This is a genomic window from Actinoplanes sp. SE50/110 (genome assembly GCF_900119315.1).
Classification (GTDB): domain Bacteria; phylum Actinomycetota; class Actinomycetes; order Mycobacteriales; family Micromonosporaceae; genus Actinoplanes.
This window is the reverse complement of the sequence record NZ_LT827010.1, coordinates 1,030,173-1,407,500: the sequence shown is the minus strand read 5'-3', so window position 1 is coordinate 1,407,500 and position 377,328 is coordinate 1,030,173. Positions and strand designations below refer to the sequence as shown.

Genomic DNA, 377,328 nt, shown 5'->3' with positions numbered 1-377,328 from the left:
GGATCAAACTCTCCAACAAAATCTGTTGAAAAACTGTCCCGGCAACAAAAATGTTGCCAAAGGAATCTCCCACTGACCGCCGAAACGATCAGCCGGGGTATTGCCATAATTGGCACTGGCTTTTAAAGCACCCTGTTGAGTTCTCAAAGAACAACCGCACATCGAAACCCGATCTCCGTCCGGAGAACCGCTTCCGAGGCAACCGTTCAAGCTTACCTGGTCGTTTTCGCTCGGCGAAATCCGGGGATCTCGCTGGCCTCGCCCAAGTGTTTTCCACGAATGTGGAAGTGGCTCATGCAGACCGGCCGACTCGAACGTCCGCCCGGCTCCTGCTGGCTGATCCACTATACCCGGTCGGTCTCGCTGGCGCAACCTCGAGGTTTCGAGATCCTGCCGCACCGCCCGGCGCTGAAAACAAGACTAGCTCGCTGCAGCGGCCCTCGAGGTGGCGATCCGGATTGTCACTTTCGTGCCTGTCCGTACCGCTTTCCCGCTGGCAGAGAAGAAATTACTTGACCGCCCGTCCGTCGCGCAAATCGATGAACATGGTCATCAGCGGCCGCGCGGCGTACACCCGGGCCGGAAACCGTGACAGAGTGACCTCATGAACCCATCCGAGGCGTCGGCGAGCGACGGGTTACTGGACCTGATCGTGCCGCTCTGGCAGCTCGTGATCGGCGTGCTCGTGCTGGTGACCGTGGTCGTCTCGACCCGGAAACTGCTGCTGCGCGGCCCCTCCCGGATGAGCGGCGCACTCCTGCTGGTCGGCTCGGCGGTGGTCGGCCTCGCCGTCATCAGCTACCTGTTGCAGACCCTGTGACCGCGCCCACCCGCCGCTAGTGGCCGTTTCCGTTCAGAGCCGGCGGTTGGCCAGGCTCGGCAACTCCTCGCGGATGGTGTCCAGCCGGCCCAGGTCCAGATCCGCCGTCGCGATCCCCACCCCGTCGGCCACCTGCGCCAGGACTGTCCCCCACGGGTCGATGATCATGCTGCGGCCGAAGCAGGTCCGTCCCGGCTCGTGGTCGCCGATCTGGCCGGCCGCCACGACGTAGCACTGGTTCTCGATCGCCCGGGCGCGCAGCAGCACCTCCCAGTGGTCGCGCCCGGTGTGCAGCATGAACGCCGCGGGAACCACCAGGATCTTCGCCCCGGCGATCGCGAGCTGCCGGTACAGCTCAGGGAACCGCAGGTCGTAACAGATGCTCAGCCCAGTCGGCACGCTGCCGATCGCCGCGACCACGGTTTCCGCGCCCGGCGCGACGGTGCGGGACTCCTGGTAGGACACCCGACCCGCGATCTCCACGTCGTACAGGTGAATCTTGCGATAGGTCGCCGCGAGGGAACCGTCGGGCCGGAAGACCAGCGTGGTGTTGAAGGTCCGCTGCTCATCGGGGCCGGTCTCGTGGAACGAGCCGGCGTGCACCCAGATGTCCAGCTCGCGCGCGGCGGTGGCGAAGAACGCGGCGAACTCGCCGTCGACCGGCTCCGGCGGGGGCGCGTCCTTGGCCCGGCCGAGGAAGTCGACATATTCCGGCAGGACGGCAAGCTCGGCGCCGCCGGCGGCGGCGCGCTCCAGGAGGCCTCGCGCGACGTCGAGATTGTGGGCGCGGTCTTCCCGCGAGTTCAGCTGGCACACGGCGACGCGCATGAATTCGAGCGTACGTCGTCAGCCCCCGGTCACCAGCCGGCGGTGGGTGGCATCAGCAGGATTTCCGAGCCGACCGGCTGAAATCCGGCGGCGAGCAGGACGCGCAGGCTCGCGGCGTTCCCCGGGGCGCACTGGGCCCAGATCGGCCGGTCCTGCGGGATCAGGTGGCGGGCCGCCGCGGCCAGGAGCCGGCCGTGGCCGCGCCCGCGCGCTGCCGGGTCGACCTCGAACGCCACCTCCCAGCGGCCGCCCAGACCACGGCCGACGACCAGCAGACCGTGCTGGGACGTCCAGAGCCGCACGTCGGTGCGGTACCGGTGGGCGCGGAGGGCCCGCGGGTGTCCGCTGGCGTTCAGCGGCGTGAGCGGCAGCGGCGGATCACCGGCGAGGGGGGTGGCGAGCAGGGAGACGTCGAAGGCGCCGGCGTGCAGGCCGAACCGGTCCTCCAGGGCGGTCAGGAACCGCGGCCCGGTGGGGGCGGCGAAATCCTCGCCGGCGAGCTTCTCGGCCCAGACCGGCTCGACCGCGGCCGCGACGACGACGTGACCCGGGAACGACACCACCGCCGCCCGATCGGACGACGGCGGTGGCACGATCTCGAGCCACGGGTCCGGCACGTGCCGGTCGCCGCTCTCGACACCGGCGAGGATGCTCGCCAGGTCGCGGATTCCGGTCAGGCGGATTTCTCCTCACGGGCGTGGCGACGGCGGCCGACGAACTCGCGGGGCACGATCGTCGGGTTCACGTTCTCCAGGACCACCTCGCGGGTGATCAGTACGCGGGCGGCGTCCGGGTTGCTGGGCACCTCGTACATCACGGAGAGGAGCACCTCCTCCATGATCGCGCGGAGGCCGCGAGCGCCGGTGCCGCGGAGCATCGCCTGGTCGGCGATCGCTTCTAGGGCGCCCTCGTCGAACTCCAGCTCGACGCCGTCCAGCTCGAAGAGGCGCTGGTACTGCTTCACGTAGGCGTTCCGCGGCTCGGTGAGGATCTTGATGAGCGCTTCCCGGTCCAGGTTGCGGACCGTGGTGATCACCGGGAGACGGCCGATGAACTCGGGGATCAGCCCGAATTTCAGCATGTCCTCCGGCATCACCTTGCTGAAGATGTCGTCGGTGTTGCGCTCCGAGATCGACCGCAGCCGGGCGCCGAATCCGACCCCGCCCTGGCCGACGCGCTGCTCGATGATCCGGTCCAGGCCGGCGAACGCGCCGCCCACGATGAACAGCACGTTCGTCGTGTCGATCTGGATGAACTCCTGGTGCGGGTGCTTGCGGCCGCCCTGCGGCGGAACGTTCGCCACCGTGCCCTCGAGGATCTTCAGCAGGGCCTGCTGCACGCCCTCGCCGGAGACGTCCCGGGTGATCGACGGGTTCTCGCTCTTGCGGGCGATCTTGTCGACCTCGTCGATGTAGATGATGCCCTGCTCGGCGCGCTTGACGTCGTAGTCGGCCGCCTGGATCAGCTTGAGCAGGATGTTCTCGACGTCCTCGCCGACATAGCCGGCCTCGGTGAGCGCCGTGGCGTCCGCGATCGCGAACGGCACGTTCAGCATCCGGGCCAGGGTCTGCGCGAGGTGCGTCTTACCGCAGCCGGTGGGGCCGATGAGCATGATGTTGGACTTGGCCACCTCGACGTCGCTGCTCCCGCCGGGAGCGCCGTTCGACTCGGCCTGGATCCGCTTGTAGTGGTTGTAGACCGCGACGGCGAGAGCTTTCTTCGCCTGTTCCTGGCCGACCACGTAGTTGTCCAGGAACTGGCAGATCTCCATCGGCTTGGGAAGCTCTTCCCACTTCACCTCGCCGGTCTCGGCCAGTTCCTCCTCGATGATCTCGTTACAGAGATCGATGCACTCGTCGCAGATGTAGACCCCAGGGCCCGCGATGAGCTTCTTGACCTGCTTCTGCGATTTACCGCAGAAGGAGCATTTGAGTAGGTCGCCACCGTCACCGATCCGTGCCACCTACGTTCTCCTTGCGCTCAACGACTGACCACTGGCCGGTCCGTGTCCGAGGACGGATTGCCTCGTTGCCATCTCATCGTCTGCCGACCCGCGTAACTGAGGATGCTGGCTCGACGTTACCCGCAAAGGGGCTGTTCTCCGACCCCCCAAAACGGGCGTGTCAGGGACCGGCCAGTCTAGCGTGACCGGTCCGGCCCCTGACGTCACGTGTCTCAGCTGCTCGCGCCGACCGTCTGCAGGCTCTTCTTGCGGGTCGCGAGCACCACGTCGACCAGGCCGTACTCCTTGGCCTCAGCCGCCGTCATGATCTTATCCCGGTCGATGTCCTTACGGACCTTCTCGATCGACTGACCCGAATGCTGGGAGATCATGTCCTCCAGCTGGGTCCGCATCCGCATGATCTCGCGCGCCTGGATCTCGATGTCCGAACCCTGGCCGTAACCACCCTCGGTGGCCGGCTGGTGGATGATGATCCGCGAGTGCGGCAGCGCCATCCGCTTACCCGGGGTGCCACCGGCGAGCAGCACCGCGGCCGCACTGGCCGCCTGGCCCAGGCAGACCGTGCTGATGTCGGGCCGCACGTACTGCATGGTGTCGTAGATCGCGGTCATCGCGGTGAACGAGCCACCCGGGGAGTTGATGTACATCAGGATGTCGCGGTCCGGGTCGGTGCTCTCCAGCGTCAGCAGCTGGGCCATCACGTCGTTCGCCGACGCGTCGTCCACCTGGACGCCGAGGAAGATGATCCGGTCCTCGAACATCTTGTTGTACGGGTTCGACTCCTTGAGACCGTACGAGGTGCGCTCGGTGAACGAGGGCAGCACGTAGCGGTTGTGCACCGGAGCGAACCCGGGAGGCATGGAAAGGTCGGTCATGGTTCAGCTCCTCAGTTCAGCGTTCCGGCACCGTCCGGGACCTGGACGGCCCCGGTGATCACCTTGTCGATGAAGCCATAGTCCTGCGCCTCGGCGGCCGTGAACCAGCGGTCCCGGTCGAAGTCGGCGGCGATCTGCTCCTGGGTCTGGCCCGTGTGGAACGCGATCCGCTCCTGGAACATGCGCTTGGTGTACAGCATCTGCTCCGCCTGGATGGCGATGTCGGCGGCGGTGCCACCCATACCACCGGACGGCTGGTGCATCATGATGCGGGCGTGGGGCAGGGCGTACCGCTTGCCGGGGGTGCCGGCGCAGAGCAGGAACTGCCCCATCGAGGCGGCCATGCCCATCCCGACGGTCGACACGTCGTTGTCGATGAACTGCATCGTGTCGTAGATGGCCATACCCGAGTAGACAGAGCCGCCCGGCGAGTTGATCCAGAGGTGGATGTCCCGCTCCGGGTCCTCGGCGGAGAGCAGCAGGAGCTGCGCGCAGATGCGGTTGGCGACCGCGTCGGTCACCTCGCTGCCGAGGAAGATGATCCGCTCACGCAGCAGGCGGTTGAAGACCGAGTCGTCGAGGTTGCCACTCAGGGAGTCGCCGCCGCGCCGCGACACGGGCCCGGCAGGGATGTGGAGTTCGGTCATGGCAGCCCTTCACAGCTTGCTGTGTCGGCCGAGGCTCCGGCCGGCAGGTTGTCCGTCGTACGACCAACCTAACCGGTCGATTGCGCATCAGCTTCCCGCTCGGGCAGGTGTTCGCTGACAGCGCACCGGCCCCCGTACGTACCCCTGAAACGGCAGTGGCCACCGCGGACCGTGAGCGGTGCGCGGTGGCCGTCTGCGACTGCCTGGATCAGTGGTTGTGACCGGCGTGCTCGTCCTCGCTGGCGGCGCGCAGGTCGTCCAGCGTGAGCGTGTTGCCCTCGCTGTCCTTCATCGTGACCTGCTCCATCACCGAGGCGAGGGCCTTGCCCCGGCGCACGTCGCCGAAGACGGCCGCCGCGGCGCCCGACCGGACCAGCTGGTCGTAGTACTGCTGAGGCTGCATCTGGGCGCGCTGCGCCCGGTGCACGATCTCGTGACCGAACTCGTCGTCGGTGACCTGGACGTCCTCGGCGTCGGCGACGGTGTCGAGCAGCAGCTGGATCCGGACGCCCTCCTGGGCCGCCTCGGTCAGCTCCTGGTCGATCTGCTCCTCGGTCTTCTCCTCGGAGGCGAGGTAGTCGGCCAGGGTGGCGCCGATCCGCTCCAGCTGGTCGGTCATGGCCTGCTTGCGGCCCTCGACCTCGTCCTTGACGACACCCTCCGGGGCCGGAATGTTCGCGGCCTCGACGAGCTGCTTGAGAGCCTCGTCACGGGCGGCGTAGATCTGCTCGACCTTCTTCACCTTGGTGAGCCGCTCGCGCAGGTCGCCGCGCAGCTCCTCGAGAGTGTCGAACTCGCTCGCCAGCTGCGCGAAGTCGTCGTCGATCTCGGGCAGCTGCTTGTCCTTGACGGTGCGCACGACGACCTTCACGTCAGCGTCACGGCCGGCGAAGTCGCCGCCGACCAGCTGGGTGGTGAAGGTGGTCTCGTCGCCGGCGGACAGGCCGACCAGCACCTCGTCCAGACCCGGGAGCAGCTGCTTGCTGCCCACCTCGTGGGAGATGTTGGTGGCCGAGCCGCCCGGCACCTCCTCGCCGTCGACGGTCGCGTTCAGGTCGAGCTGGACGTAGTCGCCCTCCGCAGCGGCCCGCTCCACCGTCTTCAGCGTGGCGAAACGCTCCCGCAGGCCGTTGATCTGCTCGTCGATCTCGTTGTCGCCGATCTCGACGGCCGGCACCTCGACGCTGATCGTCGACAGGTCCGGAACCACGATCTCCGGCCGCACGTCCACCTCGGCGGTGAACTTCAGCGGCGCGTTGTCGGCGAACTCGGTGATCTCCACCTCAGGGCGGCCGAGCGTCTTGACGTCGTGCTCCTGGACCGCGGCGAGGATCTGCTGCGGGATCGCCTCCTGGACGGCCTCGTTCAGCACAGCGCCCCGGCCGACGCGCTGGTCGATCACCGCGGACGGCACCTTGCCCTTTCGGAAGCCCGGCACCTGAACCTGCGCGCCGATCTCCCGGTACGCCTTCTGCAGGCTCGGCTTGAGCTCGTCGAACGGCACCTCGATGGCGAGCTTCACCCGGGTCGGGCTCAGAGTCTCGACGGTGCTCTTCACAGGCGTACTCCTTGTTGCTGCGGATAGTTAGTAATCAGTCGGGGTGGCGGGATTTGAACCCACGGCCCCTCGCTCCCAAAGCGAGTGCGCTACCAAGCTGCGCCACACCCCGTGGCGTCGGCCAGTGTATGCGGTCTGCTCACCCGCGTGTGCGCTGGAGTCACCTGCTGGGGAATCCGGTTCGCGCGGACGGCAGATGATTCAGTAAGCTGTGCCCGAGACCCGGAGCGATCCGGGGCCTCGCGGGCGTAGCTCAATGGTAGAGCCTCAGTCTTCCAAACTGATTACGCGAGTTCGATTCTCGTCGCCCGCTCCGCAACGGAGGCCCAGGTCAGGGGTTGTCCCTCCGACCAGGGCCTTCGTCGTTCACCCGCCCGGATGATCTTGTAGGCCACCACCCGGGCGCGACGCGGCGGAGCGAGTACGGGTCCTCCTCGCCGCAGTCCGCGCGGCGCCACGTGCCGATCGAGCCGAGCTTGCGCGAAGTCCGATGGCTCACGGACCCCAGCGGACAAGAAGCCGCTCATTGGTCGCGCTCCCTATTGCGGTCACGGCACGGCTCCTTAAAGATCGACGGCCGCCGCCCGCCTCCGGGAACGGACACCGGGGGCGGTGCGGCAGGTTCGGCACAGATCGTGAGTCAGGTGAGTAGGGAGATCACGCAGCGAGCTGCGGACCGCAGCAGGATGCGGATGGGAACCCGCACAAGGGTGCTGCTCCGGTGCCGATACCTTCCAAGCGTGACCAGCCCCAACGAACCGCCCGACGTCTCCCGCCCGCAGGTCGCCGCCGGCGTCCTGTTCTTCGACGAGGCAGGATGCGTGCTCCTCGTCCAGCCGAGTTACAAGACCGGGTGGGAGATACCGGGCGGATACGTTGAAGCCGGCGAATCACCGAAGGCTGCCTGTATTCGTGAAGTCGCCGAGGAGCTGGGGCTCTCGCCGGCCATCGGTGACCACCTGATCGTCGACTGGGCACCCGCTACAGGCGAGGGTGACAAGCTCCTGTTCATCTTCGACGGCGGCATCCTTCCCGAGAGAGATCGAGCCCGGATCGACTTCGTCGACGGCGAGCTGGCCGATTGGCGATTCGTGGCCATCACCGATCTTGAGACGTACGTACCGGCTCGCCTGGCACGTCGAATCACGACCGCGGCCGCAGCCCGGCAAGGGGCACGTCCCGTCTACGCCGAGCATGGCGTCGCGAAATAGCGCTCCTCGCAGCCCCACCAACTGCACCGTGTCCTGGACGGATCGCTTGGCGATCTCCTTGCCGAGCCGTCGCTGGTCGAGTAAACCGCGGACAGCGGATGGGAGACAGCGCCATGGATCAAGGCGCCGCGCGAGCGCGGCACGGTCGGACCGCGCGGCCGGCGGGCCGGCCAACGTGAAATCTCGTTCGAGGCGGCTCACGATCGCTGCGGGTGGGGCGCCATACGCCCGGCGATCAGCTGCCGCGCCACTTCGCGGTTTGCCACCGGCAACGGTGCCGATGCCGGGGCGGCGAGACGAGTACGCGTGGTGCGGCGAAGCGGGCGGCTTGAGGTTGAATGTCCAGTTCCGCCGTAGCCGCGAGAATGGCCGCCGCGGCGAGAGAGCGTTCGCTCGCAACGAACCGGCAAAGGTCGTAACAAAGCCTGTTCGCGCAGGTCCCCCGCCCGTAGCATGCCGAAATCATGATCGGCGCGGCGGACGGTAGAGGGCCCGGTGTGACGCACAACGACGAAGGCGGCCCCGAAGATCGGTCGTCGGGCGAGTTCACGCTGCGACGTCCGTTGTTCGTGTTGACCTCGGAGACGGTCAGGCCGGCCGGTCGGCATCGGCCTTCCGAGAAGCCGGGTGTCAGCAGCAGCTGGGCCGGATTCATCGCACCGACCGGCATCGCGCCGCACTGCACCGGCCGGGCCGGCTCGGCCGCGGCTGCCGACGGCGGAGGGACGGGTGGTCACGCCCCGGCCCGGTCACTGCGCCGTCCGGTGGCGGTGGCGGCCGGCGTGGCCACCGCTGTCGCCGTCGGCCTCATCATTCTCGTTCCCGATCACGACAGGGGCGCGCCGAGTGCCACTGGGGACGGACGGAACGGCATCGTGGTCGACGGTCCGAGCGCCATGGTGTCCACCCCGCCCGGCGCGGGAACGGAGCTGCCCGGCGCGGGCAGCGAGCCCGCTACGACGCCCGCCTCCCCGCAGCCGCATGCGACGCAGCTGCGCAAGGTGTCATCGTCAGCGGCGGCCAGGACGCCCGAGGCTTCCCGGTTCGTGGCGGTGGCCGGCGAGAGCTGTCCGCAGAGCGCGGATCGCGGTTACCACGTGAGCGGTCAGGCCAGCGACTGGTACTTCCCGTCCCGCGGTGGTTGGACCTCCGACGGCTGCGGGGGGCGGGTCGCAGCCGTGCCCATGAGCGGCTCACCGACCAGGGACGACCGGGACAACGTCATCGTGTGGTGGTTCCGCACCGGAACCGTCCGCACCGGCAGCTGCGCCGTCGGCGTCTATGTGCCCGGCACCGGCAACCCGAAGGACGCGGCGGGTGAGCCGGCACACTACCTGCTCCGTGCCGATGACGACATCGATGCGGACGTCGTCGCCGAGTTCGACGTCGACCAGTCGGCCAACCAGGGCCGCTGGGTCGACGCCGGCCGGTACAGCGTCACCTCGGGCGAGATCTCAGTCCAGTTGGTGACCCGGGGCGTCGACTGGGGCAGCGGACGCGAGGGCGACCACCTCGGCGTCTCCGCGCTGCGGGCAGACTGCCGCGCCGAGTGACGCCTGCCGATTTCCTGCCGAAGGCCACGACACGGAAGGAGCCACCACTGTTCGAGAACCCTGCCGTTCCCAGGATCCGCCAGCGCGGATCGACGCTTCTGGTCGTTGACGGCGACGCTGAGCAGGATCTGCCGGAGCTGCCACAGCTGCCCGGCGAAACCCACGTGACCACGGTGGTGGTGCACACCACCGTGGTGCCGGACATCCCGGTGTTGCGGTCCTTGCTCAACCGCGGACTGGCACCGGAGTGTGCGGCGGTACGGCTCGTGCTGCCGGGGGCGGGCGCACCGGGACCGGACGGCTGGTGTGCGGCCCGGCACCTTGCCGAGTCGCTGAACCTCCCCGTGATCGCCCCGGACGGACCGGTGATCGTCCTCCCCGACGCGCTGTTCGCCTTCGGCGGAGCGTGGCGGACATTCCGCCCCGGGGCCGAACCCGTCGTCGACGGACCACGACACCCCGCCCCCAGGTGGCAGCGCACGCTGACCCCGCCACCGCAGGCGGAGGCGCCGCTGCGGGCGACGCCGATCCCGGCCGGACTCTGGCTGCACACCGCGGACCGGGTCGTCGCGCCCGATGACCCGGTCTTCGCGGTGCCGGTCGATCCGGCCTCGGTGTCCCTGGTCATCGGCCGTCCCGGCGATCCGGTGCTCCCGGCGGCAGAAGTGGCCGAGTACATCCGCCGGCTCGCGCCCACGATCGGCGACGAACCCCTGCTCATCCCGTACGGGTCCGGCGGCCACCTCGTCGACGAACTCGCCGTACGGTTGCCGGGCGACGCGGTCGCCTCCGTCCGCGTCGACGCGGGCATGCCCGCGGTCGAGGCAGACGACGTGGCGGTGCGCACCGTGGTGGATGCCGCGGGCCGCGCGGTCTGGCGGCCCCCGGCCCAGCAGCTGCGGTTTCAGCCCGGCAGGGCACCTCGTCTGCTGCACTGGCGGCCGCCTCTGCCACACGCTTCGACGGTGGGGACCGGCTTGCAACGGCTCGCCGACGGCTGGCTGGTGGAGGTGGTCCGATGCGGCCTGTGGATACGTCCCGATCGGGAGGACGACGACGCCGTACGGCGGATCCCTGCCGATCCTGATCGTCTCCTGCTCCTGGTCGGTGCGCCGGGGGCACCGCCGGCGACGGAGGTGTGGCCGGCAGTGCGCCGCCTGCTCGACGCACTGCCTGCGGACCAACGGGAGCGGGTACAGCCGGTACTGCCCGCCGGCACGGCCCAGCCTTCCGGATTCCCGGCCGCGTGGAGGCTGTCCCCGGATGCGGACGCCCAGGCCCGCTGACACCATCGATGTCTTCGCGCCCATTCCACTCCGGAACAGCAGACCCCGGTCGAGATGACCGACTCCGCGGCCGACCCGGGTGAGGTCAGGCCCGGCCCGCGGCGCCGACGGGCTGCGGGGCTTTGGCGAACTCGTGCAGGATGCGTTCGCAGAAGGCCGGCAGGTCGTCGGGGGACCGGCTGGTGGTGATGTTGCCGTCGGTGACGACCGGCTCGTCGACCACCTCCGCCCCGGCGTTGCGCAGGTCGGTGCGCACGCTGGGCCACGAGGTCAGCCGTCGCCCGCGGGCGACGCCGCTTCGACGAAGTTCCACGGGCCGTGGCAGATCGAGGCGACCGGCTTGCCGGAACGGACGAAGTCCCGCACGAATCGCGCCGCCGCGGGTTCCATCCGCAGCTTGTCCGGGTTCACCGTGCCACCCGGCAGCAGCAGCGCCTCGTCGTCGTCGACCGATGCCTCGCCGACCAGCTGATCGACCGTGAAGGCGCCGGCTGCTTCCAGGTCGTGGTCGCGCGCCTGGATCTCACCGCCGGCGATGGAGACCACGACGGTGCGGGCGCCTGCGCCGTCGAGGGCCTGCCGCGGCTGTTCCAGTTCGACGCGTTCCACCCCGTCGGCGGCGAGGATGGCGATCCGGCGTCCGTTGAGCTCTCCGGCCATCTCAGGCACCTGCCCCGGCCATCGCGGGGTGCAGGACGACCTTCGTCCAGCCGTCGTCGCGCTTGTCGAAGTGCTCGTAGGCCTCGGGCGCCTGGTCGAGGGGCAGCTCGTGACTGACGATGAAGGACGGTTCGGCCTTGCCGGCGGCGATCAGGTCGCGCAGCTGCCGGTTGTACTTCTTGACCGGGGCCTGCCCGCTGCCGATGTGCTGGCCCTTGAACCAGAACATGCCGTAGTCGAAGGCGAGTCTGCCCTGTTTGGCAAGCTCGTCGCCGGCGCCCGGGTCCTGGGGCACGAAGACGCCGACGTTGCCGATCCTCCCGGTGAAGCGCACCGAGGCGACCAGCCGGTTCATCGTCAGGTTGGCCTGCTCCCGGCCGTCCGGCTCGTGCGCCTGATAGCCGACGCACTCGCAGCCGTTGTCCGCCCCGAGTCCCATCGTCTGGTCCAGGACGGCCTGCACCGGGTCGACCTTCGAGTCGTCGATGGCGATCGCGCCGATCGACTCCGCCAGCCGCAGCCGGTCGGGGTGCCGGTCGACGACCATCACCTTGCTCGCTCCGCGGATGGTCGCCGACAGGGCGGCCATCAGACCGACCGGACCGGCGCCGTAGATGACCGTCTGGTCACCGGGCTGCACGCCGGCCATCTCGGTGGCGTGGTAGCCGGTCGGGAAGATGTCGGCCAGCATCACGTAGTCGGTTTGACGCTCCTCGGCGTCCGCACCCAGCCGCAGACAGTTGAAGTCGCCCCAGGGCACCCGGAGCAGTTCGGCCTGTCCCCCCGCCCATGGCCCCATGTCCGCGAAACCGTATGCGGCGCCGGCCATCTTCGGCTCCGGCTGAGCGGTCAGGCAGTAGTTCGTCAGCTGCCGCTCGCAATTCTTGCAATGCCCGCAGGAGATGTTGAACGGCAGGACCACGTACTCGCCCACCTGCACTTTGTCGACCCCGTCGCCGACCTCGACGACCTGGCCCAGGTTCTCGTGCCCGAACCAGCGGCCGGGTTCGAAGTCGGTCCGGCCCTCGTACATGTGCAGATCCGAACCGCAGATGTTCGCCGATGTGACGCGCACCAGCACATCCGTGGGCCGTTCGATCCGCGCGTCCGGCACCTCCTTGACGCTGACCTGTCGCGGTCCCTCGTACACCACTGCCTTCATTGCTGCCTCCTCGTCGCAGGTTGCTCCCCCGGCCCGGGTTCGGGCCGGGGGTGTTCATGACATGCATGGACGGATCGCCGGCGACGGGGGCCCACCGGATTCGGGTGGCGGTCAGGGTTTGAGGACGACCTTCTCGCAGTCGTCCTGCTTGTTCTTGAACATCTCGAAGCCACGGTCCGCCTCGTCCAGCGGCAGCGTGTGGGTGATGATCCGAGTCGGATCGATCTCACCGCGCTCGATCCGTTCCAGCAGCGGCCTCATGTAGCGGTGCACGTGGCACTGGCCGGTGCGCAGGGTCAGCGACCGGTTCATCCAGGCACCGGCGGGGAACTTGTCCAGCAGGCCGCCGTACACGCCGATGACCGAGACCACGCCGCCGCTGCGGCACGACATGATGGCCTGGCGCAGCGCGTGCGGGCGGTCGGTCTCCGAGCGCACGGCCTGCTTGATCCGGTCGTACGCGGCGATGTGCGCACTGCCGTGGGTGGCCTCCAGGCCGACCGCGTCGATGCACTTGTCCGGTCCTCGTCCACCGGTCAGCTCCAGGAGCCGGGACCGCACGTCGACCTCGTCGAAGTTCACCGGGATGTGGCCGGCCTGCTCGGCCATCCGCAGCCGGTACGGCTCCTTGTCGATGGCGATCACCTTCGCGGCGCCCAGCACCCGGGCACTGTCCATGGCGAACTGGCCGACCGGGCCGGCGCCCCACACCGCCACCACGTCGCTGGGCTGGATGTCGCACATCTCGGCGCCCATGTAGCCGGTGGGCAGGATGTCGGACAGGAACAGCACCTGCTCGTCGGTCAGGTCGGACTCGATCTTCAGCGGGCCGACGTCAGCGAACGGCACCCGCGCATACTGCGCCTGGCCGCCCGCGAACCCGCCGGTCAGATGCGAGTAGCCGAAGATCCCGGCGACCGGGTGACCGAACATCTTCTCCGCGATTCCCGCGTTCGGATTGGTGTTCTCGCAACAGGAGTACAGCTCGGCGACGCAGGCGGCACAGGCGCCGCAGGCGATCGGGAAGGGCACGACCACCCGGTCACCGACCCGCAGCCGGTCCGCGGACACCCCGGACCCGACCTCGACCACCTCGCCCATGAACTCGTGGCCCATGATGTCGCCGTCCTGCATCGTGGGCACGTAGCCGTCGACCAGGTGCAGGTCCGAGCCGCAGATCGCGGTGGAGGTGATCCGCACGATGGCGTCGCGCCCGTTCAGGATCTTCGGATCCGGAACGTCGCGGACCTCGACCTTGTTACGCCCCGCCCAGGTGTTCGCCCTCACGCGTCCGCTCCCTTCGCCAGTTCCTCGTCCGACAGCGGCTGTGCCGGACGCTGCGGGAACTCCTTGCGCGCCCGCTTGCCCCACGGGGCGCCGTCGGATCGGACCACCTCACCGGTCTCCAGCACCTGCTTGAGCCGGCGCAGATCGTCGTCGAGCTGTTGATGCGGTTCCTCGCCGAAGTACTTGGCGACCGCTTTGCCCACGGCGCCACCCGGAATGTCGTACGTCAGGGCGACGTGCACCTCGGTGCTCACACCGTCGGGGGCCGGTAGGAAGCGCACGGTGCCGGCGTTGGGCACGTCGGCGTTCCCGGTCGAGCGCCACGCGATCCGCTCGCCGGGGATCTCCTCGACGATCTCCGCGTCCCAGGTGACGTCCTTGCCGAACGGGGCGTCGGCCGTCCACCGGCTCGTCCGGTCACCGGTGGTGCGGACCTGCTCGAGATGCGCCATGAAGGTCGGCAGATTCTCCAGATCACGCCAGAACCCGTACACCTCCGCCGCGGGTTTGCGAACGGTGGTCGTGGCCGTCAATTCCATGGGTCCTCCCTTGTGGTTGGCTCGCGCCACCGGCGTCGGGCCGATGCGCTCGATGCGGGTGGCCTGCGCGGAGCCGCCGGTCGCGCCACTGCCCGACCGCGACTCGTCCAGCCGGCAACCTGCTTGGCGAACGGCTTCCCGACGTGCGGATACCCGCGGAGAATCCCCTAAACCCGGCACCCGGCCTCAACCCGGTGAGCGCCGGCTCCCTGTGGTTACGGACGACCGGCTCCGCCACCGGTGTCTCCGCTGCCATCACGGGAGCCGCCGCCGCGACAGTGTCCTGCCGATCGCCCCGCGATCCGCCACCACCGGCAGGCACGGGCGGGCGTCATCGTCTTCCACCGGGTGCCCAACGGTGCACCTCCACCGAGTCGTACCGATCACGCGTCAGCAGAGCGCACGCCGCCTCCGGGTCCGAGGCCACGAGCAGCGACGCCGTGCCGAGCCAGGTCGCGCCGTCGTCGGACAGCAGCGGGCCGTAGGCGATCAGATCATGTCGCCCCGCGGGTACCTCGAGATCGACGGCCGGGCCCGCTCCGAAACCGAGCACCAGGTACCCATTGTCATCGACCGGGCCACCGGGGAAGTCCCACATCGTACGTCCGAGGGCATTCCGCCATCGCCGCAGCACCAGGTCCCGGTACACACCGGCTTGATGGTTGGGCTCGTCGAAGGCGAATGCGCGGGCGGCGGCAGCACCGGAGAGATCTGCGATGTGCAGGCTTCCCGTCGGAGCGGTGCGGTCCGGTGACAGCGTCGGGCCGCGGGCGATCATCTCCTTCTCGAAACGATCCATGTATGCCCAATGGGCTTCCGTCAGTTCGTGACGCAGCGCCAGCGAGCCGGGGCGGTCTCGGTGGTAGCACAGGAACTCCATGCCGACAGCCTCGCACCACGAACGGTCGGCCCGCGGCGGCGCTCGATGTCACAAGTGTGTCGGAGACCGACATCGACCGATACTTGTGCATCCGAATACGGCGATGAAAGATCGCGGAGAGGTTGATCGGGATCTTGAGGAGCCAGGTGGGGCTCCCCCCGGTCGCCGCGCGCGAGGAGCACTGCATGCCACGTTCGGCACGAGGGGTGCTGACAGCATCTCTGGTATCCCTGGGGGTCCTGACCGCCGCTGCCTATCCGGCGGCGGCGTTCGCGGCGCCCCCTGTCGTCAAGCTGCCGGCCACCGCCGGCCAGCCGGCTCGTGGCGTCATCGTGATGCTGCGCGACCAGCACAAGGACCTGAAGGTCACCCGCAGCAGCAATTCGCCGCGTGCGCTCGCCGACCGTAAGGACCAGGCTCCGCTCCTCAGCCGCGCCCGGTCCGCGGGTTTCCGCGACCTGCACGGATTCTCGAACGTCAACGCGTTCGCCGGGACCGCGACGGCCGCGCAGATCGCCGCCCTGACCGCGGATCCGTCGGTGGCCGCCGTCTTCCCGGACCTGCCGATCACCAAGACGCCGGTGGCCGGGCGGCCCGAGGCGGCGGCCGCCACCCGGACCAGCCCCGCGACCAGCAAAGCGGCGCAGATCTGCCCGACCGATCCGAGCAAGCCGCTGCTCGAGCCGGAGGCGTTGCAGACGACGAACACGGCGTTCGGCAATCCGGCGACGCCGCAGGCGCAGTCGCTGGCGACCGGCGCCGGGGTGAAGGTCGCCTGGCTGGCCGACGGCATCGACATCAACAATCCGGACTTCGTCCGCGCCGACGGCAGCCACGTCTTCGTCGACTACAAGGACTTCTCCGAGGAGGGTCCGGACGCGCCGAGTTCGTCGGCCGAGGCCTTCGGTGACGCCAGCTCGATCGCCGCGCAGGGCCGCCAGGTCTACGACCTGTCGACCTATGTCAACCCGGCGCACCCGCTGCCGGCCGGCTGCACCATCACCGTGCGGGGCATCGCACCGGGCGCCAGCCTGGTCGGCCTGAAGGTGTTCGGCGCCGCCCCCACCGCGCCCACCTCCCGGTTCATCGAAGCTCTCGACTACGCGGTGAATGTGGCCGGGGTCGACGTGATCAACGAGTCGTTCGGCTCGAACCCGTTCCCGGACCTGGGCAACGACCCGATCTCGCTGGCCGACGACGCCGCCGTCGACGCGGGTGTCACGGTCGTGGCGAGCACCGGTGACGCCGGCCTGACCGGCACGGTCGGATCGCCGGCCAGCAGCGCCAAGGTGATCTCCGTCGCCGCGTCGACGACGTTCCGGTCGTACCTGCAGGAGGGCTACTCGGGCGCCCGTGACTTCTCCAACGGCACCTGGGCCAGCGGCAACATCTCGCAGATCAGCTCCGGCGGGGTGACCCAGCGCAACCGGGTGCCCGACCTGGCCGCTCCGGGCGACCTCGGCTGGGCGCTCTGCACGCCGAATCCGGACGTCTACGTCGACTGCACCGACGACAAGGGTGACCCGGCGTCGCTCCAGAACTTCGGTGGCACCAGCCAGGCATCACCGTTCACGGCCGGTGCCGCGGCACTGGTCATCGAGGCGTACAAGCGGACGCACGGCGGCGACCGGCCCACCCCGGACCTGGTGAAGCGGCTGCTCACCAGCACCGCGACCGACCTCGGCTACCCGGCCTCCCAGCAGGGTGCCGGCCAGCTCGACACGCTCGGCGCGGTCCGCGCCGCGCTGAGCTTCAAGGACGGCAACGGCGCGCCGCAGGCGCAGGGCACCTCGCTCGTCGTCGACCGCAGCCAGCTGTCGGTCGCCGGTCAGCCCGGCCACACCGTCACCTCGAAGCTGGGCATCACCAACGTCAGCCGCAACACCCAGACCGTGCGGCTGTCCACCCGGACGCTCGGGAAGGCCACCAGCACGACGAACGGCACGGTCACGCTGAACTCGGCGACGGCCCCGACCTTCGTCGACTCGACCGGCATCGTGCGCAGTTACGTGATCCAGAAGTTCACCGTCGGCGTCGGTGCCGACCGGCTCGACTTCGCGCTGACCGGGGCGTCCGCACCGGGAGCGCTGAAGGCCAGCCTGATCGACCCGCACGGCACGTTCACGTCCTACACGTTCGCGCAGGGCGCCGGCAACTGGGGCCACACCGACGTGCACTACCCGGCGTTCGGCACCTGGACCGCGATCATCTTCATCACCAAGGCGGTCGGGTTCAACGGCCCGGTCCACTACCAGGTCTCGACCTCGAACTTCGCCCGCTTCGGTACGGTGTCGCCGTCGACGGTGACGCTGGCGCCGGGGGCGAGCAAGAAGGTCACGGTCAGCACGAAGCTGCCGTCGAACCCGGGTGACACCAGCGCCTCGGTGCAGCTGTCGACCCCGCTCGGCGTCACCGTCTCGGTGCCGCTGACCGCCCGCACGCTGATCCCGGCCGGGCGTGACAGCAACAGCTTCTCCGGAGTCCTGCAGGGCGGCAACGGCCGTGCCGGCGCCGGCGGGAACGCCCAGTCGAACTTCTACTACATCGACGTGCCGGCCGGTAAGAAGGACCTTGGCGTGAGTGTCTCGGTGGCCGACCCGGCGGTGCAGTTCTCCGGCGTGCTGACGTCGCCGGACGGTCAGGTCTACTCGTACCAGAGCAACCGGTACGTGACCGCGGCCGGCGAAGCGACCAACGACAAGTCGCTGCAGCTGTACCGACGCAACCCGCGGGCCGGTCGCTGGACGCTGGCGCTCGATTTCACCAACCCGCAGAGTGGGGCCGAGGTCAGCCAGCCGTTCACCGGCAAGCTCACCTTCAACACGGTGAAGGTGTCGGCGGCGCTGCCGTCCAAGGCCACGCTGACCGCGGGCAAGCCGGTCACCGTGCCGGTGACGGTGACCAACACCGGCGCCGCGCCGCTGGCGTACTTCGTCGACGGCCGCCTCACCACCACCGGCGACCTGCCGCTGGCCGAGATCTCCGGTGCGCCGGGGACCATCGATCTGCCGGTGCCGGCCGGCATCGTCCCGCAGTGGATCGTGCCGTCGGAAAGCACCGGCGTGACCTTCCAGGCGTCCGCCACCCTCCCGGTGAACCTGGACGTCTTCTACAACTCCGGTGAGCCGGAGGTCTACTCGGCCGCGCAGGGCAACAGCGCGGTCGTCAAGGTGCAGGCGCCGCTGGTGTCGCCGGGCGTCTGGGCCGCCGACATCGGCGAGAGCGGGCCGTTCGACGGACCGGCGCCGATCGGCACGGTGCAGGTCGCGGCGGTGGCCCACACCCGGCTCTTCGACCCGGCGGTGACCTCGTCGACCGGTGACTTCTGGCAGACCGCGCTGTCCGGCGCGCCGGACAGCGCGCTGTCCTCGGCCGTGCGGGCCAACGCCAAGGCCGGCCGGTTCGTCACCGCGGCCGGGAGCCGGGCCGCGGCCGCCCCGGCGCCGATCGTGGTGGCTCCGGGCAGGTCCGCGACCATCCTGGTGACCATCACCCCGAGCGCCCCGCGCGGCACCACGGTGCGCGGTCACCTGTACGTCGACACGTTCAGCCAGATCACTGTCTCCGGTGACGAGCTGATCGACCTGCCGTACAGCTACCAGGTCGGCTGACCGGGCCGATACACGAGCGGGGGACGGCATCTGCCGTCCCCCGTTTCGTTGCGTCGGATCGCGCGGGCCATCGATCAGCCCCGGTACGTACTACCTTCTTCGAAAGTTCGATGTTTTACGAACAAAGAAAGAGGCGGGTATGGCATCGACCGGGGCGCGCAGGGTGTCGTTACTGGCGTTCGCGACGCTGTTCGTGGTGGGAACGGACACCTTTCTGGTGGCGCCACTGCTGCCGACCCTCTCCCAGGCATTCGGCGTCGGCACCGGTGTCTCGGGGTGGATGGTGAGCGCGTATGCGCTCGGCTATGCCGGGCTGGCCCTGTTCGCCGGCCCGTTCTCCGACGGACGGGACCGGCGCGCCGTGCTGCTCGGCGGGCTGCTGGCGTTTGCGGTGACGACCGCGCTGTGCGGATTCGCGCAGGGTTTCTGGAGCATGCTCCTGTTCCGGTTCCTGGCCGGGGTGAGCGCCGCCTTCGTGACCCCGCAGATCTGGGCGTCCATTCCGGTGCTGGTGGCGCCGGAGGTCGTGCTCCGGACGATGGGATTCGCGACGGCCGGGCTGTCGATCGCGCAGGTGGTCGGCGTTCCGGTCGGGAGCTGGCTGGCCGCGGTGTCGTGGCATACGCCGTTCTGGGTGGTGGCCGGGGCGTCGGTGCTCCTGTGGCTGGCGCTGGCGCGGCTCTTCCCGTCGGTAGGGTCACCGTCGGCGGGCGGGATCCGACAGACCTACGCTGCCGTGCTGCGGGATCGGACGCTCGTGCTCTACCTGCTGGCCTACCTGGTCTTCCAGACCGGCAACTTCGAGGCGTTCTCGTTCATCGGATCGTGGCTCACCCGTGACTTCCGGCTCGGGGTCGCCGAGGTGGGCACCGCGATGATCGCGCTCGGTCTCGGCAACACGGCCGGAGCGCTGTTCGGCAGCCGGCTGGTGCGACGGATCGGGCAACGCACGGCGCTGCTCACCGCGTACGCCATCCTGATGCTGTGCTATGCGATGCTGCCGTTCGCGCCGGGTCTGGGCATCGCGGTGACGCTGTTGACGGTGATCTTCCTGGTGGGTGGCTTCATCTTCCCGGTCTTCATGACGATGCTGCAGTCGCGGGCCACGGCGGCGCGCGGCACCGTGTCGTCGCTGTCGAACGCCGCGATGTACGCCGGATCGACGGTGGGCGGCGTGGCCGGCGGGGTGCTGCTGGCCGGCGTCGCCGGGTTCCATGGGGTCGCGGCGTTCACCGTCGTCGCGTACGCGGTGTCCCTCGGTGTGTTCGCCGCGGCCGGCGCCCTCAAGCGGCAGCCGTCACCAGGCTCAGCAGCCCGGGAAACCGCCGCTCCAGCTCCTCGGTGCGGACCTTCACGAAACGATGCGTGCCGGACAGCCGGGTCTGCGTGATGCCCGATTCGCGCAGCACCTTCAGGTGATGCGACAGGGTGGACCTGGCCATCGCCTCGCCCAGGGAGTTGCAGGACTGTTCGGTGCCCAGCGCGATCAGGGTCCGGACGACCTCCAGCCGGGCCGGATCGCTCAGCGCGTGGAAGACGTTCGCCAGCCGGAGGTCCTCCTCCGCCGGATGCAGCAGCACACGCATGTCGCGACCTCCGCACGATTAGTTCGATGATAGTAGAACGAAGGATCCACCGGATCACTCGTGGGCAGTGCGGGACCATGGCGGAAAGAAGGACCCATCCGGAGCGGGCAGGGCTGCGAAGTACGGGGTGGATGACCGGGCGCGGAGAAGGGCTGACCCTCATGGTGGAACGCGGCACGAGCCGCCGGGCGGAGCACCTCACGCCGGTGGCCCAACCGGAGACCGAGGCGCCACCGGTGCTGGCCGACGAGCTGTTACGGGCCGTCGGCCGCGGTGACGAGCAGGCCTTCGGGCGACTGTACGACCTGGTGGCCCCCCGGGTGTACGGGCTGATCCGGCGGGTTCTGCGGGATCCGGCGCAGGCCGAGGAGGTGGCGCAGGAGGTGCTGGTCGAGGTGTGGCGCACCGCGGCGCGCTTCGATCCGGCCCGCGGGTCGGCGACCGCCTGGGTGTTCACGATCGCGCACCGACGCGCGGTGGACCGGGTGCGCGCCGAGCAGTCCGCGTCCGACCGGACCATCCGGGCCGGTGCGGCGGCGCTGGACACGCCGTACGACGCGGTGGCCGACGAGGTCTCCGGTCGGCTGGAACGCCAGCAGGTACGGCGCTGCCTGGACGTGCTGACCGAGCTGCAACGGCAGGCGGTGACCCTGGCCTACTACCAGGGTCACTCGTATCCGCAGGTGGCGGAATTGTTGAAGACACCGTTGCCGACGGTGAAGACACGCATGCGCGACGGCCTGATCCGGCTGCGCGACTGCTTGGGCGTGGAGGTGACGGCATGATCGCGGACATTCATTCGCTGGTCGGCGCATACGCGCTCGACTCGGTGGACGATCTGGAACGCGCCGCCTTCGAGCGGCACATCGGCGATTGCGAGGCCTGCCGGATCGAAGTGGCCGAGCTCCGCGAGACGACCGCGCGGCTGGCCGACAGCACCTGGTCGGCGCCGCCGCCGCGGCTGCGGGAGAACGTGCTCGCCGCGATCGCGACGACCCGGCAGGCGCCGCCGCTGACCGCGGCGACGCCGTCCCGCGAACGGGCCGCGACGCGGGCCCGGATGTCCCGGCGCCAGCTGTTCAGTGCCGCGGCCGCCGTCGTGGTCGCGGCCGCCGGGGCCGGCACGGCGGTCTACACGATCCAGGATCAGCGCGTACGCGATGAGCGGGCCGCCGCCGAGGCCGACCGTGACCTGCAGGCACGGGTCCGGGCCATCCTCGGCTCCCCCGACGTGGTGCTGCGCGGCGAGCAGCTGCGGGACGGCGGACGGGTGACCGTGGCGTACTCCCGGCTGCGCGACGCCGGCGTGGTCACCCTCGCGGCTGACGGTCCACCCAGCGGCGGGCGGGTGTACCAGCTCTGGACGGTCCGTTCCCGGGTGCCGGTGGACGAGGGCGCCCTTCCGGTCGGCCAGTCCTCGGTCGTGAAGATCGTCGAGCGCATGTCGTCCGCCGAGGTCGTCGGCGTCTCCGAGGAGCCGCCCGGGGGTTCGGCCCGGCCGACCGACATGGTGGCCGGCGTGAAAACAATCTGAGATCCGACCCATCCGCGGCATGGTTCGCACCGAATACGGGGTGAAGGTCCCGATATAGGAGGAACAAAACCATGCGCGCAACGAAGCTCACCGCCCTGGCCGCCGCGACCGTCTTCGCGATCTCGTTGGCGGCCTGCGGGAGTGACTCGGACAGCAACAGCGGCAGCGGCACGGCGGCGGCCCCGGCGACCACCGCCGCCATGCCCAGCGCGGCCCCGAGCATGGCCACCGACCCGACGGTCAACTTCGGTCCCGGCTGCGCCGCGGTGCCCGCCGACCCGTCGAACGCGGGCAGCTTCCAGGCCATGGCCAAGGTGCCGGTCGCGACCGCCGCCTCCGGCAACCCGCTGCTGTCCACCCTGGTCAGCGCGGTCAAGCAGGCCGGGCTCGTCGACTCGCTGAACTCGGCTGACGGGATCACCGTCTTCGCGCCCACCAACGACGCCTTCGCCAAGATCCCGGAGGCGACGCTGAAGAAGGTCCTCGCCGACAAGAAGACGCTGACCAGCATCCTCACCTACCACGTGGCCAAGGGGAAGCTCACCCCCGCCGACCTGGCCGGCAGCCACGAGACCCTGCAGGGTGGCAAGCTCACCGTCACCGGCAGCGGCGAAGACTTCAAGGTCGACGGCACCGCCTCGGTGATCTGCGGCAACGTGCAGACCGCGAATGCCAACGTCTACATCATCGACTCCGTCCTGATGCCGAAGAAGTGACCGGCGGCAAACCGGCCGCGACGATCAGCGGGATCGTCGCGGCCACCACCGGGTCGCGGCCGCGGAACTCCTCGCAGCCGCGACCCGGCAGGCTCACCGCCGGTCGCGGTGATCGACGCCGCTCCGGTCGCCGTCAAGGATTTCGCGGTACGCGGGTGGGGCGTCCCCGACAAGCCGGCCCTGCTCGCCGCGACCGCCCTGGCCGACCCTGCTCGCGGCGGCGACCGGGCTGACGGCGAAGCGGTGGCGCCCGCCCGCGATCGCGGGCGGAACCGTTCCCCGGGCGGCCGGGGTGGCGGCGACGCTGACCCGGCCGCGCAATTCCGCGCAGCGATCCGGCTGCCGGCGCCGGCCCGCCCCGTGCCCGACGGCGGGGCGCCCCGACCGCTCACCACCACCGGGCACCTCTACCGGGTGGACACGGCGCTGACTGTGCCACGCATCGCTGCGGCGAGTGCCGGCTGCGCATCCACGGCATAGTCGACCTGTCGCCGGCCGACCTGCTGCGCCGGCCACTGATCGAACGCGACATCACCCTCACCGGTGTCTCCGGTGAGGTCGCCGGCACGGCCCGTGGCCTCGGGGCGCCGCCGGCCGCGCTGCTGCGCGAGGCCGGAGTGCGGGCCGGCGCGGACCGGATCCTCGCCCGCTCCGCCGACGGCATGACGGTCGGCACATCGCTGAGCACCGCGCTGGACGGGCGCGACACCATGCCCGCCGTCGGCATGAACGGCGAGCCCCTCCCCCTCGACCCGGCTTACCCGTCCGGCAGCCGGAGGCCCGCGCCGCACCGTTCCCGGACGGGGTGACCGGCTGGCACACCTTCACGCCACCGCGACCCGACCCCCGGTACGGGAGTGAGCGGATCGTCCGGAATGCGGACCGCCTCGATCCAGAGTGGGTGGCGCCGGCCGGCCGCGGCGCATCAGGTCGGCGATCACGCTCGCCGGGCCGGGAGCGTGGGACGGCCACGGGGTGGCGTCGACGGGTCGGTGAAGACGACGGCGGCGCGTCCGACCTCGCGAAACGCTGGGCGCCTCGCCGCCGGGAGCTTGACATGTGACCGGATGGTCACATAACTTTGCGTCATGACGGACGACGATCGGGTGTTCAAGGCGCTGGCCGACCCGAGCCGTCGCTTTCTGCTCGATCTGCTGTTCGTGCGGGACGGTCGCACGCTCACCGAGCTGGAGACCGAGCTGGAGATGACGCGCTTCGGCGTCGCCAAGCATCTGCGGGTGCTGGAGGAGGCGGGACTCGTCGTCACCCGCCGGTCGGGCCGGGAGAAGCTGCACTTTCTCAATCCGGTGCCGATCCGGCAGATCCACGACCGGTGGATCGACAAGTACACCGAGCACCAGATCACCACCCTCATCGACCTGAAGCGCACGCTGGAGGAGGAGTCATGAGCGAGACCAAGGTGTTCCGGATCTGGATCAAAGCCACGCCGGAGCGGATCTGGCAGGCGATCACCGACCCGGAGTGGAACGCGAAGTACGGCTATGCCACCCCGCAGTACTTCGAGCTGACCAAGGGCGGCCGATACCACTCCACGGCCAACCAGGGGATGCTGGACTACGCCGCGGCGCAGGGATTCGAGCTGCCCGACCCGATTCTGGACGGCGAGGTGCTGGAGGCGGAGGCCCCGCGCCGGCTCGTGCAGACCTGGCGGATGCTGATGGATCCGGGCACCGCGGCCGAGGGGTTCACCACGCTGACCTACGAGATCGAGGATTCGGCGCCCGGTGTCTGCCGGGTGACCATCACGCACGACGTGACGGACGCGCCGGCGGTGGGCGCCATGGTGTCCGGCAACCCGGACCCGGCGGCCGAGGGCGGCGGCGGCTGGGCGTGGGTGCTCAGCGACCTCAAGTCGTTGCTGGAGACCGGCAAGGTGCTGGCTGACGCCTGATCCAGCCGTCCGGGACGGTCCTGCGCGATGGGGGCCGTCCCGCTACATTCCGGGCATGACGGTGTTCTGGTTCATCCTTCTCGGACTGGGGACGGCGATGAGCGGGACGGCCATCTGGCTCGCGGCCCGGGATCGGCGCCGCGGGCGGGGGTGACGGGTCAGCCGACGTATCGACGGGCCGCCGAGCGCCGCTGCGCCTCGTCCAACGACGCGAGGCGCACCTCGACCCGGTGCGGGCGGGCCCGCCGCTCGGCGAGCAGCCAGCCCAGGCCGCGGGCCGCGTCGCAGGCCGCGAGCAGCGAGGTCCGGTCGCGGGGCACGGTCCGGGCCAGAAAGAGGGTCCGGCGTACGGCGGGGGCCAGCGGTCGCCGCAGCCAGGTGAACCAGAGGGTGTTGCGCAGCCCGACCCGCCGCCGGTGGGTGGCGTCCCGCAGTTTCGACGCGTGGTGGTGCACGGTCAGATCCTCGCGGTAGCAGAGTTCCCAGCCGGCGCTGACCAGGTCGGTGGCGAGCAGCTCCTCCTCACCGCCCAGCCAGAGCCGGGCGCTGAACCCGCCGGCCTGCTGGAACGCGTCGCGCCGCAGCACCGAGGCGCCGGCCAGGAAGCTGCCCAGCGCCGGGCCGGGCAGCCAGTCCGGGGCGGGCACCGGTGAGTCGCGCAGCTCGGCGACGATCGGGTCCTCGGCGCCGGACGGCTCGACCACGATCCGGGCGTTGACCACGGCCAGCCGCGGGTGGGCGTCGAGCAGGTCGGCGGCACGGGCGAGCGAGCCGGGCCGCCACCACGTGTCGTCGTCGCAGAAAGCCACGTACGGGGTGGTCAACCGGCGGACCCCCAGATTGCGACCGACCGCGCCCAGGTTGCGGCCCGCGGCGATGACGTCGACCTGGGGAAAGGCAGCGCGGACCGCGCCGGCGGTCCCGTCCGTCGAGCCGTTGTCGACCAGCACGACGGGCGGCTGCTCGGGCAGGGCCAGCAGCCGCTCGACGCAGGCCAGCGCCTCCTCGCGCCGCTGCCAGGTGATGACGACGACGCCGACCCGTGGATCTCTCACGAGCCCGCGCAATACCCCGATCCGGGCTCAGAACACGTGCTTGACCCAGTCGAAGGCCGTCATCACCCATTCGGTCTGGTGCAGGAAGGCGAAGCCGGCGACGACCAGGAACAGTCCGGACACGAGGTGCGCGCCGCGGGCGGTGTGCCGCGTCCGGTTCAGGTACCGCTCCAGCACCAGGCGTCCGACCAGCCGGGCGAGTGCGAACACGCCGACCCCGACCAGCAGCGTGAGCAGCAGGGCGGTCAGCGGGAGGGACAGCGAACCGCTGCCGGACAGCGCCCAGATGCCCCAGCAGACGAAGACGAACAGCGCGGCCGCGGTGCTCCACTCGCCGCCCCGACGTAGCTGGTCCACGTGCCAGCGCAGGCTGTGGCGCGGACGCGGCGGCTGCGCGCCGGGCCAGCCGGTGCCGGTCGGCTCGTGGGTCGCGGTCGGCTCAGGCTCACGGTGCACGCGCGGGTTGACCTGCGCGCGCCCCTGGCTGAACGGTGACTGCGGGCTCGCCGGCGGGTGCGGGCTGACCGGCGTCGGCTGGGTGGCGTCGAACTCGTGCACCGGCGACGTGGGCTGATCGGCCCACGGATCCTGCGGCGGCATGTCGAGCGTCCGCTCCGACCACTGCGGTTGCTCCGGCATGATTCCCCTCTCGCCTGTGAGCGGCCGGACGGCCGTCAGTTCCGAGAGTAACGAGCGCGCAAATAGGTGGCCGGAACCACGACGGTCCGTTACACAAGCTCCATGGACGGCATTGACATCCGGCGAGGTTCCAGCGCCGACATCCCCGCGGTCTGCGACCTGATCGGCATCGTGTTCCACGAGGATCTCACCGACGAGGGCAGACAGGACGAGGCCGAGGTCTTCGAGCCGGACCGGTCGCTGATCGCCGACGACCGGGGCGTGGTGGCCGGGCACACGCTGACGCATTCGCGGCATCTCACGGTGCCCGGCGGGGTGCTGCCGGCTGCGCACATCTCCAGCGTCGGGGTGCTGCCGACGCACCGGCGGCGGGGCATCCTGACCGCGCTGATGCGCCGCCAGCTCACCGAGATCGCGGCCGGGCCGGAGCCCATCGCGGTGCTCTGGGCGAGCGAGACCTCGATCTATCCGCGGTTCGGCTACGGCCTGGCCGCCCACCGGTTCAAGCTCTCGATCGAGAACCGCGAGGTCCGGCTGCCGGACCGGCCGGCCGGCCGGCTCCGGATGGGTGACCCGGGCGACCTGCGTGACGATCTCGTCAAGATGTACGACGCGATCCGCCCGCAGCGGGTCGGCTGGTCGGACCGCGACGACCGCTGGTGGCGCCACGTGCTGCGGGACATGGAGTCGCACCGTGGCGGCGCCACCCGGCGGCGCGCGGTGGTCCACGACGGCGCGGACGGCAGCCCGACCGGTTATGCGCTGTGGCGGGTCAAGCCCCGCTCGACCGCCCACGGCCCGGCCTGCGAGGTGCAGGTCCGCGAGGTGGTCGCCGCCGACCCGCAGACGTATCTGGCGCTCTGGCGCTTCCTGCTGAGCATCGATCTGAGCCGCACCGTCACCTTCGACCTGGCCGCGGTCGACGAGCCGCTGCAGTACCTGGTGGACGAGCCGCGCCGGCTCGGTCCCGAGTTCTCCGACTCGCTGTTCGTCCGCCTGACCGACCTGCCGGCCGCGCTGGCCGGCCGGCGGTACGCCGCCCCGGTCGACGTGGTGCTGGAGGTCGACGATCCGGTCCTGCCGGCCAACGCCGGGCGTTGGCGGCTCACCGGCGGCCCGGATTCGGCGACCTGCGTGCGGACCGGCGACCCGGCCGACACGGTGTGCTCGGTGACCGATCTGGGCGCGGCCTACCTGGGCGGCACCTCGCTGTCCGCGCTCGCGGCGGCCGGCCGGGTACGGCAGCTGACCGCCAACGATCCGGGCGTGGCGTTCGGCTGGCACCGGGCGCCCAGCGTGACCGAGACGTTCTGAGAGGTACCGTCGGGACCATGGCTGAGCCCGAACGCCGCCGCCGGCGCGTCCGCCCACCGTCGGGCACCACTGCGGCCGAGCCGCCCGTCCCGGTGCCGGGACCACCGCCGGTCCCGGTGCCGGCGGCGGGAACGGTGCCCGCGCCGGGACCGGTGCCCGCGCCGCCGCCGGGCCCGCCGCCGGTCCCCGTGGCCAAGCGGCCCGCCGCGCCGGCCGCCGCTGAGGACCGGGAGGCCGAGCGCGGTCTGCGCGGGCTGGTCGGTTCCGGCTCGTCGCAGGTGGGTGTCGGTGCCGCGCTGCGCGCCCGGGACGCGTCCCGGCCCACCGAGGCGGATCTCGCGGCGGCCGACCGTGACCTGGTGATCGTCCGCCGCAACTGGCTTCCCCGGGAGGATCTCCCCCGCCGCTGATTACGATGTGCGGGACCACCGTCGCTTTCTGGAAACGGCTGACCAACACATGCAGTGGAAGAACCGCCCCAATGGCCTGACCTGGTCAGGAGTCATCAAGAACGAGGAAGCCAAGCGGGAGGCGGCGGCCCGGCTGGCCGCCGAGCTGCAGGACGGGCAGACCGTCGGGATCGGCTCCGGCTCGACCAGCTTCCTCACCCTGCAGGCGCTGGCCGCCCGGGCCGCGGCCGAGGGCATCGCGTTCACCGCGATCCCCACCTCGATCGAGGTGGCCAACGCCTGCGCCGCGCTGGGCCTGCGCACCGCGACGCTGAACGAGGCGCGCCCCGACTGGTGCTTCGACGGCGCCGACGAGGTCGACCCGAAGAAGCGGTTGATCAAGGGCCGCGGTGGCGCGCTGTACCGGGAGAAGCTGATGATGGCCGCGGCGCCGAAGGCGTTCATCGTGGTCGACCAGTCGAAGATCGTCGAGCGCCTGGGGCAGAACTTCGCGGCCCCGGTGGAGATCGACCCGGACGCGTTGAGTCTGATCTTCGAGCAGCTGGCGGACTTTCCCGGGCTGGACGAGGTCACCCTGCGCCCGGCCGGGGGCAAGGACGGCCCGGTCATCACCGAGCGCGGCAACCTCACCCTCGACCTGCGGTTCAGCGAGATCGCCGACGACGCGCACACCCGGCTCAAGCAGATGTCCGGCGTCGTCGAGACCGGCCTGTTCTTCGGCTACGACTACGAATTGATCCTGGCCGGATAACGGCTAGAAGATCAACGCGGCGCGGAGCGCGAAGGCCACCTGATCGGCCGCCGCCCGCGCCGCGTCGATCGTCGCGATCTTCCGGGCGAAGCCGTGGTTCATCCCCATGTAGCGGGTGTGCACCACCGGCACCCCGGCCGCGATCAGCGCGTCCGCGTAATCGGCGCCCTCGTCGCGCAGCACGTCGTACTCCGCCGTGATGATCAGCGTGGCCGGCATCCCGGACAGGTCGGCGACCGCGAGGGGCGCCACGTCCGGGGTGAGCCGCAGCGCCGGCTGCGGCACGAAGGTCTCCCAGGCGAGCCGCATCGAGGCCCGGTCCAGCCCGTACTCCCCCAGCTCGTCGTACGACTCGGCGGAGGTCAGCGGGTCGAGCGCCGGGTAGATCAGCGCCTGGAAGTCCAGCGGCGTGCCGGCGTCCCGCTGCCGGCGCGCGGTCACGGTGGCCAGCTGGCCACCCGCACTGTCCCCGCCGATCGCCAGCCGGGACGCGTCCACACCCAGCTCCGCGGCGTTCTTGCGGACGTGGTCGAGCACGGTGGCGACGTCGTCCAGCGCGGCCGGGTGGACATGTTCCGGGGCGAGCCGGTAGCCCACCGACAGCACCGCCAGGCCGGACCGGTCGGCGACCCGCCGGCAGAACCGGTCGACGGTCTCGATACTGCCGTAGCACCAGCCGCCGCCGTGCAGATAGACCAGCAGCGGAGCGCCGGCGCGGGTGGCGTACAGCCGGCACGGCACCCCGTCGGCGTCCAGGTCGGCGACGACCGGCAGGGGCAGCGCCGGGCCGGTCTCCGCCTCGTTGGACTCCTCCATCGCGGCCCGGGTGTACCGCAGCCGCTCGTGGGGGCTGCCCGCCGACTCCTCGGCGGAGGGGCGGCGGCGAAGTCTCGCCGCCGCCGTCACCTGCGGGTGGAGCATCAGCCGAGCTGCGCGAGGACCAGGCCGCCCCGCGCTTTCGGGGTGAACCAGGTGCTCTTGCGCGGCAGTTTCAGCCGGGCCAGGTTGACCTCGACGAAATCGTCGACGGTGACCGGGGCGATCAGCACGGCCAGCGCGGACCGGCCGGCGTCCACCTCGCCGCGCAGCCAGGCGACCGGGTAGTCGCCGCCGATGTAGGAGATCCGCTTGTCGCCCGGCTCCAGGCCCAGCACGTCACCCAGCAGCACCCGCTCCACCAGGGCGTGGTCGAGGTTCTCCACGGCGGTGGCGGACGCCGCGGCGGGCAGGCCGACCGCGAACGTGCGGCCCGCGGCGTACAGCTCGATCGTCCCCTTGGCGGGCAGCTCCGCGGGACGCGGCAGCTCGGTGACCGTCGCACCGGCCTCGCGAAGCCGCTCGGCGAGCTCGTCGGGCGTCACCGAGATGTCGCCGACCAGGCGGTTGTACGGCTGGATCGCCACCGACGCGGGCGTCGTGATCACCGCGAGGAATCGCGGCAGCCCGCCGGTCTGCGCGGCCAGGCTGCGGTGGTTGCCGTCGGCGACCACCAGCTCACCGCCGCCGGCCAGCCCGGTCAGCCGGTCCTGCAGCGGGCCCGCGCCGACCACCCAGATGGCGTGGGTGCGGCCGCTCTGGTCGGTATCGGTGGCCTCCGGCTCGCCGGCCGCGTCACAGGCCTGCGCCAGCGCCGCGTGCAGTTCCTCGCCCTTGCCGGTCTGCAGCAGCAGCACCGGGGAGAGCAGGGTCTGCAGCGCCCCGGCCAGCGCGACCCGCTCGCGGACCTTGGCGATGAACACGTCCTCGTTGCGGATGACCAGGCCCGGCTCGTCGGCGCTGGTGGAGATCTGGTCGGTGTCCACCATGCTCCACAGCCCGTACGCCGCGGGCTCGTCCTTGCCGGTGATCCGGTAGAGCACCACGACGTGCTCAGCGTGCCGGTAGTGGCCCTCGGACTTGTCGCGCTCCAGCCGGACGACGGCGTCCGGGAGGCTGTCCGCGAAGGTCTTGCCGAGGGTCTCGGGCGCGAGGTGCGGCATCTCCACGGCCAGCGCGCTGTGCGGGTTGGCGGTGATGATGTCGGTGATTTCGGCGTCGTCGGCGAACTCGTCGTAATTCTGGGCGCCGGTGCCGCCAGTGGTGATCCAGGCCCGGCTGATCGGGTGCACGACCGTCATGCCTGGCAACTTACCCGGCGGTGTGCCGGTGCCGGCCCACCGGCATGTTCCCGCGTGACCGGCTCAACTGTGCGCGTCGATGCGCGTTCACCGGTCGTTTCACCGGCCCGGTGGTGACGATGATCGGCGGGGCGACGAGTTCCGCCAGCTCAGGGGATAAATCCGGCCATACTGCGCGTTGGACGCCGACGGTCACGCCGCCCGCGTCGCTGGATGAGGTGTACATCACCCCATCCAACGACGGCACCGGTGAACAGGTGGCGAACCAGTCAAAAAGAACTAGTCGAAAATCGGGCCGATCTCGCGGCTGCGCTTGATCTCGTAGAAGCCGGGTGTGCCGGCCACCAGCAGGACGCCGTCCCAGAGCCTGCCGGCCGCCTCGCCCTTGGGCGCCGGCGTGATCACCGGGCCGAAGAACGCGACCGTCTCGCCGTCGACCGGGCCGGGCGCGTGGATGACCGGCGTGCCGACATCCGTGCCGACCGGCTTCATGCCGGCGTTGTGGCTGGCCCGCAGCGCCTCGTCACGCTCGTCGGTGAGCGCGGCCGCGGCCAGTTCCGGATCGAGGCCGACCTCGGTCAGCGCCTCGCGGAACAGCTTCTCGTCCAACTCGTACTTCTGCAGGTGGATCCGGGTGCCGAGGGCCGTGTAGAGGTCACGCAGCACCTGCGGGCCGGCGGTCTCGGCCGCGGCGATGCAGACCCGCACCGGGCCCCAGCCCTTCGACATCAGTTCTCGGTACTGCTCGGGAAGGTCGCGGCCCTCGTTGAGCACGGACAGGCTCATCACGTTGAATCGGACGTCGAGGGGGCGCACCTTCTCCACCTCGAGCAGCCAGCGGGAGGTGATCCAGGCCCACGGGCACAGCGGGTCGAACCACATGTCGACGGTGGCGCGTTCAGTCATACATCGATCCTGCCACCACCGGGACGCGCCCGGCCGCATAGGCTTCGGGAAAAGCAGTCAGCTCGAAGGAGAGTGCACGTGGCCGGTGTTCACAACCTGACCCAGGTCGAGGCCGCGGAGCGGAGTCGATTGCTCGAGGTGACCGGGTACGACATCACCCTCGATCTGACCGACGGAAACGGCAATCCCGGTTCCGGCGTCTTCCGCTCCACCACTGTCGTGACGTTCGGGTGCACCGAGCCCGGCGCCGAGACGTTCATCGAGGCGGCGGCGGTCAAACTGCACCGCGCCACGCTGAACGGCGAACCGCTCGACCTGGACTCCTGGTCGGCGGAGAAGGGTCTGCCGCTGCCCGGTCTGGCGGCCGAGAACACGCTCGTCGTCGAGGGCGACTTCGCCTACTCGGCGAGTGGCCAGGGTCTGCAGCGCAGCGAGGACCCGGTCGACAAGGAGATCTACCTCTACAGCCAGTTCGAGACCGCCGACGCCCAGCGGGTGTACGCGGCGTTCGACCAGCCCGACCTCAAGAGCGAGTTCACCTGGCACGCGACCGCGCCGAACCACTGGAAAGTGGTCTCGAACATGCCGGTCGAGCGGGAGGAGCCGGTCGGCGCGGGCGCGCGGACCGTCCACTTCGCGAAGTCGCCGCGGATGAGCACGTACATCACCGCGATCTGCGCCGGGCCGTACCACGAGGTCCGTGATGCGCACGACGGCATCGAGCTGGGCGTCTTCTGCCGCGCCTCGATGGCCCGATACCTGGACGCCGACGACCTGTTCCTCATCACCAAGCAGGGCTTCGACTTCTTCCACGAGCAGTTCGGGGTGCGCTACCCGCTGCCCAAGTACGACCAGCTGTGGGTGCCGGACTTCAACGCCGGCGCGATGGAGAACTTCGGCTGCGTGACGCACGCCGAGGCGCACTACATCTTCCGCTCGCAGGTCACCGACTACGAGTACGAGCAGCGGGCCAACACGATCCTGCACGAGCTCGCCCACATGTGGTTCGGTGACCTGGTCACCATGCGCTGGTGGAACGACCTGTGGCTGAACGAGTCGTTCGCCGAGTGGGCCAGCCACTGGTGCAACACGCACGCCACCCGGTTCACCGACGCCTGGTCGACGTTCCTGGCCATGCGCAAGGCGTGGGGTTACCGCCAGGACCAGCTCTCCTCCACCCACCCGGTGTACTGCGAGATGCCGGACCTGGAGGCGGTCGAGGTCAACTTCGACGGCATCACGTACGCCAAGGGCGCCAGCGTGATCAAGCAGCTGGTCGCCTACGTCGGACTGGACGCGTTCCGGACCGGCCTGCGGGCCTACTTCGGCAAGCACGCCTGGGGCAACGCCACCTTCGACGACCTGCTCACCGAGCTGGAGACGGCGTCCGGCCGGGAACTGCGCAAGTTCGCCGCACAGTGGCTGGAGACCGCGCAGGTCAACACGCTGCGCCCGGTCGTCGAGCTGGACGACGAGCAGCGCTACACCCGCGTGACGGTGCTGCAGGAGGCCCCGGCCGACTACCCGACGCTGCGCACCCACCGGATCGGCATCGGTCTGTACGACCTGGACGGCGACCGTCTGGTCCGGCGCGAGCTGCTGGAGGTCGACGTGGCCGGCGAGCGCACCGAGATCACCGCGCTGGCCGGGGTCAAGGCACCGGACGTGCTGCTGCTCAACGACGACGACCTGACCTACGCCAAGCTGCGGCTGGACGAGCGCTCGATGGGCGTGCTGGTCGGCCACATCGCCGGCTTCGAGTCGTCGCTGCCGCGGGCGCTGTGCTGGGCGGCCGCGTGGGACATGCTGCGCGACGCCGAGCTGGCCGCCCGGGACTACGTGCAGCTGGTCTGCTCGGGTCTGCCGGCCGAGAGCGACATCAACCTGACCACCGCCACCCTGCGGCAGGCGGGCAGCGCGCTGGTCAGCTTCGCCGACCCGGAGTGGGCGCCGCAGGGCTGGGCGATGCTGGCCGAGCTGGCGCAGAGCCGGCTGGCGGTCGCCGAGCCGGGCAGCGGATGGCAGCTGACCTGGGCGCGGGCGTTCATCACCGCGGCGCGCACCGAGGAGCAGGCGGCGGTGCTGCGCGGCTGGCTGAACGACGGCCGGGCGCCGGCCGGGCTGGTCGTCGACACCGAGCTGCGCTGGTCGCTGCTGCAGGCGCTGGCCGCGATCGGGGCGGCCACCGCGCAGGAGATCGACGAGGAGCTCGGCGGGGACCGGACGGCCAGCGGCGAGCGGGAGGCGGCGATCGCCCGGGCGCTGCTGCCCACCGCGGAGAACAAGGCGCGGGTGTGGGCCGAGCTGACCGGGCCGCAGGCCCTGCCGAACTGGCTCAACCGGTCACTGCTGCAGGGCTTCCAGAGCACCCGGCAGGTGGCTCTCACGGCGCCGTACGCGGAGAAGTTCTTCGCCGCGGTGGGTGACGTGTGGGCCCGCTCGGACAGTGAGCCGGCGCAGGAGTTCGCCACCCTGGCGTACCCGAGCTTGCAGATCAGCGAGGACACGGTCGCGCTGACCGACGCCTGGCTGGCGCAGGACGGGCATCCGGCGTCGCTGCGCCGGCTGGTGGCCGAGGGCCGGGACGGGATCCTGCGGGCGTTGAAGGCCCGCGCGAAGGACCGCTCCGCGGGCTGAGTCTTCGCATATTGCAAGTTGCAGCGGCCCTGGCTGAGTAGGCTGACATCCCGCGGTGTGGGAGGTGGCCCGTGACGATGCTCAGCCAGGGTTCGCCGGCGCGCTGGAATGCGCCGGTCGGCCGATGGACCGAACCCGACCTGCACCTGTTCCCGCAGGACGGTCATCGGTACGAGATCGTCGACGGCAGCCTGCACGTCACCCCGCCACCGCGGGACGCCTCGCACGACGCCGTGGTCGAGGCGATCGTCACGACGCTGCGCGCCGCCGCCCCGCCGGACTGGTGGGTGTGCGTCCGACTGGGCGTGGAGATCGCGGAGAGCAGTCTGGTGCCCGATGTGACCGTGCTGCGCCCGCGGTCGTCCGGGGCGGTCTGGGTGGACCCGGCCGACGTGGCGCTGGTGGTCGAGGTGGAGTCGGCGGAGACCCGGCTCTACGACCGGCTGCTCAAGCCCGCGGTGTACGCGTCGGCGGGCATCCCGGCGTACTGGCGGGTCGCGCCCGGCCTGCTGACCGTCTACACCCTGGACGATGGGGAGTACCTGCATGTGGCGGAGGGCGCCGAGCATCTGCGCCTCGACGCCCCGTATCCGGTGCGGGTGACCCCGAAGGGCTGGTTCTAGGCCCTACCGGCGTGCGAGGCCAGCTGGTCGAGGCCGATCAGCAGGCCGCCCAGCAGGTCGCCGCCGGAGAACGAGCCGGCCATGCCGAAGGCGGCCAGTTTCGCGTCGCGGTCGGTGATCCGCCGGCGGGCCTCGTCACCGGTGACGATCTCCAGCCGGCGCTGGTCCGGCGAGACCGCCAGCAGCACGGCACGCTGCGGATTCCGGATCTCGGCGTGGAGTTTCTCGGCGGATTCGCGGACCGGCTCGGCCAGCTCACCGAGATAGATGCTGAAGGTCAGGCCGGTCGCCTGGTCGGCCAGGCGCAGCGCCTCGTCGAGGCGCAGCAGCTGACTCGTCGTGAAGGGAGTCTCGCGATCGGCGTCGGCCAGCTCACCACTTGTCACTTGCGCCTCCTGTCGGGCCGGGCCGGACCGGGGCGCCGGAGCTGTCCTCGATGACCAGTCCACGCTCGATCGCCGGGGTCGCGTGCCCGTGACCGGCCGCGGCGCGCTCGGGCGCGGCCAGGAACCACATCGGGGCGAACTCGTAGGGCCGGCCGGGGCGGTAGCGCCGGGACGGCTTGCCCTTGCCGGAGCCGGCGAACACGATGACGGCGACCGTGCCGATGACCGCGGCCGGGATGATCACATAGACCAGAACGGTGGTGGTTACAGACACCTGTCTCACGCCCCCTCGAACATCAATCACGGTAGCGGAGCGCAAATGGCGCCGGACGCTGGGGTGCTCTCACGCCGTCGGGATCTACGCGGATGGGGCGTGGCGATGCGAAAATCACCTTCACGCGCCGTCCGCGGGCTTTTCGACGCGAACGGCCTGGAGGGGGGATCCCATGCGCCTGGCCGTCGCTCTCGTTTTCCCGGTGCTCGCCGCCGTCCTGCTGCTGCCACCACCCGCCGCGCGGGCCGCCGCGGTGGTCTACGTCGAGCTGAACCCGAGCACCGTGCGCGCCGGGGACACCGTCTCGGTGCGCGCCTCCTGTGACGACAACCTGAAGGCGGCCGCGGTCAGCGCCGCCCCGATCGGGTCGGTCACGGTCGAGCCGCAGTACGGCTTCCTGACCGCCACCGCGACGGTGCCGGTCGGGCACCGGGCCGGCGACTACCCGGTGACCCTGCACTGCCCGGACGGCCGGACGGCGACCGCCACCCTGCACGTGGTCGCCCGGGTGGAGCCGAGCCGCGGGCCGGCCACCGGGGGCGGCGGCACCGCCCCGGAGCGGATCGTGCCGCTGCTGGTCGGCGGCGGCCTGGTGGCCATGGTCGCGGGCGCCGCGCTGGGCCTGGTGTCGATCCGCCGCCGGCGGGTGGGCTGAGGCCGCGGTGACCGACCCGACCGGAAAGCCGCCGCACGTGCCGGAGTCGGTGCGCCGCAAACGCCCGGCCCAGGTGATCACCGCCCCACCGCCGGGGACGGTGACCGGGCCGTTGCCGGCCCCGCGCCCGCAGGGCGGCCGGCCGGCGTTCCGGGTGCCGCTGCCACGCCGTACGCCCACGCCCCGGCCCGCCCCGGGCCGTCGCCGGCGCTGGCCGATCGGCTGGATCGCGCTGATCCTGTTCTTTCTCGGCCTGTTCGCGGTCGGCATGGGCCTGGGCGTGGCGACCGGCTTCGACCTGGGGATGTTCCGTGGCCCGGACGCGCCGCCGCCGCGCTCCTTCCCGGTGCTGGAGCCGAGCCGCCCGGAACGGCTGAGCATTCCGGAGCTGAAGGTCGATGCGCCGATCCTGCAGGTCGGGTTGGCCGGCGACGGGTCGGTGGACGTGCCGCCGCTGAACCGGCACAACGAGGTGGGCTGGTTCGACGGCGGGCCGACGCCGGGGCAGTTCGGGCCGGCGCTGTTCGTCGGGCACGCGGACACCCGCACCGGGCCGTCGGTCTTCCACGACCTGGGCCGGCTCAAACCGAAACAGCGGATCGAGGTGCGCCGCGCGGACGGCACGGTGGCGGTCTTCGAGGTGAACGCGGTCGAGCACTACGACAAGGACCAGCTGCCGGTGGGCAAGGTGTACGGCGATTACAGCCGGCCGTCGCTGCGGCTCATGACCTGTGGCGGGCGGTGGCTCGGGGGCGAGCAGGGCTACTCCGACAATGTGGTCGTCTACGCCTCGCTGATCGACTCCCGGAAATGATTACGCCGCCTCGGCTTCCAGGGCCGGGGCGGCGTGATTGTCGGGCAGGTCGAGCCAGTCCATCCAGCGGGGATCGGGCGTCCGGTGCCCGAGCACCCGCCAGGCCACCCCGCGCGGCGCCTGCGGTATCGCATGCAGCCGCCAGCCGAGCTCGGCCGGGGTCTTGTCACCCTTGCTGTGGTTGCACTTGGCGCAGGCGGCCACCACGTTGTCCCAGGCGTGCAAACCACCGCGGCTGCGCGGAAAGACGTGGTCGATGGTCTCGGCGGAGCCCCGGCAGTAGGCGCAGCGGCCGCCGTCCCGGGCGAAGATGGCCCGGCGGGAGAGCCCGACATGGGTGCGGTAGGGCACCTTCACATACCGCGTGAGGCGGACCACGGACGGGACCGGGAGCTGCTCGTGCGCGCTGTGCAGGATGCCGTCGCCGTCGGACACGCACTCCGCCTTGTCGGTGAGGACGAGGATGGTCGCCCGACGCACCGATACGACGCACAGCGGCTCGTAGGTAGCGTTCAGCACCAACGCGGAAGAGCCCACTGTGGGTCGTATGTCAGGCATCCTGATCACCTTTCCGGTGTCCGTTGCTGTGTAGCGCTCCCGTAGCTCAGCCGTGTGTGATCTGGGCCTCGCTGACGAAGCCTGTGCGCCAATAGTCCCTGATGGATGACCAAATTGCGAGCGTTATCTGTAGCCGGACGGTAAACGTCTGACGTCATCCACCCAGCCGGACCCGGTACCTTGACTCCCCGTGTTCCTTGCTCCGTCAACTCCCGATCCCAGTCTTCCGACGGTCAACCTGACCAAGTCGTGCACCGAGGACTCGGTGTGCAACTGGATGACCCACCACGACGTGCCGGGCTGGATCGCCCAGAGCGGTTACGTGATCGTGGTCAAACCGGTCCGGATCATCGCGATCATCGCGATCGCCATGCTGATCCGCTGGCTGCTGCACCGGATGATCACCCGGCTCACCGCCAGCACCTCCCGGGCCGCGATGCCGGCGCTGCTCAAGCCGCTGAAGGAGCGGTCCGACGTCACCGCCGAGGACGCACAGTTCATCCCGGAGCGCCGCCGGCAGCGGGCCGAGGCGATCGGCTCGGTGCTGCGCAGCTTCGTCAGCGCGGTGGTCTTCACCATGGCGGCGCTGCTGGTGATGGGCGAGTTCGGCTTCAACCTGGGCCCGCTGCTGGCCAGTGCCGGGATCGTCGGGGTGGCCCTCGGCTTCGGCGCGCAGAGCCTGGTCAAGGATCTGATCGCCGGCCTGTTCATGCTGCTGGAGGATCAGTACGGGGTGGGCGACACGGTCGACCTGGGCGAGGCCACCGGCGTGGTGGAGAGCGTCGGCCTGCGGATCACCACGGTCCGCGACTCGCGCGGCGTGCTGTGGTACATCCGCAACGGCGAGATCGTCCGGGTCGGCAACAAGAGCCAGGGCTGGGCCATGGTGGTGATCGACATTCCGATCGGGTTCGTCAACTCGGAGGAGGCGGTCGCGGTGCTCAGCACGGCCGCCGCGGCGGTGGCCGAGCATCCGGAGCACCAGACCGAGTTCATCGAGCCGCCCAGCGTGGTCGGCGTCGAGCAGCTGACCGTGGACGGCGCCACGATCCGGACGATCGCCAAGACCACCGCGGACAGTCAGGCGTCCGTGCAGCGGGAGCTGCGCCGGGCGCTGGCCGAGGCGCTGGAGAGCAGCGGGATGTCCGAGCGCATCGCCGCGTCCCGGCTGGCCCCGCGGTCCGCGGTGCCGCCGCCCGCCTGGTACACGACGCCCGGAAATTCCTCGTCTTCGATCGGTGACCAGCGGCCCGGCGGAACGGCCTGACCTGCGCTTACGCGACCCGATTAGGTTACGCCCTCCACCGAACGGCTAAAAATGGGGCCAACCGCCCTAGCCTCCCCTAGAACGATCGGGCAGAATCCGGAACAGCTCTTGCATCTGCACGAGCACGTTCACGCCGGTCGATGGAGGACATGTGGCCAACGATCCGGAGGGCCCACAGCACGCCGCGAAGGTTACAGAAGGCGATCACCCGGTCACCTTCCGTAGCCTTCTCGCGCTGCGGGAGTTCCGGGCGATCTACGCCTCCCAGGTCATCAGCGTGCTCGGCGACTTCCTGACCCGCGCCGCGGTGACCGTCCTGGTCTATCAGCAGACCCACTCGGTGCTGCTGTCGGCGTTCTCGTTCGCCGTGGTCTACCTGCCGAACATCCTGGTCGGCCCGCTGCTGGCCACGCTCGGCGACCGCTACCCGCACCGGCGGGTGATGATCGCCTCCGACCTGTTCCGGATGGCGCTGACCGCACTGCTGCTGATCCCCGGCCTGCCCACCGCGCTGATCCTGCTGGTGGTGCTGGTGGCCAGCCTGGGCACCCCCGCCGGGCAGGCGGCCCGCTCCGCGCTGTACCCGCTGGCGGTCGGCCGGGACCGCCTCACCCTGGCGCTGGTCACCTCCAACAGCACCGTGCAGATGGCCCAGGTGGTCGGCTACCTGACCGGCGCGGCGCTGGCGGTCGGCCTCGGCCCGCGGGTCGCCCTCGGCGTGGACGTCGCCACCTTCGCGGCCTCCGTGCTGCTGGTCGCCGCCGGGGTGCAGACCCGGCCCGGCGCGATCAGCCCGGAACGTCGCCGACACCTGCTGACCGAGACCGCCGAGGGTTTCCGGCTGGTCTTCGGGCATCCGGTGCTGCGCCCGATCGCGGTGGTGGTGCTCACCACCGTCGCCTTCAGCGTCGTGCCGGAGGGCCTGGCCGCCTCCTGGGCCGCCGAGGCCACCCCCAAGGGCATCCCGCAGGGGATCGAACAGGGTCTGATCATGGCGGCCGCGCCGCTCGGCTTCGTCGCCGGCGGCCTGCTGTTCAGCCACCTGGTCCCGGTCGAGCGACGCTGGCGGCTGCTGCCGATCCTGGCCGTGCTGGTTCCGCTGAGCCTGGTGCCGGTGCTGCCCGGCCCGCAGGGCACCACCGTCGCGGTGCTGACCGCTCTGTGCGGGATGGCGGCCGGCGCCGCCCTGCCCGCCCTGAACGCCGCGTTCGTCCTGGTCCTGCCGCTCAGCCACCGGGCCCGCGCGTTCGGCGTGATGAGCAGCGGGGTGCAGGCCAGCCAGTTCCTCGCCGTGCTGGTCACCGGCGTGCTGGCGGACCACGTCCGGATCCCGCTGGTGGTCGCGTCGTGGAGCGCCGTCGGGGCGGTCGCGGTCGCCCTGATCGGGCTCCGGTGGCCGAGCCGGGAACGCTTCGCCGCCGCCGAGCGGGAGGCGGCCGCCGAGCAGGCCACGGCGCCGGTCCCGCAGCAACCGTCCCGGCCCGCGGGGCAGGCCGAACCGGCCACCTGAGCCGCGGCTGGCAGGATGGTCCGGTGAGCTCCTTCTACGACGAAGTGGGCGGCGAACCCACGTTCCGCCGCCTGGTCGACAAGTTCTACGAGGGCGTCGCCGAGGACCCGCTGCTGCGCCCGATGTATCCGGAGGAGGATCTCGGCCCGGCCGCCGACCGGCTGACCCTCTTCCTGATGCAGTACTGGGGCGGCCCGAACACGTACTCGGCCGGCCGCGGCCACCCCCGGCTGCGGATGCGGCACGCCCCCTTCCCGGTCGGCCCGGCCGCCCGGGACGCCTGGTTGACACACATGCGCACCGCGGTCGACTCGCTGGATCTCGACGACGCGCACCGCACGACCCTCTGGAACTACCTGGAGCACGCGGCGAACTTCATGGTGAACACGATGGATCCCGTCGAGCCACCTCGATGATCGTGACGCGGCCGCCGGTGACTCGTTGATCGGTTGTCCGTCCACTCACCGGGAGCCGCCCCATGCGTCGTCGCCTGCTGGCCGTCGCCACCGTTTTCCTCGCCGCGCTGGGAGGTTCCCCGCCGCCGGCGGTGGCCGACATCACGCAGTCCGGCATCGTCTCGGCCAACCCGGTCGACTGGACCCCGCACGTACTCGACGGCACCGTCTGGGCGCTCGCCGTCGTCGGTGACACGGTCATCGTCGGCGGCGCCTTCACCCGGGTCGCCGACGCCGGCCGGCACACCACCCTGGCCCGCAAGAACATCTTCGCGTTCGACCTGAACGACGGCACGATCCGCTCGTTCGCCCCGGAGGTCGACGGCGCGATCTACTCGCTCGCCCCCGGCGCCGACGGCACCGTCTACGCCGGTGGCGCGTTCAAGACCGTGAACGGCGCCTCCTCCCGCGGGCTGACCCGGCTCTGGCTGGGCAGCGGCAACCGGGACACCGGATTCCGCGCCCACGTCAACTGGGGCGACGTGCGGGCCCTCGCCACCCGCGGCGACGACCTGTACGCCGGTGGCACCTTCTCCGCGATCAACGGCACCGAGCGGGTCGGCCTGGCCCGGATGAACGCCGAGTCGGGCGCGGTCGACCGGGGCTTCGACGCCCGCCTGTCCGGCCCCGGCCTGAGCCGCGTCCGGGTCGAGCACTTCGACGTCACCGCGGACGGCCGCAAACTCGTCGCGGTCGGCGCCTTCCTGCGGGCCGGCAGCGCCGACCGGACCCAGATCGCCCTCTTCGACGTCGGCGGCTCCGCGGCCCAGCTCAGCGGCTGGTACACCGACGACTACAAGCCGCAGTGCATGAAGGGCTTCGACACCTACCTGCGGCAGGTCAAATTCTCGCCGGACGGCTCCTACTTCGTGGTCGCCGCGACCGGGCGGGCCTCCTCCGCCCAGAAGCTCTGCGACTCGGCGGCCCGCTTCGAGACCAACCGCACCGGCGGCCAGCATCCGACCTGGGTGCAGCGCACCGGCGGCGACTCCCTCTACGCGGTGGCGATCACCGGGCCGGCCGTCTACCTGGGCGGACACCAGCGCTGGTTCGACAACCCGTACGGCACCGACGGCAACGGTCCGGGGCCGGGGGCGGTCTCCCGGCCGGGCATCGGGGCGGTCAGCCCGATCACCGGGAGGGCGCTGTCCTGGAACCCGACCCGGGCCCGCGGCGTCGGCGTCCGCGCCTTCCTGACGGTGCCGCGCGGCCTGCTGGTCGGCTCGGACACCGATCAGCTGGGCAAGGAGTACCACGGCCGGATCGGCATGTTCCCGCTCGACTGACGATCGTGCAGCGGATGCCGCGGCTCCCGTTCGGGCCGCGGCATCCGCGCGTGAAACGACACATCAACTTCAAGATCTTGATGTCGTGCGCTGCGGCCGACAACTGATCGCCGCTCCCGCCGAGGGTCCCTGCGGGCTTCGCTGGCCGCTACGCGTCCAGACCGCGAAGCCCTCCGGTCCTACATCCGCGGGTGGTCACCGAGAACCAACCCCGCGCCTGCCCTCCCCGGGCGCTTCCCCGCATCCTGCCCCACGTCGCAGCCCGCGAGGCGTCCGCCAGGGCAGCCCATGGCGCGCCCGTCAGATCAGTCCGCGCCTGTCAGCGCAGCTCACGGGGCAGCCGCCAGAGCAGCCGACGGCGCGCCCGTCAGATCAGTCCGCGCCCGTCAGCGCAGCTCACGGGGCAGCCGCCAGAGCAGCCGACGGCGCGCCCGTCAGATCAGTCCGCGCCCGTCAGCGCAGCTCACGGGGCAGCCGCCGGAGCAGCCCACGGCGCGCCCGTCAGAGCAGGGCGCCCTCGTCGTGGAGCCAGTCCACGAACGACGTGGCGACCGCGGCGCCGCAGTCGAGCAGCTCCACCAGCAGCGTGTCGTGGGCGCCGGCGGCCAGCGGCACCTGCAGCTCGGCGTAGATCGGCAGCTGCCCGCGCTCGGTCGCGTCCCCCACATAGGCCTTGCAGAACCGGCGGGTGTGGTTCCACTCGTTGACCACCCGGTAGGCCCGGTCGGCCCAGTCCGGCGGGACGGTCGCGTGCGGACGGGCCCGCATCACCAGGATCTCGTCCTCCGGACCCTCCAGCGTGAACAGCACCGCGTGCCGCTCCCACATGGCCAGGAGGCTGCCACCGCCGTCGGCGAGGAACCGAATGTCGAGCAGGTCGAGGGCCTTGCCGATGCGGGCCAGCGTGACCGGCTCGACCACCTCGGCGGAGCCGGAGACGGCCGACAGATCGGACGGGGTCGCGCCGCGGCCGAGCTCACGGTCGGGGGTGCGGCTGAGCTCGCACTCGGGGACACGGTCGGGGGCGGCGCCGCGACCGGGCTCGCGGTCGGCGCCGCGGCTCAGGTCGTTGTCGGACGGCACCCCGGTCCGGCCGGGCTCGCGCTGAGCCGGAACTCCGACGCGGACGGTGCTCTGCACCGCCACCTCGCCGCCGGTGTCCGGCTCGTTCGCCGCGGACGATCCCGGACGCCATGACCACCAAGGCATCGTGTGCACCTCGCTCCCCAACAGACCCGCTGCCGGACGTTGCAGTAGATCCGAGGGCCGACGGTACCCGTCCGTTTCCTAATGGTCATCCCCCCAACGGGAGGCCGAAACCAGAAGAACGATGTGGCCTCACCCTTTCGGGTGACTCGACATCGGCATAACGGTCAATTTGTGGGCGCTCTGTCGCCACGCGACTCCATATGGTGCCGAAATTCCCACCCAGGACCCCGCTGTGCGCACGCGGGCGTCCGCCGGCTCGGCGCCGCGAGGACCGAGAAATCCCATTCGCGCCACCGCCTGGACGAGCCGCTGGGACACCTCGACCGGACCTGCTCCCTCCGGGGTGACGACAAGCGCGACGTGGTCCAGGAGCGCGTCGCGGACCGCCCGCTGCCCGACGGCGCGCCCGGCGACCCCGCCCGCGGTCACCTCGCGCAGGGTGCCGGCGGCCGCGGCGGCCAGCCGGGTCAGTTCGGCGCCGGCCACCGACTCGACCGCGGTGCTCGCGGCCGGCGGCAGCGGCCAGCGCCACCGGGTGTCCCGGCGCTCCGGCAGCTCCGCGCCGCCGGCGGCCAGCACGGCCAGCAGCTCCGCCGCGGACACCGTGGCGTCGCCCGGCCCGGGTCCTGCCACCTCGCGGGTGACCAGCACGTCCCACGGCAGGTGGGCCCAGAGCGCGGTGCGGCCGGCGGTGGAGCGCAGCCGCACCGGGGCGCCCGGGTCGAGCCGGGTCAGCCGAGCCAGGAACGCGCCGGCGTCCGGCACCCCGAGCAGGCCGTGCCCGGACATCAGGCCACCTCGACGTAGGGCTTCAGGAAGTCGCGTTCGGCGTCGGTCAGCCGCCGCGGGTGCCCGGCGGCCAGGTGATAGGGCACGCACACCGATTTCGCCCGGCTGGCCAGCACGCCGTCGTCGAACAGCTCGTACGACACGGTGAACGCGGCCGCCCGCAGCTCGGAGATCCACATTTCGACGCGGACCGGCTCGCCGAAGTCCACCGGGCGCAGATAGTCGATCTCGTGGCGGGCGATCACGATGCCCTCCTCGAACGAGCCGAGGCCGTGGTTGCGCGCCCCGACGAAGAACATCGCCACGCGCGCCTCCTCGTACAGGGTGAGGAAGCGCGCGTTGTTGACGTGCCCGTACGCGTCCATGTCGGACCAGCGCACGGGCACGTCGTAGGTGAATCGCCTACTCATGATCCCACTTCGGTGGTGACCCGCGGGGCCGGCTCAGTCACGGGTGAGCTTGCGGTACGTCACCCGGTGCGGGCGGGCCGCGTCGGCGCCGAGGCGGTCGATCTTGTTCTTCTCGTACGCCTCGAAGTTGCCCTCGAACCAGAACCACTTGTCCGGCTCCTCGTCGGTGCCCTCCCACGCGAGCATGTGGGTGGCCACCCGGTCGAGGAACATCCGGTCGTGGGAGATCACCACGGCGCAGCCGGGGAACTCCAGCAGCGCGTTCTCCAGGCTGGACAGCGTCTCCACGTCCAGGTCGTTGGTCGGCTCGTCGAGCAGGATCACGTTGCCGCCGATCTTCAGCGTCATCGCGAGGTTGAGCCGGTTGCGCTCACCACCGGACAACACCTTGGTCGGCTTCTGCTGGTCCGGGCCCTTGAAGCCGAAGGCCGCCACGTACGCCCGGGAGGGCATCTCGACCTTACCGACCATCATGTGGTCGAGGCCGTCGGAGACCACCTCCCACAGCGTCTTGGTGGGGTCGAGACCGGCGCGGCTCTGATCGACGTACGAAAGCTTGACCGTCTCACCGATCCGCACCGAGCCCTCGTCCGGCTGCTCCAGCCCGACGATGGTCTTGAACAGCGTGGTCTTGCCGACGCCGTTCGGGCCGATGATGCCGACGATGCCGTTGCGCGGCAGCGAGAACGACAGGTTGTTGATCAGCGTGCGGCCCTCGAAGCCCTTGGTCAGGCCGTTGACCTCGATGACGGTGTTGCCCAGGCGCGGGCCCGGCGGGATCTGGATCTCCTCGAAGTCCAGCTTCCGGGTCTTCTCCGCCTCGGCGGCCATCTCCTCGTACCGGTCGAGCCGGGACTTCGACTTGGTCTGGCGGGCCTTGGCGTTGGAGCGCACCCACTCCAGCTCCTCGGTGAGGCGCTTCTTCATCTTGGCGTCCTTGCGGCCCTCGACCGCCAGGCGCGCCGCCTTCTTCTCCAGGTACGTCGAGTAGTTGCCCTCGTACCCGATCGCCCGGCCGCGGTCCAGCTCCAGGATCCAGCCGGCCACGTTGTCCAGGAAGTACCGGTCGTGGGTGATCGCCAGGACGGTACCCGCGTACTTGGCCAGGTGCTGCTCCAGCCAGCTCACGCTCTCCGCGTCGAGGTGGTTGGTGGGCTCGTCGAGCAGCAGCAGGTCGGGCGCCTCGAGCAGCAGCTTGCACAGCGCGACCCGGCGGCGCTCGCCACCGGAGAGCTGGGTGACGTCGGCGTCCGGCGGCGGGCAGCGCAGCGCGTCCATCGCCAGCTCGAGCTTGGAGTCGACGTCCCACGCGTCGAGGTGGTCGAGCTCCTCCTGGAGCTTGCCCATCTCGTCCATCAGCTCGTCGGAGTAGTCGGTCGCCATCTGCTCGGCGATCTTGTTGAACCGGTCCAGCTTGGCCTTGGTCTCGGCGACCGCCTCCTCGATGTTGCCGAGGACCGTCTTCGCGTCGTTGAGCGGCGGCTCCTGCGCGAGCATGCCGACGGTGTAGCCGGGCATCAACCGGGCCTCGCCGTTGCTCGTCTTGTCGAGCCCCGCCATGATTTTGAGCAGGCTGGACTTACCGGCGCCGTTCGGGCCGACGACACCGATCTTGGCGCCCGGCAGGAAGCTCAGCGTCACGTTGTCGAGCACGACCTTGTCGCCGTGCGCCTTGCGCGCCTTTTCCAGGACGTAGATGTACTGGGCCACGGTGTGCCCTACCTCCGAGATCGTGGATTTCTCATGCCGGAATCAAAAGGCAATCCTTCCAGGTCGGCTCACCGTCGCCTACGCCAACCCCGCCGGTCAGTCGCCGACCACCCGCTGTTCCGCCTCGGTCCCGTCCGACTTGGTGACCAGCAGCCGCTCCCGGTTGATCGAAAAGGTGTTGCCGTCCTGCGGCGCGACCGCCTGGAAACTGCCGTCGTCCTGCCTCGTCACTCCGGCCAAAAACAGCGCGGTGACCCCCTCCTTCCACGGCGCGGCGGTGCCACCGCGGTTGGCGTGGTAGAACAGCCGCCCCCGGTCGTCCTGGCAGATCCAGATCACCGTCTTGCGCTCGGTGGTGACGCGGAACACCTGCAGCAGGTCGCCGGTCGCGCCGTTGCGGTGCCCCATCTCCTGGGTCTGGTCGGGGCACAACCCCTCGGTGGGCAGCAACGACGGCCCGTCGGAGGCGTCGGTGGTGGCCGAGGCGGAGGGCCTGGCGGTGCCCCGGGCGTCGCGACGCTCGCTGAGCAGATACCCGCCGATCATGCCGATGATGGTCAGCAACACCGTGGCGATCACCACAGGAAAGAAGATCGGCCGCCACGGCTGGGAATGATCATCGAGGGGTGTCACCGGGACAGGATGGCATCCAAGTCAAGACCCCGAGAGCAGAGTGGGTACGTTCCTTGGTGGCTACGCACAGTAGGCTCGCTAGGGGAACAGAAACCACCCGGAGGTGTACTCAGCGTGGCCCAACGAAGTTCCTTCGTCGTCGTCGCCAACCGTCTGCCCGTTGACGAGGTCACCCTGCCCAGCGGGGAGAAGCAGTGGCGGTCCAGTCCGGGAGGCCTGGTCACGGCGTTGCATCCGGTGCTCACCGAGCATCGCGGCACCTGGATCGGATGGGCGGGCGGCGACGGACCGGCGCCCGAGCCGTTCGATCTCGAGGGCATCCACATCCACCCGGTGCCGTTGAGCGCCGACGAGCTGGAACGTTATTACGAGGGTCAGTCGAACGCGACGATCTGGCCGCTCTACCACGACGCGGTGGAGACGCCGGCCTACAAGCGCCGCTGGCGCGACTCGTACCGTACGGTCAATCAGCGGTTCGCCGAGGCGGCCGCGGACGTCGCGGCCGAGGGCGCCACCGTCTGGGTGCAGGACTACCAGCTCCAGCTGGTGCCCGCGATGCTCCGGGAGATGCGGCCCGACCTGCGGATCGGCTTCTTCCTGCACATCCCGTTCCCGCCGATCGAACTGTTCATGCAGATGCCGTTCCGGGCCGAGATCCTGCGCGGTCTGCTCGGCGCCGACCTGGTCGGCTTCCAGCAGCGACTGGCCGCGCAGAACTTCGTCCGGCTGGCCCGGCACCTGCTCGGCCTGCGCTACGAGGGCCAGTCGATCCTGGTCGACGGCCGGCGGGTGAAGGCCGGGGCGTTCCCGATCAGCATCGACACCCGGGACATGGAGCGGCTGGCCGCCGACCCGGCGGTGCAGGCCCGGGCCAAGCAGATCCGCGCCGAGCTGGGCGATCCCAAGACGGTCATCCTCGGCGTCGACCGGCTGGATTACACCAAGGGCATCGAGCTGCGCCTCAAGGCCTTCCGCGAGCTGCTGGCCGACGAGAAACTGCAGGTCGGCGACGCGGTGATGGTGCAGGTCGCAACGCCGAGCCGGGAGCGGGTCGAGCATTACCAGACGCTGCGGGTCAAGGTCGAGCGTGAGGTCGGCCGGATCAACGGCGAGTTCGGCAAGGTCGGCACGCCGGCGGTGCACTACCTGCACCAGTCGGTCGACAAGCAGGAGCTCGCCGCGATGTACGCGGCCGCCGACGTGATGATGGTGACCCCGCTGCGGGACGGGATGAACCTGGTCGCGAAGGAGTACATCGCCTGCCGCGGTGACACCGGGGGCGCCCTGGTGCTCAGCGAGTTCGCCGGCGCGGCCACCGAGCTGCGCCAGTCGTTCCTGTGCAACCCGCACGACCCGGACGGGGTGAAGGACGCGCTGCTGCGGGCGATCAACGCGGAGCCGGCCGAGCTCAAGCGGCGGATGCGGGTGATGCAGCGGCATCTGCGCACCCACGACGTCGCCCGGTGGGCCCGCACGTTCCTGGACGAACTCACCGTCGACGACGAGAGCTGAGGCGATCTCTCCGGCGCCGGGCCGCTGCGGCCCGGCGCCGATCATGGAGTGGTACGTCGTCTGCCGCCGCCCTCTCGCCTCAGCGCGGCTCAGCCGGCTGCCGGGGTGAACCCGGCCGTCGCGCTCACCACCTCGCCGATCACCACGACCGCCGGGGGCCGGATGCCGGCCGCCGCCACGTCCTGCGCGACCGCTCCCAGGGTGCTGCGCAGGGACCGCTGGTGCGCGGTCGACCCCTCCTGGATCACCGCGACCGGGGTGGCCGCGTCCCGGCCCTCGGCGATCAGCCGGCCGGCGATCTTCGCCAGGTTCTTCAGCCCCATCAGCACCACCAGGGTGCCGCGCAGCCGGGCCAGGGCGGCCCAGTCGACCAGTGAGTCGGCGTGCTCCGGCGGAATGTGCCCGGAGATGACCGTGAACTCGTGCGCCACCCCGCGGTGGGTGACCGGCACGCCGGCCAGTGCGGGCGCCGCGATCGAGCTGGTCACCCCGGGCACCACCAGCACCGGGACGCCGGCCTCGGCGCAGGCCAGGGCCTCCTCACCGCCGCGGCCGAAGACGAAGTTGTCACCGCCCTTGAGCCGGACCACGAATCTGCCCTGCAGTGCCCGGTCGACCAGGATCCGGTTGATCTCCTCCTGGGCGGCCGACGGCCCGTACGGGATCTTGGCGGCGTCGATCAGCTCGACCTCCGGCCGCAGCTCGCCCAGCAGCATCCCGGGGACCAGCCGGTCGGCGACCACCACGTCGGCGGCGGCCAGCAGGCGGCGGCCCTTCACCGTGATCAGCTCCGGGTCGCCCGGCCCGGCGCCGACCAGCGCGACGCCCTTGAGCTCGGGGGCGACCGGGGGTGCCGCCTCCAGCGCGTGCGCCACCAGGTCACGGACCGCCATGGCCCGCCGCCGGTCACCACCGTCGGTCACCGCGACGGTCACCTGGCCGTGCCGGGTGACGGCGGGCGTCCAGGCGGTCGCGGCGTCCCGGTCGTCGGCGCGGACGCAGAAGATCCGGTGTTCCTCGGCCGCGTCGCTGACCTGCGCGGCCGCCTCCGGGTCGTCGACCGCGACGTGGACCAGCCAGGCGCCGGCCACGTCGGCCGGCTCGAAGCGCCGCGGTGTCCAGCGGGCCCGGCCGGCGTCGACGTACGCCTGCAGCGCCGGGGTGAGCACCGGCGAGACGATGTCGACCCGGGCGCCGGCCGCGATCAGCGCGGGCACCCGGCGGGTGGCGACCGAGCCGCCGCCGACCACCAGCACGCGACGGCCCTCCAGCCGGAGGGCGAGGGGATAGAGGCTCATGTCGTCTCCTGGGCTCTTCCGGTCACGGTGCGGCCGGTCACTTCTCTGAGACCCCCGCCGAATCGAACGTGGCGACCTCGTGCAGAACCCGGACCGCGGCCGCGACGATCGGTAGGGCCAGCACCGCGCCGCTACCCTCGCCGAGGCGCATCCCGAGGTCGATCAGCGGCTCCAGGCCCAGGTGGGACAGGGCGACGGTGGCACCCGGCTCGGCCGAACGGTGCCCGGCGACCATCGCGGCGACCGCGTCCGGGGCGAACGCGGCGGCGGCCAGCGCGGCCGAGGCGGCGATCACCCCGTCCACGATCACCGGCACCCGGGCGGCGGCCGCGCCGAGGATGAAACCGGTCAGCGCGGCGTGCTCCAGGCCGCCGACCGTGGCCAGTGCGCCGAGCGGGTCGGCCGGGTCCGGGGTGTGCCGGGCCAGCGCGGCCGCGATCACCTCGGTCTTGCGGGCCAGGGTGGCGTCGTCGATGCCGGTGCCGCGCCCGGTCACCACGGCCGGCGCGCTGCCGGTGAAGACCGCGATCAGGGCCGCGGCGGGCGTCGTGTTGGCGATCCCCATGTCACCGGTGAGCAGGCATCGCGCACCGGCGGCGACGAGCTGGGCGGCGACCGCGGCGCCGAGCTCGACGGCGGCCCGGGCCTCCTCGCGGGTCAGCGCCGGCTCGACGGTCATGTCCCGGGTGCCGCGCCGGATGTTGGCGTCCAGCAGGTTGGGCCCGCCGTGCAGCGGGATCTTCACCCCGGCGTCGACCACCATCACGTCCGCGCCGGCCTGCCGGGCGAACGCGTTGACCACCGCGCCGCCGGCCACGAAGTTCGCCACCATCTGCGCGGTGACCTCCTGCGGCCACGGGGTGACACCCTGCGCGTGCACGCCGTGGTCGCCGGCGAAGACCGCGACGGTGGCCGGCGCGGGCAGCGGCGGCGGGCAGACCCCGGCCAGCCCGGCCAGGCGCACCGACAGCTCCTCCAGCGCGCCCAGTGAGCCGGCCGGCTTGGTCAGCCGGGACTGCAGCTCGCGAGCGGCGGCCATGGCCCGCTCGTCGGCCGGGCGGATGGCCGCCAGGGTGGTCTCCAGGGTCACGGTCGCTCCTCGCTCACATCGCCGATCACTTCTCGCAGAGTCTGCACGAATCGGTCCGTGGTGGCAGTGTCGCGCACCGCTATCCGGAGCCAGTCGGGGCCCAGGCCCGGGAAGGTGTCGCCGCGGCGCACCGCGTAGCCACGTTCCCGCAGGTGGGTGCGTATCCGATCGGCCCCGGGCAGGCGTACGGCAACAAAAGCGGACGCCGGATGACCGGCGACCGTGACCTTCGGCACCTCCCGCAGCCGTTCCACCAGGTGGGCCCGCTCGGCCGCGAGCGCGGCCGCGATCTCGCGCTCGGCGGCGACCGCGATCGGCGAGGCACAGGCCGATGCCGCCGCCAGCGCCGGCGTGGAGACCGCCCAGAGCGGCTGCGCCGCGGCGAGCCGGGGCAGCAGGGCGGCCGGACCCAGCAGGTAGCCGATCCGCAGACCGGCCAGGCCCCAGGTCTTGGTCAGGCTGCGCAGCACTACCAGCCCGGGCAGGTCGCGACGCTCGGTCAACGATTCCGGTTCGCCGGGACGATCGTCGCGGTACGTGGTGTCGGCGAACGCCTCGTCGACCACCAGCACGCGACCGGGCCGGGCCAGCCTCGCCACGTCCGCGGCCGGGTGCAGCACCGAGGTCGGGTTGGTGGGATTGCCGACGAAGACCAGGTCGGCGTCGTCCGGGACCAGCCCCGGGTCGAGGCAGAAGCCGTCCGCCTCGCGCAGCAGCACCCGCTCGACGGTGTGCCCGGCGTTGCGCAGCGCCGCCTCCGGCTCGGTGAACTGCGGGTGCACCACGACCGGCCGGCGGGCCCCGCGCAGCGCCTGGGCGAGCAGCACGAAACCCTGCGCGGCCCCCGCGGTGAGCAGCACCTCGGCCGGGTCACGCCGGTGCCGGGCGGCGATCGCGGCGGTCGCGGCGGTGGCGTCCGGATAGGCGGACAGCCGGGTCAGCGCCTCCCGGATCGGGTCGGCGAGCCAGTCCGGCATCGCCTGGTGGCGCACGTTGACCGCGAGATCGATCAGGCCGTCGCCCACCTCCGCGTCGCCGTGATGATCAAGGTCGTGGGTCACCGGGACAGCATGCCGCACCCGTGTTCTCCCGCGGATTCCTGGGGAACATGAGGCGATTTGTCATACCTTCGAAGGGTGACTGACCGACGCCCCACCGTAGCCGGAAGAGTCGCCCTCCTGATCCGTGCCGGGCTGATCGCGGGCCTGGTCATCGCCGGCCTCTCCTATCCGTTCACGGCATTGGCCGGGATGGGCGTCAAAGCCGGCACCGACGCCCTGGACAACATGCCGGAGCAGCTCACCGAGGTGCCCGCGGCGCAGACCACCTACGTGTACGCCAAAGACGGCAAGACCCTGCTGACCATGTTCTACGAGGAATACCGGCGTCAGGTGCCGCTCAAGGACATGTCGCCCTACATCACCCAGGCCATCGTGGCCTCCGAGGACACCCGCTTCTACGAGCATCACGGGGTCGACGCGAAGGGCGTGGCCCGCGCGTTCGTCGCCAACCAGCAGGCCGGCGGCGTCTCGCAGGGCGCGTCGACGCTGACCATGCAGTACGTCCGGATGGCCCTGCGGGACAGCGCGAAAACCCCGAAGGAGGCACTGGAGGCCACCGAGCAGACCGCGGCCCGCAAACTGCGCGAGATGCGGCTCGCCGTCGAGGTCGAGCAGCGGCTCAGCAAGCAGGAGATCCTGCAGCGGTACCTGAACGCCGCCTACTTCGGGCACCGGGCGTACGGCATCTACGCGGCCTCCGAGGTGTTCTTCTCGAAGCCGGCGAAAGACCTCACCCTCAACGAGGCGGCACTGCTGGCCGGGTTGGTCAAGGCGCCGTCCGCGTACGACCCGGCGACCAGGGACCAGGACGCCGCCCTGCAACGGCGCAACTACGTGGTCGACCAGATGCTGAAGATGGGCTCGATCACCGAGGCGCAGGCCACCGCCGCCAAGAAAGCCAAGATCAAACTTCGGTTGAGTACGCCGCCGAACGACTGCGTGTCGGTCTCCGACGAGCACAACGACTGGGGCTTCTTCTGCGACTACTTCAAGAACTGGTGGCGGGAACAGCCCGCGTTCGGCCGCAACGTCCTGGAACGGGAGGAGAACCTGCGCCGCGGCGGCTACCGGGTGGTCACCACGATCGACCCGGCCGTGCAGGGCTACGCGATCAGACACGTGCTGGACAAGGAGGGGCGCAACAGCCCGTTCGCGCACGGCGAAGTGGTGATCGAGCCCGGCACCGGGCGGGTGGTCAGCATGGCGGTGAACCGCCGGTACTCGCTGCAGCAGGACAACAACGGCAAGCACAGCGACCGGAACCAGCGGGACGTCCGCGGCAACTATCCGAACACGGTGAACCCGCTGCTCGGCGGCGGCGACATGGCCGGCTACCAGGCCGGCTCCACCTTCAAGATCTTCACGCTGCTGGCCGCACTGGACGCCGGGCTGCCGCTCTCCACGTCCTACTACGCCCCGGAACGGTTCGTCTCCAAATACATCACCGCGCCCGGCCCGGCGACGTGCGGCACGCACTGGTGCCCGAAGAACTCCAGCAAGTCGATGACCGGCGAACAGACCATGTGGAGCGGTTTCGGCAAATCCGTCAACACCTACTTCGTCCAGCTGGAACAGCGGGTCGGCGCGGAGAAGGCGGTGGCGATGGCCGAAAAGCTCGGCCTGAAGTGGCGCACCGCGGTCGACCGCACCCTGGCCACACCGGAACACGCCGCCGGGTGGGGCGCGTTCACCCTCGGCGTCAGCGACGCCACCCCGGTCGAGATCGCCAACGTGTTCGCCACGGTCGCCGCCGAAGGCAACTACTGCGAGCCGCTCCCGGTCATCTCGATCCGCACGCCGGACGGCCGGGACGTCACCTCCAGGGGCCGGAAGGTCGCCGATCCCCGCTGCCACCGTGTCTTCAGCCGGGACGTGGCCCGCGCCGCCACCGACGCGGCCCGCTGCCCCACCGGTTACGGCGCCGCCCGCGGCAGCTGCGGCGGCTGGGGCACGTCCGAGATGGTGTACGCCACCATGGGCCGGCCGGTCGCCGGCAAGAGCGGCACCACGGACAACAACAAGACCGCCTGGTTCAGCGGCTTCACCCCGCAGCTGGCCGCCTCCGCGTTCGTCGCCGACCCGGACAACCCGGAGCATTACGTCGGCTCGGGCCGCTCCACCATCTCGAAATACACGGTCGCGGAAACGTTGCGGGACGCCCTCAAGGGCCGGCCCGAACTCGACTTCACCCCACCGTCCGACAAACTCGTCTGGTAGCCCCACCGGCCACCAACCCGACCCGCTCCCACCAGGGCCGCCGCCACCCGGCGGCGGCCCTGCCCATCCCCGCCGACATGCCGCGCCGTCGCCATCCCGGCACTGCCCCGCAGCCCGCGCCGCATCGCATCGCCAGGCCCGGCGGTCCCGCCCGCACCACGCCGGCCCCGCCGGTCTTGCGCCGACCGCAGCGGCCCCGCCTGTTCCGCCTGCCCCGCAGGCTGAACAACGCCGCGGCCCAACTGCCCGACCGCGCGCCGATGTCGGGCTCGCCTCGCGCTCTTCCCTCGCCCCTGTCGGGCGCGGCGGCTTGCGGGTCCTCCGGTCAGGCGGAGCGGGGGCAGAAAGCTCCGGTCAGGCCGGACGGGCGGCGGGGGGCTGGTCGTGGCGGAGGCGGGCCGTGGGGACGTCGCGCATCCGGGGTGGCCGCCAGGACGGATCGCGGCCGGCGAGGGCGAGGGCGCGGGGCAGGTCGTCGTCATCCGACGGGTCGATCGGGACTCGTGGGCCGAGGAAGCCCGGGGTACCCTCCGGCGGGCCGGCCGAGAGGAACGTGATCAGCGTGGCCAGGACGCGCGGATCGGCCGCGAAGTCCTGCCCGGTGGCGCGTGCCAGGTCCCAGCCGTGCATGACCAGCTCGTTGGCGGCGACCGTGCCCAGCTCGGCGGCGGGCATGGTGACCCCGCCGGCCCGGGCCGTGCCGCGCCAGGCGGACGGGTCATGCCACGCCGTGGCGAGCTCCTCCAGCAGCACCGGCAGGCGGCTGCGCCAGTGCGGGGACAGATGCTCGGCGGACGGCGCCGGGGGCGGGCCGGTCCCGGACGCGTCAGCGCCCTTGTGCGCGGCGTCGGTGAACGCCTCGGCCAGCCGCATCAGATGATCGAGGAGGGTCGCGACGGACCAGCCGGGGCAGGGTGTCGCAGCGGCCAACTCGCGGTCGTCGACCCCCAGCAGCAGAGCTTTGAGCCGACGAACCGGCGGGTCCAGATCCAGCGGCAGGCGAGCGGCCACGGCGTTCTCCTTCGGTTGTCGTGCCCCTCACGTTACGAGGGAGGTACGACAGTTTCCGGACCGTCGCCCGCCGTTTTCGCACGCTGGGCCGCTTCCGGCGGCCGATCCCGGCGGACCGGCCGCGTGGGTCAGGAGGAGATCGGGATGTCCGACGTCGGACGGGTGTCCGGCACACCGCCCGGGCCCTGGGCCGGGCCGGAACCGGGCGCCCCGGGAGCGGAGTCGCCGGACGTCCGGTGGATCGGGCCGCCGGCAGCCCCCAGGACCGGGACGGCCCCGGACGCTCCGTGGACCGGGCCGGCGTTGGGCGACCCCGGTCCCGTCCGCGGCACGATCTGCCCGTTCGCGCCGGTCACCCCATGACCGGGACCGTTGTGCCCGCTACCGCCGGTCACTCCGGGACCTGGACCGTTCTGCCCGTTCACGCCGTGCGGACCGGGAACACCGGGGCCGGCACCGTTGAGCCCGGACCCGCCGTGGCCGGCACCGTTCGACGGCGCCATGCCCTGGCCCGCGCCGTTCGGCGCCCTGCCTGCGGCCGCTGCGGCCGGGTAGGACTGCCCGTGATACGGACCGGCCGGACCCATGCCGGCTCCGGAACCGTCGGGCCTGCCCAGGCCGGGGATCGGCCCGGTGGCAAGGGTCAGGTCCAGCGTCGGCCCGGAGGGCGGCATGCCCGGGGAGGCCCCCGCTGCGGATGCACCGGCCGAGTGGTGCGCGGAATCGCCGGGCCTGGACGGCCGCTGGCCGCCGCTCAGCGGGGAGTGGGAACCGGGCCCCGGGACGGAGCCGGGCATCTGCGGTCCGGCCGCAGCCATCGACGAGTGCTGAACGGGCATCGGGGACCCCGGCCCGGAAGGCGCAGGCCCGTACCCACCCGGCTGCGGGGACGACGCCGAAGCCGGCGACCCGTGCCCGGCGGTCTGCGGGGACGCCACGGCGGGCCCAGCGGACGGCGAGCCATGCCCGCCCGGCTGCTGCGGGCCCGGCCCCGCGGATGGCGCCCCGTGCCCGACCGCCGGCGCGTGGCTCGACGACGGACCGTGGCTGGAAGAGGCGTGGCCCGACGACGGACCGTGGCCCGAAGAGGCGTGGCCGGCCGGCTGCGGCATCGGGCTGCCGGACTGCGGCCCGTGGCCGGACGGCTGGTGGCCCGGCCCGCCCGGCTTGACCGGTCCCGCGATCGCGGCTGCCACCAGGCGTTTCGCGATTTCCGGGGCGGCTGCCCAGTGCAGGCCCAGCTGGGAGGCGTGGATCTGACGCCAGACGAAGCCCTCCGGGTTGCCGCCCGACCAGGTCCACGCCGGGGTGGCACCGGCGCGCGGCGCGACCACAGCGCGGTGCTGCTTGTATCCGGTGATCCGGGCGCCGGCCGGGGCGAGGACCGAGCTGGCCGGGGCGGTGGCCTCCCGATAGCCGGCGACGGTCTGCTCGCCGGTGGTGCCGGTGATGTCCAGCACCCCGCACATCGGGCGGCCGTCCAGGTCACGGCCGAGCCAGGGCAGCGCCACCCCCTCGGCGATCACCGGCCAGCCGTCGCGGGCGAATTGCGCCACGTCGGCACAGAGGTGACGGTTGGCGGAGAGTTCCTCGGCGTACCCCTCAGGAAGACCGGAACCGACGATCAACGCCCGCGTGCCCGGCGGCAGCGACTCGTCGCGGAGCGGGTCCACGACGATCACGTCGGCGCCCGCGGCGGTCAGCAGCTCGGCGGTCTCGACGTACGTGTAGGGGGCGCCCGGACCACCCGCGAGGGCGATCACCGGCCGCATGTCGGCGGGCTCGCCGGCCGCCTCGGCCGGCGTCCAGAGCGGGCCCGGCACCGGCGGGGCCGCGTTGGCCAGCGCCATCAGCCGGTCCAGGTCGAGTGACTGGGCGACCGCCTCACCGAGCCGGCGCACGGCGCGACCGGCCTCGACCGTGCGGTGCGCGACCGGGACCAGCCCGTGCGCGCGCGACGGCAGCACGTTGGGCAGGTCGCCGCGGCGCAGCGCACCGAGCACCGGCATGCCGATGTCGTCCAGGGCGCTGCGCAGCATCTGCTCGTGGCGCGGCGAGGCGACCCGGTTGAGGATGACGCCGCCCAGGTGGACCATCTCGTCGAACATCCGGAACCCGTGCACCATCGCGGCCAGCGAGTGCCCCATCGCGGCCACGTCGACCACCAGGGCGACCGGGGCGCGCAGCGCGGCGGCGACCGCGGCGGTGCCGTCGATCTCCGGCTGACCGGTGAGACTGTCGAACAGGCCCATGGCGCCCTCGATCACCGACAGCTGGGCCCCGGCGGCACCGTGCCCGAACAGCGGCGCGATCCGCTGCGCGCCGACCAGCCGCGGGTCCAGGTTGCGGCCGGGGCGTCCGGCCGCCAATCCGAGGTACGCCGCATCGGTGTGATCCGGGCCGACCTTGAAACCCGCCGTCGGCAGCCCGCGGGCGGCCATCGCGGCGAGCAGACCGACGGCTATCGCGGTCTTGCCGTGGCCGGATGACGGCGCGCTCACGACCAGACGGGGCTGGGCGGTGATCAATGTTTCCCCCGAGGGTTTCGCGGACCGGCGGTCACGTGCTATTGGCCGCCGGAAGTTCGCACAGTACCCGGCTGCGGCGGAGGCTACCGCCTCGCCGGGTAGCCTCGGGGGGTGTACCGGTTCCTGCTGACACCCCGCTGGCTGGCCACCGCCGTCCTCGCCGTGGTCGCCTCGGTGATCATGGTGATGCTCGGCAACTGGCAGCTCCGCCGGTATCACGAGCGCAGCGAGATCAACGCCCGGATCGACGCGGCGGACTCGACGCCGGCCGTGCCGATGACGTCGAAGCTCGCCGCACCCACCGTGCAGGGCACCCCGGGCGCCTCCCCCGGCAAGGCTGTGGCCTGGACAAAGGTTACCGTCACCGGCCGCTACGACCCGGCGCACGAGATCCAGGCCCGGGGTCGCACGGTCAACGGCGACGTGGGGTTCGAGATCGTCACCCCGCTGATGCTGGCCGACGGCACGGCCGTGCTGGTCGACCGCGGCTGGGTGCCGCCGGCGGCCGCCGGAGCGCTCGCTCCCCCGCAGGCGCCGCCCGCACCCACCGGCCAGGTGACCGTTGTCGGACAGGTTCACCTGTCGGAAAGTCGACCTGCCCCGATCGAGCGACGTGACGGCCGGTGGGACACCCGCCGGATCAACGTGCCCCGGCTCGCGCACGAGCTGCCATTTCCCGTGTACGGGGCGTATGTGCTGCTGACCTCCCAGACGCCGGCCAACGATCCGGCCTTCGCGGCGGTCCCGATCGATCACGAGGACGCCTGGCAGAACGGTGGCTACGCCGTCCAGTGGTGGTTGTTCTCGGTCATGGCCCTTGCCCTGTGGGGCTATCAGGCGCGCCGGGAGGCGCACGGCGTCAACGCCCCGGCCGGCGAACGCCCCGAGCCGGCCGGCGAACCGGTGGCGTCCCCCGCGCCCCGCACCCGGGACCGCGTCGCGGAGGTCGAGGCCCGCCGCGCGAAGAAGGACCGCCCCCGCGACCGCGTCGACGACGCCGACCAACGCCGCGCGAGCAAGGACCGCCCCCGCGACCGCGTCGACGTCGCCGACCGACGCCGCGCGAGCAAGGACCGCCCCCGCGACCGGGTCGAGGAGGCCGACCTGCGGGCCGCCGCGGGGAAGGCCGCGGAACCGGTCGATCGGGTCGAGGAGGCGGACCGTCGCCTCGCGGCGCAGAACGGCGCCGATTAATGTCCGGGTCATGACCTTCCCGCCGGACGACCCCTGGGGCACCCCCACGCCGGCCCCGGCCGGGCCCCCGCCGACTCCGCCCGTGCCGCGGCCGCAGCCCGCGTCGCCGTATGAGCCGCCCCGGCAGAGCGGCCCGGTCATCGTGCAGATCGCCGAGATCGAGGTCACCTCGTCGACGATCCGCACCCCGGCCGGCGACTTCCCGCTGGCCGGTTCCCGCTGGCAGGTCAATGAGTTCTGGGTGACCTTGCGCCGCACCCCGCTCTGGGCCAAGATCGTCGGCTTCGCCGGCATGTGTTTCACGTTCGGCCTGAGCCTGCTGCTGTTGCTGGTCAAGGAGACGGCGCCGCAGGGCACCGTGCAGGTCACCGTCACCAGCGGCCCCCAGCAGTACGTCGCGCGGATCGCCGTCAACGACGAGCAGGACGTGATCACGATCAATCAGCAGGTCAACTACGTGCGGAGCCTGTCCGCCCTGTGAGGCCGGTGTGCCGCCCTCATCCGCGCAGATCTCCGCCGCCGGCGGCGACCCCGTTCAGGAGGTCACGGCGCCGCCCCCGATCGCCCGGACCGCGTCGATGGTGTCCGCCTCGGCGGCCGGCTTGTCGTCGCGATAACGCAGCACCCGGGCGAAGCGCAGCGCGACCCCGCCCGGATAGCGCGGCGACGTCTGCACCCCGTCGAACGCGATCTCGACCACCTGCTCCGGCCGGACCCGCACCACCCAGCCGTTGTCGTCGACCGCGAGTTCCTTGAACCGTTCGGTCTGCCAGCGCAACAGCTCGTCGGTGAGGCCCTTGAACGTCTTGCCCAGCATGACGAACCCGCCGGTCTCCGGATCCCGGGCGCCCAGATGCAGGTTGGACAGCCAGCCGCGGCGCCGCCCGTGTCCCCACTCGACGGCCAGCACCACCAGGTCCAGGGTGTGCCGGGGCTTCACCTTCACCCAGGCGGAGCCGCGGCGGCCCACGTCGTACGGCGCGTCGGGAGCCTTGACCACGACGCCCTCCTGTCCGGCGGCCAGGGCGGCGGCGAACGCGGCGGCCCCCTGCTCCTGCGTCTCCACGGTCTGCCGGCCGACGATCAGCCCCGCCGGCAGTGCGTCGGCCAGCGCGGCCCAGCGCACCCGGCCGGGCTCGTCCAGCAGATCGGTGCCGTCCAGGTGCAGCAGGTCGAAGAAGTACGGCACCAGCACGGCCGCGGCGTCGGTCCCGCCCGTCTTCGCCCGGGTGGCGGCGCGGCTCGACGTCTCCTGGAACGGGCGGGGCCGGCCCTGCTCGTCGAGCGCCATCGCCTCGCCGTCGAGCACCACCTCGCGCAGCGGCAACGCCCGGGCCGCGGCGACCACGCCGGGCAGGCGTTCGGTGATGTCGTCCAGGCTGCGGGTGAAGACGGCCACCTCGTCGCCGGAGCGGTGCACCTGGATGCGGATGCCGTCGAGCTTGGTGTCGACCACCGCCGGGGTGCCGGTGGCCAGCAGAGCGGCGGCGATGTCCGGCGCGCTCTGCGCGAGCATCGGGGTGAGCGGTGTGCCCACCCGCAAGCTGATCGCGGCGAGCGCGGCCGCTCCCCCGGTCAGGGCCGCGGCCGCGACCTGCTTCAGATCGCCGGACAGGAGCAGGGCGCGGCGTACGCCGGTGACCGGCACCGCCGCGGCCACCGCGATCGCCTCGGTCAGCAGCCCGGCCTGCGCGCCCTGGCGCAGCTCCCCGCTGAACAGCCCGGTCAGCAGCCGCTGCTCGTCCGCGGTCGCCGCGCCGAACAGCGCGCCGAGCAGCTGCCGCCGCCGCGCCTGGGAGCCCGCTCCCGCGACCGTGGCGATCTCGGCGATCGACGCGTCCACGCCGGCGACGGTCAGCGTCGGCTCCAGCGCCGGGGCCGGCCGCTCTCGCAGGCCGGCGTAGCCGACACCGGTCTGCCGCTGCCGCAGCTCCCCGGCGAGATACGCGGAACCGGCCGCGATCTCGTCCGGCTCCAGCCGCCGCAGCGCGTGCGCGAGCAGCTCGATCTTCGCTTTCCGCCCGCCGGTCGCCGCAACCGCCGCCGACGTGGCCGCAATGTCAAGAAACCGCACGATCCCCATCCTGGCAGCCCACCCGGCCGCCCGCCGCGGCGAAGCCGGCCATTTCCCCAACCTTGGCCGCCACCCATCGATCCCGGCACCGCCGACCCACCCCGGCACAACCGGCCTACCCCGGCGCAACCGGCCTACCCCGGCACAACCGGCCTACCCCGGCACAACCGGCCTACCCCGGCACAACCGGCCTACCCCGGCACAACCGGCCTACCCCGGCGGCGCCCGGCCATGCGGCGCCATCCGGCAGCTAGCCGGCGGCACTCCGCTATCCGCCGCTGCCGGCCCACCCCGCCGCCACCCGGCTGTCCGGCGCTGCTCGCCAACTCCAACGCCACCCGCCTACGCGGCGCGCTGCTCGTCTATTCGGAAACCTCGGGCGCGGACCGCCTCTGCAACCCGGGTCAGCTCGGTGTCGATGCCACACAGTGCCTGGGAGAGCTCGTCGAGATGCTCGGTGAGGGTGGCGTCGTCCCACCCGGAGACGTCGACGTCCCCCAGAGCCCGGACCGCGGCACGCAGCCGCGCGATCGACTCGATCCGATCGCGAGTCCGAAGCCGATCCAGAGTGGCGCGTGGCCCGGCGGGCTTGGGCCGGGTCACGCTGCCGTTCGGAACAGCACCTATCGAACGCATGTTCGAATCCTATCAGGACCCGCCGTCGATCACACCGCCAAGGCGTGTCGGAAAGTCACCTCCGCCTCGGCCGGCGTGGCGCGGCCCGCGACGAAGCCGTCCGGGCGGACCAGATAGAACAAGCCGGGCTGTAGCGGGGTGGCCGGTGCGGCCGGGAAGACGTGCACCGGGAGGCCGAGATCCGGGGCCTCGGTGCCCTCGACGCCGCCGTACCCGTGGATCTGCCAATCGGCGGTGCGCAGCACGGCGAAGTTCGCTCCGGTCCACGGCAGGCGGCGGCCGACGACCGGGTCCCGTTTGCCGTCCGGGGTGCGCGCCTGCGGACCGATCGGATAGTGGATGCGGGTCTGTGAGACGTACTGGAACAGTCGGGACCCGCCGGAGGTCCGCGGCAGCGCGCGGGCCGCCATCGGGGCGATCAGCGGGATCATGGCGGTCCGCACCACCCGGCTCAGCGTGCGCTGCGAGGTGATCGCCTGGAAGAGCCGGTCGGTGGTGGCCACCAGCGTCTTGGCGACCGGGCGGCGCTCCGCCTCGTACCGGTCGAGCCAGGTGTCCCGGCGGCGGCCGCGCAGCACGTCGGCGAGTTTGAAGGCCAGGTTGTGGGCGTCCTGCAGACCGGTGTTCATGCCCTGCGCACCGATCGGCGAGTGGACGTGCCCGGCGTCCCCCGCCAGCAGGAACGGGCCGTCCCGGAAGGCGGCGGCGACCCGGTGATGCACCCGGTACGTCGCGAACCAGCGCGCCTCGGTGTAGGTGACCGCGAACAACTCCCGCAGCCGGCCGCGCACGTCGTCCTCGTCGAGCGCGGAGTCGCCGTCGACGTCCCGGACGATGCCGATCAGCCGCCAGTTGTCCCGGCCGGGCATCGGGAAGGCGAGCAGGAAGTCCCGCCCGCCCGGCCGCACGTTGACCGCGCCGCCGACCAGACCGGCCGCCGCGGCCGCATCCAGCACGTAGAACCGATGCGCGTTGGTGCTGCCCTCGAACGCGATCCGGCGAGCCTTGCGGACCGCCGAGTTGGCCCCGTCGCAGCCGACGCAGAACCGGGCCTGGACGGTGTGGTTGCCGACCTTCGCCTCGAGTCCCCTCTCGACCTGGGTGACCGCGGTGACCGGGGTCTCCCAGATCACGTCACCGCCGAGCTTGCGCAGGTGGTCGTAGAGGATCTCCTCGTTGCGGCTCTGTTCGAGGACCTCGAGGAACGGGTACGGCGTGGTGCCGCGCCCGAGCGCCCCGAGCGGCACCCGGCCGAACACCCGGGAGCCGCTGCCGGGCGAGATCGCCTCCGCCCGGTTCGCCGCGTCGAGGATCTGGTCGCCGATGCCGAGCTGGTCGTAGATCTCCAGGCTGCGCGCCTGCACCACGAGGGCCCGGGACTCGCGGGTCGGACCGTCCTTGCCGTCCACCACGAGCACCTGCACCCCGAGCCGGGTCAGCCAGTTGGCGAGCATCAGCCCGGTCGGGCCGGCGCCCACCACGAGGACCTCACACGACAGCTCGGTCATCAGCGACTCCGTCCTAGCTCACTTCGTCAGGTTCTCCGCAACGTTCTTGAGCAGCAGCACCTCGGCGAGGCAGACCCGCTCGAACTCGCCCAGGTGCAGGCTCTCGTTCGGCCCGTGCGCGGCGGAGTGCGGGTCCTCGACACCGGTTACCAGGATCGTGGCATCCGGGAACAGCTCCTGGAAGGTGGCGATGAACGGAATCGATCCACCGACACCCATGTCGACCGGCTCGGTGCCGTCCCACGCGGACCGGAACGCGGAACGGGCGGCGTCGAAACCGGGGCCGGTCGCGTCGATCACGCAGGGGTCGCCGTCGCTCTCCAGGGTCACCTCGACGTGCGCGCCCCACGGCACGTGCTTCTCCAGGTGGCTCTTGACCGCGGCGTACACCGATTTCGGGTCGTCACCCGGAGCGACCCGGACGCTGACCTTGGCCTTCGCCGAGGCCTGCAGCGCGTTGGCCGCCTCCAGGGTGCGTGGCGCGTCGATGCCGAGCACCGAGATGGACGGCTTGGTCCAGATCCGGTCGGTGATCGTGCCGCGGCCGATCAGGGTGACGCCGTCGAGCATGCCGGCCTCGTGCCGGAACCGGTCCTGCGGGTAGTCGACGCTGGCGCCCTCCCGGCCGACCAGACCGTCGACCGCGACCTCGCCGTCGTCGTCGTGCAGCGAGCTGAGCAGGCGGGACAGGGTGATCAGCGCGTCCGGAACGGCGCCGCCGAACATGCCGCTGTGCACCGCACCGCGCAGCACCTCGACCTCGACGAACAGGTTGACCAGGCCGCGCAGTGAGGTGGTCAGCGCGGGCTGGCCGATGTCCCAGTTGCCGGAGTCGGCGATCACGATCACGTCCGAGCGCAGCTCGTCACGGTGGGCCTGAATGATCGCGTCGAGCGAGTCCGAGCCGTACTCCTCCTCGCCCTCGACGAAGACGACCACGCCGACCGGCAGCCGGTCACCGAACGCGCGCAGCGCGGCCACGTGAGCCATCACCCCGGCCTTGTCGTCGGCGGCGCCGCGGCCGTAGAGCCGGCCGTCCCGCTCGACCGGCTCGAACGGGTCGCTCGTCCACAGCTCGGGGTCACCGGCCGGCTGGACGTCGTGGTGGGCGTAGAGCAGCACCGTCGGGGCGCCGGGCGGGGCGGGCTTGCGGCCGATCACCGCGGGCTGGCCGCCGTGCCGCACGATCTGCGTGTCGAGGCCACAGCCGCGCAGCAGATCGGCGACCGCCTCGGCGGAACGCTCCACGTGTGAATGGTCGAAACCCTCGAAAGCGACGCCCGGGATCCGCACCAACCGTTCGAGGTCGGCGCGGACACCGGGCATCTGCTGCGCGATTGTGGCGCGCAGTTCGGATTCAGTCAGGCTCATCGCCCGATCGTAATCAGCTCGCTTCGCCGTCGCCGCCGTTGCCGTCGCCCCGGGCCCGGCGCCGGGCGTCGCTCGCCCAGTTCATCGCCCGGCCGGCAGCCGCGCCGGCCATGTCGGTCGCACCGTCGCCGACCCGGCGCAGCAGCCCGACCAGCGGATCCTGCGAATTGGCGAAGTCCTCCCGGTACGACTGGGCCGCCGCCTTGGCGTCCGCGCTGAACGACGAGTCACCATCCGAGTCACGGTGCGGGTAGTCGCCGCTGAGGATCTGCGCGTACGCCCCCGAGTCGATCCACTTGCGCAGCTCGGCGGCGCGGGCGACCGGGAACGGATGCGTGCTCCAGGCGGTCATGCCCAGTTTGTGGATGCTGTCGCGGATGTCGCCGCCACCCTCGTACTCCGCGGCCTGCTCCAGGAACGCGGTGGTGTCGATCTGCGACAGGTCACCGCCACCCGCCAGTTTCATCAGCAGCCGCAGCGAGGCGGACGGGTCCTGGCCGGCGAGCAGGCCGGCCCGGTCGGCGGAGAGCTCCGCCTTGCGCCACCACTCCAGCATCCCCGCGATGATCGCCCGCAGCGCGATCGCCCCGACCGGGACCCAGCTGATGTTCGCCGCCCAGTTGGTCAGGATCATCATGATGGTCTTGTAGACGGCGTGGCCGCTGCGCACGTGCCCCAGTTCGTGCCCGAGCACGGCCCGCAGCTCGTCGTCGTCCAGCTTCTCCACCGCGCCCGTGGTGATCACGATGAACGGGCGGTCCAGCCCGATCGCCGAGCCGTTGATCATCGGCGACTGGGTCACGTAGAGCTCGGGCAGCTCGGCGATGTCCAACGTGCTCGCGGCCTCGGTGAAGCGCTGGTAGACCCGCGGATACTGCCGGTGGTCGACGCGGATCGAGCCGGCCAGGTAGCTCAGCCGGAAACCGCGCTCGTTCCACATCCCGAAGAACGTCTTCACCACGTCGTCGAAACCGCGCAACTCACGCAGAGCGGACAGGGCCCCCCGATCGGCCGGGTGCTCCCAGGCCCGGGAACTGATCCCGGTCAGCGTCACCCGGCGGCGCACCGGGCGGTTCTCCTCGTCGGTGGTCATCGATCACACCCCGTCCTCGTGGCACACACTGGCCCGCGCGGCGACTGCCGCGCCGGACCCAACGTACGCCCGGAACGCAACGGTGTCGTCAGGGTCCGACCCCTACGGGGCGCCCGGCGGCACGAACGGCATCCCAGGTGGCGGGCCGTTTTCCAGCAGCCGCCAGAGCGCCGCGGTGTCCAGGTGCTCGGCCACCAGGTCACCGAGCACGTCCAGGGCCCGGGCGCGGATCGCCGCATACCGGGTGTCCGGGGCGACCGTGAAGCCGTGCCGCCCCGCCTGGGCGGCGGCCGCGGTCAGGAATCGGCGGCGGAACTCGTCGGACTCGAACGTGCCGTGCCAGTGCGTGCCATACACGTTTGCGCGTACCGCACCCTCGGGCCGGCCATCGGCGTACCGCAGAAACGCCTCGGGAGCCTCCCGGGTGACCTGCCCATGGTGGATCTCGTAACCACCCACCGGCGCCCCGAGCGCGGACCCGGCGCTGCGGGCCAGCGTCTTGCGGGCCGCGAAAGTGACCTCCACCGGCAGCAGGCCCAGCCCCGGCGTGACGCCGCGCCCACTCTCCACCTCGTCGTCGATCGTCCCGGCCAGCATCTGGAACCCGCCGCAGACTCCGACCAGCGGCTTGCCCGCCGCGGCGTGCGCGGTCACCGCGTCCGCCAGCCCGGTCTCGCGCAGCCAGGCCAGATCGCTGACGGTCGCCTTGGAACCGGGCAGCATCACCAGATCGGCGTCGGCCACATCGCCCGGCTCGACGGTCAGATGCACCCGCACGCCCGGTTCGGCGGCGAGCGCCTCGGCGTCGGTCGCATTCGAGATCCGCGGCAGGCGGATCACCGCGACCCGCAGCCACTCCCGGCCGTGCGGCGGGCCCGGTCGGCCCAGCACGGTGCCGTAGGCTAGCGAATCCTCGGCGTCCAGCCAGACGTCGCGGTGGAACGGCAGCACACCGTGCACCGGGCGGCCGGTGACCGCGGTGATCATGTCGATGCCCGGCTGGAGCAGGCCCAGGTCGCCGCGGAACTTGTTGATGACGAAGCCGGAGACCAGCGCCTGGTCCTCGGGCGAGAGCAGGGCCAGCGTGCCGAAGAACGCGGCGAACACCCCGCCCCGGTCGATGTCGCCGACCACCAGCGCCGGCATGCCGAACCGGCGGGCCAGACCCATGTTGACGAAATCGCCGTCCCGCAGGTTGATCTCGGCGGGGCTGCCGGCGCCCTCACAGATCACCGCGTCGAAGTCGGCACGAAGGTCGGTCAGGGTGGCGTACGCCGTCTCGGCAAGCTTGGGCCGCAGCGACCGGTAGTTGCCGGCGGTGACCGTGTCGATCGCCTCGCCGAGCAGGATCACCTGGCTGGAACGGTCACTGCCCGGCTTCAGCAGGACCGGGTTGAAGCGGAGGTCGGGGGGCAGGCCGCAGGCCTCGGCCTGCATGGCCTGGGCGCGGCCGATCTCGCCGCCGCGGCCGTCCGGGGCCACGACGACGACCGAGTTGTTGGACATGTTCTGGGCTTTGAACGGGGCGACCCGGACGCCGTTGCGGTGCAGCCAGCGGCAGATCCCGGCGGTGAGGATGCTCTTGCCGGCGTCCGAGGTGGTGCCCGCGATCAGCAGCGTGTTCGCCTGACGGCCCCGTTGGGGCCCCGCCCCCGCCCCCACCGCCACCACCGGATCGCTCATCGGGATCCGTCCCGCCCGGCGCGCCGCAGCGCCGCCCCGAAACCACCTCTGACCAGCGCACCACCGGCGGCGAGCAGCATCGCCGCCGCTCCCACCGCCGCTGACACCCGCGCCGCACGCCGCAGATGTACGGCGGACGGCCGCGGCCCGTCACCGAGGAACGGCCGGGTCTCGCTGCGTCCGAAATAGACGTTTCGCCCACCCAGGCGCACCCCCAGTGCTCCGGCCATCGCGGACTCGCACTGCCCCGCGTTCGGCGACGGATGATCCCCCCGATCGCGCCGCCACACCCGAGCCGTCTCCCGCGGCGTGCCCCCGCCGATCGGCGCCATCGCGATGGTCAGAAGACCGGTCAACCGCGAAGGACCGAGATTGAGTACGTCGTCGAGCCGCGCCGCCGCCGTCCCGAAGCGGGCGTAGCGGGCGGACCGGTGCCCCACCATCGCGTCCAGCGTGTTCGCCGCCCGATAGCCGAGCAGCCCGGCCGGCCCGAGGGCGGCTCCCCAGAGCAGGGGGGCCACCACCGCGTCGGAGGTGTTCTCGGCGACCGATTCGACCGTGGCCCGGGCGAGTTCGGTCTCGTCCAGCGCGGACGGGTCACGGCCGCACAGGTGGCCGAGCCGCCCGCGGGCCGCCACCAGGTCGCCCGCGGTCAGGTGTCGGGCCATCGTCCGGGATTCTCTGCGCAGTGTGCGGCCGCCGAGCACGGTCCAGGTCGCGGCCGTGGTGAGGGCGAACCGGGCGGCCGGCAGGTGGCGGGTGGCCCGCCCGGCGGCCAGCCCCGCCAGCACCGGCACGCCGACGGCCACCGTGGTGAACAGGACGCCCGCCCGGCGGTCGGGACGGTAGACCCGTCTTTCCAGGGCGGCCGCCGCGGTGCCGTAGCCGGCGACCGGGTGGAAGCGGCGCGGGTCGCCGAGCGCGGCGTCCAGCAGGTATCCGGCGATCAGCCCGGCCGCGTCCGCGGTCCACCGGTTGAGCACGTGGTTCCTTTCGCTTGATGCGTGACGCTCCCGGTCAGCCTGATTCTTCGGTCAGCCTGACCCGCTCGGTCGGCGTGGCGGTCAGCGGCCGAAGGGCGTCAGATCGAACGCCCAGACCGCCAGCGCGGCCGGACCGGCCTCCTCCGGGTAGGGCACCGGTTCGAGGGCGCCCCACTGGATCGAGCCGGGGGCGCGGTCGACCAGGAATTCCACCACGATGGCGTGCAGGTCATCGGTCACCTGGTAGGTGACCGGGAAGACCAGATCGCCCGGTTTGCGGGTGCTGACCGAGCAGCGCAGCTGGCCTGCTTCCGGGTCATGCCAGACGAAGAACGTGGCGGTGCCGCGGTGGCCGGAGCCGGCCACCTGTTCCCGCAGCGCGGCCGCGGTCTCCTCGAAGGCGGTCACCACCTCGTCGGGCGACATGCCCATGCGTTCGTGCGGTGGCGCGCCGAACCACGTGGTGTTGACGTATTCGGCGTCCTGATCCTCGGGCGTTAGCACCATCGTCTCTTCGGCGACGGCGCGGATGTCCTTCAGCATCACCACTTCAGTCTGCCGGTTGTGGTTGTCCTGAGACCAATCGGGCCGCTCCGCCTGGCGGCCGGGAGAAGCGGACCGATCGGCCCATCCCGATCGAGGGAATCGGGTTTTGTCGACGAGATCGTCACGTGCGGGTTTCCCGCACCGGCGGCCCGGCCTCGGACCCCTTTCCGGCCGGGCCGCCGGGCGCCACACACCGCACCGGACGCAGGGAGGCCCGGCGGGCGGCGGCGGTGCGGGAAGGTCTCAGGCGGGGACCGGCTCGCGCCTGACCCGCCGGGTGCGACGGACCTCGGTGGTCACCGGGTCGGCCGGCGGCTCCTCGCCGGGCTCCTCGGTGGGCTCGTCGGTGGGGTCGGTCAGGCCGGCCACCACTTCGAGGAAGTCCGGCTCGGTCTCGCCGGGCAGCGGCTCGGGAAGGCCTTCGCCGAAGCGGACCGGGACCTGCCCGTCGGTGACCGGGTCGGCGGGCTCGCCGCCGACCATGGTCTCGGCCTCGGTGTCCTCGACCACGGCGAGCGCGGCGAGCGCCCGGGTGCGGTAGAAGCGGGCCCGGCCGCGGGACAGGTCGAGGCCGACGGCGAGCGCTTCCAGCTCGTAGGCGACCCGCGGGTTGGACTCGTCGTCGGTCCAGTCCCGGGTGTAGATGCGGCCGTACACGATGACCGGGTCGCCGACCCGGATGGAGGCGGCCACCCCTTCGGCGAGGCGCCGCCACGCGGAGACCCGGATCCGCAGGGTGTCGCCGTCGACCCAGCGGTTGTTGTCCCGGTCGTACCGGCGGGAGGTGGCGGCGACCCGGAAGTTGGCCACGAGCTGGCCGCTGGTGTTGGTGCGGCGCCATTCGGGTGCGGTCAGCACGTTGCCGACGATGGTGGTGTAGGTGTCGTTCATCGTTGTCTCCTTGACGTCGATTGCCGCGGACGTGATGAGACTGGCGGGTGCGGCGCCTCGGCGGGGATCTGCCTGTGGACGGCGCGGGAGTGTGGACAACAGCCGGCGGCGTGGTGGATCTGATATGGCGCGCCGCGGCGTACTCATGGGTAACCTGTGGTGGTGGAGATCGACGTCCTGGGCCGGCCGTATGAGCGGCACACCATCGAGCTGGGCGCCGACGACGAGGGCCCGGTCGTGGCCACTCTCGTCCGGCGGCGCGCCGAGCAACCGACCCGCCGGGCGGTGCTGCACGTCCACGGGTTCGTGGACTACTTCTTCCAGACCCATCTGGCCGACTTCTTCGTCGAGCGCGGCTGGGATTTCTACGCCCTCGACCTGCGGAAGTACGGTCGTAGCCTGCTGCCGCACCAGACGCCGAACTTCGCGCGGAGCATGACCGACTACTTCCCGGAGCTGGACGAGGCGGTCCGGATCATCCGCGAGCAGGACGGCCACGACCAGTTGCTGGTCAGCGCTCACTCCACCGGCGGGCTGATCACCTCGTTGTGGGCGCACACGCGGCGTGGCCGGGGTCTCGTCGACGGCCTGTTCCTGAACAGCCCGTTCTTCGAGTTCAATCTGCCCTGGGTGATGCGCCGGCCGGCGTTGTCCCTGGTCGTCGCGATCTCCGGGCGCACCCCTTACCGGATTCTGCCGACCGCCGGGCTGGGCCTCTACGGACAGAGCATTCATCAGGACCATCACGGCGAATGGTCGTACGACCTGGCCTGGAAGCCGATTCTCGGTTTTCCCATCCGGTTCGGCTGGCTGGCCGCGATCCGCCGTGGCCAGCGGCGCCTGCAGGCCGGTCTCGACATCGACGTGCCGGTCCTGGTGGCCTGCTCGGACCGCACGTACCGCGGCCGCGAGTGGCACGACGACGTCCACGTGACCGACTCCGTTCTGGACGTCGACCACATCGTCCGCTTCGCGCCGGGCCTCGGCCCGCGGGTGACGATCGCCCAGTTCAACGGCGGTAAGCACGATTTGACCCTGTCCGGCAAGGAGGTCCGCGCCGAGGTCTTCACCGAGCTGGCCCGCTGGTCCGAGGCGTTCCTCGCGGCCCCGGGCACCGCGGAGGTCACGATCCCGCCGGCCCCGGAGGATCAGGGCGGCCGGGCGATCCTGCTGGAGGCCGCGGAGGCCGCCGTCGAAAAGGCCGCCGACGAGGCGGACGACAAGTCCGGCACGACCGCCTAGTATGTGCTGGCCAGCGCTCGTAGCTCAGCGGATAGAGCACCGGACTTCTAATCCGATGGTCGCAGGTTCGAATCCTGCCGGGCGCGCACAGTAAGCCCTATCAGCAAGAACGTTCATGTAAGCCTCAGCCCCACATCCGGGCGCGACCCGATCCAGCACTGGATTAGGTGATGAGGCGAGACAGTCAACGGCTATGGGACAGCTACGCCCGTACCCTCAGGGCACGTAACCGGCCCTCTCGGACTGTGGAGAGCTACCTCCTGGCTGCCACGGAGTTGGACGCGCGCCTCGGCTGCACCGTGGCGGCAGCGACCCGTGACAAGATCTACAGCTGCCTGGGGAAGCGGCTCACCGACGTCAGTGCAACCCTGAGGCCCTTCCTTCAGAACATGGTGCGGACCCACGCAACTCCAGTGGTCAAAGCGACGAACACTACGATTGCTCCCATCCGCAGCCAGGGAACCGACTCGATCCTGCGATCGATGGCAATAGACACGCTGATCCCCACAGTGATTCCCAGCATCAGGCACATGAACGCCGTGAGCGCCCTCCTGGCCGGGCTGTCAACCTCCCAGTACAGCCAGAGGCCACCGGCTGTCGCCACGAACAGCAACAGGGTGAGGACGGTCAGCGGGAACGCTAAGCGCCAACGGAGAGATAGCCTCATGACCGGTTGATGCTTCCGCCTCGGGAGTCGTCTTCTTCGATCTTCCGGATCCGGATTGCCTCAGACTCGATCGAAAGCTCTTCCTGCGCACCACACATAACGAGCGCTCCGCAGGCGCCGCCGTGCTGGCCGCACTGACGCTCGTCGAAGCTGACGACCTGGACGCTGCCGACCGGCACCTCGATGCCGGACCCGGACTGCTGGGTCCGACGAGCCGACGCGGTGCCGATCGCGACCATCGGGGCCCGGCTTTCGGTGTGGAAATCTGCCGATGTGCTGCTCGTCGTGGAGGTCTCCGACGAAACCGTCCTGCAGGACCTCAACGTCAAGACCAGGTTGTACGGTGCGGCCGGCTACCCGGTCTACTGGGTGGTGACCCAGGAGCGGATCTTCGAGCACACCGGACCCACCGCGTCGGGTTATCGGACCCGGATCGAGTATCGGCCCGGGGACCGGATTCCGGTCGGCTACGCGAGCCTCGACCTTCCGGTCAGCTCGCTGCTCAGCGACGACTGAGGCGAGCCGGCCGGGAGGCCGCCAGCCGGCCGGCTGGCGGCCCGGGTGGTCAGCGGACCTGGATCCGGACCGTGTCGAAGGCGGGGGTCTGGTTGGCCCGCTCCATCATCGGGATGCGGTGCGAGCCGTCACCGGCCCACGAGGCGCACTGCGCGGTGCCGGCCGTCGGCAGGCCCGGGACCTGGATGGTCACCGTGTCCGGGGTGCGGCCGCCCTTGCTGTCCTCGGTGGCGACGAAGAACGCCGGCACCGGGTCGGGGGCCGGGGCGACGTTGGTGCCGGCGAGCATCCGGCAGGCGGTGTGGAAGTGGCCGCGGACGATGCCGTTCTGCAGCACGCTGGACTCGACGTAGTAACCGCCCTGGCCGGCCGCGAGGAAGCGGTCGCGGATCAGGTTGCGGGTGCTGACCTTGAGGGTGAAGGCGGTGTTCCGGTTGACCACGCGGGGCGCCTGGGTGATCAGCAGCGACGGGTTGTTGGCCGCCGAGCCGACCTCACCGAACTCGGTGGTGACGCAGCGGTCGCCCTTCTGGAAACCGTCGTGCCGGGCCAGCCTGCTCTTGTCGCAGTTGTTGGCGAGGATGCCCAGGTTGCTGCCGGGGGCCTGGTTGGCCGCGGCGGTGGTGGCGGCCGGGGCCGCGGCGCCGTTGAGGGTGCAGGCGGACAGGCCGGCCGCGTTCAGGTTGGGTTTCGGCGCGTTGCGGCCGATGGCCGTCTCGATCCGGCTGATGGTGGCGAAACGCTTGTCCTTCAGCGGGCCGAGGATGGCGTTCTGGATGAAGTTCGGGCCGCCCTGGCCCTTGGTGTCGACGATCCGTTTGTTGGCCTCGTCGATCTGTGTCTGCAGCAGGGCCAGGTTGCTCTTCACCTCGTTCTGGGCTTGCGCCGGGATGGCGACGTTGACCTTGACCTGGGGGCAGTTGACGGTGGGCGTGGACTCCGCGGCGGACGCGACCCCGAGGCCGATGCCGGCGAGGACCACCGCTACTCCCGTGACCGCGACGATCTGCCAGCGCCGCGACTTGCCGATTTCCGACGACCGATACATTGGCCTGCGCCTTCCCCGAGCAAAGAGGTACTTCGGCCTTCGATACGGGATCGCTCCCACAACGGATCAAAAGTTGGGAAGAGAAATGCTCGCCGCTCTGCTGTTCGCCGTCGCCGCGGTCGCCTTGGCGGCCGGTGTGCTGCTCGGATATCGACTCGGACGGGCCCAGTGCCGGGCTGCCGGACACCGGCATTCCGGCACCGGAACTCAGTAGCTGAGCGTCTCGGTCAGGGGCGGCCGGGCCGGCGGGGTCGCCGGCGACGGCGCCGGCCACCGCGACGCGCTGTCGCTCTCCTCCGGAGAGCTGATGGGGGCGACGCCCGAACCGGTCACCGAGAACGCGCCGTAGCGCCGGGCGGTACGCCCGGGCGGGGCCGGACCGCCCGGGCCGGCGTCTCAGGGACCCTCCGGTGGCCGGGCACGCGCCCGGGCCAGCCGGATCGCATGCCGCTCGACGAGCCCATGGGCGCGGCGCTGCGCCGTCGCCTGCCGGCGGGCGGCCCGCTCGGCCAGCTCGGCCCGCCGTCGCGCGGCGCGTTCCAGCATCTCGGGCATCCAGTCGGGCGCCGGGGACTCGGTCGTTGCGCGGTGTGCGGTGGTCATGGGGGGATCCTCCCGGCGGGGTACGACAGTTTCCGGTGCGGTGGCCCGGGCGGGCCGAGGGTGGCACACCAACCGGCGAAAGCCCCGCCACCCGGCGGGAAAATCCGTTTCGGTGCCGGCCGAAGCGCTGCCAGGATCCGCATCGCGCGTTGCACAAGCACGGGGACCGGCGAGCGACGAGTCAGCGCCGGCCCGGGACGAGGGAGGACTGCGAGGACCCCGGAGCGGCACCCCGCAAACCCCTGACCACCCGACCGGCTGTTGGGACCTGACCCACACCGCCCCGGCGCACCCCACCGGGGGGACTACGCTTAACGCCCTGTGAACTGGGCTTCGGCGTGGCGGCCCGGACGGTCGGTGAAATGACCGAAACCCAGGCCGACAAGGCCGAAACACGGAACGGAAGATGATGATCGACCAGGCCAAGGTTCGAGTCCTGCTGTTGGAAAGCATCCACCCCGATGCGGTGTCCCGGCTCGAGGCGGACGGCTTCGCCGTCGAGTCCGTGCCGAACGCGCTGGACGAGGCCGAGCTGGTCGAGCGCATCTCCGGGGTGCACCTGCTGGGCATCCGTTCGAAGACCAAGGTCACCGCGAAGGTGCTGGAGGCCGCCGACAAGCTGGTCGCGATCGGCGCGTTCTGCATCGGTACCGACCAGATCGACCTGACCACCGCCTCGTCGACCGGTGTCGCGGTGTTCAACGCCCCGTTCTCCAACACCCGCTCGGTGGTGGAGCTGGCGATCGCCGAGATCATCTCGCTGACCCGCCGGCTCACCGAGAAGAACTCGCTGATGCACGCCGGCATCTGGGACAAGTCGGCGGACGGCGCGCACGAGATCCGCGGCCGCCGGCTCGGCATCGTGGGGTACGGCAACATCGGCACCCAGCTGTCCGTGCTCGCGGAGAACCTGGGCATGTCGGTCTCGTTCTACGACACCGCCGACAAGCTGGCGCTGAGCAACGCGCACCGCTGCGCCAGTCTGGACGAGCTGCTGGAGTCCAGCGACGTGGTCACCCTGCACGTCGACGGCCGCCCGGGCAACGCCGGTTTCTTCGGCGCCGAGCAGTTCGCCAAGATGCGCCCGGGCAGCCTGTTCCTGAACCTGTCCCGCGGCATCGTGGTCGACCACCTGGCCCTGCGGGACGCGCTGCGCAGCGGGCACCTGGGCGGCGCCGCGGTCGACGTCTTCCCGAAGGAGCCGAAGGGCCGGGGTGACGAGTTCCTCTCCGAGCTGCGCGGCCTGCCGAACGTGATCCTCACCCCGCACATCGGCGGTTCGACCGAGGAGGCGCAGTCGGACATCGGCGGCTTCGTGGCGAACAAGTTGGCCAAGTTCCTCAGCGAGGGCAACACCACGCTGAGTGTGAACCTGCCCGGCGTGGTCCTGCCCGAGCAGCCCGGCCTGCACCGGATCGTGCACGTGCACGTCAACACCCCGGGCGTGCTGGCCCAAGTCAACCGGATCCTCGCGGAGCACAACGTGAACGTCGAGGGCCAGCTGCTGAGCACCCGCGGGGAGTACGGCTACCTGATCACCGACATCGGCAAGGGCTACAGCGAAGAGGTGCTGGAGCAGCTGCGCGGCATGGAGCAGACGGTCCGCCTGCGCGTGCTGTCCTGATACCGCTCCGACCGGGCCCTGCCGCGTGCGGGGCCCGGCCGGTCAGCCCGCCTCGACGCTGAGCAGCGTGACCGGGGCGACCGCGTTCACGTCATACCGTCCCACGGCGTTCCAGTCCTTCGGGGTCAGCGTGGACCCGGGCGCGACGTTGCGCAGGGTCCGCGTGCCCGCGGTGACGGTCGCCGCGCCGCCGCCCACCTTGACCCGGATCGGGGTGCCGGCCGGGGAGCGCAGGGTGAGTTCCTCGACCCCGCCGGTGATCTTCACGGGTACCGTCCCGGAGACCGCGGACAGGTCGAGCACGGCTCGCCGGGTGCCGCCGACCACCTCGATCCCGGTCACCTGACCCTGCCCGAGGTCCACGTCGCGTTCGGCGGCGTACCCGGAGAAGCGCAGTGACCAGCGGACCCGGGCGCTCAGCACGACATCCACTTCGCCGTCCGCGCCGGCGCCGGAGCGGGTCACCTGCAGGCGTACCGCGTCGCCGTCGACCTGCGGGCTGGGCAGCAGGGGCGAGTCGTCCGGGGTGCTGATCCGGAAGAGGTCGTCGCCGATGTCGGCGACGCTGAGCCGGGTCCGGTCGCTGGCCGCGAGCATCTCGAAGGACGCCGTGGACCGTCCGCCGAGCGGCGCGGTCACCATCCGGGACCCGCCGGGGCTGGTGGTGGCCGCGCTCAGGTGCAGGATCCGGGTGATCCGGGAATCCGGACCGGAGTAGAAGACCACCCCGGTCAGCGCGATGATCAGCACCGCGACGATACCGAGCACGGTCATCCCGGCGGTCACCACGGGGGAACGCCGGCGCGGGGGCCGCAGCGCGGCGGCCGCCGCCGCGGAGCGCGACGGGGTCCGCGGCACGCCCGGATTGTCCGACCGGACCATGCTCTCCCACGACCCGAAGTTGCTGTCCGGAATGGAGGGACGCGTCGCGGCCGCCTCCGGCGCCGCCCATCCCGCTGCCGCCGGCGAGGTCGGATCCGTCTCGGCGGCATTGCGGCGTACGATCGGCAGCCCGCCCGGGTCCACCGGACCCCCCGACCGGCCGCCGGCGTCGACCGCCGCGGGCCAGGAGCTCTGCTCCGCCGCGGGCCAGGAGCTCTGCTCCGCCGCGGGCCAGGAGCTCTGCTCCGCCGCGGGCCAGGAGCTCTGCTCCGCCGCGGGCCAGGAGCTCTGCTCCGCCGCGGGCCAGGACGCCGTCGAGGAGGAGGACGGGGAGGAGGCCCACGCGCCCTGAACCGGCGCGGCCGTCGTCCCGTCCGAGTCGGCCGTGTCACCGGACCCGCCCAGCGGCCGGTTCCCACTGATCGGCCCGGCGCTGAATCCGAACGAGGCCCGCCCCGGCCCGGCCGGCGAAGCCGGCCCGTATTCCGGTGCCGCGGGCGTCTCGCGCACCCGGTTCGTCGCCGCCGACGAGGACGAAGCCGCCGCCGACGAGGAAGAAGCCGCCACCGAGGACGAAGGCGCCACCGACGAGGAAGAAGAAGAAGAAGCCGCCACCGAGGACGAAGGCGCCGCCGACGAGGACGACGGCGGAACCGGGGCAGACGAAGCGGACGAGTCCGTGGAGAACGGCGAGCCGGACCCGGACGGGTCGGCGAAACCGGACGAGGACGACGGGTCGACCCACGCCGGCGACGGCCCCAAGTCCAACGAGGACCCGGTTCCCGCCGATGACCGGCCGGACGACGGCGCCGAGCTGGAGAAGGAGGGCGGCAGCGACGGCTCCGAAGGCGACGCCGCGTCGTCGGCCGCCGAGGTGCCGGGCGTGGCCGAGGACGAGGTCGCGAAGCCCGGGAACGTCTCGAACGGGGAGGGCGCCGCCCCCCGCCGATAGAGCCGATCCGGGTCCTTGGACCGCCGCCGCGGCAACTCCCCTGCTGACGGCGACGACTCGGGTGTTGACCCGTCGCTGGCGGTACGGTCCACGGCCGCTGTCCTTTCCCCTGCGGCGCCGTTACCGCGACGCCCGTGGGCGCCGTCACTCGGCGCCCGCAAAGGAATACGGAAAGCAGGCGTCCGCGGATGAGCCCGTTCGGTTATTTCACCGATGGTCCGGACGGACGAGACCGCGCCGGGTGGCGATCGCCACCGCTTCCAGCTGGGAGTGCGCGCCGAGCTTGGCCAGCACCGACTTCTGGTAGCCGCGGCAGGTGTGCACGCTGATGCCGAGCCGCCGGGCCACCGCCCGGGCGTCGAGCCCGGTGGCCATCAGCTGCAGCACCTCGTCCTCACGCGCGGTCAGCCCGCCCTCGCGGGTCACCGACACCGGCGGGGTGCTGCGCAGCAGCCGGGCCATGATGTCGGTGGAGACGGTCATCCCGCCGCCGTGCGCGGTCCGCAGCGCGTTGAGCACCTCGGCGAGCGCGCCGTTCTTGGAGATGTAGCCGGCCGCGCCGAAGGTGGTGGCCCGGCTGATCAGCCCCTGGTCCTCACGGGCCGTGAGGATCACCACACGCACGTCGGGTTGGCGGACCCGGATCAGCTGCGCGATGGCGATGCCGTCCGCATCGGACAGTTCCGGGTCGAGCAGGATGACGTCGGGTGACAGCTCGGACGCGAGGTGCAACGCCTCCTGGCCGGTCCGCGCGTGCCCCACCCACTGCAGGTCGGGCTGCCCGGCCAGGGCGTGTCCGAGCAGCTCGGCAAAGGTCTGGTGACCGTCGACGACGAGCACCCGGATCGCCTCGTCGTTCCCCATGTGCACCATCCTCCGTCAGCGGTCCGGCCCGGCGGGCCCCGCGCAGTCTAAGGACTACCCGCCATGTCGCCCGCCCTACCAACAGACGGCCGTTGTGCCACGGCGACGTCAGGTTGCCACCCGAGCGGTCGGGATGACCAGTCTTTCGGCCGAGGCGACCCCCCGCATTGGGGCTTGCCGACCGGCGGCGGGGGTCGCCACGATTCTGCATCATGTACGACATCCAGCTCTTCGGCCGCATCGAAGTTCGCACCCGGGGCATCCGCCTGGCGGGCGACGACTTCGGCGGTGACCGCCCGCGCCAGTTGCTCGCGCTGCTGGCGCTGCACGGCGAGCAGTCCCTTGTGGAGCTGTCCGACCTGCTCGGCGCACCGCCCGCCACGGTGAAGGCGGATCTCCGCGTGCTGCGGGACCGGCTGGAGCCGGGCGCCAGCGGCCGTGACTCGGTGGTCGTCGGCCGGCACGGGAGCTACCACCTGGACACCGAGCGCGTCCGGGTCGATGTCGCCACCTTCGAGAAGCTGCTGGCCGCCGCCGAGGGCCGCACCCCGGAGCGGGCCGCCCGCCCGCTGACCGCCGCGTCGTACGTGGCCGCCCGCCCGCTGCTGGAGGACGAGGACGCCGCCTGGGCCGCCGAGCTGCGGGCGAAGTACGACGCCAAGCGGCGACTCACCGCCACCGCCGCCTGATCGGGTAATTCCCGCGCACCGGGCGGCGGACGGGCGCACAATCGCCGGGTGCTCGACGCTCCGACCGCTCTGCTCCCGGTCCCGCTCGCCCCGGAGATCTCGCTCCACCTGGTCGACGCTCCGCTCGGCCTGTTCGATCTGACCGGCGGCGAGTTCCACAGCGACACCCCGCCGCCGTTCTGGGCGTTCGTCTGGGCCGGCGGCCAGGCCCTGGCCCGCTACCTGCTGGATCATCCCGCCGAGGCGGCCGGCCGCCGGGTGCTCGATCTGGCCACCGGCTCCGGGGTGGCGGCGATCGCCGCGGCCCGCTGCGGCGCCGCCGAGGTGGCCGCCTCCGACATCGATCCCGCCGCGGTCGCCGCCGCACACCGCAACGCCGCGGCCAACGCGCTCACCCTGGCTTCCGCGGTGTCCTCGCCCGATCTGGTGCTGGCCGGTGACGTCTATTACAGCCCGACGGTCGCCCCGCTGATCACCGCACAGTTGCGCGCCTTCCGCCGGGAAGGCGCCACGGTGCTGGTTGGGGACCCCGGGCGTGGGTATTTCCCGGAGAGACTCTTCACGCTCGTCACCGACTATGTGGTGCCGGTCCCGGAGAGCCTGGAGGAGACCGGTGAACTCCGCACCGGGGTGTGGCGGATGCGCTGAACCCCGCACGAAACCCGGATGCCTGATCCACGCAACAACTTGTACGCTACACGTATTGTCCCCGGCGCCCATGAGGACGGCAATCACGTGCAAGAACAGCAGAGCATCTCGAGCACCGCACGACTGTCCGACGAAATCATCCGGTTCATCCGGATGGGACAGCGTTTCCGAGGCATGCTCAAAACGGAGGATCTCGGCGCCGAGTTCTCCGCGTTGATGCTGCTGCTGCCCTTGCGGGCGATGGGCCCGATGCGGGTCACCGATCTGGCCGAGCTCAAACAGGCCGACCCGTCGACGATCAGCCGTCAGGTCGCCCAGCTGGTCAAGGCCGGCCTGGCCCGGCGGGAGGCCGATCCGGCGGACGGCCGGGCCTCCCGGCTGGCGGTCACCGAGACCGGCCAGGACGCCTGTGCGCGCCTGGGCGCCGCTCGCACCGCCCTGCTCGAACGCGCGCTGAACGACTGGCCGGCCGACCGGGTCGACACTTTCGTCCAGCTCTTCGAAGAATTCAACACGTCCGTCGAGGCGCTGCTGCGCACCGACCTCGGCGCACCACCACGGGAGAACGCGTGAGCCACCCCACCCCGACGGCCGCGAGACCGGCCGCGGAATTCACCCACCGGCAGATCCTCACGATCCTCGCCGGCCTGATGATGGGCATGTTCCTCGCCGCCCTGGATCAGACCATCATGGCCACGGCGACCCGGACCATCGCCGACGACCTCAACGGCTTCGACCTGCAGGCCTGGGCCACCACGGCCTTCCTGATCACCTCGACGATCTCCACCCCGCTGTACGGCAAGTTGTCCGACATCTACGGCCGTCGGCCGTTCTTCCTGTTCGCCATCGGCATCTTCATCGTCGGCTCGATGCTCTGCGGCCTCTCCCAGAACATGTACGAGCTGGCCGCCTTCCGGGCGATCCAGGGCATCGGCGCCGGCGGCCTGATGTCGCTGGCCCTGGCCATCATCGGTGACATCGTGCCGCCCCGTGAGCGCGCCAAATACCAGGGCTTCTTCCTGGCCGTCTTCGGCACCGCGAGCGTCCTCGGCCCGATCCTCGGCGGGTTCTTCGCCGGCGCCGACCAGCTGCTCTGGGTGGACGGCTGGCGCTGGGTGTTCTACCTGAACGTGCCGATCGGCATCGCCGCGATGGCGGTGGTCGCCAAGGTGCTGCACCTGCCGCACACCCGGGTCAACCACCGGATCGACTGGCCGGGCGCGGTCGCGCTGATCGTCGGTCTGGTGCCGCTGCTGACCGTGGCCGAGCAGGGGCGCACCTGGGGCTGGGACTCCGGCCGCTCGATCCTCTGCTACGTGATCGGCGTGGTCGGCCTGATCTCCTTCGTGATCGCCGAGCGGGCCTACAAGGACGAGGCGCTGCTGCCGTTGCGACTGTTCGGCAACCGCACGATCGCGGTCGGCACCGGGGCCAGTACGATCCTGGGCATCGCGATGTTCGGCGGTCTGATGACCGTCCCGCTGTACCTGCAGATCGTCAAGGGGTCCTCGGCCACCATGGCCGGCCTGCAGATGATCCCGTTCGTGTTCGGCATCATGTCCGGCTCGATCATCGCCGGTCAGCTGATCGCCCGGACCGGCCGCTACCGGATCTTCCCGATCCTCGGCAGCACCTTCATGGTCATCGCGCTGTTCCTGTTCTCCCTGGTCGGCGCGGACACGCCGCTGTGGCGCACCATGCTGATCATGGTGCTGATGGGCCTCGGCCTGGGCGGCAACATGCAGCCGATGATCACCGCGGTGCAGAACGCGGTCTCCCCGCGGGAGATCGGCGTCGCCACCGGCGCGGTCACCTTCTTCCGCTCGATGGGCGGCACGATGGGCACCGCGGTGTTCCTGTCGGTGCTGTTCAACGTGCTCCCGGGCAACATCAGGGACGCGTACGCGGACGCCGCGAAGAATCCGGAGTTCCTCAAGGCCGCGGCCGACCCGACCCAGCAGCAGCTGCTCAAGCAGGCGCAGGGCGGTGGCGGGCTGAGCGACACGTCGTTCATCAACAAGCTGACCGACGTGGTCGCGCACCCGTTCAAGGTGGGCTTCTCGGACAGCGTCCACGTGGTCTATCTGCTCGCCTTCGCAATCATGCTGGTCGGCCTGGTGATCGTCTTCTTCCTGCCGGAGATTCCGCTCGCCATGCGCTCCGCCCAGCAGCAGCGGGCCGATGACGCGGCGGCCCAGGGCGACGCCTCCGGCGCCGATCAGGGCACCGCGGGGGTCAAGGCCGGCACCGAAGGTTTCGCTCACTGACCCGACAGGTCACCGATTCGGGGGTACGCACGGCGCGCGCCGTTCGTACCCCCAATCGGTTTTGCCGTGGGGACGCTTAGGAACCACCGGTAGCGTGACCGCATGGCTGTTGTGAAGATCAACGCGATTGAGGTCCCCGAGGGCGCCGGCCCCGAGCTGGAGAAGCGGTTCGCCGCCCGGCACGGGGCGGTCGAGAACGAGCCCGGCTTCCTCGCCTTCGAACTGCTGCGCCCGGTCGCCGGCGACAACCGGTACTTCGTCTACACGAAGTGGGAGTCCGAGGAGGCCTTCCAGAACTGGTCGCAGGGCAGCGCCAAGGCTGCCCACGCCGGCGAGCGCGCCAAGCCGGTGGCCTCCGGCGCCTCCCTCCTCGAATTCGAGGTCATCCAGCACGTCACCAAGCAGGACTGAGGCGAGAAGTCAGGAGCGGTCGCGGGCAGCGGCAGCGGGCGGCTGACAGGTCAGCGCCGGTCGCGGGCAACAGCGGCGGGCGGATGACGGGTCAGGACTGGTAGCGGTCGCGGTCGCGGCAGCGGACGGGTGACGGGTGACGGGTCAGGACTGGTCGCGGTCGCGGGCAGCGGCGGCGACCAGCCGCTCGGCGACCGTGACCCGGTCCAGGCCGAGCCGCTGCGCGCTGTCGTGCAGGATCCGGTACGCCTCCTGCACGCCGCAGCCGCGCTGGGCAATGATCACGCCGACCGCCCGGTCGACCGCGGCGCCCTCGGTCAGTGCCTCCCGCCGGTGCAGCTCGCCGATCAGCACCTCGGCCTGGCCGGCCACCGCCATCACGGTGAGCAGCACCTCCGGCGCGACCGGACCGGGCGCGCCGAGCCCGACGGTGAGCGCGCCGACCGCGTGCCGGCGGACGTCGAGGGGAACCGACGCGACCGCCACGATGCCGTCCGCGCGGGCCGGGCCGGACAGCTCCGGCCAACGGTCGTCGGCCCCCAGATCCTCGCTGGTGACCAGGGTCCGGGTGCGGGCCGCCTCCAGCCCGGGACCGCTGCCGTCGGCGTACTGCCGCGCGTCGGACGTCTCGCCGGCGGACCCGGCGGCGGCGACGGTGATCGGTCCGCCCTCGCTGATCAGCGCGACCGAGCAGCGGACCGCACCGGGCAGTGCGGCGACGGTGAGCCCGGCCAGCCGGTCGAGTGCGGAGCGGACCGTGTCGGCGGTCAGCAGCCGGACGCTGACCTCGTGTAGCAGCCCGGCCAGCTCGACCGGGTGCGGCGCGGCGGCCGCCGCCGTGGAGGTGTGCCGGGGCCGCCGGCCGGCGACGAGCCTGCGGGCCTGGCCGGGCGGGGTGCCGCCACCCAGGGTGGCGCGCCGGCGGTTCCGGATGCCGCGCTGGGCGGCCGGTACGCGACGTTGCGGTACTGACACTCGACGGATACTGCCATGTCGATCCGCGTTCGGCTCGTTACGGTGCCCCGATCGGGGGGTCTTGCCCGTTTAAACCCACTCGGCCCCGAACGTGGAAAAAGACGCGTCCCCGGGGGGCTCCCCGGGGACGCGCGAGACGTTAGATGCCGGTGTGCAGGTCGCCTCGCGGCGAGTGGCTCAGCACGGCTCCAGCCGAACGGTATTCCGTGCAGGCGATGGGTGAGGCCCGGGGACACTGGGCACACCGGCATCCGTTCACAACCTTCGGCACCCGCCCATGATTCCGGGAGCCCTTGTGACCTGAATAACACCGCGGACGTTTGTCCGGCCCGGCGCCGGGTACCGATCCGCCGTGACCGAATCCGAGGAAAACCTACGCCTGGCCGCGTTCCTGGACGGCGCGTACCGCGCCGAGGAACGGATGAGCAGCGGCGATCTGCAGCGGCGGGCGATCGCCGAGGACCTGCCGGCGAGCCTGCTCACCCGGGTGGACGCGCTGCCCGAGGGCGAATACCTGCAGGACGAGGCCGCCGAGGCACTCAGCGCCCCGGCGATCTGATCACTCGGCCCGCTCCTTGGCGATGCTGTAGGCCATCTGCAGGAAGTCCGAGACAGCGGTCGCGGTGAACGCGGTGGCCACCAGCCGGGTCAGCCGGGGCGCCAGGACCAGCCCGCCGGTCAGGCCGGTGGCGATCCAGGCGGCCAGGCAGAACGGGCAGGTGATCAGCTCACCGATGCCGTGCCGCACCGGGCTGCCCTCGTCGCGCACCTCCTCGTTGAGCTCGGCCGCCCCGGCGGGCTCGGTGTACCGGGTGAACGGCGCCCGCAGCGGGCTGGTCACCGAGTCCTTGGCGATCAGCCGGCTGATCTTGTGGGTGGCAATCGAGAGCAGCACCACGTCGGTCATGGCCGGGCGTTCCGGCACCGGCTTACCGGTCAGCTTGGCGGCCGCCGCGAGGCTGGCCGCGAGCGTGCCGAAGGCGCCCATCGCCACCAGGTAGCCGCCCAGCGGCCGGTGGTCGTGCGGGGCGTAAGCGCGGGCCACCTCGGCGACCCGGGCCTGCAGGCTGGACATCGTGGGGGGTCCTTTCAAGCTGGTCAGAAGCCGGGCGGGTCCAGAACCGGGGTGGGGGAGACACGAGCGGGTCAGAAGGCCTGGGTCAGCCGCTCCGGGTCGACCTCACGACCGGGGAAGCGCGCCATGTACTCGGTCTCCAGCTCCGCGGTGCGCCGGAAATGGTTGTCCAGCGCCGCGTCCGGCCCGTGCCGCAGGGTCTGCAGCCGGGTCCGGTAGAGGCTGGTCAACTCCCGGAAGAGGTCGTCGTCGGCGAGTCCGGCCGGGTCGATCCCGGTGTCGGTGCCGGTCTCGGGTCGCGCTGTCGTCATGGTGCACCTCCAGCGATGCGGGCGAACGGGGACAACCGGTGGCTTGCCCGCGCGGGTCCGCGCCAAACCCGCCGGTAGGCTCGGGGGCATGAAAGGGCTGTGGTCTCCGGCGTGGATCGCCCGCCACCTGCTGGCGCTGATCCTCACCGCGGGCTGCCTCGGCCTGGGCTGGTGGCAGTACAGCCGGGCCACCGGCGGCAACTCGCTCAGCTGGGGCTACATGTTCGAGTGGCCGGTCTTCGCGGGTTTCGTGGTGTTCATCTGGGTCCGCGAGATCCAGTTGTTCCGCAAGCCGCGGGACACCGGGGCGGAGGCCGAGCCGGCCGAGCCGGAGCGGGTTCCGGGCGCCCCGGTCGCCGTGGGCCGGCCGGTGCGGGTCGCGGTCCGGCCCGCCGAGGCGGTGGCGGCCGACCCGGAGCTGGACGCCTACAACGACTATCTGACCTGGCTCGCCGAGCACCCCGGCGCCCGCCCGGCCGACTACCCCGGCCGCATCATCAAGTAGTAGAAGCTCGAAGGAGACCCCCGTGCGCGGCGCGCTCACCCGTTACCGGATCATTGCCTGGATCGTCGGCGTGTTCCTGGTCGTTCTCGTACTGGTCGGCATGCCGCTGAAGTACTTCGGCGACAACGACACGGTGGTCGCGGTGATCGGCCCGCTGCACGGTTTCCTCTACATGATCTATCTGCTGTTCAGTTTCGACCTGTCCCGCCGGGCCCGGTGGCCCTTCGGCCGGATGATCCTGGTGATGCTGGCCGGCACCATCCCGTTCTTCTCGTTCTGGGCGGAGCGTCAGGTGACCCGGCACTGGATGACTGAAGTAGCGTGGGAACCGGCCGTCAAATAACGCAGCGCGCGGGTCGAATAACAGCCCGTTATCGGGATTAAGTTCGCAAGACCGGCTATTCGCAGATTTCACGCGCGGAGGACTTGATTTTGTTTTCTGCGCCGATAAGTTGATGCGGTTGGTTCGGTCCGCAGCCACAAACCCTCCGGGTGGCGCCGGCCAACGCCGCTGAATCTCACGAGCCGGGGACCCATCTTTCCGGGGTGAATCCGCCACGCGCGGTAGGACGCCTCTTCCGAGTCCGAACCCGTCAGCTAACCCGGTAAGCGGCCATGAGCGGAAGAAAGGCCCCCTGACCAGTGCCACTCCCCCGTACCAGGCTCCGGGCGCTGGTGGTCGCGCTGACCGCGCTGGCGATCACCACGTCGGGCGCTACCGCCGCGCACGCGGCCCCGTCCAAGGACGAGCTGAAGAAGCAGATCGAGGCGGCTTCCAACAAGCTGGACGACGTCACCGAGGCGTACAACAAGACCCGCATCGACCTGAAGGCGACGCAGACCGACGCGGCCAAGCTCACCGCGTCCCTCAAGCCGGCCGAGGCGGCGAAGAACCAGGCCGTCACGAAGGTGAACGCGATCGCCGCGTCGTCGTACATGACCGGCCGGGTCGGCCCGATGACCCTGATCCTCGGCGGCAACCAGCATGACCTGCTGGAGCGGCTGAGCTACCTGGACCAGCTCAGCAAGTCCAACCAGGCGCAGATCGACAACTACACCGAGGTCAGCCGGACCTACACGTCTCGGCAGGCCGAGCTCAAGGCCACCGAGCAGAAGCAGGCGCTGCAGCTCAAGGAGCTGGACGCGCAGAAGGCCAAGTACACCAAGGATCTGCAGAAGCTGACCGCGACGCAGAAGGAACTGTACGGCAAGCCGACGCAGAGCTCCGGCTCGTGGACCGGCCCGATCCCGAAGGGCTCCGGTGACGCCGGGGTGGCGGTCGCCTTCGCGTACAAGCAGATCGGCAAGCCGTACGGTTTCGGGGACGAGGGTCCCAACTCGTACGACTGCTCGGGTCTGACCAAGGCCGCCTGGGCCGCGGCCGGGCACTCGCTGCCACACAGCGCGTCCGAGCAGCGATACGCCAGTGGTGTCACCTACATCAAGGCGGGCACCGCGGGGTTCGTCCCCAAGCAGGGTGACCTGGTGTTCTATCGCGACGGTGGCCACGTCGCGCTGTACGTCGGCAGCGGCATGGTCATCGACGCACCGCACGGTGGCGCCGACGTGACCCGCCGCACGATCAACATCATGCCCGTACAGGGATACGGCCGGATCTCGTAACACCGCGCACAGCGAGAAGGCCGGCACCCGCTCTCGGGGTGCCGGCCTTCTCTCGTCGTATCAGGGTCAGGCGGCCTGCAGGCCCTCGGCCCGGGCCAGCTCACGCAGCCGGCCGAGCGCCTGGATCTCCAGCTGCCGGATCCGCTCCCGGCTGAGCGAGAAGCGCGACGCCACCTCGGTCAGCGAGTGCTCCCGACCGTCCTCCAGTCCGTACCGCGCCCGCATGATGCCTGCCGACCGGTCGTCCAGGTGGTTGAGCAGCCCCTCGATCCGCTGCCGCTCCAGGGCGCTAAGCACGATCTCCTCGGGCGACGGCGCGTCGCTGTCGGCGACCAGGTCGCCCAGGTTGGTGTCGCCGTCGTCGCCGACCGGAGTGTCCAGGGACACGGTGTCCTGGGCCCAGCGGGTGAGCTCGTTGACCCGCTCGACGGTGACGCCGAGAGCCGCCGCGATCTGCTCCGGCTCCGGGTCGCCGCCGAGCTCACGGACCAGCTGGCGGGTCACGTTGCGCATCCGGTTGACGTCCTCGACCAGGTGCACCGGCAGGCGGACGGTCCGCTCCTGCTGGGCGATGGCCCGGCTGATCGCCTGACGCACCCACCACGTCGCGTACGTGGAGAACTTGTAGCCGCGCTCGTAGTCGAACTTCTCGACCGCGCGGACCAGACCGGTGTTGCCCTCCTGGATCAGGTCGAGCATCGGCATGCCCGAGCGCACGTAGCGGCGGGCGATCGAGACGACCAGTCGCAGGTTGGCGCGAATGAACAGGTCCTTCGCCCGGCTGCCCTCGGTGACGAGGCGCTCGAGCTCCTCCCGGCTGATGCCGCGGCGCTCCTCGCCCTGCTCGAGCAGGTGCTCGGCGTAGAGGCCCGCCTCGATCGCCTTGGAGAGCTCGACCTCCCGCGCGGCGTCCAACAGCGGCGTCCGGGAGATCTCGTGCAGGTAGACTCCGACGAGGTCGCGCTCCTCGGCAACCTGGTCGGTACGCATCACGGTGTTCTTCTCCACGTTGCCCACGGTCCCCTCATTGCCGTCACTAACCCTGTTACGGGCATTACCTGCGTCCATCAGCCCTCTCCCGTAACGTCCGCAGCTCGTGCATTGCGGTTGCTGACATCTACACAACAAATGGCTGCCTGCGCTGATTCCGCCTGGCCGATCGAAAGTGTCACGAATGCCTGGGTCTTACCTGAGAGCCCAGTGCGCGGTAGCTGAGCGCGGCCCGTACCGGACCGCCTTGCGGATAGACGGTTACCCGTCGCGCGCCTCATAACACCATCGGCCTCTCATCGTCCACAGCGACGGGCATCACCTTGAGTGCCGCGACGCTCGTCACCCTGGCGCTCGATACCCTGATATACGGGTGCGCCGCCCCTGGGGTTCACGTGCAGCATCGACCGGCTGCCGACGGGCCTGAATCAAACGCGACCGTCAATTGAGATCGCACCCCGCCGGCCGCACCCGCCGAACGGGACCATCGGTCACGATGCGGCACGGCGCGTCGCAGATCACTCGCCCATCCGGGTGACGCTCCCCGGACCGGTGACATTCGTAGCCGCGGCCTCGACGGGTGGGTGAAGTGAGCAACACCACACCCGGGAAGATCTTCCCCATGACCAATACTGCTCTGGTGACCGGCGGCACCGGCGGGCTCGGCGCCGCCACCGTCGCAGCGTTCCTGGCGGCCGGGTGGCGCGTGGTGGCCCCGGCCCGGCCCGGCTCCAGCGACCGGGTGCCGGCCGGTGCCGTCGCCGTCCCGGCCGACCTGACCGACCCGGCGGGCGCGGCCGCCGCCGTGGCGGCGGCCACCGCCGAGCCGGGCGCCCCGCTGACCGCGGTGGTCAATCTGGTCGGTGGGTATGCGGGCAGCGGCCTGATCGCCGACACCCCGGTCGACGAGTTCGAGGCGATGTTCACCGCCAACCTGCGTCCCACCTATCTGGTCACCGCGGCCGCCCTGCCGCACCTGGTGGCGGCCGGCGGTGGCGCGGTGGTCAGCGTCTCGTCGCGGGCCGCGGTGGCGCCGTTCGCGGGCGCGGCCGGGTATGTCGTGTCCAAGGCCGCGGTGCTGGCCTTCGCCGAGACCGTCGCCGTCGAGTACCGCCGGCAGAACGTGCGCAGCAACACGGTGCTGCCCAGCGTGATCGACACGCCGGCGAATCGGGCCGCGATGCCGGACGCCGACCACAGCCGCTGGGTCGACCCGGAGTCGATTGCCGCGACCATCCTGTTCCTCGCCTCGGATGCCTCCGCACCGACCAGCGGCGCGCGCATCCCGGTCTACGGCCAGGCCTGACGAGCCGGATCAGGCCGGGAAAGACTCAGCAAGCTGCCAGGCCGACACGGCGGCGCCGGTCACGGCGGAGGCGCCGGCCAGCACCAGGCTCCGTACCCGGAGCGGGCGCTGAACCGGCGCCGCCGGCCGGCCCAGCGCCCGCTGAACGGCGTCGAAGACCTGGTCGGGCGAACCATTGGCATCAATCACGGTAAATTCGGCAAATTCCGGCAATTGGCGGTACGCCATATCCGCGGCCGTCAGATATTCCAGTGACTCGCTGTCCCGGCCGCGCAGCTCGATCCGCGCTCTGGCCACGCCCGGATCCACGGCCAGGAACAGCGTCACGTCCGGCCGCGGGAACACCCGGTAAGCCAGCCGCGCCCGGCGCTCGGCGGCCGCCGTCCCCCGGTGCGCCCGCACGCTGGCGTACTGGCAGACCGCGTACCGGTCCATCACGGTGACCTCCCGACGGACCGCTCGCCGCAGCAGCGTCCGGGCGATCGCGAGCCACCGCAACACCGACTCCATCAGCAGCAGGCCGCGGCGCCCGAGCAGCCCGACCGCGTCCTCCCGGCCGAGGCGTACGGCCAGCCGCCCGAGCCGGGCCCGGCCGCCGGCGTTCTGCCGGTAGCGGGCCGGCGTCCCGGCCCGGGTCATCGCGGCGGCGAGCATCCGGGCCTGGGTGGTCTTGCCGGAGCCGTCGATGCCGACCAGGGCGATCGTGCGCGGGCGAGCTGTCATGCCCACCGACGGTAGCCGGGGCGCGCACTGCGCGTTCCCCCTCGGCGGTGGGCGGAACGGACCACAATGATCGTCGAGGGTTCAAGGTGCGGCCACCGTGGGTAATGGTCACGAATTGGACACGGACAGGAGGTCACCATGCCGCACCGGGTCGACGAGGGGCTGGCCGGCACGATGAAACGTGTCGCCGCGACCCTGAAGACCGCGGAGATCCCCTTCGCGCTGGGGGGCAGTTTCGCCGTCTATGCCCACGGCGGACATTCCAGCGATCACGACGTGGACTTTCTGATCCGCGAGCAGGACAAGGAACGGGCCCTGCAGGAGCTGTCCGAGGTCGGCTTCGAGACGCTGGAGCCGCCGGAGGACTGGCTGGTCAAGGTCTTCGAGGACGGCCGGATGGTGGATCTGATCTTCCGCCCGGTGGAGACTCCGGTCACCGACGAGACGCTCGCCGACACCGAGCGGATCTCGGTCGAGGCGATCTACATGCCGGTGCTCTCGGCCACCCAGCTGATGATTCACAAGCTGCTCAGTTACAGCCAGCACCACTGCGATTTCGCCCAGGGGCTGCCGCTGGCCCGGTCGCTGCGCGAGCAGATCGACTGGGCCCGGGTCCGCCGGGAGACCGCGAAGTCGCCGTACGCCGAGGCGTTCCTCGTCCTGCTGGACCGGCTCGACGTCGTGCCGAACAAGTCCGACGAGGGTGAGGACTGACGATGACCAAACAGATCGACCTGGAGGCCGAGATCCAGCGGCTGCTGGCCGAGCACGACCGGATCGCCGAGCAGGGCGTGACCGTGCACCGCCGGGAGAACCTGCTGATGCTGGGCGGCGAGGTGGAGAGCGCGCAGCGTCGGGACGAGATCTGCCGGCAGATCAGCGCGCGCTACCCCGACCTGGAGATCGCCTGCGACATCGGCATCACCCGGACCCAGGCGCCCGCCGAGGTGGAGGAGATTTCATGATCCGGATCGCCGCCGTGGGCGACGTCCACGTGGACAAGGACGTGGTGGGCCGGTACCGGCCGGCTCTGGAGGAGCTGCCCGGCCGGGCCGACGTGCTGCTGGTCGCCGGGGACCTGACCCGGCACGGAACCCCGGAGGAGGCACGGTGCTTCGCCGCCGAGTTCGGTGACCTGGCCGTGCCGGTCGTGGTGGTGCTCGGCAACCACGACCATCAGAGCGACCAGCAGGACGAGGTGACCCGGGTGCTGACCGGCAGCGGGATCACCGTGCTGGAGGGGGCCGCCACCGTACTGGAGATCCGTGGGCATCGACTCGGGATCGCCGGGACCAAGGGGTTCGGCGGCGGCTTCGCCGGCGCCTGCGCGAGCAACTTCGGCGAGCGCGAGATGAAGGACTTCGTCGGGACCACCGAGCGGTACGCCGCGGCTCTGCGCGACGCGCTGCTCTCGGTGGAGTGTGACGCGCTGGTGGCGATGACCCACTACGCGCCGGTCCCGGAGACGCTGACCGGCGAGCCGCTGGAGATCTACGCGTTCCTCGGCTGTTACCAGCTGGGTCAGGCGATCGACGACGCGCCGACCGCGCTGGCCCTGCACGGGCACGCGCACCACGGCTCGGAACGCGGCCGGACCCCGGGCGGAGTACCGGTCCGCAACGTCGCGCACCCGGTGATCAAGCAGGCCTACAACGTGTATCAGCTGCTCACGGACACCGTGGACACCCGGAACGAGGAACTCGTCAACGTCTGATCGAGAACCAGGTTTCTGATTTTCGGACATCGGGTACCAGCAGCGACATGGACCTACTGCTCTGGATTCTCGCCGTAATCCTCGTGGTCGCCGGCATCCTCGCGCTGTTCCGGCGGCAGATCCTCTGGGGCGTTGTGCTGATCATCGTGGGCCTGCTGGTCGGCCCCGGCGGCGTCAGCATCTTCACCTGATCGGCACTCCCGCACCCCGACCCCCGGTAACCGTTTCGGCACCGTCTCACGTTCCTGAACGTGAGACGGTGCCGGTTCTCTTTGGTGCGTCGACGCACTGCGGGTGCGATGCGCGACTGCTGATTCCTGACTCACTACCCCGCGGACCATCGCCCATGTTTCGCGAGGTAGACCCGTGGCCGCACATATTCACCACTTCACCTATGGAGCCTTCAACCCGATCGCCGCGGCGCTGCTGGCGTACCTCGGCTCGTTCCTCGGACTGCTCTGCACCGAGCGGGCCCGGGGCGCGCACAGCCGGGGCCGGCGCAACCGCTGGCTGGCGATCGCGGCGTTCGCCATCGGCGGCGGCGCCATCTGGCTGATGCACTTCTCCGCCATGCTCGGCTTCGACGTGCCGGACAGCCCGGTCCGCTACGACCTGCCGACCACCCTGCTCAGCATGGTCTTCGCGGTGGTCACCGTCGGGATCGGGCTGATGGTGGTGGGGCACGGCGCGCCCAGCCCGGCCAAGACCGTCGCGGCCGGGTTCCTCACCGGTGGTGGTGTGCTGGCCATGCACTACACCGGCATGGAGGGCATGCGGATGTCCGCGGTGGTGCACTACGACCCGGTGCTGGTCGCCGCGTCCGCGCTGATCGCGCTGGCCGCCTGCACCACCGCGCTGTGGTTCGCGGTGTCGGTGCGCGGGCTGACCCGGATAGCCGGCGCGGCCGCGGTGATGGCGGTCGCGGTCTGCGGCATGCATTACACCGGGATGGCCGCGATGTCGGTCCGGCTGGACCCGTCCATCGTCCCGGCGGCCGGCGGCATCCGGCCGCTCACCATGATCGTGCCGATCACTTTGATCACCGCGGCGACCATCGTCGGGGTGGCGCTGAGCGCGCTGCAGGCGATGACCGAGGAGGAGTTCACCGACGGGGCCGGCACCCCGAAGCGCGGTATGCACGCCGAACCGCACCAGCCGTGGACGCTGCGGCAGGCCTCGCAGTTCGGCACCGGGGTGCGGCTGAGTCCGGCGGCGAGGGCGGTGGCCGCCGGCCGGGCCGCCGGCGCGACCCGGCCGTCGCCCGCGCCGCGCCCGGCGCCACGGCCGCCGACCTTCGACCCGTCGGTGGCCGGTGCCCCGCCGATCGTCCCGGTCGCGACCGAACCGACCGTCCCGGTGGCGCCACCACCCGCGCCGGTCCCGCCGGTGCCGATCCCGGACCAGGCGAGCGGCCCGGTGGCGGGTCCGGCCACATCCGGCACGTGAGGTTTTCCCCGTCGCGGCCGATGATCCGGTATACCTGATCCGCATGGCGCCACGGATGCTGCTCTCGATGCCGCTGCACGCGATCACCGAGGTGTACGGCGAGGAGGGGCTGCGGCAACGCTTCGGCCTGGAGCTGGAGTCGTTTCCGGCCGCCGACCGGGAGCGGCTGACCGAGGCCCTCGACCTGGCCGCCACCCTGCACGCCGACGATCGGCGGGTCCGTGAGCCGTACCTCAACCACCTGCTCCGGGTCGCCATCCGGATCATCCGCTACTACCAGGTGCGTGACGTCGACGTGCTGGTGGCCGCCCTGCTGCACGACGCGGTCGAGGACCATCCGGCAGAGCTGGCCGGCCTGCCGGCGGACACCGCGTACCCCAAGGCCACCGAGGCGGCCCTGGCCGTGCTCGCCCACCGGTTCGGCGCGCGGGTCTCCGAGCTGGTCCGGTCGGTCACCAACCCGGCCTACGACCCGGGGCGGGACCGGCACGAGCAGTACCGGGAGCACGTCACGGCGAGCCTGGACCGGGACCCGTGGGCGCGGATCATCAAGATCTCCGACTTCACCGACAACGGGGTCGGCGTGATCCACACCACGCTGGACAAGGCGTACCGCTCGGCCACCAAGTACCGCCCGCTGGTGCCGAAGCTGCGTGAGCTGATCGGGCGGCCGGACACCCCGCTCTCCACCCAGGCCAAGGAGCACATCCTGGACCAGCTGGACCTGGCCGAGGAGCGTTTCGCGGCCATCCTCGACGACTGACCGCACGGCGCTGCCTATGTTGGTGGCATGCCCTCCCACGATTCCTGGTGGCGCGACGCCGTCATCTACCAGATCTACCCCCGCTCGTTCGCCGACGGGAACGGCGACGGCATGGGCGACCTGCCCGGCATCACGGCGCGCCTGCCCCGGCTGCGCGAGCTGGGGGTGGACGCCGTCTGGCTGTCCCCGTTCTACGTCAGCCCGCAGCACGACGCCGGGTACGACGTGGCCGACTACCGCGATGTCGACCCCCGTTTCGGCACCCTCGGCGACGCCGACAAGCTGATCGCCGCCGCCCACGACCTGGGCCTCAAGGTCATCGTCGACCTGGTGCCGAACCACACGTCCAGCGAGCACCCGTGGTTCCGGGCCGCTCTGGCCGCGCCGCCCGGCAGCCCGGAGCGGGACCGCTACATCTTCCGGGACACTCCGCCGAACAACTGGCAGAGCGTCTTCGGCGGCCCGGCCTGGCGGCAGGTCGCCGACGGGCAGTGGTATCTGCACCTGTTCGACGTCTCGCAGCCCGACCTGAACTGGGACCACCCGGAGGTCCGCGCCGAGTTCGTGGCGATCCTGCGGTTCTGGCTGGACCGCGGGGTCGACGGCTTCCGGGTGGACGTGGCCCACGGCCTGATCAAGGACGCCGAGCTCACCGACTGGACGGCGCCGGCCACGGTGCTCGGCGGCCTGGAGCCGGCCGGTCCCCCGCCGCCGATGTGGGACCAGGAGGGGGTGCACGAGATCTACCGGGAGTGGCGCGCCGTGCTGGACGGGTACGACGGCGGCCGGATCCTGGTCGCCGAGGCCTGGGTGCAGCCCGAGGAGCGGCTGGCCCGCTACGTCCGGCCGGACGAGATGCACCAGGCCTTCAACTTCCCGTATCTGGAGGCACCGTGGCAGCCGGCCGAGCTGCGCGCGGTGATCGACTCCTCGCTGGCCGCCACCGGTGCGGTCGGCGCGACGACCACCTGGGTACTGTCCAATCACGACGTGGTGCGGCACGCGTCCCGGCTCGGTTTCCCGCCCGGCGGAAAGCGCAAGCCGGGGATCGGGATCGGCGACCCGCAGCCGGACACCGGGCTGGGCCTGCGCCGGGCCCGGGCGGCCACCCTGCTGATGCTCGGGCTGCCCGGCTCGGCCTACCTCTACCAGGGTGAGGAGCTCGGGCTGCCGGAGCACACCACGCTGGCCGACGAGTTCCGGCAGGACCCGGCGTGGGAGCGGTCCGGGCACGCCGAGCGCGGCCGGGACGGCTGCCGGGTGCCGATCCCGTGGGAGGCCGACGCCCCGTCGTACGGTTTCGGCCCGGGTGACGACAGCTGGCTGCCGCAGCCCGCGCTCTGGGCGGAGTACGCCCTGGACCGGCAGGTGGACGTGCCGGGCTCCACCTACGAGTTGTACCGCTCAGCGCTGGCCGCCCGTCGTGCGCACCGGCTGGGCGGCGGCACGCTGGCCTGGTCGGCGACCGAGGGTGCCGTGCTGGCGTTCCGCAACGGCCCGGTACTGGTGCTGACCAACTTCGGGGCGGAGCCGGTCACCCTACCGCCCGGCGCCCGGGTCCTGCTGAGCAGCGAGCCCCTCGACGCCGACGGGCGGATCCCCAGCGATGTCACGGTCTGGGCGCTGGCCTGATCGCTTGGCCAGCAGGGCGGCGTGGGTGGCCGCCATGTCCACCGCGACCGTCCTGCTGGCCAGCCAGTACATGATCCCGGTCGGGATGAAGAAGAACTGGAACGAGGCGAGCCCGACCGCGTAGTTCAGCGGCGGCGGGAACGCCCCGGCCAGCCGCTGGAAGGCCACCCCGACCAGCGCGTTCCCGCCGGCCCGACCGGCCCCGTTGACCAGGTTGCCCAGGCTGTAGACGGTGCCCCGGTGCTCGGGCGGGTTCACGTCCGAGATCATCGCGAACCAGTTCGGCGAGTTCGCCGAGGTCAGCATCAGTGCGAAGACCGCGGTGGCCAGGCAGGCGGCGACCGTCGGCTCGGTGACCACATTGGTCAGCACGCCGCGGATCACCGCGCCGGTGCTCGCCCGGTCCGGCACCCGAATCGTCATCGGGACGAGGAACAGCACCACATAGAACGGCACGGCGGCCAGGATGCCGACCGCGGCGACCAGGGCCCGGCCGCGCGGTGTCCGCCGTTGCAGCCGGTCGCCGGCGAGCCCGCCGAGGATCGACAGCGCGGCGCCGAGCTGGAAGACCGTCGCGAAGACACTGCCCACCAGGACCGCGGTCGGTGTGGAGTAGCCCTGGTCCTCGGCCCGGGCGCGGAACAGCACCGGCAGCCAGACCAGCGAGCCGAAGGCGATCTGCGCGGTGCCACCCTGCAGGATCAGCCAGATGTTGGTGCGTCGGCCCAGGATGATCGGCAGGTGGTCGTGGTGGATCCGCTCGTCGTAGTCGATCCCGGCCAACTCCGGCTGGCTGTCGCCGCGCGGCACGTTGTAGGTGAACAGGTACAGCGCCGTGGCGATGCCCCCGGCGACCGCGGTGACCAGGAACGGCCTGCGCCAGTCGGCGTGCCCGAGAATGCCGCCGGCCAGCGTGCCGGCCAGCGTGCCGACGCCCTGCGACAGTCCCCAGAAACTCATCACCAGGCCCCGGCGCCGCGGTGAGATCAGGTCGCTGACCACCGAGAAACTGACCGAGGCGACCGCGCCCAGGCCGACCGCGGCGAGCACCTGGGCGCTCAGGAACGCGCCGTACCCGCCGGCCAGCCCGGACCACGCGGTGCCGCCGATCCAGATCAGCGTGCCGGCGATGAGCACCGGTTTGCGGTCGGTGCGGTCGCCCGCGTAAGCCCAGCCGATCGCGGCGACCGCGCTGATCCCGAACATGACCGTGGTGGCCAGCGCGATCCGGCCCTCGCCGACCCCGAACGCGGCGCCGATGCTGCCGTACAGCGGCGGCACGATGCCGATCGCCACATTGTCCAGCGAGGCGAGGATCACGAACACCACCACGCTGTACGCGCGGTGCGCGGCACCTCCCCTGGCCTTCACACCGGTAGAGGTTAGCGACTGTTCGGCCCGCGGTCAGGGCCGCGTTGCCGGGACGACCACGGTTTTCGATGATCGGGTCGCATGCTGATCGTGCGGATCGCCGATTTCGTCCATCCCACCTCGGCGGCCTCCGCACGGCGCGGACGGCTGTCGGCGGAGCAGGACCCGCGGCTGAGTCTCGCGGCGCCGGCCGCGGTGCGCGCGGCCGGGTGGACGCCCGGCCGGTGGAGGCCGGCGACGAGCCGAGGCGGCCGGCGCTGGTGCCGACGCCGACGATGGTCTCGTTCGACTGCACCTGTCCACTTCGGTGAACGCCCACTGCGACGAAACTTCCCGAGAAGATGATCGCGGGGGTACGACGTGCCCGGCGTACCCCCGCGACCCGCAGAGACTCTCAACGGCTCCGGTCCACCACCCTGTCCTGGGCGGCCGCGTACTGCTCCCGGATCAACGGCACCGCGTCGTCCTGGAAGACCTCCGGGGGCTCGGCGGACCAGGCCGGCGGGGTGTCCCCACCGGCGACCACCCAGGCCGCCTGCCGGGCCGCGCCGTCCGCCACGTACTCCCCGGGCGGCGGGACCAGCACCGGTTTGCCGAACAGCGCGGGCGCGATCCGACGCACCGCTTCGCTGCGTGCCCCGCCGCCGACCAGCACGATCCGGTTCGCCGCGGCGCCCTGGCCGACCAGCGCGTCCAGGCCGTCGGCCAGCGCGCACAGCATGCCCTCGACGGCGGCCCGGGCCAGATGCGCCGGATCGGACGTCTTCAGGGTCAGGCCGTGGATCGCGCCGGTGGCGTCCGGCCGGTTCGGGGTCCGCTCCCCCTCCAGGTACGGCACCAGGACCAGGCCGTCCGCGCCGGCCGGGGCGGACAGCGCCAGCCGGGACAGCTCGTCGTGCGAGACGCCGAGCAGTTTCGCCGCGGCGTCCAGCACCCGGGCCGCGTTGAGCGTGACCACGATCGGCAGGAACCGGCCGGTGGTGTCGGCGAACCCGGCCACCGTGCCGCTCGGGTCGGCCGGCGCCGCGTCCGACGAGACGAACACCGTGCCGGACGTGCCGATCGAGACGATCACGTCACCGGGCAGCGCGCCGGTGCCCAGGGCCGCCGCCGCGTTGTCGCCGGCGCCCGGGCCGAGCGGTGCGCCGTTCGGCAGGTGCCCGGCGATCCCGGTGGGGCCGAGCACCTCGGGCACCCGCAGGTCCCGGCCGAAGCCCAGCTCCAGCAGGTCGTGCCGGTACCGGTCGGTGCTGGCCGACCAGTAGAGGGTGCCGCTGGCGTCGCTGCGGTCGGTGCGCAGGTCGGCCAGGTCGGTGGAGCCGGACAGCTTCCAGGTCAGCCAGTCGTGCGGCAGGCAGACCGCCGCCACCCGGTCGGCCAGGGCCGGCTCGTGCCGGGCCAGCCAGCGCAGCTTGGTCAGGGTGAAGCTGGCCACCGGCACGATGCCGACCGCCTCGGCCCAGGCCGCGCCGCCGCCGAGCTCGGCGATCAGGTCGGCGGCCGCGCCGGCGCTGCGGGTGTCGTTCCACAGCAGCGCCGGGCGGACCACGTCACCGTTCTCGTCGAGCACGACCATGCCGTGCTGCTGGCCGGCGACCGAGGCGGCGGCCACGTCGTCCAGGCCACCCGCCTCGTCGATCGCCTGCCGCAGCGCGGCCCACCAGGCGTCCGGATGCACCTCGGTGCCGTCCGGGTGCGCCGCCCGGCCCTGCCGGACCAGCTTCCCGGTCTCGGCGTCCCGGACGACGACCTTGCACGACTGCGTCGAGCTGTCGATCCCGGCCACCAGCGCCATGGTCAGCGCGCTCCGAGCAGGTGCTCGATGGCGAGCTGGTTGAGGCGCACGAAGCCGTAGCCCCGGGCGCCGGCCGCGTCGGCGTCGAAGTCCTCGAACGCGCTGTGGTCGGCGAGCAGGTCGGCGTACGTCTCGCCGGGGTTCAGCGTCGGCGCGGCCAGCTCGGCGACCTTGGACGCGGCCAGCGCCTCCTGCACCTCGGGGTCGGCGCGGAACGCCTTGGCCCGCTCCTTGAGCAGCAGGTACATCCGGATGTTGGCCTTCGCCGACTCCCAGACGCCGGTGACGTCCTCGGTGCGCGACGGCTTGTAGTCGAAGTGCCGCGGGCCGTCGTAGGCCTGGCTGCCGTCGGCGCCGTTCTCCAGCAGGTCGACCAGGGAGAACGCGCTGAGCAGGTCACCGTGGCCGAAGACCAGGTCCTGGTCGAACTTCGGGCCGTGCTGGCCGTTCAGGTCGATGTGGAAGAGCTTGCCGTGCCACAGCGCCTGGGCGATGCCCTGGGTGAAGTTGAGACCCGCCATCTGCTCGTGGCCGACCTCGGGATTGATGCCGAACAGCTCGGGCCGCTCCAGCTCCTGGGTGAACGCGATGGCGTGCCCGGCGGTGGGCAGCAGGATGTCGCCGCGGGGCTCGTTCGGCTTCGGCTCGATGGCGAAGCGGAGGCCCCAGCCGCGGTCCTCGGAATACTGCGCGAGCAGGTTGAGTGCCTCACGGTACCGGTCGAGGGCGGCCTTGACGTCCTTGGCCGAGTCGTACTCGGCGCCCTCGCGGCCGCCCCACAGCACCAGGGTCTTGGCGCCGAGCTCGGCGCCGAGCTCCATCTGGCGCATCACCTTGCGCAGCGCGTAACGCCGGACCGAGCGGTCGTTGCTGGTGAAGCCACCGTCCTTGAACACCGGGTGGAAGAACAGGTCGGTAGTGATCATCGGGACGGTCAGGCCGGTCTCGTCCAGCGCCTTCTTGAACCCGGCCACGATGCCGTCGCGGGTCTGCGCGTCCGATCCGAACGGCACCAGGTCGTCGTCGTGGAACGTGACTCCGTACGCCCCGATCTCGGCGAGCTTGTACAGGGCCTCGACCGGGTCGAGCGCGGGACGGGTCGCCTCGCCGAACGGGTCACGTGCCCGCCAGCCGACGGTCCAGAGTCCGAACGAGAACTTGTCCTCACGAGTGGGCTGAAGCGACATCGTAACCTCCGCGATTTGTTTATTGGTTGAATTATTTGGCGGGGGTGTGGCATTGTCAAGGGCGTGACGGCCCGGCTCACCAGCAGATCCAGCACGCCCGTCCGGCAGTCAAGCGTCCGCGCCCATAATCTCGCGCTGGTGCTGGACACCGTGGCGAACAGCGCGGATCCACCGTCCCGGGCGTCCGTCGCGGCCCTCACCGGGCTCACCCGTGCCACCGTCTCCGCGCTCACCGACGACCTGATCGCCGGCGGCCTGCTGGTCGAGCGGGACCCGCCGCCGCGCACCGGGGCGGGGCGCCCGGCCGCCGGGCTCGCGCTCACCGCGGCCGGCCCGGCCGGGCTCGGGCTGGAGATCAACGTCGACTACCTCGCGGCCTGCGTGGTCGACCTGACCGGTGCGGTCCGCCAGCGCCTCACCGAGCACGCCGACCAGCGCCCGGCCGGTCCGGCGGCCGCGCTCGCCGCGCTGGGCCGGCTCGGCGCCCGGGCCCGGCTCGCCGCCGAGGCGGACGGCCTGGTGATCGCCGGCGCCGCGCTCGCCGTGCCCGGCCTGGTCTCCACCGGCCTGATCCCGGCCGGCCCGGGCGCGGCCGGACCCAGCGGCCCCGGTGCGGCCGGGCTGGTCCGGGTCGCGCCGAACCTCGGCTGGCAGGACGTGGACGCGCCGGCGCTGCTGCGCGGCGTCCCGGAACTGGCCGACCTGAGCATCGCCGTCGACAACGAGGCCAACCTCGCCGCCCTCGGCGAACTGCGGGTCACCGGCGGAAACCCCGACTTCCTGTACGTTTCGGGCGAGGTCGGGATCGGTGCCGGCCTGGTCATCGACGGCGAGCTGTACCGCGGCGCCCGCGGCTGGAGCGGCGAGATCGGACACGTCACCGTCTATCCGGACGGCCGGCCCTGCCGTTGCGGCGCGAACGGGTGCCTGGAGCAGTACGCCGGGCAGGAGGCGCTGGCCGCGGACGAGCCGCTGGCCGCCGCCGCACTGGGGATCGCGCTGGCCGCCGTGGTCAACCTGCTCGACGTGCCGGTGATCGTGCTCGGCGGGGCCTACGCGCCACTGTTCGACCGGCTGCGCGACGGGATCGAGGCGGAGCTGCGCCGACGGGTGCTGACCTCGGGGCTGGCGCCGGTCACGCTGCGCGCGGCGCGACTCGGGGCCGAGGCGGCGGTGCGCGGGGCGGCGGACGCGGTGATCCGGGAGGTCCGGGACGATCCGGCGCGCTGGCTACGGCGTACCGCGTAATCGTGTTGCGCACCGGGACGGGAAACGGCCGCCACCCCTCGCGGGATGGCGGCCGTGGGACGACCGGGGGACGGCGGGTTACTCGACGCCGGTGCGCGAGCCGATCGCCTGCAGGAAGATGCCGGTGATCTGGGTCGGGTCCTTGGCGAGGAACACGCCGCTGCCCTTGACCACGTTGCTGATCTTCTCCAGCTCGGTGCGGTCGACGCCGTCACCGATGCCGATCAGCACGAGCCGGACCGGCTTCGTCGGGTCCTGCGCCTTCTTCAGATAGGCCAGCAGGGTGTCCTGGTCGATGCCGTCGTCGTTCTCGTTGACGCCGTCGGTGAACAGGATGACCGAGTTCGCCTTGCCGGCCTTCCAGTTCTTCTTCGACGTGTCGTAGGCGTCCCGGATCGTGTCGTACAGACCGGTGTTGCCGCCCTTCTTCGGGTTCAGCAGCGGGATCGTGGCCTGCACGTCCTGCCGTCCGGTGCTCAGCGGCGTGATCGGGATCAGCTGCTTCCACGGCCTGGTGCCGTCCATGTCGGTGGAGAACTCCCACACGCCGACCGCCCAGTCGTCGCTGAACAGCTGCAGACCGGTCCGCGCGGCGGCCTGGGTGACCACCGCTTTCGACCGGTTGCCGGCCTGCGGCACCGGGTCGTTCATCGACCCGGAGACGTCGAAGACGGCCAGCACCCGACCGGCCTGGGTGGTCGCGTTCCAGGTGCCGACCACCTTGCTGACCGACGCGGCGTCGACACCCGACGCTGCGGTGCCGCCGGTGTCACCGCCGCCCGCCGTGTTGATCGCCGGCGACGCCTTCGGCGCGCCGACCGGGGCGACGAAGCCGGCGCCGTACGTGCCGTCCGGCGCGCGCAGCCCCTGCCCCGCGAGCCGGCTCTTGAACGAGCCCGAGGTGAGCTGGGTGAGCAGGCCCTGCGCGGCGCTGATCTTCTGCCCGTCGACGACCTGCGGCAGCACCGAGTACGGGTAGTCGAGCGGCACCGAGGGACCGTCCAGATAGACGGCGGTCAGCTCGACCGGCGGACGCTTCGCGTTGTACGAGATCACGTCCTCCTCGGAGAGCGGGGCGGCGCCCAGACTCTCCTCGAGGGTGTCCTGATCGGTCGCCTTGGGGAACTGCTCCAGCAGTTCGTCCCGCAGCTCGGACCGGTTCTTGGCGAGCAGCGTGAGCGCCTGGACCTGCGCCTTGACCGCCGCGTCGCCGGTGCCGACGTTCTGCGTGACCGCCATCAGCGCGGTCAGGCCGGAGGCGTCCCGGGCCGGGTTGACGATGCCGAACTTCGGCCCGTCCGCCGACTTGAGACCGGCGGACAGCAGCGCGGTCAGCGGGACCTTCTGGCCCTCCAGTTTCCTGGCCACCGCGATCGGCTGCGGCATGGCGACGACCAGCGGGCTCTGCGCCACCGAGGTGACCTTGGTGGGCTGGAAGCCGGAGGCCTCGTTGCGCAGGCGGAGCTGCCAGGTGGACGAGTCGGGGATCCACACGTCCGGCACCTGGGTGGCGCCCGACGCCTGCCCGAGGCCGGCCAGCACGACACCGTGCTGCGCGGCGATCGCGCTGGCGACGTCGGCCGGGTTGACGGAGGTGACCGCGACCGCGACGCAGACGCCGTTGACGTTGCCCCCGTCCTTGGCCCACGCGTTCGCGGCGTCGGTCACAGCGGGTGCTATCTCAGGAGCGGCCGCGACGGACAGACTGACTGATCCGCTGCAGCTCGAATCGACGAGCCGGCTATAGGCGAACCAGCCACCGGCGACGGCGAGAACGATCGCCATCGTTCCGCCGACGACGCTCGCCCCTTTTAAGTTGAAGTTTCTACGATGGCGGCCAGACACGCGCTCCATACTGCGCAAACCAAGACCTGAATGCCATATACGTTCGGTCGAAACTTACTCAGATTGGCGCTTGCCGATCTAGAAAACACTGAGCGTAGTGGGGCCATCTCGATCAGTGCCGCTTTCGAGCACCCGCGCGCCGGTTGTGTCCGTAAAGATCACGGACGTGCCCGGGTGCCCGATCTAGCCTATGGCCTGATCATCGGCGGACTCCACCGAAGCAGACAGGTGGGACTCGGCTCACCGGTCGGCTCGCCTTGCGGAACGGGAATTCCGCTGTCCGAATCGATCCGGAAAACCGTTACCGTGTGTGAACGTTCATTGGCTACGTAGAGGTGATCGCCAATCACGATCATGTGCCGTGGCCACACCCCGCCGGTCGATGTCTCGGCCACCACGGCAGCGCTCTCGCCGTCCCACGCGAAGGTGGTGACGGTGTCCGGACCGCGGTTGGCCAGATAGACGAACCGGCCGTCACGCCCCGCGATCACCTCGGACGGGAAGACGCCGCCGGTGACCGCACTGGCCGCCGCCGTACCGCGCAGCTCCCAGACCGGGCCGCCGGCCGCCCGATACCAGCTCAGCGTGCCGGCCAGCTCACCGGCCAGCAGCAGCGCGCCGTCCGCGGAGCGGGTCAGGTGCCGCGGTCCGGTGCCCGGCTTCGCCTCGACGGCCGGCTCGGGCGCGCCCAGGCGGCCGGAGACCGGGTCGAGCCGGGATCGCCACACCGTGTCCGAACCCAGATCGGAGATCAGCACGTCGGGGCCGGCCGGAGCCGGAACGACCATGTGCGCGTGCGGGCTTGCCTGGCGCTCCGCGTCCGGCCCGGAGCCGGACAGGGTGAGCAGATCGCTGCGCTCCCCCGGGACGCCGTCCGCGTCCAGCGGATGCACGGCGACCGAGCCGCTGGTGTAGTTGGCCACCACCAGGTGCCGGCCGTCCGCGGTGACCGCGAGATGGCACGGGTCGGCGCCGCCGGTGGCCCGGACCGCGAGCGGGATCAGGGAGCAGTCCGGCGCGACCGAGAAGGCCGAGACGGTGCCCTCGTCCAGCTCGTTCACCGCGTAGAGCACCGGGAGGGTGGGATGCCGGGTGAGAAAGGACGGGGACGGCGTGCGGGCAGCCAGGCCCAGCCGGGTCAGCTCGCCGCCGGCCGGATCACGCCGCAGCAGCGTGATGCCGTCGCCCTCACCCCCCTTGTCACCGGTGTAACAGCCGACGAAGACGTACTCAGCGTTCGCGCCCATACCCCGATCCCATCACAGCGGGCCGACGAAACCTGGCAGGCTCCTCATCTTGACCGGTACAGAAGGCGGGCTTACTGTACCGGTATAGAAGACGCCCCGAGGAGGTCCCCATGGAATTTCCCGCCGCCTACCTGCGCGGACTCACCGAGACCCACCGCGAGCTGTACAGCGCGTTGCCGGACGCCCCGGTCGTCGCGGACCGGCCACGCCGCCGCTTTTTGCGCCGGGCCCTGCGCGGCATACCGTTTGCTGGTGCCCAGGGTGACGTTGCAGACCATCGCGGACCGGGTCGGGGTGAGCCGCATGACGGTGTCGAACGCGTTCTCCCGGCCCGATCAGCTCTCTCCCACGCTGCGCCGCAAGATCCTGGACGCGGCGCAGGAGCTGGGGTATGCCGGGCCTGACCCGACCGCCCGGGCCCTGGCCAAAGGCACCACCGGCGCGGTCGGCATCCTGCTCACCGACTCGCTGCGTTACGCCTTCACCGACCTGGTCGCCGGCGGCTTCCTCGGCGCCATCGCCGAGGAGCTCGCCCCGACCGGCCTGGCCATCACCCTGCTCACCTCGGCCGGCGCCGGCGACCTGATTCCGGCCCGGGACGTCGCGATGGACGGCGCCCTGATCTACTCCTGCGACCCGGCCTCACCCGCGGTCGCCTGGCTGCAACGCCGCCGGCTGCCGATGGTCTTCGTCGACCAGACCCCGCTCGACGGCTACGCCAGCGTCAACGTCGCCGACCGGGAGGGCGCCCGGGCCACCGCCCGGCACCTGCTCGACCTGGGGCACCGGCGGATCGCCTACGCCATCGCCGGCATCCACGGCGCGCACGGCGTGATCACCGACCCGTCCACCCTCACCGAAGGCCACGCCTCGGTGCAGCGCCGGCTCGGCTGGGACGACGTCCTGCACGCGGCCGGCCTGCGGCCGACCATCATCCGCGAGCCGTTCGAGCAGGTCGGTGCGATCCGCCGGGACGCCCGGGAGCTCCTGTCCGGCCCCGACCGGCCGACCGCCTTCCTCTGCTTCTCCGACGTCACCGCGGCCGGCGTCCACCAGGCCGCCGGCGACCTCGGCCTGCGCATCCCGCAGGACGTCTCGATCACCGGCTTCGACGACGGCCCGACCGCCACCCAGCTGCGGCCGGCGCTGACCACGGTCCGTCAGGACGTCGAGGAGAAGGGCCGGGTCGCCGCCGCCCTGCTCACCGCCGCCCTGCGCGGCGAGCCGGCCCCGGCGCCGGTGATGCTCGCCGCCACCCTGGTGATCCGGGAGAGCACCGGCCCGGCTCCGGCCTAGGGCGCGGCGGTCGCGTACTGGCGGCGCGCGACGTACTCCACCAGCTCGATCAGCACGTTGCGGGCGGCCACCTGGTCGCGGGCGTCGAACATGACCACCGGGACGCCCGGGTCCAGGTCGAGGGCGCGGGCCACCGCCTCGGGGCCGAAGCGGTGCTCGGCGTCGAACGTGTTCACCGCGACGACGAACGGGGTGCCGCGCTGCTCGAAGTAGTCGATCGAGGGGAAGCAGTCGGCCAGGCGCCGGGTGTCGGCCAGCACCACGGCGCCGAGCGCGCCCTGGGACAGCTCGTCCCAGAGGAACCAGAAGCGGTCCTGCCCGGGGGTGCCGAACAGGTAGAGCTGCAGGTCCTCGGTAATCGTGATCCGGCCGAAGTCCATGGTCACGGTGGTGGTGGTCTTGCCCTCCACACCGGACACGTCGTCGGCGCCCTCGGCGCCGGTCAAGATCTCCTCGGTCTGCAGCGGACGGATCTCGCTGACCGACCCGACCATGGTGGTCTTGCCGACACCGAAACCTCCGGCGATCAGGATCTTGAGCGCGACCGGGATGCGTGAGCCGCCGGTGCGGTCAGAGCGCACGGAGTCCATTGACAACCGCCTTGAGTACGTCGACGTCATGCGGCTGCGAGGCCGCCGGGGGTTCGTACAGCGAGATCAGACCCGCCGAGCGTAGATCACCGAGCAGAACCCGGACCACGCCGATCGACAGGTCGAGCTGGGAGGCGAGCTCCACCACGGAGATCGGCTCCCAGGCGGCCGCCACGATGGCGTGGTGCTCGGGCTGGAGCTGGATGCCGGGCGCCAGGTCCGGCACGGTCGCGACCACGAAGGCGACCAGGTCGAAGTCACCACCGGACGGGGCGACCCGGCCCTGGGTCATGGCGTACGGGCGGACGACCGGGCCGGCGTCCTGGTCCATCCAGTCGTGACTCACCCGCTGTCCATCAGAGGCCATCGGGCGCCGACAGGGTGCGCTCCGGGGCGCTCATCGTCTGGCCGACCCGGGTGACCAGCATCGCCATCTCGTAGGCGATCAGGCCCAGGTCGGCGTCGGCCGACGCGAGCACCGCCAGGCACGCCCCCTGCCCGGCGGCGGTGACGAAGAGGAACGCCTCCTCCATCTCCACCACCGTCTGCCGGACCGCGCCGGCCTGGAAATGCCGGCTCGCGCCCTTCGCCAGGCTCTGGAAACCGGCCGCCATCGCCGACAGGTGCTCGGCGTCCTCCCGGCTCATCGCGGCCGAGGCGCCCAGCATCAGGCCGTCCGCGGAGAGCACCACGGCCTGCTGTGCGGTCGGCACCCGCTCCACGAGGTCGTCGAGGAGCCAGGTGAGGTTCGCGCTCTGCTTCGTCGTCTGTGCCACTATGCGTCCTTCTCCGGCCGGTACACGTCATTCCCCCCGGCGCTCTCGCCGCCGTTGTTCGCCTCTTCAGCGTCTCTGGATGCCTGGATCCGGCCCCGCGTCGTCCCCCGCTGCAGGGCACTCATCAGCGTACGTACCTGTTCGGGTGTGCGTTCCGGCGCGGTGGAGCGCGGCGGCTCCACCACCGGGTTGCGCAGCTGCGGCGCCAGGCTGGCCTGCCGGACCCGCTTGGGCAGGCCGTCCAGGCCGAACTGCGCGGTCACCTCCTCGCCACCGCCGTCCACATCGGCCGGTGGCGCCGACACCGGTGCGGCGAACATCGGCGCGGCCGAGGTCGGCGCGACCGGAAGCGGTGGCTCCGGGGTGGTGAACAGCGGCGCGGCGGAGGTCGGCAGCACCGGCCCCGAGTTGCGCGGCACCGCCCGCGATCCCACGCCGAGCGCGCCGGCCACGTCGCCGAGCCGGCTCGGGGTCGCCTCCGGCGGCAGGCCCGCCGTCGTCTCCGGGGCCCGCCGGACCCGCTTGCGCTGCACCAGGCCGTCCGGGGTGAGACCGGAGGCGACCGAGCTGGGCGTCGGGCCGCCGGCCTCGGGCTCGGTGCGGTGCCGGCCGTTCAGGCTCTCGACCTTCGCCGCGGGCAGTGACTCGCCGTTCACCCGGGGTGCCGGCAGCGCCGGACGGGTGGTGGCCGCGGCCAGCGGGGCGGTCAGGTCACCGGTGACCTCGCCACGGCCCCGCGTGCCCGCCGGCTGCGGCGCCTCGGTGATCAGCTCGGCCGGGACCAGCACCACCGCGGTGATCCCGCCGTACGGCGAGGCCTGCAGCGACACCCGGATGTGGTGCCGGTCGGCCAGTTGCGCCACCACGAACAGGCCGAGCCGGGCGCTGTCGGCCGGGTCGAAGTCGGGCGGCTCGGCCAGCCGCCGGTTCGCCACCTCGATGGCGTCGGCGGTCATGCCCAGGCCACGGTCCTCGACCTCGATCACGTAGCCGTTCGGCAGCAGCTGGCCGGAGACCTGCACCCGGGTGTGCGGCGGCGAGTACGACCCGGCGTTCTCGATCAGCTCGGCGAGCAGATGGATCACGTCGCCGACCGAGCGGCCGAGCATCGCGGCGGAGGCCACCGAGCGGATGTCGACCCGCTTGTAGTCCTCCACCTCACTGATCGCGCCGCGGATCACGTCGATCACCGGGACCGGGTTGCGCCAGCCCCGGCCGGGCGCCGCACCGGCCAGGATGACCAGGTCCTCGGCGTGGCGCCGCATCCGGGTGGCGAGGTGGTCGACCCGGTAGAGGTCCTCCAGCTCCTGCGGCTCGGTCTCCCGGCGCTCCATCCGGTCGAGCAGGGACAGCTGGCGGTGCAGCAGCGTCTGGCTGCGCCGGGCGATGTTGAGGAACACCTCGTTGATGCCGCGCCGCACGTTCGCCTCGTCGACCGCGGACTGCACCGCGGTCCGCTGCACGTCGTTGAAGGCCTGGCCGAGCTGGCCGATCTCGTCCTTGCCGTACTCCAGCGGCGGCGTCTCGACCTCCACGTCGACCGCCTCGCCGTGCTGCAGGCGCCGGACCACGGTCGGCAGCCGGTGGGTGGCCATCTCCAGGGCCTCCCGGCGCAGCTTGATCAGCCGGCCCACGATGGACCGGCCGACCCGCACCGAGACCCAGATGGCCAGCAGGAAGGCACCCAGGCCGACCAGGGCGGACAGTCCGAGCCAGAGGAACACGGTGATCGCCAGCGGGGTGGCGTCCGAGGCCACCTCGTCGACCGTGCGCAGCTCGAACGCCCGCAGGTCGGCCGACACCTGGTCGTAGGTGGCCTGCCACTCGGCGCCGGAGACCGGTGGCGTGCCCCCGGTGTAGCTCTGGTCGATCAGCTGGTTCTGCATGATGTCCAGCTGGACGAACGAGGATCCGGTGATCAGCCGGGCGTAGTCGCCGCGGGCCTGCTCCGGCATGTCCTGCACGCCGGAGGAGAGCAGGTAGCGGGAGGTCGCGACGAATTCGATGAGCCGGCCGCGGCTCTTCTGGTCGATCCGGCCGGCCGCGTTCGCCCCGGCGAGCACCGCATCGACCCGGCTCAGGTACTCCTGGCCGCGATAGCCGGCGATCAGGCCGCGGACCTCGCGGTCCACCTTCTCGTGGAAGAAGACCGCGGCGCTGGTGGAGACCTCGAAGCCGGCGTCCACCGTGTCGCCGTACGCGGTCATCATGTTCAGCACGTCGATGTCGCGGGTGTCGACCCGGCCGCGGACGCCGGTGAGCGCGCTCAGGTCGGCCAGCATGGTGCCGGTCCGGGCGGACAGATCGTCGCTCATCCGCAGGTCGCGCACCGCCGTGCGGAACCTGTCGATCGCCTGGTCGGTGGCGGCCCGCTGGGTGCGCAGATCGGTCAGCGGCGTCTTGCGGGCGGACAGGTAGACGGCCGAGAAGTGCCGCTCCCGCTGGAGCTGGGCGATCAGCTGCAGGCCCGGGTCGCCGAGCCGGTGCACCGCGTCGCGGGCGTTGAGCAGATCCATCGCCGGACCGGCGGTGGCCGCGGTCGCGAAGACCCAGAGCGCGAGAAGCGCGGCGAGCGGCACCGCGACCATCGCGATGATCTTCGATCTGATCGACCAGTTGCGGCTTCTCATCAAGCTCCGCCCGAGGGGTTCGGCAGGGACCACGGGGCACACCACGGGACCGGAAGCCGGCCGATCAGAAGTGGACGGCCGGACCCCGGGGAAGATGCGCCTCGGAAGAATACGTAAAGACGTCCGTCACAGCCAGCTTCTGGCCGATGGTAAAACTCCCTTCCATTCCGTTTGTCCACCGGAGACCGGAGTTGATCTCCGGTTGCCGGCCGTCGGGCTGCCGACGACCCGGCGAACGCAAGGTGATCATGCGGTGACGCCGACGCGTTCCGACCGGTTTCGTCGAACGCGATTGCCGATCGGGTCGATGTGGGAATACCTCCTGGGGAAGAAGGAGGAACCTGATGTCTCCCACCGCCACCATCGTTCTGATCGTCGTCATCCTGCTGGTGCTGGCCGCGATCGTGTTCGGCGTCCGGGCGGCCCGGCGCCGCCGGTTGCAGCAGACCTTCGGGCCGGAGTACGACCGGGTGGTCGCCGACACCGGCAGCCGCACCGAGGCCGAGCGTGAGCTGCTGGAACGGAAGAAGCGGCACGCGCAGCTGGAGCTCAAGCCGCTCTCCGCGCAGTCCCGGGCGAAATACTCCGCCGCCTGGGAGGAAGTCCAGATCCGCTTCGTGGACAGTCCGAAGGAGGCGGTGGCCACCGCCGACGAGCTGGTCACCCGGCTGATCGCCGAGCGCGGCTACCCGACCGGCGACTACGACGAGCGGCTCGCCGACCTGTCCGTCGAACACGCCGCCACGCTGGAGCACTACCGCTCCGCCCACGAGATCAGCCTGCGCAGTAAGAATGACGAGGCCGAAACCGAGGACCTGCGCCAGGCGCTGGTCCACTACCGGGCCCTGTTCGCCGACCTGCTCGGTGCGGACCCGGTGGCGGCCGGCACCGCAGTACCCGCCCCGCGACCGGCCACCGAGGACACCACCGCCACCGACCGGACCGCGCCCACCGAACCCGACGCCACCAGCCGCTGAGGAGCACCCACGATGCGCTTCTTCACCAACGAGGACAAGGACGACACCGACCGGGAGGACCGGGCGGACCGGGCCGCGGCCTTCCCGCAGCAGCGGGCCGGCTCGCCGTGGACCGACGCCCCGGCCGACGAGACGGCCGCGCCCGGCGCGCACCGTGACCCGGCCGAGGACGACACCACCCGGATCGACACCCTGCGGCCGGACCACGAGGACCGGGTCGCGGACACCCACGCCGCCGACGCCACGCAGGAGATCCACGACCACCGGGACGACGACGAGGACCCGGTGGACGTGGCGCTCGACGACCGCGGCACCTTCGACGACCCGGTCGTCGTCGAGGAGCCGGTCGTCGAGGAGCCGGCCGCCGAGGCGGTCCGGGACGAGCGCGCGGGCGACGAGAACCGGGCGACGCTGACCGAGACCGACCCGGTGGTCGCCGTGGCCGAGCCGATCGAGGCGGAACCGGTGGCCGAGCCGGTCGTCGCGGTCGCCGGCGTGCCCGGGCAGACGCCCACCGCCGCCGGGCCGTCCCCGTTCTTCCCCGAGTCGGAGACCCAGCCGCTGCGCGACCGCTGGCGCGAGGTGCAGCTGCGCTTCGTCGACGACCCGAAGGCGACCACCGGCGAGGCGGCCGCCCTGGTCGACGAGACCATCGAGAAGCTGACCAGCTCACTGCGGGCGCACCGGGGCTCGCTGGCCACCGGGGCCGACGACACCGAGGCGCTGCGGGTGGAGTTCCGGGCGTACCGCGACATCCTGGACCGCCTGCTGGGCCTCTGACGACCCGCGCGGAAAAGAGGGAGCCGGCCGGCTCCCTCTTTCGTCGTCTGTCCGGTGGCGCCGGTGTCCGCCTACTCCGCGGCCTCGACGGTGTCCGGGGACGGCGAGCCGGACACCGCTCCGGACCCGGCCGAGGGTGACGCGGAGGCCGAAGCCGACGCGGAAGCCGGTGGCGCCGAGGCCGACGCGGACGGGGAAGCGGACGAGACGGCGACCGACGGGGAGGCCGAGGCGGACGCCGAGGTGACCACCGCGGCCGGCGACGCGCGGTGGCGGGCGGGCCGGATCGACGGCGGCAGACTCCACCGGTCGGCCGGGTCGTCGGTGCCGGACACCTCGCCGGCACCGTAACCACCCTGATCGGTGACCGCGGCCGGCAGTTGATCGTGGATCACGACCGGTGGCCGGCCGGCCGGTGTGTGATGCGTACCCAGCTGCGCGCCCAGCCACAGCGCCGGGCCGAGCCCGACCCCGACGACGGCGCCGAACAGCGCCATCGGCCCCCGCTCCATGAGCGCCACCCCCAGTTCGTCACCAGCGATGGTCTCGCCCGGCACGCGCCTGTGCTACCCGTTTAGGGCGTACGCCAAGCCAACAACCGCTGAGGACATTGTGACCGGAAGGAGGGACAGAGTTACTGATTCGTCGCGGATGAGACTCGGGTCTTCGTCAGGAAGGCGACCGCGTCCTCCCAGGCCGCCCACCCACCGGGCAGTTCGTCGGTGTCCAGCGACGCGCGCAGCGTGACCCGGCCGCCGTCGTGCAGCTCGATCACCCAGCCGCGGCGCCGGCCGGGCATCGTGGTCACCGCCGCGACCTCGATGAACGGCAGGAACCGGCGGTCGCCGCCGCCGGCGGTGGCGGTCACCCCGGCCGCGGCGATCTCGTGCAGGCGCCGCCTGGCCTCCGGTCCCCGCCCCCGGGGCAGGCCGGGGACCAGCAGGAAACCGAGGTCGGTGACGAGCACGTCGGTCCGCCCGCCGTCCGCGGACAGGTTGATCAGGCCGCCGAGCACCTGCGCCCGGGCGGCCGGGCGGGCGCCGTCCGGCGCGGCCAGCCGCACCCCGAGCCGGGTCAGGTAGGCGCGGACCGCCTCGGCCTGCTCCGGATCGGCGGCGGCCGCGGCCACGTCGGTCAGGTTCAGGTGGGCGCCGTCCGCGGCGACCAGCTCGGCGGTACCGGTCCAGTTGTGCCGCCAGCGGGCGACGCCGCTGCGCAGCGCGGCCAGCGCCAGGGTGAGCGCGAGCAGATCGACGATCCGCTCGGCGGTCTCCTCCGGCGGCAGGCCCGGGAAGATCGTCGCGGCGGCGGTCCGCAGCCGCCCGTCGGCGGCCAGGCGCAGGATCCCCTCGGCGTCCGGCACCTCGGCGCCGACCGCGCGGGCGACCGCGGCCATCGCGGCCTCGGCCTCACGTTCCATCTCGGCCGTGCGGGCGACGCTGAGGAAGTCGTCCCACGCCATCTCGGTGCGGCCGTGCGGCGGGAAGGCGACGGCCTGCAGCGCCCGTCCGAGCCCGGGCAGATCGGGCACGAGATCCTCGGGGGCCGGCTGACCACTTTCGGCCGGAACGTCGGCGGCGGCCGGAGCCTCGACGGCGGCCGGGGAATCAGCGGCGGCCGGGGAACCGGCAGCGGCCGGGGAACCGGCAGCGGCCTCGGCAGAGGCGTCCCCTGCGGCCGGGATCAGGGCGGCGAGGCGCTCGGCGAGCGGCGGATGGGTGTCCCACGGTCCGCCCGGCTCGGCCCCCCGGGCCCGCAGGATCGCCACATCCTCGCCGCGGGCCGCGAGCACCCGCAGGAAACCGCCGAACACGTCCTCCGGCACATGCCCGGCGGTCCAGCCCGGCGCCACGTACTCGGCGTGGAAGAGCCGCTGCATCCCGGCGAGCACCGGCAGGTCGCGCAGGGCTCCGACGGTCGCGGCGACCCCGGCGTGCCCGGCCGCCACCCGGTCGGCGGCCAGCTCCTGCGCCCGGCTGAACGGCGCGTCCCACTCGCGGTAGACCCGGGCATAGGCCCGGAAGACGGCCGCGGCCGGGTTGCGGCCGCGGTTCCAGCGCGGCGCGATCCGGCCCACGGCGATCCTTCCGCGGTACGCCGTGGGAGCCCACCGCCCGAGCCGGGAAGACCCGTGTGCCAGTTCGTGCGCCACCGCCGCGCGCAGCCGCGCGGGGTCCCAGGCGAGCAGCAGCGGGAGCCCGAGGTAGAGGTCGCGCCGGCCGCCGAGCAGCCCGAGCGCCCGGGTCCGCTCACCGACCACCGCGGTGGCGTCGGCGACCACGGTCAACCCGGCCGGCGGGGTCACCCCGGCGGCGGCCGCGGCCGCGTCGACCAGGGCCCAGAGTTGCGGCGCGTCCGCGCGGGAGATCGGGACCCCGGCCGGCACCCGGTGCCGGGTGTACAGGGCCCGCCATGTGGCGTAGCCGAGCGCTCCGAAGGTGGCGATGCTCAGCGGCACCCCGGCGCGTACCGCGAACGCGGCGGGCAGCAGCGTCAGCACCGCCCAGAGCACGCCCAGCACCGCGGCCAGTTGCAGGCCGGCCACGATCAGGAAGCCGGTCAGGGCGACGGCCGATCTGGTGGCCGCTCGCGCGTCGTTGCTCAAGCCGCTCTCCTCCCACCGGTTCAGGTAACAGAGGGTACGGGCGGGAGGCCCGGCCCGATCAGGCCGAGGGCCAGTCGATCTCCGGGGAGCGGTGGTAGTTGACGCCCGCCGCGTCCCAGCGCGGGCCGAAAGCGGCCAGCCGCTCGCGGAACGCCGCCCAGTCCCGGCCGGCCTGCGGGGTCCAGCCGACCTCGGCGACCGCGGGCAGCCGGGGGAAGGTGAGGTACTGCACGTCGGCGACCGTGCGCAGGGTCTCCGACCAGAGCGGGGCGGCGACCCCGAGCAGGGCCTGCTCGCCGACTCCGGCGAGGCGGGTGGCCGGGTCCCACTCGTAGGACCGCCGGACCGGGACCAGCCCGGCCCAGTCCAGGCCGAGCGGGGTGTCCGCGGCGTACTTCATGTCGAGGTAGGTCCGGTCGGCCGGCGACATGATCACCTGGTGACCGGCTGCGACCGCGGCGAGCACCTGGGCGTCCTCCGGCTCCGGCCGCCAGTACTGCACCACGGTGCCCTCGGGCAGGTCGGTCGCGGCGATCTCGTGCCAGCCGATCGCCCGCTTGCCGTATTTGCCGGCCAGCGGCAGGGCCCGGGACAGGAACGCGTGGTAATCCTCGGCCGAGGTGGACAGGCACTCGTCGCCGCCGATGTGCAGGAACGGCCCCGGGGTGACGTCGGCGACCGTCTTGAGCACGGTTTCGACGAAGGCGTACGTCTCGTCCTTGCCGGCCACCAGCGAGCTGTAGCCGACCTCGGCGTCGGTGCGCGGCGCGACCGGCCGGCCGTCCGCGGTCAGTTCCGGGTAGGCGACCAGGGCCGCGTTCACGTGCCCGGGCATGTCGATCTCCGGGATCACGGTGACGAACCGCTCGGCGGCGTAGGCCACCACGTCGGCGTACTCGGCCAGGGTGAGAAAGCCCGGTCCGGTGCCGTCGCAACCGGTGCCCGGGCCGCCGCCGACCTCGGTGAGCCGGGGCCAGCCGGGAATCTCCAGCCGCCAGCCCTGGTCGTCGGTGAGGTGCAGGTGCAGGTGATTGATCTTGAACTGGACCAGCAGATCGAGGTGCGCCCTGATCTCGTCCGCGGTGAAGAAGTGCCGGGCCAGGTCGAGCATCGCGCCGCGGTAGGCGAACCGCGGCCGGTCCTCGATCACACCGCCGGGCAGCACCCCGTCGTCGGCCGCGAGCTGGCGCAGCGTCTGCACGCCCCAGAACAGGCCGGCCGGCTCGGCGGCGCGCAGCGACACCCCGGTCGCGGTGATCGCCAGACGGTATCCCTCGGCGCCGAGACCGTCCGTGTCGGTCAGTTCCAGGCGGATCGGTCCGTCGTCGGCGAGCGGGCCCAGGTGGGCGGCCACGGCGGCGGCCGCCGGCGGCGCGCTGACCGTCGTCACCGGAGTGATCGTGAAGGTCACAGCCGGTTCCGGAACCACCAGAGCGGGCGCCGGGATCACGTCACCGAGCCGCTTCGTCTGAGAGCGCACTCTGAAGACTCTAAACTGTTTCGCTATGGCGATCACTGTGCGTCATGCCACGGCGGGCGACGAGCAACCTTTGCACGCGCTGGCGACACTTACCTTCGGATTGGCCTGCCCGCCGGAGGCCAGACAGACAGACATCGATGAATTCATCGCCACCCACCTGTCCGTCGAGCGGTTCGCCGGCCATCTCGCCGACCCGGCCCGGATCCTGCTGATGGCGCTCGACGACGGATCGCCACTCGGTTATTCCATGCTGGTCCGCGGCCCGATCACGGACCCGGACGTGGCCGCCGTGGTGGACGCCGCGACCAGCGTCGAGCTGAGCAAGTTCTACCTGCTGGCCGACCGGCACGGCTCGGGCGCCGCCCACACGCTGATGACCGCGACCCTGGCGGCCGCGGCCGGCACCGGCGCGGCGTCGTGCTGGCTCGGGGTGAATCAGCGGAACGTGCGGGCCGCGAAGTTCTATGCCAAGCACGGTTTCGGCGTCGTCGGCGTGAAGCGTTTCCTGGTCGGCGAGCAGTGGCACGACGACCACATCCGGGAACTCAGATTTCGCTGATTCTTATATAAGCGAGGACTGAAAATTGACGCCGAAGTGTCGCACCCGATCGATACCTTCATGGTGCGGACCGGCGCCACGGGGGCGTCGGTCCGTCCACAGGCGAGTCACGTCCGCGAGCCGCGCAGCAGGGCCTCCCCGGCCGCCCGCACCCGGTCGTGCAACTCGGCCGGCGCCTCGATGGTGAACGGCACGGCGAGCACCCCCAGCACCAGTGTGGGCCAGCCCAGGTCGTCGACGTTCATCCGCATCCGGCACCGGCCGTCGCCGGCCGGTTCGAAGGTGGCCCAGTGCCCGGTGACCCCGCGCGCCGTCTCCGGATCGGTCTCCAGCAGCACCGCGACGTCGTAACGGCTGGGGATCGCCCGGATCCGCGCGCGCAGCCACGCCACCGGGTCGCCGCCCGGGATCTCCCGCGGGCGGAACCGGGCGCCGGTCAGCTCCGGGCCGGTGATCCGGTCCACCCGGAAGCTGCGCCAGTCGCCCCGGTCCAGGTCCCAGGCCAGCAGATACCACCGCCGCCCGAGCGGGACCAGCCGGTGCGGCTCGACGTGCCGCCGAGCGGCCGTGCCCTCGCGCGGGTCGTAGTCGAAGCGCAGCCGTTCCTCACCGCGCGTGGCCAGCGCGATCGTGGTCAGCACCGCGGCGTCCAGCACGGGGCCGAAGCCGTTCGCGCCCGGGCTGGTCACCGCCTGCAGCGCGTCGATCCGGCGGCGCAGCCGCGGCGGCAACAGCTGGATCACCTTGGCCAGGGCACGCACCGAGGTCTCCTCGAAGCCGGCCACCGCACCGGCCGCGGCGCTGCGCAGGCCGACCGCGATCGCCACCGCCTCGTCGTCGTCGAGCAGCAGCGGCGGCACCGCGGCGCCGGCCTGCAGCTGGTAGCCGCCGGCCACGCCGCGGCTGGCGTCCACCGGGTAACCCAGCTCGCGCAGCCGGTCGACGTCGCGGCGCAGGGTGCGCGGCGAGACCTCGAGCCGATCGGCCAGCTCGGCGCCCGGCCAGTAGCGGTGTGTCTGCAGCAGCGACAGCAGCCGTAGCATCCGGGCACTCGTGTTCGCCATGTCACCAGGGTGGCATCGATTGCGGACAGCAGCTGACCGCTACCGTGGTCGCAGTCGACGAAGGGGATGGACGGACGATGCTCGGTCGGGCGCTCCAGCGGCCGTTCCGGCAGCTCCTGGAAAGGCTCACCGGGCCGCCCGGAGCCCGGCCGGCGCTGCGGCACGGCAACCCGGACGCGGTCGTCGACTGCGCGGTCTATGCCGGCGGGCTGCGGCGCGCCGAGCCGGGGCAGCCGCGCCAGATGGCGTACGCGGAAGCCGCCCGGATGGCCCGGCGCCGCCGCAACGCCTTCGTCTGGCTGGGTCTGCACGAGCCGGACCGGCCGACCATGGATCAGATCGCCGAGGTCTTCGGCCTGCACGAGCTGCTCGTCGAGCGGGCCACCGGCGGCGGGCACCGGCCCGGCGTCCAGACGGTCGGCGAGGTGACCCGGCTGGTGCTGCGGACCGCGCGGTACGTCGAGCACGACCGGCTCACCGCCACCTCCGAGGTGGTCGAGACAGGCGACATCACCGTGCTGGTCGGCGCCTGGTTCGTGATCACCGTGCGGCACGGCCCGGTCGGCCCGCTCTGGCAGGTCCGGCAGGAGCTGGAGAGCCGTCCCGAGGTGCTGCGGCACGGCCCGTGGGCGGTGGCGTACGCGGTGGGCAGCCGCCTGGTCGACAACTACCTGGACGTGGCCGGGCACGTCGAGCGCGACCTGGAGCGCCTGGAGGAGGAGACCTTCAGCGTCTCGCGCGGCGCCGGGATCGCCCACATCTACCAGCTCAAGCGGGAGATGGTGGAGTTCAAGCGGGCGGTGCTGCCGCTGGCCGACCCGCTGGCCAAGCTGCTGGAGACCAGGGAGCTGCCGGCCGCGCTGCGTCCCTACCTGGTCGACGTGCGCGGGCGACTGAGCCGGGCGGTCGACCGGGTGGCCGGCTTCGACGACCTGGTCAATTCGATCCTGCAGGCCCGCCTCGCGCAGATCTCGATCGATCAGAACGACGACATGCGCAAAATCGCCGCGTGGGCGGCGATCGCCGCGGTCCCGACGGTGATCGCCGGGATCTACGGGATGAACTTCGAGGTCATTCCGGGATTGGATTCGCCATACGGATTCTCCGGCGCCATGACCGCGATGGCCGTCCTGGCCGGCGGCCTGTACTGGCGCCTGAAGCGGACCGGCTGGCTCTGAAGCGGGCGCACGACCGGGGGGAAGCCGGCCGTGCGCCCTCACCTCCCGGGATCAGGTCAGGGGTGACCACCGCCCTGCCCCGGCCCACCGTGGCCGCCACCGTGCGGGGCGCCGCCGGGGAGCGCGCCACCGCCGTGCCGGGAATCACCGGTGGGCCCGCCGGGGTGCCCGGTTCCGGGACCGCCCGGACCACCTTGACCCCCCGGCGAGTCGGAGCGCACGACCGGCAGCGAGAGCACCGCGGTGCGCGTCTGGGTGCGAGTGCCGAAACCGCATTCGCTGTACGAGATCGTGGTTCAGAGCCGGGCCACGTCACCGGCGAGCCGGAAGTCCGGGGTCACCCGGACGCGGGTGACCTCCGGACGCCGCGGACCGAGGGTGCGGCCGGTCGCGAAGAAGGCGGCCCGGCGGTTGCCGGGGTAGTCCACCCGGACCCGCTCACCGCGGACCTGGACCTGCGCGTCACAGACCGGGTGATCGGTGCGCCACGCGATGTCGACCCAGCCGGCGACGGCGGCGCGGATCGACGGGAGCCGGGTGGTGACCGGCCGGGGACCGCGCAGCGCCATCGGGACCGGCTGCGGGCCGCGGCGGACCGCCGGGACCGGCTGCGGGGCTCGGGGGGCGGCGGTGACCGGTGCGGCCGCGACCGCCGTCGCCAGGCCGGCCGCCGTGGTGGCCAGCGCGAAGGTTGCTGCGATTCGCCGACTCAGGTGCATTTCGAATCCTCCGATGCCCTTGTCTCCACCGGGCCCTGGTGGAGGCGGCCCGGCACGGAAGGACGATATGAGGGTTCATCAGACGCTTGTCCGTTTTCGACGGCGTTTTCCGGCGCGAATCCCGATTGGGACAAATCGCCAGAATAAGGTCAGCCGAAAAGGGGATGCCGGCCGGGACTGAAATCGCGTCGGCGGGGTAACGGCTGCAGACATGACAGAGAAGGCGGAAGACCTGGGAGAACCGGTCGCCTACCTGGTCCTCAAGGAGGGGGTGCCGGTCTACGCGCCCAGCGGCGACCGGATCGGCACGGTGGAGCACGTGCTGTCCGACGAGCCGGCGGACGTCTTCCACGGCCTGCTGATCAGCACGCCGGACGGGCGGCGCTTCGCCTCCGGCGACCAGGTGGCCGGCCTGTACGAGCACGGGGCGGTCCTCACCGAGCCGGCCGAGCAACTCGCCCGCTCCGGCGCCGACCTGCCCGGGGAGCGATCCGGAGGCACGCTCAAACGGGCGTGGGACTGGCTGGTCCAGCCCCACTGACCCGTTCGTCGCGCGACATCTACTTCGAGGCGCGGTCGCGGTACGTCCATGCGCCGTTGCCGAGGGTGCCCCGACCGGTCGCGTTCCTCGCCTGGGCGGCCTGCTGCGCCATCCGGGCCTCGATCCGGGCGTTGAGGTACTCGGTGGCGGCGCGGTCCTCCTCGTTGGGCGCGGAGGCCAGCGCGTACGCCATGCCCAGCAGGCCGAAGACCACGGTGATGCCGATCGGGATGAGCATCGACTGGGCGGTGGCGCCCTCGATCACGCCGGAGTGCCCCTCCGGGGTGACCGACATCGCGGACATGCCGGTGAAGTGCATGCCGTTGACCGCGACGCCCATCACCAGGGCCGAGATGAAGATGATCAGCGGCCTGCTGACCACCAGGGTGAGCCAGAGCGCGACGGTCGCGGCGACCACCGCGATCACCACCGACAGGATCACCCGGGAACCCGAGTAGTGGATGTCGCCGTACAGCCGCATCGCCGCCATGCCGGTGTAGTGCATCGCGGCCACGCCCAGGCCGGCCAGCACGCCGCCGGCCAGGATCCGCAGCTGCCGGGCGCTGGTGCCGAGCAGCGCGATGGCCAGGCCGGCGCCGACCGCCACGAACGACATCACCACGCTGGCGACGGTGAGGTTCACGTCGTACCGGATCGGGGTGCCGACCACCTCGAAGCCGAGCATCGCGACGAAGTGCATGGTCCAGATGCCGGTGGTGCCGATCGCCAGCGCCGCCAGCACCAACCACCAGCCGCGCTCGGCCCGGGTGCGCGCGGACCGCAGGCGCACCGCGCCGGTGAGGCCGAGCAGCGATCCGAGCACGGACAGCAGATAACTGAAGGCTGGGGTCACCCATCCGTGATCGAAGTGGTGAATCTCCGCCATGGTGCCGCGCTCCCTCTCCCGACGAGTTCCGCCGCGGTGCATCCTGCCCCAACCCCCGTCGCGGCCGTCACTGATTGTGAGCCACGTTTCGTTACGAGCGCACGAGCGGTTGATCTCGATTTGGGGCAGGGTTGAGGGCAGATCGGCTTAATCGGTTGAGTCGGACATCCGTTTGACGGAGAAGGCCGGGAATGCCGGACTCCCCGGTGGGTCAGGCGCCGGCGGGCAACAGCAGCCCCAGCGCGGCGGCACGCTGCGAGTGGAGCGTCTGCACGGTGTCCTCGGTGCAGCTGCCCGGCCGCTCGTCCATCACGCACAGCGTGCCGACGATGTGGCCCTCCGGCGAGTGCAGCGGCACGCTCGCATAGGAACGCACGCCGCTCACCGAGAACAGCGGCGTGTCCGCGTACTCCTCGTTCTCCCGGCTGTCGCCGATCAGCACCGGCACGTCCTCGGCCACCACGATGGTGTCCGGTGACCACTCGGCCGGCACCCCGCCCGCCTCACGGACCCACCTGGGCAGGCCGAACGACCCGGCCACCACCACCGTGTCGTTGAGCATCAGGGTGATCGCCGCGGTCGGCACCCCGGTCAGCCCGGCCAGCCGCTCGGCGAAGGCGTCCAGGCCGGCGGCGTGCGCCGGACGGGTCAGCAGGTCCGAGACGGCCAGCAGCCGGGGCACGTCGGCCAGCTGGGTGGCGGCATCCGGGTGGATGTCGGCGGGCGGCCCACCGTCGACGCGGGCGGCCAGCAGCTCACCGACCGCCTCCAGCAGCATGCGCGGACGTACCGGCTTGGAGATGGTGAGATCGCAGAGGTGCCGGGCCGCGGCCGGGGTGGCCGCGGACAGCATGATCAGGGGCAGTCCGGCGGTGGCGGCCTCGGCCCGCAGCCGGTCGGCCACCTCCAGACCGCTCATCCCGGGCATGTGGTGGTCGAGGATGACCAGGTCGGGCGTCTCGGCGCCGATCGCCTCCAGGGCGGCCGCGCCGGTCGGGACGGTCCGCACCGAGTGGTCCGCGTTGCTCAGCACGGTGGCCAGCAGTTCGGCGATGTCGCGGTCGTCCTCCGCGATGACGATGGACGCCATGATCTGCTCCCCTCGGCCTGCTCCCCGATCGCCCCGACTGTAAACCCGCCTCTCCCCCGGAATCCGCGGAATCAGCCGAGTCCGGTGGTTGCCGATATTTGCTGCTCAGCAACGTTGTCACGCGGCGGTGGGCGTCGGCACGGCGACCGGATGACCGGCCGCCCAGGCCAGTTCCGCCGACCGGATCCGTGCCAGCAGCGCCGCGATCCAGGCCAGCTCGGCCGCCACCAGCCCGTGCCAGTAGCCGTCCGGGAGGGTGTGCAGCTCGGCCATGTCGGTGGACCCGGCCGGACGCGCCTCCTGCTCCCTGGTGAGCCGCTCGGCCCGCGCCGACAGCAGGGCCACCGCCCGCTCCGCCGGCAGCGCCCCGAGGCAGGCCACCGCCAGCGCGAAGTCGACCGAGGCGACCGGTGTGTCGCGCAGCCCGGATTCCACCCGCGCCCGGAAGTCGGCGGCGCCGCGGTCGGTCAGCTCGTACACGGTGCGCGGCGGGCGGTTGCCGACCCGGCCCGGTTCGCGCGCCGCCACCAGGCCAGCCCGGTGCAGGAACTTGAGCAGCGTGGTGACCGTGCTGCGGGTCGGGGTGAGCTGCGCGTGCCGCTCCCGCAGGCGGGTGCCCAGGTCGTACGCATGCGCCGGCCGCTCCCCGAGAAGCTCGAGAATCGGCAGCACCAGACTGTTCCGTGAGGCATCCAGCGGCATGAAACTACGTTATGGGCGTATACACCTAGAGACAACCCAATATTGCCCTGGATCTGTCGAAAACGCCGCAGTTCGGCGGTCGGGATCCTTCCGTAGGGTGGCTCGGGTGGAACCCTTGACGAACTGGGCCGGCAACATCACCTTCGGCGCGCGGCGAGTCCTGCGCCCGCAGACCGTCGACGAGGTCCGCGAGCTGGTCGCGGCCGCGGCCGAGCTGCGGGTGCTGGGCAGCGGTCACTCGTTCAACCGGCTCGCCGACACCACCGGCGACCTGCTCTCGCTGGCCGGCCTGCCGCGCATCGTGGAGATCAGCCCGGACCGCCGCACCGTCCGCGTCGACGGTGGCATCCGGTACGGCGAACTCGCCACCCGCCTGCACGCCGAGGGCCTGGCCCTGCACAACATGGCGTCGCTGCCGCACATCTCGGTGGCCGGGGCGGTCGCCACCGCCACCCACGGCTCCGGGGTGCGGCACGGCAACCTGGCCACCGCGGTCGCCGGCGTGGAGATCGTCCGCGCCGACGGCGAGCTCATCCGGCTCCGCCGCGGCGACGCCGACTTCCCCGGCGCGGTCGCCGCGCTCGGCGCGCTCGGCCCGGTCGTCGCGCTCACCCTGGACGTGCAGCCCACCTTCGAACTGCGGCAGTACGTCTTCGACCACCTGCCGGTCGCCGCGGTCCGGGCCGACCTCGCCGACATCCTCGCCGACGGCTACAGCGTCAGCCTCTTCACCCGCTGGACCGGCACCGACATCGACCAGGTGTGGCTCAAACGGGAAGATCCGATCACCGGCGACACGTTCCACGGCGCGCGGCTCGCCGACGGGCCGCGCCACCCGGTGCCCGGCATGCCCGCGGAGAACTGCACCCGGCAGGGCGGGGTACCCGGCCCCTGGCACGAGCGGCTGCCGCACTTCCGGATGGAATTCACCCCCAGCAGCGGCGAGGAACTGCAGTCCGAATGGCACCTGCCCCGCGAGGCGGCGGACGACGCGCTGCGGGCGGTGGCCGAGATCCGCGAGCGGGTTGCGGACGTCCTGCAGATCTGCGAGGTGCGTACGATCGCGGCCGACCAGCTGTGGCTCAGCCCGCACTACCAGCGGGACAGCGTGGCCCTGCACTTCACCTGGATCGCCGACCCGGAGGCGGTGCTGACGGTGGTCGCCGACCTGGAGAAACTGCTCGGGCTCCTGGGCGCCCGACCGCACCTGGGCAAGATCTTCACCAGCGCGCCCGAACCGCCCCGGGTGGCCGACTTCGCCGCACTGGCCGGACGGTTCGACCCGACCGGCAAATTCCGCAACGAGTTCCTCCGGCGGCTCCTGCCGTGACCGCGCCGGCCCCACCCGCGGGGCGAGAAGCGCTTCGGAGGCGGCCGCATGACCGCCCCTGACGGTGGTGCCGGCTTTCCCGGCCGGGTCGACGCTTCCCCCTCCTCCACGCCGCGCTCCGATCCCGCGCAGCCTGCTGCCGCCGCGCCGCCTGCTGCGGACACGCCGCTTGCTGCCGCCGCGCCGCCGGCCGTCATCGCGCCGCCGGCCCTCACCGTGCCGGTCGAGCCGACCGCGGCTGCCGCCTCTGTCGTGATCAGCGCGTTTCGGGCGGAGGCGGACGCGCTCGGGCACGTCGCCTCGCGCTGGACCGGCGAAGACTGGACGCGACCCACCCGGTGCACGCCGTGGAACGTACGCGAATTATTCGCCCATATCCGGATAGTTCTCGCCTGGCTGCCCGGCATGCTGGACGCTCCGGCGCCGGGGGCGGCGGACACCTCCGCCGCGGCCTATTACCGCCCCGACCACCGCTTCTCCGCGGACACCGACGCGACCCGCATCCGCCTGGCCCAGCAGCATGCCCCCGGGCTGGACGTCCGCGCATTCCGCGGCTTCACCGCCGACCTGGCCGACCGCTGCGGCACCGAACCCCCCGGCCGCGTCGTGCGTACCCGCCACGGCGACGCCATGCTGCTCACCGACTTCCTCATCACCCGGGTCGTCGAACTCGCCGTGCACGGCCTGGATCTGGCCGACGCCCTCGCCCGACCGGCCTGGCTCACCCCACCCGCCGCGGACGTGGTCCTCGGGCTGCTCTTCGGCCGACCGGCCAGTGAGCTGCCCGGCCCGGCTGACGGCCTGCTCCGCCAGGCCACCGGCCGCGCCCCGGCCGGCCTCGACCTGACCGGTCTGCGGCCGCTGACCCTGGGCTGAAGGCTTCACCCTCCACAGACGACTCTGCGTCTCCACCCGCCGGTCGCCGCCTCACCGCTCAAGATCCTCGTGGGCCGGCATGAAACGCAGCGCCCCCGGTGAACCGTGGCAGCCCGCGCCCTGCCGGTCGTTGCCGGTGACCGGCTCGGTGACCGTGCCACCCGGAGGTGCGATGACGATCCGCCTTACGTGACACTGGCCTGGTGACCGAAGCCAGCCCCGACCAGCCGCCGACCCCGGCGTCCGCACCGCGGCCTCCCGACGCGGTGCCCGCGGCCCAGCCACCGTCCGCCAGCGCTTCCCGCCCCTCCGCCGGCCGTGCGGGTTCCGGCGGCCAAGCCCCGGTCACCGAGGAGCCTTCCCTGGCAGCGTCGGCGGGCGAACCGCCGGCAGCGCACCCCGGCAGCCAACCGACCGACGGCATGGACCACCAACCCACCGACGGAGCGGACGGCCAACCGACGGCGGGCTCGGGCGGTCAGGCGGTGGTGCGGCGTCGGCGGCCGATCGTGACCGCGCTCTGGGTGGCCGCGCTGGCGGTGATCGGTTTGGTGGCCTGGGTTCAGAGCAGGCCGTCGTCGCCGGATGCCGAGCGGGATGCGGCGCTGGACGGCCTGTTGACGTTCGGTGGGCCGGCCGGGTGGCAGCTGTCGCAGGATCCGGGGGTGCCGGCCGCGGGGGGCTTCGCCTGGACTCAGCGGGATGGGCGGCCGGTGCTGCTCGGCGACAACGGATTCACCGTGGTCTGGTCGGTTTCGCCGGCGACGCCGGACGCCTGCACGGCGCTGTCCACCTGGACGACCAGCCGGATCGGGGACGAGGCCGCGACCCAGGTCGCCACGGCGTGCCCGGCCGCCCTGGCACGCAAGGACGGCGCAGAGCGCGTGTTCACGAGCTACCGCACCGATCCGGGTAAGCACGGGCGCTACCTGTTCGCCGCACGCGTCGGGGGCGGGGCGCTGTTCGCCGGTTTGACCTACGAGCGCCCGGGCGCGGCGCAATAGCCCCCGGTAGCGGCCAGAAACCCGGGAGCGGCGCAACAACTCCCAGCCGCGGTCAGAAACCCGGGCACGGCGCAACAGCCCCCGGCAGCGGCCAGAAACCCGGCGGCTTCCGACCCATCTGCCGCGGTCAGGTGACCGGTGGTGTGCGGGCGAAGGCTTTCCGGTACGCGGAGGGCGACGTGCGCATGAGGTGGGCGAAGTGGTGGCGGAAGGTGACCGCCGCGTCGAAGCCTACGGTGGCGGCCAGTGTTTCGATCGGGATGGTGGTGGTTTCGAGCAGGGCCAGGCTGGCGTGGATGCGCTGGGCGATCAGCCAGCGGATCGGGGTGGTACCGGTCGCTCGGGTGAAGTGGCGTAGGTAGGTGCGGGTGGACATGTGGGCCCGGCGGGCCAGAACGTCCACGCTGATCGGCTCGGCCAGGTGCGTGAGCGCCCACTGCATGCTGCGGGCCAGGCGGTCGTCGGCCGGGTCGTCCGGGACCGGGGCCTCGATGAACTGGGCCTGGCCGCCGTCCCGGTGCGGCTGGACGACGAGGCGGCGGGCGACCGCGTTGGCGATCGCCGGGCCGTGGTCGCGGCGCACCACGTGCAGGCACAGGTCGAGGCCGGCGGCGCTGCCGGCGCTGGTCAGCACGTCGTCGTCGTCGAGGTAGAGGACGTCCGCGTCGACCTGGACGGACGGGTGCCGGGTGCGGAGGGCTTCGGCGTACCGCCAGTGGGTGGTGGCGCGGCGGCCGTCGAGCAGGCCGGCGCCGGCCAGAGCGAACGCGCCGGAGCAGATCGACATGATGCGGGCGCCTCGGGCGTGGGCGGTGCGCAGGGCACCGATCAGGGCCGGGGACGGGTCGGCCCGGACGTCGGGCACCCCGGGGACGATCACCGTCTCGCCGCCGGCGAAGGTGTCCAGACCGTGGTCGGTGTGCAGGGCCGCACCGCCGATCACCCGGACCGGGCCGGGGGTTTCGGCGCAGATCGTCAGCTCGTACCAGGGGCGGTCGAACTCGGGACGGGGCAGGCCGAAGACCTCGGTGACGATGCCGAGCTCGAACATCGACATGCCGTCGAAAGCCAGCACGGTGACCGACGGCCCACGCCGCCGCGGCATCGGGAGCGAGCACTCCGATGGTGAAGACGCCGGTGGGGCGGCGGCCGGGAGCGGAGGCATGGCGCGATCTTAGCGGTGGATGGCATCAGCGCCACTGGGGTCGGCGGGGTGGCGACGGCACGATCAACGGCATGACGAACACCGATGCGATCGCGCACTTCTCCCGCCGGCTGGCTTTCGAGACCGATGTCAGCGACGTGCACGCCGACCTGAGGGACGGCATCGCTGGGCTGGTGGTGGTCGACTCGCGCAGTGACGAGGCGTGGCGGCAGGGGCACATCCCGGCCGCGGTGCACCTGCCGACCGGGCGGATCGCGGCGCTGGCGGCGGAGCTGGTTCCGGCCGGGAGCACGGTGGTCACCTACTGCTGGGGGCCGGGGTGCAACGGGGCGACCCGGGCGGCGCTGGAGTTCGCCAGGCTCGGGTATGCGGTGAAGGAGATGATCGGCGGCTACGAGTACTGGGTCCGGGAGGGTTTCCCGGTGCGGGACGAGAAGGGCGAATGGTCCCGGCCCGCCGATGAGCTCGCGGCTCCGGCCGGCGCGACCTGCGGCTGCTGAGACCCGCGGACCGGAACCGGGGTGGGGGCGTCAGCCCTTGATCGCCCCCACGATCACGCTCAGTCTTACCAGAGATCGATGCATCCACGTATCCCCATCGCGCGGATCGTCGCCCTCAAGACACCTCGTCGTCATCTTGTGACGACGATGACCATGCCGTGATCGCTCAAATCGGACCCGGGGGTCGACAATCGCCGATACGCATGACCACTATGTAGCGTCACTTCGATGGCCACTCGCCATCGCGGGTCGTACGGCCCGCGTGTGTTCCGCGGGTGGCACCAGTCACGGGGGAAGTATGTCTGCAAGAAAGCTGCAGGCTGGGCTGCTCGCAGCCGGCCTGGCTGTCGGAATATTGGTCGCACCGGCCGCGCCCGCCACGGCGGCACCCGCCGCGCCGGCCGCGGCCGCCGCCTCGGTCACCGACCCGACGAACCTCGCCACCGACGAGGACAAGGTCAAGGCCGCCGGCGCGATCGGCGTCAACCCGGGCGTCGACCTGCTCGTCCTCAACGACCAGGGCTTCGTCTTCGCCCTCTACCAGCGCGCCGAGGCCGGGCCGTACGTCAAGGCCGAGGCGCTGCGCAGCTACCTGTCGTCCGACCCGCGCGCGGCGTACACCTTCATCGTCACCGGCATCTTCGTGGCGGCCAACGACGACGCCCAGGCCAAGATCGCCGAGACGGCCGCGCAGGCCCGCCGGCGCTCGGTCGCGGTGACCGTCGGGCTCGACTCGTCCGACACCGCGCTGATCGAGAAGAACGACCGCGACTTCATCTTCGCGGTCTGGCAGCGGGTCACCGCCGGCACCCACGTCTGGACCACCGCCCAGGCCGCGATCGCCGACGGCACCACCCAGACCGACTGGGACACCTTCCTGAACACCGGCGCGGCCGCCGCCGCCGATCAGGACATGCGCGACGCGATCGCGAAGGCGGACGAGCAGCTCGCCGCGCAGCTGCGCGCCAAGCAGCTCGCCGACGCCAAGAAGTCGCTGCTGCAGCTCCTGCTGCTGCAGGTGACCGACGAGCTGGTCAACGCGCCGAACCGGCAGTTCGTGCTGTTCGTCCACAACAACGCCAAGGGCTCCGAGGTCTCCCTGGCCTCCCAGGTCGCCCTGAACGCCCCCGACGACCAGCTCGACAAGGCGCTCAGCGACTTCATCTTCACCGGCGGCGCCGCCGCCAACAAGCGCGACGAGGACGCCGCCGCGGTCATCGAACGCGACGGCTACCACGCCCGGGTCATCCCGATCCGCGACGCCGCCGAGCACGACGGCTTCTCGCCGAACCTGCTCGCCGCGGCCCAGGCGGCACTGGCCGCCAACACCCTGGTCGCCCTGCAGACCTTCCTGCTCAAGGGCCAGGACGAGGCGCGCGCCAAGGACCGCCGGCTGGACTTCACCTCCGGATTCGAGACCACCGACCCCCGGCCCAACTGGCAGGACACGGTCGACACCAACGGCGGTGGCGCGACGAACATCGGCGGTGTCATCGCCGGCCTGACCAAGGCGGAGCTCGGGGTCCGGTCGTTCTCGGACGGAACCAAGTTCCTGCTCTACTCCGGCAAGGACAACAGCGCCACCTCGTCGTACAGCTACAACGCGCTCTACTCGCTGAGCAACGTCAAGGTCCGGCCGACGACCAAGCTGTCGTACCAGATCTACCCGCTGAGCAGCGCCGGCGACCCGAACGTGAGCGGCATCAACAGCACCTGCGTGGCGGTCGACATCATCTTCGCCGACCACCCCGACCTGCGTGACTCCGGCGCCAAGGACCAGCGCGGCAACTCGATCCACCCGGGCGGGCAGTGCGGCAAGCTCAAGCTCGACGCCTGGAACACCGTCGTGGTCGACCTCGGCGCGGTCGCGGCCGGCCGGACCATCCTGCGTGTCAACGTCGGCTACGACCAGGCCGCCAACACCGGCGGCTACCGGGGCTACATCGACAACCTGAAGCTCACCGACCTGGAGAGCGCGCCCAAGTTCGTCACCTCCGCCGAGCCCACCGACACCCACCCGACCTGGGTCAACTCGCTGGACACGGTCAAGCCGGGCGGCAACACGTGGAACGTCGGCCCGGTCGTCTCCAGCGTCACCGGCCCCGAGTTCAAGGAGGGCACGGACTACGGCCGCACCGGGACCGGCGTCGTGCTCTACTCCGGCAAGGACAACGGCACCGACGCGTCGTACGCCTATCTCAAGGCGTACGCGCTCAACGACACCTACGTGTCGTCGACGACCCAGCTGTCGTACTGGATCTATCCGCAGAGCTCCAAGAAGTGGAGCACGGTGGTCGGGAACAACAGCACGTGCGTGGCGATCGACCTGATCCTGCAGGACAGGATCGACGGCTCGACGATCAGCCTGCGGGACACCGACGTCAAGGACAACCGCGGCAACATCTTCCACCCGGCCAAGCAGTGCGCCAAGCTGCCGCTCGACACCTGGACCCAGGTGACCGTGCCGATCGGCTCGGTCGCCAACGGCAAGCGGATCGTGCAGATCGACTTCGGGTACGACCAGGCGCCCGGCACCGGCGCGTACCGCGGCTTCCTCGACGACATCCGCATCACCCAGTAATCCCCGCGGGTCCCCGGCGGGTCCGGACCACCCACGGTCCGGGCCCGCTGCCCGCGTCCACGCTCCACCGATGAACACGGGGAATCTCATGCACCGCAACCTGCGCCCCCTGGCGCTCGTCACCGCCTCCGCCCTGCTGATCGGCCTGCCGGTGACGGCACAGCCGGCCTCGGCCGCACCGCTCGGGGCCGGCCCGCTGCTGGCCGCCGGGCCGTCCAACCCCACCGACCGTTACCGCACGCTGGTCCGCCGCCTGGCCGACAACGACCCCCGCTGGGAGGTGCAGAGCGCGGCCTGGTCGGCGCTGGTCAGCGACGTGCCCACCGCGGTGACCGACTTCCTGAGCAGCGGCGGCGGCTACGAGAAGGCCCGCGCCCGGGCCACCACCGACGCCTCCCGCAACAACCTGGTGATCTCGCGCGCCATCGCGACCACCACCGACAAGACCTCGCCGATCGTGCACCTGACCGCGCAACGGGCCTCCTACGGCACCCTGGCCGAGAAGGACCGCTACGTGCGGACCGGGCTCAAGGAGGCGCAGGACCTGGACGCCAAGCACTCCCCGGTGGAGCAGGCCAAACTGCAGGCCCAGCAGGACCGTGACTACGTGACCGACATCGCCGCGCACGGCTCCGGCGCCTGGGTGCGGGCGGCCGCGCAGCGGGCGATCCAGAAGGGCACCGACAACGACATCGCCGAGTTCTTCAAGTACTCGTGGGCGTCCGCGGCGAACTGCGACCTGCAGGCCTACCGGATGGACCTGGTGGAGCAGGACCTGACCTACCGGCACCGCCTCGACCAGCTGATCGCCGCCGCCCAGGCCGCCCAGCAGGCCTACGAGGCGGCGTCCGACGCGGCCAAGGCCAAGGCTGCCGAAGAGGCGAAGCTGGCCTGGAACACCGCGGCCGACACCGCGGCCGCCACCCAGGCGTCCTGGCTGGCCAACAGCGCCGCCGCGGCGGCGCAGGCGCAGGCCTGGGCTGCGGTGCACGACTTCGCGGTGACCGCGTCCACCCAGCAGGACTGGCCGACGATCGCCGGCAACGCGGCGAACACCGACGCATCCTGGACCGACGAGGTGGCCTGGGCGCAGAACCAGGCGCAGGAGTGGACCGCGCTGTACGAGTCGGCCAAGGCCAGCGCCGAGGCGATCCCGGCCGCGCCGGCGAACGGCCCGAGCGCGTCACCGGCGGTCTGAACAGGACGAGGCCTGGGCAGCTCCCGGCCCGCAGCGCCAGCGGGCCGAACACGGCGCGGTCCAGGCAACTCCGGGCCCGCGTCGCCAGCGGGCCGAACACGGCGCGGCCCGGGCAGCTCCGGGCCCGCGTCGCCAGCGGGCCGAACACGGCGCGGCCCGGGCAGCTTCCGGCTGTCGTGGCCGGGGCTGCCCAGGCAGGTCACCGCCCACCCGGTGGCGGGCGGGATGGCGAGAGTTGTCCACAGGTCGCGAGAAACTTGCGCGAGTGGCCCTGGCGGTCTGGCAGGGTCGGGTTCATCGGTGGCGGGCGGTCTGCCCGCCACCGGGCGGACCATGGAGGGTGCGGGCGATGACCTCAGCGGGACAGGCGGCGGCATTCGCCGGAGTGATCGCGCTGGCCGCGATCTCCCCCGGGCCGGACTTCGCGGTGGTGGTGCGCCGGTCGGTGGTGGCCGGCCGCCGGCACGGGGTGGTGGCCGGGCTCGGCGTGGCCACCGGGGTGTTCGTCTGGTCGGTGGCCGCGGCGATGGGGGTGGCCGCCGTCCTGGAGGCGTCGGCCGTGGCCTTCACCGTGGTCAAGCTCGCCGGCGCGGCATACCTGTTGTGGCTGGGCGTGACCGCTCTGCTCGCCGCGCGCCGAGGCGGTGCCGCCCCGGAGATCACCACCGACCGGGACACGGACGTGCGGTTGTGGGTGTCGTACCGCAACGGGGTGCTCTGCAATGTCTTCAACCCCAAGTGCGGGGTCTTCTTCATGGCCGTCCTGCCCCAGTTCGTCCCGATCGACGGCCGGCCGGCCGACGTGCTGCTGCTGTCGTCGGTGGCGGTGATCGTCACGATCAGCTGGTTCACCGTGGTCGCCACCCTGGTCGCCGCGCTGCGACGGGTGCTGGCCCGGCCCCGGGTGCGTCGCGCGGTGGACGCGGCGACCGGCGCGGTGCTGGTCGCGCTCGGGCTGCGGCTCGCGACCGCCGGCGCCTGAGATTGCGCGCCGGTCGTAACGTGGACTGATCATGGGTGACAACGAGGACACGGGTCGGGTCGGGAAACAGATCGGTGGGACGGTCGCCGTTGCTGTCCTCTCCGCGCTCAGCTGGCTCGCCTGGATGGGCTGGGACCACGAGTATCAGACGGATCCGGCCACCGGCGTGACCAGCGGGCCGTACGAAGCCTGGCAGGTGATCGGCTGCGCGCTGACCCTGCTCGCGGTCTTCGCCGGGGCGATGGCCGCCGGGGTGCGGCCGGTGCTGGTGTCGGTGGCGCTGCCACTGGCCTTCACCGCGGCCTGGACGGTCACCGCCGCCGCCGACGACACCACCGGGCTGTATGCGGCGGGCGCTCTCCTGCTGCTGCTCGGCCTCGGCGCGGCGACAGTGGTGGCCTCAGCGATCACCGCGGCGATCCGACACTGGCGAGCCGCCCCACACTGACCCTGTCCGCCGACGCTCCACCCGCAGGGCGCCCCGACGGCCCAACGCCCCGACGGCCCAACGCCCCGGCGGCTCAGCGGTGCGGCGGTATTCGGCGAGCTGGCGCTCGGCGGCGTGTTTCGGCGGACGGCGGCGGTCACTGCCTTTCGGCCGGCGGCGCTCAATGGCCCGCTGCCTGTGGACCAGTGGCGAAGTAGCCTGCCGGACGTGGCAATCCGCCGCGGGCATGGAGGCTCAGCAGGTTGGATCGAGTTTCTGGTCGGAACCATGGTGGCCTGTGGGCATGGATGCGGGCCATCTCCGGCCGGCGGGGGGACTGACGCCTCGCCGGGATGGCCCGCGGTGTCCGGCCGCGCGCCCCGCCCCGTCGTCGAAGGTTCCCGCCATATCGCCAATAGGCGAACACTCCGTGTTCTGCGCACGGAGTCCAGTACTCGGTGCATTCCGCAAAAAGGCCGACTCGCGGAATGCTGAACCTTTCCCGGAACTAATTGCGGCGGGCGTTGGGCGGGCTCAGCACGGCTCTCACCTGCAGTGATGCAAGTTGCATACCGTTCGTCTAACGACCCTCCTTTCTGGAATTGGCACACTGTTTTCCCGGGTACGCATTGTCCCGGAGCTATTGCGCTTCGTATGGTTGGTCAACTGTCATCGATCGACTTAAGTGCGACGAAGCGGGGCAGCCATGCTGATCAAAGTCATCGACCAGATCACCGACGGTGAGATGCTGGAGGCCGCGTGGGGTCTCTACCTCGAGGCGTTCGAGGATCTCAACTCACTCGCGGTGCAGCGGCACCTGATGTACCGGTCGGAGTTCGACGAGGTGATGCGGGACCCCAGGGTCGACAAATACCTCGCGTTGCAGGAGGACGGCACGCTCGCCGGGCTCTCCTGCTACACGAACAACCTGGACGCCATCCCGTTGATCGCGCCCGCCTACTTCGAGCGGCACTATCCGGAGCACTACCACGCCAAGCGGATCTGGTACATCGTCTTCGTCGCGGTGAAGCCGGAAGCGCAGGGCCAGGACGCGTTCGCGCAGATGTCGGAACAGATGTACCTGGTCGCGGCCACCCAGAACGGCCTCGTCGGCCTGGACGTGTGCTCCTACAACGATGACGTGCGGCACATGTCCCGGGTGTTCCGGCTGCTGATCGGCCGGCTGTGCAATTTCAACATGACGTTCCAGCAGATCGACCAGCAGTCGTTCTGGCTCTACAACTTCCCGGCAGTCGCGTCGGAGAATACCGTCGACATCCCGCGTGCGGCGTGAGGGTCAGGCCATAGGCGCCCGCCACATCGTCCACAACGGAGGCCCGCCGGGCAGGTTGATGACGGAACGGATCTGGTAGCCGTGGCGAAGGTACAGGTCACGGTTACGCGGGTCGTTGGCCTCCAGGTAGGCCGGGAGGCCGGCCTGGTCCAGCCGGGCATGGTGGCGCTCGAGCAGAGCGCTGCCGATGCCCCTGTTCTGCGAGTCGGGGCGGACGGCCAGGAACGCCAGGTAGTGGTGCGGTTCGAGCGGGTGGTGCTCGTCCAGCGTGACGTCGAGCTGGCAGGCGCGGTCGAAGGCGTCGCCGGCCGCCTCCTTGAGCCGGCGCTCGTAGTCGACCGGCGGCGGGATCAGCGACGTGAGCGGGAACCACAGCGCCACGCCGTCGAGCCGGCCGGTCTCCGAGTCGGCGGTGGCATAGACCTCGCCGTACCGGGTCGCATGCTCGACGAAGATCTCGAAGTATCGCGGAGCCTCCCGCCGGCGCACCTCCGGGTCACCGTGCAGCCACTTCGCCACCGGGCCGTCACGCATCGCCTCGGCGACGAGATCGGTGATCTCGTCGGTGTCAACCGGGGTGACATCCCGGATGACCAATTCCTGGATGGCGTACGTCATCGGATTCCTTTCTCAAGTCGAACCCTCACCATGAGGGGTAGCCACGCGAACCCACCGGCGCCGGAGGCAGCACGTGCGGGGAGAAGTCGGTCTCGAGGGCCGGGAAGGCGACCCGGGTTTCGGCGCCACGACCGATCGCCGCGTACACGTCGGGCCGGGTCCTGCGCATGATCAGGGCCCAGGAGAAGCCGATCAGCGCGACGACGGCGTAGGCCACCGGCACGATCCAGTTGAAGATGGAGCCGCTGGACACCTGCAGCAGCTGACCGAAGCCGATGATGGTCGCGGCCAGCACGATGGAGAGCAGCAGGAAGGCGATGAACGGCGCCAGGTAGGCACGCCAGACACTCTCCCCGCGCCGGCCGCGCTGGAAGAACGCGATCACCGCGGCCGAGGCCGACCACATCAGGATCAGCACGCCCAGGCCGCCGATCGTGGTCAGCCACGCGAACAGGTACAGCAGGGGCTCCAGGCCGACGACCGCATAGATGCTGATCACGCCGAGTGCCAGCACGCTCTGGGTGATGGCGCCGACCAGCGGGGCACCGGTGCGCGGATGGGTGTAACCCCAGGCCGACGGCAGCACACCCTCCCGGCCGAGGGCGAACTGGTAGCGGGCGACAGCGGCGTGGAACGCCAGCAGCGCGGCGAAGACGCTGGTCATGAACAGCACGTAACCCACGTCGACGAGGGCCACCGGCAGGTGCGGGGAGACCAGCCGGAACACCAGGTCGGTCTGGTGCTCGGCGGCCACCGCGGTGATCCGGTCCGGGCCGGTGGTGACCGACATCGCCCAGGCGGAGACGCCGCAGAGCAGGCCGGCCAGCAGGACCGCGATGTGCGTGGCCCGGGCGATGGTCCGCTTCGGGTCCTTGGCCTCCTCGGAGAGTACGACGGTCGCCTCGAACCCGACGAACCCGGCGATGGCCAGCACCAGCAGCGAACCGACCACGGGTGTCAGCATCGGCGCCGGGGAGAGCGTCGCGAAGCTGACGTGACCGCCGGCCGGGTGTGAAACCATCACCAGGTCGTAGAGCAGCACGATGGTGATCTCGGCGACCAGCAGCGCGGCGAGCACCTTGCCGCTGAGGTCGACCCAGAGCATGCCGAGCACGGTGACCAGCACCCAGGCGCCGATGGCGCACGCGTACCACGACACCTGGAGCCCGAACTCGGCGAAGATGCCGGACGCGGCGGTGCCGAAGAGCCCGAAGAGGCCGATCTGCATCAGTGAATACGCCGGCAGGGCGACGAATGCGGCGCCGACGCCGACCACCCGGCCCAGACCGTGGCTGATGTACGAGTAGAACGCGCCGGAGTTCACGATGTGCCGGCTCATGGCCACGAACCCGACCGTGAACAGCGACAGGATACCGGCCACCACCAGGTAGGCGACCGGGACCGCGGTGCTGCCCTGGATCGCGTAGATCGCCGAAATGGATCCGATGATCACGGTGAGCGGCGCGGCCCCGGCGACGCCGAAGAAGACGACCGAGGCGGTGCCGAGCCGGTTCTGGGCCAGCGCCCGGCTGATGATGTCCGGCTCGGCGGCCGATTTCCGCTGGGTCAGGAGCCGACCGGCCCACTGGTCGGTGTTGTTGTGCCGCAGCTGGTGCCGTCCGACGCTCATCGACGCCCCACGGTCAGCACCGATCCGATGGACGCCTCGGTGTACTCCACGATTTCCCGCAGGTCGCTCGGCAATCCGAACGCGACGTTCGGCACGTACTGGAAGGCGTGCGGATACTGTTCGAAACCATAGAGGACGTGCCGGGTCAACCCGGTCGCGGAGACGAGGCTGACCAGCATCTGGTCGACGATGCTCAGCTCCATGCCGCGGACCAGGAGATTGGCCAGCCGGGTGGAGGCCCAGGCCGCGGCGTTGCGCTGCTGCGCCGAGTTCGGCATGTAGGTGACCGACGGGGAGCCGAGCATGCGACGGCGGACGATCGGCTCGACCGCGCCGATGCGCATCAGTCGCTCACCCACCCGCAATCCGGCGTCCTGGGAGAGAAAGGCGAGCCAGGTGCGCACGTCACGATGCTGCGGCTGGGCGACGAGAAGATCGAGAATGTCGTGCTCGAGCGCGTCCGCCGGCGGATGGCGATCAAGAACGAAAAGGTCGCCGTCGGTGACGCCGATGCGGCCTTCCAGGACGAGTTCGGAGAGTAATGCGGCGGCCAACCCAAGGCCGGTCGCACGGGGATGTAGCCTGGACCGCCCGGTGCGGTCCTCGTGTGCGATCAGGTAGTACTGGTCAGCCAACACTTGCGCCACGCCCCTTAGACGCCAGTTCCAATGATCATTTCGCCTATGTAGCAAACAAGACAGAACTCGATGTCCGTCGCATCATGTCCCCAACAGCAAGGTCAATGCAAGAAGTACTAGACTTCTTATTCAGGCCCCGCCGCTGAGCACCCACTTTGATGATCATCAATTGTCGATCATGAATGGGGGTTACGCGATCATGAGGAACGCTCGTAATATCAGCCTCCTCAGCACCTTTAGGGAGTCTTAGGTGTCCGATATTGAGGGTCCGACACTCCGCCGCCGCCGCCTCGGGGTGGAACTCAAGCGGTGCCGCGAGGCTGCCCATTTGACGCAGCAGGACGTGTCGCGGCATTTCGAGTGGCACTCTGCGAAGGTGACCCGGATCGAGACGGCGCGGGTCGCGGTGACGCCGCGCGATGTCCGAGATCTACTGACCCTCTACCGGGTGGAGGACGATACCTACCGCGAGGCTCTGGTCGAGCTGGCCCGCTCGTCCCGGGAGCGCAGCTGGTGGACCGACTACAAGGACATCATGCGGCCGGGCAACTTCGTCGGCATGGAGGCCGCGGCGACGTCGATGCGGTGCTGGGAGCCGATCATCATTCCCGGACTCCTGCAGACGGAGGCGTACATGCGCGCTCTGATCAGTACCGGTCGATCAGCCGACCCGCCCCAGCGCATCGACAGGCGCATCTCGCTGCGATTGACGCGCCAGAGCCGGCTGCACGGCGACCACCCGCTGGAGCTGGCTGCGATCGTCGACGAATCGGTGGTGCGCCGCGTGATCGGCGGCGAAGACGTGATGCGGGCACAACTCGACCATTTGATAGAAATAGCTAAATTGCCGAATGTCTCATTGCAGATCTTGCCGTTCGGATCCGGTGAACATCCGTTCCTGGGCGGCGCCGTCACCCTTTTGGAATACCGGGATACCACCCATTTGGATGTTGTCTACCTCGAAGGCATTGCGGGAGACTACTACGAGGAGCAGCCGACTGAGGTTGCCCGGTACAGGCAGGAGTTCGAGCGATTGAGCACCAGGGCGCTCGACCATCGCACCACCATAAAGATGATCGAGAGTCTGCTCGTCGCCTGACGACTCCCGAATCAATCTCATATTGGAGGGAGGTGCACGAGTTGCTCGCGCACCAGCTCAACGGTGCCGTCTGGAAGAAGGGCAGTCGTAGCAACGGCAACGGCGGCAACAACTGCGTCGAGGTCGCATTCCTCGACGAAGGAGGAATCGCCGTCCGTGACAGCAAGAACCGGACAGGCCCAGCTCTCTTGTTCACGCCGGCGGAGTGGACCGCCTTCGTGGACTCTGCCAAGGACGGCGAGTTCGATATCGCTCCGTGAGCCTACCGATAGGCTCGCACCGATGGAAGAGTTCGACTGAACCCCTTCGGTGCATGATCTGAAAAGGAAGCCGCAACACCCGGCCGGGTGTTGCGGCTTTCTGTATGGTCGTCAACAGTCAGCATTCACCACCGTTGACATAGACCTATGCCGATGCGAGGGTACGTGCACCCACCGGCCGGACCGGCCGACGTGGGATTCCGTCGCCTGACAAGAAGGGACGACCCTCGCATGCGCCTACGTCGCGCAGTCGCCGTCATGGCCGCCGCAGTCGCGGCCACCACCGCGGTCCTCGCCGGACCCACCCCCGCCCGGGCGGTCACCGCGGTCACCCTCGCCAACACGATCAAGCTCAGCAACTGCTCGGCGTCGCTGGTTCGCTACCCCACCTCGGTCAGCAGCGACCGGGCGATGATGCTCACCAACGGACATTGTTACGAAGGTGGCCTGATCCCGTCCGGCACCGTCCTGCAGAACCGCACCAGCAGCCGCTCCGGCACCCTGCTCAACAGCAGCGGCCGGGCCGTCGCCACGGTGCGCGCCGACCGCGTGCTGTACGCCACGATGACCGGCACCGACGTCACCCTGTACCGACTGACCAGCACCTACGCCACGCTGTCCAGCCGGTACGGCGCCACCGCGCTGACCATTTCGGCGAACCACCCGGCAGCCGGATCCAGCATCGTCATCCCGTCCAGCTACTGGAAGCGGATCTGGAACTGCACGATCAACGGTTTCGTGCCGACCCTCCGCGAAGACGAATGGACATGGCACGATTCGCTGCGGTACGACAGCGCCTGCCAAACCATTCACGGCACCTCCGGATCGCCGATCGTCGACGCCACCAGCGGACAGATCGTCGGCATCAACAACACCGGAAACGACGACGGCGAGATGTGCACGCTGAACAACCCGTGCGAGGTCGACGCGAACGGCACCACGCACGCATACCTCGGGCAGAGTTACGGCGAGGAGACGTACTGGTTCACCACCTGCCTCACCGGTACCCGCACCATCGATCTGACCATCTCCGGCTGCCTGCTGACCAAACCGTAGGCGGCCCGACCCGCGTCCGGCCGGTGGTCCCCCGGCCGGACGCGGCCCATGAAGATGCCCCGATGCGATCCGATCCGCCGTCGGGCACCGTGATCCCGCCGCTCCCGGCCGTCGCCATTCCGGATCGCCATTTGCCGGTACGCCGTCAGCCGGCCGATGCTCCTGCGCACCGCACCGCACCGCACCGCACCGCACCGATTCCCGGTACGCCGTCAGCACCGGAGCCGCGCGCCGACCGGCCACCGGGATCGGGCAGGAGCCACCGGTCGCCCCGCCCGGCGGCAACGGTGAGCAGTAGCGGACATGCGGACCGCGCTCCGGGACAGGCTCCAGAGAACAGGGACGCTGCGGAACAGGCGCCGGGACACTTTTCCGGCCCGACCTGATCGACGCCGCCCGCGGATGTGGGATCAGGCGACGCGGGCGACCGGGGCCGGGTGGGTGGTGGCCGGGATGATGATCGGCTCGGTGGGCAGCAGGTGGTGAACCGCGGTGGCGTGGGCAGCCGCGAGGATCGTCTCCTGGCAGAGGCTCTGCCAGTTGCGGCGGGCGGTCTGGGCGTCGCGCCAGGCCAGTTTCTCGGCGGCGGCGGCACGCTTCCAGACAGCCTCCAGGTGGGTCGCCGCGGCACGCTGGATGACCAGCTCCTGGTCGACCGGGTGCAGGCGGGCGTCCCATCCGCCACGGCCGGTCAGGGCGTCGGCGACGGCGCTGGTCGGCAGTTCGCCACGCTCCGCGGCGGCGCGGACCGCCAGGTGCAGGAAACGCTCGCGGTCGACATACTCGGCCGGGCTCTGCTCCGTGGCCGGCGTGCCGTAGGCGATCGCCGTCCGGCTGCGCTGGAGCCGCGCGTCGGCCGCCTGCCAGGCACGGAACGCCGCGTCGACCCGCGCGGCGGTCGCCTCCCAGTGCTCCTGCCAGCGGTCCGCGGCGTACCCGGCCTGCTCTGCCGCGACCCGCACCTCCTCGGCGTAGCGGACCGACCGCACCGCCTCGGTCTCCCGCCGGAGGCGTTCCTCCCGCCGCGCCGCGGCGCGGTGGAAGAGGCGGCGCAGCAGTGGCCGCCGCCCCGACGCCCGGCTCGCCAACCCGGCGTCCCCCTCCCCCGCGTGACCGGCGAGGCCCGCCGCGTGGTGGCGACCCGCCGAAGAACCCCGCGCCGCGAAAGACGTCCCCTCCTGCGCGGCAGGGGCGGAGACGGCCGGGAAGCCCGGAGTGACGTCCGCCGGGACTTCTCTGGCGGGGTCCGCGGAGCTGAAGGTGGAGGCGAGGCCCACCGGAACAGAGGGCGCTGAGCCTGCCGAGCTCAGGGAAGGGGCGGCGCTGGCTGTGGCGGAATCCGCCGAGCCCAGGGAAGGGGCAGCGCTCGCTGTGGCGGAATCCGCCGAGCTCAAGGAAGGGGCGGCGCTCGCTGTGGCGGAATCCGCCGAGCTCAGCGAAGGGGCGCCGCTCGCTGTGGCGGACGGGGTGGAATCCGCGGAGTCGGCGAATGGAGCAGGCCCTGCCGGGGTGGCGAGGGAGGGGTCCCCGGAGGTCAGAAACGGGATCGGGTCGCCGGGGAAGAAATCGTTGGTGGGGGGTTCGCGGCGGCGGGGGTGGCGCAGCGGGCGGCCGATCAGGAACGCGCCCGCGTCGATGAGGGCCTGGACCGGGTTGCGGACTCCGGTGGGGCTGGCGAGGACCACCATCGCCGGGATGGTGGCGAGCCACAGGGCCGCCCAGATAGCCACCGGGGCCGGCTCGTGCAGCAGCATTTCGGCAAGCATGGTCATGAGGTTTCGTCCGTTCCGCTCGTCTGAGATCTCCGCTGGCCAGGCACACGTACACGCGACCTCGCGGACGACCGGGACGGGCGTTCGCGGGGTTCAGGCGGCGGTGCGGGGTGGCGCTCGGGAACCCGCGGCCCCGGCCGATCGCTGCGCGCACAGGGCGCGGGTGCGATCGGCGACGCGGCGGCCGGAGACCGGTGCGGCGAGCGGAGCGGAAACCTCGACCGGAACGGCGGCCGGAACGGCAGCCGACGAGGCGAAGGCCGGTGCGGCGACCGGTGCGGGTGCGGCAGCGGCCGAGACGGCGGCCGGTGCGGGTGCGGCAGCGGCCGAGACGGCGGCCGGTGCGGGTGCGGCAGCGGCCGAGACGGCGGCCGGTGCGGCGATGACGAACGTGTCCGCGACCGGAACAGGGACGCCGGACCGGCCCGATGCGTAGGCGGTCGACCCGGCAGCGGTCGGTCCCAGCGCGACCGGTGTGCCGGCGACCGGATGGGTGCTGGCCGCGAAGAAGGCCAGGACCAGCGCGAACAGTGCGGGCAACGACCGGAGCACCGAACTGCGGTGCGCGGTCGTGGTCATGACTGTCAAGGTATCCGCCCGTTTCGGCCGGCCGGGGGAGGCGGCGCGCCGCACCGCCGGGTTCACCCGCAGGTGGCGAGGCCGCGAGTCAGAAGCACACAAAGTGGGGGAGAGCCGGAAGTGGGGAGACCGGGAATGGGGAGACCGCGAGTGAATGGGGCCAAACGAGTAAGACCAGGCGGGGGGACCGCCGGGTGCCGGGAGCCGGGGCCGGGGTGGACGAGCCGGCGGGGGCCCGGGCCGGTCCCTCGCCCGCGTGGAACCGGCCCGGGTCGTCGAGGCCGGGCAGCGGCACAGATTCGGGTAAGTATGGGGCACTTCCGGGCGTAGCGGATGAATATTAAACGCGATTTAAAGCTTCGCTCACATCGCCGCCGGAGTCGCCGATGGGATCGGGAACGTCCACGACGGGAGCGATCATGCGGATACGGGCCGGTGCCGCCGATCCTGTGCTGGTCGGTCTGCTGGTGCTGGGTGTGCTGCTGTTTCCCCTGTTCCTCACCGGGCTGGGCGGGGATCGCGCGTCGTGGACCGTGCAGACCGCGATCGACCTGGCCGATGTGCTGTTCGCCTGGCGGCTGGCCCGGCACCCCGATGTCCCACCGGTCGGCCGCCGTTTCTGGCGGGCTCTGGTCGTCGCCTGCGCCGCCTGCACCGCCGGCGACAGCTTTCAGACGATGCTGGCGTACGCGGGATCCGGCGCCCAGATCAGCATGGTGCAGACGATTCTCGTGGTGGCCGGCATGGCGATCGTGGTGGTCGCCATGCTGCGCCATCCGCTGGGCGGGGAGGGCCGGCAGCGACTGCGGTTGTGGCTGGACGCCGCCACGGTGCTCACCGGGGTGGCCGTCTTCCTCTGGTACTACCTGCTCGCCGACGAGTGGAGCGGCCCGCAGGAGATGCACCGCTGGGGTGCCGCGGCGACCGCCGGGGTGATGTTGCTGATCGCGTTTGGCGTGCTGAAGATGCTGTTCAGCGGCACGGCGCCGTTTTCCCGGACGGCGGGGCTGCTCGGGTGTGTGGGGCTGGCCGGCACGGGGCCGGGCGCGGCGCTGGCCGGGGTGCTGGCCGGCGGCGAGATGGATCCCGGGGTGATGTATCTGGTGCAGCTGCTGCCCTGCCTGATCATGGCGGTGGCGTTGCGGCTGCAGCTGGTGCAGAGCCGGCCGGTGGATCCGGCGCGCGCCCGGCGGGTGGCGCAGCGACCGAGTGTGCTGCCGTACGTCGCGGTGATCGCGACTCAGGTGCTGGTCGTCTCGGCGCTGCGGGGTGGCCGGCCCGGGCTGGGCACATGGGGTGTGGCGATCGGCGCGGTGGTGATCACGGCGCTGGTGCTGGCCCGGCAGTTGTCCGCGGTGCGGGACAACGAACGGCTGCTCATCGAGCTGGATCAGCAGCGGGAGTGGTTCCGGGCGCTGGTGCAGCACACGTCGGACCTGACGCTGGTGGTGAAGCGGGACGGCACCGTGCAGTACGCCAGTCAGGCCGCGGACCGGGTGCTCGGACTGAGCCCGGCGGAGCTGGTCGGCACGTCGCTGCACGATCGCACGCACCCGGACGACCGCGCGGCGGTGGATCGGCTGGACGAGCACCAGAGTGCGCATCCGGGGGAGAGTGTGGCTTTCCAGGTGCGCTGGCGGCATGCCGACGGCACGTACCGCTGGCTGGATCTGATCAGCACCGACCTGTATCACAATCCGCATGTGGGTGCCGTGGTGCTCAATGCCCGGGATGCGACCGAGACCCGGGCGCTGCACGACGAGCTGCAGCGGCAGGCGACGCACGACGCGCTGACCGGGCTGGCGAACCGGGTGTTGCTGCAGCGGCGGATCGACGAGGCGGCGGGCGACGACCCGTACGAGACGAGCATGCTCTTGATCGATCTCGATGGTTTCAAGGCGATCAACGACCGGCACGGGCATCACGCCGGGGACCGGGTGCTGGTGCTGGTCGCCGAGCGGCTGACCGCGCTGCTCGGGCCCGGCGAGGTGGCGGCCCGCCTGGGTGGCGACGAGTTCGCGGTGCTGCTGCCCGGAACCGGGGCGGCGGAGGCGGCGGCGCTCGCCGAGCGGATCACCGCGGTGGCCGCCGAACCCATGTTGATCAATGGGCGGTGGCTGTCGGTGGGCGCCAGCGTGGGGGTGGCGTCCGGGCGGGCCGGCGAGGGCGACCGGCTGCTGCGCGAGGCGGATGCGGAGATGTACCGGCGCAAGCACGACCGTAGGGCCGCGATCGGCTGACTCAGCGTGACCGTCGTTGACGCGGCCTGTCACCCTGTGGACCGCTGACCGGGGAGACGGGACGACAGTTTGATGGGGAACGGATTCATCGAAGCCGCGCTGAGCTTCCCGACCGTTCTCCTGACTCCGTTGCTGATCCTCGTGATCGGCTACTGGATCGTGGTGATCGTGGGCGGCGCCGGTCCGGACGCCGGGCACGATCACGGCGGGCTGCTCGGCGTGCCGCTGCCGGTGTCCGTCTCGCTGCTGGTGGCGCTCGCCTGGTTCGGCACGCTGGCCGGCAGCCAGTGGCCCGGACCGGTGCCACCCGGGGTGATCCCGCCGGTCGCGCTGGTCGCGGCCGCGCTGGTCACCCGGCTGATCGCGATCCCGTTGCGCCGGCTGCTGCCGGACGGCCCGGACGCCTCGCGCGCCGATTTCGTCGGCCGCACCTGCGTGATCCGGACCGGCCGGGTCACCGGCACGTTCGGCCAGGCCGAGGTGCACGCCGAGGACGGCTCCTCGGCCATCATCCAGGTCCGGCAGACCGGCGTGGACGCGTTGCCCGCCGGCACGGTCGCCCTCATCTACGACGTCGACCCGGAGGGCGAGTTCTTCTGGGTCGTTCCCGCCGACATCGCCAGGAAAGGCCTTTGATGGATGTGGTGTCCACCGGTTTCGGTGTGCTTCTCGCCGTGGTCGTGCTCATCGCGATCGGCGTGCTGTTCTTCCTCAGCCGGATGTTCCGGAAGGTGGAGCAGGGCAAGGCTCTGATCGTCTCGAAGGTGCGCCGGGTGGACGTCACCTTCACCGGCGCGGTGGTGCTTCCCGTGCTGCACAAGGCCGAGGTGATGGACATCTCGGTGAAGACGATCGAGATCTCGCGCACCGGCCGCGAGGGCCTGATCTGCCGGGACAACATCCGGGCCGACATCCGGATCACCTTCTTCGTGCGGGTCAACAAGACCACCGAGGACGTGATCAAGGTGGCGCAGGCGATCGGCACCAGCCGGGCCAGCAACGAGGCGACGCTGCAGGAGCTGTTCAACGCGAAGTTCTCGGAGGCGCTCAAGACGGTCGGCAAGCAGCTCGACTTCGTCGATCTGTACACCAAGCGCAACGACTTCCGGGATCAGATCATCGAGGTGATCGGCACCGATCTGAACGGCTACAGCCTGGAGGACGCGGCGATCGACTTCCTGGAGCAGACGCCGCTGGGCTCGCTGGATCCGAAGAACATCCTGGACGCCCAGGGCATCCGGAAGATCACCGAGCTGACCGCGATCGAGGCGGTGCTCACCAACGACTTCCGGCGCAACGAGGAGAAGGAGATCACCCGGCAGGACGTGGACGCCCGGGAGGCGATCCTCGAACTGGAGCGCCGCAAGGCGGACGCGGAGATCAAGCAGCGCCGCGAGATCGAGACCATCCGGGCCCGCGAGGAGGCCGAGATCGCGCTGGCCCGGGCCGAGGAGACGCTGCGCTCGGAGGCCGCCCGCCTCAAGACCGAGCAGCAGCTCGGAGTGCAGGCGGAGAACAAGAACCGGGAGATCGCGGTCGCCGAGAAGAACCGCGAGCGGGTGATCGCGATCGAGACCGAGCGGATCGAGAAGGACCGGATGCTCGAGGTGATCGGCCGGCAGCGGGAGACCGAGCTGTCCACGATCGCCAAGGACTCCGAGGTCGAGACCGAGAAACGGGCGATGGCCGAGGTGATCCGGGAGCGGATCGCGGTGGAGCGGACGGTCGCCGAGCAGGAGGAGAACATCAAGCGCCTGCGGGTGGTCGAGGAGGCCGAGCGGACCCGGCAGGCGGTCGTCATCAACGCCGAGGCCGAGGCGCAGGAGGCGCTGGTCAAGGACATCAAGGCGGCCGAGGCCGCGGAGGCCGCGGCCCGGTTCAAAGCGCGCGAGCAGCTGCTGCTGGCCGAGGCGAAGCAGCAGGCCGCCGAGCTGGAGGCGCAAGCCGCGATCCGGCTGGCCGAGGGCAAGCAGGCCGAGGCGGCCGCGTTCGGCCTGGCCGAGGTGCGGGTCCGGGAGCGCAACGCGGAGGCGATCGAGAAGACCGGCCGGGCCGAGGCGATCGTGGAGCGGGAGAAGGCACTGGTCGCCGCCGAGGCGATCAAGGAGAAGCTGAAGGGCGAGGCGGAGGGCCTGGAGCAGAAGGCGTCCGCGATGGCCACGCTCGACGAGGTCACCCGGGCGCACGAGGAGTACCGGCTGCGGCTGGAGATGGAGAAGGAGATCCGGCTGGCCGGCATCCACGTGCACCGGGAGATCGCCGAGGCGCAGGCCCGGGTGGTCGCGGCCGGGCTGGAGAAGGCGGACATCGACATCGTCGGCGGCGACTCGGTCTTCTTCGACAAGCTGATCGGCTCGATCACGCTGGGCAAGAGCATCGACGGTTTCGTCGAGCACAGCTCGGTGGCGCAGGCGGTCGGCGCCCGCTACCTCAACGGCGACGGTGACCTCGCCGAGGACCTGCGCAAGGTCGTCGGTGCGGTGTCCACCGCGGATGTCGCCAACCTGAGCGTCGCGGCCGCGGTGGCCAACTCCGTCACGAAGGACAAGTCTGAGTGACCATCGACGCGGGCACGTACGAGGTGCTCCGGGGCCGGCTCGACGCCAAGGCGCGCGAGCTGGCCGGGCGGGCCGAGACGCTGAACGCCCGGCGGATCGAGGCCTTCGGCGCCCAGCAGACCGAACTGCTGGGCACCGAGCGGATCCGCACCGGCAACAACGCGGTGCCGGCCGACGTCGCGCCGGCCGGGGAGGTGCTGCTGTTCGGCGCCAACGCGTTCCTCGGGATGAAGGCCGAGACCGCGGTGGACGACGTGTTCACCGTGGTCGACCGGAAGTTCCAGCCGGCCGCGGCGCCGGGGCTGCTGGACGATCCGGGGTTCCGCCGTGACTTCGCCGAGCTGTACCGGTACTACCGGGGGACCCGGCTGCGGCAGCTGCGCCGGGTCGAGGGCCAGCTGCTGGCGATCTTCCAGACCGGGGCCCGGGCCGGCGACCTCAAGGTGCTGCGCTGGCAGATCGGCGTGGACGGCACGGTCGCGTATCAGGACGCGCGCGGCGAGCGGGACCACGTGCTGCCGCCCACGCACGACTTCGAGTGGACGGTCACCAGCCGCGAGCAGCACGTGCTCGGCCGGCACCCGCACGTGTCGATCGAGGACGAGGTGTTCGTCGAGACGGTCGGCGGCGACCTGACCGTCAAGGTGGAGGACAACACCGAGGACGGCGCGGGCGTCTACTCGGAGCCGGTGGACCAGCCGCTGCAGAGCCTGGCGGACGCGGAGATCGCGTACGCCCGGGTCGGGCCGTTGATCCTTCTCCGGGTGCTGCCGTATCAGGAGACGGCGTACCGCTACCTGGTCTTCAACACCCGCACCCGGGATGTACGCCGCCTGGACGGGATCGGGCAGGCGTGCCGCCGGCTGCCGGAGGACCAGGGCGTCATCTTCCCCGGCGGGTACTACCTGGTGACCGGGGCGGCCAAGACATTCGACCGGGACACCGCCGGGCTGGCGTTCGAGCGGGTGGTCCGGTCGGTCAACGGCGAGGACGTGCTGCACGTCTTCCACGACGCCGATTCCGGGCGGTATCTGCTGCTGCCGTACAACGTGATCGGCAAGCAGGTGGCGACGCCGATCACCGGGCACGGCTACGCGATCTTCGACGACGGCACCCTGGTGGTGCTCCGCTCCCCCGGCGACGAACCGGCCCGGGTCCACCCGGTGCAGGTCTGGCGCACGCCGTACGTCTCGGACGCGCACGCCGCGGCCCAGCCGGCCGGGACCGGGCCGCTGGCCCGGATCGGCAACGCCGACCTGGTCCGGGGAATCGCCGACGCGCTCACCGTGAGCCGGATGGTCGGCGAGATGTCGGCGGCCGGGCCGGTCTTCGAGGCGATCATCGCGGCCTGCACCCGGACCTTCGACACCTATCACTGGCTGGCCGACCCGGAGCTGGAGAATCTGGCCGAGCCGCTGGCCGAGGTGCGCGCCGCGGCCACCCGGGTGCTCGACGAGTTCGCCGCGGTGCAGGCGCTGACCGCGCAGGCCGAGCAGGCGGTGGCCGAGGCCGAGGCGACCGCCGGCTCGCTGGTCCGGCGGGCCGCGGCGGAGCCGCCGGCGACCACCGGCGGCTGGGTGGGCCGGCTCGCCGAGCTGCGGCGTGAGCGCGGGCGGCTGGCCGGGCTGCGCGAGATGCGGTACGCCGACGGCGCGCGGCTGGATGCCATCGACGCGTCGCTGGTCACCGCGACCGACGACACCGCCCGGCGCGCGGTCGAGTTCCTGCGCCACCCCGACGCGTTCGCCGACTACCAGGCGAGCGTCGAGGAGCTGGCCGGGCAGGCCGCGGCGATCGGCACGGTGGCCGAGGGCGAGCCGGTCGCCGGCCGGATCACCGAGCAGTCCGACGGGCTGCAGGTGGTCACCGAGGTGGTCGGCGGTCTGGAGATCGCCGACGCCACCGTGCGGGTGTCCATTCTGGACCGGATCGGCGCGGTGCTGGGCGGGCTCAACCGCGCCCGCGCCACGGTGGACGCCCGGCGCCGGGAGCTGGCCGCGGTCGAGGGCCGGGCCGCGTTCGCCGCCGAGTTCGCGCTGTTCGGCCAGTCGGTCTCCGCCGCGCTCGCCGCCGCCGACACCCCGGAGCACTGCGACGAGCACCTGGCCCGGCTGATGGCCCAGGTGGAGACGCTGGAGAGCCGGTTCGGCGAGGTCGACGACTTCGGCGAGCGGCTGGCCACCCGACGCGCCGAGGTGTACGAGGCGATCGCCGGACGCCGGCAGTCGCTGCTCGACGAGCGGGCCCGCCGCGCCGACCGGCTGGCCGGCTCGGCCCGGCGGATCCTGGACGCGATCCACCGCCGGATCGCCACGCTGGGCGATCCGGACGAGGTGAACACGTACTTCGCCACCGATCCCATGGTGGCCAAGGTCCGCTCGGTCGCCGACCGGCTGCGGGCCGACGGCGACCCGGTCCGCGCCGAGGAACTGGACGGGCGGCTCACGGCGGCGCGGCAGGAGGCCGGGCGGGCGCTGCGGGACCGGCGGGAGCTGTTCGGCGACGGCGGGATCCGGCTGGGACGGCACACCTTCGCGGTCAACGGGCAGGCCATCGACCTCACGCTGGTGCCGCACGACGGCGGGCTGGCCTACGCGATCACCGGCACCGACTACCGCGCGCCGGTCACCGACGAGGCGTTCCAGCAGACCCGGGATTTCTGGGACCAGCCGCTGATCTCCGAGTATCGCCGCCTGTACCGGGCGGAGCACCTGGCCGCGGCGATTCTCGCCGAAGAACCCCGGGCTGCGGCCACCGCACAGGCCGAGGGCCGGTTGCGGGAGCTGGTGCACCGGATCGCCGATTCGCGGTACGACGAGGGGTACGAGCGGGGCGTGCACGACGCCGACGCCACGGTGATCCTCGACGCGTTGCTGCGGATGCACACGACCGCCGGCCTGCTCCGCTACCCGCCCCGGATCCGGGTCGCCGCCCAGTTGTTCTGGGCCTACGGCGCCACCGCCGGGCAGCGTCAGGCCTGGCAGCTGCGCGCCGCGTCGCTGATCCGGGTCCGGGCCATGTTCGGCTCCGCCGGCCGGGCCCTCGACGACCTCCGGGCCGAACTGACCGACGCCGCCACCGATCACCTGGGTACGGCCGGCCTGTCGGCGGCGGGCGTGGCGACCGGGGACGCGGAGATCGGCGAGTATCTGGTCGACGAGCTGGCCGGCACCCCGGCCGGGTTCGTCACCGGCGCCGGTGCCCGCGCCTTCCTGGACCGCTTCCACCGCGAGCTGGGCGGTGCGGAGTCCGCGCCGGCCCGGCAGTACGCCGAGGACCTGCGCGCCCTGGCCGGCGAGCCGGCCGTCCGGCACCAGCTGGTGTACGCCTGGCTGGAAGCCTTCCATCGGGCCCGGCCGGACTCCGGCGACCTGAACGACATGCTGGAGGCGGTGGGCATCGAGGTCGTCGGCACCGGACTGACCCGGTACGACGTGGCCGCGACGGTCCGCGAGACGGTCACCGGGCTGCTCGGCGTGCACCCGCGGATCAAGGACGGGCAGCTGACGGTACGCCTCGACGCGCTGCTGTCCCGGGCCCGGCACTTCCGGGAGAAGCGGATGCCGGCCTACCGCGACTACCAGAGCCGGCGGGCGGCGCTCGCGAAGGCCGAACGGGCCCGGCTGCGACTGGACGAGTTCAAGCCGCGGGTGATGACCACCTTCGTGCGCAACCGGCTGCTCGACGACGTCTATCTGCCGCTGATCGGGGACAACCTGGCGCGTCAGCTCGGGACGGCCGGGGCGGAACGGCGTACCGACCGATCGGGGCTGTTGATGTTGATCTCCCCGCCCGGTTACGGCAAGACGACCCTGATGGAGTACGTGGCGGATCGCCTCGGCCTGGTCTTCGTCAAGGTCAACGGGCCGGCGCTGGGGCACGGCGTCACCTCGCTGGACCCGGCCGACGCGCCGGACGCCACCGCCCGCCAGGAGGTGGAGAAGATCTCGCTGGCCCTGGAGATGGGCACCAACGTGCTGCTGCACCTCGACGACATCCAGCACACCAGCCCGGAGCTGCTGCAGAAGTTCATCTCGCTGTGCGACGCGCAACGCCGCATGGAGGGGGTCTGGAACGGCCGGACCCGGACGTACGACCTGCGTGGCAAACGGTTCGCGGTGTGCATGGCGGGCAACCCGTACACCGAGAGCGGCCGTCGTTTCCGGGTGCCGGACATGCTGGCCAACCGGGCCGACGTGTGGAACCTGGGTGACGTGCTGGCCGGCCGGGAGGACCTGTTCGCACTGTCCTATCTGGAGAACGCGCTGACCGCGAACACCGTGCTGGCCCCGCTGGCCGCTCGGGACGGCGCCGACCTGCCGCTGCTGCTGCGGCTGGCCGAGGGCGACGAGACGGCCCGGGCGGACCGGCTGGCGTACCCGTACTCCGCCGCCGAACTGGAGCAGATCCTGGCGGTGCTGCGGATGATGCGCCGGGCGCAGCGGGTGGTGCTGCGGGTCAACCAGGCCTACCTGGCCTCGGCGTCGCAGGCCGAAGCCGGCCGCACCGAGCCGCCGTTCCGGCTGCAGGGTTCCTACCGCAACATGAACAAGCTGGCCGAGCGGATCGTGCCGGCGATGAACGACGACGAACTGGAGCAGGTGATCGACGACTACTATCTGGGCGAGGCGCAGACCCTCACCGGCGGCGCCGAGGCCAACCTGCTCAAGCTCGCCGAGCTCCGCGGCCGGCTGGCTCCGGCGAGAGCCGCACGCTGGGCCGAGGTCAAGGCCGCGTACCGGCGGGAGCAGACGCTCGGCGGGGCCGAGGCCGACCCGGTGACGCGGGCTGCCGGGGCGGTCGCGCTGGTCGCGGACCGCGTGGCCGGGGTGGAGGAGGCGATCCGGCTCAGGACACGGGCAGCTGCGTGGACAGCTGAGCGGCCTGACCGGCCAGCGCGGTGAAGCCGGCGTCGCTGATCTTGCCGTCGTCGTGCAGGTCGGCGAGCTTCTTGGCGAACGACTTCAGCTGTTTGCCGGCGCCCTCCCGATCGTCCTTGCGGAGCTCCTCGGCGATCTTGCGGAGCCGGGTGTTCAACGCCCGGGCGTCGTCGCGCTCCAGCTGACGGCTGCGGAACAGGACGAACACCTCGCCCCGCATCTGCTGCAGCACCCGGGTGAGCTGAGCGGCCGAGACGGCCGGCGGCCGGCTGCTGGGCCGGGCGCTGCTCGGCTTCGGCGACGGCCCGGTGCTCGACTCGATCAGCGGCTCGATGCTGGTGGTCTGCAGCACCTGGGCCGAGGTCGCCGGGGCGGCCGCCGGGGCCGACTTGTCGTCGCCCGGACCCGACAGCGCCCAGTAACCGATGGCCAGCGCCAGGAAGGCCCCGGCCGAGCCGAGCACGATCAGGCGGCGGCGCCTGGCCACCGCCTCCCGCTCGTCGATCGTCGGCACCGTCGGCAGCACCCGGGTCTGCCAGTCCGGCGCGGACGGGCGCGGCTCATACATGTCGGACACGCGCGACATCATGCCAGCCGCCGCCCGCGCTCACCAGCGGACGGGCAGCGTCTCCAGACCGCGGATCAGCAGGCCGGGCCGCCACCGCAGCGCCTCGGCCGGGACGGCCAGCCGCAGGCCGGGCAGCCGGTCGAGCAGGGCGGTGAACGCCACCTGCGCCTCCAGCCGGGCCAGCGGCGCGCCCAGGCAGTAGTGGATGCCGTGCCCGAAGGCCAGGTGAGCGGGGCTCTGCACGCGGTCCAGGTGCAGTTCGGCCGCCGCCGGGAACCGCTCGCCGTCCCGGTTCGCCGAGAGCAGGCCGACGATCACCGGGTCGCCGGCCGGGATGGTGACCCCGCCGATCTCCACGTCCGCCACGGCGATCCGGAACGTGGCGGTCTGCAGGGGGCCCTCGAACCGGAGGAACTCCTCGATCGCGGACGGCAGCAGCGAGCGGTCGGCCCGCAGCCGCTCCCACCCGGCACGGTCGCGCAGCAGCACGTACGTCCCGTTGCCGATCAGGTTGACGGTGGTCTCGTGGCCGGCGATCAGCAGCAGGAACACCATCGAGCAGAGCTCGTCCTCGGTGAGCCGGTCGTCCGCGTCGCGGACCTGGATCAGACCGGAGAGCAGGTCGTCGCCGGGGGTGCGGCGGCGCACCGCGAGCAGGTCGCGGATGTAGCCGACCATCGCCTCCAGGGCCGGCGCCAGCCGCGGCCCGGCCTGCGAACCGGCGACCACCGTGTCCGACCACTCGCGGAACTCGTCACGGTCCTCGGCCGGCAGCCCGAGCAGCTCGCAGATCACCTGGATCGGCAGCGGGAAGGCGAACGCGTCGATCAGGTCGGCCTCGTCCCGGCCGGACAGCGCGTCCAGCAGATCGGCGGTGATCCGCTCGATCCGCGGGCGCAGCGCCTCGATCCGGCGGGCGGTGAACGCGGCCGAGACCAGGCGGCGCAGCCGGGTGTGGTCGGGCGGGTCGACGGCCAGCATGTGCTGCGAGATCGCGGCGGCGACACCGGGCGCCATCGCCCCGGCGGCGGCCGCGCCGGCCGTCCGCGAGCCGCCCGCCGCCTGCCCGGCCGGCATCGGGGTGGCCCGCTTGGACAGCCGCGGATCGGCCAGCGCGCGTCGGGCGTCCTCGTAGCGGGTGATCAGCCAGACGGTCAGACCGGACGGCATCCGCACCTGACGGACCGGGCCGCTCGTGCGCCACCGCTCGTACACCGGGTGCGGGTCGGCCTGGAAAACCGCGTCGCCCAGATCGGCGATCTCCTGCGTCATAGCCCGACCATAGGTCGGATCCACCCCGATCTCCACCCGTGGGTGGCAGCGCTCCACCCGCCCCGATCCCTACCTTCAGGGCATGGAAATCCTCACCCCGCTCCTGGTCATCGCCGCTCTCGCCTACGCCATGGTCCGCCGTTACCTGGGCGAGCCGCTCACCGCGCGCCGCCTGGTCGTACTGCCGCTGGCGCTCACCGTCTACGGCGGTTTCATGGTCGCCCAGGCCGGCCTCACCCACGTCCGGGCCGACGTGGTCGCGCTGGCCGTCGGCGGCGTGCTCGCCGTCGCCGGCGGTGCGCTGCGCGGCGCCACGGTGCGGGTCATGGTCCGGGACGGGCACCTGTGGTACCGCTACACGTGGGTCACCCTGACCGTCTGGATCGGCCTGATCGTGCTGCGCCTCGTCCAGGCCACGGTCGCCGGCACCCTGGGCGCCGACCGTCCGGTGCTGGCCGCCTCGCTGGTGCTCGCCCTCGGCCTGAGCTTCCTCGGCGAGGCCGCGGTGGTCGGGCCCCGGGCGATGGCGGTCGGCGCGCCGTTCGCGCCGCGCCGGTCCCGGCGCCGGGTCGCCGCCGGCCGCTGACACCCTGCCGTCACCGCCCATTCGGCACACTGATCCCGTGAACACCGCCGATCGCACCCGGCTGCCGGAGCTCTGGCGCCGGGCCCGCAATCTGCTGGTCCTGATCGCCGTCACCGTGGTGATGGTGCAGGACCACGCGCCCTGGCCGCTCGTGGTCATCGGCGGCCTGGGCTGGGCGCTGCTGACGCTGCGCGTCCTGCCACCCCGGCCGCACCTGGTCGCGGTCTGCGTGACGCTGGCCTCCGGACTGGCGCTGACCGCGCTCGGCGCCCGCGGTGTCGCCCCGGTCTATCTGGTCGTCGCGCTGGCCGGCAGCGCCGCCGTGCTCGACCTGATCACCACCGGCGTGCTGGCCGGCATCGGGCTGCTGGCCCTGGCCGCGACGCTGGCCACGCACCACGCCGACCTCTCCTCGATCGCGGTCTGGTGCGGGGTGCTGATCGCGGTGACCCTGCTGGTCCTGCTCCGCCGCCAGCGGGAGGCGAGCGCCGAGCAGGAGCGGTTGCTCGCCGACGAGCAGGCGCTGGCCGCGATGCTGGCCGAGCGGGCCCGGCTGGCCCGGGAGATCCACGACGTGCTGGCCCACTCGCTGTCCGCCCTGTCGGTGCAGCTGGAGACGGCCGCGGCGCTGCTGGAGCGGGACCGGACGACGGAGGCGGCGGCGCTGATCGACCGGGCCGGGACGCTGGCCCGCGACGGGCTGACCGAGACCCGGCGGGCGGTCAGCGCGCTGCGCGGCGATCCGCTGCCGGTGCCCGAACTGGTCGCCGAGCTGACCGCGGGCTATGCGCGGGACCTGGGCGCGCCGGCCACCTTCACGGTCGGCGGGGAGCCGCGCGAGCTCGACCCGGAGACCGGGCTGGCGCTGTTCCGGGCCGCGCAGGAGGCGCTGAGCAACGTCCGCAAGCACGCGCCGGGCAGCGCCGTCGACGCGCACCTGGCGTTCGAGGCGGGCGCCGTCGCGCTGCGGGTGCGCAACCACGGCCCGGCCGGCCCCCCGGTCACCGGACTGTCCAGCGGCTACGGGCTGATCGGCCTGCGGGAGCGTGCCGAGATGGCCGGCGGCAGCGTCACGGTCGGGCCGGACAGCGACGGGTGGCTGGTGGATGTCAGGATGCCGGGGTGAGCATCCGCGTGGTGGTGGCCGACGATCAGACCGCGGTCCGCGAGGGGCTCTCGCTGATGCTGAGCCTGCTCGACGACATCGAGGTGGTCGGCGAGGCGGCCGACGGTGAGCAGGCTCTGGAGCTCGTCGGCCGGGAGCGGCCCGACGTGGCGCTGATGGACCTGCGGATGCCGCGACGCGACGGGGTCTCGACGACCGCGATGATCCGCGAGCAGTTCCCGGAGACGCGGGTGGTGGTACTGACCACGTTCGCCGACGACGAGCACATCCTCGGGGCGCTGCGGGCCGGCGCGGTGGGCTATCTGACCAAGGACGCCGGCCGGGTGCAGATCGCCCAGGCGGTGCGGGCCGCGGCGATCGGGCAGGGGGTGCTCGATCCGCAGGTGCAGCAGCGCCTGCTCGCGGCCGCGACCGGGGGCGCCGCGGCGGCCGGGGGCACGGCGGCACGGGCGGAGCGGGAGCTGCCGGACGGGTTGACCGCGCGCGAGGCGGAGGTGCTCCGGCTGATCGCCGCCGGACTGTCCAACAAGGAGATCGCGAAGCGGCTGTTCGTCACCGAGGTGACGGTGAAGTCCCATGTGAACCGGCTCTTCGCGAAGGCGGGGGTGCGGGACCGGGCGCAGGCCGTGCGGTATGCGTATCAGCACGGCCTGAGCGCCTGAGGCTGTCAGCCGCCGTGGCGGCGGGAGAAACGGGGCGGGCGGACCGGGAGGCGGCGCCGGCGGAATGCCGGGCGCAGCGGACGCCCCGACTCGGAGATCTTACTTTCGGTGACCGCTACGATGCGAGGGTGCAACGGGTCTGCGCTGGCCACGGCGACGGTTCCCCTTTCAGGAGCGATGCGGGTGTCCACTATGCGTCGCCGATAGCCGCCCGTCCCGCCACTTGAGGTTCTTTTAAAGATCACCTCAGCGAGGGCTAACCCCGTCCCTCCTGGCCCCGTGCGCGTGACGGTCAGCGGAAGTCCGGCCGGCGGACGAAGCTCGGCGCGTCGTTCCGGGTGATCACCGGATACACGCTCGAGTGCACCTGCCAGGACGGCTGCGGGCGGGGCCCGGCCAGCGACCGGATCAGTGCCTGCACCACGTCCTGCACCGCCCGGTGCAGCAACGGGTCGTCGACCAGCCCCCGCTCGTCGACGGCCCGGACGTCCAGCGGGACCCGCACGCAGCCGGCCCGCAGCAGCCGCGCGCCGCCGTGCTCCAGCACCGACTCCAGACCGGCCCGGGCGCCCTCGTCCTGACCGGGCGCGACCACCGACAGCCAGGCGGCCGGCTTGCCGGTCAGGTCGCCGCCGTCGACCAGCCAGTCGAACAGGTTCTTCAGGCTGCCGGGCAGGGCACCGGCGTACTCCGGGGTGCTGATCATCACCGCGTCGGCGGCGGCGACCTGGCGGCGCAGGTCCACGACCGACGCCGGCGGCGCCGGGTCACCCGGCAGGAAGGCGGGTAGCGCGGCGAGTCCCGAATAGAGTCGGGCGTCGATCTCCGCCGGGGCGAACCGGGCCGCGGTGCGCAGCGCGGCGGTGTGCACGGAACCCTCGCGAGTGCTACCCGAGATCAGCAGGACGCAGGCCATGCGCCGACGATACGGGGTCAGCGCCCGGCGTCCCCTCACAGCGAACTGTCAGATCTTCGGCGCACAGCGGGTGCGGCCCGCCCGATCGGGTGCCGTCGAGGCTTGGGCATCGTGAGGCGCCGCCCGTACCACCTTCCGTTGATCCTGCTCGTGCTCGTGACCACGTCCTGCTCGGTGCCCCACCCCGCGCCGCGTCCGGCCCCGCGGCCGGGCCTGCCCGCCGCCCAGATCCGGGTCGACCAGGCCGGCTGGGCCACCGGCGAGTCCAAGGTGGCCACGCTGCTGGCGCCGGCCGACGCGGCCGGCGCGCGGGCCACCGTGGTCGACGCCGCCGGCCGGACCGTGCTGACCGTCGCCGCCGGGCGCAGCCGAGGTCACTGGAACGACCATTTCGCCGCGACCAACCCGCTGGACCTCACCGCCCTGCGCACCCCGGGCACCTATCGGATCCGTCTCGACGACCACTACCACGCGGAGTCGCCGCCGTTCCGGATCGGCGCGGCCGCCGACCTGTACACGCCGCTGGTGGCCGACACGGTCCGCTACTTCCAGGCCCACCGGGACGGCGCCGACCAGGTTCCCGGCCCGTGGCAGCGGACACCCGCACACCTCGACGACCGGAACGCCACCGTCTACGCCACCCCGGAGCCCGACGACAGCGTGCTCGCCTCGACCGGCGCCACCCTTGACGTCTCCGGTGGCTGGTACGACGCCGGCGACTACCTGAAATTCGCCCACACCACCGCGTACGCGCTGATCCTCATGCAGCTCGTGCAGCGCGACGGCCCGGCGCCGGCGGCCCTGCCCGACGAGATCCGGCACGGCCTGGACTGGCTGACCCGGATGTACCGCGACGGCGTCCTCTACACCCAGGTCGGGGTGGCCGGCAACGATCACTACCTGGGTGACCACGACATCTGGCGGCTCCCGCAGGCCGACGACGACCTGTCCGTGCAACCCGGCGACCGCGCGTACTACCAGCGGTACCGCCCGGTGTTCCGGGCCGCCGCACCGGGCGAGCCGATCAGCCCCAACCTGGCCGGCCGGGTGACCGCCGCCTTCGCGCTGGCCGCCCAGCTGTCGGCCGCCAACGACCCGGCCCGCGCCAGGTTCTACCTGGATCTGGCGGCCACGCTGTTCGGCCAGGCCGCCACCGCACCCACCGGCGACCTGGTCACCACGGTGCCGCGCGACTTCTACCCGGAGGAGAGTTACGAGGACGACCTGGCCCTGGGCGCCACCGAACTGGCCCTGGCCGGCAAGGCGCTGGGCGATCCGCGGACCGCCGGCTGGACCGGGCAGGCCCGGCACTGGGCCGACGCGACCGGCGGCGGTGACGACGGCCTGACCGTGTACGACGTCGACGCGCTCGCCGACGCCGAGCTGTACCGCCTGGCCCCGGCCGCGCCACTCGTCGCCGACCTGCGCGACCGGCTGGCCGGGGCGGTCAAGGCGGCCGGCCGGGACCCGATGGACGCCACCACCGGGGCGGGCGGCGCCGACTACGCGGCCCGGCAACTGGGCTGGGCCGCGACCGCCGCCCTCTACCAGCGGGCGACCGGCGACACCCGCTACGCGGCGTTCGGCACCGCGCAGCGCGACGTCGCGCTGGGCGCCAACGGCTGGGGAGTGTCCATGGTGATCGGTGCCGGCGCCCGGTATCCACAGTGTCCGCACGATCAGATCGGGACGATCACCCACGCGGCGCTGACCGGGGCGGTGGTCAACGGGCCGAACGTGGCCGGGCGGGTCGAGTCGCTGGAGAGCGAGGACGACTCGATGTGCACGGCCGGGTCGTATTCGGCGTTCAACCGGGACGACGCGCAGTACGCCGACGACATGCGGGTGTCGGCGACCAACGAGCCGTCCCTCGACTTCACCGCGACCGGGATGCTGGCCTTCGCCCTGACCGCCCGGCCCCGTTGAACTGATCACGCTCCGTAGGCGTATCCGAGGATAACGACGATCGGAGTGTGAGCCGCGATGGTGCTGTCCGAGCGCACCGCAGGGTACGACGACCCGGGCGAACCGGGCCGGATGATCGAGTACACCGCCGCGATGTGCGGCGAGACACTGACCGGCGCGGCCCGACCCGGCGCCGGCCCCGACGACTTCTGCAGCCGGGTGGCGGTGACCTGCGGCCCGGCCCCCGCAACGGAAGAAGGGCCCTCACGAGGAGGGCCCTTCCCGGTGTTGTGCGCCGCGTAGGACTTGAACCTACAACCCGCGGATTAAGAGTCCGCTGCTCTGCCAATTGAGCTAGCAGCGCTTGCCAACGAGGAGAAACACTAGCACACCCGAGGAGCAGGACAGCTGGACGGGGGTGACTCCCGGGACGTGCGAGAAACGACGAAGGCCGCGACCTCAAATGGTCGCGGCCTTCGTGCTGGTGCGTCGCGTAGGACTTGAACCTACAACCCGCGGATTAAGAGTCCGCTGCTCTGCCAGTTGAGCTAGCGACGCCTGCCAACGGAGAAAACCGTAGCACGGCCTCGGAAGATCCTCGAAATCGACCGCTTCCCCGGCAACGGCGACCCGGGATTTGCCTCGATGCGTCAGGATGGCTGCGCCGAGAACTCCAGAACGGGGACCGAGATGGTCGACCTCCGCCGCTGTGTGGCGACACTGCTGGCACTGTCCGTGACCGTGCCGCTGGCCGCGTGCGGCAAGGGCGACAAGCCCGCGCCGGCCGCCGCGGCGAGCGTCGCGCCGGGGGCCGCCGCGATCCCGGAGAGCGCCACCACGGCGGCCCCGGTCACGCTGACGGTCAGCCCGGCCGCCGGGCAGAAGGACCTGCCGACCAGCACCGAGATCGGGCTCAAGGTGGGCAACGGCACGGTCACCTCGGTCCGGCTCACCGACGCCGAGGGCGGCACGGTCGCCGGCGCCCTGCGCCCCGACGGCTCCTCCTGGGTGCCGGCCAGGACGCTGAAGAACAGGCAGGCCTACACCGCCGAGGTCACCGCGACCGGCACGGACGGCACCACCACCACGGCGAAGACCAGCTTCACCACGATGGCGGCCGGCGGCCGGCACACCGGCACCGGGCTCTACCTGTTCGACAAGCAGACGTACGGCGTGGCCATGCCGGTCGTCGTCGAATTCAGCCCCGGCATCAGGAAGGCCGACCGGGCCGCCGTGCAGAACCGGATGTTCGTCGAGACCACCCCGTCCCAGCCGGGCACCTGGTCGTGGACGTCGAGCGGCACCGCGGCGTACTACCGCGCCCCGCAGTACTGGCAGACCGGCACCCGGCTCAAGGTCCGGATCGCGGTCGGCGGTCTGCCCACGGGCAAGGGCCTCCACGGCGACCGGGACCGGTCGGCCACCTCGACGATCGGGCGCAAGCTCGAGATGAAGGTGGAGAACGCCAGCAAGAAGATGACCGTGCTGCAGGACGGCAAGGTGGTCCGCACGATGCCGGTGAGCCTCGGCAAGAAGAGCACGCCGTCGTCCAGCGGGCACATGGTGATCATGGACAAGATGGCGCAGACCGTCTTCGACACCACCGACACCGACCCGACCGGCGGTTACCGGGTCAACATCCAGTACGCGCAGCGGCTCACCTGGAGCGGGCAGTACATCCACTCCGCCCCGTGGTCGACCTACGCCCAAGGTCACCAGAACGTGTCCCACGGATGTGTCAACGTGTCGCCCTCGAACGCCCGGTGGCTGTTCGACAAGACGCTGATCGGCGACCCGGTCACGGTGCAGGGCACCGGCGACCGGCTGGACTACGGCAACGGCTGGACACCGTGGGACGTGAGCTGGGAGAAGTTCGCCGCGGGCAGCGCCCTGCCGGTGCCCGCCGGGCTCGGCTGACGGCCGTCGCCGGGCCGTCCGGTCAGGGTTCGGCGGAACACACCGATAGGGATGGCGTGGCCGTCACGGCACGAATCCGGGATTGGTCAACTGGCGTTTCTGGAGCAGTATTGGGCGCCGGGGAGATTCGACGCCGTGAGGGGACCAGCGACATGACACCAGTTCGGTCGGCGGGCAGTGGCCGCCGCCAGATGCGCGTGACACTCGTCGCGCTGCTGGCGGGCAGCCTGCTGTTCACCGCGGCATGCAGCGGCGGCAAGTCGCCGAGCTGGCAGGGCGGCAGCAGCGGGGGCGGCACCACCGAGTCCGGGACGGCGCCGTCGGCCCAGCCGACGCTGAGCACCGTGGCGGTCACCTCGCCGCAATCCGCGGCGACCGGCGTCGAGGCCTGGTCCGACGTCAAGTACACCAGCGAGGACCCGGAGAACACCACGGTCAAGGTGACCGACGCCGACGGCTCCGAGGTCAAGGGCACCGTCGACAAGGACGCCAAGGTGTGGCACCCGGCCGAGTCGATGGACTGGGGCAAGCAGTACACGGTGACCGTCAGCACCCCGGCCGCACAGGGCAAGGGCAACCAGACCACCAGCAACTTCACGATCATGAAGCAGCCGGCCAACCTGGTGCGGGTCACCAGCTTCCTCGGCGACCACCAGACCGTGGGCGTCGGCATGCCGCTGATCGTCAAGTTCGGCCGGGCCATCCCGCAGAGCTACCGCGCCACGGTCGAGCGCAACATGAAGGTCACCGCCACCCCCGCACAGGAGGGCACCTGGCGCTGGATCAGCCCCACCGAGGTGCACTTCCGTCCGCAGACGTACTGGAAGGCCAACTCGAAGGTCTTCTACAAGGTCGCGCTCAAGGGCGTCAAGATGGGCGACGGGTGGTACGGCCGCTCCGACATGACGGTGGACATCAACATCGGCCGCTCGCTGATCATGACGGTCTCCAACAAGACCAAGAAGATGACGGTCACCCAGGACGGCAAGGTCATCAAGACCCTCCCGGTCAGCCTCGGCAAGGCCGCCACCCCGTCGTCCAGCGGCACCATGGTGGTGATCGAGAAGAAGGAGCACACCGTCTTCGACACCACCGACACCGACCCGACCGGGGGCTACAAGACCAACATCGACTTCGCTCAGCGGATCACCTGGAGCGGCCAGTTCATCCACGCCGCCCCGTGGTCCGAGGGCGTCCAGGGCAAGCGCAACGTCTCGCACGGCTGCGTCAACGTCTCCGAGGCGATGGGCGCGTGGCTCTTCAAGCAGACCATGATGGGCGACGTGATCACGGTCTCCGGCACCGAGGAGAAGCTGAAGAACGGCAACGGCTGGACCGACTGGAACATGAGCTACGCCGAATACAAGAAGGGCAGCGCCCTCTCCTGACGCACCCGCCCCGCACTCCCCCGGCTTTCCCGCGGGCCCGGTCTCCACGACCGGGCCCGCGGCCTTTTCCGGCCGAGGCTTCGCTTCCGGTCCGCTGGCCCACGGATCCGCCCGATGGCGGCGTACGCCGTGAAGCGACCCGCCGCGCGCGGTCCGGCACCGCCCGGGCGGCGTGTCACCCCCGGTGATCGCGTTCCGCGGACGCCGTGTGGCGACGGTCGTAACGTCCTGGGCATGCACATCCGCCCGATCCACCAGGGTGACGCGCCCCGGCTGGCGGTCCTGCTCGAACAGCTCGGCTATCCGTCGACCGAGAAGGACGTCCGCCACCGGCTCGGCTACTGGCTCGACGACCGGGCCAGCCACCTGCTCGGCGCCGACGACGACGGCGTCCTGGCCGGGGTCGCGGCCCTGCACGTCACCCCGATCATCGAGGTGACCGGGAAGTTCGCCCGCCTGGTCGCCATCGTGGTGGACGCCGACAGCCGGCATCGCGGTGCCGGGCGCGCCCTGATGGCCGCCGCGGAGCAGCGCGCCCGGGCGGCCGGCTGCCTGTTCATGGAGGTGACCAGCGACCGGGAGCGGCTGCCCGCCCACCGCTTCTACGAGAGCCTCGGCTACACCGACACGCACGAGAGCTCGCGCCGCTTCATCCGCCGCCTCACCCCGGCCGATCCGGCGCGTTCCACCACCCTCGATTGAGCCCGTGGTGGGCGGCTCAGCCCCACACCGACCCGCCGCCGCGACCGACGACCGCCGTCGCGTCACACCGACCCCGCCACCACGACGAGCCGGCACCAACCGCGGCCGAGACCCGTCTTCGGGTCACGCCCGCCACGACCCCGGCCGATACTCGTCGTCGCATCACCCCGACCGGTGCAACCCGCAGGCGACGCTCACCGCGTCGTCGCGCCCGGCCCACACACCGGTGAGCGGTCAGGGCCGGCGCGGGGCCAGGGTGTAGCTCAGGGAGATGACCATGTCGATCAGCAGGATCAGGGTCCAGGGGCCCATCGCCTGCCAGAGCGGCGCGGCGCGGTCGAAGCCGCCGGCCAGCGGGGTGAAGGCGGCCAGCAGGGCGGCGCTGATCGCATAGGCCAGAAGGTGCCGCAGCCACTGGCGGCGTTCCCGGGCCGCGTGCGCCCGGCCGGTGCGCGGCGGCGGGACCGGCGCGGGACCACCGGCGAACCGGTGCGCGAACCGGGTGTCGGCCCAGCGCACCATCTCGTGGCCGAAAACGACCGTGATGCCGAGGTAGATCGCGGCGAGTCCGTGCGCGAAGTCGGGCACCCCGCCCCGCCGCAGGTCGACGGCCGCGGCCCCGAGCAGCACGACGTCCAGCAGGGGCGCCCCGAGCAGCAGCGCGGCGCCGGTCCGGCGACGGCGCAGCAGATACCGGACTGCCAGTCCGGCAAGCAGGAAGATCCAGAATCCGATCTCGCAGGTGACGATGAGGGCAACCATGGCGACCTCTCCTCTTTTTCGCACGGTCGTGTTTTCTCGTTTATAACACGGGCGTGCGATGATGAGCGGGTGCCGAAGATCGTCGACCATGACGCGCGCCGCCGGGAGCTCGCCGGGGCGGTCCAGCGGGTGATCGCCCGCGACGGTGTCGCCCAGGTGTCGATCCGGACCGTGGCCGCCGAGTCAGGGTGGTCCTCCGGCGCCCTCCGGCACTATTTCGCCACCCGCGACGAGCTGCTGGCGTTCGCCTGCGAGCAGATGATCGAGCAGGTCACCGAGCGGATCGTCGCGATGCCGACGGACGGGCCGACCCCGGCGGTGGTCCGCCGGATCCTGCTGGAGACCATGCCGGTCGACGAGCAGCGGTACACCGAGGCGGCGATCGGCTTCGCGTTCCTCGCCCTGGGGCTGAGCGACCCGGCACTGGCCCGGGTGCAGCGGCTGACCTTCACCAGGATGGCCAACCTGTGCCGGCAGCTGACCGACGCGCTCACCCCGGACGCGGACGAGGCGGCCCGGCGGTCGCTGGCCCGGCGGATGCACGTGGTGGTGGACGGGCTCACCGTGCACGTGCTGGTCGGACACCTGACGGCGCCGGAGATGATCGCCGAACTGGACACGTTCCTGAGCGAGGCGGTCGGCGTGAACCCTCGTACCCCGTAATTTGGGTCTATGTCAGGTTTTGCGGGCCTAGTGTTGTTGATCCTGGTGGCCGGGGTCGCCGGATGCTCCGATCAGCGGCAGCCCGGCGCGCCGGGCTCGCCCGCCGCCGCGAGCCCATCGGTCGCCGACGATCCGCCGGGACGGCTCACCTGTCAGAATCTGGCCGCGGCCGTCCGATCGGCGTCCCTGATGGACCCCGGCGTGGTGGACCGGATCGTGGCGGCCAGCGGCAGCGCGGACGCCCCGGTCGCGGACGCGGCGACCGCACTGGGCGAGGCCTACCGGAACGCGCGGGCCTCGCACGGCACACCGAACGAGCCGGACGCGATCGCCGCGGTCAGCGCCGCGGCCGCCGACATGTCTCAGGTCTGCGCGGACAGCGGACTGGACTCCGCCGACTGAGGCTGATCATCCGGCTCGGAGCCGGCCGCTCGGCCCACCGATCCTGCACCCGGCTCGGGGCCGGGCGCTCCGCCGACCCATGCCGCTCCGCCGCTTCGGGCCGGTCGCTCAGCCGCCCGCCGGGAAACCCCCGGTGACCTCCGCCTTCCGGTCCCCCGCCGCGACGATCCCCCCATACAGATCCGCGCCCGGCTGCCGCTTCCCGGCCGCGTGCTGATACTGCGCCGCGAACACGTAGCTGCCCGCCGCCAGCGTCCCGCCCGGCTTCAGGATGAACCGGTAGATCACCGCCGCCTTCTCCTCGGTGACGCTCATCGTGATCATCGCGGCCGGGATGGTGCTCCAGCTACCGGTACTGATCACCCCGTCGGTGCGGGCCACGCTGATCGCCAGGTCCAGCGCGGTGATCACCTTGGTGCTCGCCACCGTCACGTCGCTCTGCGCCCAGTCGTCCGTCGAGTACACGTCGATCACTCCGCGGGAGGTGAGGAACCCGTTCACCGGCTGGAAGCTGGGCGGCGCCGACGTCACCTGACCGCGGCCGGCCGGACTCTTCGCCTTCGCGGCCGGCGAGGACGTGCCGGGAACCGCCGGTGACGGCGACGGCGACGATGCCGGCGACGCCGTCGTGGTGGTGGTGGTGGCGGCCGGCGCGCGGTCCGGTTCCTCAGCGGTCAGCAGCTTGATCCCGGTGAAGCCGGCGACCAGGGTGGCGACCACCGAGGCGGCCGCGGCGACCGGACGCAGGCCCGCGAAGCGGCGGAGGAAAGGGCGCGGCGCCCGGACCGGCTCCGGCGCGAACCGGCCCCGGTCGATCCGGTCGAACATCGCGTCGCCGTCCGGCACGTGCCGGTCGGCCTCCCGGCGCAGGATCTCCGCCAGATCAGCCATGGTGACCTCCGGTCGTCAGCGGCATCTCCCGCAGGAACTCGCTCAACTGGGCGGCGCCCCGCGAGGTGTGACTCTTCACGGCGCCGAGCGAGATGCCGAGGATGGCGGCGACCTCCTTCTCCGGCACGTCGAACGCGTACCGCAGAATGACGCACTCGCGCCGCCGCAGCGGAAGTCGCCGCAGGGCCGCGCGCACGTCGAGGATCGCGGGAGTGTCGGTTTCGCCGCGGTCGCGGCGCAACAGACCGAGCCGCAACAGGCCGGCGCGGTCCCGGGTCTGCTTCCGGATCCACTGCCGGGCCAGGTTGGTGACGATGCCGCGGGCGTACGCGATCGGGCTGTCCGCCGCGCACACCCGCGCCCAGTGCCGCCACACCTCGACGAACGCGTCGGACGCCAGGTCGTCGGCGACCTGCGTCTCGCCGGTGACGAGATAGGCGAGACGCGACAGATCGGCGTGGTGCTCGTCGAAGAAACGCCGGAAGGCGCCTTCGTCGTCCGTCTCCGGCACGCGGCTCTTCCTGACCGTCGAGGGCCCGCAGGCCGACCGGGTTAGCTGATCTTCACCGAGTACGCGCTGGTGTCGAGCCGCCCCGAGCCGGTGAACACCTCGGTTCCGGCCTGCACGCTGGACAGATACTTGGTCTTGTCGAGCCATCCCCGCCCCGCCAGGTCAGTGGTGAAATCGGTCAGGCTCAGGTCGGCGGAGGTGGTGTTCGAGGTGCGCACGAACGAGTACACGTTCCAGCCGATGTTGCCCTTGTAGAGGTCCCAGGTGGTGCCGCCGACCATCACGGTCGCCTGCCGGGTGCCGATCGGGCCGGCCCCGCCGCTGCGGTACAGCCAGACCATCACCTCGTCGGTCGGCTGGTCCTGCCAGTCGGCGTTGCCCATCGCGTGCAGCCACAGGTCGTACGACACGTTCATGATGTTCGAGGTCTTCGGGGTGACCGTGAAATTCCAGCTGCTCCGGACGGACCTGCCGGCACTGAGCCGGACCGGCAGGCCGGTGCCGGTGGTCTTCCAGCCCCAGTGCCAGCCGAGGACGGCGCCGGCATAGGACTTGACCTTGGTGGTGTCGCCGGACCAGGTCCAGTCGGTGCCCCAGCTGAGGTTGTCACCGGTACGGCCGTTCACCCAGACGCACTGGGAGCCGGCGCCGTCGGCCCTGCCCCAGGTGTTGTTGTTGACCCAGTACCTGCCGCGGACCAGGGCGGCGTAGTCGGTGCAGTTCTTGACCGGGGGCGCGGTCGCTGTGGGGGTCCTTGTGGTGGTCACTGTCGGGGTCTTTGCGGCGGTCGCTGTTGCCGTCTTTGTAGTGGCCGCTGTTGCCGTCTTTGTAGCGGCCGGCGTCGTGCCGCAGGTCATCCCGTTGACGACGAACGCGTCGGGGATCGCGTTCGGCCCACCCAGGGTTCCGTTGAAGCCGAGCGACACCGTCGCCCCCGCCGCGATGCTCCTGTTCCACCCGGCGTCGGTCACCGTCACGGTGGCACCGGTCTGCGTCCACGTCCCGGACCAGCCGGAAGCCAGCCTCTGCCCGGACGGGAAAGCGAACCTGAGCGTCCACCCGTCGATCGCCGACCCGCCGGTGTTACGGATCTCCACGTCGCCGGTGAAACCGGAATTCCACCGGCTGCCGACGGTGTAGGTGACGGCGCACCCGGCGGTCACCGCGGCATCGGCGTTCAACACGCCGACAACCGCGGCGCCGGCACCGACCGCCACCACCGCGAGTGGCACGACGAAACGCTTGACGAGCATCAGGGGGGACTCCCGGGGGAAGGGACTGGGTTGATCACCACCTCAGTGGCCCCGGAACCCGGAAAGGTTGCCCACTACTCGAAAGAATCTCGGAAACCCGAAAAGGCCCGGTCCGAAGACCGAGCCTTTCGCATGGGGTGATCGACGGGACTTGAACCCGCGACCCCCTGGACCACAACCAAGGTCACTTTCCCCTGACAACTCCTGATCAGTGAAGTCTGCCCAGCTCACGGCAGGCTTCAGGACCCGCCCTAACGGAGCTTGACCGCACCGCAGGTAGCCATGCCGCTCCCAACCCGGTCCCACTCGACCGCCTCGCCCAGCTCACGCCTCCGCAGACGAAAGGGGACGATGGCGCGCCGTTCGCCGGTGTCAGGTCGAACTGGACGTAAATGCTCAAATCTTGGGTCATGCCCTATGCTGACAAACTGTAAGACTTGATTAGATTTCTATATTTACACTGATTGCTATGGCCGTATCAGCCCCGGATGCGTCTACCCCGAGGCGACGCCGGTCCTCTACCTCAGCGGATCTGCCGCTCCGCCCTCGCCGAAGCACGCGGCGTTCGTCCGCGCCGCACAGGACTCCCTTCCCGGCCATCCCGGCCGCCCCGACGGGACACCGCTGACCCGGCAGAAAAACTCGACGATCGCTGCCGCCCAGCGCGCCGCCTCATGCGCGGGGTTCGTCGCGACCGGTCCTGGCGATTCCTGCGACGAATATCCCTATGCCACGACACGCCAGGGCGGCGCCACAGCCAAGGTGGCGCACGTACCCACCGTCGATAACACCAACGGGGGAACTAAGCTCAGTCGCTTTTACCGCGACATGCGTGTCTGGGACAACGACCCGTTCTTCGTCCAGGTCGTAGACTGACCCACCATGACCGACGAGGACACGTCGCCCACCCTGCGTCTGGCGGGCAATGGGGAAGTCTCGGCGTCGAACGGCTTCTACGAGCTACTCGACTACGAGGGGTTCGATGACATCCCGCCGGACGCTAACGTCGACAACGGGCTCGTATCCGTCGGGTCGACCGGGGCGATCATCCTCACCGGAACAATGGTCGGGCCTGTGGCGCTGCGTGTGGAAATTCACCACGCAGCGCCGCGGCTGGACGTTGCCGGATGGGAACGGGTCGTCGAGGTTGAGCAGTACACCGCCAGCGGCATCGTGTCGGTCAACTCCCCGCTCATCGGTGATCCCGGCCTGCCCTCGCTGGAAACGACCGGAAACAGTTGGTACCGCATCCGGATTCACGCCCGCGGCATCGAAGAAGCCCGGGCCTACCCCGCGACCGTCGACAGCCCGGTGGAACACCACCTTCTCCAGCTCTGGCCCGCTGTTCCAGAAACGAGCACCGAAGACCACGAGTTCCCCAACCCGGCACTACGCGAATACCGAGTGCTTCACCCTGGATAAGATCGACCGTACCTATATGCCCAGGGGCAGCATTTCGCCGGAACAGCACGGCCCCGTCCGGGACCTGCGACCTCTTCTACCACAACCGAGGTCATTTTCCCCTGGCCACTAAAGATCCAGCAGGAGATCCGTTTTGGGCTCCATAAGGGCTTGCCGGCCGTAGTGGCTGGTCTTGGCGGTGGCTTGATGGCGTCGTAGGTAGGTGGATCAGACGATGGCGTCGGCGACGCGGCGTGCGGGGCTGATGATCAGGGCGTGGAACAGACGGCGGAGTTCGTGACCGTGACCGCGATCAGGCCGTCCGGAGTTTCGCTGCTGACAGTGGTCGCTGCGGCGAGGAACGCGTGGGCGGCGATGTCCAAGCTGGTCCAGCGGCGGTGTTGATGCTGGTCCGGGCCGAGGCCAGTCTTCGTGGCCTGGAACGATCGCTGCTTCTCGGCGCAGCCGCCAACTGTGGGTCACCGCCATAGGCTTCGTCGCCAGCGACCCACCGGCACGACAGCCCGCTGGTCACCGCGGTCTCGATCAGCCGGCGTGCCAGCTGCGGTTTCGTGGCGAACGTGACAGTGTCGTGTACTCCTGCTTCGGCCCGTCGCTGCGGATCGTCGGTCCAGGATCTTGGCAGGAAGAGCGCGACGTCGACCAGGGTGTGCCCGAGCGGTGAGGCTTAGGATAGGTGCACTGCGAGCTGGCAATTCTCGATCCTCCCAGCGGTGCCCGAGTACTGCCGCTGCACACCGACGGTCTGAGTGCCTTTCTTCAGGTCACCGGTCTCATCGACTAGCAGCACGCCGTCGAGATGCCCGAGCCGGGCGGTCACGAAAGTCCCGCACGTCCGCACGGACCAGTGCGTCGTCCCAGCTGGCACGACCGATGAGGTCCTGCATGCCACCCGGGCCGTCGTCGCTGGCGTGTTCAGCGATCGTCCAGCAGTTCTTGACCGGCAACGGCGCGAGCAGGGGGGCCGGGGCAGGCTCAAGGACGGCTCCATGCGCACCGTGGCCACTCCCCCGTTCCTGAACGGCCTGTTACAGCGTCATCTGGCCTCGGGTGTCCCGCTCAAGTGCCCTTGCGTTCCACGGGTCGAAGATGACTCCCGGATTCCGTGGTGCACGGGCGGCGAGTATGCGTTCGCGACTGCCGAAAGCGCGCACTACCGTCGTTCGAACGTCAGCGAGCGGATTTTCCGGCCGGCCGCCGATGGCTGGTATCCGCAGCGCGCTCCCCGCCGGCCCCGCATGCCCCGCATGCCGGTTCTGGTTGACCATCAGTTCCCGTGGCCAGGCAAGCCGCTGCCGGCATGGCCGGCCGTTGCCCCGGGCGAGCCATACGAGCTCTCGCAGGGTCGGGGTCGCCCGCGCGTGACCGACGAGTCGCGGCTGGCGTCCTGGTTGCCGGTCCTGTGCGACCTCACCCCGCACGGCATGCGGCACGGCTATCAGACGTGGATGGACGAGGACGAGATCCCGTACGTGGCTCAGTCCCAGCAGATGGGGCATGAGGTGCCGGGCATGCACGGGATCTACAGCCACGTCACGGATCGGATGCTGGAGCGGATCCGCGCCGCGCTTCAACTGCGGTGGGAGGAGTCACTCAGAGCCCGCGCGGCGCTGCCGCTCACCTCGGCCGTTCCGTTGCTTGCCGCAGCCCTGAAGACGCTCCCTCGAGAGGCGTCCGCTCCCAATCCGCTCCCAAATTCGGACGCCTAACAGGGAGAGGCCCTGACCGCTTTCGCGATCAGGGCCTCTGACCTGCACTTCACATGGGGTGATCGACGGGACTTGAACCCGCGACCCCCTGGACCACAACCAGGTGCTCTACCAACTGAGCTACGACCACCATGCCCGCACGGGAAAGCTGTTCCCGTGTTGCCGGCTAATCATAGCCGCCCGCCCCGGGCCGCCGTCGAGCGGGTTACCGCGTGGCGCGTTCAGAGGTCGGCGGCGACCGCCTTGGCGGTCTCCACGTCCGGGCCGGGCGGCGGGACGAAGACGGTGCGGCGGTAATACTCCAGCTCGCGGATGCTCTCCCGGATGTCGGCGAGCGCGCGGTGCGACAGGCCCTTGGCCGGCTGACCGAAATACACCCGCGGGAACCAGCGGCGGCACAACTCCTTGATCGAGGAGACGTCGATCATCCGGTAGTGCAGGTGGGCGTCGAGCGCGGGCATGTCCCGGGCCAGGAAGCCACGGTCGGTGGCGATCGAATTGCCGCACAGCGGGGCGGTGCGGGGATTCGGCACATGCTCCTTGACGTACGCCAGGATCTGCTCCTCGGCCTCCGCCATGGTCAGCACCGAGCGGCGCACCTCCTCGGTCAGCCCCGACTTGGCGTGCATGTCGCGCACCACCGGCGGCATCGCGTCGAGCGCCGCGTCGTCGGCGTGGATGACCAGGTCGACACCGTCGCCGAGCACATTGAGATCGGGATCGGTGACCAGCGCCGCGACCTCGATCAACTTGTCCTTGCCGAGGTCGAGACCGGTCATCTCACAGTCGATCCACACCAGAAGATCCGCCACCCGGACAGCGTACGCCGCAACCCACGCGGTTGTTCGACGCGAGTGTCACCTCAGCGAACATTCGCGTTGTATGTCCGCTTTAGTGGGTCCCCTTACCGGTTGGGCGGTTGAGGGGGTAAAGTGTGATTAACGGACGAAGCCCCCCTTCGGTTACTCCGTTCCCCCCGGTAAAAGGGGCCCTCCACGTCGGCAGCGCGGAGGGCCCCTTTTCGGCTTCCCGGCAACCCCACCGCCCGCACCGAAGCCGCGAGGGCCATCGATCGATGGCCCTCGCGGTCACTTCCGATTGCGGCGGTACGCCGTGATCACCCCTGTTCCGGCGTCCCCTTGCCCCGGTTGCGCGCCGAGCCGCGGCCGCCCGCCGCCCGGCGCCGCTTCGGCTCCCCGGTCCCGGCCAGCAGCTCCGCCGCCTCCTCCCGATAATTCGGCATCCGCGGCGCCGGCTTCGCCACTTCCACAGCGCCGGTGTCCGCAGCGCCGCCGGCCTCCCCGGCGCCCGCAGCCTTAGCGTCACCGTCGGCCTGCCCGGCGCCGCCAACCTGCCCCGCGCCGCTGACCTGCCGCGCACCGACAGCCTGCTCGGCACCGCGGGCCTCTTCCCCGGTGCGGCCAGACTGCGGGACGCCATCCGTCCTGCCCGCGGCGCCCCGTGCGGCAGGCTGGCCGCTGTCCGACGTGCCAGCGGACTGCCTGACGACGGCCGGCTTCTCGGCCGCCGGCCGGGCGGTCCGGGGCCGAGGCTTCCGCGCCACCGGCGACACCTCGGCGGCCTGGGCCACGGCCGGCGCCACCGAGCCGGCCCCGGACCCGACGGAGGCAGTCCCAGCCGCGGACGGCTCACCCGATGCCGCCGGGGTTTCCGTGGATCCGGCAGATTCCGGGGCGGCGGGCTCGTCGGCCGACGTCTGCGAGGCCGCGCGGGCGGCCACCGTCTCCGCCGCCTTGAGCCAGGCGGCCGGCACCTTCCGGGCGACGGCGGACCCGGACTGCCGGCCGGCAGCTCCGCTCAAACGATCCTGGGCGCGGGACAGCGGGTGGTCCGGCTCGGCGGTCCGCTTCGGCTCGGCCCGCTTCACCGCCGGCTTACCCGCCTTCTCCAGCGCATCCGCCCGCGGTCCCGCCTCGCCACCCGGCCGGTCCGACTCCGCGGCGCTCCCCGGAACCTCCGACGCCTCGCCATCGATCCCGGCCTCAGCGGCATGGAGGGAGGGCCGCTCCGCCGCGGAGGACGGCACCCCCTCCGACCCGCCGGCCTTCACCGTCTGGGATGCGCTGGAGACCGGGTTCGCCCCCGCGGAGTCACCGGCCTCAGCCTTCGCCACGGCCGCGGAGCCGCCGGCCTCGACCAGCTCCCCGGCCTGGGAGCTGTCGGTCCCGACCACATTCACGGCCGCGGAGCCGCCGGCCTCAACCAGCTCCACGGTCTGTGAGCTGTCGGTCTCGACCAGCTCCACGGCCGCGGAGCCGCCGGCCTCGACCAGTTTCTCGGTCTCGGGGCGGGCGGGCTCGGCCGGAACAGCTTCCGTGTCGGGGACCGGAGCGGCCTCCGCCTCGTGGATCGACAGCCGGCGCTCACCGACCCGAGCGGACGGCACCGGCCGGGCGGGAGTGCTCGGGTGCCGAGTCGGGAACGGCACGATCGGCGTCTTCGGTTCGTCCCGCTTCTCGGTCTCCGGAGCCGGCTCGCCCGAGGCGTTCCGCTGCTCAGTCCCGGACACCACGCCCTCGATTGCCGGGGCATCCCCGGTCACCGCCGCGGTGGCCTCGACGGCAGTCTCTCCGTCGACCGCCGCGGTGTCCACCGATTCCGGCTCGTCCTCGACGACAGCTCCCGCAGCAGATGCGGGCGAGACCGCCGTCCCTGAAGCCGACACCTCAGTCGCGGCCGTGTCACCGGCTGCCGGGTCAGTGGTCGGCGTCTGGTTCGCGGCCGGGCCGGCGTCAGCCGGAGAAGTGACGGCAGTCGCGGTAGCGGCCTCGTCGGGGGCGGCCGTGCCGGTGGTGACGGCCTCCTTCGCGGTGGGCTCCGTGGCCGGAGCTTGAGCCGGCACCGCCTTCGGGGCGGTTCCTGTAAGGGCGGCCCTGCTGTCCCCGGCATCCGCGATCTCGGTGTCCTTGGTGTCCAAGGCGTCCTTGGTGTCCAAGGCGTCCTTGGTGTCCAAGGCGTCCTTGGTGTCCAAGGCGTCCTTGGTGTCCAAGGCGTCCTTGGTGTCCAAGGCGTCCTTGGTGTCCAAGGCGTCCTTGGGGGCCGCGACCTTGACCGCTCCGGACGCAACGGCGATCTTGGCAGCGCCCATCGCGGCTCGCGACGGCATGGCCTGCGGCTTCGCCGCGGCGACGGCGGTGTCGGCGGTGTCAAACGTGTCAGCGGCGTCGGCGGCAGCGTCAACGGTGTCAGTGGACCGAGCGGCGCTGGACTGCCGACCAGGTTCGAACCCGGCGTGGGAGGGTGATCCCGCGGTCGACGGGTGAGCGGCGGACTTGGGCGAGGGACGGCTGCTGCCCATCCGGGTCAGTCCGGTCGCCGACCAGTCGGTAGCACTCGGCCCGGTGAGCAGCGCAACCCGCCGGGGAGCCGGAGCCGGCCAGGCCCCGCGGCCGTGCCCGGGCTTCCCTTCTCCGCGCCGCGTGGCCTCGGCCGACTCCACCTCGCCGGACTGCACGTCAGCCGGCTCAACGCTGGTCGACGTGCCATCAACCGTCGCACCCTCAGGCTGCGAGACCTCAACCGTCGCACCCTCAGGCTGCGAGACCTCGGTCGTCGCGGCTTGGGTCTTCGCACCCTCGATCGGCGCGACGTCCGCATTCATGCCATCGGTCGATGCAAGCCCGCCGGTCATGGCCGCGCCCTGCACGACCGCGGCCGACGTAGCGCCGCCGGTCACGGCTTCGGGCTTCCCGGCCTCGACCGACGTCGCCTCGACCGGCTGAGCAGGAACAGCTTCGGCAGGTTCCGCGTCGGATGGTGCGGCCCGGAACGCGGTGTCCGCCTGCTTCGCCGGTGTGACCCCGGTGGCGGGCGCCGCGCGGTGGCGGGCTGCCTCGCGGAGGGCCGCGGCGGCCTGGGCCTCGGTCTGGCGGGCGCGTTCCGGGGCAGTCTGGGCCACCCAGGCACCGACCGCGGTGGCGTGGAATTCCGGCAGGTCGGCCGCGGCCGCGTTCCGGCGGCGACTCTGCCGGTCGGGGCGGGTGCCCGGCAGGGCGGCGGGCAGGCCGGCCGGTGCCGGTGTCTCGCCGAGAAGGCCCAGCGGCCGGCCGGGTGTGAGCGCCGGTGCCGCGGCACCGGCGAGGCCCGTCGCGTTCGGGCCGGCGGCCGGAGCTTCCGCCCGCTGCCGGTTGCCCGGTGCACCGCCGGGGGCCTTCACCGGTCCGGATGCGGATTCCGCGTCCTGACCGGTCATGGACACAGGGGCCGCCGCGGATTCCGCGCCCCGGCCCGCCGCGAACACAGCGGCCGCCGCGGATTGCGCGCTCCGGCCCGCCCCGAACACAGCGGCCCCGGCGACGTCCACGGAGGCCGGGTCGGCCATCGAACCCCAGGGGGCCGCCGATCCGTCCATCACGGCCGGACCCGAAGCCGCCGAGTCGGCGATCGGCTCGGAACCCGGGGCCGCCGACGATCCGGAGGGGACCGCCCGGCCCGCGGCCGGCGCTGAACCCGCCGAAGCGGACTCGGTCGCGGAAGCCGGGGACGGGACGGGCAGAGCGCCGGGGACCACGGGGGTCAGGGCGTTGGGGCGGATGCTGGTCGCGGTGTGCGAGGCGGAGGCGGCTGATGACGTACCGCGCAATCCGGAGGTGACCGGGAGGTGCTCGCCTTCCGTGCCGCCGGCCTTCTTCGGCGGCCAGGCGAACTGGGGCAGCGCCGGCGGCCGGGCCGGCTGCGAGTCGGCCAGGGTGCGCGGGCGGTGCGCCCCGTCCGGCCCCCCGAAGACGCCGGTGAGGGTGTCGCTGTCGCGGTGGCTGCCGGGGAGACGCTGGCCGAAGGCGCGCTGCAGCAGGCCGGCGTGGCCGGCGTCGTCGCCGTGACCGAATCCGACCAGGCCACGCCGCATCAGCGCGAGCGCACCGGCCGGGTTCAGGCCATCGGTGGTGCCGCCTTCCAGGGCACGCATCGGCAGCGGCGCACCGATCGCCTTCATCAGGTCGGGGACCTGGCTGGGTTCGACGACGTAGACGATGTCGCGACGGCGGCCGGGGGTGGCCAGGACCACGACACCGGCCATCAGGAGGATGGCGCCGAGGGTGAGCAGGGCCCAGGCGGCCGGGTCGAGCCAGCCGGGGCGGGCTTCGACGGTGCCGTCGAGGCGCAGGCCGCGGGCGCCGGTCGCGTTCATGATCACCAGGCTGTAGTCGCCGGAGGCCGTCTCCGGGGTCCAGCGCAGCGCGCCACCGCCGGTGCTGGTCCAGAAGCTCTGGTGACCGGGGGCGGACGGCAGCCCGGTCGAGCCGTCGACCCGGGTGGCGGTGATCGGCAGTTCGCCGGTGCCGACCTGGACGCCGCTCACCTCGGTGTGCGGAACGTCACGCAGGTAGTCGTCGACATCGGCGGCCGGCGCCAGGCCGATGAAGGCGGGACCGCCGGCGGTGAGCGCGGTGACCCGCAATTCGGTGCCGCCGATCCGGGCGAACGACGCGTCGTCGCGCAGTAGCCGGTCGACGTCCGGTACCACGATCGCGTACCCGGGCGCGTCGAGTCGCTGCAGCTCAGCACTGAAAGCGCCGCCGGCGTCGCGGTGCCGGAGGACGGCCCACAGGCATCCGCCGGCCAGCAGCGCGGGCAGTCCGATCGTCAAAAGCAGCATGCCGAGGACCGGCCGGATCAGCCGCATCGTTCATTCCCCCTTCTCGGGCCCCACTGCGCGCACCATACCGAGGCAAATATCCCCAAAGTGGTCAAACGAGCAGGCAGCCCTCAACAGATACGGCAAAGGCCCGGTCCGTTACAGACCGGGCCTTTGTCGCACAAGGGAATCAGCGGATTTTCACCGTCGCGGTGAAGGTGGTCTGATCGATGTCGGACGTGCGCGCGGTGAACTTGAACGTCCAGTCGCCGGCCTGCGGCAGCGCGAAGTCGCCGATCGCGTGGAAGTCGGTGATCCGCAGCAGGGGAACCTCGATCGGTTCGATGCCCGCGGACGGCAGCGCCGCGGTCGCCTTCCACTCCAGCACCGTCTGCGGTTTGTTGTCCGGGGTGTACGCATACACGTGCATCGAGTTGTTGCCCACGGTCGCCGGATAGATGTCCATCTGCAGCGTCATGGTCTTCTCGGTCAGCGTCTGGGAAACCGTGGTGTCGGTGGTGGTGTTCTCCGACGCCTCGGCGGTGCGTGGCGGCGCGATCTGCACCAGCGCCGAGGTGACCCCGAGCACCACGGCGGTGACCGCGAGCTCGGCCAGCACCATCCGGCGCAGGACGCGCGGGGACTCCTCGGCGGTCCGGTCCCTGACCAGTTTCCGGGAGTACGCCGCGATGCCCACCACCAGCGCGGCGAGACCCGCCTTGACCAGGATGAGCCGGCCGTACGTGCTGGTGAACAGCCCGCTGAGGGTGGAGATCTCGATCAGCGCCTGGACCACGCCGGCGAAGATCAGCGCGCCGACCGCGGTGAACGCCCAGCGCGACCAGATCGGCAGGATCGCGGTCAGCTCCCGTGCGTTGGCCCGGGGCAGCAGGAACGCGAACAGCATGACCAGCCCGCCGAGCCACACCGACATGGCGGCCAGGTGCAGCGCGTCCAGCACCACCGAGACGCCCGCCACCGGGGACGCGGTCGGGTGCCCGGTCAGCGGCCAGGTGGCCAGCGCGGCCACCCCCAGGACACCGAGCAGCGCCAGGTCGAGCCGGGACTCGCCGCCCGCGCCGACCAACAGCGGGCGCAGCAGGAACGCGGCGGCCACCACGACCGCCAGCCGGACCAGCATCACCGCGCCGAACGTGCTGCCCAGCACGTCGCGCAGGTCGCCGACCCGGACGTCGAAGAGGCTGGTGCCCAGCGTGTACGGCGCCTGCAGCCAGATGGCCAGCACGGTGCTGCCGGTGACCAGGCCGATGCCGGTCCAGATCAGCCGGCCGGGGCCGCGGCGGGACAGCCGCTGCGGCCACAGCAGGGCCAGCACGAGCACCGGCCCGACCAGGAGCACGAGTCCGGCGTACCCCAGATATTTCCCGACCGGGATGAGGGTCCGGACCACCGGATCGACCTTGACGTTCGCGGAGTCGTCCGCCGAGGGCGGCGTCGACGGCGCGCCCACCGAATAGCTGAACGTGCCGCCGACCGGGTGCGAGTCGGCGGAGATCACCCGGAAGGTGACGAGGTAGGTCCCGCGGGCGCCGCCGGAGCGCAACGGGATGGTCACCCGGGAGCCGTCGACCGCCGGATCGCCCTGGTCGGCGCGGGAGCCGTCGGGCGCGACCACCCGGATCTTGCCGGAGATCAGCTGCACCGACTCGCTGAAGGTGAGGGTCACCTTGTTCGGCGCGTCCGGCACGATCGTGCCGGTGCCCGGGTCGCTGCTGACCAGAGCCGCGTGCGCGCTGGCCGGCCCGGCCGAGAGAAGGACCCCGATCAGCCCGATCAGGAGTCCGAGCAGAACGGTCGCGCCCCGGCGTCGGTCAACGGTCATGACGGCCATGCTCTCTGATCGCCTCCGGGAAGACCACACGCGGGTGGTACGTGCGCAACACGCGGCCGGTTCGGGTCCCGGACGATGCGCGTACGATGCGGCTCGTGACCGATGGTGAGCACGAGACGGACGAGACCACCGCGCTGGCGCTGGCCGCCCGCGCCGGCGACCCGGTCGCCCAGGCCGCGTTCGTGCGGGCCACCCAGACCGAGGTGTGGCGATTCACCGCCGCGCTGGTCGACCCGGGCGCCGCGGACGACCTCACCCAGGAGACGTTCCTGCGGGCGTTCCGGGCGCTGGACTCGTTCCAGGGCCGGTCCACGGTGCGCACCTGGCTGCTCGGCATCGCCCGGCGTGCCTGCGCCGACCACCTGCGGGCCGTGGTGCGCCGCCGCCGGCTGGATGTGCGGCTCGCCGCGCAGGCCGCGACCGAGGCGCCGGCGCCCGACCCGGCGCACCGGATGACCAGCGCGGACCTGCTGAGCAGGCTGAGCGACGAGCGGCGGACGGCGTTCGTGCTGACCCAGGTGATCGGCCTGTCCTACGCGGAGGCGGCCGAGGTGGAGGGGGTGCCGGTGGGCACCATCCGCTCCCGGGTGGCCCGCGCCCGCGACGAATTGATCACCGCGGTCGCCCGGGCGCAGGCGAGCTGACTGAGAGTTTCCTTGGGACCGGAGATGGTCGGGAACCAGGGCCGGATCATCGTCGTCTAACGGGCGTGACCATGGAAACCACCACGCGCGCATCGGCCTGGCCGTGGGTCTCCACGCTGGCCCGGCTCGGGCTGGCCGCCGTCTGGCTGATCGCCGGCGCCACGAAGATCGGTGACCTGGCCGAGTCGGCGCGGGCGGTCTACGCGTACCACCTGATGTCCTATGACGTGGCCAAGGTCGTCGGCGGCGTGCAGCCGTTCCTCGAGATCGCGCTGGGCCTGCTGCTGCTGGCCGGCCTGTCGACCCGGCTGGTCGCCGGGATCTCCGCGGTGCTGCTGGCCGTCTTCATCTTCGGGATCGCCTGGGCCTGGGCGAAAGGCCTGCGCATCGACTGCGGCTGCTTCAGCACCGGCGGCGATCTGGCCGCCGGCCGCGCCACCGAGTACGGCTTGGACATCCTGCGTGACCTCGGTTTCCTGGCACTCTCCGGGATCCTGCTGTGGCGGCCACGGACCCGGTTCTCAATCGATGGCGTGCTGATGGGGGATGCGTCGTGAGCAAGGGCAGCCGGGACCGCGCGGTGAAGGCGCGGCAGATCGTCGAGCGACAGCGGGCGCAGGAGAAACGCCGCAAGGTGACCCTGTGGACCTCGGTGGCCGTGGTCGCGGTGCTGGTCATCGCCGGCTTCATCGGGTATTCGCAGCTGTCCGGCACGGATGACGGCAAGCTGGTCACCCCGAGTGTGGCGGTCGACGAGGGCACCGCGTTCGCGGTCGGCTCCGGCCCGGTCACCGTCGACCTCTACGAGGACTTCATGTGCCCCAACTGCAAGAACTTCGAGGGGTCCAGCGGCGCCACGCTGCGGCAGATGGCCACCGCCAACAAGATCACCCTGCGGTATCACGTCGTCTCGATCCTGGACCGCTCGTCGAACGGGACGCGGTATTCGACCCGGGCGGCCGGCGCCGGCGCGGCGGCGGCCGAGGACGGCAGGTTCCCCGAGTTCCACGACGTGCTCTACGCCAACCAGCCGCAGGAGGGCAGCGACGGCCTGTCCAACGCGAAGCTGATCGAGCTGGGCAAGTCGGTCGGCTTGACGAGCGACAAGTTCGCGAACGCGGTCAACGCCGGTACCTATGAGGCATGGGCGACGCAGAACACCGAGACGTTCTCCAAGCGTGGCTTCAACGGCACGCCGACCGTCGTGGTCAACGGCACCCAGCTCAAGGGTCCGAACGACACCGTGCCGCAGCTCGACCAGATCACCCAGGCCGTCACGAAGGCGGCCGGGTGAGACGGATCACCCTGATCCTGGCCGTGGCCGGCGCGATGATCGCGCCGGCCACGCCCGCGTTCGCGCACGGCGGCGAGGGGGCGAACGTGACCTCCTACCGCACCACGGTCAGCGGGATCAGCGACCCGATGCGCGGCCTGTCGGTACGCACCGTCGAGGGCGGGGCCCGGCTGGAACTGACCAACGACACCGGCCGGTCGATCGAGGTGCTCGGCTACTCCGGCGAGCCGTACCTGGAGCTGCGCCCCGACGGCGTCTACCAGAACCTGGGCTCCCCCGCCGCCTATGTGAACCGGACCCTGGCCGGCGACACCCCGGTCCCCCCGGTCGCCGACCCCACCGCACCGCCCAGCTGGCAGAAAGTGTCCGCCGGCCACACGATCCGCTGGCACGACCAGCGCACCCACTGGCTCGGCACGGTCCGCCCGCCGCAGGCGGTGACCGACCCCGGCCATGCGCACCGGCTGCGTGACTGGACGGTCCCGCTGCGCGACCAGGTCCGCCTCTTCGCGATCCGCGGCGCGCTGGACTACGAGCCGCCGCCGGCCACCTGGGCGTGGTGGGCCGGCGTGCTCCTGCTCACCGCGGCCCTGACGGCCCTGATCCGCTTGCGCCCACGGGTGATCCCGCCACTCGCGGTCGTCTCCGCTCTTTCCATCCTCGCGTACGCCGTGACCCGCGGCCTGGACGGCGCCGGTTGGTCCGGCGTCCTGCTCCTGACCGCCGCCCTGGCCCTCGGCGCCGCCTGGAAACACCCGCCGTTCTACCTGGCCCTGTCCGGTTTCGTGATCGCCGCCTTCGCCGGTTTCGCCAGCTCCGACGTCTATCTGGCCGCGGTCGTCCCGGCCACCGGCCCCGGCTGGCTCGCCCGCGCCTGCGTCACCGCCACCCTGACCACCGGCGCCACCCTCGCCCTCACCGGCCTCCTCCAGATGCGCGCCGCCGTCCCCGACCCTGCCCCCGCGACTAGGGTGTCGTAAGGCGACAGCCGGGCCGGCCAGGGGAGGACATTCGGTGTATCTGCACCGCCTACGGATCAGCGACGTGCGCGGCTTCCATGGTTCCCACGAGGTCGACCTCGGCTTCGAGCTTTCCGCGGACGGCGAGCCGACCGACCGCTATCCCGGCTTGGTCGTCATCGCGGGGCGTAACGGGTCGGGCAAGACGACACTGCTCCGGGCCGCCGCCACCGCCCTCGCCGGGCCGGAGGTCACCAACAGTTTGACCGAAGGCGTCCGCGACTGGGTGACCCACGAGGCGGCGACGGCCGTCGTGCACGCTGACATTCGGCTGGCCGGAGATGAGATCTTCCCGCCGGAACGCTTCCTCGAGGCACGCCTGCGGTGGCCGCGGACGGAAGGCGCGCGCGCCAGACCGGAATCGGGGCTTGATTCCCGGAGCGAGCAGCACGCGAGAATTTCGCTGTGGCGGTCCAACCCGGAGAGCTGGTTCGCGGCCGGCTACGGACCATTCCGGCGCCTGGCCGGTTCCAGCAGCGAGGTCGCACGCCTGACGGCCGGCGATTGGACCGTCGCCCGGTTCGCGACCCTGTTCCGGGAGGAGGCCTCGCTCGCCGAGACCGTCCACTGGTTGCAGCAGGTCAACTACCGTGCCCGGTCCGGTCAGCAGCGGTACGCCGACATGGAGGGCTTCCTCCTCGCCCTGTTGAACGACGGGCTCTTTCCGGATGGACATGCCGTCGACCGCGTCGACCCGGATGGACTCTGGATCGCCCGGCAGTCCGGCCCACCCATGTTGATCGAGGAGATGAGCGACGGCTACCGCAGTGTCACCGCGCTGATCACCGACATCGTCCGGCAGATCAGTGACTGCTTCCGGCTGGGCGTTCCGTGGACCGGGGAATACCCGCCCAGGGTGCTGACGTCGGGGATCGTGCTGATCGATGAGGTCGATGCGCACCTGCACGTTTCCTGGCAGAAACGGATCGCGCCATGGCTGCGGGAGCACTTCCCGAACATCCAGTTCATCGTGACCACGCACAGCCCATACATCTGCCAGAGCGCCTCCCCCGGCGGTCTCATCCAACTTCCCGGCCCGGACGACGATTTCGCACCCCGCGTCGTCGATGACGAGCTCTACCGCCGAGTCGTCAACGGCAGCGCCGACGACGCCGTGCTGACCGAGCTGTTCGGCCTGGAATCGCCATACTCCCAGCGGGTCGACGAACTCCGTGCCGAGCTGACCCGGCTGGAACGACTGGCCATCCGCGGCCACGCCCAAGCCGGCGACCTGGAGAAACTCGCCGAGCTGAGCGAGGAGTTGTCGCCGTCGCCGAGCAGCAGGGCCCGCGACGTCCTCGGCGGGGAAGCGTGATCCCGTTCGCCCGCCGGCCCCTCCCGGGCTCCCTCTCCACCAGTCTCGCCGCCAGAACCAGGCAGCTCAGCGGTAGCACCAGCCCGTACCAGGACGCGCGGAAAGCGTGGAAGACCGCCACCACCACGCGTCGTGGCCTGAAGACACACCTGTGTGTCAGTTGCGCCCGACCGGCTTTCTGCATGTACTGCCACGAGAGCCGGGGCACCGACGTCGACCACTACGAGCCGATCAGGCGGGCTCCGCTGCGAACCTTCGTGTGGGACAACCATCTGCTCGCCTGCGCGTACTGCAATCAGCAGGCTAAGCAGGAGGTGTTCCCCCTCGACGGGAACGGACAGCCGCTTCTGCTGGATCCGTCCGTCGACGACTCGGCCGATCACATGACATTGCTTTCGACCGGGGTCTTCGAAGGGCTGACCACGCGCGGGGCTGAAACGATCGAGGTGCTGGGCTTGAACAAGCGGCCCGAGCTTGTCCGGGCGCGGACCGTGTCCTGGCGCGGTGTGGTGCGGGTGTTCGATCAGGCCGCTCTGCACGGAGGCGTGCTGACCCCGAACGACCTGGAGGACCTGCGGTTCCTGCCGGTAGTGGACGCTTTCCACCACTTCGCGCATGACGTTGTGGCGGGGCGGCTCGGGTTCAAAGGCGTACGGCCCCATGTGGTGACTTCTGCTGACGCGAACCTGGCGGTGATCCGCGGCCTCTTTCCCGCATGTCGCCTTTAGACGAGGGCCGGGTCACCGGACGGGAGCGCGAAGCTGCCCGTTCCGGTGCGGCGGACGCGGTGGGTCAGGCCTGAAGGGCGATGTCGTCGACGTTGACGTTGACGGCCAGCACGCGCAGGCCGTAGCTCTGCACCGCCTCGGTGACCTTCTGCTGGACGGCGGTGACGACCTCGGCGACGACCGTGCCGGCGGCCAGGACGACGACCACGTTGATGGTGGCGGTGCCCTCCTTGACGTCGGCGCGGACGCCGCGGCTCGCGTCGCCGACGGTGTCCAGGCCGACCCTGTCGAGGACGCTGTTGAAGAAGCGGGCGACGTCGCCACCCAGGTCGGCGACGCCGGGGACGGTGCGGGCGGCGGCGGCCGCGATCTTCTCCACCACCTCGCCGGAGACGGTGGTGTTGCCGTTCGCCGTGGTGCCGCCGGTGGGTTCGGTCATGGCCTGTGTACTCCGCTCTCGACACGGAAGCGCGACTCGCGACTCCGCCGGGGAGCGTACTGAAGATCCGTGGCGGCTGGCCAGACCGGCATTCCCATGTCCGCGGGAGCACATCGGAAAGCGCACTGTCCACCGTGTCTTCACCAGGGAAAGCCGTGCGGGCACGGCCTGCCGAAACGGAATCCTCATGCGGCCTCTACCAGCGGAAACGTGGCATATCGCGGGGTTCGCGGGGCGACTACTGTGAAGTCAACGGCCCTGGGAGGCGTCATGGACAACGATCACTACGGCGATGAGCTGACCCTCCGGTTGTCCGGCATCGCCGACATCAGCGCGCTCGACGACGACGAGGTCTTGACCCGGTTCATGCGCGACCTCGTCACCCGGATCGGGATGACGGTGATCGCCGGGCCGCTGGTGGCCACCGAGGGCGGGCCGCCGGAGAAAGCCGGGAAATCAGCCGTGGTGATCCTGGCCGAGTCGCACGCGGCGATCCACACCTATCCGCACCTGCGGGAGATCTTCGTCAACGTCTTCTCGTGCAAGCCGTTTCGGGAGACGGACGTGCTGGCCGCATTCCACCGGCTGGTCGGCGACTACTCGGTCACCGAGTACACGCTGCGCCGCCGCGGTGAGCAGTGGCCCCGGGACCTGACCGCCGCGGAACGCCTGTGGAGTGCCCGCCGCGCTGCCTGACCGGGCACGCGGTGCCACCGGAAGCCGGGCGGGCGGCACTAATCTCGGTGCCATGACTGACAACGTGCGTCTCAGCGCCGGCGACGCCGCGCCCGACTTCACCCTGACCACCGACACCGGCGAAAGCCTCTCGCTGAAAGACCTGCGCGGGCGCAAGGTCGTGCTCTACGCCTACCCGGCCGCGATGACGCCCGGCTGCACCAAGCAGGCCTGCGACTTCCGGGACTCGCTGGCGTCGCTGCAGGCCGCCGGATACGAGGTGGTCGGGATCTCTCCGGACAAACCGGCCAAACTGGCGAAGTTCCGCGACCAGGACGCGATCACCTTCCCGCTGGTCAGCGACGAGGACAAGAGCGTGCTGACCGCGTACGGGGCCTTCGGCGAGAAGCAGTTGTACGGCAAGACGGTGACCGGCGTGATCCGCTCCACCTTCGTGATCGACGAGAACGGGGCGATAGAGCGGGCCCTCTACAACGTGAAGGCCACCGGGCACGTCGCCAAGCTCCGCCGCGACCTCGGCCTGGACTGAGACTGTCCGAACTTCGGGAAAGTCCGCAAGTCGGGGCCCGGAACGCCGATGAGGAGGGCACTCCACACGGCTCCGTCACCACCGGTGCGGACCGGGTCCCCGGCTCACGGCGGTCGTCATGCGGTACCAACCCGCAAGGCGGCCGCCGTGCACGGCGATGGGAAACGGTCAGAACCGAGGAGCCACGGTACGGCCTGACCGTTTAGACTCCACCCAACGCTCTGCCCCGTGACGGGCAGAACGAGCGGGAGTGGCGAAATCGGCAGCCGCGCGGGTTTTAGGTGCCCGTGCCCGAGAGGGCGTGAGGGTTCGAGTCCCTTCTCCCGCACGAGCGGAGGGCGGAGTGTGTCCGCGGAAAGCGCGGACCTGGCCCGCTCGTCATGCCGGCTCCGGGGGCCGAGCCCCCGGAAGCCCCGCGTCACGATGGGCGCGGTGGGCGGATCGCGCGCGGTGGGGGGTCGTCACTCACCGAACCCGACGCCGACAGGGCGCGTCATCCACAGGATGCGTTATCCACAGGTTGTGCACAGGGGTTTTCGGGTTGGCCGTGCCCAACAGCGGATGGTGACCCGCTTCAGCTTGCGCGGATGTCAGCCGCAGCTGGTTGTGGCGTCGGCGGCGGCGAGGAGTGCGTCCTCGGTGGTGCCCGGGACGGCAACAGCCGAAGCGGGCAGCGGGGCCACCGAGGACGCGGACGGGGTAGCGGCCTTGGGGGCGACCGACCCCGACGGGGACACAGCAGGCTTGGCGGAGGCGTTCTTCTTGGCGACGGTCCCGTTCTCGACGATCGCGGAGCGGCCGCTGACCGACACGCCGGTCTTCTGCACCACGCCGGGTTTCATCGCGATGCCGGACACCGTGGTCGTGATGCCGTAGACGTCGGTGATCTTCAACCGGTACGGCCCGGAGCCGGCCCCGCCGTCGATCAGCCAGTAGTTGTAGTCGGTGCGCTGCGCGCTCCGGAACGTGCCGCCGGGGCCCGCCACCTTGACCGACGACAGCAGGTTCGCGTGGTTGTCGATGCGGGCGGCGAACCAGTACCGGGACGCGCCCTCCTTGATCCGGACCGTGATCGGTCCGGGGACCCGCGGGTTGGCGACCAGCTTGTACTTGATCGGGATGATCCCGGCGACCTCGGCACCGATCTTCTTGAACGCGGTATGGCTCAGGTCCAGGTGTCCGGTGTCGCACTCGGGGCAGGAGTCGAAGACCTTGACCCGGACGGTGCCCTTCGGGCCGGTGACGTCGAGGTACGCCCCGCAGGACGCGCCGCCGGAGTACTCGTCGGGGCCGAGCGCGACGTACAGGTCGTCGGCCGGGACCTCGAACGAGCAGTTGCCGGACGTGCCACCCAGGTCGTAGAAGGTGGCTTTGCCGGTCTTGGTGGTGGTGCTCGGCGGCGCGGCGCAGGCCGATCCGCCGGACTGCAGCACCAGTGCCACGCCGATGATGCCGGCGAGGCCGGCGGCGCCGCCGGCCGCGAGCCATCGGGTCGGGAACGGGCGTCGATGAGCACTCACGCTCAGCGATACTGGTTGCGGATGGCGCTCGCGGCAAATGTTCTAAGACTCTCCTAAGACATATGTACCGCTAATGAGTGCCGCGTCACTCCAGCGGTGTCACCGCGTCACCGGGACGTACCACTCCGCTCCGGCCGGCCGCGAGGTCCGGGATCAGTTTGACCCCGAACATCAGGCCGCCATCGATCCGCCGGTGCCGGCCGAGCACGTGCAGCGGCTGCCGGCCGGTCTCACCGGTCTCCTGGTCGATGGTGACGACCAGGCAACGGGCACAGTGCTTGGCCACCCGGAAGGTGACCTCGCCGATCCGCAGCCGGCCACCCAGCCAGCCGTCCTCGGCCCAGGCGGGAGCACCGGTGACCACCAGATTGGGGCGGAACCGGTGCATCGGGACCGGATCCTCGCCGGCCTCGGCCAGCCAGTCGTTGACCGCGTCCAGCGACGCCGTGCTGGCCAGCAGCAGCGGGTAGCTGTCGGCGAAACTGACCCGGTCGCTCGGCAGGGCGCGGTCCGCGATGGTGCGACCGGTCGGGTCGGCCTGCCAGGTCAGCCGGGCGTCGCGGCCGAGGAAGGCGCTGCTCCACTGACTCTCGGCAACCCGGGCGGGCACCTCCGGCTTGTTCCGGAACACCCGGACACTGATCTTGGCGCCGGCGGCCGGCTCATCGATCTCCAGGTCAGGCAGGCCCGGGGCACTCAGGCGCAGGCCGCCGGGCCTCGGGTGGACGGCGAGCTGGGTGAGCCGCGGCTCGTCGCGTTGCGTCAGGCCCACCCCGTCGGGGTCGACCATCATCCACCGGCGGTCGCCCGCCAGGCCCCAGGGCTGAACTTCGGCCTCGGCGTGGTCCAGGCGATGACAGCCTTTGACCGGATACGTGTGCAGGTCCCTGATCCGCATGCCCCCAGCCTTTCATGGCTGCGCCCGACCGAGGGCCTGGCGTGTGAAAGTTTTTATGCATAGGCTGGCCTGGTGAATGACGGAGTGGTCAGGACGGCGGAGCGGGTGCTCGACCTGTTTCAGGGGGCGCGCCTGACCCCGACCCAGCGGCGGATCGCGCACAGCCTGGTCGAGCACGCGGCCAAGGCGGCCTATCTGTCGGCGGCCGAGGTGGCCGAGATCGCCGGGGTGAGTCAGCCGTCGGTGACCCGGTTCGCGATGGCGCTGGGCTACTCCGGATATCCGGCGCTGCGCCGCGAGCTGCGGGCGCTCGCCTCGGACGCGCCGAGCGAGCCGGGCGGGGAGAACGCGATGCAGCGGGCGGTGCTGGCCGAGACCGAGCATCTGCGCCGGCTCGCCGAGGAGCTGCAGCGGCCCGGCGATGTGCGGCGGGCGGCCGAGCTGCTGGCCGCCAGCCGGCCGCTGCCGGTGCTGGGATTGCGCGCGGCGGCTCCGCTCGCCGCGTATTTCGGGTATTTCGCCGCCAAGGCCTTCCCCGATGTGCGGGTGCTCGACAGCGGCGGGACCGGGTTGTACGACCGGCTGGATCAGGCCCGCGCGGCGGGCGCCGGTGCGATGCTGGCGATCGTGCTGCCGCGTTACCCGCGCGAGTCGGTCGAGGCGGTCCACGAGGCGAAGGCCGCCGGCTTCGCCGTGGTCGCGATCACCGACTCGGCGGTCAGCCCGGTGTCCGAGGCGGCCGACGTGGTGCTGCCCGCCGCGGTCGGCACCCAGCTCGTGTTCGACCTGCACACCGGGCCGATGGCGATGGCGATGGTGCTGCTCGAGGCGATGTGCGACGCCGCTCCGGAGCCGGTGCAACGCCGGCTTGAGGAGTTCGAGGCGTCGGCCACCCGCCGGAACATCTTTGTGGCGTAGGGAACAGGGGAGATGACCAGGATGGACGAGATCCGGGCACCGCGTGGCACGTCGTACACCGCAATGGGCTGGCCGCAGGAGGCCGCCAAGCGGATGCTGCTCAACAACCTCGACCCGGAGGTAGCCGAGCGGCCGGAAGATCTTGTGGTGTACGGGGGAACCGGCCGCGCCGCGCGCAACTGGCCGTCGTTCCACGCGATCGTCCGCGAGCTGGACACGCTCAAGGGCGACGAGACGCTGCTGGTGCAGTCCGGCAAACCGGTCGGGGTGCTGCGCACGCACGAGTGGGCGCCGCGGGTGCTGATCGCCAACTCGAACCTGGTCGGCGACTGGGCCACGTGGCCGGAGTTCCGCCGGCTGGAGCAGCTCGGGCTGACCATGTACGGGCAGATGACGGCCGGCTCGTGGATCTACATCGGGACGCAGGGCATCCTGCAGGGCACGTACGAGACGTTCGCCGCCGTGGCCGCCAAACGCTTCGGCGGCGACCTGGGCGGCACGCTCACGCTGACCGGCGGGTGCGGCGGGATGGGCGGCGCCCAGCCGCTCGCGGTGACCATGAACGGCGGCGTCTGCCTGATCGTGGACGTGGACCGGACCCGGCTGCAGCGTCGCGTCGACCACCGGTACCTGGACGTGATCGCCGACTCCCTGGACGACGCGATCAACCGGGCGCTGGACGCCAAGTCCCGGAAGGCCGCCGTCTCGATCGGCATCGTCGGCAACGCCGCCGAGGTCTTCCCCGAGCTGCTGCGCCGCGGCGTCGCGATCGACATCGTGACCGACCAGACCAGCGCGCACGACCCGCTGAGCTACGTGCCGATCGGCGTCGACGTGGCGGACGCCCTGGACTACGCGCGGACCAAGCCGGAGGAGTTCACCGAGCGGTCCCGGGCCAGCATGGCGCAGCACGTCCAAGCCATGGTCGGTTTCCAGGACGCGGGCGCCGAGGTGTTCGACTACGGCAACTCCATCCGCGGGGAGGCCCAGCTGCACGGATACGGCCGGGCGTTCGACTTCCCGGGGTTCGTGCCGGCGTACATCCGGCCGCTGTTCGCCGAGGGCAAGGGCCCGTTCCGCTGGGCGGCACTCTCCGGCGATCCGGCCGACATCGCGGCCACCGACCGGGCCGTGCTCGACCTGTTCCCGGAGAACGAGCCGCTGGCCCGGTGGATCCGGATGGCCGGTGAGCGGGTCGCCTTCCAGGGGCTGCCGGCCCGGATCTGCTGGCTCGGCTACGGCGAGCGGGACCGGGCCGGGGTCCGGTTCAACGACATGGTGGCTCGCGGCGAGGTGTCCGCGCCGCTGGTGATCGGCCGGGACCACCTGGACTCCGGGTCGGTCGCCTCGCCCTACCGGGAGACCGAGGCGATGCTCGACGGGTCCGACGCGATCGCCGACTGGCCGCTGCTGAACGCGCTGGTCAACACCGCCTCCGGGGCGAGCTGGGTGTCGATCCACCACGGTGGCGGGGTGGGCATCGGGCGTAGCATCCACGCCGGGCAGGTGTGCGTGGCCGACGGGACCGCGCTGGCCGGGCAGAAGATCGAGCGGGTGCTGACCAACGACCCGGCGATGGGCGTGCTGCGGCACGTGGACGCCGGGTACGAGTCGGCGTGCGCCGGTGACGTGCGGATTCCGATGCGCGATGAGTGACTTCGCGAGGCTCTGGGGAGAGATCGCCGGGATCGGGCGCGCTTCCAGCGGAGGATATCTGCGGTACGCGCTGACGCCGCCGGAAATGCGGCTGCGGGAGTGGTTCCGGGGTCAGGCGGGGTCGCGGGGGATGACCGTGACCGAGGACGGCAACGGGAATCTGTTCGCCTGGTGCGGGGAGCCGTGGGCGCCGGGGACCGTGCTGACCGGCTCGCATTTCGACTCGGTGCCGCACGGTGGCGGTTACGACGGGCCGCTGGGCATCGTGGGTGCGTTCCTCGCGCTGGACCAGGTCGGACATTCCCGAAATATCGCGATTGGTGCTTTCGTCGACGAAGAGGGCGGGCGGTTCGGCGTGCCGTGTCTCGGCTCCCGGCTGCTGACCGGGGCGATCACGCCATCCCAGGCGGCCGCGTTGACCGACCGGGACGGGGTCAGCTTCGGGGAGGCGCTCGGGAGTGTGCCAACTGGGAAGATCACCTCAATAAGTGACATATCAGCCTTTGTTGAGCTACATATCGAGCAGGGGCGTGCGCTCGAAGTCCCGGTCGGCGTCGGCAGCGCGATCTGGCCGCACGGCCGTTGGCGGCTGGAGTTCGCCGGCGCCGGTGACCACGCCGGCACCACCCGGATGACCGACCGCCGCGATCCGATGCTCACCTTCGCCTACACCGTGCTGGCCGCCAACAAGGAGGCCCGCCTGCTCGGCGCGCACGCCACGATGGGCCGGGTCCAGGCCGAGCCGAACGCCACCAACGCCATCCCGTCGCTGGTCCACGGCTGGCTCGACGCCCGGGCCGCGGACACCGCCACGCTCGACCGGCTGCTCGAATCGGTGATCAAGAAGGCGACCGAGCGGGCCGGCCGGGACGGCACCGACCTGACCGTGGTCGCCGAGTCGGTGACCGGCGAGGTGGCCTTCGACACGGAGCTGGCCGGGCGACTGTCCGCGCTGCTCGGTGACGTGCCGATCCTGCCGACCGGCGCCGGGCACGACGCCGGGGTGCTGTCCGCGCACGTGCCGACCGCGATGCTGTTCGTCCGCAATCCGACCGGGGTGTCGCACGCGCCGGCCGAGGGGGCCTCGGACGAGGACTGCGAGGCGGGGATCGACGCGCTGGCACGGGTTCTGGAGGCGCTGACGTGACGGCCTATGTCGCGCAGTACGCCTGGATCGGCGACGAGGTCAGAGAGAATGTCGGCATCGAGATCGCCGACGGCCGGATAAGCCGGGTATCAACCGGGATTTCGGGTGAAAGGCTGTCGGGTCTCGTTCTGCCGGGGATGGCGAACGCGCACTCGCACGCCTTCCACCGCGCTCTGCGCGGCCGCACCCACGGCGACCGCGGCAGCTTCTGGACCTGGCGCGACCTGATGTACCGGGTCGCCGGCCGTCTCGACCCGGACAACTACTTCGCCCTGGCCCGGGCGGCCTACGGCGAGATGGCGCTGGCCGGCATCACCTGCGTCGGCGAATTCCACTACCTGCACCACGGGCCGGACGGCACCCGGTACGCCGACCCGAACGCGATGGGTCACGCGCTGACCGCCGCCGCCGCCGAGGCCGGCATCCGGATCACCCTGCTCGACGCGGTGTACCTGACCGCCGGTGTCGACGGCAAGCCCCTCGACGGCGTGCAGCGCCGGTTCGGCGACGGCGACTACGACGGGTGGTATTCCCGGTTCGACGCCCTGCGCGGCGGTGGCCACGTCCGGATCGGCGCGGCCCTGCACTCGGTGCGCGCCGCCCCGGCGGACGGGATGGCCGCCTTCGCCGCACGCACCGACGGCCTGCCGGTCCACGTGCACCTCTCCGAGCAGCCGGCCGAGAACGAGCAGTGCCGGGCGGTGCACGGCTGCTCCCCCACCGAACTGCTCGACGCCATGGGTGTCTGGCAGCCGATGACCACCGCGGTGCACGCCACCCACCTGACCGACGCCGATCGCGCGCTGGTGGAGGGCAGCCACGCCTGTTTCTGCCCCACCACCGAACGCGACCTGGCCGACGGCATCGGCCCGGCCCGCGCCCTGGCCGACGGCGGCACCACGCTGACCCTGGGCAGCGACAGCCACGCCGTGATCGACCTCTTCGAGGAGGCGCGCGGCCTGGAGCTGGACGAGCGGCTGGCCACCCGGCAGCGCGGGCACTTCACCGCGGCCGAGCTGATCACCGCGGCCACCCGGGCCGGGCACGCGTCGCTGGGCTGGTCCGACGCTGGAGAGATTGCCGTCGGGCAGCGGGCCGACCTGGTCGCGGTGTCCCTGGACAGCCCGCGCACCGCGGGCATCGACCCGGCCGGGACGGTCTTCGCGGCCACCGCGGCGGATGTCACCGACGTGATCGTGGACGGGCGACCGGTGGTCCGCGACGGACGGCATCTCGGCATGGACGTGCCGGCCGCACTGCGCTCGGCGATCGCGGCGGTGCTGTGATGAGCCTGCTGATCACGAACATCGGCGAACTGTTCACCAACGCCGAACGGGACCTGATCCCGGACGCGGCCGTGGTCGTCGACGGCGAACGGATCGCCTGGGTCGGCCCGGCCGCCGAGGCGCCCGCCGCGGACCAGCGGATCGACGCCGAGGGCGCGGCGGTGCTGCCCGGCTTCGTGGACAGCCATGCGCACCTGATGTTCGCCGGGGACCGGGCCGCCGAGTTCGGCGCCCGGATGGCCGGCGAGCCGTACACCGGCGGCGGGATCCGGACCACGGTCCGGGCCACCCGCGCGGCCACCGACGAACAGCTGCGGGCCAACGCCCGGCGGCTGGTCCGGGAGGCGATGCGGCAGGGCACCACGACGATCGAGATCAAGTCGGGGTACGGCCTGAACGTCGCCGACGAGGCCCGGTCGCTGCGGATCGCCACCGAGTTCACCAGCGAGACCACGTTCCTCGGGGCGCACGTCGTCCCGGTCGAGTACCAGGACCGGCCGGACGACTACGTCGGGTTGCTGTGCGGGCCGATGCTGGCGATGGCCGCCCCGCACGCCCGCTGGGTGGACGCCTTCGTCGAGCGCGGCGCGTTCGACGCCGACCAGGCCCGCGCGATCCTGGAGTCCGGCAAGGAGCTCGGCCTGGGCGTCCGCGTGCACGGCAACCAGCTCGGTCCCGGCCCCGGGGTGCGGCTGGCCGTTGAGCTGGACGCCGCGAGCGTCGATCACTGCACCCACCTGACCGACGCGGACGTGGACGCGCTGGCCGGCACCCGGATGGACTGCATGTGTGCGTGCGGCGGGATGACCACCACGGTGGCCACGCTGCTGCCGGGCGCCGAGTTCTCCACCCGCTCGCCCTATCCGGACGCCCGCCGGCTGCTCGACGCGGGAGTGACCGTGGCTCTGGCCACCGACTGCAACCCCGGGTCGTCGTACACCTCATCGATGTCCTTCTGCATCGCCCTCGCGGTCCGCGAGATGCGGATGACGCCGGCGGAAGCGGTCCGGGCCGCGACCCTGGGCAGCGCGCAGGCGCTGCGCCGCTCCGACATCGGCGTGATCCGGCCCGGCGCGCGCGCCGACCTGCTGATCCTCGACGCACCCTCGCACCTGCACCTGGCCTACCGGCCCGGTGTACCCCTGATCCGCACCGTGATCCACAACGGAGTCGTGCAATGACCGTTATCGTTCAACCCACCGGGATCGACCCCGCCGACGTCATCGCCGTGGCCCGGCACGACGCCAAGGTGGAGCTCTCCCCCGCCGCCGTCGAGGCGATGGCCGCCAGCCGCGCCATCGTGGACGGCATCGAAGCCTCCGGCCGCCCCGTCTACGGCGTCTCCACCGGCTTCGGCGCGCTCGCCAACACCTCGATCGCCCCGGAACGCCGGGCCGAGTTGCAGCACGCGCTGATCCGCTCGCACGCCGCCGGGGTGGGCGCGCCGATGCCCCGCGAGGTGGTCCGGGCGATGATGCTGCTGCGGATCCGGTCGCTGGCGATGGGCCGTTCCGGGGTCCGGCCGGTGCTCGCCCAGGGCCTGGCCGACCTGCTCAACCACGACATCACCCCGTGGGTGCCGGAACACGGCTCGCTGGGTGCCTCGGGCGACCTGGCGCCGCTGGCGCACTGCGCGATCGTGCTGCTCGGCGAGGGCTGGGTGATCGGCAAGGACGGCGCCCGGGCGTCGGCCGCCGAGGCGCTGCACACCGCCGGGCTGCGCCCGCTGGAGCTGGCCGCCAAGGAGGGGCTGGCGCTGATCAACGGCACCGACGGGATGCTCGGCATGCTGCTGCTGGCGATCGCCGACGCGGCGCACCTGTTCACCATGGCGGACGTGACCGCGGCACTGGCCACCGAGGCGATGCTCGGCTCGGAGCGGCCGTTCCTGCCCGAGCTGCACAGCATCCGGCCGCATCCGGGGCAGGCGGCGTCGGCCGCCAACATCCACCGGCTCCTGCAGGACTCCGCGATCATGGACTCACACCGGGACGACCTGGCGCACGCGGTGCAGGACGCCTACTCGATCCGCTGCGCGCCGCAGGTCGCCGGGGCGGCGCGGGACACCCTCGACTTCGTCCGGGTCACCGCGTCCCGTGAGCTCGTCTCGGTGGTGGACAACCCGGTGGTGCTGCCGGACGGCCGGGTCGAGTCGACCGGCAACTTCCACGGGGCGCCGCTCGGGTTCGCCGCCGACTTCCTGGCCATCGCCGCCGCCGAGGTGGGCGCGATCGCCGAACGCCGGGTCGACCGGCTGCTCGACGTGACCCGCAGCCGGGAACTGCCGCCGTTCCTGTCGCCGGACGCCGGCGTCAACTCCGGCCTGATGATCGCCCAGTACACCGCGGCCGGGATCGTCGCCGAGAACCGGCGGCTGGCCGGACCGGCCTCGGTGGACTCGCTGCCGACCAGCGGCATGCAGGAGGACCACGTCTCGATGGGGTGGGCGGCCACTAAGAAGCTGCGCACCGTGCTGGACAACTTGACCAGCCTGCTCGCGGTCGAACTGCTGTCCGCGGTGCGCGGACTGCAGCTGCGGGCGCCGATCACGCCGTCGCCGGCCGGCCGGGCGGCGATCGCCGCGGTCGAGCCGTTCGCCGGGCGGCCGGGGCCGGACGTCTTCCTGGCACCGGTGCTGGAGCAGACCCGGGCGGTGATCGCCGCCCGGGATCTCCGGACCGCCATCGAGACGGCGACGGGTCCGCTGGGCTGACCCGGACGCCGCCCGATCAGCGGGGCAGTTCCTTGGCGACGACCTTGGCCAGCTCGCGGAACGCCTTGCCGCGGTGGCTGATCGCGTCCTTCTCCGCCGGGGCGAGCTCGGCGTTGGTCCGGTCCTGGCCGTCGCCGAGGAAGATCGGGTCGTAGCCGAAACCGCCCTCGCCGCGGCGCGCGCGCAGCAGCCGGCCGGACTGCCGGCCCTCGACCAGATGCTCCCGCCCGCTCGGCAGGACCAGGGCGGCGGCGCAGACGAACGAGGCGCCGCGGTGCTCGTCACCGACGTCGCCGATCTGGGCCAGCACCAGGTCCAGGTTGGCGGCGTCGTCGCCGTGCCCGCCGGACCAGCGGGCGCTGAACACGCCGGGCATCCCGTTGAGCGCGTTCACCGCCAGGCCGGAGTCGTCGGCGACGGTCGGCAGGCCGGTGCGCTTGGCGCCCTCGCGGGCCTTGATCAGCGCGTTCTCCCCGAAGGTGAGCCCGGTCTCGGGCACGTCCGGGTAGCCCGGGAAGTCGCCCAGGCCGACCAGCTCGATCTGGCTCATGCCGAGCGCGGCGTCCAGGATGCGCTGCAGCTCGATCAGCTTCTTCTTGTTCGCGGTGGCCAGCAGCAGCCGCGCGCTCACTCTGCAGTCCTTGGCATGCTCTCCTGGCCCTCGCCTGCGAGTCCGTCGTTCACTTCCGGCTGCGGCCGCTCGGTGCAGTCGATCATGCCGCAAGGGCCTTCTGCTGCGCGACGGCCAGCTCGGCGCAACCCGCGAGCCCGAGGTCGAGCATGGCGTCCAGCTGGGCGCGCTTGAAGACGCCGTTCTCCCCGGTGCCCTGGACCTCGACGAAGTCGCCGGCGCCGGTGCACACCACGTTCATGTCGACCTCGGCGGCGACGTCCTCCACGTACGGCAGGTCGAGGCGGGCCTCGCCGTCGATGATCCCGACGCTGACCGCCTGGATCGAGGTGTGCAGCACCTTGTCCACCTTGCCGGCCAGCGACTTGCGCCCGGCCAGCCAGGTCACCGCGTCGTGCAGCGCCACATAGGCGCCGGTGATCGCGGCGGTGCGGGTGCCGCCGTCGGCCTGCAGCACGTCACAGTCCAGGACGATGGAATTCTCCCCCAGCGCCTTCAGATCGATGCAGGCCCGCAGGCTGCGGCCGATCAGGCGGGAGATCTCCTGAGTACGCCCGCCGACCTTGCCCTTGACGCTCTCCCGGTCGCCGCGGGTGTTGGTGGCCCGCGGGAGCATCGCGTACTCCGCGGTCAGCCAGCCCAGGCCGGAGCCCTTGCGCCAGCGCGGCACCCCCTCGGTGACGCTGGCGGTGCAGAGCACTCGCGTGTTGCCGAACTCCACCAGCACCGATCCCTCGGGGTGGATGCTCCAATGCCGGGTCAGCGTCACCGGTCGCAGCTGGTCGGCCGCTCGGCCGTCGGGTCGCGCCATGACCCCAACCCTATGCGTACCGCGGTGTGCCCGCTTCGTCCGCCCCGGGTTCGCGGGTCCACGGGATGCTCGCGCGGGATTCCGGGGCCGCCGGGCGGATCAGCGAGGGGCCGGGACCGGGGTCGACGGCGTGCGCGCGGAGGAAACCCTCGACCGCGCGCGGCCAGCCGAAGCGTTCCGCCCGGGCGCGGGCCGTGGCCCGCCATCGGTCGCGGGGGCGTTCCAGCAGCCGGGAGATGCCGTCGGCGAAGGCCTCCGGGGTGCCCGGCACCGCGATGCCGGCCTCGCCGATCACCTCGGGCAGCGCGCTCTGCTCGTCGACCACCGCCGGGGTGCCGCAGGCCAGCGCCTCCAGCGCGGACAGCCCGAAGGTCTCCACCGGGCCGGGCGCGACCACCACGTCGGCCGAGGCGAGCAGGGCGGCCACCGCCTTGCGGTCGGCGATGTGCCCGGCGAACCGGACCGGCAGCCGGGCGGCACGGTAGGCCAGGGCGGCCCGCCGGGTGCCGTCGCCGGCCACCACCAGCACCGCCGGCACCTTGTTGTTGCGCAGCACGGCCACGGTGTCGACGGCCAGCTCGGGGCGTTTCGCGGCGGACAGGCGACTCGCGTACACCACCAGCAGTTCCTCGGGCCGCGCGTAGCGCGAGCGGACCGACACGTCCATCCGGCTCGGGTGGAACAGCTCCAGGTCGACGCCGAGCGGCACCTCGACCAGATTCGGCACGCCCAGCCGGCGGAACTCGGCGGCGGCGAACGCGGTGGTGCAGACGATCGTGTCGAAGGCCTCGGCGGTGCGCCGGTTGAACCGGTCGGCGAGCGCGTCGCGTTTCGGCATGCCCCAGACGCCGAGCAGGCCGGCCAGGCTCTCGTGGGAGACCATCATCGATCGCACCCCGCGCTGCTTGGCCCAGGTGCCGGTCCAGCGCAGCGTGGTGCGGTCGGAGACCTCGATGCGGTCCGGCTCCAGGCTGTCCAGCAATTTGATCAGCTCACGCCGACCGGCCAGCACGCGGTAGCCGCCGGTGCGCGGCACCGGCGCGCTGGGCAGGGTGATCACCCGGCCCTGTGCGGTCTCCTGATCCCGGAACTGGCGACCGGGGATGATCAGGACCGCCTCGTGGCCCGCATCCTGGTATCCCTTGCCGAGCTCGCGCAGGGTGGTCCGCAGGCCGCCGGTATGCACCGTGACGAAGTTGGCCAGGCGAACTATGCGCATGTAACAACTCCAAGGTCACGACACGAGGTGCACCGGTGTAAGCCGATCCCACCCCCGTACCGGCTCAGAGATCGTATCTGGCACCCGGGCGGACGACTTCCACCGGTCCCGCGTATGCGGCTCCGGCTGCCTCCACGATAGTGGCCTCACTGGCCCACGCCGGCACCAGATGTGTCAGAAGCAATCGGGCGACGTCGGCCTTGGTGGCCGCCTCCCCCGCTTCGCCGCCGGTCAGGTGCAGGTCCGGCGGATTCTCCACACCGTCCATGTAGCTGGCCTCACACAGGAACAGGTCGGCACCGGCAGCCAGCCGCAGCAGCGCCTCGCAGGGCGCGGTGTCCGACGAGTACGCCAGGACCCGGCCGTTGTGCTCGATCCGGACGCCGTACGTCTCCACCGGATGGTTGACCCGGTCGACCGTGACGGTCAGCGGGCCGATCGGGAAGGTGCCCGGCTGCAGGCCGTAGAACGTGTAGACGTCGTCGACCGGCTCCCCGTCGGCGCTGTACGCGGCGGCGATCCGCTCGGCGGCGCCGAGCGGCGCGTACACCGGCAGCGCCGGCAGCGGACCGGCCGGGTCGTAGCGCCGGACGACCACATAGGTGCACGCGTCCAGCATGTGATCACAGTGCAGGTGGGTGAGCAGGATGGCATCGATCGCGCGCATGTCCGAATACCGCTGCAGGGCGGAGAGCGCGCCCGACCCGAAGTCGATCAGCAGCCGGAATCCCTCGGCTTCCACGAGATAGGCCGAACAAGCCGACTCGGGGCCGGGGAAACTGCCGGCACAACCGAGAACGGTTAGTCGCATGCGGGTCCCTCTGACTCACACCGGGTCGGCCATTCCAAGGTCGTCCACGCCCCGCCCGACCGGTCTGCGCTGGACTTGTCAGACCAGTCAATCACGGTGCGAAGCGTACGCGCTGACCGCTGCCCGACGTTAACAACTGATCGATTTGTCGCTAAATCGACAACGCACGTCACAGGTGCTGTGACCTGGGTCCTGACCATTTTTACCGTCACGTCCGGTAAGCCCTCCGCGTTGCTCAGAGTGAGGACCCGAGAACGATCAGATGGAGGCGACGTGACCGCGGTGGAACCGGCCGGCATCACCAGAACCGCGGTACCCGAAATCCTGCCGTTCGAATCGTCCTGGGAACCGGTGCCGTGGGATCCGGACGGCCCGATTTTCCGATTTCCGGCCGAGGACGACCCGGCTCCCGACCCGCACCGGGTGCTCGCCATGGCCGGATACTGCGCGATGCTCGGCCTGACCGGGGTCGGTGCCGGCCTGTACGCGCTGATCGCCGTGTTCCGTGGCGCGCCCGGCTGGTACCTGCCGGCGCTGGCCCTGCTCACCATGGTCAGTGTGGGGCTGGTGGTCGGCGCGTTCCTCGCCGTCCACCAGCGCACCCTGCCCTGGATCCTGCTGCTCGCCGCGGCGCCGCCGATGTTCGCGGCGCTCTTGTTAGCGGTGGCCTATTAGGCCCACAGCTGGCCTTCAAGAGCCTCTTCGGCGTCGTTGAGCGTGCCGCCGTACGCCCCGGTCGACAGATATTTCCAGCCGCCGTCCGGGATCACGAACGCGACGTCGGCCCGCTTGCCCGCCTTGACCGCCTCGTGCGCCACGGCCAGCGCGCCGTGCAGCACGGCGCCGCTGGAGAAGCCGGCGAAGATGCCCTCGACCTCGACCAGCTGACGAGTCCGCAGCACGGCGTCCCGGGTGCCGACCGAGAACCGGCGGTCCAGCACGGTGGCGTCGTACAGCTCCGGCACGTACCCCTCGTCGATGTTGCGCAGGCCGTAGACCAGCTCCCCGTACCGTGGCTCGGCGGCGATGATCTGGATGCCGTCGACCTTCTCCTTGAGGAAGCGGCCGGTGCCCATCAGCGTGCCGGTGGTGCCCAGCCCGGCCACGAAATGCGTGATCGTGGGCAGGTCGTGCAGCAGCTCCGGCCCGGTCGTCTCGTAGTGCGCGCGGGCGTTCGCCGGGTTGCCGTACTGGAACAGCATCTTCCAGTCCGGATGCTCGGCGGCGATCTGCTTGGCGGTGGCCACCGCCTGGTTCGACCCGCCGGCCGCGGGCGAGAAGATGATCTCCGCGCCGTACATCCGCAGCAGTTGGGTCCGCTCGGCGGAGACGTTCTCCGGCATCACGCAGACCAGCCGGTAACCCCGGAGCTTGGCCACCATGGCCAGGGCGATGCCGGTGTTGCCGCTGGTCGGCTCGAGGATGGTGTCGCCCGGGCGTAGATGCCCGGACTCCTCGGCCTCGCGCACCATGTACAGCGCGGCGCGGTCCTTGATGCTGCCGGTCGGGTTGCGGTCCTCCAGCTTGGCCCAGAGCCGCACCGGCGGCGCCCCCTCGGGCACCGCCGGGGAGAGGCGGGGCAGGCCGACGAGCGGCGTGCCCCCGCAAGCGTCCAGCAGGCTCTCATAGCGAGCCATCGAGGATCAGCGCCCGAAGAAGGCGGCCGCCGCCGCGAAGCCCAGGGCGCCACCGGCCACGGCCGGGAGGATGGTGATCGAGTCACCGTCGTTCAGCTTCGCGTCGAGCGCGCCGAGGAAGCGCACGTCCTCGTCGTTGACGTAGATGTTGACGAAGCGGTGCAGGCCGCCCTCGGCGGTGATCAGCCGGCCCTTGATGCCGCTGTGCTTGGCGTCCAGGTCGTCGATCAGCGCGGAGAGGTTGTCCCCGGCACCCTCGACGATCTTGGAACCGCCGGTGTAGCTGCGCAGGATGGTGGGAACGCGGACTTCGATAGCCATGATTGTCAAGCTCCTAGAGAGTCGTCATGCGGGCAGGGCGGTCGGGAGGTCGGGGTCTAACGGACCCGGCGACACTCGTAGAACACCGACGCCGGGCTCTGCCCGAACATGTACGACTGCACGGCACTCACCTTCACGACTTCACCGTCGCATCCACGATGTTGACCTCTTCCTCGGTCACCACACCGTCCACGATACGGAACGAGCGGATCTCCTCGGAATCCGGCTCACGGGTCGAGACGAGCAGATAGTGCGCGTTCGGCTCACCGGCGAACGAGATGTCGGTGCGCGAGGGGTAGGCCTCGGTGGCCGTGTGCGAGTGGTAGATGACCACCGGCTCCTCGTCGTTGTCGTCCATCTCGCGCCAGACCCGGAAGTGCTCCATCGAGTCGAACTCGTAGAAGGTCATCGACCGGGCCGCATTGTCCATCGGGATGTGCCGGGCCGGCACGTCACTGCCGATCGCGCCGGCGACCACGCCACAGGCCTCGTCGGGATGGTCCCGGCGGGCGTGGGCGACGATCGCACGCACGATCGCACTGTCGATGGTCAGCACGGCGTTCACATTACCGAAAGGTTTCGCCACTCCGCGCGTGGCGAGGCACACACCTATTTGATCTCCGGCAGCGCATTGAGGAGTGATTCCTGTAGATAACCGAGGTAGGCGTAAACGGACAGCTGGAACACCCGGCTGGAACCCGGATCCTCCAGCACCGCGTCGTCCAGTTCCTCGGCCAGATCGGTGTCGGCCTGGATGTCCAGACGGGTGCCCATCGCCAGCCGGGCGTCGTTGATCGCGCGCAGCCAGGCCTCGGCGGCCTCACCGTCCAGCCGCACCTCGCCCTCGCCCTCGTCGGGTAGGGCGGCCAGGATCGCGCCGGCCTGGTCGATCTTGGCGCTTTTCAGGTCGCTCTCGGTGTACAGCCGGAATTCCCGGGAATCCTCCGGGCGCTCCGGATAGATGTCCGGGAAGAGACGGCCCACCACCGGGTCGGTGTGGTCCATCCCGTCGGTCAGCAGGCCCACCACCTCGGCGGCCACCTTCCGCAGGACACGCACCTCGTCGTGCGCGAACGTGGCCACACACTGACCGCCGCTGCGTCGGAACATGCTCTTCCCCACCCGCTTTGTCAGGCTCGGTCCACAGTTGCCCAGAGACCGTATCCGTGCAGTTGGTTGGCGTCCATCTCCATGCGCTCGCGGGCGCCGCTGGACACCACCGCCTTGCCCTTGGTGTGCACGTCCATCATCAGCCTCTCGGCCTTTTCCTTACTGAACCCGAAGAGCTTCTGGAAGACCCAGGTCACGTACGACATGAGGTTGACCGGATCGTCCCAGACGATGGTCACCCAAGGCCGATCCTCGGCCGGTACTTCCTCGATCTCCGGCGTCTCGACGGGAGCAACCTGAGGCAACGCCATGCCCCCATGGTGCCACCGGATCCGCCCCAGGCGTGAACCGGAGCACCGAACGGCAGGTCGCGACGCCCTCCCGGGGCACGCATTAGGGTAGGGATCGTGGAGACGATGGGGCCGGCCCTGCTGACCGATCACTATGAGCTGACCATGATCAGTGCCGCCCTCAAGGACGGCACCGCCGAGCGGCAGTGCGTGTTCGAGGTCTTCGCGCGCCGCCTGCCGACCGGCCGACGCTACGGCGTGGTGGCCGGCACCGACCGGCTGATCGAGATGGTCGCCGGTTTCCGGTTCGACCCGGCCGAGATCGAGTTCCTGCGCTCCTCGGGTGTCGTCGACGAGGCCACCGCCACCTGGCTGGCCAACTACCGGTTCACCGGCGACATCGACGGGTACGCCGAGGGCGAGCTGTTCTTCCCCGGCTCCCCGATCCTCACCGTCTCCGGCAGATTCGCCGAGTGCGTGGTGCTGGAGACGCTGATCCTCTCGGTGCTCAACCACGACTGCGCGATCGCCGCCGCCGCGGCCCGAATGGTCACCGCCGCCCGCGGCCGTCCGATCATCGAGATGGGCTCCCGGCGCACCCACGAGCAGGCCGCGGTCGCCGCCTCCCGGGCCGCCTACCTGGCCGGCTTCGCCTCCACGTCGAACCTGGCCGCCGGCCGCGCCTACGGCATCCCGACCACCGGCACCTCGGCGCACGCGTTCACGCTGCTGCACGACGACGAGCCGACCGCGTTCGGGTCCCAGGTCGCGGCGCTCGGCAAGAACACCACGCTGCTCGTCGACACGTACGACATCAGCCAGGGCATCCGGAACGCGATCGCGGTCGCCGGGCCCGACCTGCGCGCCGTCCGGATCGACTCGGGTGACCTGTCGGTGCTCGCCCAGCACTCCCGCGAGCTGCTCGACTCGCTCGGCGCCACCGAGACCAAGATCATCGTTTCGGGTGACATGGACGAGTACTCGATCGCCACCCTCGCCGCCGAACCGGTCGACATGTACGGCGCCGGCACCGCGGTGGTCACCGGCTCCGGGGCGCCCACCGCCGGCCTGGTCTACAAACTCGTCGAGGTCGCCGGCCGCCCGGTCGTCAAGCGCTCGGAGAACAAGGCCACCGTCGGCGGCCGCAAGACCGCGGTGCGCCGGCACAAACCCACCGGGACCGCCACCGAGGAGATCATCGTCTCCCAGGGGGTGCCCGACCACCAGGCCAACGACCGGCTGCTGCAGCGCCCCTACATCACCGGGGGCGAGGCGCAGACCCGACCCACCCTGCAGGAGTCCCGCGACCACCTGCGCCGCAACCTGATCTCGATCCCGTGGGAGGGCCTGAAACTCTCCGCGGGCGACCCGGCCATCCCGGTCATCCTCATTCCCACCGCATAGGGGCCACCCCATGACTCGCGCGCTGATCATCGTGGACGTGCAGAACGACTTCTGCGAAGGCGGCTCGCTGCCGGTCGCCGGCGGCGCCGCCGTCGCCAAGGGCATCTCGCTGGTCCTCGACAGGGCCGGCGACCGCTGGGACCACGTCGTCGCCACCAAGGACTACCACATCGACCCGGGCGCGCACTTCAGCGCCAGCCCGGACTTCGTCGACTCGTGGCCGGCCCACTGCGTCGCCGGGTCCTCGGGCGCCGACTTCCACCCCGAGCTGATCACCGACCGGATCGAGGCGATCTTCCACAAGGGCGCGCACCAGGCGGCGTACTCCGGCTTCGAAGGGCACACCGACCAGGGCGAAACCCTCGCCGGATGGTTGCGGGCCCGGGCGGTCACCGACGTCGAGGTCGTCGGGATCGCGACAGATCATTGCGTACGCGCCACCGCGCTGGATGCCGCCACCGAAGGCTTCGCCACCACCGTCGTCCTCGAACTGACCGCGGGTGTGGCGGCGGCCACGACCGAGGCGGCTCTGGCCGACTTCCGCGCCGCGGCGGTGTCGATGACCGGAGCCCCGATCGTCGACCCGATGTGACCCGCGTGCCCGACGAGACGCCGCCCCCTTCGGCCACCACGGCACCGCCTTCTTCGTCCGTGGCGGCGGCGCCGTTGTCCCCATCCGCGCCGTCATCGTCGCCTTCTCCGGCCGCGCCCGCTTCGGTCGCGCCCGTTTCTGCCGCGCCCGTTTCTGCGGCACCTTCGGGGTTGGCGCGGCCTTCTCGGGGCGTGCTGGCCGCTCGCCCCGCGGCTGTCATCCGGCCCGTGGCGGACGGTGATTGGGGGCAGGTGTGGCCGATCGTCCGCGAAGTGGTGCGGGCCGCCGACACCTACCCGTTCGACCCGGCGATGACCGAGCCCGAGGCGCGGGCCATCTGGCTGGAGCAGCCGCCCGGGCTGACCGTGGTCTCGACCGAGCCGGCCCGCGGCGGGGCGGACCACGACGTACCGGCGAACGGGTCTCCACCGGAGAAGATCACCGGGACCGCGAAGATGGGCCCGAACCGCGGCGGACCCGGCGCCCACATCGCCACGGCAAGCTTCATGGTCGCCGCCGGCAGCCGCGGCCGGGGCATCGGCGCGGCCCTCTGCCGCTACGTGATCGACTGGGCGCGGACCGAAGGCTACGCCGGCATCCAGTTCAACGCCGTCGTCGCCACCAACACGGCCGCCGTGACCGTCTACCGCCGCCTCGGCTTCCAGATCCTCGGCACGGTCCCGCGCGCCTTCGACCATCCCACCCAGGGCCGCGTCGGTCTCCACCTGATGTACCTGGAATTCCCACGGCACGGCGGGCACACCGGCTGATCTCGGGCGCCGACACCAGCCGCAGGGTCCAAAGACCAGCTCCCGGAATCGTCGGCCGCCTCGCAACGAGGTCGACGACCCCGGACCGGCCGTCCGCGGGTGCGTAACGGCCGGTCCGGCGACGGTCAGCGCAGAATTCCGGCGAGAATGTCGATCTGGCGGGGATCGTCGGCGTAGCAGTAGAAGACGAGTTCGTCGGCCCCGAACTCCCGATACGCCGCCACTGCCTCGGCGATCTCCCCCGGATCGCTCAGCGGCACGCCGAATCCGGGACGCCCGGTGAAGGCGTAGTAGTCGGCCACCGCCCGCCTGCCCCGCTCGACCGTCGCGGCATCCCCCACCGACACATTGATCTGGCAGACCAGCCGGGGCCGCCCCGCCCGCCCCGCTTCCTCCCACTGTTCATTGACAGTACGAACCAATCCTCCTGCCCATCCCAACGGCGCCGCACAGATGAACCCGTCCGCAAACCGCGCCACCCGGCGCAACGCCGCCGGCGCGAATCCCCCGATCAGAATCGGCGGCCCGTCCCCCGCAACCGGCCGCGGCCCGATCCCGGCGACACCGGCGGCCACTCGCCGCCCGAGCCCCCAGTCATCCTCCGTGGAAGGCGCCACTCCGGATCCCCCGGACCGCGACACCACACCGGACCCACCCGGCCGCCCAGCACCATCGGGCCCGCCGGGACCAGCGGTTTCCGTGCCACCGGGATGTTCAGCGCGGCGGTGGCGGAGGGGGTGACCCGCGCCGTCCGGGGCGACCGACCGGTCGCGCGGGTCCGGGGTGGTCGCGGCGCGGTAGGGCTCGCCGCGCCAGATCCTTCGGAGGTCGGCGAGCTGGGCGTCAAGGAGACGGCCGCGGCCCGCGAGGGGGACACCGGCCGCCTCATGATCGTCCTCGCGGCCGCCGATGCCGATGCCGAGGACGAAGCGGCCGCCTGACATCCGGTCGAGGGTGGCGACCTGCTTGGCCAGCAAGGCCGTCGACCGCAGCGGGCCGAGCAGCACTTCGGTCTGCAACCGGATCCGGTCGGTGCCGCCGGCCAGGACGGCGAGGGCGATCAGTGGCTCGGGGTTGTCGAAGGTGAGGCGGTCCAGCAGAGCCAGCGTGGCGAAGTCGTGCTGTTCCGCGAGCCGGGCCCAGGCGGGCAGCAGAGCGGGGTCATTGATGGGCAGGCCGAGGCCGAACTCCATGGTCATCCTCCAGAAGGCAGGCAGCAACAGATGACGTCGCCACCTCCTCCCCGCTCACGGCGAGGTCCCGAGCCCACCCGCGACATGTATCCAGGGCTCGAAGATGCGGAGTTCCATCCCGACCCTACCCACGGGCATTCACCGCCGCCAGCCGGATTTCCCGGCCCTGCCGGCCCTGCCGGCCCTGCCGGCAGCCCCGTGGACATCCGGAGCCGGCCGGGTTCCCGCGGCCGCGGGAACCGACATCACCCGAGAGGGGACGCACGAGCGGGAGCAGACGCAAGCCCCGGCGGAAGTGCTTAGACCGAGGTCGCCTCAACCGGGGCAACCGGCGCCGGAATCGCCTCGGCCGAGGCGGCCCGGACCGAAGCGATCGGCGCCGAGGCGGCCTGGACCGAGGCAGGCGGGACCGAGGCAGGCGGGACCGAGGCAACCGCGGTCGAAGCGACCGGCGCCGAGGCAGCCGGGGGCGCCCCGGTTGAGGTGGGCTGGGCCGGCGGGTTGTCGCGGCGGCGACGGAGCTCGGCCGGGATGACGACGAGGGCGACCAGGACGCCGACCGTGCCCACGGCGGTGAAGCCCCACCCCGGGCCCCACGAGTCGATGGCGAGGCCGGCCAACGGGCCGCCGAGGGCGACGCCGACGGTGAGGGCGGAGTTGTGCAGGCCCATGGCTTCGCCGCGGGCGGCGGCGGGGATCATCTGGCTGACGGCGGAGGAACTGGCGGTGATGGTGGGGGCGCAGAGGGCGCCGGCCGGGATGAGCAGGACGGCCAGGAGCCACCAGTGGGAGCCGCCGAGGCCGACCGGGACGGTGAACACGGCCATCGGGATGAACAGGGCGAGGACCGGGAGGCCGCGCCGGACGGTGCCGTAGGCGAAGCCGCCGATCAGGGAGAACAGGGCCCACAGGGTCATCACGAGGCCGGACCAGCTGAGCTCGCCGGAGGCGCGCAGGACGGCGACGACGGACACGTCGGTGCCGGACAGGACGAGGGTGGCGGCCATGGTGACGGCCAGGATGGCGATGAAGCGGGGCTTGAGCCACTCGCGGCGGGCGACCCGCTCGCCGGCCGAGACCGGGGCCTCGTGGTCGGCCCGGGTGGGCGGGTTGACCAGCCACAGGCCGAGGCCGGCCAGCAGGATGCCGCCGGCCAGGGCGAGCATGGCGACGCGCGGGCCGGCGTGGTCGGCCGTGGAGATCAGCACGCCGAGGGCCGGGCCGGCCATGAACGACAGCTCGGTGGTCATCGAGTCGAGGGCGAAGGCGGGCAGGCGGTGCGACTCGGGGGTGAGCGCGGCGATCGACTGCCGGGCCACCGAGAACGCCGGCAGGGCCAGGAAGCCGCCGATCACGGCGACCGGGAGCAGCGCCCAGTAGGGCAGCGCCTGCGCGACGATCCAGTAGATCACCTCGGCGACGGTGGTCAGCACCAGGACCGGCCGCAGCCCGCGCCGGTCGACGAGCCGGCCCATCATCGGGGCGCCGAGTGACCCGCCGAGGGTCGCCGCGGCACCGACCAGGCCCGCCGCGCCGTAGCCCCGGCCCAGGTCGGTGACGACGTGCAGGGTGAGCACGACGGCGCCGGCCGCGATCGGGATGCGCGCGAGCGTGGCGATCGCGAGCACGGACATGACCTTGGGCAGTGCGAGGGTTTCCCGGTAAGGCTTGAGCAACATGACGATCCTGACCTCCGCCGCCGATCCTCTCCCAGGGGTACGACAGAAACCAATCCGTTTAGTGCAGCTCACGTCCCCGATCCGGCGCCAGGCGCAAAAAGCCGGAAACAGCCCGGCAACCGAAGCTCACCCGCCGGCGCGGACCCGACCCGGAGAGTCACCGAACAGGCCGGGTCCGCGCGGACGGTCCTGAGGCGCGCAGGGCCACGAATCGAGGTTTACGAAGCGGTCCGGCTGAGGAACGTCGCCCCCACCTTCAGCGTCGTGTTGGTGCCTCCGGCCCGATATCCGGCCACCCGCCCGCGCACGATGCCGCTCTCCAGCACCACCGTCGTCGCGTTGTCCACGCTCACCCCGTACTGCGGCGTCGTGGGTCCGGTCTTGTCATCGTTCGTCCCGGTCTCCACGGCGAGGGCGCTGACCAGCACCGCCGTCGCCACCGGCGCCGCCGCCGTCCCGTTGATCTTGAGTCCGGCGTAGCCGCCGTTGTCGCTCTTGCCGTCCCGGTTTAGGCGCAGCCCGTTGAGCACGATGACGCCTTCGCCGGTGCTGTTCTGGTCGATGCTCACCCCGTTGAAGCCGTTGCGGTCGGTGCTGCAGCCGAGCAGTTCCACGATGCCGTTGCCGCCGCGCAGGTCGAAGCCGTTGTGCCGGCTCCATTCCGAGCGGCAGTTGGTGAAACAGGAGTTGCCGCAGCCGGCGATGAAGAAGCCGTGGCTGCCGCCCTCGATCGACTCCAGGTCGGTGAACTGGGAGTCGGTGGTGTTGTTGAAGCTGTAGGTGATGCCGCCGTTGCCCTTGGCCGCGATCCGTTCGAAGCGGGCCGAGTACAGCGCCTGCGGGCCGCCGTCGCTCGGCGTGCGGTACGCGGTGGTGATGGCGTGGTTCGGAAAGTCGAAGATCGCAACGTCGCGGACCACCACGCCGTGGATCTTGCCGGTGAAGCGGATGCCGTCGACGCCGGTGCCGGCGGCCAGCGCGGATCCGTTCAGGGTGAGGTGGAACAGCCGCTGCTCGGCGGAACCGGCCGGGTAGCCGCCGGTGTCCCGGTCGACGATCTCGATGCACGCCGGGCCGCTGAACGTGTCGAGCGGTTTGATCCGCGACTCGGTCTGCACCCAGGTCTTGTCGCCCTCGTCGATGTGGTTGCCGTGGGTGCCCTGCAGGGTGGTGGCCGGGTGGACGCGCAGCGCCTTCGACGTCCGGTAGGTGCCCCGCGGCAGGTACACGATGCTGCCGGTCCGGCCCGGCGCCGCCGCGTAGTCCAGCGCGGCCTGGATGGCCGCGGTGTCGTCGGTGGTGCCGTCACCCTTCGCGCCGAATTCCTTGACGCTGAACCCGAGGTGGCCCTCGGCATAGGCGGGCTCGTCCCCGGCGGCCGCGGCCGGGCCACTGCCGACGGCCGTCGCGGCGACCCCCATCGCGGCCGCCCCACCGGCTCGGATGAACATCCGGCGATTCGTCATGCGTCGCTCCCCCGTTCGATGCACTCATGACGGTGCATATCCACGACGATGGTCGCATTCGCGGCCGGCGGGCAGAAACGACGAAGCGGCCCGCACCGGAGTGCGGGCCGCTTCACGACGGGATGACCGTCAGTCGTGCTGGATGTCCTCGGCGTAGCTGGCGCCGCCGTCCGACTCGTGGGTCAGCGGGCGGGCGCCGCCCTCCGGCGGACCGGCGAGGGCACCGTACTCGCCGGCCGCGAGCTCCGGGAACTTCAGGTCGAAGGCGGGCCGCTCGGAGCGGATCCGCGGCATCCGGTCGAAGTTGCGCAGCGGCGGCGGGCTGCTGGTGGCCCACTCCAGGGAGTTGCCGTGGCCCCACGGGTCGTCGGCGGTGGCGACCCGCCCGACCTTGTAGGACTTCCAGATGTTGTAGAGGAACGGCAGCGTGGCCAGGCCCAGGATGAACGAGCCGATCGTGGAGATCGTGTTCAGCGTGGTGAAGCCGTCGGTGGGCAGGTAGTCGGCGTAGCGCCGGGGCATGCCCTTGGTGCCGAGCCAGTGCTGCACCAGGAAGGTGGTGTGGAAGCCGACGAAGGTCAGCCAGAAGTGCACCTTGGCGAGCCGCTCGTCGAGGTACCGGCCGAACATCTTGGGGAACCAGAAGTAGATGCCGGAGAAGACCGCGAACACGATCGTGCCGAACAGCACGTAGTGGAAGTGCGCGATCACGAAGTACGAGTCGGACACGTGGAAGTCGATCGGCGGGGCGGCGAGCAGCACGCCGGAGAGACCACCGAAGAGGAACGTCACCATGAAGCCGATCGCGAAGAGCATCGGCGGCTCGAAGCTGATCTGGCCGCGCCACATGGTGCCGATCCAGACGAAGAACTTCATGCCGGTCGGCACCGCGATCAGGAAGCTCAGGAAGCTGAAGAACGGCAGCAGCACCTGGCCGGTGACGAACATGTGGTGCGCCCACACCGACATCGACAGCGCGCCGATCAGCAGGGTCGCGGCGACCAGGCCCTTGTAGCCGAACAGCGGCTTGCGGCTGAAGACCGGGATGACCTCGGTGATGATGCCGAAGAACGGCAGGGCGATGATGTACACCTCAGGGTGGCCGAAGAACCAGAAGAGGTGCTGCCAGAGCATCGGGCCGCCGGTGGCCACGTCGAAGACGTGCGCGCCGAGGACACGGTCGGCGGCGAGCGCGAACAGCGCGGCCGCCAGGAACGGGAAGACCATCACCGCGAGCAGCGCCGTGACCAGCATGTTCCAGGTCATGATCGGCATCCGGAACATGGTCATGCCGGGTGCCCGCAGGGTCAGGATCGTGGTGATCAGGTTGACCGAGCCGAGGATCGTGCCCAGACCGGAGATGGCCAGGCCGACCACCCACATGTTGCCGCCGACGCCCGGCGAGTGCAGCGAGTCACTCAGCGGCGTGTAGGCGAACCAGCCGAAGTCGGCCGCGCCACCGGGGGTGAGGAAGCCGCCGATGGTGATCAGACCACCGAAGAGGTACAGCCAGTACGCGAACGCGTTCAGCCGGGGGAACGACACGTCGGGCGCGCCGATCTGGATCGGCACCACGTAGTTGCCGAAGGCGAACACGATCGGCGTCGCGAAGAACAGCAGCATGATCGTGCCGTGCATGGTGAACAGCTGGTTGAACTGCTCGGGCGACAGGAGCTGCATGCCGGGGCGGGCCAGCTCGGCGCGCATCAGCAGCGCCATGAGGCCGCCCAGCAGGAAGAACACGAAGGCGGTGACCATATACATGATCCCGATCTGCTTCGCGTCCGTCGTGCGCAGGATTCGGGCGAAGGCCGAACCCTTGACCTGCCGCCGGACCGGATATGGACGGGTCGCGATCGGCGACGGCGCAACGGTCGTCACGAATTGCCTCCGTTGTCTCGTTCGTCCTACTCGGCACACCTCTGAAGATCGGGCGTACCTCGCTGGCGAGAATAGTCCCCCACCGACTTTCCGCCGTCGCGGGGTGACCAAAGGGCCACGCAGGACTAACGCGACCTGCTATACGGCGGGGACGAGACCCCGGTAGTGGTCGGTGAAGATCCGCAGGCCGCGACGGCGCAGCATCGGGTCGCGCAGCGACGGCGGCACGTCCCTGGTCCGGTCCCGCTCGCGGGTCCGGTCGCGCACCTCGGCGCATCGGGGGCGGCGGCGATCCTCATAGGCACGCAGCGCGACCGGGATGTCCCCCTCCGCCCGGCGCAGCTCCCGGCCCAGCACGAAGCCGTCCTCGAAGGACATCGCGGCACCCTGGGCCAGGGTCGGCGCGGTGGCGTGCGCCGCGTCGCCGACCAGCACCACCGGGCCGCGGGACCAGGACGGCAGGACCACCTCGTCGGTGCGGGCGACCGACACCTTCTCGATCCGGTCGAGGATCGCCGGGACCGGACCGCCGAACTGGCCGAACACCTCGCGCAGCCGCTCGATCGGGTCGGCCGGGTCAGGGGTGTCGGGCGCGGTCTCGTCGGCGTAGCAGTAGATCCGGCGACCGCCCATCGGCATCGCGACGAACTGGGCGCGCCGGCCCAGCACCGCGGTCCAGTCGGTGAGCGGTGGCCCGCCGGAGACCACCGCGCGGTAGACGATCTGGCCGGTGGGCACCGCGGGGCCGCCCAGGCCGATCCGCTCGCGGATCTGCGAGCGGCGGCCGTCGGCGCCGATCACCAGGTCGTACTCGGCCATGGCGCCGGTGGAGAACGCCACCTTGGCGGCCCCGTCGACGATCTCGACGTCGCGCACCTCGGTGTCGTAGCGCACCTCGCCGCCGACCCCGGTGAGCAGCACCTGCTGCAGGTCGGCGCGGGACAGCGCACGGGACTCGCCGACCCCGGCCCAGAGCCCGGCCACATCCATCTCGAACAGGTCGCGGCCGCGCGCGTCGAGGAAGACCTGCCGGAAGATCAGGTCACCCAGCGGGCGCAGCGGGACGTCGAGGCCGAGCAGGCGCAGCGCACGCGAGGCGTTGCCGGGCAGGTAGATCCCGGCGCCGGGGCTCATGGTGGCCGGCAGGGCCTCCACCACGTCCGGCCGGAAGCCCGCCACTCGCAGGCCCCGAGCGGCCGCCAGACCGGCGATGCCGGCGCCCACCACGAGGATGCGCAAGGTCATCGGCCAACGCCTTCCTGTCGATGGACACGCGTCGGAGCCAGAACACTACCGCGCGCAACGGTCACGGGAAACCCACGATCAACATCGACACCCCGCCCCGGCGTCCCCCGGCCGGGTGTTTCTCCGGCGGCGAAGGCGCGACCGGCGCGGGCCGGCGCGACCGCCCGGCGGACCCCGATCGCCTGGCGGGACGGACGCGGCTCAACAGTCATGCGACACCCGACCATCGGGGTACGACGATTCCGTGCGGGCGGGCCGGACGGCAGAATCGGACCATGCCGGACCGCCTGGACGAATACCGCCGCAAGCGGGATCCCGCCCGCACCCCCGAACCGGTGCCGCAGTCGCCACCGGCGCCGCGCGAGCCGGGCCGACGCTTCGTCATCCAGCAGCACCATGCCCGGAGCCTGCACTGGGATGTCCGGCTGGAGCGGGACGGCGTGCTCGTCTCGTTCGCCGTCCCGCGCGGCCTGCCCCGCGATCAGGCCCGCAACCACCTGGCCAAACACACCGAAGACCACCCGTTGGAGTATCTGGACTTCGCCGGCGAGATCCCGGCCGGCGAGTACGGCGGCGGCCGGATGACCATCTTCGACGCGGGCACATACGAGACCGGCAAGTGGCGGTCCGACGAGATCAGTGTCACGTTTCACGGTGACCGCACGAAGGGGCGATACGTCTTCTTCCAGACCGACGGGGCGGACTGGATGGTCCGCCGGATGGATCCGCCGGAGCCGGGCTGGGAGCCGATGCCCGCCGACCTGAGTCCGATGCTGGCCACCCGGGCCGGCACGCTGCCGCCCGACGACGCCGACTGGGGCTATGAGCTGGCCTGGGGCGGCCAGCGCGTACTGACGTACCTGAGCGGCGGAAGAGTGCGGCTGAGCGGACCCGGCGGCAAAGAGCTGATCTCGCTGTTTCCCGAGGTCCGGGCCTTGGGCCCGGCCCTCGCTCCGGTCGAGGCGATCTTCGACGGCGAGCTGGTGGCCTTCGACGGCACCCGTCCGGCGGCCGACCAGACCGCTCGCACGGCCAGGACCAGAAACCCCCGACCCGTTCAATTGCTGCTGTACGACCTTCTCTGGCTGGACGGTCATCGCACCACCGAGCTGCTCCGCTACGCCGAGCGGCGGGAACTCCTGGACGATCTGGCCCCGGCCGGCCCGCACTGGCAGACCCCGCCGTACTTCCCGGGCGGCGGTCGATTCGCCCTGGACGCGGCACGTTCGCAAGGCTTGTCCGGGGTCGTGGCGAAGCGGCTCGATTCGCCCTACCTTCCCGGACGCACGACCCGATTGTGGCTGGATATCGAGGTGAGTTGACGGGTACCCCGGTTACGTAGGACACATCAGTGGTACCGAAGATGCACCCGGCAGTTCGTTCAGAAACGCTGCGGCCGGTCCGATGGCGGGGGTTGCCGGCGACCGCAGTGGAAAGGGCCTCGACTTCACGATGCATCCGTCCCCGTCGTCATCCCCGGTCGCCGATCCGTCCGCCGAGCTGTGGCAGTCCGCGGTCCGCGTGCTGGACACCAACTGGTCCGGCGACCACACCGTGCCGTCGCGCCGCCTCTACCCGCATCAGTGGAGCTGGGACGCCGCGTTCATCGCGGTCGGGCTGGCCTACGTCAACCCCACCCGGGCCTGGCGGGACCTGCGCAGCCTGTTCGAGGCACAATGGCCGGACGGGCGGGTGCCGCACATCGTGTTCGACCCGGCGACCGCCGAGGACGACTACTTCCCGGGGCCGGGTTTCTGGAACGTGCCGGTCTACGCCGGCCGGCCGGCGCGGCGCAGCACCGGCCTGGTCCAGCCGCCGCTGCACGCGCTGGCCGCATGGGAGGTCTACCGCCACGCGGCGGCGCACGGCGCGGCCTGCGTCAGCGCGGCCCGCACCGAGCTGGCCTGGCTCTACCCGCGGCTGGTGGCCCAGCAGGAGTATCTGACCGAGCGGCGCGACGCCGGCGGGACCGGGCTGGCCTCCATCGTGCACCCGTGGGAGTCCGGGCTGGACAACAGCCCGGCGTGGGACCAGGCGCTGGCCGCGGTGCCGGCCGACCACACCCTGCTGGCTCGCTATCAGCGGCGGGATCTGGCCGTGTCGGACGCCGCGCACCGGCCGACCGACGAGGATTACGCCCGCTATGTCGGGCTGGTGCTCAGCTACCGGGACTCCGGCTATTCGGACAGCGAGCTGATCGAGCGGCACCCGTTCGTGGCCGAGTGCCCGGCGTACAACAGCATCCTGGCCGTCGCCGAACTCGCCCTGGCGCAGATCGCCGGAGTGCTGGGCCGGCCGGCCGACGCCGGGCGGCACCGGGACCGGGCCCGGGAGATCACCACGGCCCTGTCCCGCCGGCTGTGGGATCCGGCGAGCGCCTCGTTCCGGGTCCGGGACGCACGGACCGGGCGGCTCAGCCCGGCGCACTGCGTGAGCGGCCTGCTGCCGCTGATGCTGCCGGACCTGCCGGCCGAGCAGGTGCAGGCGATCATGGCGGATGTCCGCTCGGAGCGTTTCCGGCTGCCGGTGCCGAGCGTGGACCGGACGTCGCCGGCCTTCGACCCGCACCGGTACTGGCGCGGACCGGTCTGGGTGAACGTGAACTGGCTGCTGCGCCGCGGCATGCTGGTGCACGGTTTCCGCGGTGCGGCCGAGGAGCTGCGCCGGGCGCTGCTGCGGCTGGTGCACGAGCACGGCCACTACGAGTACTTCCACCCGGAGACCGGAGAGGGACTGGGGGCGCCGACCTTCGGCTGGACCGCGGCACTCTGCCTGGACCTGCTCGCCGACCGCTCGGCGCCCGCGTACTCCCGGACCTAGAAGACGACCACCGACCGCAGCACCTCACCGGTGTGCATCTTGGCGAACGCCTGCTCGACCCCGTCCAACGGGATCTCCTCGGTGACGAACGCGTCCAGGTCGAGCCGGCCCTGCCGGTAGAGCTCGGTCAGCATCGGGAAGTCCCGGCTGGGCAGGCAGTCGCCGTACCAGCTGGACTTCAGCGCGCCACCGCGGCCGAACACGTCGAGCAGCGGCAGCTCGATCGTCATGTCCGGGGTCGGCACGCCGACCAGCACCACCGTCCCGGCCAGATCACGGGCATAGAACGCTTGCCGGTACGTCTCGGGGCGGCCGACCGCCTCGACCACCACGTCGGCGCCGAAACCGCCGGTCAGCTCCCGCACCCGCTCGACCACGTCGTGGTCCCGGGCGTTGATCGTGTGGGTGGCGCCGAAACCGCGCGCCCACTCCAGCTTCCGGTCGTCGGTGTCGATCGCGATGATCGTGGTGGCCCCGGCCAGCGCCGCGCCGGCCACCGCGCCGTCGCCGACCCCGCCACAGCCGATCACCGCGACCGAGTCGCCGCGGGTCACCCCGCCGGTGTTGATCGCCGCGCCCAGGCCGGCCATCACGCCGCAGCCCAGCAGGCCGACCGCGGCGGCCCGGGCCTGCGGGTCGACCTTGGTGCACTGGCCCGCGTGGACCAGCGTCTTCTCGGCGAAGGCGCCGATGCCCAGGGCCGGGGCGAGCTCGGTGCCGTCCTCCAGGGTCATCCTCCGGGTGGCGTTGTGGGTGGCGAAGCAGTACCACGGCTTGCCCTTGGCGCAGGCCCGGCAGGTGCCGCAGACCGCGCGCCAGTTGAGGATCACGAAGTCACCGGGCGCCACGTCGGTCACCCCGGCGCCGACCGCCTCCACCACGCCGGCCGCCTCGTGGCCGAGCAGGAACGGGAAGTCGTCGTTGATCCCGCCCTCGCGGTAGTGCAGGTCGGTGTGGCAGACCCCGCACGTCTTCACCTGGACCACGGCCTCGCCCGGTCCCGGATCGGGCACCACGATGGTGGTCACCTCGACCGGCTTCCCCTTCGCCCGGGCGATCACGCCCCGCACCCGCTGACTCATGCGGCCCACCCTACGGTCTTTTCAGCAGTGCTTCAGCAAGCTTGCCGAGCTGCCGTGCCTGCGCCGGGGTGAGCCGGTCGAAGACCAGGTGCTGCACCGCCGCGGCGTGCCCGGGCGCCGTGGCGGCCACCTTCGCGAACCCCTCGTCGGTGAGCACGGCGAGCTGGACCCGGCCGTCGCCGGCATGCCGCTCGCGCCGCACCCAGCCCCGCTCCTCCAGCCGGGCGACCACGTGCGAGAGCCGGGACAGCGACGCGGAGGCCCGCTTGGCCAGGTGACTCATCGGGAGCCGGCGATCCGGATCCTCGGAGAGCGTCATCATCACCAGATAGCCCATGTGGGTCAGGCCGGCGTCGCGCTGCAGCTGCGCCTCCAGCGCCGCGGGGACCTTGACCAGCACCTCGACCAGGCTCCGCCAGACCGCCTGCTGCTCGTCGGTCAACCAGCGGGGCTCGTCCATGCTGGAAGGTTAGTGGCGTTCGGACAGTGCGGTATGGGCCGGGCGGACAGCATTCCACAGCGGGTCACCGAATCGATCGACTTACGTGAACCTCAGCGAGTAGGCTGTCCGAGGACTTTCCACCTCTGCACCGACGCCGGAACCGGCTGGCTGGGGGGCCTCGGCCGGTTCCGGCGTCGTGTGCCTACAGGGCGGCGTCGGGCAGCTCACCCGGGATCACCGGGGAGGGGCGGCCGATCAGATATCCCTGGACGTAATCGACACCCAGCTCGCGCAGCATCCGCAGGGTGGCGTCGTCCTGGACGAACTCGGCGACGGTGTGGATGCCGTACGCCTGGCAGACCTGCACCAGCGCCCGGACCAGCACCTGGTCCTGCGGGTTGCCGACCAGATCCACCACGTACTCCCCGTCGATCTTGACGAGGTCGATCGGGAAGAGCCGCAGGTAGCGGAACGACGCGTAGCCCGAGCCGAAGTCGTCGAGCGCCAGCGAGCAGCCCAGGTCACGGATCCGGTCGGCGAACCGGCGGGCCTCGCTCAGATTCCCGATCAGCGCGGTCTCGGTGATCTCGAAGGTGAGCTGCTCCGGGTTCACCCGGTACTGCGCGAGCAGGCGTTCCACCTCGTCGGTGAGCCGCGGGTCGCCGACCGAGCGGCCGGACAGGTTGATCTGCAGGCCCATCCCGGGCTGCTCGGCGGCGAGCCGCATGGCCCGCTCGACCACCCACAGGTCGATGTCGAAGACCGCGTCGAGGCGTTCCGCGGTGTCCAGCACGTGGATCGGCGACTGCGGGCCCTCCGCCTCGTCCAGCACCCGCAGCAGCAGCTCGTGTCGGGTCACCCGGTTGCTCTGCAGCTCCAGGATCGGCTGCGAGTAGAGGGTGAACCGGTCGGTGCCGAGCGCGTCGGCCACCCGGGTGCGGTAGGAGCCCTGCCGGTCGCGGGCCGGCACCGGGTGCGCGATCAGGGTGAGTGGCCGTTCCGCCTCGCGGGACTGCCGCCAGGCCTGCTCCGCGTCGATCAGCAGATCGTGGCTGCCCGCCTCGGCGTCCGGCCGGAACCGGACCAGACCGCCCCAGACCAGCGCCCCGGACTCCGCGCGCATCGTGTCGACCAGCGCGGCCGCCTGCTTGCGGGCCGCCGACCAAGGGGTACCGGCCAGCAGCACCGCGATCTCGGCGGTGCCGACCCGGCCGAGCAGCCGGTCCGGCCCGACCCGGCACTCCAGCAGCCGGGCGGCGCCGCGCAGCAGCTCCTCCCCCGTGCCCTCGCCCTGCACCCGCAGCACCAGCAACGCACCGGCCGCCCGGCGCAGCGCCCGGTCGATCTCGTCGGCGAACCGGGCCCGGGTCAGCAGCCCGGTCACCGGGTCGGGGTCGACCAGCGAGGACTGGACGGTCTCCCCGCGACGGGTGAGCCGGACGTCCTCGCGGCGGGCGCGTTCCCGGTCGGTGACGTCGCGGATCGTGCCGCGGATGCCGCGGACCGTGCCGTCCGGGCTCATCATCGGCTCCAGCCGGCAGTCCACATCGAACCAGCCGCCGTCGGCGCGCATCAACCGCACCGTGGCCCGCACCGGCGTCCGGGTGGTCCACGCCTCGGTGATCGCGCCGAGCGCGGTGGCCAGGTCGTCCCGGTGCACGTAGCGGGTCAGCAGCTCGCGGGTCCGCTCCCGGTCGGCGGGCACCCGGCCGAGCATCGCGGACAGCGGCGCGGACCAGACGATCTGATCACTGGCCGCGGTGTAGGAGAACCACGCGGCGCGGTCCTCGACCGGCGGGCGCGGCTCGGGCAGCGAGGCGGTCGGAGGCGCCCAACGCTCGCGTTCTTCGGGCACGGTCATCCGACGGCACCTCCCCCCTCGCGCACGACTGCTCCGCCTGCCACCAAGACCCCTCACCTATTACGACCTGTCACCGGGCCGTAGTAACAGTGGACGCCAGCGTCAAAGTTTTGACGTATCCGTCAGGCAAGGCCAGGAGCAGGGAATTATCGCCCATCCAGAGTAACGAAACAACCGAACGGTGGACCGCTTTCCGCCGCGAATCCACCGAAAAGCGTCGCGTTCTCCATGACGGACAGTCACTGCTCGTGTCGGCCCTGGAACCATGTGCGATCTCCTACCCGCAAGGAGCCGTCCACATGCACGCCACGTTTCCAAAACCCTGCGCAGCGTGATCGTCACTCCGTGGCGGGCCCGATCCCCCACTCGGCGATCCGCCGCCGGACCGGCCGCATCGCCGGCATCCGGTCTCCCGGGTGGGTTCAACCGGTCAGACCTCCTCGGGGTCACGGCCTACCGCGGACCGGCCGCCGTCGAGCGGGATGACAGCCCCGTTCAGGAAGCGGCCGCGTCGGACAGCAGGAATGCCACAACATCGGCCACCTCCGCCGGACGTCCCCGCCGCATTGTCGACCCAGCCCCGCAACGGCGCCGCGGCCGCCCGAACTCCCGCCCAGCCACCGCCAAGTCTCGCCCCATATCCCGACCATCCACCGTCGGCAGGTCCCGTCCCGCATCAACCATCCGCCGCCAGGGAATCCCCCCATCCGCACCGCCCTCTGCCCTGCACCGCTGGCCTATCGATCGTGATCGTCCAACCGTAAGCCGGCGCGGACATACCGGAGTGCAGCCCGCGGACTCCAGCCGAGAACCGCAGCCTCGAGACGACCTGACACGCAAGGCGGGAACCAGCAACGATCGATGCCACCGGAAGCTGGAGCGGGATCGGGTGATGCCGTCGGCACGCAGGGCGGAACCGGTGGATGCCGCCCAGGGCGGGGGGCGACATCCACCGGGCGGCTCCGGCCCGCCGCGGGCGGTGGTCCTGTTGAGTTTCATCGAAGCTGACCCTCAGCCCAGCACCCCGCAGCCTGGAGCTCGGCCAGCATGAGCCCTGAAGCCCGGGCTGGGGCCAGACTCCTGCCCCGGTCGGGCTTAGGTGGCGGGCGGGCTTGGTGGCCGGCGGGCTTAGGTGGCGGGCGGCCTGGGCTGCGGTCGGTCTGGGCCGCGGTCCGGCCGGTTTCGGGCCCGGGAACGGGGAAGCGGACCCGTTCCCGGAGGCGCGGAGCTCCGGTGGATCAGAGCAAGGTTCGATGACTCAGAAACTCGGCGAACAGCAAGCCGGGTGGTCAGAGAGCCCGGCGAATCAGCAAGCTTGGCGAATCAAGGCGCTTGATGCATCAGGGATCGCGGCGGATCAGGTAGCCGGTGGATCGGGACACCACATACCGATCAGGGGAACTGCATGCGCCGGGGGCGCGGGATGACCGGCGGTGGGAGCGGCAGGTCGTCGAGGTGGCTCCAGTTGAGCGTGCCGTTGTCGGTGGATTTGACCTCGCCGAGGCAGGCGCGGAGCAGGCCGAGGTTGGGCGCCCCGGCGTACCCGGCGATGACCACCTCGGGCTTCGGGTCGATCTGGGCGATGGCGGCGCAGATCTTGGCCACCTCGCGTTCGTCGACCGCGTCCAGTGGCAGCGGCGACTCGATGGGCGAGCGGCGCCAGGGTGGCCCGAACCGCCCGAGCAGCTCCCGTGCGAGCCGGCCGAACGACCGGCCCACCTCCGCGTCGGCCATCGACAGGCGTGCGGACTGCCCGTAGCACCACGGGACCACGATGTGCCCGTTGATCAGCACCAGCTGATAGACCGACCGCGGCACGCTGATGATCTCGGCTCCGGGTAGCGTGCCGAGGAAGAGCACCAGCTCCTCGTACGGCAGCGGCCAACGCGGATTGCCCAACACGCGCTCCACGGTCTGTGTCATGGCCGGGTGCGCGTGCACCTCACGATCGATTGCCGTGCTCAGCGCCTCGGGCACGCGAGTCCACAGCTCGTCGGCGATCTTGTCGCCGAACTGCTCGACCAGCCAATCGCTGGGACCGACGAGAACGTCTGGACGCATTTCCCCACCACCACCGTCCGTGATGTCGACGTCACTGCTGGCTAGAAGAGTTGCACTTCCGATGATCGACTGGAAGGGCCCGCAACGAGATCATAAAAACAAGCATGAATGAAATCGCGCATGCCGACCAAAGGCTCGCCACAGCGACGGGGCATCGAGCCGAGAAGCATCGAAACTTGCAACTTGCGCATCGAAGCGCGGGCGCAAGTTGCAGGCCTGATCCGCTTTTCCCCGTACCCCATATTGAACACCCAACTTATTTCCGGCCGGTGACAGAGAAGCAAACAGGCTTTCGCTCGCCATGATCAAATAGTCCGTCACCTGCGAACCGGCTACCTGGCTGATCGTTTCCCCACGCACTCCGAAGTGGACCTGCGAAACGGAAAGTTCTTCCATGGCCTGCAAGCCACTTTCATCGAGATCCACCTGGGCGGACCTGGAGCTGTGCAACCGGGCAAACCCCTGACTCCTACGCAACTCGAGACGACCCTCTGTCGGATTCCCGTCAGAAAGCCCCACTCGTTGATCAAAGAGTCGCTGCAAACGCTCTCCGACACCCACACCCGCCTAATGATCTTGCCCAGCCCCCGCGCCCCCTCTCCGATCTTCACGGGCCGCCCCGAGACCGCCCTCGATCACGCCTGCGTTCGCCGGACCCCGAATGACTTCACGGAAGGGGAATGGCACCGAACCACACGGATCGGACCGAGACAAACGGTCGACAATCCCGACACCATTCGCTTCCGGCGCACCCGGTCCACAATTTCCGCACACCCGAATAGCGGAAGCGTCCGAGGCGTGATCACCCATTGTCGCGAACGCATCCCCGTCGCTGCCCGTACCAAACCTATTGCGCCATCAGTTTCGGACCCGTCCCGTTCTGCGGGCCGAACAGGCCGCCACCAGCGCCCGCCCGGTCGCCGATTCGAGACCGACCGTGTCCGCGGTGGCCGCCCGCACCGCCTCGGCCGGCGTCACCCGCGCCGCCCGCACGGTCGTCGGGACGACCGCGGCGGTGTCCGCCGGCGTCCGTCGTCGGATCTCGTCCCCAGCTCCCATCCGAGCAGCTCATCACGCGGCCCGACGGTGACGCTGACCAGCCCGTCCGGGCTGCGCGCCGTACCGGCCGGCCGATGGATCCGGGCGGACAGCTCGCGTGCCGAGCGGGCCCGCTGGGCCGCCTCCGACCGCCACTCACCGATCAGAAACCGCACGTCGTCCATGTCGTACGCGTCATTCATCGCGTGCCTCCCTCGCCGCGGCCGGTTCGCGCCGCAAACGCTAGCGACGATCCCGAGATCACGGAGAGGCCTGTGGACAACCTCGGTCAGCCCGGGTCGACGGTGTCCCAGGAGTAGTCGAAGCCGTCCGGCGGGAGCCGCCATTCGCGCAGCACAGTGAGGAGTTCGGACTCGTCGGCGGCCTGCGCGCAGCGCAGCCGGACGGCGCCCGGCGGGTCGTAACCCTCCAGCCGGTCCGCTTCGTACTCCCACTGCGTGACCAGGAAGCTGCGGCCGGTGTCACTGCGCGCCGCGCCCGCGCGAAGGGCGTCCTCGTCCGCGGAACGGCCGCTCGGAACGATGTGCACGAACGACCAGCGATGCGGCTGCGAGGCCGGGACCAGCATCGCCAGCCGGCGGCCGAGTCGCAAGGCCGCCAGCTTCGGAGCCGGCCAGTGCCATTCACGATGATCCATGACAGCCCGCAGCGTACCCAGGAAAGGTTTCGACAATGCATGCCGGCCCGCCGCGGGACGGATCGACACCCTTTCGAGGGATCCCGGGCGCGGCGTGCCGCGGCGCCCGGCAGACCATTCCGGCGCGCGATCCGCGGTCCGCTCCCGCGCCGCCGAAGATGTCCGCCGTACGGCCATTTCCGCTGCCCCGAGGGCCGATGCAGTTTCGGTATGGCCGAATGTCCGCCCGCCACGCGAGACGAACCGTTCCCGCGTGCACCCCCACCGCCCCAGGCACCGGCTCCCACAGGGGCCACCCGCGTCCCCGCGAAGTGCTCAGCGCCGCCCGTCCGCCCAGGCAGCGGCCGATGCCACCGGTCCGGCCGGCGTCGGCACCGACGGGCGGCAGCCGGCCGAGCGCTGTCCACACCCCGGATTTTCGGTCGGCCGATCGCGCTACCGTGCCCGGGTGAGTTACATCAGCCCGGCCGAGGAGGCCGCCACCGTGATCGCCGCGGTGCTCCGGGATCTGCGGTCCCACCGGCACCGGGGCGTCGTCGTCGACTCGCCGCCCGGCGCCGGCAAGTCGACTCTGGTGGTGCGCGCGGCCGGGGAGCTGGCCGCCACCGGCGAGCCCCTGATGATCGTCGCGCAGACCAACGAGCAGGTCGACGACCTGATCGAGCGGCTGGGTGCGCGCTCCCCCGACATCACCGTCGGCCGCCTCTCCGCGGTCGACTACGAGCGCTCCGACCGGGTCAAGGAGCATCCGCACTGCCGTGTCGCGGCCAAGGTGGCCGACCTGGCCGGTCCTGCGGTCACCATCGGCACGGCGGCCAAGTGGGCCACCGTCGCCGAGGGCAGCTGGCCGTGGGCGATCGTCGACGAGGCCTATCAGATGCGGTCCGACGCGCTGCTCCGGGTCGCGCCCCGGTTCGAGCGGGCGCTGTTCGTGGGCGACCCCGGCCAGCTCGACCCGTTCTCCACTGTCGAGGTCGAGCGCTGGACCGGGCTGTCCTGGGATCCGATGCAGAGCGCCGTCGCGGTGCTGCTGCGACACAACCCCGAGTTGCCGGTGCACCGACTGCCGGTCTCCTGGCGGCTGCCGGCGTCCGCCGCGCCGGTGGTGGCCGAGGCGTTCTATCCGTTCACCGGTTTCCGCTCCGGCACCGGCCCGGGCGACCGCACCCTGCATTTCGAGGCGCCCGGCGAGACTCCGCTGGACCAGGTGCTGGACACCGCGGCGAAAAGCGGCTGGGGCCTGCACGAGCTGCCCGCCCGGTTCACCCTGCGCACCGACGCGGAGGCGGCGGCGGCCTGCGCCCAGCTCGCCGCCCGGGCGCTCGCCCGTGGCGGCGTCACCGAGTCCGAGGCCGGGTCGGGTCCGCTCACCCCGGGTCGGATCGCGATCGGCGCCGCGCACCGCGACCAGGCCGCGGCGATCCGCGCACTGCTGCCCCCGGAGGCGGCCGGCATCACCGTCGACACGGCGAACCGGCTCCAGGGCCGGGAGTACGACCTCACCGTGGTCCTGCATCCACTGTCCGGCCGGCGGGACGCCACCGCCTTCCACCTGGAATCCGGGCGGCTCTGCGTGCTGACCTCCCGACATCGGCACGCCTGCGTGGTGGTGGCCCGGGCCGGCATCCCGGAGCTGCTCGACGCGCACCCGTCCACCGAGCCGGTGCACCTGAACGTTCCGGTCAAGTTCCCCGATGGATGGGAGGCGAATCAATCGATGCTGGCGCATTTGTACCGTCGGTAAACCACCGGCGACCGTCGATGCGACTACCTTGAGGGTATGACGCCCAACGGGGCTTATCGACCGATTCTCCGGCCACGTCGCGGCGAGTTCACGGCGCTGGCACACCTGTCCGCGGACGAGGCTGCCCGGATCACGCCGATCGTCGAGTTGGATCCCGAAGTCAGCATCATCCCGCTGCTCCGGGAACTACGACCACGGACCGGGGAACTGGCGCTCGACTTCGGGCACGTGCCGGAGCCGACGGCGACCGCGGAGCAGCCACTCGCCCTGGCGGAGCGACTGTTCCGGCTCGGGGTGGCCACGGTGCCGGTGCTGCGGCCGTACGAAAGCGGTCGTCGCCTGGTGTCGCACGGCCTGGCCGCGCGGATGCACCGGCGGCGCGCGGTCCTGCGGATCCAACCGCACGTCGACGCGGGGAATCCGGCCCGGGCCGACGCGATCGCCGACCGGGTGCTGGCCATCACCGCACTCGACCCGAACGAGGTCGACCTGCTGATCGACCTGGCCGAGACGCCCTGCCTGGCGCACGCCGACGAGGTCGAGGAACGGGCCCGCCGGGTGCTGCGCTGGGCCCGGTTGATGCCGTGGCGGTCGGTTAGCGTGGGTTCCGGTGCGATGCCGCCCAACCTGGACGACCTGCCCACCGACCGGCCGGTGGCGGTCGGTCGACTGGACGCCCGGGTATGGGAACGGCTCGGCGACCCCGGGGTGGGCTACGCGGACTACGGGGTCACCTCACCGGTGCGCCGGCTCGGCGTGCAGCATCACCGGCAGTTGCCGACGTTGCGGTACACCACCGAGTCGGACTGGTGGATCTACCGGTGGGCACGGCGCGGCGGCCGCAGCGACGACCGCTGCCACGACCTGTGCCGCACCCTGGTCACCTCACCGCAGTGGCCATCCGCGGGCGCCCGATTTTCGTGGGGCGACGCCGAGATCGCCCGCCGCGCCCGCACCGCGCGCGGGGCGGGCAGCTCGGCGAGCTGGATCGCCTGGAGCACGTCCCACCACATCTCCCACGTCCTACGCACCCTCCCCACGGGCTGACCCGCCACCGACGCCACGCGCTTTCCCCCGAAGCAACGTCGGCATCCTCAGCCGCGCCGCGCCGCGCCGCGGCCGGCCGGGCGAGGCGGGCCGGGCCAGGCCGGGCCGGGCCGGGCCGGGCGGGCCAGGCCGGGCCGGGCGGGCCAGGCCGGGCGGGCCAGGCCGGGCGGGCGGGGCTGGCGGGGCGGGCCCGCGGCTCGGAGAGCGGGGCCGAGCAGAACGGGACGGGCAGTCGCGTGGAGCGGGTCAAACGGCTCAGCGAGCTCGGCGGGCGTCCTGGCAGAGCGGGCCCACCGCAGCTCAGCGAGCTCGGCAGGCATCCCGGCAGAGCGGGCGACCAAGCAGCTCGGCGAGTTAGGCGGGCGTCCCGGCAAGGCAGACCAGACGAGGCAAGCCAGGCGAGGCGTTAGCGGCAGGGCGGAAGGGTGGCCGGGCCGGGGTGAGGGGCGCGCATTGCCGGCGAAGTCGGGCGACGGAGCGGTGCCGGTGGAGGGGCGGTGCATCGGGAGCGGGAACGGGCACTGCCGGGGGGCGGAATTTGTCGTACGGTTGTTCTAATGTCGCTTACGGCTGCGCTGGCCTATGCCCGGCACGGGATACCTGTCCTGCCGGTGCATTCGCCTGAGCGGGATGGTGTCTGTTCCTGCGGGAAGGGGGCCCGATGCGACAGTCCCGGGAAGCATCCGCGGTTGCGGCATGGGCTGAACGAGGCGAGTACCGACCCGCGCCAGATCGAGCTCTGGTGGGCGCACTGGCCGCGGGCCAATGTGGGGTTGCGGACCGGCGTGGTGATGGACGTGGCCGACATCGACTCGGCGGAGGGCTGGCACGGGCTGCGCCACCTGCTCGACGGCGACATCCCGGCCGGGCCGCAGGTGCGCACCGGGTCGGGCGGCCGGCATCTGTGGTTCCACCCGACCGGGTACGGCAACCGGGTTCGGCTGCTGCCCGGCCTCGACTGGCGTGGCGTGGGTGGATACGTGCTGGCCCCGCCGTCGCGGCATGTCGCCGGTACCGGATACACCTGGATTCGGCGGCCGGGTCACGGGCTGCCGATCAGCCCGGCCGCGCTGCGCGCCATGATCGCCGGGCCGCCCCCGGCACCGCTGCGGCCGGTCGCGCATCCGGACCGGTATGCGGAGGCCGCGCTGGACGCCGAAGCCGACCGGGTGGCCCGGGCCACCGTGGGCTGCCGCAACGACACGCTGAACCGCGCCGCCTTCGCCCTGGGCCGCTTCGTCGGCGCCGGCCTTCTCGACGCCGGATCGGTCCGGCGCGAGCTGGAGCATGCCGCACGCCGGGCCGGCCTGGGTGAGGCCGAAATCCGCGGCACCATCCGCTCCGGTCTCACCGCCGGCCGGCGACAACCGTTCGCCCACACCCCGGACCACGCCGCCTGACATACCTAGGAGCATCCACCGGACCACCAACCCCGCCCCCCGTAACAGCCGGGGCACGAGAGCGCGGCAAGCGCGGGCATGAGGGGGCACGGGCATGGGCACGAGTGCGCGCGGGCGCGAGCACCGCACGAGTGCGCGAGCACCGCACGAGTGCGCGCGGGCGCAAGCACGGCACGAGTGCGCGCGGGCACGAGCACGGCACGAGTGCGCGCGGGCGCAAGCACGGCACGAGTGCGCGCGGGCGCAAGCACGGCACGAGTGCGCGCGGGCGCAAGCACCGCACGAGTGCGCGCGGGCGCAAGCACCGCACGAGTGCGCGCGGGCGCAAGCACCGCACGAGTGCGCGCGGGCACGAGCACCGCACGAGTGCGCGCGGGCACGAGCACCGCACGAGTGCGCGCGGGCACGAGCACCGCACGAGTGCGCGCGGGCACGAGCACCGCACGAGTGCGCGCGGGCACGAGCACGGGCGCGAACACGCGGCGGACACGGGTGCGAGGCCGGTAGGACCGGGTCGGGCAGGGGTGGCGGCGGACCGAAAGCAGGCCGCAGGGCGAAAGAACCGGGGCGAGGCGGGATCAGCCGGTGAGCCGGACCAGCAGGAGGGCTATGTCATCGGTGCGGCGCGGGGCGACCTCCAGCAGCCGGGCGCACAGTTCGTCCCCGGGGAAGGCGGAGCTTTCCCGCAGCCGTTCGGCCAGGCGGGCGACGCCGTCGTCGAGGAGCTGGTCGCGGTCCTCGACCAGGCCGTCGGTGTACAGGACCAGGGTGGAGCCGGGCGGCACGTAACGGATGGTGGTGGTGCGGTCGCTGGGAACGGGGAGACCGAGCAGTGGTTCCGGCGGGACCCACCACACCTGTACCCGGCCGTCGGGCAGCAGGAGCAGCGGTGGCGGGTGGCCGGCGTTGGCGAAGCTGATCGCGTACCCGGACCAGGACTGGCGGACCCGGGCCAGCACGGCGGTGGCGGCGGCCGGCACGCGCAGGCCGTGCAGGGCCTGGTCGAGCTGGGTGAGCAGGGCGCCCGGCTCGTCAGGGCGGCCGTAGGCGTCGCCGCGGACCAGGTTGCGCAGCTGGCCCATGGTGGCGGCGGCTTCGATGTCGTGGCCGGAGACGTCGCCGACCGCGACCATCACGCTGCCATCCGGCTGGGCGAACGCGTCATACCAGTCGCCGCCGACCGCGGCGCCGTCCTGGGCGGGCAGGTACCGGGCGTGCAGTTCGACGCCGGGCAGGTCGGGCAGCTCGGTGAGCAGGCTGCGCTGCAGGACCTCGGCGACGTGGCGCTGCTCGCGGTACAGCCGGCTGTTCTCGACGGCCAGCCCGGCGCGGCGGCCGATCTCGGCGGCGACGCGTTCGTCGGCGGCGGTGAACGGGGCCTGGTCGGGACCGTTGACCAGCAGGACGGAGCCGACGACGCGGCGGCGGACCGGGGAGATGATCGGGGCCACGACCGACGAGCCGAGGCCGGCGACGGTGGCGAGCTCGGCGATCTCGGTGTCGCTGACCTTGCCGCGGAGCAGGTCGGTGCCTTCGGCGCGGCGGGGTGGGCGGCGGGCCGCGGTCGCCAGGGTGCGCAGGTCGGTGCGGGACCGGGCGGTCAGCTCGGCGAGCCGGGACATGTCGGCGTTCCGGGTCGGGTCGCGATGGGCGGCGACGACCCGCGGCTGGTCACCATAGGTGATCACACACCAGTCGGCGAGCCGGGCCGTGACGAGGCTCCCGAGGCGGTGCATCGCCTCGTCCAGGTCCATGGTGGCGGCCAGTGACTCGGTCAGGTCGGTGAGCAGCTCCAACTGGTGGTGCGCGGACTCGGCGGCGCGCCGGGCGTCCTCGGCGGCGGCCCGGGCGATCCGCAGGCAGACCTCCGACGAACAGACCGCAGCCAGCTCGGTGAGCAGGGTGATCTCACTCTGCGTCCAATTCCGGGGTTCGTGGTCGGCCGCGCACAGGGCGCCGACGACCAGGCCGTCCGGGTCGGTGATCGGGGCGCCGGCGAAGGCGATCGCACCCAGCTGCTCGATCGACGGGTTGCCGCGGGTGCGCAGGTCGACGCGGACATCGGGGATGACCACGAGGCGGCCGTTGACGACGACGTGCCGGCTGAACGAGTGGGTCAGCGGCATGCTGCGCCCGCTGGCGAACGGCTCCGGCATGCCGACCTGCCCGGCCAGATGCTGACGCTCGGCGCCGACCAGGCTGACCACTCCGAGCGGCGCGTCGACGAGCTTGCGGACCAGCATCGCGACCCGGTCGAACGCCTCGTCGGGCCCGGGCTCACCGAGCCGCCGCACCGAACGCAGGCGCACCGGATCGGCGAGCACACTCTGCTCGGTGTCGCCGATGACGTCCCACTGCAGCACCATCGCCCCCCGGCCGGTTCGCCTGCCAGGCTACCGGCGCGAGGCCCGCCGGCGCCGTCGTGCACCCGACCCGATCATCCGTTTCCGGTCACCCGATCGGTCGACAGAGCGGCCGATCATCCGGAAGGCGACCCCTTTCAGGATCAACTGCAGGATCGCCATGCAGACGTCGTACGCAGCGGGCGGTCGGTGGATCGCCGCGGGTCAGATGGGCACCTCGACGGTGGGTGGACCGCCGTGGGTCCACGGCGTTTCGGACGGATCAGGCAGCGCGCCGCCCCGGCGGAACTCCTCGCTGAGGGTGGTCAGGATGAGCCGCTCGCCGACCACCGGCACACTGCCCGGCTCGGCCACCAGCTTGCGCCCCATCCCCCCGGACAGCTCCAGCAGCACGTCGAACTCCGGCCCGACCGCCGTCACCGAGATCACCCGGGCCTTCTGGGACGGCCGCGCCGGTGAGGTCAGCGACGTGCCCGCCGCCACCCGGACCGGCTCCCCGGTCCGCACCATGATCCGCGGCCGCAGCACCGGCCGTTTCCCGCTGTCGTCGATCCGATCCGGCGCGGCCAGCGTCACCACCCCGGCGAACGCGGCCCCGGCCAGCCGGTACTCCGCCAGCACCAGCGGATCGTCGAAGGCCCGCTGCACCGCGTACCGGGACGCCGCCGTCTCCAGCCGCTGCAGCCGGGCGGCCGCCGCGACCGCGCCGTCCCGCCGGGGCTGCGGCGCCCCGCCCTCGGCCAGGTGCTGCGCGAACGCGGTGTACGCGTCCTTGTCCGCGTCCCACCGCAGCCCGACCCGCTCCCCCACCGGCAGCCGGCGCAGCAGGTTCGGCACCCGCCACATCCGTTCCCAGGTGGGCGTCATCAGGTCACGGAGCACGTCGGACATCTCCGGCGCGCGTCGCTCGATCAGTGGCGCCAGCACCCGGTTGTCGAAGTCCGGGTCGGTGGCCGGCCCGGCGATCGGCCCGTTCTCGACCGCCCGGGCCGCCGCGGCGCCCTCCTCGATCCACGCCATCAGCACCGCGAGTTGCGCGTCCTCGGTGCCGCTCTGCCCGGTCGCCCAGTGCAGCCCGAGCGCCTGCACGGCGTTGACCAGCAGCGCCGACCCGGGCACTTCGGCGCTGTTGGCGAAGAAGGTGAGCCACCGACCGAGCAGCGGCACGGTGGCCGGCACCGGGTGTTCGCCGTCGACGGTGCGGAACCGGGTGGAGCGCCCGAACAGGCGCAGGAAGTCGACGCCGGCCGGGTTCGGCACCCAGATCTGGGGCGCGTCGGCGTACCGGGTGCGCACGTCCTTGCCCCGGTCGACGGGCACGTCCTCGGTCACGTCGGCGAAGGAATCGACGTACGCCGCAATGATCTGACCGAGACGGTCGGCGAACCGGAACCGCTCGTCGCGGTCGCGCGGCTGGCTGACCACCAGGAGTTCCGGCGTAGCCGGGTCGGTGCCGACCAGGGCGGCCAGCGGCGCGTTGGCTTCGCCGGCCATCGCGAGCGGGATCAGCACCAGCGGATGCTCGTGGACGTGCAGGTGCCGCACGGTGGCGATGGGCTGGGCGCGCCCGGCGGCGACCGCCTGTGCCCGGGCGAGCGCGGTGAGCGTACTCAAGAAAGGGCTTCTTCGCGGAGCCGGAGGGCGGCCCGCAGGAGGGCGGCCGCCTCCTCCTGCTCCGCGGTGGGCGCCTGCGCGCCGGAGGCGAGCGCCAGCACCTCGCCGATGGTCTCGACCCCGCCGAGCGCCTCGCGCACCGGCCGGCCGAGCGCCGCCGTCGTCCCGTTCGCCTCGTGCCGACAGTAGACGGAGAGTTCGCAGGTGGACAGGCATTCCGGGGCGTAGCGCGGGGCGATGTGCCCGAGGGCGACGGTGAGTTCCGCGGCGGGTCGTTCGAGGTCGAAGGTCAGCCCGGGCGGCAATGCCTCGACGAGCGCGCCGACCGACGCCATCCGGGCCAGCTGGCGGCGCAGCGTGGACAGCTGTTTGCGGACGTCGAGCCGCACCGGGACCGGGCGCATCGCGAAGTTCTCCGGGCAGACCAGGACCACCTCGTGATCGACGAGCTGGGGGTCCATCCCGAGCCGGCCGAGCAGCTCGCGCAGCGCGAGCACGTAGACCGCGGCCTGGGTGGCCGCCCCGGACACCTTGGCGCTGTCCGCCTGCCCGTCGATGATCGCGAACGACTTGATCTCGACCACCTGCAGCCGGCCCTCGTGCGCGTAGGCGACCAGGTCGGGTTCCAGGTAGACGGTCTGCCCGGCCACCTCGAGGGTGAGCATCGGGTGGTCGATCAGCGCGGCCTCGGCGGTGGACAGCAGCGTGGCGGTCCGGGCGTGCCGGTCGCCGAGCGTGTCGTCGGTGTCGGGGCCGAGGTCCTGATACGGCGACGCCGAGGAGGCGCCGAGCACCGTGCGCAGCAGGGCGCAGTCGTCGGCCTTGAGCATCGCCTCGAACGCGTTGCCCCGGGACAGCGCGAACCGGGACTGGCCGAAGCTGCCCGGGAAGCCGACCGTCTCGGCCAGTTTCAGCTTGTCGACCCCGGCCGCGTCGAGGACGGCCCGCCGGTTGCAGCCGGGGTTGCCGGTGAGCGCGGCGATCGTGCGCGCGTTGTGCCGCTTCGCCTTACCGGAGCCGCGCAGCTCGTCAAGCCGGGTCATCAGCGCCCTTCTTGATCGACAGATCAGGGGAAGTCTACGGCAGGACGGCAATCCGGCCGCGGTTCACCCGCGAGAGGTGAATAAAACGCACATATCAGTCACAAATCCGGCGGCGCGCTAGGTTCGGAGCATGCCGAAGGCCATCTGGAACGACGAAGTGATCGCGGAGAGCGACGACACCGTGGTGCTCGAGGGGAACTATTACTTCCCGCTCACCTCGGTCCGTGAGGACGTGCTCATCCCCTCCGACACGCACACCGTCTGCCCGTGGAAGGGCAAGGCGTCGTACTACTCGCTGCGCGCCGACGGACGGACCGCCGCCGACGCCGCCTGGTACTACCCCGATCCGAAACCGGACGCCGCGGCCGTCCGGGACCGCGTCGCCTTCCGCAAAGACGTGCAGGTGGAGATCTAGACCCGCCCCCGGGGGCCCACTCACGCGATGCGCGGGTGGGCCTCCTCGATCGCGGACACCTCCAGGTAGTCCAGCATGTCCCGCTGCTCGGCGGGATCCAGCGCCCGGAAGGCGGCATACGCCTCGGCCCGGGCGTTCTCGGTCTCCGCGGCCAGCAGCGCGATGATCGCCGACCAGGCCAGCGACACCCGGTCGAACAGGCGCGCCCGACGCAGCGAGGTGAGCCGGGTCAGCATCGCCACCTTCGCCACCGCGTCGTCGTCACCGGCCAGCCGGTCACAGAGCTCGAAAAGCGCCTTGCCCCGGTACGGGTGCTCGGCCTCGACCATCCGGGCCAGCTCGGCGTTGTCCATCTGGTCGACCGCCGGGGCCGGACCGCGGCGCGGCAGGCGGGGACTCGGCTCAGCGTGCACGACTGTCCCGCCCACCCTCGTAGCCGTTGCCCGGCGACTGATGCGGCAACGTCGGCACGGCGCTGAACGACGGGAACGGCGGCGCCGACGGCATCACCGGGGCCGGCGGCACCTCGTCCGGAGCCGGGAACCGGGACGCGAAACCGTCCAGCACGGCACGACCCGTCTCGGTCTCCGCGCCCACCGTCGACGCGACCGCCTCGGCCACCCGGCCGGCCAGCGCCGCCTGCGCCCGGTGAATGGTCAACAGGATCTCGGCGGCCAGCCCCGGCGCGCCCAGACCCAGCGACCGCTCGTCCAGCTCCAGCCCGGTCACGTTACCCGAACTCGCCACGGTGACCCGCACCGCACCGCCGGCCCCGGCCGCCGACGCACGCAGCGTCGCCACCCGGTCGGCCAGCGCGGCGGCCGCACCCCCGGAGCGGGATGCGCCGTCACCGACGCCCAGCTCTCCACCCAGCACGATTCGCCCTCCGTTACCGACTTGCGGCAGTGACGTCCCATGAGATCACGGCCGCGCCATCCCCGCGAGCACCCACGGTAGCGACTCCCGGCGCTCACCCGACCCGGCGACCGCCGTAACCTTCAAGCAACGCATCGACCGCCACGATCGAGGGGGTGCCGTGGGAAGTGTTCAGCCGGACGACGGACACGCGCCGGAGTGGCACTCCGCGATGATCGACGTCTCCGAATCCTCCCTGGCCGAGCTCGTCGTCCGCGACGATTCCGCCCTGGACCGCTGCCTGCGCCGGCTGGCCGCCACCCGATCCGGGCCGAGCGAACAGATCGCCGGCTTCAACTCGGCGCTCTGACCACCAGGATCCCGTTGCGCCAGTTCCGCCTCGCCGACGCCGCCCTCGCCGACCTCGGCGCCGGACGGCCGTCCCCCGCCACCCTCGGCCTGCTGCGCCGAGCGCAGCTCAGCCGCAATCTGCTCCTCCTGCGGCAGCTGCGGCGATCTGTCACCGAAAAGCCGATCTGGTACGCGCGACTGGCCGCCCTGTCGCCCCAGGACGCCCGCACCCGCATCGTCGATCCGATGACCGGCCTGTGGGCCGCCCACGCCCTCACCACACCCCCACACGGCCTGGACGCGCCGCTGGAGCCGGTCGGGCACCTACTCACGGTCACCTGCGCCGGGCGGGAATTGACCGTGCGGCTGGACGACCGGAGTCCCCTGCGGCACCTGCTCGGCCTGCCACCGGCCGACCCGTTGACCGCCGCCGAGGTCACTCACTGGCAGGAGTGCCTCGAAGCGGCATGGCGGATTCTGGTCACCCGGCACCCGGCCGCCGCGGACACCCTCGCCGCCGTGCTGCGGGTGATCGTCCCGGCCCGTCCTGATCCACTCGCCGAAGGCGTGAGCGCGACGTCGGCCGAGGCGTTCGGCGCGGTCGCCATGTCCACCCCGATCACCGGCACCGGGATGGCCCTGGCCCTGCTGCACGAGACCCAGCACAGCGTGCTGAACGCGGTGAACGGCCTCTTCGACCTGGTCGAACCCGGCGGCGCACCCGGCTACTCGCCGTGGCGGGAGGACCCACGCCCGGCGTCCGGGATTCTGCACGGGGTCTATGCGTTCCTGGCGGTGACCCGCTTCTGGCGCACCGCGATCCGCGCGGGTGGGGCTCCGGCCGGCAGCGAGGCGGAGTTCGAGTTCGCCCGCTGGCGCACCGCGGTCCACGAAACCGCCGGCCGCCTCCTACGCGCCGGCGAGCCGACGACGGGCATAGCACGGCAGGCTGCCGGCGAGCCGACGACGGGCACAGCACCGCAGGCTGCCGGCGAGCCGATCACCGGCGAAGCACGACCGGCTGCCGGCGAGCCGACCGCGGTCGGGACCCGACCGGCTGCCGGCGAGCTGACCGCGGCGGGGCGGCGGCTGGTCGGTGCGTTGCGGGACGAGGTGGAGCCGTGGCTGGCGGAGCCGCTCGACCCCGAGGTGACCCGGCTCGCCGACCTGGCCCGGACCGATCATCACGCGCGCTGGCGTCTGCGGAACCTCGCTATTCCGGCAGAGGGACTGAAAGCGCTCGTCAGCGCGTGGGCGGCGGAACGTCCCGCACCGGCCGTCGAGTCCACGGTGGCCGAACGACCGCGACGGGAGGAGCCCCACCACCGGCTGCGACTGATCCGGGCCCGGCTGCGAGGGGATCACCGGTTCCCGGCGGAGGCGCGGGAGACCACGACAGCGGCCGCGGACGACGCCTGCCTGGATGGGCGATGGCAGGACGCGCTCACGGCGTACGCAACAATTCTTGGCCAGGACCGCGACGACGCCGCGGCCTGGAGCGGGCTCGCCCTCGTCTCGCCGCTGCCCGCCCTGCGCCGCAGGCCGGAGCTGGTCCGCGCCGCCGCCGCGGCGCTGCCCGGAGCGGACATCGCGGTGCTCGCCGCCTGGCTCTCCCGCTGACCCGACGCCGCCGCGGCGCCGCTGCCCGGAGCGGACATCGCGGCGCTCGCCGCCCGGCTCTACCGCCGACCCGACGCCGCCGCGGCGCCGCCGCCCGGAGCGGACATCGCGGCGCTCGCCGCCCGGCTCTACCGCCGACCCGACGCCGCCGGCCGGGACGTGCCCGGACCGCCCGGATCCGGACTCGCCCGGGACGGTGCACGTGCAGACGAACCGGTCGGTTGCAGCACGGTGAGCTGCGGCTTCGTAGCCGGTTGCGAAGCCCGAAACGCGACCCGGATCACTTAACCCACCCGCCGCCGAGACGATGTGAGCGGCCGGAGGTGGGTCGTGGCTCGCAAGGCTCTGTTGGACCGGACGCGGCGCGTCGTCGACGACGGCGTGGTGCTCGCTTCGCTGCTGCTGCTGGTGTGGCCGGCAGCGGACGCTACGGATGTGACGTTGACGGGTCGGCTGGTGCCGCTGGCCGCGGCCCTCTGTCTGGGGCTGGCCATGCTGCTGGTGGCGCCGGACCGGCCGGTGCTGCGGTTCGCCCCGACGGCGGCGGCGCTCGCGGTCAGCGGGATCCGGCACGTGCAGGGGGAGCTCGCCCCGGGAGCGGTGTGGCTGCTGCTGGGCATGGCCGTGGCGGTGCTGTTCCGCCGCTGGGCGGTGGCCGGCTCGGACAACGCGCTGATCCGGGAGATGACTTCCCAGCGGGCGCTGCTGGCCCGGCAGGCGTACCGGGATCCGCTGACCGGGGTCGGCAACCGCAAGATGTTCCTGGAGCGGGCCGATCATGAGTTGTCCGCGGCCAGCCGGACGATGACCGCGGTGATCGTGGTGGACCTGGACGGTTTCCGGGAGCTGAACGACGAGTTCGGGCACGAGGTCGGCGACGGTCTGTTGCGGGCCGCGGCGGACCGGCTGGCCGCGAACGTCCGGGCCAACGACGTGGTGGCCCGCCTCGACGGCGACGAGTTCGTGGTGCTGCTCCCCGGGGTGGAGGACGAGCAGGCCGCCGTCGCGGTGGCCGAGCGGGTGCTGACCGAGCTGCACCGGCCGCTGGAGGTGGACGGCATCAAGCTGACCGTACGGGCCAGCGCCGGGGTGGCGATCACGGCCGGCGGCGAGACCATCGACCATGTGCTGCGCGAGGCCGATCAGGCGCTGCACCGGGCGAAGCTGGACGGCGGCGGCGCGGCCCGGCGGTTCGACCCGGCGCTGTTCGCCCTGGAGGAGCAGCGTCGCAAGGCCGAGGGTGACATCATCCGGGCGTTGGACCTGGGCGAGTTCGAGGTGCACTACCAGCCGATCGTCGACCTGGACGGGGAGCACACGGTCGGTGTCGAGGCGCTGATCCGCTGGCAGCACCCGGAGAAGGGGCTGGTGCCGCCCGGGCTGTTCCTGGAGCTGGCCGAGCAGCTGGGTCTGCTGCCGCGGCTGGGCGGCTGGGTGCTGGAGGAGGCCTGCCGGCAGGCGGTCAACTGGCAGCGGCAGTTCCCGGGTTTCGAGATGAACGTGAACCTGTCCGCCTCGCAGCTGAGCAACCCGAATCTGGTCGGCGAGGTCCGCGCGGTGCTGGAGCGCACCGGTCTGGAGCCGGAGCACCTGGTGCTGGAGCTGACCGAGTCGGTGGCACTGGTGGACCTGGTCGAGTCGGCGCGGATCCTGACCGAGCTGAAGGAGCTGGGGGTGCGGATCGCGCTGGACGACTTCGGCACCGGGTTCTCCTCGCTCAGCCACCTGAGCGCGCTGCCGGTGGACGTGGTGAAGATCGACCGGTCGTTCGTGCAGGCGATGCCGGAGAGCGGCGGGGCGTCGGTGGCCGAGGCGGTGCTGCACATCGCCCGCACCTTCAACCTGGCGCCGGTGGCCGAGGGGGTGGAGGACGCGGCCCAGGCGGAGTGGCTGCGGGACCTGGCGTGCGGCCGGGCCCAGGGTTACCACTTCGCCCGCCCGATGCCGGCCCTGGGCGTCACCGAGCTCCTCGACAAGCAGGCCGACAAGGACGTCCCGCTCGCCTCCTGAGCTACAACGGCGGCAGGTCGATGTCCGTCTCCAGGCGTTGCCCGGCGGCGGTCACCCGGAAGATCGGGTGGCCGTCGCCGTACGCTTTGGCCAGCCCGGTCAGCGCCTGCTGCTGTGCCGTCTCGTCGGCGTCGGCGAGGGCGAGGTTCCACGCGCAGGCCACCGTGTCCGGGTGGTCGGCGCCGCGCACCACCCGGGACCGGCGCAGCGTGTCGGCGGCCAGTTCCCGGGCCTGCTGCGCCTCGCCGGCCGCGAACAGGTCCCCGGCCAGGCCGTTGGCGCAGCTGAGCGTGAACGGATGGTCGGCACCGACGCTGCGCCGCAGGCCGCCGAGCACCTCCTCGTCGATGGTCCGCGCCTCGGCGTACCGGCCGGCCGCCCGCACCACCCCGGCCAGCCCGGCGGAGGCGGCGAGGGTGAACGGATGTTCGTCGCCGAGCACCGCGTGGAACCGGATCACCGCGCGTTCCAGTAGTTCGTGGGCACCGGCCAGGTCGCCGGCCGCGCGCACGCAGTTGGCCAGCGACACCGCGGTGGCCAGGGTGTCGACGTTGAGGTCGCCGAATCGGCGACGGCAGGCGGCCAGGTTCTCGGTCGCCATCTCGCGGGCCGCGGCGACGCCCCGGCGGTGCGCGGCCATCGCGGTGAGCCGGCCGGCCCAGAGCGCGAACGGGTGGTCTTCGGCGACCTGTTCGGCCTGCCCGGCCAGCACCGTGCCGACCCCGGCGTAGTCGCCGAGGCCGAACAGGTCGTAGGCGAGCGCCGCCCGGGACGCCAGGGTTTCCGGGTGCCCGTCGACGAAGATGGCATGCCGATGCCGCAGGGTCTGCTCGTCGAGCGCCCGGGCGCCCCGGAAGTCGCCGAGCAGCCGCAGGTCGATGGCGAGGTTGTTGGCGCAGCGCAGCGCGGTCGGGAAGCTCTCCCCGAACAGTCGGCGGTAGCGGACCAGGTTGTCCGCGTCGAGCTGCCGCGCCTGCCCGAAGTGTCCCTGCATTCGCAGGTCGCCGCCGACGCTGTTGGCGGTCGCCAGGGTCGCCTCGTCGTCGGCGCCGAACACCTCCCGCTGGGTGCGCAGCGTCTGCAGGTTCAGCGCCCGCGCGTCGGCCGGCCGACCCACCGCGCGCAACGCGTTCGCCAGGTGGAAGGAGGCGAGCAGGGTCTGCTCGGCGGATTCGCCGAGGGCGTCGCGCCAGCGGGCCACCGCCGAGCCGGCGAGTTCCCGGCTGGAGTCGTAGTCGCCGCGCGCGTAGTGGAACCGGATGCAGTTGATCACCAGCTGGCGGACCTCCTCGGCGTCACCGCCCAGCAGGTCGGAGTGGATCAGGTGGGGGGCCAGCTCGGCGTACCGGTACCAGCCGGCCGGGTTGTCCGGGTCGCCGGGGTCGGCCGCGGACAGCATCGCGCGGACCGTGCGCAGCAGCTCGGCGTGCCGCTCGGAGCTCAGTTCCTGGCCGAACATGCCGCGGATCAGCGGGTGCACGGTGAGCCGTTCCCCGGACGGATCCAGCCCGGCCAGCCCGAACCGGGCGATCCGCCGCATCGCCGCGCGCAGCCGGCGCTCGACCCGGACGGTGCGGGCCACCTCCGGGTCCAGCGGGCAGGTGCGGGCCGCCCAGAGCAGCTGCCAGGAGATCGGCGCGCTGGCCAGGAAGGTGCACAGCTCCAGCAGCACCCGGTCGGCCGGGGACGCCTCGCCCAGCGCGTCGGCGGCCAGGCCCCAGGTCACCCGGATCGGGGTGGGGAAGGCGAGTTCGGCGGCCCGACGCTCGTACCGCTCCAGGTATTCGGCGACCGGCCAGCCGGTGGCCGTGCGTACCGCGGCGGCCAGGTCCAGCGCGATCGGCACGTCGCCGAGCCGGGCCGCGAGCCGATCGGCGTCCTCCGGAGACAGCTCCGGGGCACGGCCGCGCAGCAGGTCGGTGGCGTCGGCCCGGTCCAGCACCGGGACCGGCAGGGCCTGCGCCACCTCGGCCGTCCAGCGCGGGTTGCGGCTGGTCACCAGCACGTGGCCGGCGCCGGAGGGCAGGTACGGCATGATGTCCTCGGGCCGGTTCGCGTTCTCGAAGACGACCAGCCAGTGCCGGAACGGCTCGCCCCGGCTCAGCGCGTCCCGGACGGCGCCGAGGGTGCGGTTGAGATCGCGGGTTTCCGGCAGTCCCAGTTTCCGGGCGAGCCCGGCCAGCGCGGCGCGCATCCCGGCGCCCTGCTCGGCCGGGATCCACCAGACCAGCTCGTACGAGTCCGCGTGGCGATAGGCATATTCGATCGCCAATTGGGTACGTCCTGTCCCGCCGAGTTGATGGTCGGGACTCGGCAGCAGCACCACCGGACCGTTGCCGAGCAGGCCGCGCACGCGGGTCAGGAGTTCCTCACGGCCCACGAAACGGGGATTGCGCGGCGGCAGACCGCCACGGATCGGCACACCGTGCTCCTCACATTTTGGTGATGCCGATTACCGTACGTGGAACCCCCGCAACAGCAAAGCGGGCACGCGCCCGCGAGACGGAAGGCCCCCGGTGATCGAAGAAGTGACGAGCCTGGATGCCGACGGCAACACGACCACCGTTTCGCTGCGCGGTGAGATCGACGTGCTGACCGTGGAGCAGGTCCGGGTCGCTCTGGGCGAGGCGGTCACCGGCCGCCCGCGGCAGATCGTGGTGGACATGGCCGCGGTCGCGTTCATCGACTCGACCGGCCTCGGCGCGCTGATCTCCGGCTTCCAGCGGGCCCGTGACCAGGGCATCGCCTTCCAGCTCGCGCACCCGAGCCCCAACGTCCGTCAGATTCTGGTGCTCAGCGGGTTCCTGGAGGTCGTTCAGGTCACCCCGTGAAAACCCGATTGCGGTGGTACGACGCGGGGCCGTCCCGGCCCGGGGAGGCGGCCGCGCCACCGGATTCCAATGGCGCGGCGGGCGGTGCCCACGGCGTACGCCGCCATCGTGTCTCAGGCCTTGGCGGCGGGAACGGCGAGGCCGAGGCCGGGGGCGAGTGGCTTGAGGTGTTTGCCGGCGAAGAGCATCAGGCTGAGCAGGGACGCCAGGAGGGCGAGGGCGCCCGCGCCGTACCAGGCCCAGGTGTACGCGCCGAGCTGGTCGCGGACCAGGCCGGCGGTGGTGGCGGCGATCGCCGCGCCGATCTGGTGGGAGGCGAAGACCCAGCCGAAGACGACCGGGCCGGCGGCGCCGAAGTACTCCCGGCACAGGGTGACCGTGGGCGGGACGGTGGCGACCCAGTCGAGGCCGTAGAACAGGATGAAGACCAGCATGCCGGGGTGCGCGGTGGCGGCCAGGATCGACGGCAGCACGAGCAGCGACAGGCCGCGCAGGGCGTAGTAGGCGCCGAGCAGGACGCGGCTGTCGACCCGGTCGGTGAGCCAGCCGGACGCGATCGTGCCCACCACGTCGAAGACGCCGACCAGGGCGAGCAGGCTCGCGGCCGTGGTGTTCGGCATGCCGTGGTCGTGGGCGGCCGGGATGAAATGTGTTCCGACCAGCCCGTTGGTGGTCGCCCCGCAGATCGCGAAGCCGCCGGCGAGCAGCCAGAACGCGCGGGTCCGGCCGGCGTCGCGGAGGGCGGTGAGCGCGGTCCGGACGGCGTTGCCCGCGGGCGGGGCGGGCGGTTCGGTGATGCCGCCGAGCGCGGTCGTCCCGAGATCCTGCGGGTGGTCCCGCAGCCGCCCCAGGATCAACGGTACGACCAGCAGCGCGATCGCCGACACGGTGAGGGCCGCGGTGCGCCAGCCGTGCGACTCGACGAGCCGGGACAGCACCGGCAGGAAGATCAGGTTGCCGGTCGCCCCGCCGGCCGTGAGGATGCCGGTGACCAGGCCGCGATGTCTGACGAACCAGCGGCCGGTGATGGTGGCGACGAACCCGAGGGCGAGTGAGCCGGTGCCGAGGCCGACCAGCACGCCCCAGCAGAGCATCAGCTGCCAGCTGTGGTGCATCAGCACGGTCAGCCCGGAGCCGAGCGCGACCAGGCCGAGCGCGGCGGCGGCGACCCGGCGGATGCCGAACCGGGCCATCAGGGCGGCGGCGAACGGTGCGGTCAGACCGTAGAGCATCAGGTTGACCGAGACGGCGGCCGAGATGGTGCCCAGCGACCAGCCGAACTCGGCGTGCAGCGGCTGCAGCATGACGGACGGGGTGGAGCGGAAGCCGGCCGCGCCGATCAGGGCGATGAACGCGACGGCGGCGACCGACCAGGCGGGGTGGAGGCGTGCTTTCACGCCGTTGATTCTTCCGGGGTCCGGATGATCGGACGAGTGGCCCGAAGGCCATCATGCGCAAGAATCGAGCCATGCCCCACGTGATCGCGGTCCTGGTCCTCGACGGTGTCGTCCCGTTCGATCTCGGCGTGCCCGCGCAGGTCTTCGGCGCGGCCCGGGACGGCGCCCGCAACCGGTTCTACGAGCTGCTGTTCTGCGGCGAGGGGCCGGTCCGGGCCGAGGCCGGTTTCACCGTCACCCCCGACCACGACCTGAGCGTCGTGGCCCGCGCCGACACCGTGCTGATCCCCGGCATCCACCTCGGCGGCCCGGTCACCGACGGCAGCCTGCCCGACGCGGTTCGGGAGGTGCTGCTGGCGGCGGCCCGGCGCGGCGCCCGGATCGTGTCGATCTGCACCGGCGCCTCGGTGCTGGCCGCCGCCGGGCTGCTGGACGGTCGCCCGGCCGCCACCCACTGGGCCTGGGCCAGCCGGATCGGTGGCCTGTATCCGCGGGTCGACTGGGACTTCGACGTGCTGTTCGTGGACGACGGCGACGTGCTCACCTCGGCCGGGGTCGGCGCCGGGGTCGACCTCTGCCTGCACATCGTGCGCTCCGATCACGGCGCCGAGGTGGCGAACCGGGCGGCCCGCCGCTGCGTGGTGCCGCCGTGGCGGGACGGTGGCCAGGCGCAGTACATCGAGCGCCCGGTTCCGGCCGCCGCGAACAGCGGCACCGAACCGACCCGGACCTGGGTGCTGGACCGGCTGGCCGACCCGGTCACCCTGGAGGAGATGGCCGCGCACGCCCGGATGAGCGTGCGCACCTTCACCCGGCGGTTCCGCGACGAGACCGGCTCCAGCCCGCGGCGGTGGCTGCTGCGCCAGCGGGTCGAGCACGCCCGGCTGCTGCTGGAGTCGACCGACCTCGGGGTGGACGTGGTGGCCCGCCGGGCCGGGCTGGGCAGTGCCACGGCCCTGCGGCAGCACCTGCACGCGACGATCGGCGTGGCCCCGTCCGCGTATCGACGGACATTTCGCCACTAAGTTTTCTCCCGGGATGTCCGATGGAGGGGTGTATACCCTGTGCCGCGCCTGAGGACTCCATGGACCAAACCTTCCGCCCGCTGCTCGATGCCCTGAAGCAGATCGGGGTCGACCCGCACGCGGTCGACTCGGCTGCCGAGGAGGCCCAGCGCAGCGGGCGTCCGGTGCGGGCCGTCCTGATCAACGACCAGGTGGTCACCGAGGAGCAGCTGACCCAGGCGGCCGCCGCGGCGTTCGGGATCAACACCCTCGACCTGGTCGGCTTCACCCCGGACCCGACCGCGCTGAAGCGCATCCCGCTGCCCGTGGTGCTCCGGCACCGGGTGCTGGGCCTGGCGATCAACGACGGCGAGCTGGTGGTCGGGGTGACCGACCCGGCCGACGTGGTGGCGCTCGACGACGTACGCGCGGCGACCGGCATGACGGTGCGCCCCGTGGTGGTGGCCCGCTCCGAGGTCCGTCGAATCATCGAGAAGCTGCAGCGCGACGACAGCGACCTGGGTGACCTGGCCGGCGCCGGGATGGACGACTCGGCCGGGATGGCCGCGCAGCAGACCAGCACCGAGGACGCCCCGATCGTCCGGTACGTGAACAGCCTGATCGAGCAGGCCGTCATGAACCGCGCCTCGGACCTGCACCTGGAGCCGACCGAGGACGAGATGCGGGTGCGGTACCGGATCGACGGCGTGCTGCACGAGGTGGACATCGTGCCGCGCGGCGTGATGGCGGCGCTGACCTCACGTATCAAGATCATGTCGGGCGTCGACATCACCGAGAAGCGGGTGCCGCAGAACGGCCGGATCACCGCACTGATCCGGGACCGCACGGTCGATCTGCGCACCGCCACCCTGCCCACGGTCTGGGGCGAGAAGATCGTGCTCCGCGTGCTCGACACCGGTGGCATCGACCTGGATCTGCGCAAACTCGGCTTCACCGAGCACAACCTGAGCCGGTTCGAGGCGTCGTTCACCAAACCGCACGGCATGGTCCTGGTCACCGGCCCGACCGGGTCCGGCAAGTCGACCACGCTGTACGCCACGCTGGGCCGGATCAGCAAGCCCGAGGTCAACGTGATCACCATCGAGGACCCGGTCGAGTACCGCCTGCGCGGGATCAACCAGGTGCAGGTGAACGTCAAGGCCGGGCTGACCTTCGCCGCGGTGCTGCCGGCCATCCTGCGCTCCGACCCGGACGTGGTGCTGATCGGTGAGATCCGCGACGGCACCACCGCGCAGATCGCCGTCGAGGCCGCCCTCACCGGTCACCTGCTGCTCTCCACGCTGCACACCAACGACGCGCCGGGCGCGGTCACCCGGCTCACCGAGATGGGCATCGAGCCGTTCCTGGTCGGCTCGTCGCTGGACTGCGTGCTGGCCCAGCGGCTGGCCCGGCGGCTCTGCGACTGGTGCAAGGAGGCGTACGCGCCGACCGAGGAGGAGGTGCTGGGCGCTCGCTGGCCGCTGGAGGACCTCGCCTTCCCGCAGGTGCTCTACCGCCCGGTGGGCTGCCGCAACTGCGCGAACACCGGGTACAAGGGCCGGATCGCGCTGCACGAGGTGATGCCGGTCAGTCCGGAGATCGAGTCGCTGACCATCCGCCGGGCACCGGCCGGTGAGCTGCGCGAGGTGGCGCTCGCCCAGGGGATGTACGACCTGCGGTCGGACGGTCTGGCCAAGGCCGCGGGCGGTCTGACCTCGATTCGGGAAGTTTCCCGGGTCGCTGTCTGAAACACCCGATTCGCTACTAAAGCCCGTCCCAGCGGTGCCGATTCAACAAACGTCGGAACGCGAACGAAAGGGCCGGAGCGGTGAACACGATCGAGCACGGGACGCGGCAGCCGGAGACGGCGGTCAACCCCGACGACCTCGCCGTGCTCGACCAGATGTTGATCACCCTGGTCGAGTCGCGCGGCTCGGACCTGCACCTGACGGTGGGCTCGCCGCCGATGATGCGGGTGGACGGATCGCTGCGGGCGGTTCCGGGTTACGGCAAGCTCAACGCCGCGGACACCGAACTGCTGGCCCGCGCGGCGGTCACCCCGGCGCAGTGGCAGACGTTCCAGGCCGAGCAGGAGATGGACTTCGCGCACAGCATCGTCGGCGTCTCCCGGTTCCGCGGCAACCTCTACCGGCAGCGCACCTCGTGCGGCGCGGTCTTCCGGGCCATCCCGCACAAGATCAAGCCGCTGGACGAGCTGGGCATGCCGGAGTCGGTGGCCCGTTTCGCCCACCTGCCGCGCGGCCTGGTGCTGGTGACCGGCCCGACCGGGTCGGGCAAGACCACCACCCTGGCCTCGCTGCTCGACCTGGCGAACCGCAGCCGCGCCGACCACATCATCACCATCGAGGACCCGATCGAGTTCCTCCACCCGCACAAGCGCAGCATCGTCAACCAGCGCGAGGTGGGTGCCGACACCGACACCTTCGCCAGCGCGCTCAAGCACGCGCTGCGCCAGGACCCGGACATCATCCTGGTCGGCGAGCTGCGCGACCTGACCACCACGGCGACGGCGCTGACCGCCGCCGAGACCGGTCACCTGGTGATGGCGACGCTGCACACGCAGAGCGCCACCCAGACCATCGACCGGGTCATCGACATCTTCCCACCGCACCAGCAGTTGCAGATCCGCGCGCAGCTGGCGGCCAGTCTCCAGGGTGTGATCACCCAGGCGCTGGCGCCCCGCGCGGACGGCAAGGGCCGGGCGGTGATCTGCGAGATCCTGAGCGCGACGCCGGCCATCCGGAGCCTGATCCGGGAGGGCAAGTCGCACCAGATCCCCTCGTTCATGCAGGCCGGCAGCAACGAGGGAATGCTCGCCTTCGACCAGCATCTGGCCGAAAAGGTGCGGGAGGGCATCATCACCATGCAGACGGCCACCGAGATCAGCCACTCGCCGGAAGAGCTCAAGCGGCTTGTCGGGAGGTCCTGACCATGAGCGGCACGAACAAGACGTTCGCCTACAGCACCATCGACGCCTCGGGCAAGAAGTCCAAGGGCACCATCGAGGCTCCCAACGAGGCGGCCGCCACGCACATGCTCCAGCAGCGGGGCGAGGTGCCGCTGGGCCTGGTCGAGGCCGGCCAGGGTCTGCAGCGCGAGCTGAAGATCCCCGGGCTGGGCAACCGGGTCAAGCTCAAGGACCTGGCGGTCTTCGCCCGGCAGTTCGCCACCATGACCTCGTCCGGCATGTCGCTGCTGCGCTCTCTGTCGATCATGGAGGAGCAGACCTCGTCGCCGCCGCTGAAGAAGGCGATCGGTGAGGTGCGCTCGGACGTGGCCGCCGGTGGCGGGCTGTCGGCGTCGATGGCCAAGCACGACCGGGTCTTCCCGCGACTGATGGTCGCGATGATCCGGGCCGGCGAGACGGGCGGCATGATCGACCGGGCGTTGGAGCAGATCGCCGACAGCCTGGAGAAGGACACCGCGCTCCGCGGCAAGATCAAAAGTGCGCTGACCTATCCGGCGATCGTGCTCGGCTTCACGTTCCTGCTGATCGCGGCGATGCTGATCTTCATCGTCCCGATCTTCGAGGCGATGTTCAAGAACCTCGGCGGCGAACTCCCGGCGATCACCCAGTTCCTCGTCACGACCAGCCACAACATGTGGTGGATCGGGCCGCTGGTGCTGGGCATCGGGATCGGGGCGGCCGCGGCGTACAAGCACCAGCACCGGACCAGCGCCGAGTTCCGCCTCAAGGTCGACAAGCTCAAGCTGCGCATGCCGGTCTTCGGCTCGCTGTTCCAGAAGCTGGCGATGAGCCGGTTCTCCCGGAACCTCGGCCTGCTGCTCAACGTCGGCGTGCCGGTCATGCAGGCGCTCGCCGTGGTCGGCGAGACCACCGGCAACGAAGTGATCAACATTGCCATGCAGGACATCCAGGCGACGGTCCGCGACGGCCAGCCGATGTCCGGTGCGATGCGCAACCACAAGGTCTTCCCCGAGATGGTCAACCAGATGATCGAGGTCGGGGAAGAGAGCGGCCAGATCAGTCAGATGCTCGACAAGGTTGCCGACTTCTACGACAGAGAGGTCGACGCCGCGGCCGAGTCACTGGCCGCGTCGATCGAACCGATCATGGTGCTCGTCATGGGCGCGGTGGTCGGCGGCATGGTGGTCTGTCTCTACCTGCCGATGTTCACCATTTACCAGAACATTCAGTCCAGCTGATTCTCAGCACGGCCGCTTCCCGACGGCCGGCACCACCCGGGCACCCGAGCTCGGTTCTCCCTTCCCCGCTCCACCCGCCCCTTGCCAGGAAAGGCACCCCAAATGCAGAACGTCATCGACCGAATGATCGCCAAGCAGGCCGAGATCCGCGCCAAGAAGGACGACGAGGGCTTCACCCTCATCGAGCTCCTGGTCGTCGTGGTCATCATCGGTGTCCTCGTCGCGATCGCCGTGCCGGTGTACCTGAACTACCGCCAGGGCGCGGCCGACAAGTCGGCGCAGTCGGACGTCCGCGGCGCGATCAGCGCGGTGGAGCAGTACTACACCGGCAACGGCAACACCTACCCGACGAACGCGGCGACCAGCATCGTGGCCAACAGCACGCCGGCCAGCTCGATCACGCTCCCGGCGCAGACCGGCGGCACGGCCGGCACCATCACCGTGTCGGACAAGACCGAGCTGACCTACGTCCCGCCGTCCGGCACGTCCAGCTACAAGATCTGTGCCAAGAACACCGGCGGCAGCGGCAAGGTCTACCTGTACGACGCCTCGGTCGGTGGCTCGGTCAAGACCGCCTCGGGCATCACCCCCACCGCGACCGGCTGCTGACCCGGCACCACCCCGCATGACGGGTAACGGGTGGCGTCACCGTCGTCGGTGGCGCCACCCGGCCGCTCGTTCGCTTAGTTCGCCTCGTTCGCCCGTTCGCCTCGTTCGCCTCGTTCGCCCGCTTCGTTCGCTCGTTCGTCGAGAGGAGCCCGCCATGCCACTGAGCCCCCTGCTGCTCGTCGTCGGCCTTCTCGGCCTCGCGGTCGGCTCCTTCCTGAACGTGGTGATCCACCGGGTGCCCCGCGACGAGTCGCTGGTACACCCCGGCTCGCACTGCCCGAACTGCGGCCACGCCGTGCGCAACCGGCACAACGTCCCGGTGCTCGGCTGGCTGATGCTGCGCGGCCGGTGCGCCGACTGCGCCACCCCGATCAGCGCCCGCTACCCGCTCGTCGAAGCCGGCACCGCCGCCCTGTTCGTCGCGGTGGCCGCCCGGTTCGGCTGGTCCTGGGCCCTGCCCGGCTATCTCTACCTGGCCGCGGTCGCGATCGCCCTGGCGCTGATCGACCTCGACGTGATGCGGCTTCCGGACAAGATCGTCTTGCCGTCGTACGCGGTGGCTGCCGCCCTGCTGATCCCACCCGCCCTGCTGGCCGGTGACCCGACCGCCCTGCTCCGGGGCGCCGCCGCTGCGGGTCTGCTCTACGTGCTCTACCGGGTGCTGGCCACCTTCGGCATGGGCCGGGGGGACGTGAAGCTGGCCCCGCTGCTCGGCTTCCACCTCGGCTGGCTCGGCTGGGGCGCGGTGGCGGTCGGCGCGTTCGCCGCCTTCCTGCTCGGCGGGGTGGTCGGCGCGATCCTGCTCGCCACCCGGGTCGCCGGGCGCAAGAGTCGCATCCCGTTCGGCCCCTACATGCTGGCCGGTGCGTTCCTCGCGGTGTTCGCCGCGGCCCCGATCGCGGAATGGTACGCCCAGCTCCTCATCCCCGCGTCGTTCTGACCGATCAGCCGGGAGAACCCCACCGCAGGAAAGGAAGACCGATGGCTGGCGCAACACCGATCGGGCTGGACATCGGCTCGTCCTCGATCCGGGCTGTCGAGGTCCGTCGCACCAAGGACGGACACACGCTGACCAACTTCGGGCAGATCCCGCTCGACCCGGGCGCGGTGCACGGCGGCGTGGTGCAGGACCCGCTCGGCGTCACCACGGCGCTCAAGCAGCTCTGGGCGGCCTCCCGGTTCGGCACCAAGCGGGTCAGCCTCGGCGTCACCAACCCGCAGCTGGTGGTCCGCGAGATGTCGATCGCGAACCTGCCGGCCTCGCAGATGCGCCAGGCGCTGCCCTTCCAGGTCAAGGATGCGCTGCCGCTGGCGGTGGAGCGCTCGCTGCTCGACTTCTATCCCCTGGAGCAGCCGGGCGACAATCCGACCGTCCGCGGCCTGCTGATCGCCATGCCCAAGGAGGCCGTGGTCGGGATGGTCCAGGCGGTGGAGAAGGCCGGCCTGCACGTGACCGGGGTCGACCTGGCCTCGTTCGCCCTGCTGCGCGCCGCCTCCCGGCTGGACGCCCAGGTCGAGGCGATCGTCGACATCGGCGCCGACATCACCAGCGTGGTGGTGCACGCCGACGGCGAACCGCTGTTCGTGCGGACCCTGCCGCGCGGCGGCTCGGAGATCACCGACAGCATCGCCACCCGGCTCGGGTTGCCGGCCGATCAGGCCGAGGAGATCAAGTGCCGGTACGGGTTGCACGGCGACGGCAACCCGGACACCGTCACCGCGGTCGCCGACGCGGTCCGCCCGCTGGCCAGCGAGCTGCGCAGCTCGTTCACCTACCTGGCCTCCGGTGAGCGGCAGAAGCAGGTCACCCGGCTGTCGCTGTGCGGCGGCGGCGCGCTGATGCCCGGGCTCGCCGAACACCTGCAGAACCAGCTGGGCATCGCGGTGATGTACGCGGACAGCGCGGCCCGGCTGCGCGACACCCGCCGCGCCCGGGAGCGTGGGTTCGACAGTTTCGTGCCGTCGGCCGCCGTGTCGATCGGCCTCACCCTGGGAGGGGCCTGATGACCACGACCGCGTTGATGCCGGTGGACCCGTCGGTCACCCCGCAGCAGGCGGCCCGCGTCCTGAGCATCCGGGCCAACCTGCTCCCGCAGGACATCAGTGACGGCCGGCGGGCGCGGCGCACCCGCACCGCCGTGCTGGTCGCCGTGGTACTGGTCCTCAACGGGCTGGGCTACTGGTACTGGCAGGCGGCCGCGGAGCGCAAGGACGCCGACGCCGAGTACGCGGCGATCACCAAGCAGGTGGCCGACGTCCAGCGGGGCCAGAACAAGTACCAGGAAGTCGTCAAGATCAGGAACCGGAACACGCTGGTCGAGGGCCAGCTCGCCAAGCTGATGGCCGACGACCTGTCCTGGCAGGCCATGCTCGACCTGGTACGGACCACCGGCACCGCGTCCAAGACGACCGTCACCCAGATCAGCGGCAGCCTGAACGCGGCCGCGCTGAAGAGCGACGGCGTCGGGCTGCTCTCGGTCAGCGGCACGGCGCCGGACAAGAAGGCGGTCGCCGACTACGTCAAGGCGCTCGCCGCACTCGGCAAGAAGGGCCTGGCCGACCCGTTCGTCAGCAACGTGGCGACGGCCGCCGGCGGCGGCGTGAACTTCAACCTGACCGTCTCGATCACCGACCCGGCGCTCTGCGGCAAGTACAGCGTCAAGAAGTGCCCGTCCGGAGGGAACTAGATGAACCTGCTCCGCTCCGACCGCGTCTGGCTGTTCGGCGGCATCGGTTTGATCGCACTGCTGGTGGCCGCCGCCTGGTTCCTGCCGATCAAGAGCCAGTACACCGACGCGGCCACCGCCCGGGACCAGGTCGGGGACGCCACCGCGCAGCTCGCCAAGCTGCGCAAGACCCTGGCCGACCTCAACGTCGAACAGGCGAAGATGGACACCTACAAGGCCAACGAGGCCCGGTACAAGCTGGCGCTGCCGACCGGGGACGCCATCCCGGCCTTCCTCACCCAGCTGCAGACGATGGGCCTGGACCTCAACGTCGCGGTCGACGCGTACTCGGCCTCCGGTCACGACAAGTCCCAGGTGGTGCCGACCGTCGAGGAGCTGCCGATCACGATCAGCGCGACCGGCAGCATCGCGAACCTGAGCACGTTCGTGAACCAGCTGCAGTACACCCAGCCCCGCGCGGTGCTGATCCAGACCGCGAACCTGCAGGTCTCCACCAAGCCGGACAAGTCGACGCTGGACCTGACCATGTCGGCCTTCCGCAACATCGCTCCGGCCAGCACCGCCGCGGTGAACACCAACTGAGGCCGCGGGCCCGGCTCACCGCAGCAGCGGCGCCATCGACTCGAAGGCCGGGCGTCGCACCACGTACCGGGTCAGGCCCCAGCGGCGCTCACACCGCTGGAGCTTCGCGCGGATCTCCGCCGCCGTCCCGGCCAGCAGATAGGGCGACTCGGCCGCCGCCGCCGGACTGATCCCGGCGTCGGCGGCCCAGGTCGCGTACCTGCGGCCCGCGTCGTCACCGATCGCGAAGTAGTGCACCAGCGCCTCGACCGGCGTGCCCCCGGCCAGCTCCACCTGCGCGTCCACCTGATCCGGGTGGAACCGCGCGGTGTGCGTGTGCCCGTCCGCGAGGGTGCGGCCCAGGCCGGAGAGGCCGATCACGTCGGCGTTCGTGGCCGCCCAGCGCAGCAGCTCGGTGTTCCCACCACCGAACAGCACCGGCACCCGCTCGCGCACCGGCCGGGGCCGGTCCAGCCCGTCGCCGGCCAGCATCCGCACGGTCGCCTCGGCCACCGCGATGCAGTGGCGGACCCGGCCGGCCACGTCCGGGCGCACCCGGCCGACCGCGGTCCACTCGGCCGGCGTGTGCCCGGCGCCGATGCCGAGGATGGCCCGGCCACCGGAGACCACGTCCAGGGTGGCCACGTCCGAGGCGATCAGCAGCGGCTCGCGGATGCCGGCGTTCACCACGTACGGTCCAAGCTCGATCCGGCTGGTGACGGCGGCGGCCGCGGCCAGCGCCACGAACGGCGACGCGCCGCTGCCCGGGTGGTCGGCGGCGTAGAGGGCGTGGAAACCGGCGGCTTCGGCCCGGCGGGCGAGGTCGAGCCAGTCGGCGGCATCGGCCGGCTGAGCCTGCAGCGAGAAGGTGGCCATGGCCGGATTCTGCCCACCGCCCGGACCGGACGCCGCATTCTTCTGCCGACGGCAGACCGCTCCCGGACGGCAACCCCGGCTTTCCTGGCCGCGGCCGGACCGCGGCCGATCAGGAGGGTCCACGAGGAGGAGCCGCATGAACGAGAACCTGATCCTGATCGCCGACGACGACGCCGACGTCCGTGACCTGCTGTCGGTGAGCCTGGAGGCGGCCGGCTTCCGGGCCGTGGGCGCCAAGGACGGGCACACCGCGGCCCGGATCCTCACCGTGGCCAAGCCGATCGGCATGATCACCGACGTCCGGATGCCGGCCATGAACGGGATGGAGCTGTGCCAGCTGGCCCGCAGCACCCCGTCGGTGCGGGACATGGCGATCCTGATGGTCTCCGGCAACAGCCACGCCTACGACGTGGACGCCGGGATGATCTCCGGCGCGGACGGCTACCTCGCGAAGCCGCTCACGCCGAAGGACCTGGTCGCCGAACTGCAGAACCTGATCAGCCGCCGCCATCCGGCAGCCTGACCGGCGACGCCGGGCGGCGATGGCCGGGCCGCGCAGCCGCTCGCCGGTGCGGGCCGGGTCGAAGACCTCGGTCCGCTCCCACGGTGTCCGGCTGAACCGGTGATGCAGCAGGTGCCCGGTCTTGAACCGGGCGAACGGCCGTCCGCCCGGTGTACGTCAGCCGAAGCGGCCGTTTTTTCCTACGGCAGCGCGAAGGGCAGTTTGATGCCCTGCAGCGCGTCGCCGCAGGGGCACTCGCGCTCGGTGGGCAGCTTGGCCACCGCGTCCAGGAGCACGCCACGCAGGCGGTCGGTGTTCTGCGCGAACACCGCGAAGACCTCCTCGTGGGTCACCCCGTGGTCGCCCTCCACGCCTGCGTCCAGGTCGGTTACCAGGGCGATCGCGGTATAGCAGAGAGCCAGCTCGCGGGCCAGGACCGCTTCCGGGTGACCGGTCATGTTCACGATCGTGCCGCCGATCGAGGTGAACCAGCGCGACTCGGCCCGGGTCGAGAACCGCGGACCCTCCACCACCACCATGGTGCCGCCGTCCACCGCGTTCACCCTGGCGGCGGAATTCAGCACCACGGCCCGGCCGGCCGGACAGTACGGATCGGCGAACGAGACGTGCGCCGCGCCCTCGTCGAAGAACGTCTGCACCCGCCCGCTGGTCCGATCGATCAACTGATCCGGCACCACGAACGTGCCCGGCCCCAGCTCCGGGCGCAGGCCACCGACCGCACACGGGGCGACGATCTGGCGTACACCCAGCGACCGCAGGGCCCACAGATTCGCCCGATAGGGAATCTTGTGCGGCGGGAACCGGTGATCGCGTCCGTGCCGCGGCAGGAAGGCCACCCGGCGCCCACCCACCTCGGCCACCGTGATCTTGTCGGATGGCGGACCGTACGGCGTCTCGACCTCGTGTTCAATGGCGCCGTCGAGCAGTGCGTACAGGCCGGATCCGCCGATGACGCCGATCTCCGCGAATGGGGGTGACGGGTTCATGTGCAGACCTTATCCATGGCCGGAATCGCAAGCTAATGTGCTGGGCATGGCGTTGACGTCGAACCAGCGGCGGGCAGACCGTGTTCGGTGAGGGGCAGCGGATCGGAGGCCGGTCGATGGAGTCGATGACCGGTCAGCTCCTGGTCGCCACCCCCACCCTCAAAGATCCCAACTTCGACCGTACGGTCGTGCTGCTCGTCGCCCACGAGCCGGGCGGTGCCCTCGGCGTCGTCCTCAACCGGGCCACCGAGGTCCCCGTCGCCGAGGTCCTCGGCAACTGGGGGGAGCTGGCCGGCGACCCCGCCGTCCTCTTCGAGGGCGGCCCGGTCCAACCCGAGTCGGCCATCTGCCTGGCCCGCACCCGCCCCGAGGTGAAAAAGCGCCTGACCGGCTTCCACCCGGTCGCCGGCGCCCTCGGCACCCTGGACCTCTCCGCCGACCCGGAACACCTCAAGGAGAACGTGGCCGGCATCCGCGTCTTCGCCGGCTACTCCGGCTGGTCCGCCGGCCAACTGGAGGAGGAGATCACCGCCGGCTCCTGGTTCGTCTTCGACGCCCTCCCCGGCGACCCGTTCGTCGAACGCCCCGACGACCTGTGGGCCATGGTCCTGCGCCGCCAGGGCGACATCCTGGCAGCTGTCGCGCACTTCCCCCCGGACGTCTCGCTGAACTGAAGGGGGTGCTGCGAAGGCCCGCGGCGGGGTGTGTAGTATTTCCAGCGTGCCCGGGGGAAACGCCGGGGACACGGCAGGAAGCAGTGCAAGGGGCTGTGGCGCAGCTGGTAGCGCACCACACTGGCAGTGTGGGGGTCAGGGGTTCGAGTCCCCTCAGCTCCACCCTTGTAAACGCCCGGACTTCGGTCCGGGCGTTTTCTTTTGCCATAGCGCGGAAGGGGTCGGGCCGGATGGGCCACCAACCGGGACCCGATCATGAGCGGTGGGAGGCCTTCGCGCTGGAGGCTCTCGATCGAGTCAGGCAGCGGCAGGCCGCGATGGTCACCGGACACGGGGTCCAGGGCGATGTGCAGTATTAGTGGTCGATGGACGACGCCCGCATCGTGTTCTCCCGCGGAGGCCGGGAGTTCCTGCATGGGCGGATCACGGTGATCGGCAGCGTCGATCACGCCCAGCAGACCTGGCTGTGGTCGTGGGCCAACGATTCTCTGCCGCAGGCGGTGCTCGGCGACATCGCCGGCGTGCGCGACTTCGGGGAGCGACATGGCTTCCCCCTGCTGGTCCGGCCCGGCTTCCACGCGGAGCAGAAGCCGGTGGCGCAAGCCAAGACGGTCGCCGCGGATGTGCTCGATGCCGAGGGACTGTGGTTCCAGCCGGGCGACGAGATCGACCTGCACTTCGCCATCCACGGTCTGCGGCCGGTCTGAGCGGGAAGGGCCGGCGGCCGGCGCGGGACGGGTCAGGCTTCGCCGGATTCGCGGCGGCGGAGTTCCTCCTCGCGGCGGCGGAGGTCCGCCTCCCACCGGCGCATCAGGTTTTCGTCCTCGCGGCGGGAGGCGGCCAGGCCGCGGAGGAACTCCGGGTCGTCGTCCGGGGCGGCCGGGGCACGGCGGGTGGGGCGTTCGTTCTCCGGGAAGCCGGCGCCGGGGCGCCACACCGTGCCGTTGCTGAGGTGGATCGGGCGGGCCGGGCGGCCGGCGACGAACCAGGCGATCGGGCCGATCGGGGAGAACAGCAGGATCAGGAGGACCCAGAGGCCGCGTGGCAGGGCGCGGACGGCGTATTCGTCGACCGAGAGACAGTCGATCAGGGCGACTACGATCAGCACGAGGTCGATCAGCCCGAACAGGGAGTAGAGGCGAACCACGCCGCGATGATGTCAGAGCGGGGACGAGCCCGCTGCCCGAACAGGCAGCGGGTTCGTAACGAACTTGGACGTCAGAAAGCTTTCAGGATGTCGTTGACCCGGTCCTTGGCGTCACCGAAGAGCATCGCGCTGTTCTCCCGGAAGAAGAGCGGGTTCTGCACGCCGGCGTAACCGGACGCCATCGACCGCTTGAAGATGATCACTTCGGCGGCCTCCCACACCTTCAGGACCGGCATGCCGGCGATCGGGCTGGACGGGTCCTCGGTCGCCGCCGGATTCACGGTGTCGTTGGCGCCGATGACCAGGACCACCGACGTACGGGCGAAATCGTCGTTGATCTCATCCATCTCCAGCACGACGTCATAGGGCACCTTCGCCTCGGCGAGCAGCACGTTCATATGCCCGGGCAGGCGACCGGCGACCGGGTGGATGCCGAACTTGACGTCGACACCCTTCTCCCGCAGCTTGCGGGTCAACTCGGCCACGCCGTACTGCGCCTGGGCCACCGCCATGCCGTACCCCGGCGTGATGATCACCGATTCGGCGCTGGTCAGCATCTTGGCGACCGCGTCGGCCTGGATCTCCCGGTGCTCGCCGTAGTCGACGTCGCCGGACGGGCCGGCCTCGATGCCGAAACCGCCGGCGATCACCGAGAAGAAGGAGCGGTTCATGGCCTTGCACATGATGTACGACAGATAGGCGCCGGACGATCCGACCAGCGCCCCGGTGACGATCAGCAGGTCGTTGGAGAGCAGGAAGCCGCTGGCCGCCGCCGCCCAGCCGGAGTAGCTGTTCAGCATGGAAACGACGACCGGCATGTCACCGCCGCCGATCGAGGCCACCAGGTGCCAGCCGAGCAGCAGCGCGACCGCGGTGACCGCGATCAGCAGCCACAGCCGGGGATCGATCACGAACCAGACGGTGAGCGCCACGAAGGCGACCAGCGCGCCGACGTTCAGCAGGTTCTTGCCGGGCAGCACCAGCGGGCGCGAGTTGATCCGCGCGGACAGTTTGAGGAACGCGACGATCGAGCCGGTGAAGGTGACCGCGCCGATGAAGACGCCGATGAACACCTCGGCGTGGTGGATGCCGAGCAGGCCCTGGGCGGAGAGTGCAGCCGACTCGCCGCCGTCCGGGTCTCCTTCGACGTGCAGATAACCGTTCCAGCCGACGAGCACCGCGGCCAGGCCGACGAAGCTGTGCAGCAGGGCGATCAGCTCCGGCATCCCGGTCATCTCGACCTTGGCGGCGCGGTACAGGCCGATCGCGGCACCGATCGCGGTGGCGACCAGGAGCAGGGCCAACCCCGTACCGCTCAGATCGCCTTCGACAGCCAGAGCGATCGTGGCGACCAGCGCGAGTGCCATGCCGGCGACGCCGAAGGCGTTGCCGCGCTTGGCGCTCTCGTGCCGGGACAGGCCGGCCAGAGCCAGGATGAACAGCAGGGCGGCGACGAGGTACGCGGCCTGGGCGGACGTTGCGAGAGTCATCGGGTCAGCTCCTGGTGAACATGGCGAGCATGCGGCGGGTCACCGCGAAGCCACCGAAGACGTTGATGCTGGCCAGCAGGATCGCCGCGAACGACAGCACGGTGACCACGGCGCCGCCGTGTCCGAGCTGCAGCAGCGCGCCGACCACGATGATCCCGGAGATCGCGTTGGTGACCGACATCAGCGGGGTGTGCAGCGCGTGGTGCACGTGCCCGATGACGTAGTAGCCGATCACGATGGCCAGCGCGAAGACCGTCAGATGCCCGCGCAACGTCGTCGGCGCCAGGGCCGTCAGCAGGAACAGCGCGGCTGCGCCGACGCCGGCCAGGGGCAGCGTCCGATTCCTGGTCGCGGTCGCCGCCTTCGGCGCCGCCACCTCCTTCGTCTCCGGGGCCGGCGCGGCCGAGACCGACACGGCCGGTGGCGGCCAGGTCAATTCCCCTTGCCGTACGACGGTGATCGATCGCTGGACGACGTCCTCGAAGTCCAGGACCAGGTGGCCGTCCCGTTCCGGGGTCATCAGCTTCATCAGGTTCACCAGGTTGGTGCCGTACAGCTGGGACGCCTGCGCGGGCAGCCGGCCGGCCAGGTCGGTGTATCCGATGATGGTCACGCCGTTGGCGGTGGTGACGACCTCGCCGGCCACCGTGCCCTCGACGTTCCCGCCGTTGGCGGCCGCCATGTCGACGATCACGCTGCCCGGCTTCATGCTGGCCACCATGCGCTCGGTGATCAGGCGCGGGGCGGGTCGCCCCGGGATCAGCGCGGTGGTGATGACGATGTCCACCTCGGCGCACTGCTCGGCGTACAACCGGGCCGCCCGCTCGTTGTAGTCGTCCGACATCTCTTTGGCGTACCCGGTCGACGAGACCTCGACGTCCGCCGCCTGGACCGCGAGGTACTCCCCGCCCAGCGACTTGACCTGGTCGGCGACCTCGGGCCGCGGGTCGGTCGCCCGGACGATCGCCCCCAGGCTGCCGGCCGCGCCGATCGCCGCCAGGCCGGCCACGCCGACCCCGGCGACCAGCACCTTCGCCGGCGGCACCTTGCCCGCCGCGGTCACCTGCCCGGTGAAGAACCGGCCGAACGCGTGCGCGGCCTCCACCACGGCCCGATAGCCGGCGATGTTCGCCATCGAGGAGAGCACGTCCAGCGACTGCGCCCGCGAGATGCGCGGCACCGCGTCCATCGACAGCACGGTGATCGGCCGGCCGGCGAACTCGGCGACCAAGGCCTCGTTCAGCCGCGGGCTGAACACCCCGACCAGCGTGGCACCCGGCTTGAGCCGGTCCAGCCGCGCCGGTTCCGGCGCGTTGATGGTGAAGACGACATCCGCGGCGTACGGGTCGCCGACGGTCGCCCCGGCCTCCGCGTACGCCTCGTCGGCGAACGACGCGCGACGGCCGGCACCCGGCTCGACCACCACTTCATAACCGAGTTTGAGCAGCTGGGCGACGGTCGCGGGGGTCGCCGCGACCCGCTTCTCGCCGGGGCTGGACTCCCCCAGAACACCAATGATCATAAATCGACTCCCCAGCAGTTCTAGCGACGTTGCCGGACCTACGGCGGAAACGTGAATGTGGGTGTCTTCACGGATGCCGACCATGAACGCGTTCAAGGGATGAGCTTGTTACTCGTGGGTAGCTTAACGTTTCGACATGACCGCTGTCACACTACAACTCATCACATCACTCACAGTGACCACAAGGTGAGCGCGCATGTCAACGGCCCCCGCCTCGCACACAGCGAGCCGGGGGCCGTCGACGTCATCGGAAGGTCAGCACACCGAGCGGGTTGTCCCGCTCTGCGTGCGGCCCGGCCGCCGTCGGCTTCCGAGCCGGTCAGCGCTTCGCGGGCGCCCCCACGGTCGCACACTGCGGTGGGGCGGTCGGCTCGCCGACCGCGACGAGGTTCCGGTTGGCCTCGGTGGGGGTGGCGAGCCGGGTGAAGGCCGGGCCGAGGGTCACCGCGATGATGTCGTCCCGGATGCCGGGGTCGAACAGCATCGTCGCACCGTCCTGCAGATAGGCCCGGACCAGGGCGGCCGAGCCGATCCCGGCCGGGCCGTAGCTCACCGAGGCGGCGCCCTCCAGGGGGGATCCGGTGGCGCCGTTCAGCACGGTGAAACGACGCTCCCGCAGGTGGGCGGCGGTCGCGTCGATCAGCGCGGTGGACGCGCCGCCGTCCAGCACCCGGATCCGTACCTCGACGGGATCGTCCGGCAGGGCGAGGGAGCAGTGCAGCGCGGCGGCACTGGGCGGCGGACCGCCGGCCACCAGGTCATCGACCGGCGCGGGCCGCCGCGGCCAGATGACGGTGACACCGGCCGTGGCCACCAGCGCCAAGCCGGCCGCGGTCACCACGGCCAGCCGGCGCCGCGACCGCTGCCGGCCGCGGGCGCGAACCTCGGCGGCCGGCGGCACCGGCAGGTCACCGACCTCGGCCGCAAGCTCACGCAGTCGGTCAGGAACGGGACGTGACATCGCTGATCTCCTGATCGTTGTCGCCGAGCAGCTGGGCCAGGGCGGCACGGGCGCGGGAGAGCCGCACCTTGACCGTCCCCTCCGGAACGCCGAGGCTCTCGGCGATGTCCCGCACCGGCATGTCCAGTAGGTAGTAGAGGGTGACGACCTCCCGCTGCGCCTTCGGCAACCGCTGCAGCGCGGCGGCCACCGCCACCCGATCCGGCGACGGTCCGCCGGCGACGTCGTCGGGCGGGCCGAGTCGGGCCCGGGCGGCCACCCACCGCCGCAGCCCCCGCCACCGGTTGATCAGCAGGCGCGAGGCGACGACGCGCACCCAGCCCTCCGGGTCGTCATACCGCGACACCCGCGACCAGTGCTGCCAGGCCCGCGCGAAAGCCTCATGGGCGACGTCCTGCGCCTCGGCCCGATCACCGCAGCTGGCGTAGGCGTAGAGGAGCACCCGCCGGACCGTAGCCGCGTAGAAGGTGTCGAAGTCGGCGCTGTCGTCGCCCGCCATGGTTCCCGCTTCCGTCGGTGCCCGCACACTTGAATACACACCGCACCCCGCCACCCGGTTACTCGTCCCCGGCGGATTTCTCCCGGGCTCGGCGACAGGGCCGGCCTTACCGCTCCGGTCCAGGCCTGGACCGGATTCCCGGGGACGTGTGGGTCAGCGGCCGGCACGTTAGGTTGGTGCCATGCAGAGCAGCGTCGGCGAGCGCATCCGGCGCCTGCGCACCGAGCGCGGCCTGACCCAGCGCGAGCTCGCCGAGCCGCGCTTCAGCCGCGCGCTGCTCGCGGCCGTCGAGTCCGGGACGCGCCAGCCTAGTCCGTCGTTCATCGGGTATGCCGCGAGCCGCCTCGGCGTCGACGCCGACGAGCTTCGCCACGGGCGTCCCCCGGGCACGGCCGAGGACCTCGCCGCCCGATTGACGGCCGCCCGCCGTGACCTGTCGCAGGGGCGCATCGACGCCGCGGTGGCCGCGTTCGACCAGGTCCGGGCCGACGCCGTCCGGTACGCGTTGCCGGCGCCCGCAGCCTGGGCCGCGTACTGGCGGGGCGAGGCCGCGCTGCAGAGCGGGGAGCTGTCCGCCGCCGAGGACGCGTTCGCACCGGCCCTCGACTGTCCCGGCCCGGTCGAGCCGCGCGCCGCCGCCATCGCCCGATGGGCCTATTGCCGGTTCGCCGGGGGTGACACCTCGGGCGCGGTCGACGTACTGGAGAAACACTTGGCCGTGCTGCAGGAATCGCCACAGTCCCCGGCGGACGCGCTGGTGCGGCTGGGCACCGCGCTGATCTACGCCTACATCGAGTTGGACTGGCGTGAACGGGCCCGCAACTTGGAAGACGAGTCGCGGGCGCTGCTGCCACGGGTGCGCACTACGGAATGGGTCGCCCAGTTCCTCGTCACGGCGGGCCAGGCACGGCGTACGGCGGCCGAGCTGCCCGGCGCGCAGCGCATGTTCACCGAGGCCGGCCGGATCTATGCCGAGCTGGGGCTGACCCGCGAGATCGGGCTCTGCCACTGGGCACACGGCTATGTGCTGCGCCGGGCCGGAAGCCTGGAACCCGCCGCGGGCGAGTTCACCGCCGCGTGCACGGTGCTCGACTCGGTCGGCGCGCGGCAGGACAGTGCGGGCGCCGCGCTGGAGCTGGCCGAGGTACGGCGCCTGCAGGGGCGGCTCGACGAGGCCGACGCGCTCGCCGACGGTGCCGCGCGGGTCTGCGCCGAGTTCGGCCATCAGGAGTGCTCGGCCGAGGCGGACCGGGTGCGCGGCCTGGTCGCAGCAGGTCAGGGCCGGCCGGAGGCGGCGCGGGAACTGCTGGCGCGGGCGGCCGACCGCTACGCGCGCATGGGCCTCGCGGCCGAGCTGGCGACCACCTGCCGCGAGCTGGGCGACGTGCTGCTGGCCGGCGGTGAGCCTGCGCAGGCCGCGCTGGTGTTCCGCCGTGGTCTGCGCGCAGCCGAGACGATCCGGTGACCGCGGCTTTCGGCGGGCGGCTGCGCGAGCTGCGGAAGGCCCGCGGGTTCAGCCAGCGCGAACTTGCGGCGCCGCGCTACACCGCCGCATTCGTATCCTCGGTGGAGTCGGGCCGCCGCGCGCCGTCGACGGATGCCGTCGCGTACTTCGCTGAGCGGCTGGGTGTCACGCCGCGCGCGCTGACCACAGGCGAGGATCCGGATCATAGGGTACGCGCCCGGTTGGCGCTCGCCGATGCGGACGCGCAGGACGGGGCGGCGGACGCGGCGTACCGGAAATTGGCTTCTGAAGGGATTTTCGAGCCGCAATGCCGGCTCGGCCTCGGGCGGCTCGCGCTACGACGGGGCGAGATCGCCGACGCCGCGCGCGAGTTCGCCGCAGCCGCCCGGCTGCTCGCCGGGGAACCGGCACACGTCCGTGCTCACGCGGTCGCCGGTCAGGCCGCCTGCCTGCGCGCCCAGGGCGACCCGCGGTACGCCGCCCACCTGCTGCACCGGGTACTGACCGAAATGGACCTCGCGGCTCTGCCGGATCCGGCCGCCCTCGTGGCGATCCACGCGCAACTCGCCCTCTGCCACGCCGACCTGGAGGACGAGACGGCAGCGGCGGCCTCGGCGTCGGCCGCACTCTCCCTGGCCGGGCCGCGCGAGGCGGGCTCGCTTGCCGACCTGCACCTCACCGTGGCCCGCACGCTGCTGTCCACGAACGATCTCGCCGGCGCCGACCTCGCCCTGCACCGGGCCGGGCAGGCTCGGCAGCAGGCGACCCTGGCGCCGGAACTGGCGGCCTGCCGATTGATCAGGGGCCGGGCCCGCCGTACCGCCGGCGACCTGCCGGGCGCGCTGCGCGACCTCTCGCCGGTGGACGGTCCGGTATCGGCTGAGGCGGCGGTGGAGCTCGCCGCCGTCTATGCGGACCTGGGGCTGCGCGACCAGGCTCACGACCTGCTGCCCGAGCGGTTGCCGGCTGCCGACCGGCTGCGCGCCCGACTCGCCGAGGAAGTGGGCGACCACGAGGCGGCCGAGCACCACCTGCGCGTCGCCGCCGACGGCTACCGCACCCGGGGCCCCCGCCGCGAACTGGCCACGACGATCCTCGCTCTCGCCGATCTCCTCGACCGCCGGAACCGCCCGGAAGACGCCCTCACTGCCCTGCGCGATGGCCTCACCGACGTGCTCGGACCTGGCATCGGCAAGGCGTGAAGGTGCGGCGGTCCCCTCCCCCGGGGACCGCCGCACCGGTCGCGGTTCAGCCGGGTCAGCAGGGACCGGCGTCGGTCCAGACCGCCCAGGAGCCCGGCGCGCCCGGTTCGGCGCCGGTGGAGTACCAGGTGGAGTTCCAGAGGTGGCCGTTGTAGGAGGCCTTGTCACCCGGGACGTACGGGCGGGTGGCGCTCCACGCCGCGACGCCGCCGCAGCCCTGCGGCGGGGTGCCGCCCGAGACCGTGAGCGTGTAGGTCGCCGTGCGGGTGGCCGCGGTGCCGGTGCCGGTGACGGTCAACGGGAAGGTGCCCGCCGCCGCCGTCGAGGAGACCGACACCGTGAGGGTCGCGGAGCCGCCGGAGGTGACCGAAGCCGGGCTGATCGCCGCGGTCACGCCCGTGGGAGCACCGGAGACCGCGAGGTTCACCGTCTGTGCCGAGCCGCCGGCGGTGGCCGTGACGACCGACGCGGTAACCGAGTTGCCCGGAGCGACCGTGGCCGAGGCCGGGTTCACCGAGACCGAGAAGTCGTTCGCCGGGGGCTGCCCGGTCGTCACGGTCGTGGTGTAGGTGGCGGTGTGCGAGCCGGACGGGGCCGTGCCGGTGATGGTGATCGCCTTGCTGCCGGTGGTCGCGGTGGCCGACGCCCGCAGGGTCAGTGTGGCCGACTGCCCGGCGGTGACCGTGGCGGGGCTGAACGTCGCGGTGACCCCGGACGGCAGGCCGGACGCGGTCAGCGTGACACTCTGCGCGGTGCCACCGGTGACCTGGGTGGACACCGTGGTGGTCGTCGAGCCGCCCTGCTGCAGCGAGCCGGACGACGGGTTGACGGCGAGCGAGAAGTCGCCGGCCGGCACGGTCGTGCAGGACGGCTCGCCCGACTGGGGGCCGACGCTCACCGCGCTCCACGCCGCCTTGGTGCTCGCGCACTCCGCCGAGCTCGCGCCGAACAGGTTGACGGCCGCCTTGACGGTCGCGCCGCGGTACTTGGCGTAGCTCCAGCCGGACGTCTTCATGTTCATCGCGGACATGAAGATCTGGCCCGCCTTCTGGATGCTGACGCCGTTGACGGTGCTGCCGTCACAGGTCGGGCTCGCCGGGTTGCCGTTGGCCGGGCGGCTGCCCTCGGCCAGCAGGTAGAACCAGTGGTTGAGCGGCCCGGCGGCGGAGTGCACCTCGGTGCCCGGGATGGACGACGAGTAGCAGTTGGGGTCACCGTTGGTCGACGGGTTGTACATGTAGCGGATCGGCCCGGACCCGACCAGGTTGATCTCCTCGCCGACGGTGTAGTCCGGCGGGTCGCTCGGGTTGTCGGCGTAGTGCTCGGTCAGGGCGCCGAAGATGTCGCCGGTGCCCTCGCCGAGCCCGTTCTCGGCGGCCGTGCCCGCACCGGTGTACTGGTCGATCGCGTGGCCCATCTCGTGGCCGACCACGTCCATGCTGGTGGCCTGCGCGGTGTTCGACGAGTTGTGTCCGAACGTGCCCGACGAGCCGCCCCAGTACGCGTTGACGTCGTTGAGCCCGACGTAGAGCGGGAAGGCGCTGCCGTTGCCGCTGATGCCGCTGCGTCCCAGCCAATCGCGCAGCATGTTCCACTCCTGCTCGACGCCGTAGTACGCGTCGACGCACGCCGTCTGCAGGTCGGTGCCGGTGCCCGTGCCGCCGTTGCGGTAGGTCTGTCTGGTGCTGTAGTTGCCGCACGACAGGCCCGGGCGGGCCGGGTCCTGCAGCACGCCGCCGTTCGTGTCGATCTGCACCGCCCCGTTGACGTAACCGCGCGCCGCCTCGGACACGACGTCTTCCCTGGTGAACAGCACCTTGCCGGTGCCCGCGTCCACCCAGACGTGCAGCCTGCTCGGCGCGTCGTGGCGAACGCCCGAGACCAGCACCTGGTACGCGAGCAGCGGCTTCGCGCCCAGGGCATACACGACGAGCTGCGCCTGCCCCGCCGTCGCGACGGAGTCGAGCTGCCGGCGAGCGGTGCCGACCGCCTGCTTCGCGGGGATCGCGGGCCGCAGATTCCCGAGCGACACCCGACCGTGGTCCGCGGCGAACGTGTCACGCACGTGGCCCGCCGCGTCGACGACGACGGTGGCGTCCCCGCCGACTACGGGCAGGCCGCGGTACGTACGGTCATAGGTCAGGTAGGAGTAGCCGCCGAGTCCGGTGATCGCCTGGCGGCGCAGGAACGCGTCGTCGGGCCCCTTGCCGAGGGCGTCGAAACCACTCGCCGCGGCTTTGTCGGCCGCCGCCAATCGCACCTGTTCGGTGACGGGGGTGCCGCTCGCCGCGGCCGGTTGCGGGGGTGATGCGGCGTGGGCGCTCGTGATGCCCACCGCCAGGGCGGCGCCGGTAGCGAACGCCACCGTCCCCGCCAGCACGGTTCTGCTTCTCACCAGAACTCCTTCTTCAGGACGGCCGGAAGCTGCTCGTGACAGCCTCTACCTGCTGATACGAGTCACTTAACAAGTGTTATTGCACTTGTGGCGTGAACCATAGGCCGACGCCCGCGGTGGGTCAATAGCCATCAGTCGATGTTCTGGTGGGGTCGGCGGTCCATGCAGCACTTCCGCAGAACGACGAACTGCGCATCGAGCCGGCCCCGGCCATCCCGGCGGCATCGTGGTATCCGTGCCCGGCATGGGCGAAGTGCTGCGACCGCTGCCACCTCGACCGGGTGGAGTACCGGGCCGGGAGTTCCAGGGTCGCCGCCGAACGCCGGTGACGCCCGAGGTGTTCGGCCGACCTGGAGGCCACGTCGACCTCATGCAGGAACGGGCAGCCACACCCGCTATCGGGATGGCCGGGCCAAAATCCTCGCTGGCGCGTACGGCAAGGTGGGCATCACCAACGGGCAACTCCCAGAGGACCGGCGATGACGTTTCGTGGCAGGACCCAGATGGTCACCCTGTGGCTGGCCCCTTCCGTACTGATTCTCTCCGCCTGCTCAGGAGCCGGCGTGGACAAGCAGTCCGAGTCCGACGTGAACGCAGTCGTTCAGCAACACGCGGAACAGATCGCCACTGCGGTGGGCATGCCACTGTTCAATCCGAAACTGAGCTCCGGCGGGTGCACCGACCGGGCCGGCGAAAGCAGCGACAGAATCTTCACTGTTCAGGGCGTCTACAACGTCAACCCGCCACAGAAGGACCAGCATCTCGCCTCGCTGGCCAGGATCAAAGCCGGATGGCAGGCCAAGAGTTACCGCATCACCGACGACCGCACGGTAGGGCCGGACGACGGTCTGGTCGCCGCTGAAACCCCAGACGGCTACCGACTCGAGGTCGACCGCGCCATCCCCGACGGCTTGGTGGTCCTCATCCACTCGCCCTGCTACGCGAAACCGTGAGCAGTGGCGGTGGCCGCCGCCTACTTGGACCTCGGCGACCAGGTCCGGCACCTCGAAGACGCTGTCAGTAATCGAGGTCCGACTGACAAGCCATGACGTAACCGCCGCCACTGGTCTGACCTTCCGCGTCCGGGCCTCCGCTACCAGGCCGAACCGAACCTGCCGATCGAACGTAGTCTCTTTTGCCGGCATCGGATGACGGGGAGTCACTTGAATGCAGCCGAACATGGAGATCGACGTCGAGGGCCTGGTTCGTACGGGAACACAGGTGCAGGACTCATCGGGGTCGGTGCGCGACGCCATCACCAAGGAGACAGGCAATCCACGACTTCCCGCGAGAGGTCGGCTGGATGGACGGCGTGCCGGCCACCGACCGCGACAAGGCCAACCGGATCGGCCTGGCGCAGCAGAAGCAGTACCTGCAGGACCGGCTGCACAACCCCGACATGACCCTGGAAGCGCACGACACCTACGACGAGTTGCAACGCCTGGAGACGATCGAGAAGGGCCTGGACAAACTGGGCCCGCGAGGCTTGCTGCTCGGCTTCGACACTGCGGCGTTCGACGGCGATGGCAAGGTCATCATGGCGATGGGCAACCCCGACACCGCCCGGCACACCGGCGTCTGGGTGCCCGGCATGGGCACGACGCTCGGCGGCAGCACGCTGGACAACCTCGACCGAATCATGAAGATGAACGATGTGGCCGACTCAATAACCCGGGATCGGTCAGGTGACATCTCTACCATCTACTGGCTCGGCTACGACGCGCCAGAGTTCCCACCGGCCAACTTGTCAGTCGTGGCGAACTTCCGCTCGATCGCGGGCAGGGACCCGTACATCGACTTCATGCAGGGCCTGCGCGCTACCCATGAGAGCGGTGACGGGCATCTGGTGGCAATGGGACACTCGTACGGCACCACGGTGCTCGGCGAGGCGGCCAAGACGCATCGGCTTCCCGTCGACGACATCGTCACCGCCGGCAGCCCAGGCATGCACGTCGGTTCCGCCAATGACCTGATGGCCGACCCCCGCCACCTATGGGCCGGCGCCTCCGACTCCGACCCGGTCGCCCGACTCGAGGCGTACACGGTGTCCGGCGACTCGACAGTAGACAGCTCGCCGCTGACCGAACTCGCCAACAAGATCGCAGACGATGACCACGGCCTGGCACCCAGCGATCCGAGCTTCGGCGGCAACGTCTGGAAGGCTGACACGTCCGGGCACACACACTACTGGGACGACAACAGTGAAAGTCTCAACAACCAGTCGCGGGTGCTCGCTGGCGCCTACGACCAGGTGACGTACAACAGCGGCTCGATTCCGGAGAATTGGCGATGACCCGAAACGGAACTGTCCGCACCGTGGTGGCCTCTGCAGCGGCCGCCTTGTCTTTGACATTGTTCGCCTGTTCAGGAGCGCACGTGGAAACCAAGTCAGAGAAAGATGTCAACTCCGCGGTGCAACAGCACGCGGACAACATCACTAAGGTTGCCGCCAAGCCGCTGGAGGACCCGAAGATGCGGTCCGGCCCGTGTACCGACCCGATGGGCCGGGACAGCGACACGGTCTACACCGTGCAGGGCGTCTACAACCTCGCACCGCCCGCCACCGGCACGCACCTCGATATCCTCGCCAAGGTCCGCACCGATTGGACGAGCAAGGGATACACCATCACCGATGACCGCACCGTAGCTGCCGACCGAGGGGTACTGGCCGCCAAGACCAAGGACGGCTACAACCTCGACATCGAGACAGCAACCCCGGACGGATTCGCCATCATCATCCACTCCCCCTGCTTCGAGCGCCCTGACTGAACGGCGGATGCCGACACCGCACCCCATGCCGCAACGGCCAACTAGGCCAACAGCGCAGCACGCCCCACGTAACGCGGCGCCTGGGCCCCGGTTCGCGGAAAGCGCGAACCGGCACGTCCGGTCACACCGGGCACTGGGCGGACGGCAGCGAGAGTTTGATGAAGCAGTCCCGAGTGCTCGTCAGTACATACGACCAGATGACGTTGAACCGCGAACGATTCCGGAGAACTGGCGATGACCGGTCGTAGCACCGTCACGGCCGTGACGGCCCTGCTCGCCGCCGTGGCATTCACCCTGTCCGCCTGTTCAGGAGATCAGGTGGAAACCAAGCCCGAGGCTGACGTGAACGCGGCCGTGCAGAAGCACGCCAACGCCATCGCCGCGGTCGCCGGTCAGGCGCTGCAGAACCCGAAGGTTCGGGCCGGCGGGTGCACCGACCCGAACGAGAACGTCAGCGACAGCGTCTACACCGTCCAGGGCGTCTACACCCTGCCCGCCCCGGCCGCCGGCGAGAAGCACTTGGACGTCATCGCCAAAGTCCGCGACGACTGGAAGGCCAAGGGCTACACGATCACCGACGACCGCACCGTCGCCGCGGACCGCGGAGTCGCTGCCGCCCGGACCCCGGACGGCTACAAGCTCGACATCGAAACCGGCGACCCGCGCGGGTTCGCGGTCTTCGTCGACTCCCCCTGCTACGCACGCCCCTGACCGGAAACGCGGAAAGAGCCCACTGACTCCGCAGCCGCCCGGACGGGCCACCTACGAAGGCAGTGGACGCTGATCCTGCAATCAGGATCCGGATCGCACTCCACAGGCGTGTTCGAGACGACGTCTTGAAAACACAGCGCGCGGCCACAAGAAGCAGCCGCAGCAGTGGACCGCGCCACAGGCAACGGACCGCGACCAACGTAACGCGGGGTCTGGGGGCTCGGCCCCCAGGCTGGAATACGGAACGGCCCCCGGTTCGCGCTTTCCGCGAACAGGGGGCCGCAATGCCGTGGAGGTAGTCGCCTCTTACTTGAACCTCATCGACCAGGTCCGACACCTGCAAGACGCCGTCAGTGATCGAGGTCCGACTGACCGGCCATGACGTAACCGCCGTTGACGGTCTGACCTTTGGCATCTGGACGTCCGCTACCAGCCCGAACCGAACTTGCCGATCGAACGTAGTCTCTCTTGACGGCATCGGATGACGGGGAGTTACTTGGATGCAGCCGAACGTGGAGATCGACGTCGAGGGCCTGGTTCGTACGGGAACACAGGTGCAGGACTCATCGGGGTCGGTGCGCGACGCCATCACCAAGGAGAGCGGCTGGCTGACAGTCGCCGGCGCCGCCGCACCCTGGGCTGCCGTCGCCACCATGGCGGATCGCGCCCACGGCTGGGCGACGTATCTACAGGACCTGGCGGAACGGATCCGGCTCAGCGGTGCCGGGATGGTCGGCGCGGCGATCGACTACCAGACCACCGACCACGATTCCGGCACCGACATCGCCGGGACCTATCCGGCACCCGGCCCGCACCACGGCCCGCACATGGGATACGCCGAATGAGCACGATCACCTTGCAGGACGTCGCCGAGACCAACGTGGCCGCCTTCTCGTCAGCCTCCGACGCGTGGGATCGGGTAGCTGCGAACCTCGACGCCGGCTTGGAGAAGTTCATCGCCGCCGGCCAGCTTTTGCCTCATGTGTGGCAGACCGGGTACGCGGCCCAAGACCGGGTGTCGGCTTTGCAGGCGGAGTTGAGCGGCACGTACGACCCGTGCAAGATGATCAGCCGAGCTCTGCGCACCCATGCCGACACGGTGCTGAGCCTTCAGAGCATGCTCAGCGACATCCAACGCGAATGCGCCGCGGCCGGGCTGACCGTCAACCTGACGACCGCAACCGTCTCCTCGAAAGGTCACCTCACGGACACGTCGCAGGTGCTCAGATGGCCGGACTGGTGCAGAGCTACACCAGGCAGCTGGGCGAGTTGCTGACCCGGGCCAGGAGCCTGGACCAAGAGACCGTGCAAGCCCTCGCTCAGCTGCCTCCGTCGCCCGGTTCCGGCAAGACCGGCCCGAAGATCACCCAGGACGATCTGGCCGGTTTGAAAGGCAAAACACCGGCGCAGGTGCACGCCTGGTGGGAAAACCTGACCCGCGGGCAGCAGGACCAAGCCATCCACGACTTCCCACGCGAGATCGGCTGGATGGACGGCGTGCCGGCCACCGATCGCGACAAGGCGAACCGGATCGGCCTGGCGCAGCAGAAGCAGTACCTGCAGGACCGGCTGCACAACCCCGACATGAGACTGGAAGCGCAGGACACCTACGACGAGTTGCAACGCCTGGAGGCCATCGAGAAAGGTTTGGTGCAGGTGGGTCCGCGCGGGCTACTGCTAGGTTTCGACACCGCCGCGTACGCGGGCAACGGCAAAGTGATCATTGCCGTGGGCAATCCGGACACCGCCAGGAACACCGGAGTGTGGGTGCCGGGGCTGGGTACCACGCTGGAAGGCCAGACGTCCGGCAACCTCAAGCGGATGGTCGACATCAACAACGCTGCCGACGGTTTCACACCTGGCCAGGATGGCGATGTCTCCACCATCTATTGGCTCGGGTACGACACGCCAGAGCCTTACAACCTTTCCGTATTGCAGGACACCCGGTCCGTAGCGGGTAGCCAGCCGTACGTCGACTTCATGCAGGGACTGCGTGCAACGCACGAAAGTGATGGTGGCCACCTGGTGGCCATGGCTCACTCGTACGGCTCCACGGTCGTCGGCGAGGCGGCGAAAACCGGCCATCTTCCCGTCGATGACATCGTTGTGGCCGGCAGCCCTGGCATGCACGTCGGCTCGGCCAGCGACTTGATGAACGATCCCCGCCACGTATGGGCCGGCGCGTCCGACAGCGACCCGGTTCCGCGCTCAGGTGCCGTGCTGGACTCCGCTGCGGTAGTCAACCCCCAACTTATCGAATACATCGAACACAGCGCCGACGCCGACCACGGCCTGGCACCGAGCGACCATAGCTTCGGCGCCAACACATGGATGGCCGATACCAGCGGCCACACCCACTATTGGGATGGCGGAAGTGAGAGCCTCAACAACCAGGCCAAGATCCTCGCTGGCGCGTACAGCAAGGTGGGCATAACTAACGGGCAGCTTCCGGAGGACTGGCGATGACATCAAGTGGCAGGACCCAGAGGGTTGCCCTGTGGTTGGCCCCTTCCGTACTGATTCTCTCCGCCTGTTCAGGAGCTGACGTGGACAAGAAGTCCGAAGCCGACGTGAATGCAGTCGTTCAGCAGCACGCGGAACAGATCGCCACCGCCGTAGGCATGCCGTTGTTCAACCCGAAGCTGAGCTCCGGCGAGTGCACCGGAAGGGCCGGCGAAAGCAGCGAAAAAATCTTCACCATTCAAGGTGTCTATAACCTCAACCCGCCACAGAAGGATCAGCATCTCGCCTCACTGGGCAAGATCAAGGCTGAGTGGAAAGCGAAGAACTTCCGTATCACCGACGACCGCACGGTAGGGCCGGATGACGGCCTGGTCGCCGCTGAAACCCCCGATGGCTACAAACTCGAAGTCGACCGCGCCATCCCCGACGGCTTCGTCATCCTCATCCACTCGCCCTGCTACGAGAAACCCTGAGCCAGCGGTCAACCGCAATATCGTCAGGAGGCCGCGCCCCGCGTAACGCCGAGTTCGTAGGCTCGACCCCAGGCTGGAATACGGAACGGCCCCGGTTCGCGCTTTCCGCGAACCGGGGCCGCCAGGCAGTGGAGGTGTTGACCTCTTACTTGAACCTGAATGACCGGTTGGCCAATATCCGACGCATGCTTCGGACGGTCGTGCACAACTCTGAACAACATGCAGCTCCGCACGCTCAGCATCAATAGAAGCGGACTGTAGATCGGTCGCGAAAGCTACAGAGGTTCCGAATCCTCTACCCGCCACCACAGGCGCAAAGAAGCCCCTCACCAGTTGAAAAGCGGTGAGGGGCTTCTCGCGTTGGTCCCCACTGGGTCTCGGTTAGGACCGCTCGATCTCACTCGTCACGGCAAATGCACGGCAAAACTTCATCAGGATTCCCCGGGTCGTCGGCTTCTCGGGCATCGGCTCTGAGCACCCTGGGCGGCCCGTAGAGCAGGTTGACGCCCTGCCGACCCTCGGCGGCGAGCCGCTGCTCTTGGACTGCGACGGGCTGGTCTGCTCGATCTTCGCGGGTACTCAGCGCCACGTGTTGTGGCCGAACTGGTGGCGCTGCTCGATGCCAAGGGCGTCACCATGCCGGCCGAACTTCGCAACGAACAGGATCTCCTCGCGGTACTTCGCTGGGCGGCCGAGAGCAGTGCGCACAATGTCACAGCAGCCCTTAAGGAAGCACTATGCGCTGGCAGCAGCCGAACTGCGCGCCGCCAGCGTCTCAACGCCCACGCCCTTCGGGACGTGAGGTGAGCCTCGGCGCACACGCGCGGCCTGCCGATCGCAAAGGTGAGCAAACAACGGCAACAGCGATCGAGGCATACCTAGAGGCCCCCGGTCTCGCCCCGTTCGTAGCTCCGATCATCGGCCGGGCCTTCGCCGGTCCATGGCGGATAAAGCCGAACCCTGAGCCGGTGCTAGCCGCCGGGCACGCACTCGTGGGCCAGGCCGGACTGCTGCGCGATCGTCGGCGGCTCCCTCTCCGACATCGAGGCGCCCGCGAGGAAGGAATCACCGTGATCGGCTATACGAACGGGGATTGGAAATTGGCAGGTTCAGATCCGCCCACATCGTGATGACGTCGAAGGAAGACATAGCCGCGACCCTGTCCTCCGTGTCCCCCGAGCTCGATTGAACTGCGAAAACGACGGTGCAATGAAAGCTGCAGGTATCCCCCATCCGCCCGGCCGCGGTCACACGCCGCCGGTCAGACTTACGCCTCGCCGCAGCCACCAAGCTGCGTGCCGGTACATACGGTCGAGAAGCGGCGCAATAAGTGCCGGCATGGCTCTAGGCATCGTCTACGCAGCGATCCTCTCACTGGCCAGGCGGTCAAGGGTCACCACCTCGGCGGGCCCAGGGTGCTCGACGGACGCAACCACGGGTTCGCTGTAAGAGAAACTAAGACGCTGCCAACGGCTTGCGTACTCGGTCGGCACGCCGTTGTCGGCCACGATCAGCTGCAGCCGATCCCGATATGTCTCCGCAAGAGTATCTAGCTGTCGGTAAAGGTTGGCAGCAAGGGCCTCGCCAGCCCCGATCGATTTTCTTGGACTGTCCAGGATTAGACATCCTGGCATATTCGTCGCCGGGTCTCTCAGAGCTACCGAGATAAGCGAGACCCAATACGCGACGACGAGTGCGGTTCTCAGTCCACCGGTACTAATCTTGTCAAAACGATCTCCATTCACATACGGGAGATAGCTTCGATCATCAATTCGCACAGAGGTGACGCTAGGTACGCCGAAATTTGACAGCGTTCGAGCATACTCTTCTGTCAACGCAGCAAGCACATCCTCCTTCGCTTCTTTAATAATCGCCTCACGGCGTCGTATGTCATCCTTGAGCACGTCTCGCCGGGTTCTTGCTTCCTGCACGGCCCGAGACATGTCTGCGGCTCGGTCCCAGTACCTAAGGCGCTCTTCGAGCGTTTTTACTCTTTCCTGCGTCGTTCCGACCGCAGCACTCAAGTCAGCGAACTGCTGCAAACGCGGGCTCACCAGTTCTCGGGTACGCTCATCCACAACGTGAGCGAGTTTCTTCGCCTGCTCTTCCGTTTCCTCTAAAGATGAACGGATTTGATCTGTTTTTTCTGCATTGGATGACAGAAGTTCTTTTAACTCGTCCAATTGATAACGAATTTGGCCGGCTTCGTACGGCTCATCGTTCCAGCTAGTCCCTGTCCGCGTCTCAGGCTGAAGGCAGAGTCGGCAGTGACCTCGTTCAACGACTCGCCCTTCAATACTTTGGGTACAGCGAGGACACACTATAAACTCAATGTTCGCAAGGCGGAGGCCCGCGTCTTGCGCACGCTCGAACCGAGCCAAGTCCTGGCGAAGACCTGCAGCAAGGTTAAGCCGTTCCTCGTGCGCCTTCTCCAAAACGTTTAGTTCGCGCCTAAGGTCGTCCGCCCTATCTTGCGTAGTCACAAGCAGATCGCGCAGGAGGTCCGTTTGAGGGTCGGCTGGATCAGCATCAAGACTCAATTCATGCAATCGCGAACGGTAACCATTTAGTTCTTCTATTGCCTCCTCTTGAGCCAAGAGTGTCGCATTTTGCGGTTCAGCACCAACACTCTCCAGGAAGTTAAGTACCGTAGACTCTTCGGATTCCGCTTCTGTCACCCTTTGTTCAGCAGTCTGCAATTCCGATTTGAGCGTAAGGAGTTCTTCGTCCGTGAGGCCGAAGAATAGTTCAAACACAGTCCGGCGTTTAGGTTCTCTGTAGCTATCGCTGTGATGAGCGATGCTCCTGTCGATCTCCGGCTATTCGACGTATAGGCTCGACCAAATGTCGTTGAAGGTCACAACGCTCGGTTTGCTGGTAGCGCGCGAGCTTAGAGCCGAAGCCCTTACGTCCGCAGGAAGGCCCAAGGCAGTTAAGAGGATCTGGCCGATAGTTACCTCTGCCTTGCCACGGGCCTCCGCCGGGAAAACGCCCAAGGCCTCGCGTGAGCGAAGGTCAAAGGCATGGACATCATTAACCCCGCTGTGCGTAGCGCGGCGCAGCGCAAGCCGCTCCGCCCCCGCGGCAATCCGAAGCGTTACGCTGGATATGTGCTCTTTCACCACGGGACTAAAGCGTGCTGAGCCACCGAGCCCATGTTTTATTAATTCTATTAGCGTGCTCTTACCCGTCGCTACGGGACCATCAAGTACCGTGAGTGGCCCAGTGAGTTCGTAGGCGACGGTGCCGCCCGTAGTTTCCAGTTCGATATAGTCGACTCGAAAATACTTACTCATGGGCGTATCAACTCTCGATGCGGACGATCCAAGATCTCGGGAAGTTTCTCATAGATTAACTCTTTGAGCCCATTGCCACTCAATTTTCCGACGTGCTCCGCCACTGCCTCGCACCGTTCGGCCGTCTCCATCCAAGCTGGGGCACCCTGCAGCTCGCTGACAATCTTCCTTCCCATGGCTGTAGGGCGGAGCGCAACGCTGCCCTTGCCTCCACGGGTGTAGGCAAGAAGACCTTTGCCGACCAAAGCTCCGATAACGGGGTAATACCGGTTGTCCCAGGGCCCGTACTTATAGCGAATCATTGGAGACTCGGTTTCACGATAATCGTCATCCGAAGGCCTCAGCCGGCTGTCGTTCCCAAGACCTTCAGAAACCCGGGCAGCGAGAGTCGGATAACGTACCAAGAAATCGAGCTTGGCGAGTTTCGTTAGGCCGTCCAGCTTTCGGCCGGCACCAGGGGTGCGCGATACTGCATTGACAAGCAACAGGATCCGCGCTTGGTGATACGCGCTGTCAATATCCAGGCCAGCTTGGCGGTGCGTCAATATTGTCATGCGGCAACCTCTCCGCCCGTGCCCGGAGGTGCGCCATGACTCACACGCAATTCTGCCTGCTTAGCGTCGACGTCAAATTCCTGACTGAACCAGACCTGACAGCGGCTGGCTAAGTCGCAGACGGCACCTAGTGCTGTGAGCGTTTCCCGAGGCAGCGGTAAGGACCCCAACGCATCTACTAGATCTGCACTATCAAGCTTTCGCCACATTCTAGAACCGTACTTACCGCCGCTAGATTCCTCGGCAGCCTCTTCGGCAATTTTGCTAGCGACGTACCGCAGGCGATTCTCGGCGAGCTCGAACTCCTGAGACATCCCGGGCACAGCCGCATACTGATGGCGTTCTCGCCGCCAATTCTCTGCGAAGCGCTCTGCGGTGACGATTGCTGTGGTGGTGCAGCCGCCCTCTAATAGCTTCGCGGCAAGGCGAGTAGCAGCAATCTTAAGATCAGGCATGGCATACGCGGCGGGGGCCTTCGCTGCTTCCTCAACGGCAAGGATTACGTCTTGGGCCGTGACTATCCGTCGGCGTAGCGTCCGGTCAAGACGCTCGGCAGCCGTTTCGCCTTTGATCCTGGCGATGAGGTCACTTAGCTCCCCTAGAGGAAGCTTCCCCCTGCCTCGCATTCTGGTCCGGAAGATGCCTAAAACGGCATTCCACGCAGCCTTGGACGCCAAGGTTGATAGGCCGAGCTGTTCGAGCAGTGGCTCAACGTACTTCTCTGGCGCGCACGCCTCGACATCGTCGGCTTGAGGACGAGATGTATCAAACTCAATGCTGTGGAGGAACGCACGGATATCATCGAGAAGGCCCTGCACAGGGACTATTTGGCTCTTCGTAGCCCCTTCGGGGGCACGCCATTCCACTGGAATGTCCGCTTTGTCTGGAAGACGTAGCATCTCCACAGCGAAAGATCGGATCATCGTTGCGGAGTCGGATGTGGCAGCCCCTGACTGAAGTTGTCGGCACACGTCCCGGAGCCCTGAGGCATCGTCTCCGCCCTTGAGTTCTGAGTTTGTGACCATGCGGCATCCTAGGTCGCGTCCCAGGCCCTTCCATCGTGCGTACAGGTGAGCCAAACCGCCGTCATCGGCAAGCGTGGCCCACGTGTAGGCGCCTCGGCCAAGTCCCCTGTACTTGACGGATACGATCTGAACATCGTCACCGTCGATGAGTGCGTAATCTTCGTGGTGCTCGCACAAAACTGCCTTCAACCCAGCGGCACCTCGGGCCTGGTCTTTAAGGTGCATGGTGGCGACGGCGAAACTATCAGCCGCCGCCATGGCTGCCTGCCAGTCGAAGAGGTCTGCCGTGTGCGCCCCGGCGTCTTCGGGCGGGGGAGTTCCCCACAACCTTTCGCGTGCCGTCACGCAGGCACTCCCCTCTGCGGCCCTCTGTGTTTGCATTGTGGCGCAACGTGACGTCAGATGGATAGCCCTCTTGGGCTTTCACTGCTACCAGCGGTATTCATACGTCGTCACATCGATGGGGAGTTGGGTCGTCGAGCTGTCACCCATCCCCCTGGGGTCCCAACTGCCTCGGGGTGGGCGCGTGAGCCCTGCACACAGCCGGCTAGGTGGTAATCGCGCTGCGACGGGCGTGCATGAACCGGCGTTTCACGTCCTCGACCACCGGTCCTGGACAACCCAACAACGACTGCGAACCGCCATCGTGACCTGGATCGAACGGACTTCTCATTGCCGCCGTCAACGATCGCTAGCTCGGTTGAACCCTATCGAGAACACGACATCATCACCGCGTCGGCCAGTCAAGCCGCGTGACTCGTTCTGTCACCTATCGGTTCAGCAGACCTAGCGTCGCTGGACTGAGCGCGTGGAGCGACCGCCTGCCGCAAGTTACAACATCGGACCTCGATGCTGTACAGCATCGGGCCACCGCACCTGAGATAACGACGGGCTTCCGACGAAACCCTAGCCCTATGAAGTTGAGTCCCCCAGCGTTGACCTAAGCGTCCCGGTCAGCCACCTATGGGGGCAGATGTGAGCATCCTCGGCCCTCTGATCGCTCTTGCCGGTGTCCTCATAGGCGCCATACTGTCGTACGTATTCTCGCTCAAGGGTGAGCGGCGACGGGAGAGGTGGGCTCTCGACCGTGAGTGGAGGGAGCGCCGCCTTCAGACCTATAGTGAGTACGTCTCCGACGTTAAACGGATGAAAAGCATCGCGGCGCGCATCGCCGCAGGCCTTGGGCTCGACGATCAATCTCCACCGCTTGACAGAGAGACAGGCAAGAACGTGCTGGCCGAAGCCAACATGGCACGGGGAAACTCCTTTGAGACGCTCGCGCTGATGGGTGATCAGGCACTTGTTGAGGCTGCCAGGGCGTTGAACCGCGCAGTCTGGCGTCTGGAGTGGTTCGCCCGCGGTTTGCTGGATGACACAGATGTAGAAGGCTGGGACATCGCGACGCGCGACTACTACCACGCAGTGAACGATTTTCATAGGCTCGCCCGCCATGAACTCGGTGTGACCGGCGTATTTTCGCCTAGAGAAGCTGAAGGCTCGCCACGCGAGCAGTACGAGCTAGATCGACGAACCAGAGGACGAAGGCCAATTTGATCGACCGGCACAAACTTTAGTTGCTCTCCGGGAACGCTTGCCATGATCTGAAAGTGTTCCGCTAAGTTTGTGACCCTCGTCCCGACTAATTGCGAGCAAATTGATCTCGACCCAGCCCTGCTCGCTCACCGCTAGTACTCCAGCAGGAGATCCGTTCTGAGCTGCTGTGATGGTGTGGTTTTGTCCGTGGACAGCAAGCAGCCACCGCCAAGTCTTGAAGGTTGTGTGGACCCAAGATGCGGCGGTGGCTGCCGCCTACAGAGTAGACGCTCAACGATGGTCTGAGCTGTTCAGCGAGCTGATGAACACGATCGAGGCACGTTTCGCCCGACCCGAACCCCGGCGCCGGGTCCGTGACTTCGTTGCCGGGCTGCTCGCACCGTTGCCGACGAAGAACTGCTGGACGATTGCCGAGCACGCCGGCGACGACGGTCCGGGCGGGATGCAGGATCTGATCAGCCGTGCCAGTTGGGACGACGCCCTGGTGCGGGCCGATGTGCGCGACTTCGTGGCGGCCCGTCTCGGGCACCCGGACGGGGTGCTGCTGGTCGACGAGACCGGCGATCTTAAGAAAGGCACCCACACTGTCGGCGTGCAACGGCAGTACTCCGGAACCGCCGGGAAGATCGAGAACTGCCAGCTCGCGGTGCACCTGTCATACGCTTCCCCACTCGGGCACAGCCTGGTCGACGTTGCTCTCTACCTGCCGAAATCCTGGATCGACGACCCTCAGCGACGGGCAGAGGCAGGGGTTCCTGGCGCCGTCACGTTCGCTACGAAACCGGAGCTGGCACGCCGCTTGATCGAGACCGCAGTAGCTGGCGGGCTGCCATGCCGGTGGGTCGCCGGCGACGAAGCTTACGGCGGTGACCCGCAGCTGGCCACCGCACTACGCCGGCATCAGCTCGGCTACGTCCTCGCGGTCGCCTGCTCACACCGAGCACCGACCGGCCTCGGCGTCCAGCGGGCCGACCAGATCGCCGCCGGACTACCGAAACACGCATGGCAGCGGATATCGGCCGGCAACGGCGCGAAAGGCCACCGCTACTACGACTGGGCTTTCATCACCCTGCCGCACGCAGCTGACCAGCACCAAGGCCATCACTGGCTACTGATTCGCCGCAACCGGACCACCGGTGAACTGGCGTTCTACCGCTGCTGGTCACCGCAACTCGTCGCGCTGCACCACCTGGTCGCCGTCGCCGGAAGACGCTGGAGCATTGAGGAGTCGTTCCAAGCAACCAAAAGCGGACTCGGACTGGATCAGCACCAGCACCGCCGCTGGAAAGCCTGGCACCGCTGGACCACCCTGGTCATCGCCGCCCACGCATTTCTCGCCGCCGCGACCACGGCCAGCACCACGAGCCCGGACGGCCTGATCGTGATCACCGTCAACGAACTCCGCCGGCTGTTCCACGCTCTGGTCATCGAACCCGGCAGACGCGTCGTCGACGTCATTGCCTGGTCAATCTATCGCCGCCGTCATCAAGCCGCCGCCAGGACCAGCCACTACGCCCGCCAAGCACTCACGGAACCCTGAAACGGAACTCCTGCTGGAGTACTAGCTGGTCGACCAACACATCCTGCATGCGCCTCGCTCAACAGTCTCTCGCTGCTCCAGGCGCCGCTAATGAGCTACCGTGCCGCTGCCTACGGCGATACTGACCTGCCCGGCGTGACCGCATAGCTCGGTCCGCCGTGCCCCGCCGCTCGTCAACTGCTACTCGGAACTGTGCGGTTTGTATAGACGCCGAGTGGGACGGCGAGAAGTTCCACGGACGTCCAACAAGGCGCGGTTGGGCTAGCGCCCAGGAAATTCGAAGCTGTGAGCAACGCCGAGGTAGCTGCGCACCAGGGGTCACGAGGCGCCCCGAAGCCGTGCGGTGCGGGTGGCAACGGCGCCAACCAGGGTCCGGTCGTGCATGCTCCCACAAGCGCACGACCGGACCTCTGCTTGTTCGCCAGCTTGCGGAGGAAGCGATGCCACACTCGCGTCGGCATGCATCGGCCTCGACACCGCCGAAGCACCGCCCAGCAACCATCCATCGACCGTCACGCCACTGGTGGGCGCCATGGCGCTCACGCTGTACCTGCGGGCTCAGCACTTGGCCCTGCCAAGCCACATGTTCGCCGGCACCGGCCATAACGCGGAGCACGGCAACGGCCGGCTCCACGCCGAGAGTTCGTCAGCGTCCGTCCTGGGACATGCCGACAATCCTGCTCACGCCGCTATTGACCCGCGGACAGCGATGGCGCAGCAACGGCGGCGCCGAATGAGCATCCACGTGCTGCACGTCCCTGAGCGACCGTCCTGGAAATGCCATCACTGCAGCACCCTCTGGCCCTGCCAACCGGCCAAGGACGACATCATCGCCACGACCGATCGCGTCAACCGGATGATCTACCTCAGCCTTCACCTGGCCGACGCCATCGTCGATCAGCCAGACGCTAAACCGGCCGACCTCTTCGACCGCGTCGTCGGCTGGGCCTGTAGATCCTGAGCCACCGCCCACACCCTCTCGAACGAGTCGAGGTAGGTGGCCGCGATCCCATCGTCGGTCGCCCGTCGCAGGTGCAAGACGGGCGACCGCGATGCGGCGCACCCGTAGGCATGGGTGTTGACCATCAACTGGTCATCGGCCCGGTAGATCGAGGTGTAGAGCACGGTGTCATGCGTCCGAACCGCCACGCCGGCTTCTTCGATCAGCGGTCGGAGCAGGGCCAAAGCGTTGTTGATCCGGGCCGGCATTATCGCCCCGATCTGCTCTTCGACTCCGCGCTGGGCCACCTGGACGCCGTTGACATCACCAAGCGCGATACGCACCCGCACGCCGGCTCGGGCCTTGTCGCGCAGTATCGCCACGGCGCCTGCGTCCTCCGCGAGAAAAAGACCGCTGTAAGCAAGTACGCCGATCTCCTGCTCGGCACCAGCGAACAGCCTTCGCCAGGCATCCGGCGGCACGGAGCAGCGCTGCGCGTACGTCATAAGGATGTCGCCGGTATCAGGGGGGGCCTGCTCCCGAGCGTCGATGCCGGGCCAGAGATCGGGTTCCGCCCAGCCTGTGAGCCCAGCCAGTGCCGCGCGGTGCCGCGGGTACGGCAACCTGCCCGTCAGCCACCGCTCGACGGTCTTGGGATCGACGCTGAGCCGCGCAGCCACGTCCACGGCATCAAGTCCGGTGGCGCGCAGCGCCCGAGACAGAGGTTGCTTCATCACGTCCCTCCGCTGGAGTGGAGTTCCGGCCAGCATAGCCAAGAAGTCCCAAGACGTCCCAAGACGAGGTTCACAGTCTGTGATCGTCCGGAGATCCTGGATCGAGCATGCAGATCTGTCTGGCCGGCTGCCCGGCTCGGCACCCATGACGACCGAACAAGAGGGAGGGCCGACAGTGGCCGACGACAGCCTCGCCCCGGCCACAGCCGCGCAACAGGCCGCCGATCGCCTAGCGGTTGCCCTCGAAGAGGCCGGCTTCGACGTCGGTACGGCCTTCCAGGATCTCCGCAGCGGATGGGACAGTTCCGGGGCACCCGGTGTCCGGATCGGTGCCGTCACCTGCACGGTTGCAAACGACCTCGCGGCACTGCTGACCAGCGCGATTGAGGCTGGCGTGACGCTCCCCCGCACCTGAAGCGGTGACCACTACGCTCGGCTCAGTAAAGAGGGCCGGGAGGACGGACACCGTTGGCACCACGGACGACAGCTTGGGGTGCGTACAAGAGCATCGCCGCGGCCATTCGCGCCCGGATCGCCGAGGGCGAGTTTCCTCCTGGCTCCGCGCTTCCGTCCGAAGCCACTTTGTGCAGCCAGTACGGCGTATCTCGCAACACCCTCCGACGCGCCCTAGACGAACTCGCAGCAGAAAGTCTCCTCGTCGCCCAGCCCGGCCGTGGGCGGATCGTCGTCGACGACAGCGAGGCGAGCCATAGCGCCATGCCGCAATACCGCAGCGTGGCAGCCGAACTCCGCGCTCTCATCGAGTCCGGCGAGCTAGCTCTCGGCGACGCTCTGCCGAGCGAATCTGCGCTGGCCGACCGGTACGGGGTCGCACGAGGAACGGTCCGGCACGCGCTAGCCGAACTAGAAGGCGCCGGCCTCGTCGAGTCGATTCACGGAAGAGGCCGTTTCGTTCTAGGGCGATAGTCTCTGACCTGTGGGAGACGTCTCGTGGGCGCGTGAGCTGGCGGAAAAGCTTCTAGTCGATACGTTGCCGCGCCGCTGGGCACATTCGCAGGGCGTCGGTCGCAAGGCTGAATCGATCGCCCACCTGCTCGGAGACGACGCTGACACGGTCGTGTGCGCCGCATGGTTGCACGACATCGGCTACGCCCCGGACCTCGTTCACAGCGGCTCCCACGCCCTCGACGGCGCGCGGTATCTGCGGGACGTCGCAGAAGCCGACGAGACGATCTGCCGCCTTGTCGCCCACCACTCCTACGCGATCGTCGAGGCCGGCCGCCGCGGGCTCGCCACGGAGCTCGCCGAGGAGTTCCCTGCGGTGAACGGGCTGATGGCCGATGCGCTGGTGTACTGCGACATGACCACGAGCCCAGACGGCGACCCCGTAGACGTGGAAAAGCGTCTCAAGGAGATCGCCTCGCGATACGCCCCGGGAAGCATCGTCGCGGACTCCATCCTTGAAGTCAGCCCACGCATCGTTCAGTCGGTGCGGGTCATTACCGGCATGCCCGGCTTCCAAGCCGATTAGCCAGCAGGTTTATCCGCCTGCGCAAGGGTGCCCTGCTCATCACGTGTCCAGCGCCGCCCCGCGCTGTCCTGAAACTCGATCTGGATCGGCTCCGGTTCGACATAGGAGCGCAGCCAGTCTGCGGGCGCCGGCCGCCGGATGGTCTGGCCCGGCGGCACCAGGCCGACGAACTCGGTGACCTCCGGGCCGTCCGGGCTGGGCAGCGGCAGCTCAACCTCATAGATCGGCATGTCACTGGCGTTGTGGATATGAAAGGCCAGCTCACGAGTGCCATCCGCCTTGCGGTGCAGCTCGACCCAAGCGCTGATCTTCGCGGCTTGAGCCCGCCGCTCGTCGTCGGACCGCCCCGCTTCCCGTCGCTGCTCCTTACGGAGCAACAGAAAACCGACCAGGAACGCGCCTACGGTGCCGACGGCCGAGAAGCTGTCGGCAGCGTCGCCGATCCATCCTCCGTCAGCCAAGGTACGGCTGCTCCTCCTGCGCCAGGTACCGGTCGATGCGCATCCGCATCGACCGGTGCATCGTCAGACCGGGAATGGCGTCCGGCTCCACCCACTCCACCTCGCGGGACTCCGAGCTGGTCGTGGGCTCTCCGCTGACAGCGCGGGCGGTGAAGACCACGGAGAACTCTTGACGCGCCTCGTTGTCGCTGGTGTAGAGGATGATGTGCCGAGGATCGGTGTAGATGCCGACGAGTCCGGTGATCTCGACCTTGATCCCGGTCTCCTCCACCGTCTCCCGGATCGCGGCCTCGGGCAGCGACTCGCCGAAGTCCATCGCACCACCCGGCAACGCCCAGTTGTCGTTGTCCGTGCGGTGTATCAACAGAAGTCGACCCCGGTCGTCGGTCACCACGACGTTGACGGACGGGACGATCGAGTTCGCGGCGGGCGCTTCGGGATCATCGAAGTAGTCGATACGGCGTGACATGACCGATGACCTCATTCCAACGGGGTCGCGCCGTCCCAGACGCGCTCGAAGCTGTCCAGGTAGCTGCTGACCATGGTGCCACCGGCGACCTTGCGCAGGTGGAGAACGGGGGCCTCTGCCGCAGGGAAGCCGTAGATATGCGTGTTGACCAGGACCTGATCGTCAGCGCGGTAGATCGAGTTGTAGAGCACGGTGTCGTGTAGCCGGAACTCGATGCCGTCGAGGTTCCGCAACGGCCGGTACAGCACCAGGGCATTGCGGATCTTCGCGGCCATGGCGTCGTCTACGCCTTCATCCGCTCCACGCTGGGCGACCGATTCGCTGTTCGGATCGCCGAGCAGGATCCGCACCAGCACGCCGGCATCGGCTTTCTCTCGAAAAACTTTGCGTACGCCGGCGTCCTCCGAGAGGAACAGCCCGCCGTAGGCCAAGACACCGATCTCGGCCTCAGCCGTGTCGAAGAAGTTCCGCCACATTTCGGACGGGACAGCCCAGCGGTGCGGGTAGATGTTGACGATCTCGCTCTCTGAAGCGTCTGCGACCTGGCTGCGTGACAGCGCGTCCGGCCAGAGATAAGCCTCGTCGACTCCGAGTTTCGCGGCGACCGCGTAGCGGTGGCGACGGTAAGGCGTCCGGCCGGAGATCCATCGTTCGACGCTCTTCGGGTCGACCTTCAGTTCCTCGGCGAGATCGGCCGGGGTTACTCCCCGTTCGAGGAGGGCGGTGCGCAGGCGATCGTTCGGCATCGTCTTCTCAAACTAGGACGTCTCGACAAGACGCTCACTTTAGGACAGACATCTTGCATACGTCCAGCTACGTAGTGATCACGTCCCGCTGATCCGTCGCAAGCTCGTTGGCATCGGCGCAAGAGCGCCGGACCCACCGGAAGCCCACCCGTTCGCATCTCCTTGACGCTTCTAATGAACATGTACAACATGTTCATTAGATAGGAGGTTCGGATGGCACGGCTTCGCACGAAAGGAGGCATCAGATGCCCACCCCCGCCAACGAGCCCACCTGCACCTGCGGCGCCCAGCTCGACGCCGACCACCCCAACCAGTGCTGCAAGTGCTCCGCCCGGAGCCGCTGGCAGCGGCGCCACGCCAACCTCGCCCGGCGCACCGGCCCGGGCCGGAAGGCCAGCGGCCGGGGCAAGGACGGGCGGCGCCCCGCATGACCGTGACCGTCTCCGCCGTGCTCCTGCTCGCCGTCTTCGTCTACCTGCTCTGGCGGTTCGCCGGCCTGCCGCTCTGGCAAGCGGCGATCTGCGCTGTCTTCGGCTATCTGCTCGCCGCGTCCTCGATCGGCCCGAACATCGGGGACGCCCTGCACAGCCTCGTTCGGATCATCGCCAAGGCCCAGCTCTGATGGAAGGAGACGCGATCGACCCCATGAGCAACGTCCCGCGACCCGTCCTCGACGAGGAGGCCATCTGGAAACACCTGAAAACCGCGCTCGACAGGCGCACCGGACTCGACATCTGGACCGCCGTAGCCGACCTGCCGCTCGTGCTCGCCGAGGTGGAACGGCTGCGCAGACTGCTCGCCTGGACTCGCATCGAGCACGCCAATCTGCTCGCCGCTGCTCGCGCGGCCCTCTCCGCCCAGGCGGACGGGGAAGAAGATCCACTCTTCTACGTACGCGACGAAGTGGCCGCGCAGAGGGAAGCGCGATGAGGGCGTACGGGCGGCGGCACCGCCGCTGGCGTCGTCACGGGCAACCACTGCTTCTGGTCTCGGACGAGTCCTGGTTGTCGGCGATCCTCGCCGGTATCGGCCGGCTCGCCCACCGCTACCGTTCTGAACTCGCCCCCGCCACGGTCGCCGTCGTCTTCGACCTAGTGGCCGTCTGGCTCCATTCAGCGCAACCAGGAGCATGCTGGTGGGTACTTGCCGGCACCGGGGCGGCGACTCTCCGGGCAGCACTCCGAGGGGCGCCGTGGGGTGCCACCAGGGCCGAGGAACGTGCCTACGCCGCGATCACTACTGCGGTTGCCGGTGTCTGGCTCGCCGCCGCAACGGCGCTCGGACCGGGCCACGCACACCTGCAATCGGTCCTCCTGGTCGCCATGTTCGCGTGCGGGACCCCGTGGTGGCGCCACCGACGACGCCGGGCACGGGTGAAGGTCGACCGCACGATCCAGGCCTGGCCCAATCTGGCCGAACAGATCGGGCTCGCCGGTTCCCGGGTGCTGTCGGCGGCGGTGGACGTGTGGGGATGGCGCGCCCGGATGACGCTGCGAGGCGGTCAGACCGTGGCGGACGTCATCGCCCAGGTACCCGCGATCGAATCCGGACTCGGCACCCGGCCCGGAGCGGTCCGAGTCGAGGCCGACCCGGCTCACGCCGGTCGGTTCGTCATGCGGGTGCTTGCCGAGGATCCGCACGCCAACGCCGTCCCATGGCGCGGCCCGGCCGCAAGATCGGTAGCCGATCCGATCCCCCTCGGCGTGTTCGAGGACGCGACCGACGTGGCGGTGCCGATGTTGCGCCGGCACGTCCTCGTCGGCGGCATCGCGGGCGCTGGCAAGAGCGGAGTTCTCAACGTCATAATCGGCAACCTGGTCGCGTGCCCCGATGTGGTGCTCTGGGGTATCGATCTCAAGGGCGGCATGGAGCTACAGCCATGGGCGCCCTGCCTCGCCCGGCTGGCCACCACCCCAGCCGCAGCGGAGACGATGTTGCGGGACGCGGTCAGGGTGCTCGACGCACGTGCTCGTGCGATGGCAGAGTCCGCGTCACGGCTCTGGATTCCCACCGAGCGCAAGCCCGCGCTGGTCATCGTCGTAGACGAGTACGCGGAGCTTGCCGAGCAGTCGCCCGCAGCCGTCGAGTACGCGGACTCGATCGCCCGTCGTGGCCGCGCAGTCGCTGAGACCCTGCTCGCGGCGACCCAGCGTCCAACTCAGCAAGCCATGGGCAAGGGCGCCATCCGTTCTCAGATGGACGTGCGGGTCTGCCTGCGCGTCCGGGAACGTCGGGACACCGATCTCATCCTCGGTCAGGGCATGGTCACCGCCGGGTGGCATGCGCACGACCTGGACGCACCCGGCAAATTCCTCGTCTCCGCCGAGGGCTTCAACCACCCACGCCGAGCCCGCGCCTACCTGGTGACCGACGACGACGTCCGAGCCACGGTCGAGCGATACGCAGCAGATCGCCCGGTCCTGGACCACCTGTCCGCCGACGCGCTGCACGACGAAGCTGACGCGCTGCACGACGAAGTAGATGAGGCCGACCCCGAGAAAGTCCTCTGGGCGGCGCTCAGCGAGGCACCCGAGCACGGCCTGTCCGTCCCCGATCTCATGCGAATGACCGGAATGAGGCGCACATGGATCTACGACCGCCTGCAAGCCAACGCCACGCAGGTCAGCCGTGGACGCTGGCGACTGCCAAACGGTGGATAGTCCGCGCGGACGTCCGTTCCCGCGCGCGCGTCTGCGCAGCTACGGGCACGGACGGACGACGGACGGATGAAGCGGCGCGAGCCCCGCCGGAAGCGCCGACATCGGCCCGTACGTGAGATCCGCATCGATCCAGAAATCCTCGCGCGAGTCCTCGTCGCGATCGCCGAGGAGATGATCCACGACTGAGGAGGAACCGAGATGGCGCAGATTCCGCGCCAGCACGACCGGCCGGCGAGCACGCACAAGCGAGCATTCAGCTACCTGCGCGTCTCGTCGGCCGGGCAGGTCAACACCGACTACGACCCCGAAGGCATCTCGCTCCCCGCCCAGCGGTCGGCCATCCAGCGGCGCGCCGCCGAGCTGGGCGCTGAGATCGTCGCCGAGTTCGTCGAGCCCGGCCGCTCCGCGACGACCGTGGACGGCCGACCGGTCTTCCGGGAGATGATGGCTCGGCTCAAGGCCGAGAAGAGCGTCGACTACGTGCTCGTCTACGCCCGGTCCCGGCTGCACCGGAACAGCATCGACGCGGCGATCACCAAGCGGGACCTCCGCAGCGCGGGCGTCACGCTGATCTCGGTCATGGACTACACCGAGGACTCAGCGATCGGTGACCTCGTCGCCACGGTGCTGGACGGGGTCAACGAATACCAGTCCCGCGCCTCCGGAGCGGACATCGCGTACAAGATGGGTCAGAAGATCATCCGGGGTGGCTCGGTCGGCCGGGCTCCGATCGGTTACCTCAACGTCCGCGAGACCTTCGAGGGCCGAGAGGTTCGCACGGTTGCCGTCGACCCGGTGCGCGGCCCGCTGGTCCGGATGGCGTTCGAGCTGTACGCCACCGGGACGTACGGATTCCACGCGTTGATCGCGGCCTTGAGCGATGCGGGCCTGCGCACCAGGCCGACCAAGCGCTTCCCGATCGGTACCTCGATCTCGCTGAACTCGCTCGGCAACCTGCTCCGCGACCGGTACTACCTCGGGTTGGTCTCGCTCCGCGGGGTTGAATACCAGGGGCGACACGAGCCGCTGGTCTCCCCCGAGGTCTTCGATCGCGTACAGCAGATGCTGGAATCCCGACGGGCAGGTGGGGTCCGGGAGCGCACGCACAACCACTACCTCAAAGGCGTCGTCTGGTGTCACAGATGCAAACGGCGGCTCATGGTCATGCGCGGTAAGAGCCACACCGGCGACCTGCACTTCTACTACTTCTGCCGCGGACGGCAGCAGCACGCCTGCGACCTGCCCTACCTGCCAATCGCCAGGGTGGAGGCGGCCGTCATCGACAACTACGCCACCATCGCGCTGCCTGCCGACCTGCGCGACAACCTCACCAGCCGGGTCGGTGAGCTGCTAGCCGAGTCGGCTGGCATGAGCGCCGAGCTGCGTACCCAGGTTAAAGATCAGCTCGCCACGCTAGATCGGCAGGAAGATCGTTTTCTGGACCTCGTCGGTGATCCCGACTGGCCGCAGGACAAGATCGCGGCACGGCTCCGGAAGGTCCGGGACGAGCGGGACCGGCTCGCCCGGCAGCTCAACGACTCAGACGCTCCGCGACTCGACGAGGCCGCCGAGACGATGCTCTACCTCCTCGGCTTGCTCGCCGATCCGCAGGAGTTGTACCGCCGGGCCGGACAGCAGGGCCGGAGAGCACTCGATCAGGCCTTCTTCGCGAAGATTTACTTCGACAGCGACGACGACGGCCCATATGTCGCCGCTGACGAGCTGTCAGATCTTGTATTTCCGCTGGTCAACGAGGTCCGAAACGACAGCGGCGGCGCCATGGGCGCCGCCGCTGCGGGTGAACCGTCACCCGCTCTCGCGGGTTCAAGTAAGCCTCCACTTGTGGAGGTGCCGGGAATCGAACCCGGGTCCTTCGTTGTTTTGTCAGGGCTTCTCCGAGCGCAGCTCACTATGTCCCTACTCGGCCCTCCGACTCACGTGAGCAAGTTCGGACGACGGGCCCAGTCACTGATTAATCTCGCCGCGCGGTCCCCGTGACCGGGACCGGTTGGCCAGCCTCCTAGCTTATGCCGGCAGCTGGGACGGAGGCGCTCCCAGACCGACAGACCACGCTACTTGCCTCAGGCGGCGAGAGCGTACTGGTCAGCGTCAAACTTAGAGTTGGCGCTTATAAGTTTCCGACGACCGATTCTCGAGACGACGTCGGCTTCCTCGGCTCGCTTCCCCTGTCTCCACGTACGAAGTCGAAACCAGTCACCCCCTGGATATTGGTACAGCCCGACAATCTTAGCTCACTATCCGGTGACCGCCACCGAGCACCCGACCCGGAGGCGGCGGGGGTCGTCGGCGGAGCCGGAGAAGCCGACCATCACGTTGCTGTGCGGGGCGAGCGCGGAGCTGCCGACCAGGGTGATCGTCTGGCCGCTGGTGCTGGTGGCGCGGGAGTTCCAGGGGTTGTTGAGCACCCGGACGCTACCGGAGAAGGTGAAGGTGACCCGGAAGCTGTGAGCCTGCGAGCCGTTGTTGGTGACCGTGGCGTTGGCGACGAAGCCGCCGTTCCACGCGTTGATGCCGCAGCTGAGGCTCAGGTCGCGGGAGACCGGCGGGGTGGTGGTCCTGGTGACGGAGGGCTTGGGGCTCGCCGAGGTCTTCGACGGTTTCGGCGAGGCCGACGTCCTGGACGGGGAGGGGGACGCCGAGGGCGAGGTGGCGGCGACCGCCGGGCCGCTGGAGACCGGCGCGGTCCCGGTGGCGGACGGGACGACGGTGGACTCCGCGGCGCGCAGGCCGGTGGACGGCTGGACCAGCAGCGGGGTGTCGGCGGCCGAGGCGGAGGAGCCGCCGGCGCGCAGGGCGATCCAGGCGACGAGGCTGATCAGGATGGCGCCGGCCAGGCCGAAGACGCCACGGGCGATGAAGAACTGCCGGTCACGGTGTGGGGGATTGGTGGACAACGGCCGGTCTCCCGATCAAGAAAGCGAGCAGGGGGGATGTGATCAACAAGCCTGGGCGGGGCAGGATACCCCGTCAGGCCATGCCTTTGGCACGGCGGCCCACGGCGCGGTTGATCTCGCGCTTGGCATCCCGCTCGGCCATGTCCTGACGCTTGTCGTAGCTCTTCTTGCCCTTGGCGACGCCGATCTCGACCTTCGCATACCCGTTCTGGAAGTAGACCGAGAGCGGGACCAGCGTGACGCCGTCGTCGCGGAGCTTGCCCATCACCTTGTGGATCTCGTCGCGCTTGAGCAGCAGCTTGCGGACCCGGCGGGGCTCGTGGTTGGTCCAGGTGCCCTGCGTGTACTCCGGGATGTGCAGGCCGTGCAGGAAGATCTCGCCGTTGTTCTCGTGGCCGAACGCGTCGACCAGGGAGGCGCGGCCGAGCCGCAGCGATTTCACCTCGGTGCCGGTGAGCACCATGCCGGCCTCGTACGTGTCGAGGATGGTGTAGTCGTGGTGCGCCTTGCGGTTGGAGGCGACGAGCTTGCGCCCCTGTTCGCGTGGCATACCGCGGACTCCCATCGACGAGCCGGATTGAACTGGGCAATCGTAGCGCGGACCCTAGCAGAGGCAGGGCGGCAGGTAATTGAGCGGATTGCGGGGCGCACCGCCGAATCGGGTCTCGAAGTGCAGGTGCGAGCCGGTGGACGCGCCGGTGCTGCCGACCAGACCGATGATCTCGCCCTGCCGGACGTACTCCCCGACATGGACGTAGATCCGGGATTGATGGCCGTAACAGGTGGAGAAGCCGATCCCCATGACCCGGCCGTGGTTGACGCACGTGTAGTTGCCGTAGCCACCGTGCCACCCGGCCTGGATCACCCGGCCGGCGGCCGCGGCCCGGATGGGGGTTCCGGACCCGGCCGCGAAGTCGGTTCCGGCGTGCAACTGCCAGACCCGGTAGTACGGGTCGTAGCGGTTGCCGTAGTCGCTGCTCTTCCAGCCGTGCACCGGCATCAGCAGCCGCCCGTGATACTGCCCGGAGTATCCGGAGCGGACCTCCCAGCCGGCCATGCTGGACCGGATCTTGCGTTCCTCGGCGACCGCGGCCCGGTACTGGGCGAGCACCGTGGCCCGCTGGGCGTTGGCCGCGCTCAGCGCCGCCCGCCGGGCCAGCACCAGCTGGTACACGTCGCGTTTGGCGCGGACCGCGTCGACCTGGGCGGTCTGCGCCTCCTGGAGCTTGGCGGCGGCCTCGGCCTCGGCCACCTCGGCGGCCCGTTTCGCCGCGCCGGCGCGGTCCTGGGCGGCCCGGGCCTCCCGGCGGGCGCCGATCAGCCTCCGCACGTCGTCGTTCTCCTGGCGGACCATCTCGTCGACCATGCTCATCCGGTCCATCAGGTCGACCGGTCCGTGCGCCGAGACCAGCAGGTTGAGCCGGGTGATCGGGCTGCCCATGTAGCTGTTGCGGGCGATCTGGGCGACCCGCTCCCGGGCGCCGGCCACCCGCTGCTCGGCGGCGGTCCAGTCGGCGGCGATCGTCTGGTAGCTCTGCCGGGCGGCGTCGGCCCGCGTCCGGGCGGTGTCGGCCTCGACCCGGGTGGCGATCACGATGCCCCGGGCGGTGGCGACCCGGTGCTGCGCCTCCGGCATGGCGGCCGCGGCCACGGCCAGCCGGCGGGCGGCGGCGCGGGCGGCGGCGCCGGCGTTCTCCAGCAGTGCCTCGGCCCGCCGGACGGACTGGGCGGCCTCGGCCGCGTCATTCTGATCGGCCGATGCCGGTGCGGGGACGGCCAGGGTGAGGCCGACGGCGGCCAGCAGGCAGAGACAGGCGGTCAGCAGCGGGTCGAGTCGGCGGTACCTCACGGTGAGTCACCGTACTCTGACTAAACGCCCGGATCGCTGCAAACCCGCCCGAATACGGCGAAGGCCGCGACCCGGTGACGGGTCGCGGCCTTCGGCGCAAAGGTGATCGGGACGTCAGACCTTCAGGTAGAACCGGAGCGTCACCCAGGCGGTCCCGGCACTGACGACCGCGCCGACCCCGGCCAGCAGCGGCAGCATCAGCCAGACGTTCCCGGCGGGCACCGGCGTCAGGATCGCGGTCAACGCCTGCAGCTTGTTGTCCAGCAGCACGATCTTGCCGATGAACAGCGCGACGAAGCCGAGGATCGAGCCGATCAGGCCGGCGACCACCGCCTCCAGGACGAACGGCGCCTGGATGAACCAGTTGGACGCGCCGACCAGCTTCATCACCGCGACCTCTCGGCGCTTGCTGTACGCGGCGACCTGGATGGTGTTGCCGACCAGCAGCAACGCGGCGAAAGCCATCACCGCCGCCACCACGAGGGACATCAGCTGGACCGAGTTGAAGATGTTGAACACCTTCTGCAGCAGCTCGCGCTGGTCGATCACCCGCTGGATGCCCTGGCTAGCCTGGTCGCCGAGAGCCTGAGTGAACTTGTTGTAGTCCTCCGGGTTCTTCAGCTTGACCCGGAACGACTGCGGCAGGCTGTCCTCGTTCACCGCGGCCACGAAGTCGGGCGAGTCGGCGTAGAGGACCTTGAACCGCTCCAGGGCCTGCGCCTTGGTCTCCAGCTCGGCCTTCTTGACCAGCGGGTCGCCGCTCAGCTTCGCCTGGAGAGCCTGGATCTGACCGTCCGAGACGTTGTCCGCCAGGAAGATCGACACCTCGATCTCGCCGTAGTAGAAGTTCTTCATCCGGTCGACCTGCAGGTACATCAACACGCTGGCGCCCAGCATGGTCAATGAGACCGACATGGTGATGATCATGGCGACCGTCATCGTGACGTTCCGCCACAGGCCCACCAGGACCTCGTTGAGGACATACTTCACGCGCATCGGGGGGATCCTTCCGGGACTCCGCGTGTCACTGTTTCAGCAAACATGGGGTGGGCGGAGCCGGTCTCAGCCGTAGACACCGCGGGCCTGGTCACGGACGATCCGTCCGCTTTCGATCTCGATGACCCGCCGGCGCATCTGGTTGACGATGTTGGAGTCGTGGGTGACCATCACGACCGTCGTGCCGGTCCGGTTGATCCGGTCCAGCAGTCGCATGATCTCGATCGAGGTGTCCGGGTCGAGGTTACCCGTGGGCTCGTCGGCGAGCAGGATCAACGGCCGGTTCACGAAGGCGCGGGCCACCGCGACACGCTGCTGCTCACCACCCGAGAGCTCGTGCGGGTAGCGGTGCTCCTTACCGCCGAGGCCGACCAGCTCGAGAACCTCGGGTACCACCCGCCGAGCGACCGCCTTCGTCTTGCCGATCACCTCAAGGGCGAAAGCGACATTCTCGTACGCGGTGCGGTTGGGCAGCAGGCGGAAGTCCTGGAACACGCAGCCGATCGAGCGGCGGAAGTGCGGGATCTTCCAGGAGCGCAGTGAAGTGACGTCCTTGGCGTTCACGACAACCTTGCCGCGTGTCGCCTGGACCTCCTTCAACAGCAGCTTGATGATCGTCGACTTACCGGAACCGGAGGGGCCGATGAAGAAGACGAACTCACCCTTCTCGATCCCGACGCTGACATTGTCCAACGACGGCCGAGACGCCTTCGGATACGTCTTCGTCACGTTCTCGAGCTGAATCACGGGACTGGAGTCTACGCGGTGTAACGAAAACGCCAAGCCCGCCGGGGTCGGGAATCTTTGCCACCTGCGGCAACAGCAGAACGAGACGGCCCCGCACTGACCGAGTGTTCAGGCGGGGTCGCTCAACGTGAGAAATCTTGTTAGGCCGCGCTCTGGTTCTGCTTGCGCCAGCGGATGCCGGCCTCGATGAACCCGTCCACGTCGCCGTCGAAGACCGACATCGGGTTACCGGTTTCGAACTCGGTGCGCAGGTCTTTCACCATCTGGTACGGGTGCAGGACGTACGAACGCATCTGGTCGCCCCACGATCCGGTGGTGTCCTGCTTCAGTCCGGCCATCTTGGCCTCCTCCTCCTGGCGCTTACGCTCCAGCAGTCGGGCCTGCAGCACCCGCAGAGCGGACGCTTTGTTCTGCAGCTGGGACTTCTCGTTCTGACAGGTGACGACGATGCCGGTCGGAATGTGCGTCAGCCGGACCGCCGAGTCGGTGGTGTTGACGCTCTGCCCACCCGGGCCGGACGACCGGTACACATCGGTCCGGAGCTCGTTGTCCGGAATGTCGATGTGGTCGGTCTGTTCCACGACCGGCATCACCTCGACGCCGGCGAAGCTGGTCTGCCGGCGGCCCTGGTTGTCGAACGGACTGATCCGGACCAGGCGGTGGGTGCCGGACTCGACGCTGAGCGTGCCGTAGGCGTAGGGGACCTTGACCGTGAAGGTGGCCGACTTGAGACCGGCCTCCTCCGCGTACGACGTGTCGTAGACCTCGGTCGGGTAGCCGTGCCGCTCCGCCCAGCGCAGATACATCCGCATCAGCATCTCGGCGAAGTCGGCGGCGTCCACCCCGCCGGCGCCGGCCCGGATCGCGACCAGCGCCTCGCGGGAATCGTACTCCCCGGAGAGCAGGGTGCGGACCTCCATCTCCTCGATCGCCTTGGTCAGCGCGGTGATCTCGTCACCGACCTCGGCGACCGAGCCGGCGTCGCCCTCGGCCTCGGCCATCTCCAGCAGCAGGCCGGCGTCGTCGAGCCGGGTGCGCAGCCGCTCCAGCTTGGAGATCTCACCGGAGACGTACGACAGACGGCTGTTGACGTCCTGCGCCCGTGCCTGGTCGTCCCAGAGGTCCGGAGCGGATGCCTGCTCCTCGAGCTCCGCCTTGTTACGGCGCAGCTTGTCGACGTCCAGGACGTTCTCGATGTTGCGGAGGGTGGCGTCGAGCGCTTTGAGTTGCTCAGGGAAGTCGGCAGCGGTCACGACACTCAAGAATACGCCGTCCGGCCAGATCACTGGCCGGGGCGTCCTCAACTCATTCGGACGGAACGGTCTTCAGCCAGCTGAGCGCCGCCTTGTGGTACGCCACGGCGAACTCCAGCGCGGCCGCACCGTACGAGTCGTCGTTCTTCTTCGCCTCCTTGGCCTGCTCCTTCGCCATCGCCAGCGCCTCGGCGTGGTACTGGTTGGCGTTGGTGTAGAGGGTCTGCAGCTGCTCGGTGCTGTGTTGCTGACCGAAGGCGACTCGCAGCGCGACCGGGTTGCGCAGGGCGTCCCGGCCGGGCGTCTCGGTCAGCCAGCGCCCGAAGGCGCGCTTCCCGGAGGCGGTGATCGCATAGGGCTGACTGGAACGCGGACCCGGCTTGCCGAGGCGGACATACCCCATTTCGGCCAGTACGGGCAGTTCGCGGTAGACCTGGCTCCGCGTCATCGACCAGTAGGGCCCGAGGCGGCGTTCGGCAGCCGCCATGAGCTGTCCGCCGGTCATCGGCCCCTCGTGAAGCAGGCCGAGCAGGGCGGCAGCCGTGGGATTGATCTGGAAGTCGGGCATGCCTTCTAAGCTGCCACTTTGTCGGTCCGCCGTCCAGGATTTCGCACGATCCGTCCAGTTTGCGCCTCCACAAACGACTGTCCCGCACAGACAGTCCGACAACGAGCGCGCAGACCGGGCGTTTCGTCCGTCGATAGGCGGTTGACCAGGTAAGATGGCGCATTGAATCGGCCAGACAGGCCGTGCCGGGCAGGAAAGCCCCAAATCGGTCCGAAATTGTCGAGCACATTCGGACAGTCTTCCCATCTGGGTCCAATCCCGATGGAACGCTCAGTGACCGCCGGTCGGGCCCCTCCAGGTCGGCCTATTACCCTGACCCCCATGACCGACGCCCAGGCCACGACGGCCGCACCGGAGACCATCGAGGAGTCCCGGCTCACCGTGGCCCTGCTCACGGCCGCCAGCCTCGCCTGGACCGTCGCGATGCTGTATTCCGCCCGGGCCAGCATCACCGGACGCGCGGACGTCGCCATGGAGGTCACCTCCACGGCGTACGCGATGCCCGGCGCGGTCGCCGCGGCCATGGTCACCGGCGCGGCCGTGGCGCTGCTGGTCCTTACCCTGATCAACGGGCGGCGGGCACTCGGCGCCACCGCGAGGTTCGCAGTGGCCACGGTCAGCGGGCTGGTCACCGGAGTGCTGTGCGCACTGCCGATCATCACGATCAACATCGACGGCACGATGTACGCCGCGGTGGGCGGGACGGTCGCAGCGGCGGCGACGATCGGCGGGGCGCTGGCCGGCTTCCGGATCCCGCCGGTGATCGCGGCAGCCGGGGCGGCCACCGTCGGGGTGTTCCTGATCGGCTTCGTGCTCAACAACAAACACGTGCAGAACCCGGTGCTCGACCTGCTCGGCTCGGGTTCGACCGAATCGGCGGTCAAGGCGAACCAGTACTTCTCGTACGGGCAGTCGGCGATCAGTGGGCTCGCCGCCGGGCTGATCGCCTTCCGGGTGCTCCGGCGGCACCGGCAGCGGGCCGGCGGGGCGGACCTGCGGTGGCCGTTCTACCTGATCGCCGGGGCCGGGGCCGGGGTGCTGTCGGTGCTCTCCGAGATACTGACCCGGACGGCGGGGGCGCAGGTCCTCGAACTCGCCGGGAAGGTCAGCGAACTGGAGAAGTCGGTCCAGCAGATCCTCAGCACCAACCGGCTCAACAGTGGGCTGATCGTGCTGTTCGTCGGGGCGTTCACGGCGATGGTCGCGATCGGCCGCACCCTCTCCCCCGCTGACGACGAGGACGACTACGAGGACCATCCGGGCGCCACCGACACCGCGCCCGGTGCCACCGCACCGGCTCCCGACGCCGCCGCGCGCACTCCCGAAGCCGCCGCCCCTCAAACCGCCCCGACCGCTCCTGAGGCCCCCGCATCCGTGGCCGCCACCGGCTCCGCTCCTGCGGCGACGACAGCGGGCGGCAAGTCTGACATCGTCGGGACGACCGCTGTTGCGAAGTCCGACGTCGCGGATGCCGCGACCCGGCCCCAGCAGGCCGAGCCGATCGAGGCTTCGTCGGCCCCCGGGGCGAGCGCCACGGACGCGGCGGTCGGCGACCGAAACTGAGGTTCCGGCTTGAAACAGATCTTGAACTAGCTTCTGATCTTGATCGAGTTCACTCGCCGATCTCGTCCAGTTCTGTCACCGCGTACCACTCCAGCTCGTGATCCTCCGCCTCGTCGACGGTGAACTGGGCGTCCGGGTCGCCGGCCAGAGCCTCCTCCACGACGACGGCGGCCGCGGCGACCGCCTCGGACGCCTCGGCCCCGTCCACGTGGATGCTCGCGATCTGCTCCAGACGAAGCGCCTCGGGCAGCCGGACCGTGCTCGAACCGAGCTCCGCATCCTCCCGGACCAGCGCAGACGCCGGCACGTCGGCGGAGACCACGACCCGGCGGCGGGCCGCCCCGGCGTCCTGACGGAGCAGCCGCAGCGCGTCCTGGGCGGCCCGGGTGAAGGCGACGTACTCCAACTCCTCCTCGTCACCCTCCGCATACCACTCCCGGAGCGCGGGGGTGACCGCGTGCGCGACCGTCGCCCCGTCGCCGAGCCGGCCCGCCTTCCGCAGCGCCGCCAACATCGGCAGGGTGGCCGGCACGTAGACCCGGACCAGCTCGGTGATCGGCACGTTCTCCTCCAGCTTCGCCATCCCGGTCAGTACACCGCCGCCGCGGGCCGGGAGAGGGTCAATTCCACCAGGCGTTCCCGGAACGGGGTCACCCGGGATGATGTCATCGGCAAACGGTGGCAAACTCAAGCGGCCGTAACCAACGAAGGGTGGGAGGCCACGGTGGAGGCCCGGTTCCTGTTGCTGTCCGACGTGGCGGCCGAGCTGAACGTCTCGGACTCGCAGGTCTATCACATGGTCCGCAGCGGCGAGCTGCCCGCGATCAAGATCGGTGGGCGGGGGCAGTGGCGGGTCGAGCGAGCCAGGCTGGAGGAGTACATCCAGTCCAAGTACGCGGAGACCGCCGCCTGGGTGCGGGAGAACCCGCTCGCCGAGCGCGAGCCGGAATGAGGCTTTTGCGCCTCTTTCCGGATCGATAGAGGGGGCGCGGGCAAGGTTGACCGTCGCATGTGGCGGAGCCAGACTTACGTTGTCGAAGGCAAACGGAGGCAAACGTAAGGATTGGCGGTGGAGATGCGGTCGGCTGTCGACAGCGCGCCAGCCGGGACCAGGGCGGTTCGGTTACGTCCGGTTCCGCGCTACGAACCCCCGTTCGACGACGAGCTGGCGCCTCAGCTGTGGTCGCCGGAGCAGCAGCTGGCGCTCACGTGGCCGCGCCCGGTCGTCACGGGGGCGGCCGGGCGGGCGGGGCCACCGCCGATAGCGGCGCCGGAACGGGAGCGGGGGCCGGGGTCTTCGCCGGAATGTGGTGGGGGCGGGTCCCGGGTCGGCCGGGCGGTCGTCTCGGGCGATCAGCGCAAGGCGGGAAGCAGCCGGGACAGGCCGGCGGGCGGCGGCGAGCATCGCGGCGCCGACCAGGGCGGCGGGGACCAGTGCGGCGGCGAGCAGTGCGGCGGCGAGCACGGCGGCGGCGAGCACGGCGGCGGCGTTCACAGCGGTAGCGACCACAGCGGCGGCGTTCACAGTGGCAGCGACCACAGCGGCGGCGTTCACAGCGGCAAGGACCAGGGCGGCAGCGTTCCCGGCGGCAGCGACCAGGGCGGGTGGGCGAGCGGTGGCGGTAACGGCGAGCCGGCGGGCGGTGGCCGTACCGGGCTGTTGGGGTGTCATCCGTGGCGGGAGGGGACGCCGTGGGTTGATCCGGGGCGGATCGCGGCGCTGGCGGCGGTGCCGGTGGTGGCGGGGCCGTCCGGGGAGGCGAAGCTGGCGGTCAAACGGTTCGTGCATCTGTGCGTCGAGGTGCTCAACGGGTATCGCCCGGCGACCCACCTCCGTCGACTGTCGCTGCCGGCCGAGGCCGCCGAGGTGGTCGCGCAGGGGCTCGCGGGCGCTCGCCGGGTGTCGGCCATGCGGCGGGCCAGGCGGCCCGGTGATCGGCGCCCGCAGCGGCCGTCACCGGTCGCGGTCATCAAGGTGAACCTCTGCCAGCCCCGGGGCGGCGCGGTCGAGGCCGCCATCGCCCTGGTCACCGGCGAGCGCACCTGGGCCATGGCGCTACGGCTGGAACTCCACCAGGACACCTGGTTCGCCACCGCGCTCCGCCTGATCTGACCACCGCGCCACGTCGGGTCGAACGCTACGCCTGGGCCGGGCACACGCCAGGCCCGGGCCACGCCGACGGCAGGCCACGCCCGGCCACGGGCCACGCCAACGGTAGGCCATGTCCCGGTCACGGGCCACGCCGACGGCAGGCCACGCCGGGCACCAGGTGGGAACCGGCGGGGCACCGCCTGGCGCTTGAGCCGGGGGGAAGGGGTCTGGGCGGTGGGTTCCGAGAGCCCGGCGGACGGAGGCCAGGCAGGGAGGGGTCCGTCCGGCGGATGAAGGTCTGGGCTGGAAGGCGTCCATCAGCCGAACCGAGGCCCGGTCCGGGAGGGGCAGGGAGTAGGCACCCGGGGCGGCTGCTGCGCGGTGGAGGTGGTGGGCGTTCCGGGCCGAAACAGGGAGCGGCCCGTGGCCGGCGGGTAGCCGGGCACGGGCCGCTCGTCTGGTGCTGGTGGATCCCACGGTCTGGCGGATCCGATGGTGCTGGCGGATCCGATGGTGCTGGCGGATCCGATGGCGCTGGCGGATCCGATGGCGCTGGCGCTGGCGGATCCGATGGCGCTGGCGGATCCGATGGCGCTGGCGCTGGCGGATCCGATGGTGCTGGCGGATCAGATGGTGGGGTGGGTCAGACGGCGCCGGGGGCGCCGTGGCAGCGCTTGTACTTCTTTCCGGAGCCGCAGTAGCACGGGGCGTTGCGGGACGGGCCGTTCGAGTCGGCTTCCTTGGCGGCGTGGCGGCCGGCGGTGGTGTGGGCCGGGTTCGCCGGGACCGGGGACGGGGCGCCGCCCGGGCCGAAGGCGACCGGCGGCTCCGCCTGCGGCTGGATCACCGGGCTGCCGCCGCCCGCCTCGCCGTCGATGGCGGGGGCGGTGTACTGCAGGTTCTGCGGACGGTTGCCGCCGCCGAGACCCTTCGCGCGGACCTCGACGTGCTCGTGCGGCTCGTCGACCGGGGCGTCGTCCGGCACCTCGCCGACCTTGGGCAGCTCGAAGGCCTGGGACGGGTCGACGTTGACGGTGGGCTGCTCCTCGACCTGGACCTCCAGGTTGAAGACGAAGCCGACGGCCTCCTCCTTGATGCCCTCCATCATCTGGTTGAACATGTCGAAGCCCTCGCGCTGGTACTCCACGACCGGGTCGCGCTGCGCGTAGGCCCGCAGGCTGATGCCCTCCTGCAGGTAGTCCATCTCGTAGAGGTGCTCACGCCACTTGCGGTCGATGACCGCGAGCAGCACCTGGCGCTCCAGCTCGCGGACGGCCTCGCTGCCCAGCTCCTCCTCGCGGGCCGCGTACGCCGCCTGCGCGTCCTGCTTGAGCTGCTCGACCAGGAACTCCTGGTCGATCGCGTTGCGCTCGCCGCCGGACTCCTCGATCAGGTCCTCGATGGTGAGGGTGACCGGGAACAGGCGCCGCAGGTTCGTCCAGAGCTGCTCCAGGTCCCAGTCCTCGGCGTAGCCGTCCGAGGTGGCGGCGTGCACGACATCCGTGATCACGTCGTCGATCATGTGGGTGACCTGCTCGTGCATGTCCTCGCCGTCGAGCACCCGCTTGCGCTCGGCGTAGACGACCTGCCGCTGCTTGTTCATCACCTCGTCGTACTTCAGCACGTTCTTGCGGATCTCGGCGTTCTGCGCCTCGATCTGGGTCTGCGCGCTGCGGATCTGCCGGGTCACCATCTTGGACTCGATCGGCACGTCCTCGGGGATGTTGAAGCGCTCCATGACCGCCTCGACCGCGCCGGCCCGGAACCGCTTCATCAGATCGTCCTGCAGCGACAGGTAGAACCGGGACTCGCCCGGGTCACCCTGCCGGCCGGAGCGGCCGCGGAGCTGGTTGTCGATGCGCCGGGAGTCGTGCCGCTCGGTGCCCAGTACGTACAGGCCGCCGGCCGCCTGCACCTCGGCCTGCTCGGCCTCGCAGGCCTCCTTGACCTGCGGAAGCACCTCTTCGAGGGCCTTCGCGTACTCCTCCGGGTTTTCCGCCGGGTCGAGGCCGCGCTGCGCCAGCTCCTGGGCGGCGAGGAAGTCGGCGTTGCCGCCGAGCAGGATGTCGGTGCCACGGCCGGCCATGTTGGTGGCGACCGTGACCGCGCCCTTGCGGCCGGCCTGCGCGATGATCGTGGCTTCCTGCGCGTGGAACTTCGCGTTCAGCACGCTGTGCGGGATGCCGCGGCGGCGCAGCAGGGTGGAGAGGATCTCCGAGTTCTCCACCGAGACGGTGCCGACCAGGACCGGCTGACCGGTCGCGTGGCGCTCGGCGATGTCCTCGATGACCGCGCTGAACTTGGCTTTCTCGGTCTTGTAGATGACGTCGGGGTGATCGACCCGGATCATCGGGCGGTGCGTCGGGATGGACACGACGCCGACCTTGTAGACGCTGTTGAACTCGCCGGCCTCGGTCTGCGCCGTACCGGTCATGCCGCCGAGCTTGTTGTAGAGGCGGAAGTAGTTCTGCAGGGTGACGGTCGCCAGGGTCTGGTTCTCCTGCTTGACCTCCACCCCCTCCTTCGCCTCGATGGCCTGGTGCATGCCCTCGTTGTAGCGGCGGCCGTGCAGGATGCGGCCGGTGAACTCGTCGACGATCAGGACCTCGCCCTCGGGGCTGACGATGTAGTCCTTGTCGCGCTTGTACAGCTCCTTGGCCTTGATGGCGTTGTTCAGGTAGCCGACCAGCGGGGTGTTCACCGATTCGTACAGGTTGTCGATGCCGATCCGGTCCTCGACCCGGGACACACCGCGCTCGGTGATCGCGACGGTGCGCTTGGCCTCGTCGACCTCGTAGTCGCCGGCGCCGTCCTTGCCCTTCTCCAGCCGCTTGACGATGGCGGCGAACTCCGCGTACCAGCGCTGGGAGTGCTCGGCCGGGCCGGAGATGATCAGCGGGGTGCGGGCCTCGTCGATCAGGATCGAGTCGACCTCGTCGACGATCGCGAAGTTGTGCCCACGCTGCACCAGCTCGTCCCTCGACCACGCCATGTTGTCGCGCAGGTAGTCGAAACCGAACTCGTTGTTGGTGCCGTACGTGATGTCGCACTGGTAGGCCGCGCGGTGCTCGGCGGCCGGCCGGTTCGGCAGGATCACGCCGACGGTGAGGCCGAGGAACACGTGCACCCGACCGACCCACTCGGCGTCCCGCTGGGCGAGGTAGTCGTTCACCGTGATGATGTGCACGCCGTCGCCGCTCAGGGCGTTCAGGTATGCCGGGAACACGCCGGTCAGGGTCTTGCCCTCACCGGTCTTCATCTCCGGGATGTTGCCGAAGTGCAGCGCGGCGCCGCCCATCAGCTGGACGTCGTACGCCCGCTGGCCGAGCACGCGCTTGGCACCCTCGCGGGCCACCGCGAACGCCTCCGGAAGCAGCGAGTCGAGCGACTCGCCGTCCTGATACCGCTGCTTGAACTGCTCGGTGCACTCGCGCAACTCGTCGTCGGTGAGGTCGACGTAGTCATCCTCGATCGAGTTGACCGCGTCCGCGATCGCCTTGAGCCGGCGTACCATGCGGCCTTCGCCGGCACGGAGGATCTTTTCCAATATCGACACGGGTCAGCGCTCCCCTAGACAGTCTGCCGAACCATCGTAGGCACCTTCTTCCGGAGCCTGTGACCCGAGCCTCCCGCCAATCTCGCAAACAGGACGAAACGGGGCAGGAAGTTCGCTGACAGCGCAGTCCATGACCGTTTGAAGCCGGTTTCTCGCCCGGGCGAGTCTGCGGCAGGATGGAGGAGTGGATCACGACGACGGGGTGCTGCTGCGCGCCCGCGGCCCGCAGGACGAGGCCGCGGTCACGGCGGCCCGCGAGGACCGGCACGGCCGGCGGTTCCTGCCCCGCGGCGGGTCTTCGACCAGCGATTTCTCGTACGCCGTCATCCGCCTCAGCACCGGGTTCCCGGTCGGCGGCATCGATCTGGACCGGCAGCGGGCCGATCCGGGCGCCGCCCGGGTCACCTTCTGGATCGGGTCGCCGGCCCGGGGCCTCGGGCTCGGGACCGCCGCGCTGCGCACCCTCGGCGACCACATTTTCGGCGACACGCCCGAAATCACCGGTCTGCACCGGCTGGAGCTGCTGATCCACCAGGACAACCCGATCGCCCAGCGGGTCGCGCTGGCGGCCGGCTTCACGCGCGAGGGCGAGCGGCGCGGCGCCCTGCCGAACGACACCGGCGGCTACGACGACGTGCTCGTCTACGCCCGGCTGGCCGGCGACCCCGGGACGCCCGCCGAGCGGCTGCTGCCCGACCTGCCCGGCGGCGACCTGACCGACGGGGTGGTGACGCTGCGCCCACTCGGCGAGGACGACATCGCCTTCTACGCCGACCTGCACAGCCGGCCGGACGTGGTGGCGACCAGCGTGCCGCCGATCCCGCCGGAGCCGGACGAGGTGCGCCGGCGGTGCCTCTGGGCGCCCGCGCACTGGCTGGCCGGCAGCCGCGCCGACATGGTGATCGTGGACACCGCCACCGGCGCCCCGGCCGGCGAGGTCTCGCTGTATTACCAGGAGCCGCGGACCGGGCAGGCGATGATCGGTTACAGCATGCTGCCGGAGTTCCGCGGGCGCGGCATGACCACCCGGGCGGCGAAACTGGTCGCACTCTGGGCGTTCGCCGAGACCGGGATCGCCCGGCTGATCGCCGGCACACTGCCGGACAACCGGGGGTCGCAACGGGTGCTGGAGAAGGCCGGCTTCCAGCGGGAAGCATACCTGCGCTCCCGGCTGCCGGGCCCGGCCGGCACCCGCCACGACGACGTCCAATTCGTGCTGTTCGCCGAAGACCTGCTGGCGCAGGTCTCCGGCGGGGAACTCACACAGCCAGGCTGAGAATCCCGTAGTCGTAGCCTCGACGGCGATAGACGACGCTGGGGCGGCCGCTCTCCTTGTCGTGGAACAGATAGAAGTCGTGCCCGACGAGTTCCATCTGGAAGAGCGCGTCGTCGACGGTCATCGGCTCGCCGGAGTGCTCCTTCTCCCGGACGATCCGCCACGGCTGGCCGTCGTCGTGCTCGGTCAGCTCGTCGACCTCGGGCTCGGCGGTCAGCGTGGCGGCGCCGCCCCGGGTCAGATCGGTGGGCAGGTTCGCGGTGGCGGCGGCGACCGAGACCGGTGCATGCCGTCCGCGGTGGACGCGGCGCCGGTCGGCGGAACGGCGCAACCGGGCGTCCAGTTTGTTGATGGCGCAGTCCAGAGCTGCGTAGAAATCCTGTGCCTGAGCCTCGGCGCGGACCACCGGTCCCTTGGTCATGACGGTGATCTCGACGCGCTGGCAGGTGTCCGACTGGCGCGGATTGCGCTCGTGGAACAGCTCCACGTCGACCCGCATCAGCTTCTGGTCGTACCGCTCGACCTTGCTCAGCTTGTCGGCGACATGCTCTCGATAGTGGTCGGGAACCTCTACGTTGCGGCCCTTGACGACAATGTCCACTCGTGACCTCCCCCAACGTGTAATTCATGGGGCGCCGGATGCCGGCGCAGGGTGATGCTTGAGAAAGACGCCGCGAGCTTGGAAGAAGAGCACCGCGGCAACGTGGGTGAGACGACTCCTTTCCGGTACGGCGGAAAGCGCAGCTCCCGGCGGGCGGGTAAGTTGATGAACCCTACCCTCGTCACCTAGACGCTAACCTGCCGATCCCTGCGAGTCACCCCTCGTTGGGGATACCGGATGGCTGACGTTCGCCTCTATCGGCAAACGATCGCGTGGTGACAGTCAAATCCCGGGACAGGATCGGCGAAGTTGTGTAGCTGCCAGTACCGCGGCGCCCGTGACCTGCATGCCCGCCTCCTCTAGACGACGTACCGCGGCGGCCAGCGTGGCCCCGGTGGTGACGATGTCGTCGGCTACCACCAGCGTGCCTCGCATCGCGTCGCCGCGTCGCAGAACGCCGATTCGGGCGGGATTGATTCGCAGGGAATTGACAGCCGCCGTGGACCTTGCGGCAGGGCCCAGTGACGTGGAGTCAGGGCGGGGCAGCGCGGTCAGCGGCTGGACGACCGCGACCGTCCAGCCGGCCGCCCGCAACCGGTTCGCCGCGTGCCCGGCCAGGCGCGCCATGTGGTCGCCGTAGCGGTCCCGGCGGGCCGCCCGGGTGGACGGCACCGGAACGAGCAGGACCGGCCGGCCCCGGGGCGCCAGCGGGGCGACCGCGCCGGCCAGCAGGGCGCCGAGCGGGCGGGCCAGCCGGTGCCGGCCGCGCTCCTTGTAGGCCAGCAGGGCGCCGCGCAGGGTTCCGGCGTACGGGCCGACCGCCACGCAGGGCGGGAAGCCGGGCGGGGGCGGGCTCGGGGCACAGGCGTAGGGGGCCAGCGCCTCCAGCTCGGTCACACAGGCCGGGCAGGCGCCCCGGCGCAGCCGGGTGCGCTCGACCCCGCAGCCGGCGCAGGACCCCGGCAGCACCAGATCGGCCAGATCGGCCAGGACCGGGCTCACCCGGTCACTCCAGGTAGAAGGGCGCGGTCGGCGTCTTGTCCGGCGCCGCGCCCGACGACGGGAGGCCGCTGAGCCGGTCCACACCGATCAGGGTCGCCTTGGAGAGCAGCTCCCATGCCTTGCCGCCGGCGGTGTAGGACACCCATCGCGAGCGGCTGAGGATCGTCGGATTGGCCGGGTACACGCTGATCGCGTCGACCGGCTGCTCGCCGAGGTCGGGACCGGCGCTGGAGCTGAACGCGCCGTCGATCGACATGTCGATGATCGTGGCCCGCTTGTCGGACGCCCGGGGACCGGCCACCGACAGCCAGCCCTCGCTGCTGAAGCCGACCGCGGTCACCGCGTCCAGGCCGACCGGCCGGATCTGCTGCGGGGAGCCGAGCGCCGGAGTGTCCCCGCCGGTGGTCAGCGAGGCGCGGTAGAGCTTGCCGTCGACCACCAGCACCACCCGGCGACCGTCCGGCGCCACCGCGACCGCGGTGATCCGGGTGCCCTGCCCGGTCCACGGGATCAGCTGCGCCTCTCCCTTGACCGCGGAGAACGAGTAGAGGCGGCCGCCCGCCGGGATCAGCCCGATCGCACCCTCGGCCACGTCGTCCCGGTAGGTGATCGCCCAGGCCGGCTGACCGAGCGGGCCCGGCATTCCGCTGATCGGCTGCAGCGCGGCCTGCGCCCCGGTCTCCGCGGAGGCCACCTGCAGGGTGTCGCCCTTGCCGGCCACCACGGCGGCGAACACGTGCGAGCCGGAGGAGCTCATCGCGGCGGCGCGGATGTCCTTGTTGTCCTCCGGCCGCAGCACCGGCACCTGGTCCGGGGTGTTGGCCGCGCCGGTCACCCGGTGGATCCGGCCGTCGTACACCACGAACTTGTCCGGGTTGTCGGGGACCAACCGGTACGCCGGATTGCTCGCCAGGTAGTCGCCGCCGGTGTACGACCCGACGTCCTTGAAGCTGATCTTGATATCCAGCTCGCCGCCGTCCGGCAGCAGCGGCCGCAGCGACCACTGCAGCTGTTTGCGCAGCCGGTCCAGCGCCAGCGCGGTGTCGGTGGCCGGCAGCGACTTCTCGTTCAGCGTGATCTGCAGCCTGGTGCCGTTGATCGCGGGCACCACCTTGCCGATCAGGCCGAAGCCGTCGGCCAGGTCGGACACCGACAGCCAGGAGGCCGGACCGTTCGCCATCCAGTTCAGGATCGTGGTGGGCCGCTGCTCGACCGGCACCGCGTTCGGCATGTAGCGCACGTCCGGGACCAGGGCGGTGTAGTCGGTGTTCCAGAAGTAGATGGCGTGCTCGCGGTAGTAGACGCTCAGCGCGTCGGTGCTGATCAGCAGGTTCGGCGGGGCGTCCTTGACGAACAGCCCGTCCTGGCCGCCCACCGGACCGACCCGGAATCGGTAGACGTCGGTGCGGCTCTCCGCCTCCGGGGTCAGCAGGCCGAACTTGTCCAGCGTGCCGACCGTCTGATATTTCACCTCGACCACCTCGCTGCCCGGGGTGGGCAGTGGCGGCTGGACCAGCCGGATCACCTTCAGACCGGTCGTGTTGGGTTTGAAGGCGGTCGCCGCGTCGCGGGACATGAAGGCGCGCAACCGGTCGGTCGCGGTGTCCAGATCGCCGGACGCGGCCTTCAGATAGTTCTCCACGAAGGCCGCGTGGTCGGTGGACTCGCTTCCCCGGGTGACCTGGGTCGAGCCGCCGTAGTCGCCGGGGTTGATGCCCGCCGACGGGCCGGGCCCGACCACGGTCACGCCCGAGTCGTCCGGAATCCCGCAGGATCCGGTCACCAGCACCGCCAGCAGGCCGGCCAGCGGCAGCGCGATCAGGCGGCGAGACATCAGGACACCTCCGCCGTACGGTCCCGGGGGATCAGTGGCAGCGGAGCCGCCACCAGCCGGTCGCCACCGCGGACCGGCAGGGTGAGCCGGAACTGGGCGCCCTCGCCGGGGGCACCCCACGCCTCCAGCCAGCCGCCGTGCAGCCGGGCGTCCTCGGCGCTGATCGACAGGCCCAGACCGGTGCCGCCGGTCTGCCGGGCCCGGGACGGGTCGGCCCGCCAGAACCGGTTGAAGACCAGGCGCTCCTCCCCCGCCTTCAACCCGATGCCGTGGTCCCGCACGGTGATCGCGACCGCCGCGTCGTCGGTGGCCATGGTGATCTGCACGGGCTTGGCCTCGCCGTGCTCGACCGCGTTGCCGACCAGGTTGCGCAGCACCCGCTCGACCCGCCGTGGATCCACCTCGGCGATCACCGGGCCGTCCGGGAGGTGCAGCTCCAGCTCGACGCCGACCCGCTCGGCCAGACCGGCCAGCCGCTCGGTGACCCGCTCCACGATCGGCACCAGGTCGGTGTGCTCGGCATCCAGCGCGGCGAACCCGGCGTCGAAGCGGCTGATCTCCAGCAGATCGGTGAGCAGGCCCTCGAACCGGTCCAGCTCGGCCTGCAGCAGCTCGGCGCTGCGCGCCACGGCCGGGTCGAAGTCCTCCCGCTCGGAGAAGATCAGGTCGGCGGCCATCCGCACGGTGGTCAGCGGGGTGCGCAGCTCGTGCGAGACGTCGGAGGTGAACCGGCGCTGCAGCCGGGACATCTCCTCCAGCCGGACGATCTGCCGCTGCAGGTTGGCCGCCATCTGGTTGAACGCGGCGGCGAGCAGGGCCAGGTCGTCCTCGCCGTCCACCTTCATCCGCTGGTCGAGCAGGCCGGCCGAGAGCCGCTGGGCGGTCCGCGCGGCGACCCGGACCGGGGTGACCACCAGCCGGGTGACCAGGCCGGCCACCACACCCAGCAGGATCACCAGGGCCAGGCCGGTGACCAGCACGGTGTTGCGGATCTGGTTGGCGGCCCGGTCCTCGGTGGTCAGCGGCACCGCGTAGTACAGCTCGACGTGACCGAACTTCGACGTCACCGGGGAGCCGTAGACCAGGAACTTGGTCGGCCGGCCCTTCACGTCGACGGTGCGGATCTGCTGGGCCACCCGGCCGTTGGTGGCGACCTCGGTGATCAGTTTCGGGGTGATCAGCGAACGGGTGTCGGTGGCCGGCGGCACGGTCTGCGGGACGATCTCCGGGTAGGACTCGGCGCGGATCGACACCACCGTGCCGCTGTCGCCGGCCTGGTCACCGTCGTACAGCTCGGTGACGGTCTCGCTGATCGTGGCCGGCAGCTCCGGGTCGTAGGGCTGCGGGTGCACGGTCAGCTGCTCGGACGCGTAGCGCACCTTGCGCTGCAGGGACGCGGAGACCTCGTCCTGCGCGCGGTTCAACAGGATCTTGGCGCTGCGGTCCGCGATGAACCAGCCGAACGTGCCGACCAGCAGGCTGGACGCGACGAGCGTCAGGGTGACCACGCGGACCTGCAGCGAGCGGCGCCAGGAGCGGCGCACCGGCGCGGTATACCGCTCCAGCCGGTGCGCGACCACGCGCCAGGAACGCCGCATCACCCGAAGGGGGCGGCGCACGGGTTGGGGAAGCCAGGCCGGAGCACGCATAACGCGGCAACAGTAGCCGCCCGGACCGCCTAGCCGGTGCCCGCCTTGTAGCCGACACCCCGGACCGTCAGGATGATCTCCGGTCGCTCCGGATCCGGCTCGATCTTCGCCCGGAGCCGCTGCACGTGGACGTTGACCAGTCGGGTGTCCGCGGCGTGCCGATAACCCCAGACCTGCTCCAGCAGCACCTCGCGGGTGAACACCTGGCGCGGCTTGCGGGCCAGGGCCACCAGCAGGTCGAACTCGAGCGGCGTGAGCTTGACCTCCTCGCCGTCCCGGGACACGGTGTGCGCCGGCACGTCGATGGTTATCTGGTTGCCGGGCGGCCCGATGGTGAGCATCTCGGGCGCCGCGTCCTCGCCCCGGCGCAACCGGGCCCGCATCCGGGCGACCAGCTCCTTGGGCTTGAACGGTTTCACCACGTAGTCGTCGGCGCCGGACTCCAGGCCGAGCACCACGTCCACGGTGTCGCTCTTGGCGGTGAGCATGACGATCGGAATGCCGGACTCGGCACGGATCGCGCGCGCGACGTCGATGCCGCTCATCCCGGGGAGCATCAGATCCAGCAGAACGATGTCCGGGCGATTCTCCCGGAAAGCGGCGAGCGCGCGTTCGCCGTCCGCCACGAACGAGGGCAGGAATCCCTCACTGCGCAGGACGATGCCGAGCATCTCGGCCAACGCGGGATCGTCGTCGACGACCAGTACCCGGGCTCTCATGCGGTCCAATATTGCACTGTCCTCCCGGCCCCCGCGCTACCCGGGGGGCGATCTTGCCCGGCAGCCTACGCGAAAAGCCACCACGTCCAGAAGGCATAAGGGCCCGGAAACCCGCGGTGAAGACATGAAAACGGGCGGTCCCGGTCCGGGACCGCCCGTGGCGCGCTCATTCGAGATATCGAGCGTTACGCGCCGGGCCGGTCGAACTGTCCGGCACGGACCCCGGCGAGGAAGCCGGTCCAGTCCTGAGCGTCGAAGGTCAGCACCGGGCCGGTGGCGTCCTTGGAATCGCGCACCAGAACCGCCGCCGCCGTGTTGGCGACCTCGACGCAATGCCCAGCAGCGCCACTCCGGCTGCTCTTACGCCAAGTGATCGTGGCGTCCTGCATGGTTTCTCCCCTTCCCTGGAAAATGCATCTCCATTGGAACCCAACGCAGGCGCTCAACGAGCCAAACGATCCCTCGTCTCAGCGATGACCGTTCGGCTCGCTTCTTTCGACAAAGCGCGTTCGTGCAGGTCATCAAAGGCATCGCGGTAGACCAGGAGCTCCTCCGGCTTCACCCGGAAGTGACCACCGGTCAGCCCTTCGGAGTGCACGACCGGGTTACGGGTGCCGTCCGGAAACTCCAGCACCAGGAACGATTCGGTGAGGCCGGCGTGCGCGCCCGCCTCGAACGGCAGGATCAACACCTCCACGCCGGGTTGCTCGGTCGCCTCGTACAGCCGGGTGAGCTGGCGGGCCAGGACGTCGCGGCCGCCGACCTCGCGCAGCAGCACCCCCTCGTCGAGAACCACCCGCAGGGTGGCGGGTGGTTCCCGGGTGAAGACGCGCTGCCGGTCCATCCGCACGGCGACCCGGCGCTCGATCACCTCGCCGTCCTCGATGCCGGCCCCGGTCTCGATCACCGCCTGGGCGTACTCCTCGGTCTGCAGCAGGCCCGGCATCACCTGGGCCTCCCACTGGGAGATCGAGATGGCTTCGCCCTCCAGGGCGAGATATTCGTCGTACGGGTCGGTGACGAACGAGCGGTACGACGTCCACCAGACCCGGGCGCGGCCGCGCCGGGACAGGTCACGCAGCCGGCCCCGGTCCTCGACCCGCAGGCCGTAGAGCGTGAGCAGACGGTCCAGGTCCGGCTCGGAGATGCCGGTGTGCGCGGTCTCGATCCGGCTCAGCTTCGACTCGGACCAGCCCAGCGCGGTAGCCACATCCACCGCCCGGCGCTCCCCACGGAGCCGGCGCAATTCACCGCCGAGTTCCCGGCGCGCTGTCGATGTCGGCCTCGCCACGGAGTCACCATATCGGCGCATCAATAGTCGATTGCAACTTGCAATGCGGGTCACAGGGGAAAGCGCGCCACTTGTCCGTTCCGGTCGGCGCCCGGCGGCCGTGAATTCCCGGCGATGACGGCGGTCGCTGGGTGCTGACGGCTGCCACCTTTCCCGGACTAGTCGCAGGTAGAAGGCCTGCCGGAGGCCGGAAGCGGGGACCGGCGGGGCGAAAGGCGCCGGTCAGCGGGGCGGGCGGGATGGCCGATCCCGCCGATCGGGCATCATCCGTACAGGTGACCAGTCGGTAGGGTGACGGCCGGGCGTGTCCGGGTGACGGCTTCCGCTGGTTCGTCAGGCGGCGTCCGGCTTGGGCGGGTTTCTCCGGTCGACGGATCCATCAACGATCGCGGCGCGTCGACGGGCACCCCCGCCGTCGGCGCGGCGGCCGGCGCACCGTTTGTCGCAGCAGTTGCCAAACGTCCCGCAAAGCGCTTCGGCCCCATTTCCGGCGATCCTGCGGAACTGCTCCCGCCCGGCGGCGGGAATGAGGCGGGAATCACCGGTCGCAGCGACCCGGAACACACAGCGGGTGCGGCGGAAAAGGGTCCGGAATAGCGAACGGGGCGACAGGTCGAAACCCGCCGCCCCGTTCATCCCCCCGGTTTGGTACCGCGCGCGTCCGTGGGACCCCCCGATCACCAATGACGCTGCGTGGTTATAGATTTACACTCCGCACATCCCATGTCAAGGCATTTGCCGAAATTTCGGGCATGTGCGATCCAAGTTTTCCCAGCTAGCGGCGACGGGAGCGGCGTCAGTCCGGGACGGCGGCGATGAAGAGGGTCCCGAGACCGGCAGCCGTCAGCTGACCCGCGCCGGCCGGCGCGTAGGCGGCCGCCCCCGGCCCCAGGCTCACCGGAATCCCGTGATCCTCGCCGACGTGCACGTCCCCGGCCACGCCGAGCAGGATCCGCGGCCCCGCACCGGGCAGTTTCACCGGCGGCCGGTTCCCGGTCAGCTCCACCCGGTACATCTCGAAGTCGCGGACCGGCACCCGCCACGACGTCACCCCGGGCGCCACCTCCGCGCCGTGCAGCAGCGGGTCCTCCAGGGTGTCGAAACGTAGCACCTTGAGCAGCTCGGTCACGTCGACGCGTTTCGGCGTGAGGCCGCCGCGGAGCACGTTGTCGCTGGCCGCCATCAACTCGACGCCGAGCCCGTGCAGGTAGGCGTGCAGGTTGCCGGCCGGCATCCAGATCGCCTCGCCGGGCGCCAGGTGCACCTGGTTCAGCAGCAGCGCCACCAGCACGCCGGGGTCGCCCGGGTAGTGGGCGGCCAGGTCGATCGCCAGCCGGTACGACTCGGCGTACGGCTCGGTGTCACCCCGCGCGGCCGCCGCGGCCACCACCGCGTCGATCAGAGCGCCCCGGTCCTCCCCTGGCCAGCTGAGCAGCAGCCGGACCGCCTCGGACAGGTCACCGGCGCGCAGCGCCGCCACCACCGGCTCCAGCCGGGGCATCTGCAGCCCGGCCAGCACCTGGGCCGACACCACCGCCGGCCGGAAGCCGCAGAGCGCGTCGAACGGCGTCAGCGCGACCAGTATCTCCGGCTTGTGGTTGGCGTCGGTGTAATTCTTCGGCAGGGACGGGTCGGCCTCCTGACGGGCGAACGCCTCGGCCGCGTATTTCAGGTCGGGGTGCGCCTGCAGCGACAGCGGGGCGCCGGCCGCCAGCACCTTCATCAGGTAGGGCAGGCGGTGCCCGAAGCGTTCGGCGACGCCGGCGCCGAGCTGACCGGCCGGGTCGGTGTCGATCAGCGCGGTGAGGGTGACCGGCCCGTCCGGGCCCGGCACGGTGGACGGGTCGCCCGGGTGCGCGCCGAGCCACAGTTCCGCCTCCGGCCCCTCGGTGGGGGTGGGACGGCCCTGCAGCTCGGCGATCGCGGTCTTGGAGCCCCAGGCATACGGCCGGATGACTCCGGTCAGCGGGTACACGGTCATACCCGGCAAATTAGCAGTTGTTGTCAGGCGGTGACGGGTGGTGCGGAGGTCACCGCGTCATCGGCGATCTCCCGCGGCCGGTAGATGTCCGGCTCGATGTAGATCACCCGGGCGATCGGCACCGCCTCACGAATCCGCACCTCGGTCTCGTCGATGTGCCGGGCCACCTCGGCCGCCGTCTCCGACCGCGGCACCGCGATCTTCAGCGCGACCAGCAGCTCCTCCGGGCCGAGGTGCAACGTCTTCATGTGGATGATCCGCTCGACGCCGTCGCCGGCGAGCACCGCCCGCTCGATCCTGCGGATCGCCTCCGGGTTGGCGCCCTCGCCGAGCAGCAGGCTCTTGGTCTCGACCGCCAGCACCCCGGCGATGACCACCAGCAGGACGCCGATCGCCCCGGTGCCGATCCCGTCCCACCGGCCGTTGCCGGTGATCAGGGTCATCCCGACGCCGAACAGCGCCAGCACCAGACCGACCAGGGCGCCGGCGTCCTCCAGGAGCACCACCGGCAGCTCCGGGGCCTTGGCCCGGCGGATGTAGTCGATCCACGAGGTGGTGCCCCGGGTCCGGTTCGACTCGGTGATCGCGGTCCAGAAGGAATAGCCCTCCAGCCCGATCGCCACCACCAGGACCACGATCGGCACCCACTGCCAGCTGTCGATCTTCTGCGGGTGCTGGATCTTGTGCCATGCCTCGTAGAGCGCGAAGAGGCCACCGACGCTGAACAGCACGATCGAGACGATGAACGCGTAGATGTAGCGCTCCCGCCCGTACCCGAAGGGGTGCTCGGGGGTGGCCTTCTTCTCCGAGCGCTTGCCCCCGATCAGCAGCAGCAGCTGGTTGCCGGAGTCGGCGACCGAGTGGATCGCCTCGGCGAGCATCGACGACGAGCCGGTGAGCAGCCAGGCACCGAACTTGGTGACCGCGATGCCCAGGTTGGCGCTGAGCGCCGCGATGATCGCTTTGGTGCCGCCCTCGGCGCTCACGAGAGTCCCTCTGGCATCGGGTTGGACAGCTCCTTCATCTCGCTGATGGCCGGCACCGCCATCGGGTCCAGGCCGTGGGCCAGGGCCAGGTAGAGCGACGCGAAGTCGGGCACCGCGACCAGGGACGCGAGCCGCTCCAGGGTCGAACCACCCTCGGCGGTGAGCACGTCGCAGCGTACGCCACGGCGATCGGCGAGAGTCTGGATGGCGTCCGCCCGGCGCTCCTCGACGGCGACCGGCTCGTCGGCGTCGTCCTCCGGGTTCAGCCCACCGTCGCGGAGCACCACCAGGCGCAGCCGGGTGACCGCCTCGTCGGCGTCCTCCGGGTCGGCGAAGATGTCCCGGGAGCCCTCGGCGAGGCCACCGAAGACGCCGTCGAGCAGGCCGACCCGGCCCCGGCCGGCCTCGCCCAGCGCACCGGCCATCACCGGGTAGCGCGCATTCGCGGCGAGTGTGTCGGCGAACCGGCGGGCGGCGACGGTGGCCAGCGGGGAGGAGCCCCAGACGATCGGCACCGAGCCGGCCAGGCCGAGAGCCAGCGCCTTGGCCGGGTTGACGAAGGAGTCGGCGCCCGGACGGCAGCGCTCGGCGTCCGCGTCCAGCCGGGTCGCGGTCTCGGCGATGTCGGCCTCGGTGACCTTGACCAGGCCCAGCGCGCGGCCGGCCAGCAGCACCGGCACGGCCAGGCCCCAGAGGGTGGCGCGGGCCGGGGCGCGGCGCGGCACGCCGATGAACGGGGCGCGGGCCCGCTCGGCCATCGCCTCCAGCTCGGAGTCGGGGTTGCCGATGGCGACCAGGCGGGCGCCGCGGCGGGCCGCCGCCTCGGCCGCGGCCAGCGCCTCGGGGCTGCGCCCGGAGGCGGAGACGGCGATCACCACGTCGGCCGCGCCGACCCAGCCGGGGATGCCGGCGCTGCGGTGCCCGATGATCGGCACCGGGCAGCGCGGGCCGGCGACGGTGGACAGGATGTTGCCGGTCAGACCGGCGGTGCCGATGCCGGCGACCACGACGGCGCGCGGGCGGCCCTCGTCGGCCAGCATGGTCAGGTCGACCTCGGCGGCCAGCGCCGCGGTCTCCCGGACCTGGGCGCCGGCCGACGCGGTGGCCCGCAGCATCCCGCCCGGGTCGTTGTCCAGCATCGACTTCTCGTCGTTGAGCAGCGACTCGTCGGCGACCCGGTGCCCGTTGACCCCGGCCGAACCCTCCAGCGGATTGACCATCACTGATCCCCCTTCTCAACAACACGAGCTTCGTCGAGAAGGAGGATCGGGATGTCGTCCTTGATGTCGAAGATCCGCCCGCACTCGGTGCACGTCAATGTCTGCCCGCCGGCGTCGTAGTCCAGTGGCGCGTGATGGGTGTCCGGGCAGGCCAGGATGTCCAGCAACTGCGGATCGAGCGCCACCGAGCTACTCCTTTGGTACAGGCGGAAGCGTGTCCCCGCGATCCTATCCGCGAACGATGGCGAGCACGCGATCCCTGAGCGACGCCATCGTCGAGGCGTCCGGCGCCTCCACGTTCAGCCGCAGCAGCGGCTCGGTGTTGGACGCCCGCAGGTTGAACCACGACCCGTCCTCGAACCCGAAGGTCAGTCCGTCCAGATCGTCCACCTGGGCGTCCGGGAACGCGGCGCGCACCTCGGCACTCTTGGCGGCCGCGTCGGCCACCGTGGAGTTGATCTCACCGGACGCGACGTACCGCTCGTACTCCGCGGCGAACTCGGACAGCGGCAGGTCCTGGCCGCCGAGCGCGGCCAGCACGTGCATCGCGGCCAGCATGCCGGTGTCGGCGAACCAGAAGTCGCGGAAGTAGTAGTGCGCCGAGTGCTCGCCGCCGAAGACCGCGTTGGACTGCGCCATCTCGGCCTTGATGAACGAGTGGCCGACCCGGCTGCGCACCGGCTTGCCGCCGTTCTCCAGGATGATCTCCGGCACCGCGGCCGAGGTGATCAGGTTGTGGATGATCGTGCTGTTCGGGAACTTGGCCAGCTCACGGGCGGCCACCAGCCCGGTGATGGCGGACGGCGAGACCGGGTCGCCGTTCTCGTCGACGACGAAACAGCGGTCCGCGTCGCCGTCGAAGGCCAGGCCGATGTCGGCGCCCTGCTCGCGCACCGCGGCCTGCAGGTCGACCAGGTTCTTCGGGTCGAGCGGGTTGGCCTCGTGGTTGGGGAAGGAGCCGTCCAGCTCGAAGAAGAGCGGCACGATGGTCAGCGGCAGCGGGCTGAGCACCTGGTCGCCGAGGACGGCCGGCACGGTGTAGCCGCCCATCCCGTTACCGGCGTCCACGATCACCTTGAGCGGACGGATGCCGCTCAGGTCGACCAGCGAGCGCAGGTGCGCGGCGTAGTCGCCGAGCAGGTCCCGGTGCTCGACCCGGGCCGGGCCGTCGGCCTCCGCGTTCAGGTCGGCGAGCAGTTCCTGGGCACGCACCCGGACCACGACCAGGCCGCTGTCCTGGCCGACCGGGCGGGCACCGGCCCGGCACAGCTTGATCCCGTTGTACTGCGCGGGGTTGTGGCTGGCGGTGAACATCGCGCCGGGCAGGCCCAGCGAGCCGGAGGCGTAGTACAGCTGGTCGGTGGAGGCCAGCCCGATGTTGAGCACGCCGGCACCGGCCGCGTTCACCCCGCGGGCGAACGCGGCGGCCAGCCCGGGACCGGACTCGCGCATGTCGTGCGCCACCACGATCCGTTCCGGCTCGTCACCGGACTCCCGCAGCATCTCGACGAAGGCGGTGCCGATCGCCCGGGCCACCGGCTCGTTGAACTGGTCCGGGACGACGCCCCGGACGTCGTACGCCTTGATGATCTGGGACAGATCGAGCACTACGCTCACTCCTCACGAAAGCCCTGTTGAGGCTGAGGCTAGCGGAGCGCGGACACCGGCAAGGTTTTATCCCCACGACCACACCGTTAACGGACGAGATCACGGCAGGCCCGGTCGGCGGCCCGGGTGGTCTCCGGCAGCCGGTACCGGGCGGCCAGCCGCAGCGTCAACGAGCAGGCGTTGTCCAGATCGATGCGGTGCCCGGCGGACACGAACACCGGCTTCACCCCGGACTGCGTGCGCAGCACCGCGCCGACCGTCTCACCCGCGTCGACCAGCGCCGAGCGGCTCCCCCGCGACTCGCCGAGCGGCGCCCACTCACCCACAAGACGGGTCTTGCCGACCCCGAACGAGGGAAGATCGGTCAGCACGCCGAGGTGCGAGGCGAGCCCGAACCGGCGCGGATGCGCCAGCCCGGGACCGTCACAGATCAGCACGTCCGGGCGCACGGTCAGCTTCTCCAGCGCGGCCATCAGGGCGGGGACTTCGCGGAAGGCGAACAGGCCCGGGACGTACGGGAAAGTGGTCTGGCCTTTGATCAGCGCGACGTCGCGGACCGCGAGGTCCGCCGTGCCGAGCACGACGACGGCCGCGCCGAGCCGGTCACCGTCGTAGGCGACGTCGAGGCCGGCGACGGTCTCCGGGGACGCCGGGCCCGGCGCGGCGACGACCCGGGCGCGCAGGAGGTCCTGGACGGCGAGAGCTTCTTCTTCGGTACGGGGCCAAGGGTGCACGAAGGAACTTTAGAGACCGTTGTCTCTGATCGTGATGGGCGTCACGATGGGGGGCGGAGGTGCTGCCGGTGAATCCGTGGCTTGCCCTGACCCCTGGTGACGATCCGGCCGAGCGGATCCGGCAGGTGGGGCGCGCCCACGAGCGGTTCCTGGCCGGGCAGCGGCGGCCGGAGCTGATGCGCGCGGTGGTGGCCGAGTCCTGGGCCCGATCGGCGGCCTGGGTCGGAGCGGACAGCACGCCGCCGGTCGAGCTCTGCGACGACGAGCTGCAGGCGTATCGGGCCGCGCATCCGCTGGCCCGGGTGATGCCGATCTTCCGGGATCTGCTGGGCGGGCTGGCCGAGGACGGCGATCACATCCTGGCCGTCTGCGACGCGCACGGGCGGCTGCTCTGGGTGGAGGGCAATGCCGGGACGCTGCGCGGGGTGGCGTCGATGAACTTCGTGCCGGGCGCCCGCTGGGACGAGGCGCACGCCGGCACCAACGCGCCGGGGACCGCTCTCGCGGTCGACCACGCGCTGCAGATCTTCGCGACCGAGCACTTCAACCGGTCGGTGCAGCGGTGGACGTGCACGGCGGCGCCGATCCACGACCCGGGCACCGGGCGGCTGCTCGGGGCGATCGACGTGACCGGCGGCGACCACCTGGCCAATCCGCACAGTCTGGCGCTGGTCAGAGCCACGGCGCTGGCTGCCGAGGCGTACCTGTACGAGCCGCCGCGGGCGACGAGCGGACCGGCGGTGACGGCGCTCGGCCGGGATGAGGCGGTCCTGGTGTCCGGGAATTCCCGGACGAAGCTCAGCCGCCGGCACTCCGAGCTGCTGATCCTGTTGGCCGCCCACCCCGAGGGCCGCACCGGCGACCAGCTGACCCTGGACCTCTACGGCGACGACCTCAATCCGGTCACCGTCCGGGCCGAGATGTCCCGGCTGCGGCGCATCCTCGGCCCGGAGCTGCTCCGCTCCCGCCCCTACCGCCTCCAGAAGCCCATGAAGACGGACTTGGGCGAGATGTCTGAAGCACTCGCCGGCGGCAACCTCGCCGAAGCACTGAGGAACTACCCCGGCCCCCTGCTCCCCGGCTCCGACGCCCCGGGCATCGTCCGCCTGAGGCGCCTGCTCGACGACCGCCTCAGAACCGCCCTGCTGCACTCCGCCGACCCCCACCTGCTGCGGGAATGGCTGAGCACCCCGCACGGCGCCGACGACCTGGCGCTGTGGGAGGCCTATGCCGTCCTGACCCCCGGCGACCCGCTCACCAGCCGCCGCATCACCGAGCTCTCCCGCGAATACGCGTGCAACGTTTCTGCAACGTACTCGTGACTAACGTCCGCCCCGAAGAGGAGGCGAGATTCATGACCACGTATGTTCCGCCCGGCTCCGAAGGCGCGATCGTCAGCTACCAGTCCCGTTACGACCACTACATCGGCGGCGAATACGTTCCGCCGGCCAAGGGCCAGTACTTCGAGAATCCCACCCCGGTCACCGGGAGTGCGTTCACCGAGGTCGCCCGCGGCACCGCCGACGACGTCGAGCGGGCCCTGGACGCCGCGCACGGCGCCGCCGACGCGTGGGGCCGCACCTCGGTCGCCGAACGCGCCACCATCCTCAACCGGATCGCCGACCGGATCGAGCAGAATCTGGAGAAGCTCGCCGTCGCCGAATCCTGGGAGAACGGCAAACCGGTCCGCGAGACGCTCGCCGCCGACCTGCCGCTCGCGGTCGACCACTTCCGCTACTTCGCCGGGGCGATCCGCGCCCAGGAGGGCACCGCGGGCCAGATCGACGAGGACACCGTGGCGTACCACTTCCACGAGCCGCTCGGCGTGGTCGGTCAGATCATCCCGTGGAACTTCCCGATCCTGATGGCGGTCTGGAAGCTGGCGCCCGCGCTGGCCGCCGGCAACACCGTGGTGCTCAAACCGGCCGAGCAGACCCCCGCCTCGATCCACTACCTGTTCTCGCTGATCGGCGACCTGCTCCCGGCCGGCGTGGTGAACATCGTGAACGGCTTCGGCGTCGAGGCCGGCAAACCGCTGGCCAGCTCGAACCGGGTCGCCAAGGTGGCTTTCACCGGGGAGACCACCACCGGGCGGCTGATCATGCAGTACGCCTCGGAGAACCTGATCCCGGTGACCCTGGAACTCGGTGGCAAGAGCCCCAACATCTTCTTCGACGACGTGAGCGGCGCCGACGACGACTTCTTCGACAAGGCCCTCGAAGGCTTCGCGATGTTCGCGCTCAACCAGGGCGAGGTGTGCACCTGCCCGAGCCGCGCGCTGATCCAGCAGGGTCACTACGCCGACTTCCTGTCCGCGGGCGTCAAGCGGGTCGAGAACCTGCGGCAGGGCAACCCGCTGGACACCGACACGATGGTCGGCGCGCAGGCGTCCAACGACCAGTTCGAGAAGATCCTGTCGTACCTCGACATCGGCCGGAAAGAGGGCGCGAAGGCGCTGGTCGGCGGCGCGAAGGCGGACCTCGGCGGCGACCTGTCCGGCGGCTTCTACATCCAGCCGACGATCTTCGAGGGCCGCAACGCGATGCGGATCTTCCAGGAGGAGATCTTCGGGCCGGTGGTCTCGGTGACGCCGTTCGCCGACTTCGACGACGCGATCAAGATCGCCAATGACACGTTGTACGGGTTGGGAGCCGGCGTGTGGACCCGGGACATCAACCGGGCGTACCGGGCCGGTCGGGCGATCAAGGCCGGCCGGGTCTGGACCAACTGCTACCACCTGTACCCGGCGCACGCCGCGTTCGGCGGATACAAGCAGTCCGGAATCGGCCGGGAGAACCACAAGATGATGCTCGACCACTATCAGCAGACCAAGAATCTGCTCGTCAGCTACTCCCCCAAGGCCATGGGATTCTTCTAGGCCATGGCGACCCGCGTCGACGTGACTCCCGCGGCCGCCGCCATGATGCGGCGGCTGCGGGAGCAGCACGGCCCACTGATGTTCCACCAGTCCGGCGGCTGCTGCGACGGCAGTTCACCGATGTGCTTCCCGGAGGGTGAATTCCGCACCGGCGGCAGCGACGTGCTGCTGCAGTCGCTGGCGATCGAGGGGGTGCCGGAGCCGATCACGTTCTGGATGTCGGCCGCGCAGTTCGAACTCTGGAAACACACCCATCTGACGGTCGACGTGGTGCCGGGGCGCGGCGCCGGCTTCTCGCTGGAAGCGCCGGAAGGCGTCCGCTTCCTGATCCGCTCACGATTGCTGACCGACGCGGAGCAGGAGGAGCTGAAAACCCGTTGAGGGGTACGTCGAGCCGCACGGACGGGTGAGCGGGACTGCCCCGCCGCACGTCCGGATCGATACTCATAGGACGAGTCTGCCCGCTTTGGAGGGTTCCGGGACTGGACAGCGTGCGCAAGGATACGGGCTCGAACGCCGAAGAGCCTTGATCTGGGGAGGAAACGATGCGGCTGTCCAGCACCCGGAGAGCCCTGCTGATCAGCATGTCGCTGATCCTGGCGGGTCTTCTCGGCCAGGCGGCCGCCGCGGAATCGACACACAGCTCGGCCTCCGCCGCGGCGCCCGCCGTCTCCGCGTCACCGGTCTCCACCCCCACGGTGGCGACTCCACCGGTGGTGAAGCCCACCAAACCGCGCACCGAGAGCACCCGGATTCCGGAACGGCCCAAGGGACACAGCGGGCCGGCCGGCAGCCTGCTCACCACCGGCAGCCGCGGCGTCGCCCTGACCTTCGACGACGGGCCCGACCCGGCGAACACCCCGGCGCTGCTGCGCATACTCGCCAAGAATCACGTGAAGGCGACGTTCTGCGTGGTCGGTGAGAACGTCAAAAACCACCCTGACATGATCCGCAAGATCGTGGCCGGCGGGCACGCCCTCTGCAACCACACCTGGGATCACGACCTCAAGCTCGGCAAGAAGAGCCCGGCGGCGATCCGGGCCGACATGCAGAGGACCAACGACGCCATCCGGGCCGCGGTGCCCCAGGCGCAGATCAAATACTTCCGGGCGCCCGGCGGCAACTTCACGCCGCAGATCGTGAAAATCGCCAAGGAACTCGGGATGGCCTCGATCTACTGGAAGGTCGACCCGCGGGACTGGGAACACGGCCGCGAGGAATCGGACGGCGCGCACACCAACCGGGTCATCACCACGGTGAAAAGCCACACCGGGCCGGGAGCGATCGTGCTGTCCCACGACTACGCCCAGCCGGACACCATCCGGGCGTACGCCACGCTCATCCCGTGGCTGCGCAGTCGCTTCCGCCTCATCGCCCTGCCGTGACCGGAACGGCGGCCCTGCGGGTCAGTGGGACGGGGGAATGACCCGCAGGTGACCGCGGCGGCCGGTCTGGTGGCCCGGCGGCTGCTCCGGCACATCTGGACGCGGCGGGGGCGCCGGGCGGGCGGCCTCGCGGACCGCCTCGGCCAGAGCGACCAGATCGTCGGTGGTGGGGGGCGGCGGGGCGAAATCGCCGTCGTGCCGGACGAGCTCCCAGCCTCGGGGGGCGGTGAGGCTGCGGGCGTGCGGCTCGCACAGGTCGTACGTGTGCGGCTCGGCGAACGCCGCCAACGGCCCGACGACAGCGGTCGAATCGCTGTAGACGTAGGTCAAAGTGGCGACCGCCTGTCGGGGACAGCCGTTCCGGGAGCAGCGCCGTGGTGACCTCACGGCGGCAACCTATCGCCCCGCCGGGCCTTCTGGACAGCGTTGCCTCGCGACACGCCGCACCGCGATGCATCACGATTCGGCCATGGTCGGCCGACACGCCGCCCCGATGGGACGAATTAACGGGTCAGACACACGGTGCGGAACGGGCTGACCACGGATGTCGCCCGGGTGGGGATACGCTCAGCGTGTGACCACCAGCCCCGAACGCCGCCGCACCGACCCGAAAGCGGCGCGCAGCACCGGTCCGGGCCATCCGGCGCGCCGCGACCGGCACGGGCGCGGCCTGCGCGGCCGCCTGGTGCCGGCGACCGTGCCGCTCGCCCGCACCAAGGCGGAGATCTTCGACGATCTGGTGCTGGACACCGTCGAAAGCTTGGAACGGCGGTATGCGAAAGAGCTGGCCGGCGTCGAGTTCGCGGTCGAGGACGTGCCGCCCGAGCTGAACGTGTACGACTCGGACGTGCTCGAGGACGGCGAGGTGCCCCTGGCCCGGCTGCTGCCCGGCCGCCCGGGGCGGCACGAGCTGCCGCCGCGGATCGTGCTGTACCGCCGCCCGCTGGAATTCCGGGCGATGGACCGGGAGGACCTCGCCGACCTCGTCCACGACGTGATCATCGAGCAGGTTGCCAACCTGCTCGGCGTCGACCCGGACGAGCTGGCCTGACGCCGCGGGCCGCTGCCTCGCGGCCCCGTGGTTCGCGGTCCGGCCCTGCGCAGCCGCATTCCGCGGCCGCCGTCTTGGGTCGTCTTCCTGCCTTGCTGATCCTGCCCTTGCCGGCCCTGCTTTCCGGGGCCGGTCTTGCTCTGGTGGCCGGTCGTGCTTTTTCGGCCGGTCTTGCTCAGTCGGCCGGTCGCTGCGTCTCCCCCCGAGACGCCGCGGCCGTCGCGATCAGGCGACGCGTCGCTTCAGCTTGCGACGTTCACGTTCGGACAGTCCACCCCAGATCCCGAACCGCTCGTCGTGGCCGAGTGCGTACTCCAGACATTCGGCTTTGACCTCGCAGCGACCGCAGATGCGCTTGGCCTCGCGCGTCGATCCACCCTTCTCCGGGAAGAAGGCCTCCGGATCGGTCTGCGAACACAGCGCCCGCTCCTGCCACTCGGGCGCGTCCCCAAGCAGGTCTACCCCTTCAACCTGCGCTTCCATCGGCGTGCCTCCAATTTCTGCGCCGGCAGCGATGCCGACACTGACCCCCCACGCACGCGGCGTGTTTCTGTGGGTACGACGCAAAAGTCGCACATCGTCCCCACAACCCCACCAAAATTACACGCGTGTAAGACGTGCGTCGTCAAGCCGAACCTGATAAATAGGCCCGTTTCCCCGCCACACCGGGGCGCGGCGCGGTCCCGTTCCTGCCCTATCTCCCGGAGCCACCGGAAGGTAACGCGAGCGTCCGCCCACACGTCCAATTTAACCCGTTTTGTTACCTCCCGTGAAGGGGGGTCACGCCACGGGACCGCCGCCCCCTCCCACCAGGCAAGACAGTGCCCCTCACCGTCCCCGCCGCGAACCGGCCGGGCCACTCCCCCGCCACCGCCCGGAAGGGACGGTCCACAGCCACCGGAACCCCACCGTGGCGCCGCGGATGCCCGCCCCAGCCAAGATCGAAACCCGCCACCCTCGTGGCGCTCACCACCCGACCGCGGGACCCGCGAACCCACCGGCTCCGCAGTCCCGGCCGCGACGCCGACAGCCCGAGGCCCGGCCCCTCCGAAAAGGCCAGCCACCAGAGATGACGCAGCCCATCAGAAAGGACGAGCCGCCGGAACGGCCCGGCTCACCACGAACAGGCCGGCTCACCACGAGCGGACCGGCTCACCACGAGCGACCGGCTCACCACGAGCGGACCCGGCTCACCAGGAAAGGCCGGCCGTTGGAGCGAGCCCTCGCGCCACCGCCCGTCAGAGCGAGGACACCGGCTCCGGCGCCCAGCCGCCCACCACCAGGAGCCTCCCGCCAACCCAACCGGGGAACGAAGACTGTTGGCGCGCGGTCAACGAGAACGACGAGAGGCAGAACCGGGTCTACGCACCACCCGCCGATGGCTCGCCATAACGGACGGGCCGGAAAGGCCTACCGGCGCGTTGGGGTAGGCAGCGGCCTTCGAGGCGACACAGCGAGGCACGGCATGTAGGCACCACATGTAGGCACCGCACGCAGGCACGACCAAGCACGCAGGCACCGCACGTACGGCGCACCGGGCGCGAGGTCCGGGACACCTCGCTGAAGGTTCCGCACGGCGAGACCGGCGCGGTCATCGATGTCCGCACGTTCGCCCGCAAGGACGGCGACGAGCTGCCCCCGGCGTGAACGAGCTGGTCCGGGTCTACGTCGTGCAGAAGCGGAACCGAGCTGACCCCGGAGGAGGGCCTGCTGCGCGCCATCTTCGGCGAGAAGGCCGGCCTGGAATGCGGCCGCGCCGGGGCGTGCGCCGAGGCCGGAGCGGATGGCCGCTCCGGCCGTCGGTCAGCGGCGGGCGTACACGGTGGTGCGTTCGACGGCGGGACGGCCGGCGGCCGCGGCGAGTTCCTTGAGCTCGGCGACGGTGCGGGCGGAGCCGTGTTCGGAGCCGGCCATCCGGGAGATGGTCTCCTCCATCAGGGTGCCGCCCAGGTCGTTGCAGCCGCTGTTGAGCATGATGCGGGTGCCCTCGTCGCCGAGTTTGACCCAGGAGCACTGGATGTTCGGGATGCGGCCGTGCAGGAGGATGCGGGCCATGGCGTGGACGACCCTGTTCTCCCGCCAGGTGGGGCCGGGGCGGGCGATGCCGGCCAGGTAGATCGGCGCGTTGGTGTGGATGAACGGCAGCGCGACGAACTCGGTGAAACCGCCGGTCACGTCCTGGATGCCGGCCAGCACCCGGAAGTGGCCCAGCCACTGACGGGGGTGGTCGACGTGCCCGTACATCATCGTGGAGCTGGAGCGGATGCCGACCTGGTGCGCGGTGGTGACCACGTCGACCCAGGTGGCGGTGGGGAGTTTGCCCTTGGTCAGCACCCAGCGCACGTCGTCGTCGAGGATCTCGGCGGCGGTGCCGGGGATGGTGCCGAGGCCGGCGTCGCGCAGATCGGTGAGCCACTCCCGGAGGGAGACACCGGCCTTGGCGGCGGCGGTGACGATCTCCATCGGCGAATACGCGTGGACGTGCATGCCGGGGACCCGCTGCTTGACCGCGCGGACCAGGTCCGCATATGCCGTGACCGGCATCTTCGGGTCGATGCCGCCCTGCATGCAGACCTCGGAGGCACCGTCGCGCCAGGCCTGCTCGGCGCGGTCGGCGACCTGCTCGACGGAGAGGCGGTAGGCGTCGGCGTCCTTCTCCCGCTGGGCGAACGCGCAGAACCGGCACCCGACGTAGCAGACGTTCGAGAAGTTGATGTTCCGGTTCACCACGTAGGTGATGTCGTCGCCGTTGACGTCGCGGCGCAGGTCGTCGGCGATCCGGGCGATCTCGTCGAGCGCCGGGCCGTCGGCGGTGAACAGCGCCATCGCCGCGTCCTCGTGCTGCGGCAGCAGCAGCGCCGCCGGGTCGGTGGAGGCGAGCTTGAGACCGGCGAGCAGGTCGGCCGGCACGGTGCGGGGGACATCCCCGGCGGGCACCGACCGCGGATCGCTCCCGGCGGGCGCGGACTGCGGGGTCCTGAGGTGGGCGGCCACCTCGTCCCAGTCGCCGTAGACGGAGTCGAAGTCGGAGCGGCGGTCACCACTGCGGCCCTCGGTGTCGATCGCGGCGTGCAGGTCGGTGCGACCGGTGCCGAACGCCTCGTCCGGCTCCTGCCAGGGCAGGCCGGCGGGGAACGCGTCCTCGCGGGCCAGGCCGGCCGGGTCGGCGAGCGCGGTCACGTGTGCGGCCAGGCGCGGGTCGAGCCAGCCCTCGGCGCCGCGCCGCACATACTCCGGGTAGATCGTGAGGCGCTCGCGCAGGGTGAAGCCGGACGCCGCGGATTTCTCGGCGAGCAGCGAGATCTGCGGCCAGGGGCGCTCCGGGTTCACGTGGTCCGGGGTGACCGGGGAGACGCCACCCCAGTCGTCGATGCCGGCCCGCAGCAGCAGCGCGAACTCGTCGTCGATCAGGTTGGGCGGGGCCTGGACACGGGCCCGCGGGCCCATGATGATCCGGCCGACGGCGACCGTGGCGGCCAGCTCGCGCAGCTCGGCGTCGGGCATCCCGCGCATCGCCGTGTCCGGCTTGGCGCGGAAATTCTGAATGATGATCTCCTGGATGTGCCCGAACTCGCGCGCGGTGCGGCGGATCGCGAACAGCGACTCGGCGCGCTCGGCCGGCGTCTCGCCGATGCCGATCAGGATGCCGGTGGTGAACGGCACGCCGACCCGGCCGGCGTCGTCGAGCACCCGGAGCCGGACCGCGGGCTCCTTGTCGGGCGAACCGTAGTGTGGGCCGCCGGGCTCGGACCAGAGCCGGGTGGCGGTGGTCTCCAGCATCATCCCCATGCTCGGCGCGACCGGCTTGAGCCGCTGCAGCTCGGCCCAGCTCATCACGCCCGGGTTGAGGTGTGGCAGCAGACCGGTCTCCTCCAGCACCGCGATGGCGCAGGCCCGCACATAGTCGAGGGTGGAGTCGTAGCCCCGCTCGTCGAGCCACTGCCGGGCGGCCGGCCAGCGCTCCTCGGGCCGGTCGCCGAGCGTGAACAGCGCCTCCTTGCAGCCCTGGGCGGCACCCTGCCGGGCGATCTCCAATACCTCGTCGCGCTCCAGGAACGCGGCCGGCAGGCGGTGCGGCACGGTGGCGAACGTGCAGTAGTGACATCGGTCCTGACAGAGCCGGGTGAGTGGGATGAAGACCTTTTTCGAGTACGTCACGACACCGGGCCGTCCGGCCTCCCGCAGGCCCGCGTCCCGGATGCCGCCGGCGATCGTCAGCAGCTCGTCGAACTGCTCGCCGGTCGCCGCCAACAGCGCGGTCGCCTCGTCGACGTCGATCGCCTTGCCGTCGGCGGCCCGGCGCAGCGCCCGCCGGATGCTCGCCTCGGTGGGCGCGGCCACATCGGCCGCCGCAACCGCGCCGGGCGCCGAACCCGAACCGGCCACCGCAACCGAGCCGGGCACCGCGACCGAACCGGGCTCCGCACCGGAGCCGAGCGCCGGAAGGAAGACGGGCGCCGGAAGGAAAACGGCGGCCGCACCGGACCCGGCCGTCGCGCTGGAACCGGCTGCCGCCACTGCTGAGGAAACGCCCTCGTTGACCTCTGCCACGAAAACAACCTAGACCGGAATCGTTCCGGTTGCCGCCGTCGTCCACAGGCCCGCGAAGTGTCGTGTGACACTGCCCGGCCCTGTGGACGACCGGCGATTACTGTCGGGGCGGGTCGGCGTCGGCCGGCCCGAAGCCGGGACGCTCCTCCGGCAGCACGCTGGTGCGGTCGATCGGCTCCGGTTCGCCGCGCGGCACCACCTGGGTGGGCTCGGCCAACGGCGGCGGGGCGACCGGCGGTGCGACCACCGGCGGCTGATTCCAGGCCGGCGGCTGAGCCTGCGACGCGACCGGCGGCTGAGTCCGCGAGACGACCGGCGGCGCCGGCGGCGGAACCGGCTGAGCGTGCGGCGGCTGCGGCTGCGGCGGCTGACCATAGGTGCCCGGCGGGTAGGACGGCGCCTGTCCGTAGATCCCCGAAGCCGGATAGGCCGCCGGCTGCCCGTAAGGCTGCCCGTACGACTGCGGCTGCCCGTACACCCCCGGCGGCATCTGCGGTTTCGGCACCATGTAGACGCCCCGCCAGATCTGCAGCACCGCGTACCCCGCCACGCCGAACACCGCCAGCCAGGCGACCCGGGCGAGGAGCGCGCTGAAGGCCGCCCCCGCGTCGTACGACGCGATGTTGATCACACCGAACAGCAGGCCGAAGATCACCCCGAAGAACGCCATCACCGCGTACTCGATGACCGCGGCCAGCGTGATCAGCCGGGCTCTGGGGTGGACCGGCTTGATGCCGAGCGCCAGCAGCACCGCGGCCAGCGGCATGCCGATCGTCTCCAGGCTGATGAACCCGCCGAAGCTGGCCGCCGCGCGAGCGCCGAAGCCGTCGCCGAACAGGTTCAGCACGGTGGCGAGGAGGAACACGGCCGGGGCGCCGACCAAGACGTACGCGGCGAGGTCACGCAGCGGCGTCAGGTACTGGCCGATCGGTTTGCCCTCAGGCGGTGCACTGGTCACGGTAACTCCCGGACGTACGGTGATCGAGGAACGCCCAGAGTAAACCGCGACCCGGCAACCGGCCGGGCGACGCGGGTGGGAGAGGATGGGCTGATGCGGATCGTGGTCCTCACCGGGGGTATCGGCGGCGCCCGGTTCCTCGTCGGCGTGCGTCAGCACGCCCGTGCCATCGGCGCCGAGGTCACAGCGGTGGTCAACGTCGGCGACGACGTCCGGATGCACGGGCTGCAGATCTGCCCGGATCTGGACAGCGTGATGTACACGCTGGGCGGGGCGGCCGACCCGGAGCGCGGCTGGGGCCGGGTCGGCGAGAGCTGGGTCGTCAAGGAGGAACTGGCGAAATACGGCGTCGAGCCGTCCTGGTTCGGCCTCGGCGACAAAGACACCGCCACCCACCTGGTGCGCACCACGATGCTGACCGCCGGATACCCGCTCTCCCAGGTCACCGCCGCGTTGTGTGAGCGCTGGCAGCCCGGGATCACGATGCTGCCGGCCACCGACGACCGGCTGGAGACGCACGTGGTCGTCGATGTCGACGGCGAGCGCAAGGCGATCCACTTCCAGGAGTGGTGGGTGCGCTACCGCGGGGCGGTGCCGACCCACCGGTTCATCTTCGTCGGCGCGGAGAAGGCGAGGCCGGCGGCCGGGGTGCTGGACGCGATCGGCGCGGCCGATGTGATCCTGATCGCCCCGAGCAACCCGGTGGTCAGCATCGCGCCGATCCTGGCCGTGCCGGAGCTGCGCGAGGCGGTGATCGGCGCGGCGGCGCCGGTGGTCGGGGTCTCACCGATCATCGGAGGTTCACCCGTCCGGGGTATGGCCGACAGGTGCCTGGCCACCCTGGAGGTGGAGGTGAGCGCGGCCGGCGTCGGCCGGATGTACGGGCCGCGCGCCGAGGGCGGGCTGCTCGACGGCTGGCTGGTCGACACCTCGGACGCGGGCGTCGAGATCCCCGGCGTGGTGACCCGCGCGGTGCCGCTGTGGATGAAGGACGAGACCCTCACCGCGCAGATGGTCGCGGACGCGCTGGAGCTGGCCCGATGAGGCTGGAGGTGCTGCCGGTCGAGGGGATCGGCGACGTCACCGCCGGCGACGACCTGGCCGAGCTGATCACCCGGGCGGCACCCTGGCTGGCCGACGGCGACGTGCTGGTGGTGACCAGCAAGATCGTGTCGAAGGCGGAGGGCCGGCTGGTCGAGGTGCCGGCCGACGAGCCGGAGCGGGACGAGGCGCGGGCCCGGGTGCTGGTGGCGGAGACCGCCCGGGTGGTGGCCCGTCGCGGGCCGACCACCATCGTGCAGACGCATCACGGGTTCGTGATGGCCGCGGCCGGCATCGACGCGTCGAACGTGGACAAGACGCACCTGGTGCTGCTGCCGGCCGACCCGGACGCGTCGGCCCGCCGGTTGCGCGCCGATCTCGCCGCGCGGGGGCTGGACGTGGCGGTGGTCATCTCGGACACGATGGGCCGGGCGTGGCGCAACGGGCTCACCGACGTGGCGCTGGGTGCCGCCGGGATCGAGGCGCTTCTCGACCATCGGGGCGAGATCGACCCGTACGGCAATGAGTTGAACTTGACGCAGATGGCCGTCGTCGACGAGCTGTCGGCCGCGGCGGAGCTGGTCAAGGGCAAGTGTGACCAGGTGCCGGTGGCGGTGGTGCGCGGCTATCCGATCCGGCCGGACACGACCGGCGCCGGAGCCTCGGTGCTGATCCGCGACGGCGAGAGCGACATGTTCCGGCTGGGCACCGCGGAGGCCCGGGCGGAGGGGCTGCGGGCGGCCGCGCTGATCGCCGACGGCGCCGGCCCGGAGCCCGGCCCGGAGCCGCTCGCGCGGGTACTGGAGCTGGTCGGCGCCGTGGTGACGCCCGGCATCGGGATCGTCGGTGGGACGCGGTCGCTGCGACTCACCCCGGCCGGTCCGGCGCCGGCCGATCTGCTGCGCCTCGGCGCCGACGCCCACCGGATCCGCGCGGCCTTCGCCGCCGAGGGCCTGACCACCCGCGCCGAGTTCGACGACGACGGTGTGACGATCAACTTCGGAGAATCATGAGTTTGTACGAGGATGCCGTCCGCGTCCTGACCGGCTGGCCGGCCACCTCCGACGTGGCCGAGGTGAACCGCAAGCGCACCCTCGGCCTGCTCGCCGACGGTCCGGTGGCGATGACCCGGGCGCACCGGGCCGGGCACGTCACAGCCAGCGCGCTGATCGTCGACGACGCCGGCCGGGTGCTGCTCTGCCTGCACGGCCGGCTCGGGCTGTGGATGCAGCTCGGCGGGCACTGCGAGGACGGCGACGCGACCCTGGCGGCCGCGGCACTGCGCGAGGCGACCGAGGAGTCCGGCATCGACGGCCTGCTCCTCGACCCGGAGCCGATCGACATCGACATCCACGAGGTGCGCTGCGGCGCGACGGACGGCGCTCCGGCCGAGGCTTCGATCCATTACGACGTACGTTTTCTGCTGCGCGCGCCGGCCGGAGCCGTGGAGCGGATCAGCGCGGAGTCGTCCGACCTGGCCTGGTTCGCGCCGGACGCGCTGCCCAGCCCGCTCGCCTCGGGCGTCGTCCAGCAGATCGGTCCGGCGCAGGCCCGGCTGGGCTGAACCGGCTCTCCGCCGGCGCCCCGGCCGGGTGATCTCCTCCCCGATTCGTGCCGGTGCGTGAACCGCTTCAGCACGGGTCACTGTGGTCGGCCAGGATGGTCCCCGTCGACCGACCGAGAGACCTGGTGAGAACCGAAATGCGCGACCTCCGCACCCGCGCCCTCTGCGCCGCCGCCGCCGCCCTGCTCGTGCTCGGCTCGGTAACCGGCTGTTCCGGGACCGCCGAGCCGGCCGCCCCGACCGCCGGCACCACTGCGAGCAGCGCCGGCGGAACCACCGGAAACGCCGCAACCGCCGGCACGGGCAGGACCACGGCCGCCCACCCGGTGACCGCGAAGAAGCCGGCCGCCTGCCACGACGCGGACCTCGCCATCACGATCACCGCACAGCCGGACGACCCGGGCACCGGCGCCACCCTGCGCGCCATGGTCACCCTGACCAACAAGAGCAGGCACACCTGCACCCTGAACGGCTGGCCGTCGGTCGCGCCGTACGACATGGCCGGCGAAGTGATCAAAGTGGCGACCGTGCGCAAGGTGGCCCAACCCGGCCCGGTCGCGCCGTTCACCGTCGACCCGGGCGTCTCCGCCTTCGCCGGGCTCAAGTGGGCCACCTGCGGCGACGACGAGAACTGCGGCTGGGGCAACGCGCTGCGGGCCAGCGTGCAGGGGCCGGCCACCCAGGGTCAGTGGGCGGAACTGGAGGGTTTCGGCGACGCCGAGCACAACAACATCCGGATCAAGTCACTGCAGATCGGCACGCTGCAGCCGAGCCACCAGGGCGTCGTCGCCTGGTGACCCGGCCGTGCTCGCCGGCGTCCACCGGCGGGCCGGCATCCGTCCCGGCTCAGATGTAGCCGTGCTGACCCAGCTCCTTGAGCTGGTCGACCAGGTGCTTGACCTCCTGCGCGCGCTCCCGCGGGCAGATCAGCACGGCGTCCGCGGTGTCGACGATGACGAGATCGCGGACGCCCATCGCGGCCACCAGCCGCCCCGACCCGGGCACCACCACCAGGTTCTCGGTGTCCCGCAGCAGCACCGTGGGGCGTTCGCCGTCCCGCTCGTGGCCGACCACCACGTTGCCGGCCGGGTCGGCGGTCAGCACCTCGCCCAGGGTGTGGAAGTCACCGACGTCGTTCCACCCGAAGTCACCGGGGACGGTGGCGACCCGGCCGACGGTGGCCGCGCCCTCCATCACCGCGTAATCCACCGAGATGCGTGGCAGGGTCGGCCACACCTCGCCGAGCACCTCCTCCTGCTCGGCGGTGCCCCACGCCTGGGCGATCCGGCTCACCCCGGCGGCCAGCTGCGGTTGCTGGCGGGCGAGCTCGGCCAGGAACACGTCGACCCGCCAGACGAACATCCCGGCGTTCCACAGATAGTTCCCGGATTTCACGTACGACTCGGCGACGTCGTACGACGGCTTCTCCTTGAACTCCTCGACCTGCAGCACCGGGCCGTCCTCGTGCAGCTCGCCGCCGCACTGCAGGTAGCCGTACCCGGTCTCCGGGCGGGTCGGGGTGATGCCGAGCGTCATCAGCAGGCCGTCCCGGGCACCGACCATCGCCTTACGGATCACGCTGGTGAACTCGGCCTTGTCGGCGATCAGGTGGTCGGACGCGAACGAGCCCATGATCGCTTCGGGTTCGCGCCGGGCGATCACCGCGGCGGCCAGCGCGATCGCCGCACAGGAGTCCCGCGGCGACGGCTCGACCAGCACGTTCTCGTCGGGCATCGCGGTGAGCTGGCGGGAGACCGCGGCCGCGTGGGCCACCCCGGTGACGACGAACACCTTGTCGGGCGTGGTCAGCGTGTCCAGCCGGTCGACCGTGGCCTGCAGCAGGGAGGCCTCGGTGCCGGTCAGGGGGTGCAGGAACTTGGGATGACCGGCGCGGGACAGTGGCCATAGCCGGGTTCCGGTGCCACCCGCCAGAACCACTCCGTACAGCGCACTCTGTTCGTCGCTCATGGCGCGGAGTTTAGTAGAGGCTCAGTTCGCAACCCGATTCCACGTTGTTACATGCACCTCCGCGCTGGACGCCCAGGTGAATTCTTTCGCCCGATCGAACCCCGCTTTGGCAAGCGCCTGTCGTCGCTGCTCATCGTGCATCAGGTCGGCCAGATCCTCGGCGATCCGCTCCGGTGCCTCGGTCGTGTAGGCGACCGCGTCACCGCCCACTTCGGGCAGCGACAGCCGCGGAGTGGTCAGCACCGGGGCGCCGCAGGCCATCGCCTCCAGGATCGGCAGGCCGAAACCCTCACCGAACGAGGGATAGCAGGCGACCAGCGCGCCACCCAGGAAACCGGGCAGGTCGGCGTAGCGCAGGTAGCCGGGGCGCAGCAGCCGCAGGTGCGACGGGACCTCGGCGACCGCCCGGTCGATGTCGTCGTCGTGGCCCTGGCCGCCGGCGATCACCAGGGCCGGCGGGCGCGGCCAGTCGGCGACCGCGCGGGCCCAGCCACGGATCAGGTTCGGCACGTTCTTCCGCGGCTCCTTGGCGCCGAGGAAGGCGACGTAGCCGGCGTCACCCAGGCCGAGGCGGGCCCGGACACGGGCCTTCTCCTCCTCGGTCGGCATGTGGAAGGCGGCCTGGTCGACGCCGTGATACGCCACGTCGATCTTGGTGGGGTCGGCGTCGAGCAGACGGATCAGCTCGTCCCGGGTGGCCTTGCTGGGCACGATCACCCGGGCGGCCCGGCGCAGCGACGTCTTGATCGCGCTGCGGAAGAAGGTCCGCTTGGTGTTGTCGTAGTGCTCCGGCTCGGTGAAGAAGGTCGCGTCGTGCACGGTCACCGTGACCGGGGCGCCGGTCCGCAGCGGGCACGTGTAGAACGGCGAGTGCAGCACGTGGGCGCCGACCTGCTGGGCGAGCAGCGGCAGGCCGGTCTGCTCCCAGGCCAGCCGGGCCGGCCGGTGCGCGATCGCCGCCGGACCGGGCAGCACCTGTGCCTCCGGCAGCATCCGGCGGTAACGCTCCGCATCCGAACGCTGGGCGACAACGGCCAGGTCCACACGTTCCGGGCCCAGCTGCCCGAGGGCGCCGAGCAATCCGTCGACATATCTGCCGACTCCACCTCTGTCCGCGGGGACACTAGTGGCGTCGACCAGCACTCGCGGGGGGCGACCGGGGGTCACGAGGCATCTCCTTGGCGGTTTCGACGTACCGATGCTGCGGTGGGGCATGGACGCCCCGGGGTGGCGGCGTCCCTCCCGAGACTACGCCGGGAATGCTTCCGGAGAGTGTCCGCGACGCCGGTGGTTGCCGTACGTTGCCGTAATCGACGCCGGAAAGACGCACCGATGCGATCACTCTGAGTGACGACCTAGGGTTGGGGACGATGAACACCACGATTCCGCAGGCGTTCGCGGAGGCGGTCCGGCGGGACCCGGCCGCACCCCTGCTCACCTGGTATGACGACGCCACCGGCGACCGTGCCGAACTCTCCGGCGCCACCCTGGACAACTGGGTGTCCAAAACGGCGAACCTGCTGGTCGACGGGGTCGGCCTGGGCCACGGCGACAGCGTCGCACTGCTGCTGCCGCCGCACTGGCAGACCGCGGCCATCCTGCTCGGCGTGTCGGCCGCCGGGCTCGCCGCCGACCTGGCCGACCTGGGCGGCGACCCGCAGCCGGTGGAGGCGCTGTTCACCACCCCCGATCGGGTCGAGCGGGCGGCCACCTGGTCCACCGCGGACCGGTACGCCACCGGCCTGCTGCCGCTCGCCATGCCGCTGCGCGAGGTCCCGGCCGGATACGCCGACTTCGTCACCGAGGTGCGCAACCACGGCGACCACTTCCGCGGCCAGCCGGTGGCGCCGGCCGACCGGGCGTTCGCCGGCCCGATCGAACTCAGCCACGCGGACGTGCTGGCCGCCGCCGAAGACCGGGCCACCCAGCTCGGCTTCGGCGCCGGCGACCGGGTGCTGATCGACGTCACCATCCACCCCGATCCGGTGGACTGGCTGCTCGCGCCGCTGGTGGCCGGGGCCTCCGCGGTGCTCTGCGCCAACCTGGACGAGAGCCGGCTGGACGCCCGGGCCACCGCGGAGAAGGTCAGTCTCGTCCTGGCGGTGTGACCGGGTCCTGGCTCTCCGTCAGGCGGGCCTTCTGGATCGCGGTGCGGCGGGCGAGGCGGTGATCGCGACGGATTTCCGCCTCCCGGAAGCGGCGCCGGTCGTCCGGATCCTCGGACAGTACCGGCGGCACGGCCCGCGGCTTGCCGGCCACATCGACCGCCACGAACACCAGATAGGCGGTGGCGACCGGCAGCGGGGTGGCGCCGACCACGTCCCAGCGCTCGGCGGTCACCTTCACGCCGACCTCCATCGAACTCTTGCCGGTCCAGTTCACCTGCGCGTACGCGTGCACCAGGTCACCGACCCGGACCGGCTCCAGGAAGACGATCTCGTCGATCGCGGCGGTCACCGCGGTCCCGCCGCTGTGCCGGGCCGCCGCCGCGCCGGCCACGTCGTCGACGAACTTCATCAGCACGCCGCCGTGCACGGTGCCGTAGAGATTGACGTCCACCGCGGTCATGATCCTGCTGAGCGTCACCCGGCTGAGTTCCACGGGGCGCCCCGGTAGCTGATCTTCCACAGCAGGCACCTTACGGCGCGCCGAGCGGCGGATTCCCGGGCGCGGCACACCGGTGACGCATGCCCTACCGCGACACCTCCCGACCGTCCGGATTTGGTCAGGCGTTGCCGGTGCGAGGTACCGTGCCGGACCATGCGCCACCTCCGGTCGATCGTTTACGCACTCGTGCTCGCCCCCGCCGCCTGGATCCTCGCCGGCGTCGGCTTCACCCACGACCTGACCAGCCGTGGCCGGGATTTCTTCACCGCCGAGTCGCTGAGCGGCCTGTTGCTGCTGATCTTCGCCGGAGTCCTCTACGGCATCATGATCCTGTCCCCGATCTCCCCGGCCGGCCCCACCCTCGCCGGCGCCGCCTACATGGGCACCACCTGGTGGGCCTGGACTGCCCCGAAGTCCTACGCCGGAATCTGGCCGGCCGCCGTCGTCAAGGACGGCTTCGACCTGAGCCGCCCGGCCTACGGCCTCGCCGCCCTGCTCGCCGTGCCACTGCTGTGCACCGCGCTGAGCGCCCGGCGATGGGCCCGCTACGAGCCGCCGGTGCTGCCGATCATCGGCGAGATCGGCCGGTTCCGCGGCTCGGCCAGGGTCGCCGGCGACAACGTCGCGGCCATCGAGACGACCGTGCTGCGCACCAGCGGGCCGGCGCCGTCCCGCCACCCGGCCCCGCCGGCCGCCGCCACCCAGATCATCCCGCCCCCGGCGGCCGTTTCCGCACGGCCTGCCGCACCGCAGACCGCGGCACCGCAGACCGCCATCCCCAAGATCGTTCCTTCGCCGCGGACCGTCGCCCCTCAGGACGACAAAACCCGATTGCTGGGTACGCCGTCAGCCACCCCGCAGCTCCCCACCCCCGCCGGCGAGCCTGCGGTCCCCGCGACCGCCGGCGACCCGACGACTCCTTCAGTCGGCAGCGTTCGCGCGGCCTCGGACGACGCGACCGTGACCTTTGCCGCGGCCACCACCGCGCCTAAATCTAATAAATCCGGTATTACCACTAATTCGGCTATTACCGCCGGGGCCGAAAAATCGGACGCTCGACCGCCCGTCAGTGACCTCTCTGACGAGAAAACCGTCACCCTGACTGCCGCTGCCAAGCCCGCCGCCACACCGGCCGCCGCCGCCAAGCCCGCCGCTGCCGCCACACCGGCCGCGGCCGCAAACCCGTCCACCACCCCAGCCGCCGCAATGGTGAAGCCCCTGCCGGCCGCCACCCCAAACTCGGCAACCACGCCGGGTGGCACGACTGCGCCGAGCTCGTCCGCCGCAAAGAGCGAGCCGGACTCGGATGACAGGACGGTGCTGTTCTCCGCCAAGAACGTCGAGGACGAAGAGACCGAAGTCCTGTCCTCGACCGGACTCGCCCCGGCGAAGGACTAACCCGACAAATCCCCTCCGCTCACCCACCACTTGCCATAGCAGCGAGGCGCGGGGTCGCGGTTTTTGGTGTTGAGTGTCGCTCTTCATCTTTGTTGTGGTGTCGGTCGAAAGAATCCGGCGCCGGAGGGATTCCGGCGCCGGATTCGGCTATCGGGTCAGTGGACGACCGGGCAGCCGCCCGTCAGCTTGCCGAGGAAGGCGTTCGGGTCGTAGTAGTGCTCGACCTCGAGGAGTTTCAGGTCGTCGTTGACCTTGGCGACGCTCATGCCGAACATCTCGATGGTCTTGCCGTTCGGCTGGTGGCCGTTGTACTCGCCGTCGAAAGAACCCCAGTGGCGCCATTTGAAGGTGACCACCGGCGGGGGGCTGAGGACCTCGAGGACCTCCCAGTAGAAGCCGTTCGGGAAGGCGCCGTGGAAGACGTCGTGCTGGCCGTCGAAGGACTCCGGCTTGTAGAAGACGCTGTCGCCGATCAGGATGTTGTAGCTGCCCTGGTCCGCGATGTCCTGGGACGAGGCCCAGCCGCCGCCGTTGACGTTGGTGCGGAAGTGCTCGGACACCATCGAGACCCACGTCTTCGGGTCCTTCTTGTGCGAGACCTCCATCTCGAAGACCTGGACGATCGTCTCGACGATGGCCTCGAGGGAACCGGGGGCGTGCTCCGTGGTGCGCTGCCCGGGCATCACGACAGCCGACAGGTGGTAGTCAGGGGTGCCGTGCCGGAACTCCGACGGGTCGGCGGCCTCGATGACAGCAGCGCGGCCCTGCAGCCACAACGGGGTCTCAGTCAAGGGTGATCCTTCCAACGAGGGGGCGGGGGCCCTCCAGGCGTCGCACCTTGATTACCCCCCGTAGTCCACAAACGATGATCACGATATCCACACTGGATCATCCGCAAAAGGCCTCATTGGTTAACAGCTATTTTCCTGTCGTCACGAGATCATCCGAGCGCCTGTTCCAGGTCGGCCACCAGGTCGTCCGGATGTTCGATACCGATGGCGATTCGGACGGTTCCGGGGCTTAGGTGTGATTCCCGCAATTGATCCGGGGTCAATTGGCGGTGCGTGGTGCTGGCCGGGTGCAGGATCAGCGATTGGGTGCTGCCCAGCGAGGCGGCCGCCCGGATCACCGTCAGGCGGCTCATCAGCCGGACGCCGGCGTCGTGGCCACCGTCCAGGTCGAAGCAGAAGGCACCGGTGAAGCCCTGCACGAACCGGCTGGCGACGGCGTGACTGGGGTGCGACGGGTCGCCGGTCCAGCGGACCGCCTCGACGGCGGGGTGGGCGGCGAGCCAGGTGGCGACCCGGGCGGTGTTGGCGGCGTGCCGGTCCATCCGCAGACCGAGGGTGTGCAGGCCACGCAGGGTCAGCCAGGCGGCGAACGGGTCGGCGGTGGCGCCGAACTCGACCGACTGCTCCCAGACCCGCTCGTACAGCGCCCGGTCGGCGAAGACGGCCAGGCCACCGGTGACGTCCGAGTGACCGCCCAGGAACTTGGTGACCGAGTGGACCACGACGTCGGCGCCGTGCTCGATCGGACGGCAGAAGATCGGCGAGGCGAACGTGTTGTCGACCACGGTCAGCACCCCGGCGTCCCGGGCGATCGGGGCCAGCGTGGGCAGGTCGCTGACGTGGCCGGTGGGGTTCGCGATCGTCTCCAGGTAGAGCACCCGGGTCCGCGGCGTCAGCGCGGCCCGCAGTTCCGCCGGGTCGTGGCCGCCGATCCGGGTCACCTCGATGCCGAAGCGCGCGGCCAGATCACCGAGCTGCGCGTGCGTGCCGCCGTAGACGTCGCGCTGGACGATCACGTGGTCGCCCGCACTCAGCAGGCCGTGCAGCAGCAGGGTGATCGCACCCATCCCGGAGCTGGTGGCGATCGCGGCGGCGCCGCCCTCCAGGTCGGTGATCGCGTTCTCCAGGGCGCGGACGGTCGGGTTCGCGAAGCGGGAGTACGCGTAGGCGCGATCGGGATGGTGCAGCCCGTCGGCGATCAGCTCCGGGTCGTCGAAGGCGAACGAGGAGGTCTGGTAGATCGGCACGGCCAGCGGGGTGCTGCCCTGCGGAACCGGTGCCTTGAGGTGGATCAAGCGGGTTTCCGGATGCATATCTCGATGCTGCGGACCGCGGGGTGGCGCGGTCGAGGGCCAATGCCGCTATATTGGTTCGCCAATGAGTCCAATCGTGCCGGCCGAGCTTGCGGCGCGCCTCGGCCGATGGTCCGCCGGGCGCGGGCCGCTCTACCTGCTGCTCGCCGGGCGGCTGCGGGCCCTCATCGACGACGGCGACCTGCCGCCCGGCGCCGCGCTGCCGACCGACCGGGCCCTCGCGACCGCGCTGTCGGCCGGCCGGACGACGGTCGTGGCCGCATACGATCTGCTCCGCCAGGAGGGCCGGCTGGTCCGCCGGCAGGGCAGCGGCACCTGGGTCGCCGGCGCCGGAGCCGAGCCGCCGAACACCACCGAACCCACCGTCAACCCGGTCTTCCTGCACCTGCTCGATCCGCCGGACCATGTGGCGCAGTTCGCCTGCGCCGGGCCGTTGGCGGCGCCGCCGGAGGTCATCGCGGCCTACCGCGGGGCGCTGGAGGCACTCGGTGGGCCGGATCTCGGCTATCACCCGGCCGGGCATCCGCGGCTTCGGGCGGCGCTGGCCGAGCGGTACACGGCGCGCGGGGTGCCCACCTCACCGGGCCGGATCCTGATCACCACCGGCGGTCAGCAGGGGTTGGCACTGCTGGCCAGGGCGCTGGTGGCACCGGGGGCGGAGGTGCTGGTGCAGGCGCCGACCTATCCGGGGGCGCTGGAGATCTTCCGAGAGTCGGCGGCGGCGCTGGTGCCGATCAGAAACACGATCGAGGGGTACGCCGCGGCACTGGCCCGCAAGCCCGCCCTGGCCTATCTGATCCCCGCCAACCACAACCCGACCGGCCACACCCTGCCCGAAAGTAATCGCCGCGCGATCGTCGCGGCGGCCCTGGCGCACGGCGTCCCGCTGATCGTCGACGACGTGACGGCAGACCTGACGTTCCCGGACCGGCGAGCGCGGACCGCGCCGGACGCCAGGGCTGCGCCGGACGCCGCGGCCGCGCCGGACGCCGATGAGTTGATCACGGTGGGGTCGCTCAGCAAAGTCGTGTGGGGCGGCCTGCGGATCGGCTGGGTGCGGGCACAGCCGGCCCTGATCGGACGCCTCGCCCGGCTCAAGGCGGTCATCGACCTGGGCAGCGGCGTGCTGGACCAGCTGGCGGCCGTGGAACTCCTGGAGAATCTGGACGACCTGGCCGGACAGCGGATCCGGACACTCGCCGCCCGGCACGATCACCTCTGCGCTGAGCTGCGGAGACACCTGCCGGAGTGGCAGTTCGAGCCGGCCCGGGGCGGGCAGACGATCTGGGTGCGGCTGCCCCACGGGGACGCGGCCTCGTATGCGCAGGCGGCCCTCCGGGAAGGCGTCGCGGTCCTGCCCGGCGGATCGCTCGATCCGTCCGGTGCGAGCACGGATCACCTGCGGATTCCGTTCGTCGCCGAGCCGGCGGCGCTGACCGCCGGCGTCCGGGCGATGGCCGCCGCGTGGCGCGGCTTCACCGGCCGCGCGGCGATCAGCCCGCCACCGCTACCCGCCATCGCGGTCTGACCGCAGGCAGGGCCCGACGACCCGGCCCGGTTTCTGAGGCGGCCGGAGGCGAGCTTGTGGCGCGCCTCCGGCAGCCCGGCGACTGGCTGCCCCTACACGGCCAGCCGTAGGTAGTCCAGGTTGAACCCACCGCTTTCACAGTAAACCGTAAGCGTCTGATCACCATCAGCCAGCGAGACCGGCACGTCCACCGTTTGGTATGCCGCCCAGCCGCCGGTGTCCGGCACCGAGACGCCGGCCAGCACGGCGCCGGACGCGTCCCGGATCGAGATCGCGCCGGTGGCCACCGCCCCGGTGCCGTTGGCGACCCGCAGCTCCAGCCGGTGCGGGCCGGCCGGCACGTCGAAGCGGTAGGCGAGCCAGTTCCCGGGCGCGGTCCAGCCGACGTCCTTGCCGCCGCTGGCCGCGCCGTTGCTCTCGACGAAGTCGGCGCCGCCCTCGGTCCAGCCGTGCTGTGCGGTGTACGCCTCGGCCTCGACGATCGCGCCGACCGGGGCGCCGTGCGGGACGACGGTGACGTGCACGGTGGTCTCGGCGTACGCCTTGCCGTCGGTGACCGCGACGGTGACCTGCTGCTCGCCGGGCACTGCCGGGTCCAGCGTCAGGACCCCGGTGTCCGGATCGACGCTCGCACCGGCCGGCAGATCGACCGCGTAGTAGTGCAGCCTGTCATGATCAGGATCGGTCGCATGCAGGGCGATCCGGGTGGTGGCGTACTGGTCGGCGGTCACCGGGGGCACGCCGGGCAGCAGCGGGGCGCGGTTGTGCCGCGAGTCCGTCCGGCTGCCGGTCCATCGATAGGTGGCGTACGCCCCGGCGGGCACCGTGGTGACGAAGGAGTCGTCGCCGGCCACCACCCGCACGGCGGTGTCCGTGGCGTTGGCGTTGCCCAGCACCGCGACGTAGTCCCGCCCGTCCCGGTAGACGACGTTGCTGATCCCGTGGCCCGTGGTGCTGGACTCGACGCGCACATGCGCGGGCGTCAGGTACCTGGCGAACTGGCCCAGTTGGTAGAGCTCATCGCGTACCGAATAATCCTTGGTGATGGTGTTGACCTTGACCAGCCGATCGGGCCACCTACTGGTCCGGGCGACCTCGTCCCAGTCGACGTTGTTGTTGCGCTCGCCGGTCCAGTGCAGGGTGCCGCCGTCCTGGTCGGTGGTCTGCGCCCAGAGGATGTAACTGCTGGCGTCGAGCCGGAAGTAGGACAGCACGGTCGACGGGGACAGGTCGCTGGTCTCGGTCATCTGCACCGGTTTGCCGGTCTGCCGGTACGCGTCGCGCATCACCTGCGGGTCACCCCAGTACGGGTGGAACGCGATCGCGTCGGCAGCCCGCGCGGCCTGCGGGTCGTTCAGGATCCGGTAGTAGTTCTTGGTGGCCGTGCTGTTCGGGTCGCGCCAGTCCCAGAAGTTGAAGTCGTGGACGTAGAGGCTGGTGCGCAGCCCGGCCCGGCGGAACTCGCGCTTGATCGCGACGGCGAGTCTCTGCTGCTGCTCGACGCTGATGTCCATGGCGGGGTAGACGACGTCCATGCCCGGCTCGTTGAGCAGCGTGATCGCGTCGACCCTGATGCCCAGCCGGGCGTACTCCTGCAGATACCTGACGTAGTACCGGGCGAACACGTCGATCCGGTCGTCGCGCAGCTTGCCGGCCTGGTAGTAGTCGGTGGTGCTGCCCGGCTTGAGGGCGACCTCGCCGAGGAACCTGTTGTTGGTCTTCATCCAGGCCGGGGCGCTCCACGCGGAGGCGAAGAAGGTGGCCCGCGGGTTGTACTTCTGGATCAGCTTGATCGTGTCGACGATGTGCAGATCCAGGTCGCGCTGGACGGAGAAGTACTTCAGCTCCGGGTCCTCGGTGACCCCGGCGGGCAGGTCGTCGTAGGACCAGAACGGCAGGTGCTCGATCAGGTCGGGGCTGCCGATGGTGAGGCGGAAGCGGTCCAGGCCGGCGCCGGTGCGCGGGTCGACCAGCAGCTTGATCGCCTGTTCCCGCCGGTCGGGAGTGAGCTTCCACAGGTTGGCGACGGCGGTCTCGTCGATCGAGAAGCCGACGCCCTCGTATCGCTGTTCGGTCCGGCTCGGGTCGATCACCACCGTAGCGGCAGATTGTCCCGTTTGCGCGACGTGAGCGGGCTGCCAATGGGCCGCACCGACCGAATAGGTGCCGGTGACCGCCGGCCGCGGGCAGGGCACAGCGGGCGTGGCAGCGACCACCACCGCCATCGCCATCTTGAGCAACATCAGTTGAGCACCCACTTCTGGTTGGCGCCGGAGGTGCAGGTCCACACCTGCAGCCGGGTCGCGTCCGCGGAGCTGTTGTCCTTCACATCGAGACATTTGCCGGAATACGAGTTGATGAGGTGCTGACCGGCACCGTCGTAGGTCCACTTCTGCGACGCACCGGTGTGGCAGTCCCAGAGATGCGCGAGCGTGCCGTCCGCCGTGCTCGGCCCCACGATGTCCAGGCACTTGCCGAGTGCCCGCAGCGTCCCGTCCGACGCCCGGGTCCACCGCTGCGCGGCCGAGGAGTTGCAGGTGTAGAGCTGCACGGCCGTGCCGTTGGCGGTCGCCGCCCCGGCCACGTCCACGCACTTGCCGGCCAGCCCGGTGATCGTCCCGGACGGATCCGGTGCGGCGGTGCCCGACCAGGTGAAGGTCGCCGTCGTCCGGGCCGGGAGGGTGTAGATGAACGACTGCCCGCCCCAGTTGACCCGCACCGACTGGCTGGACGTGCCGCCGTTGTGCGCGATCAGCGCCTTGGAGCCGTCCGGGTTGCGCCAGGCCACGTTGCGGACCGCGGAGCCGTCGTTGCTGTCGATCCGGACCGCCCCCGGCTTCACGAACCTGGTGAGGTGACCCATCGTGTAGTACTCGACGGTGTAGTCGACCTGACCGGCCCGGGAGCCGCCGTTCTGCACGGTGATGAAGCCGGTGCAGGTGCCGCAGCCGCCGTTGTGCGGGCCCATGTTCTGATCCACGCCGAGGCTCCACTTCACCACCGAAGCGCCCCAGTTCCGGGTGTAGTCGATGATGTTGTTCAGGTCCTCGTTGTGCTGGTCACCGATCCAGGTGCCGCCGGAGTGCTCGGTCTCGAACTGCTTCACGGCCGGGTACGTGGCGTGCACGTCGCTGCCGGTGGAGGCGCTGCCCGAGTAGCCGTGCCAGGCGATCCCGCCGAATGCCGGGTCGGTGCGGATCCCCGCGTCGCCCAGGATCCCCGAGCCGAAACTCGCGTAGTCGCCGTAGTTCCAGTCGTGCACCAGCACCCTGGTGTTCAGCCCGGCCGCGTGCAGCGCCGGGTACACGTTGTTCTTGGTGAACTCAACCAGCCCGGACGGGTTCCAGCTCATCCCCGGGTAGGTCATCGCGGTCGGGTTGGATGCCTGGCAGCAGTTCGGCTCGTTCTGCACCGACAGGTAGTCGACCGGCACGCCCGCCGCCTGGTAGCTCTGCAGGTACTTGACCAGATACTGCGCGTACATCGGGTAGTACCCGGCCTTGAGCCAGCCCATCTGGTCCATCCGGCCGTTGTCCTTCATCCAGCCCGGTGCGCTCCACGGCACCGCCATCACCCGCAGGCTCGGGTTGAGCTGCTTCGCCTGCTGGGTGAGCAGCCGCACGTTCGTGTCGTAGCCGTTGGCGCCGAAATCAGCGAGGTCGCAACACGTGTCGTCCAGCGACACGTTGCCCGGCCTCGAAAGATCAGAAGCACCGATCGGGTTGCGTACGAAGGACAGCCCGATCCCGCCCGTGGGACTGAACAGTTTCGTCATCACGGCGTCCCGGGTGGCCGCGCTGACCGCCCCGCCCCGCAGCAGGTAGGCGGTGGTGTCGGTGATCGACGCGCCACCGCCCTCGAAGGTCTGGTAGGTGGTGCCCTCGTCGACGTTGATCGTGGTGCCGGCGCTGCCACCGGCCGGGCCGAACGCGATGTTCGTCTGCTGCTGCAGCCCGCGGGTGACCGTGCGCCCGGCACTGTCCGACGTGGTGGTGAGATAGACGCTGACGGTCTCGCCGGCGGCCTGCGCGGCGGGGGCGTAGAGCAGGCTGCCGCCCAGTATCGCCGCGGCGAACAGGGTCTTCCGCATGACTGACTCCCTCGGGGGAAGGGGATGGCGTAACAGGAAGGAAACCTTTGCCAAATAAGCCAGTCAATGAGTTGACGGTTCCGGATGCGGTGTTCGCGTTCCGGAACCGTGAAACACGTCAGGCCGGGACCGGCCCGGTCGAGCCACGCACCACCAGCTCGGTGCCCAGCTCCAGGTGCAACGCGTCCAGCCGGTGCCCGCCCAGCATGCGCAGCAGCAGGTGGACCGCCATCCGGCCCATCTCGCCGAGCGGCTGGCGCACGGTGGTCAGCATCGGGTCGCAGGCCGAGCCGAGGTCGATGTCGTCGAAGCCGGCCACCGACAGGTCGTGCGGCACCTTGAGGCCCCGCTCGGCGGCCGCCCGCAGCGCCCCGATCGCCATCTTGTCGTTGAACGCCAGCAGCGCGGTCGGCCGCTCCGGCAGGTCCAGCAGCTCCACCGCGGCCCGGTAGCCCAGCCCGGTGTTCGGCTCGGCGACGAACCGGGTCAGCGCCGGATCGGCCAGCACGCCGGCGTCGGCCAGCGGCGCGAGATAGCCGTGGAAGCGGTTGTCGCTGGCCAGCCAGTCACGCGGCCCACCGATGATGCCGATCCGGCGATGCCCCAGGCCGATCAGGTGGGCGGTCAGCGCCCGGGCCCCGGCGAAGTGCGCGGCGGACACCGCGGCCACGTCCCGCGGGGGCGAGATCCGCGGATCGACCAGTACGAACGGGAAACCGCGGTCGCGCAGCCGGACCAGCTCGGCGCCCGGCTCCGGCGGCAGGATCAGCACGGCGCCGGCCACGTCCCGGCGCTCCGGCAGGGTGGGCAGCACCCGGGTCTGCTGGGCGGAGGTGCCGGCGTTCAGGATCACATGCAGGCCGTGCGGCTCGCACGCCTCGGCGACCGCGGAGACGATCAGCCCGAAGTAGTCGGTCAGCACGTACGGACAGCGGACGAAGACGCCGGCGGCCCGGGCCCGGACGCCCCGCCGACGCGGGGCGCGCTCGCCCAGCGTGCCCATCGCGCGCAGCACCCGGTCGCGGGTGTCCGGAGCGACGTTCGCCCGGTCGTTGAGGACCCGGGAGACGGTGGCGATGGACAGACCGGTGCGGGCCGCCAGATCACGTACCGTGACTCTTGTTTCATCGCCGTGTTTCATCGGCGAATCATAGATGCTCCTCGCTGCCGTGCATACCGGGCAGTGACCGGGTAGCCCCCCGGTACTACGCGTGACCTCCCGCCACGGATTGACGTTCTCCGCCAAGTCGTCCTCCTACCTTCGTCGCACATCGGAGGACGGCCCTGAGGGGGAAACGATGACTCGCTGGTGGATCGTGGCAGTGGCGCTGCTCCTGGTGCCGGCACTCGGGCTCTTCGGGCCGACGTCGGCGACCGCCGAGCAGCCTGACCGGATCGCCGACTGGCGGGCGGACGCCCGGCATCTCCCGGACCCGGCGAGCACCGCGCCGGACCGGATCGCCGCCTTCTTCGCCGGTCTCCCGGCCGCCGCGGCGGACGACCTGGCCCGCGAGTACCCCACAGTGGTCGGCAACCTGGACGGCGCGCCGCCGGGCCTGCGCTACGCGGCGAACCGGACGCCCGGATACGCCGGGCGGCAGATCCTCGCCCTGGACCGGCGCGGCGACGGGCGGATCGCCGAGGTCTTCGGCGACCTGGACACCGTCGACCGGGTGGTGATCCTGATCCCCGGGGTCGACAACACGCTCGCCGACTTCGACACCGGGCTCGGCGGCGTGCGCCGGCGCTCCCCCTCTTGGCAGGCGCACCAGCTGTACCAGCGGATCGGTACCGGGGAACGGGTCGCGGTGATCGCTTGGCTGGGCTACGACCCGCCGGAGGGCATCCGCCGGGCGGCGCTGCGCGAGGACCGGGCGGCCAGCGGGGCCCTCGCCCTCGAACGGTTCGTCGGCGGGCTGGTGGCGCGGCACCCCGGTCAGCGGATCACGGTGGTCGGGCACAGCTACGGGTCGATCGTCGCCGGGTGGGCCGTGGCCCACCTGCCGGCCCAGGTCGGCGACGTCGTGGTGATCGGCAGCCCGGGAATGGGCGTCAGCGGCCGCGACCAGCTGGGCGGGACCGCCCGGATCTGGGCGGGCAGCGCGCCCGACGACTGGACCCGCAAGCTGCCCGGCATCCGGATCTTCGGACTGGGGCACGGGCGACTGCCGATCGACCCCGGCTTCGGGGCGCTGCCGCTGCCGGCCGGGAACGTGTGCGGCCACGACGGCTACTTCGTGGCGGGCAGCGCGGCGCTGGACGCGATGGCCGAGATCAGCGTCGGCGACATCCGGCTGACGCCGCTGCCGGTCGCCTGATCGGCAAGCCCCGACCCGCCGCTCTGCTGATCAGCCGGCACGCAGCCCGCCGCTCTGCTGATCAGCCGGCACCCGGCCTGCCGGTCTGCTGATCAGCCGGCCACCAGTCGCAGCGGGGCCAGCGCCCGCAGCGCCTCAGCGGTGGCCTCGTCGGCCGGGAGCTGGATCAGCAGCCGCAGACCCTCGTCGCCGGGCAACTCCAGGATCTCGTAGGCGAGCCGCAGCGGGCCGGCCGCCGGATGCTCCAGGCGCAGCACCCCGTGCGGGCGCGGCACCCCGGGCACCCGCTCGGCCCGCTCGGCGAACTCCGCGCCGGCCAGCAGCAGCATCTCGTCGGTGAAGTCCGGCCGGGGCGGCCCGTTCTTGAGCGCGGCCACCCGCTCGTCGGCCACCTGAGCCCAGTCCGGGTACGCGGTGCGTGCCCGGGGGTCGGTGAAGACGTACCGGGTCAGATTGGGTTCGGCGCCGTCGAGCAGCCCGATCGGGGCGGCCAGCCGGGCGAACCCGGCGGTGTGCGCCAGCACGTCACCCACCTGGTTGAGCAGCGCCGCGGCGGCGGGCTCCAGCTGGTCGAGCACCGCGCGCAGGCCGGGCCGGACGGTCCGGGACGGCGCCCGCTCCCCCGCCCCGCAGGTGAATCCGCTCGCCGACTTGGTCAGCCGGTAGAGGCGGGCGCGCTCGGCGGCGGTCAGCCGCAGCGGCCCGGCGAGCGCGGCCAGCACCTGCGGCGACGGCCGGCGGTCCCGCCCCTGTTCCAGGCGGATCAGATATTCCACGCTGACCCCGGCGAGCATCGCCACCTCGGCCCGGCGCAGCCCGGGCGTCCGGCGCCGGGAACCGGGCGGCAGGCCCACCTCGGCCGGGGTGACCTCGGCCCGCCGGGCGCGCAGGAAGGCGCCCAGCTCGTTGTCGCTCACCGCCCGACGGTAACCCGGTCCCGGCCGCCGAGGGTGTCCCTGCCACTACCACCCTGAGCGCGGCCTCCCTGCCGGCCGCCGGACGGCACAGGCTCAGGCCATGAAACCTGAAGTGATCGTGGTGGGTGGCGGTTACGCCGGCATCGTCGCGGCGGCCGCGCTGGACGACGTGGCCGACGTGACGCTGGTCGAGCCCACCGAGACGTTCGTGCACCACGTGGCCGCGCTGCGCGCCGCGGTCGACCCGGACTGGACCGACCGGATCTTCATCCGGTACGACGGACTGCTCCCCCGTGGCAGGGTGATCCGGTCCCGCGCCATCCGGGTCACGCCGGAGACGGTGGAGCTGGCCTCCGGGGAGCGGCTGCACGCCGACTACCTGGTGCTGGCCACCGGGTCGAGCAGCCCGTTCCCGTCCCGGATGGACAGCCCGGACACCGCCGTCGCGCGGGAACGGCTGGGGGCGGTCCGGGACGCCCTGTCCCGGGCGTCGCACGTGCTGCTGGTCGGGGCCGGGCCGATCGGGCTGGAGTTCGCCGGCGAGATCGCGGCCGCCTGGCCGACGACCCGGATCACCGTGCTGGACCGGGCGCCGGACCTGGTCGGCGGCCGGTTCCCGGACGCGTTCCGGGCCGAGCTGCGCCGGCAGCTGGACGCGCTCGGCGTCCGGCTGCTGCTCGGGACGGCCCTGACCGCGCCACCGGCAGTGGAGCCGGGCACGGTCCGCCCGTTCACCGTCACCACGGCGGCCGGGGAGATCATCGCGGCCGACCTGTGGTTCCCCTGCCACGGGACCGGGGTCCGGTCGGAGTACGCCGACGGGTCGCTGGCCGGGGCGCGGCGGGCCGACGGGCGGCTCGCGGTCACCGAGCACCTGCGGGTGGCCGGACACGACCGGGTCTTCGCGGTCGGGGACCTGGCCGGGACCGACGAGCTGAAGATGGCCCGGGCCGCGGCCCGGCACGGTGAGGTGGTGGCCGCCAACATCCGGGCGCTGATCGGCGGCGGGCCGCTGACCGCGTACGAGCCGGCGCCGGACGGGATCGTGCTGCCGCTCGGGCCGCACGGCGGGGTCACCTACGATGCGGACGCCGGCCTGCTCGGCCCGGAGACGACCGCCAGGATCAAGGCCACCTTCCACATCGAGAGATTCCTCGATGTGCTGGGCGCGCAGGTCTAGTGACGGCGCTGGCGGGCGGCTTCGTAGAGGACCACGGAGCCGGCCGCCGCGGCGTTCAGCGAGCTGGCCGCGCCGGTCATCGGGATGCGCAGGATGTGGTCGCAGGCCTCCCGCCAGGCGCCGCTGAGCCCGCGGGTCTCGTTGCCGATCGCGATCACCTTGGGCCCGGTCAGGTCGTGCTCGTCCAGGTCCACGTCCCCGCCCTCGTCGCTGCCGAGGATCTCCACCGGGAGACCGCCACGGCGCAGGCCGATCACGTGGTCGACCACCTCACGGTGACTGGCGACCTGCACCACCGGCAGGGCGAACAGCGAGCCGGTGCTGGCCCGGACCGCCTTCGGGTCGTACGGGTCGGCGGCGTGACCGGCGATGATCAGCCCGGTGGCGCCGAACGCGTCGGCCGAACGGACCAGGGCGCCGATGTTGGCCGGCGTGGTGGGCCGGTCGAAGACCAGGGCGAGCATGTCCGGCCCGGCCCCGATCCGGGTGAGGTCGTCGGCCGGCATGCCGACCACGGCGAGCAGCTCGGGCGACTCCTCGTCCTTGCCGCCCAGCTCGTGCATCAGCTCGCCGGAGACGGCGAACCGGGCCGCGTCGGTGCGGTCCAGGACGTCCCGGCTCCACCGGGACAGGCGACGGGCGTCGTCGAGCAGGACCGCGTGCACCGGCCAGCCGTGGTCGACGGCGAGCGTGATCGGGCGGACGCCCTGCACCACGAACTCGCCGGCCCGGTGCCGTTTGGTGCGGTTGGTGAGCAGCGCCTGCCACTGCTGGAAGGTCGCGTTCCGCGTGGAGACCCGCATTGTCCTGGACATTCCCACTATCCAAGCAGTCCGGTCGTGGCCTCTGCGCGTCGGGTATGGTCCCGATCGTGACGCATTTCGTGGCGCTGCTTCTCAGCCGCCACGGCGGGGCCTGATCCGACGACCGGCTCCCCGCCGTGGGGGCTGTTCGTGCTTTGCCGGTCGATGTCCGTTTCCCGGCAAACCCGTTCTGGAGCCCCGTCATGATCACCTGGAATCCGCAGCAGCCCAGCCCGATGCCGTTCCACCGTTACCGCCCCGCCCACGAGCGGGTCGACGTGCCGATCACCGACCGCACCTGGCCCACCCGGCGGCCGACCGCCGCCCCCTGTGGGTCCCGGTCGACCTGCGCGACGGCAACCAGGCGCTGGCCGAACCGATGGACGCCGACCGCAAACTGCGCGCCTTCACCATGATGGTCGCGATGGGTTTCAAGGAGATCGAGGTCGGCTACCCGTCGGCGAGCGGGTTGGACTTCGACTTCGTCCGGTTACTGGCCGAGCGTGACGACCTGGTCCCGGACGACGTCACCGTGGTCGTCTTCACCGCCGCCCGGGACGACCTGATCAGGCGGACCGTGGCATCGATCGACGGCCTGGCCAGGGCGGTCGTGCACATGTACACGGCGACCGCACCGACCTGGCGCGACGTGGTGCTGCGGGCGTCCCGGGCCGGGCTCAGGACAAGGATCCTGCACGCGGCCGGGGTGGTGCTGTCCGAAACTGATCGACTGGCTCACACGTACACCCGCTTCGAGTTCAGTCCTGAGGTCTTCAACCTGACCGAACCGGAGTTCGTGCTGGACGTCTGCAACGCGGTCACCGGGCGGTGGGACGCCGCCCCGGACCGGCCGGTGATCCACAACCTGCCGGCCACGGTCGAATGCGCCACCCCGAACGTGTACGCCGACCAGATCGAATGGATGAGCCGGCACCTGGACCGGCGCAACGACGTGATCCTGTCGGTGCACCCGCACAACGACCGCGGCACCGGGGTGGCCTGCGCCGAACTGGCCGTGCTGGCCGGCGCGCAACGGGTCGAGGGCTGCCTGTTCGGCAACGGTGAACGCACCGGCAACGTCGACCTGGTCACGCTGGCGATGAACCTGTACACCCAGGGCATCGACCCGAAGCTGGACTTCTCGGACATCGATGCGGTGCGCCGGACCGTCGAGCACTACAACCGGATGCCCGTGCCGGATCGCCACCCGTACGCCGGCGACCTGGTCTACACCGCGTTCTCCGGCACCCACCAGGACGCCATCGACAAAGGCATGATCTTCCACGCCAAACGCGCCGCCGCGCTGGGCGTGCCCGAGTCCGAGGCGCCGTGGGAGGTGCCGTACCTGCCGGTCGACCCGGCCGACGTGGGCCGCTCCTACGAGGCGGTGATCCGGGTGAACAGCCAGTCCGGCAAGGGTGGGGTGGCCTACCTGCTGCGCACCGGGCACGGCCTGGACCTGCCGCCCGGCCTGCGGGTCGAGGTCGGCGCGCTGGCCCAGGCCGCGAGCGAGGGACGGGCCGGCGGCGGCGAGCTGACCCCGGCCGAACTGTGGTCGCTGTTCCGCGACGAATACCTGGTCCACCCCGGATTCCCGGTCGACCTGGACGGCGTCGAGGTGATCGAGGAGGTCACCGGAAACTTCCGGGAGGCGATCATTTCGTACGTTCGTTGCCGGATCGCCGAGGTGGAACGCTGGGGTGCCGGCGTCGGGTCGACCCCGGAAGCCGCCCGGCACGCCGCGATGAGCAGCGCCGCCCGTCGCGCCGTCTGACCTGCTTCCCGGCCGGTCCGCACGGTGGTCCCGGGATCACCGTGCGGGGCGGGGGCTCATGTCGTACGACCGCAATGGCGGCAGCGGGCAGCGGAAACCCGGCGCCGGGCCGCGGTCCGGGGGTCTTCTAGCATGCAACGGGCGGGTGACGAGGGGGTCGGGATGAGCGCCGAGCAGGCGCGGTGGCCGGAGTTGTCGCTGGACGTCGCCGCGCTGCGGCGCGCCGGGCATCGGGCGGTGCCGTTCCGCGACGTGGTGCTGAAGGTGCATCAGCGGTGCAATCTGGCCTGCGACTACTGCTACGTCTACACGATGGCCGACCAGTCCTGGCAGGATCGGCCGCGGGTGATGGACCGGGCGACGTGGCGACTCGCCGCGCGGCGGATGGCCGAGCACGCCGACACGCACGACCTGCCGGAGATGCGGCTGGTGCTGCACGGCGGCGAACCGATGCTGGCCGGGACCGCGCTGCTGGATGAGCTGATCGGGGATTTCCGGGCGGTGTTCCCGGCCGGGCGGCGTCTGGAGGTGCTGATCCAGACGAACGGGACGCTGCTCGACGAGGCCGCGGTCGCGATGTTCCGCCGGCATCGGGTCCGGGTCGGGGTGAGCCTGGACGGCGCCGCGGAGAGCAACGACCTGCGCCGGCGGCGACCCGACGGGCTGGGCAGCTCGGCCGCCGTCGACCGTGGGTTGCGGCTGCTCACCGGGGACGTCTTCGGCGGCCTGCTGTGCACGATCGATCCGGCCACCGATCCGGTCGCCGGCTACGAGGCGCTGCTGCGGTATCGACCCCCCGCCATCGACCTGCTGCTGCCGCACGCGAACTGGGAGACGCCGCCGCCGGCCTCGTGCGCCGGCTGGCTGATCGCGGTCTTCGACCGGTGGTACGACGCACCCCGCCAGGAGACCTCGATCCGGCTGTTCGAGGACGTGATGGCGCTGCTGCTGGGTGGTTCCGGCCGGTCCGAGCAGATCGGGCTGAGCCCGGTGGCGGTGGTGGTGATCGAGAGCGACGGGGCGATCGAGCTGACCGACTCCCTCAAATCGGCGTATCCGGGGGCGTGCGCGACCGGCCGGACCATCGCCGCCGACCCGCTGGACGCGGTCCTCGACCATCCCGGCGTGGTGGCCCGGCAGATCGGCGCCGACGCCCTGTCCGACGCCTGCCGGGCCTGTGACCTGCACCGGGTGTGCGGTGCCGGGCACTACGCGCACCGTTACCGCGCGCCCGGCGGTTTCCGCAATCCGTCGGTGTACTGCGCCGACCTGGCCGCCCTGATCCGGCACGTGCGCCGGCGGCTGACCGCCGATCTGGCTCAGCGGGTGTAGGCGATCAGGTCCAGGTCGCGCAGCGAGGCCGGTTCGGTGGCCTGGACCAGCAGCGTCCCGGTGGCCGAGAACAGCGAGAGCACCCTGCGGTCCCCGTCGGTGGCCCGGACCATCAGGTTGCCGTCGGTGTCGAAGAGCGCCGACTCGACCGTGCCGGGCACCGGGATCGGGTCGAGGGCGCCGGTGCTCGCGTCGGCCACCGTGTCGGGGCGCTGATCCACGTCGAACGAGTTGCTCAGCCGCAGGGCGAACCGCGCGCCGGTCCGGTCCACGCTCAGCACCAGGTCACCGGAGAGCTGCTCGGGGTTGCGGCCGACATCGGGGTCCCCGAAGACCGGGACGGTGGCGGCGCCCACCCGGATCCGCTGGCCGGCCGTGTAGAACAGCTTGCTGCCGTCCCCGGACCAGTGGAAATTCTGTCCCTTCAGACCACCCGGGATCGGGCCGAGCTTGCCGGTGGCGACGGTGAGCACGGCCGGCGACGGCGCCGCGACCAGCAGCCGGGTGCCGTCCGGCGACCAGGACGGCAGCTGTTTGGCGATGTCGACCGTGCCGCTGAGCAGCGGCTGGGCGGCACCGGCCAGCCGGAGCTTGCCGGCCGACACGTACGCGACCTGCCGGCCGTCCGGGGAGATCGCGACCGCCTGGTTCGCCCTGTCCAGCACCGTGGTCCGGGTGCCGTCGCCGGTGAACCGGACCACCGTGCCGGACTTGGACCGGTAGAACAGCTCGCCGGTCAGCGCGGTCAGCGACTTCGACGCGGGCACCGCCATGGTGACCGTGGCCGGGCCGCTCGGCGCCGGCTTGCGGACCGTCGCGCCGGGCGACGGGCTGACGCTCGCCGCGACCACGGCCGGCGGGCCCGGTCGGGTCCGGAACGCGTCGAGGTTCGCCACCCCGAAGCCGGCCAGGCCCAGCACCGCCAGCGCGGACGCGGTGACCGCGGTGATCCGGTTGCGGCGGATCTGCCGGGACCGCCCCAGCGCCCGGGCGTGCAGGTCGACGAAGTGCACGTCGTCGGCGATGCCGGAGAGCGACTGCCGCAGGTCCTCGTTCACGCCTGCGCCTCCAATGCCCGCATGTCCGGCAGCAGGGTGCGCAGCTTCGCCAGCCCCCGGGCGCATTGGGTCTTGACCGTGTTGACCGACACCCCGAGCAGCTCGGCGGCCTCGCTCTCGGAGTGGTCCTCGAAGAACCGCAGCACGATCACCGCCCGCTGCTTGGCGCTGAGCTGGAGCAAGGCGTTGCGCAGCACCAGCCGCCGAGTGGTCGCGTCGGACTCGTCGGAGCCGTCGCCGCCGGCGCGGTCCGGTAGTTCCCCGGGCATGACCTCGGCGACCCGGCCGCGCCGCCAGAAGGAGACCTGGGTGTGGTACATGATCTTTCGAGCGTACGCCTCGGCGTTCCCGGCCCGATCCAGGCGGTTCCACGACCGGTGGGTACGGGCCAGGGCCTCCTGGACCAGGTCCTCGGCGAGGTGCTGGTCACCGGTGAGCAGGAACGCGGCGCGCAGCAGTGAGTGCGTGCGGGACCGGACGAACTCGGCGAAGTCCGCGTCGGCTTGATCCATCCCCGTACATCCGATCTCGTGGTGCTGAGATCGGTGATCTTAAAGGTCGCGATGGCCATCACGCTGTCCCCCACTGTGGATCACTCGGCGTAGCCGCTGAGGCGGGCGTCGAAGTCGAGCTTCATCGAGAAGGACCTGCTGGTGAGCACCCGGCCGGCCGCGGAGAACAGCGTGAGCGTCTGCGTACCCGCCACGTCACCGGTGCCGGCCAGCACCGAGCCGTCGCGCAGGATCAGCAGGGAGCCCGGACCGTCCTTCACCACGGTCGGCACGACCTTGCCGGTCGCCGTGTCGATCAACCGGTCCGGGGTTCCCCCCGCCTCGTCGTTCCCGTCGGTCATCCGGAACAGGATGGCGGTGATCCGGCTGCCGTCGGCATTCACCGTGCCGAGGACGTTCGCCTGCAGCCGGCTCGGGTTCTGCGCGCTGCTCTCGGCGCCGATGACCGGCACCTTGCGCAGGTCGGACCCGTCCACCGCGGTGGAGCAGATCACACCCTTGTCGATGAAGAAGATCCGCTTGCCATCGCCGGACATCAGGTAGTTCTCGAAACCCTGCAGGGACTTGGGCAGCGCCTGGAACGAGCCGTCGGCGATCCGGAAGATGCCCTCCGTGACCTTGGTGATCCGGTTTTTCGTCTGGGCGTCGATGCGCCGCACGAGGAGGCCGGCGCTGTCCGCGGTCCACGCGGGGCCGAGATTGGTCGAACCGTCACTGATGTCGATGTCGAACTTGTAGGTCCGCCGGTTCTTGCCGTCGACGCCGGAGACGGTGAGTTCGTCCTCGACGTAGGCGAGGTGCCTGCCGTCCGGCGAGACGCTCGGCAGGGTCAGCATCCGCCCGGGCGACCGGTGCAGGACACTCGGTTTGCCGTCCCGCACCCCGTAGACCTTGTCGAGATTCGCGTAGAGAAGGGTGCCGTCGATGGTGGCCGCCCTCGTACTCTCGGCCGGCGGACTGCTCGGGACCGCAGCCGGTGTACTGCTCGGCGCGACGACCGGAGGCGCCACGGTGCCGGCCGTCCCCTCCTTCCCGCCGCCGGTGCAGCCGGAGATCAACAGGGCGGCGACGGTGGCGGTGGCGACGAGTCCGGTCTTGATGGCACGCATTTCCTGCTCCCCCGTGGGCGGTTCATTGCTGACGCCGGTATAGACGCCGATCCGACCCACCCTCAGGTGACACCTTCGCCGAGAAATTCCCACTTTTTTGCCGGGCACGCGACGGGGGCCGGGCGGGTGCCCGGCCCCCGTGGTGCGGGCGAGGTCAGCCGGCGTCCTCGGCGAGGGCCGAGACCAGCGCCGCCAGGTCGTCGTCGTCCAGCGACAGCAGGTCGTCCGGGGCGGGCTCGGCCGGGGCCGGGGTGGCCGGCACCGCCCGTTCGGCGATCTTCTCCACCGTGTGCAGGGTCAACACGTCGCCGACCCCGATCAGCCAGCCGGCGTTGCGGACCCGGGTGACCACCTGGATCGCCCGGATGCTGTCGCCGCCCAGGTCGAAGAAGGAGTCCGAGGCACCGACCCGGGAAACCGAGAGGGCCTCGGCGAACGCGACCGCCAGGGCGCTCTCCACCGCGCCGGAGGCCTCGCGGCCGGCGGTCACGGTCACCTCCGGGTCGGGCAGGGCGGCGCGGTCGACCTTGCCGTTGGCGTTGAGCGGGAGCGCCGGCAGCACCGTCACCACGGCCGGGACCATGAAGTCGGGCATGCTCTCGCGCAGCGACTCCCGGATCCGGGTCGGTTCCGGGGTCTCGCCGGCGGCGCCGACCACGTAGGCGACCAGGCGGCGGGCGCCCGGGGCGGTCTCCTGGGCGGTGGCGTACGCCTGGGCGATCTCCGGCAGGCGCAGCAGCGCCGCCTCGACCTCGCCCAGCTCGATCCGGAAGCCGCGGATCTTCACCTGCTGGTCGCCGCGGCCGACGTATTCGAGCACGCCGTCCTCGCGCCAGCGGACCACGTCGCCGGTCCGGTACATCCGGGAGCCGGGCGGGCCGAACGGGGCGGCCACGAAGCGTTCCGCGGTCAGCGCCGGTCGGTTCAGGTAGCCGCGGGCGTTCTGCCAGCCGGCGACGTACAGCTCGCCGGACACCCCGATCGGCACCGGGCGCAGGTCCGGGCCGAGCACATAGACCCGGGTGGCGTCCAGCGGGACACCGATCGGCGGGGTGCCGCCGGACTCCTCGACCTCCATGGTGGTGGCGAACGTGGTGGTCTCGGTCGGGCCGTAGCCGTTCATCACCCGGATCCCCGGGCAGGCCGCGCGAACCAGCCGGATCGCCTCGCCGGAGGCCGCCTCGCCGCCGCACGACACGGTGCGCAGGCCGGCGAACGCGGCCGGGCGGGTGCCGGCGATCAGGTTGAACAGCGACGTGGTGAGGAAGGCCGCGGTCACCCCGTGCGCCGCGATCACCGCGGCCAGCTCGTCGGCGGTCACCTGGCCGGGCGGGGCGACCACGATCCGGCCGCCGGTCAGCAGTGGCGCCCAGATCTCGTAGGTGGAGGCGTCGAAGGCGTGCGAGGAGTGCATCAGCACCCGCTCGTGGTCGCCGTCCGACCACCGGTGGTGCGCGGCGAAGGCGAGCACGTTGCCGTGGGTGACCGCGACGCCCTTGGGCCGACCGGTGGAGCCGGAGGTGTACATGACATAGGCCAGCCGGTCCGGGTCGCCGCCGCGGTGCGGGGCGGTGGCCGGCGCCGCGGCGCTCAGATCGGCCGCGGACAGCAGCAGCGCCTCGACCGGGTGGTCGGCCGGCACGTCGGTGAGCAGCAGCCGCACCCCGGCGTCGGCGAGCATGGCGCGCTGCCGGGCGGCCGGGTCGGTGGGCCGCAGCGGCAGATAGGCCCCACCGGCCTTGATGATCGCGAGGGTGGCGAGCACCACCAGCGCCGACCGCTCGGCCAGGATGGCGACCGGCTCCTCGGCCCGCAGGCCCTGGTCGAGGAGTTCGGCGGCGAGGGCGTCCGCGGCGGCGTCCAGCTCGGCGTACGTGATCTCCCGCGCCCCCTCGGTCACCGCGACCGCCCCGGGTGTGCGGGCGGCCCGCGCCGCGAAGGCGTCGGCCAGGTCGCCCCGGGGCGCCGGGGCCGGGGTGCCGTTCCAGTCGTGCAGGAGCAGCTCGCGCTCGGTCGCCGAGGTCAGCTCGAACTCGCCGAGCGGCGTGTCCGGCAGGGTGCTGACCTCCTCGAGGAAGCGCAGGTACAGGTTCTCGATCACGGCGAGGTCGGCGCGCGCCCAGCGGTCCGGGTTGCCGTCCACGTCGAGCCGCCAGCCGCTGCCGTCACCCCGGTCGTAGAAGCCCAACGACAGGTCGTCGACCGGCCCGAGGGTGAGGTTGCGGGTGACCGTGGGCAGCCCGGCGAGGGTCACCTGGTAGTCGAAGGCCATCACGTTGACCACGGTGCCCCAGCCGGTGCCGGCCGCGCCGGCGTGCGCCGGCTGCCAATCCTCGAACCGGCAACGCTGGTGCCGCAGCGCGAGACGCAGCGCTCCGGAGACCCGCGGCACCAGGTCGCGCAGCGTGTCACCGGGCCGCACCTCGATCCGCAGCGGGACCACGTTGGACGAATGGTTCGGGGTGGCCCGCAGCTGCCTGGTGGTCCGGCCGGTGACCGGGACGCCGAGCACCACGTCGGTACGGCCGGTGCAGCGGTGCAGGAACGCGGCGGTGGCCGCCATCAGCAGCACCGGCCAGCGGGTCCGCAGCTCGCGGGCCACCTCGGCGATCGCGGCGGTGCGCCCGGCCGGGACGCTCGTCGAGCGGCGGATGTGCACGGCGCCCGGGTCGGGGGTGTCCGGGCCGCGGGTCGCCCAGTGGTCGCTCAGCTTCACCGGGCTGGCCGAGGACGCATGCTCGCGCCAGAAACGCAGGTCGGCCTGGAACTCCTCGCCGGCCCGGTACTCCGCGTCGGCGGTCAGGGTGGCGGCCAACGACTCGGCGGGCGGCGGCGCGTCGGCGAGCGGCGCCCCGGTGACGATCTCGGTGTAGTACGCGCCGATCTTGCGGAACAGCAGCGCCGCGGCGTACCCGTCGCAGGCGATGTGGTGGCCGCGGCCGTAGTAGACGAACCGTGCGTCGCCGACCCGCAGCAGGGCGAAGGTGAACAGCCCACCGACCTCCAGGTCGATCCGGCGGTCCAGGTCGGCACGGATCCAGCGCTGGGCGGCCGCGTCCGGGTCGGGCTCGGTGCGCAGGTCGACCCGGGTGATCCGGGCGGGCGCCTCGTCGATGATCTGGTAGAGCTCGCCGCTGTCGTCGCGGCGGATCGCGGTCGCCTTGAAGGTCGGCGCCTCCTCCAGCACCCGCGCCCAGGCCTGCTCGAAGGCGTCCTGGTCGAGATCGCCGTCCACCTCGGTGTACTCCGCGATGTTGTAGGCGTGCCCGGTCGGATCGAGTTCGTGCCCGAGCCAGATGCCCATCTGTCCGGCCGACAACGGTAACCGCATGAAAGTCTCACCTCACGACAGTGGAGCCCTGGATACGGGGGAATCGCAGGGCTCCACTGTGTCGGTGAGGTCTATATTTCCGTTGTCAGCCGACCTCGCGCATCATCTTCTCCATCGCCGCGGTGGCCTCGCGGACGTGCGTGAGCTCGGCGACCGTGCGTTTCTGCAACTCCGCGTTCTCCGCCAGCAGCTGGGCGCACCGCTCGGCGAGCTCCCGGTACTGCGCCTCGCGGGCGGTGGCCAGACGCGCCCGCCAGGTGGCGGCGAGCTGCCACACGATCACGATGAGCACGACGAAGATCCCCGCGGCGGCCAGCAGGCTCACCACATCGTCGCCATTGGAACCCAACGCACTCACCATCACTTTCACTTCTCGGTGGCCGCGTCGGTCAGCGTCTTGACCGCCTCGGCCACCGTCTGCGGTGTCAGTTGCAACGCGAACGGCGTGACCTCGAAGAACTTCATCGCCTTACCGTCCGCGGACAGCTCGAGACTGCCCTCGATCAGGCCGGCGGCCTCCAGCCGGGCGAGGTGCATGTGCAGCAACGGCCTGCTCATGCCCAGCCGGACGGCCAACCGGCTGACGTAGTCGCGCTCGGCGGAGAGCACCCCCACGATCCGGAGACGGTGCGGATTGCTCAGCGCCGTCAACATCTTCAGCAGGTCATCACCTGTGACATCCATCCGCGTTGACCTCTTTCCGGCGCACGAGAAGCTTCGCACACCCACCCGAGGGGCGTCAACACTTCATGACAGGTGTCAGAAAAATCTGATCAGTAGCCGCCCCATTGCGCCACGATCGTCTCCCGCTCCGCCGCGGTGATCAGGTCGATCTCCCGAACTCCCACGTCCAGGTCACCGGCCAGGCTCTCCAGGGCCAGCATCATCCGGTCCAGGTGCGCCTCCGCGTCGGCCGGGGCCACCAGGTCGGGCCGGAAGCCGAGCCGCACGGTGAGCCGGTCGTCCGGCCCCGGGACCGCGACCAGCCGCAGCGGATAGTGCGTGGCGTCGTCCAGGCCCAGGCCGGTCACCCGGTACCCGGCGCCGTCCGGCTCGGCCAGCACCTCCACGTCGAAGGGATAGTTGACCAGCATCGTGGTGGTGTCGAACAGCTGGGTGCAGCCGGTCAGCCGGTGGATCCGGCCGAGCCCGAGGTGCTGGTGGTCGAGCAGATCGGTCTGCTCGCCCTGCAGCACGGTAAGCGCCTCGCCGAGCGTCGTCCCGGCGTGCAGCCGCACCCGCACCGGCACGGTGTTCACGAACAGCCCGACCATCCGGTCGGCGCCCGGCAGGTCGGCCGGCCGCCCGGAGACGGTGGTGCCGAACACCACGTCGTCCCGGCCGGTGATCCGGGCCAGCACCAGCGCCCAGGCGAACTCGACCGCGGTGTTGAGGGTGACCCCGAGCGGCCGGGCCGCGTCCAGCAGCCGGCGCACCGTGGCACCGGGCAGCTCCCGGCTGATCTGCCGCTGGGCGGTCACCGCCGCGCCCGGCGTCTCCGGCGCCACCAGCAGCGGGCCGTCGAGGTCGCGCAGGTTCTCCGCCCAGGCTCGGACGGCGGCCGCCGGGTCCCGGCCGACCAGCCACGCGACGTGGTCGCGGTGCGACGGCGCGGTGTCGTCCGTGAGCGCGGCCCGGTCCGACCACATCGCCCGCAGCTCCTGCACCAGGATCGGCAGCGACCAGCCGTCGACGGCGATGTGGTGCGCGGTGACCGCGAGCCGCCACTCCCGGTCGGCCAGCCGCATCAGCGCCAGTCGCAGCAGCGGTGGACGGTCCAGGTCGAAGTCGTCGCGCTCGGCCTCGGTGAGCCGCTCGGCAGCCGCCTCCCGCTCGCTCGCGGGCAGCACGGTGAAGTCGACGTCCCGCCACAGCGCGACCCCGCCGGACCGCACCACCTGCACCGCGGCCCCGCTCTCCAGCTGGTGGAAGCCGGTCCGCAGGGCCGAGTGCCGGTCGATCAGCCGCTGCCCGGCCGCCCGGATCCGGGTCGGATCGACCCGGCCGGACAGATCGAGGCGCACCTGGGTGGTGTAGACGTCGGTGCCGCCGTCACGTGCCTCCGCCGCGTGGAACAGGAAGCCCTCCTGTAGCGGGCTGGCCGGCAGCACGTCGGACAGGTCCGGCACCAGCGACTCCAGCGCGGTGACCTCGGCCTGGCCGAGCGCCGCCAGCGGCAGGTCGGCCGGGGTGCGGCCGCCGGGCACCGCCGGGTCGGCCAGCTCGGCCAGCGCCACCAGGGCGTCGCGCCAGCGCTCGGCCGGCGCCTCGAACCCGTCCGCGGTGATCCACAGCGCCCGCAGGGTCCCGTCCGGGCGGCCCGCGACGTGCACCTCCAGGTGGTAGCCGAGCGGCATGCCCGGGTCGACCCCGGAGGGCAGCGGCTCACCGGCCAGCAGCGGCCAGGCCCCGGCCACCGCGCCGGCCGTACCGCCCAGGTAGTTGAACAGGAACGGCGCCGGGTCCAGGTCGTCCGCGGCCGGGGCCCGCAGTTGCTCCTTGACCCGCAGCACGGCGGCTCGCGGGTCGGCGCCGATCCCGGTCACCCGGACCGGGCGGACCGCGGTCAGCCAGCCGACGGTGCGGGACAGGTCGGCGTCCGAGTCCCGGCCGTGCCCCTCGATGTCGATCACCGCCTCCTGGGTCAGCGCCCGGGAGTATGCGGTGATCAGCAGGTCGTCCAGGCGGCCGTGGAACTTCTCGGCCACCGTGCCGAGGCGGGTGACCACCTCGGCCGGCACGGTGACCTCGGTGTGCCGGGCGTCCCGGGCGAAGCCGTAGGTGCGCCGGGGCTGCCGGGCGACCTCCGGCAGGCCGCGTGCCCAGGTGCGGTAGGAGACCGGCACCGGCTCCAGGACCGGCGCGACGCCCCGGCCACGGGCCTCGGCGGCCGTCGCCAGGTCGGGCAGCAGCACCTGCCAGGAGACCGCGTCGACGACCAGGTGGTGCGCGACGAGCACGAGCCTGCGGTGATCCACCCGGACCGCCAGGACGTTGATCCCCGCCGTGGGGTCCAGACGCCGGGCGGCGAACTCGGCCGCCTCGAAAGCGGCTCCCTCGAAAGTCAGAAGCTCCACGGCCGCAGCGGCGGGGATCTCGAGGTCGCCGTCCGCGGTCAGCCGGGCCGCCAGTACCGGGTGGTGACCGACCACGTCGCGCAGCGCGGCGGCCAGTGTCGCGTCGTCCAGCCCGGCCGGTGTCTCGACCACCACCGCCTGATGGAAGCCGTGGAACCCACCGCCCCGGGCGACCAGCGCCGACCCGAGCGGCGACAGCGGCGCCCGGCCGATCGCCGCGGCCGCGGTCTCCGCCGTCGCCCCGGCGGCCGGACGGGCGACCGCCGCCAGCGCCGCCGCGGTACGCAGCCGGAACACGTCCTTGGCGGTGGCGACCCAGCCGGCCTGCCGGGCCAGCGACACCACCCGCATCGCCAGGATGCTGTCACCGCCCAGATCGAAGAAGCTGTCGGTGACCCCGACCCGGTCGTGCCCGAGCACCACGGCGAAGGCATCGGCGAACGCGGTCTCGGCCGCCGTGCGCGGCTCGCCGCCCGCCGCGCCGGCGGTCACCGGCACCTCAGGTGCGGGCAGCGCGGCCCGGTCGACCTTGCCGTTCGGGGTGACCGGGAACGCGTCGAGCAGCAGCACCGCGGACGGGACCATGTGCGCCGGCAGCGTGCCGGACACCGCGGTCAGCAGGTCGTCCGCGACCAGGGTGCGGCCCGGATCGGCGATCACGTAGGCCACCAGGCGCTGCACCCCGGGCCGGTCCTCGCGGACCAGCACCAGCGACTGTGACACCCCCGGGCAGGCGGCGAACGCGGCCTCGATCTCGCCCGGCTCGATCCGCTGACCGTGCAGTTTCACCTGATGGTCACTGCGTCCCAGATATTCCAGTACCCCGTCGGCGCGCCAGCGGACCAGGTCGCCGGTGCGGTACATGCGCTCGCCGGGGGCGCCGTACGGGCAGGCCACGAACCGTTCCGCGGTCAGCCCGGCCCGGCCCACGTAGCCGAGCGCCAGCCCCACCCCGGCCAGGTAGAGCTCGCCGGTGGCGCCGGGGGCGACCGGGCGCAGCAGGCGGTCCAGCACGTACACCTGGATGTTGGTGATCGGGGCACCGATCGGCACGGTCACCGCGCCGGGTTCGGCCCGGCACTGCCACGCGGTGACGTCGACCGAGGCCTCCGTCGGACCGTAGAGATTGTGCAGCTCGACGCCGGGCAGCAGACCGAGGAAGCGGTGCTCCAGGTCGACCGGGAGCGCCTCGCCGCTGCAGATCACCCGGTGCAGCCCGGTGCACCCGGCCGCGGCCGGCTCGCGCAGGAACTCGCCGAGCATCGACGGGACGAAGTGGAGCGTGGTGATCCGCTCCTGCCGGATCAGCTCGGCCAGGTAGGCCGGATCCCGGTGCCCCTCCGGGCGGGCGACCACCAGGGTGGCGCCCACCTGCAGCGGCCAGAAGAACTCCCAGACCGACACGTCGAATCCGGCCGGCGTCTTCTGCAGCACCCGCTCGCCGGGGCGCAGGCCGTAACGGTCCTGCATCCAGCGCAGCCGGTTGACGATGCCGCGGTGCGGGACGGCCACGCCCTTCGGGCGGCCGGTGGAGCCGGAGGTGAAGATGACGTACGCGGTGTCGTCCGCTGTCACCGGCCGCCGCTCCGCCGCGCTCAGCGGGTGCGCCGGCACCGCGTCCAGGTCCAGGGTGTCCAGCCGCAGCGCCGGGCCGGGCACCCCGGGGCCGTCGGTGAGCACGCAGGCCGGCCGGCCGTCCTCGATCATCGCGGCGATCCGGGCGGCCGGGTACTCCGGGTCGATCGGCAGGTAGGCGGCGCCCGTCTTGAGCACCGCGTACAGCGCGACGACCAGATCGAACGAGCGGGGCAGCGCGACACCGACCAGCCGGCCCGGCCCGGCGCCCTCGGCGAGCAGCCGGCGGGCCAGCCGGTTCGCCCGCTCGTCCAGCTCCCGGTAGGTCAGGGCGGCGCCGTCGTGACGCAGCGCGACCGCCTCCGGCGTCCGGCCGGCCTGCTCCTCGAAGGCCGAGACCAGGGTGCCGCCGGGCACCCCGGCGGCGGTGTCGTTCCACCGGTGCAGCACGTCGGCGCGCTCGGCCGGGCTGAGCGGGTCCAGGTCGTCGACCGCGATCCCCGGGTCGGCCGCGACCGCGGTCAGCACCCGGACCAGCCGGTCGAGCAGGATGCCGGCCTGGTCCGCGTCGACCACGTCGGGCCGGTGGCCGAGGCGCATCTCCAGCCCGTCGCCGGCGGTGACCGCCAGCCGCAGCGGGTAGTGCGTGGAATCCTCGATGTGCACCCCGGCGACGCGCACCCCGGCCGCGGTCAGCGGCGCCGTGACCGCCTCGTGGTCGAGCGGGAAGTTCTGGAACACCGTGGTGGTGTCGAACAGCGCGGGGTGCCCGGTGGCCCGCTGCACGGCGGCCAGCGGGGCGTGGTGGTGTTCGATCATCGCGGCCTGCTCGGCCTGCAGCCGGACCAGGCAGGCCGCGGCGGACTCACCGGCGCGCAGCCGCAACCGCACCGGCACGGTGTTGAGCAGCAGACCGACGATCCGGTCGGCGCCGGGCAGCAGCGGCGGGCGGCCGGAGACGGTGGTGCCGAAGACCACGTCGGCGGAGTCGAGCAGCCGGGACAGCAGCACCCCCCAGCCGAACTGGACCACGGTGCCGAGCGTGACGCCGTGCCGGCGGCCCAGGTCGGCCAGCCGGTCGGTGACCTCGGCCGGCAGCACCGCGCGGACCTCGTGCTGCAGGGTGGCCGGCAGGTCGGCGGCCTGTGGGGCATACAGCGTCGGACTGTCCAGTCCGGACAGCGCCGCGGCCCACGCCTGCTCGCTCGGGGCGGTCGGGTGCCGGCGCAGCCAGGCGAGGAAGTCGCGGAACTGCGGCGCGGGCGGCAGCACGTCCGCCGGCCCGGCGGCGTAGAGGGCGAACAGCTCACCCAGCGCCACCGGTACCGACCAGCCGTCCCAGAGCAGGTGGTGCACGGTGAGCACGAGCCGCTGGCGTCCCGGTCGGAGCCGGAGCAGGGCGAACCGCAGCAGCGGCGGCCGGTGCGGGACGAACCCGGCGGCCCGCTCGACGCCCGCGATCCGGGCCGCCTCGGCCTCGGACTCCGGGCCGGCGAGACCGGTCAGGTCGTGCTCGCTCCACGCGGCCGGCACGTCGCGGTGGATCAGCTGAACCGGGCGCTTGAGCCCGGCGTGGTGGAATGCCGCGCGCAGCGACCCGTGCCGGGCGAGCAGCGCGTCGGCGGCCGTCCGCAGCCGGGCGGCGTCGATCTCGCCGTCCAGGTCGAGCCGGAGCTGGGTGGCGTAGACGTCGACCTGCTCCTGGAGAGCGTGCAGCAGGAAGCCCTCCTGCAGCGGGGTGAGCGGCCAGGCCGCTTCGATGCCCTCGGGCAGCCGCGCGCCGCTCATTTCGACCCCACCCGCAGGTCGGTCCAGTGCTGCTCGACATAGCGGACGCAGTCGGCCCGATCGGACGGGGCCAGCGCCACCGACCAGCCGGCCGGGGTGGTCACCGCGGCCGGCCAGAGCGAGTGCTGCCCGCGGTCGTTGACCAGGACCAGGAAGCGGGCCTCTTCGTCGTCGAACGGGTTGCTCATCGCGTTCCTCCCGCGGTCAGCTCGGCGGACAGCTCCGCCACGATCAGCCGGGCCAGCTGGGCCGGCGCGGTCTCGGTGTAGAAGTGGCCGCCCGGGATGGTGCGGGTCGAGCAGCCGGCCACCGTGTGCCGGGCCCACTCGCCGGCGTGGTCGGTGGTGAACGAGGCGTCGCTGTCCCCCGCGATCACGGTGATCGGGCAGGTCAGCGGGGCGCCGGTGGCGTACTGGTAGTCGGCGATCAGCCGGAAGTCGCCGCGCAGCACCGGCATCGCCAGCTCGCGCAGGTCGGGGTCGGCCAGCATCCCGGCGCCGGTGCCGCCGAGCGAGTCGACGTAGCGCAACACCGACGCGTCGTCCGGGAAGCGCAGCGACTGGTTGGTGCGGTGCGGGGCGCGGCGGGCCGAGGCGAAGAACCGGCGCAGCGCGTTCGGGCGGCGGGCGCGCAGCCGGCGGGCCACCTCGTACGCCACGGTGGCGCCCATGCTGTGCCCGAGGAACGCGGCCGGGCGGTCCAGGCGGTCCAGCATCGCGCCGGTGATCTCGTCGACCAGCTCGGCCATCGTCCGGGGCAGCGGCTCGCCGTAGCGGTCCTGGCGGCCCGGATACTGCACCGCGACCAGTTCCAGGTCGTCCGGGAGCAGCGCGGCGAGCTGGTGGAACGAGCTGGCCGCACCGCCCGCGTGCGGGAAACAGAAGAGGGTGAGCCGTGCGGCGGGTCGGGGCGCGATCACACGGAAGCAGTCACGCGCCGCTATGTGCTTGGCAACAGTCATGAGCGGAATAACTCTCTGCTCGTGGCCGAAAACGGCCCGGTCCCGGACGGCGATGGCCGTCCGGGACCGTACTCTGCCGGATACTTCTATATTTATTATCTTTTAGCGAGTCTCAGAGTCAGCTCACCACGGAGACGTCGCCGCCACCGGACTTGGCCTTGATCTTGTGGGCGGAGCCGGCCACCGCCTGCACCGACACCGTCTTGTTGCCGCCGTCGGTGGACGCGTCCACCTCGTACGGCCCGGCCGGGACCTTGACCTTCACGTCGCCGCCGGAGCTGGTCACGTCGACCAGCGGGGCCGGCGTCGCGTACGACAGATCGATGTTTCCGCCGTTGGTGTTGACCGTGGCGTCGGCACCGAGGCCGCTGCCGGTGATGTCGCCGCCGTCGGTCTTGATCTTCACCACGGTGCCGGCCGGTAGTTCGATCCGGTAGTCGACGTGGCAGTTGTCCTTGCCGCAGCCGCTGTCGACCAGGTTGAGCGTGCCACCGTCCACACTGTGCGAGGTCTTCGGCTTGGCGTCGTCGTACTTCAGCTCCTCGGAGACCTTGACCGAGGCGCCGTCCGAGGCGGTGAGCGTCACGTTGCCGCCCCGGCCGCTCAGCGACAGCGTGCTGACCTTGTCACTGATGTCGTACGTGTTGTCCGCGCTCTGGTCGGATCCGCTCGCCTTCGGGTCGCACCCGGCGGCGAACAGCGCCCCCGTCGCGATCGCCAGCAGGCCGGCGGCCACCTTGATGTTCCTCATCGTCGTCACTCTCCTCGTGCGGTGGCGGCCGCGTGGCTGACCAGCACGGCTTCCTCGGTGGGCTCGGCGTGGGCGGACTCGGCCACCGGGTCGGACCCGGTCACCACGGCCGGGCGGCCGCGCAGGCTCCAGGCCCGGTCGCCGAGCAGGGACAGCGTCGCGGGGAGCAGCACGCCCCGGACGATGGTGGCGTCGATCAGGATGGCGACGGCCATCCCGACGCCGAGCATCTTGTACTCGATGCCGGAGAGCGTCGCGAACATCGCGAACACCGCGATCATCACGACCGCCGCGCTGGTCACCACGCCGGCGCTGCTGCCGACGCCGTGCACGACCGAGTCCTTGGCGGACTCGCCGCGGGCCCAGCGCTCCCGGACCCGGCTCAGGATGAAGACGTGGTAATCCATGCTCAGGCCGAACAGGATCACGAACATGAACAGCGGCAGCCAGTTGACCACGCCGCCGAAGGACGAGAAGCCCAGCAGTCCGGCGAAGCCGCCCTTCTGGAAGCCGAGCACCACGATGCCCATCGCGGCCCCGATCGCCAGCAGGTTGAGCACCATCGAGACCGCGGCGACCAGCGGCGCCCGGAACGCGACGACCAGCACGATGAACGCCAGCACCAGGACGAAGGCGACCACCCAGGCGGTGCGCTGCTGGAGCACGTCGGCGAAGTCGTGCAGGCCGGCGGTGCGGCCGCCCACCGCGTACTTCAATCCGGGCGTGTTCGCGAAGGCCTTCGGCAGGACGTCGGTGCGCAGGGTCTCCAGCGCCTTCACCGAGGTGTCGTCGGTGCCGCTGCCGGCCAGCGGGACCTTGATGCTGAGCACGCTGCCCACCGGGGTGGCCGAGATCTGGTCGCCGAGCAGATCGCTGGCGGCCGCCTCGCGGCGCAGCTCGGCGACGGCCTGGTCGGCCGCGCCGCTGGTGGCGCCGGTGCCCCAGACCACCACCTGCGCCGGGTCGGCGCCGCCCGGGAAGGCCTGCTGCAGCCGCACGCCGGCGTCGACCGCCGGGATGCTGCGCGGCAGCGAGTCGAGCTGACCGGGCTCGCTGAGCTTCATGCCGAAGGCCGGCAGGGCCAGCGCGACCAGCGCGATCAGGGCCAGGCCACCGTAGATCAGCGGGTGCCGGGACACCCCGCCGGCGATCGCCGACCAGCCGCGGGAGTTGGTCGCCGTGGTGCGCGAGCGGCCCAGGAAGGGCACCCGCAGCGAGTCGACCCGGCGGCCGAGCACGCTCAGCAGGGCCGGCAGCACGGTGACCGAGCCGAGCACGGCCAGGCCGACCACGATGATCGTGCCGATCGCCATCCCGTTGAACGTGTCGACCTGGGCCAGGAACAGCCCGGCCAGCGAGAGGATCACGGTGAGGCCGGAGACCACCACGGCGTGCCCGGAGGTGCGCGCGCTGATCTTCAGGGCCTCGGTGGCGCTCTTGCCGGCGGCCCGCTCCTCACGCTCGCGGCGCAGGTAGAACAGGGAGTAGTCGGTGCCGACCGCCATGCCGATCAGCAGCACCACCGAGGAGACCGTGCTGTTGGCCGGGATGATCGTGCCGACCAGGTCGAGGACGCCGAGCCCGGCGAGCACCGCGGTGGCCGCCAGGAAGACCGGGACGGTCGCCGCGACCAGCGCGCCGAAGACCACGATCAGGATGATCAGGGTGACCGGCAGGGAGAGCTGCTCGGCCCGGGACAGGTCCTCGTCGGCCGCCTTGTTGACCGCCGAGGTCAGCGAGATGTCGCCGGCCATCGCGAGCCGGACGCCGGGGTGCGCGCCCTGGACCGCGGTGATCTCCTTCTTGATGTCGGCGAAGTGCTTGTCCGCGTCCTTGCCCGGACCCGGGATGGTGAAGCTGACCAGGCCGGACTTCCCGTCCTTGGAGACCAGCGCGGCCCGGGTCTGCTCGTTGTCGAGCGGGGTGACCACGGAGCTGGTGGCGCCGGGCAGCGCCTTGATCCGGGCGCTCAGATCGGTGGCGGCGCTCTCCAGATCGGGAGTGCCGAGGAACGACTTGTCCCGGCCCTGGGCCTCGATCAGCACGTTTTCGGTGTAGGACGAGGTGACCTTCTGGGCGCGGATCATGCTCTGCGCCTGGCCGGCCTCGCCGGCGTCGGTGGTCTTGGCGCCCGAGCCGGCCGACCCGCCGACCAGCACCGCGACGGCCACCAGAAGAATCCAGCCGACGATGACCTTTTTGGGGTGACGGGCTGACCAGCCCACCATCCGCTCCAACAGCAGCATGACTGTCCTTCCTGGATCAGGGGGGAGATTGGGGAGGGGTCTCAGCTCAGCTCGCGCATCATGCGCTCCATCGAGGTCACGGACTGGCGGACGCCGGTGAGCTCGCTCGCCACCCGCTCGCGCATGTCCTCGTGCTCGAGGAGCAGCTCGGCGTATTTGTGGTTGAGCTCGCGGTAGTGCTCGTCGCCGCGCTGGGCGACGATCCGGGCCCGCCAGGTGGCGGCGGCCTGGGTGACGATCAGGACCAGGACCAGGATGATCCCGGCCACGGCCAGCAGGCTGGTGAGGTCGTTGCCGTAAGTCATCGGCCTTCTCCTTCTCTTGGGCGAGCCTAGGGAATCCGCGGGGCTCGGAGCGGTCGCCGAGACGCCTCGTCCGGCAAACTGGGGTGACCCCTATCAGGTCGGCCCATCATGTGTAAGACAAAGCTTACAGGTGCCTGGTGCCACCCGTCAAAGGGAACTGACAGGTGCCTGGCGGATGGCCGGCAGACACACCGCCAGCAGCGCCAGCAGGCCCATCCCGGCGGCGGTGACCAGGGCCGCGTCGGACGTGCTCACGGCGCTCAGCAGCACCCCGCCGAGCAGCGCGCCGACCGAGTTCAGGCCCGAGCCGATCAGCGCGAAAACACTGGTCACCCGGCCCTGCATGTGATCCGGGGTGACCCGCACCTGATAGGTCGCGGCGGCCACGTTGAGCAGTGCGCCGAGCGCCGCCATGCCGCCCATCAGCGCACCCAGCCCGGCCGGCAGGGTGATCACCGCGACCAGCGCGATCAGCACCGCCCACAGTGCCAGGACGCCGATCAGGATCGCCGGGATCGGCAGCCGGCGCATCACCCGCGCCGCACCCAGCGCGCCGATCAGGCCGCCGGCGCCGCCGAGCAGACCGATCAGGCCGACCATGTACGGCGGGCTCCCCCCGTGCTTGACGATCAGCACCAGGGTCAGGTTGATCACCTGGAAGGCCAGGTTGCTCCCGCCCACCAGCAGGATCGCCGAGCGCATGAAGCGGTGCCGCCACACCCAGGCGAAGCCCTCGGCGATCTCGGTGGTCAGCATCCGCCGCGCCTGCGGCCGGTCGTCCTGCAGGTTCCTGCGCACGGCCAGCAGGGTCACGAAGGCCACCGCGTGGGTGAGGGTGGCGAACGCGAACGGCAGCCACCGGAGAGCCGAGTACAGCGCCGTCCCGAGCGGCTGCCCGACCAGCCCGGTGGACTGGCCGCGGGCCTCGTTCTGGGACAGCGCGGCGCCCAGGTGCTCGGGCTCCACGACGTGCCGCACCGAGGCCCGCTCGGCCAGCCGGTAGACGATCACCGCGCTGCCGTCCAGAAAGGCGGCGGCCATCACGTGCGGCAGCCAGACCCGGCCGAGCAGCATCGCGGCGACCAGGCTGCCCATCGCGGCCAGCCCGATCACGTCGCAGGTCAGCATGGTGCGGCGCCGGTCCCAGCGGTCCACCAGGGCGCCGGCCGGCAGCACGAACAGCAGCTGGGGCAGCAGGGTGGCGAAGGCGACCAGGGAGGCGTCCGCGGGTGAGCCGCCGCCCCAGATGATCAGCAGCGGGAAGGCCGCGGTGGCGACCCGGGTGCCGAGCAGCGAGGCGCCGGCCCCGGTCCAGAGCATCCGGAAATCGCGGTTCCGGCGTAGTGGCGTGGTTGGTTTCTCGGAGAGTGCGGTCATGACAGGGCTCCTGACAGGGGAACGGCCGGCCGGCTCGACACGCGAACCGACCGGCCGATTTGGACTTCCTAGTGGCGGCGCAGCCGTGCCACGACGGCCTTCACCACCTGCTCCCCCGCCTCGCCGTTGGTCATCACGCACAGCCCGTCACCGGAGTTCAGCGAGATGACCGACAGGCTGTGGTAGCCCACCGGGGTGCCGGCGTGCCCGAACTCGGTGCTGTCCACCACCGTGCCGAGCCCGTAAAGGCTGTCCGGGTACGGCGTGAGCATCAGTTCCGCGGTCTGCCGCCGGAGCAGGGCGAGCGGCCGGCCCAGCGCCGAGCGCCGCAGCTCGATCGCCACCCGGGCCAGGTCGGCCGGGGTCGACCAGAGACCGGCCGCGGCGGCGTCGGGCCGGATCCGCCAGCCCCCCGCGATCGGCTCACCGGCGGTGTCGTGACCGTGCGCCACCGGGCTCGCCGCCCGGGCCGGGTAGTCCTGGTCGAAACTGCTGTCCGCCATGTTCAGCGGCTCCAGCACCAGCCGGCCCATCAGCGCGTCGAACGGCTCCCCGGTGACGTCCCGCAGCACCTGCTCGATCACCACGTAGTGGACGTTGGCCTTGCGGAACGACGCGCCCGCCTCGGCGATCCGGCTGACCGCTCCGGCCGCGCCGTCGAGCAGCCCGGTCAGCGACGGCGCCGGCTCACCCGGGACGAAGCCGCCACCGGGGGTGGAGGACAGGCCGGACCGGTGCGCCAGCAGGTGCCGCAGGGTGACCGGACGGTCCCCGGCGGGCACCCGCCAGCCGGCCAGATACCGGTTGACGTCCCGGTCCAGGTCGAGCAGGCCCTCGTCGACCAGCCGCAGCACGGCCAGCGCGGTGAGGTGCTTGCTCAGCGACCCGGCCTGGAACGGGGTACGCCCGGTGACCGGCACTCCGGCCGCAGCCTGCCCGAAGGTCTCCACCTCGACCAACTCGCCACCGGCCAGCACCGCGACGCTCAGCCCCGGCACGTGGTGCCGCTCCATGGCGTCCTGCCAGTCCTGGCGGGAGACCAGACCGGGCGCGGTGACCGGCGGTGCGGCCTTGGTCGCCGCGGTGGCCGCCAGCTGCGCGTCCACCTCCTCGGCGACCGCCGCCAGGGTGCGGTGCTGGTACATCGCGAACAGGGTGAGTGGAAGCCCCCTGCGCTGGGCCGCCGCGACCGCCTTGATCACCAGGATGGAGTGGCCACCGAGGGCCAGGAAGCCGTCGCCGCGGCCGAACCGTTCGACTCCGAGCAGCTCGGCGAAGATCTCGGCGAGACCGCGTTCGGTGTCGGTGGCCGGGGGCTCGAAGTCGTCGGACGACAGCGAATGCTCGGGCAGCGCGCGCCGGTCGAGCTTGCCGTTGGCGTTCAGCGGCATCACGTCCAGCTCCACGAAGCCGGCCGGCACCATGTACTCCGGCAACCGCTGCTCGCAGTACGAACGAAGATCAACTACCGTGCCGACCACGTACGCGACGAGCCGATCCGCCGCGAGCACCACCCGCGCCTCACTCACCCGCGGGTGCTCGTTCAGCACCGCCTCGATCTCCCCGATCTCCACCCGGTACCCCCGGATCTTGACCTGATCGTCCGAACGCCCGAGATACTCCACGACGCCGTCGCCACGCCACCGCACCACGTCCCCGGTCCGGTACAACCGCGTCCCCGCCGGCCCATACGGATCCGGCACGAACCGCGCCGCGGTCAGCCCGGGCCGGTCCACGTAGCCGCGGGCCACACCCGTACCACCCACGAACAGCTCGCCCAGGGCACCCACCGGGACCCGATTCAGCCGCTCGTCGAGGACCCGCATCACCATGCCGGGCAGCGGGAACCCGATCGGCACCACCCCGGTGCCCGGCTCGGCCGGCACCCGGTGCACGCAGGTGCCGACGCTGGCCTCGGTCGGCCCGTACTCGTTGACCAGGCGCCCGGCGGGCGAGTAACGCCCGGCGAGCGAACCGGGCAGCGCCTCGCCGGCCACCACCATCACGCCGGCCAGGTCGCTCACCTGCTCCGGGGTCAGCTGCTGGGAGAGCACCTCGAGGTGACCCGGGGTCAGCTTGAGGAAGGCGAACGGTCCCGCCGAGTGCAGGCGCCCGCCCAGCTCGGACAGGTCCAGATCGGGGGGCAGCATCTCCACCGGCTGCCCGGCCAGCAGCGGCGCCCAGACGTTGGGCACCACCAGGTCGAAGGCGACCGAGGAGAAGACCGCGCCGCCCCGGCCGCCGCCGACCAGGGAGCCGGCCACCGCCAGGTCGCGGACCGCCCAGCCGACGTGGTTGGCCAGTCCGCGGTGGGTGACCGCGACGCCCTTGGGCTTTCCGGTCGAGCCGGAGGTGAAGATGACGTACGCCAGCTCGTCCGGGTCGATCTCGGCCGGGGTGAAGCTCGCCTCCTCCAGCGACGCCACCGACTCGTCGGTGAGCAGCGCCTTGGCGCCCGCCAGCATGGACTCCACCCGGGAGTCCGGGAAGCCCGGGTCGATCGGGATGTAGGCCGCACCGGTGAACCACACCCCGAGCAGCGCGGCATGCAGCCACGGTCCCCGCTCGACCCGCACACCGACCCGGTCACCCCGCCCGACCCCCTGGGCCCGCAACGCCACGGCAACCGCACCGGCCCGGCCGACCAGCTCACGGAACGACAGCTCGAAGCCCTCGCCGCGGACGGCCAGCGCGCCGGGCGTCCGCCGGGCCTGCTCGGCCAGCAGCACCGGCACCGGTCGCGCGGTCACCGCCTCCTCGGCCGGGCGTTCCCAGCCGGCCACCACCTCGGCCTCGCCGACCGGCAGGAACACCCCGGTGGCGTCGCCCTCGGCGTCGGCGGCCATCGCCTCCAGCACCGCGCGGTACATCGAGGCCAGCCGCGAGGCGTGCTCCCGGGACACCAGCCCCAGGTTGCAGCGCAAATGCAGCAGGCCCGGCCCGGTGGAGATGGACAGCCCGAACTCGTTGCTGCTGTGGCCCAGGCTGTCGCCGACCGCCACCCCACCATCCAGGCTGGAGCCCATCCCGGTGAAGTCGTGGAAGCTGAAGTAGGCCTCGATCATCCGGCCGCCCTCGCCGTAGCTGCGTTCGATCTGCGGCATCGGGAAGTGCCGGTGCGCCCACACCTCCCGTTCCCGGGCGAAGGTGGCCGCGACCAGCTCCCGCCAGGTCCGCGCGCCCCGGTCGTGGCGCAGCGGCAGCACGTTGAGGAACATGCCGTGCACCCGGTCCGCGTCGGCCGACTCGGGCCGGACGTGATGGGTCAGCCCGGACAGGAAGGAGCGCTCCGGAGTCAGTCCGCCGAGCACGGTCAGGTGTGCGGCCAGCAGCGTGCTCTTCATCGGGGCGCCGGCCCGGGCGGCCACCGCGCGCAGCCCGTCGGTCAGGTCCGCGAACGGGATGTCCAGCACGATCGTCCCGCCCGGCTCCTCGGCCGGCGCGCCCCAGTTCGCCGGAAGCGCGAACCGTGGGCAGTCGGCCACCTGCGAGCGCCAGAACTCCTGCTCCTGCGGGGAGGCCAGGGCCGCGAGCTCGGCGGCGACCGTGTCGGCGAAGCGCACCGACGGCGGGGCCCAGTCGTCCCGGCCGTGGTAGAGCTCGAAGAGCTCGACGAACAGCGTCCGCCGGCTCCACCCGTCGAGCACCACGTGCGAGTTGATCGCGGTCAGCTGCCAGCCGTCCGCGCAGTGGTGCACGGCCAGCTTGAGCAGCGGCGGGCCGTCCGGGTCGAGCGGCAGGCGCCCGGCCTCGGTCACGAACCGCTCGATCGCGGCCGCCGCCTGCGCCTCGGTGAGCGCGGTCAGATCCTCGACCGGCACGTGTACCGGCACCTCGGTGTGCACCAGCTGCATCGGCACCGAGTAGCGGTCCAGGCTGACGCTGCTGCGCAGCACGTCGTGGCGCTGGGCGAGCCGGGCCGCGGCGGCCCGGAAACGCTCCGCGTCGAACGGCCGGTCGTCGCGGATCCGCACGCTGGTCACCACGTGGTACGGCGGGTGCTCGCCGCCGACCAGCATCTCCACCTGCATCCCGGTCTGCGCCATGAGCAGCGGGTACGCGTCGTCCAGCCCGGCCGGCAGCAGAGCCCGGTCGGCCTCGCCGAGCAGCGCGAACGGCCGCACCGGCGGGGGCGGCGTCGGGCCGCCCGCCCGCCGGCTCAGCAGCGCGCACAGGTCACCCAGCACCGGATACCGCATCAGGTCCTTGACCTCGACCGCGAAGCCGTGGTCCCGGAGCGTGCCGACCAGCACCACGGCCCGGATCGAGTCGCCGCCGATGTCGAAGAAGCCGTCGGTGACGCCGGCCCGGTCGATGCCGAGCACCGCCTGCCACATCTGCGAGACCGAGGCCTCCAGCGGGCTGCGCGGGGCGACGTACTCCGCCGCGCCGCGCCACTGCTCGGCGGCCGGCTCGGGCAGCGCCCGCTTGTCCAGCTTGCCGTTGGTGGTCAGCGGGATCGCCGCGATCGCGACGAACGCGGCCGGCACCATGTACTCCGGCAACGTCCGGGCGAGGGTCTCGCGCACCACCCGCACGTCCGGCGCCGCTTCCCCGTCCGGGACCAGGTAGCCGACCAGGCGGCCGTCGGTGGCCACCACGGTGACCGCCTCGCGGACCCCGTCGCAGGCGGCCGCCGCCGCGCTGATCTCGCCGAGCTCGATCCGGAAGCCCCGGATCTTGACCTGGTCGTCGGCCCGCCCGACGAAGTCGTACGTGCCGTCCGGACGCTGCTGAGCCAGGTCGCCGCTGCGGTACATGCGGCTGCCCGGGGCGCCGAGCGGGTCGGGCACGAACCGTTGCGCGGTCAGCGCCGCCCGGCCCAGGTAGCCGCGGGCCACGCCGGGCCCGGCCACGTGGATCTCGCCGGTGACCCCGGCCGGCACCGGCCGCCCGTCCTCGTCGAGCAGGTGGATGACCAGGTCGGAGAGGGGGCGGCCGATCGGGTTGCCGGCGCCGGCGGCCAGGTCCCGCTTGGTGAGCCGGTGGTACGTGGTATGCACGGTGGTCTCGGTGATCCCGTACATGTTGACCAGCGCCACCCGGCCCAGGCCGACCTGCTCGACCCACGGCTTGAGCTCGGCGACCTCCAGCCTCTCCCCGGCGAACACCACCGCCCGCAGGCTGAGCAGCTTGATCCGGCGGTCCTTGGCGGCCGCCGCGGTGATCACCGAGCGGAACGCGGTGGGCGTCTGGGACAACACCGTCACCTGCTGGTCGACCAGCAGGTTCAGGAAGTCCTCGGGTGAGCGGGACACGTCCCGCGGCACCACGACCAGGCGGCCGCCGAAGGCCAGCGCGCCCCACATCTCGAAGACCGACACGTCGAAGGCGTACGAGTGGGCCATCGACCAGACGTCCGCGTCGTCGAACGCGTAGTGCTCCTGCGCGGTGTCCAGCAGCCGGGTCACGTTGCGGTGGGTCAGCACCACACCCTTGGGCCGGCCGGTCGACCCGGACGTGTAGATCGTGTAGATCACGTTGTCCGGAGTGGACACCCGCGGCGGGTTGTCGGTCCGGCCCTCGCCCGCCTCGTCGACCAGGATCACCCGGCCCTGGTAGACCTCGGCCAGCCCGGGCGCGAGCTCCGCCGAGGTGACCACGATCCGCGCGCCGGCGTCCGCCAGCACGTATCCGAGCCGCTCCCGCGGGTTCGCCGGGTCCAGCGGCAGGTAACCGGCACCCGACTTGAGCACCCCGAGCAGGGTCGGGACCAGGTCCACGTCCCGCTCCAGGTGCACGCCGATCAGGTCCTCCGGGCCCGCCCCGGCGTCGCGCAGCCGCCAGGCCAGCCGGTTGGCGCGGGTGTTGACCTCGTCGTACGACAGCTCGATGTCCCCCGCGACGACCGCGACCGTGTCCGGTTGCGCGGCCACCCGGGCCTCGAAGAGCTCATGGGCGAGCGTTCCCTGGTCAGGTTCCTCTGCGGCGACCGGCACGGTCGTCTCCTCGTCGAGTCCGGCGGCGATCGCGGTCAGGACCGACCGGTACATCGCCGCGAGTTGTTCCGCGTACCGCGGGGCGAGCAGCCCGCTGTCGGTCGCGATGCCGAGCCGGCGGTCGCCGTGCGCGTGCACCGAGAGACCGAAGTCGTTGGCCCGCTGGTTGACCGCCACGCCCTGGTCGACGACCTCGCCGTCGACCTGGTGGAAGTCGATGTAGTTGAAGAGCACGTCGATCAGCCGACCCCCGGTGGCCGCGTCCCGCTGGATCCGGGAGAGCGGGTACTGCCGGTGCGCCCACACCTCGGTCTCCTGCTCGAAGACCGCGGTGAGCAGCTCGCGCCAGGTGCCGGCGCCGGCCCGGTGCGGGAACGGCAGCGAGTTGAGGTGCATGCCGAGCACCCGGTCCGCGCCGACCGCCTCCGGCCGCCCGTGGAACACCACGCCGGTGTGGAAGGCCGGCGCGTCGGTGATCCGGGAGAGCACCTCGAGGTGGGCGGCGAGCAGCAGGGTCTTGAACGGCACCCCGGCCTCGGCCGCGCGGGCCCGCAGGTCGGTGGCGAGGTCGTCGATCGGAACTCCCACGCTGTACGGCTCGGCGTCCGCCCCGGCCGTCCCGGCCCATCCGACCGGCAGGTCGAAGCGGGCATGCCGGTCGACGACGCGCCGCCAGAACGCGGCGTCCGCCGGGTCGCGCAGCGACGCCAGCTCGCCTGCGATGACGTCGGCGTACCGGACCGCCGGCGGCTCGTATCCGGCCGGCGCGCCGCTGTCCCGGATCTCCCGGTAGGCGTTCGCCAGCTCCATCTCGAAGGTGGCGCTGCTCCAGCCGTCGGTGATCACGTGCGAGTAGGTGATCAGCAGCCACCACGAGGTGTCGCTCTCCACCAGGGCGGCCAGCCGCATCAGCGGCGCGGCCCGGAAGTCGAGCACGTCGGCGCGCTCGGCCTCGACCTCGGCGGTGAGCAGCCGCTCCCCCTCGGCCCGGGCCACGCCGCGGGCGTCGACCACCCGCACCGGAACGGTGGCCGCGGCGTGCACGATCTGCAGCGGGGTGGAGTAGCCGGTGAGGTGCACCGACGTCCGCACATTCTCGTGCCGTGCGGTGATCACCTCGACGGCCCGCCGGAAGGCGGCCTCGTCGAACGGCCGGTCGTCCCTGATCCGCCGGGCCGCGACGTTGTGGTAGACCCGCTTGTCACCGCTGGCGTAGTGCTCGGCCACCATGCCCAGCTGGACCTCGCCCAGCGGGTAGGCGTCCGCCGTGCCGGCCGGCAGCAGTGCCCGGTCGGCCGCGCTGATCAGTGCGAACGGGGCGACCCCGGGGGCCGGCGCCTCCGCCGTGATACCCCTGGTCTCCAGCACCGCGGCCAGGTCGGCGACCGTACGCTGCGCGAAGACGTCGCGCACGGTCAGGTCGTAGCCGCGGCCGCGCAGCGCGCCGACCACCGCGACCGCCCGGATCGAGTCGCCGCCCCGCTCGAAGAAGCGGTCGTCGCGGCGGATCGGGGCGGTGTTCAACGCCCGCTCCCAGGCCTCGGCGACGGCGGTCTCGACCGCGGTCATCGGGGTGTCGTCGGTGGACCCGGCGGCCTCCGGCGCGTACTCCGGCAGGGCCCGCCGGTCGAGCTTGCCGTTGGCGTTCAGCGGCATCACGTCCAGCTCCACGAAGCCGGCCGGCACCATGTACTCCGGCAACCGCTGCTCGCAGTACGAACGAAGATCAACTACCGTGCCGACCACGTACGCGACGAGCCGATCCGCCGCGAGCACCACCCGCGCCTCACTCACCCGCGGGTGCTCGTTCAGCACCGCCTCGATCTCCCCGATCTCCACCCGGTACCCCCGGATCTTGACCTGATCGTCCGAACGCCCGAGGTACTCCACGACGCCGTCGCCACGCCACCGCACCACGTCCCCGGTCCGGTACAACCGCGTCCCCGCCGGCCCATACGGATCCGGCACGAACCGCGCCGCGGTCAGCCCGGGCCGGTCCACGTAGCCGCGGGCCACACCCGTACCACCCACGAACAGCTCGCCCAGGGCACCCACCGGGACCCGATTCAGCCGCTCGTCGAGGACCCGCATCACCATGCCGGGCAGCGGGAACCCGATCGGCACCACGCCGGTGCCCGGGTCGGCCGGGACCGGATAAATGCAGGTGCCGACGCTGGCCTCGGTCGGCCCGTACTCGTTGATCAGCCGGCCGGAGCCGGAGTACCGGCCGGCCAGCGCGCCGGGCAGTGCCTCACCCGCGACCACCATCCGGCCGGTTAGGTCACGCACCTGCTCCGGGCTCAGCTGGTGGGAGAGCACCTCGAGGTGGCCCGGGGTCAGCTTGAGGAAGCTGAACGGCCCGGCCGCCTGCAGCCGCGCGCCCAGCTCGGACAGGTCCAGGTCCGGCGGGAGGAGCAGGATCGGCTGGCCGGCCAGCAGCGGCGCCCAGACGTTCGGCACCACCAGGTCGAAGGCGACCGAGGAGAAGACCGCGCCGCCGCCGTCACCGGCCGACGCGAGGTCCCGCACCGCCCAGCCGACGTGGTTGGCCAGTCCGCGATGCGACACCGCGACGCCCTTGGGCTTTCCGGTCGAGCCGGAGGTGAAGATGACGTACGCCAGCTCATCGGGGTCGATCTCGGCCGGCGTGACCGCCGCCTCGCCCAGGGCCGCCACCGACTCGTCGGTGAGCAGCGCCCTGGCGCCCGCCAGCATGGACTCCACCCGGGAGTCCGGGAAGCCCGGGTCGATCGGGATGTAGGCCGCACCGGTGAACCACACCCCGAGCAGCGCGGCATGCAGCCACGGTCCCCGCTCGACCCGCACACCGACCCGGTCACCCCGCCCGACCCCGTCGGCCCGCAGCGCCGCGGCAACCGCACCGGCCCGGCCGACCAGCTCGGCGAAGGTCAGCTCGAAGCCGTCGCCGCGCACCGCCGGGGCGTGCGGCGTCCGGGCCGCCTGCTCGGCGAGCAGCACCGGCACCGGCACGTCGGTGACCGTACCGTCGGTGGCCGGTTCCCAGGCGGTGATTCGCTCGTCGTCGCCGGCCGGCAGGAACACCCCGGTGGCGTCGCCCGCCGGGTCGGCGGCCATCGCCTCCAGCACCGCGCGGTACATCGCGCCGAGCCGTTCCGCGTTCGCCCGGGACAGCAGCGAGGTGCGGGTCTTCAGGGTGAGACCGCCGTTGGAGGTGGTGACGGTCAGCCCGAACTCGTTGGAGCCGGAGCCGAACCCGGCGCTCAGGTCGATCTTCTCGGCGTCCAGGTTGTGGAAGTCCTGGTAGTTGAAGATCACGTCGACGAGGCGTCCGGAGCCGCCGGCCAGCCGGGACACCCCGGCCATCGGGAACCGGCGGTGCGGCCAGAGCGCCACCTCGGCGTCGAAGACCGCGCGGACCAGGCCCGACCAGGTGGCCGCGGACCGGTCGTACGGGACCGGCAGGGTGTTGAGGAACATCCCGTGCACCCGGTCGGCGCCGAGTACCTCCAGCCGGGTGTCGCAGACCAGCCCGGCGTGGAAGGCCGGCTCGTTGGTGAGCTGGCTGAGCACCTTGAGGTGGGCGGCGAACAGCACGCTCTTGACCGACGCCCGGGCCTGGGTGGCCAGCGCGCGCAGCGGGACCTCCAGGTCCATGGCCGGCACGGTGAGCTGGTAG

General features: G+C 71.1%; 344 protein-coding genes, 8 tRNA genes, 1 rRNA gene, 1 other RNA gene, 7 pseudogenes and 1 riboswitch (2 of these 362 running past the window's edge). Of the genes and pseudogenes, 175 read left to right on the top strand and 186 right to left on the bottom strand.

Annotation, left to right across the window (positions count from 1 at the left end; genetic code table 11):
* Positions 1–19, bottom strand: a 16S ribosomal RNA gene (locus ACSP50_RS06340); it reaches 1,497 nt to the left of the window's first position.
* A 585-nt stretch (positions 20–604) separates the two neighbouring features.
* Between ACSP50_RS06340 and ACSP50_RS06335 the strand changes: the two genes are divergently transcribed.
* Complete coding sequence (locus ACSP50_RS06335) at positions 605–820, top strand: hypothetical protein (RefSeq protein WP_014688328.1); 216 nt, start codon at positions 605–607, stop codon at positions 818–820.
* A gap of 33 nt (positions 821–853) precedes the next feature.
* Here ACSP50_RS06335 and ACSP50_RS06330 read toward each other — a convergent pair whose 3' ends face one another.
* The 7 genes from ACSP50_RS06330 to ACSP50_RS06300 all read right to left on the bottom strand — a co-directional run bounded on the left by ACSP50_RS06330 (position 854) and on the right by ACSP50_RS06300 (position 6,803).
* A complete protein-coding gene (locus ACSP50_RS06330) occupies positions 854–1,648 on the bottom strand; it encodes a carbon-nitrogen hydrolase family protein (protein WP_014688327.1) in 795 nt (264 codons plus the stop codon).
* Between the two features lie 29 nt (positions 1,649–1,677).
* The gene (locus ACSP50_RS06325) at positions 1,678–2,265 is read right to left on the bottom strand and encodes a GNAT family N-acetyltransferase (protein ID WP_014688326.1); all 588 of its coding nucleotides are present in this window, start codon (positions 2,263–2,265) and stop codon (positions 1,678–1,680) included.
* Positions 2,266–2,321: 56 nt separating this feature from the next.
* A complete protein-coding gene (gene clpX / locus ACSP50_RS06320) occupies positions 2,322–3,611 on the bottom strand; it encodes an ATP-dependent Clp protease ATP-binding subunit ClpX (protein ID WP_014688325.1) in 1,290 nt (429 codons plus the stop codon).
* Positions 3,612–3,823: 212 nt separating this feature from the next.
* The gene (locus tag ACSP50_RS06315) at positions 3,824–4,486 is read right to left on the bottom strand and encodes an ATP-dependent Clp protease proteolytic subunit (RefSeq protein ID WP_014688324.1); all 663 of its coding nucleotides are present in this window, start codon (positions 4,484–4,486) and stop codon (positions 3,824–3,826) included.
* 11 nt (positions 4,487–4,497) lie between these two features.
* Positions 4,498–5,133, bottom strand: coding sequence for an ATP-dependent Clp protease proteolytic subunit (locus ACSP50_RS06310; protein WP_014688323.1), 636 nt, complete (start codon positions 5,131–5,133; stop codon positions 4,498–4,500).
* 208 nt (positions 5,134–5,341) lie between these two features.
* A complete protein-coding gene (gene tig / locus ACSP50_RS06305; RefSeq protein WP_014688322.1) occupies positions 5,342–6,691 on the bottom strand; it encodes a trigger factor in 1,350 nt (449 codons plus the stop codon).
* Between the two features lie 38 nt (positions 6,692–6,729).
* Positions 6,730–6,803 (bottom strand) — tRNA-Pro (locus ACSP50_RS06300).
* 130 nt (positions 6,804–6,933) lie between these two features.
* Between ACSP50_RS06300 and ACSP50_RS06295 the strand changes: the two genes are divergently transcribed.
* The 4 genes from ACSP50_RS06295 to ACSP50_RS06280 all read left to right on the top strand — a co-directional run bounded on the left by ACSP50_RS06295 (position 6,934) and on the right by ACSP50_RS06280 (position 10,741).
* A tRNA-Gly gene (locus tag ACSP50_RS06295) sits at positions 6,934–7,004 on the top strand.
* A 427-nt stretch (positions 7,005–7,431) separates the two neighbouring features.
* Positions 7,432–7,902: an NUDIX hydrolase gene (locus ACSP50_RS06290; protein ID WP_043513630.1), complete on the top strand. Its 471-nt coding sequence runs from the start codon at positions 7,432–7,434 to the stop codon at positions 7,900–7,902.
* 497 nt (positions 7,903–8,399) lie between these two features.
* Entirely contained in the window at positions 8,400–9,455 is a 1,056-nt protein-coding gene (locus ACSP50_RS06285; RefSeq protein ID WP_014688320.1) for a hypothetical protein, read from the top strand.
* Positions 9,452–10,741 (top strand): hypothetical protein, encoded by a 1,290-nt coding sequence (locus ACSP50_RS06280; RefSeq protein ID WP_014688319.1) that lies wholly within the window; start codon positions 9,452–9,454, stop codon positions 10,739–10,741. Before ACSP50_RS06285 ends, ACSP50_RS06280 begins: the two co-directional genes overlap by 4 nt.
* An 85-nt stretch (positions 10,742–10,826) precedes the next feature.
* Here ACSP50_RS06280 and ACSP50_RS06275 read toward each other — a convergent pair.
* The 5 genes and pseudogenes from ACSP50_RS06275 to ACSP50_RS06255 all read right to left on the bottom strand — a co-directional run bounded on the left by ACSP50_RS06275 (position 10,827) and on the right by ACSP50_RS06255 (position 15,269).
* Positions 10,827–11,401: pseudogene (locus ACSP50_RS06275) on the bottom strand (type 1 glutamine amidotransferase domain-containing protein).
* Position 11,402: 1 nt separating this feature from the next.
* On the bottom strand, positions 11,403–12,563 hold the full coding sequence (locus ACSP50_RS06270; RefSeq protein ID WP_014688316.1) for a glutathione-independent formaldehyde dehydrogenase: 1,161 nt from the start codon (positions 12,561–12,563) through the stop codon (positions 11,403–11,405).
* Between the two features lie 111 nt (positions 12,564–12,674).
* Positions 12,675–13,850, bottom strand: a complete 1,176-nt coding sequence (locus ACSP50_RS06265) for a zinc-dependent alcohol dehydrogenase (RefSeq protein ID WP_014688315.1) — start codon at positions 13,848–13,850, stop codon at positions 12,675–12,677.
* The gene (locus ACSP50_RS06260; protein ID WP_014688314.1) at positions 13,847–14,389 is read right to left on the bottom strand and encodes an SRPBCC family protein; all 543 of its coding nucleotides are present in this window, start codon (positions 14,387–14,389) and stop codon (positions 13,847–13,849) included. Before ACSP50_RS06260 ends, ACSP50_RS06265 begins: the two co-directional genes overlap by 4 nt.
* Positions 14,390–14,720: 331 nt before the next feature.
* Positions 14,721–15,269 (bottom strand): YciI family protein, encoded by a 549-nt coding sequence (locus ACSP50_RS06255; protein WP_014688313.1) that lies wholly within the window; start codon positions 15,267–15,269, stop codon positions 14,721–14,723.
* A gap of 185 nt (positions 15,270–15,454) precedes the next feature.
* Between ACSP50_RS06255 and ACSP50_RS06250 the strand changes: the two genes are divergently transcribed.
* Both ACSP50_RS06250 and ACSP50_RS06245 read left to right on the top strand, forming a co-directional pair.
* A complete protein-coding gene (locus tag ACSP50_RS06250; RefSeq protein WP_043513624.1) occupies positions 15,455–18,880 on the top strand; it encodes a S8 family serine peptidase in 3,426 nt (1,141 codons plus the stop codon).
* Between the two features lie 139 nt (positions 18,881–19,019).
* A complete protein-coding gene (locus ACSP50_RS06245) occupies positions 19,020–20,270 on the top strand; it encodes an MFS transporter (RefSeq protein ID WP_014688311.1) in 1,251 nt (416 codons plus the stop codon).
* On the opposite strand, the gene ACSP50_RS06240 is transcribed toward ACSP50_RS06245, so the two are convergent.
* On the bottom strand, positions 20,164–20,466 hold the full coding sequence (locus ACSP50_RS06240) for a helix-turn-helix transcriptional regulator (protein ID WP_014688310.1): 303 nt from the start codon (positions 20,464–20,466) through the stop codon (positions 20,164–20,166). The genes ACSP50_RS06245 and ACSP50_RS06240 overlap by 107 nt on opposite strands.
* Positions 20,467–20,627: 161 nt before the next feature.
* Between ACSP50_RS06240 and sigK the strand changes: the two genes are divergently transcribed.
* The 7 genes from sigK to ACSP50_RS06205 all read left to right on the top strand — a co-directional run bounded on the left by sigK (position 20,628) and on the right by ACSP50_RS06205 (position 24,628).
* A complete protein-coding gene (gene sigK, locus ACSP50_RS06235) occupies positions 20,628–21,251 on the top strand; it encodes an ECF RNA polymerase sigma factor SigK (protein ID WP_014688309.1) in 624 nt (207 codons plus the stop codon).
* The gene (locus ACSP50_RS06230; protein WP_014688308.1) at positions 21,248–22,000 is read left to right on the top strand and encodes an anti-sigma factor domain-containing protein; all 753 of its coding nucleotides are present in this window, start codon (positions 21,248–21,250) and stop codon (positions 21,998–22,000) included. Before sigK ends, ACSP50_RS06230 begins: the two co-directional genes overlap by 4 nt.
* A gap of 71 nt (positions 22,001–22,071) precedes the next feature.
* Positions 22,072–22,716, top strand: coding sequence for a fasciclin domain-containing protein (locus ACSP50_RS06225; protein ID WP_014688307.1), 645 nt, complete (start codon positions 22,072–22,074; stop codon positions 22,714–22,716).
* A gap of 108 nt (positions 22,717–22,824) precedes the next feature.
* A complete protein-coding gene (locus ACSP50_RS43750; RefSeq protein ID WP_014688306.1) occupies positions 22,825–23,196 on the top strand; it encodes a hypothetical protein in 372 nt (123 codons plus the stop codon).
* The gene (locus ACSP50_RS45005; protein WP_369793946.1) at positions 23,178–23,525 is read left to right on the top strand and encodes a molybdopterin-dependent oxidoreductase; all 348 of its coding nucleotides are present in this window, start codon (positions 23,178–23,180) and stop codon (positions 23,523–23,525) included. The genes ACSP50_RS43750 and ACSP50_RS45005 overlap by 19 nt, the downstream gene beginning before the upstream one ends.
* Before the next feature lie 279 nt (positions 23,526–23,804).
* Entirely contained in the window at positions 23,805–24,125 is a 321-nt protein-coding gene (locus ACSP50_RS06210; RefSeq protein ID WP_014688304.1) for a helix-turn-helix transcriptional regulator, read from the top strand.
* Complete coding sequence (locus ACSP50_RS06205) at positions 24,122–24,628, top strand: SRPBCC domain-containing protein (RefSeq protein ID WP_014688303.1); 507 nt, start codon at positions 24,122–24,124, stop codon at positions 24,626–24,628. Before ACSP50_RS06210 ends, ACSP50_RS06205 begins: the two co-directional genes overlap by 4 nt.
* A 158-nt stretch (positions 24,629–24,786) precedes the next feature.
* On the opposite strand, the gene ACSP50_RS06200 is transcribed toward ACSP50_RS06205, so the two are convergent.
* Both ACSP50_RS06200 and ACSP50_RS06195 read right to left on the bottom strand, forming a co-directional pair.
* Positions 24,787–25,683 (bottom strand): glycosyltransferase family 2 protein, encoded by an 897-nt coding sequence (locus ACSP50_RS06200; protein WP_043510926.1) that lies wholly within the window; start codon positions 25,681–25,683, stop codon positions 24,787–24,789.
* A gap of 27 nt (positions 25,684–25,710) precedes the next feature.
* Positions 25,711–26,322 (bottom strand): hypothetical protein, encoded by a 612-nt coding sequence (locus ACSP50_RS06195; protein WP_014688301.1) that lies wholly within the window; start codon positions 26,320–26,322, stop codon positions 25,711–25,713.
* A 102-nt stretch (positions 26,323–26,424) separates the two neighbouring features.
* On the opposite strand from ACSP50_RS06195, the gene ACSP50_RS06190 reads away from it, so the two are divergent.
* Genes ACSP50_RS06190 through rpiA form a run of 3 tightly spaced genes read left to right on the top strand, consistent with a single transcriptional unit; the run spans position 26,425 to position 28,797 of the window.
* Positions 26,425–27,636, top strand: coding sequence for a GNAT family N-acetyltransferase (locus ACSP50_RS06190; protein ID WP_014688300.1), 1,212 nt, complete (start codon positions 26,425–26,427; stop codon positions 27,634–27,636).
* A 17-nt stretch (positions 27,637–27,653) separates the two neighbouring features.
* Positions 27,654–28,046, top strand: a complete 393-nt coding sequence (locus ACSP50_RS06185) for a hypothetical protein (protein ID WP_043510923.1) — start codon at positions 27,654–27,656, stop codon at positions 28,044–28,046.
* A 49-nt stretch (positions 28,047–28,095) separates the two neighbouring features.
* Entirely contained in the window at positions 28,096–28,797 is a 702-nt protein-coding gene (gene rpiA / locus ACSP50_RS06180) for a ribose 5-phosphate isomerase A (RefSeq protein ID WP_014688298.1), read from the top strand.
* Positions 28,798–28,800: 3 nt separating this feature from the next.
* Here rpiA and ACSP50_RS06175 read toward each other — a convergent pair whose 3' ends face one another.
* The 3 genes from ACSP50_RS06175 to ACSP50_RS06160 form a co-directional block, all read right to left on the bottom strand.
* Positions 28,801–29,718, bottom strand: a complete 918-nt coding sequence (locus tag ACSP50_RS06175; RefSeq protein WP_014688297.1) for an alpha/beta hydrolase — start codon at positions 29,716–29,718, stop codon at positions 28,801–28,803.
* A complete protein-coding gene (locus ACSP50_RS06170; RefSeq protein ID WP_014688296.1) occupies positions 29,718–30,914 on the bottom strand; it encodes a DUF1015 family protein in 1,197 nt (398 codons plus the stop codon). The genes ACSP50_RS06175 and ACSP50_RS06170 overlap by 1 nt, the downstream gene beginning before the upstream one ends.
* 279 nt (positions 30,915–31,193) lie before the next feature.
* Positions 31,194–31,820 carry a DSBA oxidoreductase gene (locus tag ACSP50_RS06160; RefSeq protein ID WP_014688294.1) on the bottom strand — a complete coding sequence of 209 codons (627 nt, stop codon included), beginning with the start codon at positions 31,818–31,820 and terminating at the stop codon, positions 31,194–31,196.
* A 78-nt stretch (positions 31,821–31,898) separates the two neighbouring features.
* On the opposite strand from ACSP50_RS06160, the gene pepN reads away from it, so the two are divergent.
* Complete coding sequence (gene pepN, locus ACSP50_RS06155) at positions 31,899–34,457, top strand: aminopeptidase N (protein WP_014688293.1); 2,559 nt, start codon at positions 31,899–31,901, stop codon at positions 34,455–34,457.
* A 77-nt stretch (positions 34,458–34,534) separates the two neighbouring features.
* Positions 34,535–35,080 carry a Uma2 family endonuclease gene (locus tag ACSP50_RS06150; protein ID WP_014688292.1) on the top strand — a complete coding sequence of 182 codons (546 nt, stop codon included), beginning with the start codon at positions 34,535–34,537 and terminating at the stop codon, positions 35,078–35,080.
* On the opposite strand, the gene ACSP50_RS06145 is transcribed toward ACSP50_RS06150, so the two are convergent.
* Both ACSP50_RS06145 and ACSP50_RS06140 read right to left on the bottom strand, forming a co-directional pair.
* Positions 35,077–35,466, bottom strand: a complete 390-nt coding sequence (locus tag ACSP50_RS06145) for a DUF5130 family protein (RefSeq protein ID WP_014688291.1) — start codon at positions 35,464–35,466, stop codon at positions 35,077–35,079. The two genes, ACSP50_RS06150 and ACSP50_RS06145, sit on opposite strands and share 4 nt — an antisense overlap.
* A complete protein-coding gene (locus ACSP50_RS06140) occupies positions 35,453–35,740 on the bottom strand; it encodes a hypothetical protein (protein WP_014688290.1) in 288 nt (95 codons plus the stop codon). The genes ACSP50_RS06145 and ACSP50_RS06140 overlap by 14 nt, the downstream gene beginning before the upstream one ends.
* Positions 35,741–35,912: 172 nt before the next feature.
* Between ACSP50_RS06140 and ACSP50_RS06135 the strand changes: the two genes are divergently transcribed.
* Together ACSP50_RS06135 and ACSP50_RS06130 are read left to right on the top strand one after the other, a co-directional pair.
* Positions 35,913–36,395 (top strand): hypothetical protein, encoded by a 483-nt coding sequence (locus tag ACSP50_RS06135; protein ID WP_080127734.1) that lies wholly within the window; start codon positions 35,913–35,915, stop codon positions 36,393–36,395.
* Between the two features lie 7 nt (positions 36,396–36,402).
* Entirely contained in the window at positions 36,403–37,209 is an 807-nt protein-coding gene (locus tag ACSP50_RS06130; RefSeq protein WP_014688288.1) for a class F sortase, read from the top strand.
* On the opposite strand, the gene ACSP50_RS06125 is transcribed toward ACSP50_RS06130, so the two are convergent.
* Complete coding sequence (locus ACSP50_RS06125; RefSeq protein WP_014688287.1) at positions 37,210–37,767, bottom strand: HNH endonuclease; 558 nt, start codon at positions 37,765–37,767, stop codon at positions 37,210–37,212.
* A gap of 277 nt (positions 37,768–38,044) precedes the next feature.
* Between ACSP50_RS06125 and ACSP50_RS06120 the strand changes: the two genes are divergently transcribed.
* From ACSP50_RS06120 to ACSP50_RS06105, 4 genes are all read left to right on the top strand, one after another.
* Positions 38,045–39,034, top strand: coding sequence for a mechanosensitive ion channel family protein (locus ACSP50_RS06120; RefSeq protein ID WP_063713999.1), 990 nt, complete (start codon positions 38,045–38,047; stop codon positions 39,032–39,034).
* 151 nt (positions 39,035–39,185) lie between these two features.
* Positions 39,186–40,544, top strand: coding sequence for an MFS transporter (locus ACSP50_RS06115; RefSeq protein WP_014688285.1), 1,359 nt, complete (start codon positions 39,186–39,188; stop codon positions 40,542–40,544).
* A complete protein-coding gene (locus ACSP50_RS06110) occupies positions 40,541–40,960 on the top strand; it encodes a globin (protein WP_043513620.1) in 420 nt (139 codons plus the stop codon). Before ACSP50_RS06115 ends, ACSP50_RS06110 begins: the two co-directional genes overlap by 4 nt.
* Before the next feature lie 62 nt (positions 40,961–41,022).
* Positions 41,023–42,285 carry a hypothetical protein gene (locus tag ACSP50_RS06105; protein ID WP_014688283.1) on the top strand — a complete coding sequence of 421 codons (1,263 nt, stop codon included), beginning with the start codon at positions 41,023–41,025 and terminating at the stop codon, positions 42,283–42,285.
* 501 nt (positions 42,286–42,786) lie between these two features.
* Here ACSP50_RS06105 and ACSP50_RS06100 read toward each other — a convergent pair.
* The 5 genes from ACSP50_RS06100 to ACSP50_RS06080 all read right to left on the bottom strand — a co-directional run bounded on the left by ACSP50_RS06100 (position 42,787) and on the right by ACSP50_RS06080 (position 47,036).
* On the bottom strand, positions 42,787–43,494 hold the full coding sequence (locus tag ACSP50_RS06100) for a YbjN domain-containing protein (protein ID WP_014688282.1): 708 nt from the start codon (positions 43,492–43,494) through the stop codon (positions 42,787–42,789).
* A 129-nt stretch (positions 43,495–43,623) separates the two neighbouring features.
* Complete coding sequence (locus ACSP50_RS06095; RefSeq protein WP_014688281.1) at positions 43,624–44,283, bottom strand: hypothetical protein; 660 nt, start codon at positions 44,281–44,283, stop codon at positions 43,624–43,626.
* A complete protein-coding gene (locus ACSP50_RS06090) occupies positions 44,283–44,693 on the bottom strand; it encodes a thioesterase family protein (RefSeq protein WP_014688280.1) in 411 nt (136 codons plus the stop codon). Before ACSP50_RS06090 ends, ACSP50_RS06095 begins: the two co-directional genes overlap by 1 nt.
* A gap of 33 nt (positions 44,694–44,726) precedes the next feature.
* Entirely contained in the window at positions 44,727–46,403 is a 1,677-nt protein-coding gene (gene ettA, locus ACSP50_RS06085; protein WP_014688279.1) for an energy-dependent translational throttle protein EttA, read from the bottom strand.
* A 96-nt stretch (positions 46,404–46,499) separates the two neighbouring features.
* Positions 46,500–47,036 carry a hypothetical protein gene (locus ACSP50_RS06080; protein WP_063713998.1) on the bottom strand — a complete coding sequence of 179 codons (537 nt, stop codon included), beginning with the start codon at positions 47,034–47,036 and terminating at the stop codon, positions 46,500–46,502.
* Positions 47,037–47,150: 114 nt separating this feature from the next.
* Between ACSP50_RS06080 and ACSP50_RS06075 the strand changes: the two genes are divergently transcribed.
* Entirely contained in the window at positions 47,151–48,548 is a 1,398-nt protein-coding gene (locus tag ACSP50_RS06075) for a trehalose-6-phosphate synthase (RefSeq protein WP_014688277.1), read from the top strand.
* 89 nt (positions 48,549–48,637) lie between these two features.
* On the opposite strand, the gene cobA is transcribed toward ACSP50_RS06075, so the two are convergent.
* The 3 genes from cobA to cobC are packed head-to-tail and all read right to left on the bottom strand — an operon-like array spanning position 48,638 to position 51,997.
* Entirely contained in the window at positions 48,638–49,846 is a 1,209-nt protein-coding gene (gene cobA, locus ACSP50_RS06070; protein WP_014688276.1) for a uroporphyrinogen-III C-methyltransferase, read from the bottom strand.
* 37 nt (positions 49,847–49,883) lie between these two features.
* Positions 49,884–50,885, bottom strand: a complete 1,002-nt coding sequence (gene cobT / locus ACSP50_RS06065) for a nicotinate-nucleotide--dimethylbenzimidazole phosphoribosyltransferase (protein WP_231957004.1) — start codon at positions 50,883–50,885, stop codon at positions 49,884–49,886.
* 47 nt (positions 50,886–50,932) lie between these two features.
* Positions 50,933–51,997, bottom strand: coding sequence for an Rv2231c family pyridoxal phosphate-dependent protein CobC (cobC, locus tag ACSP50_RS06060; protein WP_231956876.1), 1,065 nt, complete (start codon positions 51,995–51,997; stop codon positions 50,933–50,935).
* Positions 51,998–52,072: 75 nt separating this feature from the next.
* On the opposite strand from cobC, the gene ACSP50_RS06055 reads away from it, so the two are divergent.
* Complete coding sequence (locus ACSP50_RS06055; protein WP_014688273.1) at positions 52,073–54,214, top strand: transglycosylase domain-containing protein; 2,142 nt, start codon at positions 52,073–52,075, stop codon at positions 54,212–54,214.
* 354 nt (positions 54,215–54,568) lie between these two features.
* On the opposite strand, the gene ACSP50_RS06050 is transcribed toward ACSP50_RS06055, so the two are convergent.
* Both ACSP50_RS06050 and ACSP50_RS43740 read right to left on the bottom strand, forming a co-directional pair.
* On the bottom strand, positions 54,569–55,225 hold the full coding sequence (locus ACSP50_RS06050) for a TIGR03086 family metal-binding protein (RefSeq protein WP_014688272.1): 657 nt from the start codon (positions 55,223–55,225) through the stop codon (positions 54,569–54,571).
* Positions 55,226–55,353: 128 nt separating this feature from the next.
* Positions 55,354–57,726 carry a cobyrinate a,c-diamide synthase gene (locus tag ACSP50_RS43740; protein ID WP_231956875.1) on the bottom strand — a complete coding sequence of 791 codons (2,373 nt, stop codon included), beginning with the start codon at positions 57,724–57,726 and terminating at the stop codon, positions 55,354–55,356.
* A gap of 138 nt (positions 57,727–57,864) precedes the next feature.
* Here ACSP50_RS43740 and ACSP50_RS06040 point away from each other — a divergent pair.
* Positions 57,865–58,671 (top strand): annotated as a pseudogene (locus ACSP50_RS06040) (SURF1 family protein); the annotation flags it as partial.
* A gap of 286 nt (positions 58,672–58,957) precedes the next feature.
* The gene (locus ACSP50_RS06035) at positions 58,958–59,428 is read left to right on the top strand and encodes a hypothetical protein (protein WP_014688269.1); all 471 of its coding nucleotides are present in this window, start codon (positions 58,958–58,960) and stop codon (positions 59,426–59,428) included.
* A 54-nt stretch (positions 59,429–59,482) separates the two neighbouring features.
* Here ACSP50_RS06035 and ACSP50_RS06030 read toward each other — a convergent pair whose 3' ends face one another.
* The 9 genes from ACSP50_RS06030 to ACSP50_RS05990 form a co-directional block, all read right to left on the bottom strand.
* Positions 59,483–61,030 (bottom strand): ATP-dependent DNA ligase, encoded by a 1,548-nt coding sequence (locus ACSP50_RS06030; RefSeq protein WP_014688268.1) that lies wholly within the window; start codon positions 61,028–61,030, stop codon positions 59,483–59,485.
* A gap of 333 nt (positions 61,031–61,363) precedes the next feature.
* Complete coding sequence (locus ACSP50_RS06025; RefSeq protein WP_014688267.1) at positions 61,364–61,657, bottom strand: hypothetical protein; 294 nt, start codon at positions 61,655–61,657, stop codon at positions 61,364–61,366.
* 29 nt (positions 61,658–61,686) lie between these two features.
* Complete coding sequence (locus ACSP50_RS06020; protein ID WP_014688266.1) at positions 61,687–63,165, bottom strand: FAD-dependent monooxygenase; 1,479 nt, start codon at positions 63,163–63,165, stop codon at positions 61,687–61,689.
* Positions 63,166–63,183: 18 nt separating this feature from the next.
* Positions 63,184–64,530, bottom strand: coding sequence for a dipeptidase (locus ACSP50_RS06015; protein WP_172898854.1), 1,347 nt, complete (start codon positions 64,528–64,530; stop codon positions 63,184–63,186).
* 19 nt (positions 64,531–64,549) lie between these two features.
* Positions 64,550–65,629, bottom strand: a complete 1,080-nt coding sequence (locus ACSP50_RS06010) for a M48 family metallopeptidase (RefSeq protein ID WP_014688264.1) — start codon at positions 65,627–65,629, stop codon at positions 64,550–64,552.
* Positions 65,630–65,731: 102 nt separating this feature from the next.
* On the bottom strand, positions 65,732–67,312 hold the full coding sequence (locus tag ACSP50_RS06005) for a cobyric acid synthase (RefSeq protein WP_014688263.1): 1,581 nt from the start codon (positions 67,310–67,312) through the stop codon (positions 65,732–65,734).
* Complete coding sequence (locus tag ACSP50_RS06000) at positions 67,309–68,295, bottom strand: cobalamin biosynthesis protein (RefSeq protein WP_014688262.1); 987 nt, start codon at positions 68,293–68,295, stop codon at positions 67,309–67,311. The genes ACSP50_RS06005 and ACSP50_RS06000 overlap by 4 nt, the downstream gene beginning before the upstream one ends.
* A gap of 81 nt (positions 68,296–68,376) precedes the next feature.
* The gene (locus ACSP50_RS05995) at positions 68,377–68,838 is read right to left on the bottom strand and encodes a hypothetical protein (protein ID WP_014688261.1); all 462 of its coding nucleotides are present in this window, start codon (positions 68,836–68,838) and stop codon (positions 68,377–68,379) included.
* A gap of 246 nt (positions 68,839–69,084) precedes the next feature.
* Positions 69,085–69,732 (bottom strand): single-stranded DNA-binding protein, encoded by a 648-nt coding sequence (locus ACSP50_RS05990; protein ID WP_014688260.1) that lies wholly within the window; start codon positions 69,730–69,732, stop codon positions 69,085–69,087.
* Between the two features lie 162 nt (positions 69,733–69,894).
* Here ACSP50_RS05990 and ACSP50_RS05985 point away from each other — a divergent pair, with 162 nt between their 5' ends.
* Both ACSP50_RS05985 and ACSP50_RS05980 read left to right on the top strand, forming a co-directional pair.
* Positions 69,895–70,974 carry an alpha/beta hydrolase gene (locus ACSP50_RS05985; RefSeq protein WP_080128194.1) on the top strand — a complete coding sequence of 360 codons (1,080 nt, stop codon included), beginning with the start codon at positions 69,895–69,897 and terminating at the stop codon, positions 70,972–70,974.
* A 13-nt stretch (positions 70,975–70,987) separates the two neighbouring features.
* Positions 70,988–71,060: transfer RNA gene (locus ACSP50_RS05980), tRNA-Arg, on the top strand.
* Between the two features lie 296 nt (positions 71,061–71,356).
* On the opposite strand, the gene ACSP50_RS05975 is transcribed toward ACSP50_RS05980, so the two are convergent.
* Both ACSP50_RS05975 and ACSP50_RS42920 read right to left on the bottom strand, forming a co-directional pair.
* Entirely contained in the window at positions 71,357–71,641 is a 285-nt protein-coding gene (locus tag ACSP50_RS05975; protein ID WP_014688258.1) for a hypothetical protein, read from the bottom strand.
* The gene (locus ACSP50_RS42920; protein ID WP_052311512.1) at positions 71,638–71,880 is read right to left on the bottom strand and encodes a hypothetical protein; all 243 of its coding nucleotides are present in this window, start codon (positions 71,878–71,880) and stop codon (positions 71,638–71,640) included. Before ACSP50_RS42920 ends, ACSP50_RS05975 begins: the two co-directional genes overlap by 4 nt.
* On the opposite strand from ACSP50_RS42920, the gene ACSP50_RS05965 reads away from it, so the two are divergent.
* Positions 71,825–72,157 (top strand): Uma2 family endonuclease, encoded by a 333-nt coding sequence (locus tag ACSP50_RS05965; RefSeq protein WP_014688257.1) that lies wholly within the window; start codon positions 71,825–71,827, stop codon positions 72,155–72,157. The two genes, ACSP50_RS42920 and ACSP50_RS05965, sit on opposite strands and share 56 nt — an antisense overlap.
* A gap of 49 nt (positions 72,158–72,206) precedes the next feature.
* Here ACSP50_RS05965 and ACSP50_RS05960 read toward each other — a convergent pair whose 3' ends face one another.
* On the bottom strand, positions 72,207–73,205 hold the full coding sequence (locus ACSP50_RS05960; protein WP_014688256.1) for a hypothetical protein: 999 nt from the start codon (positions 73,203–73,205) through the stop codon (positions 72,207–72,209).
* An 85-nt stretch (positions 73,206–73,290) separates the two neighbouring features.
* Here ACSP50_RS05960 and ACSP50_RS44555 point away from each other — a divergent pair, with 85 nt between their 5' ends.
* Positions 73,291–73,419 (top strand): hypothetical protein, encoded by a 129-nt coding sequence (locus ACSP50_RS44555; protein ID WP_255344722.1) that lies wholly within the window; start codon positions 73,291–73,293, stop codon positions 73,417–73,419.
* 182 nt (positions 73,420–73,601) lie between these two features.
* On the opposite strand, the gene ACSP50_RS05955 is transcribed toward ACSP50_RS44555, so the two are convergent.
* A complete protein-coding gene (locus tag ACSP50_RS05955; RefSeq protein WP_014688255.1) occupies positions 73,602–73,808 on the bottom strand; it encodes a hypothetical protein in 207 nt (68 codons plus the stop codon).
* A gap of 406 nt (positions 73,809–74,214) precedes the next feature.
* Between ACSP50_RS05955 and serA the strand changes: the two genes are divergently transcribed.
* Positions 74,215–75,432, top strand: a complete 1,218-nt coding sequence (gene serA, locus ACSP50_RS05950; RefSeq protein ID WP_014688254.1) for a phosphoglycerate dehydrogenase — start codon at positions 74,215–74,217, stop codon at positions 75,430–75,432.
* A 42-nt stretch (positions 75,433–75,474) separates the two neighbouring features.
* Here serA and ACSP50_RS05945 read toward each other — a convergent pair whose 3' ends face one another.
* Positions 75,475–76,206: a hypothetical protein gene (locus ACSP50_RS05945; RefSeq protein ID WP_155123445.1), complete on the bottom strand. Its 732-nt coding sequence runs from the start codon at positions 76,204–76,206 to the stop codon at positions 75,475–75,477.
* Between ACSP50_RS05945 and ACSP50_RS05940 the strand changes: the two genes are divergently transcribed.
* On the top strand, positions 76,172–76,666 hold the full coding sequence (locus ACSP50_RS05940) for a hypothetical protein (RefSeq protein ID WP_155123444.1): 495 nt from the start codon (positions 76,172–76,174) through the stop codon (positions 76,664–76,666). The two genes, ACSP50_RS05945 and ACSP50_RS05940, sit on opposite strands and share 35 nt — an antisense overlap.
* A 33-nt stretch (positions 76,667–76,699) precedes the next feature.
* The gene (locus ACSP50_RS05935; protein ID WP_014688252.1) at positions 76,700–77,266 is read left to right on the top strand and encodes a hypothetical protein; all 567 of its coding nucleotides are present in this window, start codon (positions 76,700–76,702) and stop codon (positions 77,264–77,266) included.
* A 207-nt stretch (positions 77,267–77,473) separates the two neighbouring features.
* On the opposite strand, the gene ACSP50_RS05930 is transcribed toward ACSP50_RS05935, so the two are convergent.
* Positions 77,474–78,130 (bottom strand): response regulator transcription factor, encoded by a 657-nt coding sequence (locus tag ACSP50_RS05930; RefSeq protein WP_014688251.1) that lies wholly within the window; start codon positions 78,128–78,130, stop codon positions 77,474–77,476.
* Positions 78,131–78,342: 212 nt separating this feature from the next.
* Between ACSP50_RS05930 and ACSP50_RS05925 the strand changes: the two genes are divergently transcribed.
* The 5 genes from ACSP50_RS05925 to ACSP50_RS05905 all read left to right on the top strand — a co-directional run bounded on the left by ACSP50_RS05925 (position 78,343) and on the right by ACSP50_RS05905 (position 82,145).
* Positions 78,343–78,819, top strand: coding sequence for a hypothetical protein (locus ACSP50_RS05925; protein WP_014688250.1), 477 nt, complete (start codon positions 78,343–78,345; stop codon positions 78,817–78,819).
* Positions 78,820–78,867: 48 nt separating this feature from the next.
* Positions 78,868–79,467 carry a methyltransferase gene (locus tag ACSP50_RS05920; RefSeq protein WP_014688249.1) on the top strand — a complete coding sequence of 200 codons (600 nt, stop codon included), beginning with the start codon at positions 78,868–78,870 and terminating at the stop codon, positions 79,465–79,467.
* A 174-nt stretch (positions 79,468–79,641) separates the two neighbouring features.
* Positions 79,642–80,040 carry a MarR family winged helix-turn-helix transcriptional regulator gene (locus ACSP50_RS05915; protein WP_231956874.1) on the top strand — a complete coding sequence of 133 codons (399 nt, stop codon included), beginning with the start codon at positions 79,642–79,644 and terminating at the stop codon, positions 80,038–80,040.
* Positions 80,037–81,734, top strand: coding sequence for an MDR family MFS transporter (locus ACSP50_RS05910; protein ID WP_014688247.1), 1,698 nt, complete (start codon positions 80,037–80,039; stop codon positions 81,732–81,734). The genes ACSP50_RS05915 and ACSP50_RS05910 overlap by 4 nt, the downstream gene beginning before the upstream one ends.
* A gap of 102 nt (positions 81,735–81,836) precedes the next feature.
* Positions 81,837–82,145 carry an antibiotic biosynthesis monooxygenase gene (locus tag ACSP50_RS05905; RefSeq protein ID WP_014688246.1) on the top strand — a complete coding sequence of 103 codons (309 nt, stop codon included), beginning with the start codon at positions 81,837–81,839 and terminating at the stop codon, positions 82,143–82,145.
* A 144-nt stretch (positions 82,146–82,289) separates the two neighbouring features.
* Here ACSP50_RS05905 and ACSP50_RS05900 read toward each other — a convergent pair whose 3' ends face one another.
* Positions 82,290–83,120, bottom strand: a complete 831-nt coding sequence (locus ACSP50_RS05900; RefSeq protein WP_014688245.1) for a GAF and ANTAR domain-containing protein — start codon at positions 83,118–83,120, stop codon at positions 82,290–82,292.
* A 352-nt stretch (positions 83,121–83,472) separates the two neighbouring features.
* Between ACSP50_RS05900 and ACSP50_RS05895 the strand changes: the two genes are divergently transcribed.
* Entirely contained in the window at positions 83,473–83,679 is a 207-nt protein-coding gene (locus tag ACSP50_RS05895) for a hypothetical protein (RefSeq protein WP_014688244.1), read from the top strand.
* Here ACSP50_RS05895 and ACSP50_RS05890 read toward each other — a convergent pair whose 3' ends face one another.
* Positions 83,680–84,195: a DUF1360 domain-containing protein gene (locus ACSP50_RS05890; protein WP_014688243.1), complete on the bottom strand. Its 516-nt coding sequence runs from the start codon at positions 84,193–84,195 to the stop codon at positions 83,680–83,682.
* 71 nt (positions 84,196–84,266) lie between these two features.
* Positions 84,267–84,506, bottom strand: a complete 240-nt coding sequence (locus tag ACSP50_RS05885; protein ID WP_014688242.1) for a DUF6158 family protein — start codon at positions 84,504–84,506, stop codon at positions 84,267–84,269.
* An 88-nt stretch (positions 84,507–84,594) separates the two neighbouring features.
* Here ACSP50_RS05885 and ACSP50_RS05880 point away from each other — a divergent pair, with 88 nt between their 5' ends.
* From ACSP50_RS05880 to ACSP50_RS05870, 3 genes are all read left to right on the top strand, one after another.
* Positions 84,595–85,011, top strand: a complete 417-nt coding sequence (locus tag ACSP50_RS05880) for a hypothetical protein (RefSeq protein WP_014688241.1) — start codon at positions 84,595–84,597, stop codon at positions 85,009–85,011.
* Between the two features lie 22 nt (positions 85,012–85,033).
* Positions 85,034–85,354: a DUF3817 domain-containing protein gene (locus ACSP50_RS05875; RefSeq protein WP_014688240.1), complete on the top strand. Its 321-nt coding sequence runs from the start codon at positions 85,034–85,036 to the stop codon at positions 85,352–85,354.
* A gap of 156 nt (positions 85,355–85,510) precedes the next feature.
* Positions 85,511–85,638, top strand: a riboswitch (cyclic di-AMP (ydaO/yuaA leader).
* A gap of 15 nt (positions 85,639–85,653) precedes the next feature.
* Positions 85,654–86,634: an NlpC/P60 family protein gene (locus tag ACSP50_RS05870; RefSeq protein ID WP_043510903.1), complete on the top strand. Its 981-nt coding sequence runs from the start codon at positions 85,654–85,656 to the stop codon at positions 86,632–86,634.
* Between the two features lie 66 nt (positions 86,635–86,700).
* Here the strand turns inward: ACSP50_RS05870 and ACSP50_RS05865 are convergent, their stop codons facing one another.
* Positions 86,701–87,702 carry an RNA polymerase sigma factor RpoD/SigA gene (locus ACSP50_RS05865; protein WP_014688238.1) on the bottom strand — a complete coding sequence of 334 codons (1,002 nt, stop codon included), beginning with the start codon at positions 87,700–87,702 and terminating at the stop codon, positions 86,701–86,703.
* 544 nt (positions 87,703–88,246) lie between these two features.
* Between ACSP50_RS05865 and ACSP50_RS05860 the strand changes: the two genes are divergently transcribed.
* The gene (locus ACSP50_RS05860) at positions 88,247–88,930 is read left to right on the top strand and encodes an SDR family NAD(P)-dependent oxidoreductase (RefSeq protein WP_014688237.1); all 684 of its coding nucleotides are present in this window, start codon (positions 88,247–88,249) and stop codon (positions 88,928–88,930) included.
* Positions 88,931–88,939: 9 nt separating this feature from the next.
* Here the strand turns inward: ACSP50_RS05860 and ACSP50_RS05855 are convergent, their stop codons facing one another.
* On the bottom strand, positions 88,940–89,653 hold the full coding sequence (locus ACSP50_RS05855; RefSeq protein ID WP_014688236.1) for a dTMP kinase: 714 nt from the start codon (positions 89,651–89,653) through the stop codon (positions 88,940–88,942).
* A 138-nt stretch (positions 89,654–89,791) separates the two neighbouring features.
* Between ACSP50_RS05855 and ACSP50_RS05850 the strand changes: the two genes are divergently transcribed.
* From ACSP50_RS05850 to ACSP50_RS05825, 7 genes are all read left to right on the top strand, one after another.
* Positions 89,792–90,367: a nucleotidyltransferase gene (locus ACSP50_RS05850; RefSeq protein WP_014688235.1), complete on the top strand. Its 576-nt coding sequence runs from the start codon at positions 89,792–89,794 to the stop codon at positions 90,365–90,367.
* Between the two features lie 2 nt (positions 90,368–90,369).
* Positions 90,370–90,618: a hypothetical protein gene (locus ACSP50_RS05845; protein ID WP_014688234.1), complete on the top strand. Its 249-nt coding sequence runs from the start codon at positions 90,370–90,372 to the stop codon at positions 90,616–90,618.
* Entirely contained in the window at positions 90,615–91,367 is a 753-nt protein-coding gene (locus tag ACSP50_RS05840; RefSeq protein ID WP_014688233.1) for a metallophosphoesterase, read from the top strand. Before ACSP50_RS05845 ends, ACSP50_RS05840 begins: the two co-directional genes overlap by 4 nt.
* Positions 91,368–91,414: 47 nt before the next feature.
* On the top strand, positions 91,415–91,558 hold the full coding sequence (locus ACSP50_RS42915) for a GPGG-motif small membrane protein (RefSeq protein WP_014688232.1): 144 nt from the start codon (positions 91,415–91,417) through the stop codon (positions 91,556–91,558).
* Between the two features lie 175 nt (positions 91,559–91,733).
* Entirely contained in the window at positions 91,734–92,813 is a 1,080-nt protein-coding gene (locus tag ACSP50_RS05835) for an MHYT domain-containing protein (RefSeq protein ID WP_014688231.1), read from the top strand.
* Between the two features lie 43 nt (positions 92,814–92,856).
* The gene (locus ACSP50_RS05830; protein WP_043510900.1) at positions 92,857–93,576 is read left to right on the top strand and encodes an HD domain-containing protein; all 720 of its coding nucleotides are present in this window, start codon (positions 92,857–92,859) and stop codon (positions 93,574–93,576) included.
* 27 nt (positions 93,577–93,603) lie between these two features.
* Positions 93,604–95,208 carry a glycoside hydrolase family 13 protein gene (locus ACSP50_RS05825; RefSeq protein ID WP_014688229.1) on the top strand — a complete coding sequence of 535 codons (1,605 nt, stop codon included), beginning with the start codon at positions 93,604–93,606 and terminating at the stop codon, positions 95,206–95,208.
* On the opposite strand, the gene ACSP50_RS05820 is transcribed toward ACSP50_RS05825, so the two are convergent.
* From ACSP50_RS05820 to xylA, 3 genes are all read right to left on the bottom strand, one after another.
* Complete coding sequence (locus tag ACSP50_RS05820; RefSeq protein WP_014688228.1) at positions 95,116–96,579, bottom strand: MFS transporter; 1,464 nt, start codon at positions 96,577–96,579, stop codon at positions 95,116–95,118. The genes ACSP50_RS05825 and ACSP50_RS05820 overlap by 93 nt on opposite strands.
* Before the next feature lie 394 nt (positions 96,580–96,973).
* Positions 96,974–98,374: a xylulokinase gene (gene xylB / locus ACSP50_RS05815; protein WP_014688227.1), complete on the bottom strand. Its 1,401-nt coding sequence runs from the start codon at positions 98,372–98,374 to the stop codon at positions 96,974–96,976.
* A gap of 2 nt (positions 98,375–98,376) precedes the next feature.
* Entirely contained in the window at positions 98,377–99,561 is a 1,185-nt protein-coding gene (xylA, locus tag ACSP50_RS05810; RefSeq protein WP_014688226.1) for a xylose isomerase, read from the bottom strand.
* Between the two features lie 63 nt (positions 99,562–99,624).
* Here xylA and ACSP50_RS05805 point away from each other — a divergent pair, with 63 nt between their 5' ends.
* Positions 99,625–100,809, top strand: coding sequence for an ROK family protein (locus ACSP50_RS05805; RefSeq protein ID WP_099343705.1), 1,185 nt, complete (start codon positions 99,625–99,627; stop codon positions 100,807–100,809).
* Positions 100,810–100,887: 78 nt separating this feature from the next.
* On the opposite strand, the gene ACSP50_RS05800 is transcribed toward ACSP50_RS05805, so the two are convergent.
* Both ACSP50_RS05800 and ACSP50_RS05795 read right to left on the bottom strand, forming a co-directional pair.
* Positions 100,888–102,477: a VWA domain-containing protein gene (locus ACSP50_RS05800; protein WP_231956873.1), complete on the bottom strand. Its 1,590-nt coding sequence runs from the start codon at positions 102,475–102,477 to the stop codon at positions 100,888–100,890.
* Between the two features lie 365 nt (positions 102,478–102,842).
* The gene (locus ACSP50_RS05795; RefSeq protein WP_014688223.1) at positions 102,843–103,901 is read right to left on the bottom strand and encodes a lactonase family protein; all 1,059 of its coding nucleotides are present in this window, start codon (positions 103,899–103,901) and stop codon (positions 102,843–102,845) included.
* 252 nt (positions 103,902–104,153) lie between these two features.
* On the opposite strand from ACSP50_RS05795, the gene ACSP50_RS05790 reads away from it, so the two are divergent.
* A complete protein-coding gene (locus tag ACSP50_RS05790) occupies positions 104,154–105,197 on the top strand; it encodes a LacI family DNA-binding transcriptional regulator (protein WP_043513606.1) in 1,044 nt (347 codons plus the stop codon).
* On the opposite strand, the gene ACSP50_RS05785 is transcribed toward ACSP50_RS05790, so the two are convergent.
* The 4 genes from ACSP50_RS05785 to ACSP50_RS44760 are packed head-to-tail and all read right to left on the bottom strand — an operon-like array spanning position 105,194 to position 109,193.
* The gene (locus tag ACSP50_RS05785; protein ID WP_014688221.1) at positions 105,194–105,787 is read right to left on the bottom strand and encodes an ATP/GTP-binding protein; all 594 of its coding nucleotides are present in this window, start codon (positions 105,785–105,787) and stop codon (positions 105,194–105,196) included. The two genes, ACSP50_RS05790 and ACSP50_RS05785, sit on opposite strands and share 4 nt — an antisense overlap.
* The gene (locus tag ACSP50_RS05780; protein ID WP_043510897.1) at positions 105,768–106,154 is read right to left on the bottom strand and encodes a DUF742 domain-containing protein; all 387 of its coding nucleotides are present in this window, start codon (positions 106,152–106,154) and stop codon (positions 105,768–105,770) included. The genes ACSP50_RS05785 and ACSP50_RS05780 overlap by 20 nt, the downstream gene beginning before the upstream one ends.
* Entirely contained in the window at positions 106,144–106,563 is a 420-nt protein-coding gene (locus ACSP50_RS05775) for a roadblock/LC7 domain-containing protein (protein ID WP_014688219.1), read from the bottom strand. Before ACSP50_RS05775 ends, ACSP50_RS05780 begins: the two co-directional genes overlap by 11 nt.
* Positions 106,563–109,193 carry a nitrate- and nitrite sensing domain-containing protein gene (locus ACSP50_RS44760; RefSeq protein ID WP_014688218.1) on the bottom strand — a complete coding sequence of 877 codons (2,631 nt, stop codon included), beginning with the start codon at positions 109,191–109,193 and terminating at the stop codon, positions 106,563–106,565. Before ACSP50_RS44760 ends, ACSP50_RS05775 begins: the two co-directional genes overlap by 1 nt.
* A gap of 344 nt (positions 109,194–109,537) precedes the next feature.
* Here ACSP50_RS44760 and ACSP50_RS05765 point away from each other — a divergent pair, with 344 nt between their 5' ends.
* Together ACSP50_RS05765 and ACSP50_RS05760 are read left to right on the top strand one after the other, a co-directional pair.
* Complete coding sequence (locus ACSP50_RS05765) at positions 109,538–110,170, top strand: hypothetical protein (RefSeq protein WP_014688217.1); 633 nt, start codon at positions 109,538–109,540, stop codon at positions 110,168–110,170.
* A 12-nt stretch (positions 110,171–110,182) separates the two neighbouring features.
* Positions 110,183–110,950 (top strand): hypothetical protein, encoded by a 768-nt coding sequence (locus tag ACSP50_RS05760; protein WP_014688216.1) that lies wholly within the window; start codon positions 110,183–110,185, stop codon positions 110,948–110,950.
* 71 nt (positions 110,951–111,021) lie between these two features.
* Here ACSP50_RS05760 and ACSP50_RS43305 read toward each other — a convergent pair whose 3' ends face one another.
* The 3 genes from ACSP50_RS43305 to ACSP50_RS05745 form a co-directional block, all read right to left on the bottom strand.
* Positions 111,022–111,507 carry a hypothetical protein gene (locus tag ACSP50_RS43305; protein ID WP_043510894.1) on the bottom strand — a complete coding sequence of 162 codons (486 nt, stop codon included), beginning with the start codon at positions 111,505–111,507 and terminating at the stop codon, positions 111,022–111,024.
* Between the two features lie 77 nt (positions 111,508–111,584).
* On the bottom strand, positions 111,585–113,555 hold the full coding sequence (locus tag ACSP50_RS05750) for a M48 family metalloprotease (protein ID WP_014688214.1): 1,971 nt from the start codon (positions 113,553–113,555) through the stop codon (positions 111,585–111,587).
* A gap of 58 nt (positions 113,556–113,613) precedes the next feature.
* Positions 113,614–115,035, bottom strand: a complete 1,422-nt coding sequence (locus ACSP50_RS05745) for a beta-N-acetylhexosaminidase (protein WP_014688213.1) — start codon at positions 115,033–115,035, stop codon at positions 113,614–113,616.
* A gap of 25 nt (positions 115,036–115,060) precedes the next feature.
* Between ACSP50_RS05745 and ACSP50_RS05740 the strand changes: the two genes are divergently transcribed.
* Entirely contained in the window at positions 115,061–115,594 is a 534-nt protein-coding gene (locus tag ACSP50_RS05740; protein WP_014688212.1) for a GNAT family N-acetyltransferase, read from the top strand.
* 107 nt (positions 115,595–115,701) lie between these two features.
* Here ACSP50_RS05740 and ACSP50_RS05735 read toward each other — a convergent pair whose 3' ends face one another.
* Positions 115,702–116,658 (bottom strand): YafY family protein, encoded by a 957-nt coding sequence (locus tag ACSP50_RS05735; RefSeq protein ID WP_043510892.1) that lies wholly within the window; start codon positions 116,656–116,658, stop codon positions 115,702–115,704.
* Positions 116,659–116,735: 77 nt separating this feature from the next.
* On the opposite strand from ACSP50_RS05735, the gene ACSP50_RS05730 reads away from it, so the two are divergent.
* Entirely contained in the window at positions 116,736–117,836 is a 1,101-nt protein-coding gene (locus tag ACSP50_RS05730; RefSeq protein ID WP_014688210.1) for a magnesium and cobalt transport protein CorA, read from the top strand.
* A 296-nt stretch (positions 117,837–118,132) separates the two neighbouring features.
* Here ACSP50_RS05730 and ACSP50_RS05720 read toward each other — a convergent pair whose 3' ends face one another.
* Positions 118,133–118,555, bottom strand: coding sequence for a hypothetical protein (locus ACSP50_RS05720; protein WP_014688209.1), 423 nt, complete (start codon positions 118,553–118,555; stop codon positions 118,133–118,135).
* 211 nt (positions 118,556–118,766) lie between these two features.
* Between ACSP50_RS05720 and ACSP50_RS05715 the strand changes: the two genes are divergently transcribed.
* Positions 118,767–119,096: a PRC-barrel domain-containing protein gene (locus tag ACSP50_RS05715; RefSeq protein WP_014688208.1), complete on the top strand. Its 330-nt coding sequence runs from the start codon at positions 118,767–118,769 to the stop codon at positions 119,094–119,096.
* 19 nt (positions 119,097–119,115) lie between these two features.
* Here the strand turns inward: ACSP50_RS05715 and ACSP50_RS05710 are convergent, their stop codons facing one another.
* The 3 genes from ACSP50_RS05710 to ACSP50_RS05700 form a co-directional block, all read right to left on the bottom strand.
* Positions 119,116–119,982, bottom strand: a complete 867-nt coding sequence (locus ACSP50_RS05710) for an MHYT domain-containing protein (protein ID WP_014688207.1) — start codon at positions 119,980–119,982, stop codon at positions 119,116–119,118.
* Between the two features lie 211 nt (positions 119,983–120,193).
* Positions 120,194–121,072, bottom strand: coding sequence for a response regulator (locus ACSP50_RS05705; protein WP_014688206.1), 879 nt, complete (start codon positions 121,070–121,072; stop codon positions 120,194–120,196).
* 117 nt (positions 121,073–121,189) lie between these two features.
* A complete protein-coding gene (locus tag ACSP50_RS05700) occupies positions 121,190–121,774 on the bottom strand; it encodes a PadR family transcriptional regulator (RefSeq protein WP_014688205.1) in 585 nt (194 codons plus the stop codon).
* 106 nt (positions 121,775–121,880) lie between these two features.
* Here ACSP50_RS05700 and ACSP50_RS05695 point away from each other — a divergent pair, with 106 nt between their 5' ends.
* From ACSP50_RS05695 to ACSP50_RS05685, 3 genes are all read left to right on the top strand, one after another.
* A complete protein-coding gene (locus ACSP50_RS05695) occupies positions 121,881–123,104 on the top strand; it encodes an FAD-binding protein (protein ID WP_014688204.1) in 1,224 nt (407 codons plus the stop codon).
* Between the two features lie 48 nt (positions 123,105–123,152).
* Positions 123,153–123,980, top strand: coding sequence for a maleylpyruvate isomerase N-terminal domain-containing protein (locus ACSP50_RS05690; RefSeq protein WP_014688203.1), 828 nt, complete (start codon positions 123,153–123,155; stop codon positions 123,978–123,980).
* 422 nt (positions 123,981–124,402) lie between these two features.
* On the top strand, positions 124,403–124,984 hold the full coding sequence (locus tag ACSP50_RS05685) for a hypothetical protein (RefSeq protein WP_014688202.1): 582 nt from the start codon (positions 124,403–124,405) through the stop codon (positions 124,982–124,984).
* A gap of 127 nt (positions 124,985–125,111) precedes the next feature.
* Here ACSP50_RS05685 and ftrA read toward each other — a convergent pair whose 3' ends face one another.
* Positions 125,112–126,089: a transcriptional regulator FtrA gene (ftrA, locus tag ACSP50_RS05680; RefSeq protein ID WP_014688201.1), complete on the bottom strand. Its 978-nt coding sequence runs from the start codon at positions 126,087–126,089 to the stop codon at positions 125,112–125,114.
* A gap of 131 nt (positions 126,090–126,220) precedes the next feature.
* On the opposite strand from ftrA, the gene ACSP50_RS05675 reads away from it, so the two are divergent.
* The 6 genes from ACSP50_RS05675 (at position 126,221) to ACSP50_RS05650 (ending at position 133,131) form a co-directional block, all read left to right on the top strand.
* A complete protein-coding gene (locus ACSP50_RS05675) occupies positions 126,221–126,649 on the top strand; it encodes a rhodanese-like domain-containing protein (RefSeq protein WP_099343703.1) in 429 nt (142 codons plus the stop codon).
* Positions 126,650–126,947: 298 nt separating this feature from the next.
* Entirely contained in the window at positions 126,948–129,230 is a 2,283-nt protein-coding gene (locus ACSP50_RS05670) for a hypothetical protein (RefSeq protein WP_014688199.1), read from the top strand.
* A 70-nt stretch (positions 129,231–129,300) separates the two neighbouring features.
* Positions 129,301–130,428, top strand: coding sequence for an ALF repeat-containing protein (locus ACSP50_RS05665; protein ID WP_231956872.1), 1,128 nt, complete (start codon positions 129,301–129,303; stop codon positions 130,426–130,428).
* Positions 130,429–130,777: 349 nt separating this feature from the next.
* A complete protein-coding gene (locus tag ACSP50_RS05660) occupies positions 130,778–131,410 on the top strand; it encodes a LysE family translocator (protein ID WP_014688197.1) in 633 nt (210 codons plus the stop codon).
* Between the two features lie 31 nt (positions 131,411–131,441).
* Entirely contained in the window at positions 131,442–131,858 is a 417-nt protein-coding gene (locus ACSP50_RS05655) for a hypothetical protein (protein WP_014688196.1), read from the top strand.
* 685 nt (positions 131,859–132,543) lie between these two features.
* Complete coding sequence (locus ACSP50_RS05650) at positions 132,544–133,131, top strand: hypothetical protein (protein WP_014688195.1); 588 nt, start codon at positions 132,544–132,546, stop codon at positions 133,129–133,131.
* A gap of 3 nt (positions 133,132–133,134) precedes the next feature.
* Here ACSP50_RS05650 and ACSP50_RS05645 read toward each other — a convergent pair whose 3' ends face one another.
* The 3 genes from ACSP50_RS05645 to ACSP50_RS05635 are packed head-to-tail and all read right to left on the bottom strand — an operon-like array spanning position 133,135 to position 136,017.
* Entirely contained in the window at positions 133,135–133,749 is a 615-nt protein-coding gene (locus ACSP50_RS05645) for a GNAT family N-acetyltransferase (protein WP_014688194.1), read from the bottom strand.
* A gap of 25 nt (positions 133,750–133,774) precedes the next feature.
* Complete coding sequence (locus ACSP50_RS05640) at positions 133,775–135,379, bottom strand: APC family permease (RefSeq protein WP_014688193.1); 1,605 nt, start codon at positions 135,377–135,379, stop codon at positions 133,775–133,777.
* The gene (locus tag ACSP50_RS05635) at positions 135,376–136,017 is read right to left on the bottom strand and encodes a GPP34 family phosphoprotein (RefSeq protein ID WP_014688192.1); all 642 of its coding nucleotides are present in this window, start codon (positions 136,015–136,017) and stop codon (positions 135,376–135,378) included. Before ACSP50_RS05635 ends, ACSP50_RS05640 begins: the two co-directional genes overlap by 4 nt.
* A 250-nt stretch (positions 136,018–136,267) precedes the next feature.
* Here ACSP50_RS05635 and ACSP50_RS05630 point away from each other — a divergent pair, with 250 nt between their 5' ends.
* The 3 genes from ACSP50_RS05630 (at position 136,268) to ACSP50_RS05620 (ending at position 138,432) form a co-directional block, all read left to right on the top strand.
* Positions 136,268–137,116 carry a helix-turn-helix transcriptional regulator gene (locus ACSP50_RS05630; RefSeq protein ID WP_014688191.1) on the top strand — a complete coding sequence of 283 codons (849 nt, stop codon included), beginning with the start codon at positions 136,268–136,270 and terminating at the stop codon, positions 137,114–137,116.
* A 41-nt stretch (positions 137,117–137,157) separates the two neighbouring features.
* On the top strand, positions 137,158–137,376 hold the full coding sequence (locus tag ACSP50_RS05625; RefSeq protein ID WP_014688190.1) for a DUF397 domain-containing protein: 219 nt from the start codon (positions 137,158–137,160) through the stop codon (positions 137,374–137,376).
* Positions 137,377–137,634: 258 nt separating this feature from the next.
* A complete protein-coding gene (locus ACSP50_RS05620; RefSeq protein ID WP_231956871.1) occupies positions 137,635–138,432 on the top strand; it encodes a serine protease in 798 nt (265 codons plus the stop codon).
* Positions 138,433–138,842: 410 nt separating this feature from the next.
* Here the strand turns inward: ACSP50_RS05620 and ACSP50_RS41580 are convergent, their stop codons facing one another.
* Both ACSP50_RS41580 and ACSP50_RS41575 read right to left on the bottom strand, forming a co-directional pair.
* Positions 138,843–140,204: a hypothetical protein gene (locus ACSP50_RS41580; RefSeq protein WP_014688188.1), complete on the bottom strand. Its 1,362-nt coding sequence runs from the start codon at positions 140,202–140,204 to the stop codon at positions 138,843–138,845.
* Between the two features lie 93 nt (positions 140,205–140,297).
* Positions 140,298–140,783 carry a hypothetical protein gene (locus ACSP50_RS41575; RefSeq protein WP_043510886.1) on the bottom strand — a complete coding sequence of 162 codons (486 nt, stop codon included), beginning with the start codon at positions 140,781–140,783 and terminating at the stop codon, positions 140,298–140,300.
* Between the two features lie 419 nt (positions 140,784–141,202).
* Between ACSP50_RS41575 and ACSP50_RS05605 the strand changes: the two genes are divergently transcribed.
* The 4 genes from ACSP50_RS05605 (at position 141,203) to ACSP50_RS05590 (ending at position 150,485) form a co-directional block, all read left to right on the top strand.
* Positions 141,203–143,023 (top strand): GGDEF domain-containing protein, encoded by a 1,821-nt coding sequence (locus ACSP50_RS05605; RefSeq protein WP_014688186.1) that lies wholly within the window; start codon positions 141,203–141,205, stop codon positions 143,021–143,023.
* A gap of 72 nt (positions 143,024–143,095) precedes the next feature.
* On the top strand, positions 143,096–143,659 hold the full coding sequence (locus ACSP50_RS05600; protein ID WP_014688185.1) for a hypothetical protein: 564 nt from the start codon (positions 143,096–143,098) through the stop codon (positions 143,657–143,659).
* Positions 143,659–145,581 carry an SPFH domain-containing protein gene (locus ACSP50_RS05595; RefSeq protein ID WP_014688184.1) on the top strand — a complete coding sequence of 641 codons (1,923 nt, stop codon included), beginning with the start codon at positions 143,659–143,661 and terminating at the stop codon, positions 145,579–145,581. The genes ACSP50_RS05600 and ACSP50_RS05595 overlap by 1 nt, the downstream gene beginning before the upstream one ends.
* Positions 145,578–150,485 (top strand): DNA repair ATPase, encoded by a 4,908-nt coding sequence (locus ACSP50_RS05590; RefSeq protein ID WP_014688183.1) that lies wholly within the window; start codon positions 145,578–145,580, stop codon positions 150,483–150,485. Before ACSP50_RS05595 ends, ACSP50_RS05590 begins: the two co-directional genes overlap by 4 nt.
* Here the strand turns inward: ACSP50_RS05590 and ACSP50_RS05585 are convergent.
* Together ACSP50_RS05585 and ACSP50_RS05580 are read right to left on the bottom strand one after the other, a co-directional pair.
* Positions 150,430–151,038, bottom strand: coding sequence for a hypothetical protein (locus tag ACSP50_RS05585; protein ID WP_043510883.1), 609 nt, complete (start codon positions 151,036–151,038; stop codon positions 150,430–150,432). The two genes, ACSP50_RS05590 and ACSP50_RS05585, sit on opposite strands and share 56 nt — an antisense overlap.
* Positions 151,039–151,068: 30 nt before the next feature.
* On the bottom strand, positions 151,069–152,301 hold the full coding sequence (locus tag ACSP50_RS05580) for a cytochrome P450 (protein ID WP_043510881.1): 1,233 nt from the start codon (positions 152,299–152,301) through the stop codon (positions 151,069–151,071).
* An 82-nt stretch (positions 152,302–152,383) separates the two neighbouring features.
* Here ACSP50_RS05580 and ACSP50_RS05575 point away from each other — a divergent pair, with 82 nt between their 5' ends.
* Genes ACSP50_RS05575 through ACSP50_RS05565 form a run of 3 tightly spaced genes read left to right on the top strand, consistent with a single transcriptional unit; the run spans position 152,384 to position 154,675 of the window.
* Positions 152,384–152,887: a CcdC protein domain-containing protein gene (locus tag ACSP50_RS05575; RefSeq protein WP_014688180.1), complete on the top strand. Its 504-nt coding sequence runs from the start codon at positions 152,384–152,386 to the stop codon at positions 152,885–152,887.
* Between the two features lie 37 nt (positions 152,888–152,924).
* Positions 152,925–154,013 (top strand): sensor histidine kinase, encoded by a 1,089-nt coding sequence (locus ACSP50_RS05570; protein WP_014688179.1) that lies wholly within the window; start codon positions 152,925–152,927, stop codon positions 154,011–154,013.
* Entirely contained in the window at positions 154,010–154,675 is a 666-nt protein-coding gene (locus ACSP50_RS05565) for a response regulator transcription factor (protein WP_014688178.1), read from the top strand. The genes ACSP50_RS05570 and ACSP50_RS05565 overlap by 4 nt, the downstream gene beginning before the upstream one ends.
* Before the next feature lie 292 nt (positions 154,676–154,967).
* On the opposite strand, the gene ACSP50_RS05560 is transcribed toward ACSP50_RS05565, so the two are convergent.
* A complete protein-coding gene (locus ACSP50_RS05560) occupies positions 154,968–155,591 on the bottom strand; it encodes an NADPH-dependent FMN reductase (protein WP_014688177.1) in 624 nt (207 codons plus the stop codon).
* A gap of 138 nt (positions 155,592–155,729) precedes the next feature.
* Between ACSP50_RS05560 and ACSP50_RS05555 the strand changes: the two genes are divergently transcribed.
* Positions 155,730–157,517: a glycoside hydrolase family 9 protein gene (locus tag ACSP50_RS05555; RefSeq protein ID WP_043510878.1), complete on the top strand. Its 1,788-nt coding sequence runs from the start codon at positions 155,730–155,732 to the stop codon at positions 157,515–157,517.
* A 57-nt stretch (positions 157,518–157,574) separates the two neighbouring features.
* Positions 157,575–157,799: a hypothetical protein gene (locus ACSP50_RS05550; protein ID WP_014688175.1), complete on the top strand. Its 225-nt coding sequence runs from the start codon at positions 157,575–157,577 to the stop codon at positions 157,797–157,799.
* Here the strand turns inward: ACSP50_RS05550 and ACSP50_RS05545 are convergent.
* Both ACSP50_RS05545 and ACSP50_RS05540 read right to left on the bottom strand, forming a co-directional pair.
* Positions 157,788–157,860: transfer RNA gene (locus ACSP50_RS05545), tRNA-Lys, on the bottom strand. The genes ACSP50_RS05550 and ACSP50_RS05545 overlap by 12 nt on opposite strands.
* Before the next feature lie 118 nt (positions 157,861–157,978).
* A tRNA-Lys gene (locus tag ACSP50_RS05540) sits at positions 157,979–158,054 on the bottom strand.
* A gap of 132 nt (positions 158,055–158,186) precedes the next feature.
* Between ACSP50_RS05540 and ACSP50_RS05535 the strand changes: the two genes are divergently transcribed.
* From ACSP50_RS05535 to ACSP50_RS05525, 3 genes are all read left to right on the top strand, one after another.
* The gene (locus tag ACSP50_RS05535) at positions 158,187–159,413 is read left to right on the top strand and encodes an Ig-like domain-containing protein (protein WP_014688174.1); all 1,227 of its coding nucleotides are present in this window, start codon (positions 158,187–158,189) and stop codon (positions 159,411–159,413) included.
* 152 nt (positions 159,414–159,565) lie between these two features.
* Complete coding sequence (locus tag ACSP50_RS05530) at positions 159,566–160,801, top strand: Ig-like domain-containing protein (RefSeq protein WP_099343702.1); 1,236 nt, start codon at positions 159,566–159,568, stop codon at positions 160,799–160,801.
* 234 nt (positions 160,802–161,035) lie between these two features.
* Positions 161,036–161,503, top strand: coding sequence for a GNAT family N-acetyltransferase (locus ACSP50_RS05525; protein WP_014688172.1), 468 nt, complete (start codon positions 161,036–161,038; stop codon positions 161,501–161,503).
* 234 nt (positions 161,504–161,737) lie between these two features.
* On the opposite strand, the gene ACSP50_RS05520 is transcribed toward ACSP50_RS05525, so the two are convergent.
* Complete coding sequence (locus ACSP50_RS05520; RefSeq protein ID WP_014688171.1) at positions 161,738–162,265, bottom strand: hypothetical protein; 528 nt, start codon at positions 162,263–162,265, stop codon at positions 161,738–161,740.
* Between the two features lie 69 nt (positions 162,266–162,334).
* Here ACSP50_RS05520 and ACSP50_RS05515 point away from each other — a divergent pair, with 69 nt between their 5' ends.
* Together ACSP50_RS05515 and ACSP50_RS05510 are read left to right on the top strand one after the other, a co-directional pair.
* Positions 162,335–162,928: a TetR/AcrR family transcriptional regulator gene (locus ACSP50_RS05515; protein WP_014688170.1), complete on the top strand. Its 594-nt coding sequence runs from the start codon at positions 162,335–162,337 to the stop codon at positions 162,926–162,928.
* Positions 162,929–162,958: 30 nt separating this feature from the next.
* Positions 162,959–163,330 (top strand): hypothetical protein, encoded by a 372-nt coding sequence (locus ACSP50_RS05510; protein WP_155123443.1) that lies wholly within the window; start codon positions 162,959–162,961, stop codon positions 163,328–163,330.
* 108 nt (positions 163,331–163,438) lie between these two features.
* On the opposite strand, the gene ACSP50_RS05505 is transcribed toward ACSP50_RS05510, so the two are convergent.
* Genes ACSP50_RS05505 through ACSP50_RS05495 form a run of 3 tightly spaced genes read right to left on the bottom strand, consistent with a single transcriptional unit; the run spans position 163,439 to position 165,985 of the window.
* Positions 163,439–164,221 (bottom strand): hypothetical protein, encoded by a 783-nt coding sequence (locus tag ACSP50_RS05505; protein WP_014688168.1) that lies wholly within the window; start codon positions 164,219–164,221, stop codon positions 163,439–163,441.
* Entirely contained in the window at positions 164,214–164,732 is a 519-nt protein-coding gene (locus ACSP50_RS05500; protein ID WP_014688167.1) for a SigE family RNA polymerase sigma factor, read from the bottom strand. Before ACSP50_RS05500 ends, ACSP50_RS05505 begins: the two co-directional genes overlap by 8 nt.
* 41 nt (positions 164,733–164,773) lie before the next feature.
* Positions 164,774–165,985, bottom strand: a complete 1,212-nt coding sequence (locus tag ACSP50_RS05495; RefSeq protein ID WP_014688166.1) for a cellulose binding domain-containing protein — start codon at positions 165,983–165,985, stop codon at positions 164,774–164,776.
* A gap of 453 nt (positions 165,986–166,438) precedes the next feature.
* On the opposite strand from ACSP50_RS05495, the gene ACSP50_RS45000 reads away from it, so the two are divergent.
* Entirely contained in the window at positions 166,439–166,861 is a 423-nt protein-coding gene (locus ACSP50_RS45000; RefSeq protein ID WP_080127728.1) for a NucA/NucB deoxyribonuclease domain-containing protein, read from the top strand.
* A 6-nt stretch (positions 166,862–166,867) separates the two neighbouring features.
* Positions 166,868–167,407 (top strand): hypothetical protein, encoded by a 540-nt coding sequence (locus ACSP50_RS05485; RefSeq protein WP_014688165.1) that lies wholly within the window; start codon positions 166,868–166,870, stop codon positions 167,405–167,407.
* Between the two features lie 292 nt (positions 167,408–167,699).
* On the opposite strand, the pseudogene ACSP50_RS44995 reads toward ACSP50_RS05485, so the two are convergent.
* Positions 167,700–168,398 (bottom strand): annotated as a pseudogene (locus ACSP50_RS44995) (transposase).
* Between ACSP50_RS44995 and ACSP50_RS41570 the strand changes: the two are divergent.
* Complete coding sequence (locus ACSP50_RS41570) at positions 168,397–169,116, top strand: LacI family transcriptional regulator (RefSeq protein ID WP_014688163.1); 720 nt, start codon at positions 168,397–168,399, stop codon at positions 169,114–169,116. The pseudogene ACSP50_RS44995 and the gene ACSP50_RS41570 sit on opposite strands and share 2 nt — an antisense overlap.
* 54 nt (positions 169,117–169,170) lie before the next feature.
* Here the strand turns inward: ACSP50_RS41570 and ACSP50_RS05470 are convergent.
* The 4 genes from ACSP50_RS05470 to ACSP50_RS05455 form a co-directional block, all read right to left on the bottom strand.
* A tRNA-His gene (locus ACSP50_RS05470) sits at positions 169,171–169,246 on the bottom strand.
* A 91-nt stretch (positions 169,247–169,337) separates the two neighbouring features.
* Entirely contained in the window at positions 169,338–169,895 is a 558-nt protein-coding gene (orn, locus tag ACSP50_RS05465) for an oligoribonuclease (protein ID WP_043513574.1), read from the bottom strand.
* Between the two features lie 338 nt (positions 169,896–170,233).
* Positions 170,234–174,760, bottom strand: coding sequence for a hypothetical protein (locus ACSP50_RS05460; protein ID WP_014688161.1), 4,527 nt, complete (start codon positions 174,758–174,760; stop codon positions 170,234–170,236).
* 142 nt (positions 174,761–174,902) lie between these two features.
* Complete coding sequence (locus ACSP50_RS05455) at positions 174,903–176,564, bottom strand: copper resistance CopC/CopD family protein (RefSeq protein WP_014688160.1); 1,662 nt, start codon at positions 176,562–176,564, stop codon at positions 174,903–174,905.
* Between the two features lie 86 nt (positions 176,565–176,650).
* Between ACSP50_RS05455 and ACSP50_RS05450 the strand changes: the two genes are divergently transcribed.
* The 6 genes from ACSP50_RS05450 (at position 176,651) to ACSP50_RS05425 (ending at position 181,564) form a co-directional block, all read left to right on the top strand.
* Positions 176,651–177,208 carry a sigma-70 family RNA polymerase sigma factor gene (locus ACSP50_RS05450; protein WP_014688159.1) on the top strand — a complete coding sequence of 186 codons (558 nt, stop codon included), beginning with the start codon at positions 176,651–176,653 and terminating at the stop codon, positions 177,206–177,208.
* A gap of 71 nt (positions 177,209–177,279) precedes the next feature.
* Positions 177,280–177,765 (top strand): MauE/DoxX family redox-associated membrane protein, encoded by a 486-nt coding sequence (locus tag ACSP50_RS05445; protein WP_014688158.1) that lies wholly within the window; start codon positions 177,280–177,282, stop codon positions 177,763–177,765.
* On the top strand, positions 177,762–178,502 hold the full coding sequence (locus ACSP50_RS05440; protein WP_014688157.1) for a thioredoxin domain-containing protein: 741 nt from the start codon (positions 177,762–177,764) through the stop codon (positions 178,500–178,502). Before ACSP50_RS05445 ends, ACSP50_RS05440 begins: the two co-directional genes overlap by 4 nt.
* A complete protein-coding gene (locus ACSP50_RS05435) occupies positions 178,499–179,482 on the top strand; it encodes a hypothetical protein (protein ID WP_014688156.1) in 984 nt (327 codons plus the stop codon). Before ACSP50_RS05440 ends, ACSP50_RS05435 begins: the two co-directional genes overlap by 4 nt.
* Positions 179,483–179,516: 34 nt before the next feature.
* Entirely contained in the window at positions 179,517–180,836 is a 1,320-nt protein-coding gene (locus tag ACSP50_RS05430; RefSeq protein ID WP_014688155.1) for an AAA family ATPase, read from the top strand.
* Between the two features lie 182 nt (positions 180,837–181,018).
* Positions 181,019–181,564, top strand: coding sequence for a hypothetical protein (locus ACSP50_RS05425; protein ID WP_080127725.1), 546 nt, complete (start codon positions 181,019–181,021; stop codon positions 181,562–181,564).
* Positions 181,565–181,628: 64 nt separating this feature from the next.
* Here ACSP50_RS05425 and ACSP50_RS05420 read toward each other — a convergent pair whose 3' ends face one another.
* Positions 181,629–182,003 (bottom strand): Asp23/Gls24 family envelope stress response protein, encoded by a 375-nt coding sequence (locus tag ACSP50_RS05420; protein WP_014688153.1) that lies wholly within the window; start codon positions 182,001–182,003, stop codon positions 181,629–181,631.
* Positions 182,004–182,273: 270 nt separating this feature from the next.
* Between ACSP50_RS05420 and ACSP50_RS05415 the strand changes: the two genes are divergently transcribed.
* The 3 genes from ACSP50_RS05415 to ACSP50_RS05405 all read left to right on the top strand — a co-directional run bounded on the left by ACSP50_RS05415 (position 182,274) and on the right by ACSP50_RS05405 (position 183,556).
* The gene (locus tag ACSP50_RS05415; protein ID WP_014688152.1) at positions 182,274–182,699 is read left to right on the top strand and encodes an S-adenosylmethionine decarboxylase family protein; all 426 of its coding nucleotides are present in this window, start codon (positions 182,274–182,276) and stop codon (positions 182,697–182,699) included.
* A 52-nt stretch (positions 182,700–182,751) separates the two neighbouring features.
* A complete protein-coding gene (gene bcp / locus ACSP50_RS05410; protein ID WP_014688151.1) occupies positions 182,752–183,228 on the top strand; it encodes a thioredoxin-dependent thiol peroxidase in 477 nt (158 codons plus the stop codon).
* Between the two features lie 244 nt (positions 183,229–183,472).
* Positions 183,473–183,556: transfer RNA gene (locus ACSP50_RS05405), tRNA-Leu, on the top strand.
* A gap of 262 nt (positions 183,557–183,818) precedes the next feature.
* On the opposite strand, the gene ACSP50_RS05400 is transcribed toward ACSP50_RS05405, so the two are convergent.
* Complete coding sequence (locus ACSP50_RS05400) at positions 183,819–184,748, bottom strand: expansin EXLX1 family cellulose-binding protein (protein ID WP_014688150.1); 930 nt, start codon at positions 184,746–184,748, stop codon at positions 183,819–183,821.
* An 85-nt stretch (positions 184,749–184,833) separates the two neighbouring features.
* Positions 184,834–185,646, bottom strand: a complete 813-nt coding sequence (locus ACSP50_RS05395; protein WP_014688149.1) for an MOSC domain-containing protein — start codon at positions 185,644–185,646, stop codon at positions 184,834–184,836.
* Positions 185,647–185,718: 72 nt separating this feature from the next.
* On the opposite strand from ACSP50_RS05395, the gene ACSP50_RS05390 reads away from it, so the two are divergent.
* The 6 genes from ACSP50_RS05390 to hutH are packed head-to-tail and all read left to right on the top strand — an operon-like array spanning position 185,719 to position 193,366.
* Positions 185,719–186,564, top strand: a complete 846-nt coding sequence (locus tag ACSP50_RS05390; protein WP_014688148.1) for a MurR/RpiR family transcriptional regulator — start codon at positions 185,719–185,721, stop codon at positions 186,562–186,564.
* A 21-nt stretch (positions 186,565–186,585) separates the two neighbouring features.
* On the top strand, positions 186,586–188,220 hold the full coding sequence (gene hutU / locus ACSP50_RS05385; RefSeq protein ID WP_014688147.1) for a urocanate hydratase: 1,635 nt from the start codon (positions 186,586–186,588) through the stop codon (positions 188,218–188,220).
* Positions 188,213–189,367 carry an allantoate amidohydrolase gene (locus ACSP50_RS05380; RefSeq protein WP_014688146.1) on the top strand — a complete coding sequence of 385 codons (1,155 nt, stop codon included), beginning with the start codon at positions 188,213–188,215 and terminating at the stop codon, positions 189,365–189,367. The genes hutU and ACSP50_RS05380 overlap by 8 nt, the downstream gene beginning before the upstream one ends.
* A complete protein-coding gene (locus ACSP50_RS05375; protein ID WP_014688145.1) occupies positions 189,364–190,653 on the top strand; it encodes a formimidoylglutamate deiminase in 1,290 nt (429 codons plus the stop codon). Before ACSP50_RS05380 ends, ACSP50_RS05375 begins: the two co-directional genes overlap by 4 nt.
* The gene (gene hutI, locus ACSP50_RS05370; protein ID WP_043510869.1) at positions 190,650–191,834 is read left to right on the top strand and encodes an imidazolonepropionase; all 1,185 of its coding nucleotides are present in this window, start codon (positions 190,650–190,652) and stop codon (positions 191,832–191,834) included. Before ACSP50_RS05375 ends, hutI begins: the two co-directional genes overlap by 4 nt.
* The gene (hutH, locus tag ACSP50_RS05365; protein WP_014688143.1) at positions 191,831–193,366 is read left to right on the top strand and encodes a histidine ammonia-lyase; all 1,536 of its coding nucleotides are present in this window, start codon (positions 191,831–191,833) and stop codon (positions 193,364–193,366) included. The genes hutI and hutH overlap by 4 nt, the downstream gene beginning before the upstream one ends.
* A 16-nt stretch (positions 193,367–193,382) precedes the next feature.
* On the opposite strand, the gene rdgB is transcribed toward hutH, so the two are convergent.
* The 4 genes from rdgB to ACSP50_RS05345 form a co-directional block, all read right to left on the bottom strand.
* Positions 193,383–193,997: an RdgB/HAM1 family non-canonical purine NTP pyrophosphatase gene (gene rdgB, locus ACSP50_RS05360; protein ID WP_014688142.1), complete on the bottom strand. Its 615-nt coding sequence runs from the start codon at positions 193,995–193,997 to the stop codon at positions 193,383–193,385.
* 82 nt (positions 193,998–194,079) lie between these two features.
* A complete protein-coding gene (rph, locus tag ACSP50_RS05355) occupies positions 194,080–194,808 on the bottom strand; it encodes a ribonuclease PH (RefSeq protein ID WP_014688141.1) in 729 nt (242 codons plus the stop codon).
* Positions 194,809–194,818: 10 nt separating this feature from the next.
* The gene (locus tag ACSP50_RS05350; protein ID WP_014688140.1) at positions 194,819–196,027 is read right to left on the bottom strand and encodes a glycosyltransferase; all 1,209 of its coding nucleotides are present in this window, start codon (positions 196,025–196,027) and stop codon (positions 194,819–194,821) included.
* A gap of 64 nt (positions 196,028–196,091) precedes the next feature.
* Positions 196,092–196,838 carry an MBL fold metallo-hydrolase gene (locus tag ACSP50_RS05345; protein WP_014688139.1) on the bottom strand — a complete coding sequence of 249 codons (747 nt, stop codon included), beginning with the start codon at positions 196,836–196,838 and terminating at the stop codon, positions 196,092–196,094.
* 273 nt (positions 196,839–197,111) lie between these two features.
* On the opposite strand from ACSP50_RS05345, the gene ACSP50_RS05340 reads away from it, so the two are divergent.
* Positions 197,112–197,513, top strand: coding sequence for a hypothetical protein (locus ACSP50_RS05340; RefSeq protein WP_014688138.1), 402 nt, complete (start codon positions 197,112–197,114; stop codon positions 197,511–197,513).
* Here ACSP50_RS05340 and ACSP50_RS05335 read toward each other — a convergent pair.
* The 5 genes and pseudogenes from ACSP50_RS05335 to clpS form a co-directional block, all read right to left on the bottom strand.
* On the bottom strand, positions 197,510–198,475 hold the full coding sequence (locus tag ACSP50_RS05335) for a PLP-dependent cysteine synthase family protein (protein WP_014688137.1): 966 nt from the start codon (positions 198,473–198,475) through the stop codon (positions 197,510–197,512). The genes ACSP50_RS05340 and ACSP50_RS05335 overlap by 4 nt on opposite strands.
* Positions 198,476–198,481: 6 nt before the next feature.
* A complete protein-coding gene (locus ACSP50_RS05330) occupies positions 198,482–198,796 on the bottom strand; it encodes a MoaD family protein (protein ID WP_014688136.1) in 315 nt (104 codons plus the stop codon).
* Positions 198,797–198,852: 56 nt separating this feature from the next.
* Positions 198,853–199,352: pseudogene (locus ACSP50_RS05325) on the bottom strand (Mov34/MPN/PAD-1 family protein).
* Between the two features lie 53 nt (positions 199,353–199,405).
* A complete protein-coding gene (locus ACSP50_RS05320) occupies positions 199,406–199,906 on the bottom strand; it encodes a DUF2017 domain-containing protein (RefSeq protein WP_014688134.1) in 501 nt (166 codons plus the stop codon).
* A 20-nt stretch (positions 199,907–199,926) separates the two neighbouring features.
* Entirely contained in the window at positions 199,927–200,217 is a 291-nt protein-coding gene (gene clpS, locus ACSP50_RS05315) for an ATP-dependent Clp protease adapter ClpS (RefSeq protein ID WP_043510866.1), read from the bottom strand.
* Positions 200,218–200,313: 96 nt separating this feature from the next.
* Here clpS and ACSP50_RS05310 point away from each other — a divergent pair, with 96 nt between their 5' ends.
* The 3 genes from ACSP50_RS05310 (at position 200,314) to ACSP50_RS05300 (ending at position 202,962) form a co-directional block, all read left to right on the top strand.
* The gene (locus ACSP50_RS05310; protein WP_043510864.1) at positions 200,314–201,600 is read left to right on the top strand and encodes a nicotinate phosphoribosyltransferase; all 1,287 of its coding nucleotides are present in this window, start codon (positions 200,314–200,316) and stop codon (positions 201,598–201,600) included.
* 10 nt (positions 201,601–201,610) lie between these two features.
* Positions 201,611–202,192 (top strand): isochorismatase family protein, encoded by a 582-nt coding sequence (locus ACSP50_RS05305; RefSeq protein ID WP_014688131.1) that lies wholly within the window; start codon positions 201,611–201,613, stop codon positions 202,190–202,192.
* A gap of 227 nt (positions 202,193–202,419) precedes the next feature.
* Entirely contained in the window at positions 202,420–202,962 is a 543-nt protein-coding gene (locus ACSP50_RS05300; protein ID WP_014688130.1) for a GNAT family N-acetyltransferase, read from the top strand.
* 125 nt (positions 202,963–203,087) lie between these two features.
* Here the strand turns inward: ACSP50_RS05300 and ACSP50_RS05295 are convergent, their stop codons facing one another.
* The 5 genes from ACSP50_RS05295 to ACSP50_RS05275 form a co-directional block, all read right to left on the bottom strand.
* The gene (locus ACSP50_RS05295; protein WP_080127724.1) at positions 203,088–204,161 is read right to left on the bottom strand and encodes an LLM class flavin-dependent oxidoreductase; all 1,074 of its coding nucleotides are present in this window, start codon (positions 204,159–204,161) and stop codon (positions 203,088–203,090) included.
* A gap of 293 nt (positions 204,162–204,454) precedes the next feature.
* Positions 204,455–205,834 (bottom strand): MFS transporter, encoded by a 1,380-nt coding sequence (locus ACSP50_RS05290; protein ID WP_014688128.1) that lies wholly within the window; start codon positions 205,832–205,834, stop codon positions 204,455–204,457.
* Between the two features lie 218 nt (positions 205,835–206,052).
* Entirely contained in the window at positions 206,053–207,300 is a 1,248-nt protein-coding gene (locus ACSP50_RS05285; protein ID WP_014688127.1) for a right-handed parallel beta-helix repeat-containing protein, read from the bottom strand.
* Between the two features lie 129 nt (positions 207,301–207,429).
* Entirely contained in the window at positions 207,430–209,181 is a 1,752-nt protein-coding gene (ctaD, locus tag ACSP50_RS05280) for a cytochrome c oxidase subunit I (RefSeq protein ID WP_014688126.1), read from the bottom strand.
* 138 nt (positions 209,182–209,319) lie between these two features.
* Positions 209,320–210,426, bottom strand: coding sequence for an FAD-dependent monooxygenase (locus ACSP50_RS05275; RefSeq protein WP_014688125.1), 1,107 nt, complete (start codon positions 210,424–210,426; stop codon positions 209,320–209,322).
* Positions 210,427–210,701: 275 nt separating this feature from the next.
* On the opposite strand from ACSP50_RS05275, the gene ACSP50_RS05270 reads away from it, so the two are divergent.
* Both ACSP50_RS05270 and ACSP50_RS05265 read left to right on the top strand, forming a co-directional pair.
* Positions 210,702–211,748, top strand: a complete 1,047-nt coding sequence (locus tag ACSP50_RS05270) for a DNA polymerase ligase N-terminal domain-containing protein (protein WP_014688124.1) — start codon at positions 210,702–210,704, stop codon at positions 211,746–211,748.
* An 82-nt stretch (positions 211,749–211,830) separates the two neighbouring features.
* Positions 211,831–213,246, top strand: a complete 1,416-nt coding sequence (locus tag ACSP50_RS05265; protein WP_014688123.1) for a trehalase family glycosidase — start codon at positions 211,831–211,833, stop codon at positions 213,244–213,246.
* Here ACSP50_RS05265 and ACSP50_RS05260 read toward each other — a convergent pair.
* The 7 genes from ACSP50_RS05260 to ACSP50_RS05235 form a co-directional block, all read right to left on the bottom strand.
* Complete coding sequence (locus ACSP50_RS05260) at positions 213,243–214,328, bottom strand: S-(hydroxymethyl)mycothiol dehydrogenase (protein WP_014688122.1); 1,086 nt, start codon at positions 214,326–214,328, stop codon at positions 213,243–213,245. The two genes, ACSP50_RS05265 and ACSP50_RS05260, sit on opposite strands and share 4 nt — an antisense overlap.
* A gap of 10 nt (positions 214,329–214,338) precedes the next feature.
* Complete coding sequence (locus tag ACSP50_RS05255; protein WP_014688121.1) at positions 214,339–214,788, bottom strand: MarR family winged helix-turn-helix transcriptional regulator; 450 nt, start codon at positions 214,786–214,788, stop codon at positions 214,339–214,341.
* A gap of 184 nt (positions 214,789–214,972) precedes the next feature.
* Positions 214,973–216,631 (bottom strand): EAL domain-containing protein, encoded by a 1,659-nt coding sequence (locus ACSP50_RS05250; RefSeq protein ID WP_014688120.1) that lies wholly within the window; start codon positions 216,629–216,631, stop codon positions 214,973–214,975.
* A gap of 1,392 nt (positions 216,632–218,023) precedes the next feature.
* Positions 218,024–218,692: a hypothetical protein gene (locus tag ACSP50_RS05245; RefSeq protein WP_014688118.1), complete on the bottom strand. Its 669-nt coding sequence runs from the start codon at positions 218,690–218,692 to the stop codon at positions 218,024–218,026.
* A 90-nt stretch (positions 218,693–218,782) separates the two neighbouring features.
* On the bottom strand, positions 218,783–219,118 hold the full coding sequence (locus ACSP50_RS41565) for a hypothetical protein (RefSeq protein WP_155123442.1): 336 nt from the start codon (positions 219,116–219,118) through the stop codon (positions 218,783–218,785).
* Between the two features lie 548 nt (positions 219,119–219,666).
* Positions 219,667–219,933 carry a hypothetical protein gene (locus ACSP50_RS05240; protein ID WP_014688117.1) on the bottom strand — a complete coding sequence of 89 codons (267 nt, stop codon included), beginning with the start codon at positions 219,931–219,933 and terminating at the stop codon, positions 219,667–219,669.
* Positions 219,934–220,019: 86 nt separating this feature from the next.
* Complete coding sequence (locus tag ACSP50_RS05235; protein WP_014688116.1) at positions 220,020–220,388, bottom strand: hypothetical protein; 369 nt, start codon at positions 220,386–220,388, stop codon at positions 220,020–220,022.
* A 448-nt stretch (positions 220,389–220,836) separates the two neighbouring features.
* Between ACSP50_RS05235 and ACSP50_RS05230 the strand changes: the two genes are divergently transcribed.
* The 3 genes from ACSP50_RS05230 (at position 220,837) to ACSP50_RS05220 (ending at position 224,579) form a co-directional block, all read left to right on the top strand.
* Positions 220,837–222,132, top strand: a complete 1,296-nt coding sequence (locus ACSP50_RS05230) for an AAA family ATPase (RefSeq protein ID WP_014688115.1) — start codon at positions 220,837–220,839, stop codon at positions 222,130–222,132.
* A gap of 36 nt (positions 222,133–222,168) precedes the next feature.
* Entirely contained in the window at positions 222,169–223,179 is a 1,011-nt protein-coding gene (locus ACSP50_RS05225) for a beta family protein (RefSeq protein ID WP_014688114.1), read from the top strand.
* Positions 223,180–223,736: 557 nt separating this feature from the next.
* Positions 223,737–224,579, top strand: coding sequence for a bifunctional DNA primase/polymerase (locus tag ACSP50_RS05220; RefSeq protein ID WP_043510863.1), 843 nt, complete (start codon positions 223,737–223,739; stop codon positions 224,577–224,579).
* 578 nt (positions 224,580–225,157) lie between these two features.
* Here ACSP50_RS05220 and ACSP50_RS05215 read toward each other — a convergent pair.
* From ACSP50_RS05215 to ACSP50_RS05205, 3 genes are all read right to left on the bottom strand, one after another.
* Complete coding sequence (locus ACSP50_RS05215; RefSeq protein WP_014688112.1) at positions 225,158–226,945, bottom strand: SpoIIE family protein phosphatase; 1,788 nt, start codon at positions 226,943–226,945, stop codon at positions 225,158–225,160.
* Between the two features lie 201 nt (positions 226,946–227,146).
* Positions 227,147–228,556, bottom strand: coding sequence for a hypothetical protein (locus ACSP50_RS05210; RefSeq protein ID WP_014688111.1), 1,410 nt, complete (start codon positions 228,554–228,556; stop codon positions 227,147–227,149).
* Positions 228,553–229,599: a hypothetical protein gene (locus ACSP50_RS05205; protein ID WP_014688110.1), complete on the bottom strand. Its 1,047-nt coding sequence runs from the start codon at positions 229,597–229,599 to the stop codon at positions 228,553–228,555. Before ACSP50_RS05205 ends, ACSP50_RS05210 begins: the two co-directional genes overlap by 4 nt.
* Before the next feature lie 130 nt (positions 229,600–229,729).
* Here ACSP50_RS05205 and ACSP50_RS05200 point away from each other — a divergent pair, with 130 nt between their 5' ends.
* Positions 229,730–230,014: a DUF427 domain-containing protein gene (locus ACSP50_RS05200; RefSeq protein WP_014688109.1), complete on the top strand. Its 285-nt coding sequence runs from the start codon at positions 229,730–229,732 to the stop codon at positions 230,012–230,014.
* A gap of 20 nt (positions 230,015–230,034) precedes the next feature.
* On the opposite strand, the gene ACSP50_RS05195 is transcribed toward ACSP50_RS05200, so the two are convergent.
* Both ACSP50_RS05195 and ACSP50_RS05190 read right to left on the bottom strand, forming a co-directional pair.
* Positions 230,035–230,427 (bottom strand): hypothetical protein, encoded by a 393-nt coding sequence (locus ACSP50_RS05195; protein WP_231956869.1) that lies wholly within the window; start codon positions 230,425–230,427, stop codon positions 230,035–230,037.
* Positions 230,417–230,890, bottom strand: coding sequence for a YbaB/EbfC family nucleoid-associated protein (locus ACSP50_RS05190; RefSeq protein WP_014688107.1), 474 nt, complete (start codon positions 230,888–230,890; stop codon positions 230,417–230,419). Before ACSP50_RS05190 ends, ACSP50_RS05195 begins: the two co-directional genes overlap by 11 nt.
* A gap of 160 nt (positions 230,891–231,050) precedes the next feature.
* Here ACSP50_RS05190 and fxsA point away from each other — a divergent pair, with 160 nt between their 5' ends.
* The 3 genes from fxsA (at position 231,051) to ACSP50_RS05175 (ending at position 234,850) form a co-directional block, all read left to right on the top strand.
* Positions 231,051–231,239, top strand: coding sequence for an FxSxx-COOH cyclophane-containing RiPP peptide (fxsA, locus tag ACSP50_RS05185; protein WP_014688106.1), 189 nt, complete (start codon positions 231,051–231,053; stop codon positions 231,237–231,239).
* A 14-nt stretch (positions 231,240–231,253) separates the two neighbouring features.
* Complete coding sequence (locus ACSP50_RS05180) at positions 231,254–232,840, top strand: HEXXH motif-containing putative peptide modification protein (RefSeq protein ID WP_014688105.1); 1,587 nt, start codon at positions 231,254–231,256, stop codon at positions 232,838–232,840.
* A 330-nt stretch (positions 232,841–233,170) separates the two neighbouring features.
* Complete coding sequence (locus ACSP50_RS05175) at positions 233,171–234,850, top strand: bifunctional diguanylate cyclase/phosphodiesterase (protein WP_014688104.1); 1,680 nt, start codon at positions 233,171–233,173, stop codon at positions 234,848–234,850.
* A gap of 1 nt (position 234,851) precedes the next feature.
* Here ACSP50_RS05175 and fxsT read toward each other — a convergent pair whose 3' ends face one another.
* Complete coding sequence (gene fxsT, locus ACSP50_RS05170; protein ID WP_014688103.1) at positions 234,852–237,272, bottom strand: FxSxx-COOH system tetratricopeptide repeat protein; 2,421 nt, start codon at positions 237,270–237,272, stop codon at positions 234,852–234,854.
* Between the two features lie 94 nt (positions 237,273–237,366).
* Here fxsT and ACSP50_RS05165 point away from each other — a divergent pair, with 94 nt between their 5' ends.
* Positions 237,367–237,681: an STAS domain-containing protein gene (locus ACSP50_RS05165; protein WP_014688102.1), complete on the top strand. Its 315-nt coding sequence runs from the start codon at positions 237,367–237,369 to the stop codon at positions 237,679–237,681.
* A 113-nt stretch (positions 237,682–237,794) separates the two neighbouring features.
* On the opposite strand, the gene ACSP50_RS05160 is transcribed toward ACSP50_RS05165, so the two are convergent.
* Positions 237,795–239,078 carry an MFS transporter gene (locus ACSP50_RS05160; protein ID WP_014688101.1) on the bottom strand — a complete coding sequence of 428 codons (1,284 nt, stop codon included), beginning with the start codon at positions 239,076–239,078 and terminating at the stop codon, positions 237,795–237,797.
* A gap of 53 nt (positions 239,079–239,131) precedes the next feature.
* On the opposite strand from ACSP50_RS05160, the gene ACSP50_RS05155 reads away from it, so the two are divergent.
* From ACSP50_RS05155 to pilO, 9 genes are all read left to right on the top strand, one after another.
* On the top strand, positions 239,132–240,103 hold the full coding sequence (locus tag ACSP50_RS05155) for a GlxA family transcriptional regulator (protein WP_014688100.1): 972 nt from the start codon (positions 239,132–239,134) through the stop codon (positions 240,101–240,103).
* Between the two features lie 59 nt (positions 240,104–240,162).
* Entirely contained in the window at positions 240,163–241,830 is a 1,668-nt protein-coding gene (locus ACSP50_RS05150) for a GspE/PulE family protein (RefSeq protein ID WP_014688099.1), read from the top strand.
* An 80-nt stretch (positions 241,831–241,910) separates the two neighbouring features.
* Positions 241,911–243,032, top strand: a complete 1,122-nt coding sequence (locus tag ACSP50_RS05145) for a type IV pilus twitching motility protein PilT (RefSeq protein WP_014688098.1) — start codon at positions 241,911–241,913, stop codon at positions 243,030–243,032.
* 2 nt (positions 243,033–243,034) lie between these two features.
* Positions 243,035–244,270 (top strand): type II secretion system F family protein, encoded by a 1,236-nt coding sequence (locus ACSP50_RS05140; protein WP_014688097.1) that lies wholly within the window; start codon positions 243,035–243,037, stop codon positions 244,268–244,270.
* A 102-nt stretch (positions 244,271–244,372) separates the two neighbouring features.
* Positions 244,373–244,879, top strand: a complete 507-nt coding sequence (locus ACSP50_RS05135) for a prepilin-type N-terminal cleavage/methylation domain-containing protein (RefSeq protein ID WP_014688096.1) — start codon at positions 244,373–244,375, stop codon at positions 244,877–244,879.
* A 154-nt stretch (positions 244,880–245,033) separates the two neighbouring features.
* The gene (locus ACSP50_RS05130) at positions 245,034–245,819 is read left to right on the top strand and encodes an A24 family peptidase (protein WP_014688095.1); all 786 of its coding nucleotides are present in this window, start codon (positions 245,034–245,036) and stop codon (positions 245,817–245,819) included.
* A gap of 41 nt (positions 245,820–245,860) precedes the next feature.
* Positions 245,861–246,883, top strand: a complete 1,023-nt coding sequence (gene pilM, locus ACSP50_RS05125) for a type IV pilus assembly protein PilM (protein WP_014688094.1) — start codon at positions 245,861–245,863, stop codon at positions 246,881–246,883.
* Positions 246,883–247,566: a hypothetical protein gene (locus ACSP50_RS05120; RefSeq protein ID WP_014688093.1), complete on the top strand. Its 684-nt coding sequence runs from the start codon at positions 246,883–246,885 to the stop codon at positions 247,564–247,566. The genes pilM and ACSP50_RS05120 overlap by 1 nt, the downstream gene beginning before the upstream one ends.
* The gene (pilO, locus tag ACSP50_RS05115) at positions 247,567–248,148 is read left to right on the top strand and encodes a type 4a pilus biogenesis protein PilO (protein ID WP_014688092.1); all 582 of its coding nucleotides are present in this window, start codon (positions 247,567–247,569) and stop codon (positions 248,146–248,148) included. It begins immediately after the preceding gene.
* Between the two features lie 15 nt (positions 248,149–248,163).
* On the opposite strand, the gene ACSP50_RS05110 is transcribed toward pilO, so the two are convergent.
* Positions 248,164–249,003 carry an LLM class flavin-dependent oxidoreductase gene (locus ACSP50_RS05110; protein ID WP_014688091.1) on the bottom strand — a complete coding sequence of 280 codons (840 nt, stop codon included), beginning with the start codon at positions 249,001–249,003 and terminating at the stop codon, positions 248,164–248,166.
* A gap of 136 nt (positions 249,004–249,139) precedes the next feature.
* Between ACSP50_RS05110 and ACSP50_RS05105 the strand changes: the two genes are divergently transcribed.
* Positions 249,140–249,526: a response regulator transcription factor gene (locus ACSP50_RS05105; RefSeq protein WP_014688090.1), complete on the top strand. Its 387-nt coding sequence runs from the start codon at positions 249,140–249,142 to the stop codon at positions 249,524–249,526.
* Positions 249,527–249,705: 179 nt separating this feature from the next.
* Here ACSP50_RS05105 and ACSP50_RS05100 read toward each other — a convergent pair whose 3' ends face one another.
* Complete coding sequence (locus ACSP50_RS05100) at positions 249,706–250,512, bottom strand: S-methyl-5'-thioadenosine phosphorylase (RefSeq protein ID WP_014688089.1); 807 nt, start codon at positions 250,510–250,512, stop codon at positions 249,706–249,708.
* A 116-nt stretch (positions 250,513–250,628) separates the two neighbouring features.
* On the opposite strand from ACSP50_RS05100, the gene ACSP50_RS05095 reads away from it, so the two are divergent.
* The 3 genes from ACSP50_RS05095 to ACSP50_RS05085 all read left to right on the top strand — a co-directional run bounded on the left by ACSP50_RS05095 (position 250,629) and on the right by ACSP50_RS05085 (position 251,893).
* Positions 250,629–251,186 carry a YqgE/AlgH family protein gene (locus ACSP50_RS05095; RefSeq protein WP_014688088.1) on the top strand — a complete coding sequence of 186 codons (558 nt, stop codon included), beginning with the start codon at positions 250,629–250,631 and terminating at the stop codon, positions 251,184–251,186.
* Between the two features lie 89 nt (positions 251,187–251,275).
* Positions 251,276–251,348: transfer RNA gene (locus tag ACSP50_RS05090), tRNA-Ala, on the top strand.
* Between the two features lie 203 nt (positions 251,349–251,551).
* Entirely contained in the window at positions 251,552–251,893 is a 342-nt protein-coding gene (locus ACSP50_RS05085; protein WP_014688087.1) for a DUF6882 domain-containing protein, read from the top strand.
* A 32-nt stretch (positions 251,894–251,925) separates the two neighbouring features.
* Here the strand turns inward: ACSP50_RS05085 and ACSP50_RS05080 are convergent, their stop codons facing one another.
* From ACSP50_RS05080 to ACSP50_RS05060, 5 genes are all read right to left on the bottom strand, one after another.
* Complete coding sequence (locus ACSP50_RS05080; RefSeq protein WP_014688086.1) at positions 251,926–252,333, bottom strand: PLD nuclease N-terminal domain-containing protein; 408 nt, start codon at positions 252,331–252,333, stop codon at positions 251,926–251,928.
* Positions 252,334–252,404: 71 nt separating this feature from the next.
* Positions 252,405–253,823 carry a Re/Si-specific NAD(P)(+) transhydrogenase subunit beta gene (pntB, locus tag ACSP50_RS05075; RefSeq protein ID WP_014688085.1) on the bottom strand — a complete coding sequence of 473 codons (1,419 nt, stop codon included), beginning with the start codon at positions 253,821–253,823 and terminating at the stop codon, positions 252,405–252,407.
* A 4-nt stretch (positions 253,824–253,827) separates the two neighbouring features.
* Entirely contained in the window at positions 253,828–255,345 is a 1,518-nt protein-coding gene (locus tag ACSP50_RS05070) for a Re/Si-specific NAD(P)(+) transhydrogenase subunit alpha (RefSeq protein ID WP_014688084.1), read from the bottom strand.
* Between the two features lie 319 nt (positions 255,346–255,664).
* The gene (locus tag ACSP50_RS05065; RefSeq protein ID WP_014688083.1) at positions 255,665–256,306 is read right to left on the bottom strand and encodes a LytR C-terminal domain-containing protein; all 642 of its coding nucleotides are present in this window, start codon (positions 256,304–256,306) and stop codon (positions 255,665–255,667) included.
* Positions 256,287–256,805: an RNA polymerase sigma factor gene (locus tag ACSP50_RS05060; protein ID WP_014688082.1), complete on the bottom strand. Its 519-nt coding sequence runs from the start codon at positions 256,803–256,805 to the stop codon at positions 256,287–256,289. The genes ACSP50_RS05065 and ACSP50_RS05060 overlap by 20 nt, the downstream gene beginning before the upstream one ends.
* Before the next feature lie 181 nt (positions 256,806–256,986).
* Between ACSP50_RS05060 and ACSP50_RS05055 the strand changes: the two genes are divergently transcribed.
* Positions 256,987–258,270, top strand: coding sequence for a helix-turn-helix transcriptional regulator (locus ACSP50_RS05055; protein WP_014688081.1), 1,284 nt, complete (start codon positions 256,987–256,989; stop codon positions 258,268–258,270).
* On the top strand, positions 258,267–259,472 hold the full coding sequence (locus ACSP50_RS05050; protein ID WP_014688080.1) for a helix-turn-helix domain-containing protein: 1,206 nt from the start codon (positions 258,267–258,269) through the stop codon (positions 259,470–259,472). Before ACSP50_RS05055 ends, ACSP50_RS05050 begins: the two co-directional genes overlap by 4 nt.
* 55 nt (positions 259,473–259,527) lie before the next feature.
* On the opposite strand, the gene ACSP50_RS05045 is transcribed toward ACSP50_RS05050, so the two are convergent.
* A complete protein-coding gene (locus ACSP50_RS05045; protein WP_014688079.1) occupies positions 259,528–261,867 on the bottom strand; it encodes a M4 family metallopeptidase in 2,340 nt (779 codons plus the stop codon).
* A gap of 563 nt (positions 261,868–262,430) precedes the next feature.
* Between ACSP50_RS05045 and ACSP50_RS05040 the strand changes: the two genes are divergently transcribed.
* The 9 genes from ACSP50_RS05040 (at position 262,431) to ACSP50_RS41560 (ending at position 269,090) form a co-directional block, all read left to right on the top strand.
* Positions 262,431–262,820, top strand: a complete 390-nt coding sequence (locus ACSP50_RS05040; protein ID WP_231956867.1) for a hypothetical protein — start codon at positions 262,431–262,433, stop codon at positions 262,818–262,820.
* 350 nt (positions 262,821–263,170) lie between these two features.
* Entirely contained in the window at positions 263,171–264,160 is a 990-nt protein-coding gene (locus ACSP50_RS05035) for an alpha/beta hydrolase (RefSeq protein ID WP_014688077.1), read from the top strand.
* Between the two features lie 83 nt (positions 264,161–264,243).
* Positions 264,244–264,636 (top strand): hypothetical protein, encoded by a 393-nt coding sequence (locus tag ACSP50_RS05030; RefSeq protein WP_043510855.1) that lies wholly within the window; start codon positions 264,244–264,246, stop codon positions 264,634–264,636.
* Positions 264,637–264,870: 234 nt separating this feature from the next.
* Positions 264,871–265,347 (top strand): hypothetical protein, encoded by a 477-nt coding sequence (locus tag ACSP50_RS05025; RefSeq protein ID WP_014688075.1) that lies wholly within the window; start codon positions 264,871–264,873, stop codon positions 265,345–265,347.
* A gap of 500 nt (positions 265,348–265,847) precedes the next feature.
* Positions 265,848–266,192 (top strand): hypothetical protein, encoded by a 345-nt coding sequence (locus ACSP50_RS05020; RefSeq protein ID WP_014688074.1) that lies wholly within the window; start codon positions 265,848–265,850, stop codon positions 266,190–266,192.
* Complete coding sequence (locus ACSP50_RS05015; RefSeq protein WP_014688073.1) at positions 266,189–266,623, top strand: hypothetical protein; 435 nt, start codon at positions 266,189–266,191, stop codon at positions 266,621–266,623. The genes ACSP50_RS05020 and ACSP50_RS05015 overlap by 4 nt, the downstream gene beginning before the upstream one ends.
* Positions 266,575–267,813, top strand: a complete 1,239-nt coding sequence (locus tag ACSP50_RS05010) for an alpha/beta hydrolase (RefSeq protein WP_014688072.1) — start codon at positions 266,575–266,577, stop codon at positions 267,811–267,813. The genes ACSP50_RS05015 and ACSP50_RS05010 overlap by 49 nt, the downstream gene beginning before the upstream one ends.
* Positions 267,814–267,893: 80 nt before the next feature.
* Positions 267,894–268,283, top strand: coding sequence for a hypothetical protein (locus ACSP50_RS05005; protein ID WP_043510849.1), 390 nt, complete (start codon positions 267,894–267,896; stop codon positions 268,281–268,283).
* A gap of 594 nt (positions 268,284–268,877) precedes the next feature.
* Entirely contained in the window at positions 268,878–269,090 is a 213-nt protein-coding gene (locus tag ACSP50_RS41560) for a hypothetical protein (RefSeq protein ID WP_155123441.1), read from the top strand.
* Between the two features lie 548 nt (positions 269,091–269,638).
* On the opposite strand, the gene ACSP50_RS41555 is transcribed toward ACSP50_RS41560, so the two are convergent.
* The 3 genes from ACSP50_RS41555 to ACSP50_RS41545 form a co-directional block, all read right to left on the bottom strand.
* The gene (locus ACSP50_RS41555) at positions 269,639–271,039 is read right to left on the bottom strand and encodes a hypothetical protein (RefSeq protein ID WP_014688070.1); all 1,401 of its coding nucleotides are present in this window, start codon (positions 271,037–271,039) and stop codon (positions 269,639–269,641) included.
* A gap of 536 nt (positions 271,040–271,575) precedes the next feature.
* The gene (locus ACSP50_RS41550) at positions 271,576–272,133 is read right to left on the bottom strand and encodes a hypothetical protein (protein WP_099343699.1); all 558 of its coding nucleotides are present in this window, start codon (positions 272,131–272,133) and stop codon (positions 271,576–271,578) included.
* On the bottom strand, positions 272,130–273,503 hold the full coding sequence (locus ACSP50_RS41545; protein ID WP_014688067.1) for a hypothetical protein: 1,374 nt from the start codon (positions 273,501–273,503) through the stop codon (positions 272,130–272,132). Before ACSP50_RS41545 ends, ACSP50_RS41550 begins: the two co-directional genes overlap by 4 nt.
* Positions 273,504–274,133: 630 nt before the next feature.
* Here ACSP50_RS41545 and ACSP50_RS41535 point away from each other — a divergent pair.
* The 3 genes from ACSP50_RS41535 (at position 274,134) to ACSP50_RS41530 (ending at position 277,213) form a co-directional block, all read left to right on the top strand.
* Positions 274,134–274,712 carry a hypothetical protein gene (locus ACSP50_RS41535; protein WP_155123440.1) on the top strand — a complete coding sequence of 193 codons (579 nt, stop codon included), beginning with the start codon at positions 274,134–274,136 and terminating at the stop codon, positions 274,710–274,712.
* Between the two features lie 301 nt (positions 274,713–275,013).
* Entirely contained in the window at positions 275,014–276,252 is a 1,239-nt protein-coding gene (locus ACSP50_RS04990) for an IS701 family transposase (protein ID WP_014688066.1), read from the top strand.
* 532 nt (positions 276,253–276,784) lie between these two features.
* On the top strand, positions 276,785–277,213 hold the full coding sequence (locus ACSP50_RS41530) for a hypothetical protein (RefSeq protein ID WP_014688065.1): 429 nt from the start codon (positions 276,785–276,787) through the stop codon (positions 277,211–277,213).
* Here the strand turns inward: ACSP50_RS41530 and ACSP50_RS04985 are convergent.
* The gene (locus tag ACSP50_RS04985; RefSeq protein ID WP_014688064.1) at positions 277,150–277,926 is read right to left on the bottom strand and encodes a hypothetical protein; all 777 of its coding nucleotides are present in this window, start codon (positions 277,924–277,926) and stop codon (positions 277,150–277,152) included. The genes ACSP50_RS41530 and ACSP50_RS04985 overlap by 64 nt on opposite strands.
* 175 nt (positions 277,927–278,101) lie before the next feature.
* Between ACSP50_RS04985 and ACSP50_RS04980 the strand changes: the two genes are divergently transcribed.
* From ACSP50_RS04980 to ACSP50_RS04970, 4 genes and pseudogenes are all read left to right on the top strand, one after another.
* The gene (locus tag ACSP50_RS04980; protein ID WP_014688063.1) at positions 278,102–278,341 is read left to right on the top strand and encodes a hypothetical protein; all 240 of its coding nucleotides are present in this window, start codon (positions 278,102–278,104) and stop codon (positions 278,339–278,341) included.
* A gap of 53 nt (positions 278,342–278,394) precedes the next feature.
* Positions 278,395–278,547: pseudogene (locus tag ACSP50_RS44990) on the top strand (GntR family transcriptional regulator); the annotation flags it as partial.
* Positions 278,548–278,643: 96 nt separating this feature from the next.
* The gene (locus ACSP50_RS43720; RefSeq protein ID WP_231957003.1) at positions 278,644–278,853 is read left to right on the top strand and encodes a GntR family transcriptional regulator; all 210 of its coding nucleotides are present in this window, start codon (positions 278,644–278,646) and stop codon (positions 278,851–278,853) included.
* 10 nt (positions 278,854–278,863) lie between these two features.
* Entirely contained in the window at positions 278,864–279,418 is a 555-nt protein-coding gene (locus ACSP50_RS04970; protein WP_014688062.1) for an HD domain-containing protein, read from the top strand.
* Here ACSP50_RS04970 and ACSP50_RS04965 read toward each other — a convergent pair.
* The 3 genes from ACSP50_RS04965 to ACSP50_RS04955 are packed head-to-tail and all read right to left on the bottom strand — an operon-like array spanning position 279,415 to position 281,094.
* On the bottom strand, positions 279,415–279,879 hold the full coding sequence (locus ACSP50_RS04965) for a hypothetical protein (protein ID WP_014688061.1): 465 nt from the start codon (positions 279,877–279,879) through the stop codon (positions 279,415–279,417). The two genes, ACSP50_RS04970 and ACSP50_RS04965, sit on opposite strands and share 4 nt — an antisense overlap.
* A complete protein-coding gene (locus ACSP50_RS04960; RefSeq protein WP_014688060.1) occupies positions 279,872–280,348 on the bottom strand; it encodes an NUDIX domain-containing protein in 477 nt (158 codons plus the stop codon). The genes ACSP50_RS04965 and ACSP50_RS04960 overlap by 8 nt, the downstream gene beginning before the upstream one ends.
* An 11-nt stretch (positions 280,349–280,359) precedes the next feature.
* Positions 280,360–281,094, bottom strand: a complete 735-nt coding sequence (locus ACSP50_RS04955; protein ID WP_014688059.1) for a helix-turn-helix transcriptional regulator — start codon at positions 281,092–281,094, stop codon at positions 280,360–280,362.
* 245 nt (positions 281,095–281,339) lie between these two features.
* On the opposite strand from ACSP50_RS04955, the gene ACSP50_RS41525 reads away from it, so the two are divergent.
* The 5 genes and pseudogenes from ACSP50_RS41525 to ACSP50_RS44985 form a co-directional block, all read left to right on the top strand.
* Complete coding sequence (locus ACSP50_RS41525) at positions 281,340–281,525, top strand: hypothetical protein (RefSeq protein ID WP_014688058.1); 186 nt, start codon at positions 281,340–281,342, stop codon at positions 281,523–281,525.
* Positions 281,522–281,716 carry a hypothetical protein gene (locus tag ACSP50_RS04950; protein WP_014688057.1) on the top strand — a complete coding sequence of 65 codons (195 nt, stop codon included), beginning with the start codon at positions 281,522–281,524 and terminating at the stop codon, positions 281,714–281,716. Before ACSP50_RS41525 ends, ACSP50_RS04950 begins: the two co-directional genes overlap by 4 nt.
* A gap of 23 nt (positions 281,717–281,739) precedes the next feature.
* A complete protein-coding gene (locus tag ACSP50_RS04945) occupies positions 281,740–282,024 on the top strand; it encodes a hypothetical protein (RefSeq protein ID WP_155123439.1) in 285 nt (94 codons plus the stop codon).
* Complete coding sequence (locus ACSP50_RS04940; RefSeq protein WP_014688055.1) at positions 282,021–283,754, top strand: FtsK/SpoIIIE domain-containing protein; 1,734 nt, start codon at positions 282,021–282,023, stop codon at positions 283,752–283,754. Before ACSP50_RS04945 ends, ACSP50_RS04940 begins: the two co-directional genes overlap by 4 nt.
* A 198-nt stretch (positions 283,755–283,952) precedes the next feature.
* Positions 283,953–284,981: pseudogene (locus ACSP50_RS44985) on the top strand (recombinase family protein); the annotation flags it as partial.
* Positions 284,982–285,594: 613 nt separating this feature from the next.
* Here ACSP50_RS44985 and ssrA read toward each other — a convergent pair.
* The 8 genes from ssrA to ACSP50_RS04885 form a co-directional block, all read right to left on the bottom strand.
* Positions 285,595–285,976: a transfer-messenger RNA gene (gene ssrA / locus ACSP50_RS04920) on the bottom strand.
* Positions 285,977–286,009: 33 nt separating this feature from the next.
* Positions 286,010–286,669: a cellulose binding domain-containing protein gene (locus ACSP50_RS04915; protein WP_014688053.1), complete on the bottom strand. Its 660-nt coding sequence runs from the start codon at positions 286,667–286,669 to the stop codon at positions 286,010–286,012.
* Between the two features lie 73 nt (positions 286,670–286,742).
* Positions 286,743–287,219 (bottom strand): SsrA-binding protein SmpB, encoded by a 477-nt coding sequence (smpB, locus tag ACSP50_RS04910; RefSeq protein ID WP_014688052.1) that lies wholly within the window; start codon positions 287,217–287,219, stop codon positions 286,743–286,745.
* 54 nt (positions 287,220–287,273) lie between these two features.
* Complete coding sequence (locus tag ACSP50_RS04905; protein WP_014688051.1) at positions 287,274–288,518, bottom strand: peptidoglycan DD-metalloendopeptidase family protein; 1,245 nt, start codon at positions 288,516–288,518, stop codon at positions 287,274–287,276.
* A gap of 114 nt (positions 288,519–288,632) precedes the next feature.
* Entirely contained in the window at positions 288,633–289,514 is an 882-nt protein-coding gene (gene ftsX / locus ACSP50_RS04900) for a permease-like cell division protein FtsX (protein WP_014688050.1), read from the bottom strand.
* A 66-nt stretch (positions 289,515–289,580) separates the two neighbouring features.
* The gene (gene ftsE, locus ACSP50_RS04895) at positions 289,581–290,261 is read right to left on the bottom strand and encodes a cell division ATP-binding protein FtsE (RefSeq protein ID WP_014688049.1); all 681 of its coding nucleotides are present in this window, start codon (positions 290,259–290,261) and stop codon (positions 289,581–289,583) included.
* A 140-nt stretch (positions 290,262–290,401) separates the two neighbouring features.
* Positions 290,402–291,514: a peptide chain release factor 2 gene (gene prfB, locus ACSP50_RS04890; RefSeq protein WP_043510843.1), complete on the bottom strand. Its 1,113-nt coding sequence runs from the start codon at positions 291,512–291,514 to the stop codon at positions 290,402–290,404.
* 52 nt (positions 291,515–291,566) lie between these two features.
* Complete coding sequence (locus ACSP50_RS04885) at positions 291,567–292,082, bottom strand: PadR family transcriptional regulator (RefSeq protein ID WP_014688047.1); 516 nt, start codon at positions 292,080–292,082, stop codon at positions 291,567–291,569.
* Positions 292,083–292,403: 321 nt separating this feature from the next.
* Here ACSP50_RS04885 and ACSP50_RS04880 point away from each other — a divergent pair, with 321 nt between their 5' ends.
* Positions 292,404–293,645 carry a hypothetical protein gene (locus ACSP50_RS04880; protein WP_014688046.1) on the top strand — a complete coding sequence of 414 codons (1,242 nt, stop codon included), beginning with the start codon at positions 292,404–292,406 and terminating at the stop codon, positions 293,643–293,645.
* 49 nt (positions 293,646–293,694) lie between these two features.
* Here ACSP50_RS04880 and ACSP50_RS04875 read toward each other — a convergent pair whose 3' ends face one another.
* On the bottom strand, positions 293,695–294,228 hold the full coding sequence (locus ACSP50_RS04875) for a hypothetical protein (protein ID WP_014688045.1): 534 nt from the start codon (positions 294,226–294,228) through the stop codon (positions 293,695–293,697).
* A 141-nt stretch (positions 294,229–294,369) separates the two neighbouring features.
* Between ACSP50_RS04875 and ACSP50_RS04870 the strand changes: the two genes are divergently transcribed.
* Complete coding sequence (locus ACSP50_RS04870; RefSeq protein ID WP_014688044.1) at positions 294,370–294,597, top strand: helix-turn-helix domain-containing protein; 228 nt, start codon at positions 294,370–294,372, stop codon at positions 294,595–294,597.
* A 123-nt stretch (positions 294,598–294,720) separates the two neighbouring features.
* Positions 294,721–295,758: an Rv3235 family protein gene (locus ACSP50_RS43290; protein WP_014688043.1), complete on the top strand. Its 1,038-nt coding sequence runs from the start codon at positions 294,721–294,723 to the stop codon at positions 295,756–295,758.
* A gap of 622 nt (positions 295,759–296,380) precedes the next feature.
* On the opposite strand, the gene secA is transcribed toward ACSP50_RS43290, so the two are convergent.
* Positions 296,381–299,293 carry a preprotein translocase subunit SecA gene (gene secA, locus ACSP50_RS04860; protein ID WP_014688042.1) on the bottom strand — a complete coding sequence of 971 codons (2,913 nt, stop codon included), beginning with the start codon at positions 299,291–299,293 and terminating at the stop codon, positions 296,381–296,383.
* 184 nt (positions 299,294–299,477) lie between these two features.
* Here secA and ACSP50_RS04855 point away from each other — a divergent pair, with 184 nt between their 5' ends.
* Entirely contained in the window at positions 299,478–300,569 is a 1,092-nt protein-coding gene (locus ACSP50_RS04855) for a GNAT family N-acetyltransferase (RefSeq protein WP_014688041.1), read from the top strand.
* Here the strand turns inward: ACSP50_RS04855 and hpf are convergent.
* The 13 genes from hpf to nfi all read right to left on the bottom strand — a co-directional run bounded on the left by hpf (position 300,553) and on the right by nfi (position 314,194).
* The gene (gene hpf / locus ACSP50_RS04850) at positions 300,553–301,170 is read right to left on the bottom strand and encodes a ribosome hibernation-promoting factor, HPF/YfiA family (protein ID WP_014688040.1); all 618 of its coding nucleotides are present in this window, start codon (positions 301,168–301,170) and stop codon (positions 300,553–300,555) included. The two genes, ACSP50_RS04855 and hpf, sit on opposite strands and share 17 nt — an antisense overlap.
* A gap of 282 nt (positions 301,171–301,452) precedes the next feature.
* On the bottom strand, positions 301,453–302,172 hold the full coding sequence (locus tag ACSP50_RS04845; protein ID WP_080127720.1) for a ComF family protein: 720 nt from the start codon (positions 302,170–302,172) through the stop codon (positions 301,453–301,455).
* A 4-nt stretch (positions 302,173–302,176) separates the two neighbouring features.
* Entirely contained in the window at positions 302,177–304,006 is a 1,830-nt protein-coding gene (locus tag ACSP50_RS04840; protein WP_014688038.1) for an LpqB family beta-propeller domain-containing protein, read from the bottom strand.
* Positions 304,006–305,604 (bottom strand): MtrAB system histidine kinase MtrB, encoded by a 1,599-nt coding sequence (mtrB, locus tag ACSP50_RS04835; RefSeq protein WP_014688037.1) that lies wholly within the window; start codon positions 305,602–305,604, stop codon positions 304,006–304,008. The genes ACSP50_RS04840 and mtrB overlap by 1 nt, the downstream gene beginning before the upstream one ends.
* An 80-nt stretch (positions 305,605–305,684) precedes the next feature.
* Entirely contained in the window at positions 305,685–306,374 is a 690-nt protein-coding gene (gene mtrA, locus ACSP50_RS04830; RefSeq protein ID WP_014688036.1) for an MtrAB system response regulator MtrA, read from the bottom strand.
* Between the two features lie 185 nt (positions 306,375–306,559).
* A complete protein-coding gene (locus ACSP50_RS04825; protein WP_014688035.1) occupies positions 306,560–306,763 on the bottom strand; it encodes a DUF397 domain-containing protein in 204 nt (67 codons plus the stop codon).
* Between the two features lie 53 nt (positions 306,764–306,816).
* Entirely contained in the window at positions 306,817–307,665 is an 849-nt protein-coding gene (locus ACSP50_RS04820) for a helix-turn-helix transcriptional regulator (protein WP_043513534.1), read from the bottom strand.
* A 796-nt stretch (positions 307,666–308,461) separates the two neighbouring features.
* A complete protein-coding gene (manA, locus tag ACSP50_RS04815; protein WP_014688033.1) occupies positions 308,462–309,646 on the bottom strand; it encodes a mannose-6-phosphate isomerase, class I in 1,185 nt (394 codons plus the stop codon).
* Positions 309,647–309,669: 23 nt separating this feature from the next.
* The gene (locus ACSP50_RS04810; protein ID WP_014688032.1) at positions 309,670–310,632 is read right to left on the bottom strand and encodes a cation diffusion facilitator family transporter; all 963 of its coding nucleotides are present in this window, start codon (positions 310,630–310,632) and stop codon (positions 309,670–309,672) included.
* A complete protein-coding gene (locus ACSP50_RS04805) occupies positions 310,629–311,852 on the bottom strand; it encodes an SIS domain-containing protein (protein WP_014688031.1) in 1,224 nt (407 codons plus the stop codon). Before ACSP50_RS04805 ends, ACSP50_RS04810 begins: the two co-directional genes overlap by 4 nt.
* Positions 311,852–312,037 carry a Trm112 family protein gene (locus ACSP50_RS04800; protein WP_014688030.1) on the bottom strand — a complete coding sequence of 62 codons (186 nt, stop codon included), beginning with the start codon at positions 312,035–312,037 and terminating at the stop codon, positions 311,852–311,854. The genes ACSP50_RS04805 and ACSP50_RS04800 overlap by 1 nt, the downstream gene beginning before the upstream one ends.
* Positions 312,038–312,080: 43 nt before the next feature.
* A complete protein-coding gene (locus ACSP50_RS04795; protein ID WP_014688029.1) occupies positions 312,081–313,460 on the bottom strand; it encodes a phosphomannomutase/phosphoglucomutase in 1,380 nt (459 codons plus the stop codon).
* Positions 313,461–313,546: 86 nt separating this feature from the next.
* Complete coding sequence (gene nfi, locus ACSP50_RS04790) at positions 313,547–314,194, bottom strand: deoxyribonuclease V (protein ID WP_014688028.1); 648 nt, start codon at positions 314,192–314,194, stop codon at positions 313,547–313,549.
* Between the two features lie 68 nt (positions 314,195–314,262).
* Here nfi and ACSP50_RS04785 point away from each other — a divergent pair, with 68 nt between their 5' ends.
* The 4 genes from ACSP50_RS04785 to ACSP50_RS04770 all read left to right on the top strand — a co-directional run bounded on the left by ACSP50_RS04785 (position 314,263) and on the right by ACSP50_RS04770 (position 318,457).
* Positions 314,263–315,516, top strand: a complete 1,254-nt coding sequence (locus ACSP50_RS04785) for a helix-turn-helix domain-containing protein (RefSeq protein WP_014688027.1) — start codon at positions 314,263–314,265, stop codon at positions 315,514–315,516.
* A gap of 32 nt (positions 315,517–315,548) precedes the next feature.
* The gene (gene adh, locus ACSP50_RS04780; protein WP_014688026.1) at positions 315,549–317,072 is read left to right on the top strand and encodes an aldehyde dehydrogenase; all 1,524 of its coding nucleotides are present in this window, start codon (positions 315,549–315,551) and stop codon (positions 317,070–317,072) included.
* A 3-nt stretch (positions 317,073–317,075) separates the two neighbouring features.
* Entirely contained in the window at positions 317,076–317,453 is a 378-nt protein-coding gene (locus ACSP50_RS04775) for a DUF779 domain-containing protein (RefSeq protein ID WP_014688025.1), read from the top strand.
* Positions 317,454–317,617: 164 nt separating this feature from the next.
* Positions 317,618–318,457, top strand: a complete 840-nt coding sequence (locus ACSP50_RS04770; RefSeq protein ID WP_014688024.1) for a polysaccharide deacetylase family protein — start codon at positions 317,618–317,620, stop codon at positions 318,455–318,457.
* Between the two features lie 21 nt (positions 318,458–318,478).
* Here ACSP50_RS04770 and ACSP50_RS04765 read toward each other — a convergent pair whose 3' ends face one another.
* Positions 318,479–318,844, bottom strand: a complete 366-nt coding sequence (locus tag ACSP50_RS04765) for a DUF3499 domain-containing protein (RefSeq protein ID WP_043510836.1) — start codon at positions 318,842–318,844, stop codon at positions 318,479–318,481.
* Between the two features lie 187 nt (positions 318,845–319,031).
* Between ACSP50_RS04765 and ACSP50_RS04760 the strand changes: the two genes are divergently transcribed.
* Complete coding sequence (locus tag ACSP50_RS04760) at positions 319,032–319,508, top strand: metallopeptidase family protein (protein ID WP_052311507.1); 477 nt, start codon at positions 319,032–319,034, stop codon at positions 319,506–319,508.
* Positions 319,509–319,733: 225 nt separating this feature from the next.
* Here the strand turns inward: ACSP50_RS04760 and ACSP50_RS04755 are convergent, their stop codons facing one another.
* Positions 319,734–319,991: a WhiB family transcriptional regulator gene (locus ACSP50_RS04755; protein ID WP_014688021.1), complete on the bottom strand. Its 258-nt coding sequence runs from the start codon at positions 319,989–319,991 to the stop codon at positions 319,734–319,736.
* A 1,056-nt stretch (positions 319,992–321,047) separates the two neighbouring features.
* Between ACSP50_RS04755 and ACSP50_RS44980 the strand changes: the two are divergent.
* A pseudogene (locus ACSP50_RS44980) lies at positions 321,048–321,229 on the top strand (hypothetical protein); the annotation flags it as partial.
* 82 nt (positions 321,230–321,311) lie between these two features.
* Here the strand turns inward: ACSP50_RS44980 and ACSP50_RS04750 are convergent.
* Together ACSP50_RS04750 and ACSP50_RS04745 are read right to left on the bottom strand one after the other, a co-directional pair.
* On the bottom strand, positions 321,312–323,849 hold the full coding sequence (locus ACSP50_RS04750; RefSeq protein WP_043513531.1) for a bifunctional FO biosynthesis protein CofGH: 2,538 nt from the start codon (positions 323,847–323,849) through the stop codon (positions 321,312–321,314).
* 307 nt (positions 323,850–324,156) lie between these two features.
* Positions 324,157–325,017, bottom strand: coding sequence for a hypothetical protein (locus ACSP50_RS04745; protein WP_014688019.1), 861 nt, complete (start codon positions 325,015–325,017; stop codon positions 324,157–324,159).
* A gap of 93 nt (positions 325,018–325,110) precedes the next feature.
* Here ACSP50_RS04745 and cofD point away from each other — a divergent pair, with 93 nt between their 5' ends.
* From cofD to ACSP50_RS04725, 4 genes are all read left to right on the top strand, one after another.
* Positions 325,111–326,061, top strand: a complete 951-nt coding sequence (gene cofD, locus ACSP50_RS04740) for a 2-phospho-L-lactate transferase (protein WP_014688018.1) — start codon at positions 325,111–325,113, stop codon at positions 326,059–326,061.
* A complete protein-coding gene (locus ACSP50_RS04735) occupies positions 326,058–327,071 on the top strand; it encodes a coenzyme F420-0:L-glutamate ligase (protein WP_014688017.1) in 1,014 nt (337 codons plus the stop codon). The genes cofD and ACSP50_RS04735 overlap by 4 nt, the downstream gene beginning before the upstream one ends.
* The gene (locus ACSP50_RS04730) at positions 327,068–327,622 is read left to right on the top strand and encodes an NUDIX hydrolase (RefSeq protein WP_014688016.1); all 555 of its coding nucleotides are present in this window, start codon (positions 327,068–327,070) and stop codon (positions 327,620–327,622) included. The genes ACSP50_RS04735 and ACSP50_RS04730 overlap by 4 nt, the downstream gene beginning before the upstream one ends.
* Positions 327,623–327,759: 137 nt before the next feature.
* The gene (locus tag ACSP50_RS04725; protein WP_014688015.1) at positions 327,760–328,419 is read left to right on the top strand and encodes a DUF4232 domain-containing protein; all 660 of its coding nucleotides are present in this window, start codon (positions 327,760–327,762) and stop codon (positions 328,417–328,419) included.
* Positions 328,420–328,468: 49 nt separating this feature from the next.
* Here the strand turns inward: ACSP50_RS04725 and ACSP50_RS04720 are convergent, their stop codons facing one another.
* Both ACSP50_RS04720 and ACSP50_RS04715 read right to left on the bottom strand, forming a co-directional pair.
* Positions 328,469–329,590: a mannose-1-phosphate guanylyltransferase gene (locus ACSP50_RS04720; protein ID WP_014688014.1), complete on the bottom strand. Its 1,122-nt coding sequence runs from the start codon at positions 329,588–329,590 to the stop codon at positions 328,469–328,471.
* Between the two features lie 21 nt (positions 329,591–329,611).
* Entirely contained in the window at positions 329,612–330,757 is a 1,146-nt protein-coding gene (locus tag ACSP50_RS04715; RefSeq protein WP_014688013.1) for a glycosyltransferase family 1 protein, read from the bottom strand.
* 203 nt (positions 330,758–330,960) lie between these two features.
* Between ACSP50_RS04715 and ACSP50_RS04710 the strand changes: the two genes are divergently transcribed.
* Positions 330,961–331,698, top strand: a complete 738-nt coding sequence (locus tag ACSP50_RS04710; protein WP_014688012.1) for a TIGR03089 family protein — start codon at positions 330,961–330,963, stop codon at positions 331,696–331,698.
* Here ACSP50_RS04710 and ACSP50_RS04705 read toward each other — a convergent pair.
* On the bottom strand, positions 331,676–332,158 hold the full coding sequence (locus tag ACSP50_RS04705; RefSeq protein ID WP_085945625.1) for an acyl-CoA thioesterase: 483 nt from the start codon (positions 332,156–332,158) through the stop codon (positions 331,676–331,678). The genes ACSP50_RS04710 and ACSP50_RS04705 overlap by 23 nt on opposite strands.
* A gap of 192 nt (positions 332,159–332,350) precedes the next feature.
* Between ACSP50_RS04705 and ACSP50_RS04700 the strand changes: the two genes are divergently transcribed.
* Positions 332,351–333,595 carry a hypothetical protein gene (locus ACSP50_RS04700; protein ID WP_014688010.1) on the top strand — a complete coding sequence of 415 codons (1,245 nt, stop codon included), beginning with the start codon at positions 332,351–332,353 and terminating at the stop codon, positions 333,593–333,595.
* Between the two features lie 155 nt (positions 333,596–333,750).
* On the opposite strand, the gene ACSP50_RS04695 is transcribed toward ACSP50_RS04700, so the two are convergent.
* Together ACSP50_RS04695 and ACSP50_RS04690 are read right to left on the bottom strand one after the other, a co-directional pair.
* Positions 333,751–334,386, bottom strand: a complete 636-nt coding sequence (locus ACSP50_RS04695; protein ID WP_014688009.1) for a hypothetical protein — start codon at positions 334,384–334,386, stop codon at positions 333,751–333,753.
* A gap of 149 nt (positions 334,387–334,535) precedes the next feature.
* Entirely contained in the window at positions 334,536–335,699 is a 1,164-nt protein-coding gene (locus ACSP50_RS04690; RefSeq protein WP_014688008.1) for a PLP-dependent aspartate aminotransferase family protein, read from the bottom strand.
* 64 nt (positions 335,700–335,763) lie between these two features.
* Here ACSP50_RS04690 and ACSP50_RS04685 point away from each other — a divergent pair, with 64 nt between their 5' ends.
* Positions 335,764–337,227, top strand: a complete 1,464-nt coding sequence (locus ACSP50_RS04685) for a PLP-dependent aminotransferase family protein (protein WP_014688007.1) — start codon at positions 335,764–335,766, stop codon at positions 337,225–337,227.
* A 92-nt stretch (positions 337,228–337,319) separates the two neighbouring features.
* Here the strand turns inward: ACSP50_RS04685 and ACSP50_RS04680 are convergent, their stop codons facing one another.
* The 3 genes from ACSP50_RS04680 to ACSP50_RS04670 all read right to left on the bottom strand — a co-directional run bounded on the left by ACSP50_RS04680 (position 337,320) and on the right by ACSP50_RS04670 (position 342,458).
* Positions 337,320–339,470: a carbohydrate-binding protein gene (locus ACSP50_RS04680; RefSeq protein ID WP_014688006.1), complete on the bottom strand. Its 2,151-nt coding sequence runs from the start codon at positions 339,468–339,470 to the stop codon at positions 337,320–337,322.
* Positions 339,470–341,317, bottom strand: a complete 1,848-nt coding sequence (locus ACSP50_RS04675; protein ID WP_014688005.1) for a ricin-type beta-trefoil lectin domain protein — start codon at positions 341,315–341,317, stop codon at positions 339,470–339,472. The genes ACSP50_RS04680 and ACSP50_RS04675 overlap by 1 nt, the downstream gene beginning before the upstream one ends.
* Before the next feature lie 118 nt (positions 341,318–341,435).
* A complete protein-coding gene (locus ACSP50_RS04670) occupies positions 341,436–342,458 on the bottom strand; it encodes a LacI family DNA-binding transcriptional regulator (RefSeq protein WP_043510827.1) in 1,023 nt (340 codons plus the stop codon).
* A 157-nt stretch (positions 342,459–342,615) separates the two neighbouring features.
* Between ACSP50_RS04670 and ACSP50_RS04665 the strand changes: the two genes are divergently transcribed.
* Positions 342,616–343,635 carry an alpha/beta hydrolase gene (locus ACSP50_RS04665; protein WP_014688003.1) on the top strand — a complete coding sequence of 340 codons (1,020 nt, stop codon included), beginning with the start codon at positions 342,616–342,618 and terminating at the stop codon, positions 343,633–343,635.
* A gap of 92 nt (positions 343,636–343,727) precedes the next feature.
* Here ACSP50_RS04665 and ACSP50_RS04660 read toward each other — a convergent pair whose 3' ends face one another.
* Positions 343,728–344,552 carry a helix-turn-helix domain-containing protein gene (locus ACSP50_RS04660; RefSeq protein ID WP_014688002.1) on the bottom strand — a complete coding sequence of 275 codons (825 nt, stop codon included), beginning with the start codon at positions 344,550–344,552 and terminating at the stop codon, positions 343,728–343,730.
* 100 nt (positions 344,553–344,652) lie between these two features.
* Here ACSP50_RS04660 and ACSP50_RS04655 point away from each other — a divergent pair, with 100 nt between their 5' ends.
* A complete protein-coding gene (locus ACSP50_RS04655) occupies positions 344,653–345,732 on the top strand; it encodes an NAD(P)/FAD-dependent oxidoreductase (RefSeq protein WP_014688001.1) in 1,080 nt (359 codons plus the stop codon).
* On the opposite strand, the gene ACSP50_RS04650 is transcribed toward ACSP50_RS04655, so the two are convergent.
* Positions 345,729–346,547, bottom strand: coding sequence for a TrmH family RNA methyltransferase (locus ACSP50_RS04650; RefSeq protein WP_014688000.1), 819 nt, complete (start codon positions 346,545–346,547; stop codon positions 345,729–345,731). The genes ACSP50_RS04655 and ACSP50_RS04650 overlap by 4 nt on opposite strands.
* On the opposite strand from ACSP50_RS04650, the gene ACSP50_RS04645 reads away from it, so the two are divergent.
* A complete protein-coding gene (locus ACSP50_RS04645; RefSeq protein WP_231956865.1) occupies positions 346,474–348,309 on the top strand; it encodes a 2-isopropylmalate synthase in 1,836 nt (611 codons plus the stop codon). The two genes, ACSP50_RS04650 and ACSP50_RS04645, sit on opposite strands and share 74 nt — an antisense overlap.
* 132 nt (positions 348,310–348,441) lie before the next feature.
* On the top strand, positions 348,442–349,641 hold the full coding sequence (locus tag ACSP50_RS04640; protein ID WP_231956864.1) for an FxsB family cyclophane-forming radical SAM/SPASM peptide maturase: 1,200 nt from the start codon (positions 348,442–348,444) through the stop codon (positions 349,639–349,641).
* On the opposite strand, the gene ACSP50_RS04635 is transcribed toward ACSP50_RS04640, so the two are convergent.
* From ACSP50_RS04635 to ACSP50_RS04570, 14 genes are all read right to left on the bottom strand, one after another.
* Positions 349,629–350,699, bottom strand: a complete 1,071-nt coding sequence (locus ACSP50_RS04635) for a PD40 domain-containing protein (protein WP_014687997.1) — start codon at positions 350,697–350,699, stop codon at positions 349,629–349,631. The two genes, ACSP50_RS04640 and ACSP50_RS04635, sit on opposite strands and share 13 nt — an antisense overlap.
* Complete coding sequence (locus ACSP50_RS04630) at positions 350,696–351,211, bottom strand: SigE family RNA polymerase sigma factor (RefSeq protein ID WP_014687996.1); 516 nt, start codon at positions 351,209–351,211, stop codon at positions 350,696–350,698. The genes ACSP50_RS04635 and ACSP50_RS04630 overlap by 4 nt, the downstream gene beginning before the upstream one ends.
* 80 nt (positions 351,212–351,291) lie before the next feature.
* Positions 351,292–352,320, bottom strand: coding sequence for a hypothetical protein (locus tag ACSP50_RS04625; RefSeq protein ID WP_014687995.1), 1,029 nt, complete (start codon positions 352,318–352,320; stop codon positions 351,292–351,294).
* 154 nt (positions 352,321–352,474) lie between these two features.
* The gene (locus ACSP50_RS04620; protein ID WP_014687994.1) at positions 352,475–355,651 is read right to left on the bottom strand and encodes a non-ribosomal peptide synthetase; all 3,177 of its coding nucleotides are present in this window, start codon (positions 355,649–355,651) and stop codon (positions 352,475–352,477) included.
* Between the two features lie 85 nt (positions 355,652–355,736).
* Positions 355,737–356,009, bottom strand: a complete 273-nt coding sequence (locus ACSP50_RS04615; protein WP_231957002.1) for a hypothetical protein — start codon at positions 356,007–356,009, stop codon at positions 355,737–355,739.
* An 8-nt stretch (positions 356,010–356,017) separates the two neighbouring features.
* Positions 356,018–356,335: an ArsR family transcriptional regulator gene (locus ACSP50_RS04610; protein ID WP_014687992.1), complete on the bottom strand. Its 318-nt coding sequence runs from the start codon at positions 356,333–356,335 to the stop codon at positions 356,018–356,020.
* Positions 356,336–356,424: 89 nt separating this feature from the next.
* Positions 356,425–362,091: a non-ribosomal peptide synthetase gene (locus ACSP50_RS04605; protein ID WP_014687991.1), complete on the bottom strand. Its 5,667-nt coding sequence runs from the start codon at positions 362,089–362,091 to the stop codon at positions 356,425–356,427.
* The gene (locus ACSP50_RS04600; protein WP_014687990.1) at positions 362,088–362,279 is read right to left on the bottom strand and encodes an MbtH family protein; all 192 of its coding nucleotides are present in this window, start codon (positions 362,277–362,279) and stop codon (positions 362,088–362,090) included. Before ACSP50_RS04600 ends, ACSP50_RS04605 begins: the two co-directional genes overlap by 4 nt.
* Positions 362,276–363,052, bottom strand: a complete 777-nt coding sequence (locus tag ACSP50_RS04595; RefSeq protein WP_014687989.1) for a thioesterase II family protein — start codon at positions 363,050–363,052, stop codon at positions 362,276–362,278. Before ACSP50_RS04595 ends, ACSP50_RS04600 begins: the two co-directional genes overlap by 4 nt.
* A 118-nt stretch (positions 363,053–363,170) precedes the next feature.
* On the bottom strand, positions 363,171–363,803 hold the full coding sequence (locus ACSP50_RS04590) for a DUF4097 family beta strand repeat-containing protein (protein WP_014687988.1): 633 nt from the start codon (positions 363,801–363,803) through the stop codon (positions 363,171–363,173).
* 5 nt (positions 363,804–363,808) lie between these two features.
* Entirely contained in the window at positions 363,809–366,049 is a 2,241-nt protein-coding gene (locus ACSP50_RS04585) for an MMPL family transporter (protein WP_014687987.1), read from the bottom strand.
* Between the two features lie 41 nt (positions 366,050–366,090).
* Positions 366,091–366,354 (bottom strand): hypothetical protein, encoded by a 264-nt coding sequence (locus tag ACSP50_RS04580; RefSeq protein WP_014687986.1) that lies wholly within the window; start codon positions 366,352–366,354, stop codon positions 366,091–366,093.
* 147 nt (positions 366,355–366,501) lie between these two features.
* Positions 366,502–367,731 (bottom strand): MFS transporter, encoded by a 1,230-nt coding sequence (locus ACSP50_RS04575; RefSeq protein WP_014687985.1) that lies wholly within the window; start codon positions 367,729–367,731, stop codon positions 366,502–366,504.
* 68 nt (positions 367,732–367,799) lie between these two features.
* Positions 367,800–377,328, bottom strand: the 3' end of a protein-coding gene (locus ACSP50_RS04570) for a non-ribosomal peptide synthetase (protein ID WP_014687984.1). The gene runs 10,268 nt beyond the window's last position; 9,529 of the gene's 19,797 nt are visible here — the last part of the coding sequence; its start codon lies off the right edge, out of view — the gene reads right to left on this strand; its stop codon occupies positions 367,800–367,802.

What these genes read in the sequence shown, in the direction of transcription:
- ACSP50_RS06335 (WP_014688328.1), top strand. Translation starts at nt 605, where the DNA reads ATGAACCCATCCGAGGCGTCGGCGAGCGACGGGTTACTGGACCTGATC.
- ACSP50_RS06330 (WP_014688327.1), bottom strand. Translation starts at nt 1,648, where the DNA reads ATGCGCGTCGCCGTGTGCCAGCTGAACTCGCGGGAAGACCGCGCCCAC.
- ACSP50_RS06315 (WP_014688324.1), bottom strand. Translation starts at nt 4,486, where the DNA reads ATGACCGACCTTTCCATGCCTCCCGGGTTCGCTCCGGTGCACAACCGC.
- ACSP50_RS06310 (WP_014688323.1), bottom strand. Translation starts at nt 5,133, where the DNA reads ATGACCGAACTCCACATCCCTGCCGGGCCCGTGTCGCGGCGCGGCGGC.
- ACSP50_RS06270 (WP_014688316.1), bottom strand. Translation starts at nt 12,563, where the DNA reads ATGAAGGCAGTGGTGTACGAGGGACCGCGACAGGTCAGCGTCAAGGAG.
- ACSP50_RS06260 (WP_014688314.1), bottom strand. Translation starts at nt 14,389, where the DNA reads ATGGAATTGACGGCCACGACCACCGTTCGCAAACCCGCGGCGGAGGTG.
- ACSP50_RS06255 (WP_014688313.1), bottom strand. Translation starts at nt 15,269, where the DNA reads ATGGAGTTCCTGTGCTACCACCGAGACCGCCCCGGCTCGCTGGCGCTG.
- ACSP50_RS06250 (WP_043513624.1), top strand. Translation starts at nt 15,455, where the DNA reads ATGCCACGTTCGGCACGAGGGGTGCTGACAGCATCTCTGGTATCCCTG.
- ACSP50_RS06245 (WP_014688311.1), top strand. Translation starts at nt 19,020, where the DNA reads ATGGCATCGACCGGGGCGCGCAGGGTGTCGTTACTGGCGTTCGCGACG.
- ACSP50_RS06240 (WP_014688310.1), bottom strand. Translation starts at nt 20,466, where the DNA reads ATGCGTGTGCTGCTGCATCCGGCGGAGGAGGACCTCCGGCTGGCGAAC.
- sigK (WP_014688309.1), top strand. Translation starts at nt 20,628, where the DNA reads ATGGTGGAACGCGGCACGAGCCGCCGGGCGGAGCACCTCACGCCGGTG.
- ACSP50_RS06230 (WP_014688308.1), top strand. Translation starts at nt 21,248, where the DNA reads ATGATCGCGGACATTCATTCGCTGGTCGGCGCATACGCGCTCGACTCG.
- ACSP50_RS06225 (WP_014688307.1), top strand. Translation starts at nt 22,072, where the DNA reads ATGCGCGCAACGAAGCTCACCGCCCTGGCCGCCGCGACCGTCTTCGCG.
- ACSP50_RS06210 (WP_014688304.1), top strand. Translation starts at nt 23,805, where the DNA reads ATGACGGACGACGATCGGGTGTTCAAGGCGCTGGCCGACCCGAGCCGT.
- ACSP50_RS06205 (WP_014688303.1), top strand. Translation starts at nt 24,122, where the DNA reads ATGAGCGAGACCAAGGTGTTCCGGATCTGGATCAAAGCCACGCCGGAG.
- ACSP50_RS06195 (WP_014688301.1), bottom strand. Translation starts at nt 26,322, where the DNA reads ATGCCGGAGCAACCGCAGTGGTCGGAGCGGACGCTCGACATGCCGCCG.
- ACSP50_RS06190 (WP_014688300.1), top strand. Translation starts at nt 26,425, where the DNA reads ATGGACGGCATTGACATCCGGCGAGGTTCCAGCGCCGACATCCCCGCG.
- ACSP50_RS06185 (WP_043510923.1), top strand. Translation starts at nt 27,654, where the DNA reads ATGGCTGAGCCCGAACGCCGCCGCCGGCGCGTCCGCCCACCGTCGGGC.
- rpiA (WP_014688298.1), top strand. Translation starts at nt 28,096, where the DNA reads ATGCAGTGGAAGAACCGCCCCAATGGCCTGACCTGGTCAGGAGTCATC.
- ACSP50_RS06175 (WP_014688297.1), bottom strand. Translation starts at nt 29,718, where the DNA reads ATGCTCCACCCGCAGGTGACGGCGGCGGCGAGACTTCGCCGCCGCCCC.
- ACSP50_RS06170 (WP_014688296.1), bottom strand. Translation starts at nt 30,914, where the DNA reads ATGACGGTCGTGCACCCGATCAGCCGGGCCTGGATCACCACTGGCGGC.
- ACSP50_RS06160 (WP_014688294.1), bottom strand. Translation starts at nt 31,820, where the DNA reads ATGACTGAACGCGCCACCGTCGACATGTGGTTCGACCCGCTGTGCCCG.
- ACSP50_RS06150 (WP_014688292.1), top strand. Translation starts at nt 34,535, where the DNA reads ATGCTCAGCCAGGGTTCGCCGGCGCGCTGGAATGCGCCGGTCGGCCGA.
- ACSP50_RS06135 (WP_080127734.1), top strand. Translation starts at nt 35,913, where the DNA reads ATGCGCCTGGCCGTCGCTCTCGTTTTCCCGGTGCTCGCCGCCGTCCTG.
- ACSP50_RS06125 (WP_014688287.1), bottom strand. Translation starts at nt 37,767, where the DNA reads ATGCCTGACATACGACCCACAGTGGGCTCTTCCGCGTTGGTGCTGAAC.
- ACSP50_RS06120 (WP_063713999.1), top strand. Translation starts at nt 38,045, where the DNA reads ATGACCCACCACGACGTGCCGGGCTGGATCGCCCAGAGCGGTTACGTG.
- ACSP50_RS06105 (WP_014688283.1), top strand. Translation starts at nt 41,023, where the DNA reads ATGCGTCGTCGCCTGCTGGCCGTCGCCACCGTTTTCCTCGCCGCGCTG.
- ACSP50_RS06100 (WP_014688282.1), bottom strand. Translation starts at nt 43,494, where the DNA reads ATGCCTTGGTGGTCATGGCGTCCGGGATCGTCCGCGGCGAACGAGCCG.
- ACSP50_RS06095 (WP_014688281.1), bottom strand. Translation starts at nt 44,283, where the DNA reads ATGTCCGGGCACGGCCTGCTCGGGGTGCCGGACGCCGGCGCGTTCCTG.
- ACSP50_RS06090 (WP_014688280.1), bottom strand. Translation starts at nt 44,693, where the DNA reads ATGAGTAGGCGATTCACCTACGACGTGCCCGTGCGCTGGTCCGACATG.
- cobA (WP_014688276.1), bottom strand. Translation starts at nt 49,846, where the DNA reads ATGAGCCTCTATCCCCTCGCCCTCCGGCTGGAGGGCCGTCGCGTGCTG.
- cobT (WP_231957004.1), bottom strand. Translation starts at nt 50,885, where the DNA reads ATGGCCGCCGCTCGCGAGCTGCAGTCCCGGCTGACCAAGCCGGCCGGC.
- ACSP50_RS06035 (WP_014688269.1), top strand. Translation starts at nt 58,958, where the DNA reads ATGACCTTCCCGCCGGACGACCCCTGGGGCACCCCCACGCCGGCCCCG.
- ACSP50_RS06030 (WP_014688268.1), bottom strand. Translation starts at nt 61,030, where the DNA reads ATGGGGATCGTGCGGTTTCTTGACATTGCGGCCACGTCGGCGGCGGTT.
- ACSP50_RS06025 (WP_014688267.1), bottom strand. Translation starts at nt 61,657, where the DNA reads ATGCGTTCGATAGGTGCTGTTCCGAACGGCAGCGTGACCCGGCCCAAG.
- ACSP50_RS06020 (WP_014688266.1), bottom strand. Translation starts at nt 63,165, where the DNA reads ATGACCGAGCTGTCGTGTGAGGTCCTCGTGGTGGGCGCCGGCCCGACC.
- ACSP50_RS06010 (WP_014688264.1), bottom strand. Translation starts at nt 65,629, where the DNA reads ATGACCACCGACGAGGAGAACCGCCCGGTGCGCCGCCGGGTGACGCTG.
- ACSP50_RS06005 (WP_014688263.1), bottom strand. Translation starts at nt 67,312, where the DNA reads ATGAGCGATCCGGTGGTGGCGGTGGGGGCGGGGGCGGGGCCCCAACGG.
- ACSP50_RS05995 (WP_014688261.1), bottom strand. Translation starts at nt 68,838, where the DNA reads ATGCTGAAGGACATCCGCGCCGTCGCCGAAGAGACGATGGTGCTAACG.
- ACSP50_RS05990 (WP_014688260.1), bottom strand. Translation starts at nt 69,732, where the DNA reads ATGAACGACACCTACACCACCATCGTCGGCAACGTGCTGACCGCACCC.
- ACSP50_RS05975 (WP_014688258.1), bottom strand. Translation starts at nt 71,641, where the DNA reads ATGAGGCTATCTCTCCGTTGGCGCTTAGCGTTCCCGCTGACCGTCCTC.
- ACSP50_RS05965 (WP_014688257.1), top strand. Translation starts at nt 71,825, where the DNA reads ATGCCGGACCCGGACTGCTGGGTCCGACGAGCCGACGCGGTGCCGATC.
- ACSP50_RS42920 (WP_052311512.1), bottom strand. Translation starts at nt 71,880, where the DNA reads ATGGTCGCGATCGGCACCGCGTCGGCTCGTCGGACCCAGCAGTCCGGG.
- ACSP50_RS05960 (WP_014688256.1), bottom strand. Translation starts at nt 73,205, where the DNA reads ATGTATCGGTCGTCGGAAATCGGCAAGTCGCGGCGCTGGCAGATCGTC.
- ACSP50_RS44555 (WP_255344722.1), top strand. Translation starts at nt 73,291, where the DNA reads ATGCTCGCCGCTCTGCTGTTCGCCGTCGCCGCGGTCGCCTTGGCGGCC.
- ACSP50_RS05955 (WP_014688255.1), bottom strand. Translation starts at nt 73,808, where the DNA reads ATGACCACCGCACACCGCGCAACGACCGAGTCCCCGGCGCCCGACTGG.
- serA (WP_014688254.1), top strand. Translation starts at nt 74,215, where the DNA reads ATGATGATCGACCAGGCCAAGGTTCGAGTCCTGCTGTTGGAAAGCATC.
- ACSP50_RS05940 (WP_155123444.1), top strand. Translation starts at nt 76,172, where the DNA reads ATGATCAGCACCGCGACGATACCGAGCACGGTCATCCCGGCGGTCACC.
- ACSP50_RS05945 (WP_155123445.1), bottom strand. Translation starts at nt 76,206, where the DNA reads ATGACCGTGCTCGGTATCGTCGCGGTGCTGATCATCGCGCTGACCGGG.
- ACSP50_RS05930 (WP_014688251.1), bottom strand. Translation starts at nt 78,130, where the DNA reads ATGGGGAACGACGAGGCGATCCGGGTGCTCGTCGTCGACGGTCACCAG.
- ACSP50_RS05925 (WP_014688250.1), top strand. Translation starts at nt 78,343, where the DNA reads ATGTACGACATCCAGCTCTTCGGCCGCATCGAAGTTCGCACCCGGGGC.
- ACSP50_RS05915 (WP_231956874.1), top strand. Translation starts at nt 79,642, where the DNA reads ATGCTCAAAACGGAGGATCTCGGCGCCGAGTTCTCCGCGTTGATGCTG.
- ACSP50_RS05905 (WP_014688246.1), top strand. Translation starts at nt 81,837, where the DNA reads ATGGCTGTTGTGAAGATCAACGCGATTGAGGTCCCCGAGGGCGCCGGC.
- ACSP50_RS05890 (WP_014688243.1), bottom strand. Translation starts at nt 84,195, where the DNA reads ATGTCCAGCCTGCAGGCCCGGGTCGCCGAGGTGGCCCGCGCTTACGCC.
- ACSP50_RS05885 (WP_014688242.1), bottom strand. Translation starts at nt 84,506, where the DNA reads ATGACGACAGCGCGACCCGAGACCGGCACCGACACCGGGATCGACCCG.
- ACSP50_RS05880 (WP_014688241.1), top strand. Translation starts at nt 84,595, where the DNA reads ATGAAAGGGCTGTGGTCTCCGGCGTGGATCGCCCGCCACCTGCTGGCG.
- ACSP50_RS05865 (WP_014688238.1), bottom strand. Translation starts at nt 87,702, where the DNA reads ATGGACGCAGGTAATGCCCGTAACAGGGTTAGTGACGGCAATGAGGGG.
- ACSP50_RS05860 (WP_014688237.1), top strand. Translation starts at nt 88,247, where the DNA reads ATGACCAATACTGCTCTGGTGACCGGCGGCACCGGCGGGCTCGGCGCC.
- ACSP50_RS05855 (WP_014688236.1), bottom strand. Translation starts at nt 89,653, where the DNA reads ATGACAGCTCGCCCGCGCACGATCGCCCTGGTCGGCATCGACGGCTCC.
- ACSP50_RS05850 (WP_014688235.1), top strand. Translation starts at nt 89,792, where the DNA reads ATGCCGCACCGGGTCGACGAGGGGCTGGCCGGCACGATGAAACGTGTC.
- ACSP50_RS05845 (WP_014688234.1), top strand. Translation starts at nt 90,370, where the DNA reads ATGACCAAACAGATCGACCTGGAGGCCGAGATCCAGCGGCTGCTGGCC.
- ACSP50_RS05840 (WP_014688233.1), top strand. Translation starts at nt 90,615, where the DNA reads ATGATCCGGATCGCCGCCGTGGGCGACGTCCACGTGGACAAGGACGTG.
- ACSP50_RS42915 (WP_014688232.1), top strand. Translation starts at nt 91,415, where the DNA reads ATGGACCTACTGCTCTGGATTCTCGCCGTAATCCTCGTGGTCGCCGGC.
- ACSP50_RS05830 (WP_043510900.1), top strand. Translation starts at nt 92,857, where the DNA reads ATGGCGCCACGGATGCTGCTCTCGATGCCGCTGCACGCGATCACCGAG.
- ACSP50_RS05825 (WP_014688229.1), top strand. Translation starts at nt 93,604, where the DNA reads ATGCCCTCCCACGATTCCTGGTGGCGCGACGCCGTCATCTACCAGATC.
- xylB (WP_014688227.1), bottom strand. Translation starts at nt 98,374, where the DNA reads ATGGCGCTGGTGGCCGGGATCGACAGCTCGACGCAGTCGTGCAAGGTC.
- xylA (WP_014688226.1), bottom strand. Translation starts at nt 99,561, where the DNA reads ATGTCGCTTCAGCCCACTCGTGAGGACAAGTTCTCGTTCGGACTCTGG.
- ACSP50_RS05795 (WP_014688223.1), bottom strand. Translation starts at nt 103,901, where the DNA reads ATGGGCGCGAACGCTGAGTACGTCTTCGTCGGCTGTTACACCGGTGAC.
- ACSP50_RS05785 (WP_014688221.1), bottom strand. Translation starts at nt 105,787, where the DNA reads ATGGACTCCGTGCGCTCTGACCGCACCGGCGGCTCACGCATCCCGGTC.
- ACSP50_RS05780 (WP_043510897.1), bottom strand. Translation starts at nt 106,154, where the DNA reads ATGGCCTCTGATGGACAGCGGGTGAGTCACGACTGGATGGACCAGGAC.
- ACSP50_RS44760 (WP_014688218.1), bottom strand. Translation starts at nt 109,193, where the DNA reads ATGAGAAGCCGCAACTGGTCGATCAGATCGAAGATCATCGCGATGGTC.
- ACSP50_RS05765 (WP_014688217.1), top strand. Translation starts at nt 109,538, where the DNA reads ATGTCTCCCACCGCCACCATCGTTCTGATCGTCGTCATCCTGCTGGTG.
- ACSP50_RS05760 (WP_014688216.1), top strand. Translation starts at nt 110,183, where the DNA reads ATGCGCTTCTTCACCAACGAGGACAAGGACGACACCGACCGGGAGGAC.
- ACSP50_RS05740 (WP_014688212.1), top strand. Translation starts at nt 115,061, where the DNA reads ATGGCGATCACTGTGCGTCATGCCACGGCGGGCGACGAGCAACCTTTG.
- ACSP50_RS05735 (WP_043510892.1), bottom strand. Translation starts at nt 116,658, where the DNA reads ATGGCGAACACGAGTGCCCGGATGCTACGGCTGCTGTCGCTGCTGCAG.
- ACSP50_RS05730 (WP_014688210.1), top strand. Translation starts at nt 116,736, where the DNA reads ATGCTCGGTCGGGCGCTCCAGCGGCCGTTCCGGCAGCTCCTGGAAAGG.
- ACSP50_RS05720 (WP_014688209.1), bottom strand. Translation starts at nt 118,555, where the DNA reads ATGCACCTGAGTCGGCGAATCGCAGCAACCTTCGCGCTGGCCACCACG.
- ACSP50_RS05715 (WP_014688208.1), top strand. Translation starts at nt 118,767, where the DNA reads ATGACAGAGAAGGCGGAAGACCTGGGAGAACCGGTCGCCTACCTGGTC.
- ACSP50_RS05710 (WP_014688207.1), bottom strand. Translation starts at nt 119,982, where the DNA reads ATGGCGGAGATTCACCACTTCGATCACGGATGGGTGACCCCAGCCTTC.
- ACSP50_RS05705 (WP_014688206.1), bottom strand. Translation starts at nt 121,072, where the DNA reads ATGGCGTCCATCGTCATCGCGGAGGACGACCGCGACATCGCCGAACTG.
- ACSP50_RS05700 (WP_014688205.1), bottom strand. Translation starts at nt 121,774, where the DNA reads ATGCCGCTGGATGCCTCACGGAACAGTCTGGTGCTGCCGATTCTCGAG.
- ACSP50_RS05690 (WP_014688203.1), top strand. Translation starts at nt 123,153, where the DNA reads ATGACCGCCCCTGACGGTGGTGCCGGCTTTCCCGGCCGGGTCGACGCT.
- ACSP50_RS05685 (WP_014688202.1), top strand. Translation starts at nt 124,403, where the DNA reads ATGGACCACCAACCCACCGACGGAGCGGACGGCCAACCGACGGCGGGC.
- ftrA (WP_014688201.1), bottom strand. Translation starts at nt 126,089, where the DNA reads ATGCCGCGGCGGCGTGGGCCGTCGGTCACCGTGCTGGCTTTCGACGGC.
- ACSP50_RS05675 (WP_099343703.1), top strand. Translation starts at nt 126,221, where the DNA reads ATGACGAACACCGATGCGATCGCGCACTTCTCCCGCCGGCTGGCTTTC.
- ACSP50_RS05670 (WP_014688199.1), top strand. Translation starts at nt 126,948, where the DNA reads ATGTCTGCAAGAAAGCTGCAGGCTGGGCTGCTCGCAGCCGGCCTGGCT.
- ACSP50_RS05665 (WP_231956872.1), top strand. Translation starts at nt 129,301, where the DNA reads ATGAACACGGGGAATCTCATGCACCGCAACCTGCGCCCCCTGGCGCTC.
- ACSP50_RS05660 (WP_014688197.1), top strand. Translation starts at nt 130,778, where the DNA reads ATGACCTCAGCGGGACAGGCGGCGGCATTCGCCGGAGTGATCGCGCTG.
- ACSP50_RS05655 (WP_014688196.1), top strand. Translation starts at nt 131,442, where the DNA reads ATGGGTGACAACGAGGACACGGGTCGGGTCGGGAAACAGATCGGTGGG.
- ACSP50_RS05650 (WP_014688195.1), top strand. Translation starts at nt 132,544, where the DNA reads ATGCTGATCAAAGTCATCGACCAGATCACCGACGGTGAGATGCTGGAG.
- ACSP50_RS05645 (WP_014688194.1), bottom strand. Translation starts at nt 133,749, where the DNA reads ATGACGTACGCCATCCAGGAATTGGTCATCCGGGATGTCACCCCGGTT.
- ACSP50_RS05640 (WP_014688193.1), bottom strand. Translation starts at nt 135,379, where the DNA reads ATGAGCGTCGGACGGCACCAGCTGCGGCACAACAACACCGACCAGTGG.
- ACSP50_RS05620 (WP_231956871.1), top strand. Translation starts at nt 137,635, where the DNA reads ATGGCCGCCGCAGTCGCGGCCACCACCGCGGTCCTCGCCGGACCCACC.
- ACSP50_RS41580 (WP_014688188.1), bottom strand. Translation starts at nt 140,204, where the DNA reads ATGACCATGCTTGCCGAAATGCTGCTGCACGAGCCGGCCCCGGTGGCT.
- ACSP50_RS41575 (WP_043510886.1), bottom strand. Translation starts at nt 140,783, where the DNA reads ATGACCACGACCGCGCACCGCAGTTCGGTGCTCCGGTCGTTGCCCGCA.
- ACSP50_RS05605 (WP_014688186.1), top strand. Translation starts at nt 141,203, where the DNA reads ATGCGGATACGGGCCGGTGCCGCCGATCCTGTGCTGGTCGGTCTGCTG.
- ACSP50_RS05600 (WP_014688185.1), top strand. Translation starts at nt 143,096, where the DNA reads ATGGGGAACGGATTCATCGAAGCCGCGCTGAGCTTCCCGACCGTTCTC.
- ACSP50_RS05595 (WP_014688184.1), top strand. Translation starts at nt 143,659, where the DNA reads ATGGATGTGGTGTCCACCGGTTTCGGTGTGCTTCTCGCCGTGGTCGTG.
- ACSP50_RS05580 (WP_043510881.1), bottom strand. Translation starts at nt 152,301, where the DNA reads ATGACGCAGGAGATCGCCGATCTGGGCGACGCGGTTTTCCAGGCCGAC.
- ACSP50_RS05575 (WP_014688180.1), top strand. Translation starts at nt 152,384, where the DNA reads ATGGAAATCCTCACCCCGCTCCTGGTCATCGCCGCTCTCGCCTACGCC.
- ACSP50_RS05560 (WP_014688177.1), bottom strand. Translation starts at nt 155,591, where the DNA reads ATGGCCTGCGTCCTGCTGATCTCGGGTAGCACTCGCGAGGGTTCCGTG.
- ACSP50_RS05550 (WP_014688175.1), top strand. Translation starts at nt 157,575, where the DNA reads ATGGTGCTGTCCGAGCGCACCGCAGGGTACGACGACCCGGGCGAACCG.
- ACSP50_RS05535 (WP_014688174.1), top strand. Translation starts at nt 158,187, where the DNA reads ATGGTCGACCTCCGCCGCTGTGTGGCGACACTGCTGGCACTGTCCGTG.
- ACSP50_RS05530 (WP_099343702.1), top strand. Translation starts at nt 159,566, where the DNA reads ATGACACCAGTTCGGTCGGCGGGCAGTGGCCGCCGCCAGATGCGCGTG.
- ACSP50_RS05525 (WP_014688172.1), top strand. Translation starts at nt 161,036, where the DNA reads ATGCACATCCGCCCGATCCACCAGGGTGACGCGCCCCGGCTGGCGGTC.
- ACSP50_RS05520 (WP_014688171.1), bottom strand. Translation starts at nt 162,265, where the DNA reads ATGGTTGCCCTCATCGTCACCTGCGAGATCGGATTCTGGATCTTCCTG.
- ACSP50_RS05505 (WP_014688168.1), bottom strand. Translation starts at nt 164,221, where the DNA reads ATGGCTGATCTGGCGGAGATCCTGCGCCGGGAGGCCGACCGGCACGTG.
- ACSP50_RS05495 (WP_014688166.1), bottom strand. Translation starts at nt 165,985, where the DNA reads ATGCTCGTCAAGCGTTTCGTCGTGCCACTCGCGGTGGTGGCGGTCGGT.
- ACSP50_RS05485 (WP_014688165.1), top strand. Translation starts at nt 166,868, where the DNA reads ATGACCGACGAGGACACGTCGCCCACCCTGCGTCTGGCGGGCAATGGG.
- ACSP50_RS41570 (WP_014688163.1), top strand. Translation starts at nt 168,397, where the DNA reads ATGCGCACCGTGGCCACTCCCCCGTTCCTGAACGGCCTGTTACAGCGT.
- orn (WP_043513574.1), bottom strand. Translation starts at nt 169,895, where the DNA reads ATGACCGGTCTCGACCTCGGCAAGGACAAGTTGATCGAGGTCGCGGCG.
- ACSP50_RS05460 (WP_014688161.1), bottom strand. Translation starts at nt 174,760, where the DNA reads ATGCGGCTGATCCGGCCGGTCCTCGGCATGCTGCTTTTGACGATCGGA.
- ACSP50_RS05455 (WP_014688160.1), bottom strand. Translation starts at nt 176,564, where the DNA reads ATGGCCGTCATGACCGTTGACCGACGCCGGGGCGCGACCGTTCTGCTC.
- ACSP50_RS05450 (WP_014688159.1), top strand. Translation starts at nt 176,651, where the DNA reads ATGCGGCTCGTGACCGATGGTGAGCACGAGACGGACGAGACCACCGCG.
- ACSP50_RS05445 (WP_014688158.1), top strand. Translation starts at nt 177,280, where the DNA reads ATGGAAACCACCACGCGCGCATCGGCCTGGCCGTGGGTCTCCACGCTG.
- ACSP50_RS05425 (WP_080127725.1), top strand. Translation starts at nt 181,019, where the DNA reads ATGTACTGCCACGAGAGCCGGGGCACCGACGTCGACCACTACGAGCCG.
- ACSP50_RS05420 (WP_014688153.1), bottom strand. Translation starts at nt 182,003, where the DNA reads ATGACCGAACCCACCGGCGGCACCACGGCGAACGGCAACACCACCGTC.
- ACSP50_RS05415 (WP_014688152.1), top strand. Translation starts at nt 182,274, where the DNA reads ATGGACAACGATCACTACGGCGATGAGCTGACCCTCCGGTTGTCCGGC.
- bcp (WP_014688151.1), top strand. Translation starts at nt 182,752, where the DNA reads ATGACTGACAACGTGCGTCTCAGCGCCGGCGACGCCGCGCCCGACTTC.
- ACSP50_RS05395 (WP_014688149.1), bottom strand. Translation starts at nt 185,646, where the DNA reads ATGCGGATCAGGGACCTGCACACGTATCCGGTCAAAGGCTGTCATCGC.
- hutU (WP_014688147.1), top strand. Translation starts at nt 186,586, where the DNA reads ATGGACGAGATCCGGGCACCGCGTGGCACGTCGTACACCGCAATGGGC.
- ACSP50_RS05380 (WP_014688146.1), top strand. Translation starts at nt 188,213, where the DNA reads ATGAGTGACTTCGCGAGGCTCTGGGGAGAGATCGCCGGGATCGGGCGC.
- hutH (WP_014688143.1), top strand. Translation starts at nt 191,831, where the DNA reads ATGACCGTTATCGTTCAACCCACCGGGATCGACCCCGCCGACGTCATC.
- rph (WP_014688141.1), bottom strand. Translation starts at nt 194,808, where the DNA reads ATGGCGCGACCCGACGGCCGAGCGGCCGACCAGCTGCGACCGGTGACG.
- ACSP50_RS05350 (WP_014688140.1), bottom strand. Translation starts at nt 196,027, where the DNA reads ATGCGCATAGTTCGCCTGGCCAACTTCGTCACGGTGCATACCGGCGGC.
- ACSP50_RS05345 (WP_014688139.1), bottom strand. Translation starts at nt 196,838, where the DNA reads ATGCGACTAACCGTTCTCGGTTGTGCCGGCAGTTTCCCCGGCCCCGAG.
- ACSP50_RS05335 (WP_014688137.1), bottom strand. Translation starts at nt 198,475, where the DNA reads ATGGCTCGCTATGAGAGCCTGCTGGACGCTTGCGGGGGCACGCCGCTC.
- ACSP50_RS05330 (WP_014688136.1), bottom strand. Translation starts at nt 198,796, where the DNA reads ATGGCTATCGAAGTCCGCGTTCCCACCATCCTGCGCAGCTACACCGGC.
- ACSP50_RS05320 (WP_014688134.1), bottom strand. Translation starts at nt 199,906, where the DNA reads ATGTTCCGACGCAGCGGCGGTCAGTGTGTGGCCACGTTCGCGCACGAC.
- clpS (WP_043510866.1), bottom strand. Translation starts at nt 200,217, where the DNA reads ATGGCGTTGCCTCAGGTTGCTCCCGTCGAGACGCCGGAGATCGAGGAA.
- ACSP50_RS05305 (WP_014688131.1), top strand. Translation starts at nt 201,611, where the DNA reads ATGACTCGCGCGCTGATCATCGTGGACGTGCAGAACGACTTCTGCGAA.
- ACSP50_RS05295 (WP_080127724.1), bottom strand. Translation starts at nt 204,161, where the DNA reads ATGACCATGGAGTTCGGCCTCGGCCTGCCCATCAATGACCCCGCTCTG.
- ACSP50_RS05290 (WP_014688128.1), bottom strand. Translation starts at nt 205,834, where the DNA reads ATGTTGCTCAAGCCTTACCGGGAAACCCTCGCACTGCCCAAGGTCATG.
- ACSP50_RS05285 (WP_014688127.1), bottom strand. Translation starts at nt 207,300, where the DNA reads ATGACGAATCGCCGGATGTTCATCCGAGCCGGTGGGGCGGCCGCGATG.
- ACSP50_RS05275 (WP_014688125.1), bottom strand. Translation starts at nt 210,426, where the DNA reads ATGACCTTGCGCATCCTCGTGGTGGGCGCCGGCATCGCCGGTCTGGCG.
- ACSP50_RS05270 (WP_014688124.1), top strand. Translation starts at nt 210,702, where the DNA reads ATGCCGGACCGCCTGGACGAATACCGCCGCAAGCGGGATCCCGCCCGC.
- ACSP50_RS05265 (WP_014688123.1), top strand. Translation starts at nt 211,831, where the DNA reads ATGGCGGGGGTTGCCGGCGACCGCAGTGGAAAGGGCCTCGACTTCACG.
- ACSP50_RS05260 (WP_014688122.1), bottom strand. Translation starts at nt 214,328, where the DNA reads ATGAGTCAGCGGGTGCGGGGCGTGATCGCCCGGGCGAAGGGGAAGCCG.
- ACSP50_RS05255 (WP_014688121.1), bottom strand. Translation starts at nt 214,788, where the DNA reads ATGGACGAGCCCCGCTGGTTGACCGACGAGCAGCAGGCGGTCTGGCGG.
- ACSP50_RS05250 (WP_014688120.1), bottom strand. Translation starts at nt 216,631, where the DNA reads ATGACCGTGCCCGAAGAACGCGAGCGTTGGGCGCCTCCGACCGCCTCG.
- ACSP50_RS05245 (WP_014688118.1), bottom strand. Translation starts at nt 218,692, where the DNA reads ATGCGTCCAGACGTTCTCGTCGGTCCCAGCGATTGGCTGGTCGAGCAG.
- ACSP50_RS05240 (WP_014688117.1), bottom strand. Translation starts at nt 219,933, where the DNA reads ATGAATGACGCGTACGACATGGACGACGTGCGGTTTCTGATCGGTGAG.
- ACSP50_RS05235 (WP_014688116.1), bottom strand. Translation starts at nt 220,388, where the DNA reads ATGGATCATCGTGAATGGCACTGGCCGGCTCCGAAGCTGGCGGCCTTG.
- ACSP50_RS05225 (WP_014688114.1), top strand. Translation starts at nt 222,169, where the DNA reads ATGACGCCCAACGGGGCTTATCGACCGATTCTCCGGCCACGTCGCGGC.
- ACSP50_RS05220 (WP_043510863.1), top strand. Translation starts at nt 223,737, where the DNA reads ATGTCGCTTACGGCTGCGCTGGCCTATGCCCGGCACGGGATACCTGTC.
- ACSP50_RS05215 (WP_014688112.1), bottom strand. Translation starts at nt 226,945, where the DNA reads ATGGTGCTGCAGTGGGACGTCATCGGCGACACCGAGCAGAGTGTGCTC.
- ACSP50_RS05205 (WP_014688110.1), bottom strand. Translation starts at nt 229,599, where the DNA reads ATGACCCGGCTTGACGAGCTGCGCGGCTCCGGTAAGGCGAAGCGGCAC.
- ACSP50_RS05200 (WP_014688109.1), top strand. Translation starts at nt 229,730, where the DNA reads ATGCCGAAGGCCATCTGGAACGACGAAGTGATCGCGGAGAGCGACGAC.
- ACSP50_RS05155 (WP_014688100.1), top strand. Translation starts at nt 239,132, where the DNA reads ATGCGCAAGAATCGAGCCATGCCCCACGTGATCGCGGTCCTGGTCCTC.
- ACSP50_RS05150 (WP_014688099.1), top strand. Translation starts at nt 240,163, where the DNA reads ATGGACCAAACCTTCCGCCCGCTGCTCGATGCCCTGAAGCAGATCGGG.
- ACSP50_RS05140 (WP_014688097.1), top strand. Translation starts at nt 243,035, where the DNA reads ATGAGCGGCACGAACAAGACGTTCGCCTACAGCACCATCGACGCCTCG.
- ACSP50_RS05135 (WP_014688096.1), top strand. Translation starts at nt 244,373, where the DNA reads ATGCAGAACGTCATCGACCGAATGATCGCCAAGCAGGCCGAGATCCGC.
- ACSP50_RS05130 (WP_014688095.1), top strand. Translation starts at nt 245,034, where the DNA reads ATGCCACTGAGCCCCCTGCTGCTCGTCGTCGGCCTTCTCGGCCTCGCG.
- pilM (WP_014688094.1), top strand. Translation starts at nt 245,861, where the DNA reads ATGGCTGGCGCAACACCGATCGGGCTGGACATCGGCTCGTCCTCGATC.
- ACSP50_RS05120 (WP_014688093.1), top strand. Translation starts at nt 246,883, where the DNA reads ATGACCACGACCGCGTTGATGCCGGTGGACCCGTCGGTCACCCCGCAG.
- pilO (WP_014688092.1), top strand. Translation starts at nt 247,567, where the DNA reads ATGAACCTGCTCCGCTCCGACCGCGTCTGGCTGTTCGGCGGCATCGGT.
- ACSP50_RS05110 (WP_014688091.1), bottom strand. Translation starts at nt 249,003, where the DNA reads ATGGCCACCTTCTCGCTGCAGGCTCAGCCGGCCGATGCCGCCGACTGG.
- ACSP50_RS05105 (WP_014688090.1), top strand. Translation starts at nt 249,140, where the DNA reads ATGAACGAGAACCTGATCCTGATCGCCGACGACGACGCCGACGTCCGT.
- ACSP50_RS05100 (WP_014688089.1), bottom strand. Translation starts at nt 250,512, where the DNA reads ATGAACCCGTCACCCCCATTCGCGGAGATCGGCGTCATCGGCGGATCC.
- ACSP50_RS05095 (WP_014688088.1), top strand. Translation starts at nt 250,629, where the DNA reads ATGGAGTCGATGACCGGTCAGCTCCTGGTCGCCACCCCCACCCTCAAA.
- ACSP50_RS05085 (WP_014688087.1), top strand. Translation starts at nt 251,552, where the DNA reads ATGGACGACGCCCGCATCGTGTTCTCCCGCGGAGGCCGGGAGTTCCTG.
- pntB (WP_014688085.1), bottom strand. Translation starts at nt 253,823, where the DNA reads ATGACTCTCGCAACGTCCGCCCAGGCCGCGTACCTCGTCGCCGCCCTG.
- ACSP50_RS05070 (WP_014688084.1), bottom strand. Translation starts at nt 255,345, where the DNA reads ATGATCATTGGTGTTCTGGGGGAGTCCAGCCCCGGCGAGAAGCGGGTC.
- ACSP50_RS05065 (WP_014688083.1), bottom strand. Translation starts at nt 256,306, where the DNA reads ATGTCACGTCCCGTTCCTGACCGACTGCGTGAGCTTGCGGCCGAGGTC.
- ACSP50_RS05060 (WP_014688082.1), bottom strand. Translation starts at nt 256,805, where the DNA reads ATGGCGGGCGACGACAGCGCCGACTTCGACACCTTCTACGCGGCTACG.
- ACSP50_RS05055 (WP_014688081.1), top strand. Translation starts at nt 256,987, where the DNA reads ATGCAGAGCAGCGTCGGCGAGCGCATCCGGCGCCTGCGCACCGAGCGC.
- ACSP50_RS05035 (WP_014688077.1), top strand. Translation starts at nt 263,171, where the DNA reads ATGGACGGCGTGCCGGCCACCGACCGCGACAAGGCCAACCGGATCGGC.
- ACSP50_RS05025 (WP_014688075.1), top strand. Translation starts at nt 264,871, where the DNA reads ATGACCGGTCGTAGCACCGTCACGGCCGTGACGGCCCTGCTCGCCGCC.
- ACSP50_RS05020 (WP_014688074.1), top strand. Translation starts at nt 265,848, where the DNA reads ATGCAGCCGAACGTGGAGATCGACGTCGAGGGCCTGGTTCGTACGGGA.
- ACSP50_RS05015 (WP_014688073.1), top strand. Translation starts at nt 266,189, where the DNA reads ATGAGCACGATCACCTTGCAGGACGTCGCCGAGACCAACGTGGCCGCC.
- ACSP50_RS05010 (WP_014688072.1), top strand. Translation starts at nt 266,575, where the DNA reads ATGGCCGGACTGGTGCAGAGCTACACCAGGCAGCTGGGCGAGTTGCTG.
- ACSP50_RS41550 (WP_099343699.1), bottom strand. Translation starts at nt 272,133, where the DNA reads ATGACAATATTGACGCACCGCCAAGCTGGCCTGGATATTGACAGCGCG.
- ACSP50_RS04990 (WP_014688066.1), top strand. Translation starts at nt 275,014, where the DNA reads ATGAACACGATCGAGGCACGTTTCGCCCGACCCGAACCCCGGCGCCGG.
- ACSP50_RS41530 (WP_014688065.1), top strand. Translation starts at nt 276,785, where the DNA reads ATGGCGCTCACGCTGTACCTGCGGGCTCAGCACTTGGCCCTGCCAAGC.
- ACSP50_RS04985 (WP_014688064.1), bottom strand. Translation starts at nt 277,926, where the DNA reads ATGAAGCAACCTCTGTCTCGGGCGCTGCGCGCCACCGGACTTGATGCC.
- ACSP50_RS43720 (WP_231957003.1), top strand. Translation starts at nt 278,644, where the DNA reads ATGCCGCAATACCGCAGCGTGGCAGCCGAACTCCGCGCTCTCATCGAG.
- ACSP50_RS04960 (WP_014688060.1), bottom strand. Translation starts at nt 280,348, where the DNA reads ATGTCACGCCGTATCGACTACTTCGATGATCCCGAAGCGCCCGCCGCG.
- ACSP50_RS04955 (WP_014688059.1), bottom strand. Translation starts at nt 281,094, where the DNA reads ATGCCGAACGATCGCCTGCGCACCGCCCTCCTCGAACGGGGAGTAACC.
- ACSP50_RS41525 (WP_014688058.1), top strand. Translation starts at nt 281,340, where the DNA reads ATGCCCACCCCCGCCAACGAGCCCACCTGCACCTGCGGCGCCCAGCTC.
- ACSP50_RS04950 (WP_014688057.1), top strand. Translation starts at nt 281,522, where the DNA reads ATGACCGTGACCGTCTCCGCCGTGCTCCTGCTCGCCGTCTTCGTCTAC.
- ACSP50_RS04945 (WP_155123439.1), top strand. Translation starts at nt 281,740, where the DNA reads ATGAGCAACGTCCCGCGACCCGTCCTCGACGAGGAGGCCATCTGGAAA.
- ACSP50_RS04940 (WP_014688055.1), top strand. Translation starts at nt 282,021, where the DNA reads ATGAGGGCGTACGGGCGGCGGCACCGCCGCTGGCGTCGTCACGGGCAA.
- smpB (WP_014688052.1), bottom strand. Translation starts at nt 287,219, where the DNA reads ATGCCACGCGAACAGGGGCGCAAGCTCGTCGCCTCCAACCGCAAGGCG.
- ftsX (WP_014688050.1), bottom strand. Translation starts at nt 289,514, where the DNA reads ATGCGCGTGAAGTATGTCCTCAACGAGGTCCTGGTGGGCCTGTGGCGG.
- ACSP50_RS04885 (WP_014688047.1), bottom strand. Translation starts at nt 292,082, where the DNA reads ATGCCCGACTTCCAGATCAATCCCACGGCTGCCGCCCTGCTCGGCCTG.
- ACSP50_RS04880 (WP_014688046.1), top strand. Translation starts at nt 292,404, where the DNA reads ATGACCGACGCCCAGGCCACGACGGCCGCACCGGAGACCATCGAGGAG.
- ACSP50_RS04875 (WP_014688045.1), bottom strand. Translation starts at nt 294,228, where the DNA reads ATGGCGAAGCTGGAGGAGAACGTGCCGATCACCGAGCTGGTCCGGGTC.
- ACSP50_RS43290 (WP_014688043.1), top strand. Translation starts at nt 294,721, where the DNA reads ATGCGGTCGGCTGTCGACAGCGCGCCAGCCGGGACCAGGGCGGTTCGG.
- ACSP50_RS04840 (WP_014688038.1), bottom strand. Translation starts at nt 304,006, where the DNA reads ATGTCTCGCCGCCTGATCGCGCTGCCGCTGGCCGGCCTGCTGGCGGTG.
- mtrB (WP_014688037.1), bottom strand. Translation starts at nt 305,604, where the DNA reads ATGCGGCGTTCCTGGCGCGTGGTCGCGCACCGGCTGGAGCGGTATACC.
- mtrA (WP_014688036.1), bottom strand. Translation starts at nt 306,374, where the DNA reads ATGAGAGCCCGGGTACTGGTCGTCGACGACGATCCCGCGTTGGCCGAG.
- ACSP50_RS04825 (WP_014688035.1), bottom strand. Translation starts at nt 306,763, where the DNA reads ATGCAGGACGCCACGATCACTTGGCGTAAGAGCAGCCGGAGTGGCGCT.
- manA (WP_014688033.1), bottom strand. Translation starts at nt 309,646, where the DNA reads ATGACCGTGTACCCGCTGACCGGAGTCATCCGGCCGTATGCCTGGGGC.
- ACSP50_RS04805 (WP_014688031.1), bottom strand. Translation starts at nt 311,852, where the DNA reads ATGGTCAATCCGCTGGAGGGTTCGGCCGGGGTCAACGGGCACCGGGTC.
- adh (WP_014688026.1), top strand. Translation starts at nt 315,549, where the DNA reads ATGACCACGTATGTTCCGCCCGGCTCCGAAGGCGCGATCGTCAGCTAC.
- ACSP50_RS04775 (WP_014688025.1), top strand. Translation starts at nt 317,076, where the DNA reads ATGGCGACCCGCGTCGACGTGACTCCCGCGGCCGCCGCCATGATGCGG.
- ACSP50_RS04770 (WP_014688024.1), top strand. Translation starts at nt 317,618, where the DNA reads ATGCGGCTGTCCAGCACCCGGAGAGCCCTGCTGATCAGCATGTCGCTG.
- ACSP50_RS04755 (WP_014688021.1), bottom strand. Translation starts at nt 319,991, where the DNA reads ATGGAAGCGCAGGTTGAAGGGGTAGACCTGCTTGGGGACGCGCCCGAG.
- cofD (WP_014688018.1), top strand. Translation starts at nt 325,111, where the DNA reads ATGCGGATCGTGGTCCTCACCGGGGGTATCGGCGGCGCCCGGTTCCTC.
- ACSP50_RS04735 (WP_014688017.1), top strand. Translation starts at nt 326,058, where the DNA reads ATGAGGCTGGAGGTGCTGCCGGTCGAGGGGATCGGCGACGTCACCGCC.
- ACSP50_RS04730 (WP_014688016.1), top strand. Translation starts at nt 327,068, where the DNA reads ATGAGTTTGTACGAGGATGCCGTCCGCGTCCTGACCGGCTGGCCGGCC.
- ACSP50_RS04725 (WP_014688015.1), top strand. Translation starts at nt 327,760, where the DNA reads ATGCGCGACCTCCGCACCCGCGCCCTCTGCGCCGCCGCCGCCGCCCTG.
- ACSP50_RS04720 (WP_014688014.1), bottom strand. Translation starts at nt 329,590, where the DNA reads ATGAGCGACGAACAGAGTGCGCTGTACGGAGTGGTTCTGGCGGGTGGC.
- ACSP50_RS04710 (WP_014688012.1), top strand. Translation starts at nt 330,961, where the DNA reads ATGAACACCACGATTCCGCAGGCGTTCGCGGAGGCGGTCCGGCGGGAC.
- ACSP50_RS04705 (WP_085945625.1), bottom strand. Translation starts at nt 332,158, where the DNA reads ATGACCGCGGTGGACGTCAATCTCTACGGCACCGTGCACGGCGGCGTG.
- ACSP50_RS04700 (WP_014688010.1), top strand. Translation starts at nt 332,351, where the DNA reads ATGCGCCACCTCCGGTCGATCGTTTACGCACTCGTGCTCGCCCCCGCC.
- ACSP50_RS04690 (WP_014688008.1), bottom strand. Translation starts at nt 335,699, where the DNA reads ATGCATCCGGAAACCCGCTTGATCCACCTCAAGGCACCGGTTCCGCAG.
- ACSP50_RS04685 (WP_014688007.1), top strand. Translation starts at nt 335,764, where the DNA reads ATGAGTCCAATCGTGCCGGCCGAGCTTGCGGCGCGCCTCGGCCGATGG.
- ACSP50_RS04680 (WP_014688006.1), bottom strand. Translation starts at nt 339,470, where the DNA reads ATGTTGCTCAAGATGGCGATGGCGGTGGTGGTCGCTGCCACGCCCGCT.
- ACSP50_RS04675 (WP_014688005.1), bottom strand. Translation starts at nt 341,317, where the DNA reads ATGCGGAAGACCCTGTTCGCCGCGGCGATACTGGGCGGCAGCCTGCTC.
- ACSP50_RS04670 (WP_043510827.1), bottom strand. Translation starts at nt 342,458, where the DNA reads ATGAAACACGGCGATGAAACAAGAGTCACGGTACGTGATCTGGCGGCC.
- ACSP50_RS04665 (WP_014688003.1), top strand. Translation starts at nt 342,616, where the DNA reads ATGACTCGCTGGTGGATCGTGGCAGTGGCGCTGCTCCTGGTGCCGGCA.
- ACSP50_RS04655 (WP_014688001.1), top strand. Translation starts at nt 344,653, where the DNA reads ATGAAACCTGAAGTGATCGTGGTGGGTGGCGGTTACGCCGGCATCGTC.
- ACSP50_RS04650 (WP_014688000.1), bottom strand. Translation starts at nt 346,547, where the DNA reads ATGTCCAGGACAATGCGGGTCTCCACGCGGAACGCGACCTTCCAGCAG.
- ACSP50_RS04640 (WP_231956864.1), top strand. Translation starts at nt 348,442, where the DNA reads ATGCAACGGGCGGGTGACGAGGGGGTCGGGATGAGCGCCGAGCAGGCG.
- ACSP50_RS04630 (WP_014687996.1), bottom strand. Translation starts at nt 351,211, where the DNA reads ATGGATCAAGCCGACGCGGACTTCGCCGAGTTCGTCCGGTCCCGCACG.
- ACSP50_RS04625 (WP_014687995.1), bottom strand. Translation starts at nt 352,320, where the DNA reads ATGCGTGCCATCAAGACCGGACTCGTCGCCACCGCCACCGTCGCCGCC.
- ACSP50_RS04620 (WP_014687994.1), bottom strand. Translation starts at nt 355,651, where the DNA reads ATGCGGTTACCGTTGTCGGCCGGACAGATGGGCATCTGGCTCGGGCAC.
- ACSP50_RS04610 (WP_014687992.1), bottom strand. Translation starts at nt 356,335, where the DNA reads ATGGATGTCACAGGTGATGACCTGCTGAAGATGTTGACGGCGCTGAGC.
- ACSP50_RS04605 (WP_014687991.1), bottom strand. Translation starts at nt 362,091, where the DNA reads ATGAGCGGCGCGCGGCTGCCCGAGGGCATCGAAGCGGCCTGGCCGCTC.
- ACSP50_RS04600 (WP_014687990.1), bottom strand. Translation starts at nt 362,279, where the DNA reads ATGAGCAACCCGTTCGACGACGAAGAGGCCCGCTTCCTGGTCCTGGTC.
- ACSP50_RS04595 (WP_014687989.1), bottom strand. Translation starts at nt 363,052, where the DNA reads ATGACTGTTGCCAAGCACATAGCGGCGCGTGACTGCTTCCGTGTGATC.
- ACSP50_RS04590 (WP_014687988.1), bottom strand. Translation starts at nt 363,803, where the DNA reads ATGAGGAACATCAAGGTGGCCGCCGGCCTGCTGGCGATCGCGACGGGG.
- ACSP50_RS04585 (WP_014687987.1), bottom strand. Translation starts at nt 366,049, where the DNA reads ATGCTGCTGTTGGAGCGGATGGTGGGCTGGTCAGCCCGTCACCCCAAA.
- ACSP50_RS04580 (WP_014687986.1), bottom strand. Translation starts at nt 366,354, where the DNA reads ATGACTTACGGCAACGACCTCACCAGCCTGCTGGCCGTGGCCGGGATC.
- ACSP50_RS04575 (WP_014687985.1), bottom strand. Translation starts at nt 367,731, where the DNA reads ATGACCGCACTCTCCGAGAAACCAACCACGCCACTACGCCGGAACCGC.